The sequence below is a fragment of the Mesorhizobium sp. A556 genome (assembly GCF_054489545.1).
Genome location: NZ_JBTMXA010000002.1, coordinates 167,434 through 616,681 on the forward strand (window position 1 = coordinate 167,434; position 449,248 = coordinate 616,681).

Here is a 449,248-nt window from a genome sequence, read left to right on the forward strand (position 1 = left end):
CCCGATCCTGGTGCTCGACGTTCCCCATGTGTGGACCGGCTGGACGAAAAACACGCTGACCAAGGCGGACGAAGTGGTCATCACCGCCACGCCCGAGCTGGCAAATCTGCGCAACGCCAAGAATCTGGTCGATATGCTGAAGCGGCTGCGGCCGAACGATACGCCGCCGAAACTTGTCATCAACCAGGCCGGCATTCCCAAGCGCCCCGAGATTTCGGCCGACGATTTCGCCGAGCCGCTGGGCTTGACGCCGATGGCGGTCATTCCATTCGACCCGCTGCTGTTCGGCAACGCATCCAATAATGGCCGCATGCTCGGCGAGATGGATTCCAAGAGCCCGATCGTCGGCATCATCAGCGAAATCGCCCATGTCCTTACCGGGCGAAGCGAGATCAAGTCGAGGAAGAAGGCGGCTCTCGGCGGGCTGCTCGAAATGCTCAAGCGGAACAAGAAGTAGCGCTTTGGCGGGAGTGGGTATCGATCATGTTCGGTAAAAGAGGCAGTGACGACGGCAGCCGGCCCATTCCGGAAACGCGTCAACCTGTAGCCGCCGAAGCTTCGCCGCCGGCGAGTGCCGGCGCTGTGGAAACGTCGGTCATTTCCCGCCCGTCGGCGCCGTTGCCGCCCGCTTCATCCATGCCGCCCGTGCGCCGGACCGTCGAGGCGCCGCCGATGGCGCCTGAGCCGAGGCGGGTGCAGCGCGAACGCAGCGAAGCCTATTACGACATCAAGAGCCAGGTTTTCTCGGCGCTGATCGACACCATCGACCTGTCGCAGCTTGCCAAGCTCGACCCCGACAGCGCGCGCGAGGAAATTCGCGACATCGTCAACGACATCGTCGCGATCAAGAATTTCGCGATGTCGATCGCCGATCAGGAAGAACTGCTCGACGACATCTGCAACGACGTTCTGGGCTATGGGCCGCTGGAGCCGCTGCTGGCCCGCGACGACATCGCCGACATCATGGTGAACGGCTCCAAGAACGTCTATATCGAAGTCAACGGCAAGGTCGAGCAGACCACGATCCGTTTCCGCGACAACCAGCAGCTTTTGAACATCTGCCAGCGCATCGTCAGCCAGGTCGGACGCCGGGTCGATGAATCCTCGCCTATCTGCGACGCCCGCCTGCCGGACGGCTCCCGCGTCAACGTCATCGCACCGCCGCTCGCCATCGACGGCGCGGCCCTCACCATCCGCAAGTTCAAGAAGGACAAGCTGACGCTCGATCAGCTGGTCAAGTTCGGAACCATCACGCCCGAAGGGGCCGAGGTGCTCAAGATCATCGGCCGGGTGCGCTGCAACGTGGTGATTTCCGGCGGTACCGGTTCCGGCAAGACGACGCTGCTCAACTGCCTGACCAATTATGTGGATCGCGAAGAGCGCATCATCACCTGCGAGGATTCGGCCGAACTGCAACTGCAGCAGCCGCATGTGGTCCGGCTCGAAACCCGCCCCGCCAATCTGGAAGGCGAAGGCGAGGTCACCATGCGCGATCTCGTCAAGAACTGCCTGCGCATGCGGCCCGAACGCATCGTCGTCGGCGAAGTGCGCGGACCCGAGGTGTTCGACCTCCTGCAGGCGATGAACACCGGCCATGACGGCTCCATGGGCACCATCCACTCCAACAGCCCGCGCGAATGCCTCAACCGTATCGAATCCATGATCGCGATGGGTGGTTACACGCTGCCGCAGAAGACGGTGCGCGAGATCATCGTCGGCTCGATCGACATCATCATCCAGGCCTCTCGCCTGCGCGACGGATCGCGCCGCATCACCCACATCACCGAAGTGATCGGCATGGAAGGTGACGTCATCATCACGCAGGACCTGGTCCTGTATAACATCAAGGGCGAAGACGCGAACGGCAGGCTTATCGGCGAGCATGTCTCGACGGGCATCGGCCGTCCGCATTTCTGGGACCGCGCCCGTTACTACAACGAGGAACAGCGGCTGGCCAAGGCGCTCGAAGCGATGGAAAAACGTGCTGACTAGAGCATCGGGCCGAAAAGTGTGCAGCGGTTTTCGGGCTAACCCGATGCTCGGGCAAGGCGCATGCCGTTGCAGGCAATTGGAGTCATGAAGGCGGTGGTCCATGTTCGGAATTGACAGCACCGTATTGATATTCGTGGTGCTCGCCGGCTTCAGTGCTGGTGCGGTAGCCTATGCGTTTCTGTTCACCCGGATGGACAATGAAAAGGCGGCTGGCCGGCGTCTTCAGTCGGTCAAGACCCTGGAGACGGACCGATCCGTCGTTCGTGCCTCGCGCGACCGGGTGGCGGAAGCCGCCAAGCGGCGCAAATCCGTTCAGGACTCCTTGAAGGAGCTGGATCAGAAGCAGAAGGTCAACGACGTCAACGTCAAGAAGCCGCCGTTGAAGATGCAGATCCGGCAGGCCGGGATGACCGTGCCGATGGAGCGGTTTTATCTGTATTCGGCTGTTTGCGGCGTCGTGTTTGCCGTTCTCGCCTATCTTGCCGGCGCGCCGCTGCTCGTGGTGCCGGGCGCGCTGCTCGCCGGTGCATTCGGCCTGCCGCGGTGGTTCGTCTCGTTCGCCCGCAAGCGCCGCGTCAAGAAGTTCCTGAACGAATTTCCCAATGCACTCGACATCATCGTGCGGGCGATCAAGTCGGGCCTGCCGCTCAATGACGGCATCCGTCTCATCGCCAACGAATCACCGGAACCCGTCAAGGGCGAATTCCGCCGCATCGTCGATTCGCAGCAGCTCGGCCTGTCCATTCCCGAGGCGGCCGTTCGCATGCAGGAAACGATGCCCTGCCCGGAGGCCGGCTTTTTCGGCATCGTCATCCAGATCCAGGCGCAGGCCGGCGGTAATTTGTCAGAAGCGCTGGGCAATCTCTCGCGCGTGCTGCGCGACCGCAAGAAGATGAAGGCAAAGGTCCAGGCGCTTTCGATGGAAGCCAAGGCGTCGGCCGTCATCATCGGCGCGCTGCCGTTCATCGTCGCCATCATGGTCTATATCACCAGCCCCAATTATATCATGCCGCTGTTCACCACCAATGTGGGCAATTTGATCCTTGGCATTTCCGGACTGTGGATGGGCATGGGCATCCTGGTGATGCGCAAGATGATGAATTTCGAAGTGTAGGGTGCTGGATTCATGACCGCGCTAGTCGTCAAGACGTTTACAGACCCGGTAATCCTGATCGTGATGCTGGTATCGCTTGCCGTGTTCGCCACGGTGCTCACGCTCGTTCCGGCCCTCGGCGGAAATCCGCTCAAGGCCCGCATGAAGGCGGTAGCGCTGGAGCGCGACGAACTTCGCGCCAAGCAGCGCGCGCGCCTGGCGGCGGAAGCCGACCGCCGCCGCAAGGGCCTGCGCGAAGAGCAGTCGGTGGGCATGCGCAACATCGTCGATCGCCTCGACCTGAAGCGTGCGCTGGCCGACGAGGGTACGTTGCAGAAACTGAAGGTTGCCGGTTTTCGCGGCCAGAACCCGCTGACGCGCTTCCTGTTCTTCCGGCTTGTCCTGCCCTTCGTCGGCTTGGCGCTGGCCGCCATATATATCTTCGTGCTTGGCGGCCTTCCCGAGCGGCCGATGGTCGTAAAATTCTTCGTCTGCATCCTCGTTGCCTATGCAGGTTTTTACGCCCCGGTCCTCTATGTTTCCAATCGCGCCACCAAGCGCAAGAAGTCCATCCAGACGGCATGGCCCGACGCGCTCGACCTGATGCTGATCTGCGTGGAATCGGGCATGTCGGTGGAAGCGGCCCTTCGCAAGGTAGCCGACGAGATCGGTACGCAATCGGTGGAACTGGCAGAGGAATTCATCCTCACCAATGCCGAGTTGTCATATTTGCAGGAACGCAAGCAGGCCTATGAAAACCTGGCCTCCCGAACCGGGCTCGAATCGGTCAAATCGGTTTCGCAGGCGCTCGTTCAGGCCGAACGCTACGGTACGCCGGTGGCGCACGCGTTGCGCGTTCTATCCGGCGAAAGCCGCGACATGCGCATGAACGAGGCCGAGAAGAAGGCTGCGGCGCTGCCGCCAAAACTGACGGTGCCGATGATCCTGTTTTTCCTGCCGGTGCTGTTTGCGATCATTCTCGGGCCGGCCGGCATCCAGGTAAGCAAGCACGGCATCTTCGGCGACCAGCCGCAGACGACGAGCGACAGCGAACAATAGCCACCCTTGGCAGAGCATAAAAAAAAGCCGCCCGAAACAGGCGGCTTTTTTGTGACTATGCGGAAAAGTCAGTTGGTGGCCGACTTGCCCTTGTCGTCCTTCTTCAACTGGTTCCAGGCATTCTGCTGGGAGAGCATCTTGCGAAGGTAGGCGACATTGGCCTGCGCCTGGTCGGGAGAAAGCTCCTGCGCCGCGATCTTTTCGGCTTCGTCGAAACGCCCCTGCAACCCGACCACCAGCGCCAGGTTCTGGCGCACGCGGCTATCGGCGGTGGGTTGTCCCGCCGCCGAGCGGAGATAGGTTTCGGCCGTCCGCAGGTCGCCTTCCAGCACATAGGACATGCCGAGATTGGACAGGACCGTCGGCTCGTTCGGCTGGAGGTCGAGCGCCTTGCGGTAAAGCTGGCGGGCCTCGTCCTTCTGGCCAAGCTGGTCGAGAATGGCGGCTTCCGCCGACACCAGTTTCCAGTCCGGATATTCCGGGGTCTGGGCGCGGCGCACGGCGCTCAGCGCCGGCTCGAACTGGCCGTTCGCGGCAAGCGCCTTGCCATAGGCCGCCAGCACGTCGCGGTCCTTGGGAAGCGCGATCGCCAGCTTGCGCATGACGGCAAGCGACTGGTCGTTGTCGCCGTTCATTTGCAGGACGGAGGCGTATTTCAAGGCGACCGCCTTGTCGCCGGGGTTTCTGGTATAGGTCTGACCCAGTGAATTGGCGGCCTGATGAAGTTGGCTGGAGGTCATGCTGTCAACCGCCTGGCCACCCCGGTTGATCGAGCCGGTGGTCATCTTGCTGGTTCCGCAACCGGCGATGCTCGCCGCCAGCGCCGCCACAAAGGTTGCCGTGGCAATCCGCTTGCCGGTCCGGATCATGATGCAATTCGTCGACATCGGCGCTCAGCCTTCCCTTGTCCGCATGGTCGCGCAGCGCAATCGGCGGCAAACGGCCATCTTTCCCCGTCGAGAAATATTCTGTTAACCCTAATGCTTCGTTAAGAAGGCTGCCCCGAGTCGCGGCTGGCCAGGAGGTTTTGATGCCAGTCGAACTCGTTTCCCGGAAATTGAAAAAGGCGCTGCCGGTTCATCTGGTCGCGGCAGGTGCACTGGAGAGTGCGGGGCTGGAAAAACCAGATATCGCCTGGGCTGAAGAGAACGGCTTTTCCGGGGAGGCCGGCAGGGTCCTGGTGTTGCCGGGCGCCGGTGGAACGATCGCGGGCGCGCTGTTCGGAATTGGCGAAGGGCAGGGCGCGCTTGCCGCAGGCGCTCTGGCCAAGGCGCTGCCGGAAGGCGAATGGGCTTTCGCGTCGATGCCGGACAAGCCCGACCTTGCCGCGCTCGGGCTGATGCTGGGCGGCTATGTCTTCAGCCGCTATGGCAAGGGTTCGGGCAGGGCGCTCCGCTTCAACCCACCGGCAGGCGTGGATGCCGACCGTCTGCGCCGCATCGCCGACGGCGTGTTCCTCGCCCGCGATCTGGTCAACACGCCGACCAACGACATGGGGCCGGATGCGCTGGAAAAGGCCGTGCGCAAGCTGGCCAAGACGCACAAGGCGGAAATCACCGTCACCAAGGGCGACGATCTTCTGAAGCAGAACTTTCCGATGATCCACGCGGTTGGCCGCGCTTCGAGCGAGGCGCCGCGCCTGATCGACATGGTGTGGGGGCCGAAGGGCGCGCCGAAAGTAACGCTGGTCGGCAAGGGCGTGTGCTTCGATACGGGCGGCCTCGACATCAAGCCGGCAAGCGGCATGCTGTTGATGAAGAAGGACATGGGCGGCGCGGCCAATGTGCTCGGCCTCGCCTCGATGATCATGGCGGCCGGCCTGAAAGTGCGGCTGCGGGTTCTCATCCCGGCCGTGGAAAATTCGATTGCCGGCAACGCCTTTCGCCCCGGCGACGTGCTGACGAGCCGCAAGGGCATTACCGTCGAGATCGGCAATACGGATGCGGAGGGGCGGTTGGTGCTCGCCGATGCGCTGGCGCTGGCCGATGCCGAGGAGCCGCAGATGCTCATCGACATGGCGACGCTGACGGGTGCAGCGCGCGTCGCTCTCGGCCCCGATTTGCCCCCTTTTTACACCGACGACGACGCGCTGGCTTGCGAACTCGCGCAAGCGTCCGTTGCGGTCGAGGACCCGCTGTGGCGCATGCCCCTATGGCAGCCCTATCAGGCAAGGCTGGCGTCGAAGATCGCGGATACGAACAACGTAACCACCGACGGCTTTGCCGGCTCGATCACGGCCGCACTTTTTCTTAAGCGCTTCGTGGAAAAAACGCCGGGCTGGGCGCATTTCGATATCTTCGCGTGGAACCCGTGGGACCGCCCGCACGGCCCCGCCGGTGGCGAGGCACAAGGCATCCGCGCGCTGGAGAAGGTCATTTCCACGCGCTTTGCCTAACCATTCCCTCAGTCTGACTGAAACGGAACCGAAACGATTTGCCGATAGAATGGCCGGCATGGCGATAGCGATGCGTCCGATCCAGGCTTTGCGGCTGTGGCAGCAGGTGATGCTGTCGCAAGTGCGTGACGACGCGCCCGATCTCACCATGCGCCAGGCCGCGATCCTGCTCACCATCTATCTCGATCCGCCGCCGCATACCGTGCGCGGGCTGGCCGAAAAACTCGGTGTGACCAAGCCGGTCATCACCCGCGCGCTGGATACGATGGGCGCGCTGAAACTGGTTTCGCGCCACCGCGACGAGCGCGACAGGCGCAACGTGCTGATCCGGCGCACCGTCGAGGGCGCGCTCTATGTCGAACGATTTGGCGATGATATCATCGCCAAGGCTCTCGAACTGCCGATCTGAAAGCGACCCGATTTGACCGCTCATGACTCCCGCCTGCATGCTTTTCGCCCCGACCTTGCCGACGCGCGGCTGAAAGGCGAGGTGACCGCCGAGCGCTTCGTTGCCGGCCGGCCGGCGCGCATCGCCGCATCGGTTGCCGACGTGCGCAAAGCGCCGGGTGCCGATGCCGGCGTCAACACGCAGTTCCTGCTCGGCGACGATGTGCTGGTGTTCGAGGAAGCCGAGGGCTGGGCATGGGTGCAGAGCGAGCGGGACGGTTACGTTGGGTATGTAGCCGCATCGGAGTTGGGTGGCCGCGAGCGTGCACCCACGCATGTCGTCTGCGTGCCCCGCACCTTCGTCTATCCGGGGCCGGATTTGCGCTTTCCCGTGAGCGGGCAATTGTCGATGGGCTCGACGGTCACGGTAACAGGCACCGCCGAGACGCGCGGCACGCCCTATGCCGTGCTGCCGACCGGCGACGCGGTGATCGCGGGCCATCTGCGACCAATCGCGAAAAATGCGGCTGACTACGTGGCCGTCGCAGAACAATTCCTGGGCACGCCCTATCTATGGGGCGGCGTGTCCGGCTTCGGCATCGACTGCTCGGGGCTGGTGCAGCTTTCCATGCGCATGGTCGGTCGTGACGTGCTGCGCGATTCGGACATGCAGGCGGCCGGTCTTGGCGAACCGTTCGATCTGGGCGCGGATTTTTCCGGCCTGCGGCGCGGCGACCTTGTGTTCTGGAAAGGCCACGTCGCCATCATGACCGACGAAAAAAACATGATCCACGCCAGCGGCCACACCATGCAGGTCTCGCGCGAAGGCTTGGCCGAGGCCGTCGCGCGCATCGGGTATCTCTATGGCGGCCCGACCGGCTTTCGCCGGCCATAATCAGCGCTCAAAGGCGAAAACGCGGCCCGGCCTCAGTGGCGCGCCCTTGCCGTCGCCAAAATCCGCCACCGGATAGTCGGCCAGAACTTTCAGGCGCGAAAGCGGCAGATGTTCCCGGCCAAGATCGCCGACCAGCACCTTGATACCGCCTGCGACGCATCGGTCGAGAAACGCGGTGACGCGCCGGGCGAGACAGCGCTCATAGAAGACATCACCGACGAGAACGAGATCGACGGCAGGCGGCTCTGCGCCAAGAATGTCCTGATCGATGATGGTGGCGGTAACAGTGTTTGCCGCCAGATTGAGTTCCAGCGCCGCAAGCGCGTTATGGTCGATTTCGGCGGCGAGTATTTCGCCCGCGCCAGCCTTCGCGGCGGCAATCGCGACAAGACCGGAACCTGCACCGAGGTCGAGCACGCGACGACCAAGAACGGTTTGCGGACGGTCGAGAACGTAGCGGGCAAGCGCTGTGCCGCCGGCCCAGGGATAGGCCCAGTAGGGCGCGGCATCGCCTTCGAGCCGCCTCAGCCCGCTGCCGGGATGGGCCGTGTGCAGCCGGGTTTCCGGCACGAACGGCACCGCCGTCAGCGGCAGGTTTTCGCGAATGAAGGATTTTACGTCGCCCGCGTCCGTGGTCACGAGCGTTTCAGGTGCTCGTCCAGCCGGGGCATGATTTCCACGAAATTGCAGGGCATGTGCCGGTAGTCCAGTTGCGGCTTCAAGATGCCGTCCCAGGCATCCTTGCAGGCGCCGGGCGATCCCGGCAGCACGAACACGAAGGTGGCACTGACGACGCCCCCGGTGGCGCGGCTCTGGATCGTGGATGTGCCGATCTTGTCGTAGGAAATGCGGTGAAACACTTCCGAAAACCCGTCCATGCGCTTTTCGAAAATGGGCTCCAGCGCTTCCGGCGTCACGTCGCGGCCAGTAAAGCCGGTGCCGCCGGTGGTGATGACGACATCGATTTGCTTGTCGCGCGACCATGCCAGCACCGTGTCGCGGATTTTTGTCGCGTCGTCGGTGACGAAGGCGCGGTCGGCGAGGATATGGCCGGCCTCCGCGATGCGGTCGGCCAGTGTCTGCCCGGACTTGTCGTCCGCCAGCGTCCGTGAATCGGAGACGGTGAGCACGGCGATGCGCACCGGGATGAAGGGGCGGCTCTCGTCAATCTTAGCCATCGGCCCGGCCATTCGCGTCGACCCCTGATGCCAGGCTGCGTGTCGCGGCGACGAACATTTCCGGGTAATGGCTGCGAATCGAGGCCGCCGCGCGCTTGGCGACATTGCCGGTTTCGAACAGGCCGAAACAGGTCGCACCCGAACCCGACATGCGGACGAACCCGGCATCCGCCCTTTTCAGCGCCGAAAGCGCCCGGCCGATGGCCGGATGAAGCTTTTGCGCCACGGGCTGCAAATCATTGCGCGTGATTTCCAGCCAGTTGCGCAGGCTGTGAAAATCGATTTTCTTCGGCAGCGGCGGCAGATTTTCGTTGTCACGGCTCTCCAGCCCGGCAAACACCGCCGCCGTCGAGACGGAGACGCCCGGATTGACCAGCACCAGGCCAAGCGACGGAAAATTCGGCAGGATGTCCAATTCGTCGCCGACGCCTCGCGCCAGCAGCGGTTGGGCTGCCAGGCACATCGGCACATCGGCACCCAGCGCCAGCCCGATGCGGGCCAGTTCGGCCTCGCCCACGTCCAGCTTCCAGACCTCGATGAGCGCGCGCAGCGTGGCGGCGGCGTCGCTTGATCCGCCGCCGATGCCGGAAGCAACCGGGAGATTTTTCTCCAGCGAAAGTGCTACCGGCGGCCTGGCGTCCGCGCCAAAGCGCTGCCGCAGCGTGTCTCGCGCTTTCAGGATCAGGTTACCATCATCGGCAGGCACGGCGGCGGCATATTTGCCGGAAACGGCAAAGCCGTCCGCCTCAGCGGGCGCGGCATCGATGCGGTCGCCGAAGCGGGTAAACACCGCCAGGCTTTCTATCGTATGATAACCGTCCGACCGCCGGCCGGTTACATGCAGGGCAAGGTTGATTTTAGCGGGTGCGAGTCTTGCTGCCGCCCCGGCATCGAAAACCGCGAGATCGATGATGCTCAATCCTTGGCCAGCCGGTACTCGCCCGTAACGGGGTCCTTGACCAGCGTGCCCTGGGTGCCGTTCGCATGCTGCTTTTCGGCGCGGCGCAGCTTGGCGGTCACGCGTTCCGCTTCCTTAACGAAAGCGCGATAGCCGACATAGGCGGCGACACCAACGGCGGTGAAGAAAATGATCTGCGGCATGTCCAAACTCTCCTTCGCTTTCCTGCGCCGGAGGCCTCTTCAGTCTATGTTGGCGCTATGCTACCGCACAAGCTCGGAAATCGAAACGGTTTTTCTAGGGCGGTGCGGCAATAAGAACAAGAACGGCTTCCTGAATGATTGGACGCGTGGCGCGCGAAAGGGTTCCCCGCTCACAGGCCGAAACGCTGCCACAGCGCGCGTTCCTGCGCCGCGTCGAGCAGGCCACCGGCAGCCGCTTCCGCGATCTCAGGCGGCGAAAAGCCGCCGGCGCTCGAGCCGAACAGGCCGACCCTGCCGAACAGGCCGCGCGATGCCGACACCAGCTTCAGCCGCGTTTTCGCCCCGTAGCGGGCTTTCATGGTCGACCGCATGTCGCCAAGCGCGTCGACGAGGCCAAGTTCCAGCCCCCTCTTGCCGGTCCAGAACAGGCCGGTGAACAGGTCCGGGTCGTCCTTCAGCCTGGAGCCGCGCCGTTCCTTGACCATGTTGATAAAGGTTTCGTGGACTTCGAGCTGCAGCGCCTTCAGGCGCTCGATGTCTTCTTCGTTTTCCGGTTTGAACGGGTCCAGCGTCGCCTTGTTGCTGCCCGCCGTATAGACGCGGCGCTCGACGCCGATCTTCTTCAACAGTTCGGGAAAACCGAACGAAGCCGACACCACGCCGATCGAGCCGACGATGGAGGAGGGGTCGGCGATGATCTCGTCGCCGGCAAGCGCAATCATGTAGCCGCCGGATGCGGCAACGTCTTCGGTGAAGACGAAAACGCGCTTGTTCTTTTCAGCCGCCAGATCGCGGATGCGCTGAAAAATCAGCCGCGATTGCACCGGCGAACCGCCGGGCGAGTTGATCGAGATGGCGACGGCCGGCGCGTCGAAGGAAAAGGCCTTTTCGATCAGTCCGGCGGTCGACGCCAGCGACAGACTCGGCCGAAACCTGCCGCCACCCGCCATGATCGTTCCATGCAGTCTGATGACCGGGATCGTGACGATGTCGGAGCGCCATGATTTCGGCAGCAGTCGTTTAAGAAGGCGTCTCAATGGGCAGGTCTCCTGAAAGGGCTTGAGGCATGTAGGCATTCGCAGAAAACAGCAATGGGGAACCGCAATGGCCGTGGTCATGGCGTTCAGTCGCCGAAAAGCGATGCTAGCCCGTTGCCGATCATGTCGGCGCGGGCGCAAAAGGCGTTGGCCGGGCCTTCGTGCATGACCAGCGGAGGGCGGATGGAAAGTTTTCCGCGCGCGCCGCGCACCGCCCGCACGACGATGCGGATGGCGGCTATCTCCGGGCGCGGATGGATGGCCATGATCTCGGCGTTGCCGAACCGGCTGCCGAGGGCGTCGAGGATCGGCTGCAACTGTTCCGGCCGGGCTATCAGCGCCAGCCCGCCGCGCGGCTTGAGAACGGCGGCGGCACTTCGCAGCCAATTGTCGAACAGGCCGTCCTCGATCACATGCGCTTGTCTTTTGAGGGTATCCGGCGTGGCCCGGTCCTGCTCCGCGTTGAAGGGCGGGTTCATGATGACGAAATCGAAGGACCGGTCGGCGAGGCCGGCGGCCTGCCGCGCGCTGCCGCTCAAGGCGACATCGGCGCGAAGCACGAGCGCGCGGTCGCCAAGATGCGCGTTACCCGGATGGCTGAGCGTGGCGTCTGCGAAGGCGGCCATTTCCTCGGCGCGCTCGACCAGGACGGCCCTGGCTTTCGGGCAGCGCGAAAGCACGCCGAACGCCGCAGCCCCGGCCCCTGCGCCGAAATCCGCGATCTGCCCGGCAAAGGCGGACGGTACGGCGGCGGCCAGCATCATGGCGTCCATGCCCGCGCGGTGTCCGCTTTGGGCGGGCTGCACCAGAAAGAACCGGCCGCGATGAAAGGCATCGACCGTATAGGCAGGCGCATCGCCGGGGTTCTCGCGCGGCACGGCCTATTTTTTCCGCATTTCGTCGCCCATGCCGGCATCGGTGACGATCTGCCTTGCCTCGTCGGCGCGGTCCGCCTGCACCATGATGCGCCGGGGCAGGATGCCGATCGACCCGTCCATCACGCTCATGTTTTGGTCCGCGACGAAGCAGCCGATGCCGGCGTCTCGCATCAGCGATTCGACGAAGGATATGACCACCACGTCGTTGGTGCGGATGAGTTCGATCACGTAAGACCCTCCAGATTGTCGCGTTCATGTAAACGCACGCGGCGTCGGATACCATAGAAGCCGCGCCATTTCGCCTCTTGCGGTTGACATGGGTGCCGCCCTAGAGTCATGCGAACGCGGAGTGCCGTCGTGCGCCTTTTGACGGGAGTGGTTTTTGGTGGGTGTCGTTCTCAATCTTGATAATGGAAAGCGGGAAGCCGCGACCATCAAGGAACTTATTGCCCTGACGGCGTCCGATATGGGCCGGGTCAACGAGTTGATCCTGTCGAAGGCCGGTTCCGACGTCGAGATGATTCCCGAGATTGCCAATCACCTGATTTCCTCCGGCGGCAAGCGGCTGCGCCCCATGGTGACGCTCGCGGCCGCCCAGATGTTCGGCTATGCCGGCGAGGGCCATGTCAAGCTAGCCACCAGCGTCGAGTTCATGCACACGGCAACGCTGCTGCACGACGACGTGGTCGACGAAAGCGGGCTGCGGCGCGGCAAGAAGACGGCGCGCATGATCTGGGGCAACCAGGCCAGCGTGCTGGTGGGCGACTTCCTGCTTGGCCAGGCCTTCCGCATGATGGTCGATGTCGGCTCGCTCGATGCGCTCGATATCCTGTCCAGTGCCGCTTCCATCATCGCCGAGGGCGAGGTGATGCAGCTTGCTGCGGCGAAAAACCTCGAAACCACCGAGGATGAGCATTTTGCCGTCATCAAGGCCAAGACCGCCGCCTTGTTTTCGGCTGCCGCCGAAGTCGGCCCGGTCATCGCCGGGGCCTCGCGCACTGACCGCGCGGCGCTGCGCTCCTACGGCATGAATCTGGGTCTGGCCTTCCAGTTGATCGACGACGCGCTCGATTATGGCGGCTCCAGCCAGGATCTGGGCAAGAATGTCGGCGACGATTTCCGCGAGGGCAAGGTGACGCTTCCGGTCATCCTCGCCTATCGGCGCGGCACGGCAGCCGAGCGTTCGTTCTGGAAAAGCGCCATCGAAAACAACAGCGCCGACGACGCCGGGCTGGAAAAGGCGATCGGGCTGATGACCCGCCATTCGGCGATTTCCGACACGATCGGCCGTGCCCGCCATTTCGGCGAAATCGCCCGCGACGCGCTGGCGCCGCTGGAAGCCACGCCGCAGAAAGCGGCGCTGATCGACGTCATCGACTTCTGCATCAGCCGGGTAAGCTGAAGGCCTTCGCTTCCAAGCCTCTTAGAGCGCGTCCAGCAATGCGGGAAGTTCGCGCATCATCGCTTCACGGCTGCGCAGGCCGGGGCTGACGGCTTCTTTCTTTTCGTTCTGGATAAGGCGCGCGAACACCAGCGTTCGTCCGCCATTGCTCGCCCAACCGACGAACCAGCCATAGGCACGGTTGGTTGCGAACGTACCGTCGGCATTGCGCGGCGCTCCCGCCCCGGTCTTGCCGTGGATCTCCCAGCCGTTTGGCAAGGTGCCAAGCGCCGTGATCCGGCTTGTCATTTCGTAGGCGTGCGCCGTGACCGGCAATTGTCGGTTCACCAGCTTGCCCAGAAACGCCAATTGCTCAAGCGGCGATATCTTCAGCGAGGAACTGAGCCAGGAACGCGACAGGCCATTGTGCTTGCCGGGATCGCCGGACGCATCCGCGTTGCCGTAGTGGAATTCGCTGACATAGCGCTGAAACCGCTTTTCGCCGAGATATCTGGTGATCTGCTGCGAATACCAGACCACCGAATTCTTTATCCAGCTGGTCGGGTCGGTGGTGGATTTCCAGGAGGGAATCCAGTCCGGGTAGCCCTTTTTGAACGGTAGTGCCGGCTCATGCGTATTGGTCAGGAAACCGGAATCGTAGCCCATCAGGCTGATGGCGATCTTGAAGGTGGACGCGGCGAAAACGCGCGTGTCGCATGCGCCTTCTTGGCTGAGCACCTTGCCGGTGGCGGCATCGGCAAACGCCGTGCACAATGTTTTCGCCTGCGCGGCCAAGGGTATCGCGGTCACAAACACCACAGAAAGCGCAAAGCTCCGCAGGGACATCGTCATTTCTCCATCTGTCGGCGCACCATGCAAGAACGCACCCTGTCCGGTAAAGTGTGGTTTTATTAATTTCCTACCCGGATTGTGAATTCCCGCCCGGTTGAAGCATGAACGCAAAAAGGCCATGCTTTGCCGTGAAAAATGGATTCGACGACGAAGGCCGCCTCGGCGGTGCTTTTGTTCGGTTGAAAGGGATGCGATGCGGCAGGCAGGTATGCGCTGGCTAACGGGGCTGGCAGTTTTGACGGGCGTGGCGGCTACGAGCCTGCCCGCTTATGCCATGCAGACGAGCGATCCGGTCGAGATATCCTCGTTTTCCGGAGCTTATCTTGCGGCTCATATCGCCGAGGCCGACAACGATCTCGACAGCGCCATCAATTATTACAAGCAGGCGCTCGCCTTCGACCCGGAAGACGCCTCGCTGCAGCAGAGCCTGATGCTGTCGCTGATTTCGCAGGGACGCTTCGAAGAAGCGCTGCCTTATGCCGACAAGCTCAAGACGGTTCCCGATGTCGAACGCTTCTCGCGGCTGGCTCTGGCCGTCGATTCGTTTCGCAAGAAGGATTTTTCCAAGGCCGAATACTGGCTGAAGCTGTCGCTTGAATCCGATCTCGACCGGCTGATCGTCGGCGTCATGGCCGGCTGGGCCAAGCAGGGCGCAGGCCATGGCGAAGAGGCCATGACCTTTGTGGACAAGCTGGAAGGACCGGAATGGTTCGACCTGTTCAAGACCTGCCATAGCGCGCTGATTGCCGACGCCTCCGGCCTGTCGGACAAGGCCGAGGCAACCTATGCGGCCACGATGCAGAATGTCGCCGCAGGCGGCGCGGCACCCGAAACCTGGCTGCGCTGCGCGCAATCCTACGCCAGTTTTCTTGCCCGCAAGGGCGACAAGGACAAGGCGCTGACGATCCTCGACCAGGCGGAAACATTCGCGCCGGGCAAGATCGAGATTACCGCCCTTCGCGACAAGATCACCAAGGGCGAGAAGATCGAGCCGCTGGTCGCCAATGCGTCCGACGGCGCTGCCGAAATACTGCTCGATCTCGCAACCGCGCTCAACCGCGGCGGCGGCGAGCCGTTTGTGCGGCTTTACCTGGAATATGCGCTGGCGCTGAAGCCGGACAGCGACGCCGCGCTGGTGCAACTGGCTTCCGTCGCCGAGCAGATGAAGGACAGCGCCAAGGCGATCGAACTGTATCGCCGCATTCCCGACGCCTCGCCGCTGAAGGAAATTTCCGAATTGCAGCTCGGTCTCAATCTGGCCGACCTGGACAAGAAGGACGAGGCGATCGCGCATCTCAAGGCGCTTGTCGAGGCGCATCCGGACGATATGCGCGGCTATCTGGCGCTGGGCGGCGTTTATTCCTCCAAGGAGGACTTCCGCTCCGCCGCCGATCTCTACGACACGGCCGTCTCGTTGCTGAAGACGCCCGTCGCCGCCAACTGGAACGTGTTTTACCAGCGCGGCATCGCCTATGAGCGGCTGAAGGAATGGACCAAGGCCGAGCCGAATTTCCGCAAGGCGCTGGAACTCAACCCCAACCAGCCGCAGGTCATGAACTATCTGGGCTATTCCTGGGTGGACCGGGGCATGAACCTGAACGAGGGGCTGGAGATGATCCAGAAAGCCGTCGATCTGCGTCCCAGCGACGGCTACATCGTCGATTCGCTCGGCTGGGCCTACTTCAAGCTTGGCAGGTTCGACGATTCCGTGCGCGAGATGGAGCGCGCCGTGTCGCTGAAGCCGGAAGACCCGGTGCTCAACGATCATCTGGGCGATGCCTACTGGCGCGTCGGCCGCAAGCTGGAGGCGACCTTCCAGTGGGCGCATGCCCGCGACATGAAGCCGGAGCCGGACATTTTGGCGTCGGTGCTTGAAAAACTGCGCAACGGCCTGCCGCCGCTGCCGGACAAGGCCACCGCACAGGAAGCCCCGGCCCCCAAGCCCGAGCCGACGCCTGCTCCCAAAGGGTGAGCGGCCAAGGGTAAGCGCAACCGTCTCTACCGTCATCCTCGGCCTTGTGCCGAGGATTTGCGCACGCTGTCGGCAGGCCGGAGCGTAGACCGGTTCTCTTGGCCCTTCGCCTTGACGCTCACGGTGTGGGGCACTAGGGAAAGCGGCATCCAGCCATTGCCGTCGAGGCCGATCCGTGAGCGCCCAAATTCCTGCCCATATGCACCCCAGCCGCTCGTTCCAGGGGCTGATCCTGACGCTGCACAGCTATTGGGCCGACTATGGCTGCGCGGTGCTGCAGCCCTACGACATGGAAGTGGGCGCGGGTACGTTTCATCCGGCCACCACGCTGCGCGCGCTGGGGCCAAAACGCTGGAACGCGGCCTATGTGCAGCCTTCGCGCCGCCCCAAGGATGGCCGCTACGGCGAAAATCCCAACCGCTTGCAGCACTATTACCAGTATCAGGTGATCCTGAAGCCCAATCCGTCGAACCTGCAGGAGCTTTACCTCGGCTCGCTGGCGGCAATTGGCATCGATCCGCTGCTGCACGACATCCGCTTTGTCGAGGACGATTGGGAAAGCCCGACGCTGGGCGCCTGGGGCCTTGGCTGGGAATGCTGGTGCGACGGCATGGAAGTATCGCAGTTCACCTATTTCCAGCAGGTCTGCGGCATCGAATGCGCGCCGGTGGCCGGCGAACTGACCTATGGGCTGGAACGACTGGCCATGTATGTGCAGGGCGTCGACAACGTCTACGACCTGAACTTCAACGGCCTCGAAGGCGAAGACAAGGTCACCTATGGCGACGTTTTCCTGCAGGCCGAGCAGGAATATTCGCGCCACAATTTCGAGTTCGCCAACACCGCCGCGCTGCTGCGCCACTTCGAGGACGCGGAAGCCGAGTGCAAGGCGCTGCTGGCGGCCGGTGCACCCCAGGACGGTGGCGCGCACCGCATGGTGCTTCCCGCCTATGACCAGTGCATCAAGGCCAGCCACGTCTTCAACCTGCTCGATTCGCGCGGCGTGATTTCGGTGACCGAGCGGCAGAAATACATTTTCGCCGTGCGCAATCTGGCGAAGGCCTGCGGCGAGGCGTTTTTGCTGACCGAGGCCGGCGGCTTTTCCCTGGCCGGGGAGGCCGCGTAATGCCCGATCTGCTTCTTGAACTTCGCTCCGAAGAAATTCCCGCGCGCATGCAGCGCAAGGCGGCGGCCGACCTGAAAAAGATGGTCACCGACGGTCTGGTCGAGGCCGGCCTGACCTATGAGGCGGCCCGCGAATATTTCACGCCGCGTCGGCTCGTGCTGGATATGCGCGGCTTGACGGCGCGCTCGAAGGACATTCGCGAGGAGCGCAAGGGACCGTCAACCAAAGCGCCCGAACAGGCAATCCAGGGCTTTTTGCGCTCGGCGGGGCTGGCCTCGATTGAAGAGGCGCATGTCCATACCGATCCGAAGAAGGGCGATTTCTACGTTGCCCATATTTCAAAGCCGGGCAGGGCGGCGGAAGAGATCATCGCCGACCTGATACCCGGCATCATCCGCACGTTCCCGTGGCCGAAATCGATGCGCTGGGGCGCGGCCTCGGGGCCGAAAGGCGCTCGCTATGGCGGCACCGAAGGCCAGGGCGGCGATGCGCTGCACTGGGTCCGACCGCTGCAATCGATCCTCTGTACCTTCGGCCCGGAGACGGAGGAGCCGGTGGTGGTCGATTTCGAGATCGACGGCATCCGCTCGGACAATGTCACCTATGGCCACCGTTTTCATGCGCCGGGCGAAATCATCGTGCGGCGCTTCGAAGACTACGCGGCCAAGCTGGAAGCGGCCAAGGTCGTGCTCGATGCCGACCGCCGCAAGGAAATCATTCTGGCCGACGCCAAAAACCTAGCCTTCGCCAACGGCCTCGACCTGGTCGAGGACGAGGGGCTGCTCGACGAGGTCGCCGGGCTGGTCGAATGGCCGGTCGTGCTGATGGGCGAGTTCGAGACGGAGTTTCTGGCGATCCCCGCCGAAGTCATCCGCCTAACCATCCGCGCCAACCAGAAGTGTTTCGTGGTGCGTCCTTCGAGGCCGGCTTCGCCGACACCTCAGGATGAGGGAGGGCAGAGCCACCCCAATGACGATCCTCATCCTGAGGTGCGAGCGGAGCGAGCCTCGAAGGACTCACTCTCCAACCACTTCATCCTGACCGCCAATATCGAGGCGAAGGACGGCGGCAAGGAAATCGCCCACGGCAACGGCAAGGTGGTGCGCGCGCGCCTTTCCGATGCGGTGCATTTCTGGAAGACCGATCAGGCGGATCTGCCCGACCTCGACGCGTTGCAGGCATCGGCAGAAAAGTTCGATCTGAATCTGAAAAAGCCGCTCGACCAGCGCATGGCCCGCCTCGATCATCTCGGCGTTACCTTCCATGCCAAGCTCGGCACGCAAGGTGAGCGCGTGGAGCGCATAAGGCGGCTGGCGCAGGAAATCGCGCCGCTGGTCGGTGCCGATCCCGAGCTTGCCGCCCGCGCGGCGGTGCTGGCCAAGGCCGACCTGACCACCGAAATCGTCGGAGAATTCCCCGAATTGCAGGGCGCGATGGGCCGCAAATACGCGGCTCTACAGGGCGAGGATGTATCGGTCGCAGCCGCAATTGAAGAACACTACAAGCCGCAAGGCCCGTCCGACCGCGTGCCAACCGATCCGGTTTCAGTGGCGGTCGCGCTGGCCGACAAGCTGGATACGCTGGTCGGGTTCTGGGCAATCGACGAAAAGCCTACGGGCAGCAAGGACCCGTTTGCGCTGCGCCGCGCGGCGCTGGGCGTGGTGCGGATACTGGTTGAGAATGGGGTACGGCTATCGCTGTTAGCAACCACGGCTGAAATTGCCCTAGTTCACGCGGCTGTACCACTGTTGCGAGCAACGCTTAGTCGAGACGTCGGTTTGCTACGACAACTTGTTGATCTCGGGGTGGTCGATGGCGGTGATGTCGCTAGCGCAGTCGATGAAGATTTGCAGTCAACTCTCGGCGAAGCGATTGATCGGTGCGCGGTGGCGGTTCCCGATCTCCTTTCCTTCTTCCACGACCGCCTGAAAGTCTATCTCCGCGATCAGGGTGCGCGGCACGATCTGATCGATGCCGTGCTTGCAGGCGGCGTGCCCCTCTCATCCGGCCCTTCAGGCCACCTTCTCCCACAAGGGGAGAAGGAAGGGCGCGGCGGTGCGGCCGGCGTGCCCTCGCCCCTTGTGGGAGAGGGTGGATCGGCGCGCAGCGCCGAGACGGGTGAGGGATTCTCCTCCAACGACGACCTCCTGCAAATCGTGCGCAAAGTCGAAGCCCTCGGCGCTTTCCTCGACACGGAGGACGGCAAGAACCTGCTCGCGGGCACCAAGCGCGCGGCCAACATTCTGGCGGCGGAAGAGAAGAAAAAAACCGTCATCGCCGCTACTGTCGATCCCGCGCTTTTCCGTGAAGAGGTGGAGAAAAACCTGTACGCGGCGGTGAATCAGGCTGAGAGGGAAGCGGCCCAAGCGATTCAGAATGAAGACTTTTCCGCCGCCATGCTGGCACTGAGCAGCTTGCGCGAGCCGGTTGATTCATTCTTCGAGCATGTTCATGTGAACGATGAAGATGCCGCTGTACGCGCCAACCGCCTGGCGCTCCTGGCACGCATCCGCGCGGCTACCAACCAGGTCGCGGATTTCTCGAAAATCGCCGGTTGATCCTCATCCGGCGTTGCCGGCCTATTGCCGATGCTTGCCGTAGCCGTTCGGCGGCAGATAGGCAGGTGGCGCGGCGGGCGCTGGCGGCGGGGCCGGCGCGTCGCCCTTGGAGGCGGCAGCCTGTTGCGACGGCGCTGCCGTATCCTTGGGCGGGATGGCGGGCGCGAAAGCGTCTCCGGCTATGCCGCCGCGAATAACCAGAGGCTGGAAGTTCGGCCCGCGTCGGGGGATCGCCGCCACCTTCTCGAAGGTCACTTCCGGCAGCGGCTCGCCAAGCGCGATGATGGACGGCGTTTCCAGCGGCGTTTCCACGAAACGGGCGCCCTGCGCGCTTGGCTGGCCGGTTTGTCTTGCCGGTGCCGGCGCGCCAAGCGTGATGATCGAGGGCGTCGCTCCGGGAGCGGTCTCGCCCATGACGACAAAGGACGACGCTCGGGCCATGCCCGCTGCCGCCATTGTCAGGACGAACGCTGCCAATACGCGCACGAACAAAAGTAGGCTCCTTGCCTGCTGGCTGCTCCACGCACCGCGTGTATGGATGCACACTGGTCGAGGGTATAGCATCGAAGGATTTATAATTTCCCAAGCTCGGCCTTGCCGCGCGGGCGTCACCGTATTAGCACCAGTCATGGGGTTGGACCCCTCGAAAGGTTAGAGTTTTGGCTGACATATCCGCCGCCGCTGATGCGATGGAACAGGCGCTGGCGCTACTGGAGCAAGGCGAGATCGTCGCCATCCCGACCGAGACGGTCTACGGCCTGGCGGGCGACGCCACCAATGGCGTCGCCGTGGCGCGCATCTTCGAGGCGAAGGGCAGGCCGCGGTTCAACCCGCTCATCGCCCATGTCTGCGACATGGAAATGGCGCAGCGCATCGGCGTGTTCGATCCGCTATCGCGCAAGCTGGCGGAAAAATTCTGGCCGGGTCCACTGACGCTGGTGCTGCCGTTGCGCGCCGGTGCCGCAATCCATCCGCTGGTAACCGCCGGCCTCGATACCATCGCGTTGCGCCTGCCCAGAGGCTTCGGCGTCGGCCTCATTGCCCGTTTCGGGCGGCCGCTGGCAGCACCCAGCGCCAACGCCTCCGGCAAGATCAGCCCGACAAGTGCTGCCGCCGTTGCCGCCTCGTTGGGCGACAGGATAAAACTGGTGGTCGATGCCGGCGCAACGCCGGTCGGGCTGGAATCCACCATCGTCAAGGTTGAGGGCGGGAAGGTGCGGTTGCTGCGGCCGGGCGGCGTTTCCGCGGCCGACATCGAGGTGGTTGTCGGCCAGGATGTGCTGCGCGGCGGCACCAGTGGCATCCAGGCGCCGGGCATGATGGCCTCGCACTATGCGCCGGGCGCAGCGGTACGGCTGAATGCCGGAAGTGCTCGCGCGGGCGAGGCGCTGCTGGCCTTCGGTCTGGAGCGCGTGCCGGGCTGGGAAAAGGCCGTTGCCGTCAAGAACCTCTCCCACGACGGCGATTTGCGGGAAGCGGCAAGCAATCTGTTCGCCTATCTCCAGGAACTGGACCGCAGCGGCGCGCGCATGATCGCCGTGGAGCCGGTACCGATGGATGGGTTGGGCGAGGCGATCAACGACCGGCTGGCCCGCGCCGCCGCCCCGCGCGATCCCGTTTCGGCGGCAACATAGGCAACGATCATGGCTTCTGACATTCAGAATCTCGATCCCGCCTTGATTGCCCGTTTTGCGGGCATCGTCGGCGACAGCCACGCCCTGCGCGATCAAAATGACATCGCCGGCTATCTGATCGAGCCGCGCGGGCTTTGGCATGGCAGGACTTCGCTGGTGCTGCGGCCGGGCAGCGTCGATGAGGTCAGCCGCATCATGAAACTGGCGACCGAGACGAAAACGCCGATTGTCCCGCAAAGCGGCAATACAGGGCTGGTTGGCGGGCAGGTACCCGACGGCTCCGGCCGCGAGGTGGTGCTGTCGTTGTCGCGGCTGAACCGCATTCGCGAACTCGACGTCCTGTCCGGCACCGCAACGGTGGAAGCCGGCGTCATCCTGCAGAATCTGCACGATGCCGCCGATGCCGTCGACCGGCTGTTCCCGCTTTCGCTGGCCTCGCAGGGTTCCTGCCAGATCGGCGGCAACCTTTCCTCCAATGCGGGCGGAACCGGCGTGCTCGCCTATGGCAACGCGCGCGAACTCTGCCTCGGCGTCGAGGTGGTGTTGCCGACGGGCGAAGTGTTCGACGATCTGCGCAAGCTGAAGAAGGACAACACCGGCTACGATTTGAAGAACCTGTTCGTCGGGGCCGAAGGCACGTTGGGCGTCATCACGGCGGCGGTGGTGAAGCTTTTTCCCAAGCCGAGGGGCCGCGAGGTTGGCTTCGTCGGTCTTGCCTCCACGCAGGCCGCGCTTGCGCTGTTTTCGCGGGCGATGGATCGCGGCGGCTCAAGCCTGACGGCCTTCGAACTGATCGAACGGCGGCCTTATGATTTTACGCTCCGGCACGCGTCAGGCGTCGTTCGCCCGCTGCTGCAAGACTGGCCGTGGTACGTGCTGATGGAGATTTCGTCGGGCCGATCCGCAGAAGATGCCAGGGCGCTGTTGGAGGATATTCTTTCTTCCGGCCTTGAAGACGGGATCGTCGGCGATGCGGTAATTTCTTCGAGCATCGCGCAGGCCAACGCCTTCTGGAATTTCCGCGAGGTGCTGCCCGAGGCGCAAAAGCCGGAGGGCGCGTCGATAAAGCACGATATTTCCGTGCCGATAGAAAAGATCCCGGCCTTCGTCGAGCAGGCGGCGCGTGCCGTTGAAACGATCTGCCCCGGCGCGCGGCCGGTCTGCTTCGGCCATATGGGCGACGGCAATTTGCACTACAACGTTTCAAGGCCGGTCGGCGGTGACGACGAAGCCTTCTTCGCTTTCTATCACCCGATGAACCATGCCGTGCACGATTTGGTGCGCTCGCTCAACGGTTCCATCTCCGCCGAGCACGGCATCGGCCAGTCGAAGCGCGACGAACTGATCGCCACGGCGCCGCCGATGGCGATCGATCTGATGCGGCGGGTAAAGGCCGCGTTCGACCCCGCCGGCATCATGAATCCCGGTAAGGTTATCTGATCCTTTCCAGCGCTGTTGATGGTGGTATTCCGATAACCATTTGCAAGATCAGGAAAATTTAACCGACTTTCTTAAGCGCGGCGGTAAGGAGGCCGCGCTAGTCTCTGCTCATAAACGAGGCCGGGAAAACTGGCCCGGAGAGACCGGAAAACCGGCTCTCAGGAGAGACAGGGAAGACAGTAGATGAGCACCGGACTGAAGCCAGTCTGGGCGGGGCGCAACATGCGCCTCGACCCTTTTCGTTTGCCGCAAATGGTCAGCTACGCGACCAATGACGATTATGGCGACGTGACCTTCACCATCGACCATCGCGGCGCGGTGGTGCGCCGGATGCTCGAACTCAGTGGCTTGCCGGCAACCATCGCGCTGCCCGCCATCGCCTTTCGCGGCGTGGCCGCAAGGGCCATGGAAGATCCCGAAGGCAATGTCACCGTGACCCTGGAACTGCTCCACAACGACCCGATGCTGTCGGTGCCGCTGCTGGTTGCCGACGACCTCTACGACGTCGCCGCGGACTGGCGCGCCTGGGCCGAAGCCTACCGCCTGCCCATGCTGCTGATCGAGGCGGACGGCGTGGCGCGCACGCTGGACGAATCGCTGGGCATCGCCATCAAGACGCTGCCGCCGCAAGAGCGCCGCAAGGGCAGGGCTTCGCACACACGCCGCCCGCGCTTTCTGGCTCGCCGCAGGGCCGGCGATCTCGGTTTGAGGCTGGTCATCAGCGGCGAGGAAATCATCGCGCGCGAGTAACTTCAAACCATCGGTTTGAGCGCAACCCAGACCGCGCCGCCGATCAGGCCGAGAAAAATCAGCCAGCCGACCTGGCTGTTCGACTTGAACAGTTTCAGGCACTGGTCGGGGTCGTCGATGTCGAGCACGGTGATCTGCCTTGTCATATGGGCGGCGGCGGCGAGCAGCCCGGCAAGGGCGACGACCGGCGCCTGGGCTGCCGCGAAAGCGACGGCAAAGCACATCAGCGCACCGCCATACAGCCCCGCCAGCCACGACTTGGTGTTGTCGCCGAACAGGCGCGCGGTGGAGCGCACGCCGACGATGGCGTCGTCCTCCTTGTCCTGATGCGCATAGATGGTGTCGTAGCCGATCACCCACAGGATCGAGCCGATATAGAGCATCACGGCCGGCCCATCGATGTCGCCGAACTCGTTTGCCCAGCCCATCAGCGCGCCCCAGGAAAAGGCAAGGCCGAGAACGAGTTGCGGCCAGTTGGTGAATCGTTTCGCGAAGGGGTAGAGCGCAACGATTGCCAGCGACGAAATGCCGAGCGGTATGGCGAACTCGCTGAGTTGAAAAAGCACCGCCAGCCCAACCAGGGCTTGCACGATCAGGAAGATCCACGCCTGCCGGCGGCTGACCTGACCCGATGGCAGCGGGCGCGAGCGGGTGCGCTCGACCTGCGCATCGATGTCGACGTCGACGATGTCGTTGTAGGTGCAGCCCGCGCCGCGCATGGCAATCGCGCCGAGCAGGAACAGGATGAGCGTGAAGGGCTGCGGCAGCAGCGAGGCCAACGAATCGCCGGGCCGCGCATAGGCGCTGGCGGCGAGCGCCGCCGACCACCAGCACGGCCATAACAGCAACTGCCAGCCGATGGGCCGGTCCCACCGGGCAAGCTGCGCGTACGGCCATAGCGCGCGCGGCAGCGCCCGATAGACCCAATGGCCGCTTGGCGCATCGGCAACGCGGCCCTGCTTGGCTTTCGACTGGATGGTTTCCATTTCTGTGAAGTGGCAGCATGGGCTTGTGGCGTCAAGCGGGCGATTTGTCCTTTATAATTTGGCCGTGCTGCTTGACCGCCCGCCGCCGTGCCCATACCGGATGGATCTTGCGGGTCTGCAATCGTGAGGCAATCCATGAACGTTCTTCTGCTCGGTTCCGGCGGCCGCGAACATGCGCTGGCCTGGAAGCTGGCCGCGTCGCCCATGCTGACGAAGCTTTATGCCGCCCCCGGCAATCCCGGCGTCGCGCAGGAAGCCGAACTGGCGGCGCTGGATATGGCCGACCATGCAGCGATCGTTGAATTCTGCCGGGCCAAAAAGATCGATCTCGTGGTGGTCGGGCCGGAAGCGCCGCTGGTGGCGGGGCTGGCCGACGATCTGCGCGCTGCAAATATTCGCGTGTTCGGCCCATCGAAGGCGGCGGCCCAACTGGAAGGCTCGAAGGGTTTCACCAAGGACCTTTGCGCGAAATACGACATCCCGACCGCCGCCTATGGCCGCTTCGGCGATCTGGCCTCGGCCAAAACCTATGTCGAAAAAATGGGCGCACCGATCGTCATCAAGGCGGACGGGCTGGCGGCGGGCAAGGGGGTCACCGTCGCGCTGATGCTGGCCGAGGCGCTGGCCGCACTCGACGCTTGCTTCGAGGGTTCTTTCGGCGAAGCCGGGGCGGAAGTGGTGGTAGAAGAATTCCTGACCGGCGAGGAAGCGAGCTTCTTTTGCCTGTGCGACGGCGTCACCGCGCTGCCTTTCGGCACCGCGCAGGACCACAAGCGCGTCGGCGAGGGCGACACCGGCCCCAACACCGGCGGCATGGGCGCTTATTCGCCGGCACCCGTGATGACGCCGCAGATGATCGAGCGCACGATGAACGAGATCGTTCTGCCCACCATGCGCGGCATGGCAGAGGCCGGCGCGCCGTTTTCCGGCGTGCTGTTCGCCGGCCTGATGATCACGGATCAGGGGCCGAAGCTGATCGAATACAATACCCGTTTCGGAGACCCGGAATGCCAGGTCTTGATGATGCGGCTGAAGGACGATCTGCTGGTGCTGCTCAACGCCGCCGCCGATGGCCAGCTTGCGCATATGTCGGTGCGCTGGCGCGATGAGGCGGCGCTGACAGTGGTGATGGCGGCGAACGGCTATCCCGGCACGCCCGAAAAAGGCTCGGTCATCCGGGGCGCTGCTTCCGGCGACGGTGTCGAAATATTTCATGCCGGCACCGCGCTGAACGGCGGCGCGCTGGTCGCCAATGGCGGGCGCGTACTGAACGTCACCGCCATGGGCGCGACGGTGAGCGAAGCGCAGGCGAAAGCCTATCAAGGCGTCGACCGGATCGACTGGCCGCAAGGCTTTTGCCGCCGCGATATCGGCTGGCAGGCAATCGAACGCGAAAAGGCCGCGAAGCAGGCCTAGCGGGGACCGTATGCTGCCTTGATCGACCCGGTCAGTAGCGGATCGATGCCTTGTGGCGCATCGGCGAATTGAACCAGATCGGGCGGTGGCCCGGCCAATTTTTCCGCCCCGGCTTCGGCAATGGCATAGGTACGAAAATAGGTTGCCGCCATGCGCCAACCGGTCCGCATTCCCTTCCAGTCCTGCTCGAGGGTCGCGACCAGTTCCCGCAAACTCGGCGGCGGCGCAACCGTTGCGTAGGTGATGGTGAAATCGCCCTTCAGGCCGACATCCCGCCCGACCGGCACCGGTACGCTGACCAGTGTGTCGGCGGGTGCGTCGATCAGGCCGCCGAACGGCCATTTTTCGCGCAGTTCGGCGATATCCATCGGCGCGACGTTGACGTCGATGTCGTTGGGCGTGCCGGGAACGCGATAGGGGCAGTGCACGCGCCCGCAATTGGCCTGCGCCGAAAACTGCCACAGCGCATAGCTTTCCCAGTTGCCCATCGGGAAATGCACGCCGATTTCCGGCTTGTAGCGCGCATACCAGAGCGGCAGGCGCGACAGAAGCGGGTAGCGCGCGCGGTTTTCGGCGATGTGCCGCGCGGTCGTGCCGTTGGTATAGAGGATCGGGAACCGCCCGACGCGGCGATGCACCTGCCGCACGAATTCCTCGGCGTCTTCCAGCGACATCCACTTTTCGGGGTCGTTTTCCTCGATGTCGAGCGCGAGCAGATCGTCGGGGCCGGGTTCGGCGAAATCGATGAAATTGTCGGCCTGCTGCACCGGATTGCCGGGCCGGGCGAGATGATAGGCGCCCCATTTGAGGCCGAGCATCCCCGCCATGACCTTGCGCGTGTGAAAAAGCTCGCGCGTCACCGCATGGCGTTTCCACAGCGCCTTGCACAGCCGGAACGAGGTCTCGTCGCCGGAACAGAAATAGGGCGGCGCAAGGCCGTCCGAGGCCTTGCTGATGAAGCCGGCAATGCGCTTGTCGGTGGCAAGCGCCGTCCAGTCGATGGAATTATACTCATAGGCGTCGAGCACCAGCGCCCGGTCGGGGTTCTTCCAAGGCTCGGAAAAATCCGAGGCGACAGCGCCGGCCATGGCCGCAGAAAGCGCCATCGCGGCAATCGCCGCGCGCAAAAGATGCCGCGCCTTCAGCTTCAAACCCCGATCCTCGCTGGCTCGTCATGGAACCCGCGTCGATCCTGAACTGTCATGGTTAACGATTTGATTCTGAAATTAGATACGCTGGAGCGCAGGCCCCTTTCAGCACTTGGGCGGGAGAGGTAGAAAAAAGAATCCGCGTGACAATAGTTGACGTTTACGTAAAAGGTGGGTGGTCGAAATGCCAGGTGGCCGCGCCGCTTTTGCGGGCTATGCTGGCCACGCGTTCCAGACAGGAGGAGGCGGCATGTATCGCGCACCCATTGAGGAAATAGGCTTCGCGCTGAAGCAGATCGCGGATTTGAAGCAGGTCATCGATACCGGAGCCTTCGGCGATCTCAGCGAGGATCTGGTCGATGCGGTTCTGGGCGAGGCGGGCCGTTTCGCCAGCGAGGAAATCGCGCCGCTGGCCAAGATCGGCGACGAGCAGGGCGTGGTGCTGAAAGATGGCGCGGTTACCATGCCGGTCGGCTGGAAAGAGCTTTACCGCCGCTGGACCGAGGGTGGCTGGAACGCGCTGTCCGGCCCCGAAGCTTATGGCGGGCAGGCCTTGCCGATCATGTTGGCCATGGCGACCACTGAAATGTGGAATTCCGCCGCGATGGCCTTCGGCCTTGGCCCGATGCTGACCATGGGCGCGGTCGAGGCGCTCGACAAGCACGCCTCGGAAGCCTTGAAGGAAAAATACCTCGCCAAGCTGGTTTCGGGCGAGTGGATGGGCACCATGAACTTGACCGAGCCGCAGGCGGGTTCGGACCTTGCCGCCTTGCGTAGCCGCGCCGAGCCGGCGGGTGACGGCACCTACCGCATCTTCGGCCAAAAAATATTCATCACCTATGGCGAGCACGATTTTTCCGACAATATCGTGCATCTGGTGCTGGCGCGGCTTCCCGATGCGCCTGCCGGCACGCGCGGCATCTCGCTGTTTCTGGTGCCGAAATTCCTGGTGAACGACGACGGATCGCTGGGCAAGCGCAACGATGTGTTCTGTTCGGGGCTGGAGCGCAAGCTCGGCATCCACGCTTCGCCGACCTGCACCATGATCTATGGCGACGGCTTTGGCGGTGCGGAGCCGGGCGCCATCGGCTGGCTGATCGGCGAGGAAAACAAGGGCCTCGCCTGCATGTTCACGATGATGAACAATGCCCGCCTTGCCGTCGGCACGCAGGGCATGGCCATGGCCGAAGCCGCCACCCAGAAGGCGCTGGCCTACGCAAATGAGCGCCGTCAGGGCAAGGCGCCGGATTTTGCCGGCGAAGGCATGGCCCCGATCGTCCACCACCCGGACGTGCAGCGCAATCTCCTGACCATGAAGGCGCTGACGCAGATGGCCCGCGCGATCTGCTATTCCTGCGCCCACGCCATCGACATGGGGCGCGCCTCCACCGACAACGAGGCGGCGCATTGGCGCGACCGCGCCAATCTCCTGACGCCGCTGGCCAAGGCATTCTCCACCGATGTCGGCGTCGAGGTGGCGTCCATCGGCGTGCAGGTGCATGGCGGCATGGGCTTCATCGAGGAAACGGGTGCGGCCATCCTCTACCGCGACGCGCGCATCGCCCCGATCTATGAGGGCACCAATGGCATCCAGGCCATCGACCTGGTGACGCGAAAACTGCCGCTGGGCGGCGGCGCGCATGTCCATGCCTATATCAACGAGTTGGAGGCCATCGCCGCCGCCACGAGCACCAGCGAAATCGCAGGGCTTGGGCATACGGCGGATTTTCTCGGCCAGGCTCTGGAGGATCTGTCCGAGACGACGCTCTTTCTTCAGGATTTGCTGGCTTCCGGCGACATGGAAAAAGCGCTGGCCGGCGCTACGCCCTATCTGAGGCTTTTTTCGCTGGTCGCCGGTTGCGTCTATCTGGCGCGCGCGGCATTGGCTGACCGATCCGAGGCGCGGGCAGCGCTTTGCAGGTTCGCGGCGGAAAATCTGATGGGCGAAGTCGGCGCCCTGAAACAGCGCGTCATCGGCGGTGGCCCCAGCCTCGCGGCCGCGGCAAAAGCGTTGATTTCGGCATGATGAGCAAGGACGTATCGAGCATGACTGATCATATTCTCGTTGAGCGGCAGGGCGCGGTGCAGATCATCCGCATCAATCGACCCGACAAGAAGAACGCCCTCACACGCGCCATGTACGCGACGATGACGGCGGCCCTTGCCGAAGGCGATGCCGATCCAGCGATCCGCGTGCATGTTTTCCTGGGCGTGCCGGGTTCGTTTTCGGCCGGCAACGATCTTGCCGACTTCCTCGTCATGGCGACAGGCGGCGAGGGCGGCCATGAGGTCTGGGACTTTCTGCTGGCGCTGGCCGGCTCGCAAAAACCGATGATTTCCGGCGTCGACGGCATCGCGGTCGGTATCGGCACCACGCTGAACCTGCATTGTGACCTGACCTTCGCCACGCCGCGCACCGTGTTCCGCACGCCCTTCGTCGATCTCGGGCTGGTGCCGGAAGCTGGCTCCAGCCTGCTGGTGCCGCAAATCCTCGGGCGTCAGGGCGCGTTCGCGCTGCTCGGCCTTGGCGAAGGCCTTTCGGCTGAACGCGCCAGGCAAGCAGGACTGATCTACGAGGTGGTCGAGGAAGGTTCGCTGGAGGCTTCCGTGCTGGCGGCTGCCGGCCAGATCGCGGCCAAGCCGCCGGAAGCGTTGAAAATCGCCCGTGACCTCATGCGCGGCCCGCGCGACGAGCTGGTGGCGCGGATCGGGCTGGAGGCCGAACATTTTCGCGAACGCCTGCAATCTGATGAAGCGCGCGCAGCTCTGATGGCGTTCATGGCTAGGAAAAAGGGGCAGGCAAGCCCCCCGGAGCCCTGAGAAGAGAGGGGGCCTTACGCCGCTGCCTTACGGATAAAGCCGAGTCTTCTTCCAGTCTCCCGTTCCCTCCCGGTCGAACACGACGCGGTCGTGCAGGCGGAAGGGGCGGTCGTGCCAGAATTCCAGGTGGCTCGGCACGATGCGGAAACCGGACCAGTGCTTTGGGCGCGGAACCGCGCCGATGGCATAGCGCGCGGTATATTCGGCAACGGCTTTTTCCAGCGCGAAGCGGCTTTCCAGCGGCCGCGACTGTTTCGAGGCCCATGCGCCGATACGACTGCCACGCGGGCGCGAGGCGTAATATTCGTCCGCTTCCGCGTCGCTGACGATCTCGACCGGACCGCGCACGCGCACCTGCCGGCGCAGCGATTTCCAGTGGAAGCATAGCGCCGCCTTCATGCTGCCCAGAATTTCGCGGCCCTTGGCGCTCTCGAAATTCGTATAGAAGACGAAGCCGTGCTCATCGAACCCCTTCAGCAGCACCATGCGCACGTCCGGCATGCCCTCGGCGTCGACGGTCGCCAGCGCCACGCCGTTGGGGTCGTTCAACTCCGACTTGGTGGCGTCCTCCAACCACTGCGCGAACAGCCGAAAAGGCTCCGTGCTCCCGGTAAAGTCATCATCTGTTAAGGGTGCGTCGTTCATAGTTTTCTCAAATCTTATTCGTTGGCGGGAGTTTGCCGATTGTCGCGCGTAGCGCAAGCATTTGACAGCCTGCCTGCGAGCGTTTTCGTTTCGGCCAGCTTGAAAGCCGGTATGCTGATCGGCGTTCTTGTCGTTTCCGGTTGCGGTGCCGGCGGTTTCAGCCTGGAGCAGGCGGAAGTCGACCGCACGCTCTACACCAGCAGTGTGCCGGCGGCTTCGCCAACTGACGATTCCAGCCTGGTGGCCGATCAGGCGACAATCCGCAACGCCGTCTCCTCCGCCGATGTGGAGATGCTGGCCGGCCAGGATATTCCCTGGGCGAATTCCGAAACTGGTTCGCGCGGCTCGATCTCGCAGCTGACCGAGGACAAGTCCGGCGGCAGGCTCTGCCGCATCTTCGCCGCATCGCGCGAAAGTTTCGACGGGGTATCCCTGTTCAAGGGCGAGGCGTGCATGATCGCCGCCGGCGCATGGCGTCTCGAAGCCTTCTCGGCCCGATAAGAAACTGCCCGCAAGCGGCGCTACGCACTGGAATTTCTTCCTAGGTGCACGCATATAGAAGGCGACTGTAATTTCAGGTTTGACGGGCAGGGATACATGCGCGACCCCTATGAGGTGCTGGGCGTTGCCAAAAACGCTTCGGCCAAGGAAATAAAATCGGCTTACCGCAAACTCGCCAAGAAGCATCATCCGGACCAGAATCCGGACGATCCCAAGGCGAAGGACCGTTTTGCCGCCGCCAACCAGGCTTATGAGGTCGTCGGCGACGAAAAGAACCGCGCCGCCTTCGACCGCGGTGAAATCGACGCCGACGGCAAGCCGAAATTCCAGGGTTTTGAGGGCGCGCAGGGCGGCGATCCCTTCGCCGGTTTTCGCCGCCAGCAGCAAGGGCCCGGCGCGTCGCATTTCGAGTTTCGCTCCGGCAGGCCGGGGGGCGACCCGTTCGACGGCAACAGCGATATTTTCAGCCAGATATTCGGCGGCTTTGGCCAGCAGAAGCAGGCCGGGGCCGGAAATGCCCAATCGGCGCCGGCTGGCGATGATGTTGCCGCTACGCTCGACATAACCGTCGAGGAAGCGGCGACCTCGCCGAAAGTAACGGCCGTGTTTCCCGGTGGCCGCAAGATTGCCGTCAAGCTGCCGGCCTATGTCGAGGATGGCCAGACCATTCGCCTCAAGGGGCAGGGCGAGCCTTCGCCCTATGGCGGCAAGGCGGGCGATGCGCTGGTCAAGATTCATTTCCGCAAGCACCCGCGCTACCGCATCGAAGGTCGTGACCTGCATGCGGGCCTGCCGGTTTCGCTGAAGGATGCCGTTTTGGGGGCCAAGGTGGCGGTGGAAACGCCGTCCGGCCGGCTGGCGCTGACCATTCCCCCCTGGTCCAGCTCCGACAAGGTGCTGCGGCTCAAGGGCAGGGGCCTGCCCGTCAAGACCGGCGGCCATGCCGATCTCTACGCCCATGTCCAGATCATGCTGCCGGAAGGCGGCAACAGCGAACTCGAGGCGTTGCTGCGCAAGCAAAACGATTGAATAAGGCCCGCCCGGTGCTTGAAGGCGCTGTGTGCCTGTGCGATACGCTCCCGCATTGGAATGTGTGATGGAGAGCGCTCACATGGCGGGTGGACAGGGCCTTATGGCCGGCAAGCGCGGCCTTATCCTGGGCGTGGCGAATAATCGGTCGATCGCCTATGGCATTGCCAAGGCGTGCGTCGATCACGGCGCCGAAGTTGCGCTGACCTATCAGGGCGAAGCGTTCAAGAAGCGCGTCGAGCCGCTCGCCGCCGAACTCAAGGCGCATGTCGCCGGTCATTGCGACGTGACCGACCCGGAAAGCCTCGATGCGGTGTTCGCCGATGTGGCCGCGCATTTCGGCAAGATCGATTTCCTCGTCCATGCCATCGCCTTTTCCGACAAGGAAGAGCTTGACGGCCGCTATGTCGAGACGACGCGCGCCAATTTCAGCCGCACCATGGAAATTTCGGTGTTTTCGTTCACCGACGTCGCCAAGCGCGCCGAGCCTCTGATGAACGATGGCGGTTCGCTGCTGACGCTGACCTATTATGGCGCTGAAAAAGTCATGCCGCACTATAATGTCATGGGTGTCGCTAAGGCCGCCCTCGAGGCGAGCGTGCGCTATCTCGCGGTCGATCTCGGCGGCAGGGGCATTCGCGTCAACGCCATTTCGGCCGGGCCGATCAAGACGCTGGCCGCCTCGGGCATTGGCGATTTCCGCTATATCCTGAAGTGGAACGAATACAATTCGCCGCTGAAGCGCACGGTTACACCCGAGGAGGTCGGCGATTCCGGCCTCTATCTGCTTTCCGACCTGTCGCGCGGCGTCACCGGCGAAGTCCACCACGTCGATTCCGGCTATCACGTCGTCGGCATGAAGGCGGTGGATGCGCCGGACATCTCGACCGTCAAGGACTGATCCCCTCCCTGCTCTAACCGGTGCCGATTGGAAGCCATGTCTCCGCTTGTCTATTTCGTGCGTCACGGCCAGACCGACTGGAACGCCGAAAACCGGCTGCAAGGTCAGGCCGACATCGATTTGAATGCTTTGGGGCGCGAGCAGGCAACGCAAAACGGCCATAAGCTGGCGCAATTGATCGACGATCCGCAGGCTTTCGATTTCGTCGCCAGCCCGATGAAGCGCACGTGCGAAACGATGGAGCGCGCCCGCATGGCGATGGGCCTCGACCCCAAGGCCTATCGTACCGATCCGAGACTGGTCGAAGTGAATTTCGGCGATTGGCAGGGCTTCACCTATGCCGAGCTTGAGGCGCGGCATCCGGGCATCTCCAGCGAGCGCAGCCTCGACAAATGGGATTACCGGCCTTCCGGCGAAGGCGCGGAAAGCTACCAGATGCTCTACGAGCGGATAAAGCCGTGGTTCGAGGAACTGGCGCGCGATACGGTCTGCGTAACGCATGGCGGCGTCATCCGCACGCTGTTTCGGCTGGTCGAAAAAGTCTCGAGGGAAAAGGCCGCCAGCCTCGATACGCCGCAGGATCGGGTGCTGCGGCTAAGGGACGGCCACCTGGAATGGCTTTGAAGCCCACGGTTTGATGGTTTAATCGCCCGATTCGCTGTCCGGCAGTTCCATGTCGGTCACGACGTTCACGCCATTCGTAACATCATAGGCGATGACGATGTCCATGCCTTCCTTCAGCGATTCGATGTCGGTCTCGCCGTTCATCTTGTAGGATTTGCCGTCGTCCAGCGTAATCGTCAGGGTGTCCTTGTCGATCTTCTTGATCAGGCCCTCGGTCTGGGCCGCGAAGGCTGCGGTGGAAATCAGCAATGTGGCGGCAACGGCGCCGAACAGGGTACGCCCGGATAGGATACGCATTTGTCGTCCTCTTTTTTCCGTGCGCCCCATTTTCAGGGGCGGGTGATTTGCAAGCGGCGAAACAGTGCAGAAACCAATCCAATGTGTCAAAGCTTAGGCCATCGATCGACAGTTTGACCCCCGTCCAAAACGCCAATAGAAGGCAGGCACGATCCGGCCTCCGACCGGCGAGGGTTCGATTTCCATGTCTCACAACACGTTCGGCCATCTTTTCCGCGTTACCACCTGGGGCGAAAGCCACGGCCCGGCATTGGGCTGCGTGGTCGACGGCTGCCCGCCCGGCATCCGCTTCACGGTCGCCGAAATACAGGCCGAACTGGACAAGCGGCGTCCCGGCCAGTCGCGTTTCGTCACGCAGCGCCGCGAGCCCGATGAGGTAAAAATCCTGTCCGGTACCATTGTGGACGAGGACGGCGAGACGCTCATCACCACTGGAACGCCGGTGTCCATGATGATCGAAAACGTCGACCAGCGCTCCAAGGATTATGGCGAGATCGCCCGGCAATATCGTCCCGGCCACGCCGACTACACCTATGAGGTCAAATACGGCCTGCGCGATCATCGCGGCGGTGGCCGCTCCTCCGCGCGCGAAACCGCCGCGCGGGTCGCTGCCGGCGCATTGGCGCGCAAGGTGGTGCCCGGCATGGTGGTGCGTGGCGCGCTCATTTCCATGGGCGAAAAATCCATCGACCGGAACAACTGGAACTGGAATTTCGTGGATGACGCGGAAAACCCGTTCTTCACGCCCGATCCGGCCTCCGTGCCTGTCTTTGCCGATTACCTCGACGGCATCCGCAAGGCGGGCTCCTCGGTCGGCGCGATCATCGAGATCGTCGCCGACGGCGTGCCGGCGGGGCTGGGCGCGCCGATCTACGCCAAGCTCGACCAGGACATCGCCTCCAATCTGATGTCGATCAACGCGGTCAAGGGCGTCGAGATCGGCAACGGCTTCGAGGCGGCGCGCATCACCGGCCAGGAAAACGCCGACGAAATGCGCATGGGCAATGACGGCAAGCCTGTCTTCCTGTCCAACAATGCCGGCGGCATCCTGGGCGGCATCTCGACCGGTCAGCAGATCGTAGCGCGCTTCGCGGTCAAGCCGACCTCCTCGATCCTGACCCCGCGAAAGTCCATCGACAAGGACGGCAACGACGTCGACGTCGTCACCAAGGGCCGGCACGATCCCTGCGTCGGCATCCGCGCCGTGCCGATCGGCGAAGCCATGGTTGCCTGTGCGCTCGCCGACCATTATTTGCGCCATCGCGGCCAGACGGGAAGGATTTAGGGGAATAGGGCAGTAGGCTTTGTAAGCTCTGATACTTGCCCCGCCTTCCCGAATTTCCTATTGCCTTATTGCCCTACCCCCCTATTGCCCTGCGAGCGAAGTGAGCCATGTCCTACGACCAGAAGAAAATCGTCGAAGCCCTGCGCGCATTCGAACAGGGCGAAATGGTCGTGGTCATGGACGATGACGGGCGCGAGAACGAAGGCGATCTGATCGTGGCCGCCGTCCATTGCACGCCCGAAAAGATGGCCTTCATGGTGCGCCATACCTCCGGCATCGTCTGCGCGCCGATGCCACGCGCGGAAGCCAAGCGGCTCAATCTGGCGCCGATGGTTGCCGACAACGATTCGGCCCACACCACCGCCTTTACCGTCAGCGTCGATTTCAAGCACGGCACCACCACCGGAATTTCGGCCGAAGACCGCACGCTGACCGTTCGCAATCTCGCCAACGGCAATGTCGGCGGCGCGGATTTTCTGCGGCCTGGCCACATTTTCCCGCTGATCGCGCGCGAAGGCGGCGTTTTGATGCGCTCCGGCCATACCGAGGCGGCGGTCGACCTGTGCAAGCTTGCCAATCTGCCCCCGGTCGGCGTCATCTCGGAACTGGTCAATGACGACGGCACCGTCAAACGCGGCCCACAGGTCTCGGCTTTCGCCAAGGAACATGGCCTGAAGCAGATTTCCGTGGCCGACCTCATCGCCTACCGCCAGCGGCAGGAAACGCTGATCGAGCGCGTTGCCTGCTCCGACATCGACACGCCCGGCGGTAAGGCCAAGGTCTTCACCTACACGCTGCCATGGGATGTCATGCAGCATCTGGCCGTCGTCTTCGGGGATATACGCGACGGCGAGGAAGTGCCGGTGCGCCTGCATCCCGAGGATGTCGTGACGGACGTGTTCGGCACCGACCACAAGCTGGATGCGATCATGAAACTCATGGGCGAGCGCCAGCGCGGCGTCATCGTCTATCTGCGCGAGGGGTCGGTGGGTGTCGCGCACCAGGACCGCAAGCGGCCCGTGCATGAAGGCGAGGAACACGAGGAAGCGCTGCGCCGTGAAAACGAATGGCGCGAGATCGGGCTTGGCGCGCAAATCCTGAAGGATCTGGGTATCTCCTCGATCAGTCTGATTGCTTCGCGCGAGCGGCACTATGTCGGCCTCGAAGGGTTCGGCATCCACATCGTCAAGACCGAGATTCTCTGAGGACATGGCCGCAATCGCCTGTTGACCATCGGGCTTTGCGGCGACGCAAAGATGGTCAAAGCGGTTGCTCGCGCCTATATCGGGGCATGGTCACGCGGCTCTACACCCATCCGATCTTTCTGGAACATCTCACGCCACCCGGTCATCCGGAGCGCCCGGACCGGCTGCGCGCCATCGAACGCGCACTGGAGGAAGAGGGTTTCGAGGATCTCGACCGCGTTGAAGCGCCACTGGGCGATGAAGCGACTATCCTTTATGCGCATCCAGCCTCGCATGTCGCGAAGATACGCGCGGCCATTCCCGACGCCGGCATTACCCGCATCGACGGCGACACCACCGCCAGCCCGAAAAGCTGGCAGGCGGCGGTAACGGCAATCGGTGCCGCAAATGCCGCGGTCGATGACGTGTTCGAAGGCCGCGCCGATAACGTCTTCGTCGCCGCCCGCCCGCCCGGCCACCATGCCGAAAAGACCACGGCAATGGGCTTTTGCCTGTTCAACACCGCCGCGATCGCCGCGCGTCATGCGCAGAAAAAGCACGGTGCCGAGCGCATCGCCATCGTCGATTGGGATGTCCACCACGGCAACGGCACGCAGGACATCTTTTGGGACGATCCGTCCGTGCTCTATTGCTCCACGCACCAGATGCCGCTTTATCCCGGCACCGGCGCGAAGAACGAAACCGGGGCCGGCAATATCGTCAACGCGCCGCTGGAGCCGCGCACCGGCAGCGAGTTTTTCCGCGACGCCTTTCAGTCGCGTGTCCTTCCGGCACTCGACAATTTCGCGCCTGACCTCATTCTGATTTCGGCAGGCTTCGACGCGCATCACCGCGATCCGCTGGCCGAGATCAACCTGACGGAAGACGATTTCGACTGGGCGACCGGGCAGTTGATGGAACGCGCCGTGCGCCATAGCGGCGGAAAGCTCGTCAGCCTGCTTGAGGGCGGTTATGATTTGCAGGGACTGGCGTTTTCGGTTGCCGCCCATGTCGCGCGGCTGATGAAGGGATAGATATGGCTGAGGAAGTGAACGAAGACGTCAAGGCGATGAGCTTCGAGCAGGCGCTCGACGCGCTGGAGAAGATCGTGGACGATCTGGAGCGGGGCGACGTGCCGCTCGACCAGTCGATCCGCATTTACGAGCGCGGCGAGACGCTGAAGGCGCATTGCGACCGCTTGTTGAAGTCTGCCGAAGACAAGGTTGAAAAGATTCGCCTTTCCCGCGACGGCAAGCCGGCAGGCGTGGAGCCGCTCGACGCGGAGTAGCAATGACTGCCTGTCGTGACATTTGCGCTGCATGGGTTGATGATGGTGGCGTAGCGTGTCCCGACCTCCATTCATCACGGAATAGTGCCATGAGCTTTTTTCCCGGAAACGATCCGAATATCGGCGACGCTTCGGCTTGCGACCAGATCGAGTTGATGGTCATTCCCAATGCGCGTGACATCGACGGCTTTCAGGTGCGCCGCGCCTTGCCGACGGCCAGGCGCCGGATGGTCGGGCCGTTCATCTTCTTCGATCAGATGGGGCCGGCGCTGCTTCGGGCGGGGCAGGCGCTGGACGTGCGCCCGCATCCGCATATCGGGCTTTCCACGGTCACCTATCTGTTCGACGGCAAGATCAGGCATCGCGATTCGCTCGGCACCGAAATGGTGATCGAGCCCGGCGACGTGAACCTGATGACCGCCGGGCGTGGCATCGTCCATTCCGAGCGCACGCCGGAGGAATTGCGCGGCGCGCCGATGTCGGTTTCCGGCCTTCAGACCTGGCTGGCTCTGCCCGACGACAAGGAGGAGATCGCGCCGGTCTTCACCAATACGGCCAGCACCGACCTGCCGCGGTTTGATGCCGATGGCGTCGAGGGCCGGCTTATTATCGGTGATTTTTCCGGCCTGCGCTCGCCGGTCAAGGCTACGTCCGAAACGCTCTACGCCGATATCCGGCTTGCGCCCGGCGCGCGGATAAAAATTCCCGCCAATGCCGAGGAGCGCGCCATCTACACGCTTGAAGGCGAGATTTCGATTTCCGGGGATTTTTTCCCCAAGGAACGCCTGCTTGTCTTCAAGCCCGGCGACGAAATCATCGTTTCGTCGGAATCCGGTGCGCATTTCATGTTGTTCGGGGGTGCGTCGCTGGGGACAAAGCGTTACATCTGGTGGAATTTCGTGTCGTCTTCCAAGGAACGGATCGAGCAGGCCAAGGAAGAGTGGAAGACCGGCCGCTTCGATATCGTTCCGGGGGACGAGGAAGAGTTCATCCCGCTGCCCGAGACATGATGCGCGGCATAGATGCGCATTTACATCCGTTGCCCGGCGTCCTACTTCGGACGAGAACAGAAAGTCCGCAGGCCAGCCTAAATTGAGTTCAAAACCAGACACGCCGCTTCTCGACAAGGTCCGAATTCCGGCCGACCTTCGCACGCTTGCCGAAAGCCAGTTGCCGCAACTGGCATCGGAACTGCGCGCCGAACTCGTCGATGCCGTCTCGGAAACGGGCGGGCATCTGGGCGCGGGCCTGGGCGTCGTCGAGTTGACGGTGGCCCTGCACTACGTTTTCAACACACCGGACGACCGCGTCATCTGGGACGTCGGCCACCAGGCCTATCCGCACAAGATATTGACGGGCCGGCGTGACCGCATCCGCACGCTGCGGCAGGAAGGCGGGCTTTCCGGTTTCACCAGGCGGGCGGAAAGCGAATACGATCCGTTCGGTGCCGCCCATTCCTCGACATCGATTTCCGCCGGCCTCGGCATGGCGGTCGGGCGTGACCTTTCCGGTGGCAAGAACAATGTCATTGCCGTCATCGGCGATGGCGCGATGTCGGCCGGCATGGCCTATGAAGCGCTCAACAATGCCGGCGCGCTCGATGCGCGGCTGATCGTCATCCTCAACGACAACGACATGTCGATTGCTCCGCCAACCGGCGCCATGAGCGCCTATCTGGCGCGCATGGCTTCCGGCAAGACCTATCGCGGCATTCGCGATGTCGGCAAGAAACTGACCTCCTATCTCGGCAAGAAGGTCGACCGCGCCATCACCCGCGCGGTCGAGCATGCGCGCGGCTACGTCACCGGCGGCACGCTGTTCGAGGAAATGGGCTTTTTCCATATAGGCCCCATCGACGGACACAATCTGGAACATCTGATCCCGGTGCTGAAGAATGTCCGCGACAACGGCCATGGTCCGGTGCTGATTCATGTGGTGACGCAAAAGGGCAAGGGCTATGCCCCGGCGGAGGCGGCACGTGACAAGTACCACGGCGTCAACAAGTTCGACGTGATCACCGGCGCGCAGGCCAAGGCCCCCGCCAACGCGCCGAGCTACACCAAGGTGTTCGGCGAAAGCCTGGTGCAGGAAGGCCGCGAGGACGACCGCATCGTCGCCATCACCGCGGCCATGCCCGCCGGAACCGGGATCGACCTGTTTGGCAAGGCGTTCCCCGCGCGCACTTTTGACGTCGGTATCGCCGAGCAGCATGCTGTTACCTTTGCCGCCGGTCTGGCCACGGAAGGCTACAAGCCCTTCGCCGCGATCTATTCTACCTTCCTGCAACGCGCCTACGACCAGGTCGTGCATGACGTGGCCATCCAGGGGCTGCCGGTGCGCTTTCCTATCGATCGCGCCGGTTTCGTCGGGGCGGACGGAGCGACGCATTGCGGCGCTTTCGACACGACCTACCTGGCGACGCTGCCCGGCTTCGTGGTGATGGCGCCGAGCGACGAGGCCGAGCTTCGCCACATGGTGCGCACCGCCGCCGCCTATGATGACGGGCCGATCTCGTTTCGCTATCCGCGCGGCAACGGCGTCGGCGTCGACCTGCCGGAGCGCGGCTCGATCCTCGAAATCGGCAAGGGGCGGATCGTCAGGGAAGGCACCAAGGTTGCACTGCTGTCGTTCGGCACGCGGCTGCACGACTGCCTGCTGGCCGCCGAGGAACTTGCCGCTGCCGGGCTTTCCACCACCGTTGCCGATGCGCGTTTCGCCAAGCCGCTTGACGAGGATTTGATCCGCCGTCTCGCCCGCGAGCACGAGGTTCTGGTGACAGTCGAAGAAGGCGCGGTCGGCGGCTTTGCCAGCCATGTTCTGCAATTCCTGGCGCATGAGGGTCTGCTCGATAATGGTCTGAAGGTGCGGCCCCTGGTGCTGCCGGACGCTTTCACCGACCATGCCAAGCCTGAAAAGATGCTGGCCGACGCCGGGCTGGATGCCGCCGGCATCGTGCGCACCGTGTTTGTCGCGCTCGGCCATGGCGTCCACGCGCAGCGCGCCTGAATCAAAACCTTAGCTGCTTGAATCAAAAATGCGGCGGGTTATCGTAACCCGTTGTTCAGCCTGTCTTTTGGGGCTTTGCTTACCGTCTCTCTTGGTCCTTTTTTCAAAGCTCGCCTGCTAGGGTTCATCCGGCAGGGAGCAATAAGAAATGAACAAGATACTGGGCGCAGCGGCCATGCTGGTCGTTGCCACAGTGCCGGCCGTCGCCGAGATGCGCTACGATCGCAATCTGGAAAAAGCGGCGATGGCCATCGTCGCCAGCAAGATCGGCGATATTCGCGGTGGTTTTACCTACAAGCAGAAAGTGCAACTGGTCGTGCGGAAAGGTGACGCGCGCCGCACGGTGAATGATGCGGGCGACCATCCTGCCGGCGGTGTGAGCCAGGGTTCTCCACCGCCAGCCAGCGCTTCGCCTTCCATCACCGCATTCTGACGGCGGGTCTCCTTGAGGGGTGGGCTTGCGTTACCGGCCGGCATTCGTCAATGAAGGCCAATGAATTCACCCCAGCCAGCCAGCCAGCGCCAGCGGCTCGACGAACTGCTCGTCGGCCGGGGGCTGTTTGCCAGCCGCTCGCGGGCCCGCGACGCCATCGAGCGCGGCACCGTCCTTGTCGGCGGCGCTGTCGTACGCAAGCCGGGGCATGGCGTGTCTCCGCAAGCCTCCATCACCGTTGACGATCCGGCCCAAGCTTACGTCTCGCGCGCGGCGCTGAAGCTGATTGCCGGGCTGGATCACTTCGGCCTCAACCCCGAAGGTAGCCACGCGCTCGATATCGGCGCTTCGACCGGCGGGTTCACGCAGGTGCTTTTGGAGCGTGGTGCGGTGCATGTAACCGCCATCGATGTCGGACATGGCCAGATTCACCCGAAAATTTCCGGCAATCCACGCGTGACCTCTATCGAGGGCCTGAACGCCCGCGATCTATCGCTTGCCGATCTTGCCGGCAAAATTCCTGATTTCATCGTGTCCGATGTCAGCTTCATTTCGCTGAAACTGGCGCTGCCGCCGGCACTTGGCCTGGCCAGGCTGGGCGCGAAAGCGGTGCTTTTGGTCAAGCCGCAATTCGAGGCCGGACGCGAGGCCATCGGCAAGGGCGGCTTGCTGAAAAACCCCGACGACGCCGGGCGCGTCGCCGAAGAACTGCGCGACTGGCTCGATGCCGTGCCGGGCTGGCGCGCGCTCGGGCTTTGCCCATCCCCCATCGAAGGCGGCGACGGCAACCGCGAATTCCTGCTTGCCGGAGAAAAGACGCGATGACCGCGCGATTCATCATCGAAAAACTGGGCTCGCAGGGCGACGGCATTGCCGAAACCGACAAGGGCGATGTGTTCATCCCGTTCGCGCTGCCGGGCGAAACGGTCAACGCCGCGCGCGAAAAGGACCGCGCCACGCTGATGGCGGTGATCGAGCCTTCGCCGCTGCGCATCGAGCCCGCCTGCCGCCACTTCACCGAATGCGGCGGCTGCGCCGTGCAGCATCTGGAGGCGCAAGCCTATCTGGAGTGGAAGCGGGCCAAGGTCGGGCACGCGCTGAAGATGAAGGGCATCGACACCGAAATCGGCGCGATTATCCCTTGCGAACCGCATAGCCGCCGCCGCGTCGTCTTCACCGCCCGCAAGAGCGAGACGGATATGCAGTTCGGCTTCGTCCGCGCGCTGTCCAGCGAAGTGATTACCATCACCGAATGCCCGATTTCAGTGCCGGAAATCGTTGGCGTGCTTGACCAGTTGAAGGCGCTGGCCACGCTGATCTGCGCCACGACAAAATCCTTCCACATGACGGTGACGGCGACTACCTCCGGTCTCGACATAGCGGCGCAGGATTCCGGAAAACTGGGCGAGCACCAGCGCCGCATCGCCGCCAATTTCGTCATCGCCCAGAAATTCGCCCGGCTGACCATCGACGGCGAAATCGTCATCGAGCCGCTGAAGCCGGCGGTGTTGTTCGGCGAAGTGTCGGTCAATTTGCCATCGGGCGCGTTCCTGCAGGCAACGCAAGGAGCCGAACAGGAAATGGCTTCCATCGTCGCCAAACATCTGTCTCGCGCCAAAAAAGTCACCGATCTTTTCGCCGGCTGCGGCAGCTTCGCGCTGCGTCTCGCCTCGAAGTCGGAGGTTCACGCCGTTGAAGGCGACGCGGCGGCACTCGCAGCACTGGACCACGGTTTCCGCTTCGCCGCAGGCCTCAAGCGGGTCACAAACGAGCGCCGCGATCTGTTCCGGCGGCCGCTGACCTTCAAGGAACTCAATCTGTTCGATGGACTGGTGTTCGATCCGCCGCGCGCCGGGGCGGAGGATCAATCGAAGCAGATCGCGCGCTCGGATGTCCCGTACGTCGCTGCCGTGTCCTGCAACCCGGTGACGCTGGCGCGCGACCTACGCATCCTGCTCGACGGCGGCTACAGCCTGAAAAGCGTCACCCCCATCGACCAGTTCCTGTGGTCGCCGCATGTCGAGACGGTTGCGCTGCTGGAGAAGCCGCGAAAAAGGCGGTGAGGGACGCGAACTCGGGTCTCGGTTCTCCCCCTCTCCGTCGCGCTTCGCGCGCCACCTCTCCCCACTTCGTGAGGGCGAGGAACCCAAGTTGGAGCGGCGCGGAGCTTTGCGGCAGCGGTTCCTCGCCCCGCTTGCGGGGAGAGGTGGCGTGCGAAGAGCGGCGGAGAGGGGTGCTTGAATTGCGCATGCATTGCGCCTATTTTGACTGAAGGTTGTCAAATCATGCAAGGAGGATGACCAAATGACTTTCGCGGCCCTTGAAATTCCTGTCTCGCGCTTTGGCGAGGCTCAGGCTCCCTTCCTGTCGGCGCGGCGCGTGGCCGAACTGCTGGGTGTCACGCTTTCCGAACTCGCCGGCTTGATCGGCGTTGCCCGCAATACGCTGGCCGCCAAGGCCGGCGCGCGCAAGGTCGATGCCGCGTTGAGCCCGGTCGTGCGGATATTGGCGATGGCGGGCGAAATGGCCGGCGACGAGCAGCGCGCCGCGATCTGGTTCAAGCACCAGCCCATTCCCGGCTGGGCGGGCAAGACCGCCTTTGATCTGGTGCATGAGGGCAAGGCCGACAAGGTGCTTGCCTATCTGGAGGCAGTCCGCTCCGGCGTCTATGCCTGACGGTTCGTCCGATCTCGACCTGTGGCGGGCTTTCGTGCCGCGCTGGGCGCATCTGCCGTTGTCGGGCCAGGGGGCTGCCCGCTTCGGCGGTCGATGGAACCCGGTCGGCGCGCCGGCCATCTACGCCGCGCGCGAACTGTCCACCGCATGGGCCGAATATAATCAGGGGTTCGTCCAGCATCCGGCGCTGATCGCCAAGCTGAAGCTGTCAGGCGCGAAAAAGCTGGCCGACCTGACGGATGAAGCCACGTTGGCCGAGTTCGGCGTGACGGAAGCGATCCACCGCTGCGAATGGCGCGATGCCATGGATCGCGGCGCGACGCCCGAGACCCATGCGCTGGCAAAACGCCTGCTGCGCAAGGGTTGGCACGGCGTGATCTATCCGTCCTTCATGTCGCCCGGCGGTAGTTGCGTTGCCCTGTGGCGCTGGAACGAAAAGGATGCGCCACGCCTCGACGTGATCGATCCCGATCACCGCCTGCCAAAAACGCCCGCGTCGTGGCTTTAGGCTAAACCCGCGTACCGCCCACCGTCATCTGGTTCATGCGCAGATGCGGCTGGCCGACGCCGACCGGCACGCCCTGGCCGGCCTTGCCGCACATGCCGATGCCGGTGTCGAGCTTCATGTCGTTGCCGATCATGGAAACGCGGTGCATGGCGTCCGGTCCGTTGCCGATCAGCATCGCGCCCTTGATCGGCTGCGTCACCTTGCCGTTTTCGATCATGTAGGCCTCGGTGCAGCCGAACACGAATTTGCCCGACGTGATATCGACCTGGCCGCCGCCGAACGAAACGGCATAGATGCCGTTCTTGACCGATGCGATGATCTCGTCCGGCTCCATGTCGCCGCCGGTCATGTAGGTGTTGGTCATGCGTGGCATCGGCTGGTGGGCATAGCCTTCGCGCCGGCCGTTGCCGGTCGCCTTCATGCCCATCAGCCGGGCGTTCTGGCGGTCCTGCATGTAGCCGACCAGCTTGCCGTCCTCGATCAGTACATTGCGGGCCGAGGGTGTGCCTTCGTCGTCGATGGTGAGAGAGCCGCGCCGCTCGGGCATGGTGCCGTCATCGACCACGGTGACGCCCTTGGCCGCCACCTGTTGACCCAACAGCCCGGCAAAGGCGGAAGTCTTCTTGCGGTTGAAGTCGCCTTCCAGCCCGTGGCCGACCGCTTCATGCAGCATGACGCCCGGCCAGCCGCTGGAAAGGACGATATCGAATGTGCCGGCGGGTGCGGGGATGGCTTCCAGATTGACTAGCGCCTGACGCAGCGCTTCCTTGGCGGCGTGCTTCCAGCTTTCCTCGATCAGGAACTCGCCAAAGGCCTTGCGGCCGCCCATGCCATAAGAGCCCGATTCCTGGCGGCCGCCATCGCCGACGACGACGGAAACGTTCATGCGCACCAGCGGCCGGATGTCGCTTGCCATCTGCCCGTCGGCGCGCAGGATTTCCACATGCTGCCACGACGAAGCCAGCGAGGCCGTCACCTGCCGCACGCGAGAATCCTCGGCGCGCAGATAAGCGTCGATTTCCTGCAACAGCTTCGCCTTGACCTCGAAGGAAGGCGAGGGGATCGGGTTCTCGTCGCTGTAGAGGTGGCGGTTGGTGCGGGCGGGCGCTGCCGCAAGCTGGCCGGAATAGCCACCCTTGACCGCCGAAACCGCATCGGAAGCGCGCAGCAGAGCCGCTTCGGAAAGATCGCTCGAATGCGCGTAACCGCTGGCTTCGCCCGCCACGGCGCGCAGGCCAAAACCCTGGTCGGTGTTGAAATTGGCCGTCTTCAGCTTGCCATTGTCGAACATCAGCGCTTCGCTTTCGCTGTATTCGACGAACAGTTCGCCGTCGTCTGCGCCCTTTATGGTGTCGGCGACGATCTGCTTGATGCGATCGTCGGAAATGTCGAATTGGCCGATCAGGCTGGTCATGGCGCGTCTCACTTCGAGGAAAGCAGTTTTCCCGATGTAGGCGCGCGGCGGCTGTTCGGCAATGTTAGATCTGAGTCAGATCAGGGCAGGGCGGCAAAACCGTCGGCAAAGCCCTTGAGGTCGACCGGGATGCCGATGCCTTCTTCCGGTGTCTGGAAGACGATGAAGGTGGCGGCCTTGCCGGTCTTCAGCGTGTCGAGCAGCGGCTTTTCGAGGATGACCTCGGCATAGCAGCCGTCCTGGAAACAGCGCACGAAATAGGCGCGGCCGATGTCCTTGCCGTCGACATTGAGGCCAAGCCCGTTCGGCAGCAGCACGCCGAGCGGGGCCAGCACGCGCAGGATTTCGGCCTTGTTGTCGGCGGTGCGCAGCACGACGACGGAAAGGCCCATCTCCGGGCGGTCCTCGGCGACGACGTTCTGCATCATCACGCATTGCTCGGAGGTAGCCCCGGCCGGCGTATCGCAGATGATCGACCAGGCGCCATGCGTCGATTTCACCGTGCCGCTCGGCTGGGCGGCGAAAGCCTGCCCGACACATAGCGAGGCGGCGAGAAAGATGACCTTCGCCAAGGTTCTCGAAAGCCAAGAGTTCATGACGGCTCCATTGCGCGAATCACGCCACTTTAAGCTGTGCCAAAGCCAAGTAAAAGAACGCGGCGTCGCTCAATTGGCCCCGACTGCGGCGATAATGCGGTTTTCCCGCTCTATTTGCGCCGCTGGGACCGAAAATGGCGCGAAGCCGCCGCTGCTGCAGAATGCCGGCAGGCGCTTTGCGCAGGATTCGGTGCGTTGTTTATGTCGGGCAATGGCTATATCACGGGCGGCGCGCGCAAAAATGCCGCATGGGTTGGACTGCTCCTTTCTTGCAGAGGGAAATAGAGTATGGTTTGAACCGAAACTCAATGTGCCCGGGGATTCTCTTTCCGGCATTGTTCCAGTAGCTTGCGGGTTATCGCGGGGGAAACGATGAAAGCGATGAAAACATTTCTGGCGGGCGTTGGCGCCGCGGCAACGCTTTTGGCATCAGCCGCCGCCCATGCGGCCCAGCCTCAGCCCTGGGAAATGAATTTCCAGCCGGCGGCGACCGAGATCATGCGCCAGATCACCTGGTTCGAGCATTATACGCTCTGGTTCATCGGGCCTATCACGCTGCTGGTGCTGGTGTTGCTCGCCTATTGCATCATCAAGTTCCGCGCGAGCGTCAATCCGGTCGCGTCACGCACCAGCCACAACACGCTGATCGAGGTTATCTGGACGGTCGGTCCGGTTCTCGTGCTGCTGTGCATCGCCATTCCGTCGTTCCAGTTGCTCACCGCGCAGTACACGCCGCCGGAGGAGCCGAAGCTTACCGTCAAGGCTACCGGCAACCAGTGGAACTGGGACTACGAGTATCAGGTCGACCAGCCGCTTTCGTTCAACTCCGCCATGATCGAGGACGCCGACCGTGCCGGGCTCGGCAAGGAAGACAAGAAGGTCTATCCGCGCCTTCTGGCTGTCGACCATGAGATGGTCGTTCCCGTGAACACGACGACCCGCGTGCTGGTGACGGCAACGGACGTCATCCATGCCTTCGCCATGCCGGCCTTCGGCATCAAGACCGATGCGGTTCCCGGCCGCACCAATGAAATCTGGTTCAAGGCCGAGAAGGAAGGCCTCTATTACGGCCAGTGCTCCGAATTGTGCGGCCAGAACCATGCCTTCATGCCGATTGCCATCCGCGTCGTCACCGACTCTCAGTACGAGAGCTGGCTGGCTGCTGCCAGGACGGACCTGCCCGGCGCCAACAAGGCGCTGATGGCTGCGGTCGACAGCGCGAACAAGGTAGCGGCCGCCGGCAACTGATGCCGCAGCCAGATAAAGATCAGGGAACGGAGCCGAACATGGCGCATGCTGCAGCTCACGACGATCACGGCCATAAGCCGCTTAGCGGCTGGGTCCGCTGGGTCTATTCGACCAACCACAAGGATATCGGTACGCTGTACCTGATCTTTGCGATCATCGCGGGTTGCCTTGGCGGCTTCCTGTCGGTGGTGATGCGCATGGAGCTTGCGCATCCCGGTGTCCAGATATTCACCGGCCTGGCCGAGATGGTCTATGGCATGAACGGTGATGCCGCCATCGACGGCGGTCGCAGCATGTACAACGCGTTCACCACGATGCATGCCCTGATCATGATCTTCTTCATGGTCATGCCGGCTCTGATCGGCGGCTTCGCCAACTGGATGGTGCCGATCATGATCGGCGCACCGGACATGGCGTTCCCGCGCATGAACAACATCTCGTTCTGGCTGCTGCCGCCCGCGTTGCTCCTGCTTATCGTCTCGCTTTTCGTGCCAAGCGCGCCAGGCGCATACGGCGTCGGCGGCGGATGGACGATGTATCCGCCGTTCTCGACCTCAGGTCAGCCCGGACCGGCGATGGATCTGGCGATCCTGTCCATCCACATCGCCGGCGCTTCCTCCATCCTTGGCGCCATCAACTTCATCACCACGATCTTCAACATGCGCGCGCCCGGCATGACGATGCACAAGACGCCGCTGTTTGCGTGGTCCGTGCTGATCACCGCCTTCCTGTTGCTGCTGTCCCTGCCGGTTCTGGCGGGCGGCATCACCATGCTGCTCACCGATCGCAACTTCGGCACCACCTTCTTCACGCCGGACGGCGGCGGCGATCCGATCCTGTTCCAGCACCTGTTCTGGTTCTTCGGCCATCCGGAAGTCTACATCCTGATCCTGCCGGGCTTCGGCATCGTCAGCCACATCATCTCGACCTTTTCCAAGAAGCCGATCTTCGGTTATCTCGGCATGGCCTACGCCATGGTCGCGATCGGCGCTGTCGGCTTCGTGGTGTGGGCGCACCATATGTTCACCACCGGCCTGTCGCTCGACACGCAGCGTTATTTCGTCTTCGCCACGATGGTCATCGCGGTGCCGACCGGCGTCAAGATCTTCTCGTGGATCGCGACCATGTGGGGCGGCTCGGTCACGCTCCGCACGCCGATGCTGTGGGCGATCGCTTTCGTCTTCCTGTTCACGGTCGGCGGCGTCACCGGCGTCCAGCTTGCCAACGCAGGTTTCGACCGCTCGGTGCACGACACCTACTATGTCGTCGCTCACTTCCACTATGTGATGTCGCTCGGCTCGGTGTTCGCCATCTTTGCCGGCTGGTATTACTGGTTCCCGAAGATGAGCGGCTACATGTATTCGCCGCTGATCGCGCGGACCCATTTCTGGGTGACGTTCATCGGCGTGAACCTGCTCTTCTTCCCGCAGCATTTCCTCGGCCTGTCGGGCATGCCGCGCCGCTATATCGACTATCCGGATGCGTTTGCGGGATGGAACCTGGTTTCCTCCTACGGCTCCTACATCTCGGCGTTCGCCGTCCTGATCTTCCTGGTCGGCGTGTTCGAGGCGTTCGCGAAGAAGCGCATTGCCGGGGCCAATCCCTGGGGCGAGGGTGCGACGACGCTGGAATGGCAGTTGCCTTCGCCGCCGCCTCATCACCAGTGGGAGCAGTTGCCCCGCATCAAGTGAACTGATGCTAGCAGCAAGGTAATTCACAGCCGCCGCCAGATCGGCGGCTGTGAACAACAGAATGACCGGAGTTTTTGAGTAGATATGGCCCTGATCGACGAAACGCACATTGACGATGCGGCCTTCCGCGTCTCGGAGGCGACGGCGGGCGATTTCTTCGCGTTGCTGAAGCCGCGCGTCATGTCTCTGGTGGTATTTACGGCTTTTGTCGGCATGGTGGCGGCGCCCGCCACCATCAATCCGCTGCTGGCCATCATCGCAATCCTGGCCATCGCGATAGGTGCTGGCGCATCCGGCTCGCTCAATATGTGGTACGATGCCGATATCGACGCCGTGATGACGCGCACGGCCAATCGCCCCGTTCCCTCGGGCCGCGTTCGCCCCGGCGAGGCGCTGACCTTCGGCCTGATCCTGTCGGCGCTTTCGGTGATGACGCTGGGCGTCCTCGTCAACTGGCTGTCGGCCTCGCTGCTGGCCTTCACCATCTTCTTCTACGCCGTCGTCTATACGATGTGGCTGAAGCGCTCGACGCCGCAAAACATCGTCATCGGCGGCGCCGCCGGCGCTATCCCGCCGGTCATCGGCTGGGCTGCGATCACCGGATCGGTCAGCCTCGAAAGCATCGTCCTGTTCCTGATCATCTTCCTGTGGACGCCGCCGCACTTCTGGGCGCTGGCCTTGTTCAAGGCGGACGATTACGGCCGCGTCGGCATCCCGATGATGCCGAACGTCGCCGGCGAGGCGTCGACCAAGCGCCAGATTTTCGCCTACGCGCTGGTGCTGGCGCCGGTTGCGGTGCTGCCTTCGTTCCTCGGTTACGCCAGCATCGCCTACGGCATCGTCGCGGGCCTGCTGGGCGTAGGCTTCGTCTGGTATTCCTGGGCCGTCCTGCGGATGCCGGAATCGGACCGGGTCATGAAGCCGGCCAAGGCGCTGTTCGGTTACTCGCTGCTGTACCTCTTTGCCGTCTTCGCCGCTTATCTGGTCGACGCCGTGGTCGCGCGCGCCCTGACCATGGGCGTTGCATGATCATGGACGACGACAAGATGGAAATGGTTACCCTGACGGAAAAACAGCAGAAGGCCCGGCGTAACCGCTCGATCGGGATCGGGCTGGCTCTGGCGGTGCTGGTCGCCATCTTTTACATAGCGACCATCGTCAAGTTTAGCGGGTCGATGTGAGGCGATGATGAGCGAGCAAAAGCCGGTCCCTTCGAAGAGCAACCACTCCAACCGCGTCGTGGTTGGCGTCTGCCTGGCTTTTTTCGGCGGCATGCTCGGCATGGCCTATGCTTCCGTGCCGCTCTATTCGATGTTCTGCCGGGTCACCGGCTATGGCGGCACCACGCAGCGCACCACGCAATATGCCGACAAGGTGCTGGACCGCGACGTGACCATCCGCTTCGATACCAACGCAGCCGGCATCCCGTGGGATTTCCGGCCGGCGGAGCGCGCCATGACGATCAAGATAGGCGCGACCGCGCAGGCGCATTTCACCGCGACCAACGAGTTCGACAAGCCGATCACCGGGCGCGCGACCTTCAACGTCACGCCGGAACTGGCGGGCGCCTATTTCAACAAGGTGGAGTGCTTCTGCTTCACCGATACGACGCTCCAGCCCGGCGAGACGCTGGACATGCCGGTGGTCTTCTATGTCGACCCCGATATCGTCAATTCGCGGGAATTGAAGGGCATCAAGACAATCACGCTTTCCTATACGATGTTCCCCATCGAGGGGACCAAGCCGGTGGCCTCCGCGCCGATCCGGGAACAGAACGACAAACCAGTTTCGAATACCCAAGAAAGCCTCGGGGGTTGACATGGCAGACGCGCACGCAAAACCGCAACACGACTACCACATCATAGATCCTAGCCCCTGGCCGTTCATCGGTTCGATCGGCGCGCTCGTCATGGCGTTCGGCGGCGTCGGCTGGATGCAATACATGAAAGGCAACGAGTTTCATCTCTTCGGGGTGAATTTCGCAACGCCGTGGATATTCTTCATGGGCGTGGCGATCGTGCTCTACACGATGTTCGCCTGGTGGTCGGATACCATCAAGGAAGCGCATGAAGGCCATCATACGCGCGTCGTGTCGCTGCACCTGCGCTACGGCATGATCATGTTCATCGCCTCCGAGGTGATGTTCTTCGTCGCCTGGTTCTGGGCCTTCTTCGACGCCAGCCTGTTCCCGGCCGAGGTCGAGCAATATGCCCGCGCTGCCTTCACCGGCGGCGTCTGGCCGCCCAAGGGCATGGAGGTGCTGGATCCGTTCCACCTGCCGCTTTACAATACGATCATCCTGCTTTTGTCGGGTACGACGGTCACCTGGGCGCACCATTCGCTGATCCATGGCGACCGCAAGGGCCTGATCAACGGTCTGGCGCTGACGGTGGCGCTTGGCATCCTGTTCTCGTTCGTGCAGGCCTACGAGTACATCCACGCACCCTTCGCCTTCAAGGATAGCATCTACGGCGCTACCTTCTTCATGGCGACCGGCTTCCATGGCTTCCACGTTCTGATCGGCACCATCTTCCTGGCTGTCTGCCTGATCCGCTCGATGAAGGGCGATTTCACGCCGAAGCAGCATTTCGGCTTCGAAGCTGCCGCCTGGTACTGGCACTTTGTCGACGTGGTGTGGCTGTTCCTGTTCGCCTCCATCTATGTCTGGGGCTCGGCCGGCGCGGTCATCGAAGGCCACTGACAGGCGCGACAGCGCTTAAAAACGAGGCGGCTGCGGCAACGCGGCCGCCTTATCTTTTGACAGGGGGGCTGGTAAGGTTTTGCGATGAACGACGACAAGGCGATCTGGCCACCGATCGATCCGATACCCGCTGGCTTGAAGGGCCGCTGCCCGCGCTGCGGCGAAGGGCAGTTGTTCGACGGCTTCATCGCCGTCGGCCAGGAATGCACCCATTGCGGCCTCGACTATTCCTATGCGGATGCGGGCGACGGACCGGCGGTTTTCGTCATCCTCATCATCGGTTTCATCGTCGTGGGCCTGGCACTGTGGACGGAAGTCAACATCAACCCGCCGCTTTGGGTCCATTTCGCTATCTGGCTGCCTTTGACGGTGGTACTCGCCCTGACGGCGCTGCGGCTCATCAAGGGCGTTCTCTTGACTCTGCAATACAGCAAGCAGGCTGCCGAGGGCCGCCTGGATACCGGAAAATGAACGAAGTCGCGATATCGGGTCACGGCCGTACCCGGCTTCGCATCGCAATGGCGCTCGTCTTTGGCGGCGTGGTTTTCGCGATCCTTCTGTCCCTTGGCACCTGGCAGGTGCGGCGCCTGCACTGGAAGGAAGCCATCCTCCACACCATCGACCAGCGGAGGCACGCGGCCCCGATAACGCTGGCGGAAGCCGAGTCGCGGTTCGCGGCCACCGGCGATGTGGACTACATGCCGGTGACGGTGACGGGAACCTTCGTCAATGCGGGCGAACGGCATTTCTTCTCGACATGGGATGGAACGTCCGGCTTCGACCTCTACACGCCACTGCATCTGGACGACGGCCGCTATGTGCTCGTCAATCGCGGTTTCGTGCCCTACGACCTCAAGGACCCGGCCAAGCGGCCCCAGAGCCAGCCTGCCGGCCGTGTCACCGTAACCGGGTTGGCTCGCAATCCGTTGGCGGGCAAGCCGTCGAGCATGCTCCCGGACAACGACATCGCCAAGAACATCTTTTACTGGAAAGACCGCGACCGCATGGCCGCCACCGCCGGCCTGCCGGCGGGTTACCAACTTGTGCCCATCTTCATCGATGCGAACAACGCGCCCAATGCGGGCGGGCTGCCCGTAGGCGGGGTGACCATCATCGACCTGCCCAACAATCATCTGCAATATGCAGTCACCTGGTACGGGCTGGCGGCGGCGCTGGCGGGCGTGCTGCTTGTCTGGCTTTTCCGCCCGGCAAAACCTGAATAGCGGCGCTGCCCTTGACAGGGCCGGACGCCGTCCGTCATCTCGGCCTTTGAACGACGATCCGGAATCATGATCCAGACCAAACCTCCCCTGACCATCCGACTATGCCAGCCGCGCGGCTTCTGCGCCGGCGTGGACCGCGCCATCCAGATCGTCGTGCTGGCGCTGAAGAAATACGGCCGGCCGGTCTATGTCCGCCATGAGATCGTGCACAACCGCTACGTGGTCGAAGGCCTGCAAAACCTCGGCGCGGTGTTCATCGAGGAGCTTTCCGAGATCCCGGAAGAGCACCGAGAATGCCCGGTCGTCTTTTCCGCGCATGGCGTGCCGAAATCGGTGCCGGCGGATGCGATCGCGAGAAACCTTTTTTATCTCGATGCCACCTGTCCGCTTGTGTCCAAGGTTCACAAGCAGGCGATGCGCCATCAGCGGCAGGGCCGCCATGTCTTGCTGATCGGCCATGCCGGCCACCCGGAAGTGATCGGCACGATGGGCCAATTGCCCGACGGCGCGGTGACGCTGATCGAGACGGAGAACGACGCGCGCACCTTCACGCCCGCTGACGCTTCCGCCTTGGGCTTTGTCACCCAGACCACGCTGTCGGTCGAGGACACCGCCGGCATCATCCGCGCGCTTGAGGAGCGCTTTCCGCTTATGCAGGCGTCGGCGGCCGAATCCATCTGCTACGCCACCACCAATCGGCAGGAGGCCGTCAAGGAAACCGCTGCCGGCGCGGACCTGTATCTGGTCGTCGGCGCACCCAACTCCTCCAATTCGAGGCGGCTGGTCGAGGTTGCCGAACGCGCCGGCGCGAAAATGTCGCTGCTGGTGCAGCGCGCCTCCGAAATCCCCTGGGACGACATTGGCAACATAACGACGCTTGGCCTGTCCGCCGGGGCGTCGGCGCCGGAAATCATCGTCAATGAGATCATCGAGGCGTTTCGCGCCCGTTTCGACGTGTCGGTCGAACTGGCAATCACCGCGACCGAAACCGAGAATTTCCCGGTCATGCGGGTTTTGCGCGATGTCGAACTGACCCCTGCCGACATGGCTTTCGTCAACGGAACCGTCTGATGGCCGTCTATACCGACATTTCCGAGGTGGAACTGACGGCGTTCCTGAGCGGTTACGCCATCGGCGACCTGCTTTCCTACAAGGGGATCGCGGAGGGCGTGGAGAACTCCAACTTCCTCCTGCACACGTCGAGCGGCGCCTACATCCTCACGCTCTATGAAAAGCGCGTGAACCGCGACGACCTGCCGTTTTTCATCGGCCTGATGCAGCATCTGAATGACAAGGGCATCAACTGCCCATTGCCTGTCCAGCGCAATGACGGTCAGATCATCGGTGAACTTGCCGGCCGGCCGGCCGCCATCGTGACCTTTCTCGAAGGCATCTGGACCCGCCGTCCGACAGTCGAGCACTGTCGCGAGGTGGGCAAGGCGCTGGCCTCGATGCACATTGCCGGGCAGGATTTTTCTCTCCGCCGGCCCAATGCGCTCTCGCTCAGTGGCTGGCGGCCGCTGTGGAACAGGGCGGCGGACCGGGCTGACGAGGTCGAAAGCGGGCTGGCGCTGGAAGTGCAGGCCGATCTTGCCGCACTTGAGGATCGGTGGCCGGCCGACCTGCCGGTCGGCGTCATCCATGCGGACCTGTTTCCCGACAACGTTTTTTTCCTTGGCGACCGGCTGTCCGGGCTGATCGATTTCTACTTCGCCTGCACCGACATGCTGGCATACGATGTCGCCATCTGCCTCAATGCCTGGTGCTTTGAGAAGGATCATTCCTTCAACCTCACCAAGGGGACGGCCCTGCTGTCCGGCTATACGGCGGTGCGGCCCATGTCGGCGCAGGAGGCGGACGCGCTTCCATTGCTCGCGCATGGCGCGGCTTTGCGCTTCATGCTGACGCGGCTCTACGACTGGCTGAATACGCCGGCCGGCAGCCTGGTGGTGAAGAAGGATCCGCTCGAGTATTTGCGGCGCATGCGATTCCACCGCCAGATAAGCTCGCCGGCGGAATATGGGCTGAAGCTGGAGGACGCGCCGGCATGAAGCGCATCGAAATCTTTACCGATGGAGCCTGTTCGGGTAATCCGGGTCCGGGCGGTTGGGGCGCGATCCTGCGCTTCAACGGCAAGGTCAGGGAACTGTCTGGCGGCGAGGAGATGACCACCAACAACCGCATGGAATTGCTGGCGGCGATCTCCGCGCTCGAAGCGCTGAAGGAACCCTGTGCGGTCGACCTCCACACCGACAGCAAATACGTCATGGACGGCATTTCCAAATGGATCCATGGCTGGAAGAAGAACGGCTGGAAGACCGCCGACAAGAAGCCGGTGAAGAATGGCGAGTTGTGGCAGGCGCTGGATGCCGCCAACAAGCGCCATGAAGTTACCTGGAACTGGGTCAAGGGCCATGCCGGCCATGCCGAGAACGAACGCGCCGACGAATTGGCGCGCGAAGGCATGGCTCCGTTCAAGAATACGCCGGCCAAACCGAAGATGGCCGTTATGCCTCAAGCGGCTGACGCCGCCGGGCCGAGTGCCGCCAAGCCTGGGTCAAAGGCCCCGCGACGTTCGACGCAAAGTTACTAGAGCGCCGTGCGTCCCCTCGGACGCACAAAGGACGCTCTACCACTTTGATTGAGCATCGGAATAATCCGAAAACCGGCTCCACTTTTCGGTCCGATGCTCTAACGGATCAGCAGCGCCGTGCCGTAAAGGCCGCACGCAAACACCGTATGGGCAAGAAGATTGAGGCAGCGGACCTTTGCCGGGTTCGCGGTCTTTGAGGCGGCCCAGCCGCCGCCCATGCCGGGCGAGAGCAGGAACCAGCCTGCACCGACGGTAACGATGCCGAGCACGAAGGCGGGAAGGAAGGTCGGCGACGCCAGCCATTGCGGCCCAGTCAGCGCGACCAGGATCAGGCCGTAGGCGATGCCGACAGCGTAGTGGAACGCCCAGCCGAGCGCTCGTTCGTTGGCCACGGGCGCGGCCTTGCCGATGTCGTCGTGAAAGACTTTTCCACCGCCGAGATGGCCGACCCATCGGCCGACCATGCCCCAATTGGGCAAGGCCAGGCCAAAAATCCTGTTCAGGACGACCGCCCAGATATCCATGAGCAGCGTTGCGCCGACGCCGATGGCCGCAGCGCGACAGATCGTTTCCCACATGGGGCTAAAGCTGTTGCAGAATTTTCGCGGCGCTGGATTCGACGGCCTGACCCGGAGAGTCCTCGATGTTGAGGGCGGTGACCTTGCCGTCGTCCACGATCATCGAATAGCGCTTGGAGCGCAACCCCATGCCGCCGCCGGACAGGTCGATATCGAGGCCGAGCGCCTTGGCGAAATCGCCGCTGCCGTCCGCCAGATAGAGGATTTTGCCCTCGCCGCCGGTGAAGCGCGCCCAGGCGCCCATGACATGCACGTCGTTGACGGCGACAACCGCGATGGTGTCGACGCCGCGCGCGAGGATGGCATCGTGGTTTTCGAGATAGCCGGGAAGATGGTTGTTGCTGCAGGTCGGCGTGAACGCGCCGGGAACCGCGAAAAGCACGACCTTCTTGCCAGGGAAGATTTCGGCGACGGTTATGCTCTTGGCACCGTCGGCCGTCATGGTTTTGAATGTCGACTCGGGAAGCTTGTCGCCAACGGAAATAGGCATGGATATCCTCACTGGAAAACGGATTGCGTTGCGCTGCGATAGCGGATTAACGCAGGCCCGGCAATCGGCGGCCCGGCAATTGATGACTAGGCCGAATTACGGATAGGGCAGGAACCCCTGCACCGAGCCTTCGGCGCTGGTCAGCGTGTAGGGCAGCCCGGCACCGTGCGCCGTCGTCGGCCGGTCGAGGATCGGCACCTTGAAGATGACCTTGCCGTCGCTTTCGCTGCGCGCTGGCGTGCCGAACATGAAGTCGCTTTCGCCGGCGACAAAGAAATCGACCGACGCCGGATCGCCGGGCGCGGTCGTCTCGACCGCCAGCGTCTCATGGTCGCCCGGCAGCAGCTTTGCGCTGAAATCCGGACGCGGCGCGCCTGGCAAAGCTGCAAGGCCCGCTTTGACGAGCGCCGCATCGTCGGCGTTGTCTGGATCGGAGGCTGGATCCAGCGTCAGCTTCGCCTGGACCGGAATGCAGATGGTATCGCACATGCCGAGAAAGACATTGGCGTCGATGGTTGCGGCAGTGCCTGGGGATGCCAGCGTAAAGACGATCGGGAACGCTACCGATTGGGCATAGCCGGCCCACGCGCCGTAGCCGTCATTGTGCCGCTGCGGAGCGGGAAAGGACAGGCTGGCCTTGCTGATATTGGTGCTGGCGGAAATATCGAGTTGCGGTGGCACGCCGCTGCTGCCGGGGTCGCGCCAATAGGTCTTCCAGCCGGGCTTGAGCGTGATGTCGAGCACGCCTTGAATATTGCCCTGCGCATCGGGCTTGCCGCTTGTAACCAGGCGGATGCGGCCGCCTTCGCCCTCATGCCAGTCCGACGAGGACGCATGGGCGGGCAGGGCGGGAACTAGAGTGATGGCCAGAGAGGCGCTGAGGGCGAGAATGTGCTGGCGTTTCATGGGGGTGATTTGAGCAGGGGATTGCGGCGGCGCAACCGTTTCATCGGCCGACTGGATCATATTTGCGTGACCCTGGCGTAATCGGCGGGCTTACAGCGATCTTCCAAGCCTTGCCGAAACGCAGTACGATAGGGCCATGGACATTCTGCGCAACATAAACGCCGCGCCCGGCGGCAGCTTTCTCGACGACCAGTTCCTCATTGCCATGCCCGGCATGAAGGACGACAGGTTTGCGCGCGCGGTCATCTATATCTGCGCCCATAGCGATGAAGGAGCCATGGGGCTGATCGTCAATCAGCCGCAGCAGATGCTGTTTCCCGACCTGCTCGTGCAGCTTGGGATACTCGACGAACAGGAGGCGATCCGGCTGCCGGCACAGGCGCGTGATTTTGTCGTGCGCAACGGCGGCCCGGTCGACCGCTCGCGCGGCTTCGTGCTGCATTCGGGCGACTACAAGGTGGAATCATCGCTGGCCGTGTCGAGCGATGTCTGCCTGACCGCCACGGTCGACATATTGCGCGCCATTTCGGCGGGGCGCGGCCCCCGCCATGCGCTGATGGCGCTTGGCTATTCGGGGTGGGGGGCTGGCCAACTGGAAAGCGAGATCGCCGAAAACGGCTGGCTGACCTGCCCGGCCACGCCCGAGCTTCTGTTCGACGCCGATATCGACCGCAAATACGACAAGGCGCTGGCCTCCATCGGCATCGACCTGACGCATCTGAGCGGCGTTGCCGGCCACGCCTGATTTTTTCGTCGCTGAGCGCCTCACCCGGAATCCGAGGTAGCCGGCGGCAGTCAAATCCGATTGGGATGCCACGCTTCCCACTGCAAAATCAGGCCTGCGCGAGTGGGTACTGCTCTTTCAGCATCTTCAGCACCAGATCGCCCGCGACAGGCGCGCCGAACATGAAGCTTTGCACATATTCGCAACCCATCTGGCGCAATTCGAGCGCGTCGCTCTGGTCCGAGATGCCTTCGGCGACCACCGACAGGCCAAGCTCATGCGCCATGTTGACCATGGAGCGCAGCAGCACCGCCCGCTTCGGTGTCGTGTCGTCGACAAAACTCTTGTCGATCTTGATCGTGTCGAAGGGAAAGCGCGTCAGGTAGGAAAGCGACGAATAGCCGGTGCCGAAATCGTCCAGCGACAGGCCGATGCCGAGATGCTTGAGCTTGTTCAGAACGTGGACCGCCTGCTCGGGATTATCCATCACCAGCGATTCGGTCAGTTCAAGGCGGAAGCAGCGCGGCTTGAGGTTGGCGCGGGCGATGACAGAGCGAACGTCGCTGACCAGATCGCGGCGGATAAGGTGCCGGCTGGACAGGTTTACCGACACGGATAGCGGCGCGTCGCTGATCTGCTTTTGCCAGGAGGCCAGGTCTTCGGCGGCTTTCTGCATGGCAAAAAGGCCAAGCTGCACGATCAGCCCGCAGCTTTCCGCGACGGGGATGAAGTCCGCCGGCGGGATCATGCCGCGGCGCGGATGGTCCCAGCGCAGCAGGGCCTCGAACCCGGCGATGCTGTTGTCTTCGAGCCGCACGATCGGCTGGTAGGCCAGCGTGAACTCCTTGCGCTCGACGGCGCGGCGCAGGTCGGATTCAAATTGCAGCCGGTCCGACCCGACGGTGCGGAAGGCCGGGCGGAACGGCTCGATGCGGTCGCCGCCAAAGCGCTTTGCCTGGTGCATGGCGAGTTCCGCGTCCTTGACCATGTCTTCGGCCGAAGTCTGCTCCGTGTTCCAACTGATCAGCCCGATGGAGGCAGTCAGCACGATCTCGCGCTTGGCAAAGGTGATCGGCGCGTTGATCGCGTGCTTGATGGCATCCGCCACCGCCGCAATACGGCCGGTGTCCTGCTCGGAAAGAAGCATCAGGGCGAACTGGTCGCCGGCGAAGCGCGACAGCGAATCCTTCGGCTTGAGCAGGCGGTGAAGCCGGCGCGCGACGGTCAACAGGATGGTGTCGCCGGCCGAGATGCCCAAGCCGTCATTGACCTGCTTGAAACGGTCGATGTCGATGACGAAGACGGTCGGGCGCACCTTTTCCTCGGTGCGCGCGATCGAGATGACGGCTTCCAGCCGGTTCATCAGCAGTTCCCGGTTCGGCAGGCCGGTCAGATTGTCGTGCACGGCGTCGTGCAGCAGGCGTTCTTCGGACTTCTTGTGCTCGGTCACGTCAACCATGGTGCCGACGCAGCGGATGACTTCGCCGTCGGAGCCAATGACCGGGCGGGCCCGCAGCGCAAACCAGTGATAATGGCCGTCCGCCCCGCGCAGGCGAAAGGTCTGGGAGATCTTGCCGCGCCGATGCTCCAGAATGATGTCGAGCGTGGTGCGGAATGTATCGCGGTCGTCCGGGTGAAGCACGGGCAGCCAGTTGCGGGCAGCGCCGCCAAGGCTGTTGGGTGCAAGGCCAAGCTGAAGGCTGACGTCGGGCCGGGTGACGACGCGGTCGCGCAGCACGTCCCAGTCCCACACCGTATCGCCGGAGCCGATGATGGCCATTGCCTGCCGTTCGAGGTCGGAGAACAGGCCCTGGTGCAGCGCGCCGCCGGCAAAGGCATGCTGCATGACCGTAAAGCCGATCAGCAGGATGATGAGGATCAAGCCGCCGCCAAGGGCGGGCTGGGCGATGTCGTTGTCGAGAATGCCGGTAATCGCCATCCACGAGCCGGTCAGCCACAAAAGCACCATCACCCAGCTTGGCAGGAGCATGATGGCGCGGTCGTAGCCGCGTATGCCCAGATAGACGATGAGACCAAGGCCAAGCAGCGCGGTGGCGGCGAAAGAAAGGCGCGCAATGCCGGCCGCGATCGCGGGATCGATGATGGCGATGCCGGCGATCAGCCCAAGCCCGGCAACCCAGGCCATCACCCCGTAGCTGAAATTGCCGTGCCAGCGGTTGAGATTGAGATAGGTGAACAGGAAGACGACGAAGGTGGCGGCAAGCCCCACCTCCGTTCCGGCGCGCCATATCTGCTCGTGGCCCGGCGATATCTGGATGATCTTGTTGAGAAAGCCGAAATCGATGCAGATATAGGCCAGTACCGCCCATGCCAGCGCCGCCGTGGCGGGAAACATCGATGTCCCCTTGACCACGAACAGGATGGTCAGGAACAGCGCCAGCAGGCCGGCGATGCCGATGACGATGCCGCGATAGAGCGTATAGGAATTGATCGTGTCCTTGTAGGCTTCAGGCTCCCACAGATAGACCTGCGGCAGCTTGGGCGAGGCAAGCTCGGCGATGAAGGTGACCACGGTGCCGGGGTTCAGCGTTACCCGGAACACGTCTGCATCGGGGCTGGTCTGGCGGTCGAGCGCGAAGCCTTCGCTGGGGGTGATCGCGGCGATGCGGGTCGAGCCGAGGTCTGGCCAGAAGATGCCGGAATTCACCAGCCGGAAATGCGGCGCGACGATCAGCCTGTCGAGTTGCTGGTCGGTCGTGTTGGCCAGCGCGAACACCGCCCAGTCGCCGGTCGAGCGCGTGTCGTTGGCCTCGACCTCGATGCGCCGCACGATGCCGTCAGGGCCGGGTGCTGTGGAAACCTGAAAATTCTCGCCCTGGTTCCGATAGATTTCGACGGCGCCGGAAAGATCGAGCGCCACGTCGTCGCGGGCGATCTTGATCGGCTCGATGGCATAGGTCGACGTAGCCGAACAGAACATCACGATAGCCGCGAGGACAAGGGAAACCAGCGATCTGATTCGCGGAGAGTTCGTCAAGATCAGCCCTTTGTTCACGCGCTCGGTGGGTCGTCGACGATCCGGGCGTAGAGATAATGGTCCTGCCAGAAGCCATTGATCCTGAGATAGGATCGCAACAGTCCTTCGCGCTGGAATCCGGCTTTTTCAAGCACCCTGATCGACCGGGCGTTGCCGGGAATACAGGCAGCTTCGATCCGGTGCAACCTCAGCGTATCGAAGGCGAAGCGCGCGAGCGTATTTACCGCGTCCGTCATCAGGCCGCGCCCGGCGTAGCGCTCGCCGATCCAGTAGCCGATATGGCCGCTTTGCGTGACGCCGTGGCGTATGTTGCCGAGCGTGATGCCGCCGGCAAGCCTGCCGCTTTTCTCGAAAATGAAGAAGGCGACGGCCGTGCCCTGCCCATAATCCTCGCGGTAGCGATGGATGCGGTGGCGCCATGCGGCGCGCTCCAGTTCCTCCGGCGACCAGCGCGGCTCCCACGGCTCGAGAAACGAACGGCTTTCCCCGCGCAAGGCGGCCCATTCGCGATAGTCGCCGATAGCCGGCAGGCGCAGCGTGACGCGTTCACCCTTCAGTGCCGGAAGTTCGCGGCGTAGAAAGGGAAGCGCCAGCACGGCGATGGATCAGACGGCGCGCTTGCGGGCGGCCGCGCGCGATCCCGAAGCCAGGTCGAGCACGTCCTCGTAAGGCGCCAGCGTTCCCACCGGGCCGACGGCGGTGAGCGTCGGCCGGGTCGAAAACAGCCGCCCCGACAGATCGGTCAGCCTGCCGGTGTTCAGCGCGTCGAGCCGCTCCATCAGTTCTTCCTTGGCAACAGGGCGTCCGAACAGCAGCAACTGGCGGGCGATCTGCGAGGCGCGGCTGGACGGGCTTTCCGCCGACATGATGAGGCCGGCGCGGTACTGGGCGCGGGCGCGGTCAAGCTCGGCCTGCAGGATGTTTTCGCCGCAACTCTGCAATTCGTTCATGATGACCGGCACCAGTTCGCCGAGGCTGGTATGACCCGTGGCCGCGTGAACGCCAAAGATGCCGGTGTCGGAAAATCCCCAGTGGAATGCATAGACGGAATAGCACAGGCCGCGCTTTTCGCGGACTTCCTGGAACAGCCTAGAGGACATGCCGCCGCCGAGGATCATCGACAGCACCTGGCTGGCGTAGAAATCGCGCACATGATAGGCGCGGCCCTCGAAGCCCAGCACGATCTGCGCATCCATCAGGTCGCGGTGCTCGCGAAAATCACCGCCGACATATTGCGCATATTGCGGCATCGTGCCGTCGGCCTTGCTGCGGAAGCCGCCGAGCCGTTTCTCCACTTCGCGCACGAACGCGTCGTGCTTGACGTCGCCCGCCGCCACCACGACCATCCGGTCAGCGCCGTATTGGCGGCCGATATAGTCGTGCAACTGCGCCGAGGTGAAGGATTTGACCGTCTCCGGCGTACCCAGGATGGAGCGCCCCAATGTCTGGTGGCGAAAGGCGGTTTCGGTGAAATGGTCGAAGACGACGTCGTCGGGCGTGTCGTGGGCCGCGCCGATTTCCTGCAGGATGACGTGCTGCTCGCGCTCCAGTTCGTTCGGGTCGAATTCCGACTCCTGGAGAATGTCGGCGAGAATATCGACCGCCAGCGGCACGTTGTCGCGTAGCACCCGCGCGAAATAGGACGTGGTCTCGACGCTGGTCGCGGCGTTGATCTCGCCGCCGACATCCTCGATCTCGGAGGCGATCTCGAACGCGCTTCGCCGTTTGGTCCCCTTGAACGCCATGTGTTCAAGAAGATGCGCCATTCCGTGCTCTTCGTCGCGCTCGTTGCGTGCGCCTGATTTGATCCAGACCCCGAGAGCGACCGATTCAATGCTTGGAAGGGTTTCGGTGGCGACTGTCAGGCCGTTCGACAGACGGCTTACCTCTACACCCATATAAAAAAGACTCCTTAACGCGCCGCCCTTGTGCGGCGGTGGATGTAATCTTCCAACATTTTCAACTCAGATGGAAGCACCGAGTATTTTTCTTCCGAATCCATCAGCCCGCCCAGCCATGCGGGCAGGGCCGGCGATACGCCGCTGGCCGCCTCGACGGCCGCCGGGAATTTCGCCGGATGCGCCGTGCCAAGCACCACCATCGGCACCGGGCCGGCATGGCTCGCCGCGACGTGGACCGCCGTGGCCGTATGCGGATCGAGCAGATAATTCGATTTCCCGAGTGTCGAGCGGATCGTCGCCGCCGTCTCTTCCATCGTCGCACGGCCGGCGTCGAATTCGGCGCGGATATTGGCTATTCCCGCGGCTTCGAGCGTGAAAGCGCCGGACTGTTTCAGCCCATCCATATAGCGCCGCACGGTCGCGGCATCGCGGCCGGAGGATTCAAACAGCAGCCGTTCGAAATTCGACGACACCTGAATGTCCATGGAAGGCGAGGTGGTCGCGATGACGCCCTTGGTCGTGTAGGCGCCGGTCGCAAGCGTGCGTGCCAGAATGTCGTTGTCGTTGGTGGCGATGACCAGTTTTTCAATCGGCAGCCCCATCTTCTTGGCGGCGTAGCCGGCGAAAATATCGCCGAAATTACCGGTCGGCACGGTGAACGAAACCGGCCGATCGGGGCCGCCAAGCGAAAGTGCAGACGAGAAATAATAGACGATCTGGGCCATGATTCGCGCCCAGTTGATCGAATTGACGCCCGACAGTGCAACCCCGTCGCGGAAGGTATGGTCGTTGAACATAGCCTTTATCAGACCCTGGCAATCGTCGAAATTGCCTTCGATGGCGAGCGCGTGGACATTGCTTTCCGTCGATGTCGTCATCTGCCGCTGCTGGACCGGCGATACTTTGCCATGCGGGAACAGAATGAAGATGTCGGTGCGGTCGCGCCCGGCAAACGCGTCGATGGCAGCCCCGCCGGTATCGCCCGAGGTCGCACCGACGATGGTGGCATGCTGGCCGCGCTCGGCCAAAACATGATCCATCAGCCGGGCCAGCAATTGCATGGCCACGTCCTTGAAGGCGAGGGTTGGACCGTGAAAAAGCTCCAGCACGAAGTTGTTCGGGCCAAGCTGCACCAGCGGGCAGACGGCTTCGTGCCGGAACGTGGCGTAGGCCTCGCGCACCAGACGCTCGAACACGGGCGCCGCGATCTCGCCGCCGAGGAAAGGGGTAAGCACCCTTATGGCAAGGTCGGGATAGGAAAGGCCTCGCATCGCGCGGATTTCTGCATGGGAAAAATGCGGCCACTCGCGCGGCACGTAGAGCCCGCCGTCGCGCGCCAGCCCCGCCATCACGGCTTCGGAAAAACCGAGAACGGGTGCTTCCCCGCGTGTACTCACATAGTGCATTGTCAGCCGTCCGTTGGTGCCGGGCTTGCCGGGTTGCAGCAAGGTAGTGGATTTATCCGCTTCGTCAGTCGCATTTTTGCCGTTCGGTTGCTATAGGTCCCCAACTTTGCGAGAGGGAAGCGCAGTCCATGATCTTTCGTTCTTTTAACGGCCGCTTTTTGGCTGGTGTTGCGTTGTCAGGCTTTATGCTCGCCGTCGCGGGTTGCCAGTCAAGCGACAAGGGTGTCTTAGGCGTCGGCGGCGACCAGCAGGCGAAGGTGGAGGATACGCGCGTGAAGGCGAGCGATCTTCTGGCTTATTGCCCGGCGATCACGCTGCGCGCCGGTACTGCTTATTACAATACCTACGCCAAGGGCGGCAAGAAGAAGGCCGACGCGGCGGATGCAGAACAGGACGCATCGGCAGACATCGTCTATCAGGCCGCGATCACCGAGGTGACGCGCGATTGCAGCCGCAATGCGGGCCAGATGACGTTGAATATCGCCGTGGCCGGCAAGGTCGTCCCCGGCCCGAAGGGCGCGCCCGGCACCATCACCATGCCGATCCGCGTGGTTGTCGTGCATGGCTCAGACGTGCTTTATTCCCAGCTTCACCAGTACAAGCTGCAGGTAAGCGACATGTCGGCGGCCACGCAGTTCGTGTTCAACGACCCGAACGTCGTCGTGCCGGAACCCACCGCCAAGGACTACCAGGTCTTCGCCGGTTATGACGAAGGTCCGTCCGCAAAGAAGAAGTAGGCGGCGGTCTGAGCCTGTTTGATAATTCGCCCAGCCGGTCGGCTGGGTAGAATTTGCGCGCAGGCTCTCAAGCGTCGGCTGACCACGCCGACAATGCTTCGATCACGCTTTTCAGTTCCGGCCAACGCCGTATCACCGTTTCGGCGCCCGCCTCGGTCAGCGCGTCCGCGTGGCCGGGATAGCTGTGCGAGGCTCCCGTGAAGCCGATCACCCGCATGCCGGCAGCCCTTGCGCCGGCAACGCCATGCACCGAATCCTCGATGACGAAGCAGCGGGCGGGATCGGCGCCCAGGGTCTTGGCCGCCTGCAGGAAAACGTCCGGCGAGGGTTTGGTCTTGCCCGTTGGCGTTTCCAGCGCGGAAAAGATGCGGCCGGCAAAAAGCGGCAGCAGGCGCACCCGCTCCAGCATGAATTCGATCCGCTCGGTGCGCGAGTTGGAGCAGATGCAAAACGGCACCGGAACGGCGGCCACTGCCTCATGCACGCCTTCGATGGCGCGCACCTCGGCCCGCAGTTTGCGGTCCACCAACTCATCGGCGCGGTCGATCAGCGATATCTGGAACGGAATCTTGGAGATTTCCTCGACCCGGATCAGGACGTCCTTGAAGGTCAGACCGGCATAGGTTTCGGCTAGTTCTTCAGCCGATATCTCGAACCCCGCATCCGTCAGCAGTTCGGCCTCGACGCGGGCGGCGATGATTTCGGAATCGACGAGGACGCCGTCGCAATCGAAAATGACAAGATCTGGCTGGTGCATGGCTATCCGGGACTGGGAGAATTCGGGCGGGGGCGGCATACACCAAGCGGGGTGCGGCGGCAAATTCGGCAGCTACTTCATTAAATATTTACGCAGAACGGTAACCATAACGAGGCGTAAACAGTAACCGTGTGCCTCGGGTGTAAACATGTCTGCCGTGCGTCTCCTCGCCGACCTCTCCCATGCTCCGCAGCAGTCCGAATGGCTGGACACCATCCTCAAGGGTGACTGTGTCGCCGCGCTCGACCGCCTGCCGGAAAAGTCGGTCGACGTGATCTTCGCCGACCCGCCCTATAATCTCCAGCTTGACGGGGACCTGCACCGGCCGGACCAGTCCAAGGTCGATGCGGTGGACGATGCCTGGGACCAGTTCGACAGTTTCGAGGCCTATGACGCCTTCACCCGCGCCTGGCTTCTGGCGGCGCGCCGCGTGCTGAAGCCGAACGGCACCATCTGGGTCATCGGCTCCTACCACAATATTTTCCGCGTCGGCGCCAAGCTGCAGGACCTCGGCTTCTGGATCCTGAACGACGTCATCTGGCGCAAGACCAATCCGATGCCGAATTTTCGCGGCCGTCGCTTCCAGAACGCGCATGAGACGATGATCTGGGCATCGCGCGACCAGAAGGGCAAGGGCTACACGTTCAATTACGAATCGCTGAAGGCGTCGAACGACGACGTACAGATGCGCTCCGACTGGCTGTTTCCGATCTGCACCGGCGGCGAGCGTCTCAAGAACGACGATGGCGACAAGCTGCACCCGACGCAAAAGCCGGAGGCGTTGCTTGCCCGCATCATGATGGCTTCGACCAAGCCGGGCGACATCGTGCTCGACCCGTTCTTCGGCTCCGGCACGACCGGGGCCGTCGCCAAGCGGCTTGGCCGCCACTTTGTCGGCATAGAGCGCGAGCAGAAATATATCGATGGCGCGCGCGCACGCATCGATGCGGTTACCACGCTGGACCGCGCCGACCTGACCGTGCTGTCGGGCAAGCGCGCCGAACCGCGCGTCGCCTTTGTCAGCCTGCTCGATACCGGTCTGCTGACGCCGGGCGCCACGCTTTACGATTCGCGCAAGCGCTGGACGGCGAAAGTGCGCGCCGACGGCACGGTGGCGATCGGCGAGGCCGCCGGCTCGATCCACAAGATGGGCGCGCAGGTGCAGGGGCTGGATGCCTGCAACGGCTGGACGTTCTGGCACTATGAGCGCAATGGCGGCCTGACCCCGATCGACGAGCTTCGCCGCATCGCCCGCCTCGGCATGGAGCGGGCGGGGTGAGCGATCGTCCCGTCGCAGGCGGCGGCGCGGCAGCCGCAATCGCCCGGTTGAATCAAATTCTTAAACGCCGCCGCGAAGCGATTCAAATCATGCGGCGATTCCGTACCCGTTAAGGTCCGACTTCAGCTTTTCGGCACCCGTAAACAGCACTGCCTGCCAACCGGCGGCGATGGCGCCGTCGACATTGGGCTGGCTGTCGTCGATGAACAGCGTCGCTGCCGGGTCGAGGTCGAATGACGCGATGTGGTGATCGTAAATTGCGCGCTCCGGCTTGATCCGGCGAATCGCACCGGACACCGTTACCCCGCGCGGGCGATGCAGGAACGGGAAACGCTGCCGCGCCTCGACGAAGGTATCGGCGGCGAAATTGGTCAGCATGGTCACGTCGTGGCCACCGTCGATCAACCTGTCCATCAGCGCCACGCTGTCCTCATAGGCATGCGGTACCATGGCGTTCCAATGGCGGCGGAAGTTGCGGATATTTTCCGCGTGGTCCGGATGCGCGGCAATCGCGAGCGCCTCGGCTTCCGCCCAGGACCGACCGCGATCCTGCTCGATGTTCCATTCATGCGTGCAGACATTCTGGAAGAACCATCTGCGTTCCTCCGCGTCCGGAATCAGCTTGCTGAACGGAATGTTCGGATCGTAGTGGATCAACACCTTGCCGATGTCAAAAACGATGTGGCGGATTTCGGTCATGCTGGTCTCTTCGCTATTTTCTTCGTCGCGCCCGGAATGGCGGCTTCGATAGCCTTTTTCATGACGGTGGGCAAAGCTTCGCCTGAAATGTCGGCAGGCGGTGACCAGAACGCACCGGCAGGAGCCACAATGTCCGTTTCGGCCCGGAACACGTCCAGTTCGAGCGAAAAATGCGTGAAAACATGGGTGATTCGCCCCGTTTTTTGCCAATTTCCCGCAAATGGAGCTGCATTTGGCGTCGTTTCGCCGTCGGTGCGCGCGGTCCAGCCGGTCGTCGGCACCTCGGTCATGCCGCCGAGCAAGCCCTTGTCGGGGCGCTTTCGAAGCAGGATCGCGCCGTCGCTCCTGACCGCCACGAACGCCGCCCCCCGGCGCTGCGGCTTGGCCGTCTTGGCCGCGCGAGCAGGGAAAAACTCCGGGTCGCCCGACTTCGTTGCATCGCAATTCTCGCGAAGCGGGCACAGCATGCAGCGCGGCTTTTTGGGTGTGCAGATGGTCGCGCCGAGGTCCATCATCGCCTGCGCAAAATCGCCCGGCCGCGTGACCGGCGTCAGCCGTTCGACATGCGCGCGGATTTCGACTTTCGCTTGCGGCAAGGGCGTGGCGATCGAAAACAGCCGTGAGACAACCCGTTCGATATTGCCGTCAACCACGGCAGCCGGGCGGTCGAAGGCGATGGCAGCGATTGCCGCCGCCGTATAGGGGCCGATGCCGGGCAGATCACGAAGGCCCTCTTCGGTGTCGGGAAATTTTCCGCCAGAAGCGGCGACGCGGTCGGCGCAGGCCTTAAGGTTGCGGGCGCGCGAATAATAGCCAAGCCCGGCCCATGCCTTCATCACGTCCTCGGTTTCAGCCGCCGCCAGCGCTTCCACGGTCGGCCATTTTTCGACGAATGCGTGGAAATAAGATCTGACCGTCTGCACGCCGGTCTGTTGAAGCATCACCTCGGAAAGCCAGACGCGGTAGGGATCAGGCCGCACCCCGCGCGCCAGATCGCCGGGCGGCACGCGCCACGGCAATTCGCGATGGTGCCGGTCGTACCAGGCGAGCAGGCGGGAGGCGACGAGGCCGTCATTGCCCGGCACGGCCTTGCGGGTCTGGTGTTGCGGTGCCATTGATCGGAAAGATTGGCTTTCGTGCCGGTTGGATTGGAGTTGGACAAACGCATGGCACGCAAACCATCCTTCAGCAATCCCGTTCCGGTGAGCGATCTTGCCGCCCGCATCCTCGATCCGGTGCTGCGCAAGCGCGCCGGCATCTCGATCGGACTGGTGCAATCCTGGGACGAGATCGCCGGGCCGCGCCTTAGCCGTCACTCCCGGCCGGAAAAGATCCAGTGGCCGCGCCGCATGCACGAGGACGACCCGTTCCAGCCAGCGGTTCTGGTCATCGCCTGCGAAGGCATGGCGGCACTCCATTTGCAGCACGAGACGGCTGAGGTCATTGCCCGCGTCAATTCCTTCCTCGGTTTCAATGCCATCGGCCGCATCAAGATCGTGCAGAAGCCGCTGACCGGGGCAAAGGAAAAGCACAAACCCACGTTCCGGCCGCTTACCGTGCCGGAGCAAAAGAAGCTGGCGAGCACAGTCGGCCTGATCGAGGACGACGGCCTGCGCGCCTCGCTGGAGCGGCTGGGCGCGACGATTCTGGGAGAAAAGAAATAAAACTCGCGGTTTCGTGATCGTGGCGTCAACTTTTCGCGCTTGGATTGCGCGCGGCCATGCCTTAATTCGCGCCAACATTCGCTTTCATGTAGTTTCATTGCAAAATCCGATTCCAATCAGGTGATTCAAATGAACCGTTCCTTGTCCCGCAGGTCCGTCCTCTCCACGCTGGCCGCTGTGCCGGCGGTAATGATGCTTGGAGCATGCAGCGATTCCGGTGAGGAGGCGAAGGCGGCCGAGGTCAAGCCAGCCGACGCCATGAAGCCAGCCGACGCGATGAAACCCGCTGACGCCATGAAGCCGGCGGTGGCCGCCCCGGAATCCTCGGGCTCCGTCGACATGGCCGAACTGCTTAAGCCCGGCGCTTTGCCCGACGAGGTCATGGGCGAGGCCGATGCCAAGGTTACGGTGGTCGAATACGCGTCGATGACCTGCCCGCATTGCGCGCATTTTGCCGAGACGACCTTCCCGGAAATGAAGAAGAAGTACATCGACACCGGCAAGGTACGCTACATTTTGCGCGAGTTCCCGTTCGACCCGCGCGCCGAGGCCGGTTTCATGCTGGCGCGTTGCTCCGGCGATAATTATTTCGCGATGGTCGATGTGCTGTTCAAGCAACAGGCCAATTGGGTCGCGGTCGACAACGTCAAGGATTCGCTGTTGCAACTGTCCAAGCTGGCTGGTTTTACACAGGAGAGCTTCGACAAATGCTTGACGGACCAGAAGCTTCTTGACCAAGTGAGAGCGGTGCAGAAGCGCGGCGCCGACGAGTTCAAGGTGGACTCGACGCCGACCTTCTTCATCAACGGGAAGACCTACAAGGGGGCGTTGTCGATTGACGAAATTTCGGCGGTTATCGATCCGCTGCTCTAACGTCTCGGCTGTTCTGCTTCAGGCGCGCCTTGCCGCGCGCCTGCGACGGGCGATGCGCGCATGAAATTCTCGCGCCTTCGCCTTCTCGGTTTCAAATCCTTCGTCGAACCCGGCGAATTCGTCATCGAGCGCGGCTTGACCGGCGTGGTCGGGCCGAACGGCTGCGGCAAGTCGAATCTTGTCGAAGCCCTGCGCTGGGTGATGGGCGAAAGCTCCTACAAGAACATGCGCGCGTCCGGCATGGACGACGTGATCTTTTCGGGATCGGGCACGCGCCCGGCGCGCAACACCGCCGAAGTCACGCTTTTCCTCGATAATTCCAACCGCACCGCGCCCGCCGCTTTCAACGATGCCGACGAGTTGCAGGTGTCGCGCCGCATCGAGCGCGAGGCCGGCTCGGTCTACCGCATCAACGGCAAGGAAGCCCGCGCCAAGGACGTGCAACTGCTTTTTGCCGACCAGTCGACCGGCGCGCGTTCGCCCTCCATGGTCGGGCAGGGCCGCATCGGCGAACTGATCCAGGCCAAGCCGCAAGCCCGCCGCGCGCTGCTGGAAGAGGCGGCCGGCATTTCCGGCCTGCACACCCGCCGCCATGAAGCCGAATTGCGGCTGAGGGGCGCGGAGCAGAACCTTGAGCGGCTGGAGGATGTCGTTGGGCAGTTGGAAAGCCAGATCGAGAGCCTGAAACGGCAGGCACGCCAGGCCTCGCGCTTCAAGAGCCTGTCGGCCGACATCCGCAAGGCCGACGCGATGCTGCTGCATCTGCGCTGGTCGCAGGCCAAGGCGCAGGAGGGCGAGGCGCACTCGGCGCTGGCGACGGCAACCGCGCTGGTCGGCGACCGCGCCGCCGCGCAAATGGCTGCCGCGAAGGAACAGGGCATCGGCGCGCACCATCTGCCGGAATTGCGCGAGGCGGAAGCCGCCGCCGCCGCCGCCTTTCAGCGCCTGTCTATCGCCCGGACGCAGATCGAGGAAGAAGCCGGCCGCATCGGCCAGCGCCAGGCCGAACTCGACCGGCGGCTGCAGCAACTGGACGCCGACATAGAGCGCGAAGAGCGCATGGTTTCCGACAATGCCGATATTCTGGAGCGTCTGGCCGGTGAGGAGCAGGCGCTCCATGCGGAAAATGCCGGCGCTGCCGAGCGCGAGGCCAACACCCGCACCGCCTTCGAGCAGGCTGCGGCGACGTTGGAACGCAGCGAGGCGACGCTGACCAAATTGACCGCCGAAAAGGCGGAAGCGGCGGCCTCGCGCACGCAGATCGAACGCAGCCTGCGCGAAGCCGCCGAGCGCCGCGACCGTTTTGCCGGCCAGTTGGCCGAAGTCGATCGCGAGCTTTCCGACATTGCCTCGCGCATCGCCGGCCTTGTCGATCCGGCCGAAAAGAAGCTTCTGGTTGAACAGGCTGAGGCGGCGCTAGAAGAAACCGAGGCCGCCGCCGACCATGCCGAGCAGGCGGTGGAGGATGCCCGCGCTGCCGAGTCCGGCGCGCGCGCGCCGTTGCAGGACGCCAAGGCGGAACTGGCCGGCATCGAAACCGAAGCCCGCACGCTGGCAAGAATGCTCAATGCGGCGAGCGGCGACCTGTTTCCCGCCGTGCTGGAAAAGATCAGCGTCGAGCGCGGTTTCGAGACGGCTTTGGGCGCGGCCCTTGGCGAAGATCTCGACGCGCCGCTCGACCGCAGCGCGCCGGTGCATTGGGGCGAGGGCGCTGTCCAGCCCGGCGATCCGGCGCTCCCGGTCAGTGTGCAAAGCCTTGCCAGTGTCGTCAACGCGCCCGGCCAACTGGCGCGCCGGCTGGCGCAGATCGGCATTGTCGAGGACAGCGAAGGCGGCAGGCTTCAGGCTCTGCTTGCGCCGGGACAAAGGCTGGTCAGCCGCGCGGGCGCGCTGTGGCGTTGGGACGGTTTTTGCGCGAGCGCCGATGCGCCGACGGCGGCAGCTTTGCGCCTCGAACAGAAGAACAGGTTGGCCGAACTGGATGCGGAAGCCATCGAGGCGACGCTCAAAGTTCGCGGCGCCGAGGAAGCGCTGGCCAAGGCCGAGGCAGCTCTTCGCCTTGCCGGCGAAGCGGAGCGCGACGCACGCCAAGGCTGGCGCGATGCGCAGCATGCGCTGGACGCCGCCCGCAGCGCCTTGGCGCAGGCCGAACGGGCCTCGGGCGAACTGTCCAGTCGCCGCGCTGCTCTGGACGAGGCGCGCTCGCGGGTCGTCGATAGCCACGAGGAAGCGGCGGCAGCCGTGATCGAGGCGGAAGAACTGTTGCAGGACGCCGCCGATCTAAGCGATTTGCAGGCCCGGCTGGAGCAGGCGGCCGGACATGTCTCGCGTGAGCGTTCCGCGCTGGCCGATGCGCGCGCCGTGCATGAAGGCTTGAAGCGCGAGGCCGAGGCGCGGACGCGCCGGCTGGAGGCCATCAATGCTGAGCGTCGCAACTGGCTGGCGCGCGCCGAAAACGCCTCAGCGCAGATCGCATCGCTTGGCGAACGCAAGGCGGAAGCCGAGGCGGAGCGTGAAAAGCTGGCCGATGCGCCGGACGAGATCGATGCGCGGCGGCGCGCTCTGCTGTCGCAGATCGCTGAAGCGGAAACGCTGCGCAAGGCCGCCGGCGACCGCTTGGCGGAGGCGGAAAGCCGGCAGGCCACGTTCGACAAGTCTGCCATCGCCGCCATTCAGGGACTGGCCGAGGCGCGCGAGGCGCGTGCGCGCGCCGAAGAACGCCTGACCGCCGCCGACGAACGCCGCGCCGAAGTCGAGGCGCGCATCCAGGAAACGCTGAACACGCCGCCGCATCTCGTCATCCGCCATACCGGGCTGGAAGCCGACAGCCCGCTGCCGGACGTCAACGACGTCGAGCGCCAGCTGGAGCGGCTGAAGATCGAGCGCGAGCGGCTGGGCGCGGTCAATCTGCGCGCCGAGGAAGAACAGCAGGAACTGTCCGACAAGCTCGAGGCCATCGTCTCCGAGCGCGAGGACATTATCGAGGCGATCCGAAAGCTGCGGCAGGCGATCCAGAGCCTGAACCGCGAAGGCCGCGAGCGGCTGCTGGCCGCATTTGACGCGGTCAATGTGCATTTCCAGCGGCTTTTCTCGCATCTGTTCGGCGGCGGCACGGCCGAACTGCAACTGATCGAGTCCGATGATCCGCTCGAAGCCGGCCTCGAAATCCTCGCCCGCCCGCCCGGCAAGAAGCCGCAGACGATGACGCTGCTTTCCGGCGGCGAGCAGGCGCTGACGGCCATGTCGCTGATCTTCGCCGTGTTCCTGACCAATCCAGCACCCATCTGCGTGCTCGACGAAGTCGACGCGCCGCTCGACGATCAGAATGTCGAGCGCTTCTGCAACCTGATGGATGAAATGGCGGCTTCGACCGAAACGCGCTTCGTCATCATCACGCATAACCCCATCACCATGGCGCGCATGAACCGCCTGTTCGGCGTGACGATGGCGGAGCAGGGGGTGAGCCAGCTTGTGTCGGTGGACCTTCAGGCTGCCGAGGCGATGCGCGAGGCAAGCTGACCGCCATTCTGACGAGGCGATTGTACCAGCGCTCGGGCGTTATTTCATCCGTTCTTCGATGAACCTGTGGATGTAGCGGCTTGGGCGCGGCACAGCCTGGGCATTGGCATCGGCCATGGCGACCGACTGGTGGGTTTTGCGGCGAATGAGGTGACCGGTCCCCGGAACCACCTTGTGAACGACACCGCGACTGATCGTTTGCATGTTCCAGGCCCAATCCTCGAAGCCGAAGCCTTCGCTTAAATCTGATTCTGGATAGGGATTGTCGAGGTAGATCTCGCGCGCGGCAAAGCTCAGCGCCGTCCAAAAATTCTCGATCATCAGGCCGGAGGGCCGGAATAGCACATCCTCCATATCGACATGGACGAACAGGCGCTTTTCCGCGCCGAAATAGAGGTTCACTTCCGGGTGCCAGACGGTCGGAGCCGGGCGCGCGCCCGCCACGTTGGCCGCGCTTGCCAGCCAGTCCATGCCCCAAAGATCGTCGGCGTCGAGAAAGGCGACATAATGCCCGCTGGCGACGGACACCCCATGATTGCGCGACAGGCCGGGGTCGCCGAAATCCACGGCTTCCATCCGCAAGCCATCGGGACCGTGAGCCCTGACGACCTCGCGGGTCAGCGCATCCGCGCGATCCAGAACCGCGACCGTTTCAACCTCGTACCCGGCTTTTTCGGCCAGCGCCGCTGCGCGTTTCAGGCTTTCCAGCGACGGCTTTGCCAGCATCCCCTCGCGATGCGCGGTCAGTACCGCCGTTATCGATCCCCGCCCCATTCAGCAGTCCCCCGGTCGTATGCGGTTGCGAGGCGAGAATTTCCCGGTAGCGCTTCCAGTCATGGTTTTCACGTAGCCGCCCCCGCATGGCTTCGACACGCGTAACGGCCTGTCGGGGCCTGTCCCGGATCTCGCCTAGCGCCTTCACATAGGGCGCCGGATCGTTCGTATCGGCAATCAGCCAGCCGGTCTGCTTGTCGACCAGTTCGCCGATCCCGCCGACATCGGGTGCTACGATGGGCAATCCGGCTGCGGCACTTTCCAGCAATATGTTCGGGATACCGTCCCATAGCGACGTATAGACGAACGCATCGTATTCTCCCAAGGGGAGCCTGTCGAAGCGTTCGAATGGCCCGTGGAAATGCACATGTTCGTGGCGTGCCGCAAGCTCGTCGAGCAAGCCTTCAAGCGCATGGCTGCCGCGCCCCCAGATGTGGAATTTGATCTCCGGTGCGGCCTCCGCGATGCGCATCAAGAGGTCGATGTTTTTCTGCGGCGCGATCCGGCTTGCCCACAGCACACGCAGCAATTGGCCTTTCTTGCGCGCGCGCCTCGCGATCTTGGCCGGTGCGGGTGCCGGCTGGCGCAGGACGACCAGCCGCGACTGAAGCTCGGCCGGAATGCCGAATTGTTGCGTGACCTCTTCGATATAGGACGCATTGTCGAAATAGATTCCGGCCAGAAAGGGCAGGCAATGGCGCAGATAGGTATCGGCATAGCCGCTACGCCGCCGGTCGGCCGGCGAGAAATCCGGGCAAAACAGCATGGCGTACAGCCGGGTGAAATGCTGGAGCTTGCGGCCACCGCGCCTGACCGCCTCCCAGCAGGCCTGGCTGTTGACGTTGAGCACCGTGTCGGGCTGCAGGCTGCGGATGAGCAGGTCGACCAGTTCGACACGCTCTGCCTGCGACAGCGCCGGCTCGATGCGGGAAAGCGAGATCAGCGAAACACCTTCCGGCAGCAGATGCGGCGCTTCCTCCCGGTCATGGTCGGTCAGCACCACCAGAACGGATGCCGCCCCATACGTCTCGGCCAAAGCGCGGATGGCGTGGCAGGCGACGAGATCGGCCCCGCCATGCAAAAGCCATGGCAGGAAGACGACATGGCGCGGCGGCGATGCGAGCGTTTCGACAACATGCTCGAAACAGCGCGACACCCGGCTGTTCCTGCGCGCATCGACCACGTCGAGCCGGCCGGCATCGGCGAAATAATCTGCGCCATAAAGCTCCGGGTCCAGATCCTCGACGCCGGCCAGCGTTTGCCTGGCAATTTCCAGGGCGCGGGCAGGCTGCTTGGCAATGCGGCCTTCTTCCAGCCCATGGTCGATGAAATGGATGAGCGGATTGAGCCCGACGACGTCGGGATAGCGCATCAGGTACCATTCGGCGTTGAAATTGGGGCCCGGCGAACGGCCCTCCAGCGCGCCATGCACCAGATAGTGCAGCAGCGCGGGATGGTTGGCGGCCGCCACATCGGGACGATGATCGAGATACCATTCGGCATCGAACAGGCTGGAGGCGAGGATGCGGTCGGCCTCGCTGGGCGGTGCGGCGTGAATCTCCAGCCCCCGCGCGCGGCCGTGCTTCAAATAGTGGACGAGCGGATTGAGCTTCGAATTGCGCGCATCGACATGCTGGTCGAGATAGCGCCCTGTATCGAACGATCGGCTGGGCGAAAGCCGATGCTTGCGGCTATGCTGTAGGAAATGCCGGAGCGGATCGACCTCGTCTCGCGCCAGAAGCGATGACGCCTTGATCTCTCTGAAGATCGTGCCGCTTGCATTATTTTCCTTCACTAAAGCAGTCAGATTCCTCTAACTGCTTGTCGAGTTGTGATGTTCATCAGTGAATTCGCTCAAGTTGCAATATTAAGCATAAACCCCTCCGCTCGCCACCGTCCCCGCTACGTCGCCCGGCAGGAAATCCGCCGGCTTGCCAAAGAGGTTGATGACGCCGTTGGTGCTGGCGAGATAGCGACTGCCGGTGGCCGAGCCTGACAGACTGAGGTTCCACAAGGAAATCGTTGCGCAATTGATGGCGCACAGGAACTGGGTAAAAGCCGGTGTGCCTGTGAGCGTGAGTGTACGGTTGGTGCCGGTGAGCACGGCCGGTCCGCTCAGGCCGATGTGGCGGCGTCCGCCGCCCGTTATCACGTAGTCCTGCTCGATGGTGATCCGGCAAGGGCTTTCGGAATTGATGTGATCGGCATTGGCGCCGACCGTCCCGAATTCGACGGCGCCGATGGCAAGTTGCGCGCCGATCCCGATCTGCAACGCATGCATCCAGTCCGCCGGGAAGTCGAATTTCACGCCGGTGATCGATAAATGTGCGCCGTTGTCGACGAGGGTGCCGGAATTGAGCACCACATTGGCCGGCGTCGTTTCATTGCCAAGGATCGAGAGCGTGCCGCCGCCGAGCAAAGGGCGGCTGACCGTCGCGCCGGCATAGCTGCCGTCGGCGAGGCGGACCGCGACATTGTAGATTGAGCAATCGAGCTTGCCGGCCTCATCGACCGCCTTTTGCAAGGTGGCAAAGGCCGTGCCCGCCGTCAGGCCGTTATTGGCATTGGAGCCGGTAGTCGCCACGTAGAAAGTGCGGTTTGCGGCCAGCGTCTCACGCAGGCCGGTCACTCCGGATGGAAACGTCGCCTTGCCGGTCGCCCGGTCTATCACCAGCGCCTCGGTGAAGGCCGCGCCATCGGCGCTGACCTTGACGTGGAAATCGTCGTCCCCGGCAAGCCCGAATTCGGCGCGGCCTGAAAATCCGGTCTGGAACAGCACCGAAGCGGTGTCGCCGGCGTCCGCTTTGTTGATCTTGATCTGGTGTCCCGCACCCGCATGCGTGAACAGCGAGGCTGCCGACGACAATGCCAAACGGTTTGTCTCGTCGGCTGTCGTGTTGACGCCCAGAAGAGCCATGTTCTGCAATTCGTCGAGATGGGGCGCATAATCGACCCAGACTGAACTGTCCCGGAAAAGCAGCGTGCTTTCGTCCAGTACATAGGCCATCCAGCCGTCGCGTGGGGCGTGGAAGGTCCAGCCTCCGTCCTGCCATGCGGCGATTGCGCCGCCGTGGCCGCTCCACGCGCCAGTGGCATCCACCGGCACAATGTAACGGTCGCCAGGCTGCGGGGAAACCGGAGGAATTTCCACGGTTCTGCTGATGGCGGCCAACTGGATTAAGGCGTCCAGCGCGCGTAGAGCCTCGTTGTGCGTCACATGCTTCTGTGCCTGAGAAGGCATGAGATAAGGAAGATTGAGATTTTCGGTAGAATCCATGTTTGCCACTCCAGATTGCCAGTGGCACAAGTATAGGTAGGGCTTTCGAGGTGTGGATAAGCTCAGGTCGAAAATGGCTGGGGCGCCAGGACATAAATCCAGCCCGCCATAAGCAACTGATATTCAAATAAGATATTGCATTTGTTGACGTTTTCGGAATATGACTGACCTAGAATACTGACCTAAGTTGCAAGGCGGGCTAGGGCAAAATGACCTCACATATCAGGAAACGCGGCTCAGTTTATTGGGCCCAACTTGCCGTCCCGTCTGACCTCCAGTCCATCATCGGACGGAAGACGGAAGATCGTAGTTTGCGCACCAAAGACCCGCATGAAGCTAAGCGCCGCTTGCCGGACGTGCTGAAAGAGTGGCACCAAAAGTTCGATGATGCGAGGCGGGGCGTGGCGATCATCAAAGAGCAGCGCCAGCCTATGACGAACTCGCAGATGGCGGCACGGCTCTACAAAACGCAAACCGACTTCGACGCCATAGCCCGCGCGCAAGATCACCGATACGCCGAAATGGGCGTCGATCCAGACGAGGCTCGACGCTTCCGTGATGGCTTCGCGGGCAAGCTTTCGAATACGGAACTCGGCGAGCTTGTCGGCGACCGTATCGAGCATTTCCGTTTGAAGGGTTTCCACAACTACGCCAGGCACTCCCCGGAATGGCGGGCGCTGGCGCAAGACCTATGTGCAGCGGTCTATGAGGGCATGGCGCGCGAGGACGAGCGGAACGAAGGCGACTTTGCCGGCAACCCGTCGCACCCTGTCATCGTCGATGCCACGCCCGAACCGGAGACGGCACCGAAGGGCGAGACGATCATGGACCTTTACGACCGTTATGCCCGCGAGAACGCCAAAGGTATCAGCGCCGACACGCTCACCCAGGCTCGGCGCGACGTGCAGCTATTCGCCGGCACCATCGGCAACATACCGCCCCGGAAGATCACCGGCGAGCATGTCGGCGACTGGAAAGACCTCTTGATGCAATGGCCGGTCAAGGCAGCGGAGATCGCCGTTTTTCGTGGCATGACCATGCGCCAAGTGATCAAGAAAAATGAGACGGTTAAGAAGCCGACGATCAGCGACAGGACCGTGAATCGATACCTGTCAGCCGTTGGCTCCTTCGGCGCCTGGCTTGTGCTTCGTCGCTTCCTCGACCGGAACCCCGTCACCGGCCTTCACCAGACCGTCGATAAGCACAAGCGCAAAAAGCCGGTTTTCACGCCCGACCAGCAAAATACGCTTTTCGCCTCGCCATTGTTCACCGGTTGCCAGAACGATGACGACTGGCACCTGCCGGGCAATCACATGATCCGCGATCATCGCTATTGGATTCCGCTGGTCATGCTCTACAGCGGCGCGCGCCCGGCAGAGATCGCGCAGCTTGCAATGTCAGACGTTCGGCAGGAGCACAATGTCTGGATCATTCACATCACCGAGGAAGGCGAGGGTGACAAGAGTGTAAAGACCCGAGGATCAATGCGCGTCGTGCCGGTTCACCCTGAATTGATCCGGCTCGGCTTCCTGAAGTATCGCGACGGTATGGAGACGGCAGGACATTCCCGACTGTTCCCTGAAGCCAAGCGCAATTCACGCGGGCAGATGGTCGCGGATTTCTCCCGCGACTTCGGCCGCTATCTAAAACGGCTAGGCTTAACGAACGGTCGTGGCCTGTCGCTCTACAGCTTCCGGCACGGCGCGACCGATGCAATGCGCAGAGCCGGCTATTTGGATGAGCAATTCGGGCCGATAGTCCTTGGCCATGCCAGCGCGAGCATGACCGGCCGATACGGTGTCATGCCTCAAGGGATGATTGAGCAGCGCGTCGAATTCGTGAACTCGATTGCATATCCCGGACTAGACCTGTCGAAGCTCAAAACATAACAAGAAGCGATCTATTTACATGAATTAATCAACTTTCTTGATCTTTTCGCTTGTGCCCTGATTCAAGTCATGAGATAATGTTCACATGTCGGGTTTGCCGAAAGTGAATATAGTTTGCGTATCTTTGAGTCCGTAAAGTCAATGTTCGGTAGCGTGATCGAAAAGAAATCGATCACGCTAACCGATCCTTCCGTCTTCGAACTATTCGGCACGATCCAGACCATCTCCGGCCGGTCGATTACTGCCGAAAGCTCTATGCGCGTTCCTGCCGTTCGGGCAGCGGTTAACATCATCGCCGAAATGTCCGGCGTGATCCCCTTCAAGATTTTCGAAGCCGACGAGAACGGCGGCAAGCGCACCGCACGAGAACACCCGGCCTATTTCGTCCTTCACGACGAGCCAAACGACTTTCAGGGCGCGGAAGAACTTCGCGCCGACCTGACCCGCGATGCACTCCTACACGGCACCGGCTTCGCCTTCGTCAACCGTGTCGGCGACCGCGTTCAAGAGATCATCCGCTTAGAGCCGACCCGCGTCACCGCTAAGCAGATCGCGCTCGGCAGCTATGTTTTCGAGTATCAGGACGGCAGCGGCAAGCGCGTCTTCGCCCAGGAAGAGATCCTTCGCCTCTCGGCACCGGGCGGCGTCTCCCCTACAGCGCCAGTCCCTTCGTGGAAATGCCGGTCTATGACGAGGGTAACGGCGTGGTCGATCTTGACGACCTTGAGGCCGAACAAGCGCCTTGCTGGCTTGGCGTCGATCTTTCCAGCAATTCCGACCTGACCGCAGTCGTTGCATGTTGGCGCGACGGCGAAGACGGCTATCAGGTTCACCCGTGGTTTTTCTGCCCAGGCGACAATCTTCACAAGCGAGCCGTTGGTGATCGCGTGCCCTATCCGCAGTGGGCGGAAGATGAATTCATCATCCCGACACCCGGCAACGTGGTCGATTTCCGCACGGTCGAGGATCACATTCGGGAATTGTGCGCGCGCTTCAACGTGCAGGAAATCGCCTTCGATCCGCATCTAGGCCGGAACATGATGGCGAACCTTGCCGAAGACGGTTTCCCGGCCGTCGAGATGAGGCAAGGCTGGGTGACGATGGCGCCGGCCGTCAAAGAGCTTGAGCGCGCCATTGTCGGCAGGCGCTTCAAGCACGGCGGGCACCCGATCCTCCGGTGGCACTTCGACAACATCGCCGTCGAGACCGACAAGGCCGGCAACCAGAGTTTCCACAAGGGCAAGAGCAGCGACCGGATCGACGGCGCGATGGCAACCGCAATGGCAGTGGGCAGGTGCTCCGTGAACGACAGCGGCCTCAGCGTCTATGCCGACGCGAGCCGACGCCCCGAAGGACTCATGTTTTTTTAGAAAGGTATTGAACGATGGCAGCAACTGAAGGCGAACGGCTTTTAATAAGCTTGGAAGCCAAAATGAACCGCTACGAACGCGACCTACAGCGTGCAGGGCGCACCACGGATCGGAGCTTCGGCGCAATCGAGCGCAGGGCAGACACCGCCGGCAAGCGGATGGAAAGCAGCCTTTCGGCTTCCTCGGCCCGCGTCGGCAAGATCCTGGCAGCGTTCGGCCGTGGTGGTATCGTCGGCGCTGCCATTGGCGCGACCTTCGGCATAGCAACCCAGGCAGCACAGAAAGCCGCCGACGCCGTGGCTGACGTTGGTGCCCAGGCAAAAAAGGCCGGCATTTCATTTCGGGCGTTTCAGGAACTCGGCCACGTCGCCAGTCAGAACCGTATCCCTATCGACGCGCTGGCTGACGGCGTAAAGGAGCTTCAGCTTCGCGCCGACGAATTTATCCAAACCGGCTCCGGCCCGGCAGCGGAATCGTTCAAGCGTATCGGCATGTCGGCCACGGCGCTCAAGGAAAAGCTGAAGGATCCGGCGAAGCTTCTGGTCGAGATCATCGGCAAGCTTGAGCAGTTCGACAAGGCCAGCCAGATCAGAATTTCCGATGAGCTTTTCGGGGGCAGCGCGGGCGAGAAGTTCGTCGCTTTGATCGACCAGGGTGCCGCCTCGATACGAAAGCAGATCGACGAGGCGAACGAGCTTGGCATTGTCATGAGCGATGAGCTTTTGGCGAAAGCCGAGATCCTCGATAAACAGTTCAAGATCGTCGGCTCGACCATCGGGCAGCATGTCAAAAAGAACGTGGTCGAGGCGGCCTACGCGCTTTCGGAATTCATCGACAAGTTCAACAAATTCGAGAACCAGCGCAATCTTACGCTCGAAAGCAAGCTGACCAGTCTCGGCAGGGACCGCCTAGAGGTTGAGAACAAGATCCTTGCGCTTCAGGATGAGCAGCGCCAGAACCAGAGCGCTACCGCCCAGGCTGAAAACCGGATTATCGACGGCACGATTGGCGCACTACGCGAACAGCTAAGCGGTATCGGCAACGAAGAAACCAAGATCCTCGACGTTCTCGGCAAGCGCACCGACGAACTCGGCGCTGCGGCTAAAAAGACGGCGCCTGAGGTTCGCTCTCTTGATAATGCGCTTGGAGGCGTCGGCGGCGCCGGCAATTCGGCGACCAAGGGCATCAACAGTTTTGCCGACGCGATCCGCGCCTTGAAGGGCGAAATCCCCGAACTTGCCGAACAGCTTAAGACCCTCGACGCGGAAACCCGGATCAACGCCGTCTATCGTGAGGCTGTAAACCGTGCGTCATCGATAGGTGCAACCATCGAAGCGGCGAAGCTTCGCGATCAGGCGCTCCAGGCGCTGAAGATGAAAACCGCGACCGGCGACACCGCCAGCTATTTGCTCGGCAAGCTCGGCAGCGGTAAATCGGCTTCACATATCAGCGGCATGACCAGTGATCTTCAAACGGCGCTCACAAAGGCCCTGGCGAGCGCACCGGACAGCGTTCGCAACGCCACGACCATCAACTCCGGTTTCCGTTCCTTCGAGCGTCAATCGCAGCTATGGGCGCAGGCGCTCAAGAAATACGGCTCCCCGGAAGCGGCCCGTAAATGGGTGGCACCTCCCGGCAAGTCGCAGCACAATGCCGGCGAGGCGGCCGACCTTGGTTTCGGCACCAATGAGGCCCGCGACTGGTTTCATGCGAACGCCAAACAGTTCGGCCTTACGTTCCCCATGGGCAACGAGCCGTGGCACATCGAAACGGTCGACGCGCGCCAGAAGACCAATGACGCGACGTTTCGCACTGGCTACGAAGACAGCGAACGCCAAGCGACCGACTATGCGTCGATCATCGCCGGCTCGCAGCAATACACGCAGCAGCAGCAGCTAGAGCAGCAAGCGATCGGCATGACGGCTCAGCAGGCCCAGGCGCTCCGCTACGAGCAAGAAATGCTCAACCAGGCGCAGCAGGCCAATATCGCCCTTACGCCACAGCAGCGTGACGAGATCCGCCAGCTTGCCGAAGGCATGGCCCAGGCCGAAACCGCGACCCAGCGCATGGCAGACAGTCAGGAGCGCGCAGCAGAGGCGCAGCAATGGCTTGGCGGGCAACTCACCGGCCTATTCTCGGGCTTGATCAGCGGCTCGATGACCGCAGAGGATGCACTGAAGCGCCTTGCCGACTCGCTGGTCGATGTTCTGTTGCAAGCCGCGCTCATGGGTTCCGGCCCGCTTGGTGGCATGTTTGGTGGTGGTGGCGGCATCCTCGGCGGCCTGTTCGGCATGCTCGGATTCTCCGGTGGTGGCCCTGTCGATAGCTGGGGCGGCTTACGCCTTGCCGGTGGTGGTGGCGTCCGTGGCCCAGGCACCAGCACGAGCGACAGCATTCCGGCAATGCTTTCAGACGGCGAGTTTGTCGTGAACGCGCGCCAGACCGCAAAGCACCGGGCATTGCTCGAAGCGATCAACAGCGGACAGGTTTCGCGTTTCGCATCCGGTGGCCCTGTCGGTGGTGGCAATGGTGGTGGCGGCTGGATGGCTGATAGGGGCGGCGCACCGACTGTCAGCATCAATGCGCCTGTCACCGTAAATGCGTCAGGCGGCACACCCGAGCAAAATGACGACCTCGCGAGAAAGACCGCGAAGCAAATGGAAACTGTCATGCGAGGCGTGGTTCAAAACGAGATGCAAACGGCCCTTCGCCCTGGAGGCATCATGTCCGGTCGCGGGCGCTGATCGATATTTGCAAGGCTTGCAAAAAGAAAAGGCCACCCCGCGAAGGGTGGCCTATATTCGACCGATATTGAGCAGTGGAGCTATCCCCGCGCAACTTCACGAAATTTAGTGTATCTCGCTGGCGAAGTCAAGAACGGAGTATGAAATCTTCACAGATCAGCGATAACTACTTGGAATGCATTTGTTAGCGTCTCAGAGCCACACAGACGGCCACCAGGGCAGATCAGCGCTATTTCCGGCACCATACACTGTAAACGGCCAGTGCATTCCTATGGTGCCGCTACGGTCGATTATAAGCGTCAGGTAGAGAAATCACGGAAAATACGCGAAATCCGAGATTCTTCTGGCGATCCGGTGGCTCATGGCCTATACTTCGCATCGATCCTCAGTGATCAAGTGCCAGCGAACCAATTGCCAAGCGCCCAAGTCTCCTAAGCCCGTTTCGGGCAAGCAGCGAATGCACAAAGCAGGTCGCGCACCCTCCCCAAAGAACTATTCGAGATCGTCCCGCCTCGACCCCGGCGCGATTTCCTGGAGCTATTCATGCCGACTTCCGAGCCTATCACCGGGCGCATTATCGATTCCGCCGACTGGTTTGACCTTGAGTCATTCGAGGCGGCCGTTGCGGCTTACCCCTTACTCCCGGCTCGACCGCGCGTCCTTTCATTTCCCGAAAGACTAGCCGCTGCCCAGGCCGCGCGCTTGTGCAAAGTTGCGACAAAACCGGAAGCGACGAAAGCCCCGCAAACCCTTGCAGGCAAAGACGTTGAGGCTGATCGGGCAAGAGATTGTGTAGTAGTAAGGCCCTCGCACCTCCCTTCCAAGCTCTCAATCACCGAAGGGCCGAAGGCACTTCGTATAGTAAGCACAGGGGAGAAGCCCAAAGGAAAGCTCGTAAGAAAATCGTGGGCGCGCGCAAAAATCCCCGCCCGCGACCGTTTCGGCTACGGCGTCGAGGTTGCAGCTAGGAACGGCGGAAGGGCTTTCAGTCTCAACTTGTCTGTCGCCCGCGAGCGATCAATCCTCCGGTCGAAGGATCCAACGAGGTTGCTCTCGACCTACATCATCTGGCCCGACCACATCAGAGAAGACGCCCAGGCGGCTTGAAATGGACAGGCGCTAAGTCGTTGATTCCATTCAGGACTCAATTTGCCTCAATTTGCGCGTTGTTTTCCTACGATCTGTGTGAAACTTAGGCATCCCTGACAGCTTGACGACAAACACCGGGCGGGCATTCGCTCCCCGGTCGAGGCTTGTCAGCACGAGCGGGCGCAAGCCCTAAACAAACTGAATGGAAGGTTTTATTATGAAGTTTCGTGAGTTTCTTACGCTGAAAGAAAACGACGTTTTCAGCCACTATCAGCGCTGGTTTGGTGAAGTGGGGTTAGATTTCCCCGGCAGCGTTGATGAACTGGTCGCGATGATCGGCACGAAGGATATTTCCGATGACGATCTTGCAAACCGTGTCGAGGAAATAGCCCTACGCTTCAAGATGGCCGGGAAGGTTTTAGCGGCCTTGCGTTCTGAATACAGTGAAGAATATGGGGCGAGCCATTTCATAGACGGCGATATGACCACGCTAGAATCAGCATAGCCGACCTGATCGACCAGAGGCCCGCCGCTTACCCCCGGCGGGCTTTTCAAATCCATAAAAAAAGGGGCCGCCCGAAAGCGACCCCCACAGTTGTCCCTGGGTCGGGATTAGTGATTAGGGAGTGGTGCCGCCGGCGGTGTCCAACTTGCCCGCGATGGTGTTAAATTTTCCGCCGATGCTGTTGCCCAGCGCGCCTGCGCCAAACATAATCGCCAGTGCGATAAGTGCCGCGATCAAACCATATTCAATCGCCGTTGCGCCGGACTCGTCGTTGCAGAAATTCTTGAAAAGCTTTGCCATGGAGAAACCCTCTGCTTGCTGACCGTTGTGAATGCCATTTTCTTACGGCTTCTTTTCGAACCGTGCCTCACAATAGCAACGAGCGATTTCTTGCAGGTTAAAAGAGATGGTGAATAAAGCGTATCAAGCGGATTGCTTAATAACAGGTGAAAAGAACAACGAAAATTGAAATGATTAGGATCGCAGGCGACATCTGGCCCGATACGATCAGACCAAGTGTGGCAGCTTAAGCCACAGTTGAGGAGTAACGATCACAATGGGGCTAACCCACCCGCGCCCCTTTGTTATGTTTGCAGGGGTTCTGCAACGCGAGGAGGCACCTTCACCAGATATTTTTTTTGCGAATGGGAAGCGATAACGCCGACATACAGCCGCCCCTCTTGTCGTGCTTTCATGGTTTGATCGTCATAGAGCATTTTTCCCATCCATTGACGATTAATGCCCACTTCAGCCGGAACAGTTTGACAATTGACTACCGCCTGCATTGTTGACCGCTTCCGATACCGCGCCCAAGCAGACGGATATTCGTAGAGAACCATGTTGGTAATCGTAGTCGGCACTGAACCCCGGTTTGTCACAAATAGCGCAAGTTTTGGCTTGTTGTCTCCGGCGGGTATTTCAATGGCATCCTCCATAAGGTTGAGAACTAGGCTCGGTCCGGTCTCCACCCATCGCCGAACCTCCAGTGCCAATGCACCAACGGAAACGATAATCGCGATCACCGCAAGCAAATCCGAAATGTTGATTGAGGCGGGGGTAGGATTGGCGTTCGCAACTGCCGTCTGTAACTCCGAAGATGACTGGCACCCTGCGAGCGCAAGCGCTGCCGCAATAGGAATCAGCTTTTTCAAAATCAGTCCCCCAAGGTATTGCCCAGAGACAACCGACCATAGGCCGGACTCACCGTCAAGAGTCGTGGGGGTGCTGATTCCCATAGGCCGAAGTGACCTAGAAAAAGCCCTAAACAACTGACCTAGAATACTATACACCGGAAAATTGAATTTCCTATAAGTTGTTGTTTTTGTTGTGCTTTTAGTCAATGGCTGGGGCGCCAGGATTCGAACCTGGGAATGACGGTATCAAAAACCGTTGCCTTACCGCTTGGCGACGCCCCAACAGGCCGATAGGCTGAATCGACACGAGCGGCCTTATAAGCAGAGCCGATCAAAAGCACAATGCGTTTGCGCCAGCCTTTGAAGCCGGTTTTCCCGACCCACCCGATGCACGCGTCCGGCAAGGGACCGAACCGCGCAAATCAGCCGGCGTAAGGCGATCTACTCGCCCCATACCGCTAGTTCGTTGCCGGCCGGATCGGCAAAATGGAAGCGTCTTCCACCCGGAAACGCGAAGATCGGCCGCACGATCCTGCCGCCGGCCTTTTCCACCGCGTCCAGGCTCTCTTCCAGATTTTCCGAATAAAGCACCGGCAAGGGCTTTGCCACGGCGTCCGAGCCGTCGGTCTGGAAGCCGCCGTCCAGGCCTTCGCTGAAGGCGGAGTAATTCGGCCCGTAATCGGTAAACGACCACGAAAAAGCAGCGCTGTAGAATGCCTTGACGCTGTCCAGCGTGCCGCCGACCGCCGGCATTTCAAGATAATCGAGCTTGCCGTTCTGTTTCATCGCTCACCTCTCGTTCTCTTTATGTTCTAATACTGCTCTTAGCCGTACGCAAGTGGTTTCGGCTTGGGTTTCCTTAATCGATTGTAGCGGGCCCTTGCAGACACGTAGCCTTGCCTTTCGCACGGCCGCGTCATATCGCATCTTTGCGACAGGGGCGGAACCGTTGGCTTCGTCGAGCCTTTTCCAATCTCCGAGCACTGGAGAACATGCATGACCAAGTGGATCTACACCTTCGGTGACGGGGCGGCCGAGGGGCGAGCCTCCGACAAGAACCTGCTCGGCGGCAAAGGGGCCAACCTCGCCGAAATGTGCAGCCTTGGCCTGCCGGTGCCGCCCGGCTTCACCATCACCAGTGCAATGTGCAATTGGTACTATGACAACGGCCAGGCGTTCCCTCCCGCTTTCGAAAGCGAAATCGATAAAGCCCTCGATCATATCGCGCGGCTGACGGGCCGCCGCTTCGGCGATCCGCAGAAATTGCAGCTGGTTTCGGTGCGCTCCGGCGCGCGCGCGTCGATGCCCGGCATGATGGACACGGTGCTCAATCTTGGCCTGAACGACGAGACGGTCGAGGCTCTGGCCGCCGACTCCGGCGATGAGCGTTTCGCCTATGACAGCTACCGCCGCTTCATCCAGATGTACTGCAATGTGGTCATGGGGCTGGACCATGAGGTGTTCGAGGAAATCCTCGAGGACCAGAAGGCATCGCTCGGTCATGAACTCGACACAGAACTGTCTGCCGCCGAATGGCAGGGGGTCATTGCCCTCTACAAGAAGCAGATCGAGGAAGAACTGGGCAAGCCGTTCCCGCAAGCGCCGCGCGAGCAGCTTTGGGGCGCCATCGGCGCGGTGTTTTCGAGCTGGATGAACGCGCGCGCCATCACCTACCGCCGCCTGCACGACATTCCCCAAAGCTGGGGCACGGCGGTCAACGTGCAGGCCATGGTGTTCGGCAATATGGGCGAAACCTCGGCCACCGGCGTTGCCTTTACCCGCAATCCCTCGACCGGCGAAAAGCAGCTTTACGGCGAGTTCCTGGTCAACGCGCAGGGCGAGGATGTAGTCGCCGGCATCCGCACGCCGCAGAATATCACGGAAACGGCGCGCATTGCGGCGGGTTCCGACAAGCCTTCCCTGCAGAAGTTGATGCCGGATGCGTTTAATAACTTCGTTGAGATTTCCAACCGGCTGGAACAGCATTACCGCGATATGCAGGACCTCGAATTCACCATCGAGCGCGGCAAATTGTGGATGTTGCAGACGCGCTCGGGCAAGCGCACCGCGAAAGCCGCGCTGAGGATCGCGGTCGACATGGCCAGGGACGGCATGATTACCGAGGCCGAGGCGGTTGCCCGCATCGACCCGGCCTCGCTCGATCAGTTGCTGCATCCGACTATCGACCCGAAGGCCGCGCGCGATGTCATCTGCATGGGCCTGCCGGCCTCGCCGGGTGCTGCCACCGGCGAGATCGTGTTTTCGTCCGACGACGCGGAAGAACTGAAGAAGCAGGGCCGCAAGGCCATCCTCGTTCGCATCGAGACCAGCCCCGAAGACATTCACGGCATGCATGCCTCCGAGGGTATCCTGACGACGCGTGGCGGCATGACCAGCCATGCCGCCGTGGTGGCGCGTGGCATGGGCAAGCCTTGCGTATCGGGGGCCGGCACGCTGCGCGTCGATTACAAGGCCGGCACCATGACGGCGCGGGGCATCGTCCTGAACAAGGGTGACATCGTCACCATCGACGGCAGCAACGGCCAGGTGCTCAAGGGAGCCGTGCCGATGCTGCAGCCGGAATTATCCGGCGACTTCGCAGCGATCATGGAGTGGGCGGATGCCGCGCGCCGCATGAAGGTGCGCACCAATGCCGAAACGCCGGCGGACGCGCGCATGGCGCGTTCCTTCGGCGCGGAAGGCATCGGGCTTTGCCGCACCGAACATATGTTCTTCGACGGCGACCGCATCGTTGCCATGCGCGAGATGATTTTGGCCGATACCGAGAAGGACCGGCGCACCGCGCTCGACAAGCTGCTGCCCATGCAGCGCGCCGATTTCCTCGAACTGTTCGAGATCATGGCGGGCCTGCCGGTGACGATCCGCCTGCTCGATCCGCCGCTGCATGAGTTCCTGCCGAAGACGGAAGAAGAAATCGCGGAAGTGGCACGCGTCATGAACGTGCCGGCGGACAAGCTACGCCAGCGCACCGAAGCCCTGCACGAGTTCAACCCGATGCTGGGGCATCGCGGATGTCGGCTGGCGGTCTCCTATCCGGAGATCGCCGAAATGCAGGCGCGCGCCATTTTCGAGGCGGCGGTCGAGGCGGGGCGCAAGGCTGGAGCGCTGGTCGTTCCGGAAATCATGGTGCCGCTGGTCGGCATCGAAAAGGAGTTCGCCTACGTCAAGGCACGCATCGATGCCGTGGCCAAGAGCGTCATGGAAGAAACCGGCGTCCATATCGACTATCTCACCGGCACCATGATCGAATTGCCGCGTGCCGCGATCCGCGCCGGTGTCATCGCCGCCACCGCCGAGTTCTTCTCCTTCGGCACCAACGATTTGACGCAGACAACCTTCGGCATTTCGCGCGACGATGCGGCGTCGTTCCTGGAGACGTACCGGCAAAAAGGCATCGTCGAGCAGGACCCGTTTGTGTCGATCGACGTGGAGGGCGTCGGCGAGCTGGTGCGCATGGCGGCGGCGAAGGGCAGGGCGGTGCGTCCGGCAATCAAGCTCGGCATCTGCGGCGAACATGGCGGCGACCCGGCATCGATCCATTTCTGCGAGGATGTCGGCTTGGACTACGTTTCCTGCTCGCCCTACCGGGTGCCCATTGCTCGTCTCGCGGCGGCGCAGGCGGCGGTGAAGAAGCAGTGAGGCGGTAGGAATAACCGATTTAGGAACAAACGGTTAGGACGGTTACCCGAATCAATGCGTGACCGTCTTCCCCGCAAGCTCTCCGATTTCGGCGGGCTGGCGACTGATCAAGCTGCGGCCTGAAACGCGTCCATCAAGCCGGCATAGGCGGCTGCGATGCCGGCAACCGGGTTGGCGCTTTTGGATATGGGTTCGACCTTCAGCGCGCCGCCGCCGCTGGCCGGCAATGTCAGGAGCAGGAATTGACGGTTGCCGCCGTCACCGAAGCTGGCGGCCGCGACGTGCTGTTCCTGCCCGTCGATTTCGGCCCGCATCCTGAACAGCAACGTGCCGCTCACCGCTTCCAGCGCACCGGCCACGACTTCGACGAACGCGTCGTCGGAAACGGCGTGGTTGTCCGGTACAAGTTCGCCAAGGCTTTCGGCCAGCGTGCTTTCAAGGATTGCGTCATCGTCATGCACTTCCATGCGAGACCTCATTCGTTTCGCCAGTCGCGCCCCTTGCCGGTCAGGATCGGCGCTTACAGTGGCTGGATTATGACGTTCGGCCTTGGCCGCATGCATCCATGCTGGACAATCGGCCCGTTCTTCCCAAAACTAAAGAAAAGGCCCAAAAATAAAGAGAGGGAGGACCATCATGCTGGGATTGATGCAGGAGTGGCCCCTGCTTTGCCACAAGTTGATCGACTATGCAGCCCTGCAGCACGGCAGGCGCGAGGTCGTTTCCCGCTCCATAGAAGGGCCGGTCGTACGCACGACCTATGCCGACATCCGCTTGCGGGCGCTCAAGGTTGCGCAGCTTCTGGAGCGGGACGGCTACGGGCTTGGCGACCGAATCGCGACGCTGGCCTGGAACACCGCCCGTCACATCGAGGCCTGGTATGGCATCATGGGCATCGGCGCGATCTACCACACGCTCAATCCGCGCCTGTTTCCCGAGCAGATCGCCTGGATCATGAACCATGCCAAGGACAAGGCGATTTTCGTCGACCTGACTTTCCTGCCGTTGGTCGAAAAGATCGCCGGAGCGGTTCCGTCGCTGCAAAAGGTGATCGTTTTGACCGATCGCGCACACATGCCGCAAACGACGCTGCAAGGCGCGGTGGCCTACGAGGAATGGCTGGAAGAAGCCGACGGCGATTTTCAGTGGAAAACGTTCGATGAAAACACTGCGGCCGGCATGTGCTACACCTCCGGCACCACAGGCGAACCCAAGGGCGTTCTCTACAGTCACCGCTCCAATGTGCTGCACGCCATGATCGGCGCCATGCCGGACGCCATGGGCCTGTCGTCGCGCGATGTCATCCTGCCCGTCGTGCCGATGTTCCACGCCAATGCGTGGGGGCTTGGCCAGGCAGCACCCATGGTCGGGGCCAAGCTGGTCATGCCCGGCGGCAAGATGGACGGCGCTTCGATCTATGAATTGCTCGACACGGAAAAAGTGACGTTCAGCGCGGCCGTGCCGACGGTTTGGCTGATGCTGCTGCAATATCTGGAGGAAACGGGAAGACAATTGCCGCATCTGAAAAAAGTCGTCATCGGCGGTTCGGCCTGCCCTCGTGCGATAGCCCAGAAATTCGAGGACAATTACGGCGTCGAGGTCGTCCATGCCTGGGGCATGACGGAGATGTCGCCGCTCGGCACATTGGGGACGATGAAGCCCGAAGTTGCCGGCCTGACCGGGGAGGCCAAGCTCGACGTCCAGAAAACGCAAGGCTTCGCGCCGTTCGGCGTCGAATTGAAGGTGACGGATGACGAAAACAACGTACGTGCGTGGGACGGCAGGACATTCGGGCGGCTGAAGGTGCGGGGCCCGGCCGTGGCGCGCGCCTATTATGGCGATACCGGCGCGGAGCAGTTCGACACGGAAGGCTGGTTCGATACCGGCGACGTCGCGCATATCGACCCCAACGGCTACATGCAGATCACCGACCGCGCCAAGGACGTCATCAAATCGGGCGGCGAGTGGATTTCCACCATCGAACTGGAAAATCTGGCTGTCGGCCATCCGGACGTCGCGGAAGCGGCGGTCATCGGAGTGCCGCACGCCAAATGGGACGAGAGGCCGCTTCTGGTTGTCGTGCGCAAGCCGGGCAGGGAGGTCGCCAAGGCGGAGATCCTCGGCTTCATGGAAGGCAAGGTCGCGAAATGGTGGATGCCGGACGACGTCGCCTTCGTTGACGAAATCCCCCATACCGCTACCGGCAAGATCCAGAAAACCGCGCTGCGGGAGCAATTCAGGAACTATCGTCTGCCGACGCAATAGGCCGGCACGCTTTCGGCTTCAAACGTGAGCGAAAATTGTCTAAGCCTTGCGCGGACGGGGTTGGAATGTGCGGCGAGATTTCATGGGCAGCTATCCTGAGCGGCAGACGTCGAAGGCAGCGGGCTGGTCGCGGCGCGTGGCTGCTTTTTCGCTGGTGTTGCTGGCGACGGTCTGGCTGGGGCATCACTTCGGGCTGGTGGAAACGCAGGGCTATCTTTGGGTGCTCGGCCTGGTTGCCCTGCTGGCGGCACTTGCCTTGCTTTTCGCCGGCTTGGCCTTTTCGCGGCTGTGGAATTTCGGCGACCGGGGCGGCCGCGACCTGACCGTCGGCGCCCTGGGTGCGCTGCTGGTGCTGGCGCCTTACGGGTTCGTGGCCTACCAGATCGCCACCACGCCGCCGCTGCGCGATATATCGACCGACCTTGCCGATCCGCCGGCTCTTGCCAGCGCTGTCGATCGGTCGAGGGATATGAACGTGCTTGCGCCGCTCACTCCGGGCGAACAGCGGCTGCAGGCGGAAAATTACCCGCTGGCGACCGGGCGCAGCTACGACGCACCGGCGGATGAAATCGTCGATGCCGTGGAGACGGTGGCGAAGCGTCAGGGCTGGCCGCTGACCGGACCCATTCCTGCCGCCGATGCGCAAAGCGAGGTCATCATCGACACCGTGGCCAAAAGCTTCATCCTCGACCTTCCCGCCGATGTCGCCATCCGCGTGACCGATAGCGGCGATGCGACGCTTGTCGATATGCGCTCGGCGTCGCGGTACGGCCGCTACGACCTCGGCGACAACGCGGCGCGCATCGCAGGTTTTCTGGCGGAACTGGATCAGGAAGTTGCCGGGCGCGTCGGTACGGCAGCAGCCGAATAGCTCAGCTATGGAGCGGGCAGGAAAATCCCATCCAGCGCCAACTCGCCTTCCGTGACGACGAGGCCGCGCGCGACAAGATCTTCCAGATGGGCGAGGACGGAAAGGCCGGCGGCGCCGTGCAGGCGCGGGTCCGTGCCGCGATAGATGGCTTCGACAATGGTCTTGATGGTGCGATCACCCATGACGACGCGTTCCAGAATGGCGCGCTCGCGCATTTTGCGGTGCGCCTTCAAGCCGCGCATGAAGGTGCGCGGTTTTGTTACCGGGCCGCCATGGCCGGGCAGCAGCAACCGGTCGTCGCGGGCGATCAGCTTATCCAGAGATTTCATGTAGTCGGCCATCGCGCCATCGGGCGGCGCGACGATGGTGGTCGCCCACGCCATGACATGGTCGGCCGAAAACAGGATGCCGGTGCCTTCGTGCGCGAAAGCGAGGTGGTTGGCGGCGTGGCCCGGCGTCGCCACCGCACGGATCGACCAGCCGTCGCCGTCGATGACCGATCCATCCGGAAACGCAATGTCGGGTGCAAAATCCGTGTCGGCGCTGGCATCGAGCGGATTGATTTCACCGATACGCAGCGGCCGGGCCGGGCGGTGCGGGCCTTGCGCCAGCACGAGCGCCCCGGTTTGCGCCTTCAGCCGGGCGGCGAGCGGCGAATGATCCCGGTGCGTATGGCTGACGAAAATGTGGCTGACCGGCCGCCCGCCGATGGCTTTCAGCAAGGCATTCAGGTGGGCGTCGTTGTCGGGGCCGGGGTCGATCACGGCCAGAGAATCGCTGCCGACGACATAGCTGTTGGTGCCGTGAAACGTGAACGGGCTGGGGTTGGGAGCGGTCAGGCGAAGGACGTTTTGCGCAACCGATATGGCCTCGCCATAAGCCGGGTCGAAACTGGCATCGAAATTGAGGGCCATGGGCGTGTTCACAAAGCTCGGTGGGGTCAGAATGGCAAAACCGATTGCCGCATAGCACGGAAGCCAATATAGAAAAACGCAAGCCGCAACACCTGCGTCGGCGTTAACGGAAATGGGAATGATCATGGCTACTGCAACAACAATGCGTCCACTGGTGTCTCTTGCCCTGCCGGAAAAAGGCGTGGGGCGTCTAGCGGTGCAGATTTTGCTGGCCGTGGCCGGCACGCTGCTCCTGACGCTGTCCGCCAAGACGAAAGTCGTGCTCGGACCGGTCGACATGAATTTGCAGACGCTCGCCGTGCCGCTGATTGCCGCCGCCTTTGGCCTGCGCCTCGGCGTTGCGACGGTTCTTCTTTATCTGGCCCAGGGCGCGGCTGGTTTCCCGGTATTCCAGAGCACGCCGGAAAAGGGCATCGGCATGGCTTACATGCTGGGCACGACGGGCGGCTACCTTGCCGGCTTCGTGGTCATGGCGGCAATCGTCGGCTGGGCGGCGGATCGCGGCTGGGATCGCAGCATCGCAAAATTCTTCGGTGCGGTCCTCGTGGCCGAAGTCATCATGATGGCCATGGGGTTTGCCTGGCTGGCCATGCTGATCGGCCCTGAAAAGTCATGGCAGTTCGGCGTCCTGCCGTTCATCGCGCCGGATCTGATCAAGGTCGCGCTGGCTACGGCCCTGGTACCGGCAGTGTGGGCGCTGCTTCCGAAGCGCTGAATGAAGCAAAAGCGGTAGCGCGGAGCCTGCGAGCGAAAGCCGGCGCGGCACTGAATTCCCGCACGATAAAGACGCTCCAGCGGCAACCCCGCTGGAGCGTCTTTGCGTTGACGGACCGTCCATCGCCCCTTCGGGTTGGAAGGAAATTGCCCCGCTCCAGCCAATCAAGGCAAATTTGTTCGCGCGCGGTACTTTCGCGAGGGCGAAGCGCATTGGCCTCGCTTCGCCGCAACTGCTAAACAACACGGCAATGAACGGATCGGACGCCGCTACGGTTCACCTGCGCGGCGCGATGAAAGAATAGCCTGGCAATGCACGCTCCGCTTACCCACCTGCAACGGCTCGAAGCCGAATCCATCCACATCTTCCGGGAGGTTGCGGCGAACTTCGCCAAGCCGGTGATGCTTTATTCGATCGGCAAGGATTCCTCCGTGCTGATGCATCTGGCGATGAAGGCGTTTTATCCGGCCAAGCCGCCCTTTCCCTTTCTTCATGTCGATACGACGTGGAAATTCCGCGAAATGATCGCGTTTCGCGACGCCATCGCCAAGAAACTCGGCTTCGACCTCATCGTCCACATCAACCAGGATGGCGTTCGCGATCATATCAACCCGTTCGACCACGGCTCGAATACGCACACGCACATCATGAAGACGGTGGGGCTGAGACAGGCGCTCGACAAATACGGTTTTGACGCGGCCTTCGGCGGCGCGCGCCGCGACGAGGAAAAATCGCGCGCCAAGGAGCGCATCTTCTCCTTCCGCAATGCCCAGCACGCATGGGACCCGAAAAACCAGCGGCCGGAAATGTGGAACATCTACAACACCCGCGTTGCCGCAGGCGAATCGATCCGCGTCTTTCCGCTGTCGAACTGGACCGAACTGGATATCTGGCAATACATTTTGCAGGAGGATATTCCGATCGTGCCGCTTTATTTTGCAAAGCGGCGTCCGGTGGTCGAGCGCGACGGCATGCTGATCATGAAGGACGACGAGCGCATGAAGCTGCTGCCCGGCGAGGTGGTCGAGAACCGGCTGGTGCGGTTTCGCACCCTCGGCTGCTACCCGCTGACGGGCGCGATCGAGTCCGATGCCGACACGCTGGAGGCGATCGTCAGCGAAATGCTCACGGCGCGCACCTCCGAGCGGCAGGGCAGGCTGATCGACCGCGACGAGGCCGGTTCGATGGAAAAGAAGAAGCGCGAAGGATATTTTTGAAAATGCGCTCCACCGCTGAAAACCTTTCTCAAGCCGCGACGGACCCCGGCGCAGATAGCGTGCGTGATTATCTTGCCGCGCAGGAAAACAAGACGCTGCTACGCTTCCTCACCTGCGGCTCCGTCGACGACGGCAAGTCGACGCTGATCGGGCGGCTGTTGTCGGATACCAAGCAGATATTCGAGGATCAGCTGGCGGCGCTCGAACGCGATTCGCGCAAGCACGGCACCACCGGCGACGACGTCGATTTCGCGCTGCTGGTCGATGGGCTGGAGGCGGAGCGCGAGCAGGGCATCACCATCGACGTGGCCTACCGGTTCTTCGCCACGCCAAGACGCAAGTTCATCGTCGCCGATACACCGGGTCATGAGCAGTACACACGCAACATGGCGACAGGCGCTTCCACGGCCGATCTTGCCATCGTGCTGGTCGATGCAAGGCAGGGCGTCCTGCGCCAGACGCGGCGTCATTCGGTCATCGCCTCGCTGCTCGGCATCCGCCATATCGTGCTGGCCGTCAACAAGATCGACCTCATCGATTTCGACGAACAAGTTTTTGAGCAGATCGTCGCCGATTACGGCGCGTTTGCGCAAAAGCTGGGCTTCCAGACCATCGTGCCGATCCCGATGTCGGCCCGCTACGGCGACAATGTTTCAAGGCGCTCGGACAAGACGCCCTGGTATGACGGGCCGACGCTGATGGAACACCTCGAAACGGTGCTGGTCGATGAGCATGCCGCCGATCTGCCGTTCCGGTTTCCCGTGCAGTATGTGAGCCGGCCCAATCTCGACTTTCGCGGCTTTGCCGGCACGGTGGCGTCGGGCCAGGTGTCGCCAGGCGACGAGATCGTCGTCGCCAAATCCGGCAAGGCGGCGCGCATCAAGCGCATCGTCACGCAGGACGGCGATCTCAAGCAGGCTGTGGCCGGACAGGCCGTCACCCTTATGCTGGACGACGAGGTGGAAGTGTCGCGCGGCAACATGCTGGTTTCGCCAACGGCGCGCCCGCAGGTCGCCGACCAGTTTGCCGCCAACATCGTCTGGTTCGACGAAAACGCGCTTCTACCAGGCCGCTCCTACATATTGCGCACGGAAACCGACCAGGCGGGTGCCACCGTCACCGACCTGAAATACCGGGTCAACATCAACGATTTCGCACATGAGGCGGCAAAGTCGCTCGCGCTCAACGAGGTCGGGGTTTGCAATATCTCGACCCGTACGCCGATCGTTTTCGATGCGTTTGGCGACAACCGCGCAACCGGCGCCTTCATCCTGATCGACCGCATCACCAATGCCACGGTGGGCGCGGGTATGATCCTGCATGCGCTGCGCCGTGCCGAAAACATCCACTGGCAATCGCTCGATGTCGACAAGCGCGCGCGCTCGGAGATGAAGAACCAGCGCCCGGCGGTGTTCTGGTTCACCGGCTTGTCGGGGTCGGGCAAGTCGACCGTCGCCAACATGCTGGAGAAGAAGCTGCATTCCGCCGGCCGCCATACCATTCTGCTGGACGGCGACAATGTTAGGCACGGCCTCAATCGGGATCTGGGCTTTACCGATGCTGACCGTGTCGAAAACATTCGCCGCGTGGCGGAAGTGGCGCGGCTGATGACCGATGCGGGGCTGATCGTGCTGGTGTCCTTCATTTCGCCGTTCAGCGCCGAGCGGCGCATGGCGCGCGAATTGATGGCGCCCGGAGAGTTCGTGGAGGTATTCGTCGATACACCTTTCGAGGAATGCGCCCGGCGTGATACCAAGGGTCTCTACGCCCGTGCCTTGAAGGGCGAGATCAAGAATTTCACCGGCGTCGATTCCCCCTATGAAGCGCCGGAAAATCCCGAAATCCACCTGCGGACGCTGGGGCGTTCGCCCGAGCAACTGGTGGAGGCCCTGGAACTCTGGCTGATCGAGCGCGACAGTGCTGAAGACCAATATGACGGCGGCGGAATCTGACGCCATTCGAATGCTGGACGTATTCGAGCGCCTGGCCCTGACGGCCGGGCGCGAGGTAATGCGCGTTTTCCAGGCCGGCTGCGCCGTCGACCACAAGGCCGACAGTTCGCCCGTCACGGAAGCCGACAGGGCCAGCGAGGCGATCATCCTGTCCGGTCTGCGTGCGGCGTTTCCCGATATTCCCTGCGTGGCGGAAGAAGAAGCCTCCGTCGGCATCGTGCCGCCTCGTCTCGACGGGGCATTCTTCCTGGTGGACCCGCTCGACGGCACCAAGGAATTCGTCAACCGCCGCACCGATTTCACGGTCAACATCGCGCTGGTGCGGGATGGCAGGCCGGAAGTCGGCGTGGTGTTTGCGCCGTGCAGCAAGCGCTTTTTTTCCGGAAGGCCGGGCAGGGCGGAGACCCTCGACATTGACGGCGATTACGAAATCACCGGCCGGCGTTTAATTGTCGCGCGCGGCGCAGGGGAGCCGCTGGCCGTCGTCGCCAGCCGCTCGCACAACACGCCGGAAACCGACGCCTATATTCGCTCGCTGGGCGCGGCCGAAATCGTCTCGGTCGGCTCGTCGCTGAAATTCTGCCTGCTGGCAAGCGCCGAGGCGGACGTCTATCCACGCTTCGGCCGCACGATGGAATGGGATACGGCTGCCGGCGACGCCGTATTGCGCGCCGCAGGCGGCATGACGCGGACGCTGGATGGAAAGCCGCTCGCCTACGGCAAGCGCAACCAACCGGACGACGAGGATTTCGCCAACCCGCATTTCATCGCCACCGGCAGGACAGGCAACAAGGCCTCTGCCTGAATCCTTACTCTGCGGCTGCGTTTTGCGAGTTCGAGCCAATATAGTTGCGGATCGTCTCGATGATGCGGTCCTGGTCGGCCTCGCTCAGATAGGGGTGCATCGGCAGGCACAGGATGCGGTTGGGCAGTTCTTCCGAAACTTTTAGCCCGGTCGGTGTCTTCGGGTAGGCGCTGTAGGCGACCTGTTCGTGCAGTGGCTTCACATAGTAGATCACCGAGGGAATGCCCTTTTCGGTGAGATGCGCCCGCAATCCGTCGCGCTTCGGCGTTTCGATGGCGTATTGCGCCCATGCCGAGCGTCCGCCGGTGGGGTTGTTCGCTGCCGTGACGATGTCGCCAAGGCCATCGGCATAACGCTGCGCTACGGTGCGGCGGGCTTCCATCTCGTCTTCGAGAATGGCCAGCTTTTCGATCAGGATCGCCGCCTGGATTGTGTCGAGGCGCGAATTGATGCCGACATGGATGTTGTCGTACTGCGTCTCGCCCTTGCCATGGAAGGCGAAGGAGCGAAGCTTTTCGGCCAACGCATCGTCGTTGGTGAACATCGCGCCGCCGTCGCCATAGCAGCCGAGCGGCTTTGCCGGATAGAAGCTGGTCGAGCCGACATGGCCGAATGCGCCGCACATTTTGCCGTCCGTCGAGCCGCCGATCGACTGGGCGGCATCTTCGATGACCAGCAGGTTTTCGCGGTCGGCGATGGCCATGAGGGCGTCGTAGTCGGCGGCAAGGCCGAACAGGTCGACGGGGATGATCGCCCTCGGCTTCAGCCGGCCTTCGCTCTTGACCATGGAAATGGCCGCTTCGAGGCTGGCGATGTCGATGTTGTAGGTCTTCGGATCGACGTCGACGAATACCGGCTCCGCCTGCCGCAGCGCCACGACTTCGGCGGTGGCCGCGAAGGTGAAGCTGGGCACGAACACCGCATCACCGGGGCCGATGCCCGATGCCATCAGCGGCAAAAGCAGCGCATCCGTGCCGTTGGCGCAGGCAATGACATGCTTGGTACCGATATAATCGGCGAGTTTGGCCTCGAATTCCGCGACCTGCGGCCCGAGGATGTAGCGCCCCTCGTCGACGACGCGGTCGATTGCCGCCTTAAGCCGGTCGCTGATACGCGCGCGCTGTGCGCCAAGATCGATGAATTGCATGTCGGCTCTCAAAAAGTTTTCCGGAAACAAGCGCTCGTATCAGAGTTGAGCGGATCGAGAAAGCGCCAGCTTGGGCCGTTCGTGCAGCAGCAGCGTTTCGTGGCGATTGCCGAGAGGCGCGACGGTGCGGCTTAAATCAAGCCGTTGTAGCGCGGTGGCCGCGACCCGATTTGCCGGGGGCGAAAAACATAAACATAAAGTGATCGCGCATCGGGTGAAGTCAGGCGAGTTCGTGTCGCCAGGGCGGGTTGGCGCCAGCGCGCGATACGGTGACGGCAGCGGTCTTGGCTCCCAGCGTCAGCGCGTCGCGTATGGCGTACTGTGACAGATCGGCGATTGCGGCCTTCGTCAGCAATTTCTGCTCGTGCAGGGAGGCCAGAATGCCGGCATTGAACGTATCGCCGGCCCCGACCGTATCGACCACCTCGACCTTGTCCGGCCGGATGTCGACACTGTGGTTTTTGGTGTAGCCGACAGCGCCGTCGCCGCCGCGCGTCACCACGATCAGCTTCGGTCCGCGACCGAGCCAGCGGTGGACGATCTCTTCGCGCGACCCCGGTTCGCCGAACCAGTCCAGGTCCTCGTCCGACAGCTTGACGATGTCGGCCATGCCCATCATCCGCCGGATGCGCTCGGTATGCTTGGCCCGATCCGGGATGAAGCCCGGCCGGATGTTGGGATCGAGCATGGTGACGCGGCGTTCGCATTCCCGCGCCATCAGCGCCTCGTAGGTCGACCCGCATGGCTCGGGAATCAGGCTGATCGCGCCGAACAGCAGGGCGTCGACGTCATCGGCGAGGTCGGGCAGATCTGCTGGTGACAGCATGCGTCCGGCCGTTCCCTCGTCGTAGAACAGATAGCTGGCATGGCCGTCCTTCAGGTCGACAAAGGCCATGGTTGTCGGCCGCGCCGAAAAATGCGCATAGCGCGTCCCGGCTTTGCTGTCCGCCAGAACCCGCGTGAGCTGTTGTCCGAACAGATCGGTGGACAGGCCGGAAAAGAACTCGGCCGGCGCGCCGAGCCGCCCGAGCGCAATGGCGGTATTGAACACCGCCCCGCCGGCATAAGGCGAAAATGCAGCTTCTCCGGCGCTGGTTTTGCGCGGCAGCATGTCGATAAGGGCTTCCCCGCAGCAAAGGATCATGGTTTTCGGGTCCCCGGCTAATCGATGACACAATGATATCGGCACAACGCCTGAGATGTCGGCATAAAGCTTGGACTCACCGGTTGCAACAATCTGTCTGTGGCTTGGCGTTCTCGGTCATTTAAATCGGTTGAAAAACTTTGGCCATCGCCTAGCATGAACGGTCAAGGGGCGATACATTCTTGAAGATTTCCGCAGGATGCGGGCCAGTATTGAAGAGACGACATGACGCGTGTGACGAAAATTGCCGAAGCCGGTCTGGAAAAGCCCGACCCCAAGGCGCTTGCCAGCGAGGTGCTCAAGGCGCTCAAATACCGGGTCGGCAAGGACATGACCGTCGCCACCCCGCATGACTGGCTGACCGCTTCCATCGTCGTGGTCCGCGACCGCATCGTCGATCACTGGATCGAGGCGACCAAGGAAGCCTACGAACACAAGAAGAAGCGTGTCTATTACCTGTCGCTCGAATTCCTGATCGGCCGGCTGATGCGCGATGCCTTTTCCAATCTCGGGCTGATGGAGGATATGCGCACGGCCCTGGCGTCGCTGAATGTCGACCTCGACGTGATCGCAGCGCTCGAACCCGATGCGGCGCTCGGCAATGGCGGCCTTGGCCGTCTCGCCGCCTGCTTCATGGAATCGATGGCCAGCGTCGATATTCCGGCCCATGGCTATGGCATTCGCTACGCCAACGGCATGTTCCGGCAGGAAATCCACGACGGCTGGCAGGTCGAACTGCCCGAAACCTGGCTCGACCATGGCGATCCGTGGGAGTTCGAACGCCGCGAGCGTTCGTTTGAGGTCGGTTTCGGCGGTTCCGTCGAGGTGATGGTCGCGCCGGATGGCGAACCCGAACGCCATGTCTGGAAGCCCACTGAACGGGTGCTGGCGGTGGCCTACGATACGCCGGTTGTCGGCTGGCGCGCCAACCGCGTCAACACGCTGCGGCTATGGTCCGGCATGCCGCTCGATCCGATCCTGCTCGACAAGTTCAACGCCGGCGACCATATCGGCGCGCTGGCCGAGAGCAACAAGGCCGATGCGCTGTCGCGGGTGCTCTATCCGGCGGACTCGCACAAGGAAGGGCAGGAACTGCGCTTTCGGCAGGAGTATTTCTTCTCGACGGCTTCCTTGCAGGACATCGTCCAGCGCCACCTCAGTCAATATGGCGATCTCGCCACGCTGCCCGACAAGGCGGCGATCCACCTCAACGATACGCACCCGGCCATCGCCGTTCCCGAATTGATGCGGCTTTTGATGGATATCCACGGCATGGATTTCGATCCGGCATGGGATGTCACCAAGCGCACCTTCGGCTACACCAACCACACGCTTTTGCCAGAAGCGCTGGAAAGCTGGCCGGTGCCGCTGTTCGAGCGGCTTTTGCCGCGCCACATGCAGATCGTCTATGCCATCAACGCGCAGATTCTGATCGAAGCGCGCGCGGCCAAAGCGTTTTCCGACGAGGAGATCGGCCGCATTTCGCTGATCCAGGAAAATGGCGACCGGCGCGTGCGCATGGGCAATCTGGCCTTTGTCGGGTCGCATTCGATCAACGGCGTGTCGGCACTGCATACCGAACTGATGAAGCAGACAGTGTTCGCCGATCTTCACCGGCTCTACCCTGAGCGCATCAACAACAAGACCAACGGCATTACGCCGCGCCGCTGGCTGATCCAGTGCAATCCGGGCTTGACCGCGCTGGCGCGCGAGACGATCGGCGACGCCTTTCTCGACGATATCGACGCGATCAAGGGACTGGAGGCGTTTGCCGACGATGCCGGGTTTCGCGAGAAATTTTCAGGCGTCAAGCGGGCGAACAAAGTGCGGCTCGCCAATCTCGTGGCTGAACGGCTCGGCATCAAACTCGATCCGTCTGCCCTGTTCGACATCCAGATCAAGCGCATCCACGAGTACAAGCGGCAACTGCTGAACATTCTGGAGGCGGTTGCGCTCTACGATCAGATACGCTCGCACCCCGAGCGCAACTGGATGCCGCGCGTGAAATTCTTCGGCGGCAAGGCGGCGCCCAGCTATCACAACGCCAAGCTCATCATCAAACTGGCGAACGACGTCGCCCGCGTCATCAACAGCGACCCGGCGGTGCGCGGCCTTCTGAAAATCGTGTTCGTGCCGAACTACAATGTCAGCCTGGCCGAAATCATGATACCGGCCGCCGACCTCTCGGAGCAAATCTCGACGGCCGGCATGGAGGCTTCGGGCACCGGCAACATGAAGTTCGCGCTGAACGGCGCACTGACCATCGGCACGCTCGACGGGGCCAATGTCGAGATCAAGGAACGTGTCGGCGACGACAACATCTTCATTTTCGGCCTGACGACGCAAGAAGTGGCCGAGCGCCGCGACAACGGCTACCAGCCGCGAGCCGTCATCGAAGGGTCGCCCGAATTGGCGCAAGCACTCGCTGCGATCTCATCGGGGGTATTTTCGCCCGGCGATCCGGGGCGCTACCGCGATCTGATCGACGGTATCTACAACAGCGACTGGTTCATGGTGGCGGCCGATTTCGATGCCTATGCCGCGGCCCAGCGCCAGGTGGATGAGGTCTGGCGCGACAGCGCTGACTGGCAGGCGAGGGCGATCCGCAATGTCGCGCGCGTCGGCTGGTTCTCTTCCGATCGGACGATCCGCGAATATGCGAAAGACATCTGGAACGTACCCGCTTGATGTGATTGCATGAGGCCCGTTTCATGTGGCCAGACGCTTGGGGAGGGCGTCGCTTGATGAGAACACCGCGCGCGTCCGCAGCGTCTGTCGAGCCGGTGGCGCTAGCCGCAGCCAGCGATGTCGCAGCGATTGTGGCGGGCACCCATGGCGATCCGTTTGCGGTTCTCGGTGTCCAGCAGGCGGGCAGGGGGATCGTCGCCCGCTGTTTCGTGCCGGGTGCCGAGACCGTCATCGCCTGCACGCTCGCCGGCAAGGAGGTCGGCGAACTGACACGCAGCAACGATGCCGGCTTTTTCGAGGGCAGGCTTTCCATCAAAAAGCGCCAGCCGCTGCGCTATCACGCGAAAAACGCCGGCGGCGAGTGGACGCTGACCGACCCGTATTCGTTCGGCCCGGTGCTCGGCCCGATGGACGATTACTACATTGCCGAAGGCTCGCATCTGCGCCTGTTCGACAAGCTTGGCGCGCATCTCATCGAGCATGAGGGCGCTTCCGGCGTGCATTTCGCCGTCTGGGCACCCAATGCGCGGCGTGTCTCGGTCGTTGGTGATTTCAACGAGTGGGACGGCCGCCGCCATCCGATGCGCGACCGCCGCGACACCGGCATCTGGGAATTGTTCCTTCCCGATGTCGGCGCTGGCCGCGCCTACAAATACGAAATAATCGGGCCGGGCGGCGTGCGCCTGCCGCTGAAAGCCGACCCGTTCGCCTTCAAGTCGGAACTGCGGCCGGCAACAGCTTCGGTTATCGCCGTGCCGCCGGCGCATGAATGGGGCGACGCCGCGCATCGGGCCTATTGGCGCAAGGCCGATCTGCGGCGCGAGGCGATCTCGATCTATGAGGTCCATGCCGGCTCGTGGCAGTTGCGCGACGACGGCTCGTTCCTGTCCTGGGACGAAATGGCCGAGCGGCTGATCCCCTATGTCGTCGATACGGGCTTCACCCATATCGAGTTCATGCCGATCTCCGAATATCCCTATGACCCGTCATGGGGCTACCAGACGACCGGTCTTTATGCGCCGACGGCCCGCTTCGGTGACCCGGATGGGTTTGCCCGCTTCATCGACGGCGCGCACCGCGCGGGGATCGGTGTCATCCTCGATTGGGTTCCCGCGCATTTCCCGGTGGACGAGCATGGCTTGGCGAAGTTCGACGGCACGGCACTTTATGAGCATGCCGACCCGCGCAAGGGTTTTCATCCCGACTGGAATACGGCCATCTACAATTTTGGCCGCCGCGAGGTGGTGTCGTTCCTCGTCAACAATGCGCTGTTCTGGGCGGAAAAATACCATGTCGACGGCCTGCGCGTCGACGCTGTCGCCTCCATGCTCTACCTCGACTATTCGCGAAAAGCCGGCGAATGGCTGCCGAACGAAAAGGGCGGGCGCGAAAATCTGGAGGCCGTCAGCTTCCTCCAGAAGATGAACAAGGAGCTTTACGGCCACCATCCGGGCGTCATGACCATCGCCGAGGAATCGACGTCCTGGCCGAAGGTTTCGCAGCCGGTGCATGAGGGCGGCCTGGGCTTCGGCTTCAAGTGGAATATGGGCTTCATGCACGACACGCTGGAATATTTTTCCAGGGAGCCGATCCACCGCAAGCACCATCACAACGACATCACTTTCGGTCTTACCTACGCCTTCAGCGAAAATTTCGTGCTGCCGCTTTCCCATGATGAAGTTGTGCATGGAAAAGGCACGCTGCTGGGCAAGATGGCGGGCGACGACTGGCAGAAGTTCGCCACGCTGCGTGCGTTCTATGCCTTCATGTGGGGCTATCCGGGCAAGAAGCTGCTGTTCATGGGACAGGAATTCGCGCAACGGCGCGAATGGTCGGAAGCGCGCGCGCTCGACTGGAACCTGCTGGATTTCGCCCCGCATCGCGGCGTGCGCGACACAGTGCGCGACCTGAACCACCTCTATCGCTCAAAGCCGGCGCTGCATGCGCGTGATTGCGAGCCGGAAGGTTTTTCCTGGCTGATCGTCGACGACAGCGCCAATTCGGTGTTCGCCTGGTTGCGCAGCGCACCGGGTGAAAAGCCCGTCGCCGTCATATGCAATTTCACGCCCATGCCGCGCGAGAATTATCGAGTGCCGCTGCCCGTCGAAGGAAAATGGCGTGAGATCATCAATACCGATGCCGCCGAATATGGCGGCTCCGGCAAGGGCAATGGCGGTGCGGTGGAAGCCTGCAATGAGGGTGGGAAAATCTCGGCGACGCTGCTGCTGCCGTCGCTGGCCACGATCATGCTCGAACTTGTTGCGTAGTGGGGTTAACTGGAGGCTGTAAATGGTTGAGACGAAACGGACCCAGCCGCTGGCGCGCGACGCCATGGCCTATGTGCTGGCGGGCGGGCGCGGCAGCCGCCTGAAGGAACTGACCGACCGGCGCGCCAAGCCCGCGGTCTATTTCGGCGGCAAGACCCGCATCATCGATTTCGCCCTGTCCAATGCGCTCAACTCCGGCATCCGCCGGCTTGGCGTTGCCACGCAGTACAAGGCGCATTCGCTGATCCGCCACTTGCAGCGCGGCTGGAACTTCTTGCGGCCCGAGCGCAACGAAAGTTTTGACATCCTGCCGGCCAGCCAGCGCGTTTCGGAAACGCAATGGTACGAAGGCACCGCCGATGCCGTCTATCAGAACATCGACATCATTGAGAGCTACAGCCCGGAATTCATGATCATCCTCGCCGGCGACCACATCTACAAGATGGATTACGAACTGATGCTGCGCCAGCATGTCGATGCCGGCGCCGACGTTACCGTCGGTTGTCTTGAAGTGCCGCGCATGGAAGCGGTCGGCTTCGGCGTGATGCATGTCGACAAGAAGGACAATATCTTGTCCTTTGTCGAAAAGCCGGCCGATCCGCCCGGCATTCCCGACAAGCCGGATTTCGCGCTGGCGTCGATGGGCATTTATGTTTTCAGGACGAAATTCCTGATGGAAATGCTGCGCAAGGATGCCGCCGACCCCAATTCGAGCCGCGACTTCGGCAAGGACATCATCCCGGAGATCGTCAAGGGCGGCAAGGCAATTGCCCACCGCTTCGCCAAATCTTGCGTTCGCTCGACCTCCGAGGCGCAGGCTTACTGGCGCGACGTCGGCACGGTCGACGCCTATTGGGAAGCCAATATCGACCTGACCGACATTACGCCGGAACTGGACCTCTACGACGGCGACTGGCCGATCTGGACCTATGCCGAATTGAAGCCGCCGGCAAAATTCGTGCATGACGAGGACGGCAGGCGCGGGTCCGCCGTCTCGTCGCTGGTGTCGGGCGACTGCATCGTTTCCGGTGCCTCGCTGCGGCGCAGCCTGATCTTCACCGGCGCGCGCATCAATTCCTTCTCGTCGCTGGACGAGGTGGTGATGCTCCCCGACTGCACCGTCGGCCGCAACGTGCATTTGAAACGCGTCGTCATCGACCACGGCGTGAAAATACCCGAAGGGCTGGTGGTCGGCCAGGACCCGGTGCTCGACGCCAAGCGTTTTCGCGTGTCCGAAAAAGGCATCTGCCTGATTACCCAAACGATGATCGACAGGCTGGAATTGTAGGATGCAGGTCCTTTCCGTCACGCCGGAAATCTATCCGCTGATCAAGACCGGTGGACTGGCAGACGTGGCCGGCGCGCTGCCTGTCGCCCTAGCCGGCAAGGGCGTGACCATGCGCAGCCTCATCCCCGGCTATCCGGTGGTGATGGGCGCGTTCAAGAAAAAGAAGGCGGTCCTTTCCTATCCTAAACTGTACGGCGGCAGGGCCGCGATCCACGCGGTGCAACTTGCCGGGCTCGACCTGTTCGTGCTCGACGCGCCGCATCTGTTTGACCGGCCCGGCGGCCCCTATGGCGATCCGGCCGGGGCCGACTGGGCGGATAATTGGCAGCGTTTCGCAGCGCTCAGCCAGGCCGGCGCGGACATTGCCGCTGGCGGCGTCGCCGGCTATGCACCGGATATTGTCCACGCGCATGACTGGCAGTCGGCGATGACGCTGGCCTATATGCGCTACGGCAAGGCGGCCGGCACGCCCTCGGTGATGACGGTCCACAACCTCGCTTTCCAGGGCCGCTTTCCCGCCGGCATTTTTCTTGAACTCGGCCTGCCGGCATCGGCGATGGCGCTCGACGGCGTCGAATATTACGGCGGCGTCGGCTTCCTCAAGGCGGGGCTGCAGGCCGCCTGGGCGATCACCACGGTTTCGCCGACCTACGCGCAGGAAATCTGCACGCCCGAGTTCGGCATGGGTCTGGACGGGCTGATTACCATGCGAGCCAGCGACCTGCACGGCATCGTCAACGGCATCGATGTCGATGTCTGGAATCCGGAGACGGACCCGCATCTGGTGTCGACCTATTCGGCCAAGACGCTGAAGGCGCGCAAAGCCAACAAGGCGGCCGTGGAAGAGCGGTTTTTGCTCGATCGCCAAGACGGTCCGATCGTCTGCGTGGTCAGCCGGCTGACCTGGCAAAAGGGCATGGACACGCTGGTCTCCGTCATCGACGGGCTTGTCGCAGCCGGCGCGCGTCTCGCCGTTCTGGGATCGGGCGACGCAGGGCTGGAAGGTGCGCTGCTTGCCGCCGCCGCCCGCCATCGCGGCCGCGTCGGCGTGGTCGTCGGTTATGACGAGGGGCTGTCGCATCTCATGCAGGGCGGCTGCGATGCCATCGTTATCCCATCGCGTTTCGAGCCGTGCGGCCTGACCCAGCTTTACGGCCTGCGCTATGGCTGCGTGCCGATCGTCGCGCGCACCGGCGGCCTTGCCGACACGATTATCGACGCCAACGAGGCGGCGGTTTCAGCCGGCGTTGCTACCGGCTTCCAGTTCACGCCAGACGCCGCCGGCGCGCTGCTGCACGCGATCCAGCGGATGATGGCGATTTACCAGAACCGGCCGATATGGGGCTCGCTCCAGCGCCAAGGCATGAAAGCCGATGTGTCCTGGGATCGGAGCGCCGAAAAATACGTCGAACTCTACTCCCGGCTTCTTTCGAAAAGGCTCGATAACGCATGATACGCACCGTCGCGACCAAGCCCTATGACGACCAGAAGCCGGGTACTTCCGGCCTGCGCAAGAAGGTGCCAGTATTCCAGCAGGAACATTATGCGGAGAATTTCATCCAGTCGATTTTCGACGCGCTGGACGGATTTTCGGGCAAGATTCTGGTGATCGGCGGTGATGGCCGCTACTATAACCGCGAGATCATCCAGAAGGCGATTTCCATCGCCGCCGCCAATGGTTTTGGCAAAATCATGGTCGGGCAGGGCGGCATTCTGTCGACTCCGGCGGCATCACACATTATCCGCAAATACAAGGCGTTTGGCGGCATCATCCTGTCGGCCAGCCACAATCCGGGCGGCCCGGATGGCGATTTCGGCATCAAGTACAACGCCGAAAACGGAGGCCCTGCGCCTGAGAAAATCACCGATGCGATCTTCGCCAGGACGAAGGCGATTTCGCAGTTCAAGATCGCCGACAACGCTCCCGTCGATATCGACACGGTCGGCACGACCAAAATCGAACGCATGACCGTCGAGGTCATCGATTCCGTCAAAGACTATGCCGACATGATGGAAAGTCTTTTCGATTTCAATGCGTTGCGGAAGTTTTTTAAATCAGGGTTCCGCATGCGCTTCGACGCCATGCACGCCGTGACAGGGCCTTATGCGAAGGAAATTCTGGAGCACCGCCTGGGGGCGGCGGACGGCACCTGCCGTAATTTCAAGCCGCTGCCCGATTTCGGCGGGCATCACCCGGACCCGAACCTCGTCCACGCCAAGTCTCTCTATGACGAGATGATGAGCGCGGATGCGCCGGATTTCGGCGCAGCGTCCGACGGCGACGGCGACCGCAACCTGATCATCGGCAAGGGCATCTTCATCACGCCGTCGGATTCGCTGGCGATGCTGGCGGCCAACGCGACCGTCGCTCCGGGCTATAAGGCAGGATTGAAGGGCATCGCCCGTTCCATGCCGACCAGCGGCGCTGCCGACCGGGTCGCCGAAAAGCTCGGCATCGGTATTTACGAAACGCCGACCGGCTGGAAATTCTTCGGCAATCTGCTCGACGCCGGCATGGCGACGATCTGCGGCGAGGAAAGTGCCGGAACCGGCTCCAGCCATGTGCGCGAGAAGGATGGGCTGTGGGCGGTGCTGTTATGGCTGTCGATCCTGGCGGCGCGCGGGCAAAGCGCCAAGCAGATTGCCACCGACCACTGGGCGACCTACGGCCGCAACTATTACTCGCGCCACGATTACGAAGAGGTCGACAGCGAGCGCGCCAATGCGCTGGTTGACGAATTGCGCGGCAAGCTTGCCTCGCTGCCGGGCACGACGGTGCGCGGGTTGACGGTCGAGAGGGCCGACGATTTCGCGTATCACGATCCGGTCGACCACTCGGTGAGCGAGCATCAGGGCATCCGCGTTCTGTTCGAGGGCGGCTCGCGCGTGGTTTTCCGGCTGTCCGGCACCGGCACGTCCGGGGCGACGCTCCGCGTCTATATCGAACGCTACGAGCCTGACCCGGCCCGGCACGACATCGACACACAGGAGGCACTTGCCGACCTGATCGCAGCCGCCGACGATATTGCGGGCATCCACAGCCATACCGGGCGAGCCAAGCCTACTGTCATCACCTGAGCCCGTGCGCGTGCCGGACCATTCGAGATTAGGCAGCCTTGTTCGGCCCGGCGGTATCCGCTTTGCTGTCTGGTCGGGCCATGCCACGCGCGTATGGGTGTCGATCTTCGACGCGGCGGGGGAGCGGGAAACCGACAGGCTTGAACTCGAACCGGAAGGCGAGGGGATCCATGCGCTTTTCGTTTCGGGGCTTGGCGCGGGCACGCGCTACGGCTTCCGTGCCGATGGCGAGTATGTGCCGGAGCGCGGCCTGTGGTTCGACCCGGAAAAGTTGCTGGCCGACCCTTACGCGCTCGAGATCGACCGCCCCTATGTCTATGATACCTGCCTTGCCGCCCGGCGCGGCGAGGGCGGCGATACGGCGCCACTGATGCCCAAGGCGATTGCGCGTGCGTTGACAAATCCGGTTCCGGCAGCGCCGCCCCTGTTCCAGCCCGGCGGCCTGATCTATGAAATTGCGGTGCGCGCTTTCTCGATGCGGCATCCAGGCGTGCCGGAACAGGATCGAGGCACCATCCGGGCGCTGGCGGCGCCTGCGATTATCGAGCATCTGCGCAAACTGGGCGTCTCTGCCGTCGAACTGATGCCCGTGACGGCCAAGATTGACGAGCGGCATCTGCCGCCGCTAGGCCTCACCAATGCCTGGGGATACAATCCGGTGACCTTCATGGCGCTCGATCCGCGCCTCGCGCCGGGCGGGCTGGCGGACCTGCGGGATACGGTAGCGGCACTTCATGATGCCGGTATCGGCGTCATCCTTGATCTCGTCTTCAACCACACCGGCGAAAGCGATGCGCTTGGCCCGACGCTTTCGTTACGCGGGTTGGATGGTCAGGCCTATTTTTCGCGTGGCGCGGATGGCAAGCTCGTCAACGACACAGGCACCGGCAACACGGTTGCCTGTGAGCACCCCGTCGCTCGGGAACTCATTCTCGACAGTCTTCGGCATTTTGTCCGCCACGCCGGCATCGACGGCTTTCGCTTCGATCTCGGCACCGTTCTCGGTCGGGTGAGCCGCGGTTTCGACCCGCATGCCCCCCTGCTTGACGCCATGCGCAACGATCCGGTTCTCAGCGACAGGGTGCTGATTGCCGAACCGTGGGATATAGGACCGGGCGGTTATCAGCTCGGCAATTTCGGATCGCCCTTCCTCGAATGGAACGACAAATACCGCGACGATGTCCGGCGTTTCTGGCGCGACGACAGCGGCATGGTCGGCGCGCTGGCGACGCGGCTTGCCGGCTCGTCCGACGTGTTCGCCGGTGAGAGAACCCGCTCAGTCAATTTCATCGCCGCGCACGATGGCATGACGCTCGCCGACATCGCCGCCTATGCCGGAAAGCACAACGACGCCAATGGCGAGCACAATCGCGACGGTCACGACGAGAATTTTTCGTGGAACAACGGGGTCGAGGGCGAGAGCGCCGACAGCGAAGTGAACGAAGCGCGCGCCCGCGATCGCCGCGCCATGCTGGCAACGCTGTTCGCCTCGCGCGGCACGATCATGCTGACCGCCGGCGACGAGTTCGGCCGAACCCAGCGCGGCAACAACAACGCCTATGCGCAGGACAATGAAATCACCTGGCTCGACTGGGAAGGGCGAGACCGTGCGCTGGAAGCCTATGCCTTCGCGCTGGGCGCGCTGCGCCGCGCGGTGCCGGTGCTTGCTGAAACGGCTTTCCTGACCGGTGCGCCGCGTCCTGACGAAAGCCCGGACGTGGCGTGGTTGACCGAAGCCGGCGTGCCGCTTGAAGAAGCCGATTGGCGTGATCCCAACCGGCGCCGGCTTGTCATGCTGCTTGGGACAGGCGATGGATGGGCAGCGATTGCCATCAATGGCGACCGTCAGCCATGCCGGTTCTTGCTACCGGCCCGGCAAGGCTGTGACTGGGCCCCGGCTTTGCCGGCTCCCGAGCAAGCCGGCGACGATCCGCAGATGGTGCCGGGGCGCACGGTGGTGTTCATGGTCGGGCGCAAGGCGTAGCACCACAGGAGAGATGCAATGGCAGGCGACAACAAGGCCGAGTGGTGGCGGGGCTGCGTCATCTATCAGATTTATCCACGCTCGTTCCAGGACACCAGCGGCGACGGCAGCGGCGATCTGCGCGGCATCGTCCGGCGTCTGGGCCATGTCGCTTCGCTTGGCGTCGATGCCGTCTGGCTATCGCCCTTCTTCCAGTCGCCGATGGCCGACATGGGCTATGACGTTTCCGATTACGAAGCGGTCGATCCGCTGTTCGGCACGATGGAGGATTTCGATGCCGTCATTGCCGAGGCGCACCGGCTGGGGCTGAAAGTCATCATCGACCAGGTGCTGGCGCATTCTTCCGACCGGCATCCATGGTTCATCGAAAGCCGCGCCAGCCGGGCCAATCCCAAGGCCGATTGGTATGTATGGGCGGATGCAAGGCTGGACGGCACCGCGCCCAACAATTGGATGTCGGTGTTCGGCGGCCCCGCATGGGAGTGGGATTCGAGCCGCCGGCAATATTACCTGCACAATTTCCTGAGTTCGCAACCGGCGCTCAATTTTCACAATATGGACGTGCAAGACGCGATGCTCGAGACGGTCCGCTTCTGGCTGAAGCGCGGCGTCGACGGCTTCCGGCTCGATACGGTCAACTACTACATTCAGGACCGGTGGCTGCGCAGCAACCCGCCGCTGCCGGAAAGCGTCGCCGGGACGAACACGGACACCAATCCGTATAATTTCCAGGAACATTTGTTCGACAAGTCGCGACCTGAGAATATCGATTTCCTGAAGCGGTTTCGGACCTTGATCGATGAGAGCGAGGGGCATGCCGTGGTCGGCGAAGTCGGTGACGAAAGCCGCTCGCTGCAGACGCTGGCCGCCTATACGGCCGGCCACGAAAAACTCAACATGTGCTACACGTTCGACATGCTCGGGCCGGAGTTTTCGGCGGCGCATGTGCGCGGCTGCGTGGAAGCCTTCGAGGCCGCCGCGCCTTCCGGCTGGGTGTGCTGGGCGTTCTCCAACCATGACGTGGCGCGCCATGTGACGCGCTGGACGCGGCCCGGCGGCGACACGGTTGCGGTCGCCAAGTTCGCGGTCGAACTGCTGTGCGCCTTGCGCGGTTCCATCTGCCTTTACGAAGGCGAGGAACTGGGGCTGGAGGAAGCCGAGATCGCCTTCGAGGATCTGCGCGATCCCTACGGCATCCGCTTCTGGCCGGGTTTCAAGGGCAGGGATGGTTGCCGCACGCCGATGGTGTGGGAGGCGAGCGCGGTCAATGCGGGTTTTTCGACCGCAAAGCCCTGGCTTCCGGTGCCTGAAAGCCATCGGGCAAAGGCCGTGGATGTCCAGAACGCCGACGATTTGTCGGTTCTCGCCCATTACCGCGCCGTGCTGGCATTGCGGCGCGCGCACCCTGCGCTGGCGTCCGGCTCCATTCGCTTCCTCGATGCCGAGGGCGATGTGCTTGCCTTTATCCGCGAGGGCTCTGGCGAAAAACTGCTGTGCGTGTTCAATTTTGCGGCCCAGCCGGCGTTGTGGGCGCTGCCGCCGGAACTCGGACCGGTCGAGGCTGTTGATTTTGCAGGCTATGGCGCGGCGTTGCAGAACGGGACGCTGTCATTGCCTGAATTGCGCTGCTTCATCGGCCAGCTTTACTGACCGGCGTCTTGTTACTGCACCAGCACTGAATTCCCGCACGTCGCGCCGGTAACGCGGATGTCGGCGGCGCCTATCTCGATGCCCAGAAGCGCCAGCAGATTGTCGAGAACGGCATCGAGGGGCGTGGTTGCCGCTTGCAGTGTCGTCCCCAGGGCCGTGGTGACTGCCGTTGGAACGCCGATCTTCAGGCCGAGCAGATGGGCCTCCAGATGCAGGCTGCCAAGCAGCGTCCCGGCGAGCGAACCGGTAAGCTCATGCGTCGAAACGCCTTTGGTGGCTCGGGTCTTTATGTCGTTGCTGCTGAAACGGAGGCTGGTCGCCTTGCTGTTTTCCATTGCCGCGCGTGCCTGCGCCGAAATCGAAACCAAGCCAAGCCCAAGCAAGGAAACGTCCACGAGTTTGGCGGGTGAAAAAACCGGCGGCCGGCTGAAATCGTTCATTGCGGCGCTGTCGACGGCGGCGATGCGCAGATCGGCCACGCCCGGCGTTGCATCGATGCTTACCTGTTCGACGCGCCCGGAGCTGCAGGATATGTCGGCAAGCGCCCCCTTGGCATAGGCGATGTCGACATAAAGCGGCAGCGTAACGATTTTGCCGAGCAGGGAGCCAAGCCCGCCCACCCCGACGACAAGGCGGATGCGTGTCTGGGCGGTACGCACCACAGTTCCCTTCTCGCCGACGGCCAGCCACGGCGAATGCTGTTCCGGTTCGCCGATGGCGATGCTGAGGCGGGTGGACAGCAGGCCTGGAACGTTCGCCCCGAGATCGACATCGACTTGGTGCTTCCCGTCCGCGAGCACCGCCGATGCGGTCAGCATCGACAGGGCGTTGGCAACGACGGAGAGCTGGCCAGCCGATTGTCCAAGGCCAAGCCGCCCGGTCGGGCCCAGATCGACAAGGCTCCGGAGACCGATCTTGCCAGCGCCGGCCGCCTTTAACGCAATCGCCTGCAGCGCCAGCCTGCTTGTGCTGTCCAGTCCCGGCACGTCCGCCATGGCCCGCGCGATTTGCCCGACGGTCGCCTCCGATGCCAGCACATCGTCATAAGTCACGCCGGTCATGTTGAGCCGGACAGCAAGGGCGTCGATGAAGGAAAGCACGTTGATATCGGCCGACACCAGCGCCTTGTAGTCCATGACGTTCAGCGAAACGCTGGTCCCGAGCAGGCCGCCGAGCACGGCATCGAGGATGGGGGAACTCTTGGTATCGACCGAAAGAAGCCGTGAGCCGATGGAAAAGGCCGCTTGCGCCGAAACGCTGGCAACGGCGGTCGTCCCGATCACCGGCGGCGCCATCAGCGCGCCGCCGAAATGCAGCGTGCCCAATTTGCGCAGGGAAACGCGCACCGCATTATAGGGCTCCTTGCCGGCCTCGAATCGCGTAGCAGGGCTGGCGGTTGCCGAATAGCGTCCGCGTATGACCGCCACGACTGCCTTGCCGGCCTCGGGTAGCTCACCCGGGTTGTCGATGACGACAGAGGAGAGGCCATTGTCCTTCAGGGTAAGCAGGACAGCGGCCTGCGCCTTGTCGATATTGGCTGCCGCCGTGATGGCCGCGATATCGACCAGGGATTGCGTGGAGCGACGCTCAGTATAGAGCGAGCCTTCGTCGATGGCGACCGCGCATAGGGCGATGGCGACGGGGGCGCTCAAGGCCGTCATTACCGCAAAATTGGCGCGGCGGTCGGCCAGCATGCGGCGGAAGAGGTTTCGGCTCCTGTTTCCGGACAATGACGGCATCATATGCCTCCAACACGGATGGTCGAGCGGAACGTAATGGTGGTGCCGGGCATGGGCAGATCCGGCAGCAGGTTCCAGATCGGCAGGTTGCGCGCGTCGTAACCGATCGAGACATCGAACTGGTTGGCCACGCTGGCGCTGTCGCGTGCGCTGACGGTAAGCTTGGTCCGGTCGATGAACGGATAGCCGCCGGCATTGGCAGCGACGTAATCGGTGACGATCTGCTCCCGCTCGGTAGCGTTCTGGCCGCCGATCGCCAGGCGCGCCGCATCGGCAGCAATCTGCTGGACCGAATGGCTGGCGCCGAAATAGATGCCGTATGCAATCATTCCGAGCAGGAAAAGAACGAAGATCGGTGCCAGCATGGCAAACTCGATCGCCGATGTTCCGGCGCGACATTCGCGAAAACGGCTGCAGGAAAAGGGATTTGCGCGCTTTGACATGGCCGCAGCATGCCAAGCCTGACTGCAGAAACCGGGAAGTTCGAATTAAATCTATGGTTGCATTAAGTTGAAATATACAACCAAAAGGGGAGGATACGAGAAATGCGTCGCGCTGACTCCGCCAAGGGGGGCGCGCTCACCTGCCATGCAGGGAGCAAGGATATGGGTGCGCTTTTGCTCGGCTCGATGCTCGGCTTGAACGAAACGCAGGCCGGCGCGCTGGCGATTGCATTTCGTATCGCCGAGGAAGAACAATCCTACGTGCTCACGCTGGACGATCTCCGCTGGACCCTGAACGACATGCTGGAAATGCGTGAGGAAGTCTGTCGAAAATTCGGGAACATTACCGCCAGCTCGATCAGCGCAATTCAGCGCAACATCCTGGCGCTCGAGGCGCAAGGTGGCCACCGCCTGTTTGGTGAGCCGCCTTTCGAAATAACAGACTTCATGCGCACGGCAGCCGATGGCCGCGGCGTCGTGAACCTGCTGCACGCCGATCAGCTTCTTGAGGCTCCCCGGCTCTACGCTGTCTTTCTTCTCTGGCTCCTGACGGAACTGTTTCGCAAGCTGCCAGAGGCCGGCGACCTGGCCAAACCCAAGATAGTTTTCTTTTTCGACGAAGCACATTTGCTGTTCAGAGATGCGCCGAAGCCGCTGCTGCAGCAAATCGAAAAGCTGGTGCGTCTGGTGCGGTCGAAGGGGGTCGGTGTGTTTTTCGTCACCCAATCGCCCGCCGATGTGCCGGACGTCGTGCTGGGGCAGTTTGGTACGCGCGTGCTGCATGGAATGCGCGCGCACACCGTACAATCACAGCGGAGGGTCCGGGCGGCAGCTGACACCTTGCGGCCGAACAAGGGTGTCGTTGATGCGCGGGCCGAAGTGCCGACCTTGGCCACCGGCGATGCGCTGGTATCAGGTCATCGGAATTGGGAACGCGTCCCGAGACAAGTCCGATTTTGATCGTTCTTTTTTAGAGCTTTTCCTCAAGCTATTCCAAAGAAGGATCCAGGTCAGTATGGCTTCTTCCAGCAGCATGAAACATGGGGTCCATTAGCCCCGACCCATCGCCCCACCATCTCCCCGACGCCAGCAATATGGCCCGCTCCGGTTCGCCGGGGCAGGCCTTTTGCGTGTAGGATGACAGTCAGTTCAACACATCAACAATTTCATGAGTTTCCGGGTCGATCAGGACAGTTTGATCGTTAATGACAGCATAGCGATAGGGCACGTTTGGAACCTCGCGGAGTTCGACCGTGTCGGGCACCTTCGCACCCAAGCTAAGTTCCAGGCCAAGTATGTTGATCGAAGCAGCAGGGTTTTTGTGCACGTACTCACGAATTACCGTCTGCTGTTCGGGCTGAATTACCACCGTGCGTGGCGCAGGGGCGGGCTCCGCTGGCACGATGACGGTGTCTGCTGGCACGATGATCGTGTCCTGTGCTGCCGCTACGCCACCGCCCGCGAGCAAAAGTACAGCCGTTGCGATACAAAGGTGCGTTTTCATGGCCCTCTTTCCTTTAAGCATGAGTGCTTAGGATAGTAAGCCGCTGACAGGTCGAGTCGTTCCCAATGGAATTAAGGTCTTTTCACGCTGGTATGGGGGAGAGCCAGCTTTCCCCGACGCCAGCAATGTGATCGCCCGCGTGTCCTGATGGATGCGCGGGCGCTTGGATGGCATCCTCGATTTGCTTGGCGCGCAGGACATGGGGCGCGAGTTTCTCCATCAGCCTAACGTGTAGTTGCGAAAAATCTTCCTGACGGTAGCTGCGCGACACATCGAACGACCACCTGGCCATGGGCCTGACCCGAAGCGCGCAAACCAATCCAGTATCCATTTCGCGAGGACTGAAATGCTTGCGCGCCAGATCGCCCTGGCGGAATGCGTCGAGGTCCATGATTTCCCCGTAGCGGCGCGGCACGCCGGGTTGCAGGCCAAGCCAAGCCTTGTGCAGGCTGTCCGTTGGTCAGCAGATGGACGGCGTCAGGATCCTCAAATGCATCGCCCTCGATCGATGACGTCGACTGAAATCCGACTACCGGATCAACGACGAACACGCATGCGCGCGAGCCATCGAAAAGCTTCCGAACCGCATCCACCGCTTCGGTCCAATGACCGGGTTGGTAGGCGGCGCAATAGAGTTTGTCGACGACATCGGAGAATGCTTCGAGTGTCGGGTCTGCCATGCGGGTTCTCGTTGCCTACATCCGGTTTGGCTTGGACAACGCAAGGTTCCCGAAGCCCGGCACTCCGGAAACGGTTAGACGGTATTGCCAACCTTGGCATATGACAAGCTGGCATCTGCCAGTGGAAAGTCACCATCCTCGCCACGGTCGAACGCGACCACGACGATCAGCTTGGGGTGCTTGGTCTAAGGTAGGACGTTGTCGGCCATTGGTAGCTCCTATAGGGACTGCTCGCCCATGTCTCGAGGCGCGAAGCAGAACCATTGCTGGTCACGTCTTGACCGACCAAATCCCCAGCCACCCCATTTTGTGCAGCCGCATGCTCGCACCGATGATCGATCACCTTCACCGCCTCACGCGGGGCGGGGGTCACACCTTAGGCAAGGCGTAGCGCTTCGTCGCCAAAGCCAGAAATCCTTCGGTTTCTGGCTTTGCTAGCGGATCGACCAGGATAAGCAAGTCGTCGGGCAGAGGCCGTTGAGGGTGCTTGGCTTCATCCCGCGACGCCGATAGCCATAGAGAGGCGTTCAATTGGCAGACGCGCAAATCGCTGATGTTTCGAGGTGGACCGGTGGCTTGTCAGGCCTTCGATGTTCTCAACATGTCCTGGTGGGGGAGCCGAAGTCAAGCGAATTTAAGGAAAAAAATCCTAATTATATACGTGACATAGCCGATTTTCGCTGATACTGATTCTTGCGACAGGTTGGCACGTCACGGAACCAGGATGAGTTCCTATGACGAACACGAAAGAAAGAGATGATGCGGAGGTTCACGAAGAAACCACTGGCGTGGTGCCGTCGCCCCCGGTGCGCGATGCCGCAGAGTTGGATGAAATCCGCAACTTAGCTATGCGGCTCCACGCCGCGCTAAAACGAGATCACTCCGACGCGTACATTGGCCCTTATGAGGAAGATGGGCGCGTCACGATTGATGGTCGCTTCCGCTTGCTTTGGGTTGCTCGCGATTTGCTTTCGCGAGAGACGTGAGCATCTCGAAGTTGCGTTTTCGCAACTCAGCCTCTGCCGGGCGCAGAGCGTCAAACAAGGTGTCGCATAGGGAATCTAGGACCTGAAGGGATTCCGATGATACCTCCACGGAAACTACATCGTTCTGGATTGTCATGGTGAGCGTGCGTCCATTCAGGATGCTGCCAATGAAGAAACTTCCGCCTCCTGCGATCGATACAACACCAGCAATGTTACGATCCCCACTCACGATATTTTCTGTAAGCTTCTCTGGGGTCGAAACTAATTCGGCAGAATGGCCTACCGCATTTCTGGCGCGTTCCGCCTTGATGAAGTAGTTCTCGAACCTCGACATCAAGGATCGAAGGGCTTTCTCATCCGAGAGCCTCAGGAGTGTGGGGGACTTGAACACCCCGCCTGTGATGGTGTTCAAGAGAAATCGGAAATGAAAGATGGTCATGGCAACGTCGCGGGCCGCGATCATCTGCCATCCAGAATAGACCCGCGTGCGGTCACTAAGTTCATCGCATGTGCTTCGATATCTGTTGGAGAAGCGCCAGCGAAAGACCCCCTGAAGCGAGTCAATTCGTCATAGGAACGTTGATGACGCTCCCAGGCGAAATCAAACAGCGTCAAGGCATTCTCGTAGTCGGACACATATTTGGATAAGTTAGAGAGGATTGAACTTAGGTGACCAACGGTTTCTCTCTCCTCTTCGGGCAAGGTGTCTGGTATGAGACGTGGAGGAAAACGGTGTTGCATGATGCCCCCCGATAAAACGAAACTGCCTTCCGACAGCGCCGACCCGAATAATGGTGAAGTAGCCTCCCGCCGGGACAATGCCTTGCGCTGCGCCCTCACAACCCCACCGAAGCCTAAACAGGAATCGGTGAAGTCAAAGCAGCCGAAGCCAGTGAATCGGCAATCTAATAAGAACTAGCCGGGTGGCGGATATGGGTCGTTCCCGTAGGTCCATTCAGTGCGGAACTGGTTGTTCTGGCCTTGGACCAGAACTTGCCCGTTTCGGCCCGCCTTGCCTTCCGTGTGGGCCGCATCAACCGCCGCGCGGATAGCGGCTTTCTGTGTCTCGTAAGGCCCGTAGTGTTGCCCATTCAGTGTGATCTTCCACTGCCCTTCGTGAAGGACAACGAAGTATTGCGTCCTAGCCATGCTCCCCTCCCACTTATTAACACCGGAACCCATAGCATGGGCATCACCTACCCGCCAGAGTTGCTACCATCGCCGGGTGAAGGCGATGGCATCGACGTCCTACTCTGCTGTGGCGAGAACGCTTCCTGCGTCCCATCTTGCCTAAAGCGCGTCGTTCTACTCAGCACGCCGTCTGCGCCAACGAAGAAAAGCAGCGGCCTTCTGCTTAGGCGTAAGCGGCGTTGTCAGTTTGAACGTATGTGAGGCGCTTGCCAGCCGCGCCACGGATCGCATCTTCGGCCCGCTCGCGGTCGCTCACCTTCAAGGCGGTGCGCCGATTGTAACGGAAATCGAACTCGGCAAGGTAGCGGTGCAGATGAGCTTCGCCGCAATGCTGATAGACACCGATCATGCCGCGCTTGAAGACAGAGAACACGCCTTCGATGGTGTTGGAGTGGACGACCACCGAGCCTTCGCGGCGGGCATATTCGCCAGCCGAATGCTTCGTGGTCTTGTGGGTGGCGTATTCCTCTCCGGTGCGCGTGTAGAGGCGGCTCTCGTCGGTGTAGAGGGTTGAAGAGCGGTCAACATTGCGAACCAGCACGTCGCGGACGGTTGCGGCTGTCGCGTCGTTCAGATGGAACATGCGTACCTGACCGCCACGCTCGACTAAGCCGACGACGATGCGCTTTTCAGCGCCGCCGCCTTTGCCCTTCTTGGTGAAGGGACGGCCTTTGCGCTGCGGCGATGGTTTGCGGGGCGTCTCGCGCTTGCCGATGTAGGTTTCGTCGGCTTCAACGGTCTTGCCTTCACCTCCAAGAGGACCGGACGAGGCAACATCTTCTTTCATCGCTTCGCGAATGCGATGGCACATGAACCAAGCGGTTTTATATGTCACGCCCAACATGCGGTGCATCTGGTGGGCGCTCATGCCTTTCTTGGATGCGGCCATAAGGTGAAAGCCGAGAACCCACTTTGCCAGCGGGATTTTTGATCGCTCCATGACCGTGCCAACCGTGACGGTGAAATGCTGGCGGCATTCGTTGCACTGAAACAGACCGGGACGAGTGGACTTGCCTTCAAGGCGATGAATTGAGGTTTCAGACGTGTTGCCGCAATGCGGGCAATAAACGCCATCGCCCCAGCGGATCGCTTCAAGATGCGCGCGGGCCTTGTCTTCGTTGCTGAAAATCGGGTCGGTCAAGTTCGTCATCGGTCTAACTCCTTGACTCGTTTATACGAAATCAGGGTTAGCTATGTCAAGTATATAATTGGGAAAAAAATCCTAATATCCGCAGCCATCAGGTGGGTTTCAAGGTGGGAGGCAATTTTCGGGAAATGCCAAGTATTTGAAAAGACTGGTCGGAGTGGCAGGATTTGAACCTGCGACCCCGTCGTCCCGAACGACGTGCGCTACCAGGCTGCGCTACACTCCGTGACCAGTGGCGGGCTTATAACCGGCGCATTCCGATCCTGCAAGCGCAATGGCGGCCCGAATGTCGCAATTCGCAGGCTTCTCCAATGGACGCCCGGTTGGGCCGGTTATTCGCTCCAGAAAGAGGCCAGTTCGCACTTGGGGCAGGCCGGTCGACGAGCAAAAACGTTCATCGATCCGGCCGACTCAGTCTGAGGTCAGTAAGGGCTCGCAACGTCGCCGGTCTCGACATAGACCGACTTCAACTGCGAATAGAGCGTCAGGGCGGCAAGCGAATTCTCGCGGCCGATACCGGACTGCTTGACGCCGCCGAATGGAATTTCCACCGGCGTCAGATTATAGGTGTTGATCCAGCAGGTGCCCGCCTGAAGGTCGGCGACGACGCGGTGGCCGCGTGCCAGGTCGCGCGTGAATACGCCGGCGGCGAGGCCGAATTCGGTCGCGTTGGCGCGCTCGATCACCTCGTCTTCCTCGTCGAATTTCAGCACGCTCATCACCGGCCCGAATATTTCTTCGCGCGCGATCCGCATGGTGTCGGTGACGCCGGTGAAGACGGTCGGCTCCACGAAGAACCCGCCCTCGAACCCTTGCAGCGACGGCACCTTGCCGCCGACGGCGAGCGTCGCGCCGTCTTGCTGGCCGATGCCCAGATAACCGACAACCTTGTCGTGCTGCGCCTTGCTGACCAACGGTCCCATCTGCGTTTCCGGGTCGAGCGGATCGCCGATGCGGATATTTTTCGTCCGTTCCACCAATCGCTCGACAAAGCGATCGTGGATGCCCTTTTGCACGAAGACGCGGGTGCCGTTGGAACAAACCTGGCCGGTAGAGTAGAAATTGCCCAGCATCGCGCCGCCAATGGCGTTTTCGAGATCGGCATCGTCGAAGACGATCAATGGCGACTTGCCGCCCAGTTCCATGGTCGCATGCTTCATTTTCGATCCGGCAAGCGCCATGACCCGGCGCCCGGTCGGCACCGAACCCGTGACCGAGACCTTTGCGACGGCTTCGTGCTCGACAAGCGCTGCACCCACGTCGCCATAACCTTGCACGACGTTGAACAAACCATCCGGCAGACCGGCTTCCGTATAGATTTCCGCCAGGGCCAGCGCCGAAAGCGGTGTGTTTTCGGAGGGCTTGAATACCATGGCGTTGCCCATGGCCAGTGCCGGCGCCGACTTCCAGCCGGCGATCTGGATCGGATAATTCCAGGCGCCGATGCCGACGCAGACGCCCAGCGCTTCGCGCCGCGTATAGGCGAACGGGCCGCCGAGATCGACGGACTCACCGTTGAAGACGGGGATCGCGCCCCCGAAATATTCGAGGCAGTCGGCAGCCGATGCCGCGTCCGCCACCAGCGTCTCCTGGATTGCCTTGCCGGTATCCAGCGTCTCCAGCCGGGCGAGATCGGCGTTGCGCGCGCGCAGGATTTCGGCGGCGCGGCGCAGGATGCGTCCGCGCTCCACCGGCTTCAGCCGCGCCCAGGCCGGCTGTGCGGCGCGCGCGGCCTCGACCGCCAACTCGACGATGTTCGACGTTGCCGAATGCAATGTCGCGATCGTTTCGCCGGTTGCCGGATAGATGACAGTCAGCGGTGCGCCGTGATCGTCTTCGACGAAGCGGCCGTTGATATAGTGCGATGCCGTCGGTTGGGCGCGCATGGGTGTCTCCAGTTTTGTCGCGAGGCGCTTGGGTGGCGGTGGCCGGATCATGCTCTATCTGTCGGATACCTGCCAGCGCGGATTGATCCACGGCTCCTGGTTGGAAGGGGAAAGCGGTACGCGGCCGAGAATATGGTCGGACGCCTTTTCACCCGTCATGATCGAAGGGCCGTTGAGATTGCCGTTGGTGACGCGCGGAAAGATCGAGGAATCGGCGACCCGCAGGCCATCCACACCGATGACCCGGCACTCCGGATCGACGACACTGCCTATATCGTCAGCACGTCCCATCCGGCAGGTGCCGCAGGGATGAAACGCGCTCTCTGCATGATTGCGGATGAAATCGTCGAGTTGCTCATCGCTTTGGACCGCCTTGCCGGGCGAGATTTCTTCACCCCGGAAGGGATCGAATGCCGCCTGCCCGAAAATCTCGCGGGTCAGCCGGATGCAATGGCGGAAATCACGCCAGTCGTCGGGATGCGACATGTAGTTGAACTGGATTTTGGGCTTCGCCCTCGGGTCGGGCGAGCGCAAGCTTACCGCGCCGCGCGATTTCGAGCGCATCGGCCCGACATGCGCCTGAAAACCGTGCGCCTTGGTCGCCGACTTGCCGTCGTAGCGCACGGCGGCGGGGATGAAGTGATACTGGATGTCGGGATAGTCGACGCGGGCGGCGGAGCGCACGAAGGCGGCAGCCTCGAAATGGTTGGTGGCGCCCAGGCCGCTCTTGAACAGCAACCAGCGCGCGCCGATCAGAGCCTTCGAAAAGGGGTTGAGCACCGAGTTCAGGGTGATCGGCCGCGTCGATTCCTGCTGGATGTAAAGCTCCAGATGGTCTTGCAGGTTCTGACCGACGCCGGGACGGTCGGCGACGACGCCGATGCCGTTCGCCTGGAGATGGGCGGCAGGGCCGATGCCCGACAGCATCAGGATTTTAGGCGAATTGATGGAGGAGGCGGCAACGATCACTTCACGCCGCGCTTTAACGATTTGAATGTTCTTATGAGTCTCGATCTCGACTCCCGTCGCTCGTTGATTCTCGATGATGACGCGTCGCGCGAAGCCTTTGACAAGACACACGTTTTGCCGCTTCAGCGCCGGTCGCAGATAGGCGTTGGCCGCGGACCAGCGACGGCCGCGAAAAATGGTCTGCTCCATCGGCCCAAAGCCTTCCTGCTTGGAACCGTTATAGTCGTCGGTCAGTTCGAAGCCCGCCTGTGCGCCGGCTTGCATGAAGGCTTGATAGAGCGGGTTGCGGCGAAGGCCGCGCTGGACGTGCAGCGGGCCGCTTTTGCCGCGCCAGCCTTCCTCGCCGCCTTCGGAGTCTTCCATGCGCTTGAAGTAGGGAAGCACGTCGGCGTAGCCCCAGCCGGTCGCCCCTTGCTCGGCCCAATGGTCGAAATCACGCGCATGGCCGCGCACGTAGACCATGCCGTTGATGGACGACGATCCGCCCAGAACCTTGCCGCGCGGTGTAACCAGCGCCCGCCCGCCCAGATGCGGCTCCGGCTCGCTCGAAAAACCCCAGTCGTAATGCGACATGTTCATCGGGATCGACAGCGCCGACGGCATCTGGATCAGCGGCCCCATGTCGGTGCCGCCGAATTCGATGACGATGACCGAATGCTTGCCGTCTTCCGACAGGCGGTAGGCCATGGCAGAGCCGGCGGAACCGGAGCCGATGATGACGAAATCGGCTTCGAGGCTGGAAGTCATTTCGCTCTCATGCTGTCGTAGGAAACCATCACGTGCCGGGCGTAGGCGAGGCGATGTGTCAGCCGCTCGTAATAGGCGGCGAGGTGGGGCAGGTCGGCCCGTTCGATTTCAAGCGTGAAATAGCGGTAGAGCAGCACGCCGGCGACGATGTCGGCAAAGCACGGCTCGTCGCCGCCGAGATAGTCGCCCTCGGACAGCCGCTTGTCGAAGATGCGCATCACCTTGCCGAGGTTTGCGACGCCCTTGGCTATGGCTGCCTCGTCGCGCTCGCCGGGCTTGTTGCGCATCATCGGCGAGAAGACGTTGGTCAGAAAGGCCGGCACCAGCGTCGTCTTGGTCCAGTCGCTCCACTGGTCGAGCTTGGCGCGGTTCAGAGGATCGGTCGGCCAGAACTGCTCGGAACCGTAGCGCGCGCCCAGATAGCGAACGATCGAGGAACTTTCCCAAATGTACTCGCCCTCATCGCGCAGCACCGGCACCAGCCGGTTGGGGTTCATCGCGGCGTATTCCGGCGTATCGAGCCCGCCGAAAGGCCCGCCCGCGTCGATGCGCTCATGCGCGACGCCGAGTTCGGCCAACGCCCACATGACGGTCTGCACGTTGGACGATGTGGTCCTGCCCCAGATGGTGATCATTTCATTCTCCTCGCGGAAAGCGCTTCTGTTCTTCGAGCGTGTCAAGATTCATGTGGTTGCGCATGTAGCGCTCCGAAGCTTTTTGCAGCGGCTGGAAGTCCCACGGAAAGTAGGAGCCGTTACGCAGTGCCGGATAAACGACCCAGCGGCGTGCTTGGTTCTCGCGCACGGCGGCGTCGAAACCGGCCATGTCCCAGCGCGCGCGCACCTTTTCCATGAATGATGCGACGAGCGCGGCGTTTGCCGGATCGGCGGCGAGGTTGTCGCGCTCCAGCGGATCAGCCGCGAGGTCAAACAGTTGCGGCGGGTCGATTTCGCAATGGACGAATTTGTAACTTCCGTCACGGATAGCCACCATAGGTGCATAGGAACCCTCGGCGGCATATTCCATCAGCACCGGTTCCGTCCGGGCGACCCCTTCGGTCAGAGGCTTGAGCGATTGGCCGTCCGTCCACGGCATGACCGCACTCATGTCGACGCCGGCGATGTCGCAGAGCGTCGGGCAGATATCCAGATTGGAGACCGGCTCGGTATAGAGGCCTGCTGGAATGCCACGGCCGGCCACCATCAGCGGCACACGGGCCGAGCCTTCGAAGAAGCTCATCTTGAACCACAGGCCGCGCTCGCCCAGCATGTCGCCATGGTCCGAGCAGAACAGGATAACGGTATCGTCGGCCATCCGCGTGCGCTCCAGCACCGACAGAAGCTCGCCGACCTTGTCGTCGACATAGGAGATGTTGGCGAAGTAGCCACGCCGAGAGCGCCGGATCTGCTCGCGGGTGATGTCGAAGCTGTCGTAGTCGCTGGCCTTGTAGAGGCGCTGCGAATGCGCGTCCTGCTTCTCATAGGGGATGAACGCGCTTTCCGGGTCGAGAGCCTGGCAGTTCTCGTAGAGGTCCCAGTATTTGCGGCGCGCGACGAACGGGTCGTGCGGGTGCGAGAGCGAGACGGTGAGGCACCATGGTCGTCGTGGGCCGTCGCTTTCACGCGATAATTGATAGAGTTTCTGCTCCGCGTGGAAGACGACCTCGTCGTCATATTCCATCTGGTTGGTGATTTCGGCAACGCCGGCCCCGGTGACCGAACCGAGGTTGTGATACCACCATTCGATACGTTCGCCGGGCTTGCGGTAGTCCGGCGTCCAGCCGAAATCGGCCGGGTAGATGTCCGTCGTCAGCCGCTCCTCGAAGCCATGCAACTGGTCCGGCCCGACGAAATGCATCTTGCCCGACAGGCAGGTGCGATAGCCGGCGGCGCGCAGATGATGCGCATAGGTCGGGATCGACGAGACGAATTCGGCGGCGTTGTCGTAGACGCCAGTGCGCGACGGCAATTGCCCGCTCATGAACGAGGCGCGGCCCGGCGCGCAGAGCGGGGAGGCCGTGTAATTGTTCTTGAAGCGGGCCGAGCGCGCGGCCAGCGCCTTCAGGTGTGGCGCATGCAGGAAATCCGCCGGGCCATCGGGAAACAACGTCCCGTTGAACTGGTCGACCATGATGATGAGGAAATTCGGCTGACCGGTCATTGCGCTGTCTTTTGCTGGCTGAGTTTCAGGTTCAGATAGTCTTCGATCAACGCGATGGCCGCCGCCGCATCCGGCACGCCGTCCATCAGCGCGCTTCGGATATAGAGCCCGTCGATCATCGCTGCCGTGGTTTCGGCGATCTGATCGGCTTGCCTTCGCGCCACGAGGCCGGTTAGCCCGCTCATCAGGTTGGAATGCAGGCGACGCGCATAGACCTTCAGCAAGCGGCGCAGTGCCGGCGACCGTTGCGCCTCGACATAAAAGGCGAGCCAGGCGGCAATGGTCTGCGGCCTGAACTGGACGGTGGAAAAGTTGACGGCAACGACCGCTGAGACGCGCGCGCGGGCCGTGGGCGCTGCATGCAAAACGCGCCGCGCATCCGCGCCCAACTCTGCCAGCAGATGCCGCATTGTCGCCAGCAGCAACTCGTCCTTCGCCCCGAAATAATGATGCGCCAACGCGGAAGACACGCCGGCGCGTCCGGCGATATCCGACATGGTGACGTCCAGCGAACCGCGCTCGCCGATCGCCGAGATCGTCGCATCGATCAGCGCCTTGCGGCGCAGCGGTTCCATTCCGATCTTTGGCATTGACGCCTCCTCGGGCCAGTTTATTTTTTATTGACCCGTCAATCAACAAAAATTCGATGAGCCAGACGCGAACCAATGCAAACTTTGCTTTACGGGACGGGCGCGGGCGTCCATTTTGCAGGAAACTTGTTGGCGGTGGCCAAGCCTCGGACAGGAAGGAGATTGTGATGACCGCATGTATCGTCGGCTGGGCGCATTCGCGCTTCGGCAAGCTCGAGGGCGAGACGCTCGAAAACCTGATCACCACGGTGGCGGCAGAGGCGCTGGAGCACGCCGGCATCGGCCCCGACGAGGTCGACGAGATCGTGCTCGGCCACTTCAACGCCGGCTTTTCCGCACAGGATTTTACCGCGAGCCTGGTCTTGCAGGCAGACGACCGGCTGCGCTTCAAGCCGGCGACACGTGTCGAGAACGCCTGCGCCACCGGTTCGGCGGCGGTGCGTCAGGGCATCCGCGCCATCGAGGCCAAGGCGGCTCGCGTGGTGCTGGTGGTCGGTGCGGAGCAGATGACGACGACGCCCGGTCCCGAGATCGGCCGCAACCTGTTGCGCGCCTCCTATCTGCCGGAGGACGGCGATACGCCGGCGGGCTTCGCCGGTGTCTTCGGCAAGATCGCCAGCGCCTATTTCCAGCGCCATGGCGATCAGTCGGATGCGCTGGCGACGATTGCGGCCAAGAACCACAAGAACGGCGTCGATAATCCTTACGCGCAGCTGCGCAAGGATTTCGGCTACGAGTTCTGCCGCACCGAAAGCGAGAAGAACCCCTTCGTCGCCGGCCCGCTCAAGCGCACGGATTGCTCGCTGGTGTCGGATGGGGCTGCGGCATTGGTGCTGACCGATTCAACCAACGCGCTGAAAATGCGCCGGGCCGTGGCCTTCCGCGCCAACGAGCATGTGCAGGACTTTTTGCCGATGTCGAAGCGCGATATTCTTCTGTTCGAGGGCTGTGAGGTGGCCTGGGCCAAGGCGCTGAAGAGTGCCGGCGTGACGCTGGACGACCTATCCTTCGTCGAAACGCATGACTGCTTCACCATCGCCGAACTGATCGAATATGAGGCGATGGGGCTGGCCAAGCGGGGCGAGGGTGCAAAAGTCGCGCTGAGTGGCGAAACCGCGAAGGACGGCCGCTTGCCGGTCAATCCTTCGGGCGGGCTGAAATCCAAGGGCCATCCGATCGGCGCGACCGGCGTTTCCATGCATGTGCTGAGCGCTATGCAACTGACCGGCGAGGCCGGCGGCATCCAGGTGCCGGGCGCAAAGCTCGGCGGCATCTTCAACATGGGGGGTGCTGCAGTCGCCAATTACGTGTCGATCCTCGACCGCATAAGGTAGAAACGGCCCATGGTCCTGCCTGAGAAAACAATCCTTCTTTGCACAGACGAGAGAACGGGTTCGCATCTTCTATCGCAGCATATGGCGACCACCGGAATCCTGGGCAGGCCATACGAGTATTTCAATACGCATTGGATGCGCTCGCATCACGAGGGCTACCCGGAAGACGTGCCGGACCAGTTTAGTGAAGCCGTCGCGCGTGGCATGACATCAAACGGCGTGCTCGCCTTGAAGATGCACCCATGGGCAATGGACCGCGTTCTGCCGCATGTCGACCTTGCCCGGGATCTTGGGCAGGTCTTTTTTGTCTTGTTGACGAGGGAAGACATTCTCGGCCAGGCGATTTCACTGCTCAAGGCCAAGCAGACGGATGTCTGGGTGGCCGGCCTGCCACCCATTACGCCGGGCGGCGTGGCACAGTATGACGGTCGCGGCCTGCAGGACATTGTTCGCGATTTATTGGGCCGGCGGGCTCGGTGGGAACTGTACTTCGCCAGGAACGGCGTTGTGCCCTTGAGGACGACCTATGAGGAGGTAACCGCCGATCCGCAGCGTGTCGTGCATCGGATCGCGACCCATGCGATGGTCGAGGGAAATTGCGAACTGGGTCGCGAGGACTGGTACAAATTCGATCGTCAGGCAGACGGGATAAATGAGGAGTGGCGTCGCCGCTTCACAGCGGAGTTTTCCGATCTTCAGGTGCTTGACACCGTGATGGCCGGCTGAGCAGCGTAAGGCCATTTTCTTTGCCGCTGACGGCCGTGACGGGCTCCGAAGGGGAGCCATTGTGAGGGTAACGAAGTGACTAATCCGGTTCTGGTTGAGGTTCTGCGCGGCGCGGTGGTGGAGAGTTCGCATCGCGGCGCGGTGTCGGTGTTCGACGGCGACGGCAAGCCGGTCTGGGAAATCGGCGACACGGCGCGCGCCGTCTTTCCGCGCTCGGCGGTAAAGGCGATCCAGGCGCTGCCCTTTGTCGAGAGCGGCGCGGCGGACGCCTACGGCTTCGGGCAGCGCGAACTGGCGCTGGCCTGCGCCTCGCATTCGGGCGAGCCGACCCATACCGAACTGGCAAGCTCCATGCTCGGCAAAGCGGGCCTTGATGTGTCGGCGCTGGAATGCGGCGCGCATTGGCCATCCAGGCAAGCCGCGACGATCGATCTGGCACGCGCCGGCGGTTTGCCAAGCGCGCTGCACAACAATTGTTCCGGCAAGCATTCGGGCTTCTTGTGCACATGCGCTCATGCCGGCATCGATCATCGGGGCTATGTCAAGGCCGGCCACGCCTTGCAGGAGATGGTGCGCGGGGCGATGGAAACCGTGACGGGTGCCGCCCATGACGAGGCCCATCGCGGCACCGATGGCTGCTCGATCCCGACCTATGCCGTGCCGCTGCGCGATTTTGCGCGCGGCTTCGCGCGGATGACAACGGGCAACGGGCTCGGGCCTCAACGAGCGAAAGCCGCCAAGCGGCTGATGTCCGCCTGCATGGCCGAGCCGTTCCTGGTTTCCGGCACCGACCGTGCCGATGTCGCGCTGATGGAAGCCGCACCCGGGCGCATCTTCGTCAAGACCGGAGCCGAGGGCGTCTATTGCGCGGCATTGCCTGAGCTTGGGCTGGGTATCGCGCTCAAATGCGACGACGGCGCGTCCCGCGCCGCCGAAATCATGATCGCTGCCGTATTGGCAAAACTGCTGTCGAAGGACGACGCGGTAGCGGCTAAATTGGGCGGGCAGGCCAATCCGGTTTTGAAGAACTGGAACGGCATTTCCGTTGCCAGCCTGCGCCCGACGGCAGCGCTGGCCTGAACGTCCTATGTGATTGCTGGCACTGCCGGCCTATATGGCCGGCAAGCTCGGGAATTACTTGTGAAGGCCCGCGCCCGAGCCTAAGTTTCATGCATGAGCAGAGCCTTCACCCGCGAGGAAGACAGCGAAAACGCCATCGCCAGCATTGGCGAGCGCCCGATCAGCGAGCATCGGAATCTGGTCACGCAAGACGGCCTGGACGGGATCGATGCCGAAATTGCCGATCTGCGCCAAGAATTGACGAAGGCGGAAGCCGAGGCGGACAAGCAGCGCGTTGCTGTGGTTTCACGCGATCTTCGCTACTGGGTGGCGCGGCGCGAGAGCGCGGAACTGTCGATACCGGAGAGCGACAGCGAGGTCGTCCGGTTCGGCATGACCGTCGAACTCGAAAGCGAGGGCGCGAAATCGGTGTCCTGGAAGATCGTCGGCGAGGACGAGGCCGACCCCGCCAAGGGCTCGATCTCGCATGTCTCGCCGATGGCCCGCGCCTTGTTCGGCAAGAAGGTCGGCGACGTTGCCACCGTCAACGGCAAGGAATGGGAGATTGTCGGGCTGGGGGCAGGCTGAGGCCTCGCCCGCACCGATAGTGCTCCGTCGACTACTTTGACTTCACCGCGCGCGCAGCGATCGTATAGGGCGCCAATTTTTCTTTCGCTTCGACGAGTTTCTGCTTGAATTCGTCGGTCATGTGCGGGGAACTATCGCCCTGTGCCAGTACCGACATGGTAATATGATATCGAGCTATCACCTGGCGCGCGATCACGAGCTGTTGCTCATCGGTCTGGCTCATCTTTGATATGACACAACTCCAGATAGATGCTCACCCCTTACCACACGTCGATTTCTTAAGAAAGCAGCCTGTCCATCAGCCGTTCGGCCGCGTCGGGGATGACGGTTCCGGGCGGGAAGATTTCCGCGGCCCCCGCTTTCAGCACCGCATCGTAGTCTTGCGGCGGGATGACGCCGCCAGCGACGATCAGGATGTCATCGTGGCCGGATTTCTTCAATGCGTCTTTCAATTCGGGGATCAGCGTCAGATGGCCAGCCGCCAGGGACGACGCGCCGACGATATGGACGTCGTGATCGGCGGCGAGCTTGGCGATCTCGTCTGGCGTCTGGAACATCGCGCCGACCGTCACGTCGAAGCCAAGATCGGCGAAGGCGGTGGCGATGACCTTCTGGCCGCGGTCATGCCCGTCCTGGCCCATCTTGGCGACAAGGATACGCGGTTTGCAGCCGGCCTTCTTTTCGAAGGCGGCAATCTTTTGCTGAAGCCGATCCACAGCCGGGGTCTCGCCCAGCGCCTTGCGATAGACGCCGGAAATGGTTTGCACGGTGGCGACATGCCGGCCGAAGGCCTTTTCCAGCGCCAGCGAGATTTCGCCTACGGTCGCGTTGGCGCGGGCGGCGCGGATGGAAAAATCCAGCAGGTTTTCGCCATTTTCGGCGGCACGGGTCAGCGCGTCCAGTGCCGTTTCGACGGCGTTCACGTCGCGCGTGCCCTTCAATTGCTGCAGCTTTGAAAGCTGGCGCGCGCGCACTTCGGCGTTGTCGATCTTCAACACATCGACATTCGTATCACTGTCCGGCCGGAAGGCATTCACGCCGACCAGAATCTGGTCGCCGGAATCGATGCGCGCCTGCGTGCGTGCGGCCGCTTCCTCTATACGAAGTTTCGGGATGCCCTTTTCGGTGGCCGCCGCCATGCCGCCAAGCTTCTCGATCTCCTCGATATGCGCCAATGCGCGTTGCGCGAGATCGTGTGTCAGCCGCTCGACATAGGCGGAGCCGCCCCATGGATCGATGATGGCGGTGGTGCCGGATTCCTTTTGCAGGATGAGTTGCGTGTTGCGGGCGATGCGCGCCGAATGGTCGGTCGGCAGGGCCAGCGCCTCGTCGAAGGAATTGGTATGCAGCGACTGCGTGTGCCCCTGCGTCGCCGCCATTGCCTCGATCATGGTACGGGCGATGTTGTTGTAAGGGTCCTGCGCGGTCAGCGACCAGCCCGAAGTCTGGCAATGGGTGCGCAGCGATAGCGAGCGTTGGTCCTTCGGGGCAAAATTCTTCTGCATCAATTGCGCCCAGATCAGGCGCGCGGCGCGAAGCTTGGCCACTTCCATGAAGAAGTTCATGCCGATGGCCCAGAAGAAGGAAAGCCGGGGCGCGAATTTATCGATATCCAGCCCGGCGGCGACGCCGGCTCGCGCATATTCGATGCCGTCGGCAATGGTATAGGCGAGTTCCAGGTCGGCCGTCGCGCCAGCTTCCTGCATGTGATAGCCGGAAATCGAGATCGAGTTGAATTTCGGCATGTGCCGCGACGTATAGGAAAAAATATCCGACACGATACGCATCGAGGGCTTTGGCGGATAGATGTAGGTGTTGCGCACCATGAACTCTTTCAGAATGTCGTTCTGAATGGTTCCGGCCAGGTCCTTCTGCGCCACGCCCTGTTCTTCCGCCGCGACGATATAGAGCGCCAGGATCGGCAGCACTGCGCCGTTCATGGTCATCGATACGGTCATCTCGTCTAGCGGAATGCCGTCGAAGAGCTGGCGCATGTCGAGGATGGAATCGATGGCGACGCCGGCCATGCCGACATCGCCGGCAACGCGCGGATGGTCGCTGTCATAGCCGCGATGGGTGGCGAGGTCGAAGGCGACGGAAAGGCCTTTCTGGCCGGCGGCAAGGTTGCGCCGGTAAAACGCGTTGGATTCCTCCGCCGTCGAGAACCCCGCATATTGGCGGATCGTCCACGGCTTCTGGACATACATGGTCGGATATGGCCCGCGCATGAAGGGCGCCAAGCCGGGAAAAGTATCGAGATGCGACAGGCCCTTGAGGTCGCTTTCTCCATAGAGGCGCTTGATGGCGATGCCTTCCGGCGTGAGCCACTGTCCCTCGATGTCGGCCGCGCGGGCAAGGGCCTTGGACCAGGCGATCTGGGTGAAATCGGGGATCATTGCTGGGCCTTCGTCGTCTGATCGAGGCGGATGGGGTGAAGCGGCTCGCAAAAAACCAGCCCATCGGTTGGTTCAGGTCGCCGCCCGGCCTTTAGTGTCTCGACGGGCCGCTCGGTCTTGGATGGATAGAGCGTGGTGCCGACGATGGCGATCTTGCCTTGGGCGTAGCTTTTTCGCCGCCCGGCAAGCGCCGCGTTGACGCGCTTCTGGATATGGCCGTCGCGCAAGCTTGGCAGGATGCCGCCTTCGGTTTCGATACGCTGGAATTCGGCCCATGCCGCTTCGCACAGGCTTTCGGTCAGGGCTTCGATGCTGCCCGCCCCTCGCGCCGGATCGTTGACATAGTCGATGTGGCTTTCGCGCGCCATGATCAGTTGCGTGTTGCGCGCGATGCGGCGGGCAAAGCCGCCGGGCAGCCCGTGGGCAATCGTGTGCGGCAGGATCGAGATCGAATCGGCGCCGCCGACAGCGGCGGCAAAACAGGCGATGGTCGTGCGCAGGATATTTGTCTCCGGGTCCAGCGCCGTCATCATCCGGAACGACGTTTCGGCATGGACGGCGGCGTTGGAGGCCGGGATCGAGCAGGCCTGCTGCACCCGCGCCCATAGCGTGCGCAAGGCGCGGACCTTGGCCATGGACAGAAACTGGTTCTGGTCGACGCTGACCACGAAGCCGATATGAGGTGCTGCGTAAATGAGGGCCTGGCGCGCTTCCTCGAACAGGCGCAGATGCGACACCGCCGATGCCAGCATGATGCCGAGTTCCTGCGCTTCGGTGGCGCCGGCATTGTGAAAGACCCGCCCATCGGCCTCAAGCAGCACGCCCGGAACGCCCATGGCGAAGAAATGCGCCAGCGATTGCGGCATCGAAGCCTGCAGCGCCTCGATCGACATGCGCAGCCGGCCCGTTCCCGCAAAGGTCGCCGCCGGGTCGATGCCGAAGGATATGTTGAGCTTTGCTGGGTCGACGCGCCGTCGGGTCAGGAGCGCCACCAGCCAATCGGCCATGGCCCGGCTTGATGGATGGACATCGATACGCAGGTGAACCTGGTTGAGCGGCACGCCGTCCAGCACCGTTTCAAGCGCCTGGACCGTGCTGGGCAAGCCATAGCCGAACGCGTTCGGCGCGCCCTCGAAAACAAGAGACAGACCGGTAGCGCCCTGTGCCAGGTCTTCATCGATCTGCGCCTTGGCGCGGGCGACGTCCGGGTCGTCGACGCGCTGGCTGATCGTCCACGGCGCGTCCGGCCTGACCCGCAGTGCGGCAGCCGCGTCCGCGACCCGCCCATAGAGCGGATCGATGCGAACACCGTCATCGCTGTGGGACACCAAACTGTCCTCGAACGAAGCTCCGGCGAGCGCCTTTTCGGCCAGCAGACGCCAGCGCTGCCGATCGGCAGCCGCAAAATCACTATTGTCGGTCAAGGCGTCCGTAGTCATCCAAATTCCCGTCCTATCGGCCGCTTCGGCCAACCGGGGCCAGTGTAGGGTCGATAGCCCGGTATCGCAATGCAAACACCGCTCTCGATAGCCAATTTGGCCGGGCCGGGCCGGTAGCCATTGTCGCTGTGCCACAGGCCCACTATACCTTCGGCCACCGTTTTGCACGGCCCATGCCTTCTCCAATCGCTGGGCAAGCGTTGACCATTTGGAATGTCGGAGACCGGATATATGGCGGACGAGAAAAGCATCTTCCTTGGCGCAAGCCGCAAGCCGGACGACAGCTACCAGCGCGCCGAGCAGCTTCTGCTTCAATACGGAAACCGCCATGGGCTGGTTACGGGAGCGACAGGAACTGGCAAGACGGTGACGCTGCAAATCCTGGCGGAAGGCTTTTCCAATGCCGGCGTGCCGGTGTTTTGCGCCGACATCAAGGGCGACCTGTCCGGCATCGCCATGATGGGAACCGCAGAGGATTTCCTGGTCAAGCGCGCCGGGACGATCAAGCTCGACCCTTATGAATTCCAGGAATTCCCGGTGATCTTCTGGGATTTGTTCGGCGAGCAGGGGCATCCGATTCGCGCGACCGTGTCCGAGATGGGGCCGCTGTTGTTGGCGCGCCTGATGAACCTTTCGGAAGCGCAGGAAGGCATCATGAATATCGCCTTCCGCATCGCCGACGACGAAGGCTTGCTTTTGCTGGACTTGAAGGACTTGCAATCCCTGCTGGCCAACATAGCCGGCCGCGCGGATGAAATCGGCGCGCGCTACGGCAATGTCACCAAGGCGTCCGTCGGCGCCATCCAGCGTACGCTGCTGATTCTGGAGCAGCAGGGGGCCTCGCATTTCTTCGGAGAGCCGGCGCTAAAAATTGCCGACATCATGCGAACCACCCGCGACGGGCGCGGCGCCATCAACGTGCTGGCCGCCGACAAGCTCATGATGAACCCCCGGCTTTACGCGACCTTCCTGCTCTGCCTGATGTCGGAATTGTTCGAGGAACTGCCCGAGATAGGAAACCCCGACAAGCCGCGGTTGGTGTTCTTTTTCGATGAAGCGCATCTCCTGTTCGAAGACGCTCCCAAGGTGCTGGTGGATCGCGTCGAGCAGGTGGTGCGGCTCATCCGCTCGACGGGCGTCGGCGTCTATTTCGTAACGCAAAACCCGCTCGACATCCCCGAAACCGTGCTGGCGCAACTCGGCAACCGCGTGCAGCATGCGCTTCGCGCCTATACGCCGCGCGAGCAGAAGGCGGTCAAGACGGCGGCCGACACCTTTCGGCCAAATCCGGATTTCGATTGCGCCAAGGCGATCACCCAGTTGGGAACGGGCGAGGCGCTTGTCTCGACGCTGGAAGCAAAGGGCGTTCCGTCCATGGTGCAGCGGACGCTGATTCGCCCGCCATCGTCGCGGCTGGGGCCGATCACCCCGGAAGAGCGGCGCAAGCTGATGCTCGAAAGCCCGGTTGCCGGCCAATATGATGAGGCGGTCGATCGCGAATCGGCCTTCGAAATGCTGCAGAAAAAGGCGCAGGCCGCTCAGGAGGCGGAAGAATCGGCCGGGCAGGGTGATTCAGGCGGATCGCGCTGGACGATCCCCGGCTTCGGTGGCGATGACACAGCCCCGAAGCAGGCGGGACGCCGCGCACCGTCGCCGCGCGCGTCGAACCGCCAGTCGGTCACGGAAGCGGCAATCAAGTCCGTGGTCCGCTCCGTCGGTTCGTCGCTTGGCCGCGCTATTGTACGCGGCATCCTGGGAAGTTTTTCGAAAGGGCGCTGAGCGCGCCCTTTCATCGATCAGAAGATCGAGGGAAACGACCGGACGCGGCCAAGCAGCACCGAGCCTTCCGGCACGCCGGCATCGATGGGCTCGTCGCTCTGGTAGGACGCCATCGGCACCTGCGCTCCGACACTGCTGGTGACGAGGATGGGCGTGCGATTGGGAACCCGGTCGTAGAGGTCGATGATGTCCTGGTTCATCAGGCGCACACAGCCGGACGAAACCGATTTTCCGATCGAATTCCACTCCGGCGAACCGTGCAGGCGATAGAGCGTGTCTTCGCCGTTCTGGAAAATATAAAGCGCGCGCGCGCCGAGTGGATTTGTCAGGCCAGGCTGCATGCCGCCGTTTCGGACGCTGTATCTTTCCAGTTCGGGCTGGCGCGCGATCATATCGTCCGGCGGGGTCCATTTCGGCCATTTTCGCTTCCATTCGACGACGGCCTTGCCCGACCATTCGAAGCCGGCGCGGCCAAGGCCGACACCGTAGCGGATCGCCTGTCCGCCTTCGCGCACGAGATAGAGAAAATGCCCTGTCGTATCGACGACGATGGTGCCAGGCTGTTCGCCGGTCGGATCGGGCACGATCTGACGCAGGAACTGCGGATCGATTTTCTGGATGGGAATCGCCGGTATCTCGAAACCCTCGTCCACCATGGGGCCATACATTTCCGCATAACCCCCGAGCGGCGGCTCTGAATAGGTCGGCTGCGGCGGCTCTGTCGGTGCCTGGCTCGTCGTGGTGCAGGCCGATACGGCGATGGAGGCAGCGCCGAGCGCGGCGGTATTCAGAAAGCTTCTGCGGTTCATGCGCAGCAGTGATGCGGATCTGTTCATAATGGCCTTTTCTAATTCCCGTATCGCGAGCATACGTAAAGGCGCCGGCGGGCGGCGCGAAACCTCACGATAAACTGTCGGCGCGATAGACGGTTCCGATTCTGGCTGGATGGTGGGCAAACCAAGGCGATGATGTGGCAAGCCTGTCACTGTGGCTTTTATGCAACAGCGCGGCCGATCAGCCGCTGGCCGGCAGGCCGTCGAGCGAGGGAAGGATGAGGCTTGGCGAATAGTCGCTGTATTCTTCCGGCTGGTTGGTGCGGTTTATCCATACGGTGCGGAAGCCGAATTTGGCGGCCCCTGCGATGTCCCACCGGTTGGAGGACTGGAAGGAAATCGCGCCGGGATAAAGCCGCCAGTTCGTCGTCACCATGTCGTACACGGACGGGTCGGTCTTGAACCGCTTGACCGTATCGACGGAAAACACGTCGTCCAGCACCTGGTCGAGCGCTGCCGAGCGGACGGCGGCGTCCAGCATTTCGGCCGATCCGTTGGAAAGAATGGCCAGCCGAGCGCCGGCCGCCTTCAATGCCTTCAGCACGGCGGGCACTTCAGGATAGCAGTCGAGCCGCCAATAGGCGTCGAGCAGTCTTGGCCTGATGGCCGGATCGACGGACGGGAACTTGCTGAGCGAAAAATCGAGCGCCTGCTCGGTCAGTTGCCAGAAATCGGCATAGGACCCCATCAAGGTGCGGACCCAGGAATACTCCAGTTGCTTGGCGCGCCACAGTTCGGAAAGCGCATGTCCATCCGGTCCGATCGCATCGGCATGGCGGCGCACGGCGGCGTGCACGTCGAACAGGGTGCCATAGGCGTCGAATACATAGGCGGAATGTTGCATTGCACATTTGTGTGACGGGGCGGCACTGGACGCAAGCCCTGATTTCAGTCGAATACGGCGCTGGCGTCAACAAAACCGCGCTCTGCCGGTTGACGGCGCGATCCAAACGGCTTTCCAATACCGGCACACGACACATCGGAACGGATCAAGACCATGACACTGGCGGCAGCGGCGCAATCCGCGACCTGGACTTTCGTTGACGGCGACTGGCACGAAGGCAATGTTGCCCTGATCGGGCCGCGCAGCCATGCCATGTGGCTGGGCAGCACCGTGTTCGACGGCGGCCGCTGGTTCGAAGGCGTGTCGCCCGATCTCGATCTTCACGCCAAGCGGGTCAATGCCTCCGCCATCGCCCTTGGTCTCAAGCCGACCATGACGCCCGAACGCATCGTGGAACTGACATGGGATGGCTTGAAGAAGTTCGACGGCAACACCGCAGTCTATATCCGCCCCATGTATTGGGCGGAGGAGGGCGGCTATATGGGCGTTCCCGCCGATCCGGCCTCGACCCGCTTTTGTCTTTGCCTGTACGAATCGCCAATGATTGCACCCGGCGGGTTTTCCATTTCCGTTTCGCCATTCCGGCGGCCGACGCTGGAAACCATGCCGACCAATGCCAAGGCGGGGTGTCTGTACCCCAATAATGGCCGCGCGATCATGGAGGCCAAGATGCGCGGGTTCGACAACGCGCTGGTGCTGGACATGCTTGGCAATGTCGCCGAGACAGCCAGCTCGAACGTCTTTCTAGTCAAGGGCGGGCATGTGTTCACGCCCGCCGCCAATGGCACGTTTCTTTCCGGAATCACGCGCGCCCGCACCATGGCGCTGTTGGCCGATCATGGCTTCCAGGTCACGGAAAAAACGCTTTCGGTGCGCGATTTCCTCGAAGCGGACGAAATTTTCTCCACCGGCAATCATTCAAAGATCGTTCCCGTGACCCGGATCGAGGACCGGAGTCTCCAGCCCGGACCGGTAGCCAAGAAAGCGCGTGCGCTTTATTGGGAATGGGCGCATTCGACTTCGGCCGGATGACCGGCTAAAACGCATCTGCGCATCGGTCCCGGCGTTGTCTTCGACCGATCCAGCCCTATCTTTGTTCGGTAAGCGATACCGGATTTTTTTGAGGAGTAACACCATGGCTTTTGAACTTCCCGCCTTGCCCTATGATTACGAGGCTTTGCAGCCCTTCATGTCGAAGGAGACGCTGGAGTATCATCACGACAAGCATCACAAGGCGTATGTCGACAACGGCAACAAGGTGGCCGCCGAAGCCGGCATGGGCGATCTCTCGGTGGAGGAAGTCGTCAAGCAGTCCTTCGGGAAAAATGCCGGCTTGTTCAACAATGCCGCCCAGCACTACAACCACATCCACTTCTGGAAGTGGATGAAGAAGGGCGGCGGCGGGAACAAACTGCCGGGCGCGTTGCAGAAGGCGGTCGATAGCGATCTCGGCGGTTACGACAAGTTCAAGGCCGACTTCATCGCCGCCGGCACCACGCAGTTCGGTTCGGGCTGGGCATGGGTTTCCGTGAAGGACGGCAAGCTCGCCATTTCCAAGACGCCGAATGGCGAGAACCCGCTGGTTCATGGCGCATCGCCGATCCTCGGCGTCGATGTCTGGGAACACTCCTATTACATCGACTATCGCAATGCCCGGCCGAAATACCTCGAAGCCTTTGTCGACAGCCTCATCAACTGGGACCACGTGCTCGAGCTTTACGAAAAAGCGAAGGGCTGACCTTTTCGCTTCAGGAAACCCGGCTTCGGCCGGGTTTTTTGTCTGGATGCGGTTTGCATCCTTGATCACGCAATCGTTAGTCGAAAGCGCGGAAACTTTCGGTCACCTTGCGCATCATTATCAAGCCAACAACCCTCTTTAACCCGGAGACGACCGCATGAGAAAGCTCATCCTCGCCATCTCTATGCTTGCACTAAGCGGCTCGGCTGTCTTCGCCGACCAGGTTCTCGACCGTCAGGCCTTGATGAAGGAGCGCGGGAAAATCGTTGGCGGCCTGACCAAGGTGGTCAAGGGCGAGCAGCCGTTCGAGGCGGGCGAAGTGCTGGCGGCCTTGCAGGCGCTGCAGGTCAATGCGGAGAAGCTCGACATCGATGCGCTTTTCCCGGCGGGCAGCAACGAGGGCGATACGACGGCATCGCCGAAAATCTGGGAAGACATGACCGGCTTCAAGGCGGCCGAGGATAAATATCTCGCCGACGTGAAGGCCGTCAATGCGGCGGCACCCGCCGATGTCGATGCGCTGAAGACGCAGCTTGGCGTTCTGGGGGGCGATTGCGGCACCTGCCATAAGGCGTACCGGATCAAGAAGAGCTGATAGCCCGATGCCCTGGGGGCGGAAGCTTGTCGGCGCGGCCATTCTCGCGGCAGGCGTCGTGGCGCTTGCCGGCTGGTTCCTTTCCGCGCCCGAAAGGCTGGATGCACAAACGCTGGCGCTGCTTGGGCCGGGCGACGCGGCGCGGGGCGAGCGCATTTTTCATGCCGGCGGTTGCGCGTCCTGCCATGCCCGTCCGAAAGCGGAGGGTGCGGCTCGTCTCGAACTTGCCGGCGGCATGGAACTGAAGACGCCGTTCGGTACGTTCGTTCCCCCCAATATCTCGCAGGACAAGACGGACGGCATCGGCAACTGGTCGGCCGAGGATCTGGCCAACGCCATGATGAAGGGCGTCTCGCCCGCTGGCGAGCATCTTTATCCGGCGTTTCCCTACACATCGTATGCGCGCATGAAGCCGTCCGATATCGGCGATCTCTATGCCTTCCTGAAGACGCTTCCAGCCGTGGCCGGCAAAGCGCCCGGCGCTTCGCTTCGCTTTCCGTTCAATATTCGGCGCGGCGTTGGTCTTTGGAAGCGGCTTTACCTGAGCAATGAGCCGGTGGTGTCCTTTCCGGAAGGCACGCCGGACGAGGTTCTGGCTGGCCGCTATCTGGTCGAAGGACCGGGCCATTGCGGCGAATGCCATACGCCGCGCACGCTGGCCGGTGGCAGCAAGAAGAGCGAGTGGCTGTCCGGTGCTGTCGCTGCCGAAGGCACAGGCGTGGTTCCCAACATCACGGCTGGCGAGGGCGGTATCGGCAATTGGTCGGTGACGGAAATTGCCGACTATCTCGAAACCGGCTTCACGCCGGATTTCGATTCCGTAGGCGGGACCATGGTCGACGTGCAGGAGAACATGGCCAAACTGACGCCCGCGGACCGCGCCGCGATCGCGGCCTATCTCAAGACCATACCGCCGCACCCAAACGGGTATCCGGCGCGTAAGCCCTCTACCTGATCGGACGCGAAGCGCTTCAGGATATGTCGGCCTTGCCCATCACCTTGAGGGCGAAGGCATAGGTGAAGGCGATCTCCTCCAGCCGTGAAAATCGTCCCGATGCACCGGCATGGCCGGCATCCATGTTGATCTTGAACAGGACCGGACTGTCGCCGGTCTTGCGCTCGCGCAAACGGGCTACCCACTTGGCCGGCTCCCAATACGTGACGCGGGGGTCGGTCAAGCCGGCAAGCGCCAGAATTGGCGGATAGGCAAGCGCTGCCACATTGTCGTAAGGCGAATAGGCGGCAATCGTCTTGTAGTCCGTCTCGGATGCAATCGGGTTGCCCCATTCGGGCCATTCGGGAGGCGTCAAGGGAAGCGTGTCGTCGAGCATGGTGGTGAGCACATCGACGAACGGGACTTCGGCAACGATCGCGCCGAAGGCTTCCGGGGCCATGTTGGCGATGGCTCCCATCAGCATGCCGCCGGCCGAGCCGCCCTGCGCGACGATGCGATTATGCGCGGTGAAATTTTCGGCAACGAGATGGCGGGCCACCGCCAGGAAGTCGGTAAAAGTGTTCGTCTTGAACTCGCGCTTGCCGTCGTCGTACCAGCCATAGCCCTTGTCCTTGCCGCCGCGAACATGCGCAATGGCATAGACGAAGCCGCGGTCGACCAGCGAAAGGCAATTGGTGTTGAAGGAAGCCGGGATCGTGATGCCGTAAGCACCGTAGCCATAAAGCAGGCACGGCGCCGATCCGTCGAGCGGCGTGTCCTTCCGGTAGAGCAGCGACACCGGCACCAGTTCGCCATCATCGGCAGGGGCCATCAGGCGGCGGGTGACATAAAGGTCCGCGTCATGGCCGGACGGTACTTCCTGCGTCTTGAGCAGGGTGCGTTCGCGGCTGCGCATGTTGTAGTCGAACAGTTGCGCGGGCGTCGTCATCGACGAATAGGAAAAGCGCATCATCTCGGCTTCGTATTCGTAGGAGCCAGACAGGCCAAGCGAGAAGGCTTCCTCGTCGAAGGAGATCGAATGTTCCTCGCCGCTCGCGCGGTCGTGGATGACGATGCGCGGCAGTCCGTCCTTGCGCTCCAGCCGCACCATATGATGCTTGAAGCCCATGACCGAAAGGATAAGCCGGCCCGGTTCATGGGCCACAAGTTCCTTCCAGTTGGCGCGCACCGGATCGGCAGCAGGCGCGGTCATGATCTTGAAATCTTTCGCGCCGTCGGCATTGGTCAGGACGAAGAAGACGTCGCCGCCTTCCTCGAGTTCGTATTCCAGTCCGGTTTCGCGCGCCGCGACCAGCTTCGGCTCGGCGGTAAGGTCGCTTGTCGCCAAAATTCTGTATTCAGACGTCTCGTGGTCGTTGATGCCGATCAGGATCCATTCGTTGCTGCGCGTGCCGCCAACGCCCATGAAGAAGCCCGGATCGGTTTCCTCGTAGACCAGCCTGTCGTTTTCGGGGCTGTCGCCGAGCGCGTGGTAGAACACTTTCGAGGGGCGATGGTTGGGGTCGAGGCGCGTGTAGAAGAAGCCGCGGTTTGCAGCATCCCACACGCCGCCGCCGCCGGTGTCGGCAACCTCGTCGGCAAGGTCTGCCCCGTTGGCAATGTCGCGCACCCGCAGCGTGTAGAATTCGGAGCCCTTGTCGTCGAAGGCCCATAGAAGCCGCTCATGGTCGCCGGAATGGTCGATGCCGCCAAGGCGGAAATACGGCTTTGCCTCCGCCTCGGCATCGCCGTCGAGCAGGATCGTCTCGGGGCCGCCGTCGCGGGGCGTGCGAAAATAGCGGGGCTGTTCGCCGCCCAGCTTAAACGACGAGCCGTAGGCAAAAGGCCCGTCCTTCATGGGCACCGACGAATCGTCTTCCTTGATGCGCCCTTTCATTTCGCCAAACAGCGTTTTCCGCAACGCGCCAGTGTCGGCCATGAGCGCCGTCTGGTAGGCGTTCTCGTCCTCGAGGTGCTTTCGAATGGCGGGGTCGAGCACCGACGGGTCCCTGAATACTTCCCGCCAGTTGTCGGCCCGCAACCAGGCATAATCGTCCGTCCGGGTAATGCCGTGATGCGTATCGGAGGTTGCCCTTTTTCCCGTTTGCGGCGGGCTCATTCTCGGGAAGGCTGCGGCTTTTGTCATATCGTCTCGCGATCAAAGGAATCTGTGGCGGCGAGTGAGCACATTGGGGCAGTCGATTTCAAGTGCCAAGAATTTCCCGCCGGTGCTGTGCGACCAATTCCTTTCGCCCGAACGGACTTACCGCCGTGAACGCTTGTCGGCGTGATCTTGATCGTCGTTTCGGGCAAAAATCATCTTGGATTCAAATTTGGTTTACAACAGGTTAATGGGCCAAGGCATCAGTATCCAACTCACGTTTTTCTGTGTCTTACAACCGGCGGTGGTGATTTCGGCTAAGGATCGGACCAAATCTGTCGCACTAAGATATAATTCGTGAGCACCTTACTTAAGTTATGATCGGCGTCGGGGCAGCAGCACTGGCCAAGGCATATGAGGTATGGGTAATTTACGGTCTAGACGGAATGTGTACATCACAATCCGTGAGTATAGCATGAGGAACGAATTGACTTGGTGGATATGATGAGTCATTTACAAGCAAAGCTGAGAATCGCGACGGCAGGTGTCGCATATGGGTAAAGTGTGCGTGAAGGCATACCCCCTGGAACCCTTTAAGGCATGATATTGATGGAAAATGCAGACACGCCTTCCAGAAGCAGCGACGCGCTGATCGAATTGACAGCGGATGTCGTGGCTGCCTATGTCAGCAACAATCCTGTCCCGGCCGGCGACCTTCCGAATCTCATCGCCGATGTTCATGCGGCATTGGGACGAATCGGAGGGACAAGCGAACAACCGGTGGTCGACAAGCAGAAGCCTGCGGTCAATCCGAAGCGTTCCGTTCACGACGACTATATCGTGTGCCTGGAGGACGGCAAGAAGTTCAAATCCCTCAAGCGCCACCTGATGACGCATTATGGCCTGACGCCCGACCAGTACCGGGAGAAGTGGGGCCTGGAGGCGACCTACCCGATGGTCGCGCCAAATTATGCGGCCGCGCGCTCGCTGCTGGCCAAGAAAATGGGCCTTGGCCGCAAGCCCAAGGCTGCGCGTTAGAGCGCCGAGCGTCCTTCCGGGCGTATATGGCGATCTGGGATCAGTCGCCATTTTGCCTGTTTCGGACTGATATCCAACGGCGCCTTCGGGCGCCGTTTGTATTTGCCCGTGTATTTTTCTTGCACCGCCCGGCGTGTTCTCCTTCGCCGGCCTTCAATTGCCGTAGCCGGTCCAGCACCTGCTTGAGGGCGATGTGGCGATTGAGGTCGTAGCTCCAGTGCCGTCGCATTCCTTTCAGGCGCTCGCGCTCGATCATCCGCTCGATGCGCTGGATGATCCGTGCCTGCGCTTCGCCGCTCTCCAGCAAGGAAGCCGAAAGGTCGACCCCGCACGTCAGTTGCATGGCGGCGACCTGCCTTGCGTGGCTGACGGCATTCAGTTTTTCCGAGCCGAACGCTTTGGCTTCTTCCCGAAGGCGCTGCATGTCCATTTTATGCTCCAATTGAAGGAGCCATCATCGCCAGCAGCGTGAGCATGGGGACAAAGTAGTCGGAATTATTGCTTGGAAAAATAGGAAGTGGATGAATAACAAGAGGTTATGAGATTTCGGGTCGTTCGATAGTTCTTTGTTTGTTCACATCATCGGGCTTGATGGTTATAAGGAACATATTCCTATTTGGAGGGACGTTCCGTGCAGTCGATGCCATCAGCCCTGTTAAAACAGCCAGCGCAATCCGTGCCGGAATGCAGCAAGGGATCATCCGGGTTTCATCCGGCCACCAAACGGCGCGACGAGGTGGCGCTGGAAGTTTGCGAATGTCTGATCGATATTGCTTCCGCCCTGTTTTCCGTGCCGAGCAAGGAGTTGCGTAGACCGGGAAAGACGGCTGCCCCGGTTTCGCGCGTCCGCCAGATTGGCATGTATGTCGCGCATGTGGTGCTGCGCCTGACCATGGGAGAGGTCGGCGCGGGTTTTGGCAGGGATCGCACGACCGTGCTTCACGCCTGCCAGGTCATCGAGGACTTGCGCGACGATCCTGAATTCGACCGCGTCGTGCTGACGATTGAACGGATCGCCGCGGCAGCGTTCCGCAACCGGCTGGGCCTTTGACATGGAGCAGAGTGCGGCCTTTGCAGGCTCCCGGCGGATCCTTCAGTTTCTGGCCAAGGGTCCAGCTTCGGTGCGTTCCGCTGCGGGAGGCGAAAACGTACTGCTGGAGGCTACCGACCGCGGGTCGATCGCGGTGGAAAGCGGCACCCTGTCCAAACTCGCGGCAAAAGGCCTGCTTGCAAGGAGTTCGCATAGTGTCGTCTTGTCCGCTCAAGGCAGCGTGCTGGCGCAGCGCCAAAACTCGTCGTCGGATGCGTTCCAGGATCGCCACCGCGACATCGATTTGGTGAGCGTCGATTTGCCGGCCGGTCCGGCGATGGTTTTTGCAAACCTTGCAGAATCGCCGCTTTCGCAACTCGTTCGCCGCAAGGGGCGGGATGGCAGGCCCTTTCTCGGCGCGCGGGAGTTTCAGGCCGGCGAGCGGCTTCGCAGCGACTATACGCGCGGCCAGATCATGCCCCGGCTTGGCGCGAACTGGGGCGCCGGCGTTTCGTCGGGCAAACGCGCGAGCGGCGGCGGCCTGGCAGAGCTTACCGATGCAGCACTCGCGGCGCGGCAAAGGGTCGACAATGCCATGGAGGCTGTCGGCCCGGAACTGTCGGGTGTGCTTGTCGACGTCTGCTGTTTTCTGAAGGGGCTGGAATTGGTGGAGACCGAGCGCGGCTGGCCGGTGCGTTCCGCCAAGATCGTCTTGAAGACGGCGCTTGGCGTCCTCGCCCGCCACTATGCGCCTGATGCGGGTGCGCATCGGCACCGGCAAACCCTGCATTGGGGCACGCCGGACTATCGCCCGAAAATGACGGTGAGTTAAAATCTGGAAATCAGGCGTTCTGCTTCAGTACAGCCCCTGCATCACGCCTGATGCGCTTGACCATGGAACGCAGGCCGTTGGCGCGCTGCGGCGAAAGGTGCTCGTCGAGACCAAGCGTCTTCAGCGTTGCGTCCGCATCGGTCTTGAGGATGATACTCGCCGGCTGGCCGGAAAAGAGGGCCAGCATGATCGCGACAAGGCCGCGCACGATATGAGCATCCGAATCGCCGTGGAAAACCAGGACCGGGTCGAGCCCTGCGCCGATATCGGTCGTCAGCCAGACCTGGCTGACGCAACCGGGCACCTTGTTGACCGGCGTGCGTTCGTTATCGGGGAAGGGCGGCAGGTTCTCGCCCAACTCGATCACATAGCGATAGCGGTCCTCCCACTCGTCCAGGAATGAAAAGTCGTCACGGATTGTTTCTATCGTTGCGGCCATCACGCATGGATATAGTCACGCGACAGGGGCGCGTCACGGAAAAAAGGCTAATAGCGCCGAAATGTGGACCGAAGCATGTCTCCCTAAAATGGGAACCTGTTTCGGGATAAGGACATGCGAGAAACCCCAAGCCCTGTCAGTTGCTTGCAGGCACGCTGCCGGTGGTGGTTGCCGTGTCGAGGGCGCTTTGGTCGAGGGCGCTTTGGTCGAGGGCGCTTTGGTCGGGGGCATTGGCGTCGCTGTCGTCGTTCAGCATCGATGCCGCAATTTTTGCCGTCTTTATTGCCCGCACCGTGACGGTATGCATTGCCGACTTGCCGGCCTCGCAAACGTCCGGCTTGCGCTGGCAAAGCCCGGAAATGTCGCTGACCGCCTCGCCCGCCGCAGCCAGCGCCTGAATTGCGCCGATGCTTTGGCCATTGGCGTCGTCCGTGCCCGTACTGAAGGGAAGCGCCAGCAAGACCAGCGAAAACCAGAAAGCTGCCCTGATCAGAAAAAACATGTGTGTGCCCTCCGTGTGGCCGGGTCATGCGGCATTCGTGGCCTGACCTCGTTTGTTGCAGGGATACTGGCATGAGCGGGCAAAGGACGGCTTGCACGATAGCAGAGGATTTTCTTCAAATTTTAGGCGAATTCGACAGGAAGCGTTTTTCATTCAATTTGCATCGAATTCGAGGCTTAAAGGCAACCTTTCGATAACTATCTAAACCCATGTATTTCCACGGTATCTGGATATTCGGCGAGGAGCGCTTTCCGGCCACGGCCGTCTAGTCCCGAAGGCCATGGGCTAACCCTCCGTTTACTATGGCGGCAATTGGCCTGATTTTTCAGGCGAGGTAGCACGATAATCGCCGTGCCCGCGCTATTTGGCACCCTCGCTTTATCCATTCTTTAAAGGCTGGATGCGAGTTTCGAACCGGCAAAAGGCGATCTGCCGGCAAGCCAGTGCGAGTGCGTTGAGTGAGTTCGATTTCCACCAGATATGTTGAGTTGCCCGATGCAGTCGCCGCAGGTTGCGACCGGCTGGTCCATCCGTCCGTAGCGGACGCGGGCCAGCGCCAGCGCCAGCGCCGGTTGATCGGCCTTATGCTCGCGGCCCCGTTTCTCGCTGCAGGCGGCGCCGTCACGCTGATCACCGCGGGCATGGGCGCTGCGCTGACCATTGCCGCGATCTTTGCCGCATTCGGCGTCTTCTGGTTCCTCGCCTTGCTTGTTGCCGCAATCGGCTCGATGAAAGCCGGCGCCCCGATGGCGCTGATCACTGTTGGCATGGTGATTGCGGGTCTCGTCGCGGCAGCGGGCGGCCTGGCCTCGCCGGTCGCTCTGCTGTTCCTCGCTCTGCCGGTTGAAGCCTTCTGGGTCGGAGCTTCCCGAAAGTCGATATTCTGGGCGACGGCTGCCGGGCTTGGCGCGCTTGTGTTGCAGGGGATTGCCGGGCCTCAGCTTTTTCCTGCGGCCGCCGTGTCAGCCTGGCACTGGATGCTGCCATTGGCGTGGGCCTGCACCCTGGCGCCGCGGCTGGCCGGCTTTCGCGCCGCCACCGGCATTCCCGCGGCTTCGACGGAAATGACTTCGCTTGAGGACATACTCGATGCGGTCGTCATCCGCATGGGCAAGCAGGGAGACGTGCTGGATGCCTCCGAAAAGGCCCGCTCGATCCTCAACCTGACGCCGGAACTGCTTGCCGGCAACGGTCTTTTCGACCGCATTCACTTGTCCGACAGGGTTTCTTATCTGAGCGCGCTTGCGGATTTGCGCGAAGGCGCTCTGTTGCGCAAGCTTGACGTTCGCATTCGCTTGCCGCAGGCGCAGGCCGGCATGGTCATGGGCAGCTACCGGCAGTTTGCGCTTGAACTGATGAGGGGCCCCGGCGATGGCTTCGTGGCTGTGCTGCGCGAAGGCGAAGGGATCGCCGACCTGCGCCAGGAACTTGACGTCGCCAACGAAGCGGTTGCCAGCGCCGAATTGGCCAAGGGGCGTTTTCTGGCGGCGGTAAGCCATGAATTGCGCACGCCGCTCAATGCCATTCTCGGCTTTTCCGACATGCTGCTGCACGAAATGTTCGGACCGTTCGGCGATCCTCGCCAGAAGGAATATGTCGGGCTGGTGCGCGATTCCGGCCAACACCTTCTGGACGTGGTGAATTCGATCCTCGACGTATCGAAGATCGAATGCGGCGCGTATGCGACCGAGCCCGAGCCGTTCCGGTTCGTCGAAGCTGTCGATATGTGCCGCTCGATGATGCACTTGCAGGCCAAGGCGAAAGCCATAAGGCTTTCGACGCACACGGCCTCCGACCTCGGCGAGATCAATGCGGATCGCCGCGCGGTCCAGCAGATGTTGATCAATCTGGTGTCGAACGCCGTCAAGTTTACGCCCGACGGTGGCGACGTCGTCATCGGCGCCCAGCGGATTGGGTCGCGCCTGCACTTCTGGGTCAGCGACACCGGCATCGGCATTGCCGAGGAGAACATCGGCAATCTCGGCAAGCCCTTCATGCAGATCCAAAATGGCTACACGCGCGCCTTCGAGGGCGCCGGCTTGGGCTTGTCGCTGGTAAAGGGACTGGTTGCGCTGCATGACGGCACCATGTCGATTGAAAGCGCCCCCGGCGAGGGCACCAAGGTGACGATCAGCCTGCCGGTTGAAGGACCACGCGAGCGGGTGGAAAAGCCCGCCGTGGTATCCATGCCGGTCGCCAAGACGCAGGAGGACGGGTATGGGCCGCTCCGCAAAACGGCGTAAGCCTGCCCCGCAGCGCAGCCGCATCCTCAAGGGCGCGGCCGTAACCGTCGGCAGCATGATCTCGGACAACCCGATCATGGTCGGGGGCCCCACGGCCTTTCTGGTCACGTTCTTTTTCGTATCGGCCAATGCCTTATGGTATCAGCCTTTTCCGCATGCGGGCGCGTTCTTTACGACGAGAAGCATCGGCTCGTTTCCGCCTCCGCAGATCGATGAACCGGAAACGACCATCAATATTGAACGGCCCCAGACGCCCTCCGCTCCGCCGGCCGGCGATCCGGTGGTGAAGCAGGTTCAAGGCATCTTGAAGAACCTCAACTTCTATGCCGGCACGGTCGATGGCCTCCAGGGTCCGAATACCCACAAGGCGATAGCGGACTATCAGCGCAAGCTCGGCCTTGTCGCCTCCGGCGAAATCGACGGCACGCTGCTCGACCAGCTCGGCGCGACGCCGACCACGGCGGCGGTCGTGCCACAGCCCGCGCCGCGTGCCGATGTCACCAATGCGATACCGGCCTCGCCGCCGCCGGCGGCAGTGACCTCGGATGCGCGCATCGTCAAGATTCAGGCCGGACTAAAAGCCTTCGGCAACGACGATATACAGCTGGATGGGGTGGTCGGAGCGCGCACGATAGCGGCTATCCGGGAGTTCCAGTCGCTATTCGGCCTGCCGGTAACCGGGCAACCCGACGAGGTTGTCTATGCCAAGATGCACGAGATCGGCCTGACCAACTGATCGTCCGAATACACCCGTTCGCAAAGCCTTGATGTTTCCGCTAGAAGCTGCCGGAGCCAAACGGAGTGCCTGCGCATGCGCGTGACCGCTGATCTATGGGTGTCGGCGCTCGTTCGCCGGGTATTTTCGGCCGGCGGGTTTGCCGCGATCGTCAAGCGCGGCGCGACCGAGGCGGGCGCGGTGTTCGTGCTGGCCAGGGGCAGGCTGGGCGATACGAGCCTGTTTGGCCCCGCACCGCAGACGAGCTACGATTCGGCAAAGCCGGACGAACGGTTTTTCACGATAATCGGAGCGGGCGAAGATGCCGATGCGCTCGACAGCCGACTGGAGCGCGAGAAGCGCTTCGATCCGGATATATGGGTCGTGGAGATCGAGGCAGGAGCCGTTGCGCTCGAGGAACTGATTTCCGTCAAGATGCCTTGAGGCTGGAAGGCCGGCTACGGGACGATACGCGTCCATCGGCATTGGCCGGCACATGCGACAGGCCTGCCGCCTTCCATTCGTCCACCTTCAGCTGCGCCGCGTCGTGATGAAGCGAGCGGTAGCGGTCGAGGAAGATGCGAATCGCCTGCGGATGGGGAAACAGGGACGGGAAGATCGCGACCGCGACCAGGAAAGCCTTGTCCTCGCCAAGATCGAGCGCCCGCAGGGCAACAAGCAGCGACGAATAGCTGGCACTTTCGGTAAGCGACCGTGCCGTGGCAAAGTCGAAGCCAAGCGCGTCGGCCAGTGCCGTATGAAAGAAGGCCGCATTGCCGGTCAAGGCTGTTTCACGCAGTTTGACATAGGCTGAATTGGAAGGCGCATCGCCCTTTGCAGCGTTCTCGGCCTGGCCGGAAACCATGATGGCGCGGAGCTGGTGCCGGACCATTTCTGCCGCCTGTCCCTGTTCGGCGGGTGAGACGGCTGCGGGCAGGGAACGGATTGCATCGGTATTTTGTTGAACGTGTACCAGCGTCGGCTTTTCCAGCGCCTTGATGAGATCGGCAATGGTGGGGTTCAGGTCCTTGCGGCGCGCAATGGCCCGCGCGTGAGGCAGGCCGTGCCGGCCGATCAAGGCGATGAGGTCGACGTCGGCAAGTGCGTTCGAGCGGACAAGAAGGGGAGCGGCGATGTCCACCGGTTGTTCGCATAGGCGGCGCACGAGTGCGGCCGGCGGATATTCGCATTCGGACAGGGCGGCGGCGACGAAGCGGCGCGACTCCACCGAGACCCCGTCGAAAAGCGGGATAGTGAGATCCTCGATCTGAGCGATTTCGCGACGCGACGGGCGCGTCAACGAGCAGAACGCTGATATGGCGGCGCGAAACAGCCGTTCGCCCTTGCCGGAATCTCTCCGAATAGCAATGTGCCTGAAGTCCGACGATGACACGCGCGATACGCCCTGATGCACTCGATACACGCTACGCCTGACGGCACCGAGACACGGTCAGCCTCGCCGTCAGCCGCAACAAACTCAAATTAGCGATGATCCGTTAGCGTCCCGTTAACTCTCTGGGGGCCTTATTCATGTTTGGAGGCGTTGCGTTGTGCTCCGGGTGAACCGAGAGGATGCACGTATCATGAGCAGAATACTGCCATTCGTACCGCGGCCGGCAAAATCCGGCAGCCCGCCGTCAAGCGCCGGAACACGGGGCACCGGAACACTGGGCGTCGTCATCATTTTTCCAGGCGTTCGATATGAGCGCCCGTCACCGGTCAATCGGCCAGGCGAGGCAATGAAGTCCCCCCAACCCCTGCCGCATCGATAGCTGGCCGGGTTCGTTTCCGGACGGACTGTCAGGGTTGGCGCAGGTCGCAGCTACTGTTCTGAAGAAAGTGCAGGACGGTTGGCCGCCAGCTTTCATCGGGGATGAAGCCGCGTATGACGAAGATGCCCTGATCGATCGGCGTTTCGACGAAGACCGACCCTTGAAGTTCTTCGGGAAGGTTCTTGCGGACCTCGATCATCTGGGAGGGCGTCAGTACAACGGTATCCAGAAGCCCCTTTGTCGCGCCGTGATCGTTGAAACTGTAGATGTTGTGGCCGTTTCGATCATAGACGGATACGGACCAGAACGGAACGTTGCCCGGCGCCTCAACCCTTACCATGCCGGCGGCAAGGTCGAACCGGCAGGCGACGGCGGCAAAGAGCGGATCGACGGATTTCACGACCGGCGCGCCGCCGGCTTCCGCATCGAGGCGAGTCATCGTGTAGAGGTCCGATTTCATCGCCAGCCGCGACCACGCATCGCGTTCGGAGAACTCCGGCACGAGCAGCAGGACGACGATATGGACGATGCCGGCGCCCACCAGTCCGAGAAGGATGACATGCAAAAGCCTACGCATTGCAGCTGGCCTTCAGGATTCTCGGTAGGACGATGCCGGACAGGCCGGTGCTGCTGGCAATGGGCGTGTCGTAAAAGGTGAGCACGAAATAGAGCGTACCTGCCCCCTGAACCAGGAGCCAATTGCCGGGGTACGGCCTGTGGCCGACCGAAATGATCGCCGAATTGTCGGGCTGGCGCAGGATTTCATTAGAGTGCAGCGCCGCCGACCTCGGCTTGCCTGTCGCGATCGCGTCGAGCGAGTTGTCGGCCGCATAGAGCGTCCAGAATCTGGCTATCGGGAAGTTGCCTTCGATCGTGTAGGCGCATTCTCGCTTGAGCGTGTCGCCGGCCGAATCGCGTTCGGCGACGAACGCAAGGCCCTCGGCCCGCCCGAGCGCCAATACGCCCTCGCGCGCTACCCGCGCTTTCGAATACGGGTCTGCATCCGGCGTGCCGCTATCCGGGAAAGCGGTCCACGGGCCGATGTGGATGGCTCCGACGCCTTCCTGCGTATTGAGCACATACCACGCGCTGCCGCCTCCGCAGCCTATGGCGATGGCAAGCCCGAGAAAGGTTAGGAGGGTATTTTTCAGCATGAGCCGCCGCGACGAGAGAACTGCCATTGGCAATATCGCGAGGCGGTCCCGGCTGGCAAGCGCCGGGCCTGGTTGTTCGTCAAAGCGCGGTTGTGCGGATCGCTCACAGCGCCGAAAGCGTTTCCGCTTCGACCGGCTCGTCAAGGCTTCGCGCCGACCGGAACATTTGCGACATTTCCCGCAGGGTCTGCGCCGTGCGGCTGGAGAGCACGGGCGGGCGCGCAGCTTGGGCATCGGCTTCGGCCTTTGCCGCCTTTTTCTTCTCCGCATCTTCCGCCTTTGCGGCGATTTCGGCATCCATGAAGGGATGATCGAGACCGGGAATTGGCTTTAGGTCGATGTTCTGATGCGCGTAAGCCATCAGACGCTGCCAGATCATCGCCGGCAGCGTACCGCCGGTCATGTTGTTGGTCGTGCTGAAGTCGTCATTGCCCATCCACACGGCTGCGGTGTAATTGCCAGTGAACCCGACGAACCATGCGTCGCGGTAGGATTGGGTGGTGCCTGTCTTGCCGGCAACGACGATGCCGGGAAGGGCGGCCCGGCGCGCCGTGCCGATTACCGGCACCTGCGACAGCATGGTGTTCATGTATTTCAGCGCCTGCTCGGAAAGAACGCGGTGCGGCGGTGGCGCATCCTTGGCGAAATCGTAGATGACCTGGCCGGTATGCGTGACAAGCTGCGTGATGCCGTGCCGCGTGCCGACCATGCCGTCCTGCGCGAACACGCTGTAGCCGGTTGTTTGGTCCATTACGGTCATGCCGGACGTGCCGAGAACCATGGTCTTGTGGCTTTCGAGCGGCGATTCCACGCCCATCGCCACGGCCATCGCCTTGATCGGCGCGATGCCCAGAGAATCCTTGGCGAGCCTGACCGGCACCGTGTTAATCGATTTGACCAGTGCCGTGGTCAGGGTGACCCGGCCGGCAGAGGCGCCGTTGTAATTCTGCGGCGACCATCCGCCCCAGTTGATCGGCCCGCCGGAGACGACCGAATCCGGCGTAAAGCCGTGCTCCATGGCCGTCGCATAGACGTAGGGCTTGAAGGACGAGCCTGTCTGTCGAAGCGCTCTGGTCGCGCGGTTGAACTGGCTGGTGCCGTAGTCGCGCCCGCCGACGATCGCGCGCACGGCACCATTCGTTTCTATGACCACGATGGCGCCCTCGCTGACCCGGTAGCTCTTCCCGTACTGGCGCAGGTGGAATTCCAGCGACTCTTCGGCGGCTGTCTGAATGTTGGCGTCGAAGGTGGTGTGCGCGACCAGCGAATGCTGGCCGGATTTCGCGGCGATGCGCTTGACCTCGTCGAAGGCCCAGTCGAGGTAATAGTCGGGGCTTTTCTGCTCGCCGCGATCGACCACGTCTGCCGGATGCAGGCGGGCCGACAGCACCTGGCCCTCGGTCATGAACCCGGCGTCGACAAGGTTGGAAAGCACGACGTTGGCGCGCGCGCGCGCCGCCGGCAGATTGACATGGGGCGCGTATTTCGATGGCGCCTTGAACAGGCCGGCCAGCATGGCTGCCTCGGACAGGTTCACATCCTTGACGCTCTTGCCGAAGTAGAAATCGGCCGCCGCCTCGATGCCGAACGTACCGCCGCCCATATAGGAGCGGTCGAGATAGAGTTGCAGGATTTCCTTTTTCGACAGGTTGCATTCGAGCCAGACCGACAGGAACGCCTCCTTGATCTTGCGCTCAAAGGTACGTTCGTTCGACAGGAACAGGTTCTTGGCAAGCTGCTGCGTGATGCTGGAACCGCCCTGCACGACGGAGTTGGCGCGCACGTTTTCCGACATCGCCCGCAGCAGGCCGAGAAAATCGATGCCGTAATGCTCGAAGAAGCGGCGGTCTTCGGTCGCCAGCACCGTCTTGATGACGTTGTCCGGCATCTCGTCGACCGGAACGCTGTCGCGCTGGATGATGCCGCGCTGGCCGATCTCATTGCCGTAACGATCGAGGAAGGTAACCGCAAAGTCGTCCTGGGCACGCCAGTCGCCGGTGGTGTCCTGGAAGGCCGGCAGGGCCAGCGCCAGCATGATGACAGAGCCGGCGGCGCCTATCGTGAAAGCTTCGCTGAGCACCTCGATGATGCCTCGACGCCAACCGGTCACGCGAAAGCGCCGGAAGAAGATCGTGGCCCCTTCCCAGAATTCGCTCGCCTTGAAGCCGGCCTCGTAAAGCGAGGAATCCAGCCGAGCATCCAGCCCAAGCAGGAACGCCGCAATCCGCCCTCTTTTCTTTTTCTGTTCGACGGGGTTGGCCATTTACGTATCCGGCAGCGGCTTCAGCGCGGCAACGAGAATATGCGCAGCGATTTCAAGGCCGCCTATGGCGTGCATCTTGTCATCGATTTCACCCGCGGCCACAAGGAAAAACCGCCTCACCGAACTGTCATTCGCCTCGTAAGGTAAAAAAGATAGGAATTTATTCTTGACACCGTGACGGTGGTTTGGTAGAGTCTTGTTATCGTCGGAAAAGTGCGGCCAACACAACGCGGACACGGATCGTTCGCGGCCGCCACGGCGACATCACCACATTTTACAGGAACCCGGATGGTAGCGAAGCCTGTTGTGCAATGGGCGGCCTTGCGCGCGCTTCATGAAGGCGCGGCGGCGAGCCTGGAATTGCTGGCCAATGCAGCGGGAAGGTCGGTCACGGCTTTGCGCAAGCGCGCAGCCGTGGAAGGCTGGGTCGACGTCGAAGAGGCGATGCAGCTTTCCAGGCAGGAACTGCGGCTGCGCATCCTGCTGGATCATTCGATCACCAAGGCGGAAGCCACCAGCGATGCTGTCGACGGCAGTGCTGCAGCCGACAAGGCACGCATGGAAGCGATCTCGGTGGTGATGCGGACGCTCGAGAAAATCGGCGAAATCGCGCGCAACGACACGAGCGCGAAAGAGAATCAGACGAGAAGAGATGCAGACATGGCAAACGTCCTCAGACGCATTGACGAGCGCATCGTCGAACTCGCAATCGGATACGCCAGAAAGCTGGGCGGCGAAAAATGTCAGCCTGATTGAAGCCGGGCTGATCGCCGGAGAATGGCTCGAATACGCCAGAGAAGCGCAATATCCGCTGGGACCGACGCTCGATAGCTGGCCGGATACCTGGCTGGTGATGGGTGGGCGCGGTGCAGGCAAGACGCGGCTGGGGGCCGAATGGATCAACAGCCTCGTTCGCGGTTTTTCGCCTTTCGCCAATAGGGAGCACCACCGCTTTGCGCTGATCGGCGAAACATTTGCCGATGTGCGCGACGTGATGATCGAAGGCCCGTCCGGCATCGTGTCGATCTCGCGCCACGACCGGCCGCGCTTCGAGGCGAGCCGCCGCCGGCTTTTGTGGGACAGCGGCGCGGTCGCCACCATCTTCTCGTCCGAGGACCCCGAAAGTCTTCGCGGCCACCAGTTCGAGGCGGCCTGGTGCGACGAGGTGGCGAAATGGCGCTACGCCGAGGCGTGTTTCGACATGTTGCAATTCGGCCTGCGTCTCGGCGGCCAACCGCGCCAGATCATAACCACTACGCCGAGGCCGACGCGGTTGATGAAGCGGCTGCTTGGCGATCCGACTGTCGAGGTGACGCGGATGCGCACCGACGAGAACGCGGCCAATCTGGCCCCCGGTTTTCTAAAAATGGTCGAGCGGCGCTATGCGGGCACCCGCCTTGGCCGTCAGGAACTGGGCGGCGAAATGATCGAGGACCGGGAGGACGCCCTGTGGTCGCGCCCGATGATCGAGGAGACGGCGCTGGACGCCGCCGGTCCGCTGGGCCGGATCGTGGTGGCGGTCGATCCGCCGGCCAGTTCGCGCAAGACATCCGATGCCTGCGGGATCGTCGCGGCCGGGCTCGACGGGCAAGGACAGTGTATCGTGCTGGCCGATGCCACGGTCCGCGCCGCCAAGCCGCAGGAGTGGGCAGCTCAGGCGGTGGCTCTATTCCATAGACTGCAGGCGGATTGCCTGGTGGTCGAGGTCAACCAGGGCGGCGAGATGGCAACGGCGGTGATCAAAACCGTCGATCCGACCGTTCCGGTGAAGGCTGTCCGGGCGCAACGCGGAAAATGGCTGCGCGCCGAGCCGATTGCCGCACTTTACCAGCAGGGCAGGGTCCGTCATGCCGGCCGGTTCGGCGAACTGGAAGACGAAATGTGCGATTTCGGTCCGAACGGCCTGTCGAACGGCCGCTCGCCCGACCGGGTCGATGCGCTCGTGTGGGCCATCACGGAGCTGATGCCAGACTGGTCGGCGCGCCCCCGGATCCGCGACTTCATCATATAAGGAAAAAATATGGCTTGGAACTGGTCTTGGCCTCGCGCTGCGGGGAATGCCGGCGCGCGCGTTGAAAGCAAGAATGCATCGCCGGGAGGTTTTATTGCCTTTCAGGCGCAGGGCGAGGCGCAGTGGACACGCCGCGACTACGCGGCGTTGGCGCGCGAAGGGTTCATGCGCAACCCCATCGTCCACCGTTCCGTGCGGCTGATTTCCGAAACGGCGTCGGCCGTGCCGTGGTTGCTCTATGACGGCGCAGCCGAATTGGACGACCATCCGCTTCTGAACTTGTTGGAGCGGCCGAATACGCGTCAGGCCGGCGCGACATTTCTTGAAGCGCTTTATGGTCATCTTTTGTTGGCCGGCAACGCCTATGTCGAGATGATCGACGCCGGCAACGGCGCGCGCGAACTGCATCTGCTGCGGCCGGACAGGGTTTCAGTGGCAACGGACGCCGGCGGCTGGCCGACAGCACTCGACTACCGCGAGGGCAGCGCGCGGCGACGTGTCCCGCTTGGCCTTGGCGAAGGCGGTGGCGCGCTGCACTTGACGCTGTTTCATCCGCTGGACGATCATTACGGCTTTCCGCCGCTGGAAGCGGCGCTGATGGCGCTCGACACCCACAATTCGGCGGGGCGCTGGAACAAGGCGCTGCTCGACAATTCGGCGCGACCCTCCGGTGCGCTTGTCTATGCGCCGAAGGATGGCGGCAACCTGACCGATGAGCAGTTCGACCGGCTGAAGGCCGAGTTGGAGCAGGGCTATTCGGGCGCTACCCGCGCCGACCGCCCGCTGCTTCTGGAAGGCGGGCTGGACTGGAAGGCGATGGGCATGACGCCCAAGGACATGGACTTCATTGAGGCGAAGCATTCCGCCAGCCGAGACATCGCGCTCGCCTTCGGCGTGCCGCCGATGCTGCTCGGCATTCCGGGCGACAATACCTACGCCAATTATCAGGAAGCCAACCGCGCCTTCTACCGCCTGACCATCCTGCCGCTGGTGGCGCGCACGTCCAAGGAATTGTCGGCATGGCTAGGGCAGGCTTTCGGCGAAACGTTGCGGCTCTGGTACGACGCCGACCGCATCGAAAGCCTGAACACGGACCGCGATGCGCTGTGGGCGCGCGTCGATGCAGCAACCTTCCTGACCGAAGACGAGAAGCGCGAGGCGGTCGGCTACCGGCCGCGCGGCTTCGCTTGATCCATCCGAGAAAGAGAAAGATCATGACCGATCTGACCCAAGCATCCTGGGTGTGGATCGCCAAGGGCGCCGGCGCGGTCGCCGGCTCGGCGATCTCGCTCGCCTACATCCTGCCGCATGGGCGTCGCGATGCGGCGGCGCGCTTTGCGGTCGGCGTCGTCTGCGGCCTGGTGTTCGGCGGCACGGCCGGGCTGAAAATTTCGACGGCGCTGGATATCGATACCGTCATCGGGCCGGTCGAACTGATGCTGATGGGCTCGGCCGCCGCCAGCCTGTGCGCCTGGTGGGCGCTGGGCTTCGTGGTGCGCGCCTTCCAGCAGAACAGCCTGCTCGATCTGTTTCGAAAGAAAATCCCGGAGGATACCGATGAGAAGTGAGGCCTTGGTGCACGTTTGCGAACGCAAGTTCGTCGACCTCGTACTGGACGAGGTGGAGGCCGACGGCTCCTTCTCCGGCTATGCCAGCCTGTTCGGCAAGGTCGATCTCGGCAAGGACGCGGTCGAGCGCGGGGCTTTCGCCAATTCGATGCGTACACGCGGCGCGGCGGGCATCCGCATGCTGTTCCAGCACGACCCCGGCGAGCCGATCGGGTCGTGGACCGAGATCAAGGAGGACGCGCGCGGCCTGTTCGTGCGCGGCCAACTGGCCAAGGACGTGCGGCGTGCCCGCGAGGTGTTGAGTCTGATGCGCGGCGGTGCGCTGGACGGTCTTTCGATCGGCTTTCGCGCGGTGAAAGCGCGGCGCGATCCTGCCAGCGGCGTCCGTCGCATTCTGGAAGCGGACCTTTGGGAAATTTCGGTCGTCACCTTTCCGATGCTTCCCGATGCCCGGATCGAAACGGTGAAGGGGCGGCGAACGAAGCCCCTACCGACGGTGCGGGAATTCGAGTTCTGGCTCACGCGGGATGCGGGGCTGTCACGGAGCGAAGCCAGGGCCGTCATCGCCAAGGGCTTCGCCAGTCTCGTGCGCCAGCGGGAAGCAGCACCGGGATCTCTGCAAGGCCTCGTGGAGCGCATCCGCGAAGCCACCCACATGATCAACCCAAAAGGACATGCCCTATGAATGCAACGCCACAACCCATGCCGATGGAGACCAAGTCCGCGCCCGGCGAGTATCTCGACCTGAAGGACGCCTTCGGCGAGTTCATGACCACGTTCGAAGCCTTCAAGGAAACGAACGACGAAAAACTGACCCAGTTGGAAGGGCGCATGGGCGCCGATACGCTGACCAGCGAGAAGGTCGAGCGCATTTCCCACGCGCTCGACGAGCAGAAACGCGCCATCGACAATCTGGCGCTGAAGAAGATCAGGCCGACGCTTGGCCGCGACGGCCGCGCCATGTCCTCGGAGCACAAGGGCGCGTTCGACGCCTATATGCGCAGCGGCGACGACCGGCAGCTTCGCGCCCTCGACACCAAGGCGATGTCCTACGGCTCCGGCCAGGACGGCGGCTATCTGGTGCCGCCGGAAACCGAGACGGAAATCGGCAAGCGCCTTTCGACCCTGTCGCCGATCCGCTCGATTGCGTCGGTGAGGCAGGTTTCGAGCGCGGTCTTGAAGAAGCCGTTCTCGGTCAGCGGCCCGGCGGTCGGCTGGGTAGCCGAGACGGAAGCGCGGCCGCAGACCAGCACGGCGACGTTGGCCGAACTGCAGTTTCCGACCATGGAACTCTACGCCATGCCGGCTGCGACCGCATCGCTGCTGGAAGATTCGGTAGTCGATCTCGACCAGTGGATTTCCGCCGAAGTCGAGGCGGCGTTCGCTGAGCAGGAGGGGGCGGCGTTTATCTCGGGCAATGGCACAGCCAGGCCCAAGGGCTTCCTCAGCTACACGACCGTGGCCGAGGCCAGCTGGGCCTGGGGCAAGATCGGCTACACGCTGACCGGTGTCGCAGGCGACCTTCCCGCGACCAGTCCCTCCGACATCCTGATCGACACGGTCTATTCGCTGAAGGCCGGCTATCGCCAGAACGCGAACTGGGTGATGAACCGCAAGACGCAGGCCGCGATCCGCAAGCTGAAGGACGCGGACGGCAACTACCTCTGGCAGCCGCCGTCCGCTGTCGGCCAGCGCGCTTTGCTGATGGGCTTCCCGCTGGTCGAGGCGGAGGACATGCCTGACATCGACGACGATGCGACGCCGCTCGCCTTCGGCGATTTCGGCCGGGGCTACCTGGTCGTCGACCGTGCAGGCGTCCGGGTGCTGCGCGACCCGTATTCCGCCAAACCCTACGTGCTGTTCTACACCACCAAGCGCGTCGGCGGCGGAGTCCAGGACTTTGACGCGATCAAGCTCTTGAAGTTCGGCACGGCATAATCGCGGGCGGCGCTCCTTCCGCCATCTGAAATGCCTGTCGATGCGGCTCCGGTTCACCTAAAGCGCGGCGCAATCTTTCAGATTTGCTTGGCGCTTTAGGTTTTCTTTTTCGCGCATGTCTTTGACCCAAAACCGGTTTCCGCTTTCGGGAGACATGCTTGGAACCGGAGCCGTTCTTTTTCTCCAAAACCAGGTGACTGAATGACCCTCATTCGAACGGTCGATCCTTCGGCCGAGCCGGTGACGCTTGCCGAGGTGAAGGCGCATCTGCGCCTCGATCATGACAGCGAAGACGAACTGCTGAACGGCCTGATCCGCGCCGCCCGCGAGGATGTGGAGCGCACGACCGGCGTGGCGCTGATCGAGCAGAGCTGGCGTCTGGTGCTCGACATATGGCCGCGTGACGGTTCCACCACGGTGATGGTCCATCCCGTGCGCGAAATTCTTTCGGTGACGGCCTACGGTTCGGAGGGCGAGGCCAGCGTGATCAATCCGGCAAGCTATCAGGTGGATGTCGTGTCGCGCCCGGCGCGCCTTCACTTCGACGGCCCGTCTGCTGCGCTGCGGGCGTTGAACGGCATCGAGGTCGATTTCACCGCCGGTTTCGGGGAGGCTGGAACCGACGTGCCGGACCTGTTGCGCCGGGCCATCGTCCTGCTCGTCGCCCATTGGTATGAATTCCGGTCCGGCTACGGCCCGAACGACCAGCCGGTTTCATACCCGGATGGGTACGGCCGCATGATCGCTTCCTATCGGACGCGGAGGCTTTGATGGGCTTGTCGTTCATCGAACCCGGCTCGCTGCGCACCGAACTGGCGCTGGAAGCCTGTAGCCCCCAGCCGGACGGACTTGGCGGGTTCAGCGAAGTCTGGACCGAAACGGCCACGCTCTTCGCCAAGATCGAGCCTGTTTCGGCGACGAGCGTTTTTGGGGCGGATCAGACGCTCGAGGCAGTTACGCACCGCATCACGCTGCGCCATCGCGCGGGCGTCGCCAGCGGCATGCGATTGACCAGAGGAGCCCGCGTCTTCGAAATCGTCACGGTCCACGATCCCGACGAGACCGGCCGCTACCTGGTCTGCAAAACGCGCGAGGTGGGAGCATGAAACTGGCAACGGCGGTTACGCTCGACGGTTTGATCCGCGCCTTGCGCTGGACCGCGCACGATCTGGCAGAGGCGGTCGAGACCGGCCACGCCCCTGAGCCGACAAATGAAAAACCGACGCGGCGGTCCCCGCGTCACATAAGGGAGCAAGTCGATGACCGCGCCGGCCGCTGACCTGCAGAAGGCGCTTTTCGAAGCGCTTGCCGACGACGCTGCTCTATCTGCGGCGCTCGGCGGGGCCAAGATTTTCGACCACGCTCCAGCGGATGTGCGCTTTCCCTATGTGACCTTCGGCAAGACGAGCATCTATGACTGGAGCACGAGCACCGAAACCGGCACCGAGCAGCTTTTGACGCTCCATATCTGGTCGAAAGCCAGGGGCAGGAAGGAAACGCTTGACCTGATGCAGATCGTCAAGGCGCGCCTGGACGACGCCACGCTTGGCCTTGGCGCGCATCATCTCGTCAATCTGTGCTTCGAGACCGGCGAAGCCAGCTATGACTCCGACCTGTCGGTCCATCACGGCCTGCTGCGGTTCCGCGCCGTCATCGAAGAAACCGCCTGACGCTTTTGCGTCGAAGCATATCTCGAACATCCAACAATCAGGAGGCCAGGGCATGGTCGCACAGAAGGGCAAGGACCTTCTTCTCAAACTCGATTCCGATGGCGGCGGCACATTTGTCACCGTGGCCGGGCTGCGCTCCAAGCGGATCGCCTTCAACAGCGAGACGGTCGACATCACCGATGCCGATTCGGCGGGGCGCTGGCGCGAATTGCTGGAGGGTGCCGGCGTGCAGCGCGCTTCAATCAGCGGCTCCGGTATCTTCAAGGATGCGCAATCCGATGCCGCCATCCGCTTGCGCTTCTTCGCGGGGGAAATTTCGGACTGGCAGGTGGCTGTGCCGGATTTCGGCACCATTACCGGGCCATTTCAGATCACGTCGCTCGAATATACCGGCGCGCATGACGGCGAGGTGACGTTCGAGGTGGCACTCGAATCGGCCGGAGCGGTCGGCTTTACGGTGGCGTCATGAGCGCGAACCGCAGGCGCGGCGAAATTTCCGCCGAACTGGACGGCAGGCCGCGCCGGTTGTGCCTGACGCTTGGCGCATTGTCGGAACTCGAGTCGGCATTCGCGGCGGACGATCTTTCAGCGCTCGTGGAGCGGTTCTCGCACGGCCGCCTGTCGGCGCTGGACATGATCCGCATCATTGGTGCCGGCCTGCGCGGCGCTGGCGAGGATGTGGACGACGATGCGGTGGGTGCCATGCGCTCGGACGACGGGGCCGCAGGTTTTGCTGCCATCGTAGCCGACCTTTTGACTACGACTTTCGGGGCCGCGAAGGACGCGCCCGAACCAAACCCTTAGAGGCCGCGGCAGGCACCAGGGCGGCGTTTCCATGGGACAACGTCATGGCCGTGGGATTTGGCCTGCTGCGGCTGGCACCACAAGCTTTCTGGGCAATGACGCCGATCGAATTCGAGCGGGCGATGAGCGTTCTGCCGCAAGCCGGATCGACGCCGCCGGCGCGCGCCGATCTTGCGGCGCTGATGCGCGCATTCCCTGACTTTGCAACAAAGGAAGATCGATTTGGTTGAAGATGTAACCGTGGCGATCCGCGCCGATACCGCCCCGTTCCAGTTGGCGCTGGAAAGTCTCGAAAAGCTTTCCGGGAATTTCGGCAACCAGCTTGCCGGGGCGCTGAAAAGTGCCGCCGTCAGCGGCCGTGAACTGGACGATGTGTTGCGGCGTGTCGGCCTCAACCTTGCCGGCATGGCGCTGAGCCAGGGGCTGAAGCCGCTGCAGTCGCTGGCGGGTTCGCTGTTTTCCGGTCTGCTTGGCGGGTTGTCGGGCATTTCGCCCTTCGCCAAGGGCGGCGTGCCGGGGCATGTCGTTCCCTTCGCCTCGGGCGGCATCGTATCGCGACCCAGCTATTTCCCGATGGGCGGCGGCGTCGGCCTGATGGGCGAAGCGGGCAGCGAGGCGATCCTGCCGCTTCGGCGGGGTGCGGACGGCAGTCTTGGCGTGGCGTCGGCCGGCGGCGGCGCGCCGGTCAACGTCGTCTTCAACGTGACGGCGCAGGACGCCGCATCCTTTCGCAAATCCGAGGCGCAGATCACCGGCATGCTGGCGCGTGCCGTCTCGCGCGGCTCGCGAACGTTCTGAGGAAGCCGATGACAGAGCTTGCCAGTTTTCACGACGTGTCTTTCCCGCCGGCCGTCTCCTTCGGTGCGACCGGCGGTCCGGAGCGGCGCAACGAGATCGTCGCGCTGACGTCCGGACGGGAAAAGCGCAATGCGCGATTTTCGCAGTCGCGCTATCATTACGACGCCGGCACCGGCGTGCGCTCGCTCGACGATCTGCATGACGTGGTGGCGTTTTTCGAGGCGCGGCGCGGATCGCTGCATGCTTTTCGTTTCCGCGATCCGTTCGACCGTAAATCGTGCCGGCCGGGCGAGACGCCGTCCATGCTGGATCAGCAGATCGGCATCGGCGACGGCGTGACCGCCCGGTTCCCGCTGGTGAAGGTTTACGGTTCAGGCGAGGACGCCTATCGGCGCGCGATCCGCAAGCCTGTCCCTGCGACCTTGCGCGTCGCGGTGGCCGGTAGTGAAGCCTCCACGCCGGCTGCGTTTTCATTCGACGATGCAACCGGCGAGATTGTCTTTGCGCCAGGCGCAATGCCGGGTGACGGCCTTGCGGTGACCTGCGGCTATGAATTCGACGTTCCGGTTCGTTTCGATACGGAGCGGATTTCGATCAGCCTGAAGGCGTTCAAGGCCGGCCAGATCCCATCCATTCCGCTGATCGAGGTGCAGGTGTGACGAGCTATCCGCAAGCGCTGGTCGAGCATTTTTCGCGCGAGGTGACGACGGTCTGCAATTGCTGGCGCCTGACCCGGACCGATGGCGATGTAAGCGGCTTTACGGACCATGACCGGCCACTGGCAATCGGCGCGACCGTGTTCGAGCCGCAGTCGGGTTTTAGTGCCAGCGAGGCGCGCGATACGCTGGGCCTCGCCGTCGATACGGTGGACGTGGAGGGCGCGCTTTCGTCCGACCGTATTCGCGACGAGGATATCGCCGCCGGTCTTTACGACGCAGCCAAGGTCGAGACGTTTCTGGTCAATTGGCGCGCACCGCAGGATTTCGTGCTGGTGAGAACGGCGACCATCGGCAAGATGATGCGTAGCGACGACAGCTTCGTGGCCGAGCTTGAAAGCCTGGTCCATAGGCTGGACCAGCCGAACGGTCGCATCGTCAGCCGGACCTGCGACGCCGAACTGGGCGATCCGCGCTGTCGCTTCGTCCTCGACCAGCCCGGATTCAAGGCAAACGGCGAGGTTGAAGCGGTCGATGCTGCCGGCAAGATCGTGGTCTCCGGTCTGGGCGAGTTCGAAGGCGGCTGGTTTTCGTCCGGCACGCTGACATGGGTTTCAGGTGCGCGGGCGGGCCGGGTCGAAAGAATTGTCGACCATCGGCTGGCGAGCGGAGACATGGTTCTGGTGATGCAGCCTCGCGTCGGTCCGCTTGTTGAAATCGGCGATAGCTTTACGGTTCTGACCGGCTGCGACAAGCGCTTCGCGACATGCAAGGCGAAGTTCGGCAATTCCGTGAATTTTCAGGGTTTTCCGCACCTTCCCGGCAACGATACCGCTTATTCCTACGTCGTCGGCGGCGGCAATTTTGACGGCGGGCCTGTCGTCCCGTGACCGGCGATATGGCTGACCGCGGCCTCTCCATTCCAGCACGGGTCGTCCGCGAAGCCACGGCCTGGGTCGGTACGCCATACAGGCATCAAGCCGATCAGAAGGGTATCGGCTGCGATTGCCTTGGCCTGGTTCGCGGTGTCTGGCGTGGCCTCTACGGCTTCGAGCTTGAGCGACCCGGACCTTATGCACCTGACTGGGCGGAGGCCGGCGGCGAGGAAAAGTTTTTGACAGGCGTGCGGCGGAATTTCCCGGAAAAATGTTTGGGCGACGCGAAGGCCGGCGACTTGCTGCTGTTTCGCTGGCGGTCTCATTTGCCGGTCAAGCATGCCGGTATCCTGGTGGCCGACACCCATTTCGTCCACGCCTATCAAGGTGGTGGGAGCGTGACGAAATCCGCGCTGGTCCCGCAATGGCGTCGGCGCATCGCGGCGGCCTTCGCCTTTCCAGAATTCCCTCAAAATTCAATCTAACGCCGGAGCGGTTATGGCGACTATTCTGCTGCAAGCTGCCGGTTCCTATCTCGGCGGCTTTCTCGGTTCCGTTGGCGGCGCGATCGGATCGGCTGCCGGCGCGATTGCCGGCTACGTTGTCGACCGCGCGCTGATCAACAGTACCAGACATCTGGAAGGGCCACGCCTGACCAGCGCGCGGCCCTTCACCGCGGAGGAGGGCGTGGCGATCCCGCGCCTTTATGGGACCGCACGTCTTGGCGGGACGCTGATCTGGGCAACGCGGTTCGAGGAGAGCAAGTCGACGCGCCGTCAGGGAAAGCTTGGGCCGAAAGTGACGGAGTATTCCTACTTCGCCAATGTCGCCTTCCTGTTGTGCGAAGGAGAGATTGCCGGCATCCGCCGTATCTGGGTCGATGGACGCGAAATCGACCGGGAGAAGGTCGATATCCGGGTTTACAACGGTAGCCTGGCCCAACCCGTGGACCCTCTCATCGAGGCGAAGCAGGGCGCCGGAAATGCCCCCGCCTATCGCGGCGTCGCTTATGTCGTGGTCGATCGCTTCGACACAGGCGAATACGGCAATCGCATTCCGCAGATGCAGTTCGAGGTCATCCGGCCGGTCGGAACGCTGAGCCAGCAAATAACGGCCATTTCACTGATCCCCGGCGCCACCGAATACGGCCTGTCGGCCGATCTCGTCACACGCGAGATTCGACCGGGCGAGCATGAGGCCATCAATAGGCATGTGCTGTTTGCAGGCACGGATATTGCCGCTTCGCTCGACGAGTTGCAGATGACATGCCCGAACCTGCAACACATCGCCCTGATCGTTTCATGGTTCGGGGACGATCTGCGGGCGGGCCACTGTCGGATAAGGCCAGCGGTAACCACGGCCAGCGACGAGGGACTTTCGCATGAATGGGTGGTTTCCGGCATTGCGCGCGATGTGGCACCTGTCGTCTCGCGGCATGACGGGGGCGCGGCCTATGGCGGCACGCCATCGGATGCGAGCGTGTTGAGCGCGATTGCCGAGATCAAAGCGCGCGGTCTTTCGGTGACGCTCTATCCGTTTGTGATGATGGACATTGCCGAGGACAATGCCTTGCCCGACCCATATGGGAGAGCAAGCCAGCCAAGCTACCCGTGGCGCGGGCGTATTACGGCCGACCCGGCGCCGATGCAGTCCAGCAGCGCGGACAAGACCGCGTCGGCGCGCATCCAGGTGTCGGCATTCTGCGGCTCCGCCGTCAGTTCCCAGTTTGCGGCGGGCCTCGACACGGTCGCCTTTTCCGGCAGTTCCGAGGAGTGGGGCTACCGGCGGCTGATCCTGCACTATGCCCATCTGGCGATACTGGCGGGGGGCGTCGATGCGCTCCTGATCGGCAGCGAGTTGCGCGGCCTGACAAGCCTTCGCGACGACGCGAACGCCTTTCCCTTCGTCGAGCAGCTTTGCGGGCTGGCGGCCGACGTGCGCTCGGTTTTGGGTTCTCAAACCAGGATCACCTATGGCGCGGACTGGAGCGAATATTTCGGCCACCACCCGCAAGATGGCAGCGGCGACGTCTTTTTCCACCTCGACCCCTTATGGGCGCATCCGGCGATCGATGCGGTCGGCATCGATAACTACATGCCGCTGTCCGACTGGCGCGACGGCGATTACGGGGGAGGAAACCCAGACGGTTTCGCTTCCCCTTACGATGCCCAGGGGATGGCCAACGCGGTTGCGGGCGGCGAGGGCTTCGACTGGTATTATCCGAGCCCGGAGGCGAGAGGCCAGCGAGAGCGTGCTCCGATTACCGATGGCGCATACGGCAAGCCGTGGACTTATCGTTACAAGGACATCGTCAACTGGTGGTCCAACCGGCATTTCAACAGGATAGGGATGCCCGGCGACCGACAAGGGCCCGAACCAGCCGAACGTATTTCCGGACCCCAAGTCGGTGGAAAGCGCATCGCCCTATTTCTCGGACGGCGGCCGCTCCGACAGCGCGCAGCGCCGCTATCTCGAAGCCCATATGAATTATTGGCTCCCATCGGGGGCGGGATTCGAAGATTGCCACAACCCGCAATCGGCCGTCTATGACGGGCGAATGATCGATACGGCGCGTATTTATCCCTGGGCATGGGACGCGCGGCCATTCCCGGCTTTTCCGCTGCGCGGCGATCTGTGGAGCGACGGTGCGAACTGGGATCGTGGCCATTGGCTGAACGGAAGGCTGGCAAATCCTGGCGTCGGGACACTCATTAACGCTATCTTGGTTGATCACGGCCAACCTCCGGCTGAAACCCAGGGGGTAGAGGGAACCGTCGAGGGCTATGTAATCGCCGACCCGACCTCGGCCCGTGCCGCGATCGAGCCGCTGGCCGAACTCTTCGACATTGTCGTTTGCGAAAATGCCGATGCGCTGCTTTTCAGGCAAGCCGGCGCTACCGGATTGCAACCGAACTGGCAGTCGACGAAAGCGGGCCGCTGGTCGAGACCGTGCGAGCGCCGGACCACCAATTGCCCGCCGAGGCGACGCTGGCGTTTCTCAATCCGCTCACGGAATATCAATCGACGTCCGTGCGCAGCGTTCGGCTGGGCGCGGCTGGCAGCCGACAGCACGGCATTTCGTTTCCGGGCGTGCTGGAGACGGGGCAGGGCAAGGCACTGCTCGACGACTGGCTGAAGCGCATATGGTATCAGCGCGAGACGGCGACATTCTCCATCGCGCAGCCCCAGGTGGAAATTCTACCCGGATCGATCGTGCGGATTCCAGATTCCGGCAGTTCTTCCGAGTTTCTGGTGATGCAGGTGGAAGACGGGCTGGTCAGGAAGGTTTCCGCGCGCCAGATCGCGAGAACGACACCCACGCCCTGGCGTCCCGTCAGTGCAGGTGGCGTCACGGCGACGTCGGTGCCGGTCGGGCAGCCGCATGCATTGTTCCTCGATCTGCCCGCGGCAATCGGCGAGGGCGATCCGCAAGCGCAATTTCGGGCCGCGGTCTGGCAAAAACCCTGGCGGCGTCAGGCGCTTTTCGTGTCACCCGAGGATGCCGGTTTCGTCTATCGCTCTATGGCCGATCAGGCAGCCGTGCTGGGCCGGCTGGCGACGACCCTGGAACCGGGCCACGAAGGGCGGATCGACAGGGCCGGCTCGATCCTCGTCGAACTGTTCGATTCCGAACTCGCGACGGTCAGCATGCTGCAACTTCTCAATGGAGCCAACGCTGCCGCGATCCGCTCGACTTTGGGCGCGTGGGAGGTCGTCCAGTTCGAAAGAGCGGAGGAAGTTTCGCCGCAACTCTGGCGGCTTTCGGGCTTGCTGCGCGGTCAATTGGGAACGAATGACGCGATGGAGACAGGTGCGCCTGCCGGCGCCGATTTCGTTCTGATCGATGACGCACTGGTTTCGGCGGGGCTTTTGGAAAGCGAAATGGGTCTGCTCCTGAATTGGCGTGTCGGTCCTTCCGGTTCCGACCTGTCCGATGCCAGTTTCATAACCCAAGCCGAGATTGGCGGTGTCCGGTCGCTGTTGCCGCTCTCGCCGGTCCATCTGAAAGCCGAGCGGATCGGCGGCAGCCTCAAACTGTCGTGGATACGGCGCGGCCGCATAGATGCCGACAGGTGGGAGCCAATCGACATTCCGCTCGGCGAGGAGCGCGAGGAGTACCGGATCGAGATTGCGCCCGCAGGCGGGGAAATCGTGCGCAGCCAGAACGTTTCGGACACGAGCTTTGTATATCAAGACGCTGATATTGCATCGGATTTTGGCGCGATGCCGAGCGTGATCGATGTCAAGGTCCGGCAACACAGCGTTGCGGCGGGCTGGGGCATCGCCGCCATGCGCCGCTTTTCGCTTTCTTGATCGGACAGCCATTTCAATCGAAAGGACGTGACCATGACGACAAGCAAGCCCTGGTATCTTTCGCGCACGATCTGGGCATCCATCGTGACGGTTCTCACCGGCGCGGCCGGGCTGACCGGCCTGCCGATCGACGGGCTGGACAGTTCGGCGCTTACCGATACCCTGCTGCAAGCGATAAGCGCCGTTTCCGGCCTGATTGCCGTGTTTGGGCGGTTGTCGGCAAAACACCGGATAGGCTAGGATGAATGGGCGAGGCTCCGTGGCCGGGGACCGGAGCCAGCGCGTAGGGGGACGCATGGATCACGAATATTTACTGTTCATGTCATGTTCAGTACCGATGCGTTAGGACGCTGTCATGAACGTGCTCCGGACCCTTCTTCGAAATGCGATTCTGGCCCTCTCCTCGGCCGGCTTGATGGCAGCGCAGGCAACTGCCATGCCGCGTGCCGATCCGGCCGGCCAAGCCAGCGTGCTGGTCCGGTCCGATTCCTTCGTGAGGGTTGCGTCGGATTGTTACTCCGTAGGGCAGCAGGTAGCCCAGCAGCATGGCGGGACGCTGGCCAAGGCGTCGCAGTCCACGCAGGGCGGCCAGCCGGTTTGCGTCATCGTGGTGCTTGTGCCCGGCAAGGACGGAAAACGCCCGCGCCGAACCGAAGTCGTGGTTCCTCAGAATTGAGGAGAGACTTCCGTTTCCACCCATGCGGGAATCGGCCTATAGTTGGTCCCGCGTTTTGCAACCAATCCTGATTTCGACGCGACAGTTTAGGGAAGAACAGGATGCGGGTACTCGTCGTCGAGGATGACAAGGATCTCAACAGGCAGGTGTCGGACGCTCTCGTCGACGCCGGCTATGTGGTGGACCGCGCCTTTGATGGCGAGGAAGGGCACTTCCTGGGCGACACGGAGCCTTACGACGCCGTCGTTCTCGACATCGGCTTGCCGCAGATGGACGGCATCAGCGTCGTTGAGCGCTGGCGGCGCAACGACCGCAAGATGCCCGTTCTCATCCTCACCGCGCGCGACCGCTGGAGCGACAAGGTCGCCGGCATCGATGCCGGCGCCGACGATTATGTCGCCAAACCCTTCCATATCGAAGAAGTGCTGGCGCGGTTGCGGGCGCTTATCCGCCGCGCGGCCGGCCATGCTTCGTCGGAACTGACCTGCGGTCCGCTTCGGCTCGACACCAAGGCTTCGAAGGCCGATGTCGACGGCACGCCGCTGAAATTGACGTCGCACGAATTTCGACTGCTGGCCTATCTGATGCACCATATGGGCAAGGTCGTATCGAGAACAGAACTGGTCGAGCATCTTTACGATCAGGATTTCGACCGCGATTCCAACACGATCGAAGTGTTCGTCGGTCGGCTCCGCAAGAAAATGGGCATCGACATGATCGAAACGGTACGCGGCATGGGCTACCGAATGCGTGAGCCGGAGGCGTAAGGCGGAACCGCTTCGCACCAGTCGAGGTTTTATGAGGAAGCTGTCGGTCCGCTCATGGCCGCGTTCGCTGGCGTTTCGCGTCGTCGCTTTTTCGACGATATGGGCGATCGTGGCGCTGATCGTCATCTTTACGCTTATCAATACGCTCTACCGGCAGGCCAGCGAACGTGGTTTCGACAGCCTGTTGTCGGCGCATCTTTTCAACCTGATCGGGTCCGTCGGCATCTCCGACACCGGGGTGTTGACCGGCTCGCCGGACCTTGGCGATTTGCGCTTCTCGGAGCCGAATTCTGGCTGGTACTGGTCCGTGCAGCCTGCGTCCGAAGGTGTGACCGGGGAGCGGCATTCGTCCTCGATGACGGAAGCCATTCCCTCGCCAAGCGTAGCCGAGGTGCCGTTTAATTCGTCGTTTCAACGCAATTATACCATCGCTGGCATTAACGGCGAGGATTTGGAAGTGTTCGAGAGCGAGTTCGTGCTCGACGCAAAGAACCGTGCTGCCCGCTTTCGCGTGATGGGCAATCAGACCGAGCTTGAGCAGGAGATCGACACGTTCCAGCGGCGTTTGCTGACATATCTGTCCTTGTTTGGCTTCGGCATGATCTCCATCAACGCGATCGCCATCCTGATCGGGCTTCAGCCCTTGCGCAGGGTTCGCGATGCGCTGGCCCTGGTGCGCGAAGGAACGGCGCAAAGGCTGACCGGCCGTTTCCCAGCCGAAATCGAACCGCTCGCCAACGAAACGAACGCGCTTATCGAAAACAACAAGCGCATCGTCGAACGTTCGCGCACACAGGTTGGAAATCTCGCGCATTCGCTGAAGACGCCGCTTGCCGTCCTGACCAATGAAGGGCGCGCGCTGGGCGGCGCCAAAGGCCGGCTCATATCCGAGCAGGCGGCATCGATGCAGGGGCAGTTGGAACATTATCTCCAGCGCGCCCGTGTTGCCGCGCAGCGCGACAGCGTCGTTTATCGCACGCCGGTGACGCCGCTGCTGCAGCGCATGGTGCGCGTCGTGCAAAAGCTCAATCCCGACACCCGGCTGACGCTCGTGCAGACTGGCGATGACATCGTATTTGCGGGCGAGCGAGAGGATCTGGAAGAGGTACTGGGAAACCTGCTTGAAAACGCGATGAAATGGGCAAAAAGCGCCGTTCAGGTATCGGTTACGCGCGTGCGCCAGGATGAAACGGAAGATCTGTTCGAGATCGGCATAGAAGACGACGGACCGGGCATACCGGAAGACAAGGCGCGCGAAGCCCTGAAGCGCGGTCGCCGTCTTGACGAAACCAAACCCGGCACGGGATTGGGGCTTGCCATTGTCGCCGACCTCGTCAACGAGTATGGAGGGACGCTCTTTCTCGAACGCTCGAATTTAGGCGGTTTGAAAGCGCGGGTCCGATTGCGGAGCCTTTCATGAAGCCGGGCGTTGAAGAGGTCCCGACCCTGGGTCGGCCAAACTTGGGTCAAACTTGGACAGTATCGCAGCCGGCACCTGACGGCACCGCAATGTGGAATTCCGGTTACGAATGAAGATACGTTCAACACTCTTCCTGGGGCTTCTGGTGATCTCCGGTTGTGCATCGACCGGGGCCGGCAGCGGCATTGGTGCCAAGCTCTCTTCTTCCCTGACGGGGCAGAGCGGCCCGGCCAAGATCGCCTCGACGATCATATCCGCGATGGGCGGCGGCCTGGTCGGCGGAAAGATCGGCGCGGGCTTGACGGAACGGGAAAAGCGCCGCGGCCTGGAAGCCGAGTACAAGGCGCTGGAATATACAGCCAGCGGCCAGACCGTTACCTGGAAAAGCGACACGTCCAACCGGTATGGAGAAGTCGTGGCCGCCCAGCCCTATCGGGTAGGCTCGCAGGATTGCCGGCAATATACCCATACCGTGTTTGCTGGCGGGCCCGCAGCCACGGCGCGAGGCACGGCCTGCCGCAATGCGGACGGCAGTTGGACACCGTTGACCTGACCCGGGCTGGCGCGGTCCTGCGGGGCAACAGCCAAAGCGTCGCAGGACGCTCATGTTGGCAGGCGGCGGCTATGCCGCTATTGGAATTGATATGCTGTTCTGGGTCATAGCCGCTATTCTGACGCTGGGTGCGAGCCTGGCGGTATTGCTTCCGCTGGCTGCCCGCCCCAAGGGCGGCCACGCAGGTTCAAGCCATGATCTGGAAGTCTATCGCGACCAGTTATCGGAACTGGATCACGACGTTGCGCGAGGTTTGATCCACCCTTCCCAGGCCGAGCAGGCCCGCGCCGAGATAGCGCGGCGGATTATTCGCCTCGATAGTGCCCCATCCGTCGAAAACGCGCGTGCGCCGGGAACCTCGGCAACGATGCGCCTGGTCACGATGATGGCGGTGCTTTTCGTTCCGCTTGTCAGTTGGGGTGTTTATAGCCAGTTGGGGTCGCCGGACCTGCCGTCTCAACCGCTCACGGAGAGGTTGGCCAAAAATCCCGCCGACAGTTCGATCGACGAACTGGTGGCGCGAGCCGAGGCGCATCTTGCACAAAATCCGTCGGATGGGCGCGGCTGGGATGTCGTGGCGCCGATCTATCAGCGAATGCGCCGTTACGAAGACGCCATTTCCGCGTATCGCAACGCTATTCGCCTCGATGGCGATAGTGCGGCTCGCCAGGCCGGACTTGGCGAGGCGATCGCCAACGCTGCCGGCGGCATCGTCTCCACGGATGCGCAGGCGGCTTTCGAAGCCGCGCTCAAGCTTGAACCTGCCAATCCCAAGGCAAGCTTCTATCTGGCGATAGCCATGGCTCAGGAAGGGCGCAAGGACGACGCGGCCGCCAGATGGCAGGCCATGCTTGCAACCCAGCCGCCGGATTCAGCATGGCATGAGGCTGCCGAATCCGCTCTTGCCGAACTTGGAAAGCGGCAAGAAGCGGCAGGCAACACGGTCGGCCCGACAGAGCAGGATATGGATGCTGCATCCTCCATGTCGGCGCAGGAGCGAACCGAGATGATCGAAACCATGGTGGCGGCACTCGACGAAAAACTCCGGCAAAATCCACGGGACACCGAGGGATGGGCGCGCCTGGTTCGTTCCTACATCGTGCTTGGCAAGACCGGGCAGGCGCGGGACGCGCTCGACCGCGCTGTTGCCGCATTCGGGCTGCAAAGCGACGAGGCAAAAAAGCTGGTCGCCTTTGCCGCTGCGCTGGGCTTGACCGAGACGGAATAGAAAATGACGCGCAAGCAAAAGAGGCTTTCGGTGATTGTCGCGGGTCTGGCCTTCCTGGCGACTGCGGCGGGATTGACGTTCTATGCGCTTGGCCAGAAGGCGTCCTATTTCTACATGCCAGCCGACTTGACCGCCGCCACGCTTCAGCCGGGCCAACGCATCAGGCTGGGCGGTCTTGTCGAAAAAGGCACGATCCAGCGAGGGCAGGGCGCCACCGTGGCGTTTTCCGTGACCGACACGCAAAAATCGGTCAAGGTAGTCTATACGGGCATTCTGCCGGACCTCTTCCGGGAGGAGCAGGGCGTCATCACGGAAGGGGCGTTCGGGCCTGACGGCGTATTCGTCGCCGATAGCGTCCTGGCCAAGCATGACGAACGCTATATGCCCAAAGAAGTGGCGGACGGACTGAAGGCCAAGGGCGTGTGGCAGGAGAGCCAAGGTGAATAACAGGCGCAGCGGACATGGTTGAAATCGGGCACTTCGCACTCGTTCTGGCATTTGCGCTGGCATTGGTGCAGATGACGGTGCCGCTTATCGGCACGCGCATCGGAAACGAGCGGATGATGGCCGTGGCGGGGCCGGTCGCCGTTACCGGCTTTGCCATGACCGCGCTTTCCTTCGCCGCACTGGCGATGGCCTATGCCGGGTCGGATTTCTCAGTGCAGAGCGTGTGGGAAAATTCGCATTCGTTGCAGCCGCTGATCTTCAAGATCACCGGCACGTGGGGCAATCACGAAGGCTCGATGCTGCTCTGGGTGCTGATCCTGACGTTCTTCGGCGCGCTGGTCGCGGTGTTCGGCTCGAACCTGCCTGCGACCCTCAAGGCCAACGTACTTGCCGTGCAGGGTTCCATCGGCGCTGCCTTCTTCCTCTTCATGCTGGCGTCATCCAACCCGTTCACCCGGCTCAATCCCGCGCCGATAGAAGGCCGCGACCTCAACCCGATCCTTCAGGATTTCGGCCTCGCGGTTCACCCGCCGCTGCTTTACCTTGGCTATGTCGGTTTTTCGATCTGCTTCTCGTTTTCCGTCGCGGCCCTGATCGACGGCCGCATCGATGCCTCCTGGGCGCGTTGGGTACGGCCATGGACGCTTGTCGCGTGGATGTTCCTCACCGGCGGGATAGCGATGGGGTCCTACTGGGCCTACTACGAACTTGGATGGGGCGGATTCTGGTTTTGGGATCCGGTGGAAAATGCCTCGTTCATGCCCTGGCTGGCCGGAACCGCTTTGCTTCATTCGGCCATCGTCATGGAAAAGCGCTCGGCCTTGAAGATATGGACGTTGCTGCTGGCGATCCTGACATTCTCGCTGTCGCTGCTCGGCACGTTTATCGTGCGCTCCGGTGTGCTGACTTCCGTTCACGCCTTTGCCACGGACCCGACGCGCGGCGTTTTCATCCTGTGCATCCTCATGTTCTTTATCGGCGGGTCGTTGGCGCTGTTTGCCTGGCGTGCTTCCACCTTGACGACGGGCGGCGTCTTTCATCCGATCTCGCGCGAAGGAGCGCTTGTCCTCAACAATCTGTTCCTGACCACCGCTGCGGCAACGGTTCTTGTCGGCACGCTCTATCCGCTGCTGCTCGAGGCCGTTTCCTCGGACAAGATTTCCGTTGGCGCGCCCTTCTTCAACCTGACGTTCGGCCCCTTGATGGTGCCGCTGTTGATCGTGGTTCCGTTCGGGCCGCTGCTGGCCTGGAAGCGCGGTGATGTCGCCGCCGTGGCCCAGCGGCTGATGGCGGCTTTTGCCGCCGCCCTTGTGGCGAGCCTGGTGACCGCATTCTTCATCGACGGTGCGTCGGCCTTCGCCATTGCGGGTGTCGGCCTGTCCTTCTGGCTGATTTTCGGCGCTCTTACCGATCTTGCGGTCAAGGCGGGCGTTGGCAAGGTAGCGTTGTCTTCCGTGTTTCGGCGTTTTGTCGGGCTGCCGCGCTCGATGTACGGTACAGCGCTGGCCCACATGGGTCTGGGGCTGACCCTGCTTGGTATCGTCGGAACGCTCTCATTCGGCACCGAAAAAATCCTCTCCATGCATCCCGGAGACGATGTGGAGCTATCCGGCCACACGGTTCGTTTCGAGGGGCTTTCCCCGGCCAAGGGACCGAACTACAGCGAGGAAATCGCGCGGTTCCACATTATCGGCGACGATGGGAAGACCGGGGCTGAAATCGTATCGTCCAAGCGCTTCTATCCGGTCCGGCAGATGACGACGACGGAATCCGGCATCAAGACGCTCGGGCTCAGCCAACTTTACATCTCGCTCGGCGATGACGGCACCGATGGCTCGGTGGTTGTGCGTTTGTGGTGGAAGCCGCTGGTGACGCTGATCTGGCTCGGCGCGCTGGTGATGATGGTGGGCGCGGGCATGTCGCTGATGGATCGACGCCTGCGTGTCGGTGCTCCATCGCGCCGCCGCGAGAAATCAGGTGCCGCCGTGGCCCCGACCTTGCCATGAACGTAAAATCTCTGCTCGCCATTCTTGTCGTGCTCTCTACGATGCTGTCGCCGGGAGCCGCATTTGCCGTGAAGCTCGACGAGATGCTCCCGAACCCCGCGCTTGAGGCGCGGGCCAGGACGATCTCGGAAGGCCTTCGCTGCATGGTCTGCCAGAATCAGTCGATCGATGAATCGGATGCCGACCTTGCGCGCGACCTGCGCGTTCTTGTGCGGGATCGGATCAAGGCGGGCGACAGCGACGCCCAGGTGGTCGACTATGTCGTGTCCCGTTACGGCGAGTTTGTGCTGCTGAAGCCGCGTTTGAGCGTCCGCACCGTGCTGTTGTGGGCAACGCCGCTCATCCTGCTTTTGGCGGGTGCAATCGCCATGTTCTTTTCGGCCCGCACGCGCCGCCGCGAAGCGCCTTCGCTTACTTCGGAAGAACAGGCCCGGCTGGACGAGGTCTTGCGCCGCAGCTGAATTTCGACCCGCCTAACATTACCAAAGTTTCATTCGCCGGAAATGAAGCGGTAATGTCGATCGCTCTATCTCTTGTCTTGAGGATGCCGTTTGCGCACCCGACCAATATGGCAAAGGACAGAGATCATGAACAAGGCCCCTACTTCATACTCGCGTACGCGAAAGAGCCTGATGGCAGCCGTCGCTTCTTTGGCGATAGTCGGCGCAATCGGATTTGGTGCAGTCACAACAGGAACGGCACCGGTTCTGGCCGACGCGGTGCATGTCCAGGCGCCGCAGGTCCCGAGCTTTGCCGATGTCGTTGAACGTGTTTCGCCGGCCGTGGTCAGCGTTCGCGTCAAGGCCAAGGTACAGCAGACCTCCGACAACGGTTTCGAAATGTTCCAGGGGCCAGACGGCATGCCCGACAATCCCCAGCTGCGGGAATTCTTCAAGCAGTTTCGCGGTGGCCGCAACCAGGACGGCAACAGGCGCCCCAGCCAACGCGATCACAGCAACGACAAGCCGCGTCCTGTGGCCCAGGGCTCCGGCTTCTTCATCTCCGAGGACGGCTACCTCGTCACCAACAACCATGTGGTCGCTGAAGGAACTGCCTTTACGGTCGTGATGAGCGACGGCAAGGAACTCGACGCCAAGCTCGTCGGCACCGATCCGCGCACCGATCTCGCCGTGCTGAAAGTCGATAGCGACCAGAAATTCACCTATGTGGCCTTCGGCGACGATTCCAAAGCTCGCGTCGGCGACTGGGTGGTGGCCGTCGGCAACCCGTTCGGTCTTGGCGGAACCGTTACCGCCGGCATTATCTCGGCGCGCGGCCGCGATATCGGCGCCGGCCCCTATGACGATTTCATCCAGATCGATGCGTCGGTCAATCGCGGCAATTCCGGTGGGCCTACCTTCAACCTGAACGGCGAGGTCATCGGCATCAACACCGCCATCTTCTCGCCCTCGGGCGGCAATGTCGGCATCGCGTTCGATATTCCCGCTTCGACGGCCAAGAGCGTTGTCGCCGATCTCATGAAAACCGGTTCAGTCAAGCGCGGTTGGCTTGGCGTCGAAATCCAGCCGGTGACCGCCGACATCGCGGAATCGCTTGGGCTGAAGTCGGAAAAGGGCGCACTCGTGGCGAGCGCCCAGGACAATGGGCCGGCCAAGAAGGCTGGTGTGGTTGCCGGCGACGTGATCACGCAGGTCGATGGCAAGGATGTCGACTCGCCCAAGGAACTCGCGCGTCTGATTGCTGCGGAAGCCCCCGGCAAGCCTGTCGAACTCAGCGTCTGGCGGGATGGCAAGATCGACACGGTCAAGATCGACCTTGGCAATCTGCCCGCCGCCAACAAGCAGGCGTCGGCCGACGATCAGCCGCAATCTTCCCCGACATCCGATTCGCTTGCCGATCTTGGCCTGACCGTCACCAAGTCCGATGACGGCAAGGGCTTGTTGGTAACCGATGTCGATCCGGACAGTTCCGCCTCGGATCATGGCATCCAGGCTGGCGATACGATCGTTGCGGTCAATTCGACCGAAGTCGGAAGCGTTGATGATGTTACCAAGGCGATGGCCGACGCGGCCAAAGCCGGGCGCAAGTCGGTACTGTTCCAGATAACCCACGACAACAACAACCGTTTTGTCGCTCTGCCCGCAGCCCAGCAGGGTTGAAAGCTGGTTCCAGCGGCAGCGGACGCTCATCGTCCGCTGCCGCAATAGCGAGATTGGAGCGAGGTTATCATGCGAGCAACCCGATCCTCGGAAATCGGCTATAACGGCGCCATGAAGATTCTGGTCATGGAAGACGACCGCGAGGCGGCGGACTATCTCAAGAAGGCTTTCACGGAAGCCGGGCACACCACGCATATTGCGGCAGACGGGGAAACTGGCTTTGCCATGGCCGATTCAGGCGACTACGACGTCATGGTCGTGGACAGGATGATGCCACGGCGGGACGGGCTTTCGGTCATCGCTGGCCTGCGCTCGCGCGGCAACACCACGCCCGTTCTTATCCTGTCTGCGCTGGGCGAGGTGGACGACCGCGTCACCGGCTTGCGCGCCGGCGGTGACGATTATCTGACCAAGCCCTATGCCATTTCGGAGCTGCTTGCTCGGGTCGAGGTTTTGAACCGCCGCGCGGGCGCCAAGGAAAGCGAAACCGTCTATCGCGTTGGCGATCTCGAACTCGATCGGCTCTCCCACACGGTCAAGCGCCTTGGCCAGGAAATCACACTGCAGCCGCGCGAATTTCGCCTGCTCGAATATCTGATGCGCCATGCGGGGCAGGTGGTGACGCGCACCATGCTGCTTGAAAATGTCTGGGACTATCACTTCGATCCGCAGACCAACGTCATCGACGTTCATGTTTCGAGACTGCGCGGCAAGATCGAAAAGGGTTTCGACAAGCCGATCCTCCATACCGTTCGCGGCGCGGGTTACATGCTGAAGAGCAGTTGACGCGATGGCGTTGTCCGTGCCCGCCATCATGAGAACGACGGCTGCACGGCTTTCAGCCCTCTATCTGCTGCTTTTCGCGATTTGTGCGGTCCTTTTGGTTTTCTACATGACGTCGCTGTCGGCGCGCATGTTGACGGGGCAGACGCAGGAAACGATCAACGAAGAGGTGTTGGGTCTTGCCCGCGCCTATCAGCGCGGCGGCCTGCCTATTCTGGTTCGGGTGGTCGAACAGCGCTCGCGTCAGCCGGGCGCCAATCTCTACCTGATCGCCGATACCAACGGCCAGATACTTACCGGAAACGTGCAGAGCCTGGAGCCGGGGGTTCTTGAAACCGAGGGCTGGACGTCGCGTCCGTTCTCATACCGGCGCTTTGGCGAGGGCGAACTGGAGCGGCAACGCAATGCCTCGCCCGACCAGAACAATGTCGAAGCGGCGGGCGAAAAAGGACACAACGCCATTGCGCTGGTGCTGCGCCTGCCCAACCAGATGATCATGCTGGTCGGGCGCGATCTCGGCGAACCGGAGCGCTTCCGCGAAGTCATCCGGCGCGCGCTCACGCTGGCGCTCGGCATGATGGGCCTGGGGGCCATCCTCATCTGGTTTTTTGTCGGAAGAGCAGCCCTCAAGCGCATCGACAGCGTGTCTGAAGCCAGCCGCCGCATCATGGGCGGCGATCTTGCCGGCCGGCTGCCGGTAACGGGTGCCGGCGACGAGTTTGACCGGCTTTCCGAGAATCTGAACATCATGCTGGCCCGGATTGCCGCGCTCAATGAAGGGCTGAAGCAGGTCTCCGACAATATCGCGCACGATTTGAAAACGCCGCTCACCCGGCTGCGCAACCGCGCGGAAGCTGCCCTTTCGGGCAGGCGCAAGGTCGCCGATTATCGCGAGGCGCTGGAGGGGACGATCGGGGAGTCCGATCATCTCATCAAGACCTTCAATGCCATCCTGATGATTTCGCGGCTTGAGGCCGGCTATTCGTCGGAAAGCACGGTGAGGGTGGATCTGGCTGCTGCGATAGCCGATGTCGTGGAGCTTTACGAGCCGGTGGCCGAAGAGGCTGGCGTCACGATAGAGACGGTTGCCCCCGAAGCGATCGCGGTTGACGGCAACCGTGAACTGATCGGCCAGGCGCTGTCGAATATCGTCGACAATGCGATCAAATATTCCGTCGATGCCACCGCCGGGCCGGTCGTTCGGGTTACGCTTGAACACCGCGATGGACAGGTGAAGCTGACCGTTGCCGACAATGGCCAGGGCATCCCGGACGATACCGACCGCGACCGTGCGACCGAACGCTTCGTGCGCCTCGAGAAAAGCCGTTCCCAGCCGGGGTCAGGCTTGGGGCTGAGCCTCGCCAAGGCGATCATGAAGTTTCACAATGGACGGCTTGACCTTTTAGCGGGCAATCCCGGATTATCCGTCGTCATGAGCTTCCCCGAAAGAACGGATCATTGATGGCGGTGGCAGGTGTTGAAGACGGCTGGTGTCTTGTACCAGTGAACCGGCTTGCGCCGCTGGACGGTGCGCGGGCGGTCCGAGAACTGTCCGAATTAACTGCCGCCGCGAAGGACGAAGAATGCCATCGCCTGGCAAAATTGCTGCGAGGCAAGACGCCGTCCGCCGCATTCCTCGCGGCAGTATTCGACCTGTCGCCCTTTCTGCGTGACCTGGCGCGCCGCCGTCCGGCCATGTTGGAAGCGCTTTTCGATCAGTCTGTCGAGGAAAGGCTGGCCGACATCTTGTCCGTCATCGCCAGCGCATCGGGCGCGCCGGACGTGTCCGAATCAAGCCTGATGCGGGATTTGCGCGGCTGGAAGGCGGAAGCCCATTTCCTGATTGCCCTGGCCGACCTGGCAGGCGAGGCCGATACCGTCGTCACGGTGCACCGGTTGAGCGACCTTGCCGATGGCTGCGTCCGCTCGGCCGTCGATTTCCTGCTGCGCGACGCCCACCGGCAGAAAAAGCTCGATCTTGTCGATCCCTACCGCCCGTCGGAAAAATCGGGCTGGATCGTGCTCGGCATGGGCAAGCTCGGTGCGCACGAGCTCAACTTCTCGTCGGATATCGACCTCGTCGTTTTCTTCGATCCGCAGGCCCCGGCGATTGTCGACCCGCTCGACGCCACCGAACTGTTTTCGCGGCTGACAAGACGGCTGGTCCGCATCCTGCATGACCGCACCGAACACGGTTACGTGTTCCGCACGGACTTGCGGCTGCGCCCCGATCCCGGCTCGACTCCTTTGGCCATCCCGGTCGAAGCGGCACTGAACTATTATGAGGGGCGGGGCCAGAACTGGGAACGCGCCGCCATGATCAAGGCGCGGCCGGTTGCCGGCGATCTCCAGGCGGGCGCTGCCTTCCTCAAGGAACTCCAGCCCTATATCTGGCGCAAATACATGGACTATGCGGCCATCGCCGACGTCCATTCCATCAAGCGGCAGATCCATGCGCACAAGGGTCATGGCGAGATCGCGGTGAAGGGCCATAACGTCAAGCTTGGCCGCGGCGGCATTCGAGAGATCGAGTTTTTCGTCCAGACCCAGCAGCTTATCGCCGGCGGACGATTTCCTGAATTGCGTGGCCGCCAAACCGTGCCGATGCTGGCAGAGCTTGCGGCGCGCGGATGGATAACGTCGGAGGCGCGCGACACGCTGACCCGCCAATACTGGTTCCTGCGCCGCGTCGAACATGCCATCCAGATGGTCGCCGACGAGCAGACCCACATCCTGCCGGAAAGCGACGAGGGGCTGGAGCGGATCGCCCATATGCTGGGCTTTGCCGGCGCCGAGACGTTTTCAGCCGAGTTCCAAGCAGCACTTCAGCAGGTGGAACGGCATTACGCGGCGCTTTTTGAAACCGCACCCGAGCTTTCGGCCGGTATCGGAAACCTGGTATTCACCGGCGATGTCGACGACCCGGATACGCTCCAGACCTTGAACGGCCTCGGCTTCCAGCGCGCGAGCGACATCTGCCGCGTTATCCGCAGTTGGCATTTCGGGCGCTACCGCGTCACCCGTTCGGCAGAAGCCCGCGAACGCCTGACGGAGTTGACGCCGGCCTTGTTGCAGGCTTTCGGCAAGACGCGCCGCGCCGACGAGGCGCTGATGCGCTTCGATGAATTGCTGGCGGGGCTTCCGGCCGGCATCCAGCTTTTTTCCCTGCTGCAATCCAACCCGGCGCTGCTCAAGCTTCTGGCCACGATCATGGGCGCGGCCCCCCGTCTGGCGGCGATCATCACGCGCCAGCCGCATGTGTTCGACGGATTGCTCGACCCCGGCCTTCTGAAAGAACTACCGGATCGCGCCTATCTCTCGGCACGGCTCGCAGCCTTTCTCGAAGGCGACAGGCTCTACGAGGAGAAACTCGATCGCTTGCGTATCTTTGCTTCGGAGCAGAAATTCCTGATCGGGGTGCGGCTGCTTGCCGGCGCGATCGATCCGGCACGCGCGGGCCGGGCATTTTCCGACCTGGCCGACCTCACCATCGATGCCGCCTTGCAGGCGGTGACTGCGGAATTTGCTGTGCGGCATGGCCGCGTTGCCGGTGGCAGGGTCGCCCTTTTGGGCATGGGCAAGCTCGGCAGCCGCGAACTGACCGCCGGCTCCGACGTCGACCTGATCCTGCTCTACGATCACGATGCGGAGGCCGAAGAGTCGGACGGCGAAAAGCCACTGTCTCCTTCCTATTATTTCAGCCGGATGACGCAGCGGCTCATCGCCGCCGTTTCCGCCCCGACAGCGGAAGGTGTGCTCTACGAACTCGACCTGCGCCTGCGTCCCTCCGGCAACAAGGGGCCGGTAGCCACCCATATCGACGCTTTCAGCAAATACCAGCGCAGCGACGCCTGGACATGGGAGCATATGGCGCTGTCGCGCGCCCGAACGATTGCCGGCGATGGGTCCCTGCGCGATGCGGTGGAGACCGAGGTCGCAGCCCTACTCGCGCTGCCGCGCGATGCCAAAAAGGTGATGACCGAAGCATCCGACATGCGCGCTATGATCGAGGAGGAAAAGCCGCCGCGCGACCTGTGGGACATCAAGCTGATCCCCGGCGGCCTCATCGACCTCGAATTCATCGCACAGGTGGCGGTCATCACCGGCCGGATCGAAGGGGCGGGGCTCGCCACCGGAACCGGGGAGACGCTGGCCCGTCTTGCGCCGGACTTCGCGGATACCGCAACGAAGCGAGAGGTTTGCGACGCCTATGTTCTCTATCTGGCTCTCACGCAGATGACGCGGCTTTGCCTGACCGGCAGCTTCGACCGCGACGACGTTCCGCCCGGCCTGGCCGACCTTTTGCTAGCCGTGACCGACCTGCCGGATTTCAGCGTGCTGGAAGCGCATCTGAAGGATACGTCGAAAATGGTCCGCCGGCATTTCGACCGGCTGCTCAGAGCATGATCCCGAAAAGTGGGAACCGGTTTTCGGACAAGATCATGCTCAAGCGAGCAGATGGCAACTCTAGGAAGCGGTCAGGCCGCAGCCTTTAGCGCGCGCGAAGCCTTGCGGACGGGGATGCGTACCGAAACGATCGTTCCGGTTCCCTCCGTCGAGCGGATTTTCAGAGCGCCGCCGTGCAGTTCCGCCAGCGAGCGCGAGATGGCCAGGCCAAGGCCGGAGCCCGCATGGTTCTTGGAGAACTGGTTTTGCACCTGCTCGAACGGTCGTCCAAGCTTGCCCAATGCCGTTTTCGGGATGCCGCAACCATTGTCTTCGATGGTCAGCGTCAGCGCGCCGGAGGCGTTGCGCGCCCGCACCGTTATGTGCCCACCCTGGCCCGTGAATTTTACCGCATTCGACAACAGGTTGATGACGATCTGCTTGATGGCGCGCCGGTCTGCGACCAACGTCATGGTATCGGCGATGCGGGTTTCGACGGTGATCGATTTTTCCGCCGCCTGCAGGGAAATCACACGAACGGTTTCGCGGATGAGCGGGCAAAGATCGATCTCTTCGCTCTCCATGGAGAACTGGCCGGCCTCGATCTTGGACATGTCCAGAATGTCGTTGATGACCCCGAGGAGATACTTGCCGCTCGAATTGATGTCGGTTGCGTATTCATCGTAGCGTTCCGAGCCGAGCGGGCCGAATAGCGCCTGCTCCATCAGTTCGGAAAAGCCGATGATGGCGTTGAGCGGCGTGCGCAGTTCGTGCGACATGTTGGCGAGGAATTCCGACTTGGCCTGATTGGCGGCTTCGGCCCGCTCCTTTTCCTTCATGTATTTCCTGTTCAGTTCCACGAGTTCGCGCGAGCGCTCCTCTTCGGAGCGGCGTGCGAGGCTGAGATCGTGGATCGTCGCCAGCAGGCGGCGCTCGCTGTCGACCAGCTTTTCCTGATGCTGCTTGATCTGGGTGATGTCGGAGCCGACCGACACCATGCCGGCGTCTCGCGTGCGAAGCTCGTTGACTTGCAACCAGCGCCCGTCCGCCAATTGCCGCTCATAAGTGGCGCCGCCGCGCGGCCCGTGGACATTGGCCAGCCGCCGCTCGGAGGCGAAAGCCACCATCTTTTCCTCCAGGGTGGCGCGCAAGGCGCCGGGCATGACGTCGCGGTCGGACAGGCCATTGTCCTGCTGGTATTTGGAATTGCACATGATGAGGCGCTGGGACGAATCCCACAGAACGAAGGATTCGTTGATATTTTCGATGGCCGTCCGCAGGCGCAAATCCGCCGCCTCCGAGCGCATGGCCAGATGGCGCTGCTCGCTGACGTCGACGGCGATGCCGATCAGTTGCAGTTCCGGCGCTTCCGGATCGACGACATGGGCGCGGGCGCGCATCCATACCCACTGGCCGTCGGCATGGCGCATGCGGAACACTTGATCGATGTGATCGATTTCCCGGCTCACGATCCGCTTGGCGAGATCGAACAGGTCGCCGTCTTCCGGATGGATGATATCGTCGACTTCGCCGAACGACAGCATGCTGTCGCAGGGTTTGTAGCCGAGCATGTCGTACATGGAGCGCGACCAGTACATCTTGCCGCGCGCCATGTCCCAATCCCACAGGCCGCAGCGGCCCCTCACCAGCGCCATGTCGATGCGCTGATGCGCTTCGAGATAGATGCGGTCGGCGGCTTCCGCGCGCGTGACCTGGCTGAAATAAGCGTAGAGGATGACCATCAGCACGCCAGCCGTCAGCACGAACAGCAGCACGTTCAACGAAACGGTCTTGCGCCATTCGGCAAAGACGGCTTCCAGCGGAACAAGCACCGCGACCGCGCCGGCGTGCCCTTCCTTCAGCTTGACCGCGGCAAACCAGTCCTGCGCACCGATCTTGACGTTCATGACGCCGGCACGCTCGCCGAAAAGGAAAAGCGCCTGCCCGCCGGATACGATCCGGTCGAGCGACCGCCCTTGCCACTCGCCGGCCTGCGACGTAACGGCGGTGACCTTGAACGAACCGTCCATGACCACCAGCACGTGATCCCTGCTGACTGCCCCTTGGCGCGCAATTCGCTCGACGAGGTTTTTCGCGCCGCCGGCTTCGTCGACATCGCTGTTCGCCAATTCGCTGGCCGAGAGCGCGAGGATGGAGTTTGCGTTGCGCGCCACCTCGTCGTGCAAGGTCATCAGCGACATGACGCGCAGGGCCGCGACGACAATCAGGAAGGTGATGATGAGCGTGGGGATCAGCCGGCGCAGCAGCGGCTCGGCCGCCAGCAGTTTGCGATAGGCAGGTTCGGCGATCAGCCGCATATTGCCGATAAGACGCCCCTTGCCCGACGCGTTGCGCCGCTCAAAACGTGTCCCCCCGGGCGCGCCCCACGCGTCCGCCTTGGCCATGAAATGGCTCTCCCCGAAATCTAGCTGTCCCACGATCCGGCAACGCCGCACGCCCGAATCGTCACTAAAGAATCAAAGGTGATTCGCCTTGTCTAGGGGTGCGGCCAAAAAAGATTAAAAATTGACTAAAATAGCGTGATTTAGCCGACCGAAGGCCCGATATGGCGAGGCAAATGGCCCGGTAATGGCCTTCTATGCCAAAGTGCGCTCGACGATGTCCCTCAAATCCGCCGACAGGTTTTCGGCATTGGCGATCGAAAGCAGGGCAGCGCGCGCCTTTTCCTGCCGCACCGGCTCCAGCGAGCGCCACGATCGCAGGGCGGTCGCGAGGCGCGCGGCCATTTGCGGATTGCGCTTTTCGACATCGAGCACCGTTTCGGTGAAGAGCCGGTAGCCTTCGCCGTCGGCGCGGTGGAAACCGGTCTGGTTGGCACCGGAAAACGTGCCGACCAGCGAGCGCAGGCGGTTTGGATTGGTCATCGAAAAGGCGGGGTGGGCAGTCAGCGCCCGCACGCTCTCCACGGCCTGCGGTCCCGGCACGCTGGCCTGGATCTGGAACCATTTGTCCATGACCAGCGGATCGGACGCATAGCGTTTCTCGAAGGCGGCAAGCGCCTCTGTCGCCTCGGGCGAACCATGGTGGCGGTGCGCCAGCACGGTGAGGGCTGCGGCCCGGTCCGTCATGTTGGTCGCGCCGTGGAAATGGCCGAGCGCCAGCTTCGTCCCGCCCGGAAGCAGCGCCAAATAGTCGAGCAGCACGTTGCGCAGCGCGCGGCGTCCGGCGTCTTGCGCGCTGGCACTGAATGCGCCCTTGTCGTGCAGGCTCTCGTAGAGCCGGGTAAAGATCGTCTCATTCTCTCGGGCTACCGCCAGCGCCAGCGCATCGCGACTGGAGAGAATGGCGTCCGGGTCGATGTTCTTGCCGATGTCGCGGGCGATGTCGGCTTCGCCGGGCAGCGTCAGCGCCAACGCCCGATAGGCATTCTCCAGCGCCTCATTGCCGGCGATCTTGCCCGCGAGGCCCGTCAGGCGACCGGCAAAGGCAGGCTTCTTGCCGCCGAGTATCTGGCGGAACGCCCCGATCAGCGCATCGGTCAGCAGCGTGTTGAAGGCCTGCCAGCGCGAGAAGGGATCACTGTCATTGCCGGCGAGGAAGAACTTGTCGTCGGCGCTTTGTTCCACCGCAAGCGTGATGGGTGCTGAAAAACCGCGATTGAGCGAGACGGCGGGCCGTTCCGTCAGGCCGGAAAAGCGAACCGTATGATGGCGCTTGCGCACATGGATGACGCCGTTTTCGACGGTGGCGCCTTCGACGGCCGAGTAGCTCAAATCCTGCCCGTTCTGGCCGACCAGGCCGAAGGCCAGCGGAATGTGCATCAGCCGCTTGCGGCTTTCCAGCGGTGTCGGCGGCACCGATTGCTCGATTTCGAGGACGAATTGCTGCGCGGCGGGATTGTAGGTCGAACCGACCGTGACATTGGGCGTGCCGGCCTGATGATACCAGAGCCCGAACTGCGACAGGTCGCGCCCCGAGACGTCCTCGAAAACCTTGATGAAATCCTCGATCGTTGCGGCTTCGCCGTCATGGCGCAGGAAATACAGGTCCATGCCCTGCCGGAACGTCTCCGGCCCGAGGATGATGCGGATCATGCGCACGACCTCCGAGCCTTTCTCGTAGACGGTTGCCGTGTAGAAATTGTTGATCTCGCGGTAGCGGCGCGGCCGCACCGGATGCGCCAGCGGCCCCTGGTCTTCCGGGAACTGATGGGCGCGCAGCGTGCGCACCTCGGCGATGCGCTTGACCGCGCGCGAGCGCTGGTCGGCCGAAAATTCATGGTCGCGGAAAACCGTCAGCCCTTCCTTCAGGCAAAGCTGGAACCAGTCGCGGCAAGTGATTCTGTTGCCTGTCCAATTGTGGAAATATTCATGCGCGATGATCGCCTCGATATTGGCGAAATCGGCGTCTGTCGCCGTCTCGCGGTCGGCCAGCACGTATTTGTCGTTGAACACGTTGAGGCCCTTGTTCTCCATCGCGCCCATGTTGAAATCCGACACGGCGACGATGTTGAAGACATCGAGATCGTATTCGCAGCCGAACGATTCCTCGTCCCATTTCATCGATCGTTTCAGCGCATCCATGGCGTAGGAAGCGAGCTTCTCCTTGCCATGCTCGACATAGATGCCGAGTTCGACCGTCTTGCCCGACAAGGTGACAAAGCGGTCGCCGACATGGCCGAGATCGCCGGCGACGAGCGCGAAAAGATAGGACGGCTTGGGGAAGGGGTCATGCCAGACGGCATAGTGCCAGCCGCCTCCAAGATCGCCACTCTCGACAGGATTGCCGTTGGACAGGAGCAGCGGCGCTTCGCTTTTCAGTGCCTCGATGCGCACCGTATAGACCGAAAGAATGTCCGGGCGGTCGAGAAAATAGGTGATCCGCCGGAACCCTTCCGCTTCGCATTGCGTGCAATAGACGCCGCCTGAGCGGTAAAGACCCATCAGGGTTTCGTTTTGCGAGGGAGCGAGCCGGGTTTCCAGCAGAACCGTGAAACGATGTGCCTCCGGCAGCCTGGAGATGGTAAGGTCTTCCGGCGTTGCCGCGTAGTCCTGAGGCGCCACCGCCACGCCATCCACTTCGACGCGCAGCAGCAGCATCGGTCCGTCGCCATGCAGCACAAGCGGAGCGGATGGCGCAACGCCGTCGCGCCGCTCGACCGTGAGGCGCGCAACGACGCTGGTCTTGTCGGGCGAAAGCCGGAACGTCAGATCCGTCTGCGGGATCAGATAGTCGCTTGGACGATAGTCCTCCAGCTTGAAGACCTGGCCGATATCAGTACGCATGCGGTAGTTTCCCGGTAGTGTCGGACATCTGCGGCGGTTCCGCTGGTCCAACAAACTCGACGTTCGCGCTCTTTACACGAAACCGCCCCTCGACAAAACTCCAGCGCCGCTTATTTGAGGACCTCGTTCTCCAAACATCGCGAGGCCACCATGACCATCGTCACACCGAAGTTCGGAATGGGTGCTTCCGTGCGCCGTGTGGAAGACCAGGCCTTCATCAAGGGGCAGGGTCGCTACACCGACGATGTGCAGCCGCAGGGCACGCTGCATGGCTATGTGCTGCGTTCGCCGATCGCCAAGGCGACTTTCAAGGTACGCTCCATTGAGGCTGCGAAATCGGCGCCCGGCGTACGTCTTGTCCTGACGGGCGGCGATCTTGCTCATTTGGGCGACCTCAAATCTGCCGCGATGCCGAAACAGCCAGACGGGACGACCGCTCCGACGCGCGACATCCCGATCCTGTGCCGCGACCGCGTCAACTATGTCGGCGACGCCGTTGCCTTCGTCGTTGCCGAAAGCCGTGCCTTGGCGCAGGACGCAGCCGAACTGATCGAGATCGACTATGATGGCGAGGACGCCGCGTCCGGCACGGCGACCGCGCTCGACCCGCAAACCCCGCTGGTGTGGCCGGAATTGGGGTCCAACCGCGCATTCAGCCATCATCTCGGCGACAAGACCCGGACCGATGCCGCCTTCGCGCGCGCCGCTCGTGTCACGCGCATCGAATTCACCAATAACCGCCTTATCTGCAACTACATGGAGGCCCGCGCCGCAATCGGCGAATGGGCCGACGACCGCTTCGTGCTGACCACGGGTTCCCAAGGCGTGCATTCCATGCAGACGATACTGGCCGGGGTGTTCGGGATCGACAAGGCGAAGCTGCGCGTCATCACCCCGGATGTCGGCGGCGGCTTTGGCACGAAAGCCTTCGTCTATCGGGAATATGCGCTTGTCCTGGAGGCGGCGCGGCGATTGGGAAAGCCGGTGAAATGGACCGGCGACCGCACCGAGCACTTCCTGACCGACGCGCAAGGCCGCGACAATGCCGTCAAGGCGGAGATGGCGATCGACAAGGACGGCCGGTTCCTTGGTCTACGGGTAGACCTCGCCGCCAATATGGGAGCCTACATTTCACAATACGGGCCAATGATCCCCGTCATCGGCGTTACCATGACCACCGGCCTCTATGACATCGAAGCCATCGACGTCTCCGTGACCGGCGTCTACACCAACACCTGCCCGGTCGATGCCTATCGCGGCGCTGGCCGCCCGGAAGCAGCGCTCCTGCTGGAAAAGCTGGTGGATGCCTGCGCCCGCGATCTCGGCCTGACGGCAGACGAGATACGCCGCCGCAACTTCATCCGTCCCGACCAGCTTCCCTACCGCACCCAGACCGGCCGTTTATACGACACGGGTGAGTTCGAGGGGCATATGGATTTCGCCATGGAACGCGCGGAGTGGAACCGGTTTCCCGACCGCCTGGCGCACTCGAAAGCGCAGGGGAAAATCCGCGGCATCGGCATGGCGACCTATATCGAGGCCTGCGCCTTTGCCGGTTCGGAGCCCGCCTTCGTCGAACTGAACGGTGACGGCAGCGTGACCCTGAAGATCGGCACTCAGACCAACGGGCAGGGCCATGCCACGGCCTATGCGCAGTTCATCTCGGAAAAGCTCGATCTCGCCATCGACAGGATCCACGTCCGCCAGGGCGACACCGACGAGTTGAAGGCCGGCGGCGGCACCGGCGGTTCGCGCTCGATCCCGCTGGGCGGGGTTTCGGCTTCGCGCGCCGGCGAGGACCTTGCCGAAAAGATCAAGCGCATCGCCGCCGACGAACTGGAAGCCTCCGCCGGCGACATGGAACTGGCGGACGGCGTCGCCCGCATTGTCGGCACCGACCGCGTGATCGATTTTGCCGCCATCGCCAAGGCCGCGAAGGCGCCCGAGGATTTGAAGGGGTTTGGCGAATTCGTGCAGGACGAATGCACCTATCCGAACGGCACGCATATCTGCGAGGTCGAGATCGACCCCGATACCGGCGGCACGGAAATTGTCCGCTATACGGTGGTCGACGATTTCGGCGTCACCGTAAATCCCATGCTGCTGGCGGGCCAGGTCCATGGCGGCGTGGTGCAGGGCATCGGCCAGGCCTTGAGCGAGGGGGCTGTCTATGGCGACGACGGCCAGTTGTTGACCGCGAGTTTCATGGATTACGCCATGCCTCGTGCCGACCAGCTTCCGTTTTTCCACTTCGAGACGCGCAACGTGCCTTCCACAACCAATGCGCTTGGCATAAAGGGTGCAGGCGAGGCCGGCACGATCGGCTCCACGCCGGCAGCCCTTAACGCGGTGACAGACGCGCTTTATCGCGCCTATGGCATAGGGCATATCGAGATGCCGACGACGCCGTCGCGCATCTGGGCAGCGATTGGGGATTCGAAGGCAAATTGACAGAACGCATTGCCCCCGGTGCAGGGGGCGCACTTACGGCAATCGCGTTCAAGATCATGTCCGTGACGATCTTTGTCGTCATGTCGTCGCTCATCAAGGCCGTCGGCACGGTGCCGGCCGGTCAGATCGTGTTCTTCCGCTCCTTCTTCGCCATTTTTCCGATCCTGCTGTTCCTCGGCTTCAAGCGCGAATTGCGCACCGCCCTCGTGACCAAGCGCCCGATGGGCCACGTCGCGCGTGGCGTGATCGGGGTCTGTTCCATGGGGTTCACGTTTTTTGCATTGACCCGCCTTCCGCTGCCCGACGCGATCACCCTGAATTATGCGCAACCGCTGCTGATCGTCGTGTTCAGTTCGCTGTTCCTTGGCGAGCAGATCCGTTTCTATCGCTGGAGCGCCGTCGTTGTCGGCCTCGTCGGCGTGGTCATCATCTCGTGGCCGGAACTGACGTTGCTGGGGTCCGGATCGGCGCTGGGCGACCAGGAAGTGCTGGGCGTCATGGCGGCATTAGTCGGTGCCGGCTGTTCGGCCGTCGCCGCCATCCTCGTGCGCAATCTGGTGTATAGCGAAAAGACCGCCACCATCGTCCTTTGGTTTTCCTTGATGGCGAGCGTGCTGTCGCTGCTGTCGCTGCCTTTCGGGTGGCAGATGCTCACGCCGACCCAGGCGGCGCTGCTGGTCGGGTCCGGCTTTTGTGGCGGCATCGCGCAGATATTCATGACGACCGCCTACCGTCACGCGGAGGTATCGACCGTCGCGCCGTTCGAATACACCTCGATGATCCTGGCCATCGCGGTCGGCTACGTCGTCTTTGGCGATGTGCCGACCCTCTACATGCTGGTCGGCGGCCTCATCGTCGTTGCGGCGGGCATCTTCATTATCCTGCGCGAGCGCCAGCTTGGCCTTGAGCGCAGGCGCGCCCGCAAGGCGACGTCGCTGCAAGGCTGATCAGCATCGGGCCGAAAAGTGGTTACCGGTTTTCGGTAAACCCGATGCTCAAACAAAGAGATAGATCGCCACTATGCGTCCGTCAGGATGCACGGCGATCTATTCGGGCGTGGAAGGGTCGGCAAGCCTTGCCTTCACTTCCAGGAAGTCGCGCCATGCCAGCTTCTTGTGGTTCGGCGTGCGCAGCAGATAGGCCGGATGCAGCGTCGGCATCGCCGGAATGATCGCGCCGGAAGCCATCGTGTAGCTGCGCCAGTTTCCCCTCAGCCGCAATATCCCCTCATTCGTATCGAGCAGCGTCTTCGCAGACGCCCCGCCCAGATGCACGAGCACCTGCGGATTGACCAGTTCGATCTGCCTTTCGATGAAGGGCCGGCAAATCTGCGTCTCATGCGGGGTCGGCGTGCGGTTGCCCGGCGGCCGCCAGGGGATCACGTTGGCGATATAGACCGAGGTGCGATCAAGGCCGATGGCCGCCAGCATCCGGTCGAGCAACTGCCCGGATCGTCCGACGAAGGGACGGCCTTCGATATCCTCGTCGCGCCCCGGCGCTTCGCCCACCAGCATGAGCCTCGCCTGCGGGTTGCCGTCGGCGAAAACGGTGTTTTTCGCGGTGAACTTCAGGTTGCACCCGTCAAAGCCCGCCACCGCTTCCCGCAATTCGTCCAGCGTCGCGGCCGCGGCCGCCAGTTCGCGCGCCAGCCCGGCCTGCGCTTCGTCGGGCACGCTGGCCTGGGCGGGCGAAGGTCTTGGCGGTTGCTCCGGGGCTTCTCGGGCAGGTGCTGCGCGTTGCACCGGTTCCGCCAATGCGGGCAGGGCTGTAGCGGCCGGCCTCGGCTGTTGAGCGGCAGGCTTTGCCAGCCGGTTGACAGGCTCCTCGTTCAACGGCTCGTCGACGCCGGCGTCGGCATAAAAGGCGAGCAGTTCGCGCAAGGCCGATCGATTGTTCAGGGGGCAAGAATTCATGCTGCATTTTCGGCCGGCAGCAGCCGATTTGCAAGTTCAGGTGGAGGGAATACGCGGGTCCTGCACCAGATAGAAGGCCCAGCGCGGCGTGTAATCGGTGATCAGGAACTCGAAGGCGACCGATTTCAGCGGATCGACGTGGCCGGCCTTGAACAGCAGGCGGTCATAGGGTTCGAAGTCGCGGTCGAATTCCGCGAAATTACTCGAAACGATGTTCGTCGGATTTTTGTTGCGCTGGTCGAAGGAAAGCCCGTCGCCGAACACACTTGGCCGACCAAGGATTTCCTGCAATTCGAATTCGAATTCTGTCCAGGCGAGGCCGCTATTGTTGAGCGCTTCGATACGCAGGTAGAGAATGCCGTTGGCATAGTCGCCGGACGCGTCGAAAGGGCGAATGGGCCTGGTGGTGCGGATGGTCAGCGTCACCGGCGTCGCCGAATTCAATTCTTCCGAAATGACGACCGGGTCGGCATGCGTACCTGCGCCGGCAATGCCAATTATGCGGAAGCCGCCCAACTCGTCGGAAAAGCTGTAGGGACCTGCCTGCCAGACCTTTTGCTGTGCGTCAGCCGGAGCGGGAAACAGCACAAGCGGGAGCAGGAAAGCCAGCACCGCCCCGCAATTCAGGCCGGGCGTGGTTGGCAAGCGCGTCGAGGCAAGGCGGACAAACCCGTGGTTGCGCATGCGCCGAGTATGGCCGAACATGGCGAACCCGGATAGAGGGCCGGGGCTGCGCGCCCGTGCCGCTGTTGGAAACGGGCATTGTTGTGGCTGTGCCGGTTTCCCGTCGCCGTTTGATGCGCTATGGAGCGCATCAGCCAGCAAGATGCGCATCAGGCAAGCCAGTGCGGAGGGATTTATGAGCGACATTGAACGCGAGAGCATGGAATTCGACGTGGTCATCGTCGGTGCCGGGCCAGCCGGCCTGTCGGCCGCGATCCGGCTCAAGCAGGTAAATCCCGATCTGTCCGTGGTCGTGCTCGAAAAGGGCGGCGAGGTCGGCGCTCATATCCTCTCCGGCGCGGTCGTCGACCCGATCGGCATCGACCGGCTTTTGCCCGGCTGGCGCGAAGAGGGCGACCACCCGTTCAAGACCCCGGTGAGCGCCGACCATTTCCTCGTGCTCGGGCCTGCAGGTTCGGTGCGCCTGCCCAATTTCATGATGCCGCCGCTGATGAACAATCACGGCAACTACATCGTCTCGCTGGGCAACGTCTCGCGCTGGCTGGCTTCCAAGGCGGAAGCGCTGGGCGTCGAGATTTATCCGGGCTTTGCTGCCGTCGAACTGCTCTATGACGACAAGGGCGCGGTCACCGGCGTCGTCACCGGCGACATGGGCGTCGAAAAGGACGGCACGCACGGACCGGCCTACGCGCCGGGCATGGCGCTGATGGGCAAATATGTGCTGATCGGCGAAGGCGCGCGCGGTTCGCTCGCCAAGCAACTGATCGCGAAATTCAACCTTTCCGAAGGCCGCGAGCCTGGCAAATACGGCATCGGCCTCAAGGAGTTGTGGCAGGTCAAGCCGGAGAACCACAAGCTCGGCCTGGTCCAGCATTCGTTCGGCTGGCCGCTCGACATGAAGACCGGCGGCGGCTCGTTCCTCTACCACCTTGAAGACAACATGGTGGCGGTCGGTTTCGTCGTGCATCTCAACTACAAGAACCCGTGGCTGGCGCCGTTCGAGGAATTCCAGCGCTTCAAGACGCACCCCGCCATCAAGGGCACGTTCGAGGGCGGCAAGCGGCTCGGCTATGGCGCGCGCGCCATCACCGAAGGCGGCTGGCAGTCGGTGCCGAAACTGGCCTTCCCCGGCGGCGCGCTGATCGGCTGTTCGGCAGGTCTCGTCAACGTGCCGCGCATCAAGGGGTCGCACAACGCGGTGCTGTCGGGCATGCTGGCGGCCGAACATGTGGCGGAGGCAATTGCATCCGGCCGCGCCAATGACGAGTTGGCGTCCTACGAGGCCGCGTGGCGCGGCACGGCCATCGGCAAGGATTTGAAGCGGGTCCGCAACGTCAAGCCGCTGTGGTCGCGCTTCGGCACCATCGCCGGCGTGGCGGTCGGCGGGCTGGATATGTGGCTGAACACGCTGCTGGGCTTCTCGCCCTTCGGCACCATGAAGCACGGCAAGACCGATGCCGCTTCGCTGGAGCCGGCGTCGAAGCACAAGAAGATAGCCTACCCGAAGCCGGATGGCGTTTTGACCTTCGACCGCTTGTCCTCGGTGTTTTTGTCCAACACCAACCATGAGGAAAACGAGCCGGTTCACCTGCTGGTCGGCGACATGGATTTGCAGAAGAGGTCGGAGCACGACGTCTTTGCCGGCCCGTCGACGCGCTATTGCCCGGCTGGCGTCTATGAGTGGGTGGATGCAGACGGCAATGCCGCCGCCGATCCGTCCGCCAAGGATGTGCGCTTCGTCATCAACGCGCAGAACTGCGTCCACTGCAAGACGTGCGACATCAAGGACCCCAACCAGAATATCACCTGGGTGCCGCCACAAGGCGGCGAAGGCCCGGTCTATCAGAACATGTGAGCATGATCCCGAAAAGTGGACACCTGTTTTCGGACGAGATCATGCTCAACTAAGAAATAGTCCTATAGCCGGCGCGGAAAAATCGAGGCGGTCGCGGTTTCATGGCCGTCCTCCGGCTGGCCGGGTTGGGGCTGCAGCGAAAAGTCGACCAGAACCGGAAGATGGTCCGAGCCGGTATTCTCCAGCCGCTTGGCCGAGTGGATCAGGACGGCGCCCTTGCTGAAAACCTGGTCGATGGGCAGGCCGGCAAAGCGCAGGAAGTCGGGCAGTTTCATCTGTTGCCAGGTCGGCCCGACCGATTGCATCACCTTCAGCCCGCCCGCTTTGGCGAGGCGCTGGACGGTGGCGCTCCACGGCACGGCGTTGCAATCGCCCGCCATAAGCGCCGTCTTCCCCAGCAGGCCAACGGGTTTCTCCATTTCGCCGACCTGCCATTGCTGTTCGAAAGGCCATGGCCAGCCGACATGGATGGCGGCGACATCGACCGGGGTGCCGCCAAAATCCACACTTGCGATGGCCAGCGCGCCGCCGCTATAGCAGCGCGGCTCGGTCCCGGCCGAGAACGACCTTCGGGATAGGATGGCGACGCCGAATATCCTGTTGGGGTAGGGGCAGACGATCCGATACGGATAGGCGTTGGCCAACAGGTCGAGCTTGCCTTTCCACATGGTGGATACTTCGTCGAGCGTCACCACGTCGGGCTGGATGCGGCCGACCAGCGACAGCACCTTTTCGGGCGTCGCATTGTCGAAGCGCAAATTCATCTGCAGCAGCCGATAGGTGGCGCGGTCGTCGGGGCTAGGCTCGAAGCCGGCCTGGACCGGGGAAAGCCAGGGCAGCGACAGGGCGTTCGAGGTGGTGGAGAAGGCGCCAAGCGCGACGACCAGAACCGCAATCGCCTCCAGCCGCGCCGATGTGAACAGGAGCGGCAGCGCGCATAGCGCCAGCAGCACGGACAGATGTACGCGGAAATGCGAAAAGGAATCGAGCGCCTGGTGCCATTCGCCGAAAAAGCCCAGCACAAGTGGTAGCGTCAGCGCCACGGCCGCGCAAAACAGAACAGTTTGATAGGTGACGGCGAACCGGCGCATGCAAGGATTGCCCGAAAATGCAATTCGTGGAAGGTGAAGCCTGTCACGCATATCTTTCGCACGAAAATGCGGCAAAGCCGGGGGATTAATGAAATATCGTAAACGGTTCGGCCTTCCGGTGCTTGTGCTTGGCTTTGGCCTGCTGGCTCAGGGCGCCCGCGCGGAAGGGCAATTTGTCGAGCGGATCGATGCCTATGCCATCACCGGTACGTCCGGCGCCGAACTCTACGCCTCGATTGGTGAGCATGGCCCACTTGTAGGCAACGGCGTTCGCACCATCGCGCACACCAATTTCAAGCTGACCTGGACGCGGAAATACGAGCCGAGAGGCAATGCCTGCACGCTGGCGTCCGCCCGCCCGAAGCTGATCGTCACCTACACCCTGCCGCAACCCTCGGGCAAACTGCCGGCGGCGTTGCAAAGGCGCTGGGCTATTTTCATCGACGGCATCCGCCGCCATGAAAAGGTGCATGGCGACCATATCCGGGCGATGGTCGCGCAGATCGAGCAGACGACGATCGGTGTGACGGTTCAAAACGATCCGAAATGCAGGAAGATCAGGGAGGAGATCAAGGTGCCGCTTTCGCAGGCCTCTCTCGCCCAGCGGCAGCAAAGCCGCGACTTCGACCGCGTTGAGATGGGCGAGGGCGGCAACATCCGCCGCCTCGTGCTCGAACTGGTGAACGGACGTTAGGACGGGACCTGCTACTGAAAGGCAGTCTCCGAAAAGCTGCGCAGCTTGCGCGAATGCAGCCGCTCCATCGGCATCTCGGCCAGCTTTTCCATTGCCCGGATACCGATGGTCAGGTGTTGCGCCACCTGGCGCTTGTAGAATTCGGTGGCCATTCCGGGCAGCTTGAGTTCGCCGTGCAGCGGCTTGTCGGAAACGCACAGCAGCGTGCCGTAGGGCACGCGGAAGCGGAAGCCGTTGGCGGCGATGGTGGCCGATTCCATGTCGAGCGCGATCGCGCGCGACTGCGACAGGCGCTGCACCGGGCCTCGCTGGTCGCGCAGCTCCCAGTTGCGGTTGTCGATGGTGGCAACCGTTCCGGTGCGCATGATGCGCTTGAGGTCGTAGCCGGAAAGCCCGGTCACCTCCTGCACCGCCTCTTCTAGAGCCACCTGGATCTCGGCCAGCGGCGGGATCGGCACCCACACCGGCAGGTCGTCGTCCAGAACGTGGTCCTCGCGCACATAGGCATGCGCCAGCACATAGTCGCCGAGCGCCTGCGTGTTGCGCAGGCCCGCGCAATGGCCGAGCATCAGCCAGGCATGCGGGCGCAGCACTGCGATATGGTCGGTGATCGTCTTGGCGTTGGAGGGGCCGACGCCGATATTGACCATGGTGATGCCGCCATGGTTCGGCTTCTTCAGATGATAGGCCGGCATTTGCGGCATGCGTATCGCGGCGCCGTCTTCCGAAGGGCTCTCTCCCGCCAGCGTCACCAGATTGCCCGGCCCGACGAACTCCGTGTAGCCTTCGCCGCCTCTGGCCATGAGGTCGCGCGCGCGCGCCGCGAATTCGTCGATATAGACCTGATAGTTGGTGAACAGGACGAAGTTTTGGAAATGCTGCGGGCTGGTCGCCGTATAGTGGGAAAGCCGGTGAAGCGAGTAGTCGACGCGCTGCGCGGTGAACGGCGCCAGCGGCCTTGCCTCGCCCAGCGCCACCTCGAACGTGCCGTTGGCGATCTGGTCGTCGGTGCCGTCGAGGTCCGGCACGTCGAACAGGTCGCGGATCGGCCGCTTGATGCGCTCGGCAGCCGATCCGTCGACATGGGTGCCTTCGAGGAAGGCGAAATGCAGCGGAATGGGTGTGTGCGATTCCGACACCGTCACCGGCACGCCGTGGTTGCGCATGATCAGCTGAAGCTGTTCCACCAGATAGGTACGAAACAGGTCGGGGCGCGTCACCGTGGTTGAGAAATTGCCGGGCGTCGGCATATGCCCGTAGGCTTGGCGTGAATCGACATGGCCAAACGAGGTGGTGGTCACCCCAACCTGCGGATAAAAGGCGCGGTAGCGCCGGGAATTGTCGCCGCCGTCGGCCAGCGCCGAAAAGGAATCGCGCAGGAAGCTGGTGTTGCGAAAGTAGAGCTTTTCCAGCGCTGCTACGGCTTCCCCGGCATCGGTGAAGTTTTGCGGGGCGAAAGGCTCCGGCGTAACGATGGAACCGATGGCCTTGGGGTAGATTCGATTTTCCATGGCCCACTATATAGATGTTTGCGGGGCGTGGGAGAGTGGGCGGGCCACCCAAGCCGATAAAACCCCGGCTTTATTTCAGCCGCGCCGCAAACTGACCAGAAGCACGAAACCGGCGCCGCTGCCCTTGCGCACCGTTGGCGCGTCGATGGTCGCCCCGTTGTCCGCGCGCATGAGCGGAACCGCCAGGACGGGCGCCGCAAGCGCCAGCAGGATCAGCGCGGTGCGCGGCAGTAGCCGCAGGATTGTTGCGATATTGGCGGTTGAGCGGGTCATGATCGGTACGGCTCAGCGGTTGAAATGGCTTGAGCACAAGCCGCCGCCGCACAGGCCGCTGTCCATGTCGTGCCAGGTGCGCGGCTGGCGGTCCGCCTGCGCGACGAGGACGGCGAACGCCATGCCGAACAGCGTCGTCAGCAGGCAAACGATGGTAAAGCGGCGGGCGAGCATGGCGGGCGTCTCCTTCAATGCAAGGAGATTGCGCCCGGCCGGCTGAACCGGCACTGATGCCCGCATTCATCTGCCGTTCAAATTTATTGACAATGCTTTGTACCGGCTGCCGCTTGCGCCAGCGCCGCACCGGCTTACCTGTTGGGGGAACCCATCGCAGGAGAACCCGGCATGCCATCGCAGACTGTACCGATCGAACTTTACTATTGGCCAACCCCGAACGGCCACAAGATCTCGATCATGCTGGAGGAATTGGGCGTTCCCTACGTGGTAAAGTACGTCAACATCGGCAAGGGCGAGCAGTTCGAGCCTTCATTCCTGAAAATATCGCCCAATAATCGCATGCCGGCGATTATCGACCCGGAAGGTCCTGCCGCTGACGGGCGATGGAAGGGAAAGCCGATTTCCGTCTTCGAATCCGGCGCGATCCTTCAATATCTTGGCCGAAAGTTCGGCAAATTCTACTCAATGGATGAGCGCCAGCGGGTGGAAGTCGACCAGTGGCTGTTCTGGCAGATGGGCGGGCTTGGGCCGATGGCGGGGCAGGCGCATCATTTTCGGCAATATGCGCCGGAAAAGATCGCCTACGGCATCGACCGCTATACCAACGAGGTCAATCGGCTCTATGGCGTCTTGAACAGGCGTCTGGCAGACAGGGAATTTCTGGCCGGTGATTATTCGATCGCCGATATGGCCTCGTTCCCCTGGACCCGTTCTTACAAGAACCAGGGTCAGGACCTCAATGATTTTCCGAACATGAAACGCTGGTTCGAGGCGATTGCAGCTCGCCCGGCCGTCGTGCGGGGTGTCGAGATCGGCCAGGAACACCGCCGCAACCTGGCCGACGACAAGGAAGCGCAAAAGGTGCTGTTCGGCCAGAAGGCGAGATAGAGCGAATAGGGAATGGCGAATAGGGGAGAAGCGTTTGCTTTTCCCCTATCGCCAGACGATCCCCTCGCTACTCGCTACAGCTTCTTCCACGTCTGGCTCTCGCACAGGACGGCGAGCACGCAGCCGGTCATCTTTAGCGAACTGCCTGAAAGCTTTGCGCTGCCGGAATAGGTCTTGCCGTTCGAGGGCTTGGTGATCGAGCCGGTATAGGCATCGGCGCCGCTTGTCTTCATCGTGCCGATCGACTTGCCCGCATACTTGCCCGTCGTCAGCTTGATGCAGAACGATTCGCCGCAGGAACTGATCGCGGCCGTGTCGCCGTCCTTGGTTTTCCAGTTGCCCTCGATCGGGTCCGCAAGGGCGGCGCCGGTCAGGATCCCCGACACCATGAATGTGGCTGCAAGTGCCATGCTGGCTTTGGCAAACATCGAGAAGTCCTCCCTGTGAACCACGGTGGCGGCTCCTGCGCCGCCGTTCGTGCGTTAGAGGAAAGCTAGGCCAGCCTTATTCAAAACAAAAGTGGTGCCGCTGCGTAAGAACGGCAGCTTTTTTTGAGGGCCCCAGCCAAGGTTCAGCCCGAAATTTCATGGATTGCCATTTGGCCGATCATTTCCGTGGTTAGCGAAGTGTTGACCGGCAGGCGTCGGATTTTCATCGAATTTGAAACGAATCCGCATAAATGCGGGGTTTGTATCCTTAACGGTTTCTCACGTTTACCTCTTGTTTTAGCTTTGTTTTCTCCAAATTAAGCACGCCATTTAACGACGGATTCAAGCCTCGGCCTCATGCTTCGAAGCATCGGAAGAGCAAGCCCCCAGCCGAATTCAACGGACAAGCGGAGGCGGCTCTCGGGACAGAGACAGGGGATTAAAATGGCACGTTTTGAAATGCAGGAAGCTGGCTTCGGCGTCATGGGGGCAACTGCCCAGGCCGACATCCTTTTCGAGCTGGGCATGATGTACGCCACGGGCCGCGATTGCGCGACCGATATGGTGGCAGCCCACAAATGGTTCAACATCGCCGCGATCAAGGGCTCCACGCGAGCCGCTGGTCTGCGCTCGGAATTGTCGGCGACCATGTCCAAGATCGAGATCGCCCGCGCGCTTCGCGAAGCCCGCGAATGGATGACGATGCACTGAGTTATACGACGGACTGACAGGGCAAGGCTTCGGATCGACGCCGCACAAAGACGGCGCGCCCGAAAACAAGAATGCGGCAGCCATAAGAGGCAAAGCCGAACGCACAACAGGGACGGCGAGGGGATTCGTGGCGCGGGGCAATTGCTCCGGCTCGTAGGGGATCACTCGACAGGCAAAGCCGCGACCGGCCGGAACAAGGCCGGCACGGCTTTTGCCATTTATGCGGCGTTATCAAGAACAAGCGGCAGTTGCCTGACTCAATCACACCCTCTGGACAGAACCGTTGAAGAATGGAATTGTCGCCGCCATTCTGGGTAAGGCGTTGCCGTGTGGCAGCGTCCAATGGGAGGTTTCAGATGAAAAAAACGGGAATTCTGAGCGCAACGCTGTTCGGCCTTGCGATGGGCGTGTCCATGGCTCACGCCGACGACATCACCATCGCGGTGGCCGGTCCGATGACGGGACAGCTCGCCACCATCGGCGACCAGTTCAAGCAGGGTGCGCAGGCCGCCGCCGACGCAATCAACGCCGCGGGCGGGGTCGACGGCCGCCAGATCAAGCTTTCGATGGAAGACGACGTCTGCGATCCGAAGCAGGCTGTCTCGGTGGCCAACCGCATCGTCGCCGACGGTATCAAGTTCGTTGACGGCCACGCCTGTTCCGGCTCCAGCATCCCGGCATCCGCCGTCTATGCCGAAGCTGGCGTGCTGATGATGAGCCCGGCTTCCTCCAATCCGGTCATGACGGACGACGCAGCCGCCAAGGGCTGGAACACCATCATGCGCCTCTACACCCGCGACGACGCGCAAGGCGCTTTCATCGGCCCATGGATCGCCAAGAAATATGCCGGCAAGAACGTCGTCGTCCTGCACGACAAGAGCGCATACGGCCAGGGCATCGCCGATGCGGTCCGCAAGACGATGGGCGAAAATGGCCTGAAAGAGGTCATGTATGAAGGCATCAATGCGGGTGAAAAGGACTATTCGGCCCTGATTACCAAGCTGAAGGAACTCAAGACCGATGTCGTCTATTTCGGCGGCTATCACCCGGAAGCCGGCCTGATCATGCGCCAGGCTGCCGAGCAGAACCTGAAGTTCCAGCTCATCATGCCGGATTCGATTGCATCGCCGGAATTCTGGCAGGTTGCCGGCCCGGCCGGCGAGGGCACCATGTTCGTGTTCCCGTCCGATCCGCAGGCCAAGCCGGAAGCGAAGGCGGCGATCGAGAAGATCAAGGCCGGCGGCTTTGTGCCGGAGGGCTTCACGCTGTTCTCCTACGCCACCATCCAGGCGATCGCGCAAGGCATCCAGCGCGCCGGCAGCGATGATCCGGCAAAGGTTGCCGAAGCGCTGAAGGACGGCAAGCCGATCGACACCGTGGTCGGCCCCATCACCTTCGACAAGAAGGGCGACCTGATGAACGCCAGCTACGACATCAACCAGTGGCACGACGGCAAATACGCCCCCATCGCGCAGTAAAAAGCCGCTATCCGATACTGAAATGGCTGGGCATGTCCCGGCCATTTTGTTTCTCAGGGCTATTTCTTGGTTGTCTTTATGTGTGCCATCGAGCCCGAGGTATGGATTTGTGTCTCGAGCTTGAGGCATGGATTCCCGACACTCTCCGCTCCCTGCGGTCGCTCACGAGGCCGGGAATGACGGATTTCATTTTTACTTCTGGCGATCTGCAACGCCCGCGATTGGCGGAATTGCTAACACCATTCGTCATTCCCGGCCGTTTTTCATTGGGGCCGTGCGTCCTTCGAGGCTCGCTTTGCTCGCACCTCAGGATGAGGGAGGTCGAGCTCAAGGGAGGTCGTGGTGTTTCTTCAAAACGGCGACGTTTGCACAACAGTCCTCATCCTGAGGTGCGAGCGGAAGCGAGCCTCGAAGGACGCACGACCCAAAAAAGCCCTCAGATCTTACCGTCAAGTCCCAGTTGGTGGTACTTGTGCATGATCTTGTCCTGGTTCTCCAGAAGCCAGTCGATCGAGGGTTCGTTGCTCATCGCCTTGCGGATGGCTTCTGTCGTGCCCTTGCGGTGCAGGTCGAACAGGATCTTGTGATCGAGGTTGTTGTCGTCGACGACGCTGGGCGCCAGCCATACCGAGCAGATGATGCCGAGGTCGTTGGCCTTTTCTTTCGGGATGATGCCGGCGCGAACCGCGTCGAGAACGCCGTTGGCAATGGCGAACTGGACCGTGCCCATCAGGATGTTGGTGTAGCGCGTGCTTTTGACCGTCACCTTGGACACGCACAGCGTCACCGGGCGCACCATGATGTCGGTGTTGAGCAGCGCGAAGACGCGCGTATGACCCGCGACCTGGTCGCCGACGAGGGTGGCAAGGGCCGTGCCGACCGGACCGTCGAGTTCGCCGATCACGATTTCCGGTTCGGCTGCGGTTCCGGGAGGTCCACCGGCGATCAAGGCTTCACCGGTGCGCATAACGATACGATTGCTCATTCGAATTCCTTCCAACTGGAAATTTGTGGATGCGGCCGCCCCTGCCGCCGCACGTCCGGGGCATCGTGAAAGAGCGCCCCCATGGATGCTACCCATTCGGACCGGCGCAAGCGACTGTGACATAGGGGCACTGGCGAGGCCATCTGTCGTGCGTCCTTCGAGGCTCGCTCCGCTCGCACCTCAGGATGAGGGAGGTTGTGGAGTTTCTACCGGGCGGAGATATTTGCGCAACGGCCCCGCGTCCTTCGCTCGCTGCGCTCGCACCTCTGGATGAAGGAGGTTGTGGCGTTTCTTCTGAACAGAGAGGCTTGAGCAACGATCCCCATCCTGAGGTGCGATCAAAGCGAGCCTCGAAGGACGCACTACCTTACGACGAGCGCCCCTCGGCCGGCTCCGCAAACCTCACCAGCACGGTGCCGTCGCTCACCTGCGACCCTTCCGCAGCGATCTCCGCTATCACCCCGTCATGCGGCGCTGAGATCGTGTGCTCCATCTTCATCGCTTCGAGGATCAGCAGACCCTGGCCCTTGGCAACCGTATCGCCCTTGGCGGCGCGCACGAGCTTAACCAGCCCCGGCATCGGCGCGCGCAGGCTGCCGATGCCGGCCGCTGTAGCGTCGGTGCGCTCCAGCGGGTCCGGGATAGCGAAAGTGTAGCTGGCGGCTCCCTCGAAAACGGTGACGTGACCGGGCCACCGGGCGAGGCGGGGGGATCGGCTGCTACCCCCACCCCTAACCCCTCCCCACAAGGGGGAGGGGTATTCTGAGACGTCGATGCCTCCCTCCCCCTTGTGGGGAGGGGTACGGGGTGGGGGTACCTGTCCCGCTACCGGCCCCGGTATGAGGGAAGCTGTCCACCGCCCATTCACCACCGCCACGCTCGCCGCGATTTCCGCTTCGCCAAACCTCAATTCCACGCGCTTGGGCGTTGCGTGGAAATGCGCGTAGCCGGCCAGCGACGACCAGGGATCGTCGGTCACAGGCCGCGCATCAATGCCGCTTGCCGCCAGTGCCGCGGCCTCAATGATCTTTCCGCTCGGCGGCGGCACGGTCGTCAGCGCCGCCTGATGCCGTCCGATCAAGCCTGTATCGACATTGCCCGCGGCAAAATCCGGATCGGCGGCAAGGGCGGCGAGGAACGCGGTGTTGACCGTCGAGCCGGCAATCTCCGTTTCCGCCAAAGCCGTGCCCAGCGCCGTGAGCGCGGATGCCCTGTCCGGCCCGTGCACGACCAGCTTGGCGATCATCGGGTCGTAGAAGGGCGAGACGACGTAGCCGGCGCGCACGCCGGTTTCGATGCGCATGGACGCGCCTTCCGGTGCCGTATCCGGAAATTTCAGATGATGCAGCGTACCGGTCGCAGGCAAAAACCCCTTGGCCGCGTCCTCGGCATAGAGCCGCGCCTCGAAGGCATGGCCGCAAAGGCCTATTTGCTCCTGGGTCTTCGGTAAACGCTGCCCCGCCGCGACACGCAATTGCCATTCGACCAGATCGGTGCCGGTCACCATTTCCGTCACCGGATGCTCGACCTGCAGGCGGGTGTTCATCTCCATGAACCAGAAGCGGTCGGGCCGCAGCCCCTGCGAGGCATCGACGATGAACTCGATCGTGCCGGCACCCGAATACGCAATCGCCTTGGCCGCCGTCACGGCGGCTTGCGTCATGGCCGCACGCATTTCTTCCGTCATGCCGGGGGCTGGGGCTTCCTCGATCACCTTCTGGTGGCGGCGCTGCGCCGAACAATCGCGCTCGAACAGATGCACGACATCGCCGAAATTGTCGCCGAACACCTGAACCTCGATATGGCGCGGCTTCTCGACGTATTTTTCGACCAGCACCTTGTCGTCGCCAAAGGCTGCCTTGGCCTCGCGTCGCGCACCCGATAGCGCGTCGGTGAAGTCGTGCGGGTCGTCCACGCGCCGCATGCCCTTGCCGCCGCCGCCGGCGCGAGCCTTTATCAGCACCGGATAGCCGATTTCTCGTGCTTTAGAAGCAAGGATGACGATCTCCTGCGCCTCGCCGTGATAGCCTGGCACCACCGGCACGCCGGCCTGCTCCATCAGCCGCTTGGCCGCATCCTTCAACCCCATGGCGCGGATCGAGGCCGACGAAGGGCCGATGAAAATCAGCCCGGCCGCGACGACCTGGTCGACAAAATCGGGGTTTTCCGAGAGGAAACCATAGCCGGGATGGATCGCTTCCGCCCCGCGCATACGCGCCGCCTCGATGATTTTCTCCGCGACAAGGTAGCTCTCGCCGACGGGCGCGGGGCCGATACGGACCGCCTCGTCGGCCATCTCGACATGCAAGCTGTTCGCATCCGCGTCGGAATAGACCGCGACGGTGCCGATACCCATCTTGCGCGCCGTGCGAATGATGCGGCAGGCGATCTCGCCGCGATTGGCGATCAGGATTTTTGTGAACATTGGCGCGGCGTCTTTTCCCTTTGCATAATCAGGATCGGCCCGATCAGGCACTTTGAGCGAATTCCTTGAGCAGGCGATTGAATTCAGAAGATTGCTGCCGGAACGGAGCGTGGCCGGCCGCTTCGACCGTCACGATTTCCCCGCGCCACAGTGACTTGCAGGTCAGGGTGTCGAAGTACTCGGCTCGTATGAATGGATCTCCGGCACCATTCAAGATGGCCAATGGCTCAGCCATCGTCGCCACGATCTCGCGCTCATCAAGCGGCAACCCTTGCAAGACCGAACCGAACATCAGTTCGCGCGCAAGCCCGTCTGTGCGGCGGCACATGGCGAGCAGGTGCGGATCGAGCCCATCTGTCGTAGCCGATGTATGCGTTGCATAGGCAATCGCATCGGCATCCGTGAAGTCGCGCTTGCCGGTGAGATTTTCAGCGTTTGGATCGATGTTGAAGCCGGCCATCAGACATTCGAGGTCCGGCTTTATCGGCGGCGTCCCGCTGATCATCACTCCCGCCAGTTCCATATTTCTTCCGACCATCTCCAAAGCGATATGGCCGCCCAGCGACCAGCCGAACACGACCGGCTTCTGCAAGCCGAGCTGACGAAGCACCTGTTCGGCTACATCGGCATAGCCAGCGAAATTATAGGTTTTCGCGGGGTCCTTTGCGTTCTCGGATGCGCCATGGCCGGGGAGGTCGAAGGCGATCAATCGAAAATCAGCCAAGAGTGGATCGGCAAACTGTTGATCGAAAACCTCCTTGCAACTCGAATTCCCATGGATAAGCAGGATGGGCCGGCCACTCCCGTCGGAATCTATCACGGATAGAGCAGCGTGGTCGGTTTGGATGGTGAGGCTTTTTGTTTTCATACCGTCTCCCCCTGTCGGCTCTGTGCGCCCATGGAATCGAATTGCGCAGCGGCGCATCGAGCAACAAATCACATCCGAAACAGGCCGAATTTCGTATCCGGTACCGGCGCGTTCAGCGCTGCCGATAGGCTGAGCGCCAGCACTTCTCGCGATTTCGCCGGGTCGATGATGCCGTCGTCCCACAACCGCGCCGAGGAATAGAGCGGGTGACCCTCATGCTCGTATTTCATCAGGATCGGCTTCTTGAATTTCTGCTCGTCCTCGGCCGACCAACTCTCGCCCTTGCGTTCGATGCCCTCGCGCTTGACCATGGCCAGCACCATGGCGGCCTGTTCGCCGCCCATCACGGAGATGCGCGCGTTTGGCCACATCCACAGGAAGCGCGGCGAAAATGCCCGGCCGCACATGCCGTAATTGCCCGCGCCGAACGAGCCGCCGATAATCATCGTTACTTTCGGCACCTGCGCCGTCGCCACCGCCGTCACCAGCTTCGCGCCGTCCTTGGCGATGCCACCGGCCTCATATTTCTGGCCGACCATGAAGCCGGTGATGTTCTGGAGAAACACCAGCGGGATTTTGCGCTGGCAGCACAGTTCGATGAAATGCGCACCCTTCAGCGCGCTTTCGGAAAACAGCACGCCATTATTGGCGATAACGCCGACCGGCATGCCGTGCAGATGCGCAAAGCCGGTCACCAGCGTCGTGCCGTAATTCTGCTTGAACTCGTCCAGCACCGAGCCGTCGACGATACGCGCGATGATTTCGCGAACGTCATAGGGTTGGCGCACATCGCTGGGAACGATGCCGTAAACTTCATCCGCTGGGTGAAGCGGCGGAATCTGTTTCTGTAAGCTCAGGCTTACTACCTTGTTACGATTCAGGTTTTTGACGATGCGCCGCACGATCGCCAGCGCATGGTCGTCGTCCTGCGCTAGATGATCGGCGACGCCGGAAAGGCGCGTGTGCAAATCGGCCCCGCCAAGGTCTTCGGCGCTGACATCCTCACCGGTCGCCGCCTTCACAAGCGGCGGGCCGCCGAGAAAAATGGTGGCCTGATTGGCGACCATGATGGATTCGTCGGCCATCGCCGGCACATAGGCGCCGCCCGCCGTGCACGATCCCATGACGCAGGCGATCTGCGGAATGCCGGCAGCCGACATGGTCGCCTGGTTGAAGAAGATGCGGCCAAAGTGGTCGCGGTCCGGAAAAACCTCGTCCTGGTTGGGCAGATTGGCTCCGCCGGAATCGACCAGATAGATGCAGGGCAGGTTGTTCTGCAGCGCGATCTCCTGCGCCCGCAAATGCTTCTTCACGGTCAGCGGATAATAGGTGCCGCCCTTCACCGTGGCGTCGTTGACGACGACCATCACCTCGGTGCCCTCGACCCGTCCGACGCCCGCGATCATGCCCGCCGACGAAATTTCGTCGCCATAAAGCCCCCAGGCAGCAAACTGGCCGACCTCCAGAAACGGCGAACCGGCATCGAGCAACTGCGCCAGCCGCTCACGCGGCAGCATTTTTCCCCGCCCGACATGGCGTTCGCGCGCGTCGTCCGACCCGCCGCGCTCGACGGTCGCTGCCTTCTCGGCAATGTCGGCAACAAGCTCACGCATATGCGCGGCATTGGCGCGGAAGGCATCGGAGACGGGGGAGATTTGCGACTGGATGACGGGCATCAAATAGTCTCCGCCATAATTTCCCGTCCGATCAGCCAGCGGCGGATTTCCGATGTGCCGGCGCCGATTTCGTAGAGCTTTGCGTCGCGCAGCAGGCGGCCGGTGGGGTAGTCGTTGATGTAGCCGTTGCCGCCCAGAAGCTGGATGGCGTCGAGGGCCGTTTGCGTGGCTTTTTCGGCGGCGAACAGGATGCAGCCGGCGGCGTCCTTGCGGGTGGTCTCGCCCCGGTCGCAGGCGGCGGCGACCGCATAGACATAGGCGCGGCAAGCGCTCAGCGTCGTGTACATGTCGGCCAGCTTGCCCTGGACGAGCTGGAAATCGCCGATCGGGCGGTCGAATTGCTTGCGTTCGCGCACATAGGGCACGACCACGTCGAGGCAGGCGGCCATGATGCCAAGCGGTCCGCCGGCCAGCACCGTGCGCTCATAATCGAGCCCCGACATCAGCACTTCGATGCCGCGTCCTTGCTCATGCAGCACGTTTTCGAACGGCACCTCGACATTGTCGAACACCAGTTCCCCGGTGTTGGAGCCGCGCATGCCGAGCTTGTCGAGTTTTTGCGCCACCGAAAAACCCTTGAACGTCTTCTCGACGATGAAGGCGGTGATGCCGCGCGCTTTCTGCTCCGGATCGGTCTTGGCGTAGACCACCAACGTGTCTGCGTCCGGCCCGTTGGTGATCCACATTTTCGTGCCGTTCAGCACATAGCGGTCGTTCTTCTTCTCGGCACGCAGTTTCAGCGAAACGACATCTGAGCCGGAGCCGGATTCCGACATCGCCAGCGCGCCGACCTTCGCGCCGGAGCACAGGTCCGGCAGGTACTTCTGCTTCTGTTCGGCCGTTGCCCAGCGGTTGATCTGGTTGATGCACAAATTGGAATGCGCGCCATAGGACAGGCCGACCGAGGCCGATGCACGGGAAATCTCCTCCATCGCCACGACATGGGCGAGGTAGCCCATGCCGGAGCCGCCAAAATCCGGGTTGGCGGTGATGCCGAGCAGGCCGAGCGCGCCGAGTTCGGCCCACAGATGCGCCGGGAATTCGTTGGAACGGTCGATTTCGGCGGCGAGCGGTGCGATCTTTTCCTGAGCGAAGCGGCGCACCATGTCGCGCAACGCCTCCATGTCGCCGTCATGCCCGAAGTTAAGCGTGTGCGTGTACATGCCGGCTCTCCTCGCTCATTCTGGCACCGACGAGGCGCATTGTCATGGAAAGATAGGTGGCGGTCACTTGCGCCAGCGACAGGCGCTCGCCGGGCCGGAACCACACGATCACGCCGGTCAGCATCTGGATCAGCGCCATGGCGGTCAGGCCGGTGTCTTCGATGGCAAACACGCCGCTTTCCGCGCCTTGCCGCAGGATGGCCCGCAATTCCTTTTCATAAGCCGTGCGCAGCTTGAGCATATTCGTCAGCCGCTCTGGCGACAGGCTGCGCAATTCCATGTTCGAAACATGCGTCGAATGACGCCGCGCGATGTGGAAGGCGATGTGGTTCTCGACAAAGGCCGAAAGCAGCGCGGAAGCGTCGCCCGTCGATGGGCGGGCCTCGTCCCAAGCCGCCGCCAGCGCCTCCATATGCTCGCGCATCAGCGTGGAAAGCAGCTCTTCCTTGGTCGGGAAGTAGCGGTAGAGCGCCGCCGCCTGCACGCCGACTTCCGCCGCCAGTTGGCGCATCGACATGGCCTCGTAGCCGTAGCGCGCGATCAGGCTGACCGCCGCCTCGCGGATGGCCGCTTCGGTCTTTTCGCCATCCGATCCGGTCGTGCGCGCCATGATTTCTCCTTGCGGCAATAAATAAAACGAACGTTCAATTAATTCAAGAGGCATTCTACCGGATACGTGAGTGGCAGCCCGCGTGCCGGTTCAGATTTGACCGTGTGGACAAAATCAAAGAGCGGTTCCATAGTTTGGTGGCGGAGAATAAAAACAAGGCAGAGCGGCTCCAAGGCCGTCTCAACCCAAGGGGTCATTCGATGAAAAATGGGAACAGGAATTTCTCGGGCGGCGTCTCGCGGCGCGGCGTGCTGGGCATCGGCGCGTTCGGCCTGGCGGCTTCCGTGCTGCCGCGCGGCGCGTTCGCGCAGGATAAGAAGCTGAAAGTGGCCGCGATTTTCGCAACGCCCATCGAGGAGCCGTGGGACAACCAGGTCCACGTCGCCTTGCTGCGCGCCGAAAAGGAACTCGGCATCGAATATAAATGGTCGGAAAAAGTACAGACCGCCGATTTCGGCCGCGTCATGCGCGAATATGCGCAGGGCGGCTATGAACTGGTGCTGGGCGACGCCTTCGCGGCCGAGCGCGAATCGCGCCGCACCGCCAAGCTGTTTCCGGAGACGGCATTCCTGTTCGGTTCGGGTGCCGGGCCGGCCGATCCCAATTTCGGCGTCTTCGACAACTGGATCCACGAACCGGCCTATCTGTCGGGATTGATCGCCGGCAAGATGTCCAAGTCGGGCACCGTCGGCGCGGTCGCCGCGATGGGCATTCCCGAGGTCAACCGGCTGGTCAACGCCTTCTTTGCCGGCGCGCGCGAAACCAACCCCGATATCAAGCGCAAGGTTGCCTTCATCGGCTCGTTCTTCGATCCGCCCAAGGCCAAGGAAGCCGCGATCGCCCAGATCGACGCAGGCGTCGACGTAATCTATGCCGAGCGCTTCGGCGTCATCGAGGCGGCGGCGGAAAAGAAGATCTTGGCCATTTCCAACATGTCCGACCAGTCGAGCCTCGCGCCCGGCACCGTCATCACCGGTCCGGTCTGGGACATGTACCCGACGGTCCAACAGGCGGTGAAGCTGGTCAAGGCCGGCGTCTATACGGCGCAGGACTACGGCGATTTCTCGCGCATGGCCAAGGGCGGCTCGCACCTCGCGCCCTATCATGCGTTCGAGGACAAGCTGCCGGCCGACGTCAAGGAACTGGTCGCGAAGAAGACCGCCGAAATCATGGAAGGCAATTTCCGCGTCGACGTGGATGAGAACACACCGACGTCGGATTGAACGAACTGACCTGGCCCAGCGTGGCGCTCTTTCGCGCCCCTCTCTGGCCTGCCGGCCATCTCCCCCGCATGGGGGGAGATGGCGCGCCCCGGCGCATCGGCCAATTCTCAACGTCGCAGTATGGGCTGCAGAGTAGCGGCAGTCTGATCTCCACCCTTGCGGGGGAGATGGCCGGCAGGCCAGAGGGGGACGCGAAGGAATGCTAAGCTCACAGGTCACGCCCGTGCCCCTTTCCGACACATCCGTTCCCCTCATCGAAATGCGCGGCATTTCCAAGACGTTTGGCACCGTTCGCGCCAACGAGGCCGTGGATTTGCAGGTCGCACCCGGCGAAATCCTGGGGCTGCTCGGCGAGAACGGTGCCGGCAAGACCACGCTGATGAACATCCTGTTCGGCGCCTATGCGCCCGACGCCGGCGAAATCCTCGTCGGTGGCCGACCGGTCGCGATCAACAGTTCGGCCGATGCGCTGGCGGCCGGTATCGGCATGGTGCATCAGCATTTTCACCTGGCATCGCGCCTGTCGGTGCTGGAAAATCTGCTCATCGGTATTCCGGGCCGCAACGGTCGGCTGGATCGCCCCGGTGCGCTGGCGCGGCTGGACGACATCAGCCAGCGCTACGGGCTGAAACTCGATCCGGATCTGGCCGTCTCCGCGCTATCCATCGGCGAGCAGCAGCGGCTGGAAATCATCAAGGCGCTGTTTCGCGGCGCAAAGCTGTTGATCCTCGACGAACCGACAGCGGTGCTGGCGCCGACCGAGGTGGACGGCCTGTTTGCAGCGCTTCGCTCGATGGCTTCGCAGGGCCTCGGCATCATCTTCATTTCGCACAAGCTGAACGAGGTGAGGGCGCTTACCCATCGCTGCGTGGTGCTGCGGCAGGGCAAGGTTTCGGGCCGCGTCGATGTGCCGGCCAGCACCACCTCGTCGGAAATGGCGGAACTGATGTGCGGCCATGAAATCGTGCCGCCGGCAAAAGGCCCTTCGACAATTGGCGGGACAGTGCTGGCGCTGGCCGGCATCTCCACTGCGCGCCATGCCGGCATGGCGCTGCGCGACGTCTCGCTTGCCGTGCGCAGCGGCGAAATTCTCGGCATCGCGGGCGTGTCCGGCAACGGCCAGCGCGCGCTGGCCGATGTCATTTCGGGCATGCTCAAGCCGGTGTCGGGAACGATGAGCCTCGCCGGCAAACAGGTCACCGCCTATACGCCGCGCGAAGTGCAGGCGCTCGGGCTTGGCCGCATCCCGGAGGACCGGATGACCACCGGCCTCGTCACCAATCTGCCGCTGGCTGATTCCATGGTGCTGCCGCGTATCGGCACGGCATCGTTCAGCCAGAAGGGCCTGCTGAAGCCAACTGCGATCCGCGCCTTTGCCGAAGAGCAGATCAAGGCATATGACATTCGCTGTCCGGGGCCGATGGTGCGTGCCGGCGCGCTTTCCGGCGGCAATCTGCAAAAGGCGCTTTTGGCGCGCGAACTCGCCTTCGACCCGAAGGTGCTGATCGTCGCCCAGCCGACGCGTGGCCTCGACATTGGCGCGGCCCACTTCATCCACGAAAAATTCCTCGATCTGCGGGGCAGGGGCTGTGGCATCATCGTCATCGGCGAGGATCTGGAGGAGCTGCTGACGCTCTCGGATCGTATCGCCGTCATGTATGAAGGCCGCATCGTCGGCACGTTGGATGCCGCCGACGCCACCGTGGCAAAGCTCGGCATGTTGATGACCGGCGCGGAGCAAGCGGCATGATGTTTCGTCTCGAAGCCCGCACCGCGACACCGGCCTGGTTCAACCTCGCTCTGCCGGTGGCGGCAATCGTCGCCACGCTCATCTTGTGTAGCGGCCTGATCGCGCTGGCCGGGGCCGGTGTTTTCCAGGCTTACGGCGTGATGTTTTCGGCATCGCTGGGCGACACCTACGCCATCACCGAAACGCTGGTGCGCGCTACCCCGATGATCTTTACCGGGCTGGCCGTCGCGGTCGCCTTCCGCGCGAAATTCTGGAACATCGGCGCCGAGGGCCAACTGCTGGCCGGAGCGGTCGCCAGTTGCGTGGTCGGGGCCATTCCCATGCCGGGGCCGCTCGCCATGCTGGCAATGGCATTGGCGGGTGCCGCTGGCGGTGCGGCGGTTGCGCTCATTCCGGCGATCCTGCGCGTAAAATTCAAGGTCGACGACGTGGTCAGTTCTTTGCTGCTCAACTCGATCATCTTCTATGCGCTGATGGCGCTGATCGAGACGGTGTGGAAAGACCCGTTCAGCGGCTATCCGATTTCGCCGCCCATCCAGGATTCGGCGAATTTTCCGGTGCTGCTTGAAGGCACGCGCCTGCATCTGGGCGTGCTGGTGGCGTTTTTGGCAGCACCTATCATCTGGTTCGTGATTTCGCGCACCGTGCTCGGCTTCAAGATCAAGGTGACGGGCGAAAACCCGGAAGCCGCGCGCTATGGCGGCATCCGCGTCGAGCGCGTGCTGGTGGTGACGGCGCTGCTGTCCGGCGCGCTGGCGGGCCTGGCCGGCGTCTGCGAAGTGGGCGGCGTGCATTTCCAGGTGATGAGCGACATTTCGCCGGGCTATGGCTATTCCGGCATCGTCATCGCCATGCTGGCCAGGCTTAATCCGCTGGGCGTGGTGCCGGCCGCGATCTTTCTCGCCGCCGTTATGACCGGTGCTGAAGCCATGTCGCGTGCCACGGGCGTTCCGGCCTTCCTCAGCGACGTCATTCAGGGAACCGCACTTCTGGCCATGCTGGTGGCGCTGCTGTTCACCGCCTATCGGGTCCGGCGCGTGGGGGCGCAACAATGAGCGTCGTTCTGGAACAGATCTTTCAGGTCGGTTTTCTGGCCGCCATCCTGCGCATCGCCACGCCGCTGGCTTTCGCTACGCTGGGCGAAATGTTTTCCGAGCGCGCCGGCGTGCTCAACCTCGGCATCGAAGGCATCATGCTTCTGTCGGCCATGACCGGTTTCACCGGCGCCTATCTCAGCGGCAGCCTGTGGGTCGGCATCGCCGCCGCGGTCGCCACCGGTGCGCTGATGGGCGCGCTGCATGGGCTGTTCACCGTGGCGCTTGGCCTTAGCCAGCACGTCTGCGGTATCGGTGTGACGCTTTTCGGCTCCGGCCTTGCCTATTTCCTCTACCGCCTGATCTTCGGCCAGCAATCGACGCCGCCCAACATCGTCGGCTTCAAGCCGGTGGCGATCCCGTTCCTGTCGGATATTCCGGTGCTGGGACCGGCCGTGTTCAGCCAGTTCACGTTGGTCTACATGGCGATCCTCGCCGTGCCGATCTCCGCTTTCATCCTCTACCGCACGCCCTGGGGCCTGTCGGTCCGCATGGTCGGCGAAAACCCGCGCGCCGCCGATTCCGCCGGCGTCAGCGTCATCGCGACCCGCATGCAGGCCGTCATCATAGGCGGCGCGCTGATGGGGTTGGCCGGCGCTTTCCTGTCGATGGCGCAGTTCAACGCCTTCACCTTCGGCGTGGTTTCCGGGCGCGGCTGGGTGGCGATCGCGCTGGTGGTGTTCGGCCGCTGGGACCCGTGGCGCTCTGCCGGTGCTGCCCTGCTGTTCGCCTTCGTCGATGCGCTGCAGCTGCGGATGCAGGCGAGCGGCCTTGGCCATATCCCCTATGAGGCGTTCCTGATGCTGCCCTTCGTGCTGACCATCGTGGCGATGGCGTTCATGTCGCGCAATGCGGTCGCGCCTTCGGCGCTGCTAAAGCCGTTCCGCCGCGAGGAGCGGTAGGATCACATTGACGGCACCGACGGGCCTTGCCTCGTCCATTCGCCGTCCCGGAAAGGGAAACCTTTTGCTTACTATATGGTTTCCCAAAGGCTTGCTGGCCATCCTTGCGTGTGCTTGCTTGGGGTCACTGGTATTTTGAGGGGGATACAGCCATGCGCTTTTTTCTTGCTGCCGTCGCCACCCTGTCATTTGCTGCCACCGCGGCCCTGGCCGATCCAGCTTCGGACCTCAAAAGAGTCGACCAAGCGTTGAACCAGACCTTCAAGCAAATTCAGAAGCGGCTTGCGGACGACGCCGACGGCAAGATGCGGCTCGTCACGGCGCAGAGGGCGTGGATCGCCTTCCGAAACGCCGAATGCATTTTCCAATCCAGCGGCGATGACGGCGGGTCTGCGGCGCCGATGGTTGCCGCTGCATGTCAGGCTGAACTTACCAAGGATCGCACCAAACAATTGAAGGCTTATCTCACCTGCCAGGAAGGCGATCTCGCTTGCCCGGTACCTGCAGAATGACCGGGAGTAAAAAAATGCCGAATTTCAAGATGCGATATGTGCTGCTCGCGCTTGTGCCGTTAGCCGTCGTCGGCTGCGTCAGCACAGAAGAGCAGCGCTCGATGGACCAGGAAAAGTGTGCTTCTTTCGGCTACGCGCAGGGGACTGACGGCTTCGCCGACTGCATGATGAAACAAAGTTCGCAGCGTGCAGATGACGAGCAGCGCTCATTGGATCGCATGAATGCGCAAGAACAGCGAGACCGCGACCGCAAGGAAGCGCGACGCAAGCGTGACAGCTACGTCGATACCAGGCCGAGTTACGATAAAGACGGTAATCCGAACTTCGACACCCAGGGCAACTACCAGGGGTGTAATGGCGTGGGCTGTCTTGTCGATAATCCAGGCGATGACGATTAGCCAGACGATGACGATTAGGCCGGCTGCCGGGACGCCGCTGGTCGGGCTGTAGATACGCTAGCCCCGGCCGAAACTTGAATGGGCGAAATGCATGCGGCGCCAAGGCAAACTACGGCGTGCGGCGATAGCTCAGCACGGCTGATCGTCGCCGTCTTTCCGCCGTCCGCCGGCAAGCAGAATCGTGCCGCCCGCAAACGCCATCGCCAGCGTCGAGAAAGCGATGAGGCTTGGCGTGTGCGATGGAACGTTGCGCCAGATCGGGAAGATCACCTCGGCGGTGTTGAAAGCTTCGCCGCTGAACTGGCATTGCACGAACGAGGCCTGGTTGCGCACCATGTCGGCGTCGATCCGGGAGATCAGCGCTTCCGTAGGCTGCTTGTCGTCGGAGATATCGCGCATATGGACGAGTAGCGCTTGCGCCGCCGAGAGATAGGCGTGGCTGCATTCGTTGAACGGGCTTTCCTCGTCGCGCAGGCTGCCGGGAACCAGACCCCATAGACAGTAGCTGTACTGGACGTCGGCGAAAGTCAGCAGCCGCCGGAAGGTCGGGTCGGTTTTCGCCTGCCGCTTGGCCAGCGCGAGAATTTCGCCGCGATATTCGGCGGTGACGGCCATCTGGCCATGAGACAGGCCGGGGATCGAGATGCCGCTGGTCGGCCCCTCCGAACGAGCGCCATGGGCGCTAACTGGTCCAGCACTCGCAAAAAGCAACGCGGCGGCGCCCGCAAGGGACGCCGCCGTGTAGCGTGGTAAACACTTCGACACGTGGGTTAGCGCAGGGCCGGGCGGGCCGCGATCTTGTGGTTCGCGCGTCCGGCAAGATTACGCTCGGCGACTGCGCCGAAGGCGAGGCCGATTACCGTCCACAAGACGGCATGAAGCCCGAGCGAGGCAGTACGGAAACGCCACAGGAGGTCTGCGGAGAAGTTTTCCGGCACGTCATTGATGGTGGGCAGGGCATATTGCGCGACCACGGTGACGGCAAGGAAAGCCGCTCCAGCGATGATCGAGGCGTTCCAGGCTCCGTATTGCGCCCACAAGCGCCTTGCCAGGCCGATTGACGCGACCAGCGTGGCGATCGAAACGACGATCATGATGAAGAACAGTTCCGTTCGCACCCCGATGGTGTCGGGGTTGCCGACGGCCGGCGGCGTCGCTGGATACTTGATCTGCGGTATCAGCACGATGGCGATGAAACCCGCCAGCGCAATCAGGGCGGCGGTGCCGCGCGGCCCGAACCGGCCGATGCGCCCAAAGACATAGGCAAAGACCAGCGAGAACAGCCCGCCAAGGGCCGCGCCATAGACGACGGTACCGGTCAACAGGCCGATGCCGGCCTGCGTCGCGCGGGAAACGAGTTCGGTTTCTTCATCCGGCGCTTCACCGGATGCCTGCGCCATCAATTCTTCGAACGCGATGGCGCGGTCGATCTGGGGTTCACCGAAAACCCGGGCAAAGCCGAACGCCAGGAGACCCGCGAAAATGCCGACAAGCATCCCGCGAAGGAGAAGACGACCAACCATGTCAAAGCCCCCTTAGTGGCAGGGAAAGCCGAGCAGGTGGCGTCCGTCATGCACGAATTCGTGGATGTACATGCCACGGAAAAGCGACATCGCGCCTTCCTCGGAGCCGACGAAATAGACGGCGAGAAGGCAAAGCAGGCCGCCGAAGATCGCCCAAGGCAGGATCTCGCCAAGCGGGATCGGAAGCGGGCGTATGTCTGGATTGAAGGTAGCGTCGGACATGGTGTGCCTCCTGGGATACAGCGTCCCGTTGATGAGCCATGAAGCAACGAAAGAAGTCCTGACTCTCGGCATCGCGCTTCAAACGCTAGCCGATCACAGTGGCGCGACCGTACCGGGCTTTCACCGGTTTCCACTCACATTGCTTCAATGGCGACAGTAGTCAGCGCCGGTTACCCTGTCAACGAGGGTGTTGGGCGTGAAGGGCCGTCGGGCCGGCACGGTCGTGCTATGCTGAGCCAACGAAACGCGATGCGATTCCTCGATGACCGGACGCCTGACAATGATCTGCAGCGGCGCAACCGCCGCCACGCGCCACGCCGCGTTCCCGCTCGATGAGCCGCTCGAGGCAGGCGCAGTGGCGATGGCCAACACGCTCGGCCCGCAATTGCGCCGCGCCGACCGCGTCTGGACAGGGCCGGCGCTGCGCGCCAGGCAGACGGCGCAAGCCCTTGGCTTGCAAGCGGTTGAACGCCCTGAACTTGCCGATCAGGATATGGGCTCATGGAGCGGAAAGACGCTGGCCGCGATTTCCGGGCAGCAGCCAGAAAATATCGCGGCCTGGTTGGCCGTTCCTGCCGCGGCTCCGCATGGCGGCGAGGCGATCGCCGAACTGTCGGCTCGCATAGCCGCCTTGATGGACGCGCTGCTCGGCGAGCGCGGCCATACGATTGCTGTGACGCATCCGGCCGTCGTCCGCGTGGCTGTGCTTCATGTGCTGGGCGCGCCGCTCGAATCGTTCTGGCGCATCGATTGCGAGCCGCTGAGCGTCGCTGAATTTCGCACCGACGGACGCAGATGGGCGCTACGCGCCAGCGGCGTCATGCCGGCGAAGGCAAAAAAGCGTTAGCCGCGCACGGCCGCGAGCACGCCGGACAGTTCCTCGGCGAAAATATCGATCTCATGGTCGAGGCCGACGCTGACCCGGATGCATCGGTTGAGCACCGGCGCCATGGGCTTGCGAATGAACACGTCGCGCGCCAAAAATCCTTTCAGCACCTTGAGCGCGAAATCGCCGTCGCGGCCGCAGTCGATGGCGACGAAATTGGTGGCCGAAGGCAGCGGCTTCAATCCGTTCGCCTCGGCGATTGCCGCAATTCTCCGGCGACCGGCATCGACCCGCGCCACGACGTCTTGCAGCCAGTCCTGGTCGGCCAGTGCCTCGACGCCGGCAATCTGCGCCATGCGGCTGACGCCGTAGTGGTTGCGGATTTTCTCGAAGTCGGCAATGACCTGCCGCTCGCCGATGGCGTAGCCGCAACGGATGCCGGCCAGCCCGTAAGCCTTTGAAAAGGTGCGCATGCGGATGACATTGGTGCGCCCGATATCGATTGCCGGAAGCGCCGAGGCAGGCGCCAACTCGCCATAGGCCTCGTCCAGGATTAGCATCGTGGTTTCAGGCAGCGCCTCGATAAAGCGCATGATTTCCGCCGCATCCCAAAAACTTCCCATCGGGTTGTCAGGGTTGGACAGATAGACCAGCGGCGCGTTTTCCCGCCGCACCGCCGCAAGCAGCCCGTCAAGGCTTTCGCGGTCGTCTTCATAGGGCACTTCGACCAAGTGTCCGCCGGCCGCCGCGACGTGGAAATTGAAGGTCGGGTAGGCGCCAAGCGACGTGACCACCGGCGTACCGGGCGCGACATACATATGGACCAGTACGCCAAGCAGCCCGTCAATGCCTTCTCCGACGACGATATTTTCTGGCGAGGCGCCGTGATGGACTGCCGCAGCCTGCTTGAGATCGTAATTGTCGGGGTCGCCATACATCCACATATCGCCGGCAACCGCGGCCATGCCGGAAACGACGCGCGGTGAAGGCCCGAAACTGCTCTCATTGGCCCCCATGCGGGCGCGAAATGCCCGTCCGCTTTCCCGTTGCTGCGCCTCGGGGCCGACAAAGGGCACCGTTGCGGGAAGCGCGCCGACGATTTCGTTGAGGGGAGGGCGTTTCGACATGATGCATACTCGTTAAGGCAAGTGTTCTTCTAGCTACAGCCGCCATTCGAAGCGCGCAACCCTGCGCCCAGGCAGCGCACCATCAGATTCAAACGAAAAAACCCGGCGGTTGCCCGCCGGGTTTTTCTTCAGACAGAAAGCGCTGTCTTAGAACGAGCGCTGGAAGCGGATGATGCCACCGATCGAATCGTCGGTTGCGCCAGTCCAGCTGCCGGCACCAGCGACATTGTCGCCTTCGTTGACGTAGTCGACTTCGGCCGTGACTTTGAAGCCCGGAACGATGTCGTAGGCGACGTTCGCGGCAATGGCGAGGGTCTCGTCTTCGTCATACGAAACCTGTGCGTTCAAAGAAGTCTTCTCGTTGAGCTTGTACGAGCCACCGCCCCACAGAGCCCAGTTGCCGCCCCAAGGCTTGTAGAAGTTACGAGCGACGTTGTCGTCCGAACCGTAACCGCCCATGATGAACAGCGACAGCTGCTCGGTGGCGTTCACGTCCAAACGGACCTTGCCGGACCATTCTTCCCAGTTGCTGTTGTAGGCTGCGACACCGGAGATGCCACCCCAGCCAGCGGTGTACTTCACGCCGCCAACCACGTGCGGAACGTAGCTGTCGATGACGTCGAAGCCGTTACCGTCGGCGTTGTTGCCCTGCTCGACCGAGACGATCGCCGAGAAGCCGTTGCCGCTGTCGAACGTGTAGCTGATCAGGTTGGTTTCGAAGCCGCCGTAAGGAACCAGCGTATCCTGGATGACGTTACCGGCATAACCCTGGAAAGTGTCGAAGACCGACTCGTCAGCGCCGATGCGCAGGCCGCCGAGCTGGATCCAGGCGAAGTTCAGCGAAGTCGAGCTGACGCCATTGGTGTAGTTGAAACGCGTCTCGGTGTAGGTCTTCAACGTGCCGAGTTCGGTTTCCTGGCCGGTCCAGGTACGGAGCGCGAAGCGGCTCCGGACATTGTAGGAGCGGCGAGCGGTGCCGTCCATCACGTCGGTCGTGGCACGGCCGTCGAACGAGCCGGCATCGCCGCCCGAGATGTCGACGCGGACATAGCCGCCGACGCGCAGGCAGGTTTCGGTTCCGGGAATGTAGAAGTAGCCAGCGCCGTAAACGTCGCAGATGCGGACGTATTCAGCGGGTTCCGGCTCGGCGACGACGACAGCGTCGGCGGCGCGTGCACCGGATACTGCGACGAGAGCCGCAGCGGAGCCGAAAAGAAGGCTCTTAATGTTCATTTCTGACCTCCAGTCAAAAGTTAAAAAATGGGTCCGAGTATATTTTTGCTGAAGGACAGCGTTCCCCGCTTCACCCCTCATTACCGAAAAAGATGCGCACCGCGCCGCTTCCTCTTTCCCGACATTACCGATCGGTCGGTGGCGTTCAACCACGATCACGTCGCGAAAGCGTCGGCGGGATGCCATCGATTGCCGATGTTGCACAAATGACACGATTTGCGGCCTCGCCGAAAGCTCTTGTTAACCGTTGAGGCCGTGTGGCCCCTTGCGCGGGTCGAAATCCGGCCTGAAGCGGCGTCGGACGGCGAGAATCGCCTGCTGCCAGTGGATTCGGCAGGAATCGTCTTTTACCGGCTTCATGCGGATCGATTGCGGCCCGCCGGACCGCCGCGCAGGCCTGTTAATGTGTCAGGCAACGATGAATTTCCAGCAATTTGCAATTATAAGAGGGATGGTCATTGATTGTGTCCCGGCTTTTCTCTATCCAGCGCCGCAACGGAGAGGTGGCCGAGTGGTCGAAGGCGCTCCCCTGCTAAGGGAGTAGAGGTCAAAAGCTTCTCGTGGGTTCGAATCCCATCCTCTCCGCCATTCACCTTTTATCGCCTTGATTCCAAAAGAAAACCCTTGCGTTGCAAGGCTTTCAGCCCAAACCCTGCTACAAAGTTTGCTGCAAAACAGGGCGGGCCGGAGCATGAAATACGTCAAATTCGTTCGCGGGTGGTATGTCGTTCACGTTACCGTGCCGGAAGAATTGCGCCCAATCGTCGGGAAACGCGAACTTGTCGGATCGCTTCCGGTTGACAAAAAGGCAGCCGAACGCTTGGCGCACGGCGTTATTGCCGGATTTCTCGCCAAGATCGAGGAAGCCAAGGAAACGCTCGCCGCTGACAGGCCGACGCTCACGACCGCCGCGAAGGCGCACTATCGAGCCGAACTTGAGGATGACGACCGGGCGCAGAAGGCAGTTGCCAGCATCAATGCTACGTTCACACTGCATCGGGCGGACCGAAGGCAAGGACGAGGCCCGCGAGGATCACAAGCGCCAGCGTCGCGCCGATCAATGCCGGTCGCCAACTGCGTGTGACGCCTACGGCCAGCACGATGATAAAGGCTTCGACGACCTCCACCAGCGAAGCAAGAAACGCTGCCGTGAAGGTCGACAACACAGGGGGTCAGGCTGTGCACGAAGGCCTCCTACCTGTCAGAACCCTGCTGCGTTAGACCGCTGGCGTCGTTGGCATATTGCCGCTCCGCCCCTGCCGGGGAGATGGACGTCGAGACGGTCTTGTGACGTGTTTCCCCTGTCATGTCCACACGAGAGAAGTTGCCGGTCTCTTGATGAGGCCATTCAGTTTTCGAGCCGAACAAAACGATAGCCGCCACCGGCACATGGTCCGATCCTAGTGGAGGACCGACGGTTCGTTGCTCGATTTTCATCCATTTACGAACAAGGATGTGGTCAACGGGTGCGCCGAACCAAACGGGGAGCCCAAGGCCAGAAAAGAAACGGGTCGCGGCAAACAAAGTGTCAGTCGATCCAGCTATCGTGCCCGTGCTGGAAAGAAGCGAAGAAAAACGAAGCGACCAGGACGACATGTTCAGGTCGCCCGCGATGATTACGGGACGGTGCGGCTTCTCGGCTTTGATGGCCGCCGCGACTTCGTCGAAAGCCTCGTTTCTCCCCTTCCAGTCCTGGTAGTTGCGAGCATTCATGGCATGAAGACCGTAGATCGACACTTTCGATATCGAGGTGAGGCCCACCGGCACCAGTATAACCGCTCGAACAATGCGTTTGTTGCTCAGTTCTAGATCTGATTGTTCCTGACCGAGCATGAATGGATAATGGCTGGCGACCACGACATCTGCCGATGACCGGATATATGGGAAGTGCGCCTTTATAACATCAGGCCATCCGTCTTCCGCCTCCTGGAGCACAGCGACATCTGGAGAGACATTTTTCAGATATTCGGTGAATTTCTTGAAATTGATGTTCGATCTCAAGACGTTGAACGTCACCACTTTCAGGCTTGTGTTGGCCGCAGACACACCATCGTCGGCAGCGCCCGCCGCAAGTTCCAGAGTCATGTCGCTCAACGACCTAAGCGTACCGGCACTGTAGAGAATGAGGGAACATGCCATCAAAACCGCGTAACGACCTGTAAGGCGACGCCACGCTGCAATTGCAAAGATAAGCAAGACGCCGTTTAGCCAGGGCCGGAAAAATGAAGCTACGTCAGGTAGCCAACTGCTTCCGGCCGCGAAGTCCAGGAACGACAAGGCAGCGAGCGGCAAGACGAGAAAGTTGAGCATCCAATTGTCCGCTAGCGTCGAGTTGCGAGCGGGATCAGCCCGCATGCGACGGTCGTTTCAAGACACAGTGTCGAGTAACGATACGTCATACGGCTGAGGAAATATGCACCCCCTTAGGAAGGAAGCCCTTCTATATACTTTGGGCGTACCGGCTCCGGTTTTACAAAATCAGTAGTGTTTCGACGGACTTGAGAAGGAAACCATCCACATCAGAACTATGCTGATGGCTGTCTACATCGAGTCGAGATACGGTAAAGGCACCGCGAGCATCGGCAACCCAGCCGGAGGCGATGGGCGATTACCCGGACTCGACGGATTGCGCGGCCTAGCCATCCTCCTGGTCATGATGTTCCTTACTGTCCTTGGATTTCCGTTCCAGGAGTCGTCTCAATCGACTGGCAAGTTCGTGGGCTGAAGGCTGTGACGGAACAAGCGGCGATCACCGGCCGCGCGAGAGAAACCCATTGCTTCCCGCGCGCAGCGCAATCCCTCATTGCACCACGAAGCGCGAGTTGAAGGGCAGGCTGGCGGCGCCCACGGCCTTGGGGGAACGCTCGATATTGCCGGCGATCGCCGTGATGCCGGGGAGGGCACGTTCCAGTTGGCGGCAGATCACCTTGCAGACCGATTGCGGCGCATAGGACGACAGCACCACGGTCTTCACGGGAACGAACTGCAACAGGGAACTCGCGGACAGCTTCATCTGGGCAACCAGCTCATTGCACCATGCGATTTCGACATTGCCATAGGATGGCCAGCTTGATCCACGCTCCCATAATTCGCCCGTCTCGGCACCCGTTTTCCTGACTTCCTCTTCAAGTCGCAGTATTCCGACATCGAAGCTCACCGCGGCACTGGTGCTGTAAATCTGGTGATTGAGCACCAGCCGGCTGTGCAGGCGCGCTCCGAGGTAGAAGAAAAGGTAGTCGGAGAGATTCTTGGCTACGCCGAACATGCTCTCGCCGCCGGTCGCGGCGGTGATGTGATCTGCTCGTGCTTTGCCGCGCTGGCTGGAATCTTCCTGGCTGGCCGCATCGTGTCGGGCGATCCGAATGTCGGCCTGCTTTTCGAACTCGACGCAATCACGGCCGTGGCCATCGGCGGCACGCAGCTTTCCGGCGGCATCGGCAGCCTGCATGGCACCGTCATCGGCGCGCTCATCATGGCGCTGCTGGCCAATGGCATGAACCTGACCAACGTCTCGCCCTTTGTGCAAACAGCCATCAAGGGCGGCATCCTGCTGCTGGTCGTCTCGCTGCAGTCGCGTAAGAAAATGGGGTTGTAAGTGCCTGCTTTGCTCACAAGTCCCGCTCTACGCAGCCTGCTGAAGATACCGCCGGCCTACTATGTCTTTGCGCTGCTCCTGGTGATCCTGTTCGTCGCCAGGCCGCAACTGATGAACCTCAACGTCATGGGCATATTCATGCGCCAGGTGGTGCCGTTGGGCATTCGCGTCCTCGGCCAGCTCCTGGTCATGCGGGTCGGCAGCATCGACCTCGCCGGCGGCGGCGTCATCCTGTTCATCAACTACGTCATCTCTTCGCGGATGTTTCCGGACGCGTCGGTGTTCTTTTTCATTGGCCTGGCGCTGCTCATCGGCCTTGCAATCGGCCTCTTCAACGGCGTGATGGTCGGCCGGCGGCGCGTCTCGGCGGTCATCGTTACGCTCGCCGTCAGCATCGTACTCGTCGGGTTCGTTCAATATCTTTCGAGCGGCAAGCCTCCCGGTGACGTGCCGAAAATGTTCACCGAAATCTACAATACAAGGCTCGGCGTCATCCCGACCCCGGTTATCTTCTGGGCGGCGCTCACGGTCATCCTGTCTGTATTTCTGTCCATTACGATATTCGGCCGCCATATCGCGTCGGTGGGCGAGAATGTTCAGGCCGCACATTTCTCCGGCGTTCCGGTCGTGCGCACCGTGGTGCTGGCACACACGCTGGCGGGCCTGTTTGCCGCGATCGCGGCGCTGGTTCAGACGGCGTCCATCGCCGTCGGCAGCGTCCGCGTCGGCCTCGACCTGCCGATCCTTTCGGTTGCCGCCACCATCCTGGGCGGCGTTGTATTCGGGCGAGGCGAGGGGGGTGTCTGGGGGCCTTTTTTCGGCGTGCTGTGCTTCGCACTTCTCTTTGTCGTGATGACGACCTTCGGTATCGGCGAGCCCGGCAAACTCATTGCCCAGGGCCTGATCATCCTGCTTGCCGCGATCTTCTACGGCCTGCGCACGGCCAGGTCCTGAAACATCTATTTTTTGGAGGAGACACATGAGCCAAAAGAAATCGATCCTGTGCTTTGGCGGTTCACTCACCTGGGGCTGGATTCCGGTGATCGAAGGGTCGCCGACAATATCGGTATCCGTACGAACAGCGCTGGACGGGCGTGATGGCATCCCATCTAGGCGACGCTTATCATGTCTTCGAGGAAGGCCTCAGCGCACGCACCACCAGTGCTGACGATCCCAACGATCCTCGGCTGAACGGAAGTGCCTATCTGCCGGCTTCGATCGCCAGCCACCTGCCGCTCGAACTGGTCATCCTCCTGCTCGGCATCAACGACACCAAGCCATTTTTCAACCGCACGCCCTATGACATCACCTACGGCATGGCCAAACTGGTCGGGCAGGTGCTCACGGGCGGTGGCGGCATCGGGACGCCCTATCCCGCGCCGAAATGCCTTGTGGTTGCTCCCCCGCCGCTGTCGCCCATGCCGCACCCCTATTTCCAGGGCATGTTCGGCGGCGGCCATGAAAAATCAGGGGAGCTTGGCAAGCAGTACAGGGACATGGCGGATTTCATGAAAGTGGACTTCTTGAACGCCGGTGATTTCATTACCACGGGCGGCAGCGACGGCATCCACTTTACCGTGCAGAACAATCTGGATATCGGAAAGGCCATCGCCGACAAGGTTGCAAAAATCTTTGCAGGCCATACGGCGTGAGAGGCTGACTGAGCGGCCAAGGCCATTCCTCAGTTCGCTTTGCATTGCGCCCGGTCGATGAAATCGGCAATCGACCGGGGCAGGGTGCCCGTCTCCAGGAAGGGCGCATGGCCCTGACCCTCGACGGTGAGCGTTTCCATGGCCGGATGATGCGCCTGCATCTCGGTGAGTGTTTCCGGTGAAAGCAGGCTCGAATTGCCGCCGCGCAGCGTCAGCATCGGGATGGATGCGAGCGCGTCGAATTGCGGCCATAGCGTCGGCAACGGTTTGGAAAAGTCGATATCGGCCAGCGGTTCGGTCAGTTTTGGGTCGAAGTCCGGCAACCAGCCTGCGTCCGTTTCCCGGTATAGTGCCCGAACCATGCGCTCCCAGTCGGCATCGGCCAGTGCCGGAAAAGCCGCGCCATGTACGGCGCGCTGCGCCTCGACGACCTGTGCAAAGCTTTTGGGTTCAGGCGCGCGCTCCAGATAGGAACCGATATGGGCGAGGCCCGCTGCCTCGATCGCCGGCCCGATGTCGTTGAACACGATCGCCTTCAGCGCCGCCGGCCGCATGGCTCCCAGCACATGGAGGATCAGCCCGCCGCGCGAAGTGCCGACGAAGGCCGCTGCTTCGATGCCAAGCGCGTCCAGTCCGGCCAGCACGTCACCGGCTTCGACGAGCACATTGTAATTCCTGACGTCGGGATCGTAGGCCGATTGCCCGCGCCCGCGATAGTCGAAGGCAACCACCCGGCGCGGCGCGCTCTCATGCGTCGACAGATAGACCGCCAGTTCGTGAAAATCCCGCGCATTGCGGGTCAGGCCGGGAAGGCAGACCACAGGCCAAAGCGCCGGGTTCGGTTCGCCATAGACGCGGGCGTGGAGTTCAAGCCCGTCCGCTGCCGCGTAAAAGAAGTCGGAGAAGCCTCGATCCGCCATGCTCACCCCTGTCGAAAGCCCGGCTGGCAGCCGTGCCGTCATTGGCCGCGCCCGTTCACCAGATCGCCGACAATGTCGTATTTTCCGGTAAGGCGCATCTTGTAGACCTCGTAATTCTCCAGCACGCGCTGCACATAGCTTCGCGTCTCCGTATAGGGAATGCGCTCGATCCAGTCGACGACGGTATCGATGTCCTTGCCGCGCGGATCGCCATAGCGCGCTACCCATTGAGCGGCGCGGTTGGGGCCGGCATTGTAGCCGGCGAAGGTCAGCACATAAGAGCCGTCGAAGCGGTCCAGTTGCTGGCCCAGAAAGGCAGCGCCGAGCGTCGCGTTGTAGCCGGCGTCGGTGGTCAGGCGCGCTTGCGAAAACGGCATGCCGGCCTTCTTCGCCAGTTGCATGGCGGTGCCGGGCATGAGTTGCAAGAGCCCAAGCGCGCCAGCACCCGAAACCGCGCCGACATTGAATTCGCTTTCCTGACGCGCGATGGCATAGGCAAGCGCCTTGCCCGAGCCGGAAATATCGGCCGAATCGGGGATGACGCCGATCGGGTGCGATAGCGCCCCGACATCGATGCCGCGCCCCGCCGCGATTTTGGCAACCCGCAGGGCGAGGAAGTCGCTGCCCTGTTGCTTTGCCATTCCAGCCAGCAACGCCAGTTCGCCGGGGCTCTCTATCTGCCCGGCGAGATCGCGGTAAAGCGCGCTGGCAAAGCGCCCGTAACCCGCTTCCTGCAGGCGCAGAATGGCGCGCACCGCCTCCCGCTCGAAAAATGCCTTGCGCTCTGCGGCAGATGGCTCGGGATAGGCGATGGTGAGCGTATGGCGGCCGATGCGCTCGCCGGCAAGCTGGCCGTAGAAGGTCGTACCATAGGCCGACGCCTTGGCGAAATACTCCTTCGCGTTGCCGGGGCCGCCCTGTTCGGCGGCGCGGCCCAGCCAGTAATAGGCGCGCGACAGCGAGATCGGGCCGTCCGCCAATTGGGCGATCCGGGAAAAATGCCTTGCGGCACGCTGCGGGTCGTTCAGGCCGCGCAGCGCATACCAGCCGGCATGGAACTCGGCGTCGGCAGCACTTGCCGGGCTTTCGGCGGCGTGCGCTGCCACGATCGCATAGGCGGTCTTCATGTCGCCCTCGTCGACCAGCTCGCGCGAAAGGACGCGGCGTTCCACCCACCAGGCATCGGGGTCCACCAGCGCCGCTCGGTTGGTCGGCGCCTTCATCACCACGGCAGCGGCATCGCTATATTTCTTCTGCTTGCGCAAATATTCGGCCTCGGCGAAAAAATAGCCGGCCGAGCGCTGATCGGGCGGTACGGCCTTCAACAGATCGGGTGCGGTCTTGTCGCCGCGGATCGCGGCGGCCCAGGCATCGGCCAATGGCTGTGCCCCGGCAAGCGCTGCCACGCGCAGCCCCGAATTGACCCGGTCGGCATAAAACATGCGTTCCATACGGAAACGATGGTCGGCCACCGGAATGACTGCGCCAAACTCCGCGAGGATCGCCGCTTCGTCCTTGGCCTCCAGTTTTTCCGTTCGCCAGAAGGGCGACAAAACGGTCTGCGCCGCCTTAACGTTCCCCAGCGCCACATAGGCGCGGGCAAGCAGCACCACGCCTTCGAAGGTTTGCGGCTGCATGCCGCCGAATGCCTGCACGACGGTTTGCGCATCGGGGTTCTCGCGGTAGAGCGCGCGTTCGCCGTTCCTGCGCAGCGCCGACAGGTCCGGCCAATCCGGCAGCATCCTGGCGGTGGCGGCGATGTCGCGGCTCGACACCTTGTCACCGCCGTAAAGCGCGATCGTCCAGGCCAGGACATGCCGGTCGAGCGAATTTTCGGGCAGTGCGTCGCGTATCGCGCGCGCGCCGTCGATGTCGTGCGCGGCCAACGCATCCAGCCCGCTCTTGAGCTGGCTGACGGAACTGGCATCACGATCGAGGCTCGGCATGGGGATCGCAAACGTCGGTTGCGTGTAGATGCCGGCGTCGAGCACCGCGCCTGGAAACAGGACGATGATTAGGCCTAGAATGGTTGCTCGGTATGGCCGTTTCACGGTCATTTGTGGGGTCGTTCCTGCTCCGGCATGTCCTTTAGATAGGCGCTTCCTGTCGCAAGCCTAATCGCCGGTTGTGAAAGGCTGGTGAATCAAATGTAAACGCAACGCTGGACAGGCATTTGACCGCCATGTGTTTGTTGCTCCGTAACGTTGTCGAGACTATGGTGCGCCGCCTTGCTTTGGGTTAGAAGCCGGGCAACATCCAGAAAGGCAATGAAACCCGAGGGTTTCAAGGAGTTTGACGAAATGCTGAGAGGCTCGCTTACCGCGCTCGTGACACCGTTCGATCAGGACGGTCGTTTCGACGAGAAAGCCTTTCGTGCATTCGCCGAATGGCAGATCGCGGAAGGCACGACGGGTCTGGTACCGGTCGGCACCACCGGCGAGTCGCCGACGCTGTCGCATGACGAACATCGGCAGGTGGTGAAGGCCTGCGTCGAGGTCGCGAAGGGGCGTGTTCCCGTGGTTGCCGGTGCCGGCTCCAACAACACGCAGGAAGCCATCGGGCTCGTAAAATATGCCGAGAGCGTTGGCGCGGACGCAGTGCTGGTGGTGACGCCCTATTACAACAAGCCGACCCAGAACGGCATTTATGCGCATTTCGCCGCCGTGGCCGGCGCGACGAGCCTGCCGATCATCATCTACAATATCCCGCCACGCTCGGTCATCGACATGTCGCCCGAGACGATGGGCAGGCTGGCGCATGATTTCCCCAACATCGTTGGCGTCAAGGATGCGACCGGCAAGGTCGAGCGCGTCTCGGAACAGCGTGCAACCTGCGGCAAGGACTTCATCCAGCTGTCGGGCGAGGATGCTTCGGCGCTGGGTTTCAACGCGCATGGCGGGGTAGGCTGCATTTCGGTGACGGCCAATGTCGCGCCGCGCCTGTGCGCCGAATTCCAGGTTGCGACCTTGGCCAACAACAAGGAAAAGGCGCTGGAATTGCAGGACCGGCTGTTGCCACTGCACAAGGCGATCTTCATGGAACCGGGCGTTTCGGGTGCGAAATATGCGCTTTCCAAGCTGGGCAAGATCGAGAACGTGGTGCGCTCGCCGCTGCTGGTCGTCGAAGCCGAGACGGCTGCAAAGCTTGACGCGGCGATGAAGCACGCCGGCTTGATTAATTGAGGATGAGGGCCCACCTCTTTCCATCATGAACCAGGTCAGAAAATCCGATCCCAACAGCAAGGTCGCCGCGGAAAACCGCAAGGCGCGCTTCAACTATGAGGTACTCGACACGCTCGAGACCGGCTTGGTGCTGAGCGGCACCGAGGTCAAGTCGCTGCGCGGCGGTCACGCCAACATCCAGGATTCCTACGCCTCCGTCGAGGGCGGCGAGATCTGGCTGATCAATTCCTATCTGCCGGAATATCTGCAGGCCAACCGCTTCAACCACGAACCGCGCCGCCGCCGGAAACTGCTGGTGTCGAAACGCGAAATGGCGCGCCTTTCGCACAGCATCGAGCGCGATGGCATGACGCTGGTGCCGCTAAAGCTCTATTTCAACGAGCGGGGCAGGGCCAAACTGCTGCTGGCGGTAGCGCGCGGCAAGAAACTGCACGACAAGCGCGAAACCGAAAAACAGCGCGACTGGAACCGCGAAAAGGGCCGGCTGATAAAAGAGCGCGGATAGGGGAATAGGGCAATAAGGCAGTAGGGCAATATGTCGGCTCAGGCTGGAAATTCGCCTGCAATCTTATTGACACGGCCAACGCCTATTGATGCTCTGCCCTACTGCCCTACTGCCAAAAATCCAGCAATCTCCTTGAAAACATTCACGAACATCTCCGTCGTCAGCACGCCCGTATTGGTGTTGTAGCGCGAGCAGTGGTAGCTGGAAAACAGGGTCAGGGCGCCGATTGCGCTTTGCCCGCCATGCTTGAACGGATGCGCGGCGACCCTCCCGCCCAGCGCGCGCACGGTCGATTGATGGGCGATGGTGCCGAGCGTCAAGATGCCTTCGAGGTTCCTGAAACGGGCAATGGTCGGGATCAGGAAGGTGCGGCAGGTGGCGATTTCCGCGCCGACCGGCTTGTTTTCCGGCGGCACGCAGCGCACCGCGTTGACGATAGCCGTGCCTACCAGTTCGAGACTGTCATCGACGCGCGCCTCGAATTTTCCGCGCGCAAGCCCATGTGAAATCAGCGTCGAGTAAAGCAGATCGCCGGCATAATCGCCGGTGAAGGGCCGTCCGGTGCGGTTGGCGCCGCGCAGGCCAGGCGCCAGGCCGACGATCAACAGGCGCACCGCATCCTCGCCTGCGGGCGGCAGGAAGGCGGGCACCGGGCCATTGAACCAGGAAGGTTCACGCTGGCGCCACAAGGCGATGAAGTTATGCAGGCGCGGGCATAGCGGGCAGTCGTGACCCGGTTCCGGCGAGGCGGTCATGCCGGCCACGCTCAATAGTCTTCCTCTTCGCCGGCGGCAGGTTCCGGCCGCCGCACGGGGCGTTCCGTGGGATCACGCCCGATTTCGGCCTTTAAGGACACGAGGTCGATGAAATGGTCGGCTTGTCGGCGCAGATCGTCGGAGATCATCGGCGGCTGCGAGGCCATGGTGGACACCACCGAAACCTTGGCCCCCTGGCGCTGCAACGCTTCCACCAGCGTGCGGAAATCGCCGTCGCCGGAGAAGATGACATAGTGATCGACCTTGCTGACGAGTTCGAGCGCATCAACCGCCAGCTCGATGTCCATATTGCCCTTGATCTTCCGCCGTCCGGCCGAATCGGTGAATTCCTTGGCCGGTTTGGTGACGACCTTGAAGCCGTTATAGTCGAGCCAGTCGATAAGCGGGCGGATCGAGGAGTATTCCTGATCTTCCACCAGCGCTGTGTAGTAATAGGCACGTAGCAGGTAGCCGCGCTTCTGGAAGCTCGACAGAAGCTTGCGGTAGTCTATGTCGAAGCCGAGTGCGCGTGAAGTGGCGTATAAATTGGCCCCGTCGATGAAAAGAGCGATCTTTTCGCGGGCGTCGAACATGGAAATATCCCTTTTATGCAATAGCGGCAAATATGCGGTACAGGTGGTATCGGTAAATTCCGACCTACCTGTCATTTGAAGAAATAGCGGCGGCTTTGTGGCTTTCCAGACCGCTTCATGGATATGCAAGCGATTGTGATGGAAACGCTGCGTGGTGGGGAGCATGTGTGTGCCGGCGTGCTTGTGTTTTATCGGCATTCGGGTTATGGACCGCGTCTGTTTTCCGTCACATCCATTGTATGAAAGGGGCATTCATGGCCCGCGTAACCGTTGAAGACTGCATTGACAAAGTCAACAACCGCTTCGAGCTGGTGCTTCTCGCCGGCCACCGCGCCCGCCAGATCAGCCAGGGCGCGCCGATCACGGTCGATCGCGACAACGACAAGAACCCCGTCGTGGCGCTACGCGAGATCGCCGACGAAATGCTGTCGCCCGACGACCTGAAGGAAGACCTGATCCACTCGCTGCAGAAGCATGTCGAGGTTGACGAGCCCGAGGCGGATGGCGAGGCGCTTGCCGATCAGGTGACCGCGGCCGCCGATTCCGACGACGTCGAAGAGAACATCACCTTCGACCGCATGACCGAGGAAGACCTGCTGGCCGGCATCGAAGGTCTTGTCGCGCCCGAGAAAAGCGACGATTTCTGACCGATTGAGCGACATCCGGCGCTTTCGCACGGAAACGTTCATCGCTATTTATGACATGCGCTGCATATGCTTGTGGCGCATGTTTCATTTTAGCCCGTGAGAAGCCGCCCATGATGCGTCAATATGAGCTTGTCGAGCGCGTCCAGCGCTACAAGCCCGACGTCAACGAGGCGCTGCTCAACAAGGCCTACGTCTATGCCATGCAAAAGCATGGCTTCCAGAAGCGCGCTTCCGGCGACCCCTATTTCTCTCATCCGCTCGAAGTCGCCGCCATCCTCACCGACATGCATATGGACGAGGCGACCATCGCGGTTGCCCTGTTGCACGACACGATCGAGGACACCACCGCCACCCGCGCCGAGATCGACGAGTTGTTCGGCCCTGAAATGGGCAAACTGGTCGAGGGGCTGACCAAGCTGAAGAAACTCGACCTCGTGTCGAAGAAGGCCGAGCAGGCGGAAAACCTGCGCAAGCTCCTGCTGGCGATTTCGGAAGACGTGCGCGTGTTGCTGGTCAAGCTGGCCGACCGCCTGCACAACATGCGCACGCTGCATCACGTGCCCGAAGCCAAGCGCCTGCGCATCTCCGAGGAGACGATGGAGATCTATGCGCCGCTGGCCGGCCGCATGGGCATGCAGGGCATGCGCGAGGAACTCGAGGAACTGGCGTTCCGCTATATCAATCCGGAAGCCTACCGCATGGTGACGGGGCGTCTGGCCGAATTTTTTGAGCGCAACAAGCATGTGCTGGGCGAGATCGAGCACGCCTTGTCGGCTCTTTTCGAAAAAGATGCCATCGACGCGGAAGTGAAAAGCCGCCAGAAGAAGCCATGGTCGGTGTTTCGCAAGATGGAGGCCAAGGCGCTTTCTTTCGAGCAACTGTCCGATATTTTCGGCTTTCGCGTCGTCGTCGGCAGCGTCGAGGATTGCTACCGCGCGCTGTGCGCCATCCACACCACATGGTCGATGGTTCCGGGACGCTTCAAGGACTACATCTCGACGCCCAAGCAGAACGATTATCGCTCGATCCACACCACCATTGTCGGGCCGTCGCGCCAGCGCGTCGAATTGCAGATACGCACCCGCGAGATGAACCAGATCGCCGAATATGGCGTCGCGGCGCATTCCGTCTACAAGGACTTCGGTTCGAAGGAGGGGGGCGGCAAGGCAAATGGCGCTGCGGCCAATACCATCTCCAAGGACACCAATGCCTATGCCTGGCTGCGCCGCACCATCGAGCAGCTTGCCGAAGGCGACAATCCGGAGGATTTCCTCGAAAACACAAGGCTGGAACTGTTCCAGGACCAGGTGTTCTGCTTCACGCCGAAGGGCATGCTGATCGCGCTGCCGCGCGGGGCGACGCCCATCGACTTCGCCTATGCCGTCCACACCGATGTCGGCGACACCTGCGTCGGCACCAAGATCAACGGCCGGGTCATGCCGCTGATGACGGAATTGAAAAATGGCGACGAGGTCGAGATCATCCGCTCCAAGGCGCAGGTGCCGCCCGCCGCGTGGGAATCGATCGTCGTCACCGGCAAGGCGCGCTCGGCCATCCGCCGCGCCACCAAGAACGCGATCCGCAAGCAATATTCGGGGCTTGGCGCGCGTATTCTGGAGCGCACCTTCCAGCGCGCCGGCAAGACCTACACCAAGGAAAGCCTGAAGCCGGTCCTGCACCGACTGGCGCGCAAGGACATCGAGGATGTGCTGGCGTCGGTCGGGCGGGGCGAACTGGCCTCGAGCGACGTGATGAAGGCGGTCTTTCCCGATTACCAGGACGAGCGCGTCACGCAGGTGCAGCCCAAGCAGCGCGAGGAGGGCTGGTCGCGCATCCGCAATGCCGCCGGCATGCTGTTCCAGATTCCCGGCCGCGCGGCGCGGCGCGAAAAGGGCCAGGCCAAGGACGGCGCCTTGCCGATCCGTGGCGTGCACAGCGATTTGCCGGTGCATTTCGCGCCCGAAGGCGCGGTTCCAGGCGACCGTATCGTCGGCATCGTCCAGCCGGGTTCCGGCATCACCATCTATCCGATCCAGTCGCCGTCGCTGACCGCCTTCGACGACCAGACGGAACGCTGGATCGACGTGCGCTGGGACATCGACGAGAACAACAAGGAGCGATTTCCGGCGCGCGTTTCGGTCACCGCCATCAATGCGCCGGGTTCTCTTGCTGATATAGCGCAGGTGGTCGCCTCGAACGACGCCAACATCCATACGCTTTCGATGATACGCACGGCGCCGGATTTCACCGAGATGCTGATCGATCTCGAAGTATGGGATCTGAAACATCTGAATCGGCTGCTGTCGCAGCTCAAGGATAATTCGAGCGTCAGCGATGCGCGGCGGGTGAACGGGTAGGGGTTTGGGTGATTACTCATCTGAATTGGCGCCCGACGACGCAAGGGAAAATTATGCAAACTGAAGAAGTCCTCGACGTTTTCCGCTCTGCCGGGGCCGTGCTGGAGGGGCATTTCATCCTGACTTCCGGCCTGCGAAGCCCGGTCTTCCTGCAAAAGGCGCGCGTGTTCATGCATGCCGACAAGACCGAGCGCCTGTGCCGGGCGCTGGCGGCGAAGATTCGCGAAAACGTGCAGGGCGAAATTGATTATGTGGTCGGTCCGGCCATTGGCGGCCTGATCCCCGCCTATGAGACCTCGCGCCATCTCGGCGTGCCGGCGATCTGGGTCGAACGCGAGCAGGGCGTGTTCCGGCTGCGCCGCTTCGACATCGAGAAGGGCGCGCGCGTCGTCATCGTGGAAGACATCGTCACCACCGGCCTGTCGATCCGCGAGACGATCGACTGCTTGCGGCAGCTTGGCGCTGAGGTAGCCGCCGCCGCCTGCATCATCGACCGTTCGGCCGGCAAGTCCGATGTCGGCGTTCCGCTGATCGCATTAGCCGAATACGAGGTTCCGGCCTATCCGGCAGACAATTTGCCGCCGGAACTGGCGGCCATTCCGGCAGTAAAACCGGGCAGCCGTAATATTTGATGTTGTTAGGATCGAAGTTGAGGCGGTAAAGTCGGCGGATGTTATTCAAACGAAGAAGAGCGGAGAGCACTTGGGGGCGGTTTCGCGTATGGCTGTGGCCGCGCCGTTCCTTTTCGCGCTCCCTGCAGTACTTTTCCAAACGCATCCTGCGCCTGAGAGCAACGCCGCATGCCGTCGCCGCCGGCGTCGCTGCCGGCGTATTCGCTTCTTTTTTTCCGCTTGGCCTGCATTTCGTCGTCGCAGCCCTGGTTTGCTGGCTGATTGCCGGCAATCTGGTCGCGGCCTTGCTGGGGGCGGCGGTCGGCGGAAATCCGCTGACGGTGCCGCTTTTGTGGGGCGCTTCGTGGGAGACGGGAAAGCTCATATTGCATCGGCATATAAGCTCCGACGGCGCGCCGGCGCATCTGGGCGCCATGCTGCACGACATGAGCTTTCATCAATTGTGGGGACCTGTGCTGAAGCCGTTGACCGTCGGCGCTGTTCCGCTCGGCATCCTGTCCGGCCTTGTCTTCTACGGCATCACCCGTTGGGCAATGGCGGCATTCCGCGAGCAGCGCCGCAAGCGCACGGCCGATCGCGCGGCCTTGCGGCACGAAGATTCGCCCATGGCCGGTGGCGGCGCCGGATCCCCCGCCGAATGATCGTCGGCATTGGCAGCGACCTGATCGACATCCGCCGCATCGAGAAATCGCTGGAGCGCTATGGCGAGCGCTTTGTTCAGCGCATCTATACGGAGGTCGAGCAGGCGCGCTCGGAAGGGCGGCGTGCGCGGGCAGCGTCTTACGCCAAGCGCTTTGCCGCCAAGGAGGCGTGCGCCAAGGCGCTCGGCACTGGCATTGCGCAGGGCGTGTTCTGGCGCGACATGGGCGTCGTCAACCTGCCCAGCGGCAAGCCGACGATGGCGCTTTCCGGAGGAGCTGCGGTCCAGCTTGCAACGCTCTTGCCGCCCGGACACCGCGCCGTGATCCACCTCACCATCACCGACGATTTCCCGTTGGCTCAAGCGTTTGTGATCGTCGAGGCGGTTTTGGCCGAATTACCGCCCCAATAGTGGTCTCCGGCTGGCCCTGCGGACGTTGCCCCGCGTCCGCCGAGCCCCTATACAACCAACGCATAAATCGAGGACTATATGAGCGTGGCTGAAAAATCCCAGAAGAAGACCGGCGGGCTAGGCGAGACCGTCAGCGTTATCGTGCAGGCGCTGCTGCTGGCGCTGGTCATCCGCACGATTTTCTTCCAGCCGTTCTCTATACCCTCCGGTTCGATGCGGCCGACGCTGCTGGAGGGCGATTATCTGTTCGTCACCAAATGGTCCTATGGCTATTCGCGCTATTCGATGCCGTTCTCGCCGGACATCTTCTCCGGCCGCATCTGGGGATCGGAGCCGGCGCGCGGCGACGTGGCTGTGTTCAAATTCCCGCCGAACCCGTCGATCGACTACATCAAGCGCGTCATCGGCCTGCCCGGCGACAAGATTCAGGTGAAGGACGGACAGCTTTTCATCAACGGCGTTGGCGTGCCGCGCGAAAAAGTCGGGCAGATCGACAATCCGGACATTACCGAAGTCAGCCGGCCCGTCGATGTCTATCGCGAGACGCTGCCGAACGGCGTTTCCTATGATACGCTGGACCTTACGCAGAATGGCCTCGGCGACAATACGCGCGAATTCGACGTACCGGCCGATCATTACTTCATGATGGGCGACAACCGCGACAATTCCAGCGACAGCCGCTTTTCGGTCGGTTTCGTTCCCTCGGAAAACCTTGTCGGCCGCGCCAATATCATCTTCTTCTCGATTGCCGGCGGCTACAGCCCGCTCGAGATCTGGAAATGGCCGTCCGAGATGCGGGCTTCGCGCCTGTTCCAATTTATCCGCTGATGGGCCTGAACCGGCCCACGGGTGAAGCACTGGCCAAGGCTCTCGCGGCAAAGACGGGCTATGCCTTCAAGGATTTGCGCCTGCTTGAAACGGCGCTTACCCACTCCAGCGCGGTCAAGGCGGTAGCCAACAACGAGCGCCTGGAGTTTTTGGGCGACCGCGTGCTTGGGCTGATCGTTGCCGACATGTTGTTTCGCCGCTTTCCCGACGCGCGCGAAGGAGAGATCGCGCCGCGCTTCAACGCGTTGGTCGACGCACGGAGTTGTGCCGCGATCGGGACGGAACTCGATCTGGCGGATTTCGTGCGTGCCGACGCTTCCCTCAAGGCGCGCATGCGCGGCTCTGGCGGAAACTACCTGGCGGACGCGGTCGAGGCGCTGATCGCGGCGATCTACATCGACGGCGGCATCGACGCGGCGCGGGCTTTCGTGCTGCGCTACTGGGAACCGCGCCTGAGCATGGTCGTGACCAAGCCCGTCAACCCGAAATCCGAATTGCAGGAATGGCTGGCCAGGGACAGCGATGCCCGGCCCGACTATACAATAGAAAAGCGCGAAGGCCCCGATCACCAGCCGGTCTTCACCGTCTCGGTGGCGGTGCCCGGCTTTGCGCCCTCGCAGGGCACCGGCGGCTCGCGCCGGGTTGCCGAAGAAGCGGCGGCCACCGCATTTCTGAGGCGCGAAGGCGTCTGGACCGACGAAGGGAATAGTTGAATGACCGCTGCCGAAGACGGCACTCCGGAAGAAGCCGCCCCCGCCACGCGGTCCGGTTTCGTGGCCTTGATCGGTGCGCCCAATGCGGGCAAGTCGACGCTGCTCAACCAGCTTGTCGGCGCAAAGGTGTCGATCGTCACGCACAAGGTGCAGACCACGCGCGCGCTGGTGCGCGGCATTGCCACGCATGACAACGCGCAGATCGTTTTTGTCGACACGCCGGGCATCTTCAAGCCCAAGCGCCGGCTGGACACGGCCATGGTCACCACCGCCTGGGGCGGCGCCAAGGACGCCGATGTCATTTTGGTGCTGATCGATGCCGAGCGCGGCATACGCGGCGACGCAGACGCCATTCTCGAGCGGCTGAAGGATGTGCGCCAGCCGATGGCGCTGGTGCTCAACAAGATCGACCGGGTCAAGCACGAGGCGCTGTTTGCGCTGGCGCAGGCGGCCAATGAGCGCGTGCCGTTCAAGCGCACCTTCATGGTGTCGGCGCTGACCGGCTCCGGCTGCAAGGATCTTTTGACCTATCTGGCCGAAGCGCTGCCCGCAGGCCCCTGGTACTACCCGGAGGACCAGATTTCCGACCTGCCGATGCGCCAGCTTTCCGCCGAGATCACGCGCGAAAAGCTCTATCTGCGCCTGCATCAGGAACTGCCCTATTCCTCCCATGTCGAAACTGAAAAATGGGAAGAAAAGAAGGACGGTTCTGTCCGCATCGAGCAGGTCATCTATGTCGAGCGCGACAGCCAGAAGAAGATCGTGCTCGGCCATAAGGGCGAAACCATCCGCGCCATCGGCCAGTTGGCGCGCATGGAGATCGCCGGCATTCTCGACCAGAAGGTGCATCTGTTCCTGTTCGTGAAGGTGCGTGAGAACTGGGGCGACGACCCCGAGCGCTACCGCGAGATGGGCCTCGAATTCCCGCGCTGATCGCGCGCGGGATCGCGCTTGGCCATTCCGTTTCGACCGTTTTTGCGCTATGCTTGCCCGCAGTCTGCGAGGTGAGCGATGGCCTACATCAGTACCCGGACCGATCCAGATCCCGGCTCCAAGACGTTCCAGATGTTCGAAAGGGCGCTTGCCGGCTACGGCTATCTGCCCAACATGGTCAAGGCGTTCAGCCACCGCCCCGAGGTGATGGAGGCGTGGAACGGGCTGCTTGCCAGCATAAAATCCGGCATGGACCTGCGCCGCTACGAACTCGTCACCATGGCGGCGGCCAAGGAACTGCACAGTTCCTATTGCATGCTGGCGCATGGCAGCGTGCTCTTGCACGGGCATTACACGGCATCGGAACTTCAGGCCGTCGTCGAGGGGGCGGACAATTCGCCTCTGGACGAGAAGGATCGGGCGATCATGCAGTTCGCCGCCAAGGTGGTGCGTGACGCCACGTCGATCACCCCGGCCGACGTCGATGCGTTGCGCGGGCATGGCCTGTCGGACGGCGAGATCTTCGACATCGTCACGGCCGCCGCCGTCCGATGTTTCTTCAGCAAGACGCTCGATGCGCTGGGCGTGCTGCCCGACAGCACTTATCACGAAATCGAGCCGAAGCTGAAGCGTGCGCTTGTCGTCGGCCGGGATATCGATACCGGCTACGATAGGGCGCTATCCGGCTGAAACTGGCGGCACAGGGGTTCCCGTTGTTGATTTCGCCGCCGAAGCGGTGAAAGGTCGCCCGATGGAGTGGCGCGACGAGGGAATCATTCTGGGAACCCGCAAGCATGGCGAAACCAGCGCCATTCTGGAGGTGATGACGCGCGCGCATGGCCGGCATCTGGGCATCGTGCGCGGCGGTCGCTCGCGCAAGCAGCAGCCTGTATTGCAGCCGGGCAACCATGTCGACCTTCTGTGGCGCGCGCGCCTCGACGAGCATCTCGGCACGTTTCAGGCCGAACCCATCGAGATGAATGCCGCGCGCCTGATGGACAGCGCCATTGCCGTCTACGGGCTTCAATTGCTCGCCGCTCATCTGCGGCTGCTGCCCGAACGCGACGCCCATAGCGGCTTGTATGAGACGCTGGGCGTCATGATCCAGCATCTGGACGATGCCGATGCCGCCGGCGAACTGGTGGCGCGTTTCGAGCTTCTGGTGCTGGACGAACTCGGTTTCGGCCTCGACCTTTCGCAGTGCGCGGCCACAGGCCGGCGTGACGATCTCGTTTATGTCTCGCCGAAGTCGGGCAGGGCTGTTTCGCGCGAGGCCGGCGCGCCGTGGCGCGACAAGATACTGGCCTTGCCGGCCTTCCTGCGGCGCGGTTCGGGCCTTCATGCCGACGCGGCCGCCATTGACGAGGCTTTCCATCTGACCGGGTTTTTCTTCTCCCGCCATGTCTACGAACCGCGCGGGGTTAGCGAACCCGATGCCCGCGCCGGCTTTCTGGGTGCCTTGCGCAAGCACTATGCGCGGCGCGCCGTCACCGGAGAAACCGCCGCTTGACTGCACTGCATCCCGGCCGCGCCTCGCCGTTCGGCGGCAAATCGCTGGCATTCGGCCCCGAAACATGCTCGCTCTTGCGAGCAGCGAATCTGGCGGCAAATCTGGTGGCGCGCTGACGCGCTGCTTCAACTGACGGTCTTTCGAGGGAACCGCCATGTTTGAGATCGGCATTCTTGCGCTCATCGTTCTCTGTGTCGTCGCTGTGCGCCAGCACAAGCGGTTGAACCGCATCGAGGGCGAGTTGGCGGTGCTGCGCAAGAGCGTCGGCGTGGGAAGCCCGGCGGCGAAGGTGTCCACCGAAGCAAGGATCGCCTCCGGGGAAGCCGAGGGCAATGTTGCGGCTGGCGGTGCGGCTCCGATCCTGACCGAATCACACCTGTCCGAGGACGAGGCGGATGTTGCGCCCGATACGGATGAACCCGCGCAAACAGTGCCCGGACCGTGGGCCGTGGCGCGCGATGCAGCCAAGCCGGCGGAACCGGTAACCGAAACCCGGCGCAAAAATCCCGATATAGAAACGGCGCTGGGCACCCGTTGGGCGGTCTGGGTCGGCGGCGTGGCCCTGGCCTTCGGCGGCCTGTTCCTTGTCCGCTACAGCATCGAATCCGGCCTGCTCGGGCCGGGCGTGCGGCTGACCCTGGCCGCCATTTTCGGGGTTTTCCTGGCCGGTGCCGGCGAATTCATCCGCCGAACCGGCTTTAAGGTGCCAATCCAGGGCGTAGCCGGCGCCTATATTCCGGCGATCCTGACGGCGGCGGGCGCGTTCACCCTGTTCGGGGCGGTCTATGCGGCGCACGGTATTTACGGCTTCATCGGCCCAGCATTCGCCTTCTTCCTGCTGGGGCTGGTCGGCGTGGCCACCATCGCCGCCGCGCTCGTTCACGGCCAGGCGCTTGCCGGTCTTGGCCTGCTCGGCTCGCTGGCGACGCCGCTGCTCGTTGCTTCGCAATCGCCCAAGCCGTGGGCGTTGTTCGGCTATCTAGCCATCGTGCTTGCCGCAACCGCCGCCATTGCCCGCATCCGCGACTGGAAATTCCTGGCCGCGTCGGGGTTCGTCGGCACCGGCCTGTGGACGGTGCTGTACATGGTCAACGCGCCGGCCGCGAATTTCCCGGTCGTCCTGTTCATCGATGCCGTCACCTTGCTGGTCCTGTCGTTTATCTGGCTTGCCCGCCGTGACGAGGGTGTTGAACCGGCCGAAGCCATCGACTGGCCGTCGCTGGCGCCGGCTTTGTTCGTCGCCTATTCGGCCTTCATCCTGTCCGTCCATCCGGCCTATGCCGCCAATGGCGCGTGGCCGGCTGCAATCGTGATCGCAGCACTTGTGGCCACGGCCGTCTACCGGCGCGGCGCGCTGCCGCTGCTCCATGCGGCCGGTGCCGTGACAGTGCTCATCTACCTGCTGCAGATGCCGTTTGCGTCGCTGTCCTTCGATTTTTCCGGTTTCTATCACACGTTCGAGGGCATCCGGCGCGTAACTGCCGACGCTCCCATGGGCCGTATCGGCGTGGTTTTATCGGCGCTTTTCCTGGCGGCCGGGTTCTGGACATCGCGTCGCTACGCCGCCTCCGCGCCTGTGCGCGCGGCATCGTGGACGGCATGGGGCGTGGCCGTGCCGCTGGTCGTTCTGCTGTCGCTATGGACGACTTACGGCAATCTGGACCGCGACCTTTTCTACGCCGCGATCACAGCCCTGCTGGTCGTCGCCTTTGCCGCCGGCGGCGAATGGATCGCGCGCGTCGAACAGCCGCCGCTTCGGGGCGGGCCTGCGGTTTCCTTCGCGCTCAGTGGTGCCGGCATTGCCGCCCTTGTCATGCTGCACATGGCGTTCGGCTCCGGCCTGACGACGGTGTTGCTGGGTGCCTCAGCCGTGCTGCCGGCGCTGGCTACACGCTGGCGTGGCTATCCCGTTCTGGGCTGGCTTTCAGCCGGCGCGCTCGTCGCGGTGCTTTGCCGCGTCTCCTACGATACGACCATCGTCGGCGCGGAATTTCTCTCAAAAACGCCGGTCTTCAACTGGCTGCTGCTTGGCTACGGCGTCCCCTCGCTCGCCTTCGGTTTTTGCGCCTGGCAACTGGCGCGCAGCACCAATGGCCGGCCGCGCCTTGTCATGGAAGCGGGTGCTGCCTTGTTTGCGCTGCTGACGGTCGCGATGCTGGTGCGTCACTCCATGCATGGCGGCGTCATCGACGATAGCGCTGCGACGCTTGCCGAACAGGCGATCTACACGTTGATTGCGCTCGGCTTTGCCGCCATCCTGATCGGCATCGACATGCGCTCGCCAAGTTCCGTGCTGCGCTATGGCTCGCTTGGCCTTGGCGTGGTTTCGGTGCTGTTCATCGTCGGCCAGCATTTCGGGGCGCTGAACCCGTTGTTCACCGATGAGTCGACCGGCCGCATCCCGGTGTTCAACCTCCTGCTGCTCGCCTATCTGCTGCCGGCGATCGCCGCCGGTACGCTGGCGCTCTATGCGCGCGGCAAGCGGCCGAGATGGTATTCGGCGATGCTGGCGCTGGTCGCTGCCCTGCTTGTCTTCGCCTATGCCACGCTGTCGGTCAGGCGCCTGTTCAAGGGCGAGTTCATCGGCCTGTGGAACGGCCTTGGCCAATGGGAGACCTATTCCTATTCGGCGCTGTGGCTGGTCATGGGCGTGGTGCTTCTGACGCTGGGCGTCAGGCTGAAATCGCAAGTGCTGCGCATCGCTTCCGCCGCGCTGATCTCGGTCTCGGTGCTGAAGGTCTTCCTGTTCGATATGTCGGAACTGGAAGGTGTTTTGCGCGCGCTGTCGTTCATCGGACTGGGCGGCGTGCTGATCGGCATCGGCCTGTTCTACCAGCGCCTGCTGACGCGCGCGGCGCGGGTCGAGAAAGCGGAGGTAGGGGAGCCGCGAACATCATAGCCGGAAGAAGCGCCACCTTTGTGAGTAATTGACACAAAAGCGATTCCTTGAAGATAGTCCTCGGAAAGGGACTATTCGATGTTCAGGGGCGGATCCAGAATTCTGCGCAGGCACGTAGAGTTGCAAATCGGCAGGCTGGTCGAAAATCCGTTGCTGTTGTTCACCTTGGCCTTCGCTGCATACGGCATAAGCAGAACCCTGCACGATATTACCGATAGCTTCGGATACGTCGTAATACCGTTTACGTTGTTGGCGTTCCTGTTGCTGCTGTTATTCCATTTTCGCCGGGAGATAGATGTATTTCCGCCGGAAACCATAAGCCGTGGAGCCGGGTACAGGATGTTCGTGCCGCACAATGTGGCAAACGAGGAAAATTATAACGATGTGAGCAAGGTGATTGCGAACTGCCAAAAGATATTTGGCGCGGCGGCAATCGACCCCCTGGAAGACATGAAGGCATGGAGAAGCGACCCGTATTCCATGGTGATCCTGAAATCAGGCGACAATATCCTCGGTTTTCTCGATTTTTACTTCTTCCGTCCTGGTGATTTTGACGCCTACCTGAAGGGCGATCGAACCTTCGACGAACTACACGCTCAGTCCGTCTTGCCGGATCCGGCCGCACGATCAGCCAAAATTGTCTATGTCGCGACGGTCGTTCATTTCGAATTCTGCAGCGTCGCGCGCCGCGAGAATCAATATCGCTCGGAGATCTACATGATCGTTTCCGCCGCGTTGCGGGCACTGTTGAAGTATCAGGATTTCCCCGAAGATGGGCTCGATTTCTATTCCTCGGCGTGGAGCGAGGAAGGGCGGCGAATGCTGGAGCGGTTCGGTTTCTCGGAGGACAAGGATTATCGAAAGAGAAACATTTTCGACAGGGCCATGTTCTCGTTAAAGTCGGTAAGAAGAGAGCAGGTGGAGCGGATAGTCGGGGAATTGTCCAACAGAAGGATCCCCGAAATCATGGATATCTGATTTACGTCGTAGAAGAGCCGGAATTATCCCAGGGAAGCAGCGCTGGCGTCCGGTTGCCGGTGCTCGACTTCGAGGGCCGCGAACCGCTTGAGGAACTCATCCTGCGCGCAAACCACCGAATGGGGGGCGAGATCGAAACGGTCGGCTGAAAAGCCGCGCGGCCGCCCGAAGAATTCCGTCGCCTCGGCGACCGAAAAGCCGGCAAGCTGCGTTGCCTCGAAATAGGCGGCGATCTGGTCGGCGCGCTTGATGGCCTTCTTCAGCCCGTCGGGCAGTTCCGCCGGCAGCGAGAAGCGCAGATGGATGGCGCGCTGCAGCCGCCCCTCGCAATCCCTGTAGCTGCCGCCCATCACCGCTTTGAACGGCGAGATCATGTCGCCGATGACATATTCCGGCGCGTCGTGCAGCAGCGCCGCCAGCCGCGCATCCGCGGAGGCGTCCGGCATGACGGCGCAAAACAGCGCCTCGACCAGCAGCGAGTGCTGCGCGACGGAGAAGGCGTGGTCGCCGCGCGTCTGGCCGTTCCAGCGCGCGACACGGGCCAACCCATGCGCGATGTCGCTGATTTCGATGTCGAGCGGCGAGGGGTCGAGCAGGTCGAGCCGGCGGCCCGACAGCATGCGCTGCCATGCGCGCGCCGGCGCACCGATGCGGTCGGCAGCCATCAGGCCTCCTCCGCGTCGGCCTGTTGCGGACCGGCCTGTTGCGGACCAGCCTGTTGCGGGAAGGTGAAGGTCGCCCATTCGGGGATCGCCAGCGTCACCGGCGTGGCGCCGGCAGTGATCTCATGGCCGGCATCGAGCGCGTCTTTCACCCGGTCGATGCGCATAATGGCCAGGCCCTGCCTGTCCGCTACCGAGCCGAGCGTGCCGAGCGCCTTGCCCGCCGCGACGATTTCGCTGCCGGGGGCGGGCAGGGTCGTGTCGGCCGAGACGATCAGCACCCGCCGTCTGGCGGTGCCGCGATGCTGCATGCGCGACACCACTTCCTGGCCGACATAACAGCCCTTCTTGAAACCGACGCCGCCGGTCTGGTCGAGCAGCACGTCATGCGGAAAGGCGTCGCCAAGCGCATAGTCGGCCCCGCTTTCGGCAATGCCGTGCGCAATGCGGAATGCATGCCACGCGGCAACATCGCCATCGCCGGATTCCACACCATGGAAACGGGTGACGATGCCTTCAGGGAAGCGCATATCCGTCACAGCAGTTGATTCAAAGCCTGAGGCAGATGAATCATTACCCCATGCAACGCCCACAACCGCTTGATCCTGCTTGGCAAGTTCGACCTTAGCGCGCAGGCGGTAAAGCATCAGCCGCCGCATGAAATCGTCGGCAATGTCGGCACGGCATTCCAGCCGGAACGCATTTTCACCATCGCGCGAGACGAGAAAATCGAACAATATCTTGCCTTGCGGCGTCAGTAGCGCGCCCGGTTTGGCTTGTCCCTGGGCAAGCTGGTCGAGGTCGACGGTCAGGATGTTTTGCAGGAAATGCTCGGCATCCGGGCCGGATACGGAGATAAGGGCGCGGTCCGTGAGGCGGGCGATGGGCATGGCGGAAAATGAACCTGAACTTGCAAAATGGCTGGCCATTACGTAAGCCGCAGGCACTTCGACGGCAAGGGTGATGACAGACATGGCAGCAACCTACGACCTCATCCTGACAGGCGGCACGGTAGTCAACCACGATGGCCGGGGCGCGCGCGACATCGGCGTACGGAACGGCCGCATCGCCGCCATCGGCGATCTTGGCCAGGCTTCCACCGGCGAGACGGTCGATTGCACCGGCCTGCACATCCTTCCCGGCGTCATCGACAGCCAGGTGCATTTCCGCGAGCCGGGCCTGGAACACAAGGAAGACCTTGAGACAGGGTCGCGCGCCGCCGTGCTCGGCGGCGTCACTGCCGTTTTCGAAATGCCCAACACCAAGCCGCTGACCACCAGCGAGGCAGCCCTTGCCGACAAGATTTCCCGCGCGACGAACCGCATGCACTGCGATTTCGCCTTCTGGGTCGGCGGCACCCGCGAAAATGCCGGCGAGGTCGGCGAACTGGAGCGCCTGCCGGGTGCGGCGGGCATCAAGGTCTTCATGGGCTCTTCCACCGGCGACCTGCTGGTCGAGGACGACGAGGGCGTCGCCTCCATCCTGCGCAACACGCGCCGCCGCGCCGCCTTCCACTCGGAGGACGAGTTTCGGCTGCGCGAGCGCCTTGGCGAGCGCGTCGAAGGCGATCCATCCTCGCACCCGGTATGGCGCGACGAGGTCGCCGCCCTTCGCTGCACCGAGAGGCTGGTGCGCATTGCCAGGCGGACACGCGCGCGCATCCATGTGCTGCATATCTCGACCGCCGAGGAGATCGCCTTCCTGGAGCATCACAAGGATGTCGCCACCTGCGAGGCGACGCCGCACCATCTGACTCTGTCGTTCGACGATTATGCGCGGCTCGGCAATTTGATCCAGATGAACCCGCCGGTGCGGGCGTCCCGCCATCGCGACGGCGTCTGGCATGGCATCACGCAAGGCATCGTCGACGTGCTCGGCTCCGACCACGCGCCGCACACGCTGGAGGAGAAGCAGAAGACCTACCCTGCCTCGCCGTCCGGCATGACCGGCGTGCAGACGCTGGTGCCGATCATGCTCGACCATGTGAATGCCGGCAGGTTGACGCTGGAGCGTTTCGTCGATCTCTCCAGCCACGGCCCGCAGCGCATCTACGGCATCGCGCGCAAGGGTCGCATCGCCGCCGGCTACGATGCCGATTTCACCATCGTCGATTTGAAGCGCACCGAAACCATCACCAATGCGCAGCAAGGGGCGAAAGCCGGCTGGACGCCCTATGACGGCAGGCAGGTGACCGGCTGGCCGGTCGGCACCGTCATCAGGGGCCGGCGGGTGATGTGGGAAGGCGAGATCGTCGCGCCGTCGCAGGGCAGGGCGGTGGAGTTTTCCGAGGCGCTGCCTTTGTCTTGATACGGGATCAGTTTCTGGGCGATACCGCCGCAACGAAGTGCAAGCTGCGGTCGAACAGATAGGTGAAGGGTATCGCGTAGAGGTTCAGGTCTTCGTTCCACTGATCTGCCTGTACCTCGAGCCGGTTGAAAATACCGCCCCATTCGGCCTTCGACAGATAGTTGTAGGGTAGCCGCACGTCGTGGCCGCGATTGCCGACCCAATCCATGGCGCGCAGCGTCGATTGTGCGGCAAGCCCTTCGCGCAGATGGTCCTTGATGACGACGCCGCGCCGCGCGACCCGCACGCACTCGCCAAGGACGGCGGCCGGATCATCGGTATGATGCAGCACATCGACGATCGTCACCCAGTCGAAGCTCTTGTCTGCGAACGGGATGGTTACGCCGTCATAGGCTTGCGCCGGGATGGCCACATGGGGACGCAGCATCACGTCGATGCCTTGAAAGGAGAGGCCGGGCTTCCGGTCCATTAGCGCCACCGCGATCGAGCCGTCGCCACAGCCGACGTCCAGCACGCTGCCATGGTCGTCGAGGCTGTTGGCGATGTGGTCGGCAAGAACACGGATGCGGCGCTGGAACACCACCGCGTTGTGCGCGGTATTGAGGATCTGCTTTTGCACGTTCATGGGCGTCTGGTCTCGGCGTTTACCGATCCATTGTGACGCGCCAACACAAAATATTGGTTAAGAGCCGGGGCCGCGCCATGCGTGCCGATTGCCCATGGCTGCCGGTCAATCGCCCGCGACGAAGAACGCCCACTTACCCTGCGGCGTGATGCCGACGCGGTAGAAGATGTAGGCGCCGAACTGCTTCATGTCGTCGTAGTCGCCGGCGGTGACGATCTTGAACAGTTCGACCCGCTGGCGGGCATCGAGCTTGTCGAGCGGCAGCGCGAAGAAATAGGGCCAGACATAGAGTTCCTGCGGCGTGCCGGCGTCTAGGTGGACGAAGCCGGCATTGAGCACTTCCTCCATGATGGCCAGGATTTCCTGTCCTTCCGTATCGCCCGACAGGCTCTTCAGGAAGGCGATGGCGTCGCCGTCAATATCGGTCAGCGACAATTGCGTCATGGTTTCGCCCGAGCCGACCAGCGGGCGCAGCTTTTCGATATCGCCGCTCTTGCAGGCTTCCACGATGAGGTCGTGCATGCGCCGCACCGGTTCCGGCAATTTGCCGAGGTCGTAGATGACTTCCGGCAACGGCGCGTTCGGCTCGACATTCGGGCGCGTGTCGACGCCGTCTTCGGCGGGCGCATTCGGATCAACCTGCTGCGAAGGCTGCTGGTCTTCGGGGGAGGCTGGCTGGCTTGCCGTCGGCGGCGTGGTGCCGACGGGGTCCGGCATCGGCACGTTTTTGCCGTCCGGGGCATCTTCGTCCACGGGCGCCGCAGGCGTTGCCGGCGCGGGAAGTTCTTCCCGCTTGATTTCGCTGAGCGCAAAGGCGGGTGTTGCGGCAAGCAGCGATACCAGCGGCACCGCGCCCAAGGCCGCCAGTCCCAAGCATAGCGCGAGGCCGCGCCCTTCACCAGAAATTGAAAAAATCACTGCCCGTTTCACTCCGTCGCTGACGCATGATGCACAAACCCTGCGCTGCCGTCAAAGAACCGGGAAAGCGGCCCTGCATCCGATCTGTACGGAGGCAGGCATCGCGCTTCGAGAGAATCCAACCGAAAATTGGAATCGGCTTTCGGATCAGTCCGATGCTCGATCAAAATGCTGGAGCGTCCAATTGGACGCACGGCGCTCTAATGACGCAGCATTTCCGGCTCGAACGCGCCGGCTATGACTTTCTCGCGCATGCGCTCAAGCAGGGCGAGCGCTGCGGTCTCGCCGCTGGCGCGGAGCATTTCCACGAAGGCGGTTTCCAGCGCTGCCTCGGCGATGATTTCCGGCTCGATACCGGCCGAAAGGCCTTCCGCCCAGGCCTCGTTGTGGCTTTCGACGGCCGTCAGGCGTTTTTCTTCCCTGACGAGGGCATCGATGTCGGTGACGGCATGTTCCATGATACGACTTCCACCCTTTCAGGCAGCGGTCCGCGAAAGCGGGCACAGCCTGATCTATCCCTTCGGTTGCCCAACTACAGCCCCTGATTAAGCCGCTCTAGTTGCGTCGCTTTTGTGGCCTGCCCTGTGCAATCCACGCAAGCTGCGTTGCCGAGTCACGTACATGGTAGTTCATTCGGCGGCTCACCGACATGCAAAACTAAGTTTTGAGTTAATTGCCGCAGCGCGCGTTAGTGTTTGATTAGGGTCTGTGGCCAATGCGCCACAATCGATCGATGTGAGCGATGTTTGCGGGCGAAACCGTATCGGCTTCAATTGCCGTAGCGTGAAGCGATGTCCCGCGTGAGGTCGCCGCCTTCCTTCATGTAGCGGTCGATCGCCTCGCGCGCCGAAGCGGTGCACTTTGTGTAGGTTTCGGCAGGCGAGCGATAACCGCGATTGAAGCGCGCGACGAAGCGGGCGCGTCGCTCGGGGTCGGGCTTTTCCGATTCGAGCAGCTTTTCCATTTCACCGCGCCACTGGTCGCCGCTTTCGCCGCACAGGTTGCGCAGGAAGTGCAGCGAACCCAGGATTTCCGCCAGCCGCATCAGGCCCGGCTCGAACGGAGCTTCGGCGGAGAACGCTGGCCGCGCGGAAAAAGCCGTGCTGACGGTCAGGCATGCGGCGAAAAACAGGGCGGCGCGGTTCATGAAGCTTTGTGCGCAAACATTTGGGCGCCTGCAAGGCGGTTTGCGGACTTATGGCCAGCCAAATCATGCCGCACCGAGCAATTCCTGCGCGATGGTAAAGACCGAACCGGCCAGAGGCAGCGCCGCCATCTCGGCCAGCGTGTAGAAAGCGGCCGTTTCGGCATCGTCGGCGGCAACCGCTTCGCCGTCGGCATAGGCGGCTGCGAAGACGGTGAGCAGGTAATCCACCGGATGGCTTTCGCTGCTGCCTTCGATGAAAATTTCGCTTACCGGCCGAAGATCTCCCGCTTCCAAGCCGGTTTCCTCCAGCAATTCGCGCCGCGCCGCCTCGTCGAGCTGTTCGCCGGCTTCGACCTTGCCGCCCGGAAAGGCATAAAACCCCTGCGACGGGGCACGGGCGCGCCGGACCAGCAGCACGCGATCGCCGCGTACCAGGGCGACGGAAACCGCCGGCAGCGTCTTTCGCGCTTCGCTCATGACAACTCCCGCGTTCATTGTGGACGGCCCGCTGCCGGGCAGCTTTACCGGTTGCGGTTGCGGCGTTCCACCGCCACTTTCAGCGCATACAGGAATTGAAAGACGAAAACCCATGTGCGGACGCTTTGCGCTGACGGCGACACCGGACCAGACCGCCACCTTTCTGGGCCTTGGTGAACTGGAAGCGTTTCCGGCCCGCTACAACATCGCGCCGACGCAGCCGATCCTGCTGGCGATCGCCTCGGAGCCACGTGCGCCGGGCTCCAATCTGCCAGACCGACAGGCGATGCTGGTGCGCTGGGGTTTTATTCCGACCTGGGTGAAAGACACCAAGAACTTTCCGCTGCTCATCAATGCGCGCTCGGAAGGCGCGACGGAAAAAGCGTCCTTTCGCACCGCCATGCGCCATCGCCGCGCTTTGGTGCCGGCTTCGGGCTTTTACGAGTGGCGCAAGACAAGCGGCGGCAAGGGCCAGCCCTATTGGATCAGGCCGAAGCAGGGCGGGCTGGTCGCCTTCGGCGCGCTGATGGAAACCTATGCAGAGCCGGGCGGTTCCGAGATCGACACCGGTGCGCTTTTGACGACCAGCGCCAGCGCCGACATCGCCCACATCCACCTGCGCATGCCGGTGGTGATCGCGCCCGAGCATTTTTCGCGCTGGCTGGATTGCCGCACGCTGGAACCGCGCGATGTCGCGGACCTGCTGCGCCCGGCCGACGAGGGTTTCTTCGAGGCGGTGCCGGTCGCCGACCTGGTCAACAAGGTGGCCAACACCGGACCGGAGCTTCAGGAGCGGTTTGTCGCGGTCGATGGCCCGGAGCCGGAAAAGCCCAAGCGCCGGAAGCTGGACGACAGCCAGATGACGTTGTTCTAGGCGCGCGTGTGGGCCGAACGGTCATCCTCGATGCGGCGCAACGTGCTGGCAGAAAAATCAGGCGGCGCGCGCTACAATGAATTTCTGCGCGACTTTCTTCTTCTTGGTCGTGTGAAGCAGGGCGGCGGCGATGGCTGCCGGGCCGATGGCGCGGTATTGGCTGGCAAGCATCGGTTGCTTGGCGCTTGGAGGCTCTTTCTTGCTGCGGGGCATTTTTCTCTTCCCTTAAATCAGTCAGGCGGTGAAGAAACTTATATGGGTATCGAATCCGGCCAAATCGTGATTTTTTCATTCACCTCGGCAATAACTGCCCCATGACTGTGCCGACATGTTTAATAAAATCTTTCAGGCCGCGTTTTCCGGCCGACTCCAGCCGCCTTTCGGGCAAACATGCGGCTTGACTGCAACACGGGTGGCGGCGATAAAGCGAGCCATGAAAACGTCTTTCGCCATTTGTGGCATTTCGATTATTGGCTAGCGCTTGGCGCTGGTCCGGACGTTTTCGCCTCATCTTTCTTTCAGAGTGGACAAACGCCCCGGCCAGCAGGCTGGCGACAGGCTTGCGCGTTCGCGCGGTAAAAACGGACCGGAGGGGAACGAATGTCTGAGGGATCGAAAGGCTTGCGCCTCTACAATACGCTGACGCGGTCGAAGGAGGATTTTGTCCCCATCGACGGCCAAAACGTGCGCATGTATGTCTGCGGCCCGACCGTCTACGATTTCGCCCATATCGGCAATGCGCGGCCCGTCATCGTCTTCGACGTGCTGTTTCGGCTGCTGAAACATTTGGCGAAAGCGGGTGTCTGGGATGAGGGCAAAGGCCAGACGCAGGTCACCTATGTCCGCAACATCACCGACGTCGACGACAAGATCAACGCACGCGCGCTGCGCGACTTCGGACCTGAGATTTCATCGGGCAAGCTTTCGCTGAACGAGGCGATCAGGCTTGTGACGGAAAAGACCGCCGACCAGTTCCACAAGGATGTGGCGGCACTTGGCTGCCTGGCGCCGACGTTCGAGCCGCGCGCCACCGAGCACATTGATGGGATGACAAAAATCATCCAAGCGCTGCTAGACAAAGATCATGCATACATTGCCCAAGGCGACGAAGGCCGCGAAGCACTGTTCGATGTCCGAAAAATGGAAGATTACGGACAGCTATCGCAACGAAATCTGGAAGATCAGCAAGCGGGGGCGCGGGTTCAAGTAAGCGATTATAAGCGCAATCCAGGAGATTTCGTTCTTTGGAAAGAAAGCACCGATACGGAGCCTGGTTGGGACGCTGTTTTTGAAATCAGTGACAAGAATCGCGGCGATCTCAAACTGAATTCAAACTCGATTAGTATCCGGGGCAGACCCGGCTGGCACATCGAATGCTCGGCCATGTCGGCGGCCTATCTGGGCGAGGTGTTCGACATTCATGGCGGCGGGCTCGACCTGATCTTCCCGCACCACGAAAACGAAATCGCGCAATCCCGCTGCGCCCACGGCACGCACGCCATGGCCAATGTGTGGATGCACAACGGTTTTCTTCAGGTCGAGGGCAGGAAGATGTCCAAGAGCGAGGGGAATTTCTACTCGATCAACGAACTGTTGGAGACAGACACTTTCGGCGGCCGCAAATGGCCGGGCGAAGTGCTGCGCCTGGCCATGCTGATGACGCACTACCGCGAGCCGATCGATTTTAGCGTGAATCGCCTCAATCAGGCATATGGAAACGCGATGGCGCTAGCAAACATTACGAAAAACAACGCACCCGAGGATGGGAAGATCATTCCAGAGGTTCTTGATGCCTTGATGGACGATCTTAATACGAGCGCTGCGATTTCCGCTTTGATGCGTGGCGGACCCACTAGTGATGTTGCGGCCACGGCATATTTTCTCGGCTTGTCTGCTGACGGGGATGTCGCCGCCGCGCGGGCCTTGGCGGCAGCTCAACGAAGTGGCAGGCGTTCGGCTATAAGAGAGGCTTACGACGAACATGTATTGCGTCCCGCTGCTGAAAGTGTGGGTCTGACGCTGGAGTTCATCAACAATTTAAAAGATCAGCGTCTCTCCTTCATCGCCGCCAAGAACTGGGCCGAAGCCGACCGCATCCGCGACGAGCTTCTGGTGCAAGGCATCCAGCTAAAGGACGGCAAGGACCCCGCCACCGGCGAGCGCATCACCACCTGGGAGGTAAAAAGATGATCGACCATCTCGGCATTACCGTTTCGGATTTCGATGTCTCCAAGGAATTCTACGACCGGGCTATGGCGCCGCTGGGCGCATCGCTTTTGATGATGGTGCCGTCCGAATATACAAATGGCGTCAAGGTCGGCGGCTATGGCCGCGACCGCCCGACATTCTGGATCAGCGAGGGGCAGCGTCAGAAGGATCATCAGCACGTCGCTTTCACTGCGCACAGCCGCGCCGAGGTCGACGCCTTCCATGCGGCTGCAATCGCCGCCGGCGGCAAGAATAATGGCGGGCCGGGCCTGCGCCCGCACTATCATCCGGACTACTACGCGGCGTTTGTTTTCGATCCTGACGGCAACAATGTCGAAGCCGTCTGTCATGCGGCTGGGTGAGCCGTGATGAGCCTCGACAATCGCCCCGGCTACACCGGCGGCTGCCAGTGCGGCGCGGTGCGGTTTCGCGTCGAGGGCGCGCTGGGCGACGCGTCCGTGTGCCATTGCCGCATGTGCCAGAAGGCTGCCGGCAATTTCTATCTGCCGTTGGTGTCGGTGGGCGAGGCGAAGCTTGAATGGACGCGCGGTGCGCGCAAAAAATTCCAGTCTTCCAATTTCGCGCAGCGTGGTTTTTGCGGCGATTGCGGAACGCCGCTGACCTATGAAGCGCCGGACGGCATAGCGCTCGCCATTGCCGCCTTCGACGAGCCGGAAGCGATTGCGCCGACCATCCAGTGGGGCACCGAGGCCAAGCTGCCTTACGTCGACGGCATTTCGAAATTGCCGGGCGAGGCCACCATGGCCGACAGCGCTGCCGCCCCGTTCCTGGCAGGACTGGTTTCCTATCAGCATCCCGACCATGACACGGCCGAATGGCCGGTGAGGAACAATGACGATGAGTGAATTGCGCACGCTTTACCCCGAGATCGAACCGTTCGATTCAGGCATGCTGGAGGTCTGCGACGGCCACACCATCTATTGGGAGCGCTGCGGCACCAAGGGGGCCAAGCCGGCGGTCTTCCTGCACGGCGGACCGGGCGGTGGCATTTCGCCGAAGCAGCGGCGTCAGTTCGATCCAAAGCTCTACGACCTCATCCTGTTCGACCAGCGCGGTTGCGGAAAATCGACGCCCAACGCCTCGCTGGACGCCAACACGACATGGCACCTGGTCGCCGACATCGAGCGCCTGCGCGAAATGGCCGGCTTCGACAAATGGCTGGTGTTCGGCGGTTCATGGGGGTCGACGCTGGCGCTGGCTTACTCTGAAACGCATCCCGATCGCGTCAGCGAACTGGTGGTGCGCGGCATCTATACGCTGACCCGCGCGGAACTCGAATGGTACTACCAGTTCGGCGTCTCGCAGATGTTCCCCGACAAGTGGGAGCGGTTCCTGGCCCCGATCCCGCAGGCCGAGCGCGGCGACATGATGGCCGCCTACCGCAAGCTTCTGGTCGGCGACGACCGTGCCAAGCAGGTCGAGGCGGCCCTTGCATGGAGCAACTGGGAAGGCCAGACCATCACGCTGCTGCCGGAGCCGGAAACCAGCGATCCGTTCGGCCAGGAAGACTATGCCATCGCCTTTGCCCGCATCGAGAATCACTATTTCGTCCATGCCGGTTGGCTGGAGGAAGGCCAGTTGCTGCGCGACGCCGGCAGGCTGAAGGACATTCCGGGCGTCATCGTCCATGGCCGCTACGATATGCCGTGCCCCGCGCATTATGCCTGGGCGCTGCACAAGGCTTGGCCAAAGGCGGATTTTCATCTGATCGAGGGAGCCGGCCACGCTTATTCCGAGCCGGGCATACTGGATCAGTTGATCCGCGCCACGGACAGGTTCGCGGGGAAGATGTGATGCGGGAACGCATCACCCTCTTCGACACCACCTTGCGCGATGGTCAGCAGACGCCGGGGGTTGATTTTTCGGTCGAAGACAAGATCGCCATCGCCAGGATGCTCGACCAGTTCGGCATCGATTATGTCGAGGGCGGCTATCCGGGCGCGAACCCGACCGATACCGAGTTTTTCACCCAAAAGCGCACGGCGAAGGCAAAATTCGTCGCCTTCGGCATGACCAAGCGGGCAGGGGTGTCTGCCTCGAACGATCCCGGCCTTGCCGTGCTCGTGCAGGCGAAGTCGGACGCCATCTGCTTCGTCGCCAAAAGCTGGGACTATCATGTGCGCGTGGCGCTCGGCTGCACCAATGAGGAAAACCTCGACGCCATCCGCGCCTCCGTCGCTGCCGCGCGCGACGCGGGCAAGGAGGCGATGGTCGATTGCGAGCACTTTTTCGACGGCTTCAATGCCAACCCCGCCTATGCGCTGGCCTGCGCCAAAATGGCCTATGAGGCGGGCGCGCGCTGGGTCGTGCTGTGCGACACCAATGGCGGCACACAGCCGTCGGAGGTGCGCGCCATCGTGGAAAAGGTGGTAGCGGCCGGCATTCCGGGCGAAAACCTCGGCATCCACGCCCATGACGATACCGGCCAGGCGGTGGCCAATTCGCTGGCGGCGGTCGAGGCCGGCGTGCGTCAGATACAGGGCACGCTGAACGGCATCGGCGAGCGCTGCGGCAATGCCAATCTCGTCACCATCATCCCGACGCTGGTGCTGAAGCCGGCCTTTGCCGAGCGGTTCGAAACGGGCATTTCGCCCGAATCCCTGACCGGGCTTTCGCGCCTGTCGCGCTCCTTCGACGAATTGCTGAACCGCGCGCCGGCGGCGCAGTCGCCCTATGTCGGCCAGTCGGCCTTTGCCACCAAGGCCGGCATCCATGCGTCCGCCTTGGCCAAGGACCCCGCCACATACGAGCACGTTGCGCCGGACGCGGTCGGCAATCGCCGCCGCGTCATGGTGTCGGACCAGGGCGGCAAGGCCAATTTCCTCGCCGAACTGAAACGGCGCGGCATCGACGTGCCTAGGCACGACAGCCGGCTCGACGCGCTGATTGCCGTCGTCAAGGAGCGCGAGGCCGAGGGCTACGCCTATGAAGGTGCGGACGCCAGTTTCGAACTGCTGGCGCGAAAGACGCTACACGGCCTGCCCGAATTCTTCCAGGTAACCAGCTTTCGCTGCATGATCGAGCGCCGCTTCGACGCCAATGGCGATCTGAAGACGGTGTCGGAAGCCGTGGTCAGGATCGAGGTGGACGGCGAGGAGAAAATGTCCGTGGCCGAGGGGCATGGGCCGGTCAACGCGCTTGATATCGCGCTGCGCAAGGATCTGGGCAAGTACCAGGACGAGATCGCCGACCTTGAACTCGCCGACTACAAGGTGCGTATCCTCAACGGCGGCACCGAGGCGGTCACCCGCGTGCTGATCGAATCCTTCGACGGCACCGGCGCGCGCTGGTGGACGGTCGGCGTCTCGGACAACATCATCGACGCCTCTTTCCGGGCGCTGATGGATTCGATCGTCTACAAGCTGATGAAAAACCGGGAGTTGGCGGGACTGGTCGCGGCGGAATAGCGGGGCGAGGGGCCGCCGCCCTGTTGAACCATCAGCAAAAGTCCATTGACCCATCAGCAGTTTGCGATGGTGCGGCGGGCGTATTCACTCCATATGGGCGCAATGAGCATCGAAACGACGCCCGAATCCGGGCCAGAAGCCGAGAAAGCCGCTCAGCGTGGTTTTCTCTATGCGTTGGCGGCCTATCTTTTGTGGGGCTTCTTGCCTTTTTACATGAAGGCGGTCGCGCATATCCCTGCAATTGAAGTGGTGGCGCACCGCGTGATCTGGTCGTTGCCGATTGCCGGCGCGCTGCTGGTCTGGCTTGGCCGGACCGACGACATAAAGCGCGCGCTGCGCAGCCCGCGAACCATGATGATGGGCGCGCTGACCGCCAGCCTGATAACCATCAACTGGTGCGTCTATGTCTGGGCAATTGCCGCCGACAGGGCTCTCGAAACGGCGCTGGGCTACTACATCAATCCGCTGTTCAGCGTGTTTCTCGGCGCGGTGATTCTGGGCGAAAAGCTCAATCGCGCGCAGATCGCCGCCATTGCGCTGGCGGTTGTGGCCGTCCTCCTGCTGACTTGGGAAAATGGCGGCCTGCCGTGGGTGTCGATTGCGCTGGCGGTTTCGTGGGGCTTCTACGCCCTGTTCAAGAAGACGCTGCCGATCGGCCCGGCGCAGGGATTTTTTCTCGAAGTGCTGATCCTGGCCGTACCGGCACTGGCCTATGTGGTGTGGTTGCAGGCGGAAGGCATCGGCCATTTCGGCAGCCAGTCCGATATCTGGCTTTTGATGGCGGCCGGCCTGGTAACGGCGATCCCGCTGATCCTCTATGCCAACGGCGCCAAACTGCTGAAGCTGTCGACCATCGGCATCATGCAATACATCGCGCCGACCATGATCTTCATCGTTGCGGTCTTCGTTTTCCGCGAACCGTTCTCTTCCGAGACCGCTGTTGCTTTCGTGCTGATCTGGCTGGCGCTGGCGCTCTATTCCTGGTCGATGTTTTCGGCCTCGCGCCAGCGCTGAATCAGAGCCGGCACCGAATTACAACTTGTCGACGACCGCTTCGTTGCCGCCGGCGGGGATGCCGTTCTGAGCCGCGGCCGTCAGGATGGCGGCGACGATGGCTTCCGGGTCGTTGACGACAAGCGGCTGCACGCGATGCGCCGTATGGATGAAGCCTTCGGCGGTCATATGTTCCATCAGCGCCAGCATGGGGTCCCAGAAGCCGTTGACGTTGCCGAAAACCATCGGCTTGCGGTGATGACCCAGTTGCGCCCAGGTCATGATCTCGACGATCTCCTCGACCGTGCCGATGCCGCCCGGCAACGCCACAAAGGCGTCGGATTTGTCGAACATGATGTGCTTGCGCTCGTGCATGTTCTCGGTGACCACCAGTTCGCTCAAGCGGCCAAGCGCGGTTTCTGTGGCCTCCTTGTTCATCAGGAAGCGCGGGATGATGCCGGTGACGGTGCCGCCTGCCTGCAGCGCGCCCTCGCAGACGGCGCCCATGATACCCCTTGTGCCGCCGCCGTAAATCAGGCGAAGGCCGGCTTTGGCAAGGGAACGGCCAAGCGCATGTCCGGCATTGAGATAGGCCTCGTTGCGGCCCGGGGACGAGCCGCAATAGACGCAGACGGATCGAATCGTGTTCATGAAATCGATTGGGTATAGTGACCACTTCCCGGGTCAAGTCCTTCGGGGCTTTTTCTTGTCGGTTTCCGCAAAACAGGCTAGACCCATGTTTGCTGGCTCAGGGGTAGGCAATATGGCGATTACATCACTACGGGCTCTACTGTTCACGGCGGGCGGCGTTGTCGTCGTGGGCGGGGCGGCCTATGTCTCGGGTGCCTTCGATCGGACGGCGCCGGTCCCCGCGCCGGTCGCGGTGGCGACGACCGAACCGGCGCCCGCCGCAACCGCATCCGGTACTGCCGGCCGCGTCGGGGCTCCGGCTAGCGATGCTCCTGCTGCCGATGCTCCTGCTGTCGACGCCCCTGCTGCCGGTGCGATGGCCCCGGTGGCACCCTCGGCCATGGCGCCGCAAAATCCCGATACCAAGCCTGCCGCTCCCCCCAATTCTCCCGCTGCTGCGGGCGTGGTCGCGCCCACCTTCGATGTCGTGCGGGTGCAGGGCAACGGCTCGGTCGTCATCGCCGGCAAGGCGGCGCCCAATTCCAAGGTCGAGATCGTTCACGGCTCGGTCGTGCTCGGCAACACCATGGCCGGCGCGGACGGGACATTCGCCATCGTGCTCGACGATCCGCTCAAGCCCGGCGACTACCAGATCGTGCTGCGCTCCACGGCACCCGACGACGTCGTCGCCACGTCTGAGCAGACGGCCGTCGTCTCGGTGCCGGAACAGGCTGGTGGGCAGGTTCTGGCGATGGTCGAGGAACCCGGCAAGCCGGCTGAACTTCTGACCGTGCCGGAGCCGGAAAAGAAGGCGGAAACGCCGGCCGCGCCAGCCCCAACTGCTGAAACCGCCCCGGCCGAAACGCCAGCGGCTCAGGCAGTTCCGGCAGCGCCTGCGCCGACCGCGGCTGAAACACCGGCACCCGCACCAGCCGCGACCGAGGCACCGGCAAAAGCCGAGGCGGGCCCTAAAATCGCGGTCGAAGCGGTCGAGATCGACGGCAGCAAGATTTTTATCGCCGGTATTGCCGATGCAGGACGCAAGGTGCGCGCCTACGCCAACGACATTCTTTTGGGCGAAGCGGTGACTTCGCCGGACGGCCATTTCCTCGTCGAGGCGACCCGTGACATTCCGGTTGGCGATTACACGGTGCGCGTCGATGCGCTGGACGCGGATGGCGTCAAGGTAGCCGCCCGCGCCACCGTGCCGTTCGAGCGTGAGCCGGGCGAAACCATCGCGGCGGTAGCGCCCGCTGCCGCCGCCAAGCCTGCGCAAGCCGACGAGAAGGTGGCTGATGCCACTCAGCCCGCAGCCCCCCAGCCCGGTGCCACCGAACCCGTCGCCGCGCCGGCTACTGTCGAAACCCCCGATGGCGAAACCCCCGATGCCGCCGTGCCGGAAACCACCGCGCCCAAGCTGCAGCATGCCGATGGCGCGGTCATCATTCGGCGCGGCGATTCGCTGTGGCGCATTTCGCGCCGGGTCTATGGGCGCGGCATTCGCTATTCGACGATCTATCTGGCCAACCAGAAGCAGATCAGCGACCCGGACATGATCTGGCCGGGCCAGGTGTTCACGGTTCCCGACAAGTCGAAGGAAGGCGATTCGGCCGATTTGAAGGCGCTGGGGGAACAGGCGACGACCGTTCCCGCACAATAGTTTTCCTCGGTTCCTGCTTGCGGAAAACCCATCCATCGTTTATCGACGATGAACGATGCAGATGGGCGAGAGCAAAGGCGGCGCACACCGCTGCGGAACGGATAGCCGGGCGGTCGCCGCCAGGCTTGCGGCGCTGTCGCATCCGGCTCGCATCGAAATCCTGAGATATGTGTCGGCCAGCCAATCCTGCTGCTGCCGCGACGTGGTCGACCAGCTCGATCTGGCGCAGTCCACCGTCTCGCAACATCTGAAAATACTGGTCGAGGCCGGACTTGTCCGTTTCGCCACCGACCGGCAGCGCTCGCGCTACGAAGTCGACCGCCAGGCGCTCGCCGCCGTTTCGGCCAGCTTGGCCGAACTCGTCAACGCCTGCTGCCGACCCACATAAAGGCGACAATAAAAGTGTCAGAAAAGATCGTCTCCGCCGAGTCCGGCTCGACCATGAAAACGCTGCGCAACCTGTGGCCATATATGTATCCGGCCGACCGGCCGGACCTGCGCTGGCGCGTCACCTGGGCGACGTTGCTGCTGGTCATCGCCAAGCTGGTGCTGGTCGCTGGTCCGTATTTCTTCAAATGGGCGACGAACGCGCTCGCTGGCGAGGGCACAGCGCCGCCTCTGCCGGCAATCCTGCTGGCCCCGATCGCGCTGGTCGTGGCCTATAATTTCCTGCGGGTCACGCAGCTCGGCTTCAACCAGATGCGCGATGCGCTGTTCGCGCGCGTCGGGCAACATGCGGTGCGCCAGCTTGCTTACCGCAGCTTCGTCCACATGCACGAACTGTCGCTGCGTTTTCACCTGGAGCGGCGCACCGGAGGCCTGTCGCGCATAATCGAGCGCGGCACCAAGGGCATCGAGACGATCGTGCGCTTCATCATGCTCAGCACCGCGCCGACCATTCTGGAGTTCGCGCTGACGATTGGTATCTTCGCCTACAGCTATGGCTGGAAATACGTAATGGTCGTGGCGGTGACGGTCGCGATCTACACCTGGTTCACGGTCAAGGCGAGCGACTGGCGCATCGGCATTCGCCGCGACATGAACGACAGCGACACCGACGCCAACACCAAGGCGATTGATTCGTTGCTGAACTACGAGACGGTCAAATACTTCAACAATGAAGGCATGGAGGCCGCGCGCTTCGACCATTCGATGGCGCGCTACGAGAGCGCCGCCACGCGCATCTGGACCTCGCTTGGCTGGCTGAACTTCGGCCAGGGCGTCATCTTCGGCCTGGGCATGACGGTTGCCATGTGCATGTCGGCGCTGGAAGTGTCGCGCGGCACGCAGACGGTCGGCGATTTCGTCTTCATCAACGCCATGTTGATGCAGCTTGCGGTGCCGCTCAATTTCATCGGTTTCATCTACCGCGAAATCCGCCAGGGGCTGACCGACATCGAGCAGATGTTCGACCTGCTCGACGTGCCGCAGGAGGTTGTCGACAGGCCGGATGCGAAAACGCTGGCGGTCAGCACCGGCAGGGTCGAGTTCCGCGACGTGCATTTTGCCTATGACCCGAACCGGCAGATCCTGAAAGGCATCTCGTTCGAGGTGCCGGCCGGCAAGACGGTCGCCATCGTCGGCCCCTCGGGAGCGGGAAAATCCACGATTTCGCGGCTCTTGTTCCGCTTCTATGACGTTCAGCAGGGCTCGGTGCTGATCGACGGGCAGGACGTGCGCGGCGTGACGCAGGAAAGCCTGCGTGCGGCCATCGGCATGGTGCCGCAGGATACCGTGCTGTTCAACGACACCATCGCCTACAACATCCGCTACGGCCGCGTCGACGCCAGCGAGGACGATGTACGGCAAGCGGCGAGGTTGGCCCAGATCGATCCGTTCATCGAGCGCCTGCCGGACGGCTATCGCTCGATGGTCGGCGAGCGCGGCCTGAAACTTTCCGGCGGCGAGAAGCAGCGCGTGGCGATTGCCCGCACCATTCTCAAGGCGCCGCCTATCCTCATTCTCGACGAGGCGACATCGGCGCTCGACAGCCATACCGAGCAGGAAATCCAGGCGGCGCTCGACCTGGTCAGCAAGGGGCGCACCACCATCGTCATTGCGCACCGGCTTTCCACGGTCATCTCCGCCGACGAGATCATCGTGCTGAAGGACGGGCAGATTACCGAGCGCGGCACGCATGCCGCCCTGCTGCGCGAGAAGGGCCTCTATGCCTCCATGTGGGATCGCCAGCGCGAAGCCAACGAGGCGGAGGAGCGCCTGCGTATTGCCCAGGAAAACGACGAATTCGGCGTCGTGGTGCGCCGCCGTACCCCCGAACTTTCCTGAACAAGGGTTGGGGCTTTTTTGAACAATTGCTAATGGATTGTTGCGTTGCGGCTGGGGGTGCTTTCCGGTAGACAGACGCCAACCGAAACGGAACCGCCAAACCTCATGCAGCTTGCCGACACGATCAAAAATGCCTTCGTGCCGATCCATCGCCAAGGCTATCCCTTCATTGCAGCCTTTGCGGCCGTAACGCTGTTTCTCGGCTATTTTTCATCGATCCTGTTCTGGATCGGCCTCATCCTGACGGCCTGGTGCACCTATTTTTTCCGCGACCCGGAGCGCGTCACGCCGCTCGACGACCGGCTAGTGGTCAGTCCGGCCGACGGCGTGGTGTCGGCTGTTGGTCCGGCGGTGCCGCCGCGCGAGCTTGGCCTGGGCACGGCCGAGATGACGCGCATATCCGTGTTCATGAATGTCTTTTCCTGTCACGTGAACCGCGCGCCGGTGCGCGGCCGCATCGCCCGGATCGAGCATCGGCCCGGAAAATTCCTCAATGCCGAACTGGACAAGGCGAGCGCCGAAAACGAGCGCAACGGCCTGGTCCTCGAAAGCCCGAACGGCACGGTTGCGGCGGTGCAGATCGCCGGCCTCGTCGCGCGCCGTATCGTCTGCTGGGCGCAAGCCGGCGGCACGCTGGCCGTCGGTGAGCGCTTCGGCCTGATCCGCTTCGGCTCCCGCGTCGATGTTTTCCTGCCGCAAACCGCCACGCCGCGCGTTGCCGTTGGCCAGACGGCGGTTGCCGGCGAGACGGTGATCGCCGAATTCGGCGGTGCCGGGGCGTCTCCCCTCGTGCGCGTTTCGTAAGGCGGGCCGGTGGCTTCGTTCAAGAAATTCGAGCCGCACGGGGCCGGCGGGCCGCGCATCCGCGAAATCCCGCTGCGCATGATGTTCCCGAACCTGATTACCGTGTTGGCGATCTGTGCGGGCTTGTCGGGCATCCGTTTCGCCTTCGAGGGGCGCTTTGAGCCCGCGGTGGTGATGGTGCTTCTGGCCGCCTTCCTCGACGGTGTCGACGGGCGTCTGGCGCGATTGCTGAAGGCGACGTCCAAATTCGGCGCGCAGATGGATTCGCTGGCCGACATCGTCAATTTCGGCGTTGCTCCCGCGCTGGTACTCTACGCCTTCCTGCTCGACCGTGCCGGTTCGCCGGGCTGGATCGCGACGCTTCTATTCGCCATCGCCTGCGGCATGCGGCTGGCGCGCTTCAACGTGCTGGATGAGGACACCGAGCAACCCGCATGGCAGGCGGAGTATTTCGTCGGCGTGCCGGCGCCCGCCGGCGCGGTGCTGGTCATGCTGCCGCTGTACCTTTCTTTCCTGGGCTTGGAACCGACCAAGACCACGGCTTTCGTCAGCACCGGCTTTACCGTGCTGATTGCGTTCCTGCTGGTCAGCCGCCTGCCGGTCTATTCGGGCAAGAGCATCAAGATTCCCGGCGACAGGATGCTGGTGTTCATCCTCGCCGTCGCCCTCTACATCCTGCTTCTGGCGAGCTATCCATGGTACACGCTGACTGCGTCGGTCGCGGTCTACCTGCTGTTCTTGCCGTTCAGCGTGCGCGCCTATTCCCGCCGGGCCAAGCGCGAGGGCGAGGCGATCCTGCCGCCGGACGTGGACGAGAAAACGTCTGACTGATTAGAATCAGGACCGTTCCGTCGCGGCAAGGCGGACTTCGGCGATCCGGTCGAACAGCGCATTGCTGGACGCGATCGTCTGTTCGCCGGAGCGCGCGACCAGCCCGCCGATCGTCATCGGCTCCAGCGCCTTGACCGACAGCCGGGGGAACCAGCGGCGCGGCGCGTATTCGGCCGGCGTCAGCGAGACGGGCAGGTGCCGGGCGCCGGCGACGAAGATCGGCACGATCTGCGCATCGGCCTGCATGGCTATGCGGGCGACCGCTCGGTAGAGGCGGAATGATTTGACGTCCGGATCGACCATGTCCGGCATATAGACGGCAAGCCGCCCATTACCTTTCAGCACGCGCACCAGCCGCCGGCTGACGAAGACATGCTCGGCGTTGAAGGCGATCGTTCGGGCGAGTTCCCGCCACGGCTCCAGCCACGACGACCGCGCCGAAGCCTCGTCGAGAATGTGCAGCGTGTCTTCCGGTAAAAGCGAGAGCATCAGGGCCGGTTCCAGCCGCGACTGATGCACAATGACGTAGATCACTGGCGCTTTTACCTTCCGCGCGGCCGCGATTGCCGCATCGTCCATGCGATAAGCGAGCTTGAACGGCACATAGAGCAGGGCCTGGGTCAGTCCCAGTCCAAGCCGGACCTTGTCGATCACGCCGATCAGCAGCCAGCTTGCCGCGATGCCGGCCAGCAGCGAGAATGTCAGGATCATGCCGTCCTACTCCCAAAGGTTCACCCAACGGTTCACCCAACGATTCACCCAACGATTCACAAGGCGGGTCTGTCCGGATCCGGCGGCGACCCTATCGTACCTCGCCGAAAATCGGAATCGATTTTCGGTCTGACGCTCCAGGCAAAGAAAAGCCGGCCACGGGCCGGCTTGGAGGAGGACGGCCCGTGGCTTGGGGGATTGGGAGGGGGCCGTCATGGCATCAACGCCGCCGCATCGGAAAGGTTCCGCTGGGCCACATTTTATTTCCGAGCATGCTCGACCATCGCCATTGGCCGCTGCCTTGCCGCCAGCCAGTCGCGTCCGGCATGGACAAAGACCGCCGCAAGCACGATGCCGCCGCCGGCCATGCTGGCGGCTGGCGGAATTTCGGCCAGGAACAGGAAGGCGAACAGGATGGCGCAGGGAACTTCTGCCGCACCGAGCAGGCCCGCTTCGGCCGCCGGTATGAGCCTCGCGCCCTCGGTCCATAAGATCGAAGCCAGCGCGAAGGATACGCCAAAGGCCACCAGTAGCACGGCGTCGCGCGCCGATACGGCGAGCGGATCGGTGACGAACCAGCCGAGGCAGAACAGCAGGAACGCCGATACAGCACCGGCCCACACCACCGGCGTGTCGCGAAAGGCCCGCACCATGATCATGTAGAGCGCGCTGCCGACCGTCATCAGGAACGCAAGCCCGTCGCCGGCCAGCGAACCCGTGCCAAAGCCGGACCAGACCATGATCGAAACGCCGCAAAGCGAAACCGCCGCCGCCACGAGCGTTTGCAGGCGAACGGCCTCGCCGGACAGCATGAAGGCAAGCAGGGCAGCGACAAAGGGCGCGGTGGCGTAGATGATCGCGACATTGGCAACGAAGGTGAGCTTGAACGCGGCGATGAACGCGATGCTGGCCAATGCCCCTTCCACCGCAAGCAGCCAGCCGCGCCAGCCAAGCCGCAGGCTCGACCGCGTCCCGGAGCGGCGGCGGCGCCACAGCACATAAGCCGTGATGAAGAGCGCGCCGACCGGTCCCCGCCAGCACACGATCGCCAGGGGATCTGCATGGATCGACTTGGTCAGCACGCCGGCCAAGCCGAAAACGGCGGCCGACGAGGCCACCAGGATGGTGCCGAGAGTGCGCTCGGCATTGCGGTCGAAAGGGCGGGGCATGGCATCAATCCTTTTGCCAAGCCTAGACGACCGGTCCTGACACCCTCCTGTCAGGAGAATCGCGGTGTGCCGGCAGCGACCGGTCGAGGCGACGCCGCTGACGGGCCGCTACTGCGCCGGTGCCGGTGGTACCGGGACCGATTCGTCGTCGCCCATGTCGTCGGCATAGGGAGAGGCGCTGGGAATGCACTGGACGGTCCATCCGGCCGGGGCCGGCGTCTTCTGGTATTCGGCAACGGCTGACGTGCACTGGTCGCGCGTGTCGAAAGTGCTGGGCAGCACGACCATGCCGCCCTGTGGCCCGGCGACCACCAAATACCATACCAGGGCTATCGTCGATGACATGAAATCTCGCCTTCCTTTAAGGGGGGGGTCGAAGCAGGCCATGACCCTACCGCATCGGCCTCGAAACCGGAATCCGGTTTAGAGGAAAAAGACACAGAAAATCAGACAACCCGCCGAGGCCGTCTTTATCCTGCGCGAACCCGGCGCGGCTGAGGCGATCTGGCTATTTTGCCGCGAAGCAATAGAACAGGCCGTCGCCGCCGGTCCCTTTCAGGGCTTCCTGGCTGCATCCGCCGCGCGATGCGTGCGAGGAATTCCATGACTTGGCCGCTGCCGAATCATCAAGGCCGATACGGTCGGAATGCCCCATCATCGCAACACCCTCCGCGCCGCTCATGGTCCAGTCGCCGCAGGTCTGGTCGGCAATGCGGGTGCCGTCCGGCTTGGAGCCGGTCAGGATGTCATGCCGGTTCGGCTTATCGCCACGACCGTTGACGACTTCTCCCTTTTCGTTCAGCGCCAACTGCTTGGTCAGCTTATTGGCGTCTGAGTGCAGCGAGGCGACGTCGTCGGCGATCTTTTCGCCCTTGGCGTTGAACCATGGTCCGGCACCGATCCGGTCGCGGGCATCGGTATCGCTGGTCGAAAGATAGGCATGCCATGTCTTGCCGGTGACGCCTGCCGCCTCCGCCAGCATCGTGCAATGCGCATCGGCGCCGGCAAGGCCACCGAGGTCGGCCCCTTTGCCGGAACCCTGGCTGGTGACGAAGAAGCTTGTGGTCGTGTCTTGCGAATAGGCGGTGCCGCTCAGGGCAAGGAGGGCGGTGGCTGCTGTGGCGAGAAGCAATCTGCGCATCGTCGTTCTCCGCGTTGGGTGCCTTTCGGGCAATCCTACCAAAGTTTGCCCTGCCTGCCTATCGCGGTGTCGCTGCCTGCAAGCCCTGCCTATTCAGGCTGCCGGTAGGAAACCCAGCGGTCGTGCCTGGCCTGGTAGATCTGGCCGGTCCTGGTCAGCGAAGGGCTGGCCATCGGCACGATGCGGGCAGCGACTTCCGAAGGATGCGGCAGCGTCTCCGGGTCCTCGCCCGGCATGGCTTGCGCGCGCATGCCGGTGCGCGTCGCGCCCGGATCAGCGGCATTGATCCTGAGCGGCATGTTCTCGGCTTCCGCCGCCCATGAGCGCGTCAGCGTTTCCACCGCGGCCTTGGAGGCGGCGTAGGGACCCCAGAAGGCACGCGCCGAATGCGCCGCGTTGGAGGAAAGCACGATGGCGCGCCCGGCATCGGAAAGCCTGAGCAACGGATCGACGGAGCGGATCAGCCGCCAGGTCGAGGTGACATTGACGGTCATCACCTTCTCGAAGGTTTTCGCCTCGACATGGCCGATCGGCGAGATGACGCCGAGCACGCCGGCGTTGGCGACCAGGATGTCGAGCTTGCCCCAGCGCTCGTGGATCGCCCCGCCTAGCCGGTCGATACCCTCCATGTCCGCGAGGTCGAGCGGCACCAGCGTCGCTTCGCCCTTGCCCGTCCGGGCGCGCTCGGCCTTGATCTCGTCGTCCAGTTCCTCCAGCCCGCCCACTGTGCGCGCGACCGCAATGACATGCGCGCCGGCGGCGGCCATCTGCTTGGCGATGAAATAGCCGATGCCGCGCGACGCCCCGGTGACGAGGGCGATGCGGTTGGTGAGGTCAAGGCTCATGCGGACATCCAGTTCAGGCTGCTCGAGAATGCAGACCAGATAGGACGAATCGATCACAAACGGAACCCTGCCGGGTCGCAGTTGTGCCAAGCGCCTGCGACATTTCCGCTGGCCCTTGTCGGGAACGCGTGTGTATCAGCGTCCTTGGTCTAAATACTGATCAAAGGAGATGGATCGATGAGCAGAACCGTTGCAATCCTGGCCGCAAGGCTGATTTTCGCAGGCATGTTCGCGATGGCGACGACCTTCAAGTTTTCGGGGATGGACGCTACTGCCAGCTACATCGCGGCGGCGGGGTTCCCGTTCCCGCTGCTTCTGGCATGGCTGGCCGCCATCTTTGAAGTCGCGCTGGTGCTCGCCTTCCTGACTGGAGCTTTCTTCTCGGAAGCGGCGCTGCTGGCGGCGATCTATGTGATCTTCCTGGCCTTCGCCTTCCACGGCCCGTCCTATTGGAAGGCCAATCAGGGCGAGTTCGGCTTCTTCGTCGATCACTTCACGTTCCTGGCAGGGCTGCTGTTTGCGGCCGCCCACGGCCCCGGACGGCAATTCGCCATCCACCGGGGCTTCATCTGGCAGCGTGAAATCGCTGCCACGCCGTGATTGGGAGCCCTAAAGCATCGGACCGAAAAGTGGAATCCGGTTTTCGGGTTATTCCGATGCTCACTCAAAGAGTTAGATCGTCCTTTGTGCGTCCTGAGGGCGCACGGCGATCTAAAGCCCGCCCGTCGCCAGCAGCGACAGCGTACGGACATTGTCATGCCCTTCGAAATCGGCAAGGCGGGTCGGATACTGCTCGGTGAAACAGGCATCGCAAAACTGCGGCTGTTCGCCGTTGCGGCTCTGTTCGCCGACTGCGCGGTAAAGCCCGTCGATGGACAGGAAGCCCAGCGAATCGACGTGGATGAACTCCGCCATCTCCTCGACCGTCATGCGCGAAGCGAGCAGCTTGGATTTTTCCGGCGTGTCGACGCCGTAGAAGCAGGAAGCCCGCGTCGGCGGCGAGGCGATGCGCATATGCACTTCCTTCGCGCCCGCCTCGCGCACCATCTGCACGATCTTCTGGCTGGTGGTGCCGCGCACGATGGAATCGTCGACCAGCACCACGCGCTTGCCCTCGATCATGCGCCGGTTGGCGTTGTGCTTCAGCTTGACGCCCATGTGGCGAATGGAATCGCCGGGCGAAATGAAGGTGCGCCCGACATAATGGTTGCGGATGATGCCGAGTTCGAACGGGATGCCGGCTTCCTGCGAAAAGCCAAGCGCCGCCGGCGTACCTGAATCCGGCACCGGCACGACGATGTCGGCCTCGACCGGGCTTTCGCGCGAAAGTTCCGCTCCGATGCGCTTGCGCACGTCATATACGTTGCGGCCCTCGACCGAGGAGTCGGGCCGGGAGAAATAGACATATTCGAAGATGCAGAAGCGGCTTTTCTTCGCTTCGAACGGATAAAGGCTCTCAAGGCCACTGGCGGTGACGACGACCATTTCGCCGGGCTGCACGTCGCGCACGAAGCGCGCGCCGATAATGTCGAGTGCGCAGGTTTCGGAGGCGAGGATAAAGGCGCCGTCGAGATCGCCCAGAACCAGCGGCCGGATGCCCAGCGGGTCGCGGCAGCCGATCATCTTCTTGGACGACATGGCCACCAGCGAGAACGCGCCTTCCACCTGCCGCACCGCATCGATGAAGCGCGCGTTGAGGTCGCGTTCCTTGCTCATCGCCACCAGATGCAGGATCGTCTCGGTGTCCGAGGTGGAGGAAAAGATGGCGCCCTGTTTCTGCAGCGTGCGCTGCACGGTCATGGCGTTGGTCAGATTGCCGTTATGGGCGACCGCGAAGCCGCCGTCGGCAAGCTCGGCGAAGAAGGGCTGGATGTTGCGCAGGCCAGCCCCGCCGGTCGTGGCATAGCGCGTATGACCGATGGCGCGGTCGCCCTTGAGGCTGTCGATGACACGCTGCTTGGTGAAGGTGTCGCCGATCAGGCCGACATGGCGCTCGACGTGGAACTGGGTGCCGTCATAGGAAACGATGCCGGCCGCTTCCTGGCCGCGATGCTGGAGCGCATGCAGCCCAAGCGTGACGATGGCCGCGGCATCCTGCCGGCCGAAAATGCCGAACACACCGCATTCGTCGTGGAAATGATCGTCCGCTTCCGCGCCAAGCACATTATCTGCGTCTGCCATTGGGCCGAAGCTCCCGCTAAAACAGCTATATAAGCCACGAAACGGTCAGAAACAACGCAAAGGCGCGTGTTCTCCGGTGTGGATTGCGATCAATTTGCCGGCTGCGGCGCGTCTTCGCTATCGTCGGGCGCGGGCGTGCCGCTATCGTCGCCTTGCGCCGGCGCTTGCACGCCGGGGACGGGTTGTGTCTCCGTGCCGGCCTGCGGTTCTGCGATTGCGCCGTTCAGGCGCTTGAGGATCGAGTTTTCCGGGTCTTCCGGCAACATGCTTTCGATCTTGGTGCCGATCGATTCAAGCAGGGGGCGCGACTTGGCCCCGGAAATCCAGGCAGGGGCCTTGTCGCCGGCCAGCCAGTTAAAGAACATCAACGCGACAGCGACGACCAGAATGCCGCGCGCCGCACCGTACAGGAAGCCGAGCGTGCGGTCGAGCGCGCCGACCCGCGAATCGATGATCCAGTCGGCGAGCTTCATGGTGACGACCGTGACCACGATCAGCGCGATGATGAAGACGATGCCCGCCGCCGCCGCCATCGCCACCTTGTCGTTGTCGATATAGGGCTGAACGTAGGGAACCACCGGCTTGTAGAAGAAGAAAGCTGCTGCCGCCGCCGCGGCCCACGAGACCACGGAAAGAACCTCGCGCGAAAAGCCGCGCACCATGGCCAGCATCGCCGAAACGAGGGTGAAGCCGACCAGAATTCCGTCAAGCAGCGTAATCGGCATCGTGTTCGCCTCACTCAAGTGTCATCGCATGAAGCGACGGATCAATCTTCCTCGGCCGCGCGGCTGCGGCGCGTGCCGGCGATGCGGGCCACGAGATCGGCCAGATCGGTTGGCCGGAATGCGCCAGCCCCGATGCCGCTGGCCACTTCCTCGCTGCCTTTCGAACTGCCCAAGGGCAATACCGCGCTTCCAAATCCCAATTTTTCGGCTTCCTTGAGGCGCTGCTGCGCATGCGCAACCGGCCTCACGGCGCCCGACAGGCTGATTTCGCCGAAATAGACGCAATCGGCGGGAAGGGCAAGGCCGGTAAGCGAGGAAACAAGTGCTGCCGCGACCGCCAGGTCGGCGGCAGGCTCACGGATGCGGTAGCCGCCGGCGACATTGAGATAGACGTCGTGCTGGCCGAACTTCACGCCGCAATGCGCTTCCAGCACGGCCAAAATCATGGAAAGCCGTGCTCCGTCCCAGCCGACGACCGCGCGGCGCGGCGTGCCGAGCGAGGAGGGGGCGACAAGCGCCTGGATTTCGACCAGCACGGGGCGCGTGCCCTCCATGCCGGCGAAAACGGCAGCACCGGGCGACTTGGCATGGCGTTCGCCCAGGAAAAGCTCGGACGGATTGGCGACTTCGCGCAGGCCCTTGTCCGACATTTCGAACACGCCGATCTCGTCGGTCGGCCCAAAGCGGTTCTTCACCGTGCGCAGGATACGGTAGTGGTGGCCGCCTTCACCTTCGAAATAAAGCACCGCGTCGACCATGTGCTCGACCACGCGCGGTCCGGCGATCTGGCCTTCCTTGGTGACGTGGCCGACGAGCACGATCGCAGCTCCCGTCGATTTCGCATAGCGGATCATCGCCTGGGCCGCGGCGCGCACCTGCGTGACGGTGCCGGGCGCCGAATCGGCAAGGTCGGTCCACAGCGTCTGGATCGAATCGAGGATGAGGAGGTCGGGACGCTTGCCATCCGCGATGGTCGCCAGAATATCCTCGACATTGGTTTCTGCCGCGAGTTCGACCGGACTTCCGGCGACGCCGAGGCGCTGTGCGCGCAGCCGGATCTGGGCGACGGCTTCCTCGCCCGAGACATAGACGACGCGGTGGCCTTTTTCCGCAAGCGCTGCCGCCGCCTGCGTCAGCAGCGTCGACTTGCCGATGCCGGGGTCGCCGCCGACCAGAAGAGCCGAGCCGCGCACGAAGCCGCCGCCGGTGGCGCGGTCAAGTTCGCCGATGCCCGAGACGATGCGCGGCGCGTCCTCGATTTCGCCCGACAGGGTGGTCAGCACCACCGCGCGGCCCTTGCGCGCATTACGCGTCGAGGCCGGGCCGGAGCCGATGCCGCCCGCCGTGCCTTCCTCGACCAGCGTGTTCCACTCGCCGCAGGCGTCGCACTTGCCGGCCCAGCGCTGATGCACCGAGCCGCAATTCTGGCAGATGAACTGGATGCGGGATTTAGCCACGGCAGGGGTTTGCTGAAGGGGAGCGTGCGCGTCGAGTGAAAGCGGCCGAGTGGCCGAGGTTGCGAACCGCAAGAGCGGATAGGTTTGCGGGACAGCGCCCCTCTCTGTCCTGCCGGACATCTCCCCCGCATGGGGGGAGATCATGCACTCCGACGCCCAAGCCAATCTTCAACGTCGCAGAACGGGCAACAAAATTGCGGCCAGCTAATCTCCCCCCATGCGGGGGGTGAGGAGTGGTCGGCAGAAGGCCGAGGAAAAGCCAACGATTTGGCTTTCCCAGCGACGAACGCCCGGAGCGAAAGCGAAGGGCCTTCCGGCAGGACAGAGAGGGGCAACGTAGAGCGCTAACCCGCACGTTGATCTGTCCAAAAACGCCCACGTCTACTCGAACCGTTCCGCGATGTGGTGCTCTTCGGCGAGGTCGGAGAAGCGGGTGAATTCGCCCTGGAAGGCGAGGCTGACGGAACCGGTCGGGCCGTGGCGCTGCTTGGCCACGATCACCTCGGCCTTGCCGCGCATATCGTTCATCTCCATTTCCCACTTGATGTATTCCTCGGTGCCGGGCTTGGGCTCCTTGTTTTTCAGGTAATATTCCTCGCGGTACACGAACATCACCACGTCGGCGTCCTGCTCGATCGAGCCCGATTCGCGCAAGTCGGACAGTTGCGGGCGCTTGTCGTCGCGGCTTTCGACCTGGCGCGACAGCTGCGACAGCGCGATGATCGGAACGGAAAGTTCCTTGGCCAGCGCCTTCAGCCCGGTCGTGATCTCGGTGATTTCCTGCACGCGGTTTTGCGAGGCCTTGGCGCTCGACCCCTGCATGAGCTGGATATAGTCGATGACGATGACGTCGAGGCCGCGTTGGCGCTTCAGCCGCCGGGCGCGCGCCGAAAGTTGGGCGATGGAGATGCCGCCCGTCTGGTCGATGAACAGCGGAATTTTCTGCATGGTCTGCGAACAGGCGACCAGCTTTTCAAAGTCCATTTCGGTGATTTCGCCGCGCCGGATTTTCGACGACGGTATTTCCGTCTGCTCGGAAATGATGCGGGTGGCGAGCTGTTCCGACGACATTTCGAGCGAGAAGAAGCCGACGACGCCGCCGTTCGCGGCCTTGAACGAGCCGTCCGCCTGTTGCGCCGGCACATAGGCTTCGGCGATATTGAAGGCCATATTGGTGGCGAGCGAGGTCTTGCCCATGCCCGGCCGGCCGGCGATGATGATAAGGTCGGAGGGCTGCAGGCCGCCCATGCGGCTGTCGAGATCGCGCAGGCCGCAAGCGATGCCGGACAGGTGCCCGTCGCGCATATAGGCGGCATTGGCCATGTCGACGGCGGTTTTTACGGCATCGGTGAAACTCTCGAAGCCGCCATCGTAGCGGCCGGTTTCCGCCAGTTCGAACAAACGCCGCTCGGCGTCTTCGATCTGCTCGGACGGGGCCATGTCCACCGGTGCGTCATAGGCGATGTTGACCATGTCCTCGCCAACCGTAATCAGCGCGCGCCGCGTGGCGAGGTCGTAGATGGCACGGCCGTAATCGGAGGCGTTGATGACGGTCACGGCCTCGGCGGCGAGGCGAGCCAGATAATGCGCGACCGTCATGTCTCCGACCTTTTCGTCGGCCGGCAGGAAGGTTTTTATCGTCACCGGATTGGCCATCTTGCCCATGCGGATCAGCTCGGCCGAGACGTCGAAAATCTTGCGGTGCAGCGGCTCGTAGAAATGACCGGACTTCAGGAAGTCCGAAACGCGGTAGAAGGCGTCGTTGTTGACCAGCATCGCGCCCAGCAACGCCTGCTCGGCCTCGATGTTGTTCGGCGCTTCCCGATAAAGCGGTTGTTCCGCGACCTCGAATTTGCGCGCTGCCTCTGCCATGCCGTCCCCGATTCTTGTCTCCCTATCTGATAGCAGAACGCGGCGAGCCGGTGCTGGAATATCTGCCTCGGGGCCGCTTGAACCGCCGCTATTCACAGCCGGACGGCATCCGTGGAAAGAATCACATTGACTCGAATCGGCGTTGCTGCCCCGGTTCGGCAATACTAGAACAAACAAAGAACAATCTGCAAGCAGATTCCGCACTTGCCCGTTGCATCAATCGGAAAGGGCGTCACCCCAGTCGGCGCGCCGCGCGTTTTTGAATGTCGCACCGTCGCGCTTGGTGAACAGAAGCTCCGTGGCATCGCCGCCGGGTTGGCACAGTTTGAGCAGAACCTTGCCGGAACCGGATTTCGGCGGTGCGAGCACCCTTGGCCGACGCATCTCGGCGGGTTGGCGCGAGGCGGCGACGAAAATATATTTCTCGTCCTCCCACGGCACTTCGGCGTCCTTGGAAAGCCGGTGCAGGCGCGAGCGGGCGACGCGGCGGGCAAAATGGCACCAGTCGGGGGCCGTGATCGGGCAGGGTTTTTCGTGCGGGCAGGGGGCCAGCACATGCGCGCCGGCGTCGATCAACTGCTGGCGAACGGCAAGAATACGCTGCCAGCCGGCCGGCGTGCCGGGTTCGACGATCAAAAGCGTGTCCGTCGTCAGCGCCCACAGCCGCTCGATCAGCCTGGGCCGCGATGCCGGCGCCATCTCGTCCAGCACATAGGCGGCGGTGACGAGGTCCGCTGCCGCAGCGCCGGCGAGGTCGATGGTCGCGTCACCGCTCAGCCAGGTAATTTTGGTGCCGAAATTGCCTTCGGCGGCGAGCTGTTCGCCGGTCGCCCGCGCCGGTCGGCTCGCCTCCAGCAGGGTTGCCTGTTGCAGACCGGGCCAGAGATCGATCGCCGCCCATACAACGGTGCCGGGACCCGCGCCGATATCGAGCAGCGTCTGGGGCGAGAAATCGGGCCGCGCTTCGCTCACCGCTTCAAGGCAGGTCCGCACGGCGGCGTAGGTCGCCGGCAGGCGCGTCGCCAGATAGGCCTTGACCGCAAGTTCTTCGGCCATGTGCAGGCGGCCGTCGCGCGTTTCGGCGCGGTAGCGGTCGGACAGCGTTTTTGCCGCCTGCCGAAGTGCCGGCAACGGCGTGCTTTCAAGCAGGCGATCGATCGCCTGCCGAAGCTGCGCTGGAAGCTCCATCCTATGCTCCCCGTGGAGCAAGCAGGACGACCGATGCGCCGCCGACGCAAAGGGCGGCTCCCAGGAAATCGAAACGGTCGGGCCGCATGCCTTCGGCCAGCCACAGCCAGCCGAGCGAGACCGCGATATAGATGCCGCCATAGGCCGCGTAGGCGCGGCCCGCCGCATCGACCTGAACCTGCGCCAGAAGCCAGGCGAACAGGACGAGCAGGGCGATACCGGGCACCAGCCACAGCGGCGATTTTTCCAGCCGCCACCACGCCCAGACGGAAAAGCAGCCGGCAATTTCCGCCAGCGCAGCGGCGATATAGAGAAAATAACGCATCGACGGACCCCGCAATTGCGAAGCCTTATCGACCGCAAATGCCGTGCTTGGCAAGCGTCGGTGTCGGCAGGCGGGGCAGCGAGTCTGCGTCGGAAAATCGCTCCCCTCTCCGCGACCGACCGGTTTCGACGGCAGCCGCGTCTATGCACCTTGCGGAGCGCACTATTTGGTGCGCGAAACCTTGCGTCGGCCGGCGGGTTTGGCTGCGTGCGTGTCGCCCGACGTGGCCGCGGCTTCACCGGGCTGATGGCCCATTTCGTGCATCGTCAATGCCTTCTCGCACTTGCCGATATAGTCGCGTGTTACGGGCAGAACGTCGTTTTTGCGGGTCAACTGGATCTGGAAATTGACCAGATCCTGCCAGCGGAACGAGGCCTCCGAACCGCAGAGGTAAAATTCCCACATGCGGCAGAAGCGCTCGTCATAGATCGCCTTGACCTTGTCGCGGTTGGCCATGAAGCGTTCGCGCCAGTTTTTCAGCGTCTCGGCGTAGTGCAGCCGCAGGATTTCCACGTCGGTAGTGGCCAGCCCCGATTTCTCGATATGCGGGGTCACTTCCGACAGCGCCGGAATATAGCCGCCGGGAAAAATATATTTTCGGATGAAGGCGCTGGTCGTGGTCGGCGGCGCGGTGCGGCCGATCGTATGCAGCAGCATGACGCCGTCGGGCTTCAGCAGCGTTGCGCATTTGTCAAAGAAGGTCCGGTATTGCGTGACGCCGACATGCTCGAACATGCCGACCGAGACGATGCGGTCAAAGCGCTCCGACAAATCGCGGTAGTCGCGCAATTCGAAGTGGACGCTGTTTTCCAGCCCCGCCGCGCGGGCGCGCTCGGTCGCCACCTGATGCTGTTCGGTCGACAGCGTCACGCCCAGCACTTCGGCGTCGAAGGTCTTGGCGATGTACAGCGCCAGCCCGCCCCAGCCACAGCCGATATCGAGCACCGTCTGCCCCGGCTTGATGCGCAGCTTTGCCGCTATGTGCTGCTTCTTGGCCAGTTGCGCAGCTTCCAGCGTCATGTCCGGGTTTTCGAAATAGGCGCAGGAATACTGCATGTCCTCGTCGAGGAAGAGCTTGTAGAGATCGCCCGACAGGTCGTAATGGCGCTCGACATTGCGCTTGGAGCGCCGCTCGGTATTCCATTGCTGCAACGGCCGCGCCGTCATCCGGGCGGAGTTCAGCAGCTTGCCCCAGGTCGAGTCGGTCCACGAAATGCCGATATTATCGTATACGAGGTGCAGGAAGCTGAGGATGTCGCCTTCGACGAAGTCCAGTTCCTGGTCCATGTAGGCTTCGGGGATGCCGAGCGTCGGGTGAAGGGTGATTGCCCTTTCAGCGTGGCGGGTGTGGATGACCATATGCGTCCGCTCGCCGCTGCCGTCGCCAAACCGTCGCGTGACGCCGTTGGGGCCGGTCATGCTGAGATTTCCGGTATGGACGATGCGCTCCACGATGCGTTGAAGTAGGAGGTTCATGACTAGCCCTCATGCAGAAAGCGTTGTGTGGCTCGATTGTGCTAAAAGCAGAAGGCGTTGAAAAGTTCCAGTTCGACAAAAAACCCGGGCACGAGGCCCGGGTTTTTGGTCCAGAAATCGCTTTCTGGCGATAAAAGGTTGAAAGTCGGAGATAAAAAGGCCTTGGGCCTATTCCTCGTCGCCTTCGCCCATTTCGTTCGGATCGAAGAAATTGTCCGGGCGGGCATTGTCGTTGATGTCTTCGCCGTAGATGGCTTCGGCGGTGGTCAGCGTCTCGCCCTTGGACTGGCGCTCGGCTTCGTCCGCGGTGCGCGCGATGTTGAGCGTGATGGTAACTTCGACTTCCGGATGCAGCGCAACGGCCACATTGGTCAGGCCGATGGTCTTGATCGGGTGGTTGAGCTCGATCTGGTTGCGGTTGATCGTGAAGCCCTCAGCGATCAGCAGGTCGGCGATGTCGCGGGTCGAAACGGAGCCGTAGAGCTGGCCTGTTTCGCCGGCCGAACGCACGGCCACGAAGCTCTTGCCGTCAAGCGTTTCGGCAACGTGTTCGGCTTCCGACTTGCGTTCCAGGTTGCGAGCTTCGAGCTGGACGCGCTGGCCTTCGAACTTGGCCTTGTTGACGGTGTTGGCGCGCAGCGCCTTGCCCTTGGGCAGCAGGAAGTTACGGCCGAAACCGTCCTTGACCTTGACGGTGTCGCCCATCTGGCCGAGGCGGGCGACGCGTTCGAGAAGAATGACGTCCATGATCTTGTCCTTTGTCTAGCGCCCCAGGGGGCAGACGAAATGAACAGGTCAGGAAGCAAAAGGGCGCGTGGCGCCGGTGTCGCTGTCCTGCCTGTGGCGGCAGTTAGAGGCAGTTCGCCTCAACTCGGGATTTTGAATTTCAACCGGCCATGCCCGTCATGGTCGGAGAAAGACAGCGGGCGCGGACGCCCGCCGTCGAAAAAAATCAGCGAACCACGTAGGGCAGCAGGCCGAGGAAACGGGCGCGCTTGATCGCCTTGGCGAGTTCGCGCTGCTTCTTCTGGCTGACGGCGGTGATGCGCGAGGGCACGATCTTGCCGCGCTCGGAAATGTAGCGCTGCAAGAGACGCACGTCCTTGTAGTCGATCTTCGGAGCATTGGCGCCGGAGAACGGGCAGGTCTTGCGACGGCGATGGAAAGGACGCCGGGTCGGGATCTGGTTGATGTCGACCATTATTCTGCGTTCCCTTCAAAGCTGCGCTGCGGGCGAGGGCCACGGTCGCCGCCGCCATCGCGGTCGCCGCCGAAGCTGCGGGCCGGACGATCGCCGCGATCACGGTCGCCGAACGAACGCGGGCCGCGATCGCCGAAGCTGCCGCGCTCGGAGCGCTCTTCGCGCTTCTGCATCATGGCCGACGCGCCTTCCTCGTGCTTCTCGACCTTGACGGTCAGAAAGCGCAGGATGTCCTCGGACAGGCCCATCTGGCGCTCCATTTCCTTGAGAGCTTCCGGCGGGGTGGTGAGGTCCATGAGCGTGTAGTAAGCCTTCCGGTTCTTGTTGACCCGGTAGGTGAGGGACTTCAGTCCCCAGTTCTCGATCCGGCCGACCGAACCGCCGCCTGCCTCGATGACACCCTTGAAACGCTCAACGAGTTCATCGACCTGCTGCTGCGACAGATCCTGCCTGGAAAGGAACACATGTTCGTATAGAGCCATATTGTTCTCATACCTTTCTTCGTTTCTCTTCCGGTCCCGGCGGCGAGAGCCTCTGCGATTTCTCTGACCCGGCAATCCTTGTGCAGGAAACGGGGAAGAAAGGCGCAAACGAGATGGTCGAGAGCGGAGACACGGGAGGCGGAAGCACTTTTTGGCTTCACGCGGCGATTTCTTGCGAAAGCGCCGGCCCTCCGTTCAGCCCCCAGCTAGGACCGGCAGATTGCGGGCGTCTATACAGTAATTCTGGCGCAAGGCAAGCGTGCCGGCTCAGCGTCGGGCGGCTGTGACGATCAGCCGCCCGACCGCCAGCACGATATAGGCGCCGAAGAACAGGGCCAGCGCCCAGCCGAAGCCGTTCGGGCCGAAAATATCCATGCCGATGCCGATCGCCTGCGGTCCCAGCACCATGCCGACACCGTAGCATAAAACGAAGGCTGCATTGGCCGACGCCAGTTCGTGGCCGGAAAGCTTGGAACCGAGATGTGCCAGGCCCACCGTGTACATGGCCGCGACCACGCCGCCCCACACGAACAGCAACGACGCCATCAGATGCCAGTTGGCGGCAAACAGCGGCATGCATGCAGCGCCGGCAAGGCCGACGACTGCGCAGACAAGCAGCAGGTAGCGGCGATCCTTGACGTGGTCGCTGATCATGCCGATGGGAATTTGCAGCAGCACGTTGCCGAGCCCGATCATGGTCAAAAGCAGGGCCGCGTCCGCTTCCGAATAGCCGATGCGGCTGCCATAGATGGGAAACAGCGCGAAGCCACCGGTCTCGATCGCGCCGAATACCAGCACGGCGGCCGTCGCCGTCGGCACCAGCCAGATATAGCGCAGGAAGCCGCTGGTGCCTTCGCCCGTTGGGTGGATGGGCGGGCTTTCGTTGCGTGCCATCAGTACGGGGATCGCGGCCAGCGTCACCAGCAGGAAGGTGACGCCGAAAGGCAGGAAGCCGCCGCTGCCAAGGCGTGAAAACAGCCAGGGACCCGCCGCGAAGCCGAGCGATAGGACGGTGGCGTAGCAGCCGAGAACGAGGCCGCGCCGACGCGGCGGGGCCGACGTGCTGATCCAGAATTCGGACAGGATGAACAGGATCGTCAGCGAGATGTGCAACGCCACGCGCAGCGGAAACCACATCCAGAAGTCGGGCGCGAAATAGAATCCGACAAAGGCGAACGCGCCGGCGGCGATCGCCGCCAGCATCGTCCAGGCAACGCCGAAGCGTTGCGCCAGCGGCGTCGCCATTGGCGCGCCGGCAATCGAGGCAAGGCCGGCGATCGCCGTATTGAGGCCGATCATCGTTGCCGAATGGCCCCGCGATTCGAGAATCACGCTGAGCAGCGGTACGCCGAGGCCGATGGCGATGCCGACCACGCTGATCGCCGAAATCGCGGCGATCATCGGCAACCAGTGGATTTGTTCGTCAGCCTGCGGCGTGGTGTCGACCGTCATGAAAATTGGGCGCCTGACTGCTTGCTACAGAAGATCGCGGATAAAATGGGTGCGCACCAGCCGGTAGAAGGGCACATCGCCGCCGGGCCGCAACTGCGGGTCGAGGGCAAGCCGCGCTTCCAGCTCTCCCAAAATCGTCCGGGTGATGGCCGGAATATCGGCCTCGCGCGCCTGGGCAAGTGGCAGCCAGACCAGTTCTTCCAACTCGTTCGTCGGCCCGCCGTCCGGCAGTTCCACGGCGACTTCGCTTCGCCAGACGCCGAGGAACCGCGTGTCGAAGCGGCGGACGCGGCCGGGCGGCGTAATGGCGCGGGCAATGAAGCGAACCGCGCCGAGCGAGGGCTGCACGCCATGCTCGACGAAGCCTTGCCAGTCGCTTTTGCCGGTCGCAAACGGGCCTTTTTGCCCAATCAGCAGGCCGGCTTCCTCGTAGGTCTCGCGGATGGCGGAAAGGGCGATGGCGCGTGCGCGCGTGGCGCTGGTGCGGCCGGGGCCGGCGCACAGCCTGGCTTCTTCATCCGGGTGCAGGCTGGTGGCGACGGCGATGCGGCTGTCGGCCGGGTCGGTCCGCCCGCCGGGAAAGACGAACTTGCCCGGCATGAAGGCGTGACGGGCGCTGCGCCGGCCCATCAGCACCGAGACGTTGCCGCCCTTGCGGTCAAGCAGAATCAGCGTCGCGGCATCGCGCGGCCGCTTGGGCCCCGCGCCCAGCGCGGCGTCGTTGCGTTCGGCGCGGTCGAGTTCCGCCCTGGTCATTTCATTCATGGAGGTACGGATTAGCGGAAACTTCTTGCAGGCGATAGGGACGGCGGCGGCGTTCGGATTGCGCCAGTGCGGGCGTCACGCCTCCGGGTGGGTCTCGATATAATCGGTCTCGCCGCCGAAGCCGTGCATGTAGAACGCCCATTGCAGGCCGACGACCGCACCCTTGATCGGTTGCAGCAGGGCCAGCGACAATATGACGGTCAATGGCAGCCATATGAGGAGATGCAGCCACATCGGCCAGAAGGTCGTCATTTCTACGGCCATGAAGCCGCCGACGACGATATGGCCGACGATGGCGATCACCAGATAGGCGGGCAGATCGTCGGCCCGGTGGTGGTAAAGCTCCTCGCCGCAAACGGCGCATTTGTCGACCGGCTTGACGAAGGCGCGAAACAGCTTGCCTTCGCCGCAATGCGGGCAACGGCCCATGAAGCCGAACTTGATCGCCTGCCATGCCGGCCTGCGCACCCGGCCCGACTGATGCTCACCGCCGAAAACCTGCTCGTCCACCACATCTGCCTTGGTCATGCCGGTGCTTCCATCCTTAACGTCTTCTGCGCGATCCGCCTCGCGGCTGCGAGGCACGGCCCCGTGAAGCGCCGCCCTTGGACTTGTGGAACGACCGCTTCGAACCGGGCAGCGGTTTCGGCTCGGTCAGCATCTCGAAGCGCATCGCGCCCGCCATAGGCGCCACCTCGATCAGCCGAACCTCGACGCGGTCGGCAAGCTGATAGCCTTTTCCTGTCCGCTCCCCGAAAAGCGATCGGGCTGCTTCGTCGTATATATAGTAATCGCCATCGAGCGATGACACCGGGATAAAGCCATCTGCGCCGTACTGCGGCAATTGGACAAATAGTCCTGATTTGGTGACACCCGAAATGCGCGCATCGAAGCGCTCGTCGATGCGTTCGGCGAGATAGCTGGCGATCAGCCGGTCGACCGTGTCGCGCTCTGCCTTCATGGCCCGGCGTTCCGCCGCCGAGATCAGCACGCCGACATCCTCCAGCCGCGCCTCTTCTTCCGGCGTCAGCCCGTCGGGGCCGAGGCCGAGTGCGGCAATAAGCCCGCGATGCACGATCAAGTCGGCATAGCGGCGGATCGGCGAGGTGAAATGCGCGTAGCGCCGAAGGTTGAGGCCGAAATGCCCGAGATTGGCCGGCGAATATTCGGCCTGGCTTTGCGAACGCAGCACGACCTCGTTGACCAGTCCCTCATTGTCCTGGCCCCGCACCCGCTCGAGAATGCCGTTGAACTGGGCCGGCTTCATCTGTGCGCCGCGCGCCAGCGAGAGGCCTAGCGTCTGCAAGAATTCGCGCAGCGATTCCTGCTTGGCCATCGAGGGCGCGTCGTGGACGCGGTAGACCAGCTTCTGCTTCTTGCCTTCCAGCGTTTCGGCGGCGGCAACATTGGCCTGGATCATGAACTCTTCGATGAGTTTATGCGCGTCCAGCCGCTCCGGCACGATGACGCGGTCGACGGTGCCGTCTTCCTTGAGCACAATCTTGCGTTCCGGCAAATCGAGTTCCAGCGGCTGGCGTCCGTCGCGCCCGCGTTTCAGCACCGCATAGGCATCCCATAGCGGCTTGAGAACGGTGTCGAGGATCGGCCCGGTCTTGTCGTCGGGCATGCCGTCGATGGCCGCTTGCGCCTGCGCGTAGGCGAGTTTGGCCGCCGATTTCATCATGATGCGATGGAACGAATGCCGAATTTTGCGGCCGTCGGCCCCGAAAGTCATGCGCGCGGCCAGCGCCGGGCGGTCTTCGCCCTCGCGCAGCGAGCAGAGGTCGTTGGAGATGCGCTCCGGCAGCATTGGCACGACGCGATCGGGGAAATAGACCGAATTGCCGCGCAGCAGCGCCTCGCGGTCGAGCGCGGTGCCGTAGCGAACATAGGCGGCGACATCGGCGATGGCGACGGTGACGATAAAGCCGCCCGGGTTTTTCTCGTCCGTATCCGGTTCGGCGAACACGGCGTCGTCATGGTCCTTGGCATCGGCGGGGTCGATGGTGACGAGCGGAACGCTGCGAAAATCCTCGCGGCCCGCCATCGTCGCTGCCTTGGCGGATTCCGCCTCGGCGATGACAGAGGCCGGAAAGATGTGCGGGATGTCGTGGGCGTGGATGGCGATCATCGAAACCGCCTTTTCGCTGGTCAGCGAACCCAGCACCGTCAACACTTTGGCGCGCGGCAGGCCGTAGCGCGAGGCGCGCGCCGGCTCGACCTCGACCAGGTCGCCGTTTTTCGCGCCGTTGGCAAATTCCGTGTCGACGATCAGTTCCGGCTGGCGCCGCTCCACCGGCTCGATGCGGAACGTGCCGTCCTTGAGCACGCGGAACACGCCGAGCACCGCGTCGGTGCGCTTCTCGAAAACCTTGATGACACGGCCCGTATAAGCGGGGCCGGTCGGATCGTCGGTGGCGAAGGTTTTTGCAAGCACGCGGTCGCCGATGCCCGGCGTCTGCGCGCCATTGCCGCTGCGGGAAATACGGATCGAGACAACCGGCGGCTCGCCGTCGCCAACATTCTCGGTCGGATGCGCCAACAAAACGCCGTCGCCGTCGCGCCCGAAAATATCCAGCACCGCGACATGGGGCAGGACGCCGACGCGGGCGAGCCGCTTGCGTTCCTTGGTCAGCAGGCCCTCGTCCTGCAGATCGCGCAACAGGTCCTTCAGCCAGATGCGGTCGTCGCCCTTGAGCGCGAAGGCCTTGGCGATGTCGCGCTTGCCCGAACGGTCCGGGTTCTCAGTGATGAAGCGCAGGATTTCATCGCGCGAGGGCCGATAGGCTTCCTTGCTCGTCGTTTTGGAGCGGGTATCGGCGGTGCGGGGATCGCCGTGCCCGCGTCCGGTGATCCTGCGTGCCACTGGCTTCAAGCCTTCTTCTTCGCCGCTGGTTTCTTTGCAGCCGGCTTTTTCGCGGCAGGCTTCTTGGTCGCAGCCTTCTTCGGTGCCGCCGCCTTGCGCGCCGGCTTCTTGCCGCCACCCTTGGCTTCCTTTTCGGCGATCAGCGCAACCGCTTCCTCGACCGTCACCGTTTGCGGGTCCTTGCCCTTCGGCAAAGTCGCGTTGACCTTGCCGAAATTGACATACGGCCCGTATTTGCCATCACGAACCACGATCTTGCCGCCGCCGTCGGGATGATCACCAAGCTCCTTGAGGGCTGCAGCGGCCGCACCACGGCCCTGGCCTCGCGATGCCTGCTTTTCCGCCAGCACCGTCACGGCACGGTTGAGGCCGATGGAAAACACGTCCTCGATCGAATCCACATTGGCATATGTGCCGTCATGCAGCACGAACGGGCCGTAACGCCCGAGCCCGGCCGAGATCATCTTGGCGGTTTCGGGATGCTGGCCGACATCGCGCGGCAGCGAAAGCAGCGCCAGCGCCTTCTCGTGGTCGATCGAATCCGGCGTCCAGCCCTTGGGCAGGCTGGAGCGCTTGGCTTCCTTGCCGTCGCCGCGCTGCACATAAGGGCCGAAACGCCCCTTGCGCAGGGTGATTTCCTCGGCGGTGTAGGGGTCGTTGCCCAACACCTTGGTGCCATCCTCGCCGCCACCGTTCTCACCGTTGGCTTCGCCGCCAAGCTGGCGGGTGAAGCTGCATTCGGGGTAGTTCGAACAGCCGACGAAAGCGCCGAATTTGCCAAGCTTCAGCGACAGATTGCCGGTGCCGCATTTCGGGCAGATGCGCGGATTGGAACCGTCTTCGCGCTGCGGGAACACCAGCGGCGCCAGCGCCTCGTTCAGCGCGTCGAGAACGTCGGTGACGCGCAGTTCCTTGGTGTTGTCGACCGCGCCGGAAAAATCCTTCCAGAAGTCGCGCAGCACATCCTTCCAGGCGAGCTTGCCGTCGGAGATCTGGTCGAGCTTTTCCTCAAGATCGGCGGTGAAATCGTACTCGACATATTTATCGAAGAAATTTTCCAGAAACGCCGTCACCAGCCGGCCCTTGGCGTCGGGCACCAGCCGGCGCTTGTCGATGGCGACGTATTGGCGGTCTTCCAGCGTTTTCAGCGTCGAGGCGTAGGTCGAGGGCCGACCGATGCCGAGTTCTTCCAGCTTCTTGATCAGCGAGGCTTCCGAATAGCGCGGCGGCGGCTCGGTCGAGTGCTGCGTCGCGTTGATGGCTTGGCGGGCGAGCGCCTCGTCGGCCCGGATTTCGGGCAGGCGGCGGTTTTCCTCGTCCTCGGAAGAATCTTCTTCCTTCTGGTCGGTGTAGGCGGCGATGAAGCCGTCGAAGCGCACGACCGAACCGACGGCGCGCAAGGTGGCGGTGCGGGCGGCATTCACAGCCTCGATCTCGACCGTGGTGCGCTCGATCTCGGCCGGGTTCATCTGGCTGGCGATGGCGCGCTTCCAGACCAACTCGTAGAGCCGGAACTGGTCGGCATCGAGATATTGGCGCACGGAAGCCGGCGTGCGGAAGAAGTCGGTCGGGCGGATCGCCTCATGCGCTTCCTGCGCGTTCTTGGCCTTGGCGGTGTAGTAGCGCGGCTTTTCCGGCAAATATTTGTCGCCGAACTCCTTGCCGATCGCAGCACGCGCGGCCGAAATCGCCTCCGGCGCCATCTGCACGCCGTCGGTTCGCATATAGGTGATCAGGCCGGCCGTCTCGCCGCCGATGTCCATGCCCTCATAGAGCCGCTGCGCCGCCTGCATGGTGCGGTTGGCCGAAAACCCCATGCGCGAGGACGCCGCCTGCTGCAAGGTGGACGTGGTGAAGGGCGGGCCGGGATTGCGCCTGGTCGGCTTGGCCTCGACGGACAACGTCTTGAACGCGGCACCTTCCAGCATCGCCTTGATGTCGTCGGCCTGAGCCTTGTTCTTGATGTCGAGCTTTTGCAGTTTCTTGCCGTCGAAACCCGTCAGCCGGGCTTCAAAGCTGTCCTTGCGCGGCGTGCCGAGAATGGCCGCGATGTTCCAGTATTCCTCGCGAATGAACCGCTCGATCTCGGATTCGCGCTCGCATACCAGCCGAAGCGCCACCGACTGCACCCGGCCGGCCGAACGCGCACCGGGCAGCTTACGCCACAAAACGGGAGAAAGCGTGAAGCCGACCAGATAGTCGAGCGCCCGGCGCGCCAGATAGGCGTCGACCAGCGGCACGTCGATCTGGCGCGGATTGGCCATGGCGTCGAGCACGGATTGCTTGGTGATGGCGTTAAAGACGACGCGGCTGACCGGCTTGTCCTTCAGCGCGCGCTTCTGCTTGAGCACTTCCAGCACATGCCACGAAATCGCCTCGCCTTCGCGATCCGGATCGGTGGCGAGGATCAGGCCGTCGGCGCTCTTGACGGCATTGGCGATCTCGGTGAGCCGCTTGGCCGAGGGACCGTCGACCGCCCACGACATGGCGAAATCTTCGTCGGGGCGCACCGAGCCGTCCTTGGCCGGCAGGTCGCGGACATGGCCATAGGAGGCCAGAACCTTATAGTTCTTGCCGAGGTACTTGTTGATTGTCTTCGCTTTGGCCGGCGATTCGACGACGACGACGTCCATGAGTGCTCGTATCTTCAGGTGATGCGGCAGAAGAGTTTCGCTGCGCGCGACGAAATATCGTTAAAGACGCCTCGTCAAATGGCCGCGCTTTTCAGTCCGGTCAAGGGGTGAGCGTCAAATTGGGGCTAAACAGCCCATACATCCTTGCATTGCGCCGGCTGTTTTTCTCAATCGCAGGTAAGCCGCATGCGTCGTTGCTCGTTCAGTCGGCTGCCGTTGCGGCCGCAACGAGATGCCCGCCGCCGATATCGGTCAGGGCAAGCCGGGATGGCTCTTCGCCGACCTTGCGCATGACACTTGGGATTTCCTGTTCGAGGCGGGCGAAGCGTTTGCGTCGTCTTGTCGGATCGGGTACCGGCACCGCCTCGATCAGCCTGCGCGTATAGGGATGGGCAGGGTTGGAAAACACCTGGTCGCGCGTGCCCATCTCGACGATCTGGCCGAGATACATGACGGCGACGCGGTCGGAAATATTTTCCACCACCGCCATGTCGTGCGAAATGAACAGATAGGCGATGCCGAATTCCTGCTGCAATTCCTTCAGCAGTTCCAGCACTTTCGCCTGTACCGACACGTCGAGCGCCGACACGCTTTCATCGGCGATGATGAGCTTTGGCCGCAGCGCCAGAGCGCGCGCGATACAGACGCGCTGGCGCTGGCCACCCGAAAACTCATGCGGGTAAAGCTCCATCTGGTCGGCCGACAGGCCAACGCGGTCAAACAGCGCCGCCACCCGTTCGCGGCGCTCCTGTCTGGAGCCGATGCCATGGATCAGCATCGGTTCGGCAACCAGGTCGCCGACGCGCATGCGCGGATCGAGCGAGGCGAACGGGTCCTGGAAGATCATCTGCACGTCGCGGCGCACGGCTTTTCGCGCTTCGCCTGTAAGGCCGGTCAGGCTGCGGCCGTTGACGGTGATGTCGCCGCTGAACGGCACCAGCCCGGCAATCGCCTTGGCGGTCGTCGACTTGCCGCACCCGCTCTCGCCGACCAGCGCGAATGTCTCGTTCGGCGCGATGGAGAAACTGACGCCTTCGACCGCATGGACACGTCGTGTAACGCGGCCGAAGAACCCGCCATGCAGGTCGAAGCGGACTTTCAGGTCGCGCACGGTGGCGATGGGGGCATTTTCCTCAGGCTCCGGTTCTCGCGTCCCCTGGCTTTGCCCATCGCCCATGCGTGGCACGGCGGCCAGAAGTTCGCGCGTATAGTCGGCTTTGGGGGCGGCAAAAATATCGCGGGCCTTGCCTTCCTCGACCATGCGTCCGTGGCGCATGACGATGACGCGGTCGGCCATTTCGGCGACTACGCCCATGTCGTGGGTGATGAGGATGACGCTGGTTCCGTGCTGGCGCTGCAAGTCGCGCAACAACTCCAGCACCTCGCCCTGCACGGTGACGTCAAGCGCCGTGGTCGGCTCGTCGGCAATCAGCACGTCCGGTTCCAGCGCCAGCGCCATGGCGATCATGACGCGCTGGCGCATGCCGCCCGAAAGCTCGTGCGGATATTGCTTCAGCCGGCTTTCCGCTTCCGGAATGCGCACCGCCTTCAGCGCGTCTATCGCGCGCTGGCGCGCGGTGCCGCCCGACAGGTCGGTGTGCGTCTCGATGGCCTCGGTCAACTGCCTGCCGATCGACAGGACCGGGTTGAGCGAGGTCATAGGCTCCTGGAAAATCATGGCGATGCGGTTACCGCGCACCGCCTGCATGCGACGTTCGTCCAGGCTGGCAAGATCGGTGTCGCCAAGATGGATGGAGCCGGAAGCGATACGGGCGGCCGGCTCGGGCAAAAGCCGCATGATCGCCAGCGAGGTCATCGACTTGCCGGAACCGCTCTCGCCCGCGATGCACAGCGTTTCGCCGCGCGAAAGCGTGAAGGAAAGGTCGGAGACGACTTCGCGTCCGCCATCCTCGCCGCGCACGGAAACCGTCAGGCCGGAAACGGAAAGCACCGGTTCGGCTGAAGGCTGCCCCTCCGGGGCTATCGCCCCGGAAGATATCTTGGCGGCGCTTGCGTTCATTCAAACACGCAGCGCGGGAAGTAGAACGACACCACCCAGTTCGGCATGTCGACGATCTCGCTGATGCGCAAATCACCGCATACCGACACCAGCATGTAAGCGTCTACCGGATCGAGCTGGTAGCGCGCCGCCAACAGGTCGACCATCTGCGCAACGGCTTCCTTGGCGCCGCTCATCAGGTCCGGCCCGATGCCGGTGGTCACCTCGTAGCCCTTGGCGTCGAGATGGTTCGTCACCGGTCCCGGCGTGGTGAAGCGCGGATATTTCAGCCGCGCATCCTTGACCAGATCGAGCGTCAGAACGACGTTCATCGGGCTTTCGATCGCCGTGCCGCAGACTTCGCCGTCGCCCTGGGCGGCATGCGTGTCGCCGACCGAAAACAGCGCGCCCGCCACCTCTACCGGCAGGTAGAGGATGGTGCCGGCAGCCAGGTCGCGGATGTCGAGATTGCCGCCGACCCGCCGCGGCGGCACCACCGAATGCAGGCCCTTTTCAGCAGGCGCATTGCCGATGGTCCCGGCGAACGGCTTTAGCGGCACGCGGCCGTTTTTCCCGAACAGCGCCGGCTCCAGCGAGGTCGCGTCATACTTCCAGACGGTGAGGGCCGGCTCCTTGAAATCGTCGGCGAGCAGGCCGAAACCGGGAATGTTCGCCGTCCAGCCGAAACCGGACGGCTTGAATTCCTCGATCGTCACTTTCAGCGCATCGCCCGGTTCCGCACCCTCGACGAAGATCGGGCCCGTCACCGGGTTGATCTTGCCGAAGTCGAGCGCCGCGATATCGGCGACCGTGCTTTCGGGCGTCAGTTGCCCGCCCGACGAATCCAGACACTCGAAGAAGACCGTCGAACCGGGCGTCACCGTCTCGGCCGGGACAAACGAATTGTCCCAGCCGAAATGATGGTGGCGTCCGTGGATGGTGTAGTTGCAGTTATTGCACATCTTTCACATACACATGGTCATAGTTGATCGGAATGTGGACCGGATCGACATAGAGGTTGTCGGCGCCGCCCATCCGGGCGGATTTGAGCGTGAAGCGCTGCTCGTTGAACACCGGCGCCCAGGGCGCATCCTCCATGATCTTGACGTAGATGTCGCTCCACATCTTGTAGCGCTCGTCGGCCTTGGCCGGATCGACGATGGAGTCAGCTTCCGCCGCCTTCTTGTCGAGGTCCTCGTTGCAGTACCACGACCAGTTCCAGCCACCCGGCACCGCGCCGCCGCAGCCGAGGATCGGGCCGTAGAAGTTGGACGGGTCGGGGAAGTCGGCAATCCATGCCATGCCGCCCGACCAGATCATCGGCGCGCCGTTCTTGTCGCCGCCGGCGGCAATCACGTTGGCCTGCGCCAGCGCCTGGATCGAGGCCTTGATGCCGATGGCGGCCAGATCCTGCTGGATCGCCTGGGCGATGCGCGGGTTCGGATCGGTGTTCATGGCGTAGAGTTCGGTTTCGAACCCGTCCGGATGGCCAGCTTCCGCCAAAAGTTCCTTGGCCTTGGCCGGATCGTAGGGATAGCCCTTATAGTCCTTGGTGTAGCCCGGCATCGACGGCGGCAGCGGCTGGTTGGCCGGGATGGCGCGGTTGTTGATGAGCTTGACGATGCGATCCTTGTTGATCGCCATGTTGACCGCCTGGCGCACCTTGACGTCGTCGAACGGCTTCATCGTCACGTTCATGGTGATGTAGCCGGTCTGCAACTGGCCGCCCTCGACGACGCGGGCCTTTTGCGCCGGGTCGCTCATCACCTCCTGGAACTTGGCGGGCGGGATGCCGTCGCCGGGAACGTCGATCTCGCCCTTTTGCAGGCGCAACAGTGCCACGATCGGCTCCTGCCCGATCTCGAAGGTGATCTTGTTCAGATAGGGCAGGCCCTTGTGCCAGTAGTCCGCGTTCTTTTCGAAGACGACGCGCTGGCCAAGCGTCCATTCGGCCAGCTTGTAGGCGCCGGTGCCGACCGGATGCTTGCCGAAGTCCGCGCCCCACTTCTCCACCGCCTCCTTCGGCACGACGTGGCTGAAGTTGATCGCCATAACATGCAGGAAGGTGGCGTCGGGCCGCGTCAGCTGGAACTTGATGGTGTAGGGGTCAACCACCGTGATGCCCGAAACGCCATCGGCCTTGCCGTCGGCTGCTTCCTGATAGCCCTCGATCGAGGCGAAGAAGCCCTGGCCGGGGCTTTGCGTCTTGGGGTTGACCACGCGGTCGATCGAATACTTTACGTCTTCGGCGGTCATCTCGCGGCCGTTGTGGAACTTCACCCCGTGCCTGATCTTGAAGGTGAAGGTCTTTCCGTCCGGCGAAATGTCGTAGCTTTCGGCAAGGTCCGGCGTCAGTTCGGTGGTGCCGGGCTTGTAGTCCATCAGCCCGTCGAACAGGCTCTTGATCATCGACCAGTTCTGCCAGTCGTAGCCGATGGCCGGATCGAGCGTGGCGACGTCATCCTTGTAGGTGATGATGATGTCGCCGCCGGGCTTGGCGTTGGGGTCGAGCGTTTCGTCGGCGGCAGCGGCCGAGCCTAGCCCGAGCATCAGCGCAAGCGCCGATACCGCGACGGTGGATGCCAGAAATCTTTTCATCTCTTGTTCCCTTTCCTTGTTGTTATCTGAGCTTGATGCGTGGATCGATGAAAGGCGCGACGATGTCGGCCAGAAGGTTGCCGAGCACGATGGCGAAGGCCGACACCATGGTCACGCCCATGATGATCGGGATGTCGACGCGCTGGATCGCCTGCCAGGCAAGCTGGCCGATGCCCGGCCAGCCGAACACGCTTTCCACGACGACGATGCCGCCCATCAGGATGCCGATATCGATGCCGATCATGGCGACGATCGGCAGGATGGCGTTGGGCAGCGCATGGCGCAGAAGGATCGCGCGGCGCGCCAGCCCCTTGGCGCGGGCGGTGCGCACATAGTCCTGGCGCAGCACGTCGATCATCGAGGAGCGCATCATGCGCGCGTACCAGCCCGCGCCGAGGATACCCATGGTAAGCGACGGCAGCACTAGGTGCCGCCAGGTGCCGTAGCCGCCGATCGGAAACCAGGAGAGCTGCACCGCGAACACGTAGAGCAGCAACAGGCCGACCACGAATTGCGGTGCCGATACGCCGATGAAGGAGACGACCATCAGCGACTGATCGGTGGCCGAGCCGCGCCGCACCGCCGCCACCAGGCCCATGGTCAGCCCAAGCACCAGTTCGCAGACGATGGAACCGGCCATCAGGAGCAGCGTCGCCGGCAACCGCGCGACGACGAGTTCGGTGACCTGCGAGCGCTGGATGTAGGAGCGGCCGAGATCGCCTTGCACCAGATTGCCGAGATAGCGCCAGTACTGAACGATGAAGGACTGGTCGAGGCCGAGCTGGCGGCGGATGTTTTCCACCGTCTCGGGCGTGGCGCTGCGCCCCGCGATCTGGCGCACCGGATCGGCCGGCAAAAGGTAAAGCAGCGCAAAGGTGATGATCGACACGCCGAGCAGGATCAGCAGCGACTGGACGATGCGGCGGGCGAGATAGGCGATCATTCCCGGCTTCCCATTATTCGCGACCCCTTTGCGTTGGGTCGAGAAGGTCGCGCAGCGCATCGCCGACGAGGTTGAAGGCCAGCGCCAGCGCCAGGATCGCGGCACCCGGAAAGAAGACCAGCCAGGGGGCCGCCTGGAAATAGGTCTGGTTCTCGAAGATGATGTTGCCCCATGACGCGGTCGGCGGCTGCACGCCGACGCCGAGATAGGACAGCGTCGCCTCGAGCAGCACCGTGGTCGAAATGCCGAGCGTGCCCCACACGATGATGGTCGGCACCAGATGCGGCAGGATATGCCGGAACAGGATGCGCGGGCTGCTTGCGCCGAGTGTCCGTTCGGCGTCGATGAATTCGCGTTCGGTGAGCGAACTGGTCTGCGTGTAGATGACGCGCGCCGTCTGCACCCAGTTGACCAGCGCGATCACCATGGCGACGATCCACAGGCTGGGTTCGAACACCGCCGCCAGGCAGATGGCCAGCAGAAGGGCCGGGAACGCCATCATCAGGTCGGTGAAGCGCATCAGCACGCTGCCGATCCAGCCGCGGAAATAGCCGGCCGTAATGCCGACCAGCGTGCCGATCAGCAGTGCCACGCCATTGGCGACGACGCCGATGATCAAAGAGGTGCGTGCGCCATAGAGAATGCGGGTGAGAAGATCGCGGCCGAGCAAATCGGTGCCGAGCCAGAAGGTGGTGTTCGGGGCCAGCGGCGCGCCTTGCAGCGTCAGGCCGTCGAACATCTGCTCGTTCGGGTCATAGGCCGTCAGCCACGGTGCGAAGACCGCCCCGACGAGCACGATGGCGATGATGACGAGACCGATCAGCGCCAGCGGCCGCTTGACCAGCCTGCGCCATACGCCGGGCCGTGCCCGTACGGGCAGGCCGGCCGAAAGGTCAGGCGCGATGGGACTGGTCATCGCTGCCTTCCTGTTTCGTCATAGCCACGACGCGGCGGGCCGCCTCTTCCAGGTTGATCTGCCAGCTCATGGCCAGCGACCGCAACTGCGCATAGGCGCGCTCGTCGTCAAAACCCTGGGCCGAAAGGGCCGTGACGGCGCGAACGATGGTCTGCCGCTCGGCGACGCGCATTTCCAGCGAAGCGATTTCATCGGCCAGGCGCTGCCGCGCCGCAAAGGCCTGCCTGGCGATGAGAAGGGCGCTGTAGACGCCGGCATTGCCCACAGGCTTCAGCAACTGGGCATCGGCATTGTGCGAAAGCGCCCATTCGATGCGGCCCGGCGCTTCCGAGCCGATCAGCGCGACAAGCGGCATCGGCGCATGGCCTGCCGGCCACGGGAACTGTTCGTCAAAACCTAGATCGACATCGAAGAAGACGAACTCCGCCGCCAGCGCTTCGGCCGGCAGTTCCGGCCAGCAAGCGGTGACGTCGAGGCCGATTGCCGCCAATTGCCTTGTGATCGCCTGCACGGTCGGGTGCGGCCGGTGCAGCACGAAAGCTTTTGCCCCGCCAAGATTGGGAATGCGCGAACCGCGGCTCACGACACCACCCGCAGGCCGGGTCGGGCAAAGGTCGCGCTGCGGTCGTAGCGCGACAGATAGGGGTCCGGCGCGACGTTCTCGATCAGGCTGACGGTCTTGAAAGCCGTGCCTTCGATCCGCGCGATCTGCACCGACAGGGTTGCATGCTGTGTCTGCGGATCGATGGCGACGGCACCGAGCGGCGAGCGGAAAATCTTGCCGGCAAACGCCTTCGGCAGGTCGGTCCATTGCGCGGCCGGATTGTGGGCCAGAATTTCGGCCAGCGCGCGCACGCTGGCATAGGCCGACGCCTCGAAGGACGAGGCCGGCATGGTGGCGCTGAGGGATTCGGACCAGCCATGCGCGATTGGGTCATGGAAATAGGGTCCGGCCGACAAATGGCCGTCGCCGACGCCGGCGATGGCCGGCAGTTCGCATTCGGTCAGGTTGCACGACAGGATCGGGCAGCGCTCCGGCTTGAAATACGGGTCGCGGCGGGCGAGTTCCGCATAAGCGGCAATGAAGGCATAGGACGAGGTGCCGATCAGATTGTTCAGCACGAAATCCGGCCTTGTCGCCTCGATCTCGGCGATCAGCCGTGACACGTCGGTTTCGCCAAGCGGCAGATAGCGTTCGCCCAGCACCTTGCCGCCGGCATCCGCGATCAGGTCGCGCGCGACGCGGTTGGTTTCCCAACCCCAGATATAGTTGGAGCCGAGCAGGAAGCCGTTGGCGCCGAAGCGCGGCACGACATGGGAAAGCATCGGTACCAGATGCTGGTTCGGGCAGGCGTGCATGTAGACGACATGCTCGTTGGCCTCGAAGCCTTCATACGGACAGGCGTACCACAGCGTTCCACCGGCCCGCTCCAGGATGGGGATAACTTCCTTGCGGCTCCAGGATGTGACGCAGCCGATGATGTGGCGCGCGCTGCTGGTCGCCAGGATTTCCGCGCAGCCCGTCGCATAGCGGTCGATATTGCCGCCTGGGTCGCGCTCCACCGGAATGAACTCGATCGGGCAGGCGGCGTCCGCATTGACCGCCTTGATCGCGGAATACGCGCCCGCGCGGCAGGCATCGGACACCAGCTGGTAGTTGCCGGAGCGCGAATACAGGATGCCGATCTCGACGCGACGCTTCAAAAAATCCCCCAAAAATGACAATGCCCCGCAGCCATCGCTTCTGGAGCGAGGCAAACGAGGCATTCTTGCCGTCCGGCGATCAGGGCCGGTATTTTCATCTAGACTATTGCCTTCAGCCTCACAGTCAAGCGCGAAAGCGCAGATCGGCGGTGGCAGCGCCGCTTACGGCCGCGCGGGGGGCTTGGAAAACGAGGCGCCAGATGCTGGCTCTTCGGCAGCAATTACCGCCGCCAACTCGCGACGAAGCGCCTCCTCGTCCATGCCGTGCTCCCGGGCTGCATCCGAAAGCGTGTGGAAGGACGCAATCGGACATCCGACGCACAGCATTCGATGCCGCACAAGGACGTGGATGGTCGGTGGCCATCGGCGCATCATCTCGTCCATCGTCGTATCAATGCCCAGCGTCGGCTGCATGGCCCTTCGCTCCCGGAAAACGGCACCATGCCGGTTCTGGCCGGCGCGGTCATTGCGGGGGGACAAACTGCGAGCCTTCCCGACCGGTCGCCCAGAAGTTGTTCCTGCGCAAAGTTTCAGCCGCCAAAAGTCCTATGACCGGGCAACCCTTCGTACCCGATGGGGTCGTGGAGTGGCTGGCGGTGTGCTGGTCCTGGCATTTGTCTGCGCATGCGCGCAACGCAATGCCGGAAACGGACCGCAAGCGTGGCGTTGCCGCCTTTGGGCGCTAAGCAGGAAAGAGAGAATACAATGAAAAGAATGATCGTTCTGGCAGCGGGTTTCGCAGCCTTGATCTTGGCTGGAGCGGCGCAGGCCGCCGACCATCAGGTCCAGATGCTCAACAAGGGTGACAAGGGCGCGATGGTCTTCCAGCCCAACTTCATACAGGCGGCTCCCGGCGACACCGTTACCTTCGTGCCGACCGACAAGGGACACGACGCCGAAACCATCAAGGGCATGATCCCCGACGGGGCCGAGCCGTTCAAGGGCAAGATCAGCCAGCCGATCACCGTCACGCTTACCACGGAAGGCGTCTACGGCGTGAAATGCACGCCGCACTACGCCATGGGCATGGTGGCGCTTATCGTCGTGGGCAACCCGACAAACCTGGAAGCAGCCAGCGCCGCCAAGAATCCCGGCAAGGCCAAGAAAGTGATGGCGGAATTGCTGGCTCGGGTTCCCGCCAACTGATCGGCCAACCGGCGTCCAGCGTGCCCGCCACGCGACGCCGGAGCAGGCCCGATGCCGCATTGAAGTATTGGAGCGCCGCGCACCCGGCTTGGATGCGCGGCGCTCTGGCGTTTGACGTCAAGCATCGCCGGCGTCATGGTGGGATGCTGCCGGACCCTGCGCTGCGGCCACACCCGCCAGCGGCCAGATGCCGCGCCCGCCGGAAGCCCGGCCCTCGCCATTATTGCCTTTTGGCAAAGATCGTTTCTCGGCCCGTCCCTACAAGTCCGATTGTATAGCCCCATGCCGTGACAAGGAGAGATCGATGCTCGACAGAGGCGCATTCAACCCCGATACCGGACCCGGCATTGCCGCCCGGTGCCAGAACGCCAATCCATCCCGCTGGCGCGGAACATGGATAGCGGCCATCGCAGCGATGCTAGCGCTGTTCGTCATGCCGGCCTTCGCCCAGACCCATCAGCACGGGACCATGACGCAAACCGCGCAGGCTGAAGCCGAGGCGGCAGCCCCGACAGCCGAGCAGGCGACGCCTGAAGAGGCCAAGACCAATGCGACGGTCGGGAGCAGCTACCACACCCCCACCATCTTCACGCTCAAGACCGGCATCGCCACCGGACGCATGGTCTATATCGGCGTCGGCGGCGATATAGACGGCAAGGTCAATCCCACCCTCATGGTGCATGAGGGCGAACTGGTGCAGATCAACTTGATCAACGGCGAGGGCGCCGAGCACGACGTGGTCATCGACCAGTATGCCGCCCGCTCTTCGATCATCGTCGGCAAGAACGCCTCGTCCACCTTCTCCTTCACCGCCGGCAAGGTCGGCGAATTCGCCTATTTCTGCTCCATCGCCGGCCACCGGCAGGCGGGCATGGAAGGGCTGATCCAGGTGATGCCCGGACCGCGCGCGGCCATGGAGAGCGAGGCAGCCGACATCGTGCGCGACCCCGCCGACTTGCCCGGCCCGATCGGCCAGCGCATGCCGCAATTGGTCAAGGTCGATCTCGAGACGGTGGAACTCACCGGCAGGCTGGACGACGGCACGACCTACACCTACTGGACCTTCAATTCCAAGGTGCCGGGGCCGTTCGTGCGGGTGCGCGTCGGCGATACCGTGGAGGTTACGCTAAAGAACGCCGCCGACAGCGTGATGATGCATTCGGTCGATTTCCATGCCGCAACCGGTCCCGGCGGCGGCGCGGACTTCACGCAGGTCGAGCCGGGCGCGGAGGCGACGGTGACCTTCAAGGCGCTAAAACCCGGCATTTATGTCTACCACTGTGCGACACCCAGCGTGGCCCACCATATCACCAGCGGCATGTACGGGCTCATTCTGGTCGAGCCGGAAGGCGGCCTGCCGCAGGTCGACCGCGAATTCTACGTCATGCAGGGCGAGCTTTACACCGTCGAGCCGTTCGGTACGCAGGGCGAGATGGAGATGGACTACGACAAGCTGATTTCGGAGCGCCCGGAATACTTTCTGTTCAACGGCGCGGTCGGTTCCCTGACCAAGTCGCATCCGCTCTACGCCAATGCCGGCGAGACGGTCCGCATCTTCTTCGGCGTCGGCGGCCCGAATTTCACCTCGTCCTTCCATGTCATCGGCGAGATTTTCGACAGCGTCTATTCCATGGGTAGCGTCATCTCGCCGCCTCTGTCAGGGGTGCAGACGGTCAGCGTTCCGCCCGGCGGCGCAACCATCGTCGACTTCAAGATCGACCGAGGTGGCCACTATGTGCTGGTTGACCATGCCCTGTCGCGCGCCGAACGCGGCCTGGCCGGCTATCTCATCGTCGATGGGCCGGAAAACGACGATATCATGCACGCCGGACCGGCAGACGAAGCAGCGAAATAAGACATTGCCCCGAAAGTGAGAACCGCTTTCGGGGCAATGGCAGGCCCGCTTCAGCGGGTCGGAAATGCAGCCGGCGTTGAGAGCCTCACGCCGGCTTTTCCCGTCTTACCTGGTCCCGAAAAGTAGGTTGCCGTGCTTCGCCATTGTCCATCGGGATGCGTCGAGGCAGCAATACCAGGCAGCACCGAAACGATGGCTTCCGTCGCTTGTAATTTACACCTAAAAAGTGTGGGAAAATATTCTTGCAACTTTAGATAAATTTGATAGGCTGCTTATGTATTCGGACCCGTCCACTGGAATTATAGACTTGCTGGTGGTTTCCTGATTCGGACATTTGCCTGCGTGCATCGTGTTGGACGGATGCAAATGTCTGGATCAAGCCACTAGACGACGCCAACTCGTGCGGGAAAGCGTTGTCGGCGAAGCCATAGGATCATTTGTCATGCCGCGTGAGTATACCAGAAGGCGCACCGAAACACTCGATTACCTGCAGTCGATGCTCGGCCAATTGCGCACGATGGCGGAAGTGGAGCGCTGCGACATGCTGACCTACCTGATCGAGATGGCCTATATGGAGGCAAGCGACATTATTCGCGGCGAACGCCCGACCCGCGTGCATGAGACCCGGCGCAACACCCTCTTGCCCAAGTCCCTGCAGCGGTAAACGGTACGGGATCGACGTGGAAACGGCCTATCTGGTAGCAGGCCGAAGCATCGGAATAGACCGGTGGGCGGGGGCCGATTTCCGGTCTGTTTCGACGCTCGAACAAAAGACAGAGCGGCAGCCCGCGCTTGCCCAGGCGTCCTGACGCTGGTGTGGCGGATTTGAAACTCGCCACCCGATGGATCCGGCGCGCTAAGCGAGTTTCAAATCCAAAAAACCACACTGGAATCATATCGTCCTTTTCGAATCCGAAATTCGCGCAGCGCCTCCCGCAAACGATGTGAAATTCGGATTAGGGACGCTAGTCGGCCTTGGCTGTGTGCCAGACATCGCCGACCCCGTCGCCATTCATGTCTCCGGCCTTCTTATCCTTGATGAACGTATAGAGCGGCTTGCCGTCATAGGCCCACATCTTGGTGCCGTCCGTGCGCTCGATGACCGTCCATTCGCCTTCGGCCTTGGCGCTGGCGTCAGCCTTCAGCGGCGGCCAGTTGATGGCGCATTTGTCGTAGCAATTGGACTTGCTGGCCTCGTCCTTGTCATAGGTATAGAGCGTCATTCCGTGGGCGTCGGTATAGATCTTGGCGCCGCCCACTTCCGCTTCCTTCCATGCGTCGGCGGCAAAGCCTGCGGCCGTGCTGAGTAGAAGTGCCGCCAGTCCGACTGTAATGGTCTTCATGATCGTCTCCTTGCTTGAAAATCGGGCTTGTTTGAAAACCGGCAAGCACGCGGCAATCGCGGCTTCCCGGCATGAGGGTTATCTAGGGCCCGGTAAGGCTAGGGAAAGGAGGCATCTGTTCAACCCTCCGGTCATGCAGCCCGGCCGAAGTTTATAACGCCATGGGCTCGTTGTCCTGCCCGGCGGCGTGTGCCCACGCAACTGTGACTGGAAGCCGGAGGGGGCACCGGCTAGAGCATCGGACCGAAAGTGGTTACCGGTTTTCGGGTTACTCCGATGCTCGATCAAAGGGTTGGAGCCTCGGCGGTTAGGAGATCAAGAAGAATGGCATTGGATATCGGGTATGTCAGCGCGGTCGGGGCAGGGGCGCTCTCGTTTCTGTCGCCATGCGTGCTGCCGCTGGTGCCTCCCTATCTGTGCTACATGGCTGGCGTGTCGGTCGACGATTTTCGCGGCGAGGCCGGCCTCACCGCCAAGGCCGGCGCGCGCTTCGCGCTGATGGCGTCCTCGGTCGCCTTCGTGCTCGGCTTTTCCACGGTGTTCGTGGCGCTCGGCGCCGGGGCATCGAGCATCGGCCATTTTCTGCGGGTCTGGCAGGAACAGTTGGCGATGGCCGCCGGCGTGCTCATCATCCTGATGGGGCTGAATTTCCTTGGTGTGCTGCGCATCCCGTTCCTGTCGCGCGAGGCACGCTTTCAAAGCGAGGGCAAGCCGGCCAGCACGCTTGCCGCTTATATAATGGGATTGGCATTCGCTTTCGGCTGGACGCCCTGCATCGGCCCCGTGCTGGGGCCGATCCTGACGCTGGCCGGCGGGCGCGAGACAGTGGGCGAGGGGGCGCTGCTCCTGGCCGCCTATTCGCTTGGCCTCGGCATTCCATTCCTGATCGCGGCGCTGTTTTCGGGTGCGTTCATGCGCTTTCTCGGCAAATTCCGCGTGCATCTCGGCCGCGTCGAAAAGGCCATAGGCGGCCTTCTGGTGGTCGCCGGCGTCCTGTTCCTCACCGGCGGCGTACAGACCGCATCCTATTGGTTGCTGGAGAATTTCCCGGTGCTGGGCCGGCTGGGCTGAGCCCCACGCTCGATCTCACCGGAATTTAACCGCATTGGTTTATGATAGCTCCGATAGTAGATAATATCGGCTTTCCTTCCATCATCGCGGTTTCCCACATGTCCACACGCTCCTGCCTGTCCATCATCCTTGCCGCCGGCGAAGGCACGCGCATGAAAAGCGCCGTGCCAAAAGTGCTGCATCAGGTCGCCGGCCTGCCGCTGGTCGCCCATGTCGTCAAGGCGGCGCAGGCGTCGGGGGCCGCCGATCTGGCGCTGGTCATCGGCCATGGCGCGGACGAAATGCGCAAGGCGGCGGCAAAGTTCGCGCCAGCGGCGAAAATCTTCGTGCAAGAAAAGCGTCTCGGCACCGCGCATGCCGTACTGGCTGCAAGGGATGCGCTGTCGGGCGGCCACGACGACATTCTGGTGATGTTCGGCGACACGCCGCTGATCGACGCCGATGCCTTGAGGACCGCGCGCCGGAAACTGGCTGAAGGTGCTGCCGTCGTCGTCATCGGTTTCCGCACCGAAAGCCCGACCGGTTATGGCAGGCTGATCGAAAAGGGCGGCAAACTTGTTGCCATTCGCGAAGAAAAAGACTGCTCGGATGAGGAGCGGGCAATCAAATTCTGCAATGGCGGCATGATGGCGATTGCGGGCAAGCACGCGTTGAAACTGCTTGATGCGGTCGGCAACAAGAATGCCAAGGGCGAATATTATCTAACCGACATCGTCGAGATCGCCGCCGCCCAAGGGCTGGACGTGGTCGCCACCGAAGCCAGTTTTGAGAACGCACTCGGCATAAACAACCGCGCCGAACTGGCCGAGGCGGAAGGCATCTGGCAAAAGCGCCGCCGCCGCGAGGCGATGCTTGCCGGCGTCACGCTGATAGCGCCCGAAACGGTCTTTTTCTCGCATGACACGGAAGTGGGGTCGGATACCGTGATCGAGCCGAATGTCTGGTTCGGACCGGGCGTTTCCATCGCCAACGCCGCGAAAATCCACGCTTTCAGCCATCTTGAAGGCGCAACCGTTGGGCCGAATGCCGATGTCGGGCCGTTCGCGCGGCTGCGTCCGGGCGCGGACTTGAAAGAAAAAGCCAAGGTCGGCAATTTCTGCGAGGTCAAGAAGGCGACCATCGAGGAGGGCGCCAAGGTCAACCACCTCACTTATATCGGCGATGCGCGCGTCGGCGCTGGCGCCAATATCGGCGCGGGCACGATCACCTGCAATTACGACGGCTACTCGAAGTTTTTCACGGATATCGGCGAAAACGCCTTCATCGGCTCCAATTCGTCACTGGTCGCACCGGTTTCCATCGGCAATGGCGCTTATGTCGCCTCGGGCAGCGTCATCACGGAAAGCGTGCCCGACGATGCGCTGGCTTTCGGCCGCTCCCGCCAGAAGACCTTGCCGGGCAAGGCGAAGGAACTGCGTGAGCGCCGCGCTTCCGCTGTACGCAAATGAACGGACTTCGGTAACTGGATTTCAAGCGGGGCGTGCCATAAGGACGGCTGCGAAGCGGTTTGCCGATACGGGGCGAAACGCAATGTGATTATCGCGACGGGCGCGCGCTAGCTAAGCGTAGCGAAACGGGCATCGAGGGCAAGCAAGCATGTGTGGCATTGTCGCAATCGTCGGGCGTTCGCAGGTCGCGCCGCTTATCGTGGATGCGCTGAAGCGGCTGGAATATCGCGGTTATGATTCCGCCGGCGTCGCCACCCTCGATGGCGGCGAGATGGGCCGTCGCCGTGCCGAGGGCAAACTGGTCAATCTCGAGCGCCTGATACAAGCCGAACCGCTTGGTGGCACCATCGGCATCGGCCATACGCGCTGGGCAACGCATGGCGTGCCGAACGAAACCAACGCGCACCCGCATTTTTCCGCAGGCGTCGCCGTGGTCCACAACGGCATCATCGAGAATTTCGCCGATCTGCGCGACGAGTTGATCCGCGACGGCTATGCCTTTTCCTCGCAGACCGACACCGAGGTCGTCGCGCATCTGGTGTCGCGCGAACTGGCGCGCGGCGCAGAGCCGGTCGAGGCCGCGCACAATGCCTTGAAACGACTGGAAGGCGCGTTCGCGCTGGCCATCCTGTTTGAAGGCGACGACAATCTGATCGTCGGCGCGCGCAACGGCCCGCCGCTGGCCGTCGGCCATGGCGAGGGCGAGATGTTTCTGGGCTCCGACGCCATCGCGCTCGCCCCCTTCACCAATTCCATCACCTATCTGGAAGACGGCGACTGGACGGTGGTCCGCCGCGATGAAATCACCATTTTCGACATCGACGGCAACAAGGTCGAGCGCAAGCGCCAGCAATCGCTCGGCACCAGCTACATGGTCGACAAGGGCAACCATCGCCATTTCATGGAAAAGGAAATCAATGAACAGCCGGAGGTGATCTCGCACACGCTGGCGCATTATCTCGATTTCGCCAGCGGCACCTCGAAGCCGCTCGACCTGCCGTTCGATTTCGCCAAGATCGACCGGCTGGCGATTTCCGCCTGCGGCACCGCCTATCTCAGCGGGTTGGTCGGCAAATACTGGTTCGAGCGCTATGCGCGGCTGCCGGTCGACATCGATATCGCTTCCGAGTTCCGCTATCGCGAAATGCCGCTGTCGAAAAACGACGCCGCGCTGTTCATCTCGCAATCTGGCGAAACGGCCGACACGCTGGCTTCGCTGCGCTATTGCCGCAAGGCCGGCATGACCATCGGCGCGGTCGTCAATGTGCGCGAATCGACCATCGCGCGTGAATCCGACGTGACCCTGCCGACGCTCGCCGGTCCGGAAATCGGCGTCGCCTCGACCAAGGCCTTCACCTGCCAGCTTTCGGTGCTGGCGGCGCTCGCCGTACGGGCCGGCGTGGCGCGCGGCAAGATTTCGGCGGAAGAGGAAAAAGCGCTGGTGCGGCAATTGTCGGAAGCACCGCGCCTCGCCACCCAGGTACTCAAGCTCGATACCCAGATCGAGAAGCTGGCGCGCGAACTGGCGCACTACAAGCATGTGCTCTATCTCGGCCGCGACACCAATTTCCCGCTCGCCATGGAAGGCGCGCTAAAACTCAAGGAAATCTCCTACATCCACGCCGAAGGCTATGCCGCCGGCGAGTTGAAGCACGGCCCGATCGCCCTGATCGACGAGAACATGCCCGTCATCGTCATCGCCCCGCACGACCGGATTTTCGAAAAGACCGTGTCGAACATGCAGGAAGTGGCCGCCCGCGGCGGCAAGATCATTTTGATCACCGATAAGAAGGGCGCTGCCCAGTCGACCATCGACACGATGGAAACCATCATCCTGCCCGACGTGCCCGAAATCATCACACCCATCATCTACGCCCTGCCAATCCAGATGCTGGCCTACTACACGGCGGTATTCATGGGCACCGACGTCGACCAGCCACGCAATCTGGCGAAGTCGGTGACGGTGGAGTAGGCGGTTCATCGCACGCTTCTGGCCGGATACGGATGGTATCGCTAGCTGATACAATTTTCTTGATTCTTGCCCTGTATCAATCTATGATACAGGCTGTGGGGGTGCAGTGGCGATCGTTTCGTTCAGGGGCAGGGCGGTGGAAGCGGTTGCCACCGGCAAGGCTCCCAAAGACTTTCCGGCCGATCTGGTCGCCCGCGCCGAGCATCGGCTCCGGGCCGTCGCCGATGCCGTCGAATTGCAGGATCTTCGCTCTCCGCCCGGAACCCATCTGGGGCGTTGAAGGGCAGCCGTGCAGGTCAGCATTCGATTCGGATCAACGACCAATGGCGTATCTGTTTTCGGTGGACACAGGCCGGCGCTGAAGATGTCGAAATCGTCGACTATCATTAGCGGTATCATGGAGGCTGGAATGGCATTGAAATTTGCACGTCCCGTTCATCCCGGCGAATTCCTGCGGGAAGAATATCTGCTGCCGCTCGGCTTGAGCGCCAGTGCCCTTGCCAAAAAGCTCAACCTGCCGCGCACCCGCATCGAACGGGTCGCGAAGGAGGAAATCGGCATCACGCCGGATACGGCGCTTCGCCTTGCCCGGTACTTCAATACAACTGCCGCGTTCTGGATGAATTTCCAGCAGGCTTACGAACTTGAAACCGAGGCTCGGAAACTCGCTTCCGAACTGGAAAAGATCGAGCCTCTGGAGGCTGCTGCATAGATTGGCGGTTCCAAAACTCGCGCCGCTCGCCTAATGTTTCACCGTGCAACGAAGCGGTGAGCAATGGCTGATCTACCCAGGACATCCGGCATGACGCGGTTGAGGAATTATTTCCTAACCGGCTTCATCGTCTGCGCGCCGCTGGCCATTACCGCCTATATCGCCTGGTCGTTCATCGGCTGGGTCGATTCCTGGGTAAAGCCCTATATCCCGGCGCGCTACAGCCCTGAAACCTATCTGCCGTTCCGCATACCAGGTTTCGGGCTGATCGTGGCGCTCGTACTCATCACGCTGATCGGCTTCCTGACCGCCAACATCGTCGGCCGCGCTGTGGTCAATTTCGGCGAGCGGCTGCTCGGGCGCATGCCTTTGGTGCGCGGCATCTATCGGTCGCTGAAGCAGATCTTCGAGACGGTTTTGTCCAACAAGGGCGACATGTTCAACCAGGTCGGGCTGGTCGAATACCCGCGCAAGGGCGTCTGGTCGCTGGTGTTCATCGGCGGTGAAAAGGACACCGAGATCAACCAGAAATTGTTTGTCGAGGGCGACCCGCTGATGGGCGTGTTCATGCCGTGCACGCCAAACCCGACCACCGGGTTCCTGATGTATGTGCGCAAATCCGACGTCGTCATGCTGGACATGACCATTGAGGAAGGGGCGCGGCTGATCGTCTCGGCCGGCCTGGTCGCGCCGGAAGTGAAAAAGACGCTGGTTGCCGCCAATGGCGAGATGGTGGAGATCGCCAATCCGCCCCTCGGTGCCGTGGTTCAGCCCGCCCGCAGCAAGCGCACCGCCTCGTCGCGCCCGAACAAATAGAGCAAGAGCCGGACCGCTTCGCCGCGCTCGGATTGCAGTTCCGGATCGCGTGACAGGATCAGCCTTGCGTCGTCGCGGGCGGCTTCCAAAAGGTCGGCATGCGCCTCGATGCGTGCCACCTGGAACCCCGGCGTGCCGGACTGGCGGGTACCCAGCAATTCGCCTTCGCCGCGCAGTTTCAGATCTTCCTCGGCGATGAGAAAACCGTCTTCGGTTTCGCGCATCACCGAAAGCCGCCGCTTTGCGGTTTCGCCGAGCGGGTCCTTGTAGAGCAGCACGCAGGAAGACGGTTTGGAGCCGCGCCCGACGCGCCCGCGCAACTGGTGCAGTTGCGCCAGCCCGAAACGCTCGGCATGCTCGATCACCATGATCGTTGCATCCGGCACATCGACGCCGACCTCGATGACCGTGGTGGCGATCAGGATGCGCGTTTCGCCCTCCTTGAAGGCGCGCATCGCCTCGTCTTTTTCCACGCCCTTCATGCGCCCGTGAACGAGGCCGATGCGGTTGCCGAACAGCGGTTTCAGCGAATCGAACCGATCCTGCGCCGACATCAGCTTTATCTCTTCGGATTCCTCGACCAGCGGACAGATCCAGTAGATCTTCTGGCCACCCTCGATCGCGTCGCGCATGCGCCCGACCAGTTCGTCCAGCCGTTCCAGCGGCAGCGTCACGGTGCGGATCGGCTGGCGGCCGGCCGGTTTTTCGGTCAGTTTCGAAGTGTCCATGTCGCCGAAAGCGGTCAAGACAAGCGTGCGCGGGATCGGCGTCGCCGTCATCACCAGCATGTCGGGCGCGTTGCCCTTGGCGTCCATGGCAAGGCGCTGGTGCACGCCAAAACGATGTTGCTCGTCGATGACGGCGAAGACGAGATTCTTGAACGCCACTGCCTCCTGGAACAGCGCATGCGTGCCGATAGCGATTTGGATGCTGCCGTCCGCCAACCCGGCCAGTGTGTCGGCGCGGTCGCGGCCCTTTTCGCGGCCGGTCAGGATGGCGATGCGGATGCCGGCCTTTTGCGCCAGTGGGGCAATGGTGGCCAGATGCTGGCGCGCCAGGATTTCGGTCGGGGCCATCAGCACCGCCTGGCCACCGGCCTCGACCGCGCGCGCCATGGCCAGCAGGGCCACCACGGTTTTGCCGGAACCGACATCGCCTTGCAGCAGGCGCAGCATGCGGTCCGGCTCGCCAAGGTCGGTGTTGATCTCGGCAAGCGCGATTTCCTGCGACATGGTCAGCGAATAGGGCAGGGCCTTGCGCAACGGCTCGACGAGGCTGCCGTCGCCGATCAGCGGTCGCCCCGAAAGCTTGCGCACCCGCGCGCGCACCAGCGCCAGCGAAACCTGCCCGGCCAGAAGTTCGTCATAGGCGAGCCTGCGCCACGCGGAACCTTCGACCGCAACGTCTATCGGATCGGCGGGGTTGTGCAGCCGGCCCAGCGCGTCGCCGAAAGCTGGAAAGGTATGGCGACGCAGGAAGGCGGCGTCCTGCCATTCGGGCAGTTCCGGCAGGCGGCCCAGTGCTTGCGAAATCGCACGGCGCAGCACTTTTGCCGAAAGCCCCGCCGTCAGCGGATAGACCGGCTCGACCAGCGGCAGGTTTTCCGCTTCGCTGGCTAGCGCGATGTGGTCGGGATGCACCATGGACGGGCGGCCGTTGAACCATTCCATGCGGCCCGAAACGATGACCTGCTCGCCCTCTGGCATCGCCTTTTCCAGATAGCTGGCATGGGCGTGAAAAAAGGTCAGCGCGATCTCGCCCGTGTCGTCGTGGGCAAAGACGCGGTACGGCACCGACTTGTTGCCGCGCGGCGGTGGCTGGTGGCGGTCGATGCGTACGTCGAGCGTCACGATGGCGCCCTGCGCCGCAAGCGCGATGCCCGGCCGGTCACGCCGGTCGATGACCGTGTTGGGCAGCACGAACAGAAGATCGCCCGTCCGCGCCGCGCGGTCGCCGAGATCGGCCGGCACGATCTTTTCGATCATGCTCGCGACTTTCGGGCCGACGCCTTCGAGCGAGGTGATGGGGGAGAAGAGGGGGTCGAGGATGAAGGGGCGCATCGCCCAAACTAGGCGAGGCCAGCCGCATTGCAAAGGCTGACACCAGCCTCTATCCACGCTATATGCGCCTGACAGAGACAGGACGCAGCCTCATGACCGGAACGACACGATCGAGCGAGGGGCTGGAACCCCGGCGCGCCAAGCTTCTGTTTCGTTCCTGGCATCGCGGCATGCGCGAGATGGATCTGATCCTGGGATCGTTCGCGGATGCCGAGATCACGGCCTTGACCGATGCCGAACTCGACCAATATGAACGGCTTCTCGATATCAACGATACCGAGTTCCTGCCATGGGTCACCGGCGAGCGCCCGGTGCCCGCCAATTTCGATTCTCCGCTGCTGCAAAAAATCCTGGCCTCGCGCCACTCCATTGCCTTTTAGGTCAACGACTTTCCAAAACGTGATTTCATGAGCCTGATCCCCAAAATCGGCCTGCCCAAGGGTGGCGCGGTCGAATCGATTGTCGATGGCGTCGCCGATGGCTACGAGGCCTTCGCGATTGTGCAGGCGGCCCATGAGATCGCGCCGGACAGGCCGGTGCTGTTCGTCGCGCGCGACGGCCAGCGGCTGCCTTCCATCGTCGAGGCGCTGAGCTTCGCCGCCCCCGGCCTGCCGGTGCTGGAACTGCCCGCCTGGGACTGCCTGCCCTACGATCGCGTCTCGCCGGGTTCCGATGCCGCCGCCCGCCGTCTGGACGCGTTGACGGCGATGATCGCGCTGGCGAAAAAGCCGCACCGCGCCGTCATCCTGACGACCGCCAACGCGCTGCTGCAACGCATTCCGCCGGCCGACCTGATCGAAGCACAGAATTTCCGCGCCAAACCCGGCAGCCAGGTCAACATGAACACGCTGGCGGCGCGGCTGGAAAATTCCGGCTTCGATCGTGTGCCGACGGTGCGCTCGATCGGCGAATTCGCGGTGCGCGGCGGCATTCTCGACCTGTTCGCGCCGGGCTGGACGGATGCGCTGCGGCTCGATTTCTTTGGCGATACGCTGGAATCCATCCGCGCCTTCGACCCTGCCAGCCAGCGCACCACCGGTCAGCGCAAGTCGATGTCGTTGCAGGCGATGAGCGAAGTGGCGCTTAACGCGGAAACCATCAGCCGCTTCCGCCGCGCCTATATCGAGGCGTTCGGCGCGCCGTCGCGCGATGACGGGCTTTATGCGGCGGTGACCGAGGGACGGCGTTTTGCCGGCATGGAACATTGGCTTCCGCTGTTTTACGAGCGGCTGGATACGGTGTTCGACTATCTGCCGGATACGCCGGTGATCTTCGACCATCTGGCGCATGAGGCGCTGGCGGAACGCCACACGCTGATCCTCGACCATTACGAATCGCGCAGCAAACTGGCCGATGGTGCGCTGAAGGATGCCGTGCCCTACAAGCCGGTGCCGCCGGATCTGATGTATCTGTCGCCGGAAAACCTGAAGGCAGCACTTGCCGGGCGCGAGTCGCTGGAATTCACGCCCTTTGCCGCCCCCGATGCCGGCAGCCGCAAGGTGTTCCATGCAGGCTCCCGCGCCGGCCGCAGCTTTGCCGAGGAGCGCGCCGATCCGAACGCCAACGTTTTCGACGTGGTGGTGCAGCATATTGGGCACGAGCGCGCGCAAAAGCGCCGCGTCATCGTTGCCGGCTGGACGGAAGGCTCGCTCGACCGTCTGGGCCAGATATTGGCCGAGCATCATCTCGAAAATCTGCACCAGGTCGCGACCCTTGCCGAGGCCGCAAAACTCGATGTCGGACAGGCCGCCCTTGCGGTGCTGCCGCTGGAAACCGGTTTTGAGACCGACGATCTGGTCGTCGTCGCCGAACAGGATATTCTGGGCGACCGCCTCATCCGCCGCTCCAAGCGCAAGAAGAAGGCGTCGGATTTCATTTCCGAGGCGGCGTCGCTGTCGGCGGGCGACATCGTCGTTCATGCCGACCACGGCATCGGTCGCTTCATCGGGTTAAAAACCATTCAGGTGGTCGGCGCGCCGCATGACTGCCTTGAAATCCACTATGCCGGCGACGACCGCCTGTTCCTGCCGGTGGAAAACATTGAGCTTCTGTCGCGCTACGGCTCGGATTTGGCCGAAGCGTCGCTCGACAGGCTGGGCGGCGGCGCTTGGCAGGCGCGCAAGGCGAAGCTGAAGAAGCGCCTGCTCGACATGGCGGGCGGACTGATCCGCATCGCCGCCGAGCGCCAGATGCGCGCGGCTCCTTCCATGGTGCCGGCCGAAGGGCTTTACGGCGAGTTCGCCGCGCGCTTCCCCTATGAGGAAACCGACGACCAGCAGACCGCGATCGATTCGGTGATGGACGATCTGGGCGCCGGCCGCCCGATGGACCGGCTGATCTGCGGCGACGTCGGTTTCGGCAAGACGGAAGTGGCGCTGCGCGCGGCCTTCATCGCTGCCATGGAAGGGTTCCAGGTCGCCGTGGTGGTGCCGACGACGCTGTTGTCGCGCCAGCATTTCAAGACGTTCACGCAGCGCTTTTCCGGCCTGCCGATCCGCGTCGCCCAGGCCTCGCGGCTGGTCGGCGCCAAGGAACTGGCGGAGACGAAAAAGGCCATCACTGAGGGCACCATCGACATTGTCGTCGGCACGCACGCGTTGCTCGGATCGTCGATTACCTTCAAGCGGCTTGGTTTGCTCATCATCGACGAGGAGCAGCACTTTGGCGTCAAGCACAAGGAACGGCTGAAGGAACTGAAGAGCGATGTGCATGTGCTGACGCTGTCGGCGACGCCGATCCCGCGTACGCTGCAACTGGCGCTGACGGGCGTGCGCGAACTGTCGCTGATCGCCACGCCTCCGGTGGACCGCATGGCGGTCAGGACCTTCATCTCGCCCTTCGATCCGCTGGTCATCCGCGAAACGCTGCTGCGCGAACGCTATCGCGGCGGACAGTCCTTTTATGTCGTGCCGCGCATCAGCGATCTGGCCGAAATTCATGATTTCCTGCGCGAATCCGTGCCGGAACTGAAGGTCGCCATCGCCAATGGCCAGATGCCGCCCGGCGAATTGGACGACATCATGAATGCCTTCTATGACGGCCAGTACGATGTGCTTTTGTCCACGACGATTGTCGAATCTGGCCTCGACATTCCGACCGCCAACACGCTGATTGTGCACCGTGCCGACATGTTCGGCCTGGCGCAGCTCTACCAGTTGCGCGGCCGCGTCGGCCGCTCGAAGGTCCGCGCCTATGCGCTGTTTTCGCTGCCGGCAAAGAAAAAGCTCACCGACACCGCCGAGCGCCGGCTGAAAGTGCTGCAATCGCTGGACACGCTGGGCGCGGGCTTCCAGCTTGCCAGCCACGACCTCGACATTCGCGGCGCGGGCAACCTTTTGGGCGAGGAACAGTCCGGCCACATCAAGGAAGTCGGCTTCGAGCTTTACCAGCAGATGCTGGAAGAGGCGGTCGCCGAGGTCAAGGATAATGGCGAGGAACTCGACACCGGCTGGTCGCCGCAGATCGCTGTCGGCACGGCGGTGATGATCCCGGAAAGCTATGTGCCCGACCTGCAGCTTCGGCTGGCCCTCTATCGCCGCCTTGGCGATCTCGAAAACACCGAGGAAATCGACGGTTTCGGAGCGGAACTGATCGACCGCTTCGGCCCGCTGCCGGAGGAAGTGAAGCACCTGTTGAAGATCGTCTTCATCAAGGCGCTGTGCCGCAAGGCCAATGTGGAAAAGCTGGACGCCGGGCCGAAGGGCGTCGTCATCCATTTTCGCGGGCGCGAATTTGCCGATCCGGTCAAGCTGGTGCGCTACATCAGCGAGCAAGGTTCGCTGGCCAAGATCAGGCAGGACCAGAGCGTGGTCTTCATCCGCGACTGGGCAACGCCGGAGAAGCGGCTGGCCGGTTCCGCCGTCATCATGACGCAACTGGCCAAACTGGCGGGGTGAGCGGGCGCGGCGGCCTGTTCTGGTTTGACTGCCCGAATTGCTCTAAGCATGCACATGCCGGTCGGGCATCCGGCCAAGGCTTGTGGAGCAACCAGTGCGCAACATCGATTTCAGTTCCTGGCACAGCGTGCTGATAACACTGATCGGCCTTGCTGCTATTACCCTCATCAGCATGGGCATTCGCGTGCTGATGATGTTCACGATCCAGCAGCGCCGCGAGCGCATGAACCGCCAGATCAACGAGCGCCTGCGCACGTTGATCGCGGCCTACAAGGTGCTGGGCGGGTCGTTCACCGGCGATCTGACCGTCGATCCGAGGCATATGCGCGACCTGCACCGGACAGAGCAGCCGCAGGACCAACCGGCCGACGAGGAAGCCGATGCCGGACAAACCGTGGCTCTTGCCGAGCCAGCACCGGGGAGCGGATCGGATCGGCCCCGCCGCATCCGCGACGCGGTCGAGGCGGCACTATCCGATATCATCCTGCTTGGGACGGAAGAGCAGGTGCGGCTTGCCGAGCGCGCCGCGCGCGACCTGGTCGCCGGCCGTCCCGTTCATACGCACGACCTCGTCGTTTCGCTGCGCAACTTCGTTCGCCAGGCGCTCGATCTCGCGCCGATCTCCGCCGATCTGTCCATTCCCATGCAAGGCCCGACCCGGCCTTCGGGCGCCAGCGCGCGCAAGGGCGGCGCGAAGGAGGGCGGTTCTGGACGAGGCGGCGGTGGAGGCGGCATGGGAGGTGGCGGTATGGGCGGTGGTTTTGGAGCGGGTAGCGACGACGCGTCCACTTCCGGCCATCGCACTTAGGCCGGCTGCGGAATGCGCAACTCGGCCTGACTCCCTCCCCCCGTTTACGGGGAGAAGGAAACTATTCCGCCTTCGCCAATTCTCCGTTCGCCTTCGCGGTCGCGACCTGCCTGATGGCGTCCGCCAGCGTCTGAGCGTCCTGCGCGCCCATCACCGCATATTTGCCTTCGAGCAGGAAGCAGGGAACACCGGTCACGCCCATGCGCGAAGCGGTGGCGATCTCGCCCTGCACGGCTTCGACATCGGCGTCGGTCGGCAGCAGCGTCTCGACTATCGCGGCGTCCATGCCGGCCTCGCGCGCCGCCTCGATTAGCACCGAAGCGTCGCCGAGATTTTTTCCCTCTTCGAAATTCAGTTGGAAAAGCCGCCGCACCAGCCGGTTCTGGATGGCCTCTCCGGCGGCCCCCGCCCAGCGGATGACGCGGTGCGCGTTGAGCGTATTGGGCGCGACCTTGATGGCGTCGAACGCGAAGAAAATACCTTCTGCAGCCCCCAGCGGCTCGATGCGGGCATGGATTTCGCGGATACGCTCGTCGCTGCCGAACTTGCCCAACATATATTCATGTCGGTCCTTGCCTTCGGACGGGATGGTCGGGTCCAACTGGAACGGCCGCCAGTTCACCTGCACCTCGATGCCGCTGTCCGCTATCGCCTTGTCGAGTCGCTTCTGGCCGATGAAACACCAGGGACAAACGACATCGGAAACCACGTCGACGGTGATGGAGTTGCCTTCGCTCATCGGACTGCTCCTTTCGGCTTCTGTCCAGGGCCTTTCCGGCCCGACTCCGGCTGGACGCCAATCCCGTCCCCGGCGTCATCCCGGAATGCTGGACGGCGCAGCCGGCCGGCATGTCCGGGACCCATGCCGTGACTTCACCAGCACGGCATGGATTCCCGACACTCTCCGCTCCCTCGGGTCGCTCACGAGGTCGGGAATGATGTGCAATATTGCGGCTTCCACCAACTTCGCTCACTCCAAGAAAGCACCGCTGCAATCTATGGCTTCTTCCACCATGTCGGCAACTGATATCCCGCAAGCGAAGTCTTTTGCGGGTGCGCCAGCGTGTTCCAATAGGCGATCCACTGCTCGTTATTGTGCTGCATCGGCACCATGTAATTGCCGGAAATCAAGAGCCGGTCCAGCACCCGCACCGCGGCGACGAAGTCCTCGTGGCTGCGCGCATTCAGCATGGCGTCGATGGCCGCGTCGATGGCCGGATCGGCAACGCCCGCCAGGTTGAACGAACCCTCGACGTTGGCCGAAGACGAGCCCCAGCGGCCGATCTGCTCGATGCCGGGCGACAGCGAATTGTTGAAGCCGGTGGAACCGACCAGCACGTCGAAGTCGAAACGCGTCTTGCGCGACTGGATCTCGTCGCCGTCAAGCGTGCGGATGGAAACGGCGATGCCGATCTTTTCCAGCGTGCGCTGGTAGATGGAGGCCAGCCGCACTTCGTCCTGTGACGAGGTCAGGATTTCAAAGCCGAAGGGCTGGCCTTTCGGATCGCGCATGGCGCCGTCCTTGAGCACATAGCCGGCGCTTCTGAACAGGTCGAACGCCGCCTTCAGCACTTTGCGGTCCTGCCCCGATCCGTCGGTGACGGGGGGGCCCCAAGTGCCGTCCAGAATGTCCACCGGCACGCGGCCAGGATAGGGCGCCAAAAGCGCCTTTTCCTTGTCCGTAGCCGGGTGGCCGAGCGCCGAAAGGTCCGAGCCCTGCCAGTAGCTCATGGTGCGCGTGTAGCGGCCGCCGAACATATTCCTGTTGGCCCATTCGAAATCGTAGAGCATGCCCAGCGCGCGGCGCACCACCGGGTCGGAGAATTTCTCCAGCCGCGTATTGAACAGGAAACCGGTGACCACCGGCGGAATGCCGTTCTGGAAAGTTTCGGCGATCACCCTGCCGTCGTGGAAGGCCGGGAAATCCATGCCGCGGTCGCGTTTAACCGGATCGCTCTGGGTATAGATGGCGCAGATGCCTTTCTTGAACGCCTCGAACATAGCGTTGGCGTTCATGAAATACTCGATGGTGATCTGGTCGTAATTGTCGAAGCCGCGCTTGGTGGGAATATCCTTGCCCCAGTAGTTCGGGTTGCGCTTGAACACGATGCGCTGGCCGGGTTCCACCTTCGCAACCGTGTAGGGGCCGCTGCCGATGATCGGCTTCAGCGTCGTTTTGTCGAATGTTTCCATGTCAAAGGCATGCTTGGGCAGGATCGGCGTCATGGCGATGATCAGCGGAAATTCGCGGTCGGCCTGGTCGTTGAAGGTAAAGCGCACCGAATGCTCGCCGGTCTTTTCCAGCTTGGCGACCTTCTTCATGCGGTTCGAATAAGGTGGGCGTCCCTTTTCGGTAAAGACATCATAGGTGAACAGCACATCGTCGGGCGTCACCGGTTCGCCGTCCGACCATTTTGCGTTCGGGTCGAGGTGGAATTCGATGGTCCGGCGGTCGTCGCTCATGTCGGCGCTGTCGGCCAGCAGCCCATAGAGCGAAAACGCCTCGTCGGCATTGCGCTGCATTAGCGGCTCGAACACCAGATTGCCGAAAATCGTGTCTATTATGCCGCGCGCGGTGGTGCGCAGGCTCTTGATGATGAACGGGTTGAGGTTGTCGAACGTGCCGACGACGCAGTAGGTGATCGCGCCGCCCTTGGGCGCATCCGGGTTTGCGTAGGTGAAATGCGTAAAATTTTCCGGCAGTTCCGGCTCGCCCTGCATGGCGATGGCATGTTTCGGCGCCGATGCCGCCGGCTGCGAAACGGCCAGCAGCGAAAGGGCTGCGGCCAGCCAGACAAGGGTGCGGCGCATGGCCATTTCGATCATACTGATGGATCCTGAGCGCAGGGTCGTTGATTCGGGCGGACAATACCATGGAGCGGCGGAACGTTCGGCCGGCGGCGATGCAAGAAATGCTTGCGGCGGGCTGGATTCATCCCGGCAGGGAGTGTAACACGCGGTCCAAAGTCATTCTGTTGCCTCATTTTAACAACAGGTAGCGGGGCTACGCGGCACGAAAATGGCGTCGCCGGGAACATTTGAGAGGAAATGCACCACATGACGAGCCTGAACACCACCGCGTACCGTCTTTCGATCATGGCCGCAGGCGTCGTCGGGTTTCTGGGCGCCGGGCTTTTCGCCTCCGTGGCGCAGGAACAGCAGATCCCGCAAGGTTGGTTCAAAGCCTGCACCAAGCAGGAAGACGTCGACATCTGCAACGTCCAGAACATCACCACCGCCAGCAACGGCCAGCTCATCACCGGCATCAGCATGATCGAACTGAAGGGTAAGGTAAACCGCAAGGTGTTCCAGGTCACCGTGCCGACCGGTCGTCTCGTGCCTCCCGGCGTCGGGCTGCAGATCGACGGCGGCAAGACGCAGAAGCTCGATTATGTGATCTGCTTCCCGGATCGCTGCGTGGCGGAGGTTCCGCTGACCGATGGCCTCGTCGCATCGTTCAAGAAGGGGTCCAACCTCACCTTGACCTCGGTCAATTTCCAGAATCAGCCCAATCCGATCAAGGTGGCGTTGACCGGCTTCAGCGCGGCCTATGACGGCCCGCCCATGAAGCAGTCCGACATCGAGGATCGCCAGAAGAAGTTGCAGGACTTCGTCGCCAAGAACAACGAGGATTTTGCCAAGAAGCTCAAGGAAGAGCAGGACAAGGCCAAGGCCGGCAACTGATCTTTTTCCGACTTCGCTGCGGCGAGGTTTATCCACCGAGATTGCAAACGGCCCCTTCGTGGGGCCGTTTTGCTGTCGTCTCCCGGCATTTCAAACCGGTCTGACGCCACATGCCCGGCATCATTCTTGCTCTCGTCGATCTCTACGCACACCCGAATCCGTCATTTCCGGCCTCGTGAAGGAGCGAAGCGACTGGAGAGTGTCGGGAATCCATGCCGCGACGTTGGTGAGGCAAGCCGGCTCCCGGCGGGCGATACCCGACCAGCCGATTCAGCCGCATACGAAAAAGGGCCGCATCGTTGCCGATGCAGCCCTTGATCCAATATCTCCCGGCACGAATGTCGGGGTAAAAATCAGCGCTTCGAGAACTGGAACGAGCGGCGAGCCTTGGCCCGGCCGTACTTCTTGCGCTCGACCACGCGGCTGTCGCGGGTCAGGAAGCCGCCCTTCTTGAGCACGGCGCGCAGCGTCGGCTCGTAGTAGGTCAGTGCCTTGGAGATGCCGTGGCGAACAGCGCCCGCCTGGCCGGAAAGGCCGCCGCCGATGACGGTGGCGACGATGTCGTACTGGCCGGCGCGGTTGGAAGCGACGATCGGCTGGTTGAGGATCATCTGCAGGACAGGGCGCGCGAAATAGGCCGCAAATTCCTTGCCGTTGACGATGATCTTGCCGGAGCCGGGCTTCACCCAGACGCGCGCGATGGCGTTCTTGCGCTTGCCGGTGGCATAGGCGCGGCCCAGCGTGTCGAGCTTCTGGACGTGGACGGGAGCAGCCGGCTGCGTATTTGTGTTGCCGGTCGCGGCGCCCAGTTCTGCGAGCGAGGAAAGCTCAGCCATATCAGGAGACCTTCTTGTTCTTGGAGTTCAGCGCGGCCACGTCGAGTACAGTGGGCTGCTGGGCGACGTGCGGATGTTCCGCGCCTGCATAGACGCGGAGGTTCTTCATCTGGCGACGGCCGAGCGGGCCGCGTGGGACCATGCGCTCAACGGCCTTTTCAAGAACGCGCTCAGGGAAACGTCCCTCGAGCAACTGGCGCGCTGTGCGCTCCTTGATGCCGCCGGGGTGGCCGGTGTGCCAGTAATAGACCTTGTCGGTGAATTTCTTGCCGGTGAACACGACCTTGTCGGCATTGATGACGACGACATTGTCGCCGTCGTCGACATGCGGGGTAAAGGTCGGCTTGTTCTTGCCACGCAGGATGTTGGCGATGATGGTGGCGACACGACCGACGACGAGACCCTCGGCGTCGATCAGCACCCACTTCTTCACCACGTCCGCAGGCTTCTGCGAAAAGGTTGTCATGGTTCGTTGCTTTCGTTTCGGACCTTGCCGCCCAAGGACGGGCCAGGGGACGGGAAGGCGTTTCTTGTTGCTTGGATTGGCGTAATGCGACCGCATCTCGCCAATAACAAAACGGCGGCCTTTGAGGACCGCTGTTTCGAGGAGGTTTATAGGGGAGGGCGATGAACGCGTCAATCGACATTGAGTATCGAAACGAAAGTAAAAACTGTTCAAAAACAAATAGATAGATTAGTGGTATTATTTTACCACAGTGTTTATCGCTTCGGCGGGATCGAGTACGTCCCGGTAGCGTGCGCGACCATGTGCCCGTCCGTTCCGGCGACGATGTCGATGTCGAACACCATCAGGCTTTTGCCCAGCTTCAGGATGCGGCAGCGGCCGTCGATGGGGCCGGCCTCTGCCTTGCGCATGAAATTGATGTTGAGGTTGACGGTGACCGACAGGGCGTCCGGCCCGGCATGCGACAAGACGCAGGCATAGCCGCCGATGTCGGCCAGCGTGAACAGCGACGGTCCCGAAACCGTGCCGCCCGGGCGCAGGTGCCGCTCCTCGGCATTGAGCCTGACGGTGCAGCCGCCGGGAAAGACCTCGACCGTCTCGTAGAACCTGCGGCCCTCATTAAGCTGCGGAAAGGCCGAATTCATCAATTCGTTGACTTCGGCGGCGGTGAGCACAGGAGTGAGAGCGCGTTGAACGGCCATGTATTTCCTCTTTTGCCCGCTTTATGAAGGGTTCGCCGTAGCCCTTGCAACAGTCTCGCGTCGCCACTGGGGTATTGGACTAGGCGATTTCGGGGTTTAGGTTCGGTCCTGGATAGCAATGCGCAGCCAGTCACACGCTCAACGGAGAAGAACATGGCCGAGATCGTCGCCCTCAAATCGAATGCGCCGAGCGCACCGGAAGGCCCGGTTCTGGCTTCGCTGGACAACGGCATCTTGCGGCTGACGCTCGCCAACCCGCCGGCAAATGCGCTTTCCATTGCCGTCATGGAAGCGCTGATCGAAGAATTCGAACGCGCGAAAGAAGACCATGCCGTTCGCGTTATCGTGCTGGGGGCTTCGGGAAAGGTGTTTTGCGCCGGCCACGACCTCAAGGAGTTGACGGCCCACCGCGCTGATGCCGATCGGGGCAGGGCCTTTTTCGAAAAGACCTTTGCCGTGTGCGGCGCGCTGATGCAGGCCATCGTGCGCAACCCCAAGCCGGTGATCGCCGAAATCGACGGGCTGGCCACGGCCGCGGGCCTGCAGATGGTGGCAAGCTGCGATCTGGCCATCTGCTCGCACGAATCGACCTTCTGCACGCCGGGCGTCCATATCGGTCTGTTCTGCTCGACGCCGATGGTGGCGCTGTCGCGCAACGCCTCGCGCAAGCAGGCGATGGAAATGCTCTTGACCGGCGAAACGATCGACGCAGCAACGGCCAGAGAGTTCGGCATCGTCAACCGCGCGGTGCCGCGCGAATATCTGAATCAGACTGTGATGAAATATGCGCAAACCATTGCTTCCAAATCACCTTTGACGCTCAAGATCGGCAAGGAGGCCTTTTACGAACAGATCGAGATGGGGTTTTCCGACGCTTACGCCTATACGGGCCGCGTCATGGTGGAAAACATGCTGGCGCGCGACGCCGAGGAGGGCATCGGCGCCTTCATCGGCAAGCGCTCGCCGGAATGGAAGGGGGAGTAAGGTGATGGAGCCGCGCATTTCCATCATCACCATTGCCGTCGAAGATCTCGATCGGGTGGCAAGCTTCTATGAAGCGATGGGGTTAACCCGCCATCGCATCAAGGACGGCGTCGCCTTCTTCCAGATGGGCGGAGCGATTCTCGCACTTTTTCCCCGAGCCGAGGCGGAAAAGGATGCGGGTGTGTCCTTTGGCGACGGTCCGTCGCGCGTCTATCTTGCCTACAATACAAGGTCGGACGAAGAGGTCGATCTTGTGCTCGCCCAGGCGCAAAAGGCTGGCGGCCGCATCGTCAAGCCGGCTGGCCGCGCCTTCTGGGGCGGCTGGTACGGCTATTTCGCCGACACGGAAGGCCATGTGTGGGAGGTCGCGCACAACCCCGATTTCCCCATCGACGCCGCTGGCAACATAGCCTTGCCCGCATGAACCACGACGCTTACGACAACGCCTATATCTCCGGCATCCTCACCTCGGTGAAGACCATCGCCATGGTCGGCGCGTCCGCCAACGACGTGCGCCCGAGTTTTTTCGTGCTGAAATACCTGCTCAGCAAAGGATTTTCGGTGTTTCCGGTCAATCCGGGCCACGCCGGCAAGGAAATCCTCGGCCGCATGACCTATGCGAGGCTGGCCGATATCCCCGAACCCATCGACATGGTCGACATTTTCCGTGCTTCGGCCGCCGTGCCGGGGATTGTCGATGAGGCGCTGGCGCTCGATCCGCTGCCGAAAGTCATCTGGATGCAGTTGACGGTACGCAGCGATGAGGCCGCCGCCAAAGCGGAGGCTGCCGGCATCAAGGTGGTGATGAACCGCTGCCCCAAGATCGAGTATGGCCGGCTTTCCGGCGAGATCGGCTGGAACGGTGTTAATTCCGGTGTCCTGTCGTCGAAGAAGCCGATCATGCGCAGCGGGTTTCAGAGTTTGGGCATTCGCCAGCGGTAGGTTGGAATATTATTCCAAAATATAACCGTTTCTCGATCCGTTTATTCCGCCACCCAAGGCGGTGAGGCATTTTCCCCTTTGCATTGATGGCCGCGCTCCTTCAAAGATGCTGCCGGCTTCACACACAGTCTTCTGGAGGGAATTTTCATGACACAACGCACGCCCGGTTTCGATACGCTTGCCGTACATGCTGGCGCAAAGCCCGATCCGGCAACCGGCGCGCGCGCCGTACCGATCTACCAGACCACGTCCTTCGTGTTCGAGAATGCCGACCACGCCGCCGCCCTGTTCGGCCTGAAACAATTCGGCAACATCTACACCCGCATCATGAACCCGACGCAGGCGGTGCTGGAAGAGCGCGTCGCAGCGCTTGAAGGCGGCACGGCGGCCCTTGCCACGGCGTCCGGCCAGGCGGCCCATCTGCTCGTCTTCCACACACTGCTGGAATCCGGTGATAATTTCGTTGCCGCCAGCAAGCTCTATGGCGGCACCATCAATGCGTTCGGCCATGCCTTCAAGAATTTCGGCTGGGAAGTGCGCTGGGCTGACGTCAACAATCCGGAGAGCTTCGAGAAGCAGATCGACGCCAAGACCAAGGCGATCCACATTGAGAGCCTTGCCAATCCGGGTGGTGAGTTCGTCGACATCAAGGCGATCGCCGCTATCGCGCACAAGCACGGCCTGCCGCTGATCGTCGATAACACGATGGCCTCGCCCTATCTGCTGCGCCCCTTCGAACATGGCGCCGACATCGTGGTGCATGCGGCGACGAAATTCATCGGCGGTCATGGCAATTCCATCGGCGGCATTATCGTCGACGGTGGCACCTTCGATTGGTCGAAGTCCGGCAAATATCCGATGCTGTCCACGCCGCGCCCGGAATATGGCGGCATGGTGCTGCACGAGACGTTCGGCAATTTCGCTTTCGCCATCGCGGCCCGCGTGCTTGGCTTGCGCGACCTCGGCCCGGCGATCTCGCCGTTCAACGCCTTCCTCATCGTCACCGGCCTGGAAACGCTGCCGCTGCGGATGCAGCGCCATTGCGACAACGCGCTGGCGGTTGCCGAATGGCTGGCAAAGCATCCAAAGGTTTCTTGGGTCTCCTATCCCGGCCTGAAGAGCGACAAGAACCATGCGCTGCAGCAGCAATATTCGCCAAAGGGCGCGGGCGCTGTGTTCACCTTCGGCCTCAAGGGTGGCTACGATTCGGGCATCAAGTTTGTCGAGGGGCTGGAACTGTTCTCGCACCTGGCCAATATCGGTGACACCAAATCGCTGGTCATCCACCCGGCTTCGACCACGCACCGCCAGCTTTCCGACGAACAGAAGACCGCCGCCGGTGCCGGGCCGGAAGTAGTTCGCCTGTCGGTCGGCATCGAGGATGTCGCCGACATCATCGCCGATCTCGAGCAGGCTCTGGCGAAGGCATAACGGCCATGGCATGGAAGGCTTTGCAGAACGGAGCCTTCCATGCCCGCTAATTTTTTGAAGATCACGACCGCCGGCGTCGAGCCTGAACTCGGAGCGCCGGCTGCGGATAGTCTGATTGCGGGCGATCCGAAATTCCGCACCTGGAGTACGGAGGAGCGCGACGGCGGCCTTTACGCCGGCATCTGGGAATCCACGCCCGGAAAATGGCGCATCGAGTATGACGAGTGGGAATTCTGCCACATCCTGTCCGGCGTCTCGATCGTCGCGGAAGAGGGCGGCGAGGCGCGCACCGTCAGGGCCGGCGACAGCTTCGTCCTGCGGCCCAGCTTCAAGGGAAGCTGGCAAGTGCTTGAAACGACCCGCAAGGAATACGTCATTAAACTATGAGGTTGGCGGCATGGTTGGGCCCCGCTGGATCAGCCGTTCTGCTTGGCCCCGACAGCCCCGCACCCTATGCTGAACGCAAAGCATGCCAAACCTCGGAGCATATCTGAATGAACGTGATTGTGGTGGGAGCCGGTATCGACGGCCTGGCGACGGCGTGGTCGCTGACCAAGGCCGGGCATCAGGTCTCGCTGGTCGAGCAGGGCGAGAAAATCCCCAACCCGCTGGCTGCCTCCGGCGACCATCACCGTATCATCCGCCGCGCCTATGGCTCGGCCGCCGGCTACGGACGGCTGATTACCGAAGCCTATGAAGCGTGGGACGAACTGTGGGCCGATCTCGGTGAAAGCCATCTCGACCCGCGTGGCTTCATGTGCGTTTCGCGCGAGGAGGGCGACGTAGCCGAGCAGTATCGCGACGGGCTGATTGCCGGCAACTTTCCGCTCGAGGTGTTGGAAACCGTTGCCGCCGTGAAGCGCTGGCCGTTCCTTGAAGCAGGAACCTTTCGCTATGCGTTTTTCTCGCCGGAAGGCGGGGCGCTGCATTGCAGGAAGATCGCCGCCGGACTGGTGAATTGGCTGCGGGCCAACGGCGCCAACATCTACGAGAGCAGCAAGGTAACGGAAGTCGATGCCGATGCCGGCCGCGTGACGCTGGAAGGAGGCGAAACCATGCAGGCCGACCGCATCGTGGTGACGGCCGGCGCGTGGGTGCTGAAACTGTTTCCGGAACTGGACGGTACGCTAAAGACGTACAGGACAGCCTTGGCCTATGTCGAGCCGCCGGCGGACCTGAAGGCGGCGTGGGAGGCGGCTCCCGTCATCCTCGATGTCGGCGGCATCACCGACGGCTACATGATCCCACCTTCCGGCGGGGCCGGCATGAAATTCGGTTCCGGGCTGCACAAGGTGGCGACCAGCGACGCCGACTGGAACCGCGAGCCGGTCGAAGGCGAAGGCGAGGCGATCCGCAACCTGTTTTCGCCGCCCATCGCGCGCATCGAAGAATACGCGGTAACGGAAGTGGTCACCTGCGCCTACACCTTCACGGCGGACGAAAAATTCCTGGCGCACGAGAAGGGAAAATGCCTGGTCATCTCGGCCTGCTCGGGCCACGGCTACAAGTTCGGCGCGGCGGTCGGGCGACGCGTGGCGGCGGCAGTTGGCGACGGAGATGTGGCCGGGCTGAAGCGCTGGCTGCGGGCGGAGGCGGTGTAACTGCCATTCCTTAACCGGAAACCTTAATGCGACTTAAGCGGACGGCCAGCGCTGTCGGCCTTGCACAAGGGTTAGCCGGTACCTTATCTACACAACAACGATCCAGTACGATTCCGGCCCATGGGGTGGAGTCCATACCGAAAGCAAGGGACAGGCATGAAAGACCCGATTGAAACCTACATGAACCTCGTCCCGATGGTGGTCGAACAGACCAACCGCGGCGAGCGCGCCTACGACATTTTCTCGCGCCTGCTGAAAGAGCGCATCATCTTCATCACCGGGCCGATCGAAGACGGCATGGCGTCGCTGGTCTGCGCGCAGCTTCTGTTCCTCGAGGCGGAAAACCCCAAGAAGGAAATCTCGCTCTACATCAATTCGCCGGGTGGTGTAGTGACTTCCGGCCTTGCGATGTACGACACCATGCAGTTCATCAAGCCGCCGGTGTCGACGCTGTGCGTCGGGCAGGCCATGTCGGCCGGTTCGCTGCTTTTGACGGCAGGGGCCAAGGACATGCGCTTTTCGACGCCGAATGCGCAGATCATGGTGCACCAGCCGTCGGGCGGCTATCAGGGCCAGGCGACCGACATCATGATCCACGCGCAGTTTACCGAGCGTCTGAAGCGCCGCCTGAACGAGATTTACGTCAAGCACACGGGTCAGGATTACGAGACGATTCACAACGCCATGGAACGCGACAACTTTCTGTCGACGGAGCAGGCGCTGGAACTCGGCCTGATCGACAAGGTGTTGACCTCGCGCGACGAAATCGATGGCGCAACCGCCTGATTTGCGGCTTCAAGGCCTCACGATGGCAGGAAGCCGCTGCTCCCGCGCTACTTTTGCGGGGATTTGCGGCATTTCGGCCACAATTGGCTGTTCCCACGGGGGCAGCGATTGCTTAACGTTAAGGCTCTGTTGAGTTTCGGCGGCTTAGCTTTCAATGGGGTCGCTGCGAATCAAGCGCTGCGTTTTCTGATGTGTGTTTCGTACGGAATGCGTTGTGTGGGCCAGGGACTGGCAGCGGCGTATTCCCGCGATAGATTGAGTACACGCCCTTTCAGCCGGACGATCGGCGGGCGCCATGAAAGGACTGGGAAATGAGCAAGGTCGGCAATAACGGCGGCGGTGATTCCAAGAACACCCTCTATTGCTCGTTCTGCGGCAAGAGCCAGCACGAGGTGCGCAAGCTGATCGCCGGTCCAACGGTGTTCATCTGCGACGAGTGTGTCGAACTGTGCATGGACATCATCCGCGAGGAGAACAAGACCTCGATGGTGAAGTCGCGCGAGGGCGTGCCGACACCGCAGGAGATCCTGAAGGTTCTCGACGATTACGTGATCGGCCAACCTTACGCCAAGCGCGTTTTGTCGGTGGCCGTCCACAACCACTACAAGCGCCTGGCGCATGCCTCCAAGAGCGCCGACGTTGAACTGGCGAAGTCGAACATCCTTTTGATCGGCCCGACCGGCTGCGGCAAGACGCTGCTTGCGCAGACGCTCGCCCGCATCATCGACGTGCCGTTCACCATGGCGGACGCCACGACGCTGACCGAGGCCGGTTATGTCGGCGAGGATGTCGAGAACATCATCCTGAAGCTTCTGCAGTCGGCCGACTACAATGTGGAACGCGCGCAGCGCGGCATCGTCTACATCGACGAGATCGATAAGATTTCGCGCAAGTCCGACAACCCGTCCATCACCCGCGACGTATCGGGCGAGGGCGTGCAGCAGGCGCTGTTGAAGATCATGGAAGGCACCGTCGCCTCCGTGCCGCCGCAGGGCGGCAGGAAGCATCCGCAGCAGGAATTCCTGCAGGTCGATACCGCCAACATCCTGTTCATCTGCGGCGGCGCTTTCTCCGGGCTGGACAAGATCATCTCGGATCGCGGCCGCAAGACCTCGATCGGCTTTTCCGCGACGGTCGCCTCGCCGGAAGACAGGCGCAGCGGCGAAGTCTTCCGTCTGGTCGAGCCGGAGGATTTGCTGAAATTCGGCCTGATCCCGGAATTCGTCGGCCGTCTGCCGGTGCTGGCGACGCTGGAGGATTTGGACGAGCCGGCGCTGATCGAGATTCTGACCGAGCCGAAGAATGCGCTGGTCAAGCAGTACCAGCGCCTGTTCGAGATGGAGAGCGTCGACCTGACCTTCCACGAGAACGCCCTGTCGGCCATCGCCAAGCGCGCCATCGAGCGCAAGACCGGCGCACGCGGCCTGCGTTCGATCATGGAAGCGATCCTGCTCGATACCATGTTCGAACTGCCCGCACTCGAAGGCGTGCGCGAAGTGGTGATTTCCGAGGAAGTGGTGACGGGCAGCGCACGGCCGCTCTACATCTATTCCGACAACAAGGAAAAGAAGGGCAATGTCAGCGCCTGATACGGCGGGCATGTAGTGAAAAACAAAACGGCGCCGCGAGGCGCCGTTTTGGTGTTCGGGTTGCCATATGGGTAATTGGAGGCCGTGAAGATCAACCCTTGATCTTTGCCGGCTGTACCTCCAACTAACGGGGGAAGGCCAAAGGCTCGCATTCTGTGCTGATGAAATCCCCTGCAATGGGTAATAGGCGGAACGATCCCCGGTCGTTAATATGAGATTCGCGGTTGGCCGATTGGCGACCACGATAAGAAAGGTTGGACAATGGCCAAACAAGCCAAGCCTGTCACGGACGGCGTCTTCGCGGTCCTCCCGCTGCGCGACATCGTGGTGTTTCCGCACATGATCGTCCCGCTCTTTGTGGGCCGTGAAAAGTCGATCAAGGCGCTGGAAGAGGTGATGGGGCAGGAAAAGCAGATCCTGCTTGCCACCCAGATGAATGCCGCTGACGACGATCCGGAGGCTTCCGCGATCTTCGACATCGGCACGCTCGCCAATGTGCTTCAATTGCTGAAATTGCCGGACGGTACCGTCAAGGTGCTGGTCGAGGGTGCCACGCGCGCCAAGATTACGTCGTTCACCGATCGTACCGATTTTCACGAGGCAGCCGCCAGCCTGCTGGTCGAGCCGGAGGAAGAAGAGGTCGAGGTGGAAGCGCTGGCGCGTTCTGTCGTCACCGACTTCGAAAACTACGTCAAGCTGAACAAGAAGATTTCGCCGGAAGTGGTGGGCGCCGCCAGCCAGATCGACGACTATTCCAAGCTTGCCGATACGGTCGCTTCGCATCTGGCCATCAAGATCCCCGAAAAGCAGGAAATGCTTGCCACGCTGTCCGTCAAGGAGCGGCTGGAAAAGGCGATGGGCTTCATGGAAGCCGAAATCTCCGTCCTGCAGGTGGAGAAGCGCATCCGCTCGCGTGTAAAACGCCAGATGGAGAAGACGCAGCGCGAATACTACCTCAACGAGCAGATGAAGGCGATCCAGAAGGAACTCGGCGAGGGTGAAGACGGCCGCGACGAGGCCGCCGAGATCGAGGCGCGCATCAAGAAGACCAAGCTTTCCAAGGAGGCCCGCGAGAAGGCGGACGCCGAGTTGAAGAAGCTTAAGACGATGTCGCCCATGTCGGCCGAATCCACGGTCGTGCGCAATTATCTCGATTGGCTGCTGTCTATACCGTGGGGCAAGAACTCCAAGGTCAGCAAGGACCTGAATTTCTCGCAGCAGGTGCTCGATACCGATCATTACGGCCTCGACAAGGTCAAGGACCGTATCGTCGAGTACCTGGCCGTGCAGAGCCGCCAGAAGAAGCTGAAGGGCCCGATCCTGTGCCTCGTCGGCCCTCCCGGCGTCGGCAAGACCTCGCTCGGCAAGTCGATCGCCAAGGCGACCGGCCGCGAGTTCATCCGCATGGCGCTGGGCGGCGTGCGCGACGAGGCCGAGATCAGGGGCCATCGGCGCACCTATATCGGCTCGATGCCCGGCAAGGTCATCCAGTCGATGAAGAAGGCGAAGAAATCCAACCCGCTCTTCCTGCTCGATGAGATCGACAAGATGGGCCAGGATTTCCGTGGCGATCCTTCGTCGGCGCTGCTCGAAGTGCTCGATCCGGAACAGAACTCGACGTTCATGGATCACTATCTCGAGGTCGAATACGATTTGTCGAGCGTGATGTTCGTGACGACGGCGAATACGCTGAATATCCCGGCGCCCTTGATGGACCGCATGGAGATCATCCGTATCGCCGGCTATACCGAGGACGAGAAGATCGAGATCGCCAAGCGGCACCTGATGCCGAAGGTGATGCGCGATCACGCCTTGCAGGCCAAGGAGTTTTCGGTCAGCGAGGACGCGATCCGCGCCATCATCCAGACCTACACCCGTGAAGCGGGCGTGCGCAGTCTGGAGCGCGACCTGATGAAACTTGCCCGCAAGGCGGTGACGGACATCATCAAGACCAAGAAGAAGTCCATTGCGGTGACGGCGGAGAACCTTGCCGACTATCTCGGCGTCTCGCGTTATCGTTTCGGCCAGGTCGAGACCGACGATCAGGTCGGTGTCGTCACCGGCCTGGCATGGACCGAGGTCGGCGGCGAATTGCTGACGATCGAAGGCGTCATGATGCCGGGCAAAGGCCGCATGACGGTAACCGGCAACCTGAAGGACGTGATGAAGGAATCGATTTCTGCGGCGGCGTCTTATGTCCGCTCGCGGGCTGTCGATTTCGGCGTCGAGCCGCCACTGTTCGACAAGCGCGACATCCATGTCCACGTACCGGAAGGGGCAACTCCCAAGGACGGTCCGTCGGCGGGCGTCGCCATGGCGACCGCGATCGTCTCCATCCTGACCGGCATTCCGGTCCGGGCGGATATCGCCATGACGGGCGAAATCACGCTGCGCGGCAGGATCCTGCCGATCGGCGGCCTCAAGGAGAAGCTGCTGGCGGCACTGCGCGGCGGCATCAAGACGGTGCTCATTCCGGAGGACAACGCCAAGGATTTGGCGGAGATACCGGACAATGTGAAAAACGGCATGGAGATCATTCCGGTGGCCAGGGTAGGCGAGGTGCTTCGCCACGCGCTGGTGCGGATGCCGGAGCCGATCGAGTGGGTGGAACCGGTCGGTATGCCGGCCGTGGCAGACACCGAGGATGAGGCCGCGAAATCGCTCTCGCACTGAACTTTGCAGAGTGTGCGGTGCACAATGGGAAAGCCGGGCCTCGTGTCCGGCTTTTTCATGTGAAAAACCTATAAAAACATGGGATTTTTCGAAATTTTCCGGGTAAGCCAGCTTGGTTGCGGGAACGCTTCTTTCTAAAGTCCGTTTCCTGCCGGTTGAGTCGCTTGTCCGGTTTTCTCATGGAAGGGAATTTTTATGAACAAGAACGAACTGGTGTCTGCTGTCGCCGACGCCGCGAGTATTTCGAAGGGCGACGCGCAGTCCGCTGTTGATGCGGTATTTGCCACCATCACGGGCGAACTGAAGAAGGGCGGAGACGTCCGGCTTGTCGGATTCGGAAATTTCACCGTGTCAGCCCGTGCGGCATCGACGGGTCGTAACCCGCAGACTGGTGCGGAAGTACAGATTCCGGCCCGCACCGTGCCGAAATTCTCGGCCGGCAAGGGTCTCAAGGATGCGGTCAACTAACGCATCTGACCTTTATCCATAGGGAGGAGCCGGGCATGCCCGGCTTTTTCTTTTGGGGCAGATCGTCGTTCGTCCCTCGCGACGGAATCGGGGCCTGCCGGTTCTAAACCTTGCGGATCGCGTCCACGACGCGGGAGATTTGCGCTTCCGACATATTGGAGCCGGACGGCAGGCACAGGCCGCGTTCGAACAGGTCGTCGGAAACCGACAGGTTGGAATGCGGGTAATAAGACAAGCCTGCAAAGATCGGTTGCAGATGCATGGGCTTCCATACCGGCCTCGCCTCGATGAACTCGCCGAACAACCGCTGGATAATCGCCTTGCTGGTGATGCCGGCAGTTCCTGGCCTGACGGCGCAGGCCGATAGCCAATGGGTCGAGTAACTCCAGTCGGGCTCCGGCATCCATTCAATCCAATCGCAGGCAGCGAGTTCCGATTTGTAGGTTTCAAACACTGCCCGTCGCGCCGCAACCCTGTCATCGAGAACGCGCAACTGCCCGCGGCCGATGCCGGCCAGGATATTGCTCATGCGGTAGTTATAGCCGATGGTCGAGTGCTGGTAATGGGGCGCGGGATCGCGCGCCTGTGTCGACAGGAAGCGGGCTCTGTCGGCAAACGCCGCCTCCTCGGTGATCAGCATGCCACCGCCGGATGTGGTGATGATCTTGTTGCCGTTGAAAGAGTAGATTCCGATGCGCCCGAACGTACCGGACGCCTTTCCCTTGTACTGGGCGCCGAGGGATTCGGCGGCATCCTCGATGACGGGTACACCAAAACTGTCGCATAGCGCCATGATGGGATCCATGTCCGCGCTTTGCCCGTAAAGCGAAACCACGATGACCGCCTTGGGAAGCTTTCCCTCCCGTTTTGCGTTCTCGAGCGCGTGCTCAAGCGCGACAGGCGACATGTTCCAGCTCTGTGGCTCGGAATCGATGAATACGGGCACCGCACCCTGAAACAGGATGGGGCTGACACTGGCAATGAACGTCAAGGTCGAGCAGAAGACCCGATCTCCCGTGCCGACCTCCAGCAGGCGCAACGCCAGATGAATTGCCGCTGTTCCCGAATTCAGGGCGACCGCGTGGCCGACGCCGACATTCTCGGCAAGTTCTCGTTCAAACGCGTCCACATTCGGGCCGATCGGCGCGATCCAGTTTGTGCGAAACGCCTCCTCGACGAATTCGAGTTCCGTCGAACCCATGTGAGGCGTCGACAGCAACACCTGCTCGTCGAGTCTCGCGCGCTCGAAAAGGGCTACCGCGCGGCCGGCACCGTCGATGACCGGCAGATGGTTGATCTTGAAGCGCTGCATCAGGTCGAAGGCGGCCCGGCGCGTATGATCGGGGGACAAGGTGATCGAGGCGACTTTTGGCAAGATTTCCAGCCTGTCGTCCAACTCCGATCCATTCAGCATCAGGCGGCGAAGGTCGCCGTCGGTGATGGTGCGCTCGAAGGAGCCGTCCGGCTCGATGAGCAGGAGTATGCCGGCAGCGGATAGGTCGAGGACTGCCAGGGCTTCGCGCACTGTCGACGAACGGGAAATGCTGATTGTCGAGATATCCAACTTGGCTTTCCTATCGTATTCTCCGGGCCGGGACGCCGACATACACGGCGTCGGCCGGCACATCTTCAAGCACCACAGCACCCGCACCCACGACGGCATTTTCGCCGATCGTCACCCCCGGCAATATGTTTGCGCCGGCACCCAGGAGAACACCGCTGCCAATCCGGGTAGCGCCGCCGATCGTCACCTCCGGACCGATATGGGTGAAATCGCCGACTTCGACCTCATGATCGACAATGGCGCCATGATTGACAATGCAGGATCGCCCGATCCGGCATTTGGGCGCGAGGATAGCCCCGGCGGCAACGAAGGCGCCAGCACCCAGATCGGCGCTTTCAGCTATGACGGATCGAGGGTGGACGATCGTGACGGCCTGCCCGGAAGCTTCACTGATTTCAGTGAACAGCCTCCGGCGCACATCATTGCGCCCGATGCAGACATGAAACCCGCAGCCTGAAAGCCTCGCAACGTCGAGCAGAGTGATGCGGTGGCCCAGGATTTCCCGGCCAATTTGGTGCTGGTCCTCGCTGCAAACGACAATCCGCCCGCTTCGCGCTGTTGAAAGCGACAAGGCGTCGAGCACCACCAGGGCATGGCCGCCCGCTCCCACGAGCGTGATAGGTTCAGTAGGCATTGATTTTCCTGGGTGCTCCGTTTCCAAGCGCCAGTTGCTCCAGCGTCGACACGATGCGGGCACCGCTTTGGCCGTCGCCATAGATGTTGATCGGCGCTTGCCGACCGCGCGCCAGCGCCAGTTTCAGCGCGGCCGTGATCGCGTCCGGTACCAGTTCGGCATCGATGACGTTCCGGTTGCGTTGCCGCAAGTTTTGGCGAGCGCCGATATTGACCACGTTGGTGCCGAAAGATGCGGCTTCGATGATGCCGCTGCTCGAATTCCCGATGAGCATGTCGGCGCTCCCGAGCAGCGACAGATACTCGTTGCGCGGAATATGGGTCACCAGCCGGATAGTGTCGCGCGCGGCGTGTTCTTCCAGTATGGCGAGAATCTCGGCGCTTCCTCCGTCAGAGTTGGGCCGCAATGCAAGTACCTGGACCCCTTCCTTTGCAAGTGCATCGAGAATCGATCCGGTCGCGGCTTTCGCCTGCCTCGATTCCTCCGGAACCGGGTGGAACAAGAACAGCGCGAGGCGTTTTTCTGGATCAAGACCGTATTTCGAGAACAACGGCGCAGGGTCGACATTTGCCACTTCCCGAATGCCGTCCAGCCCCGGCGCGCCGACAACGGTGACAGTGTCCGGTTGCTCGCCCATTCGGATCAGACGGTCGCGGCTTTCTTCGGTCGCAACGAAATGGAAGTTCGAAAGCTTGGAGATGGCGTGGCGGACAGGCTCGTCGACGGTGCCCGAACGCTCGCCGCCATGGATATGGGCGATCGGGATATTGAGGTGAATCGCAGCCAGCGCGCCCGCCAGCATCTCGCCACGGTCGCCCAGCAGCAGCACGATATCGGGTTGCGCCTGCTCGAAAGCGTCCACGAAACCCATGGTCATGCGACCGATATTGCGCGCCGTCCGAGCGCCGCTGGGGTGGCCTTGCTCGACCTCGACACGCACTGCAACCGGAAGCCCCGAACGTTCGATTTCGTCTACGGTAAAGCCATAGGCCGGATCGAGATGCATTCCGGTGACGACGACAACCAACTCCATCTTTTCGCTCGCCTGAAGCAACTTCAGGGTCGATTGCATCAGGCCAAAATCGGCCCTCGTTCCGGTGACATAGGCGACGCGGCGTTTGGCCCTCATTGAAGGTCCGTCCAGTCTAGCGTTTCGCCAGCAGGGATAGTCCGTGCCGCACGTCGCCCATAAACGTCCTGGAGATTGCGTGGCGCGATGCCCGTGCCTGGCCGCAGGAGTGCCACGTCGCACGGCTCAATCACCGATCCGCTTGGGATCTCCCGCAGGCTGGTGACGCTTCGGCGCACCAGGTCGCGAACCGGCAGTTCGGACGGCGAGGGCGCTTTTACGCCGTCGCCAAGCGCGACCTCCACCTCCCGTATGGCGGCGACCAGGGCGGCAAGCTCATGTGGGGCCATCGAGGCTGCATGGTCGGGTCCGGGAAGTGTTTTGTCCAAGGTGAAATGCTTTTCGATGACGACCGCACCCATAGCCACGGCGGCGGTCGCAACCGTGCCGCCCAGAGTATGATCCGAATAGCCAACAGGGACGCCGAGAGCCTTTCCCATCGTCAGCATGGCGTTGAGGTTCACGTCCGCGACGGCTGTCGGATAGTTCGACGTACAATGCAGGACTGTCACGATCTGGTTGAGAGGCTCGACGAACCCGGCAGCGCGCCGCGTTTCCTCGACGACGTGCACCGCCTCGACCACCTCGTCGAGCGTCGCCATGCCCGTCGAAATGATAAGCGGCAGGTTCTTGCTCGCCATATAGCTCAGGAACGGGGTGTTCGTGAGTTCGCCGGACGGGATCTTGATGCGTTTGATCCCGACCGAAATAAGCAGATCGAGCGCCTCTTCGTCGAAGGCCGTGGACATGAACTCGATGCCGAGTTGCTCGCATCGGCGTGCAAGCGCCACATGCAGCTTTTCCGGCATCTCAAGCGCCTTGAGCATGGCATGCTGATCGCCCGAGCCGGTCGACTTCTTTTGATACTCCGCCTTTTGCGCGCCGCGCCGCACCAGTTTGTCGGCTGAAAAGGTCTGGAATTTTACGGCATCCGCGCCGCTGGCGGCGGCCTTCTCGACAAGCCGGTGGGCCTTTTCCGCGTCGCCATTATGATTGACGCCGGCTTCTGCAATGATGAACGTGGACATTATTCACCTACCAGACGCTGAGGCCGCCATCGACGACGATGTTTTGACCGGTGATGAAAGACGAGGCATCCGACAGCAGGAAAACCACCGTACCGGACATCTCGTCCTGTTTTGCCATTCGGCCCATGGGGACGCGGGCGCTATAGGCATTGACGAACGTCTCGTTTTGCCCGCTGAACACGCCGCCGGGAGATATGGCGTTGACCCGAATGTTCTTGTCGCCCCAATAGGCCGCCAGATATTTGGTCAGGCCCCACAAAGCCGTCTTGGAGGCACTGTACACCGCCGGCGTATTGATCGCGCGGCCTTCATACAGCGATCCGTCGTAAATGCGTTGATCCGGTGCGACCACACCATAGATCGACAAGGTGTTCACGATCGCGCCACGCCGGTTCTTGAGCATTTCCTTGCCGAAAACCTGCGCGCAGATCACAGCACCCGTCAAATTGACCGCCATGACGGCGTTCCAGTCCGCGATCGGAAACGATTCAAACGGCTCGAAGAAATTGTCCGACTTGGTGGCCGCGTTATTCACCAGCCCATAGACCGGGCCAAGTTGCGCGCCGATGGCCTCGCATGCCGCCGCGACGGACTCCGGATTGGTCACGTCGGCGGCAAAAGGGTGGGCCGATCCCGGCAGATCCGAAACCGCATCGGTCGCGGCTTTCGCCTTGGCCAGATCGGGCTCAATCACGGCTACTCTCGCTCCCGCCGCAGCCAGGGCCAGCGTCATGCGCCGGCCCAGTATCCCGCCGCCGCCGGTAATGACGACCGTCTTTTCCGACAGCGAAAAATCGGCGGCGCTACCGGGCATCGTTCATTTCCATCAGCTTTTCCACGAAGAAGAAATCCAGTTCGGAATCGATGTCGATCGACCGCTCCCGAGGCATTACATACAGCTTTACCCTGCCATCCCAGAGGCTACCTTTGAGGGCATCCGGACGCCAGACATAGATGGAGGCGTTCATGGAAAACACTTTTGGAGCCGCTTGCCGGCCCGCGATAGCGGATTCCGGCTGCTTGACGAGGCGGATCGTGCCGTCCGGCTTTTCCTCGACCATGTTGAAGTACGGATTCTTGTCGGACTCAAACCCGGTAATCACGACGTCCGTTTTGTCGTCGAACAGCGCCATGCAGTTTTGGATATCGGATACGCTCCGCAAGGGGGAGGTGGGGTCGAGGTCCACGACGCATGAAACCTCTTGCCCCGACTTCCGGACCTCGTTGACGAGATGGTCGATCACCGGGACCTTTGGCGCCGTGCTTGTCGCCAGTTCCGCCGGACGCAAATACGGCACCGATGCGCCGGCTTCCGTAGCGATTCTCGCTATGTCGGGAGAGTCCGTCGAGACGTATACAAGCTCGATGCCCGCACTCCTCGCCTGCTCGATGGAATGCACGATCAACGGCTTGCCAAGCAGCGGGCGGATGTTTTTTCCCGGCACGCCCTGGGAGCCGCCGCGCGCGCAAATGGTTGCGATGGTGCTCAAATCCGCTCCCCCAGTTCACGGGCGCGGATGGCAAGCTCCGTGCTGCGCAGGCCGTCTTCCAGCGTTTGTAGATTTGGTCGGGTGGAGCCTGCCACGGCGTCCACAAAACTGCTCATGGCCGTCAGATATGTGCCAGGCACGTCGAAATCGCCGGCCGCGGAGGTGATGGTCTCCCTGCCGGTGCCTGTGTAAAGCGACAACTGTCCCGCCGGCAAATCCCATATCAACGTACCGAGGTCGCCGACCAGTTCATAACGCCGGATCGGAGAACGTGCGACATAGTCCAGATTGACCGTGACGATGGTCCCCGATCCTGCGCGGCCCATCATGCAAGCCACGCTTTCACTGGAGATTTCCAGGCTTTCGACATGGCCAATTTCGCAGGAACGTAGCTCGACCTCGCCCAGAAGCAGGCGCGCCGCATCGAGTTCGTGGCTCAGGTCGAAGATGACACCCCCGCCCAGCTGTTTGCTGCTGCTGTAATTTTGGCGATAATCCTGTCCCTTCCGCCAATCCGGCAACCATTGGCCTGCGGAAAAGCTGGCGCGGGCGATCGTCCCGATCTTGCCGGAGGCGACGATGGATTTTGCCATGGCCAGCGAACCAAGATGGCGAAGATTGAACCCCGCCATGTGCGGAAGGCCGGGCGCAGCGGCGAGCGCCTTGCGCACGGCAATGGCGTCGGCCGCCTCCGTTACAACGGGCTTTTCAACATAGGTGGGAATTCCTGCCTCGATCAGCAGCGGCAGAGCGTCGATATGACGGGCGGATGGCGTCGCCAAGATCGCCAGCGTCGGCTTCAACGCCAGCGCGGCGGCGAGGTCAGGCACGACGATTTCATCGAAGCCCAGCGCGCCGGAAACCGCGCCGCTACCATGCCTCAGCAAGACGAACTTAGCGCCGGGGACAATTGCCGCGAGGTTGCGCATGTGGCGCTGGCCGATCGAGCCCGATCCGATGATCACCGCCCGCATGTCGTTCAACATGCCGTTCGCTCAACATATGTGTTCACGGAAGGCATTTTGCCAATGTTCCAGCGCAATCAGCGCGCGAATCTGACGCGTGTTATTTTGAGAACCTGGATGTGGTTTTCAACCAGAGACTCGACATACTCCGAAAATACCGATTCTTTTCGGAAATGGGACTCGCGACCGAGATAATCCCGGCAATACTCCCGCAATTCGTTTCGAAACCAGCCCCCGACCGGGACGGTGAACATCTGCTTCTTGCGATAGGCGAGGTCCTCTCCGATCAGAGGCGCTACCGCCTTCTTGAACAGAAATTTCGTCACCCCGTCGCGCAGCTTGAAATGACCGGGCATGCGAAAGGCAAACTCCATCATTCGGTAATCGAGAAACGGAGTGCGCGCCTCGAGGGAGACGGCCATACCCATGCGATCCGGCTTGACCAGATTGTTGCCCGACAGGAGCAACTGCATGTCGATATACAGCGCCCGAAGCGGGCGGATTTGCTGGTGGCGCTTGCCCTGGCGATAATTGTAGGCGCGGGGTTGAGGGTGGCAAGCCAGCTTGTCGTTTCGGCCCGTTTGATTAAATGGCGTAACCTCGGCGCGGTTCGGCCGGAAACCAGAGGCCTGGCCTGCGATTTGCCGCGGCCCTTGGCGCGGCGACGCTCATACTGCTCGTTCCGGTTTTGATGCGGTCGGCTCTTTCCTTCACAGGCGAAGGCGTGATTGCGGCCTTCAACTACGCGACCAAGCTTGTCGAACTGCCCCTCGGCGTTGCGATTACCTCGATCACCACCGTTGCCTTCACGCGCCTGAGCGACCAATTTGCCGCTTCGAAGAGCGAAGAAGCCGAAACGATGTTTGCCACGGCGACGGTGGCAGCAACGCTGGTTGGCATTTCGATCTGCATTCCGGCGATCTGTTTTTCCCATCCGCTGACAGAGCTTGTGTTCGCTCGGGGCCGGATGACCGCAGACGATATAAATCTTGTGTCGGACCTCGCCGCCATTGGCATGCTGACGATCCCGCTCGTGGCAATCAGCGGGATGGCGGCGGCGATGCTGAATGCCCAGAAGAAATCGGGCCTGGGTTTCCGCTGCACCTTGATCAGTCTGCTCGTCCTGCCGTTTGCGATTGGCCCCGGATTTCTACTTTCCGATGCTCGGCTGGCCATGCTTGCGCTGCCGATTTTCCATCTGGTTCTGGCCGCCATTCTTGCCCGGGCCGCACGGTTGCGTGTCTCCAGACCGGCCCTGCAACAGGCCGGCCGGCGGCTGCTTGCCTTGAGACTGGCGTGTGGCGGCGCTATCGCGCTGGATCTGGTGTTCAGTGGCATGCCGGCGATTATCCGGGTGGCTCTGGCGCTGGCAGCCATGGCGATGGCCGTCCTGCTGTCGGGCGCCCGCTCGACGCTGTCCTCGCTGCGTCTATAGGAAGGCAATTTCATCCGTTGGCCGTGCTTCGTGCATCGTCACGACGCTTGACCGGTCGCGGCTTTCATGGGAGGCCGCACTACGGTTACTCGCTGGTCCGCACCTACATGCTGAAAAAATTCAGAGCGCTCATTCTGGCCCTTCCTCGCCGCTGGAAGCGCGCGATCCTGGTGTCGGTCGACATCGTCATCCTGAGTTCCGCGCTCTGGGCCAGTTTTGCGCTGCGTTTCGACCGCTGGACCTTGCCGGACGGAACAGATGCCTGGCTGATCCTGCTCTCGGCACCCGTGACGGCGATCCCGATCTTTATCCGCATGGGATTGTACCGGGCGGTGGTGCGCTATTTGCCCGAGCGCGCCCTGTGGACGATGTTGCGCGCAATCACCCTGGCCGTCCTGTTGTGGGTGCTCGTTGCGTTTTTATCCGCGCTGGCGTGGCATGGCATTCTCCCGCGCTCCGTGCCGATCATTTACTGGGCGCTCGCTTCCGTCGCCGTCATCGGCAGCCGCTTCACCGCAAAATGGCTGTTCTGGCCGACGTCGCGCAAACTTATGTTGCAGCGGCCCGCGGTGGTCATCTACGGCGCGGGCGAGGCGGGGCGGCAACTGGCCCTGTCCCTGCACGCCAGCCATTTCATTGCCGGCTTCATCGATGACGACACGGCCTTGCACCGCCGCGAAGTCGTGGGCATCCGGGTCTATCCGCCGTCTGCGCTCGCAATCCTGGTGCAGGATTTCGGCGTCAAGCAGGTGGTTCTGTCGATGCCGTCCCTTTCGGCCGCGCGCCGAAAAGAAATCATCGGATCGGTCAGCCGGCAGGGCGTCAAGGTACAGTCGCTGCCCGAGATTGCCGACATCGTTACCGGAAAATACCTGGTCAGCCAGATCCGCGAAATCGATATCGACGACCTGCTTGGCCGCTCCTCCGTGCCGCCCGACCTCGATCTCATTCGGGCGATGATCGTGGGGCGCACGGTGATGGTTACCGGCGCCGGCGGCTCGATCGGCTCCGAATTGTGCCGCAAGATCGCGCAGTGGGGTCCGCAGCGGCTGGTCCTGTTCGAGGCCAACGAATTTGCCCTCTACAAGATTGACCAGGAACTGGCTGGGCGCAGCGATTCACCGATCGTCGCCGTTCTGGGCTCGGTGACGGACGCAAGGCGGGTGCGGCATGCCATGGTCGAGCACGGGGTCGAGGTGGTGTTCCACGCCGCCGCGCACAAGCATGTTCCGCTGGTCGAAGCCAATGCCCTCGAAGGCATCCAGAACAATGTATTCGGCACCAAGACCGTGGCCGACATCGCCTTTGAAACCGGTGTGGCGAGCTTCGTGCTGATTTCGACCGACAAGGCAGTCCGCCCCACCAACGTCATGGGCGCGACCAAGCGCTGGGCCGAGCTGATTGTGCGCAAAAAGGCGTGCGCTGCCGCAGAGGCGGGCTCGGGGCAGCGCTTTTGCTGCGTGCGGTTCGGCAATGTGCTGGGTTCAAACGGCTCGGTGGTTCCGCTTTTCAAGGAACAGATCGCCACGGGCGGGCCGCTGACGCTGACCGACCGGGCCATGACGCGCTACTTCATGTCCATCCAGGAGGCCGCCGAACTCATCGTCCAGGCGGGAGCCTTGTCGGATGGCGGCGACGTCTTCCTGCTCGACATGGGCCAGCCGATGCTGATTGCCGATCTGGCCGAAAACATGGTCCGTCTGGCAGGGTTGAGCGTCAAGTCGGTCGCGAACCCGCATGGCGACATTGAAATCATCGCCACCGGCAAACGCCCCGGCGAGAAAATGTACGAGGAACTGTTCTACGACGCGGCAACCGCCGAACGGACAAGGCATGAGAAGATCTTGCGCGCCGCATCCGTCACCGACGATGTCGATCTGGATGCCGCGCTCCACAATCTGGGCATGGCGCTGGAGCAGGAAAACGAGCAGGCGGCTCGTCGTATCCTGTTTGATCTGATTGTCAGGACCGACAATGCCGCGCACGAAACCTGAGCGTCCACACCGCTTCGCGCCATGACCGAGGCGACCGAGATACTTTTTGCTTCTTATGGGGGCGGGCACGTCACCATGCTTGAGTCCGTCTTCAGGGAAGGGACCGCTCTCGAATCCATGGAACAAGGCGGGCACGTCACCATGCTTGAGTCCGTCTTCAGGAGAATGACGGAAGAAGGCTTCAATAGCGCATATCTGGCGTTGACCACCGCGCAAAAATACCTTGCCGCGCGGCAACAACCCTATTTCGGCTATGTGAATTTTCCGGAGGCAAACGATCCCGCCGTTCTGGCAGCAGGCGAAAGATTGCGGGGCTCACAGGAGGTTGCGGGGCCCGTGCCGTGGAACGAATCCATCGCCTATCACGGGCTTAATTTTCTCGACCTGGTTGCAGTTCACGGCTAACACCGGGCACCTGAGATTTACGCGGAGAAGGGCCGGCAGGCCTTCCTGCCCGTGCGCACGATGGTCAGGCTGCTTGAACGCGTAAAGCCGAGGCTTGTGGTCGCAAGCAACGCTCCCCGGACCGAGCATGCCCTTTTTCTCGCGGCTAGAGAGTTAGGTATCCCGTCCATCTGCGTCGTGGACATGTTCAGCCGGCATGCGGTCGAGTGGATAAAGGAACCTGGCTATGCCGCGAGAGGGCGCAATTGGCCAGAAGCAGCCGAGGGTGGAAAACAGCTGTGCAACCGAATCGGTTTGCCACCAGATACGCTCGCTTCTGTCGGCTTAAGCCCTCAGCTTTTGCATCGAGTTGGCGCGTAGCCGACGATCTCGCGAGATAATGAACGTCGATTGGGGCCGTATGGGAGCGGAGTGGTGGGCGATGACGGACTCGAACCGCCGACATCCTCGGTGTAAACGAAGAACCTGCCAATTAAACCATTGAATAAATTGGGTTTTATTGAGGCGTTGATACCCGTTGATACCCCATAATTCCCGTTCATTCGGTAGCAATCGGTAGCGGTTGGTAGCGGTAATCGAGGTGATCATGTGACAATTGACCACTCCCCCGACCGCGCCGCTTTCTTGATGTGGACCCGTAAACCTTCGATCTGCCCGGGCTTCGCGCCGTCGATGAGGGCGAACACTTCGGAGGGCGCTTCCAGCGTCTCGGCGAGGTCGAACAAGCCACGCTTGCGTTCTTCCGTCAGCAGTTTCTCGACGGGGTTTTCCTTGGTTGCCTTCCCGGCGCGGTTGCGGCCGACGTTGCCCGACCTGAAGGCCTCCCTGATCTCGCCTTGGAAATCCGGGCTGTTATGGCCGTAGATGTCGGTCAAGACCTGTACGTCCATGCCCAGGAAGCCCGCGACGACGGAATGGTTGAGTTTCGCGCTCGAGGACAGCAGCCACGTCGCGGCCGTGTGCCGGAAAGTATGGATCGACCGTCCCGGGGCCTCGTCGCCGAGTGCCGTGCGGATCAGTCGATAGAACGCCGAGGACACCTTTACGGGTTTCCCGCGGTATTCGGTCAGGTATCTCAGCCCCATGGCCTTCCAGCGGCGGCAGTGAAGCAACAGGGTCGGGTGCAGTATGCACGGATCGGCGCGTTTATTCGAAGCGACGTCTTCGCCGTCCCATGACCGCCAGAAGATGCCCTTGTCGACGTCGATGAAGGGATGGCCGGGAATGTCGTAAAACGAGGCCATCTCGACGCGTTCCGACCGCGTTCCGGTGCCGACGGCAACGAGGATCATCCGTGCGATGTGGCGCATGGGACGGAGGGATGTCGTCTTGGTGATCCCTGCCTTGGCCTCGCCCGATTTCTTGGCGCTGAATCGATATATGCCCTTCTTGCTGTGTGCCGTCCACACCAACGCCGCAACCTGGTCGCGGGTGTACCATGTCGTGCGGCGGCGTTTGGAGTGCTTCGGGATGTCCCAATGCAAGACGACCGTCTCGCATTTCTGCTCCGACATGGCGAAATGGACGGCGGATTTCAGGTCATCGAGAAACCGTGCCTTAGACGAGACGGTGAGCTTCAGGGGGCCGTCCTTCGTCTCGATGGTGTCGAATTGGCGGCAACGGTCCTTGTTGATTTGCGCGACGGTCTTGTCGCCCCAGTAGTCCAAAAGCTGGCGGAGCCGACGCTTGAGGTCTCCGACCTGTTTGTGGTCGATGTCCTTGCCTGGCTGTTTGCCTTTCGTGGACAGTCGGACGTTCAGCGCCGCTACCCTGTGATGTTGGTAGAGCATCAACGCGGTGGCGATAGGGTAGTCTTTCGCAGGGACGGGGGGATCGTCGCCTTCGGCGTCGACGTCCAAGGCCTTCTCGATGTATTTTTGGACGTTGTGTTCGTGAAGCTTCAGCTTCGCGGCTTCATGCTCGTCCTTGCCGCAGAAAGTGCGAGTTCGACCGTCTCCGTCCTTGATGAGCCAGGTTGCCTTGTGAGTGAGACGGCCTTGCTTGTCTTTCCGCTCGCCGATGAGGATGAGGTGCGGCTCTTTCCGTCTTGGGGACATTTTTCAAGCCACTCCCTGATCTGGCGGCGGGTAACGAAAATGTTTTTGTTCGGGCGGCGGCATTCGAGGTCTTTGCGCCTGATCGCGTCCCGCAACGTCCTGACGGTCATCGTTTCGGATTTGGAACGGAAATTGGGATTGACCGTGAATTTCCCCTGCATTTCCGGGAGGCACACTGCCATTTCCAGCGTCAGCGGCGCGTCGTCGTGCAGGTCGGCGGGAACATTCCCGAGACGAAACTGTTCCCAAAGCTCGTCGAGCCGTTCGCCGCTCTCATTCATGTCGAAGAGAGCGTCGTCGAGGTCCATGAGCATCAGCTCGGTATCGAGGTCGATCTGTGGGGTCCGCTTGCCGTCGATCATATTCTACCCGAATGAAGCAATCTTCCGCCGAGCCATGGAATTGGTGTCGGAACGTGAGAGCCGTGTTCGGTATTTGAGATAGCCGGCAGTCGGCAGCGGCGTCAACCTTGGAAAAGCCCAGAGGCAGGGTGTTCGCCGTGGTCCCCACGATGGACTGGACGGATCGAATCCTGCCGGCCTTGCTGCCAGACCTTCCTATCCACCGGGATCAGGAGACCTCCTTCGAGGTCGGGAATTTGAACCCACCTTCAGGAGGAAGGTGGTCGCTGGCGGGGCGAGCGGCAGCCCAGAACGGAATCGTGGTAGGTTGCATGCGATGCCGAGGGGAGTTGCAATGGAGTACGGAAGCCGAGATGTTCTGGGAAGCATGAGATGTCTCCATGAAAGATGACAGCCCTGAACAAGGTAAAATCCCCGCTGCGGCAGGGCTTCTGGCTGACATCTTCATAACGATTAGAGACCGACCATTCTCACAAAAGGGCATCGTCGCGTCCGTCGCCGAGATGTACGGATTCGCTAGAGGGGAGCTGGACGCGGCTAATCCCCCTGGTACCAGTTGCACGTTCCGATCCAAGGCCGACGCGGCCTTGGATTATATGTATCGGTCTTGCTTCATTGAAAGGCTCGGCAAGAAAGGGCCGATCGTCATCACGGAAGACGGCTACGACTTCCTTCGGGAATTGACTCCCAAAACGATCCGGAAGCTCTCGGCCGAGTTGGAGCCAAAGACAAAGCGGCTAAAGGAGAAGGCCCTGCGAACCGCTCGGAAGCCTGACCGCTCGCAGGAGACTCAGCATCGAGCGCTGCCCTTGGCACTACCAAAAGCACTTGATGAACGCGTCGAAATGGCCAAGCGGCTGGCGCAGGGGCAGCCCACTCCAGAGGAACGAGGGACAGTTAGGGCCGCAAAAATTGCCTCCCAGATTCCAGAGATGCCGCTCGAAAAAATCCACGTCGTTTGGACGAACGCTCAGGACAAGCTATCGCATCCCAAGCGTGAATTCCGAGTGGCGGCCGAGGTGCTCATCGCGGTCATCGAAGACGAAAGAGAGCGAAGGGGGCCAAATGCGTCCTCTCTGCTGCCCGGCGGCGGATACTTCCGGTGGCCAACCACGGTGGCAGAGAGCGGCAACGGCCAATTGAGTTTCGAGGCCGATGCGTTCGGCGTTCTGGCGGGGGCAGGGTACAGGGTAGGACGCACACGGGGAGAGCCAGAGACTACCAGACGCAGGACGCTGGCACGGCTTTTCATGGTGGAGGTTCTCGATGCTCCGACCCGCCTCGAATGGGGCGCCCCAGGCACTGGTGGTCGTTTAAGGAAGATGGCCTACACGATCGCCGCGCTTACCAGAAACGCCAAGAGGCGGGGCATACACATGGAGTACGCCGTGGCCGATTGGGAGAGCGATCTCAATTACCTGCACGGCACCTACTACGTAGGGCGGTTTGACTTTCCTTGGCCAGAGACCGGAGCAGGGTGATCATCCAGCTCCGTCAAGTGGACGCCGATTTCAAGAACCTAATTCTTGATAGCTACAAAAGTCTCACATGCCTTTTGCGGCCGCATATGCGTTCGCTGAAGGTTTGGATTCTTGCTCGTGCAAGGTTCCGCGTATCGCCGAGAACCAGGCATCCTCGACTTCTTTGGCGGCGCGGCGTGCCGACGTCTCGTAGCCGGATAGCGCTCCGATGTTTCTGGATATGTCGGAACCGAATGCTTGGAAGCTCCAGAGCCACTGACCTTCCATCGGTCCGCTCTCGTGCAGGTAAATCCTGCCGACCGATCCCGAATACGTCGATGCCTCGCATACGAAGTCATCTGACTTCTCTTCCCAAGTCTGCCGCCATTTTAGTTTGAGAGTGATTTCGTGGTCTTCCATGACCGCAGCCTATCCCGAGTCGAAGGAACGAAGCAAGAACATATTCCTATGCCGCCGATTTGCGCCGGCGGAATCTCTGGGTCACTATCGATGCGATAGGAATGGGGAGCGCAGATATGGAATGGACGGCGGAACGAAGGATTGAACTCGGCGATATGTGGATGGCGGGACAGGCGAGGGGCGAGATCGCCAGCCATTTCGCAACGACACTCGACAGCATTCGAGCGAAAGCTTGGAAGCCCGGTCTTCCTGATCTCAAGGAAATCAGACGGGGGCGACTGGAACGATGCGGACGTGCATGTGCTGCGGCGAAATATTCTTTTCGGAGGGCAAGCACCCTCGGTTGTGCACGCCATGCAAGGAATGCTCGCATTAGATCCTTGCCAGGCATGCCGGGAGAAATACGTGCCAACGGCGTCGACGCCGCGTCGAGATCCCATTAAATGAAGTGCTCCTTGTGAAGGAGTACCGTCATGAACACCCATCGAAGCGTGCCTTGCCCAGCGCAAGGAGTGGCCATCCAGTTTGCGGCGATCGGAGCAATCGGTGCCGCCGTTGCAGTGGGTGCGCATCGTGATGGCATGGCGGCAATGCATCAGGCCCGCGACGATCGCGCTCAGCAACTGTGGAGCCAGCGGGTTTCGGCGGCGCGGGTTTCGGCTGCCAATGCTGTTTCCGTCGCTCGTCAGGCCGTCGCCCGTGTGCATTCGCTGGAGGCAGAGGTCGAGGCGCTCCGCCGTGCCGTCAACAGTCGCGATGTCCTGATCAGGTCTCTTTCCCATGGACGATGATCTCTACGAACGATTCGGTGACATCCTGCACGAGCTTCCCGAAGCCGAGGAAACCTTGCGACAGTGGGACTGCGATCGCCTTCGTATTCGCCACGGACAGCGAAAGCTTCGTCATGGAGCGCCGGAGCACGATCAGCTCTCCAGGATCGTAACGCCGGAATCGTCGCCCACGGCCTGAAATGCGATCTGGAACCAGCGGGAATTCCGAGCGAATATTGCTGTCCGCCGCGAAGCGGAAATCCGCCCGCCGCTACGGTTGCCGTGCCGTCGATCAGCATCGTGACGGTTTCGGTCACGTCGACGAGCAGGAGGGTCGCCTCGCTGTTCGCGACCCATACGGTCGGCGATGCAGCGGTGACGGCTATCTCATGGACGTTGGACTCGCCTTCGCTTCAGTAGTTCGCATCCGGGGCAGGATGGACTTGCAGGGGAACGTAAGAGCCGTAGGCTTGGGTAATCGGAAGCTGCCTGACCATATCCTGATCTCCGCGAAAGGAATGCTCCCGCGATGGTCAGAGCAGGGGATCGATGGAGGCTACGCCAATCGACTGGATCGCCCTTCCATTTACCGTCCGTCAGGTGCTAATCCGGGGACGGGGAATGCTTGGGGTCATACATCGTGCCGATCATAGGTTTTTTAATAATCGTCGTCGGCGGCTCCTGGCTGTTCGGCGCGCACAATTTAATGATCATGGTCACGATCTGCATTGTTTGCTTCGTAGCCTGGCTGCTGTGGTTAGTGATCGCCTGGTTCAGCGAAAGCGCCCGACAGACCGAGATGACGGGCCAGTTGGCCGCAAACCGCCGCGCCGACGAGCAACGGCAGGAAGATACGATCAAACGGTGGCATCGCACTGCCGAAGAGCACAGGGATACTCTGGTGCTGAAGTACCGCCAACTGGTCGTGAAGAACGAATATGGCGCTCCCGAACTCCAGTCATGGACTAAGGAACTCGCCCGCTTCCGTTTATCCACGGGCATCTCCGGACTCGATCATGCGATCTCCCAGTTCGACCGCGACATCACGGGTAGAGTGCAAGGTTGGGTGCTGGTAGCCAACGCCACCAGAAAAGACTCCGAGTTCACGTCGACCGACCCATTCGAATACGAACGGTGGTGCGCCATGACGCTGCGGCAACATGGCTGGCAAGCGTCGACGACGAAGGGCGGAGGCGACCAAGGCGTAGACGTCGTTGCCTCCAAGGACGGGCGCAAGGTTGCCATCCAATGCAAGCTGTACACGAGCGGCCCCGTAGGCAACAAAGCCGTCCAGGAGGTCCATGCGGCGGCGGGTTTCACCGAGGCAGGGCATGCGGTCGTTGTATCGAACGGCGCTTACACCGCGGCGGCACGGCAACTGGCGGCGAAACTCGGCGTCTTGCTGCTCCACCATTCCCAACTGGCGAAGTTGGACGAGATTCTTCCCGGGGCGCGAAAGCCCGAGAGCCGCATCATTCTGCCGACCACGGAAACGAGTTTCGTCATTCGGCCTGCCACGAAATGACAAAAGGCCGCGGTTCATGCCGCGGCCCTCGTGAGAATGTCAGTGAATTATTGCCGTTAGGCGGCTTCGTCGATCTCGTCCTGATCACCATCGCCGATGACCGTGCCATCAACGTCGACAGGATTCCCGCCCTCGACCACGATCTCGTCGACGGGAATGCCGACGTCGACATATTCCCCGTAGCCGGCCGCAACGATTTCGTCAGCGAGTTCCGGGGACAGGTCCGTGAAAATGGTTTCCGCGCGATGGTGTTCGCCGTCAATTGTCAGGGTGCGGTTGATCTCGATGGCGCGGAAGGCGATTTCTTCCGACGCCGAAATCTCGGCCGCTGCGGGCTTCTTCGAATTCTTGCTCATGATGACGGTTCCCTTCGATGAAAAGGACTCCCGACGTGAGCCGGGAGTCCTGACCGTTAGATGTCCGACGCGGCGCCTAAATCAGGGGGGCGGAAACGTCCAGCCAGCAAGGATTCGTCAACATTAGTTGCGCTGGTGTGCGGATCGCGCACCTTCGTAGTAGAGATAGAATGGCGGCATATGGGGAACGGGGTGGACGATGGGAGATAGATTCGACTCGTTGGAGAGCGAGGCCTCATCCTACCAATCAAACTGCATGGGCTCGGCCCTCGACTGCTACGAGGACTATGCCATCCTCTCCGAGATGCGTGACGGAAAACTCCATGCCTTCTATGGGAAGGACTCGATCGACAGGGTGGAGAGCCTGGCCGCAGCCGGATGGATCGTCACTGGTTTGAGCCCTAAGGGATTGACCCGCTACAGGCTGGCCGACGCTTTCATGGCCGAGATGGAGGTCATGCGCGGGCGATTCATCGACATCGTCGTGGATGCGAGCGCCGTCGTCGGCATGCAGCCGGCACCGTTCTGGAAGGAGTATTTCCGGCTCGAAAGAGGAGACGCGCTAGGATCGTGGGGCCACTTTCACAAGGTGTTCGAACGGCTCTCACAGATGCCAGAGTTATATAGAAGCATGGGCCATTCCACACGAGACAGGCCGAAGAACCGCGATCAGAAGCGCCTGATCTCCCGAGGCCTTGTGGCGGTCCACGAGTTCTGCGGCAATCCCTACCTGTCCGTGACAGGCGCGCTGCTTGCCCTGCGGCTACAGGCCATGACCGAGACCGAAGCTATACTCACAGAGCGGAGGCTGAAGGCAGCCGTCACGCGAGAACGAAACCTGGCTAACAGGACTGGCAACTTCGCACGACCTTCCCTATGGTTCAACGTCCTTCCTGAATGGGTGGCCCTCCAACAGGTGGAGTGGGAGAAATACGCATCTGCGGCGCGCATGCAGGAATTGAATGTCGGGAAGCAGGCAATGTCGAAGCGACTTGGGGTGTCTCCCTCAACGGCAGCCACCTGGGCCGAAAAAGGGCGCCTCCTGAGAAGGCACCGTTCGCCCGTGGAAAACTATCTCGCCGTATCTATGGCCGTCCGCCTCGACGACAGGCTCAAGGACGTCCTGTTCACCTTCGAGGACAATCCCGTTTTGCTTCCTTGATAGCCTTCGCCCATTCCGCAACGAGCCTGTTGGCCGTCGCCGCCATGGCTTCCGCGGCCGCTTTCCACGACTCCGCAATCCGCCTGTCGTGCTCGTCGTGGTAAGCACGCACGATGCGCTTCACGAACTCGGCGTCCTTCTCCCCGGGGAGCGTTTTCAAGGTCTCGAGCTGAACGACCCGCACCGCGATAGAGGACTCAGAGCCGTGTCTTATCGCATCCTATCATCGCCGCCCCCCGCTCCCATCCTTGCCATCTCTAGCATCCGCTCATACACCCGCTTGAGCCGCTCGTGTTCGTCGTAAAAGAGTTCGGGGGCGACCATGCGTCGGACATGATCCTCAGCGATGCGACGCATGCGTTGGTCGCGTAGGAAGCGTCTCTCGGAGGTTTCCATCATGCGTTCTCCCATGTGCGTCTTGAGAGGTCAGGATCGCAGCCGGCCATGACAGCAACAACAGGCAACATTGAATCCTTCCGTCTCAGCCAATGCCCGGTTACGGTGCGATCAGGGGGAAGGACTCAATGGTTCATAAGCTGATCGTCGATACGTGCGTATGGCTCGATCTCGCCAAGGATTACCGGCAACAGCCCGTAATCACCGCGCTACAGGACTTGATCGTCATGGGAGAGATCGACCTGTTGGTTCCTGAGATCGTCATCGAGGAATTCGAGCGAAACAAGGCTCGGGTCGCGGCGGATGCGCAACGCAGCCTGCAATCCCATTTCAAGCTGGTGCGAGACGCGGTCGACAGGTTTGGTGACGACGCCTCGAAGGCCGAGACGCTTAAAGCGCTTCACGAGGTCGACCATGCGGCCGTGTTCAAAGGCGAGGCTGTGAACGAGTCCATCGACCGGATAGAGAAACTGATCAAATCGTCGAGGAAACTGCCGACGACAAAGGCCGTCAAGCAGCGCGTGACGGAACGGGCGTTGGCGCAGCTGGCGCCCTATCACCGATCCCGCAACAGCGTTGGCGACGCGATCCTGGTTGAGACGTATGCAAGCCTGGTGAGCGCGGGCAAGGAGGATGACTACGCGTTCGTGACCCACAACACCAAGGACTTCAGCGAAGAGAATGGCGACCAGCGAAATCCACATGCCGATCTTGTCCCATTGTTCGAGTCCCCAAAATCGAACTATTGGGTTTCGATGGTGGACCTCATAAAAAGCATCGATGAATTCTTGCTCGAGGACCACGACTCCGAATTCAATTTCTACTCGGAGCCAAGGCGTTTGTCGGAGATCATGGAAGCAGAGAACCTATTCTTCCGACAGGTTTGGTACAACCGCCACTGGAACCTCCGGATAAGTATCCAGGAGGGGACGCACAAGGTTGTCGTCGAGAAGGATTACTCGCGCAACCCCTACCGCCCGGACGAAACGGTGGATACCATTTGGAAGGCTGCCCTTGCCGCGGCAAAGAAGACTGAGGACGAAGTCGGCATCGAGAACCTGGGGCCGTGGACGGACTTCGAATGGGGCATGGTCAACGGCAAGCTCTCCGCCCTCCGATGGGTCATGGGCGACGACTGGGACATGCTCGATACGTGATCACCCCTCTACCGTGATCTTGATCGCCGATGGGTCTACCCCGAACGTCAGGGCCAGCCGTCTCTTTGCCTCGGCGATCGTGAGGGGACCTTCTTCCTGCTGGTCGTCGGCAATAACCTCGTCCGCCTCGGCCTCGGGTCCACCTGTTTCGATTCTATCCAGGGGAATACGTCCGATTTCGGGGTTGTCCAAACCTGCGCCGGCTCCGACTAGCGAAACCGGATCCTTCGATTCCTTCTCGTAGAGTGAAAGCCAGATGCCCCTGCCGAGGGTGATGGAGTGGTTGGCAGCCTTCCGCGCTGCATAGTGCCTGTCGAACCGCGCCCGCATCTCGTCAGCCTCGATCATATGCACCCGGGCAAACCGCGGCGTTTCCTTGTCGTCCACGGACGAGGCGATCACGACGTCGGCGTCTTCCAGCGTCGACCATGCCGTGTCGTCAAGGTTTCGCGGGAAAGCAATCCATGTGTCCTGGGTCGTGCGGATCGTGGCGACACGGCTTTTGCCGTTCTTTGTGATCCTCCGAACGCTCGACTTCCCGGCACCCCGGATGCGTTCGACGGTCCATCCATTCTTCTCGAGCGTGGTTACGGCAGCCTTGAAAAGGTGGTTGCGGGTTACGGCCTTTGCAGGCGTCTTGAAAATGTCGGTCATTGAAAATCCTCTCTCGTTAGCCAATGACCCCTTATACAAAAGACCTGCGGAAGAGTCAATAAACTTTGCGAGAGAGGTTAAAGAGAAACCAAAGAGAGGTGGCTCTTTCGATGGTTGCGGTTCTCTCTCGTATATAGTCAGTCCTTGGCGAACACCTTCTCGAACGCTTTTGCCGCCTCCTCGGGCAAGATGGCGCCGACGGGAACGCGGGACTCGAAAACAGGATCCATCCTCGCCTGAAACGCATCGTCGACTCTGAACGCGACGGCTTCGATCCCGCCCCCTGCTTTCCTGATGAACAGCGTCCGCACGCCCGACTTGGCCGTTTTCCAGAAGCCTTTGCGGGCAACGATGCCCCGGGTGTAATTCCTCGTCATGTTGCCGAATTTATTCAGCTTCGCCGACTTCGAGGGAATGACGTCGTCCTTGCGGCGGCCGCCCTCGAAGACATAGCGCAGATACTCCTCTTGGATGGGTTTGATGAGGATGGCAGCGTCCGTATGTCGACCGCGGGCGCGCCACATGCCGAAAGCGTTCAAGGTGAATCTGGTCGGCCTGTCGAGAAGTTCTTCCATCCGTGTCCGGAGACCTGCAAGGACTCGAGTTCCCGTGGAATTTACGGCTTCCTGTTGGGCTTTGACGAGCTTGCCGACGAGATCGCCGGCCGTCTTCGCGAACTCGGTGTCGTTAAATTTTGGAACGGGACCGGCCATGTGGGAATCCTTCGTGGGTTGCAGAAGGATCGGCCCGTCGGCGGCTTCGAGGATACGCCAAAACGGATGAAGCCCCCTGCCAGAATGGGAATAATGGCAGAGGGCTTCGGAAGGACAGGGCTGTTTCAGGACCCCGTCATGTCACCAACATGGAGATCAATCCATGATGACAATCTGAGCTTGAGTCCTATCGACGACAGCCACAAGCCCCGTCGACAGATATTTTCACGAGCAGACACACAAAATGACGACGGCTATCGACGATGCCGCTGCGAAGAACGGCATGAATCCTTCAACCGCTTGAAAACGCTCGTCAAACACGGACTTGCGGAAGCTAACGCGCCTTAGCTTCAAAAGTTGGACATGCGATTTCATCCTGTCCATGCGTCAACCCCAGAAATCTGGCTGGTCGGTGTGCCCGAGGGCGAGCCCAAGCTTCGGCGACACCTGCTTGCGGTACTTCCCTGCGAGCGCAATCAGCATGGCAGCGTATGCCGGAGACGACGCGATGATTTCGGCGGACGCGCTGGCGAGCGCATGCCCGAGGGCGACGTCGGATTTGTCGAATCCCTTGCCGTTGGCTTCCCGGGCGTGGTCTGGATCGAGTCCCGCCACCGCTCGAACGGCAGCATGGGCTGCCTCGACGACGGCAAGGGTGGGGCGTGACTGGCGAGCTTGGGTCTCGTAGTCCGTCAGTGTCATGCCGTGACGAGCCTGGGCGGCCTTTGAGACGACGGTGCGGAGGCCGCCGCGGCGCCTGGTGGCTTTCAGGTGATCCTGGCGGATGGCATCCGGCGACGCATTCCATGCTTCGACGAAGGCATCACCGTCGTCCCAAATGCTGACATTTTCTTCCATGACGGCCTCACTAAGGGTTTCTGCCGAATCCGGATTCAGAAGCATGAAGTAATGGGGAGAACGGCAATCAGGAGAGGCTCACCAGGTGAGCGTCATCGCTTTCGTCATCCTGTCCGAGAAGCCTGTCGAAACGGTCGGACTGTCGCACCAGGCGGCGACGCAAGACACGCCGGGAAGCCTTGCGGTCGAACGGAACAGAGCGCTCCTTGCGTTCCCTACCCATTTCGACGACGGCATCCAGTGCGCTTTCCAGAATGAAATCGAGATCGGCTTTGCCGTCCCGGTCACGCTGCTCCTCCTTGATCTTCCGCAGGAGGGCGTACACGGCGACGGCCACCGCCGTATCGACGCGGCCTACCTCGGGACGGTCCTCCTGGACGAGCCTGACACGGTATTCGGCCTGTTCCTCACGATGGGTGTCGTCGTTGATCACCGCTCTTCTCGCCATGCCGTCCTCCGTCCTCACTAAAACTCACCAAAGCCAAGGATGGCCGACGGACACGCAAGCGACAACGCTTACGGCTTCATGAGTTTCGGGCGGAGCTTCCCGTTGCGGACGTCGGCGGACACGGACAGGACAACGCCCGGTCTCGCGGCGAACACCTTCCCGAGGACGTTCCTAATTTCATTCGCACCGGGACCGTCGACGGCGAGGAGCATGAGCGCTGCGTCTGCGAGAGCGTCGCGTATGTTGCCGACGGTCGGCTTGATCGCGCCCTCGGCCTTCGCCTGTTTCTGTTCGGCACGGGACTCGGCCCGTTTCACACGATCGTATTAGCGGCGTTGCTCGACCGTCATGTCCGCGATCGTGGCGGCCGGTGCTTCCTGCTTTGCGCATAGGTCGAACCTGTGGAGGCTCGGGAAACTCACTTGATACGCCTCTTGTCCGGTCAGTTTCATCACATCCTCCACGCTCACTAAAAGAATGTTCGCTCGGGACCTCACAAGAAAAAAGAGATTGGACATGTCCAATTGAAATTATTTTCGGCCGATGTGAGACGAAGGCTTCGCCATGCGGCTGCGTTGACATGAAAACATCTGCGGAGCCAGGACACGGAAGCGGAGCCACCAGCCTACGGTTCGAGGATTCATGTAGGCCCAAGCCTTGGGGTGCGAAACCGAATGCACCCTTGCAGGACTAGCACTGCCTCTTCCATCCAGCGGGATCTAAACCCCTGTCCGAAGGACCATCCCACGGATCTTTCTTTCTTCGCCGTAGGCGTGCGTTGATGATCTCCTCCGGAGCCATGGCTTCCTGTTCAAGGAGCCCATATGCGGAGCACTTTCGAATCCCATACGGCCCGAAGGGCTATTAGTTCTATAGTATACACCCCTGGAATTTCGATGAATTTGGTTGACGGAAACAGGGCCAGTCTCACCGAAACGGCGATTATTAAAACGAGGAAATGTCACTTCGAGGGGATTAAAACGAGTAAATGTCAGTCTCATCGCGGACATTCCGAGTCCTTCCGTGGCACGGCCATCCGAATCCGCAGCCTCCGGGGAGGAGCTATTAGTTCTATAGTATATCCCCCTGAAAATCGGCCGTATTCCGTTGACGGGCATTGGCTACGGCTGGCTGAAACGGCGATTATTAAAACGAGGAAATGTCAGTAGCCGGGTATTAAAACGAGAAATCGTGATCCAGCCCTCGTTTTAATGCTTGTGGCTGTCATGCCCGCCGGTCACCATCATTGTAGGAATGGGGGAACCTACAATGGAAATGCAGACCAAGCCGCTTGTTGGACGACGCATCAAGGCGGCCGATCTCGTGAAAGCGATCACGGATCCGGCGCAGATGAAACTGCAACGGCCCGAGACTCCGAAGCCTTCGGTCGCCATCGAATCCATGTCGGTGATCGGTAAGGACAAGCTTCGTGCCGGCGACCAAGCCATCTACGAAATCTTTTGGGCATGGGCCAGGGAGCAGGATGTCGAAAACGACAAGTATGAGATCCCTGCCGCTTACGTGCGGTCGTATCTGGCGCAAGGCGAGAAGGGCGACGGGCATGCGCACAACGATCGCCTCGTCGATGCCCTCGAGCGACTGTCTACGACGCATGTCAGGTATGCTGTCCGGGACGATGCCTTCCGCGAACGCGGGACGGTGCCTCTCGTGACGGCTAGGTTGTTCGCGACATCGCCGCCTGCATCAGGGCAGGGCAGTTCGACGTCGAAGACGTTGCCCGTGCAATCGCCGCTGCATGCGACGCATCGGGAACGGACATCGAACCCGTTCCCACGTCGGTGACGGATGAATATGCGGTCCGTCATGAAGTCACGTGGCAGTCGTGGCTGGCAAAGTCCGGCACCAAGTACGACCGCGCGCTGTCGGCGGTGGTGGCAGAGATCAAGCCCTATATCCTCTCGGTTGTCAGTAGAGCGGCGTCTGCAGGTGACCGAGCGCGAGTTTCAGGAATTCGTCGCCCTCCCCTGTATGTGATGCTTGCCCGTTATGCGAACGCCTGGCCTCGGGTCGCGGATGGCGTTTCGTCGACGGGGACCAGCACCTGGTCTCCGGCTTCGGCTTCCAACTGCGGCATGGTCGCCCAATCCTTGCGCGGCAGCGGGACACCAACCAAGCCCGTCTTTTCGCCTGCCGCCCATCTTCCGCAGATCACAGGCCCCGCCATCGCCAGCCTCGCCAGTTGATCCGGCGGCATGCAACATAGGGAGATCGCGACATGCTGCGGCATGCCTGCTAAATCGAATGTTCCCCGGGAATGCCAGTCGCCTGCGGCGTATTCGTGAATCCGCTCGCCGAGTTCCGAGTTGACAGGCGTCAACTTTGACGCCTCGCCCTCTAGTGATTCGCGGAGTTCCTCGATCAGATCGTCGACGACGTCTTCGAACTCGGCCGTCGGTGGCAATGGCGCGCCTTGGCGGCCGAGTAGCCATGCAGGAATCGACAAGATGCCCCGAAGGATTCGACGGAGGTGAAAAAGGATTCGCTTGAGCATGGTGATGTCTCCGGGATGTTCGCGGCAACAATCCTTTCTGGGCATGCAAGCGACAACGACAACTCGACGGCTTAACTAGCGCTGTCAACAAACTGTGCAAGAATTTGAATTGATGTAGATTTTTCCACTATGAGCTTGCGGCCGTCGACGCCACCATCATGGGAAACATGGAGGTGAGCATGCTTGAAGTTCATTGCAAAAAATGCGGCTGTTACGAGAACGATGCCTGTTACGGTGACGAGACTGGCCCCTGCTGGTGGGTAGAGAAAGATCTCTGCTCGGCGTGTGCCGGACATCAGCCAGACGCGAAGCGTGAGGTTGAGTTCCTGGTCTTTGATCCAGACGATCTTCTGCCGTCATCGGTTCCAGTCTGCCGTTACGACGTCCTCGACGAAGCGATCGAGCATGCGGCGAACCGCAAAGGTTACGTCGCACTGGAGGAGGATTGCGGATTTCAATCCGTCGCCTGGGTCTCGCCGAAATTCGACACGCATTTGCTGATGGTGACGATCATCAATCGATGGAACGCCGAAACGTCGGAATTCCTGTCCGAGCGCCGGGAAGACATCATGCGCCATGTCCGCGCGCACCGCATGTCGGAGGTCGCATGATGGCCGGGCGCCCCTCGACATCGGCTGCCTTGGCACGGATTCGGCAACAAGCGTGGGATCGCGCCGTTCGGTATTCGGGTCTTTCGCAGGAAGAGATCGCGACCGAGATCGGGATGTCCCTCGCGACCGTTCGTTCTTACAGCGCTACGAAGGGCAACACGCCGTCGGATGAAGCTGTCGCGATCCTGAAGCGGCGGAACCTGTTGACCGCAATGGAAACGCTTGCTGAGCGGTACGGCGACGACGTCGTCCATGTCGCGGGCGGTCGGCCGTGAAGCTCGCCTATGACGAGGCGCGCGCCCTCGACCAGTGGGTCTGCGAATGGACTCCTTCGGCACATATCGGCGACCTGCTGCGTTGCTCGGTCGGGCGGATCGCAGTCAAAGAACTCCGGCGTGTCCGGGCAAAGCTGACCGGTGGCGATACTCCGCTCAGCGGAGTCCTTCCGGATCACGATACGGCGCAGCACATTGTCGACTGGCTGACGGCAGATTTCCTCGACGGTGCCGAATGGATCGAGCGTGTCGACGGGGAGGGGCGGCCGCTCAAACTGATGAAATGCGGAAGCTACGAGCAACTCATTCTCGAAGCCGACAAAGCCATGCGGCGGCGCCTTCAAGGTTCGGCCGCCGCACTCGGTGATAGGGACGAGACCGTCGTCGCAGAACTCGCCAAAGGATTCCGTTTGGTCCGCTTGCTGACCCCTCATGCGCTTGATCATGAAAGCAAACGCATGAAGCATTGCGTCGGCCACGGCGCATATGACCGCGGTATCGAGACCGGGACGACCCAGATTTATTCATTGCGGGATGCCAACGGGAATCCTTGCGTTACCATGGAAACCTATCCCGCTGGCATCAGACAGTACCGCCGCGACGAAGAGGGGGGCTTCCATCCAATCTTGGATAACTCGAGGTGGGCCGTCAACCAGATGCAAGGTCCACGGAACACGACACCGCTGCGCAAGCACATGGACATCCTGCGGGAGTTCTTGAAATCCTCAGGATGGGAAGACTGGAAATCGTGGTTCCCGATCGTCGTTGACGTCGGCGGCGTTGAGCACGATGCCGACAGGCTTCCCGCGGGGACGTCCTTCGAACGGCTCAGCTTCATGACCGTCAACGCTATGCCGGACGTCGAGATCGTGCTGCCCGAAAACCTCACTATTCGCGGCGGCCTCGACCTGCAGGACGCGGTCATTTCGAAGCTGCCCGAAGGACTCCACGTCGGCGGCGATCTCAATATCGGCGACAACACAATCACCGTGTGGCCGACAGATATTATGATCGACGGCTTAGTTCATGGCGGCGAAAACTGTTCGCAGGAACTGATCCCGGTATGGATCAGGGAGAAGATGGAGGCGGGTCGGCAGCGCAAGCGGGAGAATGATCTCGCGATGACGAAGTTTTTCGACGAGAGCCTAGACGAATTTATAGGCAGGATCGCCGAAGATTATGCCGCCGCTGGGCATGATGGCCCCTGATCAAAACGCGCGGCGATGGCAGTTAAGTGCCGTTGGCTACAAAAGTCTCTCGTTTACCCGCCGGATAATCGTTTGATTTAGCCCCCGCCATTTGCCTTACTCCGAATCGGGCAATTCGGGGGTATGAATGCAAGCAGTTACACTGTTTCGGCATGCGTTGAATCAATGGGAAAACGGCAAGCCGTCAGGCAGGCAACAGCTATTTGCGTTAGCGCAAGAGCTTCAACCACGATGCGACGAGAGCACGAACCTTTACATCATTGACCTGTTGCCGGACGATCCGCTGCAATTCGGTTCGGATGCCCTCGTCGAAAACGTCGATATGCGAGGACTTCGATCGACGCTCGGGGGGTATGCCGATCAGCAATACGTGAAGCGGGACGTCGTTCCCCATTTCCTCGATGCCAAAGAATCCGGGGAAATGAGCTGGCTCCGCATGAAGTCACGAATCCAGGATCAGATCGCCGTCTACGACCGACTCTTGTTGCCCGTGGCGGAGCACAAAAGCGTCCGATGGGCGATTTCGATCACAAAGACCCGCCTCCTTCTTCCTGCCATGCCGAAGGCCAGACTGCTCACGGAACGACAGGAGGACATCCTGTTCCTGTTGTCGCAAGGCTCGTCCTCCAAGGAGATTGCCAGGCGGTTCGGTGTTTCGCATCGGACGGTCGAGCATCAGGTCGATGCGATCAAGAAACGTCTCGGCGCCAAAAACGTGGCCCACGCCGTTGCGATTGCCGTAGCCCAGGCAATCATCGAGTAGCCGCATAGGTAGTTCTACCCAGTGGGTAATTCCTGCGGGTTGCGCTAGTCCTGCATCGGGCAGGAGGCCCAGATTTTCGGCGGAAATTCCACCAAACGGAGTCCTTCCTGTTGGCAACAAACTCGAGGTAGGATTCCAATGTCGCGACTAATTCAATTTGCGGGGTTCGGCGTTGCCGTTATCTCCCTGTTTCTTCCGGCCTATTCAATGCCTTTTGTAGGTAATGTGAGCCTTCTTCAGGGCTGGCAAGGCTGGCTTATTCTAATCCTGATCGCGGCGGGGGTCGTCACCGCCGTGTTGAATTACAGCCTCTGGACGAAGGTTGCCGGGGGCCTCGCACTCGGCGCGACGGTCGTGTTCCTCGTTCTTGTCCTGTCGGACCTGAACCAGATGAATTCTCAAATAGGCAGCATGGCTCCGAAAAACCTGTCGTTCGGATTGGCTTGGTCGTGGTATCCGCTAATCGTCGGATTGATCCTGGTTCAGCTCGCGCCGCTTATGTCGCAGTCTCGGTCGGTGAAGGCAGCCTAAACGGTTACTCGATGGGCGACCGCCTACAGTCGTAAGCAATGGCAGCCTGATTGTAATGCAGGCGTTGGCTGTCATACCAACGGCAGGTTCCTTCGATCCTGCCGTTGGCCTTCGCAAGCGCCGCCCTTGTCTCGGCCATCCGAAGCGATCTCGGGGGCCTCGGCAGGAACGACATAGATTTCGGCGGCCTTTTGCTCGATCAGGCGCCTGGCGATATCCTCCGTGACTTTAACGACGTCGTCGGGGGCGTAGAGCGTGCCTGATACCTTGACGGAGCAGTTCAGGGCGACGGTGACGGTCTTCTCTTCGGTTTTCGACATGGGGAATCCTTTCGATGATTGTCGACTAAGGATTCGATGGTCGCCGCCGGCGACGACAGCAACAATAGGCGGTCGGTTCGCAGTGGCGGCTTTAACCTTTTCCTGCCACACTCGCCCCGGGTTCGGGAAATAGGGCACGGGGAGAGGATGGGAGTCGGAAGAAAGCCTGATTTTACGCCTTTGCTTGCTCCCGGGCGGCACTATTTGAAGCTTCGGGAGTTCTACGAACGGTTCGTGCGTGGAAGCAAGAAAGAGGCATGCAGGGAGCAGCTGTATCTGGGACTCGAGGAACTGGTGCAACGGTTCCTTCGCGTCAAGATACCGTGCGAGTTCTGGATCGACGGTAGTTTCCTGACGGAGAAAGAAGAGCCGTCGGACATCGATGTCAGCATTTTCATCGACCTCGACGTTCGGGAGCAGCTTACGCCGGAGCAGGAGGACCTGATCGAGAAGGCCAATGACATAGGATACATCAATGGCGTGGATAGCTTCGTTTTCGTCGTCTACCCGCGTGGCCATGATCTGTTTCATACGGAACTCGACGAAGGGCACGACTGGGGCAGGCAGTATGGCCTTGAGAACAGTGAATTCTGGCTGAAGGGCTTTGTCGTAATGAGGCTATGGGAAACCGATGTCGGACTACGCATTTGTAGCTGATAGGGCGCGCAAGGCGTTCTCCTCGGTGGCGCGCCTTGAACGCGCCCTGGAGAAGACCCCTGGCGACCGCGGCATACAGACCAATCTGCTCGCGATGCGTAAGCTGGCTGACCAAGCCCAGAACGAGCTTCTGCGTCTGGCGGAGATCAACAAGATCGAGGTTTGCAACTACCGTCTCGTTCCGGAGCCATCCGTCAGTCTGGCCCTCCCGTTCATCTCGAGATCGTTCCTGAGTTACCAGAACCTGTTCAGCCAGATTTACGACGCGATCCGCAACGGGGTTCTGAAAGAGCGCGCCGTCATCGGCAAGGAAGCCGAGATCGAAAGCATGCTCGAGTTCGGCTATTCATACAGCGGTTCGCTTGGCGTGGTTTTACTGGCGCAGAGCGAGAGGAATTTCTTCGACGGCAACCTCGACAAGCCGATCGAGGCACTGTTTCAGGTTCTCGACATCAAGGACAATGACACCGTGCGCGACGTAGCCCATACGCTCGGCAATGCAGTCGTCAAACGGGTTTTCGACTGGTCAGAGGCCAACATCCTGGGCGGATTCAGCGCCGACGTGCGTTGGACCCGCTCCGACGGCCGACAGTTAGGGCAAATGGTTGAACGTCGACAGATGGAGAAGATCGTCGACGTCATAAAGAAGACTGCCGACGAATCCTCGACACCGCTTGCGCTGCGCGGAATGTTGGTGGGTGCTGACCTTGCGGGCCGCACCTTCCACTTTGTCGTCCCTGACGGCGAAGCCTACAAGGGGCCGTTCCATAAGGAACTGGAAGTCGGGCCCGAAATCGTCGTCGGGAAAATGTACGACGTGCAAATCGTCGTCATGGAGAAATACTTCTACGCGACAGAGCGGAGCGAGAAGAAAAACCTCCTCCGGAAACTTGCCCTTGTTCGCGAAGACCCCGAGCCACCGTTGCCTATGAAATAAAAAGGCCCGCGCATGGGGACGCGGGCCTTTTCTTTTCGGGAGTCCTTCCGGGAGGTTACAGGACGTTCGCCGAGAAGGTGCTGTTCGGACGGGTCGGAACTGGGTCTCTCCGCGCGTGCGATCAGGTGCTTGTTCATCTCCTCTTCGAGGGCCACGCGCAGTTCGACGGGATCGATGCCGAACTTCGCCGCAAGCTGCGGGGTGATGCGCGACGGCCAGTCCTCGAGAGCCTGGCGTTCGCCGGACCAGCGTTTCGCATGCAGCGCGGAGAGTGCTTCCTTGTCGACAAGGCGGCCGGCTTTCGTTTCGTATTCAAGTTGTCGGAGCAGCGCGAGGTAGTTTTCTTTCACGCGTTTCGCTTCGACGAAAACGAGCGGGGCGTTACCCTTGGCGTAGACTTCGAGTGCCGCAAATTCCGCGTCGGTCAATTCCGGCGACGAATCCTCGGAAGCGGATTCCGTTACCTCGGGTAACACGGGGGTAACGCCGAGGCAGTTGTCGGCGAGCATCTTGTTCGAAGCGGCGACGACGACTTTTCCCGCTTCGTCGATGACGAGCAAGCCTTTGGATTTCCAAGAAGTAACGGTTTTTCTGGAGACGGAATGGAGCCGGGAAAATTCCGCTTGGCTCATGGTGTCGGACATCGGCGGCCTCCCGGTTGTTACCCTGTTCAGAGGTCTGACGCTGGCGGGATCGCGGGAGAAACCTGCCTCCGATAGAATTGGTCTCCAGGAGAACCTACCCCCGGGGGGTGCAACAGTCGGCGCTATTCGACAGGCAAGGATTCGCGGGGCAGACGCTGCCAGCAGGCGCACGCATCGTTGCAGGCACTCGGGCATGCCTGTTAGATAACCACGCGGCGAGGGATGGATGAATGAACGACAGCTCAGGGAAATATCCCCACTGCATTGAACCGTTGTGGGACAGGTATCACAATAATGCATGGGATGCCGTAGGCGCAGGCGGAGAAGAGCTTTACCTATGGGGGCTTGCGTCGGGCGGGTGGCATAGTATCGACGATGATTTGCCTATGGTGCGAGAATTCGTAGCACAAGGCTGGCTTGTGTCCGAAAAGAGATCTACCCGCACCTATAAGTACAAGCTCTCGGACGCGGCCTGGGCCGAGATCGAGACACTCAAGGCGCATCTCAAGAGCACCGTTCAGCAGGCAGCGTGCTTGTCCGACATGACCTTGGAACAGTTCTGCGCGAACTATTATCCAAGCGTACGTAGACGTCCACATCCATGGCAGGTCAGGGAGACATTTCGCAGGCTCTTATATGCCAGTTCCAACATCGCATCGGATTACAAAGGGAACGTTCACTGGCATCTCGCTGACGATTACCAACCCGAGCGCCCGGGAGAGGCTAAACTGATCCAGGGCCAGCTTGCCCATGTCCATTGTTTCTTCGGGCGCCCGTTCCTGTCTGCTTCGGCCAAGCTATTGATCATAAGGATGAAAGCGTGGGGTGTAGCCAAGGAAACGCTGGCCGAGATGGATCGCGCGCTGGCGGAAAGGTTGAGGCGGCTCGATGCGGTGAGAGAAGAACGATTGGCAAGGACTCAAACGAAGGAATTGGCCAAACCTTCCTTCTGGTTCGATCTGGTTCCGGAGGACGTGGCGCGGCGGCAGGAAAGATGGGACAAGTGCATGGCCGCCCTTCGGATGAATCGTCTGGGATTCTCATACAGGAATATCGCGGAAGAGTATGAGATATCGCATAATGCGGTTAGCACCATGGTGCACGAGGCCGAAAGGGATAAAGCGAAAGGTAAACTGACCCCGGTTGAAATTTACCTATCAATTCCGATTGCAACGTTGATTGATGAGAGGCTGGCGGAAGCGGTGTTTACTTTCTATGACTGGGCTTCGTCTTCCGAATTGACGTCTTTAAGGCCCCGCTCCGACAGTCGCTCCTGAACCTGCTTCAACCTTTCCTCGTCGTCGAAGAAAAGATCGGCCGCCGCCAGTCTCTTGGCGGCAATCCTGCGTGCGACGGGGTCGCGGCCAACGATCTCGGGTGGGTTCTTCATTCCTTCACTTCCTTCGTCTCGGTGACCACCCTCGGCCCGTGCTCGAGCAGGAAGTCTCGGGTCCAATCGATCAGGAGGTTTGCGGAAACCATCTGGCGGACGCGGGCCTCTGCCCGTTGGCGCAGGAGATCGTCGGCGATGATGGATTCGGTTTTGCCGATGCCGGCTTGTTTCTTGATCGTCTGCGTCGGTTTCATCACTCGGTCTCCTCCCGGACAGGCAGCGTACGGCCACTGAGGCGGAGGTAGTCCTTGATCCGGTGCGTCGCGAAGTATGCGTCTACGTCGAAGAAGGGCGGCAGACGTCCTTCCTCCTGACCCTTCCGTACATCCTCATGGTCCACGCAGATGCCATCGCGGTTGTCCGCCGGATGGTAGCAAATCGATGCCATGCCCTCGTCGATGCGATCAAGATTGACGGGGGCGTTTTCCCGAGCGCTCTGGACGATGTGCCTGATCTGGTAGAAGTGATCCTCCAAACGGTCTTCGAGCGATCTTGGCGCCTCGTCATCCTCGTCAGGTTCGGACTGGGCTGGCCCGCCCTCCAGTTCCTCCTCAAGGGTCCGAATCTTCAGCTCTAACAGCCGCAGCTCCGCAAGGGCCGTTCGGCGGACGATCTCGTCAAGATCGAGAACGGAGCTCTTATCCGACAAGCCTTCCAATGTGGAAGATACCCGTAGCCTTCGATAATATTCCCGCCCGTTGCCGCCGGCTGAATGGATTCCCATGCTATGTCTCCCCATGCGCACGTTGAGACATCAGGATTGTCGCCGGCGACGACAGCAACAAGGGGGGCCGCATGCTCGACGTTGAGAAAGAAACCGCATCCACGATCATCGATGCCTTGGCCGTTGCCATCGACAACAAGCCTTCTTCGGCGAAAACATTCAGCTCGGTTCCCTACGAGAGCCTTGCTGTCTATGGGAACTGGGGCAAGACCACAATGATTCCAAGAACGACACGAACCGGACGCGCGCGCTGCTGATGGCCTATCTCGTGTTCTCCGGCGGCCGCATCCCGTTGACCGGCATCCAGATGGACGGAACGTGGTTTCGCCCCGACGTTTGGGTTGCGGGAGCCTTGGTGAAGCGGGGATACCTGCTCGTCGACGAGGCGGCAGGCGAATTCCGTGTCACGCCCGAGGGATGGGCGTTCGTCGCCGACACGCTCGAAGGACTCGGCAAGTAGCATGCCTACGGTGAAGACCAGAGTTCCTGACGGATGGGGCAAGGATACGTTGTCGTCGTTCATCGACGAATTTCGACATAATCAGTTCGCGACTTTCAGCAGGAAACGCGAGGCAATGACGGGCCTTGAGCGCATCGATGAATTGCTTAAGCGGTTTCTATATGGTGCGGTCGATCCGAAACCGTTCGTTCCTATGTCGTTCTTGACGCGTGCCCATTCGGCCTTCCGGGCGACGTCGGGCGTGGTCATGGGCGGCCATCTCTACGAGTCCCAAGCGTTAATGCGCCTCTCGCTCGAGCACGCGGCATATGGCCTGTACATCGGAGATGACGGCGAAAGGTGGACACGTTGGATGCAACGGCATGACAGTGATGAGGCAGAGGCTGCCGTCAGGAAGGAATTCTCTCACAATCGGATTAGGAAGCATGTCCAAAGTATCGATTCGAATCTCGGAGAGCGCTTCGACTTGTTTTACGGAAGCACCATAGATTTCGGCGCGCATCCGAACGAACTGGGTTTTTCGGCAAATACGCTGACCAGGAAAGACGACGACGGCGGCGTAGCTATCATGACGGTCTATCTGCAAGGGGACGGCAAGTTGCTCGACCTGGCATTGAAAATGACTGCCCATGTCGGGCTTTGGGTCCTTGATGTCGCTGAACATATCTACGGGGAAAGGTTCGCTACGCGAGGATTCAGCGCCGATCTCGTGGAAGCGAAGAAGGGCTATTAACCGAAAGTGGCTTCGAACGCATCCGCCAGTTTCTTTGGAAGTTCTTCGGCAACGATGGCTTCGACCGGGAAGTCGGCCTTGGCCTCGTAACGGACCCTGTTGACCCGAAGGGCGATGGCCTCGATCCCGCCGTAGGCGTTGCGGACATACAGACCTTCCATGCCGTTGTGGGTCTGCATCCACCAGCCGCCGTTGGCCTCGACCATTTCCAGATCCGTCGGGGAAGTTGCCGTAGCGGTCGAGTTTCGCACCGCTGCCTGGCACCAGGATTCCGCCCGGTTCCGTGCGCACGCCGCCCTCGAACAGGAATTGCAGGTATTCGCGGTCGTCTTTCAGGTAAATCCTTGCCGACGGATCGCGGGAGCGGCGGGCCTTCGTGGCCGGAGAATCTTCCTTTTATTTCATAGAAAGTTTCAACTTTTTGAATCCTGTAACGCGCCCCAAGAGTCCTGAAAGTTGAAACCGCGAATACGACTCCACATCAGTGTGCGACCATCTGCCGTTGGCGCAACATTGTGTTCCCGGCGCGCTTTCGCGAGAGAGGATACAGTTTTGACCCACCGTTGGGAAGTCTGAACTGGTAGCACCATTTGTGCAGCCCGTTTGTGAGATGCGCTGGACCGTCCGTGCCGGCCAGCAGGATTTGGTAATTGGGACAGGAGCAACCGGCACGCCAGACCCGCCCGTCGTGCTGTGTGATCTGTAATATCATTTTACAGATCGGCGGGACGGGAAAGCTGCCCTTCACATGATCAATGACCTTCGGCAGGGGAGCGCCCAATTTCGGACAACTGAGTTCTAACGATCGATTCCCAAAAGCAGACGCTCTCGGCGGTTGATAAAAAGGTGATTTCCGGGTCATCAGTGATTTTTGTCGATTGAATCTGTGATAGTCCGATTCCCATGGACGAACGCAGTACAGCACTAACAAAATGGTTGGCGGGCCGGTTCAACGATTTCGCGGCCTGTCTGGAAAGTATGAGTCGCCCGGCGGCCACCCAGGGAGCCGGCGGCAATGCGACCAGTTCTGGTCATTCATTGAGACGGACCAGCATCGCAAAAAGCGGCCATTATTATGCTCACCTGTGGCTGGTTCGCATTTCCGAGCCTTCATCACTCCTGATAACACGCACGCGATAGCTGAGATGTCCAAGCTGCTCCACCAACACAATCGACCCGGGAACAACCGCGTTCGCCTCAAAGAACGATCGAATCCAACCGCGTTTACGAAAGAATTTCTTCTTTCCATCGAGATCAGTCTGGACCGGAGATGTACCACCCCATTCCACGACTATCTCGCAAGCAGCGGCACTGTCGCGATTTGGTCCACCGATTGCCTCAGCGGGAAACTTATCGAAGAAGCTGCGTAGATAAATGTGGTTGTGGTCGATATTGCCCTGCGTAACCTCTGATGTCCCTAGTTGGCGCACGGTGTCGGTCGTGGGCGGAACACTATGATCAGGTGCCGACTTCGTGGCTGACGCTGCTGAAGGCTCACGCAGAGTCGGAGGTAGCGGCGGCGCGATGCGGACTGCCCGTTGGATGCACGGAGCAGTGTGCATGTGCGCCTCAGCCTGCAGGACCACCTCTGCTGATGCGCGGGCATCCTCGCCAGCATCGTGATGCGCGAAGCTTAAGCCCAAATGGCTCTTCAATGACGCGAGGCCATGGCCGCCGTTGCCTTTAAGCTCGGGCCAGGCACAACGGGCGACTCGGACGCTGTCCTGCCATGTCCAGGTCGGCAGAGTCAGCCCATCACGGGTGCATGCCGCGGCTATGGCACTCTGATCGAAGGGGGAGTGCTGATAGACGGTCTGGTCCGCCAAGGCATTCTTCAGCATCGGAAACACTTGGTCGAACGTTGGGGCGCCCTGGACTGTTCGCGCGGTGATCCCGTGAATCCTGCTACAAGACCAATCGGTGGTCCGTGGGTCGATATATGTCACCCAGGTCTCTATCGTTTTATCTGGTCGAACACAAGCAACGCCGATCTGGCAAATGCTCGCGCGGTCATAGTTCGCGGTTTCGACATCAAGTGCGAAAAACCTGAATGTGCCTGAAGGAAAATCGGGAGGTGAAAGCCGTATCGGCGACAACGCCCCCGAGGAAGGGACGAAGCCCGAAAAGCGCTGGCGCTGACGCTCGATGGCCGCGAGCCTGTCCTGCCCCCAACCCAACCGGGCAATGGTCGCATCCACCAGATCCACAGGTTCGTCGTAGACCGCCATGGCCCGCCCATTCCAAGCTATGGCATTGGCGGGCGCGATCGCCAGGATTTGGCGTTCCAGCGAAGCAATCTCGAGATCGTCCGAAACCGGCACCCAGACCGCAGCGCAGTGCTCTGCGACGAAGGCATTGCGCAGCGCCTTTGCGTGGGCGGCATCGGGACCCGTTGTAGGGTCATGCCTGTCCCGCCACATGCGGCCAACATTATACATGAGCGAAAAGTAGTGGCTCATCCCCTCGGAACCGGTGCGGTGGCGCTGGTGAATGCGCTCATAAAGGGTCTGACTGGTTGAGCTTGTCGAGCCGATATAGCGCAGGTGGCCGAGATGATCGACCAGCCCGTACACGCCCCTTGCATCCTTCGGCGCTTCGGAGGTCTGACGCGGTTGAAGCTCCAACAGAGTGTCGAGGATCTTTTGGGCGGTGTAATTCATGCTATGTCTGTGCCTCAATTTGTCTAATTGTAGAAGCAGTGATTTCTGCAGGTCACGGTGACGGTGCGCCCTTCATCACCGACGATAGGACCTTAACGGTCAAGCTCTGTGGCGTCTTGACCTGGTCCCTTGGCTTTCCGAATATGCTGTCACGGCTCTCCAATGGGCTATCGGAAAAAGCCCAGACGCGACACAGAAACGTCGTGACTCGAGAAATATCCGCGTCCGAAGGCCGATCCCATCCATGATGGGAAAGAGGCCGCAGGGATCACGACGGTCGCCGCGCCTTGGTTCGCGATTCCCCGAAAGGAGTTGCTTTTACCGGGATACGCATTGTCCGCTTTCGGGGTGATCGACTTCGAACTCGTTCGTCTTTCGCGCAAGATCGCTCAATTTGCGTGAGCCAAAAGTGCGCAGGTCGAAAGCATCTATTGGCCTCGCACAAGGCAGAGACGATCTCCGTTGGCGCGATGTCTTTCGCCGCAACGGTTACGGTGCACCTTCTCGATCATCTTCGGTCCATTTGTTGCTAACGCCGTTTGGCCAAATGACGTAGCGTGCGCCGCAGCAACCAGGGACAATAGCCGCTGATGATAAGACCGGCGAGGATCAGCTCGGACGTCTTGATTAATGAAGGCCTCGGTCCCAGCGATCTGGCGGCAAGCCCGATGTGCGCGAACGGCATGAAATTGTTGATCTACGCCCGTGACAATGAGGGGATCACGCTGACGAAGTCCGGCGGGTTCTTTCGCAAATTCGTCACATGGGCCGCCCATGAGTTTGGTTGGCCGGAGCACGAGCCGGAAAAGCTCTTTGCCGTCAACAAGGTGCTGAACGAGCAGGATTTCTTCCCGCTGGCCGTCATGCACAGCCTATTGCTCTCAACCCGGCTAATCCGTCATTACAAAGGCAAAGCTGTGCTGACAAAAGCCGGGCGGGCGATCATCGGCGACTACGGCGGATTGCAGGCCCTGTTATTCGACGTCTATTTCGCTACACTCGATCTATCGGAATATGAGCGGTTCCCGATCGAACACGAAGATGCAGATCTGCGTCACTACCTTGGTGTCGTCCAGAATCGCCTGGGCGATTGGGTTGTGTTGGCCGATTTCGCAGGGTGGTGCCTGCCGCTCGATATCATCACGATGCCGCGCATCGACCCGGTCACCGATGCCTGCTTTCATCTGATTTCCCGTCTGATACGACCGCTCATCTGGATGGGGCTTCTGGAGCGTCAGCCGGAACAAGACAGGACCCGCATCGAGCAACGATACTACCGAAAGACGACCCTGTTCGACCGCTTTGTCCGGATCGCCTCCTGGCAAGACGGTGGACGGTCAGTTCATTGATGAGGGCGATGGCAGCCTTCCAGCTTCCGTTAATCCGAACTGGACAGTCGCTTTCCTGCCCCGGTGCTGACGGACTGCAACGCGCCCAAAGGTGGCAGTTTGGAAGGCCATAGCAGCTCCGGGTTTGTAAAATGATTTTACAAACCCGGAGCAGGCGACGATATTCGTCGGACCGATCACGAGGCCACGGTGGCCGCCTGTTTCTCTTTGCTGATGGCCCATTTGAGAAGCGGAACCACATGGTCGGAGAGCCAGGGGACCATGTCTGGATTCCACTGGGCCTGGCCACCGAGATCGTACAGCAGTTGGGCCAGATCCCACCATTTGCTGCCCTCTGGGAATTTCATGATGTGAGGCGCGGTAGAGTTGAGCTCGTTCGGTTCGATGAACAGGGCGATGTTTTTTAGTTCGGCGCGCGCGAAGCGAGCAGAACCCTCGATTTTCTTGGCAAGCACACCCTTTAGCACCCGCTTTCCCTGTTCGGCCGGCTTCAATGCCTCTTCGATGTCCCGGATCATCACCGTCAGCCGTTCTGCGAACTCGCCAATCCCCATATCCGCTTTGGCCTTGGCTAGATTGCGAAGCCCGGCGATGCCACCCGTGTTGGCAAGCTCTGTGGTGGTTTTCGGCTTGGCGTTGCCCACGCCTGCAATCGCTCTCACATCGTCGCCAGTCAGCCACAGTCCGGTTTCATATTCCCCTAGGACGTTTTCGACACAGTCCATGTTGGCGGCTAGCACGCCCATCGTAGTCGCCGGTATCCCTATATTTATCATGCGCTCCTTATGGTGTTGCAGCCGTGTCGCGATATTGATCCATGTAGTGGCTCGCTGGCGGCTGACCTTGCATTCGGCCGATACCCATTTGCCAAATGTGCGTTCCTCGATCAGGCCAGCCGCAATATGTAGTTGTTCGCCGAGTGTGAATGTCTGCTCGGTGGTTCTGCGGCCAATGCTCACGATCTCTGAAACGATCTTCAGGAGAGCTTTGACCTTATCGGGTTCTACACCGTGGCTTGCGTAATCGGTGTGGGTCCACCGTCTACCTGTCGATGCTTTTTTCTCCTTCAAGGCTTTGGCGGGCTTGGAGCGAAGTTTCGCGTTTGGCTGTGCGGTGGGCTTCGCTTCCTGACGGTTTTGCTTTTCTTCCATTTCCGTGTCTCCTGCTCTCTTAGTGGAGGAAGACACATAGCCGGTGCCCGGAGCGGCGTCCAAAAAGCCGTCAGGCTAACATATTGATGTCTAAAGGATTCGTCCGCTTTTTTGGCCGATAAATCAAAACCCTTGCAGTGCAACGGGTCCACAAGATTCGTTCAGGAGCGGACAAGGAATCCGGTTGGGCGACGAGTCCTTATTTACATAAAATTTCCAGCGACACTATGACGCGGTGTTTTTCCGCTGCGTGCAGCTGCAGGCCGGTGAACGTCTAAAAATGCCACTGCGGTGGCTGAGTGGGCGGTCGTTGGCAAAACCAAATTGCGCTTTCTATCACCGGCTCTGGCGAACCAAAGGACGACCTCGAGGTCCCGCTCCGGGACGTCGCTCTAGCGCCACATGCCGCGCATCCGCGCACCGACATCGACGCGAACCTGGCGAGCGTCCGGCCTTGTGTTATCGCTGTAGACAATCAACGGCCAACTGCGGGATTCAAATAGAGAGAGAAGCGTCTTGGGAATGAAACGCGTGCGCGACGCATAAACATGCCGATCGCCATAAGCGCTCTGCCCATGGGTGAAGAACCGCTGCGGCGTTACGAGATGCAGGCTATCCTTGGCGCGCGTCATCGCGACATAGAGCAACCGTCGCTCCTCCTCGATGTCGTCCGCCGTTCCGACGCCAAGGTCGGAGGGTATGCAGCCGTCGATGGCGTTGAGGACGAAGACCGATTTCCATTCCTGACCCTTGGCTGAATGGATCGTGGACAAGATAAGATAATCCTCATCGAGATGCGGAACGCCGGACTGATCGCTGGTGGCGTCCGGAGGGTCGAGGGTCAGTTCCGTGAGGAAGCGTTCGCGAGAGGGATAGCCGACCGCGATTTGCTCAAGCTGCAAGAGGTCCGCCTTGCGGATCTCGGCATCCTCATGGATGCGATCGAGATGCGGCTCGTACCAGACGCGAGCGTGCTCGATTTCGGCGGGCCATCCGGCCAGTCCTTTGCGCAAATGCTGTAACACTTCGGCAAATGCGGTCCAATCCTCGCCGCATCGGGGAGGTGAGGGTATTTCGGAAAGGGTTGTGATCGGCTCTGGATCAGCCGCCATCGCGTCGAGCACACGGCTTGCCGTTTGCGGTCCGACACCAGGCAAGAGTTGCATCAACCGGAAACCTGCTACCCGATCACGCGGGTTTTGCACAAACCGCAGCACCGCCAGCATGTCCTTTACGTGGGCGCTGTCGAGGAATTTCAGGCCACCGAATTTGACGAAGGGAATATTGCGGCGCGTCAGTTCCACTTCGAGAGGCCCACTGTGGCTGGAGGTACGGAACAGGACTGCCTGCTGCTTCAGCGCCGTTCCGCTCTCCCGGTTTTCCAGGACCTGTTCGACGATATAGCGCGCCTGGTCGGCCTCGTCCCTGACCGTCACCAGCCGCGGGCGATCAGCGGATTCCCGTTCAGTCCAGAGGTTCTTGGTGAACCGCTCGCGCGACAGGTCGATCACGCTGTTGGCGGCGGCAAGGATCGGCTTGCTCGATCGGTAGTTCCGGTCAAGCGTGATGATCTCGGCGGTCGGGCTGAATTCGCCGGGGAAGTCGAGGATATTGCGCACCGTCGCGGCGCGAAAGGAATAGATCGATTGGGCGTCGTCGCCGACGACAGTCAATCCTCTGCCGCCCGGCTTCAGTGCCATCAGGATCGAGGATTGCAGGCGGTTGGTGTCCTGATATTCGTCGACCAGAACATGATCCCAGCGGCTGCCTATGTCGTCGGCAAGCAGCGGATCACTGACGGCTTGCGCCCAATAGAGAAGCAAATCGTCATAGTCGAGAACGTTCTGGACCTGCTTGGCTTCGACATAGGCGGCGAACAATTCGCGCAACTGCGAACTCCATCCCGAGACCCAAGGAAAGAACGTCCGAAGCACCTCGTCGAGCGGCTTCTCCGAATTTACCGTGCGGGAATAGATGGACAGGCAGGTTCCCTTGGTCGGGAATCGACTTTCCATCTTCGAGAAACCAAGTTCGTGCCGGGCAAGATTCATCAGGTCGGCGCTGTCTTCTCGATCGTGGATGGTAAAATCCGGATCGAGGCCTATCTGCTCGGCATAGTCGCGAAGCAACCGTGCGCCGATGCCATGGAACGTCCCGGCCCAGGCTAGCGCGTCGGCCATGATGCCAGCGTTGGCCCCAAGCACCTGGGCGCAAATCCGCTCGACACGCCTTGCCATTTCGCTCGCGGCGCGGCGTGAGAACGTCATCAGGAGGATGCGCCGAGGGTCAGCACCCCTGACGATCAGGTGCGCGACACGATGGGCCAGCGTATTGGTCTTTCCCGATCCGGCACCCGCGATGACAAGAAGCGGACCGCCAATCGTTGACGGCAAGAGACCCGTTCCATGTTCGACCGCCAGGCGTTGCTCGGTATTTAATTTTTCCAGATAAGCAGCGCCCACGAAACCCTCTATCCATCTGCGATTCCTGATCGATTCGACATTCTTCGCTTTCGCGCTGTCGGTCGACTCGTCCGGTCGCGTCATGCTGGCCGTCCGAGGCGGATTGACTCGTTCTCGTCAACGGAACAAATAAGGAACATATCAACCCGAAAACCCGTTGGGAAGCCAACCAGGAAGTCTTTTTCTGAATGACCGACAACGCCGTCAGTCCCGCCATTAATGAGCTTCGAGAGCGTATCGCGCGGCTCGAGGGCGGAAACGTGCGGGGCCGCGCGGTCATACCTTTCGGGGTTGCGGCCATCGATCGGGTTTTACCCGGGGGAGGGTTGGCGCTGGCAAGCCTGCATGAGGTGGCGGGTGGCGGCAATGGTGCGATCGACGGCGCGGCGGCTGCTTTGTTTGCCGCAGGGATTGCAGGGCGGACAATCGGCAAGGTCTTGTGGTGCGTGACCCGCCAGGACCTGTTCGCGCCGGCTATCGCCCAGGCCGGGCTGCCTCCCGGCAGGGTGATCTACGTAGAGGCGGGCGACGAGAAGGCCGTTCTCGCCTGTTTCGAGGAAGGCCTTCGTCACGGGGGGCTGGGAGCGGTCGTCGCCGAAGTCGCAAAGCTTTCCATGACCGCTTCACGCCGATTGCAACTTGCCGCCGAAAGCTCAGGCGCGATCGGCATCGCCATACGCCGATGGCGGCGACAGACCGACACGACGGATTTCGGCCAGCCCACGGCCTCGGTCACCAGGTGGCGGGTGTCGGTGCTTTCCTCGACCCCGTTGCCAGTGCCGGGCGTTGGACGCGCCCGCTGGCAACTTGAACTGATCCGATGCCGCGCCGGTGAAAGCGCTGATTTCGAAGTGGATGCCTGTGATGCCAAGGGTCGTATCGCTCTTTCTTCCGCTGTGGTCGACAGACCGCATCAGAAGGAAATTGGGCGACGCCGCGCCTCCGCCTGAGACGCCGCTTATCCTGACAGGCCATCATGGAAGACGCCGCGTCGTGCTTGCGGCCAATGCGGCGGCACTGGCGCTTGGTCTGCGCGTCGGCATGCCCGCCAGCAAGGCGCAGGCGCTTGTCCAGAACCTCGCCATCATGGATGCCGAGCCTGCAGCGGATGCCGAGGCGCTGGATCGGCTCGCTTTGTGGGCGCTCCGCCGCTATGCGCCGATCGTCGCCGCCGATCCACCCGATGGTCTGGTCATCGATACGACGGGCGCTGATCATCTTCACGGTGGCGAGAGCGCCATGCTCACCGATATGGTGGAACGGCTCGCTGCGTCCGGCATTACCGCCCGTGCCGCCATCGCCGACAGCTGGGGGGCAGCGCATGCGCTTGCCCGCTTTGGCGCGCTGCCGATCCATGTCGTGCCGCCAGGGGAGAGTACAGCTGCGATCCAGAAATTGCCGATCGCAGCCTTGCGCTTGCCGACAGAGATGGTTGCCAGTCTTCGTCGGCTCGGCCTTGACCACGTTGCCGAGCTCTCCCAAAAACCTCGAGCGCCGCTGACCCTGCGTTTCGGGCCGGAACTTGGCCGTCGGCTCGACCAGGCGATGAGCCGCCTCGGCGAACCGATCGAACCGATCCGGCCGCCTGAAATTATCGAAGTCCGCCGCGCCTTCGGCGAGCCGATCGGGGCCGCCGAGACCATCGCCAAATACACGGCAAGGCTCGTCGCGGAACTTTGTTCATTGCTCGAGGTCAGGGGACATGGCGCGCGGCGTCTCGATCTGCTGCTCTATCGCATCGACAACCGTGTCGAGGCGATCCGTGTCGGTACGGCGCAGCCTGTTCGTGACGTGAAACGGCTGACACGACTTCTCACTGACAAGATCGAGATGATCGATCCAGGCTTCGGAATCGAGCTTATGCGGTTGGCGGCTACCGAAGCCGAACCACTGAAACACAAGCAGACTATTTCTTCATTGATCGAAGCGCCCGAGGCCGATGTCTCCGGTCTGATCGACACGCTCTCGAACCGCATAGGCGAAGAGCGCCTCTATCGCCTTGCACCGATGGCCAGCGACGTTCCGGAACGTTCCGTCAAGCGGATTGCTCCTACCGCACCCGATTGCGACGAAGCCTGGCCGAGCCGCTGGCCGCGGCCGGCACGATTGCTGCCGACGCCGGAATTGATCGAGACCGTGGCACTTCTGCCCGATCATCCACCAGTCACGTTCACATGGCGCGGTATCCGCCGCCGTGTCCGCCGCGCCGACGGTCCCGAACGCATTTTCGGCGAATGGTGGAAACGAGACGCCGAATTGACCGCTGTCCGCGACTATTTCCAGGTCGAGGATGATTCCGGCGAGCGCTTCTGGATCTACCGCGCAGGCGATGGCGAGGATACGGCAACGGGCTCGCACAAATGGTTCCTGCATGGAATCTTCGGATGAGTAGCGTCGTGCGCTATGCGGAATTGCAGGTGACCTCGCATTTTTCCTTCCTGCGAGGCGCAAGCAGTTGCGAGGAATTGTTTTCGCAGGCAGCCGCACTCGGCATCGAGGCGCTGGCCATCGTGGACCGCAACAGTGTCGCTGGTATTGTCCGCGCTCATCAGGCGGCCAAGGAAACCGGGGTGCGCCTGATTGTCGGTTGCCGTCTCGATCTCACCGACGGGCTTTCTGTCCTGGTCTATCCCACCGACCGTCCGGCCTATGCACGGCTTTGCCGATTGCTGTCGCTCGGCAAGGGACGGGGCGGCAAGGGCAAATGCATTCTCGGATGGGATGATGTCGTCGCCTATGGCGAAGGATTGATCGCGGTCCTTGTACCTGACGAAGCCGACGATACCTGCGGCCTGCGACTGAGGCGATTGCGCGAATCCTTCGGCGATCGCGCCTATCTGGCGCTGACGCTTCGGCGGCGGCCGAACGATCAGTTGCGTCTGCATGAGTTGTCGAACCTCGCGACCGCAATGCGCGTGCCGACTGTCGTCACCAACGACGTCCTGTTCCACGCCCCAGTGCGGCGCATGATGCAGGACGTGGTCACCTGCATCCGGCACAATTGCACGATCGACGATGCCGGCTTCCGGCGCGAGCGGCATGCCGATCGATACCTGAAGCCCGGAGAGGAAATGGCGCGCCTGTTTGGCCGCTACCCGGAGGCGCTAGCCCGCACCGTCGAGATCGCGGAACGTTGCCGTTTCTCGCTGGATGAACTCGCCTACCAATACCCCGAAGAAAAGACGATGCCGGGCCTGACGGCGCAACAGGCGCTCGAACACCTGACATGGGAGGGTGCGGCGGAGCGCTATCCCGAGGGCCTTCCCGACAAGGTGAGGGCCTCGCTCATGCACGAATTGCGGCTGATCGAGAAACTTGAATATGCGCCCTACTTCCTGACGGTGAATTCCATCGTCCGCTTTGCCCGATCTCAAGGAATCCTTTGCCAGGGCAGAGGGTCTGCAGCCAACAGCGCCATCTGTTTCGTACTCGGCGTCACCTCGATCGATCCCGACCTCAACGACCTTCTGTTCGAACGGTTTGTCTCCGAAGAGCGGCGCGAGCCGCCCGATATCGACGTCGATTTCGAACACGAGCGGCGCGAAATCGTCATGCAGTGGGTGTTCGAGACCTATGGCCGCGACCATGCCGCACTTTGCTCGACCGTCATCCGCTATCGCTCGAAAGGCGCTCTGCGGGATGTTGGCAAGGCGCTCGGCCTTACCGAGGACCTGATCAAGATGCTGTCCGGCCAGATCTCGTTCTGGTCGAAGGAGGGCGTCGATCCAAAACATGCCGAGGAACTCAATCTCAATCTTGGCGACCGCCGCTTGCGGTTGACGCTTGAACTTGCCCGCGAACTGATCGGCACGCCGCGCCATCTTTCGCAGCATCCGGGAGGATTCGTACTCACCAACGACCGTCTCGATGATCTCGTGCCAATCGAACCGGCGGCGATGAAGGACCGGCAGGTAATCGAGTGGGACAAGGACGATATCGACATCCTGAAATTCATGAAGGTCGATTGTCTGGCGCTCGGCATGCTTTCCTGCATGAAGCGAGGATTCGATCTGCTCTCCGAGCATAAGGGGATCAATCTGGATCTCGCGACTATCCCACCGGAAGATCCGCGCACCTATGCGATGATCCGCAAGGCCGACACGCTCGGGACATTCCAAATCGAATCCCGCGCGCAGATGTCGATGTTGCCGCGGATAAAACCACGCACCTTTTATGATCTGGTCATCGAGGTAGCGATCGTCCGACCCGGCCCGATCCAGGGCGACATGGTACATCCCTATTTGCGCCGTCGCGAAGGAAAGGAAGACATCGTCTATCCCAAGCCAGAACTGGAAAAGGTACTGGGCAAGACGCTCGGCGTGCCACTGTTCCAGGAACAGGCGATGCGGGTCGCCATCGAGTGCGCGGGCTTCACACCGGGGGAGGCCGACCAGTTGCGCCGGGCTATGGCGACGTTCAAGCATACAGGCGGTGTGAGCAAGTTTGGGGAGAAGCTGATCGCCGGGATGATGAAGAATGGCTACGAGCGTGCATTCGCGGAAAAGACTTTCAGCCAGTTGGAAGGATTCGGCTCCTACGGGTTTCCGGAAAGCCATGCTGCGAGCTTCGCGTTGATCGCCTACGCCTCGTCCTGGCTGAAGTGCCACCATCCCGACGTCTTTTGCGCGGCACTCCTCAACGCCCAACCGATGGGATTTTATGCGCCAGCGCAGATCGTCCGCGATGCGATTGCCCACGGTGTCGAGGTCCGTCCTGTCTGCATCAATGTTTCGCGTTGGGATTGCACGCTGGAGCCGACCGAACGGGACGACCGTTTCGCCGTCCGTCTGGGCTTGCGGATGGTCAAGGGCCTGGCCAATGCCGATGCCGCCCGGATTGTTGCCGTTCGCGCAGACCGATCTTTTGCCTCGGTCGACGATCTCTGGCGACGTGCCGGCGTTCCAGCCGCTTTCCTGGTTGAGCTGGCCGAGGCCGATGCCTTTCAGCCATCCTTGAGGCTCGCGCGCCGGGAAGCATTGTGGGCGATCAAAGCACTACGGGACGAGCCGCTGCCCCTGTTTGCCGCCGCATCGATTCGGGACGCCGAAACCGTTGCGGAGATCCACGAACCTGCCGTGGCGTTGCGGCCGATGACAGCCGGCGGCGAGGTGGTCGAGGACTATGGTCATGTCGGGCTGACGCTACGTGACCATCCCGTCAGTTTTCTTCGGGAGGATCTTCGGCGAAGGCGCATTGTTTCGTGCGCAGACGCCATGGCCGCGCGCGACGGCCGTTGGCTGGAGGCTGCAGGCATCGTCCTCGTCCGCCAGCGCCCGGGCTCAGCAAAGGGCGTGATGTTTATCACGGTCGAGGACGAGACCGGGATCGCCAATCTGGTTGTGTGGGAGAAGGTCTTCGAGAAATATCGGCGCGTCGTTTTGTCTTCCGGCATGATTGGCGTCTACGGCCGCATCCAGCGGGAAGGGGACGTCGTGCATCTCGTAGCGCATAAACTGACCGACCTATCGGCAGATCTCGCCAGTGTCGGAGATCGGGATGCCGCGTTTCCGTTGCCGCATGGCCGGGGCGATGAATTCCACCACGGCAGCCTCAGTCTTGATTCACGCTGCGTGCCGAAGCTTGGAAGCATCGGCGATCTCAACGGCGGTATCGAGCAAATCAGGGTGAAGACGCGGGATTTCCGATAATCGGCGGGACGGCGCACATCGCGCGGCATGAGGATGCGTCTTTATTCGATCACGCCGCAGACATTGCCCACGATGAAAGCCTGGCCGAACCCAATGCTCGGCTTATGTAGAAGACGAAAGGGACACTCCATGAAATCCGGTTTGCCCAGTTGAAGATCGCCAGTTTCAACGTCAATGGCGTGAACGGCCGTTTGCCCGTTCTCGTGCGATGGCTTCAGGAAGCGCACCCCGATGTCGTTTGTCTTCAGGAACTGAAATCGCCGGACGATCGCTTTCCGGTCCAAGAAATCGAGAAGGCGGGATACGGTGCAATATGGCACGGACAGAAAAGCTGGAACGGCGTTGCCATCCTTTCGCGGGGGAAGGAACCGATCGAAACGCGCCGGGGCTTGCCAGGGGACTTCGATGACAGTCACAGCCGCTATCTCGAAGCGGCCATCGACGGAATGATCGTTGCCTGCCTTTACCTTCCGAACGGCAATCCTGCACCGGGCCCGAAATTCGATTACAAGCTCCGCTGGTTCCAGCGGCTGTCGGAACACGCAGCCTCGCTCCTCGCACTGGACATACCCGTCATCCTCGCCGGCGATTACAATGTCATGCCGACGGATCTGGATGTCTACGCGCCCGATCGCTGGCGTGACGACGCGCTGTTTCGGCCGGAGGTGCGTGCCGCATATCACGATCTTGTTGCGCAAGGCTGGACAGATGCGCTTCGCCACCTTCACCCGGACCAGCGCATCTATACCTTCTGGAAATATTTGAGGAACGCGTTTGCGCGCGACGCGGGCCTGCGGATCGACCATTTTCTTCTTAGTCCAGTGGTCACTCGTCGGCTGAAGGCAGCAGGAGTAGACAAGGAGGTGCGCGGATGGGAGCACGCCAGCGATCACGCCCCTGTATGGATCGAATTATCGAAATAGCCGAGCATCAACGCCCCACCCGTCGGAGCGCGAAGTCCGACAAAATGGGCTTTTGACCTTCCAGGATTTTGCCGTCTGCATCGCCTCGGCCGAACCAGCCAGCGCGATCCACTTCGGGAAACTCTTTCATCTGGCCGGACCGGGGCGGCCATTCCAGTAAGAACGTATTGCTGGTGATCGCTGTCGGATCGATGTCGATGTCAGCCTCGACCGACCAGGCGATGACGACTTTTCCACCGCGCTGCTTGTATTCGCCAAGCCGCTCGAAGCGACCATGAATCCGTGTTCCAATTTCTTCTTCGACCTCGCGCTGCGCGGCCGCCAATTCGTCTTCGCCGTCGTCGACGAGTCCTTTCGGTACGGACCACACCCCCGCATCCTTCTTCGCCCAGAACGGTCCCCCGGGATGGACGAGCAGCACCTGGAGTTCCGCCCCTGTTCGCCGAAAGATCAACAGTCCCGCACTGCGCTTTGCCATGTCGAATCCCAGAGCCCGCCGGTGGTCGCTAGTCAGAGCCCGGTCGCACAGTCTGAACCTCAAGCGATCCCGCGGGAAGCGGCCTGAGAAGTTCAGCTTCAGGTTTCGTAAGATAAACCCAGGATGCCCAATCCCCGGGCCGCAATACGACGACCTGCCGATTGTGATACGGATCCACATCCGGCCCAGGTTCCGTCGTCAGCATTGCGAAGGATGGAGGCTGGTTACCCTGGCCGTCACGCCAAAGGCCAGCGATCGCCATGAAGGGAGCATTTTTAAGCGTGAATCTGTGCTTGGCCTTCGGATATTTCTTTCCCGTGAATTCAAAGAAAGCGCTTGCAGGAATGAGGCAGCGATTGCTTTCTCCGAACCTTCGCCCTTCAGAGCGGAAATTGAAAATCAGACCGCCTTTTGGATTTGCCGGGGGGAAGCCGAAACGCATTGATGCGAGTTCGATCATGCTATCCACGCCTCGCATAATGGGGCCGAAGTCACCGATCTTGATGTCGTCGGCCGTAGGCAAGTTCAGTTCGCTTTGTTGCGCCGGAATCTGGAGTTCCAACTGCCGCATAAGCTCGCGATATTCGCCCCAAGCGATGTGTTGTTCGTAGTCGTTGCACATTCTGGCAAGATAGGGTGGACAACCACGGCTGACGAGAGGTCACGCGAGGTCTACCGAATCTGGGGCCCAGGGTCGTCATCGAGTGGCTGCTTATCGGTAACTTCGTCCCGAAAGTGGATAGGCAATTCTCGACCCCGAAGCCGCCTGTCAGTAACGCGCCTCATGTCGGTCATTCACTGAGCTTGCGCGGGATTCCAGAAGCGGTCGTTCGTCCAGGCAAAGCGCGCCGACGGAGTCCGCCGTGCCGATCCCGCGATCGCCTAACGTGGTGGATGTCATTCCTGACCATGGCAATCGCCCGATCGGTTTCCTGCCGGCAAGACACAGCACAGAGTCGGCGGACGGCATCCCTTCCGTTCATGAGGACGGTTGCGGCTCACAGAGGTCGGGTATCTTTGACGTATTGCTCGAAGAAGTCCGAGAACGTAGCGACCCGCAGCGGCAGCTGCGCATAAGGCGGATAGTAGAGCGTCAGCCAGATCTCTGGAGCAGACCAGTCCGGCAGAACCTCCACGAGACGGTCCGACTGCATGTCCTCTTCGACGATGAAACGCGGCAGGAGGGCGATTCCCTCACTGTTCATGACAAGGCGTACAAGGAAGTCGCCATTGTTGGCGCTGAAGCTGCCTTCCGCCCTGTGGCTGCGGCGGCTTGCGCCCCTCGAGAGCTCCCACGTCTCGATGGCTGCGTCCTGGCTGTAGCTGAGGCACTTGTATCCAGAGAGGTCCTCGGGCTTCTCAGGCGCTCCGCGCTGCGCGAGGTAAGCGGGCGAAGCAACGAGCGAGCGCGGCACCATGCACACCTTTCTCCAGATCGTTGACTTGTCGGAGGGCGGACCGGATATGCGGATCGCGAGGTCGTAGTCGTCTTCCACGATATCGACGAAACTGTCGGAGAGCGTCAGCGCGACGTGCGTTTGGGGGTAGAGCGTCGCAAATTGCGACAGGACTGCGGGAAGCACCTTCAACCCCAAGGACATCGGCGCGCTGACGCGGATCAGGCCCGACGTGATCCCCTGCGCCTCCATCGTCTCGGAAGCGGCTTCGGCAATTCCCTCCACCAACGGAGAGACGCGCGCGGCATAGACTGCGCCCGCGGAGGTGAGCGACACCTGGCGTGTCGTCCGCAGGAGAAGCTGCACCCCCAGCCTCTGCTCCAGCGCCGCCACCGACCGCGTCACGGAAGCCGGCGTCATGCCTAGCTGACGCGCCGCCCCGGCGAAGCTGCGCTGTTCTGCGACCGCCAGGAAGACCCGAAGGGATTCAAGCTCGCCCATTCTTCACCATTGTCAGGTTTGCAATAATGTATGGCGGATTATGTCTATTCTGTCGCGGGGTGGCAAACCCTATCTTCTGGGTAACGAAACCCCGAATGCGAGGAGAGACAGAAATGCTCAGCCAGATTCAAGGACTGCACCACGTCACGTCGATGGCCGCAGATGCCCAGCAGAACAACGACTTCTTTACCAAGCTGCTCGGCCTGCGTCGGGTCAAGAAGACCGTCAATTTCGACTCTCCCGACGTCTATCATCTCTACTATGGCGACGAGATTGGGTCCGCAGGCACGATCATGACCTACTTTCCATTCCCCAACATCGTGAAGGGGCACAGGGGAGCTGGCGAGGCTTCCGAGACCGTCTTTGCCGTGCCGCGCGGCACACTCGGCTACTGGAAGGAGCGTTTCGCCGCGCAGGGCGTTTCCGGGTTGGAAGAGCAAGAACGCTTCGGCGAGAAGCGGCTGCGTTTCTTCGGGCCTGACGGCGATGGCTTCGCGCTTGCCGAGGTTGATGGCGACGATCGGAAGCCCTTCGATGGCGGGCTGGTGCCGGAGAGCGTTGGCGTGCACGGTTTTCACGGCGTCACCATGCGGCTTCGTGACGGCGGCGCTACGGGAGAGTTGCTGAAGTACATGGGCTATGAGGAAGTCGACCACCAGGGAGCACTGACCCGGCTGGCCATGCCTGGCGGCAATGGTGCCGACTTCATCGACCTCGAGGTGCTGTCTGGGGCGGCCCCTGCCCGTCAGGGCGCAGGCTCCGTCCATCACGTCGCCTTCGCTGTGAAGGACCGCGCGGCCCAGCTCGAAGTTCGGAAGGCGCTGATCGACACGGGCTACAATGTCACCCCGGTGATAGACCGCGACTACTTCTGGGCGATCTACTTCCGCACGCCGGGCGGCGTGCTCTTCGAGGTGGCGACTAACGAGCCGGGCTTCGACGTTGACGAGGACACCGCGCATCTCGGCGAGGCGCTAAAGATTCCCGCCAAGCACGAGCATTTGCGTCCCCGGATCGAAGAGGTCCTGACACCGATCGCAAGCTAAAGCTTAAATGAAACCGCCGCGTTGATGCGGCGGTTTCACGTCTCAAAGGATTCTAACAATGCCGAAATCAGCCTATCAGCACATCGCAAAGCCGCCTGCCCAAGGTGCCCCGTTGGTATTCACCTTCCATGGCACGGGAGGCGACGAGCAACAGTTCCCCGGCCTGGTCGGACAGTTCCTCCCCGAAGCGGGCATCGTCTCGCCACGCGGGGACGTGTCGGAATACGGCGCTGCCCGTTTCTTCCGACGGACGGGCGAAGGCGTCTACGACATGGATGACCTGGCAGCACGAACGCAGAAGATGAAGGGGTTCATTCAGGCCCACAAGGATTCGCATCCTGGTGCACGCGTCTATGGGCTGGGTTACTCCAACGGAGGCAACATCCTCGCCTCCGTCGTCTTCGAAGCGCCGGAACTCTTCGAGCGGGTGGTGCTGATGCACCCGCTGATTCCGTGGACGCCGAAGCCCAATCCTGCCCTGAAATCATTGTCGGTGCTGGTCACGGCCGGGCAGCGCGATCCGATCTGTCCCTTGCCGATGACGCAGTCGCTGGTTGCCTGGCTGGAAGCGCAGGGCGCAGCCGTGGAACTCGCGCTGCATGGCGGCGGCCACGAACTACGGCAAGAAGAATTCGCCGCGATTACGAAGTTCTTGAACTAAATACCTGGAGCACTGGTCACGTGATCAGGGCAGAGCATCGGCGATGCACTTCGCTCTGAGATGCAGCGTCGTGTTTACCAGCTCCTGGTTGAAGTAACCCATCAGCCCAGCGACACCGCCTGCGCCGCCTGGGGCTATGGCGGTCCGGTGGGACTCCAACGGACGGCGCGCTATGTTGGTGCAATGAGGTGCGCTCCCGTAGAACGTTCTATCCTTATGCCGCTGTCCCGGAATGGTCGGAAAGGAGCTCCCATGCAAGTGTTCATCTACGAGCCGCTCCCTGCCCGCGTCGTGTTCAGAGCGGGAGCCAGGCATCAGCTCAGGGAAGAGGTCGAGCGGCTTGGGGGCCGCCGAGCCATCGTACTCAGCACGCCAGGACGTGGGGAACGCCTCGCCGCAGACATCGCCGGGCATCTCGGCTCACTCAGCGCTGGCATATGCCCCGAAGCCGTCATGCACACGCCCGTCGAAGCGACCGAGCGCGCGCTCGCCGCCGTTCGGGAAAACGGGGCGGATATCCTCGTCGCGGTTGGAGGGGGTTCCGCTATCGGCCTGTCCAAGTCGCTCGCCCTCCGCACAGACCTGCCGCAGATCGTGTTGCCGACGACCTATGCCGGGTCCGAGATGACTCCGGTGCTTGGAGAAACGCTCGAAGGACGCAAGACCACCCAGCGTACTCCGAAGGTCCTGCCTGAGACGGTGATCTACGACATCGACCTCACACTGACGCTCCCGGCGAAGATCTCTGCCACGTCAGGGATGAACGCCATCGCGCACGCGGTCGAGGCGCTCTACGCGACAGATGGCAACCCCGTCCTGTCGCTCATGGCTGAAGAGGGCATTGCCAGGATGGCGAGCGCGCTCCCGAGGATTACTGCTGACCTCGCCGACGCGGAAGCCAGAGCGGATGCCCTGTACGGCGCATTTCTTTGCGGCAGCGTGCTCGGGGCGACCACGATGGCGCTGCACCACAAGCTCGCCCATATCCTGGGCGGCATGTTCGATTTGCCCCATGCGGAAACGCATGCGGCCCTTCTGCCGCATACAGCCGCTTACAACGCGCCCGCGGCACTGGATGCCATGGAGCGCGTCGCACGAGCGCTTCGCGTATCGGATGCCCCGCATGGCCTTTTCAATCTGACCCGGTCCCTTGGCGGGGTGATGACGCTCCGCGATCTCGGCATGCCCGAGGACGGGATCGGACCCGCCGTCGAGGAAGCGCTGGCTGATCCTTACTGGAACCCGCGCCCCCTCGATGCACATGGTCTCAAGCACTTGCTGGAACGAGCGTGGAGCGGCGAGGCCCCACTCCTGTCATGACTGCCGCTTGCTGTGCCCCTGCTCGCAATGAGCCGCGAAACCTTCCAGGAACCGCTGCAGCCTTGTCCGGGTCTGCTCGTCCGTCAGCTCGCCATCGTCGCTGAAGAGGCCGCCTGCCTGTGCGACCATCAAACGGCCTCCGGTCCACAAATCCGCTCCGAGCGTACGCATCACGGGCAACCATGCGTTCTGGCTCAGGATCGTTCCGAACCTCCCGGGCGACGCGCCGATAATCGCCACGGGTTTCCCGCCCCAGACCCGCTTGATGTCCGAGCCTGGACGGGTGAGCCAGTCCACCGTGTTCTTGAGCACTCCCGGCATGGAGTTGTTGTATTCGGGCGTTACGATGAGCAGCCCGTCGGCCACCGCGATCGCGTCCTTGAGTTCAGCTACGGCAGGCGGGATACCTTCGGCAGCCTCGACGTCGCCGTTGTAGAGCGGAATTCCGGCGATCGACCGGATGTCTAGCTTTGTGCCGTCTGGCATAAAGCCAGCTGCTGCCCTCAGCAGCGCTGAGTTGTAGGAGCCTTGCCTCAGGCTTCCGGATATTCCGATCAGTTGCATGGCCATCCTTCCGCTTTCTATGCGTCCCTCCAATTAGAGAGCGGAAAGGGCTGTGTCACCAAGGACTCTTCCAACGGGACGCTAAAGGTGGGTGCCCGGAACTTCTACGGAGGTTACGAGTTTCGCTCGATTGCTGTCCGGGCAACCTGGCAGCGTGTTTGGGAGGAATAAACAATGCGCAGATTGCCGATACTGCTTGCTCTCCCGCTGGCCATCGTGGCCTGGACACCCCTGCAGGCGCAGGAGGTGCTGACGGGCAAGGCCGCCTTCGGAACCTGGGAACCTGACTCTCCCGGTGTGCGTCGCCACATCACGGCCGCCGACTTGCCGCCGCCCAGCCTTGCGGACAATGACCCCGAGGCGCCGGATTTCGAAAACATGGCCACCGTGGTCCCCGCGCCTGACGGAGTGATGCCAAAAGTTCCCGAGGGGTTCAAAGTCGAGGTGTTCGCCAGCGGCCTGAACCAGCCCCGCGTCCTCCGGACCGCTCCCAACGGCGACATCTTCGTGGCTGAAACGGGAAGCGGACGGGTGCTGGTCTTTGCCGCCGACGCATCGGGCAAAACCAAACCCGAGACATTCTCCGAGGGGCTCGACCGACCGTTCGGCATGGCCTTTTTCCCGCCCGCCGAGCCGACGTACGTCTATGTGGCATCGGCTGACAAGGTCGTGCGCTATCCATACAAGCCTGGTGATCGCAAGGCTGGCGGCGCGGCCGAAACCATCATCGCGGACATCCCGACCGTTCGGCACTGGACCCGCGACCTTGCGGTTTCACCCGACGGGCAGCGTCTTTATGTGTCGATTGGATCCGCTTCGAACGTCGCTGGCGCGATGCCGAAGATGAGCGAGGAGCAAATCAAGGCAAATGAAGAGACGCATGGCCTTGGCGCTGCCTGGGGCGATGAAGAGAACCGGGCGGTGGTTCGCGTCTTCGATCCGGAAGGCCAGAGCATCCGCAATTTCGCAACAGGGCTGCGGAACTGCTCGGGCATGACCATCCAGCCTGGTACCGACACGCTGTGGTGTACTGGTAACGAGCGCGACCACATCGGCCCCAATCTGGTGCCAGACTACCTGACCAGCGTTCAGGAGGGTGGGTTCTACGGCTGGCCATGGTACTATACTGGCGGCAACGAGGACCCGGCGCATTCCGGCGAGCGCCCCGATCTCAAGGACAAGGTTCTCGTTCCTGACGTGCTGCTGCAGCCGCATTCGTCCACCATGCAGATTGCCTTCTACGAGGAAAATCAATTTCCCGAGGAGTATCGCGGCGATGCCTTTGCGACGATGCGCGGGTCCTGGAACCGTGAACTGCGCACTGGGTACAAGGTCGTCCGCGCCCTGTTCGAAAACGGAAAGCCGACTGGTGTCTACGAAGACTTCATGACTGGCTTTGTGCTCGACAACGCCAAGGTCTGGGGTCGCCCGACCGGGATTGCCGTCGCACAGGACGGTTCCCTGCTCGTGAGCGACGACACCAACGGCACGATCTTCCGTGTCACGGCAGGAAAGCCATAATCCGCTCCTGACGAATCGAGTCCCTGACCGGGGCTGGACTGAGAAGCCCTGCTCTGGTCAGATGGGGTGCAAGTAGGAGCCCTCGACAATCGAGGCTGTCGGCAAGGTAGCCGGGAGACGTGGCCCAATAGAGATGCTCCGGGCACCACGAACAAGGAGATCGGTTTGGCAGGAAGCCTTCCCGCGGTGCCATGGCCCTCGATCCCTTATGCCGAATGGCGCGAGACCTGCACGGCGCTGCACCTGTGGTCCCAGATCCTCGGCAAATACCGTCTCGCCCACACACCCTGGGTCAACCACTCGTGGCACGCGACGCTCTATGTCACGCCACGCGGGCTGACTACTGGTCCGGTTCCCGACGTGGGAGGCCTCATCACCATCAGCCTGGATTTCTGCGACCAACTCCTGGTGGCCGAGGCGGAGGGAGGCGCAAGGGCGACCTTCCCGCTGGGGCCGATGAGCGTTGCGGAATTCTTCGACCGGACCGCCCATGCGATCAGGTCCGTCGGTGGACAGGCATTGATGCACGGCGCTCCCAACGAGATCGTCGACCCGGTTCCGTTCGCGCAGGACGAAGTGGGGAGGCCCTACGACATGGAAGCGGTGCAGCGCTTCCATCAGGCCCTTGTACGTATCGCGCGCGTGTTCCAGGGGTTCAGGACGAGCTTCCTCGGCAAGGTCTCGCCCGTGCATCTCTTCTGGGGATCGTTCGACCTGGCGGTCACGCGCTTTTCCGGGCGAGACGCACCCTTGCATCCCGGAGGCGTGCCGGGTCTTCCTGACACCGTCTCGCGGGAAGCTTACAGCCACGAAGTGTCGTCGGCAGGGTTCTGGCCGGGCGGCTCCGGAGTCGACGAGGCGATGTTCTATTCCTACGCCTATCCTGCGCCAGTCGGCTTCAGCGAGCGGAACGTGGAGCCCCAGGAGGCTCGGTTCGACAAGACGCTCGGCGAGTTCCTCCTCCCCTACGAGGCCGTGCGGCGGAGCGCTGATCCGGAGCGTACGCTGATGCGCTTCCTTGAATCGACATATAGCGCTGCCGCGGACGCAGGCAGCTGGCCCCGGAGTTCGCTGGAATGCGAGCCGGGCAGGCCGGGGATTCCAAGACAGGTGAAGGCAGCACCGCCCGCCGTCGGGAGGACGGGAGAACTGGCGTGACAACACCATGCATCATCTGCGTTGCCATCACCGGGTCTCTTCCGCAGAAGTCAGATAGCCCAGCCGTTCCCATTTCCGTGGCGGAACAGGTCGAGAGCACGCAGGAGGCCTTCGAGATCGGCGCTTCGATTGTGCACTGCCACGTCCGCGATGATGAAGGCCAGCCCAGTTCGGACCCGGCAAGGTTCGGGCGCCTGCAGGAAGGCATCCGGAAGCATTGTCCCGGCATGATCATCCAGTTTTCCACGGGCGGCCGATCCGGTACGGGAAGCGAACGTGGGGGCATGCTGCCCCTGCGGCCGGACATGGCCTCGCTCGCCGTAGGATCGAACAACTTTCCCATGCGGGTTTACGAAAATCCTCCCGAACTCGTCGACTGGCTGACCGGACAGATGATGGTCCATGACGTCAAGCCGGAGATCGAGGTGTTCGATCTCAGCCACCTGTTCAAGGCAGCCGAGATGGTCCGGGACGGCAAGATAAAGGGTGCGCCCTACGTCCAGTTCGTCATGGGCGTGAGGAATGCGATGCCTGCCGATCGTGAGGTCTTCGATTTCTATGTCAGAACGACACGGCGCCTCCTGCCCAGCGCGCTATGGTGCGGCGCCGGAATAGGGCGGCACCAGGTCGAACTCAACGAGTGGTGCATTGCTGCAGGCGGACACGTGCGCACCGGACTCGAGGACAACGTGAGGCTCGACCGAAATACGCTTGCTCCCTCCAACGCCGCCCTTGTGCGCCGCGCAACGGAGCTGTGCGAGCGCCATGCACGCCCGGTGGCGACTTGGGAGGAAGCGCGGATGATGCTTGGACTGAGGCGGACTGCCTGACCCCGCTGGGTTCAGGTTACTCTCACGGCCGAGGACCGCTTCCGGCATGTATGCGGGTCGCCCACGATGCCGTCGACGTGCCCCTGCCGCCAAGGGCACGCATCTGCACGGCTTACTTCTTGGGAGTGATCTCAGCAGGTATATACCGCGAAATTTCAAAGCCCGCGGTGACCTGACACATTGTCGGCTTGGTCCAGCTCTTCTTCATGGTCTTTCTCCTTCTGCCAGCCCACAGGGGCCGATCTCTATGCCCAGCGACGGGTCATCTCGCAACTCGGGGTCACTCAAGCGTCCTTCGGCAGCACCGAGCGAACTCTTGCGATGAAGACATGAAAGTCCTCCATGAAAGTGCGCAGGAACTCGGCGGTGCTGTCGTTCGTGACTTCACCGTCATCAGTAATCAGCCCCGGCGTGAACTGGATATAGGCTTCCGGGGCGTTCATCTGGGGTGAGTTGCAGAAACTGAGGACGCTGCGCAAATTCTGCTGTGCGACGGCGGTGCCGATCGCGCCCGGCGACGTGCCTATTACCGCTGACGGCTTACGCGTGAACGAGTTGGTGCCGTAGGGCCGGCTTGCCCAGTCGATCGCATTCTTCAGCCCGCCGGGTATCGAGCGGTTGTATTCGGGCATGACGAACAGCACGGCATCGACGGCAGCGATGGCTGCCTTGAATGCCTTGCCAGTTGGAGGATAGTCCGCGTCATAGTCGTAGCTGTAAAGCGGCAAATCTTTGAAGGAAATTTCCGACATTTCAAGTTCGGGTGGGGCCAGCCGCACCAGCGCCTGGGCGAGTTTGCGGTTGATCGAGCCCTTGGCGAGGCTGCCAATGAAATAGCCAACTTTGTGGGTGGTCATTGCGGTATGCTCCTGTTGTCGCAACGGTTGCTCAGCTATTGGAGATGCGACGAGCGCCAACGTTACTCTTTGCCAGTCCAACTCGATTGTCACCCTATTGTTTTCGCCAACTTCTGCTAATCGCCAGTATTCCCGCCCTCCGCCTGAAGGGGTCACCGCATGGCCGTTCCGCGCCACACTGGTTTTCAGCCTGGGCAAGCCAGCGTTGGACTATGCCACCAAGGACTCACCGGAACGTCAGTGTCTTGTGGTCGTCCAGCTGCCAAACTTTCCCCAAGATCAAGTCATTTGTAGGCTTCACGGTCGCCCAGCTTGAGGCCGCCTGGATGGGAATGTGGGGGACAGGGTTACGACCCTGCTCCCATCCGTCCCGGGATCTGGCTGAACAGCGGAAGCCATAGAGTTGAAAGCCAACGTGAGGAGAGATTTTGTACCAGACCGTCGTAAGAGTGATCTGCGCTATCGGACGGTCGGGACCCTCGAAGGGCGCTTGCCGTGGGAGGGAAACGGGTTACCTGAATATAAGGCTGACGTTGCCCGATTCTTCGAAGTAACAAAAGGTCATGTCTTGGCAGCAGGACCCAACACAGTCGCTAGCGTTCCAGAATTTGCCCGCCGAGATCGCGAGCTATTCGTCCTGCGCTCCGGCATGGATCCACAGGAGACGCTGAAGCGATTTTCGGGTCGCGTCGTTTTTATCGGCGGCGGTCCCCGATCTGGGATGCCTATGCACGCTTTGTCAGCCATTGGGATATCACCAGGTTATGACGGACCAGCCGACCGTTGGTTCGATCCGCAATGGCTAACACAGGCCGTTGGGTCACCTTCTCATGAGCTTGATCGCGGCCCTCGGCAATGAAAGGCGGAATAGCGGCGTCTAGCGGCATAGGGTGATAGAAGTACGCTTACGCCCTGATGCCGGAGTCATCCAATGGTGCGCTGCAATCGGCCGATATTTGACGCGGAATGAGATCGTCATCGATTCAACTTGTATCGGAGCCTGTTTTCTTGCTCTCGGGCATCCGATGCCGGGTACCCTGCCATGCCTGACAGCGCGTATTTGCGTAAGCGAATGGTCGAGGTCCAAATCGCCGTCCGTGGCGTGAGTGACCGAAATGTCCTCGATGCCATGCGCAAGGTACCTCGCGAAAAGTTCGTCCCGCCCCGTTACGAAGAATTCGCGTATGACGATCTTTCTCTCCCAATTGGACTGGGACAGACGATCTCACAACCTTACGTCGTGGCGCTGATGGTCGAGGCAGCTGCAATAAAGCCAAGCGATCGCGTACTGGAAGTGGGTGCTGGCTCCGGATATGCAGCGGCCGTGATCAGCCGGATCGCCGGGATGGTCTTCGCCATTGAACGCCATGCCGTTTTGGGAACGGCTGCTCTGCAGCGCTTCAACGTCCTCGGATATGGAAACATCGACCTGCGGATTGGCGACGGCACAAAGGGCTGGCCCGAGGCCGCGCCATTCGACGCAATCCTGGTAGCCGCCGGAGGACCTGCAATCCCACCGGCCCTCAAAGACCAGCTCGGCATTGGTGGCCGGCTGATCCTGCCGGTTGGAAGCAGGCGTGGCCCGCAACACCTGCTCAAGATCACCCGAATACGTGAAACGCAATTCGACGAAGAGGATTTGGGAATCGTCAGGTTTGTGCCACTCGTCGGGAAACAAGGCTGGGCTTAAGATGCCGGATGTTGATCTGTATCATGGTGCAGTTCTTCGGCAACGCTCGTAGCGACCGCTGAAAGATTGCAAAACTCCAACGGTCGGGAAGCACAGCATTGTTGCCCTGTTTGATCTGGGAATTGCTGTTGTATCCGTCAAGAACCGGCGCGGGCTTGGACGATCAGAAGGAAACTTCCTCAAGGCCACGAAAGGCGGTGACGAATACGGACCTTCGTATTATATTGCGATGCTGGGCACATGGGGGCCAAGCCACCGTTACAGGAGGTTGCCATGAAGCACCAAACACTGGACCAAATGCAGGCGATTGCCGAAGTCCACAAGGACCCGACACAGCTCGGAATGACCCGAACCCAGCGCCTCGAACGCTGGGCAGAATTGCTGAAAATGCATCCGTGTCGGACGCTTGCAGCGCTAGAAGGAACAGAGCATCGCCCAGTCGCCGAGCGGGACACGATGCGCGCAGACGGTTCACCGATATCAGTCGCGTTCGAGGATACGGCCTTACGCGAGGAAGGCTTGGCCGACGACAGTTACGGGGAGGCAAAACGGTTCTTCGAATTGACGGACAAGCAACTGCACGAAATCGTCTGCTACTGCCATATCGGCGCCTCAATGCAGGCTTCCAGGGCCGCGAATTGCGTACGTGCGGCAATTGAAGGTCGCAGCTTTCTCGCTGGGTTGCGACAAACTTTTGGGATGCAGTTTTGGTTTCCGGTGTAAAACCAGAAGCCCGTCACCCATCGGATGAGTAACGGGCTCGACGAGGAGGGCCCATTCTCAAGATAAGCAACGACGCCTTCTAGCATCGGACATCGCGGCTTGTTCTCCCTGAAGTTTTTCGATCTTGTGTCTGTTCTTGATGACCGAAACCGCCTTGCTCCCACCCGGCACCCAAAATGGAATACTGAGCTTGTCGACATTGCCACGGCTGATCGCGACGCCGCTGATCGCCTTTGCCTTGTCACCAATGGCATTGTTGAGGTCAGTGCAGCCGGCTGTTTCGAAATTCGACGGACTGATCCTGTTGGATGCGCAGCCGGTTAACACGAACACGGCGACGAGAATTCCATTCTGAAGCGACTTCATCCGCGAAAGGCGCGCCTCGCGCATCGTGGTGCGAATGGCTATCAAAGTGCGTAGTAATGATTGTCGAGGACAGTGATCTCTATGGCGGCGGGCGTGGCTAGAGCATGAGGACGCGGCGATGGAAGATCAAAACAGTCGTTTGAGGAGCGGCTAGATTAATCCCCATTGCGCGGTCCAGAGAAAATATCGCAGGCGGCCAAGTCTACAGCGGCAAACCCGCCTTGATATAACCGTCGAGGAAATGCTGCCGGTCCTCATTGCGTCTAAAAGGCTGCGTAGCTGCCCAACGAGATGCGAGGAAACCGGGATTTATCTCAAGGAACCGACATGCTTCCTCGTGAGCTTCGGTGAATTGACCTAGCTGCGCCAAGCTCGCAGCAAGGATGCGCTTTGCCGGTAGCCGACCAACCTCCTCCTTGCGGAGAACGCTGACCGCCTGGGTGTAGTGGCCGGCAGCATAGTATGCGAACCCGAGGTCCCAGTAGTACCAACCGGGTGGGTAGGGGTTGAGGCGGAGAGCGCTCTCGCCCCATTCCACGGCATCGTGGGGCAGGCCTTGCAGGACCCTCAAGTTCGCCATGTTCACCATCGTGTCGGCATGGTTCGGATTGATGCGCAGCGCCGTTTCGAACGCGGACTCCGCCTCTTCGAGCACGCCCTCGCAGAGCCGACCAAACCCAAGAACGCTATGCCCCATAGGATCGCTCATATCGAGCGACATAGCCGTTTGAGCGTAAGCGAGCCCGAGAGCCTGGTTCGCGTTAAAGTCCTCCCCGTACTGGTTCGCCGCGCCGTAGTGCGAAACGGCGAGCCATGCGTGGGCCTCCGCGAGGTTCGGATCGAGCTCGGCGGCCTTGGCGAGGAGGGCACGAGCAAGATTGTTTCCGGCGGGCGAGTGCATGACAAGAACGCGCCCGCGAACGAGGAAATCATATGCTTCGATCGTCGTGCGGCGCCGGGGCGCATCATCGAGCACTGGTCCAAGCGGCAGTACATTAGCCAAAGCCGCGACGACTTTGCGCACTACTTGGTCCTGCAGACGAAAGACGTCGGCCAGATCGCCATCAAAGCGCTCGGCCCAAAGGCATCTGTTCATCGTCGCCTCAGTGAGTCGGGCCCCAATTCTTACCTGGCCTGCGGCGCGGCGAACGCTGCCCTCGACGACATAGCGGACGCCGAGTTCCTTCGCGATCGATTGCGTATCGGCGGACCTTGCCTTGAACGCAAACGATGAATGGCTTGCGATCACCACGAGACCCGGCACCGTCGACAGGTCGGTGATCAAATCGTCCACCAAACCGTCGGCGAAATGCGCCTGCTCCGGATCGAGGCTCATGTACGCAAAGGGCAAGACAGCGATTGAGGGATCCGGTTCGCGCGCCGGGCGGGGGTCGACGATTGGAGCCTCGCGCTCCTGGACGGTGAGCGGACCTGCGAACCGATAGCCCACCCGAGGGAAAGTCGCGATCCACTCTTCCCCGTCAGGCGAGACCCGCAGCCGCCTGCGAAGGGCGGCGATCTGGACCGTCAGATTGCTCTCTTCCACGTTGGTATTCGGCCAGGCAGCGTCCATCAGAGCCATCTTGGGCACTACTTGACCGGCCGCCTCCACCAAGGCCTGCAGCAGCGCAAAGGGTTTGCCTCCAATCGCGACAGGCAGGCCGTGCTCGAATAGTGCGCCGTTGCCGGCGTCAAGCACAAAGGGACCAAATGCGAAGCGCTGAGCTTCCATAGCCGATCATACGACCTTCGGAAAAATTTTGCGATCAATTCGGAGCTTCTTCAGGACTAGCACCGCGAAAATCGCCGATGCTCTCCACGTCGAGCCAGCCTGGACGGGAAACTGCCCAAAGCTTGCCCCAGCACCAAGGGAGTAAATGACATGCCTAAATTAGCATTTGCGACGGGTGTGCTTGCCAGCCTGACCGCGCTTTGTGGCTCTTCCGTAGCCGATTCCTCAATGGTCGGTCCCACATACGTCGGGGATCGTGCGGCGGACCCCGAGGACGAGACGTTCGCCTATTTGGTGAAGACTGAAAGCGATCGCCCGTTCGCCTTCATCGGGCCAGCCCGCAATGTGGGTCCCGTCACGGGCAACGCGGAGAGGGACACGATCGGCTACCGGCCGCTGCCCGGAGTGCAGAGAGACGGTATTTGCTCATTCGTGTTCGTGAGTGAGTAGTGAGTTTCAGACGCGGCGAGGGCTACGGATCGCCGCCTGCCGCCGTCCACACGACGGCTTTTGCGGCAGCGAGGCGTTGGTCGGTGCGAATGATCGAATGTCCATCATCATCTTGAAATCTGATCGATGCGATATCGCAGCATCTCTCGTAGAAGGAGCACGGATCGATCCAGGTGACGCGCCCGTTTTCGGCGAGCTCGCGGCCAAGCCGTGGCCTCGTAACTTCTAAGTTCGGGTAAAACAGGGTATCCGCTCGGCTGCCAGTTTGGCTTGGAGCCCCCATTCGAAAAGCCCGAGCGTACCTCCTGCAACGACGTGATTGGGTCAGATCGCGTCGATGCTCCCTATGGAGGCTTAATGTCCGGTTCCGCCCTTCAGCGGCTGAAAGCTGCTGGACGGCAAACGGCCCCGAACCCACCTCGGGAAATCATTTCCCAACACTATCAATTGTTCTGACGTCAACGGCCAGACTGGGGTAGCGGACTGTCAGTTTTTGGAGGCAGAGAGGGGTAAGCGGACCTCCGTCGGTCACTCCGCTTGGCAGCTCTGCGCTTACTTCTCAATCTTCTCTAGCCCAGAATGCTATCCTCGATGTCGTTTGCTCTCGACGTGACGGCTACCCCAGGTACCTCGGACAGTGTATCAAGGATCAACCTTCAGCGTCGTTAGAGAGCATACATGCCTGCGGTGGTCGTCTTCGATACATGCACACGAGCGCAATACTATGCGGACGTGCATCAACTCCTGGCGCTGCCCTCGGGCACGATCCTTCCATATACCTATGAGGAGAAATACTTCAGCCCAGAGGCGTTTGCTTTTTTGCGCGAGCTGAAGGAGACGGACTGCCCCGTCGATATCATCCTGTTCTATGGGCAGTTCAACGACTATGCGAAAGGCTCAGGCGATCCCGAACCCAAGAACCGGATGCTTGATCCGACGGCTTCCGTCCTTATCCCGACGCGCTATGCCAGGCTCCGCAACGTCGCCGTTGAAGAGCGGGTGGGCGGCGATGGTGGCTCACGCACCGTCGTCTACTTCCATATGGAGCTTTCCGGATTTCCGGATCCCGATTCGCAGGCCATTCGACCCCTGCTGGATATGCTGGCAGAAAAAAAGGAGTTGCCCTTCGAAAAGTGGGTTGCCTTGGCGCCGCCGGGGGCCGATCTGTCCGCTTTTCGGCAGGACGGCGTACAACTTTGGGGGAAGGTCGTTGACCGGCTCGCGGCACCGCCGTCGCAGTTTCATGGCGATGTGTTCTGGCGCATAGACCATCTGGAAAAGGAAACCTGGTCGGGCCGGAAAACCATCCTGCCACAGCCCCGTGCCAGCAATAGGTTCGGGCAGAAGGACTACGTCACCGACTATCGCCTCGATCCCTTGTCCACCTACCGGGTGACGCTGTCGAGCTTGGTGCCGGCCGCCGAGGGCAAAGACCTTCCGGATGGCACAGTGGTGACGATCAAGGCAGATGACGCCGAGCATCTCTCGATCCCCGAGCCCAAACAGGCGTTCCGGCGCAACGCATCCAGCCAGTTCAAGATTGACGTGAAGTCGGTCGCGGACATCAAACCACGCTACATCGATCTTTCGCTCACGACGGAAGTTCCTCTGCATGGGTCGCCCTACACACCGGGCTCGCTCGCTAACATCAGCTTGATGACGTCCATTGGGGGCTATCGCGTGGCAGGCCTGCTGATCCTAGCGGTTCTTGGGGTCGTCCTGGCAGTGTGGGGGGGAGTGATGCTCGGGGACGGCAACGTTGCGTTTGGATTGCTGACGATGGCAATTGGCGCGATTCTGACCGTGTTCAGTCTTGCTTTCTTCACGGGCCGGATCAAGCTGCCCGGTGGGTAACTTGGACTAGGTTGCCATCCGTGACAGCGGGATCGGCGATACGCCGCGCAGGTCGGGAATGGCGATACGCTGACGTCTGCGCCATTCCGCGAGAGCGTCGCCAACCGGGATGGTGCGGACGGGAGGCGGCGTGTCGATGCCTGCAATTGTCCGTAGGGCGTCGGTGCAGGCGTCTGAGACCGAGCCGAAATAGTGAGCTACGCAATTTGCAGCCGTGGCGCGGAACGGGATTCCGGCGAGCTTGCAGGCTTGGCGGAAGGCCCGAACCGCAACTGCCGGATCCGTTTCATGGCCGGCAAAGTCTCGGACGCTGACCGTGTTGTCCGCGCGGATCACGTCGATGGCGCGCTGGAACACTGCGTCGGAGAAGAGGTGAGTTGGAAAGTGGAGGGACGGCCGTGCGCCGTGGACCCGTGTGAACAAGGCTCTCTCGCCTCCCGCGGCCCGGTCGGCGAGGTTGAGCCTGTCGTATTGGGCCGCGTTACCGCCCCATCCGCCGGTCGTGGTCAAGCCGAGTACCGGCTGGCCGAATGTCCTTTCGAGATAGTCAATGATCTGGGGAGAGAAACACAGCGAGGCGATCAGTTTGCCCATCCCATGAGCCGTGTAGGGCGTGACGAGCATGCACACGCTGATGTTGTAGATAGACTTGAGCGCCTTGTTGCGCAGATCGATAGCTGCTTGGTTCTTGCGACGTTCGCCGTCCACGGTTTCGAAGAGTTCAGGCCAACCGAGGTGTGCATCGCGAGCGCCCCCGAAATACATCGGCGACTTGAAAAGGATTGCTCCCATTAGGCGCTTGGGTTGAGGCGTGGTGTCAAAGACGAGGACTTTCGTATTACGGAAGTTTCTCGTGTCGGCGGACATCGACTGCCCCCACACAACGTAGTCGAAGAGCCATGTGTCCGCGGTGCTCGTGCACACGAGGAGTTCTGGCTGGACCTGGACGAGATTCACGTCGAATGGGTCGAAGAAGCCCTGGGGTAGGCCGGCCTCGAGCTGAGTCAGGTGTGCTTTTTGCCCGCGCAAACGGTGAGCCATCGCGGTTTCGCGCAGTTCGATAGAACCAGTTGACGCAACTGCTGGATCCCAGACGAATACCTTGAGACCACCGACCGAAATCAGGGCGATGTCGTCCCGACCGAAGGTTTTGAGGTCGGATGCGAGAGCCTCTACAAAAGCTGCAACTGCAGATGTGACGCCCTTGTTGCCTTGCTCGCTGACGACGATGCTTCGGTACATTGCACAACCCCCGGCTTTGTCAGATCAACGAAAGTGATCGCTCCCGACGGATGGTTGTAAGCGACTGGTCGTGAATAAAGAATGGGCCGCGAAACAATCCAGGCAAATGTCTTTGAGGTCACGCCGTCCTTCGCAGTGTATGGCGCGCGCCCTTCGCGTTCGATCTCGTCCCGTTCCTCACGGGACAGCGCGCCGGTTTCGATCAACGTGTCGAAATCCACGGGACCGACACAGTCGTCGAGGTGGCATTCGCCATAGATCAAGCCCGAGCCGGAACGGATCAATGCCAGTCGGCCGCGAATCTTGGTGGAAGTGCCACGGAGTTCCCAGGTCTTTCGTCCCATAAGAATCTGCGAGATCCACGGCTCGCGGATCATCAGGCCCCGATCAGGAACGGCGGGGTCAGCCTGACGTCTGTGTGGTCCATCTGATTGGTGTGAGTTGGCGGTCCGTTTCATCGCTCCAATATGGCATTGTTTCTTAGCGAGACCAATCGTCCACGATGGTTTCCTGCACTGCGATCTGACTGTTAGCTTTGCATGATCGAAGGTCTGAAGGTTCCAGTCTCCGTTCGACCTCGATGCAACCAGTAGTCCTTTGCTCAACGAATGGTAGCTTCTGGGGCGCGCGTCTAAAGCTGGAATGTCCGAGTTGGGGTCGGCATCCGAATGTCGGCTCTCTCCGTTTCCTGGTCAGAACGGTACAGTCCGCATTCGGCCCCAATCTGCCTCGGGAAATCATTTCCCAGTTTCGATTGGTGGGACGACGTCAACGTTCAAAGCGGGATGAATTTTTTGCCAGTCCGGTTCTAGTCGGCGGATTCGAGAAAGCCGCCATTCATGTAACCATCGTGCTGCGACGGAAACGCGCCTCCATGTTGAACATTCGCGAGAAGCTTTCTTTCGGCAAAAAGCGACGGCCCGGCGGTTCCGCAATAACGCGACCAAAGAGATTTATGGGTCGGTTTCGTCTGCCTTTGGTGCTGCCCGCTGATGATGCGTTTCGGTCATGAAGTCGATAAATGCAACCGCCGCACCGACTGCCAATCTGGCATGTCGGGGTTCGAGACCACGATGCTTGCCGTCGCGGCCATGTCCGGAGCCGTAAAGGCCGCGCAGCTCAGCAAGGTACTGCGTGAGTGCCGTGAGATTACGCAGGATCAGACGAACCGTCTCGGCACCCCTCGCCATGTCCGGAATGCCTTCCGGAACCAGCTTCAGTTCTTTCGCCAGAAGTTTGGTCAGCTCCGGCAGATCGGCCTTGCGTGAGACCTCGATGCCGCGCTTAGTCAAGATCGTCTTGCAGCAGGTTTCGACAAGGTCTTTCGCCGTGCCGATCGCAAGCGCAGGATCACGTTCCACCGCGTTTTCGAGCCGCTGGATTTCTTTTTGCATCCAGCCGGCATCCAGCGCATCCGCCACTGTCCGCGCACGCGACGCGGAACGGCCACCGCCCGTCAGGGCACGCTGTGGGACGAAGCGCGACCGACCGGCGATCTTTTCTTCTTCGATGAGCTGCCAACCTTCTATGCGCAGTTGGTCGTTGAACTCCAAGACAAGCTTGAGGGCCGCGTTACGGTCGGGCCTCACAACGGGGTGTACCATCTCACATAGGAACCGTAGGAAGCCGTCTGTAGGTCCCTGCAAGAGGTTGAACCGTTGATCGCTGAACACCCAATCGTCATCCCAATCCTCCGGATTGTTGATGCGATGCTGCCAGATATCGCCTGCTGCGTCCTTGAAACGTGAGTCGTTTGAGGGAAGCGCCTGGAGGTCGTAGAGGCGCTGGAGGAATTCAACCTCGCCGAGCCTTCCGCTCCAAGGAACATTGTCGAGCGTCAAACCGTCAATAATGTTCTGGCGAACCTCGCGCGACAGGTCCTCGCCGCTATGGCGCCATTCAGGGCGCGGCTGCACTTTTGGGGCGATCGTGACGCCGAACCAATCGGTGCTGAACTGTTCGATCACGGGTTTAAGCCGCGATGCGATCTGCTCTTCGAGCAATTCGCGCTTAGCGCCAAGTGCGGCGTAGGCGGTAGGGTCTACCTGGAGGGTGAAAGTCCAGATCCGCGTGCCTCCGTTCCAGTTGTCGTAGCCCGTTTCTTCTATACTGGGGGTCGCGATCCGCAGGATATGGAAAGCGTCCGTCAGCCCTTCGGCGGACAGCATCGCCGCCGCCGTCGCGAGGTAGCTTTCAGGGTCTTCGGCGATTTCCTTCATACGCCCTCCGGCAGTTGCCGACCGAATGCTCGGGGTCAGCGGTCACATACTAAACTGCAGCTTCTAGCGACTTACTAACCAAAACCGGACGGTCAGCAAACGGCCCCGAAGCAGCAGTTGCGGGCGGAGCGCTACACCGCAGCAGGGGATCCGAACCAGGTCGCGAGCGCGTCGGTGAGGCCCGTCTGGGTTTTGTCCCCAACCCAGGCGACATGACCGTCAGGTCGGATCAACACGGCAGTGGGAGCGCTCACCGTTCCAAGATCGGGAAGCTCCCACGGGCCCTCATACTTGGCGTCGGTCAACTGTACTCGATCTGCCCAAGGCGTGATGTCGAGGCTGCCGGGCTCACCGAGGTTGAGAAGAGCCGGCCGGGCATCGTGGAGAAGGGTGAAGACCCGCACTGTGCCATTGGCGGTGACCAGGTCAAGGTCGGGCATGCGGCGGCCGAGCAGTGGGTGTCCCGTTCCAAGGTCGTAGTGAATGTCGAGCCCAGACATCATTGCGGCAAATCTCCGGCGAGGTTCGTGCATGCCGAGCAATTCGGCCATGATGTCGCGGAGAGCCTTCGTGCGTACGTCCTCGCGGCGAAGCACGACGGAGGCTCGCGTGTTGCGCAGCACCCGTGCACCCACCGGATGCCGCTCAGCATGGTAGGTGTCGAGCAGGCTCTCCGCCGAAATTCCCTTCACCACCTGTGCCAGCTTCCATCCCAGGTTCACCGCATCCTGGACCCCGGTCTGGAGGCCCTGCCCACCGTCCGGGGGATGTATGTGGGCGGCGTCGCCAGCCACCAGCACCCGCCCCTTGCGGTAGGTCGCGGCCTGCCGGGTCGCGTCGGTAAATCGGGAGACCGAAATGGGCGAGTGGATTCCGTAGTCGGTCCCGTAGACGGCGATGAGTGCCTCGCTGAGATCGCGCAAGGTGGGTTCGGTCGTCCGGCCGACCTCTCGTTCGGTGACCAGTACCCCGACCGGCCCCTCATTCGCGTAGATGATCTGGCCGTCGCGGATTTCGTACTTCACCCGACCGATGGAATGGATGCCAAGGGCGTCGCGGCGGGTGCCCCATTCTGGCGGCTCCTCCGCTAGCTCAGCTTGAGCGATCAGATTGCTGGTAGTGGGATCGGTACCAGGGAATTCGATACCAGCCGCCTTGCGGATGAGGCTACGTCCTCCGTCGCACCCGACGAGATAGTGTGCCCGCAACGACCGGCCGTCGCTGAGTTCAACGTCGACACCGGTGTCGTCCTGGGCAAAGCCCTTCACCTCGATGCCACGATAGATCGGTACCCCGAGTTCAGCGACCCAGCCGGCGAGGATGCGCTCGATATGGGCCTGCCACAGCCCGAGACTGTAAGGGTGGCGGGTAGCGAAGTTGCTGATGTCGAAATGGACCCCGGCAAACCCGGTGACCTGTGCCTTCTGTCCCACGGCGAGGAACCGCTCGGCAATGCCGCGCTGATCCAGTATCTCGATGGTGCGAGCGTGAAGACCGCCCGCACGGGAGCCGGGGAGCTCCGGAGTCGGGCGCCGCTCGACAATGGCGACGTCGACGCCCGCCAGCGTCAATTCGCCCGCCAGCATCATCCCTGTCGGGCCGGCCCCGGCGATCACCACCGCATGTTGGGTCATCTGTCGCTCCCCTGCTTGGCCAAGGCTTCAGAGCTTACGCACAAGTCGAAGATTGCCAATTCTTGAACTGAACTATTTTCACCCAAGATAATGGGTAGGCCAACATCCCGTGGATACGCCCGGAGGTCTGTAAAATAATTTTACCAACGATCGGCCCTCAAGGTTGCGGATTCTCTTTAACGCCTTTCCCGTTGTCGATCGACCAGGCAAGGAGTGGGAGAACTCCCGCTGACAGCCAGGTGACCAGTTCGTCCCGTGGCCAGCTATCGCGCCCGCCGAGGACCCACAGTAGTTCCGTCACACTCCGCCACTTGCTGTCTTCGGGAAATTGAATCACCTGTGACGCGGCTGAATTGCCCGGATTGAGCTCGACGAAGAGGGTCAGGTTTTGGAGTTGGAAACGGGTTAGCCTGGCCAAGTGTTCGATCTTGTCAGCCAACTGGCCCTTCAGCACCCGCTTGCCCTCCTTTGCCGGGAGAATAGCTGTTTCAACATGACCGATGATCTCGGCGACGTTCCGGGCAAACTCGGCTACGCCGAATTTCAGCTTTGCCTGCGCATTCGCCCGGAGCCCCGCGATTCCGCCAGCGTCGGGCAGGTCGGAAGCCGTAGTGTCTTTCTCTCCGCCGATAATGGCGGCAACCTGTTTGCCGGTCAGTCTCAGTCCGGCTTCGAATTCGGCAAGGACCTGGGGTAGGTGTTCCGGCGAAGCGGCAAGCTTGCCCATGATAGTTGCGGGCACCCTTGCCTGGACTAACCGCGCTTTGTGATCTTTGAGGACGGTCGCTATCATGATGAAGCTGTGGACATGCTGGCGGGTATAGTCGGACACGGTAGCCAACCATTTGCCGAACGAGCCTTTTGGAATAAGCTCCATCGCAATGGCAAAATCCTCGCCATTTTCAAAGGTTTCCTCGGTCGTTCGCCGCCCCGATTTCCCAAGCCTGTCCTCGACCTTCATTACGAGCGTCAGTTCGTCGGGTTGCAAGTTGAGTTCGGAATAGTCGAATGCCTCCGGTCTTCTTCCGTGGCGTTTTGGTCATCCTTCATCCCCGTCAAGTGGTTTCAAGGTAGGGCCGAGATGTCGGTCGCCGACGTGGGTTACGGCTCGCGGTCTACGGCCCCGGGGTGGATGATTGGCCTATGGCGTCGCGGCGGCGGCGTCAACCCGGATGTTCCGCTAAGCCATTGTCAACAATATGCTTTATGTCTGCCCGGAGTCCTTTCAAGAATCAAAATTCAAGTAGGGCCCATCCTGGCATCTCCAAGGAATCGAGGCGATCGTGTCGGCGGCAGGCACTCAGAAGTCTGCCGATCAAGGAGGCTTGCACAAAGGCCCGTCCAGACGCGGGAAAAGTCCGAGAAATCCGGCGTGTACAGTGATCACTGAGGGGAAGTAGCCACGAAGGTATCGACTGTCTAGAAATGCCGCGAAGGATTCACCGACCGCCCGATAGGACGAGTCTAAGTCGGAGTGAGCCCGTCTTGAACCGTGCGTCTGGCCAACTCCGATGCCGCCCGGATCGTTGCCGTTCGTACCGACCGATCTTTTGCCTCGGTCGACGATCTCTGGCGACGTGCGGGCGTTCCAGCCGCTTCGCTGGTTGAGCTTGCCGAGGCTGATGTCTTTCAGCCATCCTCGGGACTCGCACGTCGAGAAGTACTTTGGGCAATCAAGGCGTTGCGCGACCAGCCATTGCCCTTGTTTGCCGCCGCCTCGGTCCGCGAAGCCGAAACCGTTCTTGAAATCCATGAACCTGCCGTCACGCTGCGGCCGATGACGGCCGGCAGTGAGGTGGTCGAGGACTACAGTCATGTCGGGTTGACGCTGCGCGACCATCCCGTCAGCTTTCTCAGGAACGATCTTCGGCGGAGGCGTATGGTTTCCTGCGCAGACGCCATGGCCGCGCGCGACGGCCGCTAGCTGGAAGCGGCAGGCATTGTGCTTGTCCGCCAGCGCCCTGGATCGGCAAAGGGCGTGATGTTCATCACGATCGAGGACGAAACAGGGATCGCCAATCTGGTGGTGTGGGAGAAGATATTCGAGAAACATCGGCGCATTGTGCTGTCGGCTGGAATGATCGGCGTCTAGCCGATTGGACGGTCGACGAACGAATTACGCAGGATCTTTACAACGGGGTGTTCCAAAGAAAGACCCCGCCGGAATGGGATCTCGGCAGGACGCGGCTGTTTCATGACCGCGTCTGAGGATGATGATGAATCCTGCAGACGACAGCGACAAGCCCATCTACAAAAAAAGAACGCTCAGTGGAGCACGAGCAAGATGACGACTGCGATCGCCAAGGCGCTCGCGAAAAACGGAGCGAAATGCATCGCCTCGTGTTCTATAGATTTTACCCGAGACGACGATCGCTGATCGTGGATTTGATTGGCTCGCCCTCGCATAGACATGTTGTTGCCTCCATGTTGCCTCATTAAAACATGGCCCTTCCTGCCGACGACGGCAAGGGCGCGTCACGGTATTTCCTGGCGAGTTCGACGACGAGCGAACCGTATGCAGGGCACGATGCGACGCGTTCCGCCGATGCACTCGCGAGCGCGTGGCCAAGGGCGACGTCGGCCTTGTCGAATCTTCGACCATTGGCTTCGTGGTCTGGATCGAGGCAGGCGACGGCTCGGATAGCATCGTGCGCAGCGTGGGCGATCTCCCGGGCAGGGGGCGACTGGCGAGACTGGGTCTCGTATTCCGACAGGGTCATACCGTGGCGGGATCCTACGGCTTTGGCGACGACCTGCCTGAGGCCCCCGCGGCGCCTGGTGGCTTTCAGATGATCTTGGCGAATGCCATCCGGCGAAGAATTGAAAGCTTCGACGAAGACGTCGGGATCATCCCAGATGCTGATTTCTTCCGCGCCGCCCTCACTACGTGAAACTCGCTCATTTTGATTCAGGATCAGTGAGTAATGGGGGGAGGAGCCGCTCATGGTTTCGTCTCCCCGATCCGTGATCCGGCAACCAAGCGTTCGAAACGAGAGTTCTTTCCGACAAGCCGACGGCGTAAAACTCGTTCGACTTTCAAACTGTCGTAACCCATGCGGGCTAGCGCGACGACAGCGCCCTGTAAAACCTCGTCGAGAGCTTTCGATCGCCGACGTTCTGTCGAAAGCTTTCGCAAAAAGGCATACACGCCGACGGCGACGGCGGTGTCGATCATGCCGACTTCAGGAACCCGCTCGATGCGGAGCCGTTCTCGATATCTCCGCTGCTCTTCCCGATGCGTGTCGTCCGGGACAATCGCTTCCCTCGGCATGTCGTCCTCCCTCACTACGTGACCTCACTACGAGAGTGTTCGGGAGCGCGATGAAAGCGACAACTACCGTTTGCGAAGCAACTTGGGTTTGAGCTTCCCGGAACGGGCATGCGCCGAGACCGTCATCGGCAAACCCGGCTTCGACGGAAACACGGCCATCAGGACTCGCCTGATCTCGTCGGCCCCCGGTGCACCAGTCGCCAGGATCGCCAGCGCCGCATCGGCAAGCGTGTCACGGACATTGGGCGAAGTCGGCTCCGGTTCGACCGTTGCGGCTTCGCGTTGCCGTGCCCGATGTTCGGCAACCCTGGCACGGTTGTATGCACGGCGGTCTTCGACACTCATATCACGGACGGTAGGTGGAGGCTTCGGAAGCAGCGTGTAGCGGAGCCATAGGTCGTCGATGGTGGTCTCGGTCATGTCGTCCTCCCAGTGCTTTCTAAACATGATTGTTCAGGAGTCTGCATGAATCAATGCATTACATGTAATACAAGAAAATAATCCAACTCACTCGAGGCTTCGGAAGGTACCTTCGGCATGCGTTGACATGAAACCCGTCTGCGGAGCCAGGACACAGACGCGGAGCCACAAGCCTACGGCCTCAGGATTCACGCAGCCCCAAGGCCTTGGGTTTCGAATCCGAAGTGCAGCCTGGCAGGACTGGCACTGACCTTCATCAAAGAGCGGGATCTAAACCCCTGTCCGAAGGACCATACCACGGATCTTTCTTTCTTCGCCGTAGGCGTGCGTTGACGATCTCCTCCGGAGCCGTGGCTTCCTGTTCAAGGAGCCCATATGCGTAAGCACTTCCGAATCCCCATACAGCCCGCAGGGCTATTAATTCTATAGTATATCCCCCTAGGATTCCGATGAATTTGGTTGACGGAGACAGGGCCAGCCTGACCGAAACGGCGATTATTAAAACGAGGAAATGTCACTTCCAGGGGATTAAAACGAGGAAATGTCAGTCTTTCCGCGCCATATTCCGAGTCCTTCCTCGGCACGGCCGTCCGAATCCGCAACCTCCTGGGAGGAGCTATTAGTTCTATAGTATATCCCCCTGAAAATCGGCCGTATTCCGTTGACGAGCACAGGCTACGGCTGGCTGAAACGGCAATTATTAAAACGAGGAAATGTCAGTAGCCGGGTATAAAACGAAGAATCGTCATCCAGCCCTCGTTTTAATGCTTGTGGCTGTTATGCCTGCCGGTCACCCTCAATGCAGGAATGGGGAAACCTACAATGGAAATGCAGACCAAGCCGCTTATTGGACGACGCATCAAAGCAGCCGATCTCGTGAAAGCGATCACCGATCCGGCGGAGATGAAGCTGCAGCGGCCCGAGGCTCCGAAGCCTTCGGTCGCCATCGAATCCATGTCGGTGATCGGCAAGGACAAGCTTCGTGCCGGCGACCAAGCCATCTACGAAATCCTTTGGGCCTGGGCTAGGGAGCAGGACGTCGAAGCCGACAAGTATGTCATCCCTGCCGCTTACGTGCGGTCGTATCTCGCGCAAGGCGAGAAGGGTGACGGGCATGCGCACAACGATCGCCTCGTCGATGCCCTAGAACGCCTTTCGACGACGCATGTAAGGTACGCCGTCCGCGACGACGCTTTCCGCGAACGCGGCACGGTGCCTTTGGTGACGGCCAAGTTGCGCGAACGCCTGTCCGACGGCGTATCGACGGTGCACTACAGCTTCGATCCCGCCGTTCGGCAACTGATGTTCTCGGACCGCTCCATGGGCTGGCTCGAACTCAGCGTCTACCCTCACTTCCGCAACAAGTATTCGCCGCGGCTGTATCAGCGCATGGCCCTGAGGGCAGGGTATACCGAGGAATATCAGAAGGACTGGGTCCTCTCACCCGAGGAACTGGCACGGGAACTTGGCTACGGATGGCAAGGTGACTTCCGTTATCACGACTTCCGCAAGAACGCCCTCGATCCGGCGCTTGCCGAAATCAAGAAGCACTCGAAGAAGGTTCACTTCCTCGTCCACGATCCTGTCACCGAATCCTTGGGGCGCGGTCGGCCAAAAGTAGTTGAGCTAAGGTTCACGATCACCCGGGGTATAGACCCGCATGTCATGTCGACGAAGGCCGGGTTATTGACGATGGAAGAAGCGGTGCTGCTGAAGCGCGCCGACCATGTCCATGACGCCAAGTTTTTGCCGTCGGTCGGCGCCTTCGCCCGTGTCTACAAGCGCGACACGCTGTCGGCCAACCATCTCACAGGAGACCTGCCGAAACCCGTCGATCTGCTGCAGGCATGGTGGTCTGCCTTGGACGAAGCCGTCGACGGATATGACTACAAGTCAGGGCACCAGGGACCCGCCCGCGGCATCGACATATTCGGCGAGAAGCTGTGGACGCTCATCGAAGGATTCGGTACGGACGACGCATTCGCCAAATGGGCGGAAGCGTCGCGTGAGACAGGCCGTTTCCTCTCTCGGCTAGAAGACTACGCTCCTGCCGAAGCGGAACCCGAGCAGCGGCCTTCTGACCCGGTTGCCCGTCGCCAGTGGCACATCGACCGTTCCGTCAAGGAAGCCCTGTGCCGCGTGAACAACCTGATCGAAATCGAGAAGGGAGTTTTCCTGCCCCGGCGCTGGGACGAGGCCATGGTTTGGCTCTATTGCGACCATGAGATCGAGCCTTGGTACATGGTCGCCGACGACATGGGAGCCGACTTCGGCATCCTGTCGAAGGCCTTAGAACTGATGCAAGTCCACGCCGACAAACTCGGTGTCATGAAATCCCGTGTCATGAACAAGCAGCGCAGGATCACGCTCCGGAACCTGCTTCGTGCGCTCGAAGCACGGAACTTCGCGCGCATGGCGAAGATCGCCGTTGCCGTCATCGCCAGATACAAGGATGCCGAGCCGAAGGAAGTCCGATAGTCCGGGTTGACGTCGCACCCGCGAGCCCGGTATCGGAGAAGGGCGATCGCACTTCCTTAGATCTTTTGGTCTACGGTGATCGTCGAACAGGAACCCGAATGATGACGCTCTCCATACGCATAGCTGCCTGATTTTGACCGCGCCCCCCGGCGCGACCGCAGCTACGTATTCAGGAGAGTGTTACGGGTTACGTCCGCAAGTTTTACACCGCAGATTCGCATTTCGGCCATGAGGCCATCATCGGCCATTGCAACAGGCCGTTCTCATCCGCGCCCGAAATGGATCGCTACCTCATCGACCGCTGGAACGATGTCGTCGGCAAGGAAGACCTCATCTATTATTTGGGGGACTTCGCCATTGCCGATGCCGAGTATGCCCGTTGGGCTTTCCACCAGTTGAACGGTCGCAAGGTTCTGATCCTTGGCAACCACGACACGCGCCGTGGCCCGCAGGACATTCTGCAGCACATCGTCGATCTGCCGTGGGATAGGCCGCCTGTCGAATCCTTGGAGGTCAATGACGAGGGCTGCCGCGTGTTCCTGTCTCACTACGCGCACCGCACGTGGCAGGGCGCGCACCGTGAGAACTCTTATCATTTTTACGGCCACAGCCACGCGAAGATCCCGCACCTTGGCAGGTCTCGGGATGTCGGCGTCGACTGTGAAGACGTTGCCTTCACGCCGCGGACTTTCAAAGAACTCGTAGCCGCGCTGCCCGGCCTCGAGACGGCCATCGTCCACTAGGCCGCCGCCTACACATTTCAAATTCGCTCCGTGGTCCAGCATCCCGCTGGGTGGCGGAGCTTGGAAAGAAATCGCAATGGAACAGAAACGCAAACAACGGAAAGGTATCCCCGTCGGCCTCAAAACCCTGCCGCAGATGATCGCATATTTCGGAATCGCGAGGGCCTGCCGTCGGGTCCCCGCACTCGTCGCACGCAAGCCCATCGTCGTTGGCTTGGTGATCCCTAAAGATCAAGCAGACCTTTACAAACGGGTCGCGAGCATCATCGTTGAGAGCCGGAAGTTTCGGCTCGACGGCGAGGCATCGGTCATCTCCGTCGACACTGATCCGCGGCGACGTGCGAAAAATGAAGGCGACATTTGGGAGAGCGTACGCGACTACGATCGTGTCGTCGCGCTCGCCGAAAGTCGGGATCACCTGCCCCAGCGGTTCGCATTGCTTGCCGACGCGATCGTCGAAGCGCCGCCCATTTCCGCGCGCGACGTCGCGGGTGCCGCTCGAGTCCTGTTCGATATCGACATGACGGCGGCGGACGCGGAAATCGCCGCAGCGGCATCGTTCGACATCCTGGCAGGAGCATTCCGCAAAGGACGGCCTCTCGCCGCGACGATGCGAGTACTGCGCGATGCAATGGCCGTTGCGGATAAACCCGTGGACTCGGGACCGACGCTCGACGATCTGCACGGGATGGGTGAAGCCGGTGAATGGGGCAGGGAACTCGCCGTCGACCTCGCCGACTGGCGAGCCGGAAAGATTCCGTGGTCCGACGTCGAACGCGGGATTCTTTTGAGCGGTGCTCCCGGCACGGGAAAGACGACTTTCGCGGGCGCGCTCGCACGGACATGCGACGTCACTCTTATCGTCGGCTCGTTTGCAAAATGGCAGGCATCCGGAACGGGCCATCTGGGTGACATGCTTGGAGCCATGCGCAAAGCGTTCGACGAAGCGAAGACAAAAGCACCGAGCATTCTGTTCGTCGACGAACTCGATAGCGTCGGCGACCGTGAAAAATTCAGGGGGGACAACGCCTCCTACGGCGTTCAAGTCGTCAACGCATTTCTCGAGTGTGTTGACGGTATCGACGGGAGAGAAGGCGTGGTCATCGTCGGCGCTTGCAACAATCCCGCCGCGATCGATGCCGCAGTCCTCCGCCCGGGGCGACTGGATAGGCACGTCGTCATCCCGCTTCCCGATGCCTCGGGCCGCGAAGGAATCCTTCGGTGGCATCTGCAAACCGCGCTGGCAGACGAGGACCTGTCGCATGTCATCGAAAGAACGGAGGGAGCTTCCGGAGCGGCTCTCGAGCAGCTGATCCGTCAAGCTCGTCGGACGGCTCGGCGTGCCCGTCGGGACATGCGTCTAAGAGACCTCGCCGAAGAGTTGCCCGCGCTCGTTCCGGTGCCCGCTGCCACCCTTTGGCGCACCGCAGTACATGAGGCAGGGCATGCCGTCGTCGGGCTTGCCGCTGGCAGCCGTTGGAAAATTGTCAGGGCAGCGGTCGCGCAAGCGATCCCCGACACCGGGGTACCGCATCAGGCGGGCGGTGTTCTGTGGGAAGATGACAGCCGCTACACCATGTCGGCAGACGACTATCGCGCTCGTATTATTCGGGGCCTCGGCGGCTTGGCGGCTGAGGAAATCTTGTTTGGATCGCGGACTGATGGCGGCGGCGGCATCCCGGGAAGCGATCTGTATAACGCCACCATCGCCGCCGCCGCTATGGAGACGTCGATGGGGCTCGGAGGCAGCCTTGCGTACCTTTCCTCGTACGCGCCGGAGGAACTCCTGCATCTCGTTCAGTACGACCACGTGTCGCGCATGCGCGTCGAGAGAACGCTCGACGAGTGCTACGAGGAAGCGAAGAAAATCGCGCGGGAACGTCGCCCCGACGTCGAGCGACTGGCGCGTGCGCTCGTCAAAAAAGGGAGGCTGTCGGGTGCGGAGGTTGCCGAAATCCTGGACGAGCAACCACGGCTGATGTTGGTGTCGCCGAACTGATCGATCCTTACCGCTCGGGAAGTATCCGCGTGAAGGCGCGAAACTTCCCGAGCGGTAAGAACGCTGATCTGACACTTATAAGTTACAAACTCAAATTGAGATGACGTGGAATGACGTGCAGGAAACTCGCCACACTCCTTATAAAAGTCTCGTAGCGAGCCGAGGCCTTGCTTTTCAAGGGTTTGCGGCCATCCAAACGGTAGCGGTATCGGTAGCGGTAAAAATAAAGGCCACCGAAGCGACCTTATAAGTTATTGAAATCGTTGGATAAAGTGGTGGGCGATGACGGACTCGAACCGCCGACATCCTCGGTGTAAACGAGGCGCTCTACCAACTGAGCTAATCGCCCGCTCCGGCGGCAGCTTTAAGCAGGCCGGGCGGCGTTTCGCAAGGCCTAATCCATGACGCCCGAATGTGAGTACCGATTTCGGGGCAACGACATGCATGGAAACACGGGTTTGCGGCTCAGACCACAAATATGCTGCCGATACGCTTTACTGAGCGAATTGCGTCATCTGCGGCGCCGATCTTGCCGGCTTTCGCGGCGCGGTGGAAAAACCTTCGGCTCTTTTCATTTATGCCGCTTCGGCATGCTTGACACCCTGCGACGAAACCCCTATCCACCCGCTCGACGCACACGGCTTGCCGGGTTCGTCTGAAGCGCGGGTGTAGCTCAGTCGGTTAGAGTGCCGGCCTGTCACGCCGGAGGTCGCGGGTTCGAGTCCCGTCACTCGCGCCAGTAATCCCAAGGGGTTACTGGCCTCCATAACGAAAGTTTTAACTTTCATTTTTGGCCTAGTTTCAACTTTTTGTATTTGTTGTGTTCGCGTCCGAGCAATCTCCTGCCTTTCAGGCGGGAATCGTCGCCGACCGAACCGCCGCAAGATTGACCCGCCTGTAACCGTCCAGAATCAAAGGTATTTGGCGACCTGCTTGCCGACCTTCAGGAAGCGCAGTGGGTTGATCGCCTGGCCCTTGAGGCGGATTTCGTAATGCAAATGAGGGCCGGTCGAGCGGCCGCTGCTGCCTGTCTTGCCGACGACATCGCCGGCATTGAGCTTGTCGCCGACCTTCACCAGAACCTCGCTGAGATGGGCGTAGCGCGTCGCATAGCCCTGGCCGTGGTCGACCTCGACCATGCGTCCATAGCCGCCGTTCCAGCCGGCCTTGGTGACGACGCCGGGAGCCGTGACGGTCGCCGACATGCCGACTGGCGCGCGAAAATCCATTCCCGAATGCAGGGCGGCCGCGCCGATGATGGGATCGGTGCGAACACCGAACGGGCTGGTCACGGCATGGCCCGGCGCGGGATTGGCCAGCGGCAGCCGGCGCGCTTCCGTCTTCAGCTTGTCCAGCGTGTCGAGCGCTTCGTCCAGATCCTTGACCTTGCTGTCGAACATCGTCGAGCTGTCGACCGGGATCAGCGGGCCGCCGACATCGCTCTTGCCAAAGGCGTCCGGGCTCAAATCGCTGTCGACTGGCAGCCCGGCTGCCTCCAGCGCGTCGGAAATGGCGTCGGCCTTGTCGTAGGCGTTTTCAGCCAACTCGGTAATGTGCGTCAGTTGCTTCGCCTCGATGCTGCGAAGCGACTGGTTGATCGAGACGAACAGCTTGTCGGCCATGTCGGCTGAGGTTTCGCTCGGCGCTTTGGTCGATCGGGTAGACCACAGCGAGAACGGCCGCGTGCCGGTGGCGTCGAGGCTGGCAAGCCGCACGCTCTGGGTGGTGATGCTGTCGGTCAGTTCCGCGCGGTCGGGCTTGCTGCCGGGCAGGGGGGCGGCAGCGGGCAAGGGGGTGCCGACGGCATTCTCCGCCCTTTCCAGTATGGGGCCAAGCCGGCCATGACGTTCGCTCAACTCGGTCTGGCGTTCGATAAGTTCGCTGACCTTGGTTTCCATCAATTGCTGGTCGAGAAGCTGGCGGCTGGTGATGCGGTCGACCTGCGCGCGCAGCGCCGAAATGCGATCTTCATAGGCCTGCTGCATGCGCGCCTGCCGCGCCGTGGTCGCGCCGATGAGATCGTCGCGCAGGACCAGATAGGACGTTGCCAGAAGATAGCCGACCGCCATCGCCGCCAGCGCCGAGCCCAGGAAAGCGACAACCCATGGGCGCAGCGTAAAGTGCCGTATCTCATCGCCATGCGCGATGATGATCGTGTGGGGTTCCTTTCGCCTGCCGAAGACCGTGGATTGTCCGATTGCACTCACGAGCTCAAAGCTTTCATCCACCGCACCAAAGATGCAGCCGATTACACATCGTTAAGGTTAACAAAGCTTTGCGTGAAGGGTCCTGGATTATGGGGCCGGGACCCTACGCAGGGGCGTTCTGGCCCGGCTAAAGCGCCTGCGCCGCCTCCAGTACGGCTTGCGCATGGCCTTTCACCTTCACCTTACGCCAGATGCCGGCGATCCGGCCATCACGCCCGACCAGGAAGGTGGCGCGCTCGACGCCCATGTAGCGGCGTCCATACATCGACTTTTCCACCCACACGCCATAGGCTTCGATGATCTTGCGTTCCTCGTCGGCGACGAGTTCGACCGTCAGTTCGTGCTTGGCGCTGAATTTCCGATGCTTGGCGGCGCTGTCTGGCGAGATGCCGATCACCGTGACGCCGGCCTTTTCGAAGGCCGGTTTCAGCCGCGAAAAGTCGATCGCCTCGCTCGTGCAGCCGCTGGTATCGTCGCGGGGGTAAAAGTAGAGGACGAAGGGCTTGCCGGAAAAATCGGAAAGCATGCTTGTCTGGCCATCCTCTCGCACCAGTTCAAACGCAGGGGCCGGGTCACCAATTTTCATTTCTGTCATATACTTGCCCTTGTTTGACGTTACGCGCGCAAGAATTGTTATAATGCCGAACGGGGATTCGTCCACGATCTGAGTTCGCGAAACAAAAGCTGGAGCGGTTCCTGTCTTGGCTGAAGCAGTTCTGTTTCCTCGATGGCGAGGCGGTCCGCCGGCATTACCTGGTAGTGTCGGGTTCGCCCATCGGGAAAGCCGGCTGATGGTCACCGGCACAGCGGCTCCGGCCGATCCGGGGCCGACGTAGTGGATCAGGACCATCCCCGGCACGAGAAGATAAAGTTCAGGCGCGACGAAATCGCCGATCTGGGCGCATTGCCGTCCGCATGCGATCTGCCGGCCATGGAGAGAAGTTCGGTCAGGCGGCTGGCCCGCGGCCTTGGGCAGCTGCTTGTCGGTCTGGCGGCGCTGGTGCTGTTGCTGGCGGTCGCGGTCTCCGCGATCAACTGGCTGGGTCTTGGCTCCGAGCGCCTGCGCGCCGAGGCGGAGCGCGCGGTGGAGGAACTGGCCGGCGTCGATGTCGACGTGGCCGTCGGCCCGGCCCGGATAACGCTCGACGGGGCGAGCTTTCTGGCGCTGCAGGTCGATGGCGTCAGCCTCAAGACGGCGGATGGCCAGCCCATGCTGGATGCCGGCCGGATTCGCTTCGGCGTCAGGCTTTTCCCGTTGCTCGGCGGCAAGCTCAGCCTGAGCAGCGCCAGGATTTCCGACGCCCGCCTTGTGCTCGCCTCGCTTCCTTCCACCGGTGGGAGCGGTTGGGCAGAAGGCTTGCACAATGGCGACGGCCTGATCGACCCCGACAAGGTGATCGGCGCGGCCTTCGCGGCGGTTCATCAGGCGCTGGACGCGGTGCGCCTGGATTCGTTGCGCGAAATAAGGCTCGCCAATGTCGAACTGGTGCTGCCGAAGACGGGGCTGGTCAAGCTGGTCAGCATCGCCAAGGCAAGGGCCGTTCAGGCCGGGCGAGGGCAGATGCGGCTCACCGCACAGGCCGACATCGACGGAAGGGCACTGGCCGTTGACGCTTCGGCCACGCGCGACCCCGAAACGCACCTTGTTACGGCGCTGGATGTGCAGGCCGACCTGGGGACGACGGCAAGCGCCGCTGTATCGGCCGGCGGATCGAAGCTTGGCACGCTGGCGCTGCATTTTACCGGCAATGAGGGCAGCGATGGAAAGCCGCGTCAACTGGTGGCGGCACTGTCGCTGAAGGGCTCGGTGCTCGATTCCGGCCGCCACGGCCTGCTGCCTGCCGACATCGATCTCGACGCCACGCTGGCTGCCGGAACGAACAAGCTGTCGATCGGCCGGCTGCAGATGAAGACGGGCCGCTCCACCTTTCTATTCGCGGGTTCGGTCGGGCCGAAGCCTGCCAGGGGCGTTGCCGGCGAGGAGCCATCCTACCGCTACGATCTGGTCAGCGACGGTTCGGTGCTGGCGCCCCTCGAATCGCCGGAAGCCGCAATGCCGTTCGTCGCCCGGATAGCGGGCACCTATTCGACGACGACGCGAAAACTGGCGGCGGACACCATCGCCGTCAGGTCGGCCGGCAATGGCGAAGTGCGTGGCTCGGCCCTGGTGGACTTTGTCGAGGGCAAGGAGCCGGGGCTGATGCTGGCGCTCAATGTTCACGACATGCCAGTCTCGCACGTCAAGCAATTGTGGCCATGGCTTTCGGCAGCCAATGCGCGCCGCTGGGTCCTGAACAACCTTTTCGGCGGGCGCGTAACCGATGCGACGCTTCAGTTCCAGGTGGCGCCGGGCCGGTTGGGCGACGGCAGGAAGCTTACCGCCGAGGAAGTATCAGGCCGGTTTCAGGTAGAGGGCTCGCGCTTCGATACGGCCGGGCGCATTCCCCCGGTGCGCGACGCGAACGGTGTCGTCGAGTTCCACGGCGACGATGTCGCCATTTCGCTGTCTTCCGGCACGGTCTACATGCCGAGCGGCCGCACCGTGGCGGCCAGCAACGGCAGGCTCGACATAAAGCGGGCCGATAATCCGCCCGTCATCGGCGTGCTCGACATCGATGTCGCGGGCGAAGCGCCGGCCATCGTCGAGCTTTCCTCCTATGAACCGATCAACGCGATGCGCCATGTCGGCCTGCTGCCTGCCGACATATCGGGAACGGTGACGGGCAACGTCAAGGCGGATATTCCGCTTCAGTCCGGAGCCGACACGAAGGATCTCGGCTGGCTGGTGGCGCTGGACTACAAGGGGTTGGCGCTGGCAAAGCCGTTCGACGGGCAGATGGTGAGCAGCGCCGACGGTTCGATCACGGTCGATCCGAAAAAGGCCGTGATCGACGCGCATGCGCTGCTGAACGGCATACCGGCGGACATCGACATGATCGAGCCGCTGGAGCCGGAAGGGCCGCCGCGCAGCCGCAAGGTGGTGCTGGCGCTGGACGACAAGACCCGCGAGACGTTCATGCCGGGATTGTCGGTGCTGCTGGACGGAACCGTAAAAGTCGCGCTCGACAGGAACGATGACGGCAGCCAGACCGTCGAGGCCGACCTGACCAACGCCCGGCTGAACATTCCGTGGGCCGGGTGGAGCAAGGGGCCGGGCATTCCCGCCAATGTCGCCTTCACCATGGCCAGCACCGACAAGACCACGACGCTGTCCGACTTCGCCCTCGACGGCAAGACGTTCGCCATCGACGGCAGCGTCGCCCTGTCGGGCGGAAGCCTGTCCTCGGCGCGCTTCACCAGGGTGGCGCTGAACAGGGGTGACGATGTCGCGGTTTCGGTGAAGCGCTCCGCCAAGGGCTACGCCGTCAGCATCAGCGGCAAGGCGCTGGATGCGCGCTCCCTTATCAAGCAGTTCATGTCCGATGCCGACACCGCCACCAAATCGGTCGGCTCGGATTCGGTTTCGGTCAGTGCCGATGTCGGTTCGCTGACCGGCTTTCACGATGAAAAACTGTCGAACCTGAAGCTCGACTACAGCGCTTCCGGGTCGCGGATAACCGGGCTAAAGGTCAGTGCGGTGGCAGGGTCGGGCGGCGCGATCACCGTCAGCAGGACGGCCAGCGGCGGGCAGCGCACGCTCGACATGAAATCGGCCGATGCCGGCGCCATCCTTCGCTTTCTGGACATCTACGATCATATGCGGGGCGGCGCGATCTCGCTGACGCTTGCCAGCGATGCGGCCGGGTCTATGCGGGGCAAGGTGGTCGCCCGCGATTTCCTCGTGGTCAACGAGCCGAAGCTGGCTTCGATCGTTTCGACAACGCCGGCCGGCGACGACCGCAGCCTCAACCAGGCGGTCAGGGGCAAGATCGACACGTCTCAAGTCAAGTTCGAGCGCGGCTATGCCGAAATCGACAAGGGCAAGGGCTATCTGAAACTGTCGAACGGCGTGCTGCGCGGCCCCTTGATCGGCACGACTTTCCAGGGAACGCTCTACGACCAGAACGACCATATGGACATGACCGGCACGTTCATGCCGGCCTATGGCCTAAACCGCATATTCGGGGAACTTCCCATCATCGGCGCGCTGCTCGGCAATGGCCGTGACCGCGGCCTGATCGGCGTGACCTACCGGCTGCGGGGAGCCGCCAGCAAGCCGGTTCTGACCATCAACCCGCTATCGGTCATCGCGCCGGGCATCTTCCGCTCGATTTTCGAGTTTCGCTGACGCGCGTTCCTTCTCCCCTTGTGGGAGAAGGTGGCCGACCCCGGACCTGTTCCGGGGGAGGTCGGATGAGGGGTGTTCCAGCTTGGCACCGCCGCTATCCGTCCAACACCCCTCATCCCTTTCGGCGCTGCGCGCCAATCCACCTTCTCCCACAAGGGGAGAAGGCGAGGCTTCACACCGGGCGCACCAATATGTGTTTTTTCTTGCCGAGAGAAAGCTTTATGGCGTTTTCCGGACTCAGATCCTGAAGTGTCACCGATCGCTTGTCGTCGGTGACCAACTGGTCGTTGAGGCGAAGCGCGCCGCCCTGGATGTGGCGCCGCGCTTCGCCGTTGGAGGCGGCAAGGCCCGCCGTAACGAACAGCGACAGGATGCCGACACCGGCCTCGAGCGTCGCGCGCGCCACCTCGACTGTCGGCAAGGTATCGGCAGTAACGCCTTCCTCGAACGTTTTGCGGGCGGTCTCGCCGGCGGCGTCCGCGGCTTCGCGCCCATGCAGCAGCGTGGTGATCGCGGTCGCGAGGATCTTCTTGGCCTCGTTGATTTCCAACCCGCCCAGTGCCTCCAGCCGTGCGATCTCGGAAAGCGGCATGGTGGTGTAGAGCTTCAGGAAGCGGCCGACATCGGCGTCTTCGGTGTTGCGCCAGTATTGCCAGAAATCATAGGCCGAAAGCATGTCGGGGTTCAGCCACACCGCACCGTTCATCGACTTGCCCATCTTGGCGCCCGACGAGGTGGTCAGCAGCGGCGTGGTCAGCGCGTAAAGCTGCGGCGTGTCGAGCCGACGGCCAAGGTCGATGCCGTTGACGATGTTGCCCCACTGGTCCGACCCGCCCATCTGCAGCCGCACGCCGTGGCGGCGGTTCAGTTCAACGAAGTCGTAGGCCTGCAGGATCATGTAGTTGAATTCGAGGAAGGACAGCGATTGCTCGCGGTCGAGCCGCTGCTTGACCGAATCGAACGACAGCATCCGGTTGACGGAAAAATGCTGGCCGACATCGCGCAGGAACTCGAGATAGTTGAGCGGCAAAAGCCATTCCGCATTGTTGGCCATCAACGCATCGTTGGGGCCGTCACCGAAGGTCAGATAGTTCGAAAAAACCTGTTTGATGCCGTCGATGTTGGACTGGATAGTCTCTGGCGTCATCAGCTTGCGCGCCTCGTCCTTGAAGGACGGGTCGCCGACCATACCGGTGCCGCCGCCCATCAGCGCCACCGGGCGGTGCCCGGTCTGCTGCATCCAGTACAGCATCATGATCTGGATCAGCCCGCCCGCATGCAGGCTCGATGCGGTCGGATCGAACCCGATATAGGCGCTCACCGTTTCCGTGGCGAAAAGCTTGTCCAGCCCGGCATCGTCCGAAGTCTGGTGGATGAAGCCGCGCTCGCTCATGATGCGCAGGAAGTCGGACTTGAAAGCGGCCATATTTCTTTCCCGGAAAGCTTTTGGCCTGTTTTTCAGCGGGCCGTGGCATGTGTGATCGCGCGCGTTTAGCATCTTGCAGCACGGAATCACAAGAACGGCGGCACCATGACGGCATTTTGCGCGATAGGGTTGATGAGCGGCACCTCGATGGACGGCATCGACCTTGCCATGCTCAGGACCGACGGCGAGCATTTCGTCGAACGCGGCCCGTCGTTCTTTGTCGCCTATGATGCCGATTTCCGCCGCCGCATCGAGGCGGTGCTTGAGGAGGCAAAGCAGATCGTGCGCCGCGCCGAACGGCCGGGCGACCTGGCGGCGCTGGAGCGCGAAATCACCCGCCGCCATGCCAGGGCGGTCGAAGCGTTTCTGCAAACCGAGGCGAAGGAATGGGGCCGGCCGGAAGTCATCGGCTTTCACGGCCAGACGGTGCTGCACCGCCCGCATCTCGGCCTTACCGTCCAACTTGGCGACGGCGGACTGCTTTCCTCGCTGACTGGTCTGCCTGTCGTCTACGACATGCGCGCCAACGACATGGCCCATGGCGGGCAGGGCGCGCCGCTGGTGCCGGCCTACCATGCCGCGCTCGCCCGCACGTTGCCGGAACCTTTCGCCCAAAAATACCCGGTGGTGTTCGTCAATGTCGGCGGCATCTCCAACATCACCTATGTGCCCGAAATCGGTGATCCCGTCGCCTTCGATAGCGGTCCCGGCAATACGTTGATCGATCAGTGGGTTTTTCGCGAAGGCGGCATACCCTTCGACGCGGATGGTGCGATTGCCAGCGAAGGCGGTGTGGTGGACGCGGTGGTCGAGTGCTATCTGAAAAAGCCGTTCTTCGAAAAACCCGGCCCCAAATCGCTCGACCGCAACGATTTTACGCTTGCCGATGCGGAAGGGCTTGAACTGGCCGATGGTGCGAGGACGCTCGCCGCCGTTTCGGCCCGCGCGATCCTGAAATCAGCGGAGCATCTGCCGGAGGCCCCAAAACTGTGGATCGTCTGCGGCGGCGGGCGGAAAAACCCTCATATCATCGGCGACCTGCGTGCAGGCGCGGAGAAAGCCGGCGCGGAAGTCATTTTGGCGGAAGATGCCGGTCTGGACGGCGACGCAACCGAGGCCGAGGCCTGGGCCTATCTGGCGGTGCGCGCACAAAAAGGCCTTCCGCTGACTTTCCCGACGACTACGGGGTGCCGCGAGCCGGTGTCGGGCGGCGTGATCGTGCGCCCGGACGAAGCCAAGGGCGGAAAAAGCTAAGCCTTGTCCAGTCCGCCATAGTTGCGCACCAGCCCGGCCATTTCCCGCGCATCGGCCGCTTTGGTCTCGGCATCGAGGCCTGCGGCAACGCCCGCGCGGTCGGCCACCGGGCGATTCTGGCTGACCTTCCACTTGCCGCTGATCTCGACAATATCGATCTCGATGCCGACGATTCCCTTGATCTGCGACTGAATGTAGGCGTCGGGCGCGTCCGATACCGCCCACGGCTCCTGCCGCTTGTTCTCGTGAAGCGCCGTCAGGTCGGCGATCTGCTGCGCCAGCCATGCCGCGTCGTCGACCACGCGCGCCGTGCCGCGCACCTGCACCATGGCGTAGTTCCAGGTCGGCACCACCTTGCCGGTTTCGCGTTTGGTTTCGTACCAGGAAGGCGTGATGTAGCTGTCGACACCCTGGAAGACGACCAGCACCGTCGTGCCCGGATTGTCGGCCAGCACGCGCCATTGCGGATTGGCCCTCGCAAGATGGACGCGTAGCCTGCCATGCGGCTCGACAGTGCTGTCGAGCACGAAAGGCAAGGGATTGGCGGTCGGGCCGTCTTGCCCGCCCGAAATCAGCAGGCCGAACGGATGCGCCCGGATCAGCGCATGCAGAACGTCCGGGCGCGTCTCGCGGAAAAGGGGCGGTTGATACATGAGGGTCTCCAGCGGAAGGCCTGCACCCTATTCAGCCCTGTGCCAATTTCTTGAGCCAGATCGGCCCGGTCGACTGGCAATCAGCGCAGCCGCTTGGGGCGCGGGTCGGACAATTCGCCGTTTAGCCGCCGGTCGAGATAATCCGCGCACTCTTCCAGCAGCAGCGGCGCGTCGTTCGAATAGAAATGGTTGGCGCCCGGCAGCGTCTTTTGCGTGATGGTGATGCCCTTTTGCGTGTGCAGCTTGTCGACCAGGCCCTGCACGTCCTTCGGCGGCGCGACCTTGTCGGCATCGCCATGGATGATCAGGCCGGATGACGGGCAAGGCGCCAAGAACGAGAAGTCGTAGGTATTGGGCTGCGGCGAAATCGAGATGAAGCCTTCGATTTCGGGGCGGCGCATCAAAAGCTGCATGCCGATCCACGAGCCGAACGAATAGCCGGCGACCCAGCAGCTCTTGGAATCCGGATGCAGCGACTGCACCCAGTCGAGTGCTGCCGCCGCGTCAGAAAGCTCGCCCGTGCCGTGGTCGAACTCGCCCTGGCTGCGGCCGATGCCGCGAAAATTGAAGCGCAGCGTCGTGAAATCGCGCTTCTGGAACATATAGAAGAGGTCGTACACGATCTTGTTGTTCATCGTGCCGCCGAACTGCGGGTGCGGGTGCAGGATGATGGCGATCGGGGCGCTCTTTTCCTTGGAAGGCTGATAACGGCCTTCCAAGCGACCGGCCGGACCTGTAAAAATGACCTCAGGCATAAAATACTCCAACTGCAACCGAAGGGTGCGGCTCCCGGTACAACTCCGTCAGATTCGACTCTGGCCTTGACGGAGAGCCAGCGTGTTTCTAAAAGCTAGTTTAGAATTGTTCAAAACTGGATAGCCAGCTTGAATTGCCAGCCATCCGCGCCGCGATGCGTAAATAGGACGGCTTGCCTTGGAATTTCAAGGAAATAACGCGCCGTCCTCGCGGAACGGCTTCTAACGGGATCGATTGGACGAAAATGGCGGCTAGACGCGCCTATCTCGACTATAATGCCAGCGCGCCGCTGCTGCCTGCCGCGCGCGATGCGATGTTGCGCGCGCTCGATGCCTCCGCGAACCCGTCGTCCGTCCACACCGAGGGCCGCGCGGCACGCGGCCTTATCGAGAATGCACGGCGCGACGTGGCTGCACTGGTCAATGGCAAGCCCGCGCATGTCGTGTTCACTTCCGGTGCGACGGAAGCGGCCGCGACCCTTTTGACGCCGGACTGGCAGATGGGCCGCGCGGCCTTGCGCATGGGCCGGCTCTATGTCTGCGAGGCCGACCATCCCTGCATCCTGAACGGCGGGCGCTTCCCGGCGGCGCAGGTGACGCGGATCGGTGTTGACGGCAATGGCGTCGCCCGGCTGGACAAGCTGGCAGAAGCGCTTGGCGCGCATGACAAGGCCGAAGGCCTGCCGCTGGTGGCAATCCACGCCGCCAACAACGAGACGGGCGTCATCCAGCCGCTTCAGCAAATTTCCACGGTGGTGAAGGCCGCAGGCGGCGTTCTGGTGCTGGATGCCGTGCAGGCGGCGGGGCGAATTCCACTCGATATCGCAGCGGGTTACGCGGATTATCTGATTCTGTCCTCGCACAAGATCGGCGGCCCGCAAGGAGCGGGCGCCATCGTTGCCGCGGCCGACCTGATGATGCCGAAGCCGCTTATTCCCGGCGGCGGCCAGGAGAAGGGCCATCGCGGCGGCACCGAAAACCTTGCCGCCATCGCCGGCTTCGGCGCGGCGGCGCAGGCAGCACTTGCCGGCCTGAACGCCGTCGAGGCCGTCCGCCGCCTTCGCGATGCGTTGGAAGCAACGGTGACGGCGCTGGTGCCCGACGCCCAAATCTTTGGAGCGGGCACGCAGCGTCTTGCCAACACGACATTCTTTGCTATCCCGACCATGAAGGCCGAGACGGCGCAGATCGCCTTCGATCTTGCCGGTGTGTCCTTGTCGGCGGGGTCCGCCTGCTCGTCCGGCAAGATCGGGCCGAGCCATGTATTGAAGGCGATGGGGCACGAAAACCTGGGCGCATTGCGCGTCTCGATCGGACCGGCAACGAGCGCCGACGAGATCGAACTGTTTCGCGCCGCGTTGGCGAAATTCGCCGCCCGCAGCGCCAATCGCGACCGGGCCGCGTGAGCGCGATGTAGAAATCGGGCCGTAAGGCCTGAACAAGCCGTGCGTCCCGCATTGGCCGGATGAATTTCCGGTCGGGAAGCACTATATGGAACTTACGCCGCCCCGGGGGATCGCTCCATGGGTTCTCCAAGGAGACGCCAATAGGCGGTGCCATAGTTTGAAAACTGCCGGGCCTTGAACCCGGCAAGGATGGAGAACACTGATGGCTGCTGTGCAGGAAACCATCGACCAAGTCCGTTTGATCGACGTCGATCAGTACAAATACGGCTTCGAGACGATCATTGAGATGGATAAGGCCCCCAAGGGCCTGAGCGAAGACACCATTCGCTTCATTTCGGCCAAGAAGGAAGAGCCGGAGTGGATGCTTGAGTGGCGTCTGGAGGCTTATCGCCGCTGGCTGACCATGGAAGAGCCGAATTGGGCGCGCGTCGAATATCCGAAAATCGACTTTCAGGACATCCACTACTACGCGGCGCCTAAGTCCACGCCCGGGCCGACGTCGCTCGACGAGGTCGATCCCGAGTTGCTCAAGACGTATGCCAAGCTTGGCATTCCGCTGAGGGAGCAGGAAATCCTTGCCGGCGTGCAAAAGCCTGTTGCGGACGATAACAGCCTCGATGGCGAGAACGACAATGTCTACAAGTCGGGCCGCGTCGCGGTCGACGCCGTGTTCGACAGCGTGTCCGTCGTCACCACCTTCAAGAAGGAACTGGCGGCCGTCGGTGTCATCTTCTGCTCGATCACGGAAGCCATCCGCGAGCATCCCGAGCTGGTGAAGAAATATCTGGCCTCCGTGGTGCCGGTTTCCGACAACTATTACGCGACGTTGAACTCCGCCGTGTTCACCGACGGCTCGTTCGTCTATGTGCCGAAGGGCGTTCGCTGCCCGATGGAACTGTCGACCTATTTCCGTATCAACGCGACCGACACCGGCCAGTTCGAGCGCACGCTGATCATCGCCGAAGAGGGGTCTTACGTCTCCTATCTCGAAGGCTGCACCGCTCCGCAGCGCGACGAAAACCAGCTTCACGCTGCCGTGGTCGAACTGATCGCGCTGGACGACGCCGAGATCAAGTATTCGACGGTGCAGAACTGGTATCCGGGCGACGCCAACGGCAAGGGCGGCATCTACAACTTCGTTACCAAGCGCGGCGATTGTCGTGGCGATCGCTCGAAGATTTCGTGGACGCAGGTGGAAACCGGCTCGGCCATCACCTGGAAATACCCGTCCTGCATCCTGCGCGGCGACGACAGCCAGGGCGAGTTCTATTCGATCGCCGTGTCGAACGGCTACCAGCAGATCGACAGCGGCACCAAGATGATCCATCTCGGCAAGAACACGCGCAGCCGCATCATCTCCAAGGGCATCGCCGCCGGGTTCAGCCAGAACACCTATCGCGGCCAGGTTTCGGCGCACCGCAAGGCGACCAACGCGCGCAATTTCACCAATTGTGACTCACTGCTGATCGGCGACCAGTGCGGCGCGCACACCGTGCCCTACATGGAAGCCAAGAACTCGACGGCCAAATTCGAGCACGAGGCGACCACCTCGAAAATTTCGGACGACCAGAAGTTCTACGTCATGCAGCGCGGCATCCCCGAGGAAGAGGCGATCGCGCTGATCGTCAACGGCTTCGTCAAGGACGTCATCCAGCAACTGCCGATGGAATTCGCGGTCGAAGCGCAGAAGCTGATTGGCATCAGCCTCGAAGGCTCGGTCGGCTGACCGCCCGACACTGACGCGACAGACAAAAATATTCAGGAAGAAAAAATGCTAGAAATCAAGAACCTGCATGCCCGCATCGCCGATGACGGCACCGAGATCATCCGTGGCTTGAACCTGACGGTCAAGGCCGGTGAGGTCGCGGCCATCATGGGGCCGAACGGCTCGGGAAAATCGACGCTGTCCTATGTGCTCGCCGGTCGGAGCGACTATGAAGTGACCGAGGGCGACATCCTCTACAACGGCGAGAGCATCCTCGAACTGGACCCGGCCGAGCGTGCCGCCAAGGGCATTTTCCTCGCCTTCCAGTATCCGATGGAGATACCGGGCGTCGCCACCATGGAATTCTTGAAGGTGGCGATGAATGAGCAGCGCAAGGCGCGCGGCGAGGAACCGCTGAAAATTCCGGAATTCATCAAGCGGGTGAAGGAAGCGGCCGGTTTGCTCGACATGGACATGGCGATGCTGAAGCGCCCGCTCAATGTCGGCTTTTCCGGCGGCGAGAAGAAGCGCGCCGAGATTCTGCAGATGAAGCTGCTGGAGCCGAAACTGTGCGTGCTTGACGAAACCGACAGCGGCCTCGACATCGATGCGTTGAAGATCGTATCCGAGGGCGTCAACGCGCTGCGTTCGCCCGACCGCGCCGTCGTCGTCATCACCCACTACCAGCGCCTGCTGGAACACATCGTGCCGGATTCGGTGCATGTGCTCTACAAGGGCCAGGTCATCAAGTCCGGCGACAAGTCGCTGGCGCTCGACCTTGAAGCCAATGGCTATGCCGGCGTGATCGGCGAGGCCGCCTGAGGGGAACGTCATGAACATGCATTTACAACCTCAGCGTACCCAGGCAGAAACCGCGCTCATCGACGCTTTCGGCGACCGCCAGTCGCTGTTGCCGGGCGACGGCGCGGTGATGGTGAAGCGCGACGAGGCTATCGAAGCGATCAAGCACGGCCTGCCGACGCGGCGCGTCGAATCCTGGCATTATACGGATCTGCGCCGCCTGCTGACCGCGGTGCCGGATTTTTCGACCTCTGCCGCCGCGAAGCCGGTTGCGCCCATCGTTGACGGCTCGCTGGTGCTGCCGGTGCTCAACGGCGTGTCGAGCGCGAAAGCCTCGAACGTCGAAGGCGTCACGGTCGAGCGCCTAGCCGACAAATTGACGGACGGAAGCTTCGCGCCCGCCCTTGACCTCTACGGAACCGACGACGCCATCGGCGCGCTGAACGTGGCCTTTGTCGCTGACGGCTATTTCGTCGACATCGCCGCTGGTGCTGCAATCGAAAAGCCGGTCGAACTGCAAAACATGCTGACCGGTGGCCAGAGCCATGTGCGGCTGCCGGTGCGGGTTGGCGCCGGCGCGAAAGCAACCATCGTCGAGCGCCAGATTGGTGCTGGCGACGGCATGGCCAGTTCGGTCAGCCAGTTGACGCTTGGCGACGATGCCGAGGTGACCTGGATCATCGTGCAGGAGCAGCCGGATACGGCGACGCATCTGGCGCAGTTCAAGGCCGAGCTTGGCAAGAACTCGAAGCTGACGCTGTTCTTTATGAACATCGGCGGCAGGCTGGTGCGTCAGGAAATCAACGTCCTGACCAAGGGCGAGGGCTGCGACTTCCAGTTGCGCGGCATCAACCTTCTGGCTGGCGACACCCATACCGACGTGACCATGGTGCTCGACCATTCCGTGCCCAACACCACCTCGACGGAAGTCGTGCGCAATGTGGTGACCGGCCAGGCCCACGGTGTCTTCCAGGGCCGCATCAACGTGCACCAATACGCCCAGAAGACCAACGCCAACATGGCCTGCAACACGCTGCTTCTGTCAGATGATGGCGAGTTCTCGACCAAGCCCGAGCTGGAAATCTTCGCCGACGACGTGGTCTGCGGCCATGGCGCGACGGTTACCGAGATCGACCACAACCATCTGTTCTATCTGATGGCGCGCGGCATCGACGAGAAGACGGCGCGCGGCTTGTTGGTCAAGGCCTTCGTTGCCGCGGTTATCGAGGAACTGGACGACGAACAGATGGTCGAAGCGCTCGAACTGAAGTTGGACGACTGGTTCGTCGCGCATGGGTGAGTGAGGTGCGTCCTTCGAGGCTCGCCCTTGAAGGACACAGTGAACCGCAAACGATCTCGCGGGCTCGCACCTCAGGATGGGAAGAACAACGCTTCCGTATCCGCTTCGAAGTGGGGGATGTTACAACGCTCCTCATCCTGAGGTGCGAGCGGAGCGAGCCTCGAAGGACGCACGACAAAGGTACGTTGAAGTGGACCAGAAAATCGAAACCGTTCCCTATGATGTCGAGGCGATCCGCCGCGACTTCCCGATCCTGTCGCGCGAAGTCTACGGCAAACCTCTCGTCTATCTCGACAACGGCGCGTCGGCGCAGAAGCCGCAAGTGGTGCTGGACGCCATCCAGCACGCTTATGCCCATGACTACGCCAACGTCCATCGCGGCCTGCATTTCCTGTCGAACGCGGCGACCGATGCCTATGAAAAATCACGCGAATCGGTGCGTCGCTTCCTCAACGCGCCCAGCACCGACAATATCGTCTTCACCTCCAACTCGACCGCCGCCATCAACACAGTCGCCTACGGTTTCGGCATGCCGAACATTGGCGCGGGCGACGAGATCGTGCTGTCGATCCTGGAGCACCATTCCAACATCGTACCGTGGCATTTCATCCGCGAGCGGCAGGGCGCGAAGCTGGTCTGGGTGCCGGTGGACGACCTTGGCGGCTTCCACATCGAGGATTTCGAAAAGAGCCTGACCGACAAAACCAGGCTTGTCGCCATCACCCATATGTCGAATGCGCTCGGCACGGTGACGCCGATCAAGGAAATCTGCCGCATCGCGCATGCGAGAAATATCCCGGTGCTGGTCGATGGTAGCCAGAGCGCCGTGCATATGCCGATCGACGTGCAGGACCTCGATTGCGATTTCTTCGTCTTCACCGGCCACAAGGTCTACGGGCCCTCCGGCATCGGCGTGCTCTACGGCAAGAAGGAAATGCTGGAACGCATGCGGCCCTTCATGGGCGGCGGCGAGATGATCGAGGAGGTGACCGAGGACGTCGTTACCTACAACGAGCCGCCGCATCGTTTCGAGGCCGGCACGCCGCCGATCGTACAGGCCATCGGGCTGGGTGCCGCGCTCGACTATATGGAAAGCATCGGCCGCGAGCGTATCGCCGCGCACGAAGCCGATTTGAAAAACTACGCGCATGAGCGGCTTAGCGCCATCAACTCGCTGCGCATTTTCGGCGACGCGCCGGGCAAGGGCGCGATCGTCTCGTTCGAATTGCAGGGCATTCACGCGCATGACGTGTCGATGGTGATCGATCGGCAGGGCGTGGCGGTCCGCGCGGGCACGCATTGCGCCCAGCCGCTGTTGAAACGCTTTGGCGTAACCTCCACATGCAGGGCATCGTTCGGCATGTACAATACACGGGGCGAAGTGGACGCCCTTGCCGACGCGCTTGAAAAAGCGAGAAAGTTCTTCGGGTGACTATCATGGAACAAGCTGACCACCACGCCACATCGGGAATGGTTGCCGAAGGCGTAGCCGCTCCCTCCGCCATTCCAGCCGACGAATTGGCGCGGCTTACCGACGACATCGTCTCGGCGCTGAAAACCGTCTACGATCCTGAAATTCCGGCCGACATCTACGAACTCGGCCTGATCTACAAGATCGACATCGAAGACGACCGCCAGGTCAAGATCGAGATGACGCTGACCGCGCCCGGCTGCCCGGTAGCTGGCGAAATGCCCGGCTGGGTGGAAAACGCCGTGGGCGCGGTGGAAGGCGTTTCCGGCATCGAAGTCACCATGACTTTCGATCCGCCGTGGTCGCCCGACCGCATGTCGGAAGAGGCGCAGGTGGCGGTCGGCTGGTACTGATCGCCCTTGCGTCAAGCGCGAATCTTCACCATCTTACAGGCAGTTGCGTTCCGCAGGCCTTGAACCTAGCGTGGAAGCGGAGAATGAGATGAGAAGTTTTTCCGTCATCAGCATGACCGAAAAGGCAGCGACCCGCGTGCTCGAGATCGTTTCGTCGCGAGAAAACGCGCATGGCATCCGCCTCGGCATCAAGAAGGGCGGCTGCGCCGGCATGGAATATACGGTCGATCTGGTGACCGAGCCGAGCCCCAAGGACGACCATATCGAGCGCGACGGCGCGCATGTCTATGTCGCCCCGGAAGCGGCCCTTTTCCTGTTCGGCACGCAGATGGATTTCGAGCAGACGCCTTTGCGCACCGGCTTCACCTTCTCCAACCCGAACCAGAGCTCGGCCTGCGGCTGCGGCGAATCCGTCGAACTGAAGCCCGCCGATCTCAAGGCGCTGGCCGAAGCGAGAGCACAAAGCGCGGCTTAGGCGGCTCTCCGGCCAACACCCCTCATCCGTCTCGCCGCTCCGCGTCGATCCACCGCCCTGGGCGAGTCACGGGCCTCGCCCGCCCTTCGGGCCCCACAAGGGGAGAAGGTAAGAGCGTGGCGTCGTCGCCTCCGCCAATCACCAATGTTGACGATTGGCAGTATGGATAATGCAGACGTTACCTTCTCCCCTTGTGGGAGAAGGTGGATCGGCGAAGCCGAGACGGATGAGGGGTGTTAGCGCAAGAAGAATCCGGACCTGACACGCACAACCGCCCATGCCATCATACCCCCATGGACAACGAACGCCTCGCCGAACTTTTCGAAAGCCTCGGACCCATTTCGATCCGACGCCTGTTCGGCGGCAAGGGCATCTATTTCGACGGTGTCATCATCGCCATCGAAATGCGCGGCGAATTGCTGCTGAAGGGCGATGGCGAAAGCGCGACGGATTTTCTCGCCGCCGGCTGCCGGCAATGGACCTATACCGGCTCCCGCCACGGCAAGGAGGTCGCCATGCCCTATTGGAGCGTGCCGGACAGCGCCCTCGACGATCCCGACGAGATGGTTGTCTGGGCGCGCCGAGCCTACGAGGCGGGATTGAGAAGCGGCAAGTGACGCGTTTGCATTCTTGATCGCGATGGCTCGCCGGAATCCATGCCTCAGCCTCGGAGTCGCTGAGCCGGTTCAGAAGAATCGCAATTGTACAATGAGACCGTCGTAACGCTCATGGAGGCACGGCCGCAGATGGCGCCGGACAAAGGCGCTACAGCGCCTTGGCAATCCTCGCCGCCAGCCGTGCATTGTTCTCAACCAGTGCGATGTTGGTTTTCAGGCTGCGTCCATTGGTCAGTTCGAGGATTTTCCCCAGCAGGAACGGCGTCACCGCCTTGCCGCTGACATGCAGCGCTTCGGCGGCCTTCTGCGCCGCCTCGATATAGGAGGCCATCTCGGCCGCCGGGATCTCATCGCCTTCCGGCACCGGATTGGCGATCAGCATGCCGCCGCCGAGCCCCAGCGCCTGCCGTGTTTTGAAAAGTTGCGCCATCTCGCCCGGTGAATGCAGCGTCAGCGGCGCGCGAAAGGGCGAATGCCGCGACCAGAACGCCGGCATGACCTCACAGCCATGGCCGATCACCGGCACGCCGCGCGTTTCCAGTACTTCCAGGGTCTTTTCGATGTCCAAAATGGCCTTCGCGCCGGCCGATACAACGATGACGGGCGTGCGCGCCAATTCGTCCAGGTCGGCCGAAATATCGAAGCTTTTTTCCGCGCCCTTGTGCACGCCGCCGATGCCGCCGGTGGCGAACACTTTTATTCCGACGATATGCGCGCAGATCATGGTGGCGGCGACCGTGGTTCCGCCGGTGCGCCCCTGCGACACGGCAAAACCGAGATCGGCGCGAGACAGTTTCATGGCGTCGCCGGTCATCGCCAGCGATTCGCGCTCGCCGTCGGAAAGGCCGATCTTGATGCGCCCGTTCACCACCGCGATGGTTGCCGGCAGGGCGCCTTCGTCGATGATGATCTTTTCGACATCGGCCGCCATGGCGCCATTGTCGGGGTAGGGCATGCCGTGGGTGATGATGGTCGATTCCAGCGCCACGACGGGCCGGCCGGTGGCTAGCGCCTCGGCCACGGGCGGATGAAGATCGATAAAGGGACGGGCGGTTTCCGGGATCATGGTTGGCTCCATTTCGTCGCTTTCATGCCAAAACCCTGGCTTCCGGCACAAGAGCGAGCGCCTCGTCAAAGGCAATCGCCGTTAAATCCGGCACCGTGTCGCGGCTTTCGATGGCAAGGATCGCCGCCGCCACGCCTTCGCGCAGGGCGGAGTGCAACATCTGTCCCCGCAGCAACGCCGCCACAGTCGCGCCCGCCAGCGCATCGCCGGCCCCGGTGACGTCGGCGACATAGCGCGGCGCGGGTGGCGCGATGGTGAAGATATCCTCTTCGTCAAAAGCCAGCACCGGTGCGTTTCCAGACGTGATCACGCCGGCCTTGAGTCCAGTCCTGCGCAAGCCCGCAACGACGGCTTCTTCATCCGCATGGCGATCCAAGCCTGTGAGAGCGGCGGTCTCGCGGCGGTTCATGAACAAGAGCGACAGCCGGTCCATCACCGGCTTCAGCCGCATCACCTTGGCCGGCGAAATGGCGATTGCGAACAGGGGCTTGCCCTGCACAAGGTCCACCAGCCGTTCCAAAGCCGCCGCCGGCAGATTGGCGTCGCACAGCACGGCGTCGGTGGCGTCGATCGCTTCGCGCACCTTGGCCCGCTTCATCTGTTTCGGAAACGCCAGTTCATAAAGCTCCATGTCGGCAAATCCGGCGATCAACTCGCCGTCGCGGTCGATCAGGGCGGTGTAACTTGGCGTCGAGCGGTCGAGAAACACCGCCGAAATGTCCGTGATGCCGGCCTCGGCAATCGCCTGCGCCACGCTGTCGGCCCCGGAATCGCCCCCGCGCACGGACAGCAGCGAGGCTGAAACGCCGCGCTGCACTGCATTGCGCAACGCGTTGAAGACGCCGCCGCCGACATCGTCACGCATCCTACCCGGGTTGGAGGCGGCCGGCACGTACGGGCCGGAGACCTGGCCGCGCCGGTCGATATGCGCACCGCCTATCGCCAGGATGTGAAAGGATTTAGAGGAACCGGCCACGCAATTTCCATTTTCAAATTCGCATCCAAGGCTAGACTGCCTGGGCTGGCCGGGCAATCCGCCAAGGCGATTCGCAACGTCACGCTACCGCCCGGCAACCGCCCGTTGGGATGCATTCTATATGATCATTGAGAAACAAAAATAGAACAAACTGGAATAATGCAATGTTTACAGTTGGTTGACCTCTCTTGTCAAAAGAGAACAAAGAGAGTACATACATGGCAGGTTCACGGCGTTGTCGGGCCTTCATTGACGACCAAGGGGTGATGTATCATGGCTCAGAATTCTTTGCGGCTGGTAGAGGACAAAGCGGTGGATAAATCTAAGGCTCTGGACGCGGCGCTGTCGCAGATCGAACGCGCGTTCGGCAAGGGCTCGATCATGCGGCTGGGCGCAAACGAGCAGGTAGTCGAGATCGAAACGGTGCCGACAGGCTCGCTCGGCCTCGACATCGCGCTAGGCGTCGGCGGTCTGCCGCGCGGCCGCATTGTTGAAATTTACGGCCCGGAAAGCTCGGGCAAGACCACGCTGGCGCTGCACACGGTGGCCGAAGCCCAGAAAAAGGGCGGTATCTGCGCCTTTGTCGACGCCGAACATGCGCTTGATCCGGTCTATGCCCGCAAGCTTGGCGTCGATCTTGAAAATCTGCTGATTTCGCAGCCCGATACGGGCGAGCAGGCGCTGGAAATCTGCGACACGCTGGTGCGTTCGGGCGCCATCGACGTGCTGGTGATCGATTCGGTGGCGGCGCTGACGCCACGCGCCGAGATCGAGGGCGAGATGGGCGATTCGCTGCCCGGCCTCCAGGCCCGCCTGATGAGCCAGGCCCTGCGCAAGCTGACGGCCTCCATCTCGCGCTCCAACACCATGGTCATCTTCATCAACCAGATCCGCATGAAGATCGGTGTCATGTTCGGCTCGCCGGAAACCACCACCGGCGGCAACGCGCTGAAATTCTATGCCTCGGTGCGCCTCGATATCCGCCGCATCGGCTCGGTCAAGGACCGCGACGAGGTCGTCGGCAACCAGACCCGCGTCAAGGTGGTCAAGAACAAGCTGGCACCGCCCTTCAAGGTGGTCGAATTCGACATCATGTATGGCGAGGGCGTCTCCAAGACCGGCGAGCTTGTCGATCTGGGCGTCAAGGCGGGCATCGTCGAAAAGTCCGGCGCGTGGTTCTCCTACAATTCGCAGCGGCTTGGCCAGGGCCGGGAGAACGCAAAGATTTTCCTGCGCGACAATCCCGATACCGCGCGCGAGGTCGAGTTGGCGATCCGCCAGAATGCCGGCCTGATTGCGGAAAAATTCCTCGAAGACGGTGGTCCCGAAAAGGACGATGGCGAGGATTTCGAGGGCGAAGCCGGCGCGATGTAGCATCCTGCCCGGCGTGCCGCAGGAACGGCGCTTCAGCGTACCACGTTGTGTAAAATAGTTGAGTGTTTCAAGCCGCCGGCGCCGGGTTCTGACCCCGACCGGCGGTTTTGGCTTTTCGGCCCCGGGATCGTTGGTTGCGCCGGCGCATCACGGGCTTCGGTTCGCTTCTTGTGTTTCTGGACAGGGTGCGGCGCGCCCGTTAAAAGGCCGGTGTCCATTTCCGCCGGCTTGCGGCGATTTTTCGAAAAAGGCGGCATTGATGAGCGGCGTGAACGAAATCCGGTCGGCATTCCTCGACTATTTCCGCGGGCAGGGCCATGAGGTCGTGGCCTCGAGCCCGCTTGTCCCGCGCAACGATCCGACCCTGATGTTCACCAATGCCGGCATGGTGCAGTTCAAGAACGTCTTCACCGGCCTGGAGACGCGGCCGTATTCGCGCGCCACCACCTCGCAGAAATGCGTTCGTGCCGGCGGCAAGCACAACGACCTCGACAATGTCGGCTACACCGCGCGCCACCACACGTTTTTCGAGATGCTCGGCAATTTCTCCTTTGGCGACTATTTCAAGGAACGCGCCATCGAGCTTGCCTGGAACCTGATCACCAAGGAATTCGGCCTCGACCGTAACCGCCTGCTGGTGACGGTCTATCATACCGACGATGCGGCCGCCGGGTTCTGGAAGAAGATCGCCGGGCTGCCCGAGGAGAAAATAATCCGCATCGCCACCAGCGACAATTTCTGGGCGATGGGCGATACCGGCCCTTGCGGTCCCTGCTCGGAGATTTTTTTCGACCATGGTGATCACATTCCAGGTGGCCCTCCCGGCAGTCCCGATGAGGACGGCGACCGCTTTATCGAGATATGGAACCTCGTCTTCATGCAGTTCGAGCAGTTGACGAAGGCCGAGCGCGTCGAGCTTCCCCGCCCGTCGATCGACACCGGCATGGGGCTGGAGCGCGTCGCCGCCGTCATGCAGGGCGTTCACGACAACTACGACATCGACCTGTTCAAGGCGCTGATCCGTGCCTCGGAAGAGGCGACCGGCGTGAAGGCCGAAGGCGCCAACCGCGCCAGCCACCGCGTCATTGCCGATCATCTGCGCGCGTCCAGCTTTCTCATCGCCGATGGCGTCCTGCCGTCGAACGAAGGGCGCGGTTATGTGCTTCGCCGCATCATGCGCCGCGCCATGCGCCATGCGCAATTGCTGGGGGCTGCCGATCCGCTGATGTGGCGGCTGGTGCCGGCGCTGGTGCGCGAAATGGGCCAGGCCTATCCCGAACTGGTGCGCGGCGAGGCGCTGATTACCGAGACGCTGAAGCTTGAAGAAAGGCGCTTTCGCAAGACGCTGGCGCGCGGCCTTGGCCTGCTCAACGAGGCGACCGAGGGCATGTCCAGCGGCGGCCGTCTCAACGGCGAGACGGCGTTCAAGCTCTACGACACCTATGGCTTCCCGCTTGATCTCACCCAGGATGCGTTGCGCCAGCGCGGCGTTTCCGTCGACATGGAGGGCTTTGACGCCGCTATGGCGCGCCAGAAGGCCGAAGCGCGGGCGCACTGGTCCGGCTCCGGCGAGGCGGCGACGGAGGCCGTCTGGTTCGGCGTGCGTGAAAAGGCCGGCGCGACCGAATTCCTGGGCTACGCCACCGAGCAGGCCGAAGGCATCGTCGAGGCGCTGGTCAAGGACGGCGCTGTCGTCGATAGCGCGGTCACGGGCGACGCGATCGCCGTCGTCGTCAACCAGACACCGTTCTACGGTGAGTCCGGCGGGCAGATGGGCGATGCCGGCACTATCTCCGGCGAGGGTTTCGTCATCGAGATCACCGACACGCAGAAGAAGGGCGACGGCCTGTTCGTGCATTTCGGCAAGGTCGCCAAGGGCACGGTCAAGACCGGCGCTGCGGTCGAATTCAAGGTCGATCATGCCCGCCGTACACTGCTGCGCGCCAACCATTCAGCCACGCATCTGGTCCACGAGGCGTTGCGCGAGGTGCTCGGCACCCATGTCGCGCAAAAGGGCTCGCTGGTGGCGCCGGAACGGCTGCGCTTCGATTTTTCCCATCCAAAGCCGATTTCCGCTGAAGAACTGGAGCGGGTCGAGGCCATGGCCAACGCCATCGTTGTCCAAAACAGTCCTGTCACCACCCGTTTGATGAGCGTGGACGACGCCATTGCCGAGGGTGCGATGGCGCTGTTCGGCGAAAAATATGGCGATGAGGTCCGTGCCGTCTCGATGGGCACGGCGATTCTCGGCGAAAAGGCGGGAAAGCCCTATTCAGTGGAACTGTGCGGCGGCACCCATGTCGGCGCGACCGGGGATATCGGCCTGATCCGGCTGGTGTCGGAGGGGGCGGTGGCGGCCGGCGTGCGGCGCATAGAAGCGATGACGGGTGACGCCGCGCGAAAGCACCTGGACGAGCAGGACAAGCGGCTCAAGTCGGCGGCCTCGGTGCTGAAGGTCGCGCCTTCCGATGTTCCGGCCCGCGTCGAAGCATTGCTCGACGAGCGCAAGAAGCTTGAAAAGGAACTGACGGAAGCGCGCAAGAAACTCGCGCTTGGCGGCGGCTCGACCGCCGACGGCGCGAGCGAGAACGAAATCGTTGCCGGCGTCGGCTTTCTGGGCAAGGCGGTCAGCGGCGTCTCGCCCAAAGATCTGAAGCCGCTGGCCGATGCCGGCAAGCAGGCGCTCGGCTCCGGCGTGGTCGTGTTCGTCGGTGCCGGCGAAGACAACAAGGCGAGCGTCGTCGTGGCCGTCACGGACGATTTGACCGACCGCTTCAGCGCGGTCGATCTGGTGCGCGCCGCTTCCGCAGCGCTTGGCGGGCAGGGCGGCGGTGGCCGGCCGGACATGGCGCAGGCAGGCGGCCCGGACGCCTCCAAGGCCGGTGCGGCGATCGCGGCGGTCAAGGCAGCGCTTCAGGCGGCCTGAGTCAAACGGGTCAGGTTTTGGTGGATCAGGTTTTGGGTTCGGTGGCAGCGTAGGCCGGCAGTTCGCTCAGGCTCTGCCACCAGTCGCCAATCGCCGGGTGCTCGGCGACGAGCGCCCGGCCTTCTGGCGCTTTTAGAAAATAGCCGATGATCGGGCCGGCGTGCAGGTCGGCCAAGGTGACATGGTCGCCGAGGAGCCACGACCCCGGACGTTTCAACTGCGATAGAACCTTCAGGACCGTAGCGGCAGTGCGCAGCCCGGCGGCGATCAGAGCTTCATCGGGTTTCGGCTTTTCCAGTCTTTCGACGGCTACGTCCCAGACCATCACGCGGTAGGCATAGGCGTCGAGCAGGCCGATGATCTGGTTCATGACCGCGCGGTCGCGCGCGCTCGACGGCTGCAAGGCAGGCCCGGCAAAAGCTTCGTCGACATAGTGGCTGACGGCGCTGGTTTCGAAAAATTTCAGGCCGTCATGCTCGAAAGCTGGAATGCGGCCGAAAGGATGGATCTCGAGATACCATCCAGGCAGCCCATCGGCTGCAAAGACGTCGACCGGAACGAGGTCGTAGCCGACGCCCTTCTGTTCAAGGGCAAGCCTGACGATCCGTACGTAAACGCTGTAGTCCGCGCCGTATACGACAGGCTTGCTCATTGGAGTTCTGGGGAGTTCTGGCTTACGCCATCGCCTTCTGCAGGTTCTCGTCGATCTTGTCGAGGAAGCCGGTGGTCGAGAGCCAGGGCTGGTCGGGGCCGATCAGCAGCGACAGATCCTTGGTCATGAAACCTGATTCCACCGTCTGGATGCAGACCCTTTCCAGCGTTTCGGAAAAGCGCTTCAGATCGGCGTTACCGTCCAGCTTGGCGCGGTGCGCCAGGCCACGCGTCCACGCGAAGATCGAGGCGATGGAGTTGGTCGAGGTTTCCTGGCCCTTCTGGTGCTGTCGGTAGTGGCGGGTAACGGTGCCGTGCGCGGCCTCGGCCTCCACCGTCTTGCCGTCCGGCGTCATCAGCACGGAGGTCATCAGGCCGAGCGAGCCAAACCCTTGCGCCACCGTGTCGGACTGCACGTCGCCGTCATAGTTCTTGCAGGCCCAGACATAGCCGCCCGACCATTTCAGCGCGGATGCCACCATGTCGTCGATCAGGCGGTGTTCGTAGGTAATCTTCTTTTCCTTGAACGCATCCGCGAATTCCTGATCGAAAACCTCCTGGAAAATGTCCTTGAAGCGGCCGTCATAGACTTTCAGGATCGTGTTCTTGGTCGAGAGATAGACCGGATAGCCGCGCAGCAGGCCGTAGTTCAGCGAGGCGCGGGCGAATTCGCGGATCGATTCGTCCTGGTTGTACATGGCCATGGCGACGCCTGAACCCGGCGCGTCGTACACTTCGTGCTCGATGGTCTGGCCGTCTTCGCCGACGAACTTGATCGACAGCTTGCCCTTGCCAGGAAAGCGGAAATCGGTGGCCTTGTACTGGTCGCCGAAGGCATGGCGGCCGACGATGATCGGCTTGGTCCAGCCGGGAACCAGGCGGGGCACGTTCTTCATGATGATCGGCTCGCGGAAAATGGTGCCGCCCAGAATGTTGCGGATGGTGCCGTTCGGCGACTTCCACATCTTCTTGAGCTTGAATTCCTCGACGCGCTGCTCGTCGGGCGTGATCGTGGCGCATTTCACGCCGACGCCGTGCTTCTGGATGGCGTGGGCGGCGTCGATGGTGACCTGGTCGTTGGTGGCGTCGCGATGCTCGACACCGAGATCGTAGTAGTCGATGGTCAGGTCGAGATAGGGGTGGATCAACTTGTCCTTGATGAACTGCCAGATGATGCGGGTCATCTCGTCGCCGTCGAGTTCGACGACCGGGTTCGCCACCTTAATCTTCGCCATGGAATAATTGCCTCGCTGCAGGAATGAAACGGCGTCGTCCAGATTGGCTTCGGCCGGGATGCGGTTCGTATAGCAAAGGGTTCCAGCAGGCGCAAACGCTGGAAACGCAGCTTCTGGGCCATCTCGGTCGAGGCCGGCCGGTGCCGCCTTTCTGGTTGTTCGACGGCATCGGGAGACATGGCTGGCGGCGCCTTTTGCGCGCCGGTGCTAGCGAAAGCTTCATTTTCGCGGCGAAATATGGCAGGGACGCTGAAATGCCGCAAATTGCAGTTCATTGACCATCATGGCCCCCATCGCAAATCCTGCCCCAACGCCGCACCCCGGTTCGGCCATCACCCCGGCGATTGTCCTTGTCGAGCCGCAGCTTGGCGAAAATATCGGCATGGTGGCGCGCGCCATGGCCAATTTCGGCCTGTCCGAGCTTCGCCTCGTCAATCCGCGCGACGGCTGGCCTAGCGACAAGGCGCTTGCCGCCGCCAGCAACGCCAACCATGTCATCGAAGCCACGCGGGTGTTCGACAGCCTGGAAACCGCGATTGCCGACCTGCAATTCATCTTTGCAACGACCGCCCGCCAGCGCGACGGCTTCAAGGAAGTGCGCGGGCCGGTCGAGGCGGGCCGGATGCTGCGGACGCGCAGCGTGTCGGGCCAGCGCATCGGCATCCTGTTCGGGCGCGAGCGCTTCGGCCTGTACAACGAGGAAGTGGCGCTGGCCGACGAGATCGTCACCTTTCCCGTCGATCCGAATTTTGCCTCGCTCAACATCGCCCAGGCGGTGCTGCTGATGTCTTATGAATGGATGAAATCCGGTCTGGAGCGGGAAACGGCGACCAATTTCGCCGCGCCTGAAATGGCGCCTGCCAGCAAGGAGCAGTTGCACGGCCTGTTCCGCCACCTGGAGGCGGCGCTCGATGCACGCGGCTACTTCCGGCCACTGCCCAAGAAGCCGAAGATGGTCGACAATCTGCGCTCGGTGCTGACGCGTCCCGGCTTTGCCGAGCCGGAATTGAAGGTGCTGCGCGGCGTCGTTGCCTCGCTCGACTATTTCTCGCCGAAGGAACCGCGCGGCGCCGGCTATCCGAAGCGCAAGGAAGAGGTCGACCGGCGCATGCGCAAGGGCGGTGGCGGCAGAAGCGACGCAGCCGGGAAGACTGGCGACGCAGCCGGGAACAATGGTGAGGCGGGCGATGACTGAGCGGCCGGTGCTGCTCTTCGATTCGGGCGTTGGCGGCCTTACCGTGCTGCGCGAGGCACGCGTGCTGATGCCCGAGCGCCGCTTCGTCTATGTCGCCGACGATGCCGCTTTTCCCTATGGCGATTGGGAGGAGGGCGCGCTGCGGCAGCGGATCGTCAAGCTGGTGGGCGAGTTGATCGCCGCTCACGACCCCGAACTGTTCGTCATCCCCTGCAATACGGCTTCCACGCTGGTGCTGGCCGATGTGCGCGAGGCCTATCCCGAAACGCCGTTCGTCGGCACCGTGCCGGCAATCAAGCCGGCGGCCGAGCGCACGCGCTCCGGGCTGGTTTCGGTGCTGGCGACGCCGGGAACCGTCAAGCGCCAGTACACGCGCGACCTGATTACGCAATGGGCGTCGAAATGCCATGTGCGCCTGGTCGGTAGCGGAAATCTGGCGCGTCTGGCGGAAGCCTATCTGCGGGACGGTTTCGTCGACGAGGAACTCGTGCGCCGCGAAATCGCGCCCTGCTTCATCGAACAGGATGGACGGCGTACCGACATTGTGGTGCTGGCCTGCACGCATTATCCGTTCCTGGTCAACCGCATGCGCAAGACCGCGCCGTGGCCAGTCGACTGGCTGGACCCCGCCGAAGCGATTGCGCGGCGCGCGCTGTCGCTGCTGGGCGGACGCGGCAATACGAGCAACGCCCATGTCGGCGAGGATATCGCCGTCTTCACCTCGGGAGCGCCGGATTTCGCGACGCGCCGGCTCATTCAGGGGTTCGGGCTGAAGCCGGTCTGATTTTCTGCGGAACGGTGCGCTGGCCAGGGCGTTTCTTCCCTTCAACAGCAAGGGAGAAAACCCATGCCAGCCACTTCCAAGGCACAGCAGAAAGCCGCCGGAGCGGCCCTTTCGGCCAAGCGCGGCGAGACGAAGAAGAGCGAACTCAAGGGCGCATCGCGAGAGATGTACGATTCCATGAGCGAAAAGCAGTTGGAGGAGTTCGCCGAAACCAAGCGCAAGGGCCTGCCCGACAAGAAGGGTGACTGAAGGGCTTGATGCCCTGCCGCGTAGAATGCGGCAGGGCAATTTCAGGGTAATTTAGGAGGCGGCGGGTGCAGTGAACTTGCCCGCGTTCTCCGTCAGCCAATCTTCGAAGGTACGCGGCTTGCGTCCGGTCAGCGCTTCGAAGTCCTTGGAATCGCCATCCAGATGGCCCGCCTTTATGGCGGCGTCGAATGATCCGAGAACAGTCGCCACCGGGGCCGGGATGCCGGCACCGATCATGCCTTGGATCAGGCCTTCAAGCGGTACATGAACGACGCCCAGCGGCTTGCCTGTGGCCTTGCTGACAAGGGCTGCTATTTCGTCGGTCGTGTATGAACCCGACCCGGACAGGGTCAGCGTACGCTGTCCCTGAAAGCCGTCGGCAAGAGCGGTCGCTGCGGCGAGCGCCTGATCTTCGCGCCAGATATGGGCGAGCTTGCCCTGGCCCGACGCGCTGTACCATTGGCCGGACGCCAGCGCTTGCGGCATCGAGTGAAACAGGTTCTCGAAATACCAGTTGTTGCGCAGCACGCTCCAGCCGGGGACGCCGCTTTGCGCGATGGCGGCTTCCGTGCCGGCATGGTCCGGGGCGAAGGTGACAAGCGACGTCTCGACGTTTGGCAGCGAGGTGTAGGCGATGTGGTCGACGCCGGCCTTGGCGGCGGCTTTCACAGCTGCCTTGTGCTGCTTGAGGCGGGTGCCTTCGGCATCCAACGCGTCGGTGCTGATGATCAGCAGGCGTTTTACGTCGGCAAAGGCCTGATCCAGCGAGGCGGCGTCGTTGAAATCGGCGGCACGGGTGGCGACGCCGCGCGCCGCCCAGGCGGATAGCGTTTCCGGTTTCCGGCTCGCGGCGGCAATGCGGCCGGGCTCGATCTTCAGCGTATCGAGCAGATGGTGCAGAACGCTCTGGCCAAGATGGCCGGAGGCGCCGGTAACGAGAAAATCGGTCATTATGTGAATCCTGTTGACGGTAGTCTCAAAATGAGAGCAAGTTTACTATATGCACGTTGGTGCTCTGCCAAAAGAAGGCAGTTTTTGGGAACCAGGTTACTTCGAGGGAACCGCCATGAGCGAACAGGCGCGGATAGCAAAAACCATCAAGGCAAGCGCAGCCATTGCCGATGGCTTTGCCAACTGTCCGATCCGGGATGTGCTCGACCAGATCGGCGACAAATGGAGCACGCTGTTCATCTCGCTGCTCGGCGAAAAGCCGCATCGTTTCGGCGAATTGCGCCGCGCTGTTCCGGACATCTCACAGCGTATGCTGACACAGACGCTGCGCGACCTGCAGCGCGACGGGCTTGTCAGCCGGCATGTATACCCGACCGTGCCTCCATCCGTGGAATACAGGCTGACGCCGCTCGGCCAGTCCCTGCTGGAGCCTTTGTCGCATTTGATCCGCTGGGCTGAAGTCCACCACTCCCACATAAAAGCGGCGCGTGGCGAGTTCGAACTGCAGAGCGCCTGAAAGCTCCGCAAGAAAACGTGCTTTGGGTTTCAAAAAAACGGTGCTCGAAAGCGCCGCAAGACTGCTGACTAACCGTTGGCGAACCCACGCCCGTCATCCTCGGCCCTGTGCCGAGGATCTGCTATCGTTGAACTGTGTAGCTTTTTCAGTTCCTTACGGAAATGTCGGTAGATCCTCGGCACAAGGCCGAGGATGACGCCAGGGGAACAGATGCCTTTGTCAATGAATTGACGGCGCTCGAAAGCGCCGCTTTTCTAAGCTGCCAAAGCTTTGAGCTTATCTTACCGGGTGGCAGCGCCGTACATTGTAGCGGACGACTTGCTTGCGGTGGTGGCGCCAAACCACCTTCTTTCTCACGACCGTGCGGCAGACCTGACGGTGGTGACGCTTGCCTCGGTAATCTGGCCGATGGTGCTGCGACTGGTAGTGATCGCCGGGGCGAGCCATGGCGGGCGCGGCAGCGAGCGACGTGCCCGCCATCATCGCGACGCCGGCAAGAACCAGAAAGAATTTTCTCATATGTAGTCTCCTCGAATTAGCCGCGTATTGCGATAATGTTCGCAACCATCGCCGCGACCTGATTTAACGGCGGGGCACATGAATGGTTGCTGAACCGTTTTTCCGGAAACGGGAGCCGGAACTTGACACCGGCCACCCATCGGTCTATCCACCCGCCAACACCGGGCGGCGACGCTCGGTGCTTTCTTTTGACGTGTCCCGTGGGTTATTTTCCGCTTCGCGCGGAGAAAACCCTGTCAGGCTTCGAAAACGGAGGCCAGAGGAGGGCGCGTTTCCTTCACCTGGACCATGAGGTTCCGGGTGCAATTTTTTGAAAAGGGAATGCGATGAGCAAGCGCGAATCCGCGAAATACAAGATCGATCGCCGTCTTGGCGAAAATATCTGGGGCCGCCCGAAGTCCCCGGTCAACAAGCGTGAATACGGCCCCGGCCAGCACGGCCAGCGCCGCAAGGGCAAGCTTTCCGATTTCGGCATTCAGCTGCGCGCCAAGCAGAAGCTGAAGGGTCACTATGGCGACATGTCGGAAAAGCAGTTCCGCAAGGCCTATGACGAAGCCAACCGCCGCAAGGGCGATACTTCCGAAAACCTGATCGGCCTGCTCGAATCGCGCCTGGACGCCGTCGTCTACCGCGCCAAGTTCGTTCCGACCATTTTTGCCGCGCGCCAGTTCGTCAACCATGGTCACGTCAACGTCAACGGCAAGCGCACCAACATCGGTTCGTACCGCTGCAAGGCGGGCGACGTCATCGAGGTCCGCGAGAAGTCCAAGCAGTTGACGATCGTACTGGAAGCGGTCGGCCTGGCCGAGCGCGACGTGCCGGACTACATCGAAGTCGATCACAACAAGATGGTCGCGACCTACTCGCGCGTTCCCGTCCTGTCCGACGTGCCGTTCGCGGTGCAGATGGAACCGAACCTGGTCGTCGAATTCTATTCGCGCTGACCCTTCGTTTTAGTCCAGAATTCGAAAAGGCCGCCCTCGAGGCGGCCTTTTCTTTGGTTCGCAGGTTCGTTAAGCCGTAGCGATGAAATTGTGGACCCCACGGAGCCCTGGCGCTCCATCATTTGCCGGCGATCCGTCATGAATATAATTGCTGAACCGCCGGTCGCCGACACGCTTGCCGAGGGTGGCTGTCACCCGATGTTTGCGCAAGCGCGCTCCTCGGTCGAGTTCAACAAGCTGCGCAAGCGACTACTGCGCCAGACGCGGCAGTCGCTCGAGGATTTTGCCATGGTCAAGCCCGGCGAGCGCTGGCTGGTGGCGCTGTCTGGCGGCAAGGATTCCTACGGCCTGATGGCGCTGCTGCTCGACCTCAAATGGCGCGGCCTGCTGCCGGTCGAACTGTTGGCCTGCAACCTGGATCAGGGCCAGCCGAATTTCCCGAAACACATCCTGCCGGATTATCTCGACGCCAATGGCATTGCCCATCGCATCGAGTACCAGGACACCTATTCCATCGTGACCGACAAGCTGCCGGAAAACAGCACCTATTGTTCGCTGTGCTCCAGGCTCCGGCGCGGCCATCTTTACCGGATCGCGCGCGAGGAAGGCTGCGCGGCACTGGTGCTCGGCCACCATCGCGAGGACATTTTAGAAACCTTCTTCCTGAACCTGTTCCATGGCGGAAGGCTGGCCGCCATGCCGCCGAAACTCCTCAACGACGAAGGCGATGTGATGGTGCTGCGGCCGCTCAGCTATTGTGCGGAGGCTGATATGGCGAAATTCGCCAACGCCATGAATTTCCCGATCATCCCGTGCGATCTCTGCGGCAGCCAGGACGGCTTGCAGCGAAATATGATGAAGGCGATGCTCGACGACATCGAAAAGAAAATGCCGGGCTGCAAGGATACGATGATCCGCGCGCTCGCCAATGTGCGGCCCTCGCACTTGCTGGACAAAAGCCTGTTCGATTTCGCCGGGCTTGCTCTGCCCGGCTGATCGCATAGCCGGCGCTGTTAGACAGCAGGCCCCGTCATACCGCTGGATTATGCGGCTGGAACAGCTTGCCGCGCTCGGCGATGAACACCATCAGCAAGGCCACGATCGAGACGCCGCAGAAGCCGGCGGCCAGCGGCATGACCGTATCGTCGTACATCTGGCCGATGAAGGTTCCGATGATGCCGCCGCCAAAGGTCTGCGTGAAGCCGAGCACGGAGGAAGCCGTGCCGGCGACATGACCGAGCGGTTCCATGGCGAGCGCGTTGAAGTTCGAGCCGAGCAGGCCGAACAGCATCATATCCAGCGTGAACAGGGTGACGAATATCGGGAAGGGGATCGGCCCGATAAGCGACAACACAAACCACAAGGTGCTGACAGCGATGAAGCCGATAAGCGCGCCCTGGGACAGACGCCGCATGCCGATGGCGCCAACGAGCCGCGAATTGAGATAGTTGGATGCCGCCATCAGACTGGCGACGGCGGCGAAGACAACCGGAAACCACGCGCCCAACCCATAAAGCTCGACATAGACCTGCTGCGCCGAATTGATGAAGCCGAACAGCGCCCCGAATGTCGCCATGCCGGCCAGCGTGTAGCAAAGCGCGGCACGGTTGGACAAGACGATAAGGAACCCGCCCGTTATCGCCGCCCGCGTAAAGGGGCGGCGATATTCCGGGTGCAAAGTCTCGGGCAGCCGCAAGAAGGCCCATGCCGTGACGACGAACGCTCCGACGCCCATGGCGACGAAGATCCAGTGCCAGGTCAGGAAGATCATGATGATCTGGCCGAGCCCCGGCGCGACAACGGGCACAGCCATGAACACCATGAACACCAGCGACATGATTTCCGCCATGCGCCGCCCGCCGAACGAGTCGCGGATGATGGAGACCGAGATGACGCGGGTGGCCGCTGCGCCGATGCCCTGCATGAACCGGCAGAGAAGAAGGGTGGCGAAATCCGGCGCGACCGAAGCCGCGATGGCCGAGACGATGTAGATGACGAGGCCGACCAGCAGCGGGCCGCGCCGCCCGAAACGGTCGGAGACAGGACCGAACGCCAGTTGCGCGATGCCGAACGAGAGAATGTAGGCCGTGATGATATACTGGCGATGGTTGGCGTTCTCGACACCGAGCGCCGCGCCCATCTGCTGGAGGCCGGGCAGCATGATGTCGATGGCCAGCGCGTTGAGCGCCATCAACGCTGCGCACAGCGCGATGAATTCCCAGCGCGGGATAGGCAGTATCATGTCCTGCTTCGGCGCGTGCGGTCGTTGATCCATGACGGGTCCGATCGTTCAAACGAAAATGCGCCGGTTGGCCGGCGCATCGTTGTCTGTTGTCCCCTGCAGGGGAAGCGAAGTGGCAATCGGGCGGGGCGGCCCGATCATGCAATGGTCAGGCGGCGCCTTTGACGCTGACGCCTTTTTCAACGAGGAAGGACTGCAATTCGCCAGCCTGGAACATCTCGCGCACGATGTCGCATCCGCCTACGAATTCGCCCTTTACATAGAGCTGCGGAATGGTCGGCCAGTTGGAATATTCCTTGATGCCCTGCCGCAGTTCAGCCGAATCGAGCACGTTGACGCCCTTGTAGTCGGCTCCGATGTGGTCGAGAATCTGCACGACCTGACCGGAAAATCCGCATTGCGGAAAGCCGGGCGTACCCTTCATGAACAGTACCACGTCGCTGCTCTTCACTTCGCTGTTGATGTAGTCGTTGATGGCGCTCATATCGAAATTCCCTTGTTATCCGGATTCAAGGTCCGAACCGCATTGTTGCCCCCTAGATAACATGCAGGCAGGGTATTTCCATAGTGTTTTGCCAATAGCTCGATCAAAATAGCTGAAGAGTCGGGCGATGCGGCGATTGGTGGCGGACGCAGGCAGGCTTTCCGCGATAGGCGATCATGCGGCTTTCTCCGGCATCGCGCCGTGACGCCAGCCGTTGCTTTCGACCGCGAAAGAGGCGAGATAGCGAACGCGGCGCGATTGGGCGTTTTAGAGGAATTCCGCGCGTGCGGCGGTTCCAAGGCGCTTTGCCTGTAGCTGAGACAAGAAGAGACGGATGCCCGAGATCAGGAAAAGGCCCGAGATCAGGAAAAGGGTTATTTTGCATTTTCCGGGCTTCGAGCCGCTGGATGCCGAGGCGCATCGGAGCCGCTACGCGCGCTCGGCCATGCAAAGCGCCCAGGTTTGGAATTGCCGGGTCGAGGCCGGACCGCTCGGTGGCGACAAGAATGCACCGGCCTTTTCGGTCCAGGCGTCGGGGCCGGATTGGCGCACGGAAAGCCATGTCAGTCTTTTCGATCACGATGGCCTGATCGCCACGCTGAAGGCCAGATCGCCGCTTGCCCGGCTGGCCGCGGGCTATCGCAGTGCCGCGCGGGTGGTCTGGCATGGTGGGCTGGTCGGCTATTTTCGCCACGCCTGGCGCTTCGGGCTGTTCTTCCTGTTTCCGTTCCTGTTCGTCGCAGCCGGCTTTGCCGCGCTCATGGGCGCCGCATCGCTGCCCGTGCTGTTCGGCTTGCCGGTGTGGAATTTCATCTGGAGCCTGCCTGCGGCCCTGCTGATATTCTTCAGGCTTTTCCTGCCCTGGGCTGAGCGTATGCACGCGCTGCACCAGTTCGACGATTGGGGGCTGGCGGTTTCGCTTGCCTGCATGGATGACGCAGCCGCAAACGCCAGGCTGGAAGAATGCGTTGCCGCCGCCCGCGCGGCCTTTCGAGAGGCGGCGGACGAATATCTGGTCACGTCGCACAGCATGGGATCATCCGTCGCCGTGCATGTCATCGGTGCGCTGCTGGAACGGGAGCCGGACATTCTCGCCGGCAAGACCGTCGTTTTCGCAACGCTCGGCGGCGCGGTCCTGCAATGTTCGGTGCTGAAACCCGCAGAAGTATTGCGTCGCCGAGTCGGCGTCATCGCGCGCTGCCCCGATATTTTCTGGCTGGACGTGCAGTGCCTGACCGATGTGATCAACTTCTATCGGGCCAAGGTCGTGGAAGCGGCAGGCTTCGCGGAATTGCCGCAGGCGCGCATCCTGTTCATCCGCTTCAAGCACATGCTCACGCCCGAGCGCCATAACAGGATCAAGCGGGACTTTCTGCGCATGCACAGGCAGTATGTGCTGGGTTCGGACCGCCGCGCCACCTACGATTTCAGCCTGATGACCGCAGGGCCGTTTCCCGCAAGGGATTTTGCCGGCTTCAGCCCCGAGCATATGGCGCCGCTTGGGCAGGACGGCGCCATCGGATCGGCCGCTCCGTAGCGGGTCAGTTGGGGTTAAGCTGTCAGTCCGGCGCGCTGGTCTGTAGCGCCAGCGCATGCAGCACGCCGCCCATATTGCCCTTCAGCGCCTCATAGACCATCTGGTGCTGCTGCACGCGGCTCTTGCCGCGAAAGCTTTCCGCCACCACTTCCGCCGCATAGTGCTCGCCATCGCCGGCAAGGTCGCGGATCGTCACCTGGGCGTCCGGAATGCCTTCCTTGATCATTTTTTCGATGTCGTGCGCGTCCATGGCCATGCTTTTTGTTCCTTGCTCAGGTTCCCATGAAGCGGGGGAACCATGATTCGTGAGCTGTGGTCAGTTCGCCGACAGGTATCGCACGCGCATTGCCGAGTTTCAATTCGCTGCCGCCGGACGTGCCGATTTGCGGAGCGGATATGCCCAGTTCCCGGGCCTGCGCCTGCAGCGCTTCGAAACGTGCGTCAGTCGCCGGGAAGGCCAGAGTCACCAGATAGCGGCCCTGATCCTCGCCGAAGAATTGCGGGATCGGATCGCCGTCGTTGAACTGGTCGACGACCGCGCCGATGCCCGACGCCATCGCCATTTCGGCAAGCGCCACGGCCAGCCCGCCATCGGACAGGTCGTGGACGGCGGTTGCCTGGCCGGAGCGGATCAGGCCGCGCACGAAATCGCCGGCCCTCTTCTCATGCGCGAGATCGACCGGCGGCGGCGGACCGTCGGCGCGACCATGAATGTCGCGCATATAGATCGACTGGCCGAGATGCGCACCCAACCAATCCGGCGCGCCGACGAGCAGGATCGTCTGGCCCTCGCCGGCAAAGCCGACGCGCGCCATATGCGCCCAGTCGTCGATGAGACCGACGCCGCCGATGGTCGGCGTCGGCAGGATGCCCTGGCCGTTGGTTTCGTTATAGAGCGAGACGTTGCCCGACACGATCGGGAAGTCGAGCGCACGGCAGGCTTCGCCGATGCCTTTGATCGCGGCGACCAGTTGGCCCATGATTTCCGGGCGTTCCGGGTTGCCGAAATTGAGGTTGTCGGTGGCTGCCAGCGGCAGCGCGCCTGTCGCGGTCAAATTGCGC

At 61.9% G+C, this 449,248-nt stretch carries 429 protein-coding genes, 5 tRNA genes, 10 pseudogenes and 1 riboswitch (2 of these 445 running past the window's edge); of the genes and pseudogenes, 249 read left to right on the forward strand and 195 right to left on the reverse strand.

The genetic code is table 11. The features are described from left to right. The 4 genes from ACX3P0_RS05370 to ACX3P0_RS05385 all read left to right on the forward strand — a co-directional run. Nucleotides 1–457 carry the 3' portion of an AAA family ATPase gene (locus ACX3P0_RS05370; RefSeq protein ID WP_459087079.1) on the forward strand. Its footprint begins 827 nt before the window's first position, so 457 of the gene's 1,284 nt are visible here — the last part of the coding sequence; its start codon lies off the left edge, out of view; its stop codon occupies nt 455–457. Nucleotides 458–483: 26 nt separating this feature from the next. Continuing rightward, on the forward strand, nt 484–1,992 hold the full coding sequence (locus ACX3P0_RS05375; RefSeq protein WP_459087081.1) for a CpaF family protein: 1,509 nt from the start codon (nt 484–486) through the stop codon (nt 1,990–1,992). Nucleotides 1,993–2,092: 100 nt separating this feature from the next. Then, the gene (locus tag ACX3P0_RS05380) at nt 2,093–3,106 is read left to right on the forward strand and encodes a type II secretion system F family protein (RefSeq protein ID WP_459080591.1); all 1,014 of its coding nucleotides are present in this window, start codon (nt 2,093–2,095) and stop codon (nt 3,104–3,106) included. Nucleotides 3,107–3,118: 12 nt separating this feature from the next. After that, a complete protein-coding gene (locus ACX3P0_RS05385; protein ID WP_459087083.1) occupies nt 3,119–4,144 on the forward strand; it encodes a type II secretion system F family protein in 1,026 nt (341 codons plus the stop codon). A gap of 68 nt (nt 4,145–4,212) precedes the next feature. Here the strand turns inward: ACX3P0_RS05385 and ACX3P0_RS05390 are convergent, their stop codons facing one another. Next, on the reverse strand, nt 4,213–5,031 hold the full coding sequence (locus ACX3P0_RS05390) for a tetratricopeptide repeat protein (protein WP_459087084.1): 819 nt from the start codon (nt 5,029–5,031) through the stop codon (nt 4,213–4,215). Nucleotides 5,032–5,174: 143 nt separating this feature from the next. Here ACX3P0_RS05390 and ACX3P0_RS05395 point away from each other — a divergent pair, with 143 nt between their 5' ends. Genes ACX3P0_RS05395 through ACX3P0_RS05405 form a run of 3 tightly spaced genes read left to right on the forward strand, consistent with a single transcriptional unit; the run spans nt 5,175 to nt 7,821 of the window. Further along, the gene (locus tag ACX3P0_RS05395; protein ID WP_459087086.1) at nt 5,175–6,539 is read left to right on the forward strand and encodes a leucyl aminopeptidase family protein; all 1,365 of its coding nucleotides are present in this window, start codon (nt 5,175–5,177) and stop codon (nt 6,537–6,539) included. A 58-nt stretch (nt 6,540–6,597) separates the two neighbouring features. Beyond that, nucleotides 6,598–6,948: a MarR family transcriptional regulator gene (locus ACX3P0_RS05400; protein WP_459087087.1), complete on the forward strand. Its 351-nt coding sequence runs from the start codon at nt 6,598–6,600 to the stop codon at nt 6,946–6,948. 12 nt (nt 6,949–6,960) lie between these two features. Next, complete coding sequence (locus ACX3P0_RS05405) at nt 6,961–7,821, forward strand: C40 family peptidase (RefSeq protein WP_459087088.1); 861 nt, start codon at nt 6,961–6,963, stop codon at nt 7,819–7,821. Here the strand turns inward: ACX3P0_RS05405 and ACX3P0_RS05410 are convergent, their stop codons facing one another. From ACX3P0_RS05410 to ACX3P0_RS05440, 7 genes are all read right to left on the reverse strand, one after another. Beyond that, entirely contained in the window at nt 7,822–8,460 is a 639-nt protein-coding gene (locus tag ACX3P0_RS05410; RefSeq protein ID WP_459087090.1) for a class I SAM-dependent methyltransferase, read from the reverse strand. It lies immediately after the preceding gene. Continuing rightward, on the reverse strand, nt 8,457–8,999 hold the full coding sequence (gene moaB, locus ACX3P0_RS05415; RefSeq protein WP_459087092.1) for a molybdenum cofactor biosynthesis protein B: 543 nt from the start codon (nt 8,997–8,999) through the stop codon (nt 8,457–8,459). The genes ACX3P0_RS05410 and moaB overlap by 4 nt, the downstream gene beginning before the upstream one ends. Beyond that, entirely contained in the window at nt 8,992–9,909 is a 918-nt protein-coding gene (locus ACX3P0_RS05420) for a 4-(cytidine 5'-diphospho)-2-C-methyl-D-erythritol kinase (protein ID WP_459087853.1), read from the reverse strand. Before ACX3P0_RS05420 ends, moaB begins: the two co-directional genes overlap by 8 nt. Before the next feature lie 5 nt (nt 9,910–9,914). After that, complete coding sequence (locus ACX3P0_RS05425) at nt 9,915–10,100, reverse strand: hypothetical protein (RefSeq protein WP_459087094.1); 186 nt, start codon at nt 10,098–10,100, stop codon at nt 9,915–9,917. 170 nt (nt 10,101–10,270) lie between these two features. Next, nucleotides 10,271–11,137 carry a S49 family peptidase gene (locus ACX3P0_RS05430; RefSeq protein ID WP_459087096.1) on the reverse strand — a complete coding sequence of 289 codons (867 nt, stop codon included), beginning with the start codon at nt 11,135–11,137 and terminating at the stop codon, nt 10,271–10,273. Between the two features lie 86 nt (nt 11,138–11,223). After that, entirely contained in the window at nt 11,224–12,015 is a 792-nt protein-coding gene (locus ACX3P0_RS05435; RefSeq protein WP_459087097.1) for a tRNA1(Val) (adenine(37)-N6)-methyltransferase, read from the reverse strand. A 3-nt stretch (nt 12,016–12,018) separates the two neighbouring features. Further along, nucleotides 12,019–12,243 carry a putative signal transducing protein gene (locus ACX3P0_RS05440; RefSeq protein WP_459087099.1) on the reverse strand — a complete coding sequence of 75 codons (225 nt, stop codon included), beginning with the start codon at nt 12,241–12,243 and terminating at the stop codon, nt 12,019–12,021. Between the two features lie 157 nt (nt 12,244–12,400). On the opposite strand from ACX3P0_RS05440, the gene ACX3P0_RS05445 reads away from it, so the two are divergent. Then, complete coding sequence (locus ACX3P0_RS05445) at nt 12,401–13,417, forward strand: polyprenyl synthetase family protein (protein ID WP_459087101.1); 1,017 nt, start codon at nt 12,401–12,403, stop codon at nt 13,415–13,417. 21 nt (nt 13,418–13,438) lie between these two features. Here ACX3P0_RS05445 and blaOXA read toward each other — a convergent pair whose 3' ends face one another. Beyond that, a complete protein-coding gene (blaOXA, locus tag ACX3P0_RS05450) occupies nt 13,439–14,242 on the reverse strand; it encodes a class D beta-lactamase (RefSeq protein ID WP_459080578.1) in 804 nt (267 codons plus the stop codon). 199 nt (nt 14,243–14,441) lie between these two features. On the opposite strand from blaOXA, the gene ACX3P0_RS05455 reads away from it, so the two are divergent. The 3 genes from ACX3P0_RS05455 to glyS all read left to right on the forward strand — a co-directional run bounded on the left by ACX3P0_RS05455 (nt 14,442) and on the right by glyS (nt 19,904). Beyond that, entirely contained in the window at nt 14,442–16,220 is a 1,779-nt protein-coding gene (locus tag ACX3P0_RS05455; RefSeq protein ID WP_459087103.1) for a tetratricopeptide repeat protein, read from the forward strand. A gap of 199 nt (nt 16,221–16,419) precedes the next feature. After that, nucleotides 16,420–17,346, forward strand: a complete 927-nt coding sequence (locus tag ACX3P0_RS05460; RefSeq protein WP_459087854.1) for a glycine--tRNA ligase subunit alpha — start codon at nt 16,420–16,422, stop codon at nt 17,344–17,346. Beyond that, nucleotides 17,346–19,904, forward strand: a complete 2,559-nt coding sequence (gene glyS, locus ACX3P0_RS05465) for a glycine--tRNA ligase subunit beta (protein ID WP_459087105.1) — start codon at nt 17,346–17,348, stop codon at nt 19,902–19,904. Before ACX3P0_RS05460 ends, glyS begins: the two co-directional genes overlap by 1 nt. Nucleotides 19,905–19,925: 21 nt before the next feature. Here the strand turns inward: glyS and ACX3P0_RS05470 are convergent, their stop codons facing one another. Continuing rightward, nucleotides 19,926–20,390, reverse strand: coding sequence for a hypothetical protein (locus ACX3P0_RS05470; protein WP_459087107.1), 465 nt, complete (start codon nt 20,388–20,390; stop codon nt 19,926–19,928). 203 nt (nt 20,391–20,593) lie between these two features. Between ACX3P0_RS05470 and ACX3P0_RS05475 the strand changes: the two genes are divergently transcribed. The 3 genes from ACX3P0_RS05475 (at nt 20,594) to ACX3P0_RS05485 (ending at nt 23,728) form a co-directional block, all read left to right on the forward strand. After that, complete coding sequence (locus ACX3P0_RS05475) at nt 20,594–21,538, forward strand: L-threonylcarbamoyladenylate synthase (protein ID WP_459087855.1); 945 nt, start codon at nt 20,594–20,596, stop codon at nt 21,536–21,538. A gap of 9 nt (nt 21,539–21,547) precedes the next feature. Continuing rightward, nucleotides 21,548–22,978, forward strand: a complete 1,431-nt coding sequence (locus tag ACX3P0_RS05480) for an FAD-binding oxidoreductase (protein ID WP_459087109.1) — start codon at nt 21,548–21,550, stop codon at nt 22,976–22,978. Between the two features lie 183 nt (nt 22,979–23,161). Next, nucleotides 23,162–23,728, forward strand: coding sequence for a DUF6101 family protein (locus tag ACX3P0_RS05485; RefSeq protein ID WP_459087111.1), 567 nt, complete (start codon nt 23,162–23,164; stop codon nt 23,726–23,728). A 2-nt stretch (nt 23,729–23,730) separates the two neighbouring features. On the opposite strand, the gene ubiA is transcribed toward ACX3P0_RS05485, so the two are convergent. Further along, nucleotides 23,731–24,714, reverse strand: a complete 984-nt coding sequence (ubiA, locus tag ACX3P0_RS05490; protein WP_459087113.1) for a 4-hydroxybenzoate octaprenyltransferase — start codon at nt 24,712–24,714, stop codon at nt 23,731–23,733. A gap of 135 nt (nt 24,715–24,849) precedes the next feature. On the opposite strand from ubiA, the gene purD reads away from it, so the two are divergent. After that, nucleotides 24,850–26,130, forward strand: a complete 1,281-nt coding sequence (gene purD, locus ACX3P0_RS05495; protein WP_459087115.1) for a phosphoribosylamine--glycine ligase — start codon at nt 24,850–24,852, stop codon at nt 26,128–26,130. On the opposite strand, the gene ACX3P0_RS05500 is transcribed toward purD, so the two are convergent. Next, the gene (locus ACX3P0_RS05500; RefSeq protein ID WP_459087117.1) at nt 26,127–27,281 is read right to left on the reverse strand and encodes a glycoside hydrolase family 25 protein; all 1,155 of its coding nucleotides are present in this window, start codon (nt 27,279–27,281) and stop codon (nt 26,127–26,129) included. The genes purD and ACX3P0_RS05500 overlap by 4 nt on opposite strands. Before the next feature lie 247 nt (nt 27,282–27,528). On the opposite strand from ACX3P0_RS05500, the gene ACX3P0_RS05505 reads away from it, so the two are divergent. Both ACX3P0_RS05505 and ACX3P0_RS05510 read left to right on the forward strand, forming a co-directional pair. Beyond that, a complete protein-coding gene (locus tag ACX3P0_RS05505) occupies nt 27,529–29,304 on the forward strand; it encodes an acyl-CoA dehydrogenase (protein ID WP_459087119.1) in 1,776 nt (591 codons plus the stop codon). Nucleotides 29,305–29,324: 20 nt separating this feature from the next. Beyond that, complete coding sequence (locus ACX3P0_RS05510; protein ID WP_459087121.1) at nt 29,325–30,098, forward strand: crotonase/enoyl-CoA hydratase family protein; 774 nt, start codon at nt 29,325–29,327, stop codon at nt 30,096–30,098. A 27-nt stretch (nt 30,099–30,125) separates the two neighbouring features. On the opposite strand, the gene pdxH is transcribed toward ACX3P0_RS05510, so the two are convergent. After that, nucleotides 30,126–30,743, reverse strand: coding sequence for a pyridoxamine 5'-phosphate oxidase (gene pdxH, locus ACX3P0_RS05515; RefSeq protein ID WP_459087123.1), 618 nt, complete (start codon nt 30,741–30,743; stop codon nt 30,126–30,128). Between the two features lie 39 nt (nt 30,744–30,782). Here pdxH and ACX3P0_RS05520 point away from each other — a divergent pair, with 39 nt between their 5' ends. The 4 genes from ACX3P0_RS05520 (at nt 30,783) to ACX3P0_RS05535 (ending at nt 33,798) form a co-directional block, all read left to right on the forward strand. Further along, nucleotides 30,783–31,244 carry an RT0821/Lpp0805 family surface protein gene (locus ACX3P0_RS05520; protein ID WP_459087125.1) on the forward strand — a complete coding sequence of 154 codons (462 nt, stop codon included), beginning with the start codon at nt 30,783–30,785 and terminating at the stop codon, nt 31,242–31,244. Nucleotides 31,245–31,340: 96 nt separating this feature from the next. After that, a complete protein-coding gene (locus tag ACX3P0_RS05525) occupies nt 31,341–32,273 on the forward strand; it encodes a DnaJ C-terminal domain-containing protein (protein ID WP_459087127.1) in 933 nt (310 codons plus the stop codon). An 82-nt stretch (nt 32,274–32,355) separates the two neighbouring features. Further along, a complete protein-coding gene (gene fabI / locus ACX3P0_RS05530) occupies nt 32,356–33,174 on the forward strand; it encodes an enoyl-ACP reductase FabI (RefSeq protein WP_459080565.1) in 819 nt (272 codons plus the stop codon). Nucleotides 33,175–33,210: 36 nt separating this feature from the next. Next, nucleotides 33,211–33,798 carry a histidine phosphatase family protein gene (locus ACX3P0_RS05535; RefSeq protein WP_459087129.1) on the forward strand — a complete coding sequence of 196 codons (588 nt, stop codon included), beginning with the start codon at nt 33,211–33,213 and terminating at the stop codon, nt 33,796–33,798. A gap of 18 nt (nt 33,799–33,816) precedes the next feature. On the opposite strand, the gene ACX3P0_RS05540 is transcribed toward ACX3P0_RS05535, so the two are convergent. Next, complete coding sequence (locus ACX3P0_RS05540) at nt 33,817–34,095, reverse strand: DUF1344 domain-containing protein (protein WP_459080563.1); 279 nt, start codon at nt 34,093–34,095, stop codon at nt 33,817–33,819. A gap of 184 nt (nt 34,096–34,279) precedes the next feature. Here ACX3P0_RS05540 and aroC point away from each other — a divergent pair, with 184 nt between their 5' ends. The 11 genes from aroC to ACX3P0_RS05595 all read left to right on the forward strand — a co-directional run bounded on the left by aroC (nt 34,280) and on the right by ACX3P0_RS05595 (nt 44,475). Then, nucleotides 34,280–35,380 (forward strand): chorismate synthase, encoded by a 1,101-nt coding sequence (aroC, locus tag ACX3P0_RS05545; protein WP_459080562.1) that lies wholly within the window; start codon nt 34,280–34,282, stop codon nt 35,378–35,380. A gap of 107 nt (nt 35,381–35,487) precedes the next feature. Then, nucleotides 35,488–36,585, forward strand: a complete 1,098-nt coding sequence (ribB, locus tag ACX3P0_RS05550; protein WP_459080561.1) for a 3,4-dihydroxy-2-butanone-4-phosphate synthase — start codon at nt 35,488–35,490, stop codon at nt 36,583–36,585. 86 nt (nt 36,586–36,671) lie between these two features. Next, nucleotides 36,672–37,598: a histone deacetylase family protein gene (locus ACX3P0_RS05555; RefSeq protein WP_459087131.1), complete on the forward strand. Its 927-nt coding sequence runs from the start codon at nt 36,672–36,674 to the stop codon at nt 37,596–37,598. Between the two features lie 2 nt (nt 37,599–37,600). Then, a complete protein-coding gene (locus ACX3P0_RS05560) occupies nt 37,601–37,852 on the forward strand; it encodes an exodeoxyribonuclease VII small subunit (protein WP_459087133.1) in 252 nt (83 codons plus the stop codon). 89 nt (nt 37,853–37,941) lie between these two features. Then, nucleotides 37,942–38,862, forward strand: coding sequence for a pirin family protein (locus tag ACX3P0_RS05565; protein WP_459087134.1), 921 nt, complete (start codon nt 37,942–37,944; stop codon nt 38,860–38,862). Nucleotides 38,863–38,944: 82 nt separating this feature from the next. Further along, nucleotides 38,945–40,858, forward strand: coding sequence for a 1-deoxy-D-xylulose-5-phosphate synthase (gene dxs / locus ACX3P0_RS05570; protein ID WP_459087136.1), 1,914 nt, complete (start codon nt 38,945–38,947; stop codon nt 40,856–40,858). 148 nt (nt 40,859–41,006) lie between these two features. Then, nucleotides 41,007–41,291 (forward strand): hypothetical protein, encoded by a 285-nt coding sequence (locus ACX3P0_RS05575; protein WP_459087138.1) that lies wholly within the window; start codon nt 41,007–41,009, stop codon nt 41,289–41,291. A 60-nt stretch (nt 41,292–41,351) separates the two neighbouring features. Further along, nucleotides 41,352–42,116: a TlyA family RNA methyltransferase gene (locus ACX3P0_RS05580; protein WP_459087140.1), complete on the forward strand. Its 765-nt coding sequence runs from the start codon at nt 41,352–41,354 to the stop codon at nt 42,114–42,116. Then, on the forward strand, nt 42,113–43,354 hold the full coding sequence (locus ACX3P0_RS05585; protein WP_459087142.1) for a class I SAM-dependent RNA methyltransferase: 1,242 nt from the start codon (nt 42,113–42,115) through the stop codon (nt 43,352–43,354). The genes ACX3P0_RS05580 and ACX3P0_RS05585 overlap by 4 nt, the downstream gene beginning before the upstream one ends. Before the next feature lie 241 nt (nt 43,355–43,595). After that, nucleotides 43,596–43,967 (forward strand): antitoxin Xre/MbcA/ParS toxin-binding domain-containing protein, encoded by a 372-nt coding sequence (locus tag ACX3P0_RS05590; protein ID WP_459087143.1) that lies wholly within the window; start codon nt 43,596–43,598, stop codon nt 43,965–43,967. After that, nucleotides 43,960–44,475, forward strand: a complete 516-nt coding sequence (locus ACX3P0_RS05595) for an RES family NAD+ phosphorylase (protein ID WP_459087145.1) — start codon at nt 43,960–43,962, stop codon at nt 44,473–44,475. Before ACX3P0_RS05590 ends, ACX3P0_RS05595 begins: the two co-directional genes overlap by 8 nt. Nucleotide 44,476: 1 nt before the next feature. Here the strand turns inward: ACX3P0_RS05595 and tldD are convergent, their stop codons facing one another. Together tldD and ACX3P0_RS05605 are read right to left on the reverse strand one after the other, a co-directional pair. Beyond that, a complete protein-coding gene (tldD, locus tag ACX3P0_RS05600) occupies nt 44,477–45,889 on the reverse strand; it encodes a metalloprotease TldD (protein WP_459087147.1) in 1,413 nt (470 codons plus the stop codon). 80 nt (nt 45,890–45,969) lie between these two features. Beyond that, the gene (locus tag ACX3P0_RS05605; protein ID WP_459080549.1) at nt 45,970–46,485 is read right to left on the reverse strand and encodes an invasion associated locus B family protein; all 516 of its coding nucleotides are present in this window, start codon (nt 46,483–46,485) and stop codon (nt 45,970–45,972) included. On the opposite strand from ACX3P0_RS05605, the gene ACX3P0_RS05610 reads away from it, so the two are divergent. The 12 genes from ACX3P0_RS05610 (at nt 46,448) to rnhA (ending at nt 55,941) form a co-directional block, all read left to right on the forward strand. Beyond that, nucleotides 46,448–46,861 carry a hypothetical protein gene (locus tag ACX3P0_RS05610; protein ID WP_459087876.1) on the forward strand — a complete coding sequence of 138 codons (414 nt, stop codon included), beginning with the start codon at nt 46,448–46,450 and terminating at the stop codon, nt 46,859–46,861. The two genes, ACX3P0_RS05605 and ACX3P0_RS05610, sit on opposite strands and share 38 nt — an antisense overlap. Before the next feature lie 5 nt (nt 46,862–46,866). Further along, a complete protein-coding gene (gene coxB, locus ACX3P0_RS05615) occupies nt 46,867–47,733 on the forward strand; it encodes a cytochrome c oxidase subunit II (protein WP_459087149.1) in 867 nt (288 codons plus the stop codon). 38 nt (nt 47,734–47,771) lie between these two features. Continuing rightward, on the forward strand, nt 47,772–49,424 hold the full coding sequence (ctaD, locus tag ACX3P0_RS05620) for a cytochrome c oxidase subunit I (RefSeq protein ID WP_459080547.1): 1,653 nt from the start codon (nt 47,772–47,774) through the stop codon (nt 49,422–49,424). An 84-nt stretch (nt 49,425–49,508) separates the two neighbouring features. Beyond that, complete coding sequence (locus ACX3P0_RS05625; protein WP_459080546.1) at nt 49,509–50,453, forward strand: heme o synthase; 945 nt, start codon at nt 49,509–49,511, stop codon at nt 50,451–50,453. A 2-nt stretch (nt 50,454–50,455) separates the two neighbouring features. Then, nucleotides 50,456–50,605 (forward strand): hypothetical protein, encoded by a 150-nt coding sequence (locus tag ACX3P0_RS05630; protein WP_459087877.1) that lies wholly within the window; start codon nt 50,456–50,458, stop codon nt 50,603–50,605. 4 nt (nt 50,606–50,609) lie between these two features. Then, the gene (locus tag ACX3P0_RS05635; RefSeq protein ID WP_459087151.1) at nt 50,610–51,242 is read left to right on the forward strand and encodes a cytochrome c oxidase assembly protein; all 633 of its coding nucleotides are present in this window, start codon (nt 50,610–50,612) and stop codon (nt 51,240–51,242) included. A 1-nt stretch (nt 51,243) separates the two neighbouring features. Next, on the forward strand, nt 51,244–52,125 hold the full coding sequence (locus ACX3P0_RS05640) for a cytochrome c oxidase subunit 3 (protein WP_459087153.1): 882 nt from the start codon (nt 51,244–51,246) through the stop codon (nt 52,123–52,125). Nucleotides 52,126–52,209: 84 nt separating this feature from the next. Then, nucleotides 52,210–52,596 (forward strand): DUF983 domain-containing protein, encoded by a 387-nt coding sequence (locus ACX3P0_RS05645; protein WP_459080542.1) that lies wholly within the window; start codon nt 52,210–52,212, stop codon nt 52,594–52,596. Beyond that, nucleotides 52,593–53,348 (forward strand): SURF1 family protein, encoded by a 756-nt coding sequence (locus tag ACX3P0_RS05650; protein ID WP_459087155.1) that lies wholly within the window; start codon nt 52,593–52,595, stop codon nt 53,346–53,348. Before ACX3P0_RS05645 ends, ACX3P0_RS05650 begins: the two co-directional genes overlap by 4 nt. Before the next feature lie 66 nt (nt 53,349–53,414). After that, nucleotides 53,415–54,419: a 4-hydroxy-3-methylbut-2-enyl diphosphate reductase gene (gene ispH / locus ACX3P0_RS05655; RefSeq protein ID WP_459087157.1), complete on the forward strand. Its 1,005-nt coding sequence runs from the start codon at nt 53,415–53,417 to the stop codon at nt 54,417–54,419. Then, complete coding sequence (locus tag ACX3P0_RS05660; protein WP_459087158.1) at nt 54,419–55,399, forward strand: homoserine kinase; 981 nt, start codon at nt 54,419–54,421, stop codon at nt 55,397–55,399. Before ispH ends, ACX3P0_RS05660 begins: the two co-directional genes overlap by 1 nt. Then, the gene (gene rnhA, locus ACX3P0_RS05665; RefSeq protein WP_459087159.1) at nt 55,396–55,941 is read left to right on the forward strand and encodes a ribonuclease HI; all 546 of its coding nucleotides are present in this window, start codon (nt 55,396–55,398) and stop codon (nt 55,939–55,941) included. Before ACX3P0_RS05660 ends, rnhA begins: the two co-directional genes overlap by 4 nt. Before the next feature lie 98 nt (nt 55,942–56,039). On the opposite strand, the gene ACX3P0_RS05670 is transcribed toward rnhA, so the two are convergent. From ACX3P0_RS05670 to ACX3P0_RS05680, 3 genes are all read right to left on the reverse strand, one after another. Continuing rightward, nucleotides 56,040–56,519, reverse strand: coding sequence for a DUF2938 domain-containing protein (locus ACX3P0_RS05670; protein WP_459087161.1), 480 nt, complete (start codon nt 56,517–56,519; stop codon nt 56,040–56,042). A 4-nt stretch (nt 56,520–56,523) separates the two neighbouring features. Further along, nucleotides 56,524–57,009 carry a redoxin family protein gene (locus tag ACX3P0_RS05675; protein WP_459087163.1) on the reverse strand — a complete coding sequence of 162 codons (486 nt, stop codon included), beginning with the start codon at nt 57,007–57,009 and terminating at the stop codon, nt 56,524–56,526. Between the two features lie 96 nt (nt 57,010–57,105). Further along, a complete protein-coding gene (locus tag ACX3P0_RS05680) occupies nt 57,106–57,915 on the reverse strand; it encodes a protein-disulfide reductase DsbD domain-containing protein (RefSeq protein WP_459087164.1) in 810 nt (269 codons plus the stop codon). A 136-nt stretch (nt 57,916–58,051) separates the two neighbouring features. On the opposite strand from ACX3P0_RS05680, the gene ACX3P0_RS05685 reads away from it, so the two are divergent. Next, nucleotides 58,052–58,660 (forward strand): YqgE/AlgH family protein, encoded by a 609-nt coding sequence (locus tag ACX3P0_RS05685; protein ID WP_459080535.1) that lies wholly within the window; start codon nt 58,052–58,054, stop codon nt 58,658–58,660. A gap of 88 nt (nt 58,661–58,748) precedes the next feature. Here the strand turns inward: ACX3P0_RS05685 and ACX3P0_RS05690 are convergent, their stop codons facing one another. Genes ACX3P0_RS05690 through thrC form a run of 4 tightly spaced genes read right to left on the reverse strand, consistent with a single transcriptional unit; the run spans nt 58,749 to nt 64,944 of the window. Next, nucleotides 58,749–61,637 (reverse strand): EAL domain-containing protein, encoded by a 2,889-nt coding sequence (locus ACX3P0_RS05690; RefSeq protein WP_459087166.1) that lies wholly within the window; start codon nt 61,635–61,637, stop codon nt 58,749–58,751. Nucleotides 61,638–61,651: 14 nt separating this feature from the next. Beyond that, nucleotides 61,652–62,233 (reverse strand): GNAT family N-acetyltransferase, encoded by a 582-nt coding sequence (locus tag ACX3P0_RS05695; protein WP_459087167.1) that lies wholly within the window; start codon nt 62,231–62,233, stop codon nt 61,652–61,654. A 9-nt stretch (nt 62,234–62,242) separates the two neighbouring features. After that, entirely contained in the window at nt 62,243–63,535 is a 1,293-nt protein-coding gene (locus ACX3P0_RS05700) for a M16 family metallopeptidase (protein ID WP_459080532.1), read from the reverse strand. A gap of 14 nt (nt 63,536–63,549) precedes the next feature. Further along, entirely contained in the window at nt 63,550–64,944 is a 1,395-nt protein-coding gene (gene thrC / locus ACX3P0_RS05705) for a threonine synthase (protein ID WP_459087169.1), read from the reverse strand. Nucleotides 64,945–65,072: 128 nt separating this feature from the next. Between thrC and ACX3P0_RS05710 the strand changes: the two genes are divergently transcribed. Then, nucleotides 65,073–65,681, forward strand: coding sequence for a hypothetical protein (locus ACX3P0_RS05710; RefSeq protein WP_459087171.1), 609 nt, complete (start codon nt 65,073–65,075; stop codon nt 65,679–65,681). A 67-nt stretch (nt 65,682–65,748) separates the two neighbouring features. On the opposite strand, the gene ACX3P0_RS05715 is transcribed toward ACX3P0_RS05710, so the two are convergent. Next, nucleotides 65,749–66,438 carry an HAD family hydrolase gene (locus tag ACX3P0_RS05715; RefSeq protein WP_459087173.1) on the reverse strand — a complete coding sequence of 230 codons (690 nt, stop codon included), beginning with the start codon at nt 66,436–66,438 and terminating at the stop codon, nt 65,749–65,751. Between the two features lie 148 nt (nt 66,439–66,586). Between ACX3P0_RS05715 and ACX3P0_RS05720 the strand changes: the two genes are divergently transcribed. Continuing rightward, nucleotides 66,587–67,717, forward strand: a complete 1,131-nt coding sequence (locus ACX3P0_RS05720; RefSeq protein ID WP_459080529.1) for a DNA methyltransferase — start codon at nt 66,587–66,589, stop codon at nt 67,715–67,717. 87 nt (nt 67,718–67,804) lie between these two features. Here the strand turns inward: ACX3P0_RS05720 and ACX3P0_RS05725 are convergent, their stop codons facing one another. Both ACX3P0_RS05725 and mutY read right to left on the reverse strand, forming a co-directional pair. Next, a complete protein-coding gene (locus ACX3P0_RS05725; protein WP_459087175.1) occupies nt 67,805–68,416 on the reverse strand; it encodes an HAD family hydrolase in 612 nt (203 codons plus the stop codon). Beyond that, complete coding sequence (mutY, locus tag ACX3P0_RS05730; RefSeq protein ID WP_459087177.1) at nt 68,413–69,531, reverse strand: A/G-specific adenine glycosylase; 1,119 nt, start codon at nt 69,529–69,531, stop codon at nt 68,413–68,415. The genes ACX3P0_RS05725 and mutY overlap by 4 nt, the downstream gene beginning before the upstream one ends. 51 nt (nt 69,532–69,582) lie before the next feature. Between mutY and ACX3P0_RS05735 the strand changes: the two genes are divergently transcribed. From ACX3P0_RS05735 to smc, 3 genes are all read left to right on the forward strand, one after another. Beyond that, nucleotides 69,583–70,080: a DUF721 domain-containing protein gene (locus ACX3P0_RS05735; protein WP_459080526.1), complete on the forward strand. Its 498-nt coding sequence runs from the start codon at nt 69,583–69,585 to the stop codon at nt 70,078–70,080. Nucleotides 70,081–70,209: 129 nt separating this feature from the next. After that, nucleotides 70,210–70,953, forward strand: a complete 744-nt coding sequence (locus ACX3P0_RS05740) for a DsbA family protein (protein WP_459087179.1) — start codon at nt 70,210–70,212, stop codon at nt 70,951–70,953. Nucleotides 70,954–71,013: 60 nt separating this feature from the next. Further along, on the forward strand, nt 71,014–74,472 hold the full coding sequence (gene smc / locus ACX3P0_RS05745; protein WP_459087181.1) for a chromosome segregation protein SMC: 3,459 nt from the start codon (nt 71,014–71,016) through the stop codon (nt 74,470–74,472). 39 nt (nt 74,473–74,511) lie between these two features. Here the strand turns inward: smc and ACX3P0_RS05750 are convergent, their stop codons facing one another. From ACX3P0_RS05750 to ACX3P0_RS05760, 3 genes are all read right to left on the reverse strand, one after another. Next, on the reverse strand, nt 74,512–75,198 hold the full coding sequence (locus tag ACX3P0_RS05750) for a glycosyltransferase (protein ID WP_459087182.1): 687 nt from the start codon (nt 75,196–75,198) through the stop codon (nt 74,512–74,514). Next, entirely contained in the window at nt 75,125–77,041 is a 1,917-nt protein-coding gene (locus ACX3P0_RS05755) for a glycosyltransferase family 4 protein (protein ID WP_459087184.1), read from the reverse strand. Before ACX3P0_RS05755 ends, ACX3P0_RS05750 begins: the two co-directional genes overlap by 74 nt. A 72-nt stretch (nt 77,042–77,113) precedes the next feature. After that, nucleotides 77,114–78,523, reverse strand: coding sequence for a DUF2793 domain-containing protein (locus tag ACX3P0_RS05760; protein WP_459087186.1), 1,410 nt, complete (start codon nt 78,521–78,523; stop codon nt 77,114–77,116). A gap of 209 nt (nt 78,524–78,732) precedes the next feature. Here ACX3P0_RS05760 and ACX3P0_RS05765 point away from each other — a divergent pair, with 209 nt between their 5' ends. The 7 genes and pseudogenes from ACX3P0_RS05765 (at nt 78,733) to ACX3P0_RS05795 (ending at nt 86,120) form a co-directional block, all read left to right on the forward strand. Further along, nucleotides 78,733–80,412: a DUF6538 domain-containing protein gene (locus tag ACX3P0_RS05765; protein ID WP_459087188.1), complete on the forward strand. Its 1,680-nt coding sequence runs from the start codon at nt 78,733–78,735 to the stop codon at nt 80,410–80,412. A gap of 300 nt (nt 80,413–80,712) precedes the next feature. After that, nucleotides 80,713–80,988 (forward strand): annotated as a pseudogene (locus tag ACX3P0_RS05770) (phage portal protein); the annotation flags it as partial. 65 nt (nt 80,989–81,053) lie between these two features. Then, nucleotides 81,054–81,782: pseudogene (locus ACX3P0_RS05775) on the forward strand (terminase TerL endonuclease subunit); the annotation flags it as partial. A gap of 62 nt (nt 81,783–81,844) precedes the next feature. After that, a pseudogene (locus tag ACX3P0_RS05780) lies at nt 81,845–82,336 on the forward strand (phage tail tape measure protein); the annotation flags it as partial. 153 nt (nt 82,337–82,489) lie between these two features. Beyond that, nucleotides 82,490–84,526 (forward strand): M15 family metallopeptidase, encoded by a 2,037-nt coding sequence (locus tag ACX3P0_RS05785; RefSeq protein WP_459087856.1) that lies wholly within the window; start codon nt 82,490–82,492, stop codon nt 84,524–84,526. Between the two features lie 543 nt (nt 84,527–85,069). Then, nucleotides 85,070–85,633, forward strand: a complete 564-nt coding sequence (locus ACX3P0_RS05790; RefSeq protein WP_459087189.1) for a hypothetical protein — start codon at nt 85,070–85,072, stop codon at nt 85,631–85,633. A 184-nt stretch (nt 85,634–85,817) separates the two neighbouring features. Continuing rightward, nucleotides 85,818–86,120: a hypothetical protein gene (locus tag ACX3P0_RS05795; RefSeq protein ID WP_459087191.1), complete on the forward strand. Its 303-nt coding sequence runs from the start codon at nt 85,818–85,820 to the stop codon at nt 86,118–86,120. A 114-nt stretch (nt 86,121–86,234) separates the two neighbouring features. Here ACX3P0_RS05795 and ACX3P0_RS05800 read toward each other — a convergent pair whose 3' ends face one another. The 4 genes from ACX3P0_RS05800 to ACX3P0_RS05815 form a co-directional block, all read right to left on the reverse strand. Then, on the reverse strand, nt 86,235–86,420 hold the full coding sequence (locus ACX3P0_RS05800) for a Flp family type IVb pilin (RefSeq protein ID WP_459087193.1): 186 nt from the start codon (nt 86,418–86,420) through the stop codon (nt 86,235–86,237). A gap of 284 nt (nt 86,421–86,704) precedes the next feature. Continuing rightward, the gene (locus ACX3P0_RS05805) at nt 86,705–87,271 is read right to left on the reverse strand and encodes a hypothetical protein (protein ID WP_459087195.1); all 567 of its coding nucleotides are present in this window, start codon (nt 87,269–87,271) and stop codon (nt 86,705–86,707) included. A gap of 189 nt (nt 87,272–87,460) precedes the next feature. After that, a tRNA-Gln gene (locus ACX3P0_RS05810) sits at nt 87,461–87,535 on the reverse strand. Between the two features lie 159 nt (nt 87,536–87,694). Beyond that, on the reverse strand, nt 87,695–88,039 hold the full coding sequence (locus ACX3P0_RS05815; RefSeq protein WP_459087197.1) for a VOC family protein: 345 nt from the start codon (nt 88,037–88,039) through the stop codon (nt 87,695–87,697). Nucleotides 88,040–88,249: 210 nt separating this feature from the next. Here ACX3P0_RS05815 and ppdK point away from each other — a divergent pair, with 210 nt between their 5' ends. Then, the gene (gene ppdK / locus ACX3P0_RS05820; protein WP_459087199.1) at nt 88,250–90,913 is read left to right on the forward strand and encodes a pyruvate, phosphate dikinase; all 2,664 of its coding nucleotides are present in this window, start codon (nt 88,250–88,252) and stop codon (nt 90,911–90,913) included. Between the two features lie 107 nt (nt 90,914–91,020). Here the strand turns inward: ppdK and ACX3P0_RS05825 are convergent, their stop codons facing one another. Beyond that, the gene (locus ACX3P0_RS05825; protein WP_459087201.1) at nt 91,021–91,380 is read right to left on the reverse strand and encodes a hypothetical protein; all 360 of its coding nucleotides are present in this window, start codon (nt 91,378–91,380) and stop codon (nt 91,021–91,023) included. 169 nt (nt 91,381–91,549) lie between these two features. Between ACX3P0_RS05825 and ACX3P0_RS05830 the strand changes: the two genes are divergently transcribed. Next, entirely contained in the window at nt 91,550–93,178 is a 1,629-nt protein-coding gene (locus tag ACX3P0_RS05830) for a fatty-acid--CoA ligase (protein WP_459087202.1), read from the forward strand. A gap of 82 nt (nt 93,179–93,260) precedes the next feature. Then, nucleotides 93,261–94,049 (forward strand): DUF1499 domain-containing protein, encoded by a 789-nt coding sequence (locus ACX3P0_RS05835; protein WP_459087204.1) that lies wholly within the window; start codon nt 93,261–93,263, stop codon nt 94,047–94,049. Nucleotides 94,050–94,054: 5 nt separating this feature from the next. Here ACX3P0_RS05835 and ACX3P0_RS05840 read toward each other — a convergent pair whose 3' ends face one another. Next, nucleotides 94,055–94,963: an MBL fold metallo-hydrolase gene (locus tag ACX3P0_RS05840; RefSeq protein ID WP_459087206.1), complete on the reverse strand. Its 909-nt coding sequence runs from the start codon at nt 94,961–94,963 to the stop codon at nt 94,055–94,057. Between the two features lie 124 nt (nt 94,964–95,087). On the opposite strand from ACX3P0_RS05840, the gene ACX3P0_RS05845 reads away from it, so the two are divergent. The 4 genes from ACX3P0_RS05845 to cysQ all read left to right on the forward strand — a co-directional run bounded on the left by ACX3P0_RS05845 (nt 95,088) and on the right by cysQ (nt 99,652). Continuing rightward, the gene (locus ACX3P0_RS05845; RefSeq protein WP_459087208.1) at nt 95,088–95,678 is read left to right on the forward strand and encodes a biotin transporter BioY; all 591 of its coding nucleotides are present in this window, start codon (nt 95,088–95,090) and stop codon (nt 95,676–95,678) included. Between the two features lie 311 nt (nt 95,679–95,989). Then, nucleotides 95,990–96,895: a sulfate adenylyltransferase subunit CysD gene (cysD, locus tag ACX3P0_RS05850; protein ID WP_459087209.1), complete on the forward strand. Its 906-nt coding sequence runs from the start codon at nt 95,990–95,992 to the stop codon at nt 96,893–96,895. Between the two features lie 2 nt (nt 96,896–96,897). Next, the gene (gene cysN, locus ACX3P0_RS05855) at nt 96,898–98,847 is read left to right on the forward strand and encodes a sulfate adenylyltransferase subunit CysN (RefSeq protein WP_459087211.1); all 1,950 of its coding nucleotides are present in this window, start codon (nt 96,898–96,900) and stop codon (nt 98,845–98,847) included. Between the two features lie 10 nt (nt 98,848–98,857). Continuing rightward, a complete protein-coding gene (cysQ, locus tag ACX3P0_RS05860) occupies nt 98,858–99,652 on the forward strand; it encodes a 3'(2'),5'-bisphosphate nucleotidase CysQ (protein WP_459087857.1) in 795 nt (264 codons plus the stop codon). Nucleotides 99,653–99,656: 4 nt separating this feature from the next. Here the strand turns inward: cysQ and ACX3P0_RS05865 are convergent, their stop codons facing one another. Together ACX3P0_RS05865 and ACX3P0_RS05870 are read right to left on the reverse strand one after the other, a co-directional pair. Next, complete coding sequence (locus ACX3P0_RS05865; RefSeq protein ID WP_459087213.1) at nt 99,657–100,799, reverse strand: DegT/DnrJ/EryC1/StrS family aminotransferase; 1,143 nt, start codon at nt 100,797–100,799, stop codon at nt 99,657–99,659. A gap of 220 nt (nt 100,800–101,019) precedes the next feature. Beyond that, on the reverse strand, nt 101,020–101,943 hold the full coding sequence (locus tag ACX3P0_RS05870; RefSeq protein ID WP_459087215.1) for a carbohydrate kinase family protein: 924 nt from the start codon (nt 101,941–101,943) through the stop codon (nt 101,020–101,022). Between the two features lie 225 nt (nt 101,944–102,168). On the opposite strand from ACX3P0_RS05870, the gene ACX3P0_RS05875 reads away from it, so the two are divergent. The 7 genes from ACX3P0_RS05875 to bglA are packed head-to-tail and all read left to right on the forward strand — an operon-like array spanning nt 102,169 to nt 114,898. Beyond that, the gene (locus ACX3P0_RS05875; protein ID WP_459087217.1) at nt 102,169–104,631 is read left to right on the forward strand and encodes a glycogen/starch/alpha-glucan phosphorylase; all 2,463 of its coding nucleotides are present in this window, start codon (nt 102,169–102,171) and stop codon (nt 104,629–104,631) included. Between the two features lie 56 nt (nt 104,632–104,687). Further along, entirely contained in the window at nt 104,688–106,898 is a 2,211-nt protein-coding gene (gene glgB / locus ACX3P0_RS05880) for a 1,4-alpha-glucan branching protein GlgB (RefSeq protein ID WP_459087219.1), read from the forward strand. Between the two features lie 22 nt (nt 106,899–106,920). Continuing rightward, nucleotides 106,921–108,186 (forward strand): glucose-1-phosphate adenylyltransferase, encoded by a 1,266-nt coding sequence (glgC, locus tag ACX3P0_RS05885; protein WP_459087220.1) that lies wholly within the window; start codon nt 106,921–106,923, stop codon nt 108,184–108,186. Nucleotide 108,187: 1 nt separating this feature from the next. After that, complete coding sequence (gene glgA / locus ACX3P0_RS05890) at nt 108,188–109,639, forward strand: glycogen synthase GlgA (protein WP_459087222.1); 1,452 nt, start codon at nt 108,188–108,190, stop codon at nt 109,637–109,639. Further along, on the forward strand, nt 109,636–111,264 hold the full coding sequence (locus ACX3P0_RS05895) for an alpha-D-glucose phosphate-specific phosphoglucomutase (RefSeq protein ID WP_459087224.1): 1,629 nt from the start codon (nt 109,636–109,638) through the stop codon (nt 111,262–111,264). The genes glgA and ACX3P0_RS05895 overlap by 4 nt, the downstream gene beginning before the upstream one ends. 4 nt (nt 111,265–111,268) lie before the next feature. After that, nucleotides 111,269–113,248 (forward strand): glycogen debranching protein GlgX, encoded by a 1,980-nt coding sequence (glgX, locus tag ACX3P0_RS05900; protein WP_459087225.1) that lies wholly within the window; start codon nt 111,269–111,271, stop codon nt 113,246–113,248. 18 nt (nt 113,249–113,266) lie between these two features. Continuing rightward, nucleotides 113,267–114,898, forward strand: a complete 1,632-nt coding sequence (bglA, locus tag ACX3P0_RS05905) for a beta-galactosidase BglA (protein WP_459087227.1) — start codon at nt 113,267–113,269, stop codon at nt 114,896–114,898. 11 nt (nt 114,899–114,909) lie between these two features. Here bglA and ACX3P0_RS05910 read toward each other — a convergent pair whose 3' ends face one another. Next, nucleotides 114,910–116,637 carry a TadG family pilus assembly protein gene (locus tag ACX3P0_RS05910; protein WP_459087229.1) on the reverse strand — a complete coding sequence of 576 codons (1,728 nt, stop codon included), beginning with the start codon at nt 116,635–116,637 and terminating at the stop codon, nt 114,910–114,912. Then, the gene (locus ACX3P0_RS05915) at nt 116,637–117,080 is read right to left on the reverse strand and encodes a TadE/TadG family type IV pilus assembly protein (protein ID WP_459087231.1); all 444 of its coding nucleotides are present in this window, start codon (nt 117,078–117,080) and stop codon (nt 116,637–116,639) included. The genes ACX3P0_RS05910 and ACX3P0_RS05915 overlap by 1 nt, the downstream gene beginning before the upstream one ends. Before the next feature lie 102 nt (nt 117,081–117,182). Between ACX3P0_RS05915 and ACX3P0_RS05920 the strand changes: the two genes are divergently transcribed. Further along, nucleotides 117,183–118,040 (forward strand): helicase HerA-like domain-containing protein, encoded by an 858-nt coding sequence (locus ACX3P0_RS05920; protein WP_459087232.1) that lies wholly within the window; start codon nt 117,183–117,185, stop codon nt 118,038–118,040. Between the two features lie 184 nt (nt 118,041–118,224). Here ACX3P0_RS05920 and ACX3P0_RS05925 read toward each other — a convergent pair whose 3' ends face one another. From ACX3P0_RS05925 to betI, 12 genes are all read right to left on the reverse strand, one after another. Next, nucleotides 118,225–118,584: a DUF1236 domain-containing protein gene (locus ACX3P0_RS05925; protein WP_459087233.1), complete on the reverse strand. Its 360-nt coding sequence runs from the start codon at nt 118,582–118,584 to the stop codon at nt 118,225–118,227. 82 nt (nt 118,585–118,666) lie between these two features. Further along, nucleotides 118,667–118,975 carry a hypothetical protein gene (locus ACX3P0_RS05930; RefSeq protein ID WP_459087235.1) on the reverse strand — a complete coding sequence of 103 codons (309 nt, stop codon included), beginning with the start codon at nt 118,973–118,975 and terminating at the stop codon, nt 118,667–118,669. Between the two features lie 1,210 nt (nt 118,976–120,185). Continuing rightward, entirely contained in the window at nt 120,186–120,713 is a 528-nt protein-coding gene (locus ACX3P0_RS05935; protein WP_459087237.1) for a hypothetical protein, read from the reverse strand. Beyond that, complete coding sequence (locus ACX3P0_RS05940) at nt 120,710–120,991, reverse strand: hypothetical protein (RefSeq protein ID WP_459087239.1); 282 nt, start codon at nt 120,989–120,991, stop codon at nt 120,710–120,712. Before ACX3P0_RS05940 ends, ACX3P0_RS05935 begins: the two co-directional genes overlap by 4 nt. Before the next feature lie 174 nt (nt 120,992–121,165). Next, a complete protein-coding gene (locus ACX3P0_RS05945) occupies nt 121,166–121,399 on the reverse strand; it encodes a DUF2188 domain-containing protein (protein ID WP_459087241.1) in 234 nt (77 codons plus the stop codon). A 205-nt stretch (nt 121,400–121,604) separates the two neighbouring features. After that, nucleotides 121,605–122,591: an IS1595 family transposase gene (locus ACX3P0_RS05950; RefSeq protein WP_459087243.1), complete on the reverse strand. Its 987-nt coding sequence runs from the start codon at nt 122,589–122,591 to the stop codon at nt 121,605–121,607. Between the two features lie 146 nt (nt 122,592–122,737). Continuing rightward, nucleotides 122,738–122,814, reverse strand: a tRNA-Pro gene (locus ACX3P0_RS05955). A 196-nt stretch (nt 122,815–123,010) separates the two neighbouring features. Next, nucleotides 123,011–124,474, reverse strand: coding sequence for a betaine-aldehyde dehydrogenase (gene betB, locus ACX3P0_RS05960; RefSeq protein WP_459087245.1), 1,464 nt, complete (start codon nt 124,472–124,474; stop codon nt 123,011–123,013). 54 nt (nt 124,475–124,528) lie between these two features. Beyond that, nucleotides 124,529–126,190, reverse strand: coding sequence for a choline dehydrogenase (betA, locus tag ACX3P0_RS05965; protein ID WP_459087247.1), 1,662 nt, complete (start codon nt 126,188–126,190; stop codon nt 124,529–124,531). After that, nucleotides 126,187–126,825: a glutathione S-transferase family protein gene (locus tag ACX3P0_RS05970; protein WP_459087248.1), complete on the reverse strand. Its 639-nt coding sequence runs from the start codon at nt 126,823–126,825 to the stop codon at nt 126,187–126,189. The genes betA and ACX3P0_RS05970 overlap by 4 nt, the downstream gene beginning before the upstream one ends. Nucleotide 126,826: 1 nt before the next feature. Continuing rightward, the gene (gene betC / locus ACX3P0_RS05975) at nt 126,827–128,350 is read right to left on the reverse strand and encodes a choline-sulfatase (protein WP_459087249.1); all 1,524 of its coding nucleotides are present in this window, start codon (nt 128,348–128,350) and stop codon (nt 126,827–126,829) included. Next, a complete protein-coding gene (gene betI, locus ACX3P0_RS05980; RefSeq protein WP_459087251.1) occupies nt 128,347–128,940 on the reverse strand; it encodes a transcriptional regulator BetI in 594 nt (197 codons plus the stop codon). Before betI ends, betC begins: the two co-directional genes overlap by 4 nt. Before the next feature lie 167 nt (nt 128,941–129,107). Between betI and ACX3P0_RS05985 the strand changes: the two genes are divergently transcribed. The 4 genes from ACX3P0_RS05985 to ACX3P0_RS06000 all read left to right on the forward strand — a co-directional run bounded on the left by ACX3P0_RS05985 (nt 129,108) and on the right by ACX3P0_RS06000 (nt 132,647). After that, on the forward strand, nt 129,108–130,274 hold the full coding sequence (locus tag ACX3P0_RS05985; RefSeq protein ID WP_459087253.1) for an acetyl-CoA acetyltransferase: 1,167 nt from the start codon (nt 129,108–129,110) through the stop codon (nt 130,272–130,274). Nucleotides 130,275–130,283: 9 nt separating this feature from the next. Continuing rightward, on the forward strand, nt 130,284–131,000 hold the full coding sequence (locus tag ACX3P0_RS05990; protein ID WP_459087255.1) for a Stf0 family sulfotransferase: 717 nt from the start codon (nt 130,284–130,286) through the stop codon (nt 130,998–131,000). Nucleotides 131,001–131,075: 75 nt separating this feature from the next. Continuing rightward, a complete protein-coding gene (locus tag ACX3P0_RS05995; RefSeq protein WP_459087257.1) occupies nt 131,076–132,080 on the forward strand; it encodes an asparaginase in 1,005 nt (334 codons plus the stop codon). A 93-nt stretch (nt 132,081–132,173) separates the two neighbouring features. Next, nucleotides 132,174–132,647, forward strand: a complete 474-nt coding sequence (locus ACX3P0_RS06000; protein WP_459087258.1) for a GreA/GreB family elongation factor — start codon at nt 132,174–132,176, stop codon at nt 132,645–132,647. A 31-nt stretch (nt 132,648–132,678) separates the two neighbouring features. Here ACX3P0_RS06000 and ACX3P0_RS06005 read toward each other — a convergent pair whose 3' ends face one another. From ACX3P0_RS06005 to ACX3P0_RS06015, 3 genes are read right to left on the reverse strand one after another with little or no spacing between them, the layout of a single operon-like run. Continuing rightward, nucleotides 132,679–132,870, reverse strand: a complete 192-nt coding sequence (locus ACX3P0_RS06005) for a hypothetical protein (RefSeq protein WP_459087259.1) — start codon at nt 132,868–132,870, stop codon at nt 132,679–132,681. A gap of 55 nt (nt 132,871–132,925) precedes the next feature. After that, on the reverse strand, nt 132,926–135,043 hold the full coding sequence (gene scpA / locus ACX3P0_RS06010; protein ID WP_459087261.1) for a methylmalonyl-CoA mutase: 2,118 nt from the start codon (nt 135,041–135,043) through the stop codon (nt 132,926–132,928). Then, nucleotides 135,040–136,482 (reverse strand): methylmalonyl-CoA mutase subunit beta, encoded by a 1,443-nt coding sequence (locus ACX3P0_RS06015; RefSeq protein WP_459087262.1) that lies wholly within the window; start codon nt 136,480–136,482, stop codon nt 135,040–135,042. Before ACX3P0_RS06015 ends, scpA begins: the two co-directional genes overlap by 4 nt. A gap of 231 nt (nt 136,483–136,713) precedes the next feature. Here ACX3P0_RS06015 and ACX3P0_RS06020 point away from each other — a divergent pair, with 231 nt between their 5' ends. Next, nucleotides 136,714–138,261, forward strand: a complete 1,548-nt coding sequence (locus ACX3P0_RS06020) for a helicase HerA-like C-terminal domain-containing protein (protein ID WP_459087264.1) — start codon at nt 136,714–136,716, stop codon at nt 138,259–138,261. A 17-nt stretch (nt 138,262–138,278) separates the two neighbouring features. Here ACX3P0_RS06020 and ACX3P0_RS06025 read toward each other — a convergent pair whose 3' ends face one another. Together ACX3P0_RS06025 and ACX3P0_RS06030 are read right to left on the reverse strand one after the other, a co-directional pair. After that, on the reverse strand, nt 138,279–139,097 hold the full coding sequence (locus tag ACX3P0_RS06025; RefSeq protein ID WP_459087266.1) for a L,D-transpeptidase: 819 nt from the start codon (nt 139,095–139,097) through the stop codon (nt 138,279–138,281). A 178-nt stretch (nt 139,098–139,275) separates the two neighbouring features. Next, nucleotides 139,276–139,938 carry a haloacid dehalogenase type II gene (locus tag ACX3P0_RS06030; protein ID WP_459081151.1) on the reverse strand — a complete coding sequence of 221 codons (663 nt, stop codon included), beginning with the start codon at nt 139,936–139,938 and terminating at the stop codon, nt 139,276–139,278. A 153-nt stretch (nt 139,939–140,091) separates the two neighbouring features. Here ACX3P0_RS06030 and ACX3P0_RS06035 point away from each other — a divergent pair, with 153 nt between their 5' ends. From ACX3P0_RS06035 to ACX3P0_RS06050, 4 genes are all read left to right on the forward strand, one after another. After that, the gene (locus ACX3P0_RS06035) at nt 140,092–140,970 is read left to right on the forward strand and encodes a branched-chain amino acid aminotransferase (protein ID WP_459087267.1); all 879 of its coding nucleotides are present in this window, start codon (nt 140,092–140,094) and stop codon (nt 140,968–140,970) included. A 103-nt stretch (nt 140,971–141,073) separates the two neighbouring features. Beyond that, entirely contained in the window at nt 141,074–141,676 is a 603-nt protein-coding gene (locus tag ACX3P0_RS06040) for a superoxide dismutase (protein ID WP_459087269.1), read from the forward strand. Nucleotides 141,677–141,833: 157 nt separating this feature from the next. After that, nucleotides 141,834–142,271 carry a c-type cytochrome gene (locus ACX3P0_RS06045; protein WP_459081154.1) on the forward strand — a complete coding sequence of 146 codons (438 nt, stop codon included), beginning with the start codon at nt 141,834–141,836 and terminating at the stop codon, nt 142,269–142,271. A 7-nt stretch (nt 142,272–142,278) separates the two neighbouring features. Continuing rightward, nucleotides 142,279–143,226 (forward strand): cytochrome c, encoded by a 948-nt coding sequence (locus ACX3P0_RS06050; protein ID WP_459087270.1) that lies wholly within the window; start codon nt 142,279–142,281, stop codon nt 143,224–143,226. Between the two features lie 16 nt (nt 143,227–143,242). Here the strand turns inward: ACX3P0_RS06050 and ACX3P0_RS06055 are convergent, their stop codons facing one another. Then, nucleotides 143,243–145,351, reverse strand: a complete 2,109-nt coding sequence (locus tag ACX3P0_RS06055) for a S9 family peptidase (protein ID WP_459087272.1) — start codon at nt 145,349–145,351, stop codon at nt 143,243–143,245. A gap of 564 nt (nt 145,352–145,915) precedes the next feature. Between ACX3P0_RS06055 and ACX3P0_RS06060 the strand changes: the two genes are divergently transcribed. Continuing rightward, the gene (locus ACX3P0_RS06060) at nt 145,916–146,344 is read left to right on the forward strand and encodes a Ros/MucR family transcriptional regulator (RefSeq protein ID WP_459081157.1); all 429 of its coding nucleotides are present in this window, start codon (nt 145,916–145,918) and stop codon (nt 146,342–146,344) included. Nucleotides 146,345–146,507: 163 nt separating this feature from the next. On the opposite strand, the pseudogene ACX3P0_RS06065 reads toward ACX3P0_RS06060, so the two are convergent. Next, nucleotides 146,508–146,606, reverse strand: a pseudogene (locus ACX3P0_RS06065) (cytoplasmic protein); the annotation flags it as partial. Between the two features lie 378 nt (nt 146,607–146,984). Here ACX3P0_RS06065 and ACX3P0_RS06070 point away from each other — a divergent pair. Further along, the gene (locus tag ACX3P0_RS06070) at nt 146,985–147,395 is read left to right on the forward strand and encodes a helix-turn-helix domain-containing protein (RefSeq protein ID WP_459081170.1); all 411 of its coding nucleotides are present in this window, start codon (nt 146,985–146,987) and stop codon (nt 147,393–147,395) included. 1 nt (nt 147,396) lies between these two features. Beyond that, the gene (locus ACX3P0_RS06075; protein WP_459081158.1) at nt 147,397–148,206 is read left to right on the forward strand and encodes a DUF6456 domain-containing protein; all 810 of its coding nucleotides are present in this window, start codon (nt 147,397–147,399) and stop codon (nt 148,204–148,206) included. 10 nt (nt 148,207–148,216) lie between these two features. On the opposite strand, the gene ACX3P0_RS06080 is transcribed toward ACX3P0_RS06075, so the two are convergent. After that, nucleotides 148,217–148,645, reverse strand: coding sequence for a SufE family protein (locus tag ACX3P0_RS06080; protein WP_459081159.1), 429 nt, complete (start codon nt 148,643–148,645; stop codon nt 148,217–148,219). A gap of 136 nt (nt 148,646–148,781) precedes the next feature. Next, nucleotides 148,782–149,147, reverse strand: a complete 366-nt coding sequence (locus tag ACX3P0_RS06085) for a DUF5330 domain-containing protein (protein ID WP_459087273.1) — start codon at nt 149,145–149,147, stop codon at nt 148,782–148,784. 521 nt (nt 149,148–149,668) lie between these two features. On the opposite strand from ACX3P0_RS06085, the gene ACX3P0_RS06090 reads away from it, so the two are divergent. The 3 genes from ACX3P0_RS06090 (at nt 149,669) to ACX3P0_RS06100 (ending at nt 152,549) form a co-directional block, all read left to right on the forward strand. Then, a complete protein-coding gene (locus ACX3P0_RS06090) occupies nt 149,669–151,390 on the forward strand; it encodes a sensor histidine kinase (protein ID WP_459087858.1) in 1,722 nt (573 codons plus the stop codon). Next, entirely contained in the window at nt 151,365–152,126 is a 762-nt protein-coding gene (locus tag ACX3P0_RS06095) for a peptidoglycan-binding domain-containing protein (protein WP_459087275.1), read from the forward strand. Before ACX3P0_RS06090 ends, ACX3P0_RS06095 begins: the two co-directional genes overlap by 26 nt. 75 nt (nt 152,127–152,201) lie before the next feature. After that, on the forward strand, nt 152,202–152,549 hold the full coding sequence (locus tag ACX3P0_RS06100) for a DUF1491 family protein (RefSeq protein ID WP_459087276.1): 348 nt from the start codon (nt 152,202–152,204) through the stop codon (nt 152,547–152,549). On the opposite strand, the gene ACX3P0_RS06105 is transcribed toward ACX3P0_RS06100, so the two are convergent. The 4 genes from ACX3P0_RS06105 to ACX3P0_RS06120 form a co-directional block, all read right to left on the reverse strand. Next, the gene (locus ACX3P0_RS06105) at nt 152,536–153,498 is read right to left on the reverse strand and encodes a hypothetical protein (RefSeq protein WP_459087278.1); all 963 of its coding nucleotides are present in this window, start codon (nt 153,496–153,498) and stop codon (nt 152,536–152,538) included. The two genes, ACX3P0_RS06100 and ACX3P0_RS06105, sit on opposite strands and share 14 nt — an antisense overlap. A 407-nt stretch (nt 153,499–153,905) precedes the next feature. Next, nucleotides 153,906–154,454: a DUF1254 domain-containing protein gene (locus ACX3P0_RS06110; protein ID WP_459081164.1), complete on the reverse strand. Its 549-nt coding sequence runs from the start codon at nt 154,452–154,454 to the stop codon at nt 153,906–153,908. Continuing rightward, nucleotides 154,447–155,031: a DUF1214 domain-containing protein gene (locus ACX3P0_RS06115; protein WP_459081172.1), complete on the reverse strand. Its 585-nt coding sequence runs from the start codon at nt 155,029–155,031 to the stop codon at nt 154,447–154,449. The genes ACX3P0_RS06110 and ACX3P0_RS06115 overlap by 8 nt, the downstream gene beginning before the upstream one ends. 103 nt (nt 155,032–155,134) lie before the next feature. Beyond that, nucleotides 155,135–157,294: a transglycosylase domain-containing protein gene (locus ACX3P0_RS06120; protein WP_459087280.1), complete on the reverse strand. Its 2,160-nt coding sequence runs from the start codon at nt 157,292–157,294 to the stop codon at nt 155,135–155,137. 414 nt (nt 157,295–157,708) lie between these two features. On the opposite strand from ACX3P0_RS06120, the gene ACX3P0_RS06125 reads away from it, so the two are divergent. The 31 genes and pseudogenes from ACX3P0_RS06125 to ACX3P0_RS06275 all read left to right on the forward strand — a co-directional run bounded on the left by ACX3P0_RS06125 (nt 157,709) and on the right by ACX3P0_RS06275 (nt 186,335). Then, nucleotides 157,709–158,050, forward strand: coding sequence for a hypothetical protein (locus ACX3P0_RS06125; RefSeq protein ID WP_459087282.1), 342 nt, complete (start codon nt 157,709–157,711; stop codon nt 158,048–158,050). After that, nucleotides 158,043–159,305 (forward strand): DNA-packaging protein, encoded by a 1,263-nt coding sequence (locus ACX3P0_RS06130; protein ID WP_459087859.1) that lies wholly within the window; start codon nt 158,043–158,045, stop codon nt 159,303–159,305. Before ACX3P0_RS06125 ends, ACX3P0_RS06130 begins: the two co-directional genes overlap by 8 nt. Nucleotides 159,306–159,314: 9 nt before the next feature. Then, entirely contained in the window at nt 159,315–160,496 is a 1,182-nt protein-coding gene (locus ACX3P0_RS06135) for a phage portal protein (RefSeq protein ID WP_459087284.1), read from the forward strand. A 23-nt stretch (nt 160,497–160,519) separates the two neighbouring features. Next, the gene (locus ACX3P0_RS06140) at nt 160,520–160,873 is read left to right on the forward strand and encodes a DUF6107 family protein (RefSeq protein WP_459087286.1); all 354 of its coding nucleotides are present in this window, start codon (nt 160,520–160,522) and stop codon (nt 160,871–160,873) included. Next, on the forward strand, nt 160,863–161,558 hold the full coding sequence (locus tag ACX3P0_RS06145) for an HK97 family phage prohead protease (RefSeq protein ID WP_459087288.1): 696 nt from the start codon (nt 160,863–160,865) through the stop codon (nt 161,556–161,558). The genes ACX3P0_RS06140 and ACX3P0_RS06145 overlap by 11 nt, the downstream gene beginning before the upstream one ends. After that, the gene (locus ACX3P0_RS06150; protein WP_459087289.1) at nt 161,555–162,811 is read left to right on the forward strand and encodes a phage major capsid protein; all 1,257 of its coding nucleotides are present in this window, start codon (nt 161,555–161,557) and stop codon (nt 162,809–162,811) included. The genes ACX3P0_RS06145 and ACX3P0_RS06150 overlap by 4 nt, the downstream gene beginning before the upstream one ends. 201 nt (nt 162,812–163,012) lie before the next feature. Then, nucleotides 163,013–163,582 carry a head-tail connector protein gene (locus tag ACX3P0_RS06155; RefSeq protein WP_459087291.1) on the forward strand — a complete coding sequence of 190 codons (570 nt, stop codon included), beginning with the start codon at nt 163,013–163,015 and terminating at the stop codon, nt 163,580–163,582. Further along, nucleotides 163,582–163,917, forward strand: coding sequence for a phage head closure protein (locus ACX3P0_RS06160; RefSeq protein WP_459087293.1), 336 nt, complete (start codon nt 163,582–163,584; stop codon nt 163,915–163,917). The genes ACX3P0_RS06155 and ACX3P0_RS06160 overlap by 1 nt, the downstream gene beginning before the upstream one ends. Beyond that, on the forward strand, nt 163,914–164,090 hold the full coding sequence (locus ACX3P0_RS06165) for a hypothetical protein (RefSeq protein ID WP_459087294.1): 177 nt from the start codon (nt 163,914–163,916) through the stop codon (nt 164,088–164,090). Before ACX3P0_RS06160 ends, ACX3P0_RS06165 begins: the two co-directional genes overlap by 4 nt. Beyond that, entirely contained in the window at nt 164,071–164,481 is a 411-nt protein-coding gene (locus ACX3P0_RS06170; protein ID WP_459087296.1) for a DUF3168 domain-containing protein, read from the forward strand. The genes ACX3P0_RS06165 and ACX3P0_RS06170 overlap by 20 nt, the downstream gene beginning before the upstream one ends. Nucleotides 164,482–164,533: 52 nt before the next feature. Further along, nucleotides 164,534–164,950: a phage major tail protein, TP901-1 family gene (locus ACX3P0_RS06175; protein ID WP_459087298.1), complete on the forward strand. Its 417-nt coding sequence runs from the start codon at nt 164,534–164,536 to the stop codon at nt 164,948–164,950. Further along, nucleotides 164,947–165,285 (forward strand): gene transfer agent family protein, encoded by a 339-nt coding sequence (locus ACX3P0_RS06180; protein WP_459087300.1) that lies wholly within the window; start codon nt 164,947–164,949, stop codon nt 165,283–165,285. Before ACX3P0_RS06175 ends, ACX3P0_RS06180 begins: the two co-directional genes overlap by 4 nt. 44 nt (nt 165,286–165,329) lie before the next feature. Beyond that, the gene (locus ACX3P0_RS06185; protein WP_459087301.1) at nt 165,330–165,515 is read left to right on the forward strand and encodes a phage tail assembly chaperone; all 186 of its coding nucleotides are present in this window, start codon (nt 165,330–165,332) and stop codon (nt 165,513–165,515) included. A gap of 10 nt (nt 165,516–165,525) precedes the next feature. Continuing rightward, nucleotides 165,526–166,083, forward strand: coding sequence for a phage tail tape measure protein (locus ACX3P0_RS06190; protein WP_459087860.1), 558 nt, complete (start codon nt 165,526–165,528; stop codon nt 166,081–166,083). 8 nt (nt 166,084–166,091) lie between these two features. Continuing rightward, the gene (locus ACX3P0_RS06195; protein ID WP_459087302.1) at nt 166,092–166,742 is read left to right on the forward strand and encodes a phage distal tail protein, Rcc01695 family; all 651 of its coding nucleotides are present in this window, start codon (nt 166,092–166,094) and stop codon (nt 166,740–166,742) included. Further along, the gene (locus tag ACX3P0_RS06200) at nt 166,739–167,629 is read left to right on the forward strand and encodes a DUF2163 domain-containing protein (protein WP_459087304.1); all 891 of its coding nucleotides are present in this window, start codon (nt 166,739–166,741) and stop codon (nt 167,627–167,629) included. Before ACX3P0_RS06195 ends, ACX3P0_RS06200 begins: the two co-directional genes overlap by 4 nt. 8 nt (nt 167,630–167,637) lie before the next feature. After that, nucleotides 167,638–168,099 carry an NlpC/P60 family protein gene (locus tag ACX3P0_RS06205; RefSeq protein ID WP_459087306.1) on the forward strand — a complete coding sequence of 154 codons (462 nt, stop codon included), beginning with the start codon at nt 167,638–167,640 and terminating at the stop codon, nt 168,097–168,099. A 13-nt stretch (nt 168,100–168,112) separates the two neighbouring features. Beyond that, nucleotides 168,113–171,928, forward strand: a pseudogene (locus tag ACX3P0_RS06210) (baseplate multidomain protein megatron). Between the two features lie 33 nt (nt 171,929–171,961). Further along, on the forward strand, nt 171,962–172,168 hold the full coding sequence (locus ACX3P0_RS06215) for a hypothetical protein (protein ID WP_459087308.1): 207 nt from the start codon (nt 171,962–171,964) through the stop codon (nt 172,166–172,168). Nucleotides 172,169–172,283: 115 nt separating this feature from the next. Continuing rightward, nucleotides 172,284–172,604, forward strand: coding sequence for a hypothetical protein (locus ACX3P0_RS06220; RefSeq protein ID WP_459082053.1), 321 nt, complete (start codon nt 172,284–172,286; stop codon nt 172,602–172,604). Between the two features lie 101 nt (nt 172,605–172,705). Beyond that, the gene (locus ACX3P0_RS06225) at nt 172,706–173,371 is read left to right on the forward strand and encodes a response regulator transcription factor (protein WP_459087309.1); all 666 of its coding nucleotides are present in this window, start codon (nt 172,706–172,708) and stop codon (nt 173,369–173,371) included. Between the two features lie 31 nt (nt 173,372–173,402). Further along, a complete protein-coding gene (locus tag ACX3P0_RS06230; RefSeq protein ID WP_459087311.1) occupies nt 173,403–174,791 on the forward strand; it encodes an ATP-binding protein in 1,389 nt (462 codons plus the stop codon). 109 nt (nt 174,792–174,900) lie between these two features. Continuing rightward, on the forward strand, nt 174,901–175,344 hold the full coding sequence (locus ACX3P0_RS06235; RefSeq protein ID WP_459087313.1) for a hypothetical protein: 444 nt from the start codon (nt 174,901–174,903) through the stop codon (nt 175,342–175,344). 91 nt (nt 175,345–175,435) lie between these two features. Then, nucleotides 175,436–176,572, forward strand: a complete 1,137-nt coding sequence (gene ccmI, locus ACX3P0_RS06240) for a c-type cytochrome biogenesis protein CcmI (protein ID WP_459087315.1) — start codon at nt 175,436–175,438, stop codon at nt 176,570–176,572. 3 nt (nt 176,573–176,575) lie between these two features. Further along, on the forward strand, nt 176,576–177,019 hold the full coding sequence (gene ccmE / locus ACX3P0_RS06245; RefSeq protein WP_459082048.1) for a cytochrome c maturation protein CcmE: 444 nt from the start codon (nt 176,576–176,578) through the stop codon (nt 177,017–177,019). Nucleotides 177,020–177,033: 14 nt separating this feature from the next. Next, entirely contained in the window at nt 177,034–179,025 is a 1,992-nt protein-coding gene (locus ACX3P0_RS06250; protein WP_459087317.1) for a heme lyase CcmF/NrfE family subunit, read from the forward strand. Continuing rightward, nucleotides 179,022–179,486: a cytochrome c-type biogenesis protein gene (locus ACX3P0_RS06255; protein ID WP_459087319.1), complete on the forward strand. Its 465-nt coding sequence runs from the start codon at nt 179,022–179,024 to the stop codon at nt 179,484–179,486. The genes ACX3P0_RS06250 and ACX3P0_RS06255 overlap by 4 nt, the downstream gene beginning before the upstream one ends. A gap of 126 nt (nt 179,487–179,612) precedes the next feature. Continuing rightward, nucleotides 179,613–181,145, forward strand: coding sequence for a DegQ family serine endoprotease (locus ACX3P0_RS06260; RefSeq protein WP_459082045.1), 1,533 nt, complete (start codon nt 179,613–179,615; stop codon nt 181,143–181,145). 111 nt (nt 181,146–181,256) lie between these two features. Beyond that, entirely contained in the window at nt 181,257–181,931 is a 675-nt protein-coding gene (locus ACX3P0_RS06265) for a response regulator transcription factor (protein ID WP_459082058.1), read from the forward strand. Between the two features lie 4 nt (nt 181,932–181,935). Further along, nucleotides 181,936–183,390: a sensor histidine kinase gene (locus ACX3P0_RS06270; RefSeq protein WP_459087321.1), complete on the forward strand. Its 1,455-nt coding sequence runs from the start codon at nt 181,936–181,938 to the stop codon at nt 183,388–183,390. Next, nucleotides 183,390–186,335, forward strand: coding sequence for a bifunctional [glutamine synthetase] adenylyltransferase/[glutamine synthetase]-adenylyl-L-tyrosine phosphorylase (locus ACX3P0_RS06275; RefSeq protein WP_459087322.1), 2,946 nt, complete (start codon nt 183,390–183,392; stop codon nt 186,333–186,335). The genes ACX3P0_RS06270 and ACX3P0_RS06275 overlap by 1 nt, the downstream gene beginning before the upstream one ends. A 71-nt stretch (nt 186,336–186,406) precedes the next feature. Here the strand turns inward: ACX3P0_RS06275 and ACX3P0_RS06280 are convergent, their stop codons facing one another. Continuing rightward, nucleotides 186,407–188,719 carry a PAS domain-containing sensor histidine kinase gene (locus ACX3P0_RS06280; protein WP_459087324.1) on the reverse strand — a complete coding sequence of 771 codons (2,313 nt, stop codon included), beginning with the start codon at nt 188,717–188,719 and terminating at the stop codon, nt 186,407–186,409. A gap of 192 nt (nt 188,720–188,911) precedes the next feature. After that, the gene (pepN, locus tag ACX3P0_RS06285) at nt 188,912–191,560 is read right to left on the reverse strand and encodes an aminopeptidase N (RefSeq protein WP_459087326.1); all 2,649 of its coding nucleotides are present in this window, start codon (nt 191,558–191,560) and stop codon (nt 188,912–188,914) included. A 150-nt stretch (nt 191,561–191,710) separates the two neighbouring features. Between pepN and ACX3P0_RS06290 the strand changes: the two genes are divergently transcribed. Together ACX3P0_RS06290 and ACX3P0_RS06295 are read left to right on the forward strand one after the other, a co-directional pair. Then, complete coding sequence (locus ACX3P0_RS06290) at nt 191,711–194,011, forward strand: xanthine dehydrogenase family protein molybdopterin-binding subunit (RefSeq protein WP_459087328.1); 2,301 nt, start codon at nt 191,711–191,713, stop codon at nt 194,009–194,011. Then, nucleotides 194,008–194,958 carry a DMT family transporter gene (locus ACX3P0_RS06295; RefSeq protein ID WP_459087330.1) on the forward strand — a complete coding sequence of 317 codons (951 nt, stop codon included), beginning with the start codon at nt 194,008–194,010 and terminating at the stop codon, nt 194,956–194,958. The genes ACX3P0_RS06290 and ACX3P0_RS06295 overlap by 4 nt, the downstream gene beginning before the upstream one ends. A gap of 99 nt (nt 194,959–195,057) precedes the next feature. Here the strand turns inward: ACX3P0_RS06295 and ACX3P0_RS06300 are convergent, their stop codons facing one another. Both ACX3P0_RS06300 and ACX3P0_RS06305 read right to left on the reverse strand, forming a co-directional pair. Continuing rightward, entirely contained in the window at nt 195,058–195,924 is an 867-nt protein-coding gene (locus ACX3P0_RS06300; RefSeq protein ID WP_459087332.1) for a uracil-DNA glycosylase, read from the reverse strand. A 36-nt stretch (nt 195,925–195,960) separates the two neighbouring features. Then, nucleotides 195,961–196,608, reverse strand: coding sequence for a hypothetical protein (locus ACX3P0_RS06305; protein ID WP_459087861.1), 648 nt, complete (start codon nt 196,606–196,608; stop codon nt 195,961–195,963). Nucleotides 196,609–196,783: 175 nt separating this feature from the next. On the opposite strand from ACX3P0_RS06305, the gene ACX3P0_RS06310 reads away from it, so the two are divergent. Then, complete coding sequence (locus ACX3P0_RS06310) at nt 196,784–198,463, forward strand: electron transfer flavoprotein-ubiquinone oxidoreductase (protein WP_459087334.1); 1,680 nt, start codon at nt 196,784–196,786, stop codon at nt 198,461–198,463. A gap of 62 nt (nt 198,464–198,525) precedes the next feature. On the opposite strand, the gene ACX3P0_RS06315 is transcribed toward ACX3P0_RS06310, so the two are convergent. Next, nucleotides 198,526–199,554 carry an endonuclease/exonuclease/phosphatase family protein gene (locus ACX3P0_RS06315; protein WP_459087336.1) on the reverse strand — a complete coding sequence of 343 codons (1,029 nt, stop codon included), beginning with the start codon at nt 199,552–199,554 and terminating at the stop codon, nt 198,526–198,528. Nucleotides 199,555–199,642: 88 nt separating this feature from the next. Here ACX3P0_RS06315 and ACX3P0_RS06320 point away from each other — a divergent pair, with 88 nt between their 5' ends. Beyond that, nucleotides 199,643–200,248, forward strand: a complete 606-nt coding sequence (locus tag ACX3P0_RS06320) for a DUF922 domain-containing Zn-dependent protease (RefSeq protein WP_459082035.1) — start codon at nt 199,643–199,645, stop codon at nt 200,246–200,248. Between the two features lie 11 nt (nt 200,249–200,259). Here the strand turns inward: ACX3P0_RS06320 and ACX3P0_RS06325 are convergent, their stop codons facing one another. The 3 genes from ACX3P0_RS06325 to ACX3P0_RS06335 all read right to left on the reverse strand — a co-directional run bounded on the left by ACX3P0_RS06325 (nt 200,260) and on the right by ACX3P0_RS06335 (nt 202,272). Next, entirely contained in the window at nt 200,260–201,759 is a 1,500-nt protein-coding gene (locus ACX3P0_RS06325; RefSeq protein ID WP_459087338.1) for an AMP nucleosidase, read from the reverse strand. A 75-nt stretch (nt 201,760–201,834) separates the two neighbouring features. Then, complete coding sequence (locus ACX3P0_RS06330) at nt 201,835–202,032, reverse strand: hypothetical protein (protein WP_459082033.1); 198 nt, start codon at nt 202,030–202,032, stop codon at nt 201,835–201,837. Between the two features lie 12 nt (nt 202,033–202,044). After that, the gene (locus ACX3P0_RS06335) at nt 202,045–202,272 is read right to left on the reverse strand and encodes a hypothetical protein (RefSeq protein WP_459087878.1); all 228 of its coding nucleotides are present in this window, start codon (nt 202,270–202,272) and stop codon (nt 202,045–202,047) included. A gap of 105 nt (nt 202,273–202,377) precedes the next feature. On the opposite strand from ACX3P0_RS06335, the gene ACX3P0_RS06340 reads away from it, so the two are divergent. Further along, on the forward strand, nt 202,378–203,097 hold the full coding sequence (locus tag ACX3P0_RS06340; protein WP_459087339.1) for a glutathione S-transferase N-terminal domain-containing protein: 720 nt from the start codon (nt 202,378–202,380) through the stop codon (nt 203,095–203,097). 74 nt (nt 203,098–203,171) lie between these two features. Here the strand turns inward: ACX3P0_RS06340 and ACX3P0_RS06345 are convergent, their stop codons facing one another. Next, the gene (locus ACX3P0_RS06345; protein WP_459087341.1) at nt 203,172–203,525 is read right to left on the reverse strand and encodes a DUF2147 domain-containing protein; all 354 of its coding nucleotides are present in this window, start codon (nt 203,523–203,525) and stop codon (nt 203,172–203,174) included. 444 nt (nt 203,526–203,969) lie between these two features. On the opposite strand from ACX3P0_RS06345, the gene ACX3P0_RS06350 reads away from it, so the two are divergent. Continuing rightward, nucleotides 203,970–204,236, forward strand: a complete 267-nt coding sequence (locus ACX3P0_RS06350; RefSeq protein WP_459082030.1) for a sel1 repeat family protein — start codon at nt 203,970–203,972, stop codon at nt 204,234–204,236. A 356-nt stretch (nt 204,237–204,592) separates the two neighbouring features. Continuing rightward, nucleotides 204,593–205,714, forward strand: coding sequence for an ABC transporter substrate-binding protein (locus ACX3P0_RS06355; RefSeq protein WP_459087343.1), 1,122 nt, complete (start codon nt 204,593–204,595; stop codon nt 205,712–205,714). A 436-nt stretch (nt 205,715–206,150) separates the two neighbouring features. Here the strand turns inward: ACX3P0_RS06355 and fae are convergent, their stop codons facing one another. From fae to ACX3P0_RS06385, 6 genes are all read right to left on the reverse strand, one after another. Further along, nucleotides 206,151–206,699: a formaldehyde-activating enzyme gene (fae, locus tag ACX3P0_RS06360; protein WP_459087345.1), complete on the reverse strand. Its 549-nt coding sequence runs from the start codon at nt 206,697–206,699 to the stop codon at nt 206,151–206,153. 367 nt (nt 206,700–207,066) lie between these two features. Continuing rightward, nucleotides 207,067–209,124: an acetyl/propionyl/methylcrotonyl-CoA carboxylase subunit alpha gene (locus ACX3P0_RS06365; protein ID WP_459087346.1), complete on the reverse strand. Its 2,058-nt coding sequence runs from the start codon at nt 209,122–209,124 to the stop codon at nt 207,067–207,069. A gap of 43 nt (nt 209,125–209,167) precedes the next feature. After that, on the reverse strand, nt 209,168–210,049 hold the full coding sequence (locus ACX3P0_RS06370) for an alpha/beta fold hydrolase (RefSeq protein ID WP_459087347.1): 882 nt from the start codon (nt 210,047–210,049) through the stop codon (nt 209,168–209,170). An 11-nt stretch (nt 210,050–210,060) separates the two neighbouring features. Next, on the reverse strand, nt 210,061–211,668 hold the full coding sequence (locus tag ACX3P0_RS06375) for a carboxyl transferase domain-containing protein (RefSeq protein ID WP_459087349.1): 1,608 nt from the start codon (nt 211,666–211,668) through the stop codon (nt 210,061–210,063). Then, entirely contained in the window at nt 211,668–212,831 is a 1,164-nt protein-coding gene (locus ACX3P0_RS06380) for an isovaleryl-CoA dehydrogenase (protein WP_459087351.1), read from the reverse strand. Before ACX3P0_RS06380 ends, ACX3P0_RS06375 begins: the two co-directional genes overlap by 1 nt. Beyond that, entirely contained in the window at nt 212,812–213,441 is a 630-nt protein-coding gene (locus ACX3P0_RS06385; RefSeq protein WP_459087353.1) for a TetR/AcrR family transcriptional regulator, read from the reverse strand. Before ACX3P0_RS06385 ends, ACX3P0_RS06380 begins: the two co-directional genes overlap by 20 nt. Before the next feature lie 200 nt (nt 213,442–213,641). On the opposite strand from ACX3P0_RS06385, the gene ACX3P0_RS06390 reads away from it, so the two are divergent. From ACX3P0_RS06390 to ACX3P0_RS06415, 6 genes are all read left to right on the forward strand, one after another. Beyond that, nucleotides 213,642–214,664 (forward strand): BMP family protein, encoded by a 1,023-nt coding sequence (locus ACX3P0_RS06390; RefSeq protein WP_459087355.1) that lies wholly within the window; start codon nt 213,642–213,644, stop codon nt 214,662–214,664. Nucleotides 214,665–214,863: 199 nt separating this feature from the next. Further along, nucleotides 214,864–216,414 carry an ABC transporter ATP-binding protein gene (locus ACX3P0_RS06395; protein ID WP_459087357.1) on the forward strand — a complete coding sequence of 517 codons (1,551 nt, stop codon included), beginning with the start codon at nt 214,864–214,866 and terminating at the stop codon, nt 216,412–216,414. Then, the gene (locus ACX3P0_RS06400) at nt 216,414–217,469 is read left to right on the forward strand and encodes an ABC transporter permease (RefSeq protein WP_459082544.1); all 1,056 of its coding nucleotides are present in this window, start codon (nt 216,414–216,416) and stop codon (nt 217,467–217,469) included. Before ACX3P0_RS06395 ends, ACX3P0_RS06400 begins: the two co-directional genes overlap by 1 nt. Then, on the forward strand, nt 217,466–218,410 hold the full coding sequence (locus tag ACX3P0_RS06405) for an ABC transporter permease (protein ID WP_459082528.1): 945 nt from the start codon (nt 217,466–217,468) through the stop codon (nt 218,408–218,410). The genes ACX3P0_RS06400 and ACX3P0_RS06405 overlap by 4 nt, the downstream gene beginning before the upstream one ends. Nucleotides 218,411–218,562: 152 nt before the next feature. Next, nucleotides 218,563–218,922: a lysozyme inhibitor LprI family protein gene (locus ACX3P0_RS06410; protein ID WP_459087359.1), complete on the forward strand. Its 360-nt coding sequence runs from the start codon at nt 218,563–218,565 to the stop codon at nt 218,920–218,922. Nucleotides 218,923–218,936: 14 nt separating this feature from the next. Continuing rightward, nucleotides 218,937–219,320: a hypothetical protein gene (locus tag ACX3P0_RS06415; protein WP_459082532.1), complete on the forward strand. Its 384-nt coding sequence runs from the start codon at nt 218,937–218,939 to the stop codon at nt 219,318–219,320. Between the two features lie 129 nt (nt 219,321–219,449). On the opposite strand, the gene ACX3P0_RS06420 is transcribed toward ACX3P0_RS06415, so the two are convergent. From ACX3P0_RS06420 to ACX3P0_RS06430, 3 genes are read right to left on the reverse strand one after another with little or no spacing between them, the layout of a single operon-like run. Then, nucleotides 219,450–220,085 (reverse strand): hypothetical protein, encoded by a 636-nt coding sequence (locus ACX3P0_RS06420; RefSeq protein ID WP_459087361.1) that lies wholly within the window; start codon nt 220,083–220,085, stop codon nt 219,450–219,452. Nucleotides 220,086–220,090: 5 nt separating this feature from the next. Continuing rightward, complete coding sequence (locus ACX3P0_RS06425; RefSeq protein ID WP_459087363.1) at nt 220,091–220,843, reverse strand: CbtA family protein; 753 nt, start codon at nt 220,841–220,843, stop codon at nt 220,091–220,093. A 12-nt stretch (nt 220,844–220,855) separates the two neighbouring features. Then, a complete protein-coding gene (locus ACX3P0_RS06430; protein WP_459087364.1) occupies nt 220,856–221,065 on the reverse strand; it encodes a CbtB domain-containing protein in 210 nt (69 codons plus the stop codon). Nucleotides 221,066–221,068: 3 nt separating this feature from the next. Continuing rightward, a riboswitch (adenosylcobalamin (AdoCbl) riboswitch) is annotated at nt 221,069–221,224 on the reverse strand. Nucleotides 221,225–221,345: 121 nt separating this feature from the next. On the opposite strand from ACX3P0_RS06430, the gene ACX3P0_RS06435 reads away from it, so the two are divergent. Next, nucleotides 221,346–221,912 (forward strand): histidine phosphatase family protein, encoded by a 567-nt coding sequence (locus tag ACX3P0_RS06435; RefSeq protein ID WP_459087366.1) that lies wholly within the window; start codon nt 221,346–221,348, stop codon nt 221,910–221,912. Here ACX3P0_RS06435 and ACX3P0_RS06440 read toward each other — a convergent pair. Both ACX3P0_RS06440 and ACX3P0_RS06445 read right to left on the reverse strand, forming a co-directional pair. Next, the gene (locus ACX3P0_RS06440; RefSeq protein ID WP_459087367.1) at nt 221,909–223,018 is read right to left on the reverse strand and encodes a pyridoxal phosphate-dependent aminotransferase; all 1,110 of its coding nucleotides are present in this window, start codon (nt 223,016–223,018) and stop codon (nt 221,909–221,911) included. The genes ACX3P0_RS06435 and ACX3P0_RS06440 overlap by 4 nt on opposite strands. A gap of 147 nt (nt 223,019–223,165) precedes the next feature. After that, nucleotides 223,166–224,251 (reverse strand): porin, encoded by a 1,086-nt coding sequence (locus tag ACX3P0_RS06445; protein WP_459087369.1) that lies wholly within the window; start codon nt 224,249–224,251, stop codon nt 223,166–223,168. 497 nt (nt 224,252–224,748) lie between these two features. Here ACX3P0_RS06445 and ACX3P0_RS06450 point away from each other — a divergent pair. Further along, nucleotides 224,749–224,839 (forward strand) — tRNA-Ser (locus ACX3P0_RS06450). Between the two features lie 67 nt (nt 224,840–224,906). Here the strand turns inward: ACX3P0_RS06450 and ACX3P0_RS06455 are convergent. The 4 genes from ACX3P0_RS06455 to ACX3P0_RS06470 all read right to left on the reverse strand — a co-directional run bounded on the left by ACX3P0_RS06455 (nt 224,907) and on the right by ACX3P0_RS06470 (nt 227,516). After that, nucleotides 224,907–225,248 (reverse strand): hypothetical protein, encoded by a 342-nt coding sequence (locus ACX3P0_RS06455; protein ID WP_459087371.1) that lies wholly within the window; start codon nt 225,246–225,248, stop codon nt 224,907–224,909. After that, nucleotides 225,238–225,417: a hypothetical protein gene (locus tag ACX3P0_RS06460; protein ID WP_459087879.1), complete on the reverse strand. Its 180-nt coding sequence runs from the start codon at nt 225,415–225,417 to the stop codon at nt 225,238–225,240. The genes ACX3P0_RS06455 and ACX3P0_RS06460 overlap by 11 nt, the downstream gene beginning before the upstream one ends. Nucleotides 225,418–225,445: 28 nt before the next feature. Beyond that, a complete protein-coding gene (locus tag ACX3P0_RS06465; protein WP_459087373.1) occupies nt 225,446–226,561 on the reverse strand; it encodes an endonuclease/exonuclease/phosphatase family protein in 1,116 nt (371 codons plus the stop codon). Between the two features lie 490 nt (nt 226,562–227,051). Continuing rightward, nucleotides 227,052–227,516, reverse strand: a complete 465-nt coding sequence (locus ACX3P0_RS06470) for a hypothetical protein (RefSeq protein WP_459087375.1) — start codon at nt 227,514–227,516, stop codon at nt 227,052–227,054. Between the two features lie 27 nt (nt 227,517–227,543). On the opposite strand from ACX3P0_RS06470, the gene ACX3P0_RS06475 reads away from it, so the two are divergent. The 3 genes from ACX3P0_RS06475 (at nt 227,544) to ACX3P0_RS06485 (ending at nt 229,498) form a co-directional block, all read left to right on the forward strand. Continuing rightward, a complete protein-coding gene (locus tag ACX3P0_RS06475) occupies nt 227,544–227,846 on the forward strand; it encodes an ABC transporter permease (RefSeq protein ID WP_459087376.1) in 303 nt (100 codons plus the stop codon). Next, the gene (locus tag ACX3P0_RS06480) at nt 227,847–228,800 is read left to right on the forward strand and encodes an ABC transporter permease (RefSeq protein WP_459087380.1); all 954 of its coding nucleotides are present in this window, start codon (nt 227,847–227,849) and stop codon (nt 228,798–228,800) included. It begins immediately after the preceding gene. Between the two features lie 143 nt (nt 228,801–228,943). Then, nucleotides 228,944–229,498, forward strand: a complete 555-nt coding sequence (locus ACX3P0_RS06485; protein ID WP_459087381.1) for an SGNH/GDSL hydrolase family protein — start codon at nt 228,944–228,946, stop codon at nt 229,496–229,498. 29 nt (nt 229,499–229,527) lie between these two features. On the opposite strand, the gene ACX3P0_RS06490 is transcribed toward ACX3P0_RS06485, so the two are convergent. Both ACX3P0_RS06490 and ACX3P0_RS06495 read right to left on the reverse strand, forming a co-directional pair. Beyond that, nucleotides 229,528–230,418 (reverse strand): alpha/beta fold hydrolase, encoded by an 891-nt coding sequence (locus ACX3P0_RS06490; protein ID WP_459087383.1) that lies wholly within the window; start codon nt 230,416–230,418, stop codon nt 229,528–229,530. Between the two features lie 38 nt (nt 230,419–230,456). Continuing rightward, the gene (locus ACX3P0_RS06495) at nt 230,457–232,475 is read right to left on the reverse strand and encodes a lytic transglycosylase domain-containing protein (protein WP_459087385.1); all 2,019 of its coding nucleotides are present in this window, start codon (nt 232,473–232,475) and stop codon (nt 230,457–230,459) included. Between the two features lie 243 nt (nt 232,476–232,718). On the opposite strand from ACX3P0_RS06495, the gene dapA reads away from it, so the two are divergent. Then, on the forward strand, nt 232,719–233,600 hold the full coding sequence (dapA, locus tag ACX3P0_RS06500; protein WP_459087862.1) for a 4-hydroxy-tetrahydrodipicolinate synthase: 882 nt from the start codon (nt 232,719–232,721) through the stop codon (nt 233,598–233,600). A gap of 25 nt (nt 233,601–233,625) precedes the next feature. Continuing rightward, on the forward strand, nt 233,626–234,105 hold the full coding sequence (smpB, locus tag ACX3P0_RS06505; RefSeq protein ID WP_459087387.1) for an SsrA-binding protein SmpB: 480 nt from the start codon (nt 233,626–233,628) through the stop codon (nt 234,103–234,105). A gap of 98 nt (nt 234,106–234,203) precedes the next feature. On the opposite strand, the gene ACX3P0_RS06510 is transcribed toward smpB, so the two are convergent. Continuing rightward, a complete protein-coding gene (locus tag ACX3P0_RS06510) occupies nt 234,204–234,860 on the reverse strand; it encodes a uracil-DNA glycosylase (RefSeq protein ID WP_459087863.1) in 657 nt (218 codons plus the stop codon). 11 nt (nt 234,861–234,871) lie between these two features. Further along, complete coding sequence (locus ACX3P0_RS06515; protein ID WP_459082309.1) at nt 234,872–235,453, reverse strand: LabA-like NYN domain-containing protein; 582 nt, start codon at nt 235,451–235,453, stop codon at nt 234,872–234,874. A 254-nt stretch (nt 235,454–235,707) separates the two neighbouring features. On the opposite strand from ACX3P0_RS06515, the gene rpoZ reads away from it, so the two are divergent. From rpoZ to ACX3P0_RS06575, 12 genes are all read left to right on the forward strand, one after another. Continuing rightward, nucleotides 235,708–236,100 carry a DNA-directed RNA polymerase subunit omega gene (gene rpoZ / locus ACX3P0_RS06520; RefSeq protein ID WP_459082308.1) on the forward strand — a complete coding sequence of 131 codons (393 nt, stop codon included), beginning with the start codon at nt 235,708–235,710 and terminating at the stop codon, nt 236,098–236,100. Nucleotides 236,101–236,210: 110 nt separating this feature from the next. Further along, on the forward strand, nt 236,211–238,457 hold the full coding sequence (locus ACX3P0_RS06525; RefSeq protein WP_459082307.1) for a RelA/SpoT family protein: 2,247 nt from the start codon (nt 236,211–236,213) through the stop codon (nt 238,455–238,457). A gap of 53 nt (nt 238,458–238,510) precedes the next feature. After that, complete coding sequence (gene pyrE, locus ACX3P0_RS06530) at nt 238,511–239,089, forward strand: orotate phosphoribosyltransferase (protein WP_459082306.1); 579 nt, start codon at nt 238,511–238,513, stop codon at nt 239,087–239,089. A gap of 38 nt (nt 239,090–239,127) precedes the next feature. Beyond that, the gene (locus tag ACX3P0_RS06535) at nt 239,128–239,730 is read left to right on the forward strand and encodes a DUF2062 domain-containing protein (RefSeq protein WP_459082305.1); all 603 of its coding nucleotides are present in this window, start codon (nt 239,128–239,130) and stop codon (nt 239,728–239,730) included. After that, nucleotides 239,727–240,140, forward strand: a complete 414-nt coding sequence (gene acpS / locus ACX3P0_RS06540) for a holo-ACP synthase (protein ID WP_459082304.1) — start codon at nt 239,727–239,729, stop codon at nt 240,138–240,140. The genes ACX3P0_RS06535 and acpS overlap by 4 nt, the downstream gene beginning before the upstream one ends. A 78-nt stretch (nt 240,141–240,218) precedes the next feature. Next, nucleotides 240,219–240,968, forward strand: coding sequence for a signal peptidase I (lepB, locus tag ACX3P0_RS06545; protein ID WP_459082303.1), 750 nt, complete (start codon nt 240,219–240,221; stop codon nt 240,966–240,968). Beyond that, the gene (rnc, locus tag ACX3P0_RS06550; RefSeq protein ID WP_459087864.1) at nt 240,968–241,681 is read left to right on the forward strand and encodes a ribonuclease III; all 714 of its coding nucleotides are present in this window, start codon (nt 240,968–240,970) and stop codon (nt 241,679–241,681) included. Before lepB ends, rnc begins: the two co-directional genes overlap by 1 nt. Next, a complete protein-coding gene (gene era / locus ACX3P0_RS06555; RefSeq protein WP_459087389.1) occupies nt 241,682–242,614 on the forward strand; it encodes a GTPase Era in 933 nt (310 codons plus the stop codon). It begins immediately after the preceding gene. Nucleotides 242,615–242,692: 78 nt separating this feature from the next. After that, nucleotides 242,693–243,304: a carboxymuconolactone decarboxylase family protein gene (locus tag ACX3P0_RS06560; RefSeq protein WP_459087391.1), complete on the forward strand. Its 612-nt coding sequence runs from the start codon at nt 242,693–242,695 to the stop codon at nt 243,302–243,304. Between the two features lie 61 nt (nt 243,305–243,365). Continuing rightward, complete coding sequence (recO, locus tag ACX3P0_RS06565) at nt 243,366–244,124, forward strand: DNA repair protein RecO (protein WP_459087392.1); 759 nt, start codon at nt 243,366–243,368, stop codon at nt 244,122–244,124. A gap of 154 nt (nt 244,125–244,278) precedes the next feature. Next, nucleotides 244,279–247,023, forward strand: coding sequence for a DUF2339 domain-containing protein (locus tag ACX3P0_RS06570; protein ID WP_459087393.1), 2,745 nt, complete (start codon nt 244,279–244,281; stop codon nt 247,021–247,023). A 78-nt stretch (nt 247,024–247,101) separates the two neighbouring features. Next, on the forward strand, nt 247,102–248,001 hold the full coding sequence (locus tag ACX3P0_RS06575; RefSeq protein WP_459087395.1) for a hypothetical protein: 900 nt from the start codon (nt 247,102–247,104) through the stop codon (nt 247,999–248,001). 23 nt (nt 248,002–248,024) lie between these two features. Here the strand turns inward: ACX3P0_RS06575 and ACX3P0_RS06580 are convergent, their stop codons facing one another. Then, nucleotides 248,025–248,666, reverse strand: a complete 642-nt coding sequence (locus ACX3P0_RS06580; RefSeq protein ID WP_459087397.1) for an HD domain-containing protein — start codon at nt 248,664–248,666, stop codon at nt 248,025–248,027. Further along, entirely contained in the window at nt 248,666–249,553 is an 888-nt protein-coding gene (ygfZ, locus tag ACX3P0_RS06585; RefSeq protein ID WP_459087865.1) for a CAF17-like 4Fe-4S cluster assembly/insertion protein YgfZ, read from the reverse strand. Before ygfZ ends, ACX3P0_RS06580 begins: the two co-directional genes overlap by 1 nt. 82 nt (nt 249,554–249,635) lie before the next feature. On the opposite strand from ygfZ, the gene ACX3P0_RS06590 reads away from it, so the two are divergent. After that, on the forward strand, nt 249,636–250,970 hold the full coding sequence (locus ACX3P0_RS06590) for a dihydroorotase (protein WP_459087398.1): 1,335 nt from the start codon (nt 249,636–249,638) through the stop codon (nt 250,968–250,970). Nucleotides 250,971–250,977: 7 nt separating this feature from the next. On the opposite strand, the gene ACX3P0_RS06595 is transcribed toward ACX3P0_RS06590, so the two are convergent. The 5 genes from ACX3P0_RS06595 to ACX3P0_RS06615 all read right to left on the reverse strand — a co-directional run bounded on the left by ACX3P0_RS06595 (nt 250,978) and on the right by ACX3P0_RS06615 (nt 254,137). After that, complete coding sequence (locus ACX3P0_RS06595) at nt 250,978–251,595, reverse strand: class I SAM-dependent methyltransferase (protein ID WP_459087400.1); 618 nt, start codon at nt 251,593–251,595, stop codon at nt 250,978–250,980. Nucleotides 251,596–251,700: 105 nt separating this feature from the next. Next, nucleotides 251,701–252,513 (reverse strand): hypothetical protein, encoded by an 813-nt coding sequence (locus ACX3P0_RS06600; RefSeq protein ID WP_459087402.1) that lies wholly within the window; start codon nt 252,511–252,513, stop codon nt 251,701–251,703. A 200-nt stretch (nt 252,514–252,713) separates the two neighbouring features. Further along, nucleotides 252,714–252,971, reverse strand: a complete 258-nt coding sequence (locus ACX3P0_RS06605; RefSeq protein ID WP_459079660.1) for a hypothetical protein — start codon at nt 252,969–252,971, stop codon at nt 252,714–252,716. 311 nt (nt 252,972–253,282) lie between these two features. Further along, entirely contained in the window at nt 253,283–253,660 is a 378-nt protein-coding gene (locus tag ACX3P0_RS06610) for a TIGR02301 family protein (protein ID WP_459087404.1), read from the reverse strand. A gap of 63 nt (nt 253,661–253,723) precedes the next feature. Beyond that, nucleotides 253,724–254,137 (reverse strand): NUDIX hydrolase, encoded by a 414-nt coding sequence (locus tag ACX3P0_RS06615; RefSeq protein WP_459087406.1) that lies wholly within the window; start codon nt 254,135–254,137, stop codon nt 253,724–253,726. Nucleotides 254,138–254,249: 112 nt separating this feature from the next. Between ACX3P0_RS06615 and ACX3P0_RS06620 the strand changes: the two genes are divergently transcribed. The 8 genes from ACX3P0_RS06620 to rarD all read left to right on the forward strand — a co-directional run bounded on the left by ACX3P0_RS06620 (nt 254,250) and on the right by rarD (nt 261,661). Continuing rightward, nucleotides 254,250–255,011, forward strand: coding sequence for an SOS response-associated peptidase (locus ACX3P0_RS06620; RefSeq protein ID WP_459087408.1), 762 nt, complete (start codon nt 254,250–254,252; stop codon nt 255,009–255,011). A gap of 30 nt (nt 255,012–255,041) precedes the next feature. Then, on the forward strand, nt 255,042–255,329 hold the full coding sequence (locus ACX3P0_RS06625; RefSeq protein ID WP_459087410.1) for a hypothetical protein: 288 nt from the start codon (nt 255,042–255,044) through the stop codon (nt 255,327–255,329). 282 nt (nt 255,330–255,611) lie between these two features. Continuing rightward, on the forward strand, nt 255,612–257,201 hold the full coding sequence (gene cysS, locus ACX3P0_RS06630) for a cysteine--tRNA ligase (protein ID WP_459087412.1): 1,590 nt from the start codon (nt 255,612–255,614) through the stop codon (nt 257,199–257,201). Next, nucleotides 257,198–257,581 (forward strand): VOC family protein, encoded by a 384-nt coding sequence (locus ACX3P0_RS06635; protein ID WP_459087414.1) that lies wholly within the window; start codon nt 257,198–257,200, stop codon nt 257,579–257,581. Before cysS ends, ACX3P0_RS06635 begins: the two co-directional genes overlap by 4 nt. Before the next feature lie 6 nt (nt 257,582–257,587). Then, nucleotides 257,588–258,085, forward strand: coding sequence for a GFA family protein (locus tag ACX3P0_RS06640; RefSeq protein WP_459087416.1), 498 nt, complete (start codon nt 257,588–257,590; stop codon nt 258,083–258,085). After that, nucleotides 258,078–259,034, forward strand: a complete 957-nt coding sequence (gene pip / locus ACX3P0_RS06645) for a prolyl aminopeptidase (RefSeq protein WP_459087418.1) — start codon at nt 258,078–258,080, stop codon at nt 259,032–259,034. The genes ACX3P0_RS06640 and pip overlap by 8 nt, the downstream gene beginning before the upstream one ends. Beyond that, nucleotides 259,034–260,647: a citramalate synthase gene (gene cimA, locus ACX3P0_RS06650; RefSeq protein ID WP_459087420.1), complete on the forward strand. Its 1,614-nt coding sequence runs from the start codon at nt 259,034–259,036 to the stop codon at nt 260,645–260,647. Before pip ends, cimA begins: the two co-directional genes overlap by 1 nt. A gap of 102 nt (nt 260,648–260,749) precedes the next feature. Then, nucleotides 260,750–261,661: an EamA family transporter RarD gene (gene rarD, locus ACX3P0_RS06655; protein ID WP_459087422.1), complete on the forward strand. Its 912-nt coding sequence runs from the start codon at nt 260,750–260,752 to the stop codon at nt 261,659–261,661. A gap of 18 nt (nt 261,662–261,679) precedes the next feature. Here the strand turns inward: rarD and ACX3P0_RS06660 are convergent, their stop codons facing one another. Then, entirely contained in the window at nt 261,680–262,291 is a 612-nt protein-coding gene (locus tag ACX3P0_RS06660) for an LOG family protein (protein ID WP_459079671.1), read from the reverse strand. 112 nt (nt 262,292–262,403) lie between these two features. Between ACX3P0_RS06660 and ACX3P0_RS06665 the strand changes: the two genes are divergently transcribed. The 5 genes from ACX3P0_RS06665 (at nt 262,404) to pssA (ending at nt 267,851) form a co-directional block, all read left to right on the forward strand. After that, entirely contained in the window at nt 262,404–263,930 is a 1,527-nt protein-coding gene (locus ACX3P0_RS06665; protein WP_459087424.1) for a LysM peptidoglycan-binding domain-containing protein, read from the forward strand. 61 nt (nt 263,931–263,991) lie between these two features. Then, the gene (locus ACX3P0_RS06670; RefSeq protein ID WP_459079673.1) at nt 263,992–264,318 is read left to right on the forward strand and encodes an ArsR/SmtB family transcription factor; all 327 of its coding nucleotides are present in this window, start codon (nt 263,992–263,994) and stop codon (nt 264,316–264,318) included. Between the two features lie 14 nt (nt 264,319–264,332). Beyond that, nucleotides 264,333–266,216 (forward strand): ABCB family ABC transporter ATP-binding protein/permease, encoded by a 1,884-nt coding sequence (locus tag ACX3P0_RS06675; RefSeq protein WP_459079674.1) that lies wholly within the window; start codon nt 264,333–264,335, stop codon nt 266,214–266,216. 105 nt (nt 266,217–266,321) lie between these two features. Beyond that, nucleotides 266,322–267,020, forward strand: coding sequence for a phosphatidylserine decarboxylase (locus ACX3P0_RS06680; protein ID WP_459087426.1), 699 nt, complete (start codon nt 266,322–266,324; stop codon nt 267,018–267,020). Between the two features lie 78 nt (nt 267,021–267,098). Continuing rightward, nucleotides 267,099–267,851 (forward strand): CDP-diacylglycerol--serine O-phosphatidyltransferase, encoded by a 753-nt coding sequence (gene pssA, locus ACX3P0_RS06685; RefSeq protein WP_459079837.1) that lies wholly within the window; start codon nt 267,099–267,101, stop codon nt 267,849–267,851. A 27-nt stretch (nt 267,852–267,878) separates the two neighbouring features. Here pssA and ACX3P0_RS06690 read toward each other — a convergent pair. The 5 genes and pseudogenes from ACX3P0_RS06690 to ACX3P0_RS06710 form a co-directional block, all read right to left on the reverse strand. Continuing rightward, nucleotides 267,879–268,562, reverse strand: a pseudogene (locus ACX3P0_RS06690) (AMP-binding protein); the annotation flags it as partial. Between the two features lie 260 nt (nt 268,563–268,822). After that, nucleotides 268,823–269,731, reverse strand: coding sequence for a DMT family transporter (locus ACX3P0_RS06695; RefSeq protein ID WP_459087433.1), 909 nt, complete (start codon nt 269,729–269,731; stop codon nt 268,823–268,825). 108 nt (nt 269,732–269,839) lie between these two features. Then, nucleotides 269,840–270,076, reverse strand: coding sequence for a hypothetical protein (locus ACX3P0_RS06700; RefSeq protein ID WP_459087435.1), 237 nt, complete (start codon nt 270,074–270,076; stop codon nt 269,840–269,842). A 163-nt stretch (nt 270,077–270,239) separates the two neighbouring features. Continuing rightward, nucleotides 270,240–270,872: a hypothetical protein gene (locus ACX3P0_RS06705; RefSeq protein ID WP_459087437.1), complete on the reverse strand. Its 633-nt coding sequence runs from the start codon at nt 270,870–270,872 to the stop codon at nt 270,240–270,242. Between the two features lie 89 nt (nt 270,873–270,961). Beyond that, nucleotides 270,962–271,717, reverse strand: coding sequence for an SDR family NAD(P)-dependent oxidoreductase (locus tag ACX3P0_RS06710; RefSeq protein ID WP_459087866.1), 756 nt, complete (start codon nt 271,715–271,717; stop codon nt 270,962–270,964). A gap of 177 nt (nt 271,718–271,894) precedes the next feature. On the opposite strand from ACX3P0_RS06710, the gene ACX3P0_RS06715 reads away from it, so the two are divergent. Next, nucleotides 271,895–272,317 (forward strand): DoxX family protein, encoded by a 423-nt coding sequence (locus tag ACX3P0_RS06715; protein WP_459079677.1) that lies wholly within the window; start codon nt 271,895–271,897, stop codon nt 272,315–272,317. 111 nt (nt 272,318–272,428) lie between these two features. Here ACX3P0_RS06715 and purF read toward each other — a convergent pair whose 3' ends face one another. The 23 genes from purF to ACX3P0_RS06830 all read right to left on the reverse strand — a co-directional run bounded on the left by purF (nt 272,429) and on the right by ACX3P0_RS06830 (nt 298,914). After that, a complete protein-coding gene (gene purF, locus ACX3P0_RS06720) occupies nt 272,429–273,898 on the reverse strand; it encodes an amidophosphoribosyltransferase (RefSeq protein ID WP_459087439.1) in 1,470 nt (489 codons plus the stop codon). 89 nt (nt 273,899–273,987) lie between these two features. Next, nucleotides 273,988–274,623, reverse strand: a complete 636-nt coding sequence (locus ACX3P0_RS06725) for a CvpA family protein (protein WP_459087441.1) — start codon at nt 274,621–274,623, stop codon at nt 273,988–273,990. A gap of 41 nt (nt 274,624–274,664) precedes the next feature. Then, nucleotides 274,665–276,080 carry a DNA repair protein RadA gene (gene radA / locus ACX3P0_RS06730; protein WP_459079680.1) on the reverse strand — a complete coding sequence of 472 codons (1,416 nt, stop codon included), beginning with the start codon at nt 276,078–276,080 and terminating at the stop codon, nt 274,665–274,667. A gap of 381 nt (nt 276,081–276,461) precedes the next feature. After that, nucleotides 276,462–277,952 carry a replicative DNA helicase gene (locus ACX3P0_RS06735; protein WP_459079681.1) on the reverse strand — a complete coding sequence of 497 codons (1,491 nt, stop codon included), beginning with the start codon at nt 277,950–277,952 and terminating at the stop codon, nt 276,462–276,464. 216 nt (nt 277,953–278,168) lie between these two features. Continuing rightward, complete coding sequence (locus ACX3P0_RS06740) at nt 278,169–279,140, reverse strand: small ribosomal subunit Rsm22 family protein (RefSeq protein WP_459087443.1); 972 nt, start codon at nt 279,138–279,140, stop codon at nt 278,169–278,171. Between the two features lies 1 nt (nt 279,141). Beyond that, the gene (locus ACX3P0_RS06745; RefSeq protein ID WP_459087445.1) at nt 279,142–279,465 is read right to left on the reverse strand and encodes a YnfA family protein; all 324 of its coding nucleotides are present in this window, start codon (nt 279,463–279,465) and stop codon (nt 279,142–279,144) included. 162 nt (nt 279,466–279,627) lie between these two features. Beyond that, entirely contained in the window at nt 279,628–280,941 is a 1,314-nt protein-coding gene (locus ACX3P0_RS06750; RefSeq protein ID WP_459079684.1) for a class I SAM-dependent methyltransferase, read from the reverse strand. A gap of 168 nt (nt 280,942–281,109) precedes the next feature. Next, nucleotides 281,110–281,688 carry a 50S ribosomal protein L9 gene (gene rplI, locus ACX3P0_RS06755; protein ID WP_459079685.1) on the reverse strand — a complete coding sequence of 193 codons (579 nt, stop codon included), beginning with the start codon at nt 281,686–281,688 and terminating at the stop codon, nt 281,110–281,112. A 205-nt stretch (nt 281,689–281,893) separates the two neighbouring features. Next, nucleotides 281,894–282,142, reverse strand: a complete 249-nt coding sequence (gene rpsR / locus ACX3P0_RS06760) for a 30S ribosomal protein S18 (RefSeq protein ID WP_006203718.1) — start codon at nt 282,140–282,142, stop codon at nt 281,894–281,896. Further along, a complete protein-coding gene (rpsF, locus tag ACX3P0_RS06765; protein WP_459079686.1) occupies nt 282,142–282,624 on the reverse strand; it encodes a 30S ribosomal protein S6 in 483 nt (160 codons plus the stop codon). The genes rpsR and rpsF overlap by 1 nt, the downstream gene beginning before the upstream one ends. A gap of 267 nt (nt 282,625–282,891) precedes the next feature. Continuing rightward, nucleotides 282,892–284,076 carry an MFS transporter gene (locus tag ACX3P0_RS06770; RefSeq protein WP_459079687.1) on the reverse strand — a complete coding sequence of 395 codons (1,185 nt, stop codon included), beginning with the start codon at nt 284,074–284,076 and terminating at the stop codon, nt 282,892–282,894. A 24-nt stretch (nt 284,077–284,100) separates the two neighbouring features. After that, nucleotides 284,101–284,841 carry an NUDIX hydrolase gene (locus ACX3P0_RS06775; RefSeq protein ID WP_459087447.1) on the reverse strand — a complete coding sequence of 247 codons (741 nt, stop codon included), beginning with the start codon at nt 284,839–284,841 and terminating at the stop codon, nt 284,101–284,103. A gap of 75 nt (nt 284,842–284,916) precedes the next feature. Beyond that, nucleotides 284,917–285,369 carry a DUF983 domain-containing protein gene (locus ACX3P0_RS06780; protein ID WP_459087448.1) on the reverse strand — a complete coding sequence of 151 codons (453 nt, stop codon included), beginning with the start codon at nt 285,367–285,369 and terminating at the stop codon, nt 284,917–284,919. 16 nt (nt 285,370–285,385) lie between these two features. Beyond that, a complete protein-coding gene (gene rnr, locus ACX3P0_RS06785; protein ID WP_459087450.1) occupies nt 285,386–287,707 on the reverse strand; it encodes a ribonuclease R in 2,322 nt (773 codons plus the stop codon). Between the two features lie 5 nt (nt 287,708–287,712). Further along, the gene (gene topA, locus ACX3P0_RS06790) at nt 287,713–290,340 is read right to left on the reverse strand and encodes a type I DNA topoisomerase (RefSeq protein ID WP_459087452.1); all 2,628 of its coding nucleotides are present in this window, start codon (nt 290,338–290,340) and stop codon (nt 287,713–287,715) included. Between the two features lie 202 nt (nt 290,341–290,542). Then, nucleotides 290,543–292,360, reverse strand: coding sequence for an ABC transporter ATP-binding protein (locus ACX3P0_RS06795; RefSeq protein ID WP_459087454.1), 1,818 nt, complete (start codon nt 292,358–292,360; stop codon nt 290,543–290,545). Continuing rightward, complete coding sequence (locus ACX3P0_RS06800; RefSeq protein WP_459087456.1) at nt 292,357–293,301, reverse strand: acetamidase/formamidase family protein; 945 nt, start codon at nt 293,299–293,301, stop codon at nt 292,357–292,359. Before ACX3P0_RS06800 ends, ACX3P0_RS06795 begins: the two co-directional genes overlap by 4 nt. Continuing rightward, nucleotides 293,291–294,937, reverse strand: a complete 1,647-nt coding sequence (locus tag ACX3P0_RS06805; RefSeq protein ID WP_459079694.1) for an ABC transporter substrate-binding protein — start codon at nt 294,935–294,937, stop codon at nt 293,291–293,293. The genes ACX3P0_RS06800 and ACX3P0_RS06805 overlap by 11 nt, the downstream gene beginning before the upstream one ends. A 22-nt stretch (nt 294,938–294,959) precedes the next feature. Beyond that, entirely contained in the window at nt 294,960–295,880 is a 921-nt protein-coding gene (locus ACX3P0_RS06810) for an ABC transporter permease (RefSeq protein ID WP_459079695.1), read from the reverse strand. 13 nt (nt 295,881–295,893) lie between these two features. Further along, entirely contained in the window at nt 295,894–296,796 is a 903-nt protein-coding gene (locus tag ACX3P0_RS06815) for an ABC transporter permease (protein WP_459087458.1), read from the reverse strand. After that, complete coding sequence (locus tag ACX3P0_RS06820) at nt 296,774–297,379, reverse strand: ANTAR domain-containing response regulator (RefSeq protein ID WP_459079697.1); 606 nt, start codon at nt 297,377–297,379, stop codon at nt 296,774–296,776. Before ACX3P0_RS06820 ends, ACX3P0_RS06815 begins: the two co-directional genes overlap by 23 nt. Then, complete coding sequence (locus ACX3P0_RS06825) at nt 297,376–298,500, reverse strand: transporter substrate-binding protein (protein WP_459087460.1); 1,125 nt, start codon at nt 298,498–298,500, stop codon at nt 297,376–297,378. Before ACX3P0_RS06825 ends, ACX3P0_RS06820 begins: the two co-directional genes overlap by 4 nt. Nucleotides 298,501–298,662: 162 nt before the next feature. After that, nucleotides 298,663–298,914: a DUF1858 domain-containing protein gene (locus tag ACX3P0_RS06830; RefSeq protein WP_459087461.1), complete on the reverse strand. Its 252-nt coding sequence runs from the start codon at nt 298,912–298,914 to the stop codon at nt 298,663–298,665. A 291-nt stretch (nt 298,915–299,205) separates the two neighbouring features. On the opposite strand from ACX3P0_RS06830, the gene ACX3P0_RS06835 reads away from it, so the two are divergent. The 3 genes from ACX3P0_RS06835 to ACX3P0_RS06845 all read left to right on the forward strand — a co-directional run bounded on the left by ACX3P0_RS06835 (nt 299,206) and on the right by ACX3P0_RS06845 (nt 302,165). Next, nucleotides 299,206–299,646 carry a pseudoazurin gene (locus ACX3P0_RS06835; RefSeq protein ID WP_459087463.1) on the forward strand — a complete coding sequence of 147 codons (441 nt, stop codon included), beginning with the start codon at nt 299,206–299,208 and terminating at the stop codon, nt 299,644–299,646. Between the two features lie 304 nt (nt 299,647–299,950). Then, nucleotides 299,951–301,501, forward strand: coding sequence for a copper-containing nitrite reductase (gene nirK / locus ACX3P0_RS06840; RefSeq protein WP_459087465.1), 1,551 nt, complete (start codon nt 299,951–299,953; stop codon nt 301,499–301,501). A 442-nt stretch (nt 301,502–301,943) separates the two neighbouring features. Next, nucleotides 301,944–302,165 carry a hypothetical protein gene (locus tag ACX3P0_RS06845; RefSeq protein ID WP_459087467.1) on the forward strand — a complete coding sequence of 74 codons (222 nt, stop codon included), beginning with the start codon at nt 301,944–301,946 and terminating at the stop codon, nt 302,163–302,165. A 301-nt stretch (nt 302,166–302,466) separates the two neighbouring features. On the opposite strand, the gene ACX3P0_RS06850 is transcribed toward ACX3P0_RS06845, so the two are convergent. After that, on the reverse strand, nt 302,467–302,844 hold the full coding sequence (locus ACX3P0_RS06850; protein ID WP_459087469.1) for a COG4315 family predicted lipoprotein: 378 nt from the start codon (nt 302,842–302,844) through the stop codon (nt 302,467–302,469). A 324-nt stretch (nt 302,845–303,168) separates the two neighbouring features. Between ACX3P0_RS06850 and ACX3P0_RS06855 the strand changes: the two genes are divergently transcribed. From ACX3P0_RS06855 to ACX3P0_RS06880, 6 genes and pseudogenes are all read left to right on the forward strand, one after another. Beyond that, complete coding sequence (locus tag ACX3P0_RS06855) at nt 303,169–303,915, forward strand: cytochrome c biogenesis CcdA family protein (RefSeq protein ID WP_459087471.1); 747 nt, start codon at nt 303,169–303,171, stop codon at nt 303,913–303,915. 98 nt (nt 303,916–304,013) lie between these two features. Further along, nucleotides 304,014–305,363, forward strand: a complete 1,350-nt coding sequence (glmU, locus tag ACX3P0_RS06860; RefSeq protein ID WP_459087473.1) for a bifunctional UDP-N-acetylglucosamine diphosphorylase/glucosamine-1-phosphate N-acetyltransferase GlmU — start codon at nt 304,014–304,016, stop codon at nt 305,361–305,363. A gap of 148 nt (nt 305,364–305,511) precedes the next feature. Then, nucleotides 305,512–307,335: a glutamine--fructose-6-phosphate transaminase (isomerizing) gene (glmS, locus tag ACX3P0_RS06865; protein WP_459079706.1), complete on the forward strand. Its 1,824-nt coding sequence runs from the start codon at nt 305,512–305,514 to the stop codon at nt 307,333–307,335. Nucleotides 307,336–307,471: 136 nt separating this feature from the next. Further along, a pseudogene (locus tag ACX3P0_RS06870) lies at nt 307,472–307,725 on the forward strand (type II toxin-antitoxin system RelE/ParE family toxin). A gap of 19 nt (nt 307,726–307,744) precedes the next feature. Continuing rightward, nucleotides 307,745–308,047 (forward strand): HigA family addiction module antitoxin, encoded by a 303-nt coding sequence (locus tag ACX3P0_RS06875; RefSeq protein ID WP_459079707.1) that lies wholly within the window; start codon nt 307,745–307,747, stop codon nt 308,045–308,047. Nucleotides 308,048–308,110: 63 nt separating this feature from the next. Continuing rightward, nucleotides 308,111–308,863 carry a DUF502 domain-containing protein gene (locus tag ACX3P0_RS06880; RefSeq protein WP_459087475.1) on the forward strand — a complete coding sequence of 251 codons (753 nt, stop codon included), beginning with the start codon at nt 308,111–308,113 and terminating at the stop codon, nt 308,861–308,863. On the opposite strand, the gene recG is transcribed toward ACX3P0_RS06880, so the two are convergent. Further along, a complete protein-coding gene (gene recG / locus ACX3P0_RS06885) occupies nt 308,815–310,923 on the reverse strand; it encodes an ATP-dependent DNA helicase RecG (RefSeq protein ID WP_459087477.1) in 2,109 nt (702 codons plus the stop codon). The genes ACX3P0_RS06880 and recG overlap by 49 nt on opposite strands. Before the next feature lie 92 nt (nt 310,924–311,015). Between recG and ACX3P0_RS06890 the strand changes: the two genes are divergently transcribed. From ACX3P0_RS06890 to ACX3P0_RS06900, 3 genes are all read left to right on the forward strand, one after another. Beyond that, on the forward strand, nt 311,016–311,303 hold the full coding sequence (locus tag ACX3P0_RS06890; RefSeq protein ID WP_459087478.1) for an FAD assembly factor SdhE: 288 nt from the start codon (nt 311,016–311,018) through the stop codon (nt 311,301–311,303). A 27-nt stretch (nt 311,304–311,330) separates the two neighbouring features. After that, a complete protein-coding gene (gene mfd / locus ACX3P0_RS06895) occupies nt 311,331–314,819 on the forward strand; it encodes a transcription-repair coupling factor (protein ID WP_459087480.1) in 3,489 nt (1,162 codons plus the stop codon). Between the two features lie 94 nt (nt 314,820–314,913). Then, nucleotides 314,914–315,627, forward strand: coding sequence for a hypothetical protein (locus ACX3P0_RS06900; RefSeq protein ID WP_459087482.1), 714 nt, complete (start codon nt 314,914–314,916; stop codon nt 315,625–315,627). A 61-nt stretch (nt 315,628–315,688) separates the two neighbouring features. On the opposite strand, the gene ACX3P0_RS06905 is transcribed toward ACX3P0_RS06900, so the two are convergent. Continuing rightward, nucleotides 315,689–316,366 (reverse strand): DsbA family oxidoreductase, encoded by a 678-nt coding sequence (locus ACX3P0_RS06905; protein ID WP_459087484.1) that lies wholly within the window; start codon nt 316,364–316,366, stop codon nt 315,689–315,691. Between the two features lie 257 nt (nt 316,367–316,623). Then, a complete protein-coding gene (locus tag ACX3P0_RS06910) occupies nt 316,624–318,438 on the reverse strand; it encodes an extracellular solute-binding protein (protein ID WP_459087867.1) in 1,815 nt (604 codons plus the stop codon). 246 nt (nt 318,439–318,684) lie between these two features. Between ACX3P0_RS06910 and ACX3P0_RS06915 the strand changes: the two genes are divergently transcribed. Further along, the gene (locus ACX3P0_RS06915) at nt 318,685–319,311 is read left to right on the forward strand and encodes an invasion associated locus B family protein (protein ID WP_459087485.1); all 627 of its coding nucleotides are present in this window, start codon (nt 318,685–318,687) and stop codon (nt 319,309–319,311) included. A 353-nt stretch (nt 319,312–319,664) separates the two neighbouring features. Here the strand turns inward: ACX3P0_RS06915 and rpsI are convergent, their stop codons facing one another. The 3 genes from rpsI to ACX3P0_RS06930 all read right to left on the reverse strand — a co-directional run bounded on the left by rpsI (nt 319,665) and on the right by ACX3P0_RS06930 (nt 321,314). Then, nucleotides 319,665–320,147 (reverse strand): 30S ribosomal protein S9, encoded by a 483-nt coding sequence (gene rpsI / locus ACX3P0_RS06920; protein ID WP_459079715.1) that lies wholly within the window; start codon nt 320,145–320,147, stop codon nt 319,665–319,667. Between the two features lies 1 nt (nt 320,148). Then, nucleotides 320,149–320,613, reverse strand: coding sequence for a 50S ribosomal protein L13 (rplM, locus tag ACX3P0_RS06925; RefSeq protein WP_459079716.1), 465 nt, complete (start codon nt 320,611–320,613; stop codon nt 320,149–320,151). Between the two features lie 254 nt (nt 320,614–320,867). Further along, complete coding sequence (locus ACX3P0_RS06930) at nt 320,868–321,314, reverse strand: PaaI family thioesterase (RefSeq protein WP_459087487.1); 447 nt, start codon at nt 321,312–321,314, stop codon at nt 320,868–320,870. 153 nt (nt 321,315–321,467) lie between these two features. Here ACX3P0_RS06930 and ACX3P0_RS06935 point away from each other — a divergent pair, with 153 nt between their 5' ends. The 10 genes from ACX3P0_RS06935 (at nt 321,468) to hupB (ending at nt 331,788) form a co-directional block, all read left to right on the forward strand. Then, nucleotides 321,468–322,298 carry an enoyl-CoA hydratase gene (locus ACX3P0_RS06935; protein WP_459087488.1) on the forward strand — a complete coding sequence of 277 codons (831 nt, stop codon included), beginning with the start codon at nt 321,468–321,470 and terminating at the stop codon, nt 322,296–322,298. A 4-nt stretch (nt 322,299–322,302) separates the two neighbouring features. Beyond that, on the forward strand, nt 322,303–322,722 hold the full coding sequence (locus ACX3P0_RS06940; RefSeq protein ID WP_459079720.1) for a VOC family protein: 420 nt from the start codon (nt 322,303–322,305) through the stop codon (nt 322,720–322,722). Beyond that, entirely contained in the window at nt 322,719–323,240 is a 522-nt protein-coding gene (locus ACX3P0_RS06945) for a CoA-binding protein (RefSeq protein ID WP_459087490.1), read from the forward strand. Before ACX3P0_RS06940 ends, ACX3P0_RS06945 begins: the two co-directional genes overlap by 4 nt. A 147-nt stretch (nt 323,241–323,387) precedes the next feature. Beyond that, the gene (locus ACX3P0_RS06950) at nt 323,388–324,671 is read left to right on the forward strand and encodes an O-acetylhomoserine aminocarboxypropyltransferase (protein ID WP_459087492.1); all 1,284 of its coding nucleotides are present in this window, start codon (nt 323,388–323,390) and stop codon (nt 324,669–324,671) included. Between the two features lie 39 nt (nt 324,672–324,710). Next, a complete protein-coding gene (locus tag ACX3P0_RS06955) occupies nt 324,711–325,058 on the forward strand; it encodes a cupin domain-containing protein (RefSeq protein WP_459087494.1) in 348 nt (115 codons plus the stop codon). 107 nt (nt 325,059–325,165) lie between these two features. Further along, nucleotides 325,166–326,272: an NAD(P)/FAD-dependent oxidoreductase gene (locus tag ACX3P0_RS06960; RefSeq protein WP_459087496.1), complete on the forward strand. Its 1,107-nt coding sequence runs from the start codon at nt 325,166–325,168 to the stop codon at nt 326,270–326,272. 156 nt (nt 326,273–326,428) lie between these two features. Continuing rightward, complete coding sequence (locus tag ACX3P0_RS06965) at nt 326,429–327,058, forward strand: ATP-dependent Clp protease proteolytic subunit (RefSeq protein WP_459079725.1); 630 nt, start codon at nt 326,429–326,431, stop codon at nt 327,056–327,058. A 311-nt stretch (nt 327,059–327,369) separates the two neighbouring features. Next, a complete protein-coding gene (gene clpX, locus ACX3P0_RS06970; RefSeq protein WP_459079726.1) occupies nt 327,370–328,647 on the forward strand; it encodes an ATP-dependent Clp protease ATP-binding subunit ClpX in 1,278 nt (425 codons plus the stop codon). 261 nt (nt 328,648–328,908) lie between these two features. Then, nucleotides 328,909–331,320, forward strand: a complete 2,412-nt coding sequence (lon, locus tag ACX3P0_RS06975) for an endopeptidase La (RefSeq protein WP_459087498.1) — start codon at nt 328,909–328,911, stop codon at nt 331,318–331,320. A gap of 195 nt (nt 331,321–331,515) precedes the next feature. Further along, on the forward strand, nt 331,516–331,788 hold the full coding sequence (gene hupB, locus ACX3P0_RS06980; protein WP_459079728.1) for a DNA-binding protein HupB: 273 nt from the start codon (nt 331,516–331,518) through the stop codon (nt 331,786–331,788). A 103-nt stretch (nt 331,789–331,891) separates the two neighbouring features. On the opposite strand, the gene ACX3P0_RS06985 is transcribed toward hupB, so the two are convergent. Genes ACX3P0_RS06985 through ACX3P0_RS07020 form a run of 8 tightly spaced genes read right to left on the reverse strand, consistent with a single transcriptional unit; the run spans nt 331,892 to nt 339,239 of the window. After that, nucleotides 331,892–333,352, reverse strand: a complete 1,461-nt coding sequence (locus ACX3P0_RS06985; protein WP_459087499.1) for a DegT/DnrJ/EryC1/StrS family aminotransferase — start codon at nt 333,350–333,352, stop codon at nt 331,892–331,894. A 10-nt stretch (nt 333,353–333,362) separates the two neighbouring features. Beyond that, complete coding sequence (locus ACX3P0_RS06990) at nt 333,363–334,067, reverse strand: NeuD/PglB/VioB family sugar acetyltransferase (protein WP_459087501.1); 705 nt, start codon at nt 334,065–334,067, stop codon at nt 333,363–333,365. Further along, a complete protein-coding gene (gene neuC / locus ACX3P0_RS06995) occupies nt 333,976–335,115 on the reverse strand; it encodes a UDP-N-acetylglucosamine 2-epimerase (protein ID WP_459087503.1) in 1,140 nt (379 codons plus the stop codon). The genes ACX3P0_RS06990 and neuC overlap by 92 nt, the downstream gene beginning before the upstream one ends. After that, entirely contained in the window at nt 335,112–336,143 is a 1,032-nt protein-coding gene (gene neuB / locus ACX3P0_RS07000) for an N-acetylneuraminate synthase (protein ID WP_459087504.1), read from the reverse strand. The genes neuC and neuB overlap by 4 nt, the downstream gene beginning before the upstream one ends. Before the next feature lie 7 nt (nt 336,144–336,150). Then, complete coding sequence (locus ACX3P0_RS07005) at nt 336,151–336,957, reverse strand: SDR family oxidoreductase (protein ID WP_459087505.1); 807 nt, start codon at nt 336,955–336,957, stop codon at nt 336,151–336,153. Then, on the reverse strand, nt 336,947–337,633 hold the full coding sequence (locus ACX3P0_RS07010; RefSeq protein ID WP_459087506.1) for an acylneuraminate cytidylyltransferase family protein: 687 nt from the start codon (nt 337,631–337,633) through the stop codon (nt 336,947–336,949). The genes ACX3P0_RS07005 and ACX3P0_RS07010 overlap by 11 nt, the downstream gene beginning before the upstream one ends. Continuing rightward, complete coding sequence (locus ACX3P0_RS07015; RefSeq protein ID WP_459087508.1) at nt 337,630–338,619, reverse strand: Gfo/Idh/MocA family protein; 990 nt, start codon at nt 338,617–338,619, stop codon at nt 337,630–337,632. Before ACX3P0_RS07015 ends, ACX3P0_RS07010 begins: the two co-directional genes overlap by 4 nt. Before the next feature lie 56 nt (nt 338,620–338,675). Next, nucleotides 338,676–339,239: an asparagine synthase-related protein gene (locus tag ACX3P0_RS07020; RefSeq protein ID WP_459087868.1), complete on the reverse strand. Its 564-nt coding sequence runs from the start codon at nt 339,237–339,239 to the stop codon at nt 338,676–338,678. 50 nt (nt 339,240–339,289) lie between these two features. Here ACX3P0_RS07020 and ACX3P0_RS07025 point away from each other — a divergent pair, with 50 nt between their 5' ends. From ACX3P0_RS07025 to ACX3P0_RS07035, 3 genes are all read left to right on the forward strand, one after another. Then, a complete protein-coding gene (locus ACX3P0_RS07025; RefSeq protein WP_459087510.1) occupies nt 339,290–340,033 on the forward strand; it encodes a lipid II flippase MurJ in 744 nt (247 codons plus the stop codon). Between the two features lie 107 nt (nt 340,034–340,140). Then, on the forward strand, nt 340,141–342,027 hold the full coding sequence (locus ACX3P0_RS07030) for a polysaccharide biosynthesis protein (RefSeq protein WP_459087512.1): 1,887 nt from the start codon (nt 340,141–340,143) through the stop codon (nt 342,025–342,027). Nucleotides 342,028–342,048: 21 nt separating this feature from the next. After that, nucleotides 342,049–342,432 carry a hypothetical protein gene (locus tag ACX3P0_RS07035; protein ID WP_459087514.1) on the forward strand — a complete coding sequence of 128 codons (384 nt, stop codon included), beginning with the start codon at nt 342,049–342,051 and terminating at the stop codon, nt 342,430–342,432. Between the two features lie 584 nt (nt 342,433–343,016). On the opposite strand, the gene ACX3P0_RS07040 is transcribed toward ACX3P0_RS07035, so the two are convergent. Both ACX3P0_RS07040 and ACX3P0_RS07045 read right to left on the reverse strand, forming a co-directional pair. After that, nucleotides 343,017–344,291: a hypothetical protein gene (locus tag ACX3P0_RS07040; protein ID WP_459087516.1), complete on the reverse strand. Its 1,275-nt coding sequence runs from the start codon at nt 344,289–344,291 to the stop codon at nt 343,017–343,019. A 41-nt stretch (nt 344,292–344,332) separates the two neighbouring features. Then, nucleotides 344,333–344,851, reverse strand: a complete 519-nt coding sequence (locus tag ACX3P0_RS07045) for a hypothetical protein (protein WP_459087518.1) — start codon at nt 344,849–344,851, stop codon at nt 344,333–344,335. A 380-nt stretch (nt 344,852–345,231) separates the two neighbouring features. On the opposite strand from ACX3P0_RS07045, the gene ACX3P0_RS07050 reads away from it, so the two are divergent. Further along, the gene (locus tag ACX3P0_RS07050) at nt 345,232–346,332 is read left to right on the forward strand and encodes a hypothetical protein (RefSeq protein WP_459087519.1); all 1,101 of its coding nucleotides are present in this window, start codon (nt 345,232–345,234) and stop codon (nt 346,330–346,332) included. 63 nt (nt 346,333–346,395) lie between these two features. Here ACX3P0_RS07050 and ACX3P0_RS07055 read toward each other — a convergent pair whose 3' ends face one another. Next, nucleotides 346,396–346,731 carry a hypothetical protein gene (locus ACX3P0_RS07055; RefSeq protein WP_459087521.1) on the reverse strand — a complete coding sequence of 112 codons (336 nt, stop codon included), beginning with the start codon at nt 346,729–346,731 and terminating at the stop codon, nt 346,396–346,398. Between the two features lie 473 nt (nt 346,732–347,204). Here ACX3P0_RS07055 and ACX3P0_RS07060 point away from each other — a divergent pair, with 473 nt between their 5' ends. The 3 genes from ACX3P0_RS07060 to ACX3P0_RS07070 all read left to right on the forward strand — a co-directional run bounded on the left by ACX3P0_RS07060 (nt 347,205) and on the right by ACX3P0_RS07070 (nt 349,026). After that, complete coding sequence (locus ACX3P0_RS07060; protein WP_459087522.1) at nt 347,205–347,522, forward strand: hypothetical protein; 318 nt, start codon at nt 347,205–347,207, stop codon at nt 347,520–347,522. Next, nucleotides 347,512–347,700: a hypothetical protein gene (locus ACX3P0_RS07065; RefSeq protein WP_459087524.1), complete on the forward strand. Its 189-nt coding sequence runs from the start codon at nt 347,512–347,514 to the stop codon at nt 347,698–347,700. Before ACX3P0_RS07060 ends, ACX3P0_RS07065 begins: the two co-directional genes overlap by 11 nt. A gap of 426 nt (nt 347,701–348,126) precedes the next feature. Continuing rightward, a complete protein-coding gene (locus ACX3P0_RS07070; protein ID WP_459087526.1) occupies nt 348,127–349,026 on the forward strand; it encodes a restriction endonuclease in 900 nt (299 codons plus the stop codon). Nucleotides 349,027–349,082: 56 nt separating this feature from the next. Here the strand turns inward: ACX3P0_RS07070 and ACX3P0_RS07075 are convergent, their stop codons facing one another. Beyond that, entirely contained in the window at nt 349,083–349,382 is a 300-nt protein-coding gene (locus ACX3P0_RS07075; RefSeq protein WP_459087527.1) for a hypothetical protein, read from the reverse strand. 199 nt (nt 349,383–349,581) lie between these two features. On the opposite strand from ACX3P0_RS07075, the gene ACX3P0_RS07080 reads away from it, so the two are divergent. Further along, entirely contained in the window at nt 349,582–350,544 is a 963-nt protein-coding gene (locus ACX3P0_RS07080) for a hypothetical protein (RefSeq protein WP_459087529.1), read from the forward strand. Here the strand turns inward: ACX3P0_RS07080 and ACX3P0_RS07085 are convergent. Beyond that, nucleotides 350,510–350,704 (reverse strand): hypothetical protein, encoded by a 195-nt coding sequence (locus ACX3P0_RS07085; protein ID WP_459087530.1) that lies wholly within the window; start codon nt 350,702–350,704, stop codon nt 350,510–350,512. The genes ACX3P0_RS07080 and ACX3P0_RS07085 overlap by 35 nt on opposite strands. Before the next feature lie 364 nt (nt 350,705–351,068). Here ACX3P0_RS07085 and ACX3P0_RS07090 point away from each other — a divergent pair, with 364 nt between their 5' ends. Further along, the gene (locus ACX3P0_RS07090; protein ID WP_459087531.1) at nt 351,069–352,097 is read left to right on the forward strand and encodes a PIN domain-containing protein; all 1,029 of its coding nucleotides are present in this window, start codon (nt 351,069–351,071) and stop codon (nt 352,095–352,097) included. Here the strand turns inward: ACX3P0_RS07090 and ACX3P0_RS07095 are convergent, their stop codons facing one another. From ACX3P0_RS07095 to ACX3P0_RS07120, 6 genes are all read right to left on the reverse strand, one after another. Next, nucleotides 352,098–352,751, reverse strand: coding sequence for a hypothetical protein (locus ACX3P0_RS07095; RefSeq protein WP_459087533.1), 654 nt, complete (start codon nt 352,749–352,751; stop codon nt 352,098–352,100). A gap of 137 nt (nt 352,752–352,888) precedes the next feature. Beyond that, on the reverse strand, nt 352,889–353,464 hold the full coding sequence (locus tag ACX3P0_RS07100; RefSeq protein ID WP_459087535.1) for a hypothetical protein: 576 nt from the start codon (nt 353,462–353,464) through the stop codon (nt 352,889–352,891). Nucleotides 353,465–353,851: 387 nt separating this feature from the next. Beyond that, nucleotides 353,852–354,322 carry a hypothetical protein gene (locus tag ACX3P0_RS07105; RefSeq protein WP_459087536.1) on the reverse strand — a complete coding sequence of 157 codons (471 nt, stop codon included), beginning with the start codon at nt 354,320–354,322 and terminating at the stop codon, nt 353,852–353,854. Between the two features lie 67 nt (nt 354,323–354,389). Further along, nucleotides 354,390–354,770, reverse strand: coding sequence for a hypothetical protein (locus ACX3P0_RS07110; protein ID WP_459087538.1), 381 nt, complete (start codon nt 354,768–354,770; stop codon nt 354,390–354,392). A 68-nt stretch (nt 354,771–354,838) separates the two neighbouring features. Beyond that, nucleotides 354,839–355,087: a hypothetical protein gene (locus ACX3P0_RS07115; RefSeq protein WP_459087540.1), complete on the reverse strand. Its 249-nt coding sequence runs from the start codon at nt 355,085–355,087 to the stop codon at nt 354,839–354,841. A 9-nt stretch (nt 355,088–355,096) separates the two neighbouring features. After that, complete coding sequence (locus ACX3P0_RS07120; protein ID WP_459087542.1) at nt 355,097–355,222, reverse strand: hypothetical protein; 126 nt, start codon at nt 355,220–355,222, stop codon at nt 355,097–355,099. A gap of 817 nt (nt 355,223–356,039) precedes the next feature. On the opposite strand from ACX3P0_RS07120, the gene ACX3P0_RS07125 reads away from it, so the two are divergent. After that, entirely contained in the window at nt 356,040–356,573 is a 534-nt protein-coding gene (locus tag ACX3P0_RS07125) for a hypothetical protein (RefSeq protein WP_459087544.1), read from the forward strand. A gap of 202 nt (nt 356,574–356,775) precedes the next feature. On the opposite strand, the gene ACX3P0_RS07130 is transcribed toward ACX3P0_RS07125, so the two are convergent. Beyond that, complete coding sequence (locus tag ACX3P0_RS07130; protein ID WP_459087545.1) at nt 356,776–357,234, reverse strand: hypothetical protein; 459 nt, start codon at nt 357,232–357,234, stop codon at nt 356,776–356,778. Between the two features lie 227 nt (nt 357,235–357,461). Between ACX3P0_RS07130 and ACX3P0_RS07135 the strand changes: the two genes are divergently transcribed. From ACX3P0_RS07135 to ACX3P0_RS07155, 5 genes are all read left to right on the forward strand, one after another. Then, complete coding sequence (locus tag ACX3P0_RS07135) at nt 357,462–357,893, forward strand: hypothetical protein (protein ID WP_459087546.1); 432 nt, start codon at nt 357,462–357,464, stop codon at nt 357,891–357,893. Beyond that, nucleotides 357,890–358,168 carry a hypothetical protein gene (locus ACX3P0_RS07140; RefSeq protein WP_459087548.1) on the forward strand — a complete coding sequence of 93 codons (279 nt, stop codon included), beginning with the start codon at nt 357,890–357,892 and terminating at the stop codon, nt 358,166–358,168. The genes ACX3P0_RS07135 and ACX3P0_RS07140 overlap by 4 nt, the downstream gene beginning before the upstream one ends. Then, nucleotides 358,165–359,376 carry a hypothetical protein gene (locus tag ACX3P0_RS07145; protein WP_459087550.1) on the forward strand — a complete coding sequence of 404 codons (1,212 nt, stop codon included), beginning with the start codon at nt 358,165–358,167 and terminating at the stop codon, nt 359,374–359,376. Before ACX3P0_RS07140 ends, ACX3P0_RS07145 begins: the two co-directional genes overlap by 4 nt. 127 nt (nt 359,377–359,503) lie before the next feature. Further along, a complete protein-coding gene (locus ACX3P0_RS07150) occupies nt 359,504–360,139 on the forward strand; it encodes a response regulator transcription factor (protein WP_459087552.1) in 636 nt (211 codons plus the stop codon). Between the two features lie 138 nt (nt 360,140–360,277). Next, nucleotides 360,278–360,670 carry a hypothetical protein gene (locus tag ACX3P0_RS07155; protein ID WP_459087554.1) on the forward strand — a complete coding sequence of 131 codons (393 nt, stop codon included), beginning with the start codon at nt 360,278–360,280 and terminating at the stop codon, nt 360,668–360,670. A gap of 71 nt (nt 360,671–360,741) precedes the next feature. On the opposite strand, the gene ACX3P0_RS07160 is transcribed toward ACX3P0_RS07155, so the two are convergent. Then, entirely contained in the window at nt 360,742–360,990 is a 249-nt protein-coding gene (locus tag ACX3P0_RS07160; RefSeq protein WP_459087556.1) for a hypothetical protein, read from the reverse strand. A gap of 36 nt (nt 360,991–361,026) precedes the next feature. On the opposite strand from ACX3P0_RS07160, the gene ACX3P0_RS07165 reads away from it, so the two are divergent. Together ACX3P0_RS07165 and ACX3P0_RS07170 are read left to right on the forward strand one after the other, a co-directional pair. Further along, a complete protein-coding gene (locus tag ACX3P0_RS07165) occupies nt 361,027–361,647 on the forward strand; it encodes a DUF6932 family protein (protein ID WP_459087557.1) in 621 nt (206 codons plus the stop codon). Next, nucleotides 361,622–362,584: a hypothetical protein gene (locus ACX3P0_RS07170; RefSeq protein ID WP_459087559.1), complete on the forward strand. Its 963-nt coding sequence runs from the start codon at nt 361,622–361,624 to the stop codon at nt 362,582–362,584. The genes ACX3P0_RS07165 and ACX3P0_RS07170 overlap by 26 nt, the downstream gene beginning before the upstream one ends. Here the strand turns inward: ACX3P0_RS07170 and ACX3P0_RS07175 are convergent. After that, nucleotides 362,494–363,228: a hypothetical protein gene (locus tag ACX3P0_RS07175; RefSeq protein ID WP_459087561.1), complete on the reverse strand. Its 735-nt coding sequence runs from the start codon at nt 363,226–363,228 to the stop codon at nt 362,494–362,496. The two genes, ACX3P0_RS07170 and ACX3P0_RS07175, sit on opposite strands and share 91 nt — an antisense overlap. 230 nt (nt 363,229–363,458) lie before the next feature. Between ACX3P0_RS07175 and ACX3P0_RS07180 the strand changes: the two genes are divergently transcribed. Then, nucleotides 363,459–364,505, forward strand: coding sequence for a hypothetical protein (locus tag ACX3P0_RS07180; protein WP_459087563.1), 1,047 nt, complete (start codon nt 363,459–363,461; stop codon nt 364,503–364,505). A 109-nt stretch (nt 364,506–364,614) separates the two neighbouring features. Here ACX3P0_RS07180 and ACX3P0_RS07185 read toward each other — a convergent pair whose 3' ends face one another. Next, a complete protein-coding gene (locus tag ACX3P0_RS07185; protein WP_459087565.1) occupies nt 364,615–364,815 on the reverse strand; it encodes a hypothetical protein in 201 nt (66 codons plus the stop codon). After that, nucleotides 364,815–365,345: a hypothetical protein gene (locus tag ACX3P0_RS07190; protein ID WP_459087567.1), complete on the reverse strand. Its 531-nt coding sequence runs from the start codon at nt 365,343–365,345 to the stop codon at nt 364,815–364,817. The genes ACX3P0_RS07185 and ACX3P0_RS07190 overlap by 1 nt, the downstream gene beginning before the upstream one ends. A 71-nt stretch (nt 365,346–365,416) precedes the next feature. On the opposite strand from ACX3P0_RS07190, the gene ACX3P0_RS07195 reads away from it, so the two are divergent. Genes ACX3P0_RS07195 through ACX3P0_RS07205 form a run of 3 tightly spaced genes read left to right on the forward strand, consistent with a single transcriptional unit; the run spans nt 365,417 to nt 366,538 of the window. After that, a complete protein-coding gene (locus ACX3P0_RS07195; protein ID WP_459087569.1) occupies nt 365,417–365,602 on the forward strand; it encodes a hypothetical protein in 186 nt (61 codons plus the stop codon). After that, nucleotides 365,602–365,805 (forward strand): hypothetical protein, encoded by a 204-nt coding sequence (locus tag ACX3P0_RS07200; protein ID WP_459087570.1) that lies wholly within the window; start codon nt 365,602–365,604, stop codon nt 365,803–365,805. Before ACX3P0_RS07195 ends, ACX3P0_RS07200 begins: the two co-directional genes overlap by 1 nt. Before the next feature lies 1 nt (nt 365,806). Beyond that, the gene (locus ACX3P0_RS07205; protein WP_459087572.1) at nt 365,807–366,538 is read left to right on the forward strand and encodes a hypothetical protein; all 732 of its coding nucleotides are present in this window, start codon (nt 365,807–365,809) and stop codon (nt 366,536–366,538) included. Here the strand turns inward: ACX3P0_RS07205 and ACX3P0_RS07210 are convergent. From ACX3P0_RS07210 to ACX3P0_RS07220, 3 genes are all read right to left on the reverse strand, one after another. Continuing rightward, complete coding sequence (locus ACX3P0_RS07210) at nt 366,535–366,744, reverse strand: hypothetical protein (RefSeq protein ID WP_459087573.1); 210 nt, start codon at nt 366,742–366,744, stop codon at nt 366,535–366,537. The genes ACX3P0_RS07205 and ACX3P0_RS07210 overlap by 4 nt on opposite strands. Nucleotides 366,745–367,617: 873 nt before the next feature. Next, nucleotides 367,618–369,198 (reverse strand): exonuclease domain-containing protein, encoded by a 1,581-nt coding sequence (locus ACX3P0_RS07215; protein ID WP_459087575.1) that lies wholly within the window; start codon nt 369,196–369,198, stop codon nt 367,618–367,620. A gap of 318 nt (nt 369,199–369,516) precedes the next feature. Continuing rightward, nucleotides 369,517–369,684, reverse strand: coding sequence for an OST-HTH/LOTUS domain-containing protein (locus tag ACX3P0_RS07220; RefSeq protein WP_459087577.1), 168 nt, complete (start codon nt 369,682–369,684; stop codon nt 369,517–369,519). A 137-nt stretch (nt 369,685–369,821) separates the two neighbouring features. Here ACX3P0_RS07220 and ACX3P0_RS07225 point away from each other — a divergent pair, with 137 nt between their 5' ends. Beyond that, nucleotides 369,822–370,547: a hypothetical protein gene (locus tag ACX3P0_RS07225; RefSeq protein WP_459087579.1), complete on the forward strand. Its 726-nt coding sequence runs from the start codon at nt 369,822–369,824 to the stop codon at nt 370,545–370,547. A gap of 176 nt (nt 370,548–370,723) precedes the next feature. On the opposite strand, the gene ACX3P0_RS07230 is transcribed toward ACX3P0_RS07225, so the two are convergent. Continuing rightward, on the reverse strand, nt 370,724–371,698 hold the full coding sequence (locus tag ACX3P0_RS07230) for a hypothetical protein (RefSeq protein WP_459087580.1): 975 nt from the start codon (nt 371,696–371,698) through the stop codon (nt 370,724–370,726). 392 nt (nt 371,699–372,090) lie between these two features. Next, the gene (locus tag ACX3P0_RS07235) at nt 372,091–374,160 is read right to left on the reverse strand and encodes an ATP-dependent helicase (RefSeq protein ID WP_459087869.1); all 2,070 of its coding nucleotides are present in this window, start codon (nt 374,158–374,160) and stop codon (nt 372,091–372,093) included. Between the two features lie 188 nt (nt 374,161–374,348). Between ACX3P0_RS07235 and ACX3P0_RS07240 the strand changes: the two genes are divergently transcribed. The 4 genes from ACX3P0_RS07240 to xth all read left to right on the forward strand — a co-directional run bounded on the left by ACX3P0_RS07240 (nt 374,349) and on the right by xth (nt 380,731). After that, complete coding sequence (locus tag ACX3P0_RS07240; protein WP_459087582.1) at nt 374,349–375,110, forward strand: ImuA family protein; 762 nt, start codon at nt 374,349–374,351, stop codon at nt 375,108–375,110. Next, entirely contained in the window at nt 375,025–376,548 is a 1,524-nt protein-coding gene (locus ACX3P0_RS07245; protein WP_459087584.1) for a Y-family DNA polymerase, read from the forward strand. The genes ACX3P0_RS07240 and ACX3P0_RS07245 overlap by 86 nt, the downstream gene beginning before the upstream one ends. Further along, nucleotides 376,545–379,808: an error-prone DNA polymerase gene (locus ACX3P0_RS07250; RefSeq protein WP_459087585.1), complete on the forward strand. Its 3,264-nt coding sequence runs from the start codon at nt 376,545–376,547 to the stop codon at nt 379,806–379,808. The genes ACX3P0_RS07245 and ACX3P0_RS07250 overlap by 4 nt, the downstream gene beginning before the upstream one ends. 149 nt (nt 379,809–379,957) lie before the next feature. Beyond that, on the forward strand, nt 379,958–380,731 hold the full coding sequence (gene xth, locus ACX3P0_RS07255) for an exodeoxyribonuclease III (protein WP_459087587.1): 774 nt from the start codon (nt 379,958–379,960) through the stop codon (nt 380,729–380,731). A gap of 7 nt (nt 380,732–380,738) precedes the next feature. Here xth and ACX3P0_RS07260 read toward each other — a convergent pair whose 3' ends face one another. From ACX3P0_RS07260 to ACX3P0_RS07270, 3 genes are all read right to left on the reverse strand, one after another. Continuing rightward, nucleotides 380,739–381,209: an NUDIX domain-containing protein gene (locus tag ACX3P0_RS07260; protein WP_459087589.1), complete on the reverse strand. Its 471-nt coding sequence runs from the start codon at nt 381,207–381,209 to the stop codon at nt 380,739–380,741. 28 nt (nt 381,210–381,237) lie between these two features. Then, a complete protein-coding gene (locus ACX3P0_RS07265) occupies nt 381,238–381,831 on the reverse strand; it encodes an SOS response-associated peptidase (protein WP_459087591.1) in 594 nt (197 codons plus the stop codon). A 376-nt stretch (nt 381,832–382,207) separates the two neighbouring features. Then, entirely contained in the window at nt 382,208–383,107 is a 900-nt protein-coding gene (locus ACX3P0_RS07270; RefSeq protein ID WP_459087593.1) for a LysR family transcriptional regulator, read from the reverse strand. 113 nt (nt 383,108–383,220) lie between these two features. Here ACX3P0_RS07270 and ACX3P0_RS07275 point away from each other — a divergent pair, with 113 nt between their 5' ends. From ACX3P0_RS07275 to ACX3P0_RS07285, 3 genes are all read left to right on the forward strand, one after another. Next, nucleotides 383,221–384,153: a VOC family protein gene (locus ACX3P0_RS07275; RefSeq protein ID WP_459087595.1), complete on the forward strand. Its 933-nt coding sequence runs from the start codon at nt 383,221–383,223 to the stop codon at nt 384,151–384,153. 58 nt (nt 384,154–384,211) lie between these two features. Beyond that, nucleotides 384,212–384,814: an alpha/beta hydrolase gene (locus ACX3P0_RS07280; RefSeq protein WP_459087597.1), complete on the forward strand. Its 603-nt coding sequence runs from the start codon at nt 384,212–384,214 to the stop codon at nt 384,812–384,814. Nucleotides 384,815–385,066: 252 nt separating this feature from the next. After that, on the forward strand, nt 385,067–386,134 hold the full coding sequence (locus tag ACX3P0_RS07285; RefSeq protein WP_459087599.1) for a maleylacetate reductase: 1,068 nt from the start codon (nt 385,067–385,069) through the stop codon (nt 386,132–386,134). Here the strand turns inward: ACX3P0_RS07285 and ACX3P0_RS07290 are convergent. Beyond that, a complete protein-coding gene (locus tag ACX3P0_RS07290; RefSeq protein ID WP_459087601.1) occupies nt 386,129–386,698 on the reverse strand; it encodes an NADPH-dependent FMN reductase in 570 nt (189 codons plus the stop codon). The genes ACX3P0_RS07285 and ACX3P0_RS07290 overlap by 6 nt on opposite strands. A 174-nt stretch (nt 386,699–386,872) precedes the next feature. Here ACX3P0_RS07290 and ACX3P0_RS07295 point away from each other — a divergent pair, with 174 nt between their 5' ends. The 3 genes from ACX3P0_RS07295 (at nt 386,873) to ACX3P0_RS07305 (ending at nt 390,207) form a co-directional block, all read left to right on the forward strand. After that, nucleotides 386,873–388,219, forward strand: coding sequence for a PQQ-dependent sugar dehydrogenase (locus ACX3P0_RS07295; RefSeq protein ID WP_459087603.1), 1,347 nt, complete (start codon nt 386,873–386,875; stop codon nt 388,217–388,219). 165 nt (nt 388,220–388,384) lie between these two features. Then, entirely contained in the window at nt 388,385–389,377 is a 993-nt protein-coding gene (locus ACX3P0_RS07300; protein ID WP_459087604.1) for a DUF5996 family protein, read from the forward strand. Next, a complete protein-coding gene (locus tag ACX3P0_RS07305; protein WP_459087606.1) occupies nt 389,374–390,207 on the forward strand; it encodes a beta-keto acid cleavage family enzyme in 834 nt (277 codons plus the stop codon). Before ACX3P0_RS07300 ends, ACX3P0_RS07305 begins: the two co-directional genes overlap by 4 nt. A gap of 284 nt (nt 390,208–390,491) precedes the next feature. Here ACX3P0_RS07305 and ACX3P0_RS07310 read toward each other — a convergent pair whose 3' ends face one another. Further along, complete coding sequence (locus ACX3P0_RS07310; RefSeq protein WP_459087608.1) at nt 390,492–391,064, reverse strand: NADPH-dependent FMN reductase; 573 nt, start codon at nt 391,062–391,064, stop codon at nt 390,492–390,494. A gap of 428 nt (nt 391,065–391,492) precedes the next feature. Here ACX3P0_RS07310 and ACX3P0_RS07315 point away from each other — a divergent pair. The 3 genes and pseudogenes from ACX3P0_RS07315 (at nt 391,493) to ACX3P0_RS07325 (ending at nt 393,477) form a co-directional block, all read left to right on the forward strand. Beyond that, a pseudogene (locus ACX3P0_RS07315) lies at nt 391,493–391,923 on the forward strand (dihydrofolate reductase family protein). Nucleotides 391,924–392,106: 183 nt separating this feature from the next. Continuing rightward, nucleotides 392,107–392,748: pseudogene (locus tag ACX3P0_RS07320) on the forward strand (protein-L-isoaspartate(D-aspartate) O-methyltransferase); the annotation flags it as partial. Between the two features lie 279 nt (nt 392,749–393,027). Further along, on the forward strand, nt 393,028–393,477 hold the full coding sequence (locus ACX3P0_RS07325; RefSeq protein WP_459087610.1) for a hypothetical protein: 450 nt from the start codon (nt 393,028–393,030) through the stop codon (nt 393,475–393,477). A 57-nt stretch (nt 393,478–393,534) separates the two neighbouring features. On the opposite strand, the gene ACX3P0_RS07330 is transcribed toward ACX3P0_RS07325, so the two are convergent. Both ACX3P0_RS07330 and ACX3P0_RS07335 read right to left on the reverse strand, forming a co-directional pair. Beyond that, nucleotides 393,535–393,888 (reverse strand): hypothetical protein, encoded by a 354-nt coding sequence (locus ACX3P0_RS07330; protein WP_459087611.1) that lies wholly within the window; start codon nt 393,886–393,888, stop codon nt 393,535–393,537. Nucleotides 393,889–394,045: 157 nt separating this feature from the next. Beyond that, nucleotides 394,046–395,575, reverse strand: a complete 1,530-nt coding sequence (locus ACX3P0_RS07335; RefSeq protein ID WP_459087613.1) for a winged helix-turn-helix domain-containing tetratricopeptide repeat protein — start codon at nt 395,573–395,575, stop codon at nt 394,046–394,048. A 150-nt stretch (nt 395,576–395,725) separates the two neighbouring features. Here ACX3P0_RS07335 and ACX3P0_RS07340 point away from each other — a divergent pair, with 150 nt between their 5' ends. Next, entirely contained in the window at nt 395,726–396,025 is a 300-nt protein-coding gene (locus tag ACX3P0_RS07340) for a hypothetical protein (protein ID WP_459087615.1), read from the forward strand. A 678-nt stretch (nt 396,026–396,703) separates the two neighbouring features. Beyond that, entirely contained in the window at nt 396,704–397,879 is a 1,176-nt protein-coding gene (locus tag ACX3P0_RS07345; protein ID WP_459087617.1) for a hypothetical protein, read from the forward strand. Between the two features lie 6 nt (nt 397,880–397,885). On the opposite strand, the gene ACX3P0_RS07350 is transcribed toward ACX3P0_RS07345, so the two are convergent. From ACX3P0_RS07350 to ACX3P0_RS07370, 5 genes are all read right to left on the reverse strand, one after another. After that, entirely contained in the window at nt 397,886–399,121 is a 1,236-nt protein-coding gene (locus tag ACX3P0_RS07350) for a Druantia anti-phage system protein DruA (RefSeq protein ID WP_459087619.1), read from the reverse strand. Continuing rightward, nucleotides 399,052–399,579: an ASCH domain-containing protein gene (locus tag ACX3P0_RS07355; RefSeq protein ID WP_459087621.1), complete on the reverse strand. Its 528-nt coding sequence runs from the start codon at nt 399,577–399,579 to the stop codon at nt 399,052–399,054. The genes ACX3P0_RS07350 and ACX3P0_RS07355 overlap by 70 nt, the downstream gene beginning before the upstream one ends. A 495-nt stretch (nt 399,580–400,074) precedes the next feature. Continuing rightward, complete coding sequence (locus ACX3P0_RS07360) at nt 400,075–401,340, reverse strand: abortive infection family protein (RefSeq protein ID WP_459087623.1); 1,266 nt, start codon at nt 401,338–401,340, stop codon at nt 400,075–400,077. Nucleotides 401,341–401,471: 131 nt separating this feature from the next. Beyond that, on the reverse strand, nt 401,472–402,974 hold the full coding sequence (locus ACX3P0_RS07365) for an FAD-dependent monooxygenase (RefSeq protein ID WP_459087625.1): 1,503 nt from the start codon (nt 402,972–402,974) through the stop codon (nt 401,472–401,474). Nucleotides 402,975–403,131: 157 nt separating this feature from the next. Beyond that, nucleotides 403,132–403,935 carry a hypothetical protein gene (locus ACX3P0_RS07370; RefSeq protein ID WP_459087627.1) on the reverse strand — a complete coding sequence of 268 codons (804 nt, stop codon included), beginning with the start codon at nt 403,933–403,935 and terminating at the stop codon, nt 403,132–403,134. 537 nt (nt 403,936–404,472) lie between these two features. On the opposite strand from ACX3P0_RS07370, the pseudogene dnaE2 reads away from it, so the two are divergent. Continuing rightward, a pseudogene (gene dnaE2 / locus ACX3P0_RS07375) lies at nt 404,473–405,063 on the forward strand (error-prone DNA polymerase); the annotation flags it as partial. A 346-nt stretch (nt 405,064–405,409) separates the two neighbouring features. On the opposite strand, the gene ACX3P0_RS07380 reads toward dnaE2, so the two are convergent. The 3 genes from ACX3P0_RS07380 to ACX3P0_RS07390 form a co-directional block, all read right to left on the reverse strand. Continuing rightward, nucleotides 405,410–405,919: a hypothetical protein gene (locus tag ACX3P0_RS07380; protein WP_459087629.1), complete on the reverse strand. Its 510-nt coding sequence runs from the start codon at nt 405,917–405,919 to the stop codon at nt 405,410–405,412. Then, entirely contained in the window at nt 405,916–406,245 is a 330-nt protein-coding gene (locus ACX3P0_RS07385) for a hypothetical protein (RefSeq protein ID WP_459087631.1), read from the reverse strand. The genes ACX3P0_RS07380 and ACX3P0_RS07385 overlap by 4 nt, the downstream gene beginning before the upstream one ends. A 63-nt stretch (nt 406,246–406,308) precedes the next feature. Then, nucleotides 406,309–406,692: a hypothetical protein gene (locus ACX3P0_RS07390; protein ID WP_459087633.1), complete on the reverse strand. Its 384-nt coding sequence runs from the start codon at nt 406,690–406,692 to the stop codon at nt 406,309–406,311. An 801-nt stretch (nt 406,693–407,493) separates the two neighbouring features. Here ACX3P0_RS07390 and ACX3P0_RS07395 point away from each other — a divergent pair. The 3 genes from ACX3P0_RS07395 (at nt 407,494) to ACX3P0_RS07405 (ending at nt 411,885) form a co-directional block, all read left to right on the forward strand. Beyond that, nucleotides 407,494–409,143 carry a hypothetical protein gene (locus ACX3P0_RS07395; protein WP_459087635.1) on the forward strand — a complete coding sequence of 550 codons (1,650 nt, stop codon included), beginning with the start codon at nt 407,494–407,496 and terminating at the stop codon, nt 409,141–409,143. A 278-nt stretch (nt 409,144–409,421) separates the two neighbouring features. Next, nucleotides 409,422–409,886 carry a hypothetical protein gene (locus ACX3P0_RS07400; RefSeq protein WP_459087637.1) on the forward strand — a complete coding sequence of 155 codons (465 nt, stop codon included), beginning with the start codon at nt 409,422–409,424 and terminating at the stop codon, nt 409,884–409,886. 76 nt (nt 409,887–409,962) lie between these two features. Further along, a complete protein-coding gene (locus ACX3P0_RS07405; protein ID WP_459087639.1) occupies nt 409,963–411,885 on the forward strand; it encodes an AAA family ATPase in 1,923 nt (640 codons plus the stop codon). Between the two features lie 273 nt (nt 411,886–412,158). Here the strand turns inward: ACX3P0_RS07405 and ACX3P0_RS07410 are convergent. Further along, a tRNA-Val gene (locus ACX3P0_RS07410) sits at nt 412,159–412,234 on the reverse strand. Between the two features lie 313 nt (nt 412,235–412,547). Here ACX3P0_RS07410 and ACX3P0_RS07415 point away from each other — a divergent pair. Then, a tRNA-Asp gene (locus ACX3P0_RS07415) sits at nt 412,548–412,624 on the forward strand. Between the two features lie 172 nt (nt 412,625–412,796). Here ACX3P0_RS07415 and ACX3P0_RS07420 read toward each other — a convergent pair. Together ACX3P0_RS07420 and bcp are read right to left on the reverse strand one after the other, a co-directional pair. Continuing rightward, entirely contained in the window at nt 412,797–414,092 is a 1,296-nt protein-coding gene (locus ACX3P0_RS07420; RefSeq protein WP_459087641.1) for a peptidoglycan DD-metalloendopeptidase family protein, read from the reverse strand. Between the two features lie 127 nt (nt 414,093–414,219). After that, the gene (gene bcp / locus ACX3P0_RS07425; RefSeq protein WP_459079734.1) at nt 414,220–414,687 is read right to left on the reverse strand and encodes a thioredoxin-dependent thiol peroxidase; all 468 of its coding nucleotides are present in this window, start codon (nt 414,685–414,687) and stop codon (nt 414,220–414,222) included. Between the two features lie 240 nt (nt 414,688–414,927). Between bcp and ACX3P0_RS07430 the strand changes: the two genes are divergently transcribed. Continuing rightward, nucleotides 414,928–418,320 carry a hypothetical protein gene (locus ACX3P0_RS07430; RefSeq protein ID WP_459087643.1) on the forward strand — a complete coding sequence of 1,131 codons (3,393 nt, stop codon included), beginning with the start codon at nt 414,928–414,930 and terminating at the stop codon, nt 418,318–418,320. 172 nt (nt 418,321–418,492) lie between these two features. Here the strand turns inward: ACX3P0_RS07430 and tyrS are convergent, their stop codons facing one another. Continuing rightward, nucleotides 418,493–419,746, reverse strand: a complete 1,254-nt coding sequence (tyrS, locus tag ACX3P0_RS07435) for a tyrosine--tRNA ligase (protein ID WP_459087645.1) — start codon at nt 419,744–419,746, stop codon at nt 418,493–418,495. Nucleotides 419,747–419,851: 105 nt separating this feature from the next. Here tyrS and ACX3P0_RS07440 point away from each other — a divergent pair, with 105 nt between their 5' ends. After that, complete coding sequence (locus ACX3P0_RS07440; RefSeq protein WP_459087647.1) at nt 419,852–421,000, forward strand: anhydro-N-acetylmuramic acid kinase; 1,149 nt, start codon at nt 419,852–419,854, stop codon at nt 420,998–421,000. Here the strand turns inward: ACX3P0_RS07440 and ACX3P0_RS07445 are convergent. Next, nucleotides 420,997–421,653 carry an FMN-binding negative transcriptional regulator gene (locus ACX3P0_RS07445; protein ID WP_459087649.1) on the reverse strand — a complete coding sequence of 219 codons (657 nt, stop codon included), beginning with the start codon at nt 421,651–421,653 and terminating at the stop codon, nt 420,997–420,999. The two genes, ACX3P0_RS07440 and ACX3P0_RS07445, sit on opposite strands and share 4 nt — an antisense overlap. Nucleotides 421,654–421,733: 80 nt before the next feature. Then, on the reverse strand, nt 421,734–422,408 hold the full coding sequence (locus ACX3P0_RS07450; protein ID WP_459079739.1) for an alpha/beta hydrolase: 675 nt from the start codon (nt 422,406–422,408) through the stop codon (nt 421,734–421,736). A 245-nt stretch (nt 422,409–422,653) separates the two neighbouring features. Here ACX3P0_RS07450 and ACX3P0_RS07455 point away from each other — a divergent pair, with 245 nt between their 5' ends. The 8 genes from ACX3P0_RS07455 (at nt 422,654) to ACX3P0_RS07490 (ending at nt 430,536) form a co-directional block, all read left to right on the forward strand. Next, nucleotides 422,654–423,814 (forward strand): cysteine desulfurase family protein, encoded by a 1,161-nt coding sequence (locus ACX3P0_RS07455; RefSeq protein WP_459087650.1) that lies wholly within the window; start codon nt 422,654–422,656, stop codon nt 423,812–423,814. 202 nt (nt 423,815–424,016) lie between these two features. Further along, entirely contained in the window at nt 424,017–425,540 is a 1,524-nt protein-coding gene (sufB, locus tag ACX3P0_RS07460; RefSeq protein WP_459087652.1) for a Fe-S cluster assembly protein SufB, read from the forward strand. A 45-nt stretch (nt 425,541–425,585) separates the two neighbouring features. After that, nucleotides 425,586–426,341: a Fe-S cluster assembly ATPase SufC gene (sufC, locus tag ACX3P0_RS07465; protein WP_459087654.1), complete on the forward strand. Its 756-nt coding sequence runs from the start codon at nt 425,586–425,588 to the stop codon at nt 426,339–426,341. Nucleotides 426,342–426,351: 10 nt separating this feature from the next. Further along, nucleotides 426,352–427,620 (forward strand): Fe-S cluster assembly protein SufD, encoded by a 1,269-nt coding sequence (gene sufD / locus ACX3P0_RS07470; protein ID WP_459087656.1) that lies wholly within the window; start codon nt 426,352–426,354, stop codon nt 427,618–427,620. A gap of 190 nt (nt 427,621–427,810) precedes the next feature. Next, the gene (locus ACX3P0_RS07475; RefSeq protein ID WP_459087658.1) at nt 427,811–429,052 is read left to right on the forward strand and encodes a cysteine desulfurase; all 1,242 of its coding nucleotides are present in this window, start codon (nt 427,811–427,813) and stop codon (nt 429,050–429,052) included. A gap of 5 nt (nt 429,053–429,057) precedes the next feature. Then, entirely contained in the window at nt 429,058–429,444 is a 387-nt protein-coding gene (locus ACX3P0_RS07480) for an SUF system Fe-S cluster assembly protein (protein ID WP_459079745.1), read from the forward strand. 88 nt (nt 429,445–429,532) lie between these two features. After that, nucleotides 429,533–429,919 carry a Fe-S cluster assembly scaffold SufA gene (gene sufA / locus ACX3P0_RS07485; protein ID WP_459079746.1) on the forward strand — a complete coding sequence of 129 codons (387 nt, stop codon included), beginning with the start codon at nt 429,533–429,535 and terminating at the stop codon, nt 429,917–429,919. Between the two features lie 293 nt (nt 429,920–430,212). After that, complete coding sequence (locus tag ACX3P0_RS07490) at nt 430,213–430,536, forward strand: TfoX/Sxy family protein (RefSeq protein WP_459087660.1); 324 nt, start codon at nt 430,213–430,215, stop codon at nt 430,534–430,536. Nucleotides 430,537–430,684: 148 nt separating this feature from the next. On the opposite strand, the gene ACX3P0_RS07495 is transcribed toward ACX3P0_RS07490, so the two are convergent. After that, the gene (locus ACX3P0_RS07495; protein WP_459087662.1) at nt 430,685–431,602 is read right to left on the reverse strand and encodes a pseudouridine-5'-phosphate glycosidase; all 918 of its coding nucleotides are present in this window, start codon (nt 431,600–431,602) and stop codon (nt 430,685–430,687) included. 22 nt (nt 431,603–431,624) lie between these two features. Beyond that, on the reverse strand, nt 431,625–432,578 hold the full coding sequence (locus ACX3P0_RS07500) for a carbohydrate kinase family protein (RefSeq protein WP_459087664.1): 954 nt from the start codon (nt 432,576–432,578) through the stop codon (nt 431,625–431,627). A 273-nt stretch (nt 432,579–432,851) separates the two neighbouring features. Here ACX3P0_RS07500 and recA point away from each other — a divergent pair, with 273 nt between their 5' ends. Together recA and alaS are read left to right on the forward strand one after the other, a co-directional pair. Then, nucleotides 432,852–433,952 (forward strand): recombinase RecA, encoded by a 1,101-nt coding sequence (gene recA / locus ACX3P0_RS07505; protein ID WP_459079750.1) that lies wholly within the window; start codon nt 432,852–432,854, stop codon nt 433,950–433,952. Nucleotides 433,953–434,211: 259 nt separating this feature from the next. Continuing rightward, the gene (gene alaS, locus ACX3P0_RS07510; RefSeq protein ID WP_459087666.1) at nt 434,212–436,878 is read left to right on the forward strand and encodes an alanine--tRNA ligase; all 2,667 of its coding nucleotides are present in this window, start codon (nt 434,212–434,214) and stop codon (nt 436,876–436,878) included. Nucleotides 436,879–436,903: 25 nt separating this feature from the next. On the opposite strand, the gene ACX3P0_RS07515 is transcribed toward alaS, so the two are convergent. After that, the gene (locus ACX3P0_RS07515; protein ID WP_459087668.1) at nt 436,904–437,530 is read right to left on the reverse strand and encodes a glutathione S-transferase family protein; all 627 of its coding nucleotides are present in this window, start codon (nt 437,528–437,530) and stop codon (nt 436,904–436,906) included. Between the two features lie 22 nt (nt 437,531–437,552). Then, nucleotides 437,553–438,764, reverse strand: coding sequence for an NADP-dependent isocitrate dehydrogenase (locus tag ACX3P0_RS07520; RefSeq protein WP_459079753.1), 1,212 nt, complete (start codon nt 438,762–438,764; stop codon nt 437,553–437,555). Nucleotides 438,765–439,047: 283 nt separating this feature from the next. Here ACX3P0_RS07520 and ACX3P0_RS07525 point away from each other — a divergent pair, with 283 nt between their 5' ends. The 3 genes from ACX3P0_RS07525 to ACX3P0_RS07535 all read left to right on the forward strand — a co-directional run bounded on the left by ACX3P0_RS07525 (nt 439,048) and on the right by ACX3P0_RS07535 (nt 440,992). After that, entirely contained in the window at nt 439,048–439,959 is a 912-nt protein-coding gene (locus ACX3P0_RS07525) for an RNA methyltransferase (protein ID WP_459087670.1), read from the forward strand. Further along, nucleotides 439,952–440,743 (forward strand): glutamate racemase, encoded by a 792-nt coding sequence (gene murI / locus ACX3P0_RS07530; RefSeq protein WP_459087672.1) that lies wholly within the window; start codon nt 439,952–439,954, stop codon nt 440,741–440,743. Before ACX3P0_RS07525 ends, murI begins: the two co-directional genes overlap by 8 nt. 63 nt (nt 440,744–440,806) lie before the next feature. Further along, complete coding sequence (locus ACX3P0_RS07535) at nt 440,807–440,992, forward strand: DUF3008 family protein (protein WP_459079756.1); 186 nt, start codon at nt 440,807–440,809, stop codon at nt 440,990–440,992. 51 nt (nt 440,993–441,043) lie between these two features. On the opposite strand, the gene ACX3P0_RS07540 is transcribed toward ACX3P0_RS07535, so the two are convergent. Then, nucleotides 441,044–441,943, reverse strand: a complete 900-nt coding sequence (locus tag ACX3P0_RS07540) for an SDR family oxidoreductase (RefSeq protein WP_459087673.1) — start codon at nt 441,941–441,943, stop codon at nt 441,044–441,046. A 115-nt stretch (nt 441,944–442,058) separates the two neighbouring features. Between ACX3P0_RS07540 and ACX3P0_RS07545 the strand changes: the two genes are divergently transcribed. Continuing rightward, nucleotides 442,059–442,460: a winged helix-turn-helix transcriptional regulator gene (locus tag ACX3P0_RS07545; RefSeq protein WP_459087675.1), complete on the forward strand. Its 402-nt coding sequence runs from the start codon at nt 442,059–442,061 to the stop codon at nt 442,458–442,460. A 276-nt stretch (nt 442,461–442,736) separates the two neighbouring features. On the opposite strand, the gene ACX3P0_RS07550 is transcribed toward ACX3P0_RS07545, so the two are convergent. Beyond that, nucleotides 442,737–442,979, reverse strand: a complete 243-nt coding sequence (locus ACX3P0_RS07550) for a hypothetical protein (protein WP_459079759.1) — start codon at nt 442,977–442,979, stop codon at nt 442,737–442,739. 326 nt (nt 442,980–443,305) lie between these two features. Between ACX3P0_RS07550 and rpsD the strand changes: the two genes are divergently transcribed. Both rpsD and ttcA read left to right on the forward strand, forming a co-directional pair. Beyond that, nucleotides 443,306–443,923: a 30S ribosomal protein S4 gene (gene rpsD / locus ACX3P0_RS07555; protein ID WP_459079760.1), complete on the forward strand. Its 618-nt coding sequence runs from the start codon at nt 443,306–443,308 to the stop codon at nt 443,921–443,923. 138 nt (nt 443,924–444,061) lie between these two features. Then, entirely contained in the window at nt 444,062–444,919 is an 858-nt protein-coding gene (ttcA, locus tag ACX3P0_RS07560) for a tRNA 2-thiocytidine(32) synthetase TtcA (RefSeq protein WP_459087677.1), read from the forward strand. A 34-nt stretch (nt 444,920–444,953) separates the two neighbouring features. Here ttcA and ACX3P0_RS07565 read toward each other — a convergent pair whose 3' ends face one another. Both ACX3P0_RS07565 and grxD read right to left on the reverse strand, forming a co-directional pair. Then, nucleotides 444,954–446,198 (reverse strand): multidrug effflux MFS transporter, encoded by a 1,245-nt coding sequence (locus ACX3P0_RS07565; protein WP_459087678.1) that lies wholly within the window; start codon nt 446,196–446,198, stop codon nt 444,954–444,956. Between the two features lie 115 nt (nt 446,199–446,313). Next, nucleotides 446,314–446,649, reverse strand: a complete 336-nt coding sequence (grxD, locus tag ACX3P0_RS07570) for a Grx4 family monothiol glutaredoxin (RefSeq protein WP_459079762.1) — start codon at nt 446,647–446,649, stop codon at nt 446,314–446,316. Nucleotides 446,650–446,983: 334 nt separating this feature from the next. On the opposite strand from grxD, the gene ACX3P0_RS07575 reads away from it, so the two are divergent. Next, nucleotides 446,984–448,186 (forward strand): hypothetical protein, encoded by a 1,203-nt coding sequence (locus ACX3P0_RS07575; RefSeq protein WP_459087680.1) that lies wholly within the window; start codon nt 446,984–446,986, stop codon nt 448,184–448,186. Nucleotides 448,187–448,208: 22 nt separating this feature from the next. Here the strand turns inward: ACX3P0_RS07575 and ACX3P0_RS07580 are convergent, their stop codons facing one another. Next, nucleotides 448,209–448,442 (reverse strand): BolA/IbaG family iron-sulfur metabolism protein, encoded by a 234-nt coding sequence (locus ACX3P0_RS07580; RefSeq protein WP_459079764.1) that lies wholly within the window; start codon nt 448,440–448,442, stop codon nt 448,209–448,211. Nucleotides 448,443–448,458: 16 nt separating this feature from the next. After that, nucleotides 448,459–449,248 carry the 3' portion of a phosphoribosylformylglycinamidine synthase subunit PurL gene (purL, locus tag ACX3P0_RS07585; protein ID WP_459087870.1) on the reverse strand. The gene runs 1,436 nt beyond the window's last position, so the window shows 790 of its 2,226 coding nt (coding positions 1,437–2,226); the start codon falls outside the window, past its right edge; the stop codon is at nt 448,459–448,461.

Excerpts from the sequence above, each read along its gene's own strand:
- ACX3P0_RS05390 (WP_459087084.1), bottom strand. The coding sequence starts at position 5,031 with ATGTCGACGAATTGCATCATGATCCGGACCGGCAAGCGGATTGCCACG.
- ACX3P0_RS07355 (WP_459087621.1), bottom strand. The coding sequence starts at position 399,579 with ATGAAACGGACCGCCAACTCACACCAATCAGATGGACCACACAGACGT.
- hupB (WP_459079728.1), top strand. The coding sequence starts at position 331,516 with ATGAACAAGAACGAACTGGTGTCTGCTGTCGCCGACGCCGCGAGTATT.
- ACX3P0_RS05735 (WP_459080526.1), top strand. The coding sequence starts at position 69,583 with ATGGCACGCAAACCATCCTTCAGCAATCCCGTTCCGGTGAGCGATCTT.
- ACX3P0_RS06815 (WP_459087458.1), bottom strand. The coding sequence starts at position 296,796 with ATGACCAGTCCCATCGCGCCTGACCTTTCGGCCGGCCTGCCCGTACGG.
- rpsI (WP_459079715.1), bottom strand. The coding sequence starts at position 320,147 with ATGGCTGAGCTTTCCTCGCTCGCAGAACTGGGCGCCGCGACCGGCAAC.
- ACX3P0_RS07035 (WP_459087514.1), top strand. The coding sequence starts at position 342,049 with ATGACCGAGGCGACCGAGATACTTTTTGCTTCTTATGGGGGCGGGCAC.
- ACX3P0_RS07215 (WP_459087575.1), bottom strand. The coding sequence starts at position 369,198 with ATGAATTACACCGCCCAAAAGATCCTCGACACTCTGTTGGAGCTTCAA.
- ACX3P0_RS06940 (WP_459079720.1), top strand. The coding sequence starts at position 322,303 with ATGGAGCCGCGCATTTCCATCATCACCATTGCCGTCGAAGATCTCGAT.
- glgA (WP_459087222.1), top strand. The coding sequence starts at position 108,188 with ATGCAGGTCCTTTCCGTCACGCCGGAAATCTATCCGCTGATCAAGACC.
- ACX3P0_RS06575 (WP_459087395.1), top strand. The coding sequence starts at position 247,102 with ATGTTCAGGGGCGGATCCAGAATTCTGCGCAGGCACGTAGAGTTGCAA.
- ACX3P0_RS07335 (WP_459087613.1), bottom strand. The coding sequence starts at position 395,575 with ATGGAAGCTCAGCGCTTCGCATTTGGTCCCTTTGTGCTTGACGCCGGC.
- mutY (WP_459087177.1), bottom strand. The coding sequence starts at position 69,531 with ATGGCACCGCAACACCAGACCCGCAAGGCCGTGCCGGGCAATGACGGC.
- ACX3P0_RS06300 (WP_459087332.1), bottom strand. The coding sequence starts at position 195,924 with ATGAATTCTTGCCCCCTGAACAATCGATCGGCCTTGCGCGAACTGCTC.
- ACX3P0_RS06745 (WP_459087445.1), bottom strand. The coding sequence starts at position 279,465 with ATGCGTTATTTTCTCTATATCGCCGCTGCGCTGGCGGAAATTGCCGGC.
- ACX3P0_RS07240 (WP_459087582.1), top strand. The coding sequence starts at position 374,349 with ATGACCGACAACGCCGTCAGTCCCGCCATTAATGAGCTTCGAGAGCGT.
- ACX3P0_RS07210 (WP_459087573.1), bottom strand. The coding sequence starts at position 366,744 with ATGGTCGAGGCCAACGGCGGCTGGTGGATGCAGACCCACAACGGCATG.
- ACX3P0_RS05910 (WP_459087229.1), bottom strand. The coding sequence starts at position 116,637 with ATGCCGTCATTGTCCGGAAACAGGAGCCGAAACCTCTTCCGCCGCATG.
- ACX3P0_RS06165 (WP_459087294.1), top strand. The coding sequence starts at position 163,914 with ATGAAACTGGCAACGGCGGTTACGCTCGACGGTTTGATCCGCGCCTTG.
- ACX3P0_RS06375 (WP_459087349.1), bottom strand. The coding sequence starts at position 211,668 with ATGCCCGTCATCCAGTCGCAAATCTCCCCCGTCTCCGATGCCTTCCGC.
- rnc (WP_459087864.1), top strand. The coding sequence starts at position 240,968 with ATGGGCCTGAACCGGCCCACGGGTGAAGCACTGGCCAAGGCTCTCGCG.
- ACX3P0_RS05845 (WP_459087208.1), top strand. The coding sequence starts at position 95,088 with ATGGCTACTGCAACAACAATGCGTCCACTGGTGTCTCTTGCCCTGCCG.
- ACX3P0_RS06095 (WP_459087275.1), top strand. The coding sequence starts at position 151,365 with ATGGGCCGCTCCGCAAAACGGCGTAAGCCTGCCCCGCAGCGCAGCCGC.
- ACX3P0_RS06320 (WP_459082035.1), top strand. The coding sequence starts at position 199,643 with ATGAAATATCGTAAACGGTTCGGCCTTCCGGTGCTTGTGCTTGGCTTT.
- ACX3P0_RS06000 (WP_459087258.1), top strand. The coding sequence starts at position 132,174 with ATGAGCAGAGCCTTCACCCGCGAGGAAGACAGCGAAAACGCCATCGCC.
- rpsF (WP_459079686.1), bottom strand. The coding sequence starts at position 282,624 with ATGGCTCTATACGAACATGTGTTCCTTTCCAGGCAGGATCTGTCGCAG.
- pepN (WP_459087326.1), bottom strand. The coding sequence starts at position 191,560 with ATGCGTACTGATATCGGCCAGGTCTTCAAGCTGGAGGACTATCGTCCA.
- ACX3P0_RS05940 (WP_459087239.1), bottom strand. The coding sequence starts at position 120,991 with ATGCAACACCGTTTTCCTCCACGTCTCATACCAGACACCTTGCCCGAA.
- ACX3P0_RS05650 (WP_459087155.1), top strand. The coding sequence starts at position 52,593 with ATGAACGAAGTCGCGATATCGGGTCACGGCCGTACCCGGCTTCGCATC.
- ACX3P0_RS06855 (WP_459087471.1), top strand. The coding sequence starts at position 303,169 with ATGGCATTGGATATCGGGTATGTCAGCGCGGTCGGGGCAGGGGCGCTC.
- ACX3P0_RS05830 (WP_459087202.1), top strand. The coding sequence starts at position 91,550 with ATGCTGGGATTGATGCAGGAGTGGCCCCTGCTTTGCCACAAGTTGATC.
- ACX3P0_RS06795 (WP_459087454.1), bottom strand. The coding sequence starts at position 292,360 with ATGAACGCAAGCGCCGCCAAGATATCTTCCGGGGCGATAGCCCCGGAG.
- ACX3P0_RS06990 (WP_459087501.1), bottom strand. The coding sequence starts at position 334,067 with ATGGCGACGGCCAAAGCGGTGCCCGCATCGTGTCGACGCTGGAGCAAC.
- ACX3P0_RS05925 (WP_459087233.1), bottom strand. The coding sequence starts at position 118,584 with ATGAAAACGCACCTTTGTATCGCAACGGCTGTACTTTTGCTCGCGGGC.
- ACX3P0_RS07135 (WP_459087546.1), top strand. The coding sequence starts at position 357,462 with ATGCTTGAAGTTCATTGCAAAAAATGCGGCTGTTACGAGAACGATGCC.
- ACX3P0_RS06750 (WP_459079684.1), bottom strand. The coding sequence starts at position 280,941 with ATGAACCTCCTACTTCAACGCATCGTGGAGCGCATCGTCCATACCGGA.
- ACX3P0_RS07090 (WP_459087531.1), top strand. The coding sequence starts at position 351,069 with ATGGTTCATAAGCTGATCGTCGATACGTGCGTATGGCTCGATCTCGCC.
- ACX3P0_RS06045 (WP_459081154.1), top strand. The coding sequence starts at position 141,834 with ATGAGAAAGCTCATCCTCGCCATCTCTATGCTTGCACTAAGCGGCTCG.
- betA (WP_459087247.1), bottom strand. The coding sequence starts at position 126,190 with ATGACTTCCAGCCTCGAAGCCGATTTCGTCATCATCGGCTCCGGTTCC.
- ACX3P0_RS06495 (WP_459087385.1), bottom strand. The coding sequence starts at position 232,475 with ATGACCGTGAAACGGCCATACCGAGCAACCATTCTAGGCCTAATCATC.
- ACX3P0_RS06455 (WP_459087371.1), bottom strand. The coding sequence starts at position 225,248 with ATGCAGTGTGAACGTAGCATTGATGCTGGCAACTGCCTTCTGCGCCCG.
- ccmE (WP_459082048.1), top strand. The coding sequence starts at position 176,576 with ATGACGCGCAAGCAAAAGAGGCTTTCGGTGATTGTCGCGGGTCTGGCC.
- cysQ (WP_459087857.1), top strand. The coding sequence starts at position 98,858 with ATGCTGGACGTATTCGAGCGCCTGGCCCTGACGGCCGGGCGCGAGGTA.
- ACX3P0_RS06485 (WP_459087381.1), top strand. The coding sequence starts at position 228,944 with ATGGCATCCCATCTAGGCGACGCTTATCATGTCTTCGAGGAAGGCCTC.
- ACX3P0_RS07245 (WP_459087584.1), top strand. The coding sequence starts at position 375,025 with ATGCCAAGGGTCGTATCGCTCTTTCTTCCGCTGTGGTCGACAGACCGC.
- purF (WP_459087439.1), bottom strand. The coding sequence starts at position 273,898 with ATGGCAGACGCAGATAATGTGCTTGGCGCGGAAGCGGACGATCATTTC.
- ACX3P0_RS07285 (WP_459087599.1), top strand. The coding sequence starts at position 385,067 with ATGCAAGTGTTCATCTACGAGCCGCTCCCTGCCCGCGTCGTGTTCAGA.
- ACX3P0_RS06610 (WP_459087404.1), bottom strand. The coding sequence starts at position 253,660 with ATGAACCGCGCCGCCCTGTTTTTCGCCGCATGCCTGACCGTCAGCACG.
- era (WP_459087389.1), top strand. The coding sequence starts at position 241,682 with ATGACCGCTGCCGAAGACGGCACTCCGGAAGAAGCCGCCCCCGCCACG.
- ACX3P0_RS05840 (WP_459087206.1), bottom strand. The coding sequence starts at position 94,963 with ATGGCCCTCAATTTCGATGCCAGTTTCGACCCGGCTTATGGCGAGGCC.
- ACX3P0_RS07550 (WP_459079759.1), bottom strand. The coding sequence starts at position 442,979 with ATGAGAAAATTCTTTCTGGTTCTTGCCGGCGTCGCGATGATGGCGGGC.
- ACX3P0_RS06075 (WP_459081158.1), top strand. The coding sequence starts at position 147,397 with ATGGAGCAGAGTGCGGCCTTTGCAGGCTCCCGGCGGATCCTTCAGTTT.
- ACX3P0_RS06665 (WP_459087424.1), top strand. The coding sequence starts at position 262,404 with ATGGCGATTACATCACTACGGGCTCTACTGTTCACGGCGGGCGGCGTT.
- dapA (WP_459087862.1), top strand. The coding sequence starts at position 232,719 with ATGCTGAGAGGCTCGCTTACCGCGCTCGTGACACCGTTCGATCAGGAC.
- rpoZ (WP_459082308.1), top strand. The coding sequence starts at position 235,708 with ATGGCCCGCGTAACCGTTGAAGACTGCATTGACAAAGTCAACAACCGC.
- ACX3P0_RS05580 (WP_459087140.1), top strand. The coding sequence starts at position 41,352 with ATGAATTCACCCCAGCCAGCCAGCCAGCGCCAGCGGCTCGACGAACTG.
- ACX3P0_RS06175 (WP_459087298.1), top strand. The coding sequence starts at position 164,534 with ATGGTCGCACAGAAGGGCAAGGACCTTCTTCTCAAACTCGATTCCGAT.
- rpsR (WP_006203718.1), bottom strand. The coding sequence starts at position 282,142 with ATGGTCGACATCAACCAGATCCCGACCCGGCGTCCTTTCCATCGCCGT.
- ACX3P0_RS05895 (WP_459087224.1), top strand. The coding sequence starts at position 109,636 with ATGATACGCACCGTCGCGACCAAGCCCTATGACGACCAGAAGCCGGGT.
- ACX3P0_RS06950 (WP_459087492.1), top strand. The coding sequence starts at position 323,388 with ATGACACAACGCACGCCCGGTTTCGATACGCTTGCCGTACATGCTGGC.
- ACX3P0_RS05870 (WP_459087215.1), bottom strand. The coding sequence starts at position 101,943 with ATGATCCTTTGCTGCGGGGAAGCCCTTATCGACATGCTGCCGCGCAAA.
- ACX3P0_RS05720 (WP_459080529.1), top strand. The coding sequence starts at position 66,587 with ATGTCTGCCGTGCGTCTCCTCGCCGACCTCTCCCATGCTCCGCAGCAG.
- ACX3P0_RS07385 (WP_459087631.1), bottom strand. The coding sequence starts at position 406,245 with ATGCCGAGGGAAGCGATTGTCCCGGACGACACGCATCGGGAAGAGCAG.
- ACX3P0_RS06340 (WP_459087339.1), top strand. The coding sequence starts at position 202,378 with ATGCCATCGCAGACTGTACCGATCGAACTTTACTATTGGCCAACCCCG.
- ACX3P0_RS05785 (WP_459087856.1), top strand. The coding sequence starts at position 82,490 with ATGAGCGATGAGCTTTTGGCGAAAGCCGAGATCCTCGATAAACAGTTC.
- ACX3P0_RS05525 (WP_459087127.1), top strand. The coding sequence starts at position 31,341 with ATGCGCGACCCCTATGAGGTGCTGGGCGTTGCCAAAAACGCTTCGGCC.
- ACX3P0_RS06380 (WP_459087351.1), bottom strand. The coding sequence starts at position 212,831 with ATGTACACGCACACGCTTAACTTCGGGCATGACGGCGACATGGAGGCG.
- ACX3P0_RS06635 (WP_459087414.1), top strand. The coding sequence starts at position 257,198 with ATGATCGACCATCTCGGCATTACCGTTTCGGATTTCGATGTCTCCAAG.
- murI (WP_459087672.1), top strand. The coding sequence starts at position 439,952 with ATGACTGAGCGGCCGGTGCTGCTCTTCGATTCGGGCGTTGGCGGCCTT.
- cimA (WP_459087420.1), top strand. The coding sequence starts at position 259,034 with ATGCGGGAACGCATCACCCTCTTCGACACCACCTTGCGCGATGGTCAG.
- ACX3P0_RS05635 (WP_459087151.1), top strand. The coding sequence starts at position 50,610 with ATGATGAGCGAGCAAAAGCCGGTCCCTTCGAAGAGCAACCACTCCAAC.
- pdxH (WP_459087123.1), bottom strand. The coding sequence starts at position 30,743 with ATGAACGACGCACCCTTAACAGATGATGACTTTACCGGGAGCACGGAG.
- ACX3P0_RS05375 (WP_459087081.1), top strand. The coding sequence starts at position 484 with ATGTTCGGTAAAAGAGGCAGTGACGACGGCAGCCGGCCCATTCCGGAA.
- ACX3P0_RS06035 (WP_459087267.1), top strand. The coding sequence starts at position 140,092 with ATGACACTGGCGGCAGCGGCGCAATCCGCGACCTGGACTTTCGTTGAC.
- ACX3P0_RS05645 (WP_459080542.1), top strand. The coding sequence starts at position 52,210 with ATGAACGACGACAAGGCGATCTGGCCACCGATCGATCCGATACCCGCT.
- ACX3P0_RS07095 (WP_459087533.1), bottom strand. The coding sequence starts at position 352,751 with ATGACCGACATTTTCAAGACGCCTGCAAAGGCCGTAACCCGCAACCAC.
- tyrS (WP_459087645.1), bottom strand. The coding sequence starts at position 419,746 with ATGGCCGCTTTCAAGTCCGACTTCCTGCGCATCATGAGCGAGCGCGGC.
- ACX3P0_RS06225 (WP_459087309.1), top strand. The coding sequence starts at position 172,706 with ATGCGGGTACTCGTCGTCGAGGATGACAAGGATCTCAACAGGCAGGTG.
- ACX3P0_RS06535 (WP_459082305.1), top strand. The coding sequence starts at position 239,128 with ATGTTATTCAAACGAAGAAGAGCGGAGAGCACTTGGGGGCGGTTTCGC.
- neuC (WP_459087503.1), bottom strand. The coding sequence starts at position 335,115 with ATGAGGGCCAAACGCCGCGTCGCCTATGTCACCGGAACGAGGGCCGAT.
- ACX3P0_RS05595 (WP_459087145.1), top strand. The coding sequence starts at position 43,960 with ATGCCTGACGGTTCGTCCGATCTCGACCTGTGGCGGGCTTTCGTGCCG.
- ACX3P0_RS05540 (WP_459080563.1), bottom strand. The coding sequence starts at position 34,095 with ATGCGTATCCTATCCGGGCGTACCCTGTTCGGCGCCGTTGCCGCCACA.
- topA (WP_459087452.1), bottom strand. The coding sequence starts at position 290,340 with ATGGACGTCGTCGTCGTCGAATCGCCGGCCAAAGCGAAGACAATCAAC.
- ACX3P0_RS06725 (WP_459087441.1), bottom strand. The coding sequence starts at position 274,623 with ATGCCGATTACGCTGCTTGACGGAATTCTGGTCGGCTTCACCCTCGTT.
- ACX3P0_RS07200 (WP_459087570.1), top strand. The coding sequence starts at position 365,602 with ATGGCCTATCTCGTGTTCTCCGGCGGCCGCATCCCGTTGACCGGCATC.
- ACX3P0_RS05700 (WP_459080532.1), bottom strand. The coding sequence starts at position 63,535 with ATGGGTGTAGAGGTAAGCCGTCTGTCGAACGGCCTGACAGTCGCCACC.
- ispH (WP_459087157.1), top strand. The coding sequence starts at position 53,415 with ATGATCCAGACCAAACCTCCCCTGACCATCCGACTATGCCAGCCGCGC.
- ACX3P0_RS06960 (WP_459087496.1), top strand. The coding sequence starts at position 325,166 with ATGAACGTGATTGTGGTGGGAGCCGGTATCGACGGCCTGGCGACGGCG.
- ACX3P0_RS06290 (WP_459087328.1), top strand. The coding sequence starts at position 191,711 with ATGACCATCGTCACACCGAAGTTCGGAATGGGTGCTTCCGTGCGCCGT.
- blaOXA (WP_459080578.1), bottom strand. The coding sequence starts at position 14,242 with ATGTCCCTGCGGAGCTTTGCGCTTTCTGTGGTGTTTGTGACCGCGATA.
- ACX3P0_RS06580 (WP_459087397.1), bottom strand. The coding sequence starts at position 248,666 with ATGGCTGCCGACCGCATCGGTGCGCCGGCGCGCGCATGGCAGCGCATG.
- ACX3P0_RS06435 (WP_459087366.1), top strand. The coding sequence starts at position 221,346 with ATGATCTGCAGCGGCGCAACCGCCGCCACGCGCCACGCCGCGTTCCCG.
- ACX3P0_RS07535 (WP_459079756.1), top strand. The coding sequence starts at position 440,807 with ATGCCAGCCACTTCCAAGGCACAGCAGAAAGCCGCCGGAGCGGCCCTT.
- ygfZ (WP_459087865.1), bottom strand. The coding sequence starts at position 249,553 with ATGCCCATCGCCCGCCTCACGGACCGCGCCCTTATCTCCGTATCCGGC.
- ACX3P0_RS07030 (WP_459087512.1), top strand. The coding sequence starts at position 340,141 with ATGCTGAAAAAATTCAGAGCGCTCATTCTGGCCCTTCCTCGCCGCTGG.
- ACX3P0_RS07525 (WP_459087670.1), top strand. The coding sequence starts at position 439,048 with ATGGCCCCCATCGCAAATCCTGCCCCAACGCCGCACCCCGGTTCGGCC.
- rnhA (WP_459087159.1), top strand. The coding sequence starts at position 55,396 with ATGAAGCGCATCGAAATCTTTACCGATGGAGCCTGTTCGGGTAATCCG.
- bglA (WP_459087227.1), top strand. The coding sequence starts at position 113,267 with ATGGCAGGCGACAACAAGGCCGAGTGGTGGCGGGGCTGCGTCATCTAT.
- ACX3P0_RS07080 (WP_459087529.1), top strand. The coding sequence starts at position 349,582 with ATGGGAGATAGATTCGACTCGTTGGAGAGCGAGGCCTCATCCTACCAA.
- smpB (WP_459087387.1), top strand. The coding sequence starts at position 233,626 with ATGAACCAGGTCAGAAAATCCGATCCCAACAGCAAGGTCGCCGCGGAA.
- ACX3P0_RS07325 (WP_459087610.1), top strand. The coding sequence starts at position 393,028 with ATGAAGCACCAAACACTGGACCAAATGCAGGCGATTGCCGAAGTCCAC.
- ACX3P0_RS07065 (WP_459087524.1), top strand. The coding sequence starts at position 347,512 with ATGGACGATGATCTCTACGAACGATTCGGTGACATCCTGCACGAGCTT.
- ACX3P0_RS07455 (WP_459087650.1), top strand. The coding sequence starts at position 422,654 with ATGGCGGCTAGACGCGCCTATCTCGACTATAATGCCAGCGCGCCGCTG.
- acpS (WP_459082304.1), top strand. The coding sequence starts at position 239,727 with ATGATCGTCGGCATTGGCAGCGACCTGATCGACATCCGCCGCATCGAG.
- ACX3P0_RS07275 (WP_459087595.1), top strand. The coding sequence starts at position 383,221 with ATGCTCAGCCAGATTCAAGGACTGCACCACGTCACGTCGATGGCCGCA.
- ACX3P0_RS05875 (WP_459087217.1), top strand. The coding sequence starts at position 102,169 with ATGACGCGTGTGACGAAAATTGCCGAAGCCGGTCTGGAAAAGCCCGAC.
- ACX3P0_RS07520 (WP_459079753.1), bottom strand. The coding sequence starts at position 438,764 with ATGGCGAAGATTAAGGTGGCGAACCCGGTCGTCGAACTCGACGGCGAC.
- ACX3P0_RS06700 (WP_459087435.1), bottom strand. The coding sequence starts at position 270,076 with ATGTCATCGACGATAGCCCTGGTATGGTATTTGGTGGTCGCCGGGCCA.
- ACX3P0_RS05710 (WP_459087171.1), top strand. The coding sequence starts at position 65,073 with ATGATCTTTCGTTCTTTTAACGGCCGCTTTTTGGCTGGTGTTGCGTTG.
- ACX3P0_RS06775 (WP_459087447.1), bottom strand. The coding sequence starts at position 284,841 with ATGAATGAAATGACCAGGGCGGAACTCGACCGCGCCGAACGCAACGAC.
- ACX3P0_RS07270 (WP_459087593.1), bottom strand. The coding sequence starts at position 383,107 with ATGGGCGAGCTTGAATCCCTTCGGGTCTTCCTGGCGGTCGCAGAACAG.
- rplI (WP_459079685.1), bottom strand. The coding sequence starts at position 281,688 with ATGGACGTCATTCTTCTCGAACGCGTCGCCCGCCTCGGCCAGATGGGC.
- ACX3P0_RS05750 (WP_459087182.1), bottom strand. The coding sequence starts at position 75,198 with ATGCTGGCAAAGCCGTCGCTGGAAAGCCTGAAACGCGCAGCGGCGCTG.
- ACX3P0_RS05535 (WP_459087129.1), top strand. The coding sequence starts at position 33,211 with ATGTCTCCGCTTGTCTATTTCGTGCGTCACGGCCAGACCGACTGGAAC.
- ACX3P0_RS06590 (WP_459087398.1), top strand. The coding sequence starts at position 249,636 with ATGGCAGCAACCTACGACCTCATCCTGACAGGCGGCACGGTAGTCAAC.
- ACX3P0_RS06265 (WP_459082058.1), top strand. The coding sequence starts at position 181,257 with ATGAAGATTCTGGTCATGGAAGACGACCGCGAGGCGGCGGACTATCTC.
- ACX3P0_RS05725 (WP_459087175.1), bottom strand. The coding sequence starts at position 68,416 with ATGACCGAAATCCGCCACATCGTTTTTGACATCGGCAAGGTGTTGATC.
- ACX3P0_RS07165 (WP_459087557.1), top strand. The coding sequence starts at position 361,027 with ATGGTCGCCGCCGGCGACGACAGCAACAATAGGCGGTCGGTTCGCAGT.
- ACX3P0_RS05400 (WP_459087087.1), top strand. The coding sequence starts at position 6,598 with ATGGCGATAGCGATGCGTCCGATCCAGGCTTTGCGGCTGTGGCAGCAG.
- ACX3P0_RS06085 (WP_459087273.1), bottom strand. The coding sequence starts at position 149,147 with ATGTTTTTTCTGATCAGGGCAGCTTTCTGGTTTTCGCTGGTCTTGCTG.
- ACX3P0_RS05380 (WP_459080591.1), top strand. The coding sequence starts at position 2,093 with ATGTTCGGAATTGACAGCACCGTATTGATATTCGTGGTGCTCGCCGGC.
- ACX3P0_RS05455 (WP_459087103.1), top strand. The coding sequence starts at position 14,442 with ATGCGGCAGGCAGGTATGCGCTGGCTAACGGGGCTGGCAGTTTTGACG.
- ACX3P0_RS06770 (WP_459079687.1), bottom strand. The coding sequence starts at position 284,076 with ATGACGGTCGACACCACGCCGCAGGCTGACGAACAAATCCACTGGTTG.
- ACX3P0_RS07350 (WP_459087619.1), bottom strand. The coding sequence starts at position 399,121 with ATGTACCGAAGCATCGTCGTCAGCGAGCAAGGCAACAAGGGCGTCACA.
- ACX3P0_RS05605 (WP_459080549.1), bottom strand. The coding sequence starts at position 46,485 with ATGAACTCTTGGCTTTCGAGAACCTTGGCGAAGGTCATCTTTCTCGCC.
- ACX3P0_RS06115 (WP_459081172.1), bottom strand. The coding sequence starts at position 155,031 with ATGCTGAAAAATACCCTCCTAACCTTTCTCGGGCTTGCCATCGCCATA.
- ACX3P0_RS07450 (WP_459079739.1), bottom strand. The coding sequence starts at position 422,408 with ATGCCTGAGGTCATTTTTACAGGTCCGGCCGGTCGCTTGGAAGGCCGT.
- ACX3P0_RS07495 (WP_459087662.1), bottom strand. The coding sequence starts at position 431,602 with ATGATCCCGGAAACCGCCCGTCCCTTTATCGATCTTCATCCGCCCGTG.
- ACX3P0_RS06385 (WP_459087353.1), bottom strand. The coding sequence starts at position 213,441 with ATGGCGCGCACGACCGGATCGGATGGCGAAAAGACCGAAGCGGCCATC.
- ACX3P0_RS05740 (WP_459087179.1), top strand. The coding sequence starts at position 70,210 with ATGAACCGTTCCTTGTCCCGCAGGTCCGTCCTCTCCACGCTGGCCGCT.
- ACX3P0_RS06620 (WP_459087408.1), top strand. The coding sequence starts at position 254,250 with ATGTGCGGACGCTTTGCGCTGACGGCGACACCGGACCAGACCGCCACC.
- betC (WP_459087249.1), bottom strand. The coding sequence starts at position 128,350 with ATGACCGGTCAGCCGAATTTCCTCATCATCATGGTCGACCAGTTCAAC.
- ACX3P0_RS06180 (WP_459087300.1), top strand. The coding sequence starts at position 164,947 with ATGAGCGCGAACCGCAGGCGCGGCGAAATTTCCGCCGAACTGGACGGC.
- ACX3P0_RS07260 (WP_459087589.1), bottom strand. The coding sequence starts at position 381,209 with ATGGCAAAGCGCAGTGCGGGACTGTTGATCTTTCGGCGAACAGGGGCG.
- ACX3P0_RS06050 (WP_459087270.1), top strand. The coding sequence starts at position 142,279 with ATGCCCTGGGGGCGGAAGCTTGTCGGCGCGGCCATTCTCGCGGCAGGC.
- ACX3P0_RS07075 (WP_459087527.1), bottom strand. The coding sequence starts at position 349,382 with ATGAGCAAGAATTCGAAGAAGCCCGCAGCGGCCGAGATTTCGGCGTCG.
- recA (WP_459079750.1), top strand. The coding sequence starts at position 432,852 with ATGGCTCAGAATTCTTTGCGGCTGGTAGAGGACAAAGCGGTGGATAAA.
- betI (WP_459087251.1), bottom strand. The coding sequence starts at position 128,940 with ATGCCAAAGATCGGAATGGAACCGCTGCGCCGCAAGGCGCTGATCGAT.
- ACX3P0_RS06015 (WP_459087262.1), bottom strand. The coding sequence starts at position 136,482 with ATGACTACGGACGCCTTGACCGACAATAGTGATTTTGCGGCTGCCGAT.
- ACX3P0_RS07055 (WP_459087521.1), bottom strand. The coding sequence starts at position 346,731 with ATGGAAGACCACGAAATCACTCTCAAACTAAAATGGCGGCAGACTTGG.
- ACX3P0_RS06330 (WP_459082033.1), bottom strand. The coding sequence starts at position 202,032 with ATGACCCGCTCAACCGCCAATATCGCAACAATCCTGCGGCTACTGCCG.
- ACX3P0_RS05835 (WP_459087204.1), top strand. The coding sequence starts at position 93,261 with ATGGGCAGCTATCCTGAGCGGCAGACGTCGAAGGCAGCGGGCTGGTCG.
- ACX3P0_RS06280 (WP_459087324.1), bottom strand. The coding sequence starts at position 188,719 with ATGGCCAAGGCGGACGCGTGGGGCGCGCCCGGGGGGACACGTTTTGAG.
- ACX3P0_RS06640 (WP_459087416.1), top strand. The coding sequence starts at position 257,588 with ATGAGCCTCGACAATCGCCCCGGCTACACCGGCGGCTGCCAGTGCGGC.
- ACX3P0_RS05675 (WP_459087163.1), bottom strand. The coding sequence starts at position 57,009 with ATGCCTATTTCCGTTGGCGACAAGCTTCCCGAGTCGACATTCAAAACC.
- rarD (WP_459087422.1), top strand. The coding sequence starts at position 260,750 with ATGAGCATCGAAACGACGCCCGAATCCGGGCCAGAAGCCGAGAAAGCC.
- ACX3P0_RS07125 (WP_459087544.1), top strand. The coding sequence starts at position 356,040 with ATGGAAATGCAGACCAAGCCGCTTGTTGGACGACGCATCAAGGCGGCC.
- ACX3P0_RS05950 (WP_459087243.1), bottom strand. The coding sequence starts at position 122,591 with ATGACGAACTTGACCGACCCGATTTTCAGCAACGAAGACAAGGCCCGC.
- ACX3P0_RS07025 (WP_459087510.1), top strand. The coding sequence starts at position 339,290 with ATGCGGTCGGCTCTTTCCTTCACAGGCGAAGGCGTGATTGCGGCCTTC.
- ACX3P0_RS06390 (WP_459087355.1), top strand. The coding sequence starts at position 213,642 with ATGAAAAATGGGAACAGGAATTTCTCGGGCGGCGTCTCGCGGCGCGGC.
- ACX3P0_RS07345 (WP_459087617.1), top strand. The coding sequence starts at position 396,704 with ATGCCTGCGGTGGTCGTCTTCGATACATGCACACGAGCGCAATACTAT.
- ACX3P0_RS06670 (WP_459079673.1), top strand. The coding sequence starts at position 263,992 with ATGGGCGAGAGCAAAGGCGGCGCACACCGCTGCGGAACGGATAGCCGG.
- ACX3P0_RS06145 (WP_459087288.1), top strand. The coding sequence starts at position 160,863 with ATGAGAAGTGAGGCCTTGGTGCACGTTTGCGAACGCAAGTTCGTCGAC.
- ctaD (WP_459080547.1), top strand. The coding sequence starts at position 47,772 with ATGGCGCATGCTGCAGCTCACGACGATCACGGCCATAAGCCGCTTAGC.
- ACX3P0_RS05460 (WP_459087854.1), top strand. The coding sequence starts at position 16,420 with ATGCACCCCAGCCGCTCGTTCCAGGGGCTGATCCTGACGCTGCACAGC.
- ACX3P0_RS06025 (WP_459087266.1), bottom strand. The coding sequence starts at position 139,097 with ATGAACAGATCCGCATCACTGCTGCGCATGAACCGCAGAAGCTTTCTG.
- ACX3P0_RS06345 (WP_459087341.1), bottom strand. The coding sequence starts at position 203,525 with ATGTTTGCCAAAGCCAGCATGGCACTTGCAGCCACATTCATGGTGTCG.
- ACX3P0_RS05630 (WP_459087877.1), top strand. The coding sequence starts at position 50,456 with ATGGACGACGACAAGATGGAAATGGTTACCCTGACGGAAAAACAGCAG.
- glgB (WP_459087219.1), top strand. The coding sequence starts at position 104,688 with ATGAGAACACCGCGCGCGTCCGCAGCGTCTGTCGAGCCGGTGGCGCTA.
- ACX3P0_RS06615 (WP_459087406.1), bottom strand. The coding sequence starts at position 254,137 with ATGAGCGAAGCGCGAAAGACGCTGCCGGCGGTTTCCGTCGCCCTGGTA.
- aroC (WP_459080562.1), top strand. The coding sequence starts at position 34,280 with ATGTCTCACAACACGTTCGGCCATCTTTTCCGCGTTACCACCTGGGGC.
- ACX3P0_RS07150 (WP_459087552.1), top strand. The coding sequence starts at position 359,504 with ATGCAAGCAGTTACACTGTTTCGGCATGCGTTGAATCAATGGGAAAAC.
- ACX3P0_RS07195 (WP_459087569.1), top strand. The coding sequence starts at position 365,417 with ATGCTCGACGTTGAGAAAGAAACCGCATCCACGATCATCGATGCCTTG.
- ACX3P0_RS07120 (WP_459087542.1), bottom strand. The coding sequence starts at position 355,222 with ATGAAACTGACCGGACAAGAGGCGTATCAAGTGAGTTTCCCGAGCCTC.
- ACX3P0_RS05990 (WP_459087255.1), top strand. The coding sequence starts at position 130,284 with ATGGTCCTGCCTGAGAAAACAATCCTTCTTTGCACAGACGAGAGAACG.
- ACX3P0_RS07515 (WP_459087668.1), bottom strand. The coding sequence starts at position 437,530 with ATGAGCAAGCCTGTCGTATACGGCGCGGACTACAGCGTTTACGTACGG.
- ACX3P0_RS06370 (WP_459087347.1), bottom strand. The coding sequence starts at position 210,049 with ATGCGCCGCTGCGCAATTCGATTCCATGGGCGCACAGAGCCGACAGGG.
- ACX3P0_RS07110 (WP_459087538.1), bottom strand. The coding sequence starts at position 354,770 with ATGGCGAGAAGAGCGGTGATCAACGACGACACCCATCGTGAGGAACAG.
- ACX3P0_RS07480 (WP_459079745.1), top strand. The coding sequence starts at position 429,058 with ATGGAACAAGCTGACCACCACGCCACATCGGGAATGGTTGCCGAAGGC.
- ACX3P0_RS07190 (WP_459087567.1), bottom strand. The coding sequence starts at position 365,345 with ATGGGAATCCATTCAGCCGGCGGCAACGGGCGGGAATATTATCGAAGG.
- ACX3P0_RS06660 (WP_459079671.1), bottom strand. The coding sequence starts at position 262,291 with ATGAACACGATTCGATCCGTCTGCGTCTATTGCGGCTCGTCCCCGGGC.
- ACX3P0_RS06140 (WP_459087286.1), top strand. The coding sequence starts at position 160,520 with ATGACCGATCTGACCCAAGCATCCTGGGTGTGGATCGCCAAGGGCGCC.
- ACX3P0_RS05935 (WP_459087237.1), bottom strand. The coding sequence starts at position 120,713 with ATGATCGCGGCCCGCGACGTTGCCATGACCATCTTTCATTTCCGATTT.
- ACX3P0_RS06595 (WP_459087400.1), bottom strand. The coding sequence starts at position 251,595 with ATGAACGTGCAAAAGCAGATCCTCAATACCGCGCACAACGCGGTGGTG.
- ACX3P0_RS05765 (WP_459087188.1), top strand. The coding sequence starts at position 78,733 with ATGACCTCACATATCAGGAAACGCGGCTCAGTTTATTGGGCCCAACTT.
- ACX3P0_RS06235 (WP_459087313.1), top strand. The coding sequence starts at position 174,901 with ATGAAGATACGTTCAACACTCTTCCTGGGGCTTCTGGTGATCTCCGGT.
- glgC (WP_459087220.1), top strand. The coding sequence starts at position 106,921 with ATGGTTGAGACGAAACGGACCCAGCCGCTGGCGCGCGACGCCATGGCC.
- ACX3P0_RS06430 (WP_459087364.1), bottom strand. The coding sequence starts at position 221,065 with ATGTCCGACGCTACCTTCAATCCAGACATACGCCCGCTTCCGATCCCG.
- ACX3P0_RS06625 (WP_459087410.1), top strand. The coding sequence starts at position 255,042 with ATGCGGCGCAACGTGCTGGCAGAAAAATCAGGCGGCGCGCGCTACAAT.
- ACX3P0_RS06810 (WP_459079695.1), bottom strand. The coding sequence starts at position 295,880 with ATGATCGCCTATCTCGCCCGCCGCATCGTCCAGTCGCTGCTGATCCTG.
- ACX3P0_RS06355 (WP_459087343.1), top strand. The coding sequence starts at position 204,593 with ATGAAAAAAACGGGAATTCTGAGCGCAACGCTGTTCGGCCTTGCGATG.
- bcp (WP_459079734.1), bottom strand. The coding sequence starts at position 414,687 with ATGACAGAAATGAAAATTGGTGACCCGGCCCCTGCGTTTGAACTGGTG.
- ACX3P0_RS07490 (WP_459087660.1), top strand. The coding sequence starts at position 430,213 with ATGGACAACGAACGCCTCGCCGAACTTTTCGAAAGCCTCGGACCCATT.
- purD (WP_459087115.1), top strand. The coding sequence starts at position 24,850 with ATGAACGTTCTTCTGCTCGGTTCCGGCGGCCGCGAACATGCGCTGGCC.
- ACX3P0_RS06890 (WP_459087478.1), top strand. The coding sequence starts at position 311,016 with ATGACCGGAACGACACGATCGAGCGAGGGGCTGGAACCCCGGCGCGCC.
- sufA (WP_459079746.1), top strand. The coding sequence starts at position 429,533 with ATGAGAAGTTTTTCCGTCATCAGCATGACCGAAAAGGCAGCGACCCGC.
- ACX3P0_RS06325 (WP_459087338.1), bottom strand. The coding sequence starts at position 201,759 with ATGGAAAATCGAATCTACCCCAAGGCCATCGGTTCCATCGTTACGCCG.
- ACX3P0_RS07540 (WP_459087673.1), bottom strand. The coding sequence starts at position 441,943 with ATGACCGATTTTCTCGTTACCGGCGCCTCCGGCCATCTTGGCCAGAGC.
- ACX3P0_RS06955 (WP_459087494.1), top strand. The coding sequence starts at position 324,711 with ATGCCCGCTAATTTTTTGAAGATCACGACCGCCGGCGTCGAGCCTGAA.
- ACX3P0_RS06195 (WP_459087302.1), top strand. The coding sequence starts at position 166,092 with ATGACAGAGCTTGCCAGTTTTCACGACGTGTCTTTCCCGCCGGCCGTC.
- ACX3P0_RS07405 (WP_459087639.1), top strand. The coding sequence starts at position 409,963 with ATGGAACAGAAACGCAAACAACGGAAAGGTATCCCCGTCGGCCTCAAA.
- ACX3P0_RS06525 (WP_459082307.1), top strand. The coding sequence starts at position 236,211 with ATGATGCGTCAATATGAGCTTGTCGAGCGCGTCCAGCGCTACAAGCCC.
- ttcA (WP_459087677.1), top strand. The coding sequence starts at position 444,062 with ATGAATATAATTGCTGAACCGCCGGTCGCCGACACGCTTGCCGAGGGT.
- ACX3P0_RS07140 (WP_459087548.1), top strand. The coding sequence starts at position 357,890 with ATGATGGCCGGGCGCCCCTCGACATCGGCTGCCTTGGCACGGATTCGG.
- ACX3P0_RS06715 (WP_459079677.1), top strand. The coding sequence starts at position 271,895 with ATGAGCAGAACCGTTGCAATCCTGGCCGCAAGGCTGATTTTCGCAGGC.
- ACX3P0_RS07440 (WP_459087647.1), top strand. The coding sequence starts at position 419,852 with ATGACGGCATTTTGCGCGATAGGGTTGATGAGCGGCACCTCGATGGAC.
- ACX3P0_RS05640 (WP_459087153.1), top strand. The coding sequence starts at position 51,244 with ATGGCAGACGCGCACGCAAAACCGCAACACGACTACCACATCATAGAT.
- fae (WP_459087345.1), bottom strand. The coding sequence starts at position 206,699 with ATGAGCAATCGTATCGTTATGCGCACCGGTGAAGCCTTGATCGCCGGT.
- sufB (WP_459087652.1), top strand. The coding sequence starts at position 424,017 with ATGGCTGCTGTGCAGGAAACCATCGACCAAGTCCGTTTGATCGACGTC.
- ACX3P0_RS06110 (WP_459081164.1), bottom strand. The coding sequence starts at position 154,454 with ATGCGTAGGCTTTTGCATGTCATCCTTCTCGGACTGGTGGGCGCCGGC.
- ccmI (WP_459087315.1), top strand. The coding sequence starts at position 175,436 with ATGCTGTTCTGGGTCATAGCCGCTATTCTGACGCTGGGTGCGAGCCTG.
- ACX3P0_RS07230 (WP_459087580.1), bottom strand. The coding sequence starts at position 371,698 with ATGGAAGAAAAGCAAAACCGTCAGGAAGCGAAGCCCACCGCACAGCCA.
- recG (WP_459087477.1), bottom strand. The coding sequence starts at position 310,923 with ATGCGCCCCTTCATCCTCGACCCCCTCTTCTCCCCCATCACCTCGCTC.
- ACX3P0_RS07160 (WP_459087556.1), bottom strand. The coding sequence starts at position 360,990 with ATGTCGAAAACCGAAGAGAAGACCGTCACCGTCGCCCTGAACTGCTCC.
- ACX3P0_RS06310 (WP_459087334.1), top strand. The coding sequence starts at position 196,784 with ATGAGCGACATTGAACGCGAGAGCATGGAATTCGACGTGGTCATCGTC.
- glmU (WP_459087473.1), top strand. The coding sequence starts at position 304,014 with ATGTCCACACGCTCCTGCCTGTCCATCATCCTTGCCGCCGGCGAAGGC.
- lon (WP_459087498.1), top strand. The coding sequence starts at position 328,909 with ATGGCCAAACAAGCCAAGCCTGTCACGGACGGCGTCTTCGCGGTCCTC.
- ACX3P0_RS06400 (WP_459082544.1), top strand. The coding sequence starts at position 216,414 with ATGTTTCGTCTCGAAGCCCGCACCGCGACACCGGCCTGGTTCAACCTC.
- ACX3P0_RS05920 (WP_459087232.1), top strand. The coding sequence starts at position 117,183 with ATGCGTCGCGCTGACTCCGCCAAGGGGGGCGCGCTCACCTGCCATGCA.
- ACX3P0_RS06215 (WP_459087308.1), top strand. The coding sequence starts at position 171,962 with ATGACGACAAGCAAGCCCTGGTATCTTTCGCGCACGATCTGGGCATCC.
- ACX3P0_RS06510 (WP_459087863.1), bottom strand. The coding sequence starts at position 234,860 with ATGACCGCCTCGCCGGAACCGGGTCACGACTGCCCGCTATGCCCGCGC.
- ACX3P0_RS06445 (WP_459087369.1), bottom strand. The coding sequence starts at position 224,251 with ATGAACATTAAGAGCCTTCTTTTCGGCTCCGCTGCGGCTCTCGTCGCA.
- ACX3P0_RS06160 (WP_459087293.1), top strand. The coding sequence starts at position 163,582 with ATGGGCTTGTCGTTCATCGAACCCGGCTCGCTGCGCACCGAACTGGCG.
- ACX3P0_RS05790 (WP_459087189.1), top strand. The coding sequence starts at position 85,070 with ATGCCGACTTCCGAGCCTATCACCGGGCGCATTATCGATTCCGCCGAC.
- ACX3P0_RS07445 (WP_459087649.1), bottom strand. The coding sequence starts at position 421,653 with ATGTATCAACCGCCCCTTTTCCGCGAGACGCGCCCGGACGTTCTGCAT.
- ACX3P0_RS06055 (WP_459087272.1), bottom strand. The coding sequence starts at position 145,351 with ATGACAAAAGCCGCAGCCTTCCCGAGAATGAGCCCGCCGCAAACGGGA.
- ACX3P0_RS06915 (WP_459087485.1), top strand. The coding sequence starts at position 318,685 with ATGACGAGCCTGAACACCACCGCGTACCGTCTTTCGATCATGGCCGCA.
- ACX3P0_RS06935 (WP_459087488.1), top strand. The coding sequence starts at position 321,468 with ATGGCCGAGATCGTCGCCCTCAAATCGAATGCGCCGAGCGCACCGGAA.
- ACX3P0_RS06830 (WP_459087461.1), bottom strand. The coding sequence starts at position 298,914 with ATGCAGCCGACGCTGGGCATTGATACGACGATGGACGAGATGATGCGC.
- ACX3P0_RS07340 (WP_459087615.1), top strand. The coding sequence starts at position 395,726 with ATGCCTAAATTAGCATTTGCGACGGGTGTGCTTGCCAGCCTGACCGCG.
- thrC (WP_459087169.1), bottom strand. The coding sequence starts at position 64,944 with ATGCACTATGTGAGTACACGCGGGGAAGCACCCGTTCTCGGTTTTTCC.
- ACX3P0_RS06805 (WP_459079694.1), bottom strand. The coding sequence starts at position 294,937 with ATGAAAAGATTTCTGGCATCCACCGTCGCGGTATCGGCGCTTGCGCTG.
- ACX3P0_RS05795 (WP_459087191.1), top strand. The coding sequence starts at position 85,818 with ATGGAAGGTTTTATTATGAAGTTTCGTGAGTTTCTTACGCTGAAAGAA.
- ACX3P0_RS06415 (WP_459082532.1), top strand. The coding sequence starts at position 218,937 with ATGCCGAATTTCAAGATGCGATATGTGCTGCTCGCGCTTGTGCCGTTA.
- ACX3P0_RS05480 (WP_459087109.1), top strand. The coding sequence starts at position 21,548 with ATGGCTTCTGACATTCAGAATCTCGATCCCGCCTTGATTGCCCGTTTT.
- ACX3P0_RS05510 (WP_459087121.1), top strand. The coding sequence starts at position 29,325 with ATGACTGATCATATTCTCGTTGAGCGGCAGGGCGCGGTGCAGATCATC.
- grxD (WP_459079762.1), bottom strand. The coding sequence starts at position 446,649 with ATGAGCGCCATCAACGACTACATCAACAGCGAAGTGAAGAGCAGCGAC.
- ACX3P0_RS05865 (WP_459087213.1), bottom strand. The coding sequence starts at position 100,799 with ATGCAATTCATCGATCTTGGCGCACAGCGCGCGCGTATCAGCGACCGG.
- ACX3P0_RS07105 (WP_459087536.1), bottom strand. The coding sequence starts at position 354,322 with ATGGAAGAAAATGTCAGCATTTGGGACGACGGTGATGCCTTCGTCGAA.
- ACX3P0_RS05610 (WP_459087876.1), top strand. The coding sequence starts at position 46,448 with ATGACCTTCGCCAAGGTTCTCGAAAGCCAAGAGTTCATGACGGCTCCA.
- ribB (WP_459080561.1), top strand. The coding sequence starts at position 35,488 with ATGTCCTACGACCAGAAGAAAATCGTCGAAGCCCTGCGCGCATTCGAA.
- ACX3P0_RS05715 (WP_459087173.1), bottom strand. The coding sequence starts at position 66,438 with ATGCACCAGCCAGATCTTGTCATTTTCGATTGCGACGGCGTCCTCGTC.
- ACX3P0_RS07370 (WP_459087627.1), bottom strand. The coding sequence starts at position 403,935 with ATGAAGGTCGAGGACAGGCTTGGGAAATCGGGGCGGCGAACGACCGAG.
- ACX3P0_RS05585 (WP_459087142.1), top strand. The coding sequence starts at position 42,113 with ATGACCGCGCGATTCATCATCGAAAAACTGGGCTCGCAGGGCGACGGC.
- cysD (WP_459087209.1), top strand. The coding sequence starts at position 95,990 with ATGCACGCTCCGCTTACCCACCTGCAACGGCTCGAAGCCGAATCCATC.
- neuB (WP_459087504.1), bottom strand. The coding sequence starts at position 336,143 with ATGTCCACGTTCATCATTGCAGAAGCCGGCGTCAATCATAATGGCGAC.
- glyS (WP_459087105.1), top strand. The coding sequence starts at position 17,346 with ATGCCCGATCTGCTTCTTGAACTTCGCTCCGAAGAAATTCCCGCGCGC.
- ACX3P0_RS06220 (WP_459082053.1), top strand. The coding sequence starts at position 172,284 with ATGAACGTGCTCCGGACCCTTCTTCGAAATGCGATTCTGGCCCTCTCC.
- recO (WP_459087392.1), top strand. The coding sequence starts at position 243,366 with ATGGAGTGGCGCGACGAGGGAATCATTCTGGGAACCCGCAAGCATGGC.
- ACX3P0_RS07380 (WP_459087629.1), bottom strand. The coding sequence starts at position 405,919 with ATGAGCGGCTCCTCCCCCCATTACTCACTGATCCTGAATCAAAATGAG.
- ACX3P0_RS05815 (WP_459087197.1), bottom strand. The coding sequence starts at position 88,039 with ATGAAACAGAACGGCAAGCTCGATTATCTTGAAATGCCGGCGGTCGGC.
- ACX3P0_RS07280 (WP_459087597.1), top strand. The coding sequence starts at position 384,212 with ATGCCGAAATCAGCCTATCAGCACATCGCAAAGCCGCCTGCCCAAGGT.
- ppdK (WP_459087199.1), top strand. The coding sequence starts at position 88,250 with ATGACCAAGTGGATCTACACCTTCGGTGACGGGGCGGCCGAGGGGCGA.
- ACX3P0_RS07390 (WP_459087633.1), bottom strand. The coding sequence starts at position 406,692 with ATGTTTAGAAAGCACTGGGAGGACGACATGACCGAGACCACCATCGAC.
- ACX3P0_RS05670 (WP_459087161.1), bottom strand. The coding sequence starts at position 56,519 with ATGTGGGAAACGATCTGTCGCGCTGCGGCCATCGGCGTCGGCGCAACG.
- ACX3P0_RS06930 (WP_459087487.1), bottom strand. The coding sequence starts at position 321,314 with ATGGCCGTTCAACGCGCTCTCACTCCTGTGCTCACCGCCGCCGAAGTC.
- ACX3P0_RS05505 (WP_459087119.1), top strand. The coding sequence starts at position 27,529 with ATGTATCGCGCACCCATTGAGGAAATAGGCTTCGCGCTGAAGCAGATC.
- ACX3P0_RS07250 (WP_459087585.1), top strand. The coding sequence starts at position 376,545 with ATGAGTAGCGTCGTGCGCTATGCGGAATTGCAGGTGACCTCGCATTTT.
- ACX3P0_RS07575 (WP_459087680.1), top strand. The coding sequence starts at position 446,984 with ATGCCCGAGATCAGGAAAAGGCCCGAGATCAGGAAAAGGGTTATTTTG.
- ACX3P0_RS05555 (WP_459087131.1), top strand. The coding sequence starts at position 36,672 with ATGGTCACGCGGCTCTACACCCATCCGATCTTTCTGGAACATCTCACG.
- ACX3P0_RS06315 (WP_459087336.1), bottom strand. The coding sequence starts at position 199,554 with ATGCGCCGGTTCGCCGTCACCTATCAAACTGTTCTGTTTTGCGCGGCC.
- betB (WP_459087245.1), bottom strand. The coding sequence starts at position 124,474 with ATGCGCGCCCAACCGACGGCATCGCACTATATCAACGGCCGCTTCGTC.
- cysN (WP_459087211.1), top strand. The coding sequence starts at position 96,898 with ATGCGCTCCACCGCTGAAAACCTTTCTCAAGCCGCGACGGACCCCGGC.
- ACX3P0_RS06845 (WP_459087467.1), top strand. The coding sequence starts at position 301,944 with ATGCCGCGTGAGTATACCAGAAGGCGCACCGAAACACTCGATTACCTG.
- ACX3P0_RS07395 (WP_459087635.1), top strand. The coding sequence starts at position 407,494 with ATGCAGACCAAGCCGCTTATTGGACGACGCATCAAAGCAGCCGATCTC.
- ACX3P0_RS05660 (WP_459087158.1), top strand. The coding sequence starts at position 54,419 with ATGGCCGTCTATACCGACATTTCCGAGGTGGAACTGACGGCGTTCCTG.
- ACX3P0_RS07360 (WP_459087623.1), bottom strand. The coding sequence starts at position 401,340 with ATGAAGGAAATCGCCGAAGACCCTGAAAGCTACCTCGCGACGGCGGCG.
- ACX3P0_RS06080 (WP_459081159.1), bottom strand. The coding sequence starts at position 148,645 with ATGGCCGCAACGATAGAAACAATCCGTGACGACTTTTCATTCCTGGAC.
- ACX3P0_RS07185 (WP_459087565.1), bottom strand. The coding sequence starts at position 364,815 with ATGAAACCGACGCAGACGATCAAGAAACAAGCCGGCATCGGCAAAACC.
- ACX3P0_RS05930 (WP_459087235.1), bottom strand. The coding sequence starts at position 118,975 with ATGGACCTCGACGCATTCCGCCAGGGCGATCTGGCGCGCAAGCATTTC.
- ACX3P0_RS05425 (WP_459087094.1), bottom strand. The coding sequence starts at position 10,100 with ATGCCGCAGATCATTTTCTTCACCGCCGTTGGTGTCGCCGCCTATGTC.
- ACX3P0_RS05680 (WP_459087164.1), bottom strand. The coding sequence starts at position 57,915 with ATGAAACGCCAGCACATTCTCGCCCTCAGCGCCTCTCTGGCCATCACT.
- ACX3P0_RS06230 (WP_459087311.1), top strand. The coding sequence starts at position 173,403 with ATGAGGAAGCTGTCGGTCCGCTCATGGCCGCGTTCGCTGGCGTTTCGC.
- ACX3P0_RS06735 (WP_459079681.1), bottom strand. The coding sequence starts at position 277,952 with ATGGCAGAGGCAGCGCGCAAATTCGAGGTCGCGGAACAACCGCTTTAT.
- smc (WP_459087181.1), top strand. The coding sequence starts at position 71,014 with ATGAAATTCTCGCGCCTTCGCCTTCTCGGTTTCAAATCCTTCGTCGAA.
- ACX3P0_RS05915 (WP_459087231.1), bottom strand. The coding sequence starts at position 117,080 with ATGTCAAAGCGCGCAAATCCCTTTTCCTGCAGCCGTTTTCGCGAATGT.
- ACX3P0_RS05685 (WP_459080535.1), top strand. The coding sequence starts at position 58,052 with ATGGACATTCTGCGCAACATAAACGCCGCGCCCGGCGGCAGCTTTCTC.
- ACX3P0_RS06880 (WP_459087475.1), top strand. The coding sequence starts at position 308,111 with ATGGCTGATCTACCCAGGACATCCGGCATGACGCGGTTGAGGAATTAT.
- pssA (WP_459079837.1), top strand. The coding sequence starts at position 267,099 with ATGATGTTCCCGAACCTGATTACCGTGTTGGCGATCTGTGCGGGCTTG.
- alaS (WP_459087666.1), top strand. The coding sequence starts at position 434,212 with ATGAGCGGCGTGAACGAAATCCGGTCGGCATTCCTCGACTATTTCCGC.
- ACX3P0_RS06040 (WP_459087269.1), top strand. The coding sequence starts at position 141,074 with ATGGCTTTTGAACTTCCCGCCTTGCCCTATGATTACGAGGCTTTGCAG.
- ACX3P0_RS06170 (WP_459087296.1), top strand. The coding sequence starts at position 164,071 with ATGACCGCGCCGGCCGCTGACCTGCAGAAGGCGCTTTTCGAAGCGCTT.
- ACX3P0_RS06945 (WP_459087490.1), top strand. The coding sequence starts at position 322,719 with ATGAACCACGACGCTTACGACAACGCCTATATCTCCGGCATCCTCACC.
- ACX3P0_RS06910 (WP_459087867.1), bottom strand. The coding sequence starts at position 318,438 with ATGCGCCGCACCCTTGTCTGGCTGGCCGCAGCCCTTTCGCTGCTGGCC.
- clpX (WP_459079726.1), top strand. The coding sequence starts at position 327,370 with ATGAGCAAGGTCGGCAATAACGGCGGCGGTGATTCCAAGAACACCCTC.
- ACX3P0_RS07565 (WP_459087678.1), bottom strand. The coding sequence starts at position 446,198 with ATGGATCAACGACCGCACGCGCCGAAGCAGGACATGATACTGCCTATC.
- ACX3P0_RS06680 (WP_459087426.1), top strand. The coding sequence starts at position 266,322 with ATGCAGCTTGCCGACACGATCAAAAATGCCTTCGTGCCGATCCATCGC.
- ACX3P0_RS07400 (WP_459087637.1), top strand. The coding sequence starts at position 409,422 with ATGGATCGCTACCTCATCGACCGCTGGAACGATGTCGTCGGCAAGGAA.
- ACX3P0_RS06410 (WP_459087359.1), top strand. The coding sequence starts at position 218,563 with ATGCGCTTTTTTCTTGCTGCCGTCGCCACCCTGTCATTTGCTGCCACC.
- cysS (WP_459087412.1), top strand. The coding sequence starts at position 255,612 with ATGTCTGAGGGATCGAAAGGCTTGCGCCTCTACAATACGCTGACGCGG.
- ACX3P0_RS07265 (WP_459087591.1), bottom strand. The coding sequence starts at position 381,831 with ATGTGCAACGACTACGAACAACACATCGCTTGGGGCGAATATCGCGAG.
- ACX3P0_RS07170 (WP_459087559.1), top strand. The coding sequence starts at position 361,622 with ATGTCGGACTACGCATTTGTAGCTGATAGGGCGCGCAAGGCGTTCTCC.
- ACX3P0_RS06060 (WP_459081157.1), top strand. The coding sequence starts at position 145,916 with ATGGAAAATGCAGACACGCCTTCCAGAAGCAGCGACGCGCTGATCGAA.
- ACX3P0_RS07580 (WP_459079764.1), bottom strand. The coding sequence starts at position 448,442 with ATGGCCATGGACGCGCACGACATCGAAAAAATGATCAAGGAAGGCATT.
- ACX3P0_RS05825 (WP_459087201.1), bottom strand. The coding sequence starts at position 91,380 with ATGGAAGTGCATGACGATGACGCAATCCTTGAAAGCACGCTGGCCGAA.
- ACX3P0_RS05590 (WP_459087143.1), top strand. The coding sequence starts at position 43,596 with ATGACTTTCGCGGCCCTTGAAATTCCTGTCTCGCGCTTTGGCGAGGCT.
- ACX3P0_RS06205 (WP_459087306.1), top strand. The coding sequence starts at position 167,638 with ATGGCTGACCGCGGCCTCTCCATTCCAGCACGGGTCGTCCGCGAAGCC.
- sufD (WP_459087656.1), top strand. The coding sequence starts at position 426,352 with ATGAACATGCATTTACAACCTCAGCGTACCCAGGCAGAAACCGCGCTC.
- glmS (WP_459079706.1), top strand. The coding sequence starts at position 305,512 with ATGTGTGGCATTGTCGCAATCGTCGGGCGTTCGCAGGTCGCGCCGCTT.
- ACX3P0_RS06155 (WP_459087291.1), top strand. The coding sequence starts at position 163,013 with ATGACCCTCATTCGAACGGTCGATCCTTCGGCCGAGCCGGTGACGCTT.
- ACX3P0_RS05800 (WP_459087193.1), bottom strand. The coding sequence starts at position 86,420 with ATGGCAAAGCTTTTCAAGAATTTCTGCAACGACGAGTCCGGCGCAACG.
- ACX3P0_RS05575 (WP_459087138.1), top strand. The coding sequence starts at position 41,007 with ATGAACAAGATACTGGGCGCAGCGGCCATGCTGGTCGTTGCCACAGTG.
- ACX3P0_RS06965 (WP_459079725.1), top strand. The coding sequence starts at position 326,429 with ATGAAAGACCCGATTGAAACCTACATGAACCTCGTCCCGATGGTGGTC.
- ACX3P0_RS06440 (WP_459087367.1), bottom strand. The coding sequence starts at position 223,018 with ATGTCGAAACGCCCTCCCCTCAACGAAATCGTCGGCGCGCTTCCCGCA.
- ACX3P0_RS06185 (WP_459087301.1), top strand. The coding sequence starts at position 165,330 with ATGGCCGTGGGATTTGGCCTGCTGCGGCTGGCACCACAAGCTTTCTGG.
- pyrE (WP_459082306.1), top strand. The coding sequence starts at position 238,511 with ATGCAAACTGAAGAAGTCCTCGACGTTTTCCGCTCTGCCGGGGCCGTG.
- ACX3P0_RS06425 (WP_459087363.1), bottom strand. The coding sequence starts at position 220,843 with ATGGTTGGTCGTCTTCTCCTTCGCGGGATGCTTGTCGGCATTTTCGCG.
- nirK (WP_459087465.1), top strand. The coding sequence starts at position 299,951 with ATGCTCGACAGAGGCGCATTCAACCCCGATACCGGACCCGGCATTGCC.
- ACX3P0_RS07060 (WP_459087522.1), top strand. The coding sequence starts at position 347,205 with ATGAACACCCATCGAAGCGTGCCTTGCCCAGCGCAAGGAGTGGCCATC.
- ACX3P0_RS06800 (WP_459087456.1), bottom strand. The coding sequence starts at position 293,301 with ATGTGCAATAACTGCAACTACACCATCCACGGACGCCACCATCATTTC.
- ACX3P0_RS06780 (WP_459087448.1), bottom strand. The coding sequence starts at position 285,369 with ATGACCAAGGCAGATGTGGTGGACGAGCAGGTTTTCGGCGGTGAGCAT.
- ACX3P0_RS06070 (WP_459081170.1), top strand. The coding sequence starts at position 146,985 with ATGCCATCAGCCCTGTTAAAACAGCCAGCGCAATCCGTGCCGGAATGC.
- ACX3P0_RS05475 (WP_459087855.1), top strand. The coding sequence starts at position 20,594 with ATGGAACAGGCGCTGGCGCTACTGGAGCAAGGCGAGATCGTCGCCATC.
- ACX3P0_RS07290 (WP_459087601.1), bottom strand. The coding sequence starts at position 386,698 with ATGCAACTGATCGGAATATCCGGAAGCCTGAGGCAAGGCTCCTACAAC.
- mfd (WP_459087480.1), top strand. The coding sequence starts at position 311,331 with ATGAGCCTGATCCCCAAAATCGGCCTGCCCAAGGGTGGCGCGGTCGAA.
- ACX3P0_RS06030 (WP_459081151.1), bottom strand. The coding sequence starts at position 139,938 with ATGCAACATTCCGCCTATGTATTCGACGCCTATGGCACCCTGTTCGAC.
- ACX3P0_RS06740 (WP_459087443.1), bottom strand. The coding sequence starts at position 279,140 with ATGGAGCTTCCAGCGCAGCTTCGGCAGGCGATCGATCGCCTGCTTGAA.
- ACX3P0_RS06695 (WP_459087433.1), bottom strand. The coding sequence starts at position 269,731 with ATGCCCCGCCCTTTCGACCGCAATGCCGAGCGCACTCTCGGCACCATC.
- ACX3P0_RS07310 (WP_459087608.1), bottom strand. The coding sequence starts at position 391,064 with ATGACCACCCACAAAGTTGGCTATTTCATTGGCAGCCTCGCCAAGGGC.
- rplM (WP_459079716.1), bottom strand. The coding sequence starts at position 320,613 with ATGACAACCTTTTCGCAGAAGCCTGCGGACGTGGTGAAGAAGTGGGTG.
- ACX3P0_RS06490 (WP_459087383.1), bottom strand. The coding sequence starts at position 230,418 with ATGGCGGATCGAGGCTTCTCCGACTTCTTTTACGCGGCAGCGGACGGG.
- ACX3P0_RS06705 (WP_459087437.1), bottom strand. The coding sequence starts at position 270,872 with ATGCGCAGATTGCTTCTCGCCACAGCAGCCACCGCCCTCCTTGCCCTG.
- moaB (WP_459087092.1), bottom strand. The coding sequence starts at position 8,999 with ATGGCTAAGATTGACGAGAGCCGCCCCTTCATCCCGGTGCGCATCGCC.
- ACX3P0_RS05625 (WP_459080546.1), top strand. The coding sequence starts at position 49,509 with ATGGCCCTGATCGACGAAACGCACATTGACGATGCGGCCTTCCGCGTC.
- ACX3P0_RS06350 (WP_459082030.1), top strand. The coding sequence starts at position 203,970 with ATGGCACGTTTTGAAATGCAGGAAGCTGGCTTCGGCGTCATGGGGGCA.
- ACX3P0_RS05385 (WP_459087083.1), top strand. The coding sequence starts at position 3,119 with ATGACCGCGCTAGTCGTCAAGACGTTTACAGACCCGGTAATCCTGATC.
- ACX3P0_RS06365 (WP_459087346.1), bottom strand. The coding sequence starts at position 209,124 with ATGTTCACAAAAATCCTGATCGCCAATCGCGGCGAGATCGCCTGCCGC.
- coxB (WP_459087149.1), top strand. The coding sequence starts at position 46,867 with ATGAAAACATTTCTGGCGGGCGTTGGCGCCGCGGCAACGCTTTTGGCA.
- ACX3P0_RS06020 (WP_459087264.1), top strand. The coding sequence starts at position 136,714 with ATGGCGGACGAGAAAAGCATCTTCCTTGGCGCAAGCCGCAAGCCGGAC.
- fabI (WP_459080565.1), top strand. The coding sequence starts at position 32,356 with ATGGCGGGTGGACAGGGCCTTATGGCCGGCAAGCGCGGCCTTATCCTG.
- scpA (WP_459087261.1), bottom strand. The coding sequence starts at position 135,043 with ATGATCCCCGATTTCACCCAGATCGCCTGGTCCAAGGCCCTTGCCCGC.
- pip (WP_459087418.1), top strand. The coding sequence starts at position 258,078 with ATGAGTGAATTGCGCACGCTTTACCCCGAGATCGAACCGTTCGATTCA.
- ACX3P0_RS07545 (WP_459087675.1), top strand. The coding sequence starts at position 442,059 with ATGAGCGAACAGGCGCGGATAGCAAAAACCATCAAGGCAAGCGCAGCC.
- ACX3P0_RS06405 (WP_459082528.1), top strand. The coding sequence starts at position 217,466 with ATGAGCGTCGTTCTGGAACAGATCTTTCAGGTCGGTTTTCTGGCCGCC.
- ACX3P0_RS06120 (WP_459087280.1), bottom strand. The coding sequence starts at position 157,294 with ATGGCCAACCCCGTCGAACAGAAAAAGAAAAGAGGGCGGATTGCGGCG.
- ACX3P0_RS05565 (WP_459087134.1), top strand. The coding sequence starts at position 37,942 with ATGAGCTTTTTTCCCGGAAACGATCCGAATATCGGCGACGCTTCGGCT.
- ACX3P0_RS07205 (WP_459087572.1), top strand. The coding sequence starts at position 365,807 with ATGCCTACGGTGAAGACCAGAGTTCCTGACGGATGGGGCAAGGATACG.
- ACX3P0_RS06465 (WP_459087373.1), bottom strand. The coding sequence starts at position 226,561 with ATGCTCAACTTTCTCGTCTTGCCGCTCGCTGCCTTGTCGTTCCTGGAC.
- ACX3P0_RS07100 (WP_459087535.1), bottom strand. The coding sequence starts at position 353,464 with ATGGCCGGTCCCGTTCCAAAATTTAACGACACCGAGTTCGCGAAGACG.
- ACX3P0_RS06710 (WP_459087866.1), bottom strand. The coding sequence starts at position 271,717 with ATGAGCCTTGACCTCACCAACCGCATCGCCCTCGTCACCGGGGCGTCG.
- ACX3P0_RS06335 (WP_459087878.1), bottom strand. The coding sequence starts at position 202,272 with ATGCGGGCATCAGTGCCGGTTCAGCCGGCCGGGCGCAATCTCCTTGCA.
- ACX3P0_RS06570 (WP_459087393.1), top strand. The coding sequence starts at position 244,279 with ATGTTTGAGATCGGCATTCTTGCGCTCATCGTTCTCTGTGTCGTCGCT.
- ACX3P0_RS05485 (WP_459087111.1), top strand. The coding sequence starts at position 23,162 with ATGAGCACCGGACTGAAGCCAGTCTGGGCGGGGCGCAACATGCGCCTC.
- ACX3P0_RS06255 (WP_459087319.1), top strand. The coding sequence starts at position 179,022 with ATGAACGTAAAATCTCTGCTCGCCATTCTTGTCGTGCTCTCTACGATG.
- tldD (WP_459087147.1), bottom strand. The coding sequence starts at position 45,889 with ATGACCAGCCTGATCGGCCAATTCGACATTTCCGACGATCGCATCAAG.
- sufC (WP_459087654.1), top strand. The coding sequence starts at position 425,586 with ATGCTAGAAATCAAGAACCTGCATGCCCGCATCGCCGATGACGGCACC.
- ACX3P0_RS06875 (WP_459079707.1), top strand. The coding sequence starts at position 307,745 with ATGGCATTGAAATTTGCACGTCCCGTTCATCCCGGCGAATTCCTGCGG.
- ACX3P0_RS05395 (WP_459087086.1), top strand. The coding sequence starts at position 5,175 with ATGCCAGTCGAACTCGTTTCCCGGAAATTGAAAAAGGCGCTGCCGGTT.
- ACX3P0_RS06835 (WP_459087463.1), top strand. The coding sequence starts at position 299,206 with ATGAAAAGAATGATCGTTCTGGCAGCGGGTTTCGCAGCCTTGATCTTG.
- ubiA (WP_459087113.1), bottom strand. The coding sequence starts at position 24,714 with ATGGAAACCATCCAGTCGAAAGCCAAGCAGGGCCGCGTTGCCGATGCG.
- ACX3P0_RS07295 (WP_459087603.1), top strand. The coding sequence starts at position 386,873 with ATGCGCAGATTGCCGATACTGCTTGCTCTCCCGCTGGCCATCGTGGCC.
- rpsD (WP_459079760.1), top strand. The coding sequence starts at position 443,306 with ATGAGCAAGCGCGAATCCGCGAAATACAAGATCGATCGCCGTCTTGGC.
- ACX3P0_RS06150 (WP_459087289.1), top strand. The coding sequence starts at position 161,555 with ATGAATGCAACGCCACAACCCATGCCGATGGAGACCAAGTCCGCGCCC.
- ACX3P0_RS06260 (WP_459082045.1), top strand. The coding sequence starts at position 179,613 with ATGAACAAGGCCCCTACTTCATACTCGCGTACGCGAAAGAGCCTGATG.
- ACX3P0_RS06270 (WP_459087321.1), top strand. The coding sequence starts at position 181,936 with ATGGCGTTGTCCGTGCCCGCCATCATGAGAACGACGGCTGCACGGCTT.
- ACX3P0_RS06395 (WP_459087357.1), top strand. The coding sequence starts at position 214,864 with ATGCTAAGCTCACAGGTCACGCCCGTGCCCCTTTCCGACACATCCGTT.
- ACX3P0_RS06305 (WP_459087861.1), bottom strand. The coding sequence starts at position 196,608 with ATGCGCAACCACGGGTTTGTCCGCCTTGCCTCGACGCGCTTGCCAACC.
- ACX3P0_RS06905 (WP_459087484.1), bottom strand. The coding sequence starts at position 316,366 with ATGAGCGAAGGCAACTCCATCACCGTCGACGTGGTTTCCGATGTCGTT.
- ACX3P0_RS07045 (WP_459087518.1), bottom strand. The coding sequence starts at position 344,851 with ATGATCGACGGCAAGCGGACCCCACAGATCGACCTCGATACCGAGCTG.
- ACX3P0_RS07155 (WP_459087554.1), top strand. The coding sequence starts at position 360,278 with ATGTCGCGACTAATTCAATTTGCGGGGTTCGGCGTTGCCGTTATCTCC.
- ACX3P0_RS06100 (WP_459087276.1), top strand. The coding sequence starts at position 152,202 with ATGCGCGTGACCGCTGATCTATGGGTGTCGGCGCTCGTTCGCCGGGTA.
- ACX3P0_RS06850 (WP_459087469.1), bottom strand. The coding sequence starts at position 302,844 with ATGAAGACCATTACAGTCGGACTGGCGGCACTTCTACTCAGCACGGCC.
- ACX3P0_RS06135 (WP_459087284.1), top strand. The coding sequence starts at position 159,315 with ATGGCTTGGAACTGGTCTTGGCCTCGCGCTGCGGGGAATGCCGGCGCG.
- ACX3P0_RS06515 (WP_459082309.1), bottom strand. The coding sequence starts at position 235,453 with ATGTTCGACGCCCGCGAAAAGATCGCTCTTTTCATCGACGGGGCCAAT.
- ACX3P0_RS06470 (WP_459087375.1), bottom strand. The coding sequence starts at position 227,516 with ATGTTCGGCGTAGCCAAGAATCTCTCCGACTACCTTTTCTTCTACCTC.
- ACX3P0_RS07180 (WP_459087563.1), top strand. The coding sequence starts at position 363,459 with ATGAACGACAGCTCAGGGAAATATCCCCACTGCATTGAACCGTTGTGG.
- ACX3P0_RS05560 (WP_459087133.1), top strand. The coding sequence starts at position 37,601 with ATGGCTGAGGAAGTGAACGAAGACGTCAAGGCGATGAGCTTCGAGCAG.
- ACX3P0_RS07365 (WP_459087625.1), bottom strand. The coding sequence starts at position 402,974 with ATGACCCAACATGCGGTGGTGATCGCCGGGGCCGGCCCGACAGGGATG.
- ACX3P0_RS06005 (WP_459087259.1), bottom strand. The coding sequence starts at position 132,870 with ATGAGCCAGACCGATGAGCAACAGCTCGTGATCGCGCGCCAGGTGATA.
- ACX3P0_RS06560 (WP_459087391.1), top strand. The coding sequence starts at position 242,693 with ATGGCCTACATCAGTACCCGGACCGATCCAGATCCCGGCTCCAAGACG.
- ACX3P0_RS06250 (WP_459087317.1), top strand. The coding sequence starts at position 177,034 with ATGGTTGAAATCGGGCACTTCGCACTCGTTCTGGCATTTGCGCTGGCA.
- ACX3P0_RS07015 (WP_459087508.1), bottom strand. The coding sequence starts at position 338,619 with ATGTTGAACGACATGCGGGCGGTGATCATCGGATCGGGCTCGATCGGC.
- lepB (WP_459082303.1), top strand. The coding sequence starts at position 240,219 with ATGAGCGTGGCTGAAAAATCCCAGAAGAAGACCGGCGGGCTAGGCGAG.
- ACX3P0_RS05945 (WP_459087241.1), bottom strand. The coding sequence starts at position 121,399 with ATGGCTAGGACGCAATACTTCGTTGTCCTTCACGAAGGGCAGTGGAAG.
- ACX3P0_RS05985 (WP_459087253.1), top strand. The coding sequence starts at position 129,108 with ATGACCGCATGTATCGTCGGCTGGGCGCATTCGCGCTTCGGCAAGCTC.
- ACX3P0_RS07005 (WP_459087505.1), bottom strand. The coding sequence starts at position 336,957 with ATGCCCGGTAGCGCCGCCGATTTTTCGCTGTCGGAAAAGACGGTCGTC.
- ACX3P0_RS05760 (WP_459087186.1), bottom strand. The coding sequence starts at position 78,523 with ATGGATTCTACCGAAAATCTCAATCTTCCTTATCTCATGCCTTCTCAG.
- ACX3P0_RS06275 (WP_459087322.1), top strand. The coding sequence starts at position 183,390 with ATGGCGGTGGCAGGTGTTGAAGACGGCTGGTGTCTTGTACCAGTGAAC.
- ACX3P0_RS05970 (WP_459087248.1), bottom strand. The coding sequence starts at position 126,825 with ATGATCACCATCTGGGGCAGGACCACATCGTCCAACGTGCAGACCGTC.
- ACX3P0_RS07175 (WP_459087561.1), bottom strand. The coding sequence starts at position 363,228 with ATGTCCGACACCATGAGCCAAGCGGAATTTTCCCGGCTCCATTCCGTC.
- ACX3P0_RS06605 (WP_459079660.1), bottom strand. The coding sequence starts at position 252,971 with ATGGAACATGCCGTCACCGACATCGATGCCCTCGTCAGGGAAGAAAAA.
- ACX3P0_RS07050 (WP_459087519.1), top strand. The coding sequence starts at position 345,232 with ATGAAAGATGACAGCCCTGAACAAGGTAAAATCCCCGCTGCGGCAGGG.